Annotated in this window: 429 protein-coding genes, 3 tRNA genes, 2 pseudogenes and 2 riboswitches (1 of these 436 cut by a window edge); of the genes and pseudogenes, 228 read left to right on the top strand and 206 right to left on the bottom strand. The window is 70.1% G+C overall.

Annotated elements, in window-relative coordinates; genetic code table 11:
• On the bottom strand, nt 1-93 hold the 5' portion of the coding sequence (locus tag ACIRSS_RS16060) for a glycosyltransferase family 2 protein (protein ID WP_400897488.1). It extends 552 nt beyond the left edge of the window; the window shows 93 of its 645 coding nt (coding positions 1-93); its start codon is at nt 91-93; the stop codon falls past the left edge of the window.
• A 159-nt stretch (nt 94-252) separates the two neighbouring features.
• Here ACIRSS_RS16060 and ACIRSS_RS16055 point away from each other — a divergent pair, with 159 nt between their 5' ends.
• The 3 genes from ACIRSS_RS16055 to ACIRSS_RS16045 are packed head-to-tail and all read left to right on the top strand — an operon-like array spanning nt 253 to nt 3,423.
• Nucleotides 253-1,665 carry a hypothetical protein gene (locus tag ACIRSS_RS16055; protein ID WP_400895317.1) on the top strand — a complete coding sequence of 471 codons (1,413 nt, stop codon included), beginning with the start codon at nt 253-255 and terminating at the stop codon, nt 1,663-1,665.
• A 10-nt stretch (nt 1,666-1,675) separates the two neighbouring features.
• The gene (locus tag ACIRSS_RS16050) at nt 1,676-2,377 is read left to right on the top strand and encodes a response regulator transcription factor (protein WP_400895315.1); all 702 of its coding nucleotides are present in this window, start codon (nt 1,676-1,678) and stop codon (nt 2,375-2,377) included.
• Nucleotides 2,374-3,423: a sensor histidine kinase gene (locus ACIRSS_RS16045; protein ID WP_400895313.1), complete on the top strand. Its 1,050-nt coding sequence runs from the start codon at nt 2,374-2,376 to the stop codon at nt 3,421-3,423. Before ACIRSS_RS16050 ends, ACIRSS_RS16045 begins: the two co-directional genes overlap by 4 nt.
• Here the strand turns inward: ACIRSS_RS16045 and ACIRSS_RS16040 are convergent.
• Nucleotides 3,420-4,250, bottom strand: a complete 831-nt coding sequence (locus ACIRSS_RS16040) for an MBL fold metallo-hydrolase (RefSeq protein WP_400895311.1) — start codon at nt 4,248-4,250, stop codon at nt 3,420-3,422. The two genes, ACIRSS_RS16045 and ACIRSS_RS16040, sit on opposite strands and share 4 nt — an antisense overlap.
• Nucleotides 4,251-4,289: 39 nt before the next feature.
• Nucleotides 4,290-5,345, bottom strand: coding sequence for an NAD-dependent epimerase/dehydratase family protein (locus ACIRSS_RS16035; protein ID WP_400895309.1), 1,056 nt, complete (start codon nt 5,343-5,345; stop codon nt 4,290-4,292).
• A 122-nt stretch (nt 5,346-5,467) separates the two neighbouring features.
• Here ACIRSS_RS16035 and ACIRSS_RS16030 point away from each other — a divergent pair, with 122 nt between their 5' ends.
• From ACIRSS_RS16030 to ACIRSS_RS16020, 3 genes are all read left to right on the top strand, one after another.
• The gene (locus tag ACIRSS_RS16030; protein ID WP_013230045.1) at nt 5,468-5,968 is read left to right on the top strand and encodes a molybdenum cofactor biosynthesis protein B; all 501 of its coding nucleotides are present in this window, start codon (nt 5,468-5,470) and stop codon (nt 5,966-5,968) included.
• A gap of 136 nt (nt 5,969-6,104) precedes the next feature.
• On the top strand, nt 6,105-6,281 hold the full coding sequence (locus ACIRSS_RS16025) for a hypothetical protein (RefSeq protein ID WP_400895306.1): 177 nt from the start codon (nt 6,105-6,107) through the stop codon (nt 6,279-6,281).
• A gap of 112 nt (nt 6,282-6,393) precedes the next feature.
• Complete coding sequence (locus ACIRSS_RS16020; protein WP_400895304.1) at nt 6,394-6,567, top strand: hypothetical protein; 174 nt, start codon at nt 6,394-6,396, stop codon at nt 6,565-6,567.
• A gap of 6 nt (nt 6,568-6,573) precedes the next feature.
• Here the strand turns inward: ACIRSS_RS16020 and mscL are convergent, their stop codons facing one another.
• The 4 genes from mscL to ACIRSS_RS16000 all read right to left on the bottom strand — a co-directional run bounded on the left by mscL (nt 6,574) and on the right by ACIRSS_RS16000 (nt 8,754).
• Nucleotides 6,574-6,987 carry a large-conductance mechanosensitive channel protein MscL gene (gene mscL, locus ACIRSS_RS16015; protein ID WP_400895301.1) on the bottom strand — a complete coding sequence of 138 codons (414 nt, stop codon included), beginning with the start codon at nt 6,985-6,987 and terminating at the stop codon, nt 6,574-6,576.
• 29 nt (nt 6,988-7,016) lie between these two features.
• The gene (locus tag ACIRSS_RS16010) at nt 7,017-7,646 is read right to left on the bottom strand and encodes an SAF domain-containing protein (RefSeq protein WP_400895299.1); all 630 of its coding nucleotides are present in this window, start codon (nt 7,644-7,646) and stop codon (nt 7,017-7,019) included.
• Nucleotides 7,647-7,777: 131 nt separating this feature from the next.
• Nucleotides 7,778-8,077 carry an FmdB family zinc ribbon protein gene (locus ACIRSS_RS16005; RefSeq protein WP_400895297.1) on the bottom strand — a complete coding sequence of 100 codons (300 nt, stop codon included), beginning with the start codon at nt 8,075-8,077 and terminating at the stop codon, nt 7,778-7,780.
• 86 nt (nt 8,078-8,163) lie between these two features.
• Nucleotides 8,164-8,754 (bottom strand): 5-formyltetrahydrofolate cyclo-ligase, encoded by a 591-nt coding sequence (locus tag ACIRSS_RS16000; RefSeq protein ID WP_400895295.1) that lies wholly within the window; start codon nt 8,752-8,754, stop codon nt 8,164-8,166.
• Nucleotides 8,755-8,778: 24 nt separating this feature from the next.
• Here ACIRSS_RS16000 and ACIRSS_RS15995 point away from each other — a divergent pair, with 24 nt between their 5' ends.
• The 5 genes from ACIRSS_RS15995 (at nt 8,779) to ACIRSS_RS15975 (ending at nt 12,752) form a co-directional block, all read left to right on the top strand.
• Nucleotides 8,779-9,684, top strand: coding sequence for a UTP--glucose-1-phosphate uridylyltransferase (locus ACIRSS_RS15995; protein WP_400895293.1), 906 nt, complete (start codon nt 8,779-8,781; stop codon nt 9,682-9,684).
• Nucleotides 9,681-10,958: a gephyrin-like molybdotransferase Glp gene (gene glp, locus ACIRSS_RS15990; protein WP_400895291.1), complete on the top strand. Its 1,278-nt coding sequence runs from the start codon at nt 9,681-9,683 to the stop codon at nt 10,956-10,958. The genes ACIRSS_RS15995 and glp overlap by 4 nt, the downstream gene beginning before the upstream one ends.
• Nucleotides 10,958-11,626, top strand: a complete 669-nt coding sequence (locus ACIRSS_RS15985; protein WP_400895289.1) for a GNAT family N-acetyltransferase — start codon at nt 10,958-10,960, stop codon at nt 11,624-11,626. The genes glp and ACIRSS_RS15985 overlap by 1 nt, the downstream gene beginning before the upstream one ends.
• Before the next feature lie 163 nt (nt 11,627-11,789).
• A complete protein-coding gene (gene glpR / locus ACIRSS_RS15980) occupies nt 11,790-12,626 on the top strand; it encodes a gephyrin-like molybdotransferase receptor GlpR (RefSeq protein WP_400895287.1) in 837 nt (278 codons plus the stop codon).
• A gap of 53 nt (nt 12,627-12,679) precedes the next feature.
• Nucleotides 12,680-12,752: transfer RNA gene (locus ACIRSS_RS15975), tRNA-Ala, on the top strand.
• A gap of 646 nt (nt 12,753-13,398) precedes the next feature.
• On the opposite strand, the pseudogene ACIRSS_RS15970 reads toward ACIRSS_RS15975, so the two are convergent.
• From ACIRSS_RS15970 to ACIRSS_RS15895, 16 genes and pseudogenes are all read right to left on the bottom strand, one after another.
• A pseudogene (locus ACIRSS_RS15970) lies at nt 13,399-14,508 on the bottom strand (recombinase family protein); the annotation flags it as partial.
• Between the two features lie 12 nt (nt 14,509-14,520).
• Nucleotides 14,521-16,029 carry a tyrosine-type recombinase/integrase gene (locus ACIRSS_RS15965; RefSeq protein WP_400895285.1) on the bottom strand — a complete coding sequence of 503 codons (1,509 nt, stop codon included), beginning with the start codon at nt 16,027-16,029 and terminating at the stop codon, nt 14,521-14,523.
• On the bottom strand, nt 16,026-16,256 hold the full coding sequence (locus ACIRSS_RS15960) for a helix-turn-helix domain-containing protein (protein WP_400895283.1): 231 nt from the start codon (nt 16,254-16,256) through the stop codon (nt 16,026-16,028). The genes ACIRSS_RS15965 and ACIRSS_RS15960 overlap by 4 nt, the downstream gene beginning before the upstream one ends.
• Nucleotides 16,183-16,731 carry a hypothetical protein gene (locus tag ACIRSS_RS15955; RefSeq protein WP_400897611.1) on the bottom strand — a complete coding sequence of 183 codons (549 nt, stop codon included), beginning with the start codon at nt 16,729-16,731 and terminating at the stop codon, nt 16,183-16,185. Before ACIRSS_RS15955 ends, ACIRSS_RS15960 begins: the two co-directional genes overlap by 74 nt.
• Nucleotides 16,728-17,120: a helix-turn-helix domain-containing protein gene (locus ACIRSS_RS15950; RefSeq protein WP_400895280.1), complete on the bottom strand. Its 393-nt coding sequence runs from the start codon at nt 17,118-17,120 to the stop codon at nt 16,728-16,730. The genes ACIRSS_RS15955 and ACIRSS_RS15950 overlap by 4 nt, the downstream gene beginning before the upstream one ends.
• Before the next feature lie 139 nt (nt 17,121-17,259).
• Nucleotides 17,260-17,973: a hypothetical protein gene (locus ACIRSS_RS15945; protein ID WP_400895278.1), complete on the bottom strand. Its 714-nt coding sequence runs from the start codon at nt 17,971-17,973 to the stop codon at nt 17,260-17,262.
• A gap of 45 nt (nt 17,974-18,018) precedes the next feature.
• Entirely contained in the window at nt 18,019-18,627 is a 609-nt protein-coding gene (locus ACIRSS_RS15940) for an antirestriction protein ArdA (protein WP_400895276.1), read from the bottom strand.
• The gene (locus tag ACIRSS_RS15935; protein ID WP_400895274.1) at nt 18,627-19,487 is read right to left on the bottom strand and encodes a replication-relaxation family protein; all 861 of its coding nucleotides are present in this window, start codon (nt 19,485-19,487) and stop codon (nt 18,627-18,629) included. The genes ACIRSS_RS15940 and ACIRSS_RS15935 overlap by 1 nt, the downstream gene beginning before the upstream one ends.
• Before the next feature lie 166 nt (nt 19,488-19,653).
• Nucleotides 19,654-21,846: a type IV secretory system conjugative DNA transfer family protein gene (locus tag ACIRSS_RS15930; protein WP_400895272.1), complete on the bottom strand. Its 2,193-nt coding sequence runs from the start codon at nt 21,844-21,846 to the stop codon at nt 19,654-19,656.
• A complete protein-coding gene (locus ACIRSS_RS15925) occupies nt 21,836-21,979 on the bottom strand; it encodes a hypothetical protein (protein WP_400895270.1) in 144 nt (47 codons plus the stop codon). Before ACIRSS_RS15925 ends, ACIRSS_RS15930 begins: the two co-directional genes overlap by 11 nt.
• A 241-nt stretch (nt 21,980-22,220) precedes the next feature.
• Nucleotides 22,221-22,361 (bottom strand): hypothetical protein, encoded by a 141-nt coding sequence (locus ACIRSS_RS15920; protein ID WP_400895268.1) that lies wholly within the window; start codon nt 22,359-22,361, stop codon nt 22,221-22,223.
• 56 nt (nt 22,362-22,417) lie between these two features.
• On the bottom strand, nt 22,418-23,008 hold the full coding sequence (locus ACIRSS_RS15915) for an MT-A70 family methyltransferase (RefSeq protein WP_400895265.1): 591 nt from the start codon (nt 23,006-23,008) through the stop codon (nt 22,418-22,420).
• A 213-nt stretch (nt 23,009-23,221) separates the two neighbouring features.
• Nucleotides 23,222-23,902 carry a hypothetical protein gene (locus ACIRSS_RS15910; RefSeq protein WP_400895263.1) on the bottom strand — a complete coding sequence of 227 codons (681 nt, stop codon included), beginning with the start codon at nt 23,900-23,902 and terminating at the stop codon, nt 23,222-23,224.
• 44 nt (nt 23,903-23,946) lie between these two features.
• Nucleotides 23,947-25,032, bottom strand: coding sequence for a hypothetical protein (locus ACIRSS_RS15905; RefSeq protein WP_400895260.1), 1,086 nt, complete (start codon nt 25,030-25,032; stop codon nt 23,947-23,949).
• On the bottom strand, nt 25,029-25,847 hold the full coding sequence (locus tag ACIRSS_RS15900) for a hypothetical protein (RefSeq protein ID WP_400895258.1): 819 nt from the start codon (nt 25,845-25,847) through the stop codon (nt 25,029-25,031). Before ACIRSS_RS15900 ends, ACIRSS_RS15905 begins: the two co-directional genes overlap by 4 nt.
• Nucleotides 25,848-26,423: 576 nt before the next feature.
• Entirely contained in the window at nt 26,424-26,864 is a 441-nt protein-coding gene (locus ACIRSS_RS15895; RefSeq protein WP_400895256.1) for a hypothetical protein, read from the bottom strand.
• 181 nt (nt 26,865-27,045) lie between these two features.
• Here ACIRSS_RS15895 and ACIRSS_RS15890 point away from each other — a divergent pair, with 181 nt between their 5' ends.
• Nucleotides 27,046-28,575 (top strand): hypothetical protein, encoded by a 1,530-nt coding sequence (locus ACIRSS_RS15890; protein ID WP_400895253.1) that lies wholly within the window; start codon nt 27,046-27,048, stop codon nt 28,573-28,575.
• A 100-nt stretch (nt 28,576-28,675) separates the two neighbouring features.
• Here the strand turns inward: ACIRSS_RS15890 and ACIRSS_RS15885 are convergent, their stop codons facing one another.
• Nucleotides 28,676-29,026: a hypothetical protein gene (locus ACIRSS_RS15885; protein ID WP_400895250.1), complete on the bottom strand. Its 351-nt coding sequence runs from the start codon at nt 29,024-29,026 to the stop codon at nt 28,676-28,678.
• Nucleotides 29,027-29,395: 369 nt separating this feature from the next.
• Between ACIRSS_RS15885 and ACIRSS_RS15880 the strand changes: the two genes are divergently transcribed.
• The 3 genes from ACIRSS_RS15880 to ACIRSS_RS15870 all read left to right on the top strand — a co-directional run bounded on the left by ACIRSS_RS15880 (nt 29,396) and on the right by ACIRSS_RS15870 (nt 33,205).
• A complete protein-coding gene (locus ACIRSS_RS15880; protein ID WP_400895248.1) occupies nt 29,396-31,639 on the top strand; it encodes an SGNH/GDSL hydrolase family protein in 2,244 nt (747 codons plus the stop codon).
• Nucleotides 31,640-31,759: 120 nt separating this feature from the next.
• Nucleotides 31,760-32,287: a hypothetical protein gene (locus ACIRSS_RS15875; RefSeq protein ID WP_400895246.1), complete on the top strand. Its 528-nt coding sequence runs from the start codon at nt 31,760-31,762 to the stop codon at nt 32,285-32,287.
• A 537-nt stretch (nt 32,288-32,824) separates the two neighbouring features.
• Complete coding sequence (locus ACIRSS_RS15870; protein WP_400895244.1) at nt 32,825-33,205, top strand: hypothetical protein; 381 nt, start codon at nt 32,825-32,827, stop codon at nt 33,203-33,205.
• Between the two features lie 186 nt (nt 33,206-33,391).
• Here the strand turns inward: ACIRSS_RS15870 and ACIRSS_RS15865 are convergent, their stop codons facing one another.
• From ACIRSS_RS15865 to ACIRSS_RS15845, 5 genes are all read right to left on the bottom strand, one after another.
• Nucleotides 33,392-33,844: an NUDIX hydrolase gene (locus ACIRSS_RS15865; RefSeq protein WP_400895242.1), complete on the bottom strand. Its 453-nt coding sequence runs from the start codon at nt 33,842-33,844 to the stop codon at nt 33,392-33,394.
• 297 nt (nt 33,845-34,141) lie between these two features.
• Entirely contained in the window at nt 34,142-35,314 is a 1,173-nt protein-coding gene (locus tag ACIRSS_RS15860; RefSeq protein ID WP_400895240.1) for a methyltransferase domain-containing protein, read from the bottom strand.
• Nucleotides 35,311-36,300, bottom strand: coding sequence for an ATP-grasp ribosomal peptide maturase (gene tgmB, locus ACIRSS_RS15855; protein ID WP_400895238.1), 990 nt, complete (start codon nt 36,298-36,300; stop codon nt 35,311-35,313). The genes ACIRSS_RS15860 and tgmB overlap by 4 nt, the downstream gene beginning before the upstream one ends.
• 31 nt (nt 36,301-36,331) lie before the next feature.
• A complete protein-coding gene (locus ACIRSS_RS15850) occupies nt 36,332-36,604 on the bottom strand; it encodes a hypothetical protein (protein ID WP_400895236.1) in 273 nt (90 codons plus the stop codon).
• 22 nt (nt 36,605-36,626) lie between these two features.
• A complete protein-coding gene (locus ACIRSS_RS15845; RefSeq protein ID WP_400895234.1) occupies nt 36,627-37,040 on the bottom strand; it encodes a hypothetical protein in 414 nt (137 codons plus the stop codon).
• Nucleotides 37,041-37,573: 533 nt separating this feature from the next.
• On the opposite strand from ACIRSS_RS15845, the gene ACIRSS_RS15840 reads away from it, so the two are divergent.
• The gene (locus tag ACIRSS_RS15840) at nt 37,574-38,848 is read left to right on the top strand and encodes a helix-turn-helix transcriptional regulator (protein ID WP_400895232.1); all 1,275 of its coding nucleotides are present in this window, start codon (nt 37,574-37,576) and stop codon (nt 38,846-38,848) included.
• Nucleotides 38,845-39,351, top strand: a complete 507-nt coding sequence (locus ACIRSS_RS15835) for an NUDIX domain-containing protein (protein WP_400895230.1) — start codon at nt 38,845-38,847, stop codon at nt 39,349-39,351. The genes ACIRSS_RS15840 and ACIRSS_RS15835 overlap by 4 nt, the downstream gene beginning before the upstream one ends.
• 15 nt (nt 39,352-39,366) lie before the next feature.
• On the opposite strand, the gene ACIRSS_RS15830 is transcribed toward ACIRSS_RS15835, so the two are convergent.
• On the bottom strand, nt 39,367-39,606 hold the full coding sequence (locus tag ACIRSS_RS15830; RefSeq protein ID WP_400895228.1) for a helix-turn-helix domain-containing protein: 240 nt from the start codon (nt 39,604-39,606) through the stop codon (nt 39,367-39,369).
• Nucleotides 39,607-39,870: 264 nt separating this feature from the next.
• Between ACIRSS_RS15830 and ACIRSS_RS15825 the strand changes: the two genes are divergently transcribed.
• Nucleotides 39,871-40,980, top strand: a complete 1,110-nt coding sequence (locus ACIRSS_RS15825) for a hypothetical protein (RefSeq protein ID WP_400895226.1) — start codon at nt 39,871-39,873, stop codon at nt 40,978-40,980.
• Nucleotides 40,981-41,029: 49 nt separating this feature from the next.
• Here the strand turns inward: ACIRSS_RS15825 and ACIRSS_RS15820 are convergent, their stop codons facing one another.
• A complete protein-coding gene (locus ACIRSS_RS15820) occupies nt 41,030-41,980 on the bottom strand; it encodes a hypothetical protein (RefSeq protein ID WP_400895224.1) in 951 nt (316 codons plus the stop codon).
• 1,070 nt (nt 41,981-43,050) lie between these two features.
• Here ACIRSS_RS15820 and ACIRSS_RS15815 point away from each other — a divergent pair.
• The 3 genes from ACIRSS_RS15815 to ACIRSS_RS15805 are packed head-to-tail and all read left to right on the top strand — an operon-like array spanning nt 43,051 to nt 45,521.
• Nucleotides 43,051-43,731: a hypothetical protein gene (locus ACIRSS_RS15815; RefSeq protein ID WP_400895222.1), complete on the top strand. Its 681-nt coding sequence runs from the start codon at nt 43,051-43,053 to the stop codon at nt 43,729-43,731.
• Nucleotides 43,732-43,748: 17 nt separating this feature from the next.
• On the top strand, nt 43,749-44,612 hold the full coding sequence (locus ACIRSS_RS15810; protein ID WP_400895220.1) for a hypothetical protein: 864 nt from the start codon (nt 43,749-43,751) through the stop codon (nt 44,610-44,612).
• 60 nt (nt 44,613-44,672) lie between these two features.
• On the top strand, nt 44,673-45,521 hold the full coding sequence (locus ACIRSS_RS15805) for an alpha/beta fold hydrolase (protein ID WP_400895217.1): 849 nt from the start codon (nt 44,673-44,675) through the stop codon (nt 45,519-45,521).
• 91 nt (nt 45,522-45,612) lie between these two features.
• On the opposite strand, the gene ACIRSS_RS15800 is transcribed toward ACIRSS_RS15805, so the two are convergent.
• The 4 genes from ACIRSS_RS15800 to ACIRSS_RS15785 all read right to left on the bottom strand — a co-directional run bounded on the left by ACIRSS_RS15800 (nt 45,613) and on the right by ACIRSS_RS15785 (nt 49,744).
• Nucleotides 45,613-46,752 (bottom strand): hypothetical protein, encoded by a 1,140-nt coding sequence (locus tag ACIRSS_RS15800; RefSeq protein WP_400895215.1) that lies wholly within the window; start codon nt 46,750-46,752, stop codon nt 45,613-45,615.
• Between the two features lie 3 nt (nt 46,753-46,755).
• Nucleotides 46,756-48,039 carry a putative T7SS-secreted protein gene (locus tag ACIRSS_RS15795; protein ID WP_400895214.1) on the bottom strand — a complete coding sequence of 428 codons (1,284 nt, stop codon included), beginning with the start codon at nt 48,037-48,039 and terminating at the stop codon, nt 46,756-46,758.
• Nucleotides 48,032-48,370, bottom strand: coding sequence for a hypothetical protein (locus ACIRSS_RS15790; protein ID WP_400895212.1), 339 nt, complete (start codon nt 48,368-48,370; stop codon nt 48,032-48,034). The genes ACIRSS_RS15795 and ACIRSS_RS15790 overlap by 8 nt, the downstream gene beginning before the upstream one ends.
• Nucleotides 48,371-48,991: 621 nt before the next feature.
• Complete coding sequence (locus ACIRSS_RS15785) at nt 48,992-49,744, bottom strand: hypothetical protein (RefSeq protein ID WP_400895210.1); 753 nt, start codon at nt 49,742-49,744, stop codon at nt 48,992-48,994.
• Nucleotides 49,745-49,937: 193 nt separating this feature from the next.
• Here ACIRSS_RS15785 and ACIRSS_RS15780 point away from each other — a divergent pair, with 193 nt between their 5' ends.
• Nucleotides 49,938-51,425: a recombinase family protein gene (locus tag ACIRSS_RS15780; protein WP_400895207.1), complete on the top strand. Its 1,488-nt coding sequence runs from the start codon at nt 49,938-49,940 to the stop codon at nt 51,423-51,425.
• Nucleotides 51,426-51,642: 217 nt separating this feature from the next.
• On the top strand, nt 51,643-52,806 hold the full coding sequence (locus tag ACIRSS_RS15775; RefSeq protein WP_400895204.1) for a hypothetical protein: 1,164 nt from the start codon (nt 51,643-51,645) through the stop codon (nt 52,804-52,806).
• 28 nt (nt 52,807-52,834) lie between these two features.
• Here the strand turns inward: ACIRSS_RS15775 and ACIRSS_RS15770 are convergent, their stop codons facing one another.
• From ACIRSS_RS15770 to ACIRSS_RS15745, 6 genes are all read right to left on the bottom strand, one after another.
• The gene (locus ACIRSS_RS15770; protein WP_400895201.1) at nt 52,835-53,629 is read right to left on the bottom strand and encodes an NYN domain-containing protein; all 795 of its coding nucleotides are present in this window, start codon (nt 53,627-53,629) and stop codon (nt 52,835-52,837) included.
• Entirely contained in the window at nt 53,626-54,339 is a 714-nt protein-coding gene (locus tag ACIRSS_RS15765; RefSeq protein ID WP_400895199.1) for a DUF6308 family protein, read from the bottom strand. Before ACIRSS_RS15765 ends, ACIRSS_RS15770 begins: the two co-directional genes overlap by 4 nt.
• A 19-nt stretch (nt 54,340-54,358) precedes the next feature.
• Nucleotides 54,359-54,634, bottom strand: coding sequence for a hypothetical protein (locus tag ACIRSS_RS15760; protein ID WP_400895197.1), 276 nt, complete (start codon nt 54,632-54,634; stop codon nt 54,359-54,361).
• A 151-nt stretch (nt 54,635-54,785) separates the two neighbouring features.
• Nucleotides 54,786-55,436 (bottom strand): hypothetical protein, encoded by a 651-nt coding sequence (locus ACIRSS_RS15755; protein ID WP_400895194.1) that lies wholly within the window; start codon nt 55,434-55,436, stop codon nt 54,786-54,788.
• The gene (locus tag ACIRSS_RS15750; RefSeq protein WP_400895191.1) at nt 55,433-56,347 is read right to left on the bottom strand and encodes a hypothetical protein; all 915 of its coding nucleotides are present in this window, start codon (nt 56,345-56,347) and stop codon (nt 55,433-55,435) included. Before ACIRSS_RS15750 ends, ACIRSS_RS15755 begins: the two co-directional genes overlap by 4 nt.
• A gap of 121 nt (nt 56,348-56,468) precedes the next feature.
• Complete coding sequence (locus ACIRSS_RS15745; protein WP_400895188.1) at nt 56,469-56,930, bottom strand: hypothetical protein; 462 nt, start codon at nt 56,928-56,930, stop codon at nt 56,469-56,471.
• Between the two features lie 110 nt (nt 56,931-57,040).
• On the opposite strand from ACIRSS_RS15745, the gene ACIRSS_RS15740 reads away from it, so the two are divergent.
• Together ACIRSS_RS15740 and ACIRSS_RS15735 are read left to right on the top strand one after the other, a co-directional pair.
• The gene (locus ACIRSS_RS15740) at nt 57,041-58,051 is read left to right on the top strand and encodes a DUF4268 domain-containing protein (protein ID WP_400895186.1); all 1,011 of its coding nucleotides are present in this window, start codon (nt 57,041-57,043) and stop codon (nt 58,049-58,051) included.
• Nucleotides 58,048-58,758 (top strand): hypothetical protein, encoded by a 711-nt coding sequence (locus tag ACIRSS_RS15735; protein WP_400895183.1) that lies wholly within the window; start codon nt 58,048-58,050, stop codon nt 58,756-58,758. The genes ACIRSS_RS15740 and ACIRSS_RS15735 overlap by 4 nt, the downstream gene beginning before the upstream one ends.
• 35 nt (nt 58,759-58,793) lie before the next feature.
• Here ACIRSS_RS15735 and ACIRSS_RS15730 read toward each other — a convergent pair whose 3' ends face one another.
• The gene (locus ACIRSS_RS15730; RefSeq protein WP_400895181.1) at nt 58,794-60,896 is read right to left on the bottom strand and encodes an AIPR family protein; all 2,103 of its coding nucleotides are present in this window, start codon (nt 60,894-60,896) and stop codon (nt 58,794-58,796) included.
• 611 nt (nt 60,897-61,507) lie between these two features.
• On the opposite strand from ACIRSS_RS15730, the gene ACIRSS_RS15725 reads away from it, so the two are divergent.
• Genes ACIRSS_RS15725 through ACIRSS_RS15710 form a run of 4 tightly spaced genes read left to right on the top strand, consistent with a single transcriptional unit; the run spans nt 61,508 to nt 69,024 of the window.
• Complete coding sequence (locus ACIRSS_RS15725; RefSeq protein ID WP_400895178.1) at nt 61,508-63,943, top strand: N-6 DNA methylase; 2,436 nt, start codon at nt 61,508-61,510, stop codon at nt 63,941-63,943.
• Nucleotides 63,940-65,181, top strand: a complete 1,242-nt coding sequence (locus ACIRSS_RS15720) for a restriction endonuclease subunit S (RefSeq protein ID WP_400895175.1) — start codon at nt 63,940-63,942, stop codon at nt 65,179-65,181. Before ACIRSS_RS15725 ends, ACIRSS_RS15720 begins: the two co-directional genes overlap by 4 nt.
• A complete protein-coding gene (locus ACIRSS_RS15715; RefSeq protein WP_400895173.1) occupies nt 65,178-68,315 on the top strand; it encodes a type I restriction endonuclease subunit R in 3,138 nt (1,045 codons plus the stop codon). Before ACIRSS_RS15720 ends, ACIRSS_RS15715 begins: the two co-directional genes overlap by 4 nt.
• Before the next feature lie 37 nt (nt 68,316-68,352).
• Nucleotides 68,353-69,024: a M48 family metallopeptidase gene (locus ACIRSS_RS15710; protein ID WP_400895171.1), complete on the top strand. Its 672-nt coding sequence runs from the start codon at nt 68,353-68,355 to the stop codon at nt 69,022-69,024.
• 7 nt (nt 69,025-69,031) lie between these two features.
• Here the strand turns inward: ACIRSS_RS15710 and ACIRSS_RS15705 are convergent, their stop codons facing one another.
• Nucleotides 69,032-69,547, bottom strand: coding sequence for a helix-turn-helix domain containing protein (locus tag ACIRSS_RS15705; protein WP_400895168.1), 516 nt, complete (start codon nt 69,545-69,547; stop codon nt 69,032-69,034).
• The gene (locus tag ACIRSS_RS15700) at nt 69,525-70,616 is read right to left on the bottom strand and encodes a hypothetical protein (protein ID WP_400895165.1); all 1,092 of its coding nucleotides are present in this window, start codon (nt 70,614-70,616) and stop codon (nt 69,525-69,527) included. The genes ACIRSS_RS15705 and ACIRSS_RS15700 overlap by 23 nt, the downstream gene beginning before the upstream one ends.
• A gap of 112 nt (nt 70,617-70,728) precedes the next feature.
• Here ACIRSS_RS15700 and ACIRSS_RS15695 point away from each other — a divergent pair, with 112 nt between their 5' ends.
• Entirely contained in the window at nt 70,729-71,664 is a 936-nt protein-coding gene (locus ACIRSS_RS15695) for an ATP-binding cassette domain-containing protein (protein ID WP_400895162.1), read from the top strand.
• The gene (locus ACIRSS_RS15690; protein ID WP_400895159.1) at nt 71,661-72,401 is read left to right on the top strand and encodes an ABC transporter permease; all 741 of its coding nucleotides are present in this window, start codon (nt 71,661-71,663) and stop codon (nt 72,399-72,401) included. The genes ACIRSS_RS15695 and ACIRSS_RS15690 overlap by 4 nt, the downstream gene beginning before the upstream one ends.
• Here the strand turns inward: ACIRSS_RS15690 and ACIRSS_RS15685 are convergent.
• Nucleotides 72,385-75,474, bottom strand: a complete 3,090-nt coding sequence (locus tag ACIRSS_RS15685; protein ID WP_400895156.1) for a BTAD domain-containing putative transcriptional regulator — start codon at nt 75,472-75,474, stop codon at nt 72,385-72,387. The two genes, ACIRSS_RS15690 and ACIRSS_RS15685, sit on opposite strands and share 17 nt — an antisense overlap.
• A 103-nt stretch (nt 75,475-75,577) precedes the next feature.
• On the opposite strand from ACIRSS_RS15685, the gene ACIRSS_RS15680 reads away from it, so the two are divergent.
• A complete protein-coding gene (locus tag ACIRSS_RS15680; protein ID WP_400895153.1) occupies nt 75,578-76,780 on the top strand; it encodes a cytochrome P450 in 1,203 nt (400 codons plus the stop codon).
• On the opposite strand, the gene ACIRSS_RS15675 is transcribed toward ACIRSS_RS15680, so the two are convergent.
• The 3 genes from ACIRSS_RS15675 to ACIRSS_RS15665 form a co-directional block, all read right to left on the bottom strand.
• Entirely contained in the window at nt 76,770-77,408 is a 639-nt protein-coding gene (locus tag ACIRSS_RS15675; RefSeq protein ID WP_400895150.1) for a DUF6308 family protein, read from the bottom strand. The two genes, ACIRSS_RS15680 and ACIRSS_RS15675, sit on opposite strands and share 11 nt — an antisense overlap.
• A gap of 50 nt (nt 77,409-77,458) precedes the next feature.
• Nucleotides 77,459-78,331: an alpha/beta hydrolase gene (locus ACIRSS_RS15670; protein WP_400897486.1), complete on the bottom strand. Its 873-nt coding sequence runs from the start codon at nt 78,329-78,331 to the stop codon at nt 77,459-77,461.
• Between the two features lie 118 nt (nt 78,332-78,449).
• The gene (locus ACIRSS_RS15665) at nt 78,450-79,754 is read right to left on the bottom strand and encodes a cytochrome P450 (protein WP_400895147.1); all 1,305 of its coding nucleotides are present in this window, start codon (nt 79,752-79,754) and stop codon (nt 78,450-78,452) included.
• A gap of 180 nt (nt 79,755-79,934) precedes the next feature.
• Here ACIRSS_RS15665 and ACIRSS_RS15660 point away from each other — a divergent pair, with 180 nt between their 5' ends.
• Complete coding sequence (locus tag ACIRSS_RS15660; RefSeq protein WP_400897484.1) at nt 79,935-80,753, top strand: SAM-dependent methyltransferase; 819 nt, start codon at nt 79,935-79,937, stop codon at nt 80,751-80,753.
• Nucleotides 80,754-80,829: 76 nt separating this feature from the next.
• Nucleotides 80,830-82,884 (top strand): putative bifunctional diguanylate cyclase/phosphodiesterase, encoded by a 2,055-nt coding sequence (locus ACIRSS_RS15655; protein ID WP_400895144.1) that lies wholly within the window; start codon nt 80,830-80,832, stop codon nt 82,882-82,884.
• Here the strand turns inward: ACIRSS_RS15655 and ACIRSS_RS15650 are convergent.
• From ACIRSS_RS15650 to ACIRSS_RS15640, 3 genes are all read right to left on the bottom strand, one after another.
• Nucleotides 82,833-83,726 carry a DMT family transporter gene (locus tag ACIRSS_RS15650; RefSeq protein ID WP_400897482.1) on the bottom strand — a complete coding sequence of 298 codons (894 nt, stop codon included), beginning with the start codon at nt 83,724-83,726 and terminating at the stop codon, nt 82,833-82,835. The two genes, ACIRSS_RS15655 and ACIRSS_RS15650, sit on opposite strands and share 52 nt — an antisense overlap.
• A 71-nt stretch (nt 83,727-83,797) precedes the next feature.
• Nucleotides 83,798-84,535, bottom strand: coding sequence for a Long-chain-fatty-acid--CoA ligase (locus ACIRSS_RS15645; RefSeq protein WP_400895141.1), 738 nt, complete (start codon nt 84,533-84,535; stop codon nt 83,798-83,800).
• A gap of 53 nt (nt 84,536-84,588) precedes the next feature.
• A complete protein-coding gene (locus tag ACIRSS_RS15640; protein WP_400895139.1) occupies nt 84,589-85,308 on the bottom strand; it encodes a DUF2786 domain-containing protein in 720 nt (239 codons plus the stop codon).
• 90 nt (nt 85,309-85,398) lie between these two features.
• Here ACIRSS_RS15640 and ACIRSS_RS15635 point away from each other — a divergent pair, with 90 nt between their 5' ends.
• On the top strand, nt 85,399-86,397 hold the full coding sequence (locus ACIRSS_RS15635; protein WP_400895137.1) for a GNAT family N-acetyltransferase: 999 nt from the start codon (nt 85,399-85,401) through the stop codon (nt 86,395-86,397).
• Here ACIRSS_RS15635 and ACIRSS_RS15630 read toward each other — a convergent pair.
• Together ACIRSS_RS15630 and ACIRSS_RS15625 are read right to left on the bottom strand one after the other, a co-directional pair.
• A complete protein-coding gene (locus tag ACIRSS_RS15630; RefSeq protein ID WP_400895135.1) occupies nt 86,372-86,929 on the bottom strand; it encodes a TetR/AcrR family transcriptional regulator in 558 nt (185 codons plus the stop codon). The two genes, ACIRSS_RS15635 and ACIRSS_RS15630, sit on opposite strands and share 26 nt — an antisense overlap.
• A complete protein-coding gene (locus tag ACIRSS_RS15625) occupies nt 86,908-87,705 on the bottom strand; it encodes an SGNH/GDSL hydrolase family protein (protein WP_400895133.1) in 798 nt (265 codons plus the stop codon). The genes ACIRSS_RS15630 and ACIRSS_RS15625 overlap by 22 nt, the downstream gene beginning before the upstream one ends.
• A gap of 109 nt (nt 87,706-87,814) precedes the next feature.
• On the opposite strand from ACIRSS_RS15625, the gene ACIRSS_RS15620 reads away from it, so the two are divergent.
• Complete coding sequence (locus tag ACIRSS_RS15620) at nt 87,815-88,240, top strand: YybH family protein (RefSeq protein ID WP_400895130.1); 426 nt, start codon at nt 87,815-87,817, stop codon at nt 88,238-88,240.
• Between the two features lie 3 nt (nt 88,241-88,243).
• On the opposite strand, the gene ACIRSS_RS15615 is transcribed toward ACIRSS_RS15620, so the two are convergent.
• Complete coding sequence (locus ACIRSS_RS15615; protein WP_400895127.1) at nt 88,244-89,719, bottom strand: GAF domain-containing protein; 1,476 nt, start codon at nt 89,717-89,719, stop codon at nt 88,244-88,246.
• A 112-nt stretch (nt 89,720-89,831) separates the two neighbouring features.
• On the opposite strand from ACIRSS_RS15615, the gene ACIRSS_RS15610 reads away from it, so the two are divergent.
• Both ACIRSS_RS15610 and ACIRSS_RS15605 read left to right on the top strand, forming a co-directional pair.
• Nucleotides 89,832-91,355 (top strand): aldehyde dehydrogenase family protein, encoded by a 1,524-nt coding sequence (locus ACIRSS_RS15610; RefSeq protein ID WP_400895125.1) that lies wholly within the window; start codon nt 89,832-89,834, stop codon nt 91,353-91,355.
• Complete coding sequence (locus ACIRSS_RS15605; RefSeq protein WP_400895122.1) at nt 91,355-91,726, top strand: DUF779 domain-containing protein; 372 nt, start codon at nt 91,355-91,357, stop codon at nt 91,724-91,726. Before ACIRSS_RS15610 ends, ACIRSS_RS15605 begins: the two co-directional genes overlap by 1 nt.
• On the opposite strand, the gene ACIRSS_RS15600 is transcribed toward ACIRSS_RS15605, so the two are convergent.
• Nucleotides 91,692-93,050: a M20 family metallopeptidase gene (locus ACIRSS_RS15600; RefSeq protein ID WP_400895120.1), complete on the bottom strand. Its 1,359-nt coding sequence runs from the start codon at nt 93,048-93,050 to the stop codon at nt 91,692-91,694. The genes ACIRSS_RS15605 and ACIRSS_RS15600 overlap by 35 nt on opposite strands.
• Nucleotides 93,051-93,105: 55 nt before the next feature.
• Between ACIRSS_RS15600 and ACIRSS_RS15595 the strand changes: the two genes are divergently transcribed.
• Both ACIRSS_RS15595 and ACIRSS_RS15590 read left to right on the top strand, forming a co-directional pair.
• Nucleotides 93,106-93,789: an MOSC domain-containing protein gene (locus ACIRSS_RS15595; RefSeq protein WP_400895117.1), complete on the top strand. Its 684-nt coding sequence runs from the start codon at nt 93,106-93,108 to the stop codon at nt 93,787-93,789.
• Complete coding sequence (locus ACIRSS_RS15590) at nt 93,779-94,375, top strand: TetR/AcrR family transcriptional regulator (protein WP_400895114.1); 597 nt, start codon at nt 93,779-93,781, stop codon at nt 94,373-94,375. Before ACIRSS_RS15595 ends, ACIRSS_RS15590 begins: the two co-directional genes overlap by 11 nt.
• Here the strand turns inward: ACIRSS_RS15590 and ACIRSS_RS15585 are convergent, their stop codons facing one another.
• Together ACIRSS_RS15585 and ACIRSS_RS15580 are read right to left on the bottom strand one after the other, a co-directional pair.
• Nucleotides 94,376-95,941, bottom strand: coding sequence for a beta-N-acetylhexosaminidase (locus tag ACIRSS_RS15585; RefSeq protein WP_400895112.1), 1,566 nt, complete (start codon nt 95,939-95,941; stop codon nt 94,376-94,378).
• Between the two features lie 65 nt (nt 95,942-96,006).
• Nucleotides 96,007-97,878, bottom strand: a complete 1,872-nt coding sequence (locus tag ACIRSS_RS15580) for a propionyl-CoA synthetase (RefSeq protein ID WP_400895109.1) — start codon at nt 97,876-97,878, stop codon at nt 96,007-96,009.
• 185 nt (nt 97,879-98,063) lie between these two features.
• Here ACIRSS_RS15580 and ACIRSS_RS15575 point away from each other — a divergent pair, with 185 nt between their 5' ends.
• On the top strand, nt 98,064-99,827 hold the full coding sequence (locus ACIRSS_RS15575; protein WP_400895107.1) for a serine/threonine-protein kinase: 1,764 nt from the start codon (nt 98,064-98,066) through the stop codon (nt 99,825-99,827).
• On the opposite strand, the gene ACIRSS_RS15570 is transcribed toward ACIRSS_RS15575, so the two are convergent.
• Nucleotides 99,824-100,393, bottom strand: coding sequence for a class I SAM-dependent methyltransferase (locus ACIRSS_RS15570; RefSeq protein WP_400895104.1), 570 nt, complete (start codon nt 100,391-100,393; stop codon nt 99,824-99,826). The two genes, ACIRSS_RS15575 and ACIRSS_RS15570, sit on opposite strands and share 4 nt — an antisense overlap.
• A 76-nt stretch (nt 100,394-100,469) precedes the next feature.
• Between ACIRSS_RS15570 and ACIRSS_RS15565 the strand changes: the two genes are divergently transcribed.
• Nucleotides 100,470-101,183: an AraC family transcriptional regulator gene (locus ACIRSS_RS15565; RefSeq protein ID WP_400897480.1), complete on the top strand. Its 714-nt coding sequence runs from the start codon at nt 100,470-100,472 to the stop codon at nt 101,181-101,183.
• 1 nt (nt 101,184) lies between these two features.
• Here the strand turns inward: ACIRSS_RS15565 and ACIRSS_RS15560 are convergent, their stop codons facing one another.
• On the bottom strand, nt 101,185-102,753 hold the full coding sequence (locus ACIRSS_RS15560; protein WP_400895101.1) for a dolichyl-phosphate-mannose--protein mannosyltransferase: 1,569 nt from the start codon (nt 102,751-102,753) through the stop codon (nt 101,185-101,187).
• Nucleotides 102,754-102,833: 80 nt separating this feature from the next.
• Here ACIRSS_RS15560 and rsmI point away from each other — a divergent pair, with 80 nt between their 5' ends.
• Nucleotides 102,834-103,670 (top strand): 16S rRNA (cytidine(1402)-2'-O)-methyltransferase, encoded by an 837-nt coding sequence (gene rsmI / locus ACIRSS_RS15555; RefSeq protein WP_400897478.1) that lies wholly within the window; start codon nt 102,834-102,836, stop codon nt 103,668-103,670.
• Here rsmI and ACIRSS_RS15550 read toward each other — a convergent pair.
• Entirely contained in the window at nt 103,663-104,202 is a 540-nt protein-coding gene (locus tag ACIRSS_RS15550; RefSeq protein WP_400895098.1) for a QsdR family transcriptional regulator, read from the bottom strand. The two genes, rsmI and ACIRSS_RS15550, sit on opposite strands and share 8 nt — an antisense overlap.
• Nucleotides 104,203-104,251: 49 nt before the next feature.
• On the opposite strand from ACIRSS_RS15550, the gene ACIRSS_RS15545 reads away from it, so the two are divergent.
• Complete coding sequence (locus ACIRSS_RS15545) at nt 104,252-105,205, top strand: zinc-binding alcohol dehydrogenase family protein (protein ID WP_400895096.1); 954 nt, start codon at nt 104,252-104,254, stop codon at nt 105,203-105,205.
• Here the strand turns inward: ACIRSS_RS15545 and ACIRSS_RS15540 are convergent.
• The 5 genes from ACIRSS_RS15540 to ACIRSS_RS15520 all read right to left on the bottom strand — a co-directional run bounded on the left by ACIRSS_RS15540 (nt 105,182) and on the right by ACIRSS_RS15520 (nt 109,493).
• On the bottom strand, nt 105,182-106,411 hold the full coding sequence (locus ACIRSS_RS15540; protein WP_400895093.1) for an aminodeoxychorismate synthase component I: 1,230 nt from the start codon (nt 106,409-106,411) through the stop codon (nt 105,182-105,184). The two genes, ACIRSS_RS15545 and ACIRSS_RS15540, sit on opposite strands and share 24 nt — an antisense overlap.
• A 19-nt stretch (nt 106,412-106,430) precedes the next feature.
• Nucleotides 106,431-107,045, bottom strand: coding sequence for a glycoside hydrolase family 25 protein (locus ACIRSS_RS15535; protein ID WP_400895090.1), 615 nt, complete (start codon nt 107,043-107,045; stop codon nt 106,431-106,433).
• 77 nt (nt 107,046-107,122) lie between these two features.
• Complete coding sequence (locus ACIRSS_RS15530) at nt 107,123-107,887, bottom strand: ABC transporter permease (protein WP_400895087.1); 765 nt, start codon at nt 107,885-107,887, stop codon at nt 107,123-107,125.
• Nucleotides 107,877-108,854 carry an ATP-binding cassette domain-containing protein gene (locus tag ACIRSS_RS15525; RefSeq protein ID WP_400895084.1) on the bottom strand — a complete coding sequence of 326 codons (978 nt, stop codon included), beginning with the start codon at nt 108,852-108,854 and terminating at the stop codon, nt 107,877-107,879. Before ACIRSS_RS15525 ends, ACIRSS_RS15530 begins: the two co-directional genes overlap by 11 nt.
• A gap of 72 nt (nt 108,855-108,926) precedes the next feature.
• Nucleotides 108,927-109,493: a PadR family transcriptional regulator gene (locus tag ACIRSS_RS15520; RefSeq protein ID WP_400895081.1), complete on the bottom strand. Its 567-nt coding sequence runs from the start codon at nt 109,491-109,493 to the stop codon at nt 108,927-108,929.
• A gap of 52 nt (nt 109,494-109,545) precedes the next feature.
• On the opposite strand from ACIRSS_RS15520, the gene metG reads away from it, so the two are divergent.
• The 9 genes from metG to ACIRSS_RS15475 all read left to right on the top strand — a co-directional run bounded on the left by metG (nt 109,546) and on the right by ACIRSS_RS15475 (nt 121,115).
• The gene (metG, locus tag ACIRSS_RS15515) at nt 109,546-111,342 is read left to right on the top strand and encodes a methionine--tRNA ligase (protein ID WP_400895078.1); all 1,797 of its coding nucleotides are present in this window, start codon (nt 109,546-109,548) and stop codon (nt 111,340-111,342) included.
• A gap of 9 nt (nt 111,343-111,351) precedes the next feature.
• The gene (locus ACIRSS_RS15510; protein ID WP_400895076.1) at nt 111,352-112,188 is read left to right on the top strand and encodes a TatD family hydrolase; all 837 of its coding nucleotides are present in this window, start codon (nt 111,352-111,354) and stop codon (nt 112,186-112,188) included.
• Between the two features lie 210 nt (nt 112,189-112,398).
• Nucleotides 112,399-113,826 (top strand): transglycosylase family protein, encoded by a 1,428-nt coding sequence (locus ACIRSS_RS15505; RefSeq protein ID WP_400895074.1) that lies wholly within the window; start codon nt 112,399-112,401, stop codon nt 113,824-113,826.
• Nucleotides 113,827-113,894: 68 nt separating this feature from the next.
• A complete protein-coding gene (locus ACIRSS_RS15500) occupies nt 113,895-114,233 on the top strand; it encodes a hypothetical protein (protein WP_400895071.1) in 339 nt (112 codons plus the stop codon).
• Between the two features lie 9 nt (nt 114,234-114,242).
• On the top strand, nt 114,243-115,079 hold the full coding sequence (gene rsmA, locus ACIRSS_RS15495; protein ID WP_400895068.1) for a 16S rRNA (adenine(1518)-N(6)/adenine(1519)-N(6))-dimethyltransferase RsmA: 837 nt from the start codon (nt 114,243-114,245) through the stop codon (nt 115,077-115,079).
• Between the two features lie 138 nt (nt 115,080-115,217).
• A riboswitch (SAM riboswitch) is annotated at nt 115,218-115,308 on the top strand.
• A gap of 209 nt (nt 115,309-115,517) precedes the next feature.
• Entirely contained in the window at nt 115,518-116,528 is a 1,011-nt protein-coding gene (locus ACIRSS_RS15490) for a methionine ABC transporter ATP-binding protein (protein WP_400895065.1), read from the top strand.
• Between the two features lie 70 nt (nt 116,529-116,598).
• On the top strand, nt 116,599-117,561 hold the full coding sequence (locus ACIRSS_RS15485; protein WP_400895062.1) for a 4-(cytidine 5'-diphospho)-2-C-methyl-D-erythritol kinase: 963 nt from the start codon (nt 116,599-116,601) through the stop codon (nt 117,559-117,561).
• A gap of 46 nt (nt 117,562-117,607) precedes the next feature.
• On the top strand, nt 117,608-119,371 hold the full coding sequence (locus tag ACIRSS_RS15480; RefSeq protein WP_400895060.1) for an ABC-F family ATP-binding cassette domain-containing protein: 1,764 nt from the start codon (nt 117,608-117,610) through the stop codon (nt 119,369-119,371).
• A 55-nt stretch (nt 119,372-119,426) separates the two neighbouring features.
• Complete coding sequence (locus ACIRSS_RS15475; RefSeq protein WP_400895059.1) at nt 119,427-121,115, top strand: fatty acyl-AMP ligase; 1,689 nt, start codon at nt 119,427-119,429, stop codon at nt 121,113-121,115.
• 44 nt (nt 121,116-121,159) lie between these two features.
• On the opposite strand, the gene ACIRSS_RS15470 is transcribed toward ACIRSS_RS15475, so the two are convergent.
• The 4 genes from ACIRSS_RS15470 to ACIRSS_RS15455 all read right to left on the bottom strand — a co-directional run bounded on the left by ACIRSS_RS15470 (nt 121,160) and on the right by ACIRSS_RS15455 (nt 123,233).
• The gene (locus tag ACIRSS_RS15470; protein ID WP_400895057.1) at nt 121,160-121,516 is read right to left on the bottom strand and encodes a DivIVA domain-containing protein; all 357 of its coding nucleotides are present in this window, start codon (nt 121,514-121,516) and stop codon (nt 121,160-121,162) included.
• A gap of 169 nt (nt 121,517-121,685) precedes the next feature.
• Entirely contained in the window at nt 121,686-122,000 is a 315-nt protein-coding gene (locus ACIRSS_RS15465) for a DivIVA domain-containing protein (protein ID WP_400895054.1), read from the bottom strand.
• 21 nt (nt 122,001-122,021) lie between these two features.
• Entirely contained in the window at nt 122,022-122,615 is a 594-nt protein-coding gene (pth, locus tag ACIRSS_RS15460; RefSeq protein ID WP_400895052.1) for an aminoacyl-tRNA hydrolase, read from the bottom strand.
• Between the two features lie 9 nt (nt 122,616-122,624).
• Nucleotides 122,625-123,233, bottom strand: a complete 609-nt coding sequence (locus tag ACIRSS_RS15455) for a 50S ribosomal protein L25/general stress protein Ctc (RefSeq protein WP_400895049.1) — start codon at nt 123,231-123,233, stop codon at nt 122,625-122,627.
• Between the two features lie 344 nt (nt 123,234-123,577).
• Here ACIRSS_RS15455 and ACIRSS_RS15450 point away from each other — a divergent pair, with 344 nt between their 5' ends.
• Nucleotides 123,578-124,696: a hypothetical protein gene (locus ACIRSS_RS15450; RefSeq protein WP_400895046.1), complete on the top strand. Its 1,119-nt coding sequence runs from the start codon at nt 123,578-123,580 to the stop codon at nt 124,694-124,696.
• A gap of 98 nt (nt 124,697-124,794) precedes the next feature.
• Entirely contained in the window at nt 124,795-125,436 is a 642-nt protein-coding gene (locus tag ACIRSS_RS15445; RefSeq protein ID WP_400895044.1) for an NAD(P)-dependent oxidoreductase, read from the top strand.
• On the opposite strand, the gene ACIRSS_RS15440 is transcribed toward ACIRSS_RS15445, so the two are convergent.
• The 5 genes from ACIRSS_RS15440 to ACIRSS_RS15420 all read right to left on the bottom strand — a co-directional run bounded on the left by ACIRSS_RS15440 (nt 125,430) and on the right by ACIRSS_RS15420 (nt 130,778).
• A complete protein-coding gene (locus ACIRSS_RS15440) occupies nt 125,430-126,359 on the bottom strand; it encodes a TIGR03621 family F420-dependent LLM class oxidoreductase (RefSeq protein WP_400895042.1) in 930 nt (309 codons plus the stop codon). The genes ACIRSS_RS15445 and ACIRSS_RS15440 overlap by 7 nt on opposite strands.
• A 60-nt stretch (nt 126,360-126,419) precedes the next feature.
• Entirely contained in the window at nt 126,420-127,400 is a 981-nt protein-coding gene (locus tag ACIRSS_RS15435) for a ribose-phosphate diphosphokinase (RefSeq protein ID WP_364451495.1), read from the bottom strand.
• Nucleotides 127,397-128,869, bottom strand: a complete 1,473-nt coding sequence (gene glmU, locus ACIRSS_RS15430; RefSeq protein WP_400895040.1) for a bifunctional UDP-N-acetylglucosamine diphosphorylase/glucosamine-1-phosphate N-acetyltransferase GlmU — start codon at nt 128,867-128,869, stop codon at nt 127,397-127,399. The genes ACIRSS_RS15435 and glmU overlap by 4 nt, the downstream gene beginning before the upstream one ends.
• 48 nt (nt 128,870-128,917) lie before the next feature.
• Nucleotides 128,918-130,672, bottom strand: coding sequence for a diguanylate cyclase domain-containing protein (locus ACIRSS_RS15425; protein WP_400895038.1), 1,755 nt, complete (start codon nt 130,670-130,672; stop codon nt 128,918-128,920).
• A 34-nt stretch (nt 130,673-130,706) separates the two neighbouring features.
• Nucleotides 130,707-130,778, bottom strand: a tRNA-Gln gene (locus ACIRSS_RS15420).
• A gap of 206 nt (nt 130,779-130,984) precedes the next feature.
• On the opposite strand from ACIRSS_RS15420, the gene ACIRSS_RS15415 reads away from it, so the two are divergent.
• The 3 genes from ACIRSS_RS15415 (at nt 130,985) to ACIRSS_RS15405 (ending at nt 133,133) form a co-directional block, all read left to right on the top strand.
• The gene (locus ACIRSS_RS15415; RefSeq protein ID WP_400895036.1) at nt 130,985-131,950 is read left to right on the top strand and encodes an acyl-CoA desaturase; all 966 of its coding nucleotides are present in this window, start codon (nt 130,985-130,987) and stop codon (nt 131,948-131,950) included.
• Nucleotides 131,951-132,138: 188 nt separating this feature from the next.
• Entirely contained in the window at nt 132,139-132,732 is a 594-nt protein-coding gene (locus tag ACIRSS_RS15410) for a TetR/AcrR family transcriptional regulator (protein ID WP_286003625.1), read from the top strand.
• Nucleotides 132,733-132,761: 29 nt separating this feature from the next.
• Complete coding sequence (locus tag ACIRSS_RS15405; protein WP_400895034.1) at nt 132,762-133,133, top strand: DUF6228 family protein; 372 nt, start codon at nt 132,762-132,764, stop codon at nt 133,131-133,133.
• Here ACIRSS_RS15405 and ACIRSS_RS15400 read toward each other — a convergent pair.
• From ACIRSS_RS15400 to ACIRSS_RS15390, 3 genes are read right to left on the bottom strand one after another with little or no spacing between them, the layout of a single operon-like run.
• Nucleotides 133,126-133,515, bottom strand: a complete 390-nt coding sequence (locus ACIRSS_RS15400) for an NUDIX domain-containing protein (RefSeq protein WP_400895032.1) — start codon at nt 133,513-133,515, stop codon at nt 133,126-133,128. The genes ACIRSS_RS15405 and ACIRSS_RS15400 overlap by 8 nt on opposite strands.
• A complete protein-coding gene (locus ACIRSS_RS15395; RefSeq protein WP_400895030.1) occupies nt 133,512-133,904 on the bottom strand; it encodes an NUDIX domain-containing protein in 393 nt (130 codons plus the stop codon). Before ACIRSS_RS15395 ends, ACIRSS_RS15400 begins: the two co-directional genes overlap by 4 nt.
• Nucleotides 133,901-134,395, bottom strand: coding sequence for an isochorismatase family protein (locus ACIRSS_RS15390; RefSeq protein ID WP_400895027.1), 495 nt, complete (start codon nt 134,393-134,395; stop codon nt 133,901-133,903). The genes ACIRSS_RS15395 and ACIRSS_RS15390 overlap by 4 nt, the downstream gene beginning before the upstream one ends.
• A 30-nt stretch (nt 134,396-134,425) precedes the next feature.
• Between ACIRSS_RS15390 and ACIRSS_RS15385 the strand changes: the two genes are divergently transcribed.
• Entirely contained in the window at nt 134,426-135,151 is a 726-nt protein-coding gene (locus ACIRSS_RS15385; protein ID WP_400895025.1) for an SDR family NAD(P)-dependent oxidoreductase, read from the top strand.
• A 203-nt stretch (nt 135,152-135,354) separates the two neighbouring features.
• Here the strand turns inward: ACIRSS_RS15385 and ACIRSS_RS15380 are convergent, their stop codons facing one another.
• From ACIRSS_RS15380 to ACIRSS_RS15365, 4 genes are read right to left on the bottom strand one after another with little or no spacing between them, the layout of a single operon-like run.
• Nucleotides 135,355-136,536, bottom strand: coding sequence for a PQQ-dependent sugar dehydrogenase (locus ACIRSS_RS15380; protein ID WP_400895022.1), 1,182 nt, complete (start codon nt 136,534-136,536; stop codon nt 135,355-135,357).
• A gap of 16 nt (nt 136,537-136,552) precedes the next feature.
• The gene (locus ACIRSS_RS15375) at nt 136,553-137,422 is read right to left on the bottom strand and encodes an alpha/beta fold hydrolase (RefSeq protein ID WP_400895019.1); all 870 of its coding nucleotides are present in this window, start codon (nt 137,420-137,422) and stop codon (nt 136,553-136,555) included.
• Nucleotides 137,423-137,443: 21 nt separating this feature from the next.
• Nucleotides 137,444-138,100, bottom strand: coding sequence for a response regulator (locus ACIRSS_RS15370; protein ID WP_400895017.1), 657 nt, complete (start codon nt 138,098-138,100; stop codon nt 137,444-137,446).
• On the bottom strand, nt 138,097-139,215 hold the full coding sequence (locus tag ACIRSS_RS15365; RefSeq protein WP_400895014.1) for a sensor histidine kinase: 1,119 nt from the start codon (nt 139,213-139,215) through the stop codon (nt 138,097-138,099). Before ACIRSS_RS15365 ends, ACIRSS_RS15370 begins: the two co-directional genes overlap by 4 nt.
• A gap of 131 nt (nt 139,216-139,346) precedes the next feature.
• Here ACIRSS_RS15365 and ACIRSS_RS15360 point away from each other — a divergent pair, with 131 nt between their 5' ends.
• On the top strand, nt 139,347-139,943 hold the full coding sequence (locus ACIRSS_RS15360; RefSeq protein ID WP_400895011.1) for a class I SAM-dependent methyltransferase: 597 nt from the start codon (nt 139,347-139,349) through the stop codon (nt 139,941-139,943).
• Nucleotides 139,915-140,406 carry a DedA family protein gene (locus ACIRSS_RS15355; protein ID WP_400895009.1) on the top strand — a complete coding sequence of 164 codons (492 nt, stop codon included), beginning with the start codon at nt 139,915-139,917 and terminating at the stop codon, nt 140,404-140,406. The genes ACIRSS_RS15360 and ACIRSS_RS15355 overlap by 29 nt, the downstream gene beginning before the upstream one ends.
• Here ACIRSS_RS15355 and ACIRSS_RS15350 read toward each other — a convergent pair.
• A complete protein-coding gene (locus ACIRSS_RS15350; RefSeq protein ID WP_400895007.1) occupies nt 140,382-141,155 on the bottom strand; it encodes a helix-turn-helix domain-containing protein in 774 nt (257 codons plus the stop codon). The genes ACIRSS_RS15355 and ACIRSS_RS15350 overlap by 25 nt on opposite strands.
• Nucleotides 141,156-141,229: 74 nt before the next feature.
• Between ACIRSS_RS15350 and ACIRSS_RS15345 the strand changes: the two genes are divergently transcribed.
• The 4 genes from ACIRSS_RS15345 (at nt 141,230) to ACIRSS_RS15330 (ending at nt 146,818) form a co-directional block, all read left to right on the top strand.
• Nucleotides 141,230-142,153, top strand: coding sequence for an LLM class flavin-dependent oxidoreductase (locus ACIRSS_RS15345; RefSeq protein ID WP_400895004.1), 924 nt, complete (start codon nt 141,230-141,232; stop codon nt 142,151-142,153).
• Between the two features lie 52 nt (nt 142,154-142,205).
• On the top strand, nt 142,206-145,760 hold the full coding sequence (gene mfd / locus ACIRSS_RS15340; RefSeq protein ID WP_400897476.1) for a transcription-repair coupling factor: 3,555 nt from the start codon (nt 142,206-142,208) through the stop codon (nt 145,758-145,760).
• A gap of 85 nt (nt 145,761-145,845) precedes the next feature.
• A complete protein-coding gene (locus tag ACIRSS_RS15335) occupies nt 145,846-146,688 on the top strand; it encodes a helix-turn-helix domain-containing protein (protein WP_400895001.1) in 843 nt (280 codons plus the stop codon).
• Nucleotides 146,657-146,818, top strand: coding sequence for a DUF397 domain-containing protein (locus ACIRSS_RS15330; protein WP_400894999.1), 162 nt, complete (start codon nt 146,657-146,659; stop codon nt 146,816-146,818). Before ACIRSS_RS15335 ends, ACIRSS_RS15330 begins: the two co-directional genes overlap by 32 nt.
• Here ACIRSS_RS15330 and ACIRSS_RS15325 read toward each other — a convergent pair.
• Nucleotides 146,802-147,209: a hypothetical protein gene (locus ACIRSS_RS15325; RefSeq protein WP_400894997.1), complete on the bottom strand. Its 408-nt coding sequence runs from the start codon at nt 147,207-147,209 to the stop codon at nt 146,802-146,804. The genes ACIRSS_RS15330 and ACIRSS_RS15325 overlap by 17 nt on opposite strands.
• Nucleotides 147,210-147,294: 85 nt before the next feature.
• On the opposite strand from ACIRSS_RS15325, the gene ACIRSS_RS15320 reads away from it, so the two are divergent.
• The 8 genes from ACIRSS_RS15320 (at nt 147,295) to ACIRSS_RS15285 (ending at nt 153,822) form a co-directional block, all read left to right on the top strand.
• A complete protein-coding gene (locus tag ACIRSS_RS15320) occupies nt 147,295-148,320 on the top strand; it encodes a hypothetical protein (protein WP_400894994.1) in 1,026 nt (341 codons plus the stop codon).
• Nucleotides 148,317-149,243, top strand: a complete 927-nt coding sequence (locus ACIRSS_RS15315) for a MazG family protein (protein WP_400894992.1) — start codon at nt 148,317-148,319, stop codon at nt 149,241-149,243. The genes ACIRSS_RS15320 and ACIRSS_RS15315 overlap by 4 nt, the downstream gene beginning before the upstream one ends.
• Nucleotides 149,244-149,303: 60 nt before the next feature.
• Nucleotides 149,304-149,861: an RNA polymerase sigma factor gene (locus ACIRSS_RS15310; RefSeq protein ID WP_400894990.1), complete on the top strand. Its 558-nt coding sequence runs from the start codon at nt 149,304-149,306 to the stop codon at nt 149,859-149,861.
• The gene (locus tag ACIRSS_RS15305) at nt 149,858-150,640 is read left to right on the top strand and encodes a zf-HC2 domain-containing protein (RefSeq protein ID WP_400894987.1); all 783 of its coding nucleotides are present in this window, start codon (nt 149,858-149,860) and stop codon (nt 150,638-150,640) included. The genes ACIRSS_RS15310 and ACIRSS_RS15305 overlap by 4 nt, the downstream gene beginning before the upstream one ends.
• Nucleotides 150,641-150,650: 10 nt before the next feature.
• A complete protein-coding gene (locus tag ACIRSS_RS15300) occupies nt 150,651-151,439 on the top strand; it encodes an ABC transporter ATP-binding protein (protein ID WP_400894985.1) in 789 nt (262 codons plus the stop codon).
• Complete coding sequence (locus tag ACIRSS_RS15295; RefSeq protein ID WP_400894983.1) at nt 151,436-152,785, top strand: hypothetical protein; 1,350 nt, start codon at nt 151,436-151,438, stop codon at nt 152,783-152,785. Before ACIRSS_RS15300 ends, ACIRSS_RS15295 begins: the two co-directional genes overlap by 4 nt.
• Complete coding sequence (locus ACIRSS_RS15290) at nt 152,782-153,336, top strand: hypothetical protein (RefSeq protein ID WP_400894981.1); 555 nt, start codon at nt 152,782-152,784, stop codon at nt 153,334-153,336. The genes ACIRSS_RS15295 and ACIRSS_RS15290 overlap by 4 nt, the downstream gene beginning before the upstream one ends.
• An 81-nt stretch (nt 153,337-153,417) precedes the next feature.
• Entirely contained in the window at nt 153,418-153,822 is a 405-nt protein-coding gene (locus ACIRSS_RS15285) for a hypothetical protein (RefSeq protein WP_400894980.1), read from the top strand.
• 36 nt (nt 153,823-153,858) lie between these two features.
• On the opposite strand, the gene ACIRSS_RS15280 is transcribed toward ACIRSS_RS15285, so the two are convergent.
• Genes ACIRSS_RS15280 through ACIRSS_RS15270 form a run of 3 tightly spaced genes read right to left on the bottom strand, consistent with a single transcriptional unit; the run spans nt 153,859 to nt 155,914 of the window.
• On the bottom strand, nt 153,859-154,269 hold the full coding sequence (locus ACIRSS_RS15280; RefSeq protein WP_400894979.1) for a PPOX class F420-dependent oxidoreductase: 411 nt from the start codon (nt 154,267-154,269) through the stop codon (nt 153,859-153,861).
• Nucleotides 154,270-154,286: 17 nt separating this feature from the next.
• Nucleotides 154,287-155,348 (bottom strand): SGNH/GDSL hydrolase family protein, encoded by a 1,062-nt coding sequence (locus ACIRSS_RS15275; protein WP_400894977.1) that lies wholly within the window; start codon nt 155,346-155,348, stop codon nt 154,287-154,289.
• Complete coding sequence (locus ACIRSS_RS15270; RefSeq protein ID WP_400894975.1) at nt 155,345-155,914, bottom strand: TetR/AcrR family transcriptional regulator; 570 nt, start codon at nt 155,912-155,914, stop codon at nt 155,345-155,347. The genes ACIRSS_RS15275 and ACIRSS_RS15270 overlap by 4 nt, the downstream gene beginning before the upstream one ends.
• Before the next feature lie 77 nt (nt 155,915-155,991).
• Between ACIRSS_RS15270 and ACIRSS_RS15265 the strand changes: the two genes are divergently transcribed.
• Nucleotides 155,992-156,204: a KTSC domain-containing protein gene (locus ACIRSS_RS15265; RefSeq protein WP_400894973.1), complete on the top strand. Its 213-nt coding sequence runs from the start codon at nt 155,992-155,994 to the stop codon at nt 156,202-156,204.
• 6 nt (nt 156,205-156,210) lie between these two features.
• Here ACIRSS_RS15265 and ACIRSS_RS15260 read toward each other — a convergent pair whose 3' ends face one another.
• From ACIRSS_RS15260 to efeU, 4 genes are read right to left on the bottom strand one after another with little or no spacing between them, the layout of a single operon-like run.
• Nucleotides 156,211-156,648 carry a VOC family protein gene (locus ACIRSS_RS15260; protein ID WP_400894971.1) on the bottom strand — a complete coding sequence of 146 codons (438 nt, stop codon included), beginning with the start codon at nt 156,646-156,648 and terminating at the stop codon, nt 156,211-156,213.
• A gap of 32 nt (nt 156,649-156,680) precedes the next feature.
• Entirely contained in the window at nt 156,681-157,937 is a 1,257-nt protein-coding gene (gene efeB / locus ACIRSS_RS15255) for an iron uptake transporter deferrochelatase/peroxidase subunit (RefSeq protein WP_400894969.1), read from the bottom strand.
• Entirely contained in the window at nt 157,934-159,079 is a 1,146-nt protein-coding gene (efeO, locus tag ACIRSS_RS15250; protein WP_400894966.1) for an iron uptake system protein EfeO, read from the bottom strand. Before efeO ends, efeB begins: the two co-directional genes overlap by 4 nt.
• Nucleotides 159,076-159,921 carry an iron uptake transporter permease EfeU gene (gene efeU, locus ACIRSS_RS15245; protein ID WP_400894963.1) on the bottom strand — a complete coding sequence of 282 codons (846 nt, stop codon included), beginning with the start codon at nt 159,919-159,921 and terminating at the stop codon, nt 159,076-159,078. The genes efeO and efeU overlap by 4 nt, the downstream gene beginning before the upstream one ends.
• 367 nt (nt 159,922-160,288) lie before the next feature.
• On the opposite strand from efeU, the gene ACIRSS_RS15240 reads away from it, so the two are divergent.
• A complete protein-coding gene (locus ACIRSS_RS15240) occupies nt 160,289-161,035 on the top strand; it encodes a murein transglycosylase (protein ID WP_400897474.1) in 747 nt (248 codons plus the stop codon).
• Nucleotides 161,036-161,251: 216 nt separating this feature from the next.
• Here ACIRSS_RS15240 and ACIRSS_RS15235 read toward each other — a convergent pair whose 3' ends face one another.
• Nucleotides 161,252-161,656, bottom strand: coding sequence for a tetratricopeptide repeat protein (locus ACIRSS_RS15235; RefSeq protein WP_400894961.1), 405 nt, complete (start codon nt 161,654-161,656; stop codon nt 161,252-161,254).
• 72 nt (nt 161,657-161,728) lie between these two features.
• Here ACIRSS_RS15235 and ACIRSS_RS15230 point away from each other — a divergent pair, with 72 nt between their 5' ends.
• The 16 genes from ACIRSS_RS15230 to ACIRSS_RS15155 all read left to right on the top strand — a co-directional run bounded on the left by ACIRSS_RS15230 (nt 161,729) and on the right by ACIRSS_RS15155 (nt 177,008).
• Nucleotides 161,729-162,190, top strand: coding sequence for a VOC family protein (locus ACIRSS_RS15230; RefSeq protein WP_400894959.1), 462 nt, complete (start codon nt 161,729-161,731; stop codon nt 162,188-162,190).
• 60 nt (nt 162,191-162,250) lie between these two features.
• Nucleotides 162,251-163,537, top strand: a complete 1,287-nt coding sequence (gene eno / locus ACIRSS_RS15225) for a phosphopyruvate hydratase (RefSeq protein WP_400894957.1) — start codon at nt 162,251-162,253, stop codon at nt 163,535-163,537.
• A 196-nt stretch (nt 163,538-163,733) separates the two neighbouring features.
• A complete protein-coding gene (locus tag ACIRSS_RS15220; RefSeq protein ID WP_400897472.1) occupies nt 163,734-164,096 on the top strand; it encodes a septum formation initiator family protein in 363 nt (120 codons plus the stop codon).
• A gap of 15 nt (nt 164,097-164,111) precedes the next feature.
• Entirely contained in the window at nt 164,112-164,621 is a 510-nt protein-coding gene (locus tag ACIRSS_RS15215; RefSeq protein WP_400894954.1) for a DUF501 domain-containing protein, read from the top strand.
• A gap of 145 nt (nt 164,622-164,766) precedes the next feature.
• Nucleotides 164,767-165,945 carry a lytic transglycosylase domain-containing protein gene (locus tag ACIRSS_RS15210; RefSeq protein WP_400894952.1) on the top strand — a complete coding sequence of 393 codons (1,179 nt, stop codon included), beginning with the start codon at nt 164,767-164,769 and terminating at the stop codon, nt 165,943-165,945.
• A 9-nt stretch (nt 165,946-165,954) separates the two neighbouring features.
• Complete coding sequence (locus tag ACIRSS_RS15205; protein WP_400894950.1) at nt 165,955-166,908, top strand: exopolyphosphatase; 954 nt, start codon at nt 165,955-165,957, stop codon at nt 166,906-166,908.
• Nucleotides 166,909-167,339: 431 nt separating this feature from the next.
• Complete coding sequence (locus ACIRSS_RS15200) at nt 167,340-168,965, top strand: ABC transporter substrate-binding protein (RefSeq protein ID WP_400894948.1); 1,626 nt, start codon at nt 167,340-167,342, stop codon at nt 168,963-168,965.
• Nucleotides 168,966-169,069: 104 nt separating this feature from the next.
• Entirely contained in the window at nt 169,070-169,999 is a 930-nt protein-coding gene (locus ACIRSS_RS15195; RefSeq protein WP_400894945.1) for an ABC transporter permease, read from the top strand.
• On the top strand, nt 169,992-170,945 hold the full coding sequence (locus ACIRSS_RS15190) for an ABC transporter permease (RefSeq protein WP_400894943.1): 954 nt from the start codon (nt 169,992-169,994) through the stop codon (nt 170,943-170,945). The genes ACIRSS_RS15195 and ACIRSS_RS15190 overlap by 8 nt, the downstream gene beginning before the upstream one ends.
• A gap of 6 nt (nt 170,946-170,951) precedes the next feature.
• The gene (locus ACIRSS_RS15185; RefSeq protein ID WP_400894941.1) at nt 170,952-171,947 is read left to right on the top strand and encodes an ABC transporter ATP-binding protein; all 996 of its coding nucleotides are present in this window, start codon (nt 170,952-170,954) and stop codon (nt 171,945-171,947) included.
• Nucleotides 171,940-172,938, top strand: a complete 999-nt coding sequence (locus tag ACIRSS_RS15180; protein WP_400894940.1) for an ABC transporter ATP-binding protein — start codon at nt 171,940-171,942, stop codon at nt 172,936-172,938. The genes ACIRSS_RS15185 and ACIRSS_RS15180 overlap by 8 nt, the downstream gene beginning before the upstream one ends.
• A gap of 103 nt (nt 172,939-173,041) precedes the next feature.
• A complete protein-coding gene (locus ACIRSS_RS15175) occupies nt 173,042-174,748 on the top strand; it encodes a S8 family serine peptidase (RefSeq protein ID WP_400897470.1) in 1,707 nt (568 codons plus the stop codon).
• A gap of 108 nt (nt 174,749-174,856) precedes the next feature.
• Entirely contained in the window at nt 174,857-175,651 is a 795-nt protein-coding gene (locus ACIRSS_RS15170) for a hypothetical protein (protein WP_400894938.1), read from the top strand.
• 47 nt (nt 175,652-175,698) lie between these two features.
• Entirely contained in the window at nt 175,699-175,947 is a 249-nt protein-coding gene (locus tag ACIRSS_RS15165) for a hypothetical protein (RefSeq protein WP_400894936.1), read from the top strand.
• Entirely contained in the window at nt 175,944-176,735 is a 792-nt protein-coding gene (locus tag ACIRSS_RS15160; protein WP_400894934.1) for a hypothetical protein, read from the top strand. The genes ACIRSS_RS15165 and ACIRSS_RS15160 overlap by 4 nt, the downstream gene beginning before the upstream one ends.
• A gap of 18 nt (nt 176,736-176,753) precedes the next feature.
• Entirely contained in the window at nt 176,754-177,008 is a 255-nt protein-coding gene (locus ACIRSS_RS15155; protein ID WP_400894932.1) for a hypothetical protein, read from the top strand.
• A 3-nt stretch (nt 177,009-177,011) separates the two neighbouring features.
• Here the strand turns inward: ACIRSS_RS15155 and ACIRSS_RS15150 are convergent, their stop codons facing one another.
• Entirely contained in the window at nt 177,012-178,514 is a 1,503-nt protein-coding gene (locus ACIRSS_RS15150) for a S10 family peptidase (protein WP_400894930.1), read from the bottom strand.
• Nucleotides 178,515-178,545: 31 nt separating this feature from the next.
• Between ACIRSS_RS15150 and ACIRSS_RS15145 the strand changes: the two genes are divergently transcribed.
• From ACIRSS_RS15145 to ACIRSS_RS15125, 5 genes are all read left to right on the top strand, one after another.
• Nucleotides 178,546-179,205: an endonuclease V gene (locus ACIRSS_RS15145; RefSeq protein ID WP_400894928.1), complete on the top strand. Its 660-nt coding sequence runs from the start codon at nt 178,546-178,548 to the stop codon at nt 179,203-179,205.
• On the top strand, nt 179,202-179,885 hold the full coding sequence (locus tag ACIRSS_RS15140) for a uracil-DNA glycosylase (protein WP_400894926.1): 684 nt from the start codon (nt 179,202-179,204) through the stop codon (nt 179,883-179,885). The genes ACIRSS_RS15145 and ACIRSS_RS15140 overlap by 4 nt, the downstream gene beginning before the upstream one ends.
• Before the next feature lie 84 nt (nt 179,886-179,969).
• The gene (locus ACIRSS_RS15135) at nt 179,970-181,304 is read left to right on the top strand and encodes an NAD(P)/FAD-dependent oxidoreductase (RefSeq protein ID WP_400894923.1); all 1,335 of its coding nucleotides are present in this window, start codon (nt 179,970-179,972) and stop codon (nt 181,302-181,304) included.
• Nucleotides 181,305-181,504: 200 nt separating this feature from the next.
• Entirely contained in the window at nt 181,505-182,836 is a 1,332-nt protein-coding gene (locus ACIRSS_RS15130; RefSeq protein WP_400894920.1) for a ricin-type beta-trefoil lectin domain protein, read from the top strand.
• Nucleotides 182,837-182,859: 23 nt separating this feature from the next.
• Nucleotides 182,860-182,936, top strand: a tRNA-Leu gene (locus ACIRSS_RS15125).
• 62 nt (nt 182,937-182,998) lie between these two features.
• Here the strand turns inward: ACIRSS_RS15125 and ACIRSS_RS15120 are convergent.
• Nucleotides 182,999-184,435, bottom strand: coding sequence for a sialidase family protein (locus ACIRSS_RS15120; protein ID WP_400894918.1), 1,437 nt, complete (start codon nt 184,433-184,435; stop codon nt 182,999-183,001).
• Nucleotides 184,436-184,780: 345 nt separating this feature from the next.
• On the opposite strand from ACIRSS_RS15120, the gene ACIRSS_RS15115 reads away from it, so the two are divergent.
• On the top strand, nt 184,781-186,634 hold the full coding sequence (locus ACIRSS_RS15115; RefSeq protein WP_400894916.1) for a sialidase family protein: 1,854 nt from the start codon (nt 184,781-184,783) through the stop codon (nt 186,632-186,634).
• A gap of 64 nt (nt 186,635-186,698) precedes the next feature.
• Here ACIRSS_RS15115 and ACIRSS_RS15110 read toward each other — a convergent pair whose 3' ends face one another.
• From ACIRSS_RS15110 to ACIRSS_RS15055, 12 genes are all read right to left on the bottom strand, one after another.
• On the bottom strand, nt 186,699-188,240 hold the full coding sequence (locus tag ACIRSS_RS15110) for a hypothetical protein (RefSeq protein ID WP_400894914.1): 1,542 nt from the start codon (nt 188,238-188,240) through the stop codon (nt 186,699-186,701).
• Nucleotides 188,237-190,159, bottom strand: a complete 1,923-nt coding sequence (locus ACIRSS_RS15105; RefSeq protein WP_400894911.1) for an AAA family ATPase — start codon at nt 190,157-190,159, stop codon at nt 188,237-188,239. Before ACIRSS_RS15105 ends, ACIRSS_RS15110 begins: the two co-directional genes overlap by 4 nt.
• Complete coding sequence (locus ACIRSS_RS15100) at nt 190,156-191,388, bottom strand: hypothetical protein (protein WP_400894908.1); 1,233 nt, start codon at nt 191,386-191,388, stop codon at nt 190,156-190,158. Before ACIRSS_RS15100 ends, ACIRSS_RS15105 begins: the two co-directional genes overlap by 4 nt.
• Nucleotides 191,389-191,392: 4 nt before the next feature.
• Nucleotides 191,393-192,022: a 4Fe-4S single cluster domain-containing protein gene (locus ACIRSS_RS15095; protein WP_400894906.1), complete on the bottom strand. Its 630-nt coding sequence runs from the start codon at nt 192,020-192,022 to the stop codon at nt 191,393-191,395.
• Nucleotides 192,019-193,290 (bottom strand): protein kinase, encoded by a 1,272-nt coding sequence (locus ACIRSS_RS15090; protein ID WP_400894904.1) that lies wholly within the window; start codon nt 193,288-193,290, stop codon nt 192,019-192,021. The genes ACIRSS_RS15095 and ACIRSS_RS15090 overlap by 4 nt, the downstream gene beginning before the upstream one ends.
• Nucleotides 193,287-194,123, bottom strand: coding sequence for a PP2C family serine/threonine-protein phosphatase (locus ACIRSS_RS15085; RefSeq protein WP_400894902.1), 837 nt, complete (start codon nt 194,121-194,123; stop codon nt 193,287-193,289). The genes ACIRSS_RS15090 and ACIRSS_RS15085 overlap by 4 nt, the downstream gene beginning before the upstream one ends.
• Nucleotide 194,124: 1 nt before the next feature.
• Nucleotides 194,125-194,898, bottom strand: a complete 774-nt coding sequence (locus ACIRSS_RS15080; protein ID WP_400894900.1) for a VWA domain-containing protein — start codon at nt 194,896-194,898, stop codon at nt 194,125-194,127.
• Nucleotides 194,895-195,938, bottom strand: a complete 1,044-nt coding sequence (locus tag ACIRSS_RS15075; protein ID WP_400894898.1) for a hypothetical protein — start codon at nt 195,936-195,938, stop codon at nt 194,895-194,897. The genes ACIRSS_RS15080 and ACIRSS_RS15075 overlap by 4 nt, the downstream gene beginning before the upstream one ends.
• 174 nt (nt 195,939-196,112) lie before the next feature.
• Entirely contained in the window at nt 196,113-197,267 is a 1,155-nt protein-coding gene (locus ACIRSS_RS15070) for a hypothetical protein (protein ID WP_400894895.1), read from the bottom strand.
• Between the two features lie 3 nt (nt 197,268-197,270).
• Nucleotides 197,271-199,799, bottom strand: a complete 2,529-nt coding sequence (locus ACIRSS_RS15065) for a type II secretion system protein GspG (RefSeq protein WP_400894892.1) — start codon at nt 199,797-199,799, stop codon at nt 197,271-197,273.
• Between the two features lie 158 nt (nt 199,800-199,957).
• Entirely contained in the window at nt 199,958-200,959 is a 1,002-nt protein-coding gene (locus ACIRSS_RS15060; protein WP_400894890.1) for an HNH endonuclease, read from the bottom strand.
• 76 nt (nt 200,960-201,035) lie between these two features.
• Nucleotides 201,036-202,244: a cytochrome P450 gene (locus ACIRSS_RS15055; RefSeq protein ID WP_400894888.1), complete on the bottom strand. Its 1,209-nt coding sequence runs from the start codon at nt 202,242-202,244 to the stop codon at nt 201,036-201,038.
• A gap of 62 nt (nt 202,245-202,306) precedes the next feature.
• Between ACIRSS_RS15055 and ACIRSS_RS15050 the strand changes: the two genes are divergently transcribed.
• From ACIRSS_RS15050 to ACIRSS_RS15030, 5 genes are all read left to right on the top strand, one after another.
• A complete protein-coding gene (locus ACIRSS_RS15050; protein WP_400894886.1) occupies nt 202,307-202,918 on the top strand; it encodes a TetR/AcrR family transcriptional regulator in 612 nt (203 codons plus the stop codon).
• A gap of 191 nt (nt 202,919-203,109) precedes the next feature.
• Nucleotides 203,110-204,261, top strand: a complete 1,152-nt coding sequence (locus ACIRSS_RS15045) for a thioester domain-containing protein (RefSeq protein WP_400894883.1) — start codon at nt 203,110-203,112, stop codon at nt 204,259-204,261.
• A 191-nt stretch (nt 204,262-204,452) separates the two neighbouring features.
• On the top strand, nt 204,453-205,271 hold the full coding sequence (locus ACIRSS_RS15040; protein WP_400894881.1) for an AraC family transcriptional regulator: 819 nt from the start codon (nt 204,453-204,455) through the stop codon (nt 205,269-205,271).
• A 49-nt stretch (nt 205,272-205,320) separates the two neighbouring features.
• Nucleotides 205,321-206,151: a carbohydrate-binding protein gene (locus ACIRSS_RS15035; RefSeq protein ID WP_400894879.1), complete on the top strand. Its 831-nt coding sequence runs from the start codon at nt 205,321-205,323 to the stop codon at nt 206,149-206,151.
• Nucleotides 206,152-206,265: 114 nt separating this feature from the next.
• Nucleotides 206,266-207,027: a thioesterase II family protein gene (locus ACIRSS_RS15030; RefSeq protein WP_400894877.1), complete on the top strand. Its 762-nt coding sequence runs from the start codon at nt 206,266-206,268 to the stop codon at nt 207,025-207,027.
• Here ACIRSS_RS15030 and ACIRSS_RS15025 read toward each other — a convergent pair.
• From ACIRSS_RS15025 to ACIRSS_RS15015, 3 genes are all read right to left on the bottom strand, one after another.
• Complete coding sequence (locus tag ACIRSS_RS15025; RefSeq protein ID WP_400897468.1) at nt 207,018-208,034, bottom strand: glycoside hydrolase family 19 protein; 1,017 nt, start codon at nt 208,032-208,034, stop codon at nt 207,018-207,020. The two genes, ACIRSS_RS15030 and ACIRSS_RS15025, sit on opposite strands and share 10 nt — an antisense overlap.
• A gap of 247 nt (nt 208,035-208,281) precedes the next feature.
• Nucleotides 208,282-208,914, bottom strand: a complete 633-nt coding sequence (locus ACIRSS_RS15020; protein ID WP_400894875.1) for a class I SAM-dependent DNA methyltransferase — start codon at nt 208,912-208,914, stop codon at nt 208,282-208,284.
• A gap of 45 nt (nt 208,915-208,959) precedes the next feature.
• The gene (locus ACIRSS_RS15015) at nt 208,960-209,136 is read right to left on the bottom strand and encodes a zf-HC2 domain-containing protein (protein ID WP_400894873.1); all 177 of its coding nucleotides are present in this window, start codon (nt 209,134-209,136) and stop codon (nt 208,960-208,962) included.
• A 320-nt stretch (nt 209,137-209,456) separates the two neighbouring features.
• Here ACIRSS_RS15015 and ACIRSS_RS15010 point away from each other — a divergent pair, with 320 nt between their 5' ends.
• Nucleotides 209,457-209,705 carry a hypothetical protein gene (locus ACIRSS_RS15010; protein WP_400894871.1) on the top strand — a complete coding sequence of 83 codons (249 nt, stop codon included), beginning with the start codon at nt 209,457-209,459 and terminating at the stop codon, nt 209,703-209,705.
• Between the two features lie 16 nt (nt 209,706-209,721).
• Here ACIRSS_RS15010 and ACIRSS_RS15005 read toward each other — a convergent pair whose 3' ends face one another.
• A complete protein-coding gene (locus ACIRSS_RS15005) occupies nt 209,722-210,672 on the bottom strand; it encodes an Lrp/AsnC family transcriptional regulator (RefSeq protein ID WP_400894868.1) in 951 nt (316 codons plus the stop codon).
• Nucleotides 210,673-210,763: 91 nt separating this feature from the next.
• Between ACIRSS_RS15005 and ACIRSS_RS15000 the strand changes: the two genes are divergently transcribed.
• Nucleotides 210,764-212,062: an MFS transporter gene (locus ACIRSS_RS15000; protein WP_400897466.1), complete on the top strand. Its 1,299-nt coding sequence runs from the start codon at nt 210,764-210,766 to the stop codon at nt 212,060-212,062.
• Here ACIRSS_RS15000 and ACIRSS_RS14995 read toward each other — a convergent pair.
• The 3 genes from ACIRSS_RS14995 to ACIRSS_RS14985 are packed head-to-tail and all read right to left on the bottom strand — an operon-like array spanning nt 212,040 to nt 214,538.
• A complete protein-coding gene (locus ACIRSS_RS14995; RefSeq protein WP_400894866.1) occupies nt 212,040-212,447 on the bottom strand; it encodes a hypothetical protein in 408 nt (135 codons plus the stop codon). The genes ACIRSS_RS15000 and ACIRSS_RS14995 overlap by 23 nt on opposite strands.
• The gene (locus ACIRSS_RS14990; protein WP_400894864.1) at nt 212,447-213,316 is read right to left on the bottom strand and encodes an oxidoreductase; all 870 of its coding nucleotides are present in this window, start codon (nt 213,314-213,316) and stop codon (nt 212,447-212,449) included. The genes ACIRSS_RS14995 and ACIRSS_RS14990 overlap by 1 nt, the downstream gene beginning before the upstream one ends.
• 46 nt (nt 213,317-213,362) lie before the next feature.
• Nucleotides 213,363-214,538, bottom strand: a complete 1,176-nt coding sequence (locus ACIRSS_RS14985) for a glycoside hydrolase family 3 N-terminal domain-containing protein (RefSeq protein ID WP_400894862.1) — start codon at nt 214,536-214,538, stop codon at nt 213,363-213,365.
• 148 nt (nt 214,539-214,686) lie between these two features.
• On the opposite strand from ACIRSS_RS14985, the gene ACIRSS_RS14980 reads away from it, so the two are divergent.
• From ACIRSS_RS14980 to ACIRSS_RS14960, 5 genes are read left to right on the top strand one after another with little or no spacing between them, the layout of a single operon-like run.
• On the top strand, nt 214,687-215,265 hold the full coding sequence (locus tag ACIRSS_RS14980; protein WP_400894860.1) for a response regulator transcription factor: 579 nt from the start codon (nt 214,687-214,689) through the stop codon (nt 215,263-215,265).
• Between the two features lie 9 nt (nt 215,266-215,274).
• The gene (locus ACIRSS_RS14975; RefSeq protein WP_400894858.1) at nt 215,275-216,531 is read left to right on the top strand and encodes an ABC transporter substrate-binding protein; all 1,257 of its coding nucleotides are present in this window, start codon (nt 215,275-215,277) and stop codon (nt 216,529-216,531) included.
• Between the two features lie 5 nt (nt 216,532-216,536).
• The gene (locus tag ACIRSS_RS14970; protein ID WP_400894856.1) at nt 216,537-217,433 is read left to right on the top strand and encodes a carbohydrate ABC transporter permease; all 897 of its coding nucleotides are present in this window, start codon (nt 216,537-216,539) and stop codon (nt 217,431-217,433) included.
• A complete protein-coding gene (locus ACIRSS_RS14965; RefSeq protein ID WP_400894853.1) occupies nt 217,430-218,245 on the top strand; it encodes a carbohydrate ABC transporter permease in 816 nt (271 codons plus the stop codon). The genes ACIRSS_RS14970 and ACIRSS_RS14965 overlap by 4 nt, the downstream gene beginning before the upstream one ends.
• Nucleotides 218,242-219,606: a GH1 family beta-glucosidase gene (locus ACIRSS_RS14960; RefSeq protein WP_400894851.1), complete on the top strand. Its 1,365-nt coding sequence runs from the start codon at nt 218,242-218,244 to the stop codon at nt 219,604-219,606. The genes ACIRSS_RS14965 and ACIRSS_RS14960 overlap by 4 nt, the downstream gene beginning before the upstream one ends.
• 16 nt (nt 219,607-219,622) lie before the next feature.
• On the opposite strand, the gene ACIRSS_RS14955 is transcribed toward ACIRSS_RS14960, so the two are convergent.
• Both ACIRSS_RS14955 and ACIRSS_RS14950 read right to left on the bottom strand, forming a co-directional pair.
• A complete protein-coding gene (locus ACIRSS_RS14955) occupies nt 219,623-223,246 on the bottom strand; it encodes a BTAD domain-containing putative transcriptional regulator (protein ID WP_400894849.1) in 3,624 nt (1,207 codons plus the stop codon).
• A 329-nt stretch (nt 223,247-223,575) separates the two neighbouring features.
• Nucleotides 223,576-226,824 (bottom strand): BTAD domain-containing putative transcriptional regulator, encoded by a 3,249-nt coding sequence (locus tag ACIRSS_RS14950; protein ID WP_400894846.1) that lies wholly within the window; start codon nt 226,822-226,824, stop codon nt 223,576-223,578.
• Between the two features lie 180 nt (nt 226,825-227,004).
• Here ACIRSS_RS14950 and ACIRSS_RS14945 point away from each other — a divergent pair, with 180 nt between their 5' ends.
• From ACIRSS_RS14945 to ACIRSS_RS14930, 4 genes are read left to right on the top strand one after another with little or no spacing between them, the layout of a single operon-like run.
• Nucleotides 227,005-227,262, top strand: coding sequence for a WXG100 family type VII secretion target (locus ACIRSS_RS14945; RefSeq protein ID WP_400894845.1), 258 nt, complete (start codon nt 227,005-227,007; stop codon nt 227,260-227,262).
• On the top strand, nt 227,259-227,531 hold the full coding sequence (locus ACIRSS_RS14940; protein ID WP_400894843.1) for a WXG100 family type VII secretion target: 273 nt from the start codon (nt 227,259-227,261) through the stop codon (nt 227,529-227,531). Before ACIRSS_RS14945 ends, ACIRSS_RS14940 begins: the two co-directional genes overlap by 4 nt.
• 35 nt (nt 227,532-227,566) lie before the next feature.
• On the top strand, nt 227,567-228,169 hold the full coding sequence (locus ACIRSS_RS14935) for a LuxR C-terminal-related transcriptional regulator (protein ID WP_372663443.1): 603 nt from the start codon (nt 227,567-227,569) through the stop codon (nt 228,167-228,169).
• Nucleotides 228,170-228,217: 48 nt separating this feature from the next.
• Nucleotides 228,218-229,543 carry an amidase gene (locus ACIRSS_RS14930; RefSeq protein ID WP_400894841.1) on the top strand — a complete coding sequence of 442 codons (1,326 nt, stop codon included), beginning with the start codon at nt 228,218-228,220 and terminating at the stop codon, nt 229,541-229,543.
• Between the two features lie 50 nt (nt 229,544-229,593).
• Here ACIRSS_RS14930 and ACIRSS_RS14925 read toward each other — a convergent pair whose 3' ends face one another.
• The 4 genes from ACIRSS_RS14925 to ACIRSS_RS14910 form a co-directional block, all read right to left on the bottom strand.
• On the bottom strand, nt 229,594-230,757 hold the full coding sequence (locus tag ACIRSS_RS14925) for a cell division protein DivIVA (protein WP_400894839.1): 1,164 nt from the start codon (nt 230,755-230,757) through the stop codon (nt 229,594-229,596).
• Nucleotides 230,758-230,862: 105 nt separating this feature from the next.
• Nucleotides 230,863-232,857: an SDR family oxidoreductase gene (locus ACIRSS_RS14920; protein WP_400894837.1), complete on the bottom strand. Its 1,995-nt coding sequence runs from the start codon at nt 232,855-232,857 to the stop codon at nt 230,863-230,865.
• A 100-nt stretch (nt 232,858-232,957) separates the two neighbouring features.
• Nucleotides 232,958-233,632, bottom strand: a complete 675-nt coding sequence (locus ACIRSS_RS14915; RefSeq protein ID WP_400897464.1) for a class F sortase — start codon at nt 233,630-233,632, stop codon at nt 232,958-232,960.
• 242 nt (nt 233,633-233,874) lie between these two features.
• Nucleotides 233,875-235,320: a hypothetical protein gene (locus ACIRSS_RS14910; protein WP_400894835.1), complete on the bottom strand. Its 1,446-nt coding sequence runs from the start codon at nt 235,318-235,320 to the stop codon at nt 233,875-233,877.
• Nucleotides 235,321-235,640: 320 nt separating this feature from the next.
• Between ACIRSS_RS14910 and ACIRSS_RS14905 the strand changes: the two genes are divergently transcribed.
• The 4 genes from ACIRSS_RS14905 (at nt 235,641) to ACIRSS_RS14890 (ending at nt 240,417) form a co-directional block, all read left to right on the top strand.
• Nucleotides 235,641-236,474, top strand: a complete 834-nt coding sequence (locus ACIRSS_RS14905) for a Bax inhibitor-1/YccA family protein (protein ID WP_400894833.1) — start codon at nt 235,641-235,643, stop codon at nt 236,472-236,474.
• A gap of 157 nt (nt 236,475-236,631) precedes the next feature.
• On the top strand, nt 236,632-237,381 hold the full coding sequence (locus ACIRSS_RS14900) for a hypothetical protein (RefSeq protein WP_400894831.1): 750 nt from the start codon (nt 236,632-236,634) through the stop codon (nt 237,379-237,381).
• A gap of 171 nt (nt 237,382-237,552) precedes the next feature.
• The gene (locus ACIRSS_RS14895) at nt 237,553-238,821 is read left to right on the top strand and encodes a YeeE/YedE family protein (protein ID WP_400894829.1); all 1,269 of its coding nucleotides are present in this window, start codon (nt 237,553-237,555) and stop codon (nt 238,819-238,821) included.
• A 66-nt stretch (nt 238,822-238,887) separates the two neighbouring features.
• Entirely contained in the window at nt 238,888-240,417 is a 1,530-nt protein-coding gene (locus ACIRSS_RS14890) for a DHA2 family efflux MFS transporter permease subunit (RefSeq protein WP_400894827.1), read from the top strand.
• A 44-nt stretch (nt 240,418-240,461) separates the two neighbouring features.
• On the opposite strand, the gene ACIRSS_RS14885 is transcribed toward ACIRSS_RS14890, so the two are convergent.
• The 3 genes from ACIRSS_RS14885 to ACIRSS_RS14875 form a co-directional block, all read right to left on the bottom strand.
• A complete protein-coding gene (locus ACIRSS_RS14885) occupies nt 240,462-240,731 on the bottom strand; it encodes a hypothetical protein (protein WP_400894825.1) in 270 nt (89 codons plus the stop codon).
• Between the two features lie 87 nt (nt 240,732-240,818).
• A complete protein-coding gene (locus ACIRSS_RS14880) occupies nt 240,819-242,228 on the bottom strand; it encodes a hypothetical protein (RefSeq protein ID WP_400894823.1) in 1,410 nt (469 codons plus the stop codon).
• 163 nt (nt 242,229-242,391) lie between these two features.
• Entirely contained in the window at nt 242,392-243,612 is a 1,221-nt protein-coding gene (locus ACIRSS_RS14875) for an acetyl-CoA C-acetyltransferase (protein WP_400894821.1), read from the bottom strand.
• Nucleotides 243,613-243,728: 116 nt separating this feature from the next.
• Here ACIRSS_RS14875 and ACIRSS_RS14870 point away from each other — a divergent pair, with 116 nt between their 5' ends.
• The 6 genes from ACIRSS_RS14870 (at nt 243,729) to ACIRSS_RS14845 (ending at nt 250,504) form a co-directional block, all read left to right on the top strand.
• Nucleotides 243,729-244,664 carry a pentapeptide repeat-containing protein gene (locus ACIRSS_RS14870; RefSeq protein ID WP_400894819.1) on the top strand — a complete coding sequence of 312 codons (936 nt, stop codon included), beginning with the start codon at nt 243,729-243,731 and terminating at the stop codon, nt 244,662-244,664.
• A gap of 340 nt (nt 244,665-245,004) precedes the next feature.
• Entirely contained in the window at nt 245,005-246,375 is a 1,371-nt protein-coding gene (locus ACIRSS_RS14865; protein ID WP_400894817.1) for a cystathionine beta-synthase, read from the top strand.
• Between the two features lie 128 nt (nt 246,376-246,503).
• Entirely contained in the window at nt 246,504-248,033 is a 1,530-nt protein-coding gene (locus ACIRSS_RS14860) for a hypothetical protein (RefSeq protein WP_400894815.1), read from the top strand.
• 347 nt (nt 248,034-248,380) lie between these two features.
• Complete coding sequence (locus tag ACIRSS_RS14855; RefSeq protein ID WP_400894813.1) at nt 248,381-248,833, top strand: hypothetical protein; 453 nt, start codon at nt 248,381-248,383, stop codon at nt 248,831-248,833.
• Between the two features lie 44 nt (nt 248,834-248,877).
• A complete protein-coding gene (locus ACIRSS_RS14850; protein ID WP_400894812.1) occupies nt 248,878-249,312 on the top strand; it encodes a hypothetical protein in 435 nt (144 codons plus the stop codon).
• A gap of 34 nt (nt 249,313-249,346) precedes the next feature.
• Nucleotides 249,347-250,504 carry a cystathionine gamma-synthase gene (locus tag ACIRSS_RS14845; protein WP_400894810.1) on the top strand — a complete coding sequence of 386 codons (1,158 nt, stop codon included), beginning with the start codon at nt 249,347-249,349 and terminating at the stop codon, nt 250,502-250,504.
• Nucleotides 250,505-250,507: 3 nt separating this feature from the next.
• Here ACIRSS_RS14845 and ACIRSS_RS14840 read toward each other — a convergent pair whose 3' ends face one another.
• Both ACIRSS_RS14840 and ACIRSS_RS14835 read right to left on the bottom strand, forming a co-directional pair.
• On the bottom strand, nt 250,508-250,984 hold the full coding sequence (locus ACIRSS_RS14840) for a TIGR03618 family F420-dependent PPOX class oxidoreductase (protein WP_400894808.1): 477 nt from the start codon (nt 250,982-250,984) through the stop codon (nt 250,508-250,510).
• Nucleotides 250,985-251,065: 81 nt separating this feature from the next.
• Nucleotides 251,066-251,329, bottom strand: a complete 264-nt coding sequence (locus tag ACIRSS_RS14835) for a hypothetical protein (RefSeq protein ID WP_364453480.1) — start codon at nt 251,327-251,329, stop codon at nt 251,066-251,068.
• A 93-nt stretch (nt 251,330-251,422) separates the two neighbouring features.
• On the opposite strand from ACIRSS_RS14835, the gene ilvA reads away from it, so the two are divergent.
• Nucleotides 251,423-252,625 (top strand): threonine ammonia-lyase, encoded by a 1,203-nt coding sequence (gene ilvA / locus ACIRSS_RS14830; protein ID WP_400894806.1) that lies wholly within the window; start codon nt 251,423-251,425, stop codon nt 252,623-252,625.
• On the opposite strand, the gene ACIRSS_RS14825 is transcribed toward ilvA, so the two are convergent.
• The 7 genes from ACIRSS_RS14825 to hppD all read right to left on the bottom strand — a co-directional run bounded on the left by ACIRSS_RS14825 (nt 252,610) and on the right by hppD (nt 260,335).
• On the bottom strand, nt 252,610-253,455 hold the full coding sequence (locus ACIRSS_RS14825) for a ferredoxin (protein ID WP_400894804.1): 846 nt from the start codon (nt 253,453-253,455) through the stop codon (nt 252,610-252,612). The two genes, ilvA and ACIRSS_RS14825, sit on opposite strands and share 16 nt — an antisense overlap.
• Nucleotides 253,456-253,473: 18 nt before the next feature.
• A complete protein-coding gene (locus ACIRSS_RS14820) occupies nt 253,474-253,926 on the bottom strand; it encodes a hypothetical protein (RefSeq protein ID WP_400894802.1) in 453 nt (150 codons plus the stop codon).
• Between the two features lie 36 nt (nt 253,927-253,962).
• Complete coding sequence (locus ACIRSS_RS14815) at nt 253,963-254,409, bottom strand: hypothetical protein (RefSeq protein ID WP_400894801.1); 447 nt, start codon at nt 254,407-254,409, stop codon at nt 253,963-253,965.
• Complete coding sequence (locus ACIRSS_RS14810) at nt 254,402-258,157, bottom strand: hypothetical protein (RefSeq protein ID WP_400894799.1); 3,756 nt, start codon at nt 258,155-258,157, stop codon at nt 254,402-254,404. Before ACIRSS_RS14810 ends, ACIRSS_RS14815 begins: the two co-directional genes overlap by 8 nt.
• The gene (locus tag ACIRSS_RS14805; RefSeq protein WP_400894797.1) at nt 258,157-258,465 is read right to left on the bottom strand and encodes a type VII secretion target; all 309 of its coding nucleotides are present in this window, start codon (nt 258,463-258,465) and stop codon (nt 258,157-258,159) included. The genes ACIRSS_RS14810 and ACIRSS_RS14805 overlap by 1 nt, the downstream gene beginning before the upstream one ends.
• A 10-nt stretch (nt 258,466-258,475) precedes the next feature.
• A complete protein-coding gene (locus ACIRSS_RS14800) occupies nt 258,476-259,012 on the bottom strand; it encodes a YbaB/EbfC family nucleoid-associated protein (protein WP_400894795.1) in 537 nt (178 codons plus the stop codon).
• A gap of 123 nt (nt 259,013-259,135) precedes the next feature.
• Nucleotides 259,136-260,335 (bottom strand): 4-hydroxyphenylpyruvate dioxygenase, encoded by a 1,200-nt coding sequence (gene hppD / locus ACIRSS_RS14795; RefSeq protein ID WP_400894792.1) that lies wholly within the window; start codon nt 260,333-260,335, stop codon nt 259,136-259,138.
• Between the two features lie 109 nt (nt 260,336-260,444).
• Between hppD and ACIRSS_RS14790 the strand changes: the two genes are divergently transcribed.
• On the top strand, nt 260,445-260,918 hold the full coding sequence (locus ACIRSS_RS14790; RefSeq protein ID WP_400894790.1) for an Lrp/AsnC family transcriptional regulator: 474 nt from the start codon (nt 260,445-260,447) through the stop codon (nt 260,916-260,918).
• Nucleotides 260,919-260,922: 4 nt separating this feature from the next.
• On the opposite strand, the gene ACIRSS_RS14785 is transcribed toward ACIRSS_RS14790, so the two are convergent.
• The 3 genes from ACIRSS_RS14785 to ACIRSS_RS14775 form a co-directional block, all read right to left on the bottom strand.
• Entirely contained in the window at nt 260,923-261,735 is an 813-nt protein-coding gene (locus tag ACIRSS_RS14785) for an MBL fold metallo-hydrolase (protein ID WP_400894788.1), read from the bottom strand.
• 50 nt (nt 261,736-261,785) lie between these two features.
• Nucleotides 261,786-262,289 carry a transcription elongation factor GreA gene (greA, locus tag ACIRSS_RS14780; protein WP_086857442.1) on the bottom strand — a complete coding sequence of 168 codons (504 nt, stop codon included), beginning with the start codon at nt 262,287-262,289 and terminating at the stop codon, nt 261,786-261,788.
• A gap of 195 nt (nt 262,290-262,484) precedes the next feature.
• Complete coding sequence (locus ACIRSS_RS14775) at nt 262,485-262,928, bottom strand: DUF4307 domain-containing protein (RefSeq protein ID WP_400894786.1); 444 nt, start codon at nt 262,926-262,928, stop codon at nt 262,485-262,487.
• Nucleotides 262,929-263,064: 136 nt separating this feature from the next.
• Here ACIRSS_RS14775 and mca point away from each other — a divergent pair, with 136 nt between their 5' ends.
• Both mca and ACIRSS_RS14765 read left to right on the top strand, forming a co-directional pair.
• A complete protein-coding gene (mca, locus tag ACIRSS_RS14770; protein ID WP_400894783.1) occupies nt 263,065-263,967 on the top strand; it encodes a mycothiol conjugate amidase Mca in 903 nt (300 codons plus the stop codon).
• The gene (locus tag ACIRSS_RS14765) at nt 263,964-264,296 is read left to right on the top strand and encodes a hypothetical protein (RefSeq protein WP_400894780.1); all 333 of its coding nucleotides are present in this window, start codon (nt 263,964-263,966) and stop codon (nt 264,294-264,296) included. Before mca ends, ACIRSS_RS14765 begins: the two co-directional genes overlap by 4 nt.
• A 1-nt stretch (nt 264,297) precedes the next feature.
• Here ACIRSS_RS14765 and ACIRSS_RS14760 read toward each other — a convergent pair whose 3' ends face one another.
• Nucleotides 264,298-266,790 carry a polynucleotide kinase-phosphatase gene (locus ACIRSS_RS14760; RefSeq protein ID WP_400894778.1) on the bottom strand — a complete coding sequence of 831 codons (2,493 nt, stop codon included), beginning with the start codon at nt 266,788-266,790 and terminating at the stop codon, nt 264,298-264,300.
• Entirely contained in the window at nt 266,787-268,154 is a 1,368-nt protein-coding gene (locus ACIRSS_RS14755) for a 3' terminal RNA ribose 2'-O-methyltransferase Hen1 (protein ID WP_400894776.1), read from the bottom strand. The genes ACIRSS_RS14760 and ACIRSS_RS14755 overlap by 4 nt, the downstream gene beginning before the upstream one ends.
• Nucleotides 268,155-268,219: 65 nt before the next feature.
• Between ACIRSS_RS14755 and ACIRSS_RS14750 the strand changes: the two genes are divergently transcribed.
• Together ACIRSS_RS14750 and ACIRSS_RS14745 are read left to right on the top strand one after the other, a co-directional pair.
• A complete protein-coding gene (locus tag ACIRSS_RS14750) occupies nt 268,220-270,187 on the top strand; it encodes a thioredoxin domain-containing protein (protein WP_400894774.1) in 1,968 nt (655 codons plus the stop codon).
• Between the two features lie 88 nt (nt 270,188-270,275).
• Entirely contained in the window at nt 270,276-270,833 is a 558-nt protein-coding gene (locus ACIRSS_RS14745) for a hypothetical protein (RefSeq protein WP_400894772.1), read from the top strand.
• A 64-nt stretch (nt 270,834-270,897) separates the two neighbouring features.
• Here the strand turns inward: ACIRSS_RS14745 and ACIRSS_RS14740 are convergent, their stop codons facing one another.
• Nucleotides 270,898-271,341 (bottom strand): hypothetical protein, encoded by a 444-nt coding sequence (locus tag ACIRSS_RS14740; RefSeq protein WP_400894770.1) that lies wholly within the window; start codon nt 271,339-271,341, stop codon nt 270,898-270,900.
• A 19-nt stretch (nt 271,342-271,360) separates the two neighbouring features.
• Entirely contained in the window at nt 271,361-272,515 is a 1,155-nt protein-coding gene (locus tag ACIRSS_RS14735; RefSeq protein ID WP_400894768.1) for a DUF6745 domain-containing protein, read from the bottom strand.
• Between the two features lie 172 nt (nt 272,516-272,687).
• On the opposite strand from ACIRSS_RS14735, the gene ACIRSS_RS14730 reads away from it, so the two are divergent.
• Nucleotides 272,688-274,052: a glycoside hydrolase family 28 protein gene (locus ACIRSS_RS14730; protein ID WP_400894766.1), complete on the top strand. Its 1,365-nt coding sequence runs from the start codon at nt 272,688-272,690 to the stop codon at nt 274,050-274,052.
• 80 nt (nt 274,053-274,132) lie between these two features.
• Nucleotides 274,133-276,022, top strand: a complete 1,890-nt coding sequence (locus ACIRSS_RS14725) for an acyl-CoA dehydrogenase (protein WP_400894763.1) — start codon at nt 274,133-274,135, stop codon at nt 276,020-276,022.
• Between the two features lie 45 nt (nt 276,023-276,067).
• Here the strand turns inward: ACIRSS_RS14725 and ACIRSS_RS14720 are convergent, their stop codons facing one another.
• Nucleotides 276,068-276,919: a DUF2382 domain-containing protein gene (locus ACIRSS_RS14720; RefSeq protein ID WP_400894760.1), complete on the bottom strand. Its 852-nt coding sequence runs from the start codon at nt 276,917-276,919 to the stop codon at nt 276,068-276,070.
• Between the two features lie 291 nt (nt 276,920-277,210).
• Between ACIRSS_RS14720 and ACIRSS_RS14715 the strand changes: the two genes are divergently transcribed.
• The gene (locus ACIRSS_RS14715) at nt 277,211-277,684 is read left to right on the top strand and encodes a carboxymuconolactone decarboxylase family protein (protein WP_400894758.1); all 474 of its coding nucleotides are present in this window, start codon (nt 277,211-277,213) and stop codon (nt 277,682-277,684) included.
• Between the two features lie 255 nt (nt 277,685-277,939).
• Here the strand turns inward: ACIRSS_RS14715 and ACIRSS_RS14710 are convergent, their stop codons facing one another.
• Entirely contained in the window at nt 277,940-278,581 is a 642-nt protein-coding gene (locus ACIRSS_RS14710) for a hemolysin III family protein (RefSeq protein WP_400897462.1), read from the bottom strand.
• 113 nt (nt 278,582-278,694) lie between these two features.
• On the opposite strand from ACIRSS_RS14710, the gene ACIRSS_RS14705 reads away from it, so the two are divergent.
• On the top strand, nt 278,695-279,471 hold the full coding sequence (locus ACIRSS_RS14705) for an isoprenyl transferase (protein ID WP_400894755.1): 777 nt from the start codon (nt 278,695-278,697) through the stop codon (nt 279,469-279,471).
• 69 nt (nt 279,472-279,540) lie between these two features.
• Here ACIRSS_RS14705 and ACIRSS_RS14700 read toward each other — a convergent pair whose 3' ends face one another.
• Nucleotides 279,541-279,789: a hypothetical protein gene (locus ACIRSS_RS14700; protein WP_086683841.1), complete on the bottom strand. Its 249-nt coding sequence runs from the start codon at nt 279,787-279,789 to the stop codon at nt 279,541-279,543.
• Between the two features lie 725 nt (nt 279,790-280,514).
• On the opposite strand from ACIRSS_RS14700, the gene ACIRSS_RS14695 reads away from it, so the two are divergent.
• The gene (locus ACIRSS_RS14695) at nt 280,515-281,807 is read left to right on the top strand and encodes a PhoH family protein (RefSeq protein ID WP_400894752.1); all 1,293 of its coding nucleotides are present in this window, start codon (nt 280,515-280,517) and stop codon (nt 281,805-281,807) included.
• An 85-nt stretch (nt 281,808-281,892) separates the two neighbouring features.
• Here ACIRSS_RS14695 and ACIRSS_RS14690 read toward each other — a convergent pair whose 3' ends face one another.
• Nucleotides 281,893-283,623, bottom strand: coding sequence for an AIPR family protein (locus ACIRSS_RS14690; protein ID WP_400894749.1), 1,731 nt, complete (start codon nt 283,621-283,623; stop codon nt 281,893-281,895).
• 164 nt (nt 283,624-283,787) lie between these two features.
• Nucleotides 283,788-285,227 carry a GuaB1 family IMP dehydrogenase-related protein gene (locus ACIRSS_RS14685; protein WP_400894747.1) on the bottom strand — a complete coding sequence of 480 codons (1,440 nt, stop codon included), beginning with the start codon at nt 285,225-285,227 and terminating at the stop codon, nt 283,788-283,790.
• A gap of 44 nt (nt 285,228-285,271) precedes the next feature.
• Here ACIRSS_RS14685 and ACIRSS_RS14680 point away from each other — a divergent pair, with 44 nt between their 5' ends.
• Nucleotides 285,272-285,739 carry a DUF309 domain-containing protein gene (locus tag ACIRSS_RS14680; RefSeq protein WP_400894745.1) on the top strand — a complete coding sequence of 156 codons (468 nt, stop codon included), beginning with the start codon at nt 285,272-285,274 and terminating at the stop codon, nt 285,737-285,739.
• Nucleotides 285,733-286,248, top strand: a complete 516-nt coding sequence (locus ACIRSS_RS14675) for a hypothetical protein (RefSeq protein WP_400894743.1) — start codon at nt 285,733-285,735, stop codon at nt 286,246-286,248. The genes ACIRSS_RS14680 and ACIRSS_RS14675 overlap by 7 nt, the downstream gene beginning before the upstream one ends.
• Here the strand turns inward: ACIRSS_RS14675 and ACIRSS_RS14670 are convergent.
• Entirely contained in the window at nt 286,245-286,868 is a 624-nt protein-coding gene (locus ACIRSS_RS14670) for an MBL fold metallo-hydrolase (RefSeq protein WP_400894740.1), read from the bottom strand. The genes ACIRSS_RS14675 and ACIRSS_RS14670 overlap by 4 nt on opposite strands.
• Before the next feature lie 96 nt (nt 286,869-286,964).
• Here ACIRSS_RS14670 and ACIRSS_RS14665 point away from each other — a divergent pair.
• Both ACIRSS_RS14665 and ACIRSS_RS14660 read left to right on the top strand, forming a co-directional pair.
• Nucleotides 286,965-287,690 (top strand): annotated as a pseudogene (locus ACIRSS_RS14665) (NADH:flavin oxidoreductase); the annotation flags it as partial.
• A gap of 139 nt (nt 287,691-287,829) precedes the next feature.
• On the top strand, nt 287,830-288,174 hold the full coding sequence (locus ACIRSS_RS14660) for a hypothetical protein (RefSeq protein ID WP_400897609.1): 345 nt from the start codon (nt 287,830-287,832) through the stop codon (nt 288,172-288,174).
• Here ACIRSS_RS14660 and ACIRSS_RS14655 read toward each other — a convergent pair.
• Nucleotides 288,146-288,766, bottom strand: coding sequence for a Pr6Pr family membrane protein (locus tag ACIRSS_RS14655; RefSeq protein WP_400894738.1), 621 nt, complete (start codon nt 288,764-288,766; stop codon nt 288,146-288,148). The genes ACIRSS_RS14660 and ACIRSS_RS14655 overlap by 29 nt on opposite strands.
• Before the next feature lie 92 nt (nt 288,767-288,858).
• On the opposite strand from ACIRSS_RS14655, the gene ACIRSS_RS14650 reads away from it, so the two are divergent.
• From ACIRSS_RS14650 to ACIRSS_RS14640, 3 genes are all read left to right on the top strand, one after another.
• The gene (locus tag ACIRSS_RS14650) at nt 288,859-289,725 is read left to right on the top strand and encodes an NBR1-Ig-like domain-containing protein (RefSeq protein WP_400894736.1); all 867 of its coding nucleotides are present in this window, start codon (nt 288,859-288,861) and stop codon (nt 289,723-289,725) included.
• A 170-nt stretch (nt 289,726-289,895) separates the two neighbouring features.
• Entirely contained in the window at nt 289,896-290,243 is a 348-nt protein-coding gene (locus ACIRSS_RS14645; protein WP_400894733.1) for a hypothetical protein, read from the top strand.
• Nucleotides 290,243-290,614, top strand: a complete 372-nt coding sequence (locus ACIRSS_RS14640; protein ID WP_400894730.1) for a hypothetical protein — start codon at nt 290,243-290,245, stop codon at nt 290,612-290,614. The genes ACIRSS_RS14645 and ACIRSS_RS14640 overlap by 1 nt, the downstream gene beginning before the upstream one ends.
• A 44-nt stretch (nt 290,615-290,658) precedes the next feature.
• Here ACIRSS_RS14640 and ACIRSS_RS14635 read toward each other — a convergent pair whose 3' ends face one another.
• The 5 genes from ACIRSS_RS14635 to ACIRSS_RS14615 form a co-directional block, all read right to left on the bottom strand.
• Entirely contained in the window at nt 290,659-291,099 is a 441-nt protein-coding gene (locus ACIRSS_RS14635) for a hypothetical protein (protein ID WP_400894728.1), read from the bottom strand.
• Nucleotides 291,100-291,244: 145 nt separating this feature from the next.
• Nucleotides 291,245-292,537 carry a S8 family serine peptidase gene (locus ACIRSS_RS14630; RefSeq protein WP_400894726.1) on the bottom strand — a complete coding sequence of 431 codons (1,293 nt, stop codon included), beginning with the start codon at nt 292,535-292,537 and terminating at the stop codon, nt 291,245-291,247.
• 132 nt (nt 292,538-292,669) lie between these two features.
• Nucleotides 292,670-294,202, bottom strand: coding sequence for an ATP-dependent DNA ligase (locus ACIRSS_RS14625; protein ID WP_400894724.1), 1,533 nt, complete (start codon nt 294,200-294,202; stop codon nt 292,670-292,672).
• Between the two features lie 40 nt (nt 294,203-294,242).
• Nucleotides 294,243-295,922, bottom strand: coding sequence for a PstS family phosphate ABC transporter substrate-binding protein (locus ACIRSS_RS14620; protein ID WP_400894722.1), 1,680 nt, complete (start codon nt 295,920-295,922; stop codon nt 294,243-294,245).
• Between the two features lie 51 nt (nt 295,923-295,973).
• The gene (locus ACIRSS_RS14615) at nt 295,974-296,837 is read right to left on the bottom strand and encodes a helix-turn-helix domain-containing protein (protein ID WP_400894720.1); all 864 of its coding nucleotides are present in this window, start codon (nt 296,835-296,837) and stop codon (nt 295,974-295,976) included.
• Between the two features lie 100 nt (nt 296,838-296,937).
• Between ACIRSS_RS14615 and ACIRSS_RS14610 the strand changes: the two genes are divergently transcribed.
• Nucleotides 296,938-297,963 carry an aldo/keto reductase gene (locus ACIRSS_RS14610; protein ID WP_400894718.1) on the top strand — a complete coding sequence of 342 codons (1,026 nt, stop codon included), beginning with the start codon at nt 296,938-296,940 and terminating at the stop codon, nt 297,961-297,963.
• Between the two features lie 3 nt (nt 297,964-297,966).
• Here the strand turns inward: ACIRSS_RS14610 and ACIRSS_RS14605 are convergent, their stop codons facing one another.
• Entirely contained in the window at nt 297,967-299,364 is a 1,398-nt protein-coding gene (locus tag ACIRSS_RS14605) for a class II fumarate hydratase (RefSeq protein ID WP_400894715.1), read from the bottom strand.
• 94 nt (nt 299,365-299,458) lie between these two features.
• Between ACIRSS_RS14605 and ACIRSS_RS14600 the strand changes: the two genes are divergently transcribed.
• From ACIRSS_RS14600 to ACIRSS_RS14580, 5 genes are all read left to right on the top strand, one after another.
• On the top strand, nt 299,459-300,091 hold the full coding sequence (locus ACIRSS_RS14600) for a GntR family transcriptional regulator (RefSeq protein ID WP_400894713.1): 633 nt from the start codon (nt 299,459-299,461) through the stop codon (nt 300,089-300,091).
• Nucleotides 300,088-300,546 carry an OsmC family protein gene (locus ACIRSS_RS14595; RefSeq protein WP_400894711.1) on the top strand — a complete coding sequence of 153 codons (459 nt, stop codon included), beginning with the start codon at nt 300,088-300,090 and terminating at the stop codon, nt 300,544-300,546. Before ACIRSS_RS14600 ends, ACIRSS_RS14595 begins: the two co-directional genes overlap by 4 nt.
• Before the next feature lie 92 nt (nt 300,547-300,638).
• On the top strand, nt 300,639-301,946 hold the full coding sequence (locus tag ACIRSS_RS14590; protein ID WP_400894709.1) for a lipase family protein: 1,308 nt from the start codon (nt 300,639-300,641) through the stop codon (nt 301,944-301,946).
• Between the two features lie 54 nt (nt 301,947-302,000).
• Complete coding sequence (locus tag ACIRSS_RS14585) at nt 302,001-302,648, top strand: TetR/AcrR family transcriptional regulator (protein ID WP_400894707.1); 648 nt, start codon at nt 302,001-302,003, stop codon at nt 302,646-302,648.
• A gap of 67 nt (nt 302,649-302,715) precedes the next feature.
• The gene (locus ACIRSS_RS14580) at nt 302,716-303,705 is read left to right on the top strand and encodes an NAD(P)/FAD-dependent oxidoreductase (RefSeq protein WP_400894704.1); all 990 of its coding nucleotides are present in this window, start codon (nt 302,716-302,718) and stop codon (nt 303,703-303,705) included.
• A 1-nt stretch (nt 303,706) separates the two neighbouring features.
• On the opposite strand, the gene ACIRSS_RS14575 is transcribed toward ACIRSS_RS14580, so the two are convergent.
• The 6 genes from ACIRSS_RS14575 to ACIRSS_RS14550 all read right to left on the bottom strand — a co-directional run bounded on the left by ACIRSS_RS14575 (nt 303,707) and on the right by ACIRSS_RS14550 (nt 308,161).
• A complete protein-coding gene (locus ACIRSS_RS14575) occupies nt 303,707-304,456 on the bottom strand; it encodes a S1 family peptidase (protein WP_400894701.1) in 750 nt (249 codons plus the stop codon).
• Between the two features lie 8 nt (nt 304,457-304,464).
• Nucleotides 304,465-305,514: a class II fructose-bisphosphatase gene (gene glpX / locus ACIRSS_RS14570; RefSeq protein WP_400894698.1), complete on the bottom strand. Its 1,050-nt coding sequence runs from the start codon at nt 305,512-305,514 to the stop codon at nt 304,465-304,467.
• 85 nt (nt 305,515-305,599) lie between these two features.
• On the bottom strand, nt 305,600-305,821 hold the full coding sequence (locus ACIRSS_RS14565; RefSeq protein ID WP_400868671.1) for an exodeoxyribonuclease VII small subunit: 222 nt from the start codon (nt 305,819-305,821) through the stop codon (nt 305,600-305,602).
• On the bottom strand, nt 305,818-306,216 hold the full coding sequence (locus ACIRSS_RS14560; RefSeq protein ID WP_400894696.1) for a hypothetical protein: 399 nt from the start codon (nt 306,214-306,216) through the stop codon (nt 305,818-305,820). The genes ACIRSS_RS14565 and ACIRSS_RS14560 overlap by 4 nt, the downstream gene beginning before the upstream one ends.
• The gene (gene xseA / locus ACIRSS_RS14555) at nt 306,213-307,448 is read right to left on the bottom strand and encodes an exodeoxyribonuclease VII large subunit (RefSeq protein ID WP_400894694.1); all 1,236 of its coding nucleotides are present in this window, start codon (nt 307,446-307,448) and stop codon (nt 306,213-306,215) included. The genes ACIRSS_RS14560 and xseA overlap by 4 nt, the downstream gene beginning before the upstream one ends.
• Nucleotides 307,445-308,161, bottom strand: a complete 717-nt coding sequence (locus ACIRSS_RS14550) for a lipid droplet-associated protein (protein WP_400894692.1) — start codon at nt 308,159-308,161, stop codon at nt 307,445-307,447. Before ACIRSS_RS14550 ends, xseA begins: the two co-directional genes overlap by 4 nt.
• A gap of 151 nt (nt 308,162-308,312) precedes the next feature.
• Between ACIRSS_RS14550 and ACIRSS_RS14545 the strand changes: the two genes are divergently transcribed.
• Nucleotides 308,313-309,308: a 4-hydroxy-3-methylbut-2-enyl diphosphate reductase gene (locus ACIRSS_RS14545; RefSeq protein WP_400894689.1), complete on the top strand. Its 996-nt coding sequence runs from the start codon at nt 308,313-308,315 to the stop codon at nt 309,306-309,308.
• Nucleotides 309,309-309,370: 62 nt separating this feature from the next.
• Here ACIRSS_RS14545 and ACIRSS_RS14540 read toward each other — a convergent pair whose 3' ends face one another.
• Entirely contained in the window at nt 309,371-310,300 is a 930-nt protein-coding gene (locus ACIRSS_RS14540; protein ID WP_400894687.1) for a DUF6542 domain-containing protein, read from the bottom strand.
• A 286-nt stretch (nt 310,301-310,586) separates the two neighbouring features.
• Complete coding sequence (gene rmuC / locus ACIRSS_RS14535; RefSeq protein ID WP_400894684.1) at nt 310,587-311,501, bottom strand: DNA recombination protein RmuC; 915 nt, start codon at nt 311,499-311,501, stop codon at nt 310,587-310,589.
• A 196-nt stretch (nt 311,502-311,697) separates the two neighbouring features.
• On the opposite strand from rmuC, the gene ACIRSS_RS14530 reads away from it, so the two are divergent.
• The 4 genes from ACIRSS_RS14530 to ACIRSS_RS14515 all read left to right on the top strand — a co-directional run bounded on the left by ACIRSS_RS14530 (nt 311,698) and on the right by ACIRSS_RS14515 (nt 316,938).
• Nucleotides 311,698-312,549: a TIGR03619 family F420-dependent LLM class oxidoreductase gene (locus tag ACIRSS_RS14530; protein ID WP_400894682.1), complete on the top strand. Its 852-nt coding sequence runs from the start codon at nt 311,698-311,700 to the stop codon at nt 312,547-312,549.
• 76 nt (nt 312,550-312,625) lie between these two features.
• On the top strand, nt 312,626-313,777 hold the full coding sequence (locus ACIRSS_RS14525) for an exonuclease SbcCD subunit D (RefSeq protein ID WP_400894679.1): 1,152 nt from the start codon (nt 312,626-312,628) through the stop codon (nt 313,775-313,777).
• The gene (locus tag ACIRSS_RS14520) at nt 313,774-316,725 is read left to right on the top strand and encodes an AAA family ATPase (protein ID WP_400894676.1); all 2,952 of its coding nucleotides are present in this window, start codon (nt 313,774-313,776) and stop codon (nt 316,723-316,725) included. The genes ACIRSS_RS14525 and ACIRSS_RS14520 overlap by 4 nt, the downstream gene beginning before the upstream one ends.
• Nucleotides 316,726-316,746: 21 nt before the next feature.
• Nucleotides 316,747-316,938 carry a DUF1737 domain-containing protein gene (locus ACIRSS_RS14515; RefSeq protein WP_400894673.1) on the top strand — a complete coding sequence of 64 codons (192 nt, stop codon included), beginning with the start codon at nt 316,747-316,749 and terminating at the stop codon, nt 316,936-316,938.
• A 23-nt stretch (nt 316,939-316,961) separates the two neighbouring features.
• Here ACIRSS_RS14515 and ACIRSS_RS14510 read toward each other — a convergent pair whose 3' ends face one another.
• Nucleotides 316,962-318,356, bottom strand: coding sequence for a DNA-3-methyladenine glycosylase 2 family protein (locus tag ACIRSS_RS14510; RefSeq protein WP_400894670.1), 1,395 nt, complete (start codon nt 318,354-318,356; stop codon nt 316,962-316,964).
• A 102-nt stretch (nt 318,357-318,458) separates the two neighbouring features.
• On the opposite strand from ACIRSS_RS14510, the gene ychF reads away from it, so the two are divergent.
• Entirely contained in the window at nt 318,459-319,541 is a 1,083-nt protein-coding gene (gene ychF, locus ACIRSS_RS14505; RefSeq protein WP_400894667.1) for a redox-regulated ATPase YchF, read from the top strand.
• 18 nt (nt 319,542-319,559) lie between these two features.
• Here ychF and ACIRSS_RS14500 read toward each other — a convergent pair whose 3' ends face one another.
• Nucleotides 319,560-319,964 carry a hypothetical protein gene (locus tag ACIRSS_RS14500; protein WP_400894664.1) on the bottom strand — a complete coding sequence of 135 codons (405 nt, stop codon included), beginning with the start codon at nt 319,962-319,964 and terminating at the stop codon, nt 319,560-319,562.
• Nucleotides 319,965-320,158: 194 nt separating this feature from the next.
• Here ACIRSS_RS14500 and ACIRSS_RS14495 point away from each other — a divergent pair, with 194 nt between their 5' ends.
• Both ACIRSS_RS14495 and ACIRSS_RS14490 read left to right on the top strand, forming a co-directional pair.
• Nucleotides 320,159-320,746 carry an ArsR family transcriptional regulator gene (locus ACIRSS_RS14495; protein ID WP_400894662.1) on the top strand — a complete coding sequence of 196 codons (588 nt, stop codon included), beginning with the start codon at nt 320,159-320,161 and terminating at the stop codon, nt 320,744-320,746.
• Nucleotides 320,746-321,213 (top strand): hypothetical protein, encoded by a 468-nt coding sequence (locus ACIRSS_RS14490; protein WP_400894659.1) that lies wholly within the window; start codon nt 320,746-320,748, stop codon nt 321,211-321,213. The genes ACIRSS_RS14495 and ACIRSS_RS14490 overlap by 1 nt, the downstream gene beginning before the upstream one ends.
• Before the next feature lie 213 nt (nt 321,214-321,426).
• On the opposite strand, the gene ACIRSS_RS14485 is transcribed toward ACIRSS_RS14490, so the two are convergent.
• Together ACIRSS_RS14485 and ACIRSS_RS14480 are read right to left on the bottom strand one after the other, a co-directional pair.
• On the bottom strand, nt 321,427-321,555 hold the full coding sequence (locus ACIRSS_RS14485; protein ID WP_364453334.1) for a hypothetical protein: 129 nt from the start codon (nt 321,553-321,555) through the stop codon (nt 321,427-321,429).
• Nucleotides 321,556-321,629: 74 nt separating this feature from the next.
• Nucleotides 321,630-321,914: a 4a-hydroxytetrahydrobiopterin dehydratase gene (locus ACIRSS_RS14480; protein WP_400894657.1), complete on the bottom strand. Its 285-nt coding sequence runs from the start codon at nt 321,912-321,914 to the stop codon at nt 321,630-321,632.
• A 32-nt stretch (nt 321,915-321,946) separates the two neighbouring features.
• A riboswitch (TPP riboswitch) is annotated at nt 321,947-322,054 on the top strand.
• Between the two features lie 22 nt (nt 322,055-322,076).
• On the opposite strand from ACIRSS_RS14480, the gene ACIRSS_RS14475 reads away from it, so the two are divergent.
• From ACIRSS_RS14475 to ACIRSS_RS14460, 4 genes are all read left to right on the top strand, one after another.
• Complete coding sequence (locus ACIRSS_RS14475) at nt 322,077-323,126, top strand: thiamine ABC transporter substrate binding subunit (RefSeq protein WP_400894655.1); 1,050 nt, start codon at nt 322,077-322,079, stop codon at nt 323,124-323,126.
• Complete coding sequence (locus tag ACIRSS_RS14470) at nt 323,105-324,730, top strand: ABC transporter permease (protein WP_400894653.1); 1,626 nt, start codon at nt 323,105-323,107, stop codon at nt 324,728-324,730. The genes ACIRSS_RS14475 and ACIRSS_RS14470 overlap by 22 nt, the downstream gene beginning before the upstream one ends.
• Nucleotides 324,730-325,737: an ABC transporter ATP-binding protein gene (locus ACIRSS_RS14465; protein WP_400894650.1), complete on the top strand. Its 1,008-nt coding sequence runs from the start codon at nt 324,730-324,732 to the stop codon at nt 325,735-325,737. Before ACIRSS_RS14470 ends, ACIRSS_RS14465 begins: the two co-directional genes overlap by 1 nt.
• A 116-nt stretch (nt 325,738-325,853) precedes the next feature.
• Nucleotides 325,854-326,504, top strand: coding sequence for a DUF998 domain-containing protein (locus ACIRSS_RS14460; protein ID WP_400894648.1), 651 nt, complete (start codon nt 325,854-325,856; stop codon nt 326,502-326,504).
• Between the two features lie 26 nt (nt 326,505-326,530).
• On the opposite strand, the gene ACIRSS_RS14455 is transcribed toward ACIRSS_RS14460, so the two are convergent.
• From ACIRSS_RS14455 to ACIRSS_RS14445, 3 genes are read right to left on the bottom strand one after another with little or no spacing between them, the layout of a single operon-like run.
• The gene (locus ACIRSS_RS14455; protein ID WP_400894645.1) at nt 326,531-327,409 is read right to left on the bottom strand and encodes an ABC transporter permease; all 879 of its coding nucleotides are present in this window, start codon (nt 327,407-327,409) and stop codon (nt 326,531-326,533) included.
• Complete coding sequence (locus ACIRSS_RS14450; protein WP_400894643.1) at nt 327,406-328,380, bottom strand: ABC transporter ATP-binding protein; 975 nt, start codon at nt 328,378-328,380, stop codon at nt 327,406-327,408. The genes ACIRSS_RS14455 and ACIRSS_RS14450 overlap by 4 nt, the downstream gene beginning before the upstream one ends.
• Nucleotides 328,377-329,468 carry an outer membrane lipoprotein carrier protein LolA gene (locus ACIRSS_RS14445; RefSeq protein WP_400894641.1) on the bottom strand — a complete coding sequence of 364 codons (1,092 nt, stop codon included), beginning with the start codon at nt 329,466-329,468 and terminating at the stop codon, nt 328,377-328,379. Before ACIRSS_RS14445 ends, ACIRSS_RS14450 begins: the two co-directional genes overlap by 4 nt.
• A 148-nt stretch (nt 329,469-329,616) precedes the next feature.
• Between ACIRSS_RS14445 and ACIRSS_RS14440 the strand changes: the two genes are divergently transcribed.
• The 3 genes from ACIRSS_RS14440 (at nt 329,617) to ACIRSS_RS14430 (ending at nt 332,354) form a co-directional block, all read left to right on the top strand.
• On the top strand, nt 329,617-330,333 hold the full coding sequence (locus tag ACIRSS_RS14440; RefSeq protein WP_400894638.1) for a response regulator transcription factor: 717 nt from the start codon (nt 329,617-329,619) through the stop codon (nt 330,331-330,333).
• Nucleotides 330,330-331,661: a sensor histidine kinase gene (locus tag ACIRSS_RS14435; protein ID WP_400894635.1), complete on the top strand. Its 1,332-nt coding sequence runs from the start codon at nt 330,330-330,332 to the stop codon at nt 331,659-331,661. Before ACIRSS_RS14440 ends, ACIRSS_RS14435 begins: the two co-directional genes overlap by 4 nt.
• Nucleotides 331,662-331,964: 303 nt before the next feature.
• Nucleotides 331,965-332,354, top strand: a complete 390-nt coding sequence (locus ACIRSS_RS14430) for an NUDIX domain-containing protein (RefSeq protein ID WP_400894632.1) — start codon at nt 331,965-331,967, stop codon at nt 332,352-332,354.
• 22 nt (nt 332,355-332,376) lie between these two features.
• Here the strand turns inward: ACIRSS_RS14430 and trpS are convergent, their stop codons facing one another.
• Nucleotides 332,377-333,342 (bottom strand): tryptophan--tRNA ligase, encoded by a 966-nt coding sequence (gene trpS / locus ACIRSS_RS14425; protein ID WP_400894630.1) that lies wholly within the window; start codon nt 333,340-333,342, stop codon nt 332,377-332,379.
• 216 nt (nt 333,343-333,558) lie between these two features.
• Between trpS and ACIRSS_RS14420 the strand changes: the two genes are divergently transcribed.
• Complete coding sequence (locus ACIRSS_RS14420) at nt 333,559-333,858, top strand: YciI family protein (RefSeq protein ID WP_086677642.1); 300 nt, start codon at nt 333,559-333,561, stop codon at nt 333,856-333,858.
• Between the two features lie 3 nt (nt 333,859-333,861).
• Here ACIRSS_RS14420 and ACIRSS_RS14415 read toward each other — a convergent pair whose 3' ends face one another.
• Nucleotides 333,862-334,011 carry a hypothetical protein gene (locus ACIRSS_RS14415; RefSeq protein WP_166641800.1) on the bottom strand — a complete coding sequence of 50 codons (150 nt, stop codon included), beginning with the start codon at nt 334,009-334,011 and terminating at the stop codon, nt 333,862-333,864.
• 194 nt (nt 334,012-334,205) lie between these two features.
• Between ACIRSS_RS14415 and typA the strand changes: the two genes are divergently transcribed.
• From typA to ACIRSS_RS14385, 6 genes are all read left to right on the top strand, one after another.
• The gene (gene typA / locus ACIRSS_RS14410; RefSeq protein WP_400894628.1) at nt 334,206-336,131 is read left to right on the top strand and encodes a translational GTPase TypA; all 1,926 of its coding nucleotides are present in this window, start codon (nt 334,206-334,208) and stop codon (nt 336,129-336,131) included.
• Nucleotides 336,132-336,513: 382 nt separating this feature from the next.
• Nucleotides 336,514-338,250 carry an ABC transporter family substrate-binding protein gene (locus ACIRSS_RS14405; protein WP_400894626.1) on the top strand — a complete coding sequence of 579 codons (1,737 nt, stop codon included), beginning with the start codon at nt 336,514-336,516 and terminating at the stop codon, nt 338,248-338,250.
• 285 nt (nt 338,251-338,535) lie between these two features.
• Nucleotides 338,536-340,347, top strand: coding sequence for an ABC transporter family substrate-binding protein (locus ACIRSS_RS14400; protein WP_400894624.1), 1,812 nt, complete (start codon nt 338,536-338,538; stop codon nt 340,345-340,347).
• 187 nt (nt 340,348-340,534) lie between these two features.
• Nucleotides 340,535-341,551 (top strand): ABC transporter permease, encoded by a 1,017-nt coding sequence (locus tag ACIRSS_RS14395; RefSeq protein WP_400894622.1) that lies wholly within the window; start codon nt 340,535-340,537, stop codon nt 341,549-341,551.
• Nucleotides 341,544-342,473: an ABC transporter permease gene (locus ACIRSS_RS14390; RefSeq protein ID WP_400894620.1), complete on the top strand. Its 930-nt coding sequence runs from the start codon at nt 341,544-341,546 to the stop codon at nt 342,471-342,473. Before ACIRSS_RS14395 ends, ACIRSS_RS14390 begins: the two co-directional genes overlap by 8 nt.
• Nucleotides 342,474-342,599: 126 nt before the next feature.
• Complete coding sequence (locus tag ACIRSS_RS14385; RefSeq protein ID WP_400894618.1) at nt 342,600-342,839, top strand: hypothetical protein; 240 nt, start codon at nt 342,600-342,602, stop codon at nt 342,837-342,839.
• Between the two features lie 54 nt (nt 342,840-342,893).
• On the opposite strand, the gene ACIRSS_RS14380 is transcribed toward ACIRSS_RS14385, so the two are convergent.
• Nucleotides 342,894-344,675: an ABC transporter ATP-binding protein gene (locus ACIRSS_RS14380; protein WP_400894616.1), complete on the bottom strand. Its 1,782-nt coding sequence runs from the start codon at nt 344,673-344,675 to the stop codon at nt 342,894-342,896.
• A 113-nt stretch (nt 344,676-344,788) separates the two neighbouring features.
• Here ACIRSS_RS14380 and mshB point away from each other — a divergent pair, with 113 nt between their 5' ends.
• The 3 genes from mshB to ACIRSS_RS14365 are packed head-to-tail and all read left to right on the top strand — an operon-like array spanning nt 344,789 to nt 346,795.
• The gene (gene mshB, locus ACIRSS_RS14375) at nt 344,789-345,634 is read left to right on the top strand and encodes an N-acetyl-1-D-myo-inositol-2-amino-2-deoxy-alpha-D-glucopyranoside deacetylase (RefSeq protein ID WP_400894614.1); all 846 of its coding nucleotides are present in this window, start codon (nt 344,789-344,791) and stop codon (nt 345,632-345,634) included.
• Nucleotides 345,631-346,023, top strand: coding sequence for a hypothetical protein (locus ACIRSS_RS14370; RefSeq protein WP_400894612.1), 393 nt, complete (start codon nt 345,631-345,633; stop codon nt 346,021-346,023). Before mshB ends, ACIRSS_RS14370 begins: the two co-directional genes overlap by 4 nt.
• Nucleotides 346,016-346,795 carry a hypothetical protein gene (locus tag ACIRSS_RS14365; protein ID WP_400894610.1) on the top strand — a complete coding sequence of 260 codons (780 nt, stop codon included), beginning with the start codon at nt 346,016-346,018 and terminating at the stop codon, nt 346,793-346,795. Before ACIRSS_RS14370 ends, ACIRSS_RS14365 begins: the two co-directional genes overlap by 8 nt.
• A 28-nt stretch (nt 346,796-346,823) precedes the next feature.
• Here ACIRSS_RS14365 and ACIRSS_RS14360 read toward each other — a convergent pair whose 3' ends face one another.
• Entirely contained in the window at nt 346,824-347,585 is a 762-nt protein-coding gene (locus ACIRSS_RS14360; RefSeq protein WP_400897460.1) for a site-2 protease family protein, read from the bottom strand.
• Between the two features lie 263 nt (nt 347,586-347,848).
• Here ACIRSS_RS14360 and ACIRSS_RS14355 point away from each other — a divergent pair, with 263 nt between their 5' ends.
• The 3 genes from ACIRSS_RS14355 (at nt 347,849) to ACIRSS_RS14345 (ending at nt 352,014) form a co-directional block, all read left to right on the top strand.
• Nucleotides 347,849-348,136, top strand: coding sequence for a WhiB family transcriptional regulator (locus tag ACIRSS_RS14355; RefSeq protein WP_167379630.1), 288 nt, complete (start codon nt 347,849-347,851; stop codon nt 348,134-348,136).
• Between the two features lie 132 nt (nt 348,137-348,268).
• A complete protein-coding gene (locus ACIRSS_RS14350) occupies nt 348,269-351,544 on the top strand; it encodes a glycosyltransferase (protein WP_400894608.1) in 3,276 nt (1,091 codons plus the stop codon).
• The gene (locus tag ACIRSS_RS14345; protein ID WP_400894606.1) at nt 351,541-352,014 is read left to right on the top strand and encodes a hypothetical protein; all 474 of its coding nucleotides are present in this window, start codon (nt 351,541-351,543) and stop codon (nt 352,012-352,014) included. The genes ACIRSS_RS14350 and ACIRSS_RS14345 overlap by 4 nt, the downstream gene beginning before the upstream one ends.
• 1 nt (nt 352,015) lies before the next feature.
• On the opposite strand, the gene ACIRSS_RS14340 is transcribed toward ACIRSS_RS14345, so the two are convergent.
• Nucleotides 352,016-352,480, bottom strand: a complete 465-nt coding sequence (locus tag ACIRSS_RS14340; RefSeq protein ID WP_167379605.1) for a metallopeptidase family protein — start codon at nt 352,478-352,480, stop codon at nt 352,016-352,018.
• Nucleotides 352,481-352,559: 79 nt separating this feature from the next.
• Between ACIRSS_RS14340 and ACIRSS_RS14335 the strand changes: the two genes are divergently transcribed.
• From ACIRSS_RS14335 to ACIRSS_RS14310, 6 genes are all read left to right on the top strand, one after another.
• The gene (locus tag ACIRSS_RS14335) at nt 352,560-352,913 is read left to right on the top strand and encodes a DUF3499 domain-containing protein (RefSeq protein ID WP_086677666.1); all 354 of its coding nucleotides are present in this window, start codon (nt 352,560-352,562) and stop codon (nt 352,911-352,913) included.
• A gap of 80 nt (nt 352,914-352,993) precedes the next feature.
• Entirely contained in the window at nt 352,994-354,349 is a 1,356-nt protein-coding gene (locus ACIRSS_RS14330; RefSeq protein ID WP_400894604.1) for a phosphomannomutase/phosphoglucomutase, read from the top strand.
• Nucleotides 354,350-354,423: 74 nt separating this feature from the next.
• The gene (locus tag ACIRSS_RS14325) at nt 354,424-354,645 is read left to right on the top strand and encodes a Trm112 family protein (RefSeq protein WP_400894602.1); all 222 of its coding nucleotides are present in this window, start codon (nt 354,424-354,426) and stop codon (nt 354,643-354,645) included.
• Nucleotides 354,629-355,723 (top strand): hypothetical protein, encoded by a 1,095-nt coding sequence (locus tag ACIRSS_RS14320; RefSeq protein WP_400894600.1) that lies wholly within the window; start codon nt 354,629-354,631, stop codon nt 355,721-355,723. The genes ACIRSS_RS14325 and ACIRSS_RS14320 overlap by 17 nt, the downstream gene beginning before the upstream one ends.
• A 54-nt stretch (nt 355,724-355,777) precedes the next feature.
• Nucleotides 355,778-357,007 carry a mannose-6-phosphate isomerase, class I gene (gene manA, locus ACIRSS_RS14315; RefSeq protein WP_400897458.1) on the top strand — a complete coding sequence of 410 codons (1,230 nt, stop codon included), beginning with the start codon at nt 355,778-355,780 and terminating at the stop codon, nt 357,005-357,007.
• A 99-nt stretch (nt 357,008-357,106) separates the two neighbouring features.
• Nucleotides 357,107-357,658 carry a hypothetical protein gene (locus ACIRSS_RS14310; protein WP_400894598.1) on the top strand — a complete coding sequence of 184 codons (552 nt, stop codon included), beginning with the start codon at nt 357,107-357,109 and terminating at the stop codon, nt 357,656-357,658.
• Nucleotides 357,659-357,826: 168 nt separating this feature from the next.
• Here the strand turns inward: ACIRSS_RS14310 and ACIRSS_RS14305 are convergent, their stop codons facing one another.
• Nucleotides 357,827-360,754, bottom strand: coding sequence for a BTAD domain-containing putative transcriptional regulator (locus ACIRSS_RS14305; protein ID WP_400894596.1), 2,928 nt, complete (start codon nt 360,752-360,754; stop codon nt 357,827-357,829).
• Between the two features lie 150 nt (nt 360,755-360,904).
• On the opposite strand from ACIRSS_RS14305, the gene ACIRSS_RS14300 reads away from it, so the two are divergent.
• The 3 genes from ACIRSS_RS14300 (at nt 360,905) to ACIRSS_RS14290 (ending at nt 364,381) form a co-directional block, all read left to right on the top strand.
• A complete protein-coding gene (locus tag ACIRSS_RS14300) occupies nt 360,905-361,822 on the top strand; it encodes a cation diffusion facilitator family transporter (RefSeq protein WP_400894594.1) in 918 nt (305 codons plus the stop codon).
• Between the two features lie 80 nt (nt 361,823-361,902).
• Nucleotides 361,903-363,429 (top strand): amino acid permease, encoded by a 1,527-nt coding sequence (locus ACIRSS_RS14295; RefSeq protein ID WP_400894592.1) that lies wholly within the window; start codon nt 361,903-361,905, stop codon nt 363,427-363,429.
• A 259-nt stretch (nt 363,430-363,688) separates the two neighbouring features.
• Nucleotides 363,689-364,381 carry an LPXTG cell wall anchor domain-containing protein gene (locus ACIRSS_RS14290; protein ID WP_400894590.1) on the top strand — a complete coding sequence of 231 codons (693 nt, stop codon included), beginning with the start codon at nt 363,689-363,691 and terminating at the stop codon, nt 364,379-364,381.
• A 48-nt stretch (nt 364,382-364,429) separates the two neighbouring features.
• Here ACIRSS_RS14290 and ACIRSS_RS14285 read toward each other — a convergent pair whose 3' ends face one another.
• Nucleotides 364,430-366,688, bottom strand: coding sequence for a hypothetical protein (locus ACIRSS_RS14285; RefSeq protein WP_400897456.1), 2,259 nt, complete (start codon nt 366,686-366,688; stop codon nt 364,430-364,432).
• A gap of 93 nt (nt 366,689-366,781) precedes the next feature.
• Between ACIRSS_RS14285 and ahcY the strand changes: the two genes are divergently transcribed.
• The 5 genes from ahcY (at nt 366,782) to ACIRSS_RS14260 (ending at nt 369,972) form a co-directional block, all read left to right on the top strand.
• Nucleotides 366,782-368,254: an adenosylhomocysteinase gene (gene ahcY, locus ACIRSS_RS14280; RefSeq protein WP_400894588.1), complete on the top strand. Its 1,473-nt coding sequence runs from the start codon at nt 366,782-366,784 to the stop codon at nt 368,252-368,254.
• Between the two features lie 103 nt (nt 368,255-368,357).
• Complete coding sequence (locus ACIRSS_RS14275) at nt 368,358-368,645, top strand: FitA-like ribbon-helix-helix domain-containing protein (protein WP_400894586.1); 288 nt, start codon at nt 368,358-368,360, stop codon at nt 368,643-368,645.
• On the top strand, nt 368,639-369,082 hold the full coding sequence (locus ACIRSS_RS14270) for a type II toxin-antitoxin system VapC family toxin (RefSeq protein WP_400894584.1): 444 nt from the start codon (nt 368,639-368,641) through the stop codon (nt 369,080-369,082). Before ACIRSS_RS14275 ends, ACIRSS_RS14270 begins: the two co-directional genes overlap by 7 nt.
• Nucleotides 369,079-369,417, top strand: coding sequence for a VOC family protein (locus ACIRSS_RS14265; protein ID WP_400894582.1), 339 nt, complete (start codon nt 369,079-369,081; stop codon nt 369,415-369,417). The genes ACIRSS_RS14270 and ACIRSS_RS14265 overlap by 4 nt, the downstream gene beginning before the upstream one ends.
• A gap of 129 nt (nt 369,418-369,546) precedes the next feature.
• The gene (locus tag ACIRSS_RS14260; RefSeq protein WP_400894580.1) at nt 369,547-369,972 is read left to right on the top strand and encodes a YjdF family protein; all 426 of its coding nucleotides are present in this window, start codon (nt 369,547-369,549) and stop codon (nt 369,970-369,972) included.
• Between the two features lies 1 nt (nt 369,973).
• On the opposite strand, the gene ACIRSS_RS14255 is transcribed toward ACIRSS_RS14260, so the two are convergent.
• Nucleotides 369,974-370,972 carry a hypothetical protein gene (locus ACIRSS_RS14255; RefSeq protein WP_003085563.1) on the bottom strand — a complete coding sequence of 333 codons (999 nt, stop codon included), beginning with the start codon at nt 370,970-370,972 and terminating at the stop codon, nt 369,974-369,976.
• Nucleotides 370,973-371,219: 247 nt separating this feature from the next.
• Here ACIRSS_RS14255 and ACIRSS_RS14250 point away from each other — a divergent pair, with 247 nt between their 5' ends.
• From ACIRSS_RS14250 to ACIRSS_RS14240, 3 genes are all read left to right on the top strand, one after another.
• A complete protein-coding gene (locus ACIRSS_RS14250; protein WP_400894578.1) occupies nt 371,220-371,795 on the top strand; it encodes a papain-like cysteine protease family protein in 576 nt (191 codons plus the stop codon).
• Complete coding sequence (locus tag ACIRSS_RS14245) at nt 371,792-372,553, top strand: hypothetical protein (protein WP_400894576.1); 762 nt, start codon at nt 371,792-371,794, stop codon at nt 372,551-372,553. The genes ACIRSS_RS14250 and ACIRSS_RS14245 overlap by 4 nt, the downstream gene beginning before the upstream one ends.
• Nucleotides 372,554-372,617: 64 nt before the next feature.
• The gene (locus tag ACIRSS_RS14240) at nt 372,618-373,271 is read left to right on the top strand and encodes a dTMP kinase (protein ID WP_400894574.1); all 654 of its coding nucleotides are present in this window, start codon (nt 372,618-372,620) and stop codon (nt 373,269-373,271) included.
• Here the strand turns inward: ACIRSS_RS14240 and solA are convergent.
• The 3 genes from solA to ACIRSS_RS14225 form a co-directional block, all read right to left on the bottom strand.
• Nucleotides 373,260-374,390 (bottom strand): N-methyl-L-tryptophan oxidase, encoded by a 1,131-nt coding sequence (solA, locus tag ACIRSS_RS14235; protein ID WP_400894572.1) that lies wholly within the window; start codon nt 374,388-374,390, stop codon nt 373,260-373,262. The genes ACIRSS_RS14240 and solA overlap by 12 nt on opposite strands.
• Nucleotides 374,387-376,438: an FAD-dependent oxidoreductase gene (locus ACIRSS_RS14230; protein WP_400894570.1), complete on the bottom strand. Its 2,052-nt coding sequence runs from the start codon at nt 376,436-376,438 to the stop codon at nt 374,387-374,389. Before ACIRSS_RS14230 ends, solA begins: the two co-directional genes overlap by 4 nt.
• A gap of 87 nt (nt 376,439-376,525) precedes the next feature.
• Nucleotides 376,526-376,975, bottom strand: coding sequence for a hypothetical protein (locus ACIRSS_RS14225; protein WP_400894568.1), 450 nt, complete (start codon nt 376,973-376,975; stop codon nt 376,526-376,528).
• A 64-nt stretch (nt 376,976-377,039) separates the two neighbouring features.
• Between ACIRSS_RS14225 and ACIRSS_RS14220 the strand changes: the two genes are divergently transcribed.
• Nucleotides 377,040-378,020, top strand: coding sequence for a helix-turn-helix transcriptional regulator (locus ACIRSS_RS14220; protein WP_400894566.1), 981 nt, complete (start codon nt 377,040-377,042; stop codon nt 378,018-378,020).
• On the opposite strand, the gene ACIRSS_RS14215 is transcribed toward ACIRSS_RS14220, so the two are convergent.
• Nucleotides 378,017-378,802 (bottom strand): IclR family transcriptional regulator, encoded by a 786-nt coding sequence (locus ACIRSS_RS14215; RefSeq protein WP_400894564.1) that lies wholly within the window; start codon nt 378,800-378,802, stop codon nt 378,017-378,019. The two genes, ACIRSS_RS14220 and ACIRSS_RS14215, sit on opposite strands and share 4 nt — an antisense overlap.
• Before the next feature lie 164 nt (nt 378,803-378,966).
• Here ACIRSS_RS14215 and ACIRSS_RS14210 point away from each other — a divergent pair, with 164 nt between their 5' ends.
• From ACIRSS_RS14210 to ACIRSS_RS14175, 8 genes are all read left to right on the top strand, one after another.
• On the top strand, nt 378,967-379,281 hold the full coding sequence (locus tag ACIRSS_RS14210) for a bifunctional 3-phenylpropionate/cinnamic acid dioxygenase ferredoxin subunit (protein WP_400894562.1): 315 nt from the start codon (nt 378,967-378,969) through the stop codon (nt 379,279-379,281).
• A 156-nt stretch (nt 379,282-379,437) separates the two neighbouring features.
• Entirely contained in the window at nt 379,438-380,115 is a 678-nt protein-coding gene (gene mtrA, locus ACIRSS_RS14205; RefSeq protein ID WP_005150760.1) for an MtrAB system response regulator MtrA, read from the top strand.
• A gap of 7 nt (nt 380,116-380,122) precedes the next feature.
• Nucleotides 380,123-381,847: an MtrAB system histidine kinase MtrB gene (mtrB, locus tag ACIRSS_RS14200; protein WP_400894560.1), complete on the top strand. Its 1,725-nt coding sequence runs from the start codon at nt 380,123-380,125 to the stop codon at nt 381,845-381,847.
• Between the two features lie 59 nt (nt 381,848-381,906).
• Nucleotides 381,907-383,619, top strand: coding sequence for an LpqB family beta-propeller domain-containing protein (locus tag ACIRSS_RS14195; protein WP_400894558.1), 1,713 nt, complete (start codon nt 381,907-381,909; stop codon nt 383,617-383,619).
• Nucleotides 383,620-383,657: 38 nt separating this feature from the next.
• Complete coding sequence (locus ACIRSS_RS14190) at nt 383,658-384,302, top strand: ComF family protein (RefSeq protein ID WP_400894556.1); 645 nt, start codon at nt 383,658-383,660, stop codon at nt 384,300-384,302.
• A gap of 905 nt (nt 384,303-385,207) precedes the next feature.
• Nucleotides 385,208-385,888 carry a ribosome hibernation-promoting factor, HPF/YfiA family gene (gene hpf, locus ACIRSS_RS14185; RefSeq protein WP_400894554.1) on the top strand — a complete coding sequence of 227 codons (681 nt, stop codon included), beginning with the start codon at nt 385,208-385,210 and terminating at the stop codon, nt 385,886-385,888.
• A gap of 206 nt (nt 385,889-386,094) precedes the next feature.
• Nucleotides 386,095-388,977: a preprotein translocase subunit SecA gene (gene secA / locus ACIRSS_RS14180; protein ID WP_400894552.1), complete on the top strand. Its 2,883-nt coding sequence runs from the start codon at nt 386,095-386,097 to the stop codon at nt 388,975-388,977.
• A 67-nt stretch (nt 388,978-389,044) separates the two neighbouring features.
• Nucleotides 389,045-390,223 carry a cytochrome P450 gene (locus tag ACIRSS_RS14175; RefSeq protein ID WP_400894550.1) on the top strand — a complete coding sequence of 393 codons (1,179 nt, stop codon included), beginning with the start codon at nt 389,045-389,047 and terminating at the stop codon, nt 390,221-390,223.
• Between the two features lie 99 nt (nt 390,224-390,322).
• Here ACIRSS_RS14175 and ACIRSS_RS14170 read toward each other — a convergent pair whose 3' ends face one another.
• Entirely contained in the window at nt 390,323-390,769 is a 447-nt protein-coding gene (locus tag ACIRSS_RS14170; RefSeq protein WP_400894548.1) for an Rv3235 family protein, read from the bottom strand.
• Nucleotides 390,770-391,000: 231 nt separating this feature from the next.
• Here ACIRSS_RS14170 and ACIRSS_RS14165 point away from each other — a divergent pair, with 231 nt between their 5' ends.
• Nucleotides 391,001-391,375, top strand: coding sequence for an HAD-IA family hydrolase (locus tag ACIRSS_RS14165; protein WP_400897454.1), 375 nt, complete (start codon nt 391,001-391,003; stop codon nt 391,373-391,375).
• Nucleotides 391,376-391,379: 4 nt separating this feature from the next.
• Here ACIRSS_RS14165 and ACIRSS_RS14160 read toward each other — a convergent pair whose 3' ends face one another.
• Nucleotides 391,380-392,141: a TrmH family RNA methyltransferase gene (locus ACIRSS_RS14160; protein WP_400894546.1), complete on the bottom strand. Its 762-nt coding sequence runs from the start codon at nt 392,139-392,141 to the stop codon at nt 391,380-391,382.
• Between the two features lie 34 nt (nt 392,142-392,175).
• Here ACIRSS_RS14160 and ACIRSS_RS14155 point away from each other — a divergent pair, with 34 nt between their 5' ends.
• Nucleotides 392,176-393,582 carry a wax ester/triacylglycerol synthase family O-acyltransferase gene (locus ACIRSS_RS14155; protein WP_400894544.1) on the top strand — a complete coding sequence of 469 codons (1,407 nt, stop codon included), beginning with the start codon at nt 392,176-392,178 and terminating at the stop codon, nt 393,580-393,582.
• On the top strand, nt 393,579-394,070 hold the full coding sequence (locus ACIRSS_RS14150) for a DUF6912 family protein (protein ID WP_400894542.1): 492 nt from the start codon (nt 393,579-393,581) through the stop codon (nt 394,068-394,070). Before ACIRSS_RS14155 ends, ACIRSS_RS14150 begins: the two co-directional genes overlap by 4 nt.
• A gap of 39 nt (nt 394,071-394,109) precedes the next feature.
• Here the strand turns inward: ACIRSS_RS14150 and ACIRSS_RS14145 are convergent, their stop codons facing one another.
• The 4 genes from ACIRSS_RS14145 to rsgA all read right to left on the bottom strand — a co-directional run bounded on the left by ACIRSS_RS14145 (nt 394,110) and on the right by rsgA (nt 397,855).
• Nucleotides 394,110-394,997, bottom strand: a complete 888-nt coding sequence (locus tag ACIRSS_RS14145; RefSeq protein ID WP_400894540.1) for an NAD-dependent epimerase/dehydratase family protein — start codon at nt 394,995-394,997, stop codon at nt 394,110-394,112.
• Between the two features lie 33 nt (nt 394,998-395,030).
• The gene (locus ACIRSS_RS14140) at nt 395,031-395,780 is read right to left on the bottom strand and encodes a hypothetical protein (RefSeq protein ID WP_400894538.1); all 750 of its coding nucleotides are present in this window, start codon (nt 395,778-395,780) and stop codon (nt 395,031-395,033) included.
• Nucleotides 395,781-395,849: 69 nt separating this feature from the next.
• Nucleotides 395,850-396,731, bottom strand: coding sequence for a hypothetical protein (locus tag ACIRSS_RS14135; protein ID WP_400894536.1), 882 nt, complete (start codon nt 396,729-396,731; stop codon nt 395,850-395,852).
• Nucleotides 396,732-396,832: 101 nt separating this feature from the next.
• Complete coding sequence (gene rsgA / locus ACIRSS_RS14130; protein WP_400894534.1) at nt 396,833-397,855, bottom strand: ribosome small subunit-dependent GTPase A; 1,023 nt, start codon at nt 397,853-397,855, stop codon at nt 396,833-396,835.
• A 116-nt stretch (nt 397,856-397,971) separates the two neighbouring features.
• On the opposite strand from rsgA, the gene ACIRSS_RS14125 reads away from it, so the two are divergent.
• Both ACIRSS_RS14125 and ACIRSS_RS14120 read left to right on the top strand, forming a co-directional pair.
• Complete coding sequence (locus ACIRSS_RS14125; RefSeq protein WP_400894532.1) at nt 397,972-398,730, top strand: SOS response-associated peptidase; 759 nt, start codon at nt 397,972-397,974, stop codon at nt 398,728-398,730.
• Nucleotides 398,727-399,335: an alpha/beta family hydrolase gene (locus tag ACIRSS_RS14120; protein WP_400868817.1), complete on the top strand. Its 609-nt coding sequence runs from the start codon at nt 398,727-398,729 to the stop codon at nt 399,333-399,335. The genes ACIRSS_RS14125 and ACIRSS_RS14120 overlap by 4 nt, the downstream gene beginning before the upstream one ends.
• A 9-nt stretch (nt 399,336-399,344) precedes the next feature.
• Here the strand turns inward: ACIRSS_RS14120 and ybaK are convergent, their stop codons facing one another.
• Nucleotides 399,345-399,821, bottom strand: coding sequence for a Cys-tRNA(Pro) deacylase (ybaK, locus tag ACIRSS_RS14115; protein WP_400894530.1), 477 nt, complete (start codon nt 399,819-399,821; stop codon nt 399,345-399,347).
• A gap of 193 nt (nt 399,822-400,014) precedes the next feature.
• On the opposite strand from ybaK, the gene ACIRSS_RS14110 reads away from it, so the two are divergent.
• On the top strand, nt 400,015-400,638 hold the full coding sequence (locus ACIRSS_RS14110; RefSeq protein WP_400894528.1) for a sigma-70 family RNA polymerase sigma factor: 624 nt from the start codon (nt 400,015-400,017) through the stop codon (nt 400,636-400,638).
• On the top strand, nt 400,635-400,955 hold the full coding sequence (rsrA, locus tag ACIRSS_RS14105; RefSeq protein ID WP_257918242.1) for a mycothiol system anti-sigma-R factor: 321 nt from the start codon (nt 400,635-400,637) through the stop codon (nt 400,953-400,955). The genes ACIRSS_RS14110 and rsrA overlap by 4 nt, the downstream gene beginning before the upstream one ends.
• Nucleotides 400,956-401,020: 65 nt before the next feature.
• Here rsrA and ACIRSS_RS14100 read toward each other — a convergent pair whose 3' ends face one another.
• Complete coding sequence (locus ACIRSS_RS14100; protein ID WP_098515123.1) at nt 401,021-401,095, bottom strand: 50S ribosomal protein bL37; 75 nt, start codon at nt 401,093-401,095, stop codon at nt 401,021-401,023.
• Between the two features lie 99 nt (nt 401,096-401,194).
• On the opposite strand from ACIRSS_RS14100, the gene ACIRSS_RS14095 reads away from it, so the two are divergent.
• Entirely contained in the window at nt 401,195-401,407 is a 213-nt protein-coding gene (locus tag ACIRSS_RS14095) for a biotin/lipoyl-binding carrier protein (protein WP_372663965.1), read from the top strand.
• Between the two features lie 3 nt (nt 401,408-401,410).
• The gene (locus tag ACIRSS_RS14090; protein WP_400894525.1) at nt 401,411-402,931 is read left to right on the top strand and encodes a sensor histidine kinase; all 1,521 of its coding nucleotides are present in this window, start codon (nt 401,411-401,413) and stop codon (nt 402,929-402,931) included.
• Between the two features lie 313 nt (nt 402,932-403,244).
• On the opposite strand, the gene ACIRSS_RS14085 is transcribed toward ACIRSS_RS14090, so the two are convergent.
• Nucleotides 403,245-403,499 carry a WhiB family transcriptional regulator gene (locus ACIRSS_RS14085; protein WP_072481920.1) on the bottom strand — a complete coding sequence of 85 codons (255 nt, stop codon included), beginning with the start codon at nt 403,497-403,499 and terminating at the stop codon, nt 403,245-403,247.
• Nucleotides 403,500-403,773: 274 nt separating this feature from the next.
• Nucleotides 403,774-404,700, bottom strand: a complete 927-nt coding sequence (locus ACIRSS_RS14080) for a diacylglycerol/lipid kinase family protein (protein ID WP_400894523.1) — start codon at nt 404,698-404,700, stop codon at nt 403,774-403,776.
• Between the two features lie 311 nt (nt 404,701-405,011).
• On the opposite strand from ACIRSS_RS14080, the gene ACIRSS_RS14075 reads away from it, so the two are divergent.
• A complete protein-coding gene (locus tag ACIRSS_RS14075) occupies nt 405,012-405,479 on the top strand; it encodes a hypothetical protein (RefSeq protein WP_400894521.1) in 468 nt (155 codons plus the stop codon).
• Here the strand turns inward: ACIRSS_RS14075 and ACIRSS_RS14070 are convergent.
• Together ACIRSS_RS14070 and ACIRSS_RS14065 are read right to left on the bottom strand one after the other, a co-directional pair.
• Complete coding sequence (locus ACIRSS_RS14070; RefSeq protein WP_400894519.1) at nt 405,476-405,958, bottom strand: GNAT family N-acetyltransferase; 483 nt, start codon at nt 405,956-405,958, stop codon at nt 405,476-405,478. The genes ACIRSS_RS14075 and ACIRSS_RS14070 overlap by 4 nt on opposite strands.
• A gap of 1 nt (nt 405,959) precedes the next feature.
• Nucleotides 405,960-406,550, bottom strand: a complete 591-nt coding sequence (locus tag ACIRSS_RS14065; protein ID WP_400894517.1) for an acid phosphatase — start codon at nt 406,548-406,550, stop codon at nt 405,960-405,962.
• Nucleotides 406,551-406,633: 83 nt separating this feature from the next.
• Between ACIRSS_RS14065 and ACIRSS_RS14060 the strand changes: the two genes are divergently transcribed.
• A complete protein-coding gene (locus tag ACIRSS_RS14060; RefSeq protein WP_400894515.1) occupies nt 406,634-407,107 on the top strand; it encodes a hotdog fold domain-containing protein in 474 nt (157 codons plus the stop codon).
• Here ACIRSS_RS14060 and ACIRSS_RS14055 read toward each other — a convergent pair.
• Nucleotides 407,104-407,760: a hypothetical protein gene (locus ACIRSS_RS14055; protein ID WP_400894513.1), complete on the bottom strand. Its 657-nt coding sequence runs from the start codon at nt 407,758-407,760 to the stop codon at nt 407,104-407,106. The two genes, ACIRSS_RS14060 and ACIRSS_RS14055, sit on opposite strands and share 4 nt — an antisense overlap.
• A 136-nt stretch (nt 407,761-407,896) precedes the next feature.
• Between ACIRSS_RS14055 and ACIRSS_RS14050 the strand changes: the two genes are divergently transcribed.
• Nucleotides 407,897-409,507, top strand: coding sequence for a GMC oxidoreductase (locus tag ACIRSS_RS14050; protein ID WP_400894511.1), 1,611 nt, complete (start codon nt 407,897-407,899; stop codon nt 409,505-409,507).
• Here the strand turns inward: ACIRSS_RS14050 and ACIRSS_RS14045 are convergent.
• Genes ACIRSS_RS14045 through ACIRSS_RS14035 form a run of 3 tightly spaced genes read right to left on the bottom strand, consistent with a single transcriptional unit; the run spans nt 409,497 to nt 411,001 of the window.
• Nucleotides 409,497-409,931: a MarR family winged helix-turn-helix transcriptional regulator gene (locus ACIRSS_RS14045; RefSeq protein WP_400894509.1), complete on the bottom strand. Its 435-nt coding sequence runs from the start codon at nt 409,929-409,931 to the stop codon at nt 409,497-409,499. The two genes, ACIRSS_RS14050 and ACIRSS_RS14045, sit on opposite strands and share 11 nt — an antisense overlap.
• Nucleotides 409,928-410,341: an SRPBCC family protein gene (locus tag ACIRSS_RS14040; protein ID WP_400894507.1), complete on the bottom strand. Its 414-nt coding sequence runs from the start codon at nt 410,339-410,341 to the stop codon at nt 409,928-409,930. Before ACIRSS_RS14040 ends, ACIRSS_RS14045 begins: the two co-directional genes overlap by 4 nt.
• A 54-nt stretch (nt 410,342-410,395) precedes the next feature.
• A complete protein-coding gene (locus ACIRSS_RS14035; protein WP_400894505.1) occupies nt 410,396-411,001 on the bottom strand; it encodes a dTDP-4-dehydrorhamnose 3,5-epimerase family protein in 606 nt (201 codons plus the stop codon).
• Nucleotides 411,002-411,363: 362 nt separating this feature from the next.
• Here ACIRSS_RS14035 and ACIRSS_RS14030 point away from each other — a divergent pair, with 362 nt between their 5' ends.
• Entirely contained in the window at nt 411,364-412,545 is a 1,182-nt protein-coding gene (locus ACIRSS_RS14030) for an NADP-dependent malic enzyme (RefSeq protein ID WP_400894503.1), read from the top strand.
• Nucleotides 412,546-412,598: 53 nt separating this feature from the next.
• On the opposite strand, the gene ACIRSS_RS14025 is transcribed toward ACIRSS_RS14030, so the two are convergent.
• Entirely contained in the window at nt 412,599-414,008 is a 1,410-nt protein-coding gene (locus ACIRSS_RS14025; RefSeq protein ID WP_400894501.1) for a bis-aminopropyl spermidine synthase family protein, read from the bottom strand.
• Nucleotides 414,009-414,101: 93 nt separating this feature from the next.
• Between ACIRSS_RS14025 and ACIRSS_RS14020 the strand changes: the two genes are divergently transcribed.
• From ACIRSS_RS14020 to ACIRSS_RS14005, 4 genes are read left to right on the top strand one after another with little or no spacing between them, the layout of a single operon-like run.
• On the top strand, nt 414,102-415,187 hold the full coding sequence (locus ACIRSS_RS14020; protein ID WP_400894499.1) for an ABC transporter ATP-binding protein: 1,086 nt from the start codon (nt 414,102-414,104) through the stop codon (nt 415,185-415,187).
• On the top strand, nt 415,184-415,852 hold the full coding sequence (locus ACIRSS_RS14015) for an ABC transporter permease (RefSeq protein WP_400894497.1): 669 nt from the start codon (nt 415,184-415,186) through the stop codon (nt 415,850-415,852). Before ACIRSS_RS14020 ends, ACIRSS_RS14015 begins: the two co-directional genes overlap by 4 nt.
• Nucleotides 415,849-416,532, top strand: coding sequence for an ABC transporter permease (locus tag ACIRSS_RS14010; RefSeq protein ID WP_400894495.1), 684 nt, complete (start codon nt 415,849-415,851; stop codon nt 416,530-416,532). Before ACIRSS_RS14015 ends, ACIRSS_RS14010 begins: the two co-directional genes overlap by 4 nt.
• Nucleotides 416,529-417,413, top strand: coding sequence for an ABC transporter substrate-binding protein (locus tag ACIRSS_RS14005; protein ID WP_400894493.1), 885 nt, complete (start codon nt 416,529-416,531; stop codon nt 417,411-417,413). The genes ACIRSS_RS14010 and ACIRSS_RS14005 overlap by 4 nt, the downstream gene beginning before the upstream one ends.
• Before the next feature lie 11 nt (nt 417,414-417,424).
• On the opposite strand, the gene ACIRSS_RS14000 is transcribed toward ACIRSS_RS14005, so the two are convergent.
• Nucleotides 417,425-418,534, bottom strand: a complete 1,110-nt coding sequence (locus tag ACIRSS_RS14000) for an FAD-dependent oxidoreductase (protein WP_400894491.1) — start codon at nt 418,532-418,534, stop codon at nt 417,425-417,427.
• Between the two features lie 69 nt (nt 418,535-418,603).
• Here ACIRSS_RS14000 and ACIRSS_RS13995 point away from each other — a divergent pair, with 69 nt between their 5' ends.
• Nucleotides 418,604-419,284, top strand: a complete 681-nt coding sequence (locus tag ACIRSS_RS13995) for a TetR/AcrR family transcriptional regulator (RefSeq protein ID WP_400894489.1) — start codon at nt 418,604-418,606, stop codon at nt 419,282-419,284.
• A gap of 3 nt (nt 419,285-419,287) precedes the next feature.
• Here the strand turns inward: ACIRSS_RS13995 and ACIRSS_RS13990 are convergent, their stop codons facing one another.
• Together ACIRSS_RS13990 and ACIRSS_RS13985 are read right to left on the bottom strand one after the other, a co-directional pair.
• The gene (locus ACIRSS_RS13990; RefSeq protein ID WP_400894487.1) at nt 419,288-420,253 is read right to left on the bottom strand and encodes an LLM class flavin-dependent oxidoreductase; all 966 of its coding nucleotides are present in this window, start codon (nt 420,251-420,253) and stop codon (nt 419,288-419,290) included.
• Between the two features lie 10 nt (nt 420,254-420,263).
• Complete coding sequence (locus ACIRSS_RS13985; RefSeq protein WP_400894485.1) at nt 420,264-420,782, bottom strand: GNAT family N-acetyltransferase; 519 nt, start codon at nt 420,780-420,782, stop codon at nt 420,264-420,266.
• Between the two features lie 89 nt (nt 420,783-420,871).
• Between ACIRSS_RS13985 and ACIRSS_RS13980 the strand changes: the two genes are divergently transcribed.
• The gene (locus ACIRSS_RS13980; protein WP_400894483.1) at nt 420,872-421,921 is read left to right on the top strand and encodes a hypothetical protein; all 1,050 of its coding nucleotides are present in this window, start codon (nt 420,872-420,874) and stop codon (nt 421,919-421,921) included.
• On the top strand, nt 421,918-425,178 hold the full coding sequence (locus ACIRSS_RS13975; RefSeq protein WP_400894481.1) for a CHAT domain-containing protein: 3,261 nt from the start codon (nt 421,918-421,920) through the stop codon (nt 425,176-425,178). The genes ACIRSS_RS13980 and ACIRSS_RS13975 overlap by 4 nt, the downstream gene beginning before the upstream one ends.
• A gap of 56 nt (nt 425,179-425,234) precedes the next feature.
• Here ACIRSS_RS13975 and ACIRSS_RS13970 read toward each other — a convergent pair whose 3' ends face one another.
• Entirely contained in the window at nt 425,235-428,939 is a 3,705-nt protein-coding gene (locus ACIRSS_RS13970) for a multifunctional oxoglutarate decarboxylase/oxoglutarate dehydrogenase thiamine pyrophosphate-binding subunit/dihydrolipoyllysine-residue succinyltransferase subunit (RefSeq protein WP_400894479.1), read from the bottom strand.
• Between the two features lie 258 nt (nt 428,940-429,197).
• Between ACIRSS_RS13970 and ACIRSS_RS13965 the strand changes: the two genes are divergently transcribed.
• The gene (locus tag ACIRSS_RS13965; RefSeq protein WP_364453130.1) at nt 429,198-429,470 is read left to right on the top strand and encodes a hypothetical protein; all 273 of its coding nucleotides are present in this window, start codon (nt 429,198-429,200) and stop codon (nt 429,468-429,470) included.
• On the opposite strand, the gene ACIRSS_RS13960 is transcribed toward ACIRSS_RS13965, so the two are convergent.
• The 4 genes from ACIRSS_RS13960 to ACIRSS_RS13945 form a co-directional block, all read right to left on the bottom strand.
• Nucleotides 429,467-430,072 carry a DUF4291 domain-containing protein gene (locus ACIRSS_RS13960; protein WP_400894477.1) on the bottom strand — a complete coding sequence of 202 codons (606 nt, stop codon included), beginning with the start codon at nt 430,070-430,072 and terminating at the stop codon, nt 429,467-429,469. The genes ACIRSS_RS13965 and ACIRSS_RS13960 overlap by 4 nt on opposite strands.
• A gap of 50 nt (nt 430,073-430,122) precedes the next feature.
• Complete coding sequence (locus tag ACIRSS_RS13955; RefSeq protein ID WP_400894475.1) at nt 430,123-433,869, bottom strand: ABC transporter ATP-binding protein; 3,747 nt, start codon at nt 433,867-433,869, stop codon at nt 430,123-430,125.
• Nucleotides 433,870-433,964: 95 nt separating this feature from the next.
• The gene (locus ACIRSS_RS13950) at nt 433,965-434,849 is read right to left on the bottom strand and encodes an ABC transporter permease (protein WP_400894473.1); all 885 of its coding nucleotides are present in this window, start codon (nt 434,847-434,849) and stop codon (nt 433,965-433,967) included.
• On the bottom strand, nt 434,849-435,865 hold the full coding sequence (locus ACIRSS_RS13945) for an ABC transporter ATP-binding protein (RefSeq protein ID WP_400894471.1): 1,017 nt from the start codon (nt 435,863-435,865) through the stop codon (nt 434,849-434,851). Before ACIRSS_RS13945 ends, ACIRSS_RS13950 begins: the two co-directional genes overlap by 1 nt.
• Before the next feature lie 477 nt (nt 435,866-436,342).
• On the opposite strand from ACIRSS_RS13945, the gene ACIRSS_RS13940 reads away from it, so the two are divergent.
• From ACIRSS_RS13940 to ACIRSS_RS13930, 3 genes are all read left to right on the top strand, one after another.
• Nucleotides 436,343-437,020, top strand: coding sequence for a response regulator transcription factor (locus tag ACIRSS_RS13940; protein WP_400894469.1), 678 nt, complete (start codon nt 436,343-436,345; stop codon nt 437,018-437,020).
• A gap of 85 nt (nt 437,021-437,105) precedes the next feature.
• Complete coding sequence (locus ACIRSS_RS13935) at nt 437,106-438,368, top strand: sensor histidine kinase (protein WP_400894467.1); 1,263 nt, start codon at nt 437,106-437,108, stop codon at nt 438,366-438,368.
• A gap of 45 nt (nt 438,369-438,413) precedes the next feature.
• Nucleotides 438,414-439,523: an acyltransferase family protein gene (locus ACIRSS_RS13930; RefSeq protein ID WP_400894465.1), complete on the top strand. Its 1,110-nt coding sequence runs from the start codon at nt 438,414-438,416 to the stop codon at nt 439,521-439,523.
• A 1-nt stretch (nt 439,524) separates the two neighbouring features.
• On the opposite strand, the gene ald is transcribed toward ACIRSS_RS13930, so the two are convergent.
• Nucleotides 439,525-440,640, bottom strand: a complete 1,116-nt coding sequence (gene ald / locus ACIRSS_RS13925) for an alanine dehydrogenase (protein WP_400894463.1) — start codon at nt 440,638-440,640, stop codon at nt 439,525-439,527.
• Between the two features lie 173 nt (nt 440,641-440,813).
• Between ald and ACIRSS_RS13920 the strand changes: the two genes are divergently transcribed.
• Nucleotides 440,814-441,749: a zinc-binding dehydrogenase gene (locus ACIRSS_RS13920; RefSeq protein ID WP_400894461.1), complete on the top strand. Its 936-nt coding sequence runs from the start codon at nt 440,814-440,816 to the stop codon at nt 441,747-441,749.
• A gap of 62 nt (nt 441,750-441,811) precedes the next feature.
• On the opposite strand, the gene ACIRSS_RS13915 is transcribed toward ACIRSS_RS13920, so the two are convergent.
• Nucleotides 441,812-442,732 carry a zinc metalloprotease gene (locus ACIRSS_RS13915; RefSeq protein WP_400894459.1) on the bottom strand — a complete coding sequence of 307 codons (921 nt, stop codon included), beginning with the start codon at nt 442,730-442,732 and terminating at the stop codon, nt 441,812-441,814.
• Nucleotides 442,733-442,896: 164 nt separating this feature from the next.
• On the bottom strand, nt 442,897-444,450 hold the full coding sequence (locus ACIRSS_RS13910) for a PucR family transcriptional regulator (RefSeq protein WP_400894457.1): 1,554 nt from the start codon (nt 444,448-444,450) through the stop codon (nt 442,897-442,899).
• A gap of 50 nt (nt 444,451-444,500) precedes the next feature.
• On the opposite strand from ACIRSS_RS13910, the gene ACIRSS_RS13905 reads away from it, so the two are divergent.
• Nucleotides 444,501-445,157: a class I SAM-dependent methyltransferase gene (locus tag ACIRSS_RS13905; protein ID WP_400894455.1), complete on the top strand. Its 657-nt coding sequence runs from the start codon at nt 444,501-444,503 to the stop codon at nt 445,155-445,157.
• Between the two features lie 223 nt (nt 445,158-445,380).
• Nucleotides 445,381-445,830: a hypothetical protein gene (locus ACIRSS_RS13900; RefSeq protein ID WP_400894453.1), complete on the top strand. Its 450-nt coding sequence runs from the start codon at nt 445,381-445,383 to the stop codon at nt 445,828-445,830.
• On the opposite strand, the gene rdmE is transcribed toward ACIRSS_RS13900, so the two are convergent.
• A complete protein-coding gene (gene rdmE, locus ACIRSS_RS13895) occupies nt 445,827-447,371 on the bottom strand; it encodes an aklavinone 12-hydroxylase RdmE (RefSeq protein WP_400894451.1) in 1,545 nt (514 codons plus the stop codon). The two genes, ACIRSS_RS13900 and rdmE, sit on opposite strands and share 4 nt — an antisense overlap.
• Between the last annotated feature and the right edge of the window lie 8 nt (nt 447,372-447,379).

Genomic DNA, 447,379 nt, shown 5'->3' with positions numbered 1-447,379 from the left:
GTCGACCACGATCGCGCGGTAGCCCGGTGGCAGCCCGGCCAGCACGCCGGGGAGGGCGCCCGCTTCGTCGAGGCAAGGGAGGACCACGTCCACTCCTGAGTCAGTCACGGCGCCGACCGTAAGTCCGGCGTGGACTGCGGGAAACCCTTGCAGTGCTTACTGAATCATGACGAGTGACGAGTTCTTACCGGGTCGTTACGGCTGCCCCGGCGAGCCCGCGGACCACGCCTCGCGGGCTTAGGGTGGACGGCGATGAGCGAGCCGAACCCGGCAGCCCGGCTCGCCGAGCCGCCTGCCCGCGAAACCGAACCCCCGGCGCCCGATCGGCCCGGCCACCGCGCCACCCGGGCCGATCTCCTCGCCGTCGCGGCGGCCGTGGTGCTCGTGGCCGTGGCCGCCGCGGTCGGCGCGTACTACAACCGGCCGCACTCCGGCGTGATCATCTTCGTGTCGGCGCCCCCGCTGTTCGCGGACTGGCTGCCCCACGTCGGCCCGGGCTCGATCTTCGCCGTCCTCGTCGCCGTCGCGGTCGTGCTGCACGGCCCCGCCCTGGCCGCCCGCCTTCCGTGGCGCCGGGCGCTCGCCGCCGGCTACCTGGCCTCGCTCGCCTGGATCTTCTCCCTGGCCATGGTCGACGGCTGGGCACGCGGGTTCGCCGGGCACCTCACCATCCCGCAGGAGTACCTCCACGAGGTCCCCGGCATCACCGACATCCCGCGGATGCTGCGCGAGTTCTCGTCCCGCATCCTCGACTTCCAGCCGAACTCGTGGACGACGCACGTGTCCGGGCACCCACCGGGCGCGACGCTCGTCTTCGTCTGGCTGGACCGGCTCGGCCTGCACGGCGGCGCCTGGGCCGCGGCGGCCGTCGTGCTCGTCGGCGCCCTGGTCGCGGTGGCCGTGCCCGCGACGGTCTCGCTGCTCGGCCGGCCAGACGCGGCTCGCGCGGTGCTGCCCTTCGCCGTCCTTACGCCCGGCGCGGTGTGGATCGGCGTGTCGGCGGACGGCCTGTTCGCCGGGACGACGGCCACCGGGCTGGCGCTGCTCGCCTTGTCCGCCAAGGGGTTCGGGCACGGCCGCCGGTACGCCGTGCCGGCCGGGCTGGCGGCCGGCGTGTTGCTCGGCTTCGGGATCTTCCTGTCGTACGGCCTGGTGCTGCTCGGCCTGCTCGCGCTGGCCGTGGCCGTCCTCGGCCGGCAGTGGCGCGCCGCCGCCTTGGCCATTGTCGCGGCGCTGGCCGTCGTCGGCGTTTTCGCGTGGGCCGGGTTCTGGTGGCTCGACGGCTACCACCTGGTCGTCGAGCGCTACTACCAAGGCGTCGCGCTGGTCCGGCCCTATTCGTACTGGATGTGGGCGGACCTGGCCGCGGTGGCCGTCGCGCTCGGTCCCGCCGTGATCGCCGCCATCCGGCGTGGCTTTGCCCGCGGGCCGCGCGGCCTGTTCACCGACCCGGTGCTGCTCCTGGGCCTCGCCGCCCTGCTCACCATCGTGTTCGCCGACGTCTCGGGCCTGTCGAAAGCCGAGACCGAACGGATCTGGCTACCGTTCGGGGTGTGGTTGCTGCCGTTGACGGCCCTGCTGCCGCGGCCCGGACGCGGATGGTGGCTCGCGGCCCAGGCGGCGACGGCCCTGGCGGTCAACCACCTGCTGCTGACCGGCTGGTGAGGGAGAAGTGATGAACGATCAAGCCGGGCGCGTGCTCGTGGTCGACGACGACGAGACGGTCCGCGACGTCGTCCGCCGCTACCTCGAGGTCGCCGGGTTCACCGTCGACCAGGCCGGCGACGGTGCCGACGGGCTGGCCAAGTTCGCCGCCCACGAGCCCGACTTGGTCGTCCTCGACGTCATGATGCCGGGCATCAACGGCCTCGAGGTGTGCAAGCGGCTGCGCCAGGTCAGCCAGGTGCCGATCGTCATGCTCACCGCCCTCGGCGAGGAGGAGAATCGGATCGCCGGGCTCCAGCTGGGCGCCGACGACTACGTCACGAAACCGTTCAGCCCCAAGGAACTCGCCCTGCGCGTCGCGTCGGTGCTGCGCCGCGCGCGGATGCCGCGTCCGGTACCGGCCGCCGCCGAGCTGGCGGACGGCGACCTCCGTCTGCAGATGACCGCGCGCACCGCGACGCTCGCCGGCCGCGAGCTGCCGCTGACCTCGCGGGAGTTCGACCTGCTGGCGTTCTTCCTCGCCCACCCCGGCGTCGCCTACTCGCGCGCGGACCTGCTCGAGAAGGTGTGGGGCTGGGACTTCGGCGACCAGTCCACGGTGACCGTCCACGTGCGACGGTTGCGCGAAAAGATCGAGCGCGACCCGGCCAAGCCGACCCGGGTGGCGACGGTGTGGGGTGTCGGCTACCGCTACGACCGGGAGCAGCCGTGATCGAGCCCGGCGAGTCCTTCGCGGAGACGTTGACGCACCTCTGGCACATCCTGCCGCTGGCGTTGCTCTTCTCCCTGCCGATCGCCGCGCTCGGCGGGGCAGTGCTCTACGTCCTGCGCCGCGGCTCGCTGGCCACCACGCTCACGGTGCTGGTGCTGATCCCGGTGCTGTCCACGCTGGTCGGCGTCCTGGGTGTCAGCGGGTTCATGTTCACCCCGGCGCTGACCACGATGCTGCTGGTCTGCCTGCTCGTCGCCGTGTGCACCGTGCCGGCGGCGATCATCCTCGGCCGGGCCATCGCGCGCCGCAGTGTCTGGGAGCGCGAGGCGCGCGACCGCGAGCGCGCGGCCGAGGCGTCGCGGCGCGAGCTGGTCGCCTGGATCAGCCACGACCTGCGCAGCCCGCTGGCCGGCATCCAGGCGATGGCCGAGGCGCTCGCCGACGGCGTGGTGTCCGAACGCCACGAGGTCGCCGACTACGCCCAGCGGATCAGCGGCGAGACCACCCGGCTGTCCGCGATGGTCGGCGACCTGTTCGAACTCTCGCGGATCACGGCCGGCGCCCTCGAGCTCACGATGTCCGCGGTGCCGCTGCGGGACGTCGTCAGCGACGCCGTCGCCGCCCAGTCACCGGTCGCCGAGCGGAAGCGGGTGCGAGTGCTCGCCAACGCGTCGACGTGGCCGGTCGTGACCGGCAGCGACCCGGAACTGGCCCGGATCGTGCGGAACCTGGTCTCCAACGCGATCCGCCACACCCCGCCGGACGGGACGGTCGCGGTGCAGATCGGCGTCGACGGCGACGAGGCCCTCCTGGCCGTCGACGACTCCTGCGGCGGCATCCCGGACGACGAGATCACCCGCGTGTTCGACGTCGCCTTCCGCGGGACGCAGGCCCGGACACCCGAGCGCGGCGGGACGACGAGTGGTGGCGGGCTCGGGCTGGCCATCACCAAGGGGCTCGTGGAGGCGCACCGCGGGAAGATCGGGGTCCACAACCACGGGCCCGGGTGCCGCTTCGAGGTCCGGCTGCCGTTGGCGATGTCCTAGACCGCCAAGGGTTCGCGGTCCGGACCGAGCCTCAGGAACTCCATTCCGGGGAAGTGGGCCGCCGCGACCACCGTGCTCGTGCCCGCGATCTCGGCCAGCCAGCGCTGCCGGGTGCGGGCCGCCTCGTCCGGGTCGAAGTCGCCGAGGAACCGGACCCGGTCGTCGCGCAGCTGCACCGGGGTGTGGATGACGTCGCCGAGCAGGACCAGGCGTTCGTCGTCCGCCTCGACGTCCAGCACGTAGTGGCCGGGAGTGTGGCCCGGCGTGTGCCGCGCGGTGATGCCCGGGGCCAGCGCGACGGCGTCCCCGTGGATCGCCTCGATGCTCCCGGCCGCCCGCACCGCCTCCAGCCCGACGCGGCTCCAGTCGTCGTGGGGCAGCCCGCCGATCAGCGGTTCCCAGTCCGCGATCCCGTGGATGACCCGCGCCTGCTTGAAGGCCGGTGTGCCTTCGGGTGCCAGCCAGCCGACGTGGTCGGCGTGCAGGTGCGTGACGAAGACGGTGTCGACGTCTTCGGGCCGGACGCCGGCGCCGCCCAACGCCGTCAGGAGGTCGCCTCCGGTCCCCATCGGTGCGGGGTCGCCGCCCGCCGGGGCCATGCCGGCCGGGTAGCCCATCTCCCGCGGCCCGAACCCGGCGTCGACCAGGATCGTCCGGCCCTGGCCGCGGACCAGGAACCCGCCGACCGGCACGTGCACCGTGCCGTCGGGGTCGAGGACTCCGGAGTGCTCGGCCGGATCCAGGCCGGGGAAGAACAGGGCCGGGAGCCGGACGAGCCCGTCGGTCAGTGCCTCGATCGTGTAGTCGCCCACTGTGATCCGCTGCATGACCTTGCCAAGTTCGACTGTGATCGAACTATTCCCGGGTCAGACCGGTTCGCGCAGCTCGGCCGTCGCGAAGCCGGCGATGCCCTCCTCGAACCCGATCTCGGCCTTGAAACCCAGCAGTTCGCGGGCGCGGGCCGGGTCGGCCACCACGTGGCGGACGTCGGCCGGGCGGGCGCCTCCGGCCACCTCCGGGGTCGGGCCGTCGCAAGCGCGTGACAGCTCCTCGGCCAGTTCGCCCACCGTGTGCGGGGTGCCCGAGCAGACGTTGACCGGCGTGATCTCGCCTTCCGGACCGGCTGTCCGGAGGGCCAGGACGTTCGCCCTGGCGACGTCGTGGACGTGGACGAAGTCGCGCTGCTGGCGGCCGTCCTCCAGGACCCGGGGTGCTTCGCCGCGCAGCAGGGCCGAGCGGAACAGCGATGCCACCCCGGCGTACGGCGTGTTCTGCGGCATTCGCGGGCCGTAGACGTTGTGGTAGCGCACCGCCCACACGGTCCCGCCCGTCTGGCGGGCCCACGCACCGGCCAGGTGCTCCTGCGCGAGCTTCGTCGCCGCGTACGTGCTGCGCGGGTTCAGCGGCGCGTCCTCGGGCACCAGCTGCCAGCTCAACTCGGCGTCGCACGCCGGGCACCGCGGCTCGAACCGGCCTGCGTCCACATCGGACGCGCGGCGCGGTGACGGTGGGACGACGCCGTGGTCCGGGCACGCGTACCGGCCTTCGCCGTAGACCACCATCGAGGACGCCAGCACGAGCTTCCGCACCCCGGCCGCGTGCATGCCGGCCAGCAGGACCGCCGTGCCGTAGTCGTTGTGCAGGGCGTACGACGGCGCGTCGGACGGGTCGACGCCGTGCCCGACGACCGCCGCCTGGTGGCAGACCGCGTCGACGCCGTCCAGCAGCTCGGCGACGAGCTCGGCGTCGGTGACGTCGCCGCGCAGGAACCGGTGCCGGCCGGTGTACGACGGCGGCGTGCGGGAGCCGTGGGCCGTCGGCAGGAGGTTGTCGAGCACTACGACCTCGTCGCCGCCGTCGGCGAGCAGATCGGCGATGTGGGACCCGATGAACCCGGCTCCGCCGGTGACCAGTACGCGCACACCGGCCACGCTAGGGGCGTTCGCCTCGCCCCGCTCACGGCTGAGGTGGCACGTCACGGAATCGTCAGAACTCACCCGGCACCTCCCGGCGGCCGGAGGGCGAAACCGACTACGGTGGCGGCATGGAACGGAGTGCACAACGGCTGGGCCGGGCCCTCGTGGTCATCGTGGACGATCGCGTGGCGCACGGCGAGCACGAGGACACCACTGGCCCGCTGGTCACGGAGCTGCTCGAAGAAGCGGGCTTCATCGTCGACGGTGTCGTGGTCGTCGAGGCCGAGACCGCGGGTATCCGCAACGCGCTCAACACCGCCGTGATCGGCGGTGCCGACCTGGTGATCACGGTCGGCGGCACCGGTGTGCTGCCGCGTGACCGGACTCCGGACGCCACGGCCGGCGTGCTCGACCGGCCGATCCCGGGCATCAGCGAGGCCATCCGGGCTTCCGGGCTGGCCGCCGGGGCCGTGGACGCGGGGATCTCGCGCGGGCTCGCCGGGGTTTCCGGCAGCACCCTCGTGGTGAACCTCGCCGGCTCGCGGTCCGCGGTGCGCGACGGGATGGCGACGCTGACCTCGCTCGTGCCGCACGTGATCGACGAGCTTTCGGGCCTCGAAGAGGTCTGATCCTTCGCTTACCAGGCCGGGGGTGACGAGGTGTCGCTCCCGGCCTGAAGCATGCCTGGGCCGGGGTGAGATCGAGGACTGGTTCGACGGTGTCCTCTCCGGGCAGATCAGCTGCGACGCGGCCGATCGCTGGGCCATGCGATGGCTCAGCGATGACTTCGCGGGTCTGGTCGATCTCGACGAGGATCAGCTGTGGGCGCTCGGCTTGCTCGGGGGCATCGACCTCCCCGCCGGGCCGGGCCCGGGGTTCCTGCACAGCGAGGACCAGATCCGCGGGTGGCGGGGCGAAGTGCGAGCCCGCCGACGGGGTTGAAATGCGCCGGCCGGGGCCGTCGAGAGGTGGCTGATCGCCGGGCGAGGCGGTGGCGCGCCACCCGGGATTCGCTCTGGAGTTGTCAATCAGCGCGTCGTGGGACACTTGAGTTATGTCCGGCCCCAAGCGCGATCCCCAGACGACCAGCGACCAGCGTCGGCGGGTCGATGAGATCTTCGGGGACGTCCTGCCCGAGACGACCTCCGATGAGCGGGACGTCGAGCGGCGTACCGGGCTCCCGGACGACTGGTACCGGGAGAACCGGCCGCCGCACCACGATCGGTGATCCCACTCAGTCGCGGCCGGTGCCGCGCTGGGACTGGGCGCGCAGCAGGTCGCGGATCTCGATCAGCAGCTCGACGTCCGTGGGCTCCGACGGGCCCGGCTCCTGGCCCCGCTTGCGCCGCTCCTGGACGTGCTTCACCGGCAGCACGATCACGAAGTAGACGACCGCCGCGACCAGCACGAAGTTGATCGCCGCGTTGATCACGCCGCCGAAGTCCAGGAACGTGGCCTGGTTGTTCTGGAAGATCTGGTAGCCGAGGCCCTTCGCGGCGTCTGTGCCGCCGATCGTGCTGATCAGCGGCTTGATGAGGCCGTTGGTGAACGCCGTGACGATCGCCGTGAACGCCGAGCCGATGACCACCGCGACGGCGAGGTCGACGACGTTGCCGCGCATCAGGAAGTCTTTGAAGCCTTTGAACACTGGTTCTCCTCGATCGGGGACGGTGCGAGCTAGCGGAGAGTAACCGTTACCGGTCGCTCCAGTGAAATCGCCGCCACCTTCGTCGCCACCGCCTCCGGGAGCCGCAGCAGCACCAGCGGTCCCTTCGCCGCGGACGCTTCTTGATGCCCGACCGCCACCACCGTCGCCCCGCCGGCCAGCACGGACGCCGGTACTCCCGGTTCCGACGCCGCCACGACGTCGACGCGCCCGCCGGGCTCCAGCAGTTCGGCGACGCCGGCGTCGGCCAGGCGGACCGGGACCGTCGCCGTCGCGGGATCACCCGCTCCGGGGATGGCTGTTGCCAGCCGGACGTCGGTCAAGGGTTCGCCGGCGCGGACAGCGCCTGCCAGCAGACGGCCGTCGACGCCGGCCGGGGTGCTCAACGCGCCCGCCGGCCGTGCGGAATCGGGGAGATCGGCGACGCGGACGTCGGAAGCGCGCAGCGCCGCACCGGAAGGGAGGTCGTGCGCCGCGACGACGGTCGGGGTCGTCGGCGCACCCCGCGCGGAACCGGGGTAGGCGAACAGCAGCGCACCGGCCAGCAGCAGGCAGACGGCGAGCCAGCGGCGCACGAGCCGCGTCCGCCTGCCCCGCAGCCGGGTCAGATCAGGTGGGTGGAACTTCGCCAGCACGTCCACGGTGCCCCCTCGGCTGGATCGGGTGCGGCGGTGTGCCGCACGAGATCGACGTTAGGGAAGCCGGACGGGCCGCCGGAAGGGCCACGTCCGGCGCCTGTGGACAACCGGGGTGTTGTGGATAACTCCGCGGCTCAGGAGGCCGCGGCGGTCGTCTTCGTCGTACTCGAAGAGGAAGATGCCGAGCTCGTGTCGGACTTCGTCTCCGTCTTGGTCTCGGTCTTCGCCGGGGTCGACGCGGTGCTCGACTTGCTCGAGTCGCGCGAATCGGTGCGGTAGAACCCGCTGCCCTTGAAGACCACGCCGACCGAGCTGAAGACCTTGCGCAGCGCGCCGGAGCACTGCGGGCAGACGGTCAGGCTGGGGTCCGAGAACGACTGCACGGCTTCGAACCGGTGGTCGCATTCTTTGCAGGCGTACTGGTACGTAGGCACTGACGGCTCCTTTGCTGGCACTCATCCGACCAGAGTGCTAACCCAATTGTGCTTGAAAGCATTCCCCGAAAGCAATTCCTCGTTGCTCACATCGGCAGCTCGAGCACGCCTCGACCCGGCGTCAAGGCCCCGCTCATGCGCACGTCGTGGGGTTCCCCCGGCAGCCGTTCGACCAGCTCTTCGTCCCGGACGACGGCCAGCAGCGCCGCACCGGGCGCCGCGAACACCAGCGAGCGATCGTAGTGGCCGGCGCCCCGGCCGAGCCGGACGCCCCGGTGGTCGACGGCCAGCGCGGGCACCAAGATCAGCCCGGCCGCTCCGACAGCCTCGGTACCCAGGCGTTTTCCGCCCGGCTCGCGGATCCCGCGGAACCGGCTGGGCACCAGATCGGCCTCGCCCGTGTACTCGGCCCAGTCGAGCGGGTCCGTCCGCGACCGGATGACCGGCAGCAACACGCGCGCACCGCCGGCCGCGAGCGCGTCGACGAGCGCCGTCGTGCCCGGTTCGGTGCCGAACGGCAGGTACGCGCACACCGTGCCGGATGTGACCTTCGACACCGCGCTGACCAGCGCCGACGTCTCCTGGGCGTGCGATTCGGCGGTCTGGTCCGCCCGCGCGAGCGTCAGCCGCCCACGCCACTCCGCCTTGCTCAGGTGCTCATTGCCCAGCGCGTGCATGACCTCACGTTAGGCTTTGCGCCCATGACGGGCGCCGCAACCTCCAAGACGTTCAGAACCGCGATCGTGCCGGCCGCCGGCCTCGGGACGCGCTTCCTCCCGGCGACGAAGGCCGTGCCCAAGGAACTGCTACCGGTGGTCGACACGCCGGGGATCGAGCTGGTCGCGGCCGAAGCCGCCGCCGCGGGCGCCGAACGCCTGGTCATCGTGACCTCGCCGGGCAAGGACGCCGTCGTCCGGTACTTCGAGAAGCAACCCGAGCTGGAGAAGAACCTCGAGGCCAAGGGGAAGAACGAGCTGCTGGCGAAGGTCCGCCGCGGCTCCGACCTGCTCGCCGTCGAGACCGCCATCCAGGAGCAGGCCCTCGGTCTCGGCCACGCCGTCGCGCAGGCCGAGCCGAACCTGCGCCCGGACGACGAGGCCGTCGCCGTGCTGCTCCCGGACGACCTGGTGCTGCCCACCGGCGTGCTCGAGAAGATGAGCGCGGTCCGGGCCGAATTCGGCGGCAGCGTGCTCTGCGCGTTCGACATCCCGAAGGCGGAGATCTCGCCGTACGGCGTCTTCGACGTCACCGACACCGACGACGACGACGTCAAGCGCGTGCACGGCATGGTCGAGAAGCCGAAGCCGGAGGACGCGCCCTCGACGTACGCCGCGGCCGGCCGCTACCTGCTCGACCGGGCGATCTTCGACGCGCTGAAGCGGATCGAGCCGGGCAGCGGCGGCGAGCTGCAGCTGACCGACGCGGTCGCGCTGCTGATCACCGAAGGGCACCCCGTGCACGTCGTCGTCCACCGCGGTGGACGCCACGACCTGGGGAATCCGGGTGGTTTCCTGCGCGCCGCGGTCGACTTCGCGCTTGAAACGCCCGAGTACGGTCCATCTTTACGGGCGTGGCTCACGGAACGGATCGGGACAGATCGCCCATGACGGAATCCCTCGACGCGGCACCGCCCGAAGTGGCCGGCGACGAAGCCGAGCTGCGCTCGGTCGACGCGCAGATCTCGATGACCTTGGAAGCCGCCGTCCGGCCCCAGCCGGTGCGCGTGGCGATTTCCGAGGCCCAGGGGCTGCTCTGCGCCGAGGAGGTCGTCGCCGAGCACGCGTTGCCCGGCTTCGACCAGGCCGCGATCGACGGTTACGCCGTGCGCAGCGTCGACGTGCGCACGGCCGGGCAGGAGCCGGTGCAGCTGCCGGTCGTCGGCGAGATCGCGGCGGGCTCGCGCCAGCCGCGGCGCCTGCAGCCCGGCCAGGCCGTGCGCGTCGACACCGGCGCGCCGCTGCCGACGCTCGCCGACGCCGTCGTCCCACTCGCCTACACCGACGGGCACCAGGCCCGGGTCACCGTGCACCGCTCGGTGCCCTCGGCCGGGTACGTGCGCCGGGCCGGTGAGGACGTCCAGATCGGCGACGTCGCGGTGCGCCGCGGCGACACGATCGGCTCGGCGCAGGTCGGCCTGCTGGCCGCGGTCGGCCGGGCGAAGGTCCTCGTCTACCCCCGGCCCCGGGTGTCGATCGTGTCCGTCGGCGACGAGCTGGTCGACATCGACCGGACGCCGTCGGTCGGGCAGGTCTACGACGTCAACTCCTACGCGCTGGCCGCGGCCGCGCGGGACGCGGGCGCCGAGGTCAGCCGGGTCGGCATCGTGCCGAGCGAGCCGAAGCGGCTGCGGGAGATCGTCGAAGGCCGGCTGCTGATGTCGGAGATCGTCGTGGTCGCGGGCGGCGCCGGGGGCGCGACCGGCGACGAGGTCCACGCCGCGCTGTCCGACCTCGGCCGGATCGACATGACGCGCGTCGCGATGCACCCGGGTTCGGTGCAGGGGTTCGGCCGGCTCGGCCCCGACTCGGTGCCGACGTTCCTGATCCCCGGCAACCCGATGAGCGCGCTGGTCGTGTTCGAGGTGCTGGTCCGGCCGCTGATCCGGGCGGCGCGCGGGACGCGCAACCCGCACCGGCGGATCGTCGGGGCGCGGCTGCTGTCGCCGATCACCTCGACCGAGGGACGGCGCGGGTACCTGCGCGGCCAGCTCCTGCGCGACGAGTCCAACGGCGAGTACCTCGTCCAGCCGCTCGGCCAGTCCGGGGCGCACCTGCTCGCGTCGCTGGCCGAGGCGAACTGCCTGATCAACGTGCCCGAAGAGCTGACCGACGTCCCCGCAGGCGAGCAGGTCCAGGTCACCTTCCTGGCCCAACGGGCCTGATGAACTCCGTGTCGGGCGTGTCCTACCCGGTCGAAAGCCGGCACCCGGGCTGGCCGGCCCGGCTCGGTCCGCTGCGGGTGCCCGCCGGGGTGGTCGCGATCCGGCCGGTGCGGCTGCGCGACGCGGGTGACTGGAGCCGGATCCGGCTCCGCGACCGGGCGCACCTCGAGATGTGGGAGCCGACCGGCGTCGGCCCGTGGCCGGAACGCAACGCCTTCTGGTCGTGGCCGTCGCAGTGGGCTGCGTTGCGTTCGCTCGCACGGCGTGGTCAGTGCCTGCCGTTCACGATCACCCTCGACGGGCGGCTCGCGGGCCAGATCACTGTGGGTAACGTCATTCGGGCGTCGCTGCGGTCCGCGTGGATCGGCTATTGGGTGTCCTCGGAGGTGGTCCGCGGCGGGGTCGCGACGGCCGCCGTCGCGCTGGTCACCGACCACGCCTTCGGGCTGGGCGGACTGCACCGGCTGGAGGCCACCGTACGGCCGGAAAACGCTGCCAGCCTGCGGGTTCTCACCAAGGCGGGGTACCGGCAGGAGGGCCTGTTCGAGCGGTACCTCGACGTCGCGGGCGGCTGGCGGGACCACTACTGCTTCGCCATCACGCGCGAGGAGACCGGGGCCGGCCTGGTGTCACGGCTGGTCGCGTCGGGACGCGCCGATTACGCCTGACGGTGATTACCCACCCGGAGCACTGAGCGCGTTACCACATGCTGTGAGTTTCACCTAATCCGGTGAGGCATTTCCGTGATCGAACCCGGCGAGCCTCCGCCCGATCTGTTACTCCTGTGACTAGCGTGATTTCAGGTGGAAGGATCGGGGGAGGTGACGGGAGATGCCCAGCTCCGTGATCATCGTCGCGCTCGCCGCGGCATGGCTCGTCGTTCTCGTGCCCATGGTCGCGCGAAAGCGGCAGCAAGTGGCCCGCACGGCCGACTCCGCGCTCGCGGCCAGGGTCGTGCGCAGTGGACGCAACGAAGACCGGGAGGAATTCGCCATGTCCGACGAGCCAGTGAAGTCCCGGCCTTCGGTCGAGGACGACCTCGCGGAGCTCGAAGCCGAACTCGAGCTCGAAGACGAGGTCGACGAACCGGAGCCCGAGCCAGAGCCGCTCCCGCAGCCGTCCCGCGCCGAGCGGGCGGAGCGGGCCGAACGCGCCGCTTACCGGCCTGGTCGCGGCGGCTTCGACCCCGAAGCGGCGGAGATCGCGGCGCGCGCGAAGTACAGCTTCCGGCAGCGCGTGGTCGTCATCCTGCTGGTGATCGCGGTGGCCACGGCGGGCATCGCGGGCTTCCTCGTGCCGCTGGTCTGGTGGGGCCACGCGCTCGCCGACGTCGTGCTGGTCGGGTACCTCGTGTACCTGCGCCGGCAGGTGCGGATCGAGGAGGAGATCCGGCAGCGCCGGCTGGCCCGGTTCAACAGCACGCGGGCGCCTCGGCGTCCGGCTCCGCGCCCGTCCGATTCCTTCTCCGAGGTCGAGGAGCCGGTCGAGGACGTCGAGGACGTGGACGTCGTCGAGCCGGTCCGCCGCGAGGTGGTCGAGCGTCGTCCGTCGCCGACTTCGCGGGTCCGTCGCAGCGCGGTGGTCGTCGATCTGGACGACGAGGACCCGGCGTTCGAGGAGCTCGACGAGCCGGGGACCGGGCCTTACCGGCGGGCCGTCGGGGAGTGACCCCCCGTGCCGGGTGCTCGTAGGGCACTGATACGCTCTACGAGCACAACCAAGGGGCTGTAGCGCAGTTGGTAGCGCGTCTCGTTCGCATCGAGAAGGTCAGGGGTTCGATTCCCCTCAGCTCCACACTGGAGGGCTTACTAGAACATTGGACCAAGTCCATGCCCGCTAGTAGGACTTCAACATCGTTCATGGCATAAGGAGTGTCTCCGGATCCGGAGACACTCCTTATGCCATCTGTGGGCAGCGTCGCGGCAGCACCAGGATCAGGCTTGTTACTGCTCGCGCTCAGGTGCCGCTCCTCAACTGAGCGCAGCGTGGCAAACGGCTCGCGCAAGTCGAAGTCGGTGACGTCTTCGTCCTCGATGTAGATGTGTTCGAACAGCGCTTGGTTAAGTAGCCGCCGCTGTTCGTCGTCGCAGCGCCGGTACAGCTCCTGTGGATCCTCAAGCAGGATGAGGCACAGGTCGACAAGCCGGGCAGCTTCCGAGAGGTCCTCGGTGGTCTCGTCCAGGCGTTCAGTGAGGCGCTGACGTTGCCGACCGATGTCGCGGAGCTTCTCCTTGATCCGCTCCTGAGGCATCGTCTCGTCGCCGCCGGCGGCCAGGTCGATCAACTTCTCTTCCTGGGTGCCCAGGTCACGGAGCTGTGCGGTGAGCTGTTGTTGTAGCAAACGCGTTGCCGCACGCTCGTCCTGGAGGGTGGCCGCGACGTGGGCGCGGACGTCGGCGATGAAGCCAGGATTGAATCGGACAGTCGCGTAGTGCGCCTCAACAGCCTCCTCGACGTGTAGGACGTTGACGTGCGGGGCGCTGCAGCGGCCGCTCTGCTTGTTCCGGCAGAAGAAGTACGTGTACTCGTAGCCGCGCGAATTGACCGTGTGCTGGATGATCATGCGCGACGTGGTGCCGTTCTTCCAGCAGCGACCACAGAACAGCGATCCCTTGAGGTAGTGGTGATGCACGCGTCGACGCTCCTTCGCGGCTGTTCGTGTGCTAGCGATGGCTTGAACATGGTCGAACAGGACGGGGTCGATGAGTGGCTCGTGGCGGCCGCGGATCTCTTCGCCCTGGTGCATCACGTAGCCGATGTAGTACCGGTCGCGCAGCATCAGCGACAGCTTGTTGATCGAGACCCGCTTGGCCGGCCGCCGAGGTGTCGGCCGGGTACGTAGGCCCCGCTCGTACAACTCCTCGTCCAGGTCTGCCAGCGTGTAGTCGCCGGTCGAGTACAGCTCGAATGCAAGTTGGACGAGTGGCGCGCGCTCCGGGTCGATCGCGATCGTGCGGATCTCGCCACCCTCAGGCTTCGGCTCGCGGACGTTCAGGTAGCCGAGCCGGGCGATGCCGACGGTGCCGCCGTTGCGGACCTTCTGGCCCATCTTGTAGCTGATGTCTGCGCCGCTGGCCTCAGACTGGTACTGATCGACGGCGTGGAGGATGGTTTCCACCATGGCGCTCTCAGGGCTTTCGCCCATGTCGAGGATGGTGGAGACGACCCGAGTGCCGACCTTCTTCAGGTCTCGCTTCGTGATGCCCGCGTCGACGCTGTTTCGGAAGACCCGGTTGAAGTGGTGGACGATGACGTAGTCGATGTCCTTCTGGGACTTCACCCAAGCGACCATCTCCTGGAACGTTGGCCGCTTGTCGATGCTGGTGGCCGTGCGGCCTGGCTCGACGAACTCTCGGACGATGTCCGCGTCGAGTTGTTCAGCTTTGTGCTTGCCAGCCTCGCGTTGGGCCGGGATCGAGATGCCTTCCGGGTTGTAGTCGGTGTGAACCTGTCCGGGCGTCGATACTCGGAGGTAGAGCACGGCGCGCTTACGGCGACGTTCGCCAGTCGCGTACCGCGCGACGTTGCGGTTCAAGGCTTGCTCGGTCATGGGACCTCCCCTCTAGTTGGTGTGTTCGCGTGGGTCAGCCGAAGGATTTCCTCGTAAGACAGAAGCTGGAAGTAGGGCGAAAGGGAAGCATCGTTGAGCCAAAGCTGTGGTTTCGGCCTCGCGAATGAGCTGCAATAGATCGATCCAGACTCGGACTTGGGTGGCTACTGTGAACAAGCGTGAGTCGTCGTTGCAGCAGATTTTGACAGCAACCCACCCGACGACATGTGCGTAAGAGCGTGCGCGCAGGTGCTTGGTAACAGGGGTCGAAATTGCCTGTATTTCTGACAACATCTTCCTCTTAAGCAGGGTGTCCTGAGTTCGAGTCTCAGATGGCCCTCCAGGGGTGAGTGCACGTAATATCGTGCTTTCACCTGTGGAAAACTCATCGTTGACAGCAGTTTTGACAGCAGCGCCCCCTGTTAGAAGCTGCTCGATACGTTCAAGTGCCTTCGTCTGGCCGCTCAAGTCGCCATGCTGGTACAGCTGCTGCGTCGTCGTGACATGAGAGTGGCCGAGGATGAGCTGCGCATCGCGAGCCGGTACGCCCATGTTCTTGAGAAGCGTCGCGGCCGTATGGCGTGTGTGGTGCACTGTGATGCGGGGCAGGCCGGCCCTCTCGCGGATCTCGTGGAAGGTTCGGACGAAGTTCTTCGGATCGACCGGGGTACCGGTGCTGCTGAGGAAGACTAGGTCTTCACCTTGCTCGACCTGTCGCTCTCGATACAGGCGCTCAAAGCCGTCGCGAAGCAACGCAAGCAACGGCAGGTCACGCTGTCCGGCTTCGGTCTTCACCGGGCCTAGCTCGAGCACCGAACCAACCCGCTGCAACTGCTGAGTGACGTGCACGATCCCGCGCTCGATGTCGAGATCGCACCAGCGCAGCCCGAGCACCTCGCCGCGGCGCATGCCGTACGCCAGCAACATGACGTAGGCGAGATACCACCGGTGCCCTTCAGCTGCTTGGAGGAATCGCATGGCCTCGTCGAGGTTCCAGGGCTGGATCGGCTTGCGCTTCCAGGCCTCCAGTTCGACTAGTTTGGCGACGTTGCGGGGAATCAGTTCCTCGCGCTGGGCGCGGCTGAGCGCGGCTCGCAGGACACTGCGCATCAGCTGAACAAGACGGATCGAGCGGCCTTGAGCCAGGTGATCGTTGAGCAGCGTCTGCACCGTCTGTACGGAGAGCTTGCTGAGGCGCACCTTCCCGAGAGCGGGTTTCAGGTAGAGCCGTACAGTTGATGAGTAGAGCTCGACGGTGCGCGGCCGGTTCTTCGTCGCTACGACGTCCGTGAGCCAGTAATCAAGGTAGGCGCCCACCGACCACTCGGTATCGGGTGTAGGGATGCCGCGTCGGGCTGTGGCAAGCTTGTCTTCGAGACGATCATGTGCCTCACGGCGTGTTGCAGCGTAGACGTGAATACGCTTGCGCTTGCCTCCCACGGTGTCGACGAACGCTGAGCCTGCCCACCGGCCGTCGCTGCGGTGGTAGATCGATCCTTCACCGTTTGCCTTGCGGCTCACAGTGAATCTCCCTCTTCGCGTAGCTCTTCGATGAGTAAGGTGAGGTCGGGCTCGGCGACGAGTCGTCGGCGACCGATGCGTATGGTCTTCAGCTTTCGTAGGTTTATCAGGGCGTATACTTGCCAGCGACTTACGCTAAGTCGCTCGCATACTTCAGTTATGGTGAGTAGTCTCGGCGGCTCGTTGGGTTCTGTCGTGGCTGATGGGCGAGCATTCGAAGTGTTCATGAGATCCCCTCCTTTCTTTGGTGGGCGCCATGGCATCCTGTTCTCCCAGGAGTACCTTAGTGGCGAAATGATTTGCGAGTAACTCATATTCTTGCTCTGGTCTAGGGCCTTTGCTCTGGTATTCAGATGCGTCGATGATGTGTTTTAATTTGTGCAGTGTTAGGAAAAGTGCGGCATGGTCTGGCGAGTCGGTATGCAGCCGAGTGATCCAGTCTCCGCGAGTCGTTGGGTCGGCGGCGTCTGAGTTCTCAAAAGAAAGCGAAGCGTCGCAGAAGCTTGCGTCAAATTTCTTCATCATCCGGAAGATGCGGTTGTCTATGCTGGTCTCAGCTGACAAGTATCGAAGGAATCCTGCTTGATCTTCTGCAACTACTAGTTCCTCCTGGAGTGATCCCTTCCAATCGACCGCGAAGGCGCGCAGGCCTGCGATGATGTGTGCGTCTATGACGATTTGTTCTTGGTCTGTTATTCTCATTGTTCGTTCTCCTTTATCTCTATGCTCGACGGATGATTTGATTGGTCGTCATACGAGCTGGCTTGTTCGGTGCAGTACTGGGCCATCGCGGCTCGGGTCTCATCGGGTAGGTGTCCGAATTTTGTGTTGAGGTAGGGCGCGAGGTCTGGCAGCTCGCCTGCCGTGACGTACTCGGCCATGGCGAACAGGTCGGCGAGCGGAACCTTGAGCGCCCTGGCCAGCTGCTTCAGCGTGTCCGGGCTGGGCGCGTGGATCTCGCCGTGTTCAAGACGCGTGACGGTGCCGCTGTCGATTCCCGCTGCTACAGCAAGGCCGCGAACGCTCTGCTTTCGCTGCGTCCGTAGGTCTCTAAGGTATTCGCCGAAACGGCGTGCGGCATCGTCAGTCATCTTCGTGAAGGTCTCCGTTATTTGTTTCCCTATTTTACCTCCGTTTACGCGCGAAAGCACCCATTGTTGACTATTCTGCAACAGTATTCCGATTATTGAATTTATTCGAAGCCTCGACGCTGTCTGTGTGGCGCCACCGCTAGCGCATGAAGACATGGAACTTCCCATCGAACTCGATGACGTCCCAGGTGGCGCGGACGGTGCGCTCAAGACGCTCCTGGTCGAACTTGACGAAGTCTTCGAAGCCCCAGCGATCCTCAGCTTCCTTGACGGCAGCCTTGAAATCCTTGATCTCGGTGAACTCCTCGACGATGTCGTTCAAGCTGGCGAAGCTGCCGATGTGGAAGTCGTTGAAGCGTTCGACCAGGTCGTCGCTGCCCGACTCGACGTCGTGTAGCTGCAGGTAGGCCCAGAAGGGCGCGCCATGCTCGCGGAGCCCCCGCTCGACAAGCGACGTGCCGTCACTCGGATGGCCCGGACGTCCGCCGGGCTGCTTGATCAGGTAGAGCCCGAGCAGGTCGGCGAGCTCTTTCGTCTGGACGTCGCCGAACTGCGCGTGGATCGAGAGTTCACGGGCGAGCCCGGCGTGATCGACGCTGCCGGTGACGGCGTAGTGGTGAAGGGTGCCAGGCACTGGGATGCGGTTGGCGAGCTCGCGGGCGATGACCCGGGCGCCCCAGTCGGGGATCTTCTCGCCGACCCCGCCGGCCTCCGTGACGGCGTCGAAGATGACGTCAGCCAAGGCGTCCGGCTGTTGGACGCTCCCCGTGAGGTCGATTTCGCCGGACTCCAGCTTCTCCCGGGCGGGGATACGCCGGTTCCGGTCGTGTGGATTCTGTGGTTGTTGTTCCAAGTAGTACCTCCTTTCGATGTGCGTGTGGTTGCGTACGGCGCCGCCTCAGCGAGCGAAGACATGGACGGTGCCGTCGGGGTCAGTCAGGACCTGCCAGCTGGCCGCAGCATCCTGAGCGACCGCCTCGTAATCGAAGACGACGTACGGGCGTATCAACGTGTCGGTGATCCGCCGATCGAGCTCCTGGTGCCAGCCGAGGCTCTCCACGAGGGCCCACGCCCACGCTTCACGGGATTGGTAACTGCCGGTGTAGGAGTCCCGGAACTCGGCGAGGCGAGTGCGGTCGTTGCCGACGAACCGCGCCCAGGCTGCGAACGCCCGGCCGTGCTCGACGAGGCCGCGGGCAAGGTCCGAGATGACCGTGCTGTCGGTGATCGTCGACAGGTCGACACCGTCGAAGTCTTCAGCGGAGCGGACCGTCCAGAGTTTGGCGCCCGGTACCGGCGAGCTTGCGAGCATCGCTTCGATGTCCGCGTCGATCTCGCTTGGCGTCTGGTCGGCGTCGATCCACAGGCCGTGCTCGATGCCGCGCTCCGTGCTGGCTAGGTCGGCCACGTAGATCCTGGGGCGGCGCGGCTGCTGCCGCTCTGCGGTGAAGTCGCGCGGATGCTCGCTGTCGTCGTCGGATTCAGGTTGGTGTGGTTGTCTTTCCATCAGGTGGTCCCTCCTTTCAAGATGAGTTGGTTCTGGTGGTGGGGCTGAGCGGCCACCGGCGGATCGGGCACCCCGCTGGTGATGAGCTGTCGGAACTCCGTCGTCGTCACGACTTGGAAGAGCCCTGGCTGAATGGCCTTGTCGGCCGCCAATGCGGCCTGAAGCGCACGCTCACGAGCGGCGTCCGGGACGACCCAGACGACTGCGGGGAAGAGGCCGTGTCGCGCCTGGTGCGCCCCTGTCGCCGCGTAGCGCTGGTAGATCTTCGCCTTGCGAACGACGACGGTGGGATGTTCGGTGGCGAGGTCCGCCTCGACGTACCAGTGGTCCTCGTAGTCGCCGCTCACCGTGATGGCGAAGAGGTCGGGCTTGAGCCACTCGAGCGTGCCGTGTGGGCCGGCGAAGGAGCGCCAGCAGGACGGTTCTGTCTCGATGCTGGCTACCTCAATCACGCCGGTCTGACCGAGCTCGTGCAGCGTGACGGCGAGTTCGGCCGTGGCGATGGTGTGGGCCGCGAAGGTGGCGCCCGGCTCGACGAACCGGCGACGGTACTTCTTGCCTTCCATGGTGCGGATCAGGCGCTCGCCGGTTGCACCGAGCTGCCAGGTAATGCCGGACGACCCGGCCCGGACGCCGCCGATGCGTCGCCCAAGGCGAGCGACCAGGTTCTTCTCTTCGAGGCGGGTCAGGACCCGCATGACGGCGCCGGACGCGGCGCCGAGGCTGGCGTGTCCGCGAGCGAAATGCAGTCGCCGGATCTGAGCGGTCGAGAGCAGGCGGTGCGTACTGATCGACTGCAAGATCGAGATGTCTCGGTCGGACAGATGGAGCAGCAAGGCGGTGACGTCGGTCGGGCTCATGCGCCGTCTCCTCGGTCCGCCCGGTGACCCCCAATTTGGGGGTCAGTCCCATCCCAGGAAGGGATAGGTAGGGGGTGTGACCTGCCGGGATGCGGAGTGGTGGTCGACACGGAGGTATGGGCGAACATACGGGTGGAGATACTGCTTCTGTCGTCAGTTCGTCGTTTCATGCTGATCTCCGCTTCCGCCCGATCCGTTCGATTGGTTGAGGTGCTGGTTTGGGCTCAGGAGCGACTTCGGGTTCGACGTCTGGCTCGGAGGTGCTCGGCGGAGCGACGTCTTCGATCGGTGCGTAGTTGGCCTGTGAGGCGGCGCGGACGACGGCCGGGTCGATTGTCGGCGGCGTCGGTGGCAGCGTCTTGACGAGCGCCCAGCCCGAGGGGTGACCGTTCGCCACGAGGTTGGCGTAGGCGTGGAACTGCGGCAGCGACATGAAGTCCTCGGGCGTCAGGTCGCGGGTGAGTTTGGCGGTGTCCCGGGCGTCCTCGTACTCCGTGGCGAACTGGATCTTGGATCTTGCGTTCATGTCGACTGCCCGCGCGAGGGCCGGTGGGAACTGGGAGCGGAACTGGGCGGCCAGGAACCAGCCGACGCCGAGGGAACGAGACACGGCGAGCGCGTCGGCCATCGAGACGGGGAGGTTCAAGAAGCGCGGCGCCTCGTCGATGTAGATCGTCGCTGGGTGCGTGCCCGCCCCGGGGTCCCCGGCGCGCTCCTGCGTGGCCTGCCAGATGTCTGCCACGATCAGGCTGCCGAGCAGGCTGGCGGTGCCGGGCCCGATGAGGCCTTCGTTGAGCGGCACCAGGACGATCTTGTTCTCGCGGAACAGATCGCGAAGCCGGAAGCGGCCGTTCTTCTGGTCCAGCATCCGGATCAGCGCTGGCCGGAGCAGGAACTGGCGCAGCTTGTTGAGGGGCGGCGCGATCGCCGCGGCCTGCGCTTGAGGCGTCTGCGCGTCGTACCACGCCCAGAAGCCGGCCAGAGCGACGTCACCTTGGATGCGGCCGACCTGCCGTCGGCGGAACACGGGGTCGGTCAGCAGCCGGGTCAGGTCAACCAACGTGGCCGGTTCCTTAGGCGTACTGGCTCTGGCTAGCGTGCGGAGGCAGGCGGAGAAGATGTCCTGCGTCCGCGGTCCCCAGCCGTCGCTGAAGACAGCTGCGAAGACCGACAGGATGCCGTCGACGACGACGTCCGGGTCGCGCTCGCCGACGTCGAGCGGGTTGAAGCCGACCGGTGTGGCGTCGCCGGCGTTGAGCTCGACGACGTCGCCGACTCGGCGTTCGGGGATGTGGGCCATGAGGTTGTCGATCAGCTGGCGCTTCGGGTCGAGTACCGCGACGGCTTGGCCCGCCTCGATGTCCGCAAGGATCAGGTGCTCGATGGCCGTGGTCTTGCCGGAGCCGCTCGGACCGTAGGCGATGCCGTGATACGTCTGGTCCTTCGGCGAGATGCCGATCTGGCGGTCGTCGCCCGGCGCCGCGCTCGCCGCGAAGACCCGCGGGCCGGTATGCACAGCCTGGGCAGCGCGAAGCGGCTTCGGGTGAAGGGGTGGGAGTCCAGGCAGCTCGCCCTCGCCGATCGGCCAGGCGAGAAGACCGACGAGTTCGGGTGCCGCCAGGTGCAACGGCCAGCGCCAGGGCAGTCGTGCGTCGTTGAGCGCCTTCGCCTTCTCCGGCACCAGGGTGATCTGCACTCCCGGGGTGCGCGCGGTGGAGATCGCGCTGAACAGGCCCGTGATGAACCGCCGCCGCCGATCGCTGTCGTTGCTGGCGGCGCCGAGCCGGATGGTGGCACTAAAGCCGCTTCGCGACAGCCTGTCCTTGAGGCGCTGACGCGTCTCCGAGCTGGCAGACCGAGCCCCCGCGGTCAGGGCGTCGAGCAAGGTGCCGTCGGGATCGGGCGCGTCGCTGTGAACCGACCTTGGGGCATGCCGTGGGCCTAGGATGACCTGGAGCACCAGCGCTTCGCCTGCATGAAGACGCGCGGCAAGTGCCGAGAGCAGCGCCAGCGTCGTCTGCTCGGCTCCGTCCATGCGAAGCGGCAGGCTGGTTGACTGCAGCCGAAGCTGCCGGGCGACGTCGACGTCCGGACGAGGGTCCGGATCTGACGACCCGGCGCCGGTGAGGATCGTGCCAGGCAGCAGGTCGCCGAGGAGGCGCCTGATCGGGTGCACGTCAGTGACTCGACAGCCGAGCAGATGCTGGGTGCCGGTCTCACTGGCGCGTGCTTCGAAGATGACTCGCGGTTCGTCTCGGTCGGACGCGAGACGTTCGAGGAACCGGAGAACCGCGGAAGACTCGAGCGGACGTGGCAGGTGGAGTTGGGAAAAGACGAGGTGACCAGCGTCAGGCGCCATGGCGACCGCCCTTCTTCGCGGGTGGGGGCGAGTCGCCGGTGCCAGGCTGCTGGGATTCGGCGGCTTGGGCCTGTGCTTCGCGCTCGGCCTCGGCGAACGCGAGCCCGATGATGGCTTTGGAGAGCTTGCGCATATCCGGTGTATCCCGGCGAACACTACGGACCCTTAAACGGCGTTCACGACGCTCCTTTCGGTTCTTACTTGTCTTCTTGGGGGCTGGGGTCATAGATCACCTCACTTTCTCCGTATCGTGCTTGTGCTGCATGGATTCAACACTCGGCAACGGCTTAACTTATTACCTACTTTGGACAAAACGTCAATAATGTTTGTTTATTTAACAACGCGTGTGTCTGACATGTGTCGGTCAACGGGGGTTACCAGCGGGAACGTCGCCACCGGATGAAAGCGACCACGCACCAGACGAGGAAGGCGACGGTGAGGCCGGCGATCAGCCACGGCACGACGGGCCGGAGGAAGGCGACCGCCAGGTTGAGCGCGATGGATGCGCCAAGCATGACGAGACTTGCGTGGAGCAGCCAGGCAAGCGGGTTCCTCGAGCCACCTTTGTCGTTCACCGGGCACCTCCGGCAGGCTGGCGATCGCTCGGCACGGGATACCCGGGAATGGTGATGTCGGCATCAACTTCGTTGCCCCACACCGACCAGTCGGCGTTCGAGGGCGGTCGGCGGCGGGCGAAGAGCTCCAGGTAGGGACCGGGGGAGACTCGCTCGATGAGGGCGTACTGCTCTTCCGGCTTGTGGGAGTGGTCCTGGACCGGCGCGTTGAGCCAGGTCGGCTGGGAGCGGAACCGGACCGGTGCCTTGCCGCGGGTGGCCAACAGCAGATGCTCCGTCGAGTTACGGAGGTACCGGCCAAGTCCGAGATGGAACTTCACCCAGGTCAGCGGCGAACGTACGGTGAAGCCCCAGCTTTCGGCGACGTCGTAGCCGTCGCGCAATGTGGCATTGGTGACCCACAGCCAGAGATGCGCGCTGTCCTCGGCGAGGTCGCCGATGGGCATCGCCTTGATGCTGTCCAGCGTCATGAGTTGGTAGTGGCGTCCGGCGCCGTAGCTTCCTTTTTGGAGCACATCCCACGGCGGATCAACCAGGATGGTTCGAAAACGCTTCGTGGTCATCGCTGCGGGCTTGTTGTCTGTCATCACGCATAACTCTCCTTTCTGTTCCTGGTCCGGGAGTTGGTGAGCGGCCTGCCAGGTCTGTGCCTAGTTATGGACGATGAGTGGGCGAGAGGGAAACCGTCGGTTCGGTCGAAGGTTCGGGCGAATGTTCGACCGAACCGACGGTGCCCTTCTGGGATGAAGTGTGCAGGATAGGCCGCATCGCTGTTCCTGATCGGATTGTTGTGGAATTAACTACGAGTCTTCTATCGAGGTGGTCGCGCTGCTCCCTGGCCGGTGGGCAACCAGGCTGTTAAAGAGCGCCTTCGCTACGGCACCGGGGTGGCTGTCGTAGCTGATCTCGGTGACCGTGATGTCGCCGGCGAGGACGCCGTCGGGCACCTGACTCCCCAGAACGACGGCGTGAACGTCGCCGGGGAAGGTCACGAGGTCGGACAAGACCTGCGATGGGTCAGCGTCCAGAAGCAGGAAGTCCGACAAGACGACCAGAGTGGTTGCGTGCTGGGGGTAGCCCTCGGCAAGCTGGGTCGCTTGCTGGAGGCTCGGCTCGAGGGAACTTGAGCCGACCGCATCACTGGGAAAGCGGAGCCCACGGCCCAGCGCGGCCATGCCTCGTCGCGTAAGCGGTATTGGCGCGACGTCGCCCCTGGACGGTGAGTCGAAGTGCAGGATGGCTCCCAGTTCCCGCTTCGAGCCGCGGTTCGAGATGCCCCGGAAGGCGTGCTCGGCTTCGGCGTAGCGCTTAGACAACGGATCGTTGCCGCCGCGTCCCGTGACCGAGCCGGAGTCGTCGAAGACCGCAATGAGCAGCGTCGGGATCGGGGACGGCTCCCCGGGGTCGCCGAGTTGGTACGTCCGTTGATCCGTATCGAGCGCCGGGTCTGGCTCACCCGCGCAGCCGGTCATTCCCAGCACGTGGCCACCGCGAAGAGTGCCTGGAAGCAGCCGTGACGGCCGAATCACGCGGCACCTCCCCGCCGCGGCCGTCGTCCGATCACCCCGCCCTGTTCGCCGGCCGGGAAGCCGTGTCCGAGGACGGCCGGGTTTCGGACGTGGACGTGCCAGGCCAGCGACTCCATGTGTTCGGCGGCCGCCTGTCCGCGGAGGGCGTGCTCGTCGAGCAGCGAACGCGCATTGGTGAGCGCCGTCGCCCGCCGGGTGAGCGGTGCCGATTCGGCGAGCCGGAGGTGGTGGACTTCGGCGCGATGCACTCGCTTGGCCAGCATGTCCAGGAGGTCGGCGACGTCATCTGCTGCCGAGTACCCGAGAAGGCCCGAGGCCAGCGCCGTCGCCGCCGCGAGCATCCCGTACGTCATCCCGGCCGCGCTTCCCTCGATGGAGGCCCGGAGCGAGCCGATGCCGATCGCGATGAGTCCGACGACGAGCAGCGAGACCAACCCGACCAGCTTGACGATGGCCATGCCGCCGCCGGGACCGACGAATAGCTGCTGGTAGCGCTGCTCGTCGTCGGTCAGCTGCTCGAGATCGCGCTGGCGCGCCTTGGCGAGTCGGATGGTCTTGAGCTCGGCTCCGACCAGGCCCGAACAGATGCCCGCCATCCCCGACGCGAGCGCCAGGAAGAGGGCGATGTACACGACGTCGCCGCTGGTCACGGCCGCTGCCCACACGCCGCAGGTGTCACCGAGCCACAGGACCGGCAGCCCGACCCAGTACCGCAGCTTGGCGCCGGAGGAGCGCTTGACGTGCTGGCTGAGGGTGCGAGCCGCGTGCTGACGATCTGCATGGGCTTCCCGGACGTGGCCCTCGCTTTCGTGGAGGAGAAACTCGGTCGCGCCCGCCGCGGCCATCTGACCTGCAGCTTCCGCCTGGTGCGGCCGAGCGGCGGATTCGCCCTCGGCTGACCAGAGGGACTCTTGTTCACCGGCGAGCGCCTGGTACTGGTGCTGCACGTACGTCGTGCCGACGTTGCCCGGGCGCGGGCAGGCGGCCGCGCCGTCGAGACGCGGCAGCGTGACCGCGTCGGCTTCTCGCCGCCACGCTGCCGTCTGATCTGCGGGGTCACCCGCTGCACGGAGGAGGCTCATCGGCCGCTCACCGCGTAGTCGGTCACCGAGGCGCAGGACGCGGCCGCCGTCTTCTTGCAGAGCGCGTCGTAGAACGCGACCAGCCCGTCGACGACGTCCGAGCTCGGCGGATCGCTCGCGACGCGGCCGAGGCCGGCGACCACGATCGAGGAGCCGGGCAACTGCGGCACTGCGACGCGTCCGGCCAGGTCGGCGGCCTGCTGCTTCGTGATGGCGCCCTGGTCCAGCGTGACGCCGACGTTCTGGAAGCCGTCGGTCAGCAGGTAGAGGTACAGGCGGTGCGGTGCGCCGACTTGGGCGAGCCACTCACTGGCCAGCCGGTACTCCGCGCTGATGTCCGTGCCGCCGCTGGGCAGCGACTTGGCGGCCGAGCCGTAGCTCGCGCGAATCGTCTTCATGACGTCCGTGACCAGGGGCGGGAGCTTCTTCAGTCGGGCGTTGTCGGTCGCGCCGTCGAGCCGGAGCGACTTGTCGATGAGGATGTTCGTCGCGGCGCTCGTCGACGAGAAGACGCTCACACGTAAGCGGCCGCCGCAGATCGCCGTGGTGCGCACGACCGACTCGATGGCCTTGAACCGCTCCTCCACGATGGCGTCCGAGTTGCTCGAGCCGCTGCCATCCAGCTGCACGTCGGTGGCCGGCGGGGCCGCGGCGTCGCAGGTCGCGAGGATCTGCTGGTCGGCGGCCAGTTGACCGGCCGAATTTGATGCCGAACCGCAGGCGGACACGGCGGCGACCACGACACCCAGCGCGACGGCCGCGATGGTCAGCTTCACGGCCGAACGGGTCAGGTTCTTCTTGGCAAAATAGGACACGGGTGGCTCCCTTCTCTTGGGTTTCCTTGCGTGACTTTTCTGTCGGCGTTGCCGAGGCGGGTGGGGCCGCGCCGTAGGCGGCCCCACCCGAAATTCAGTTGTTATTCCGCGCGGGCTTAGCGCGACGCTTGTGTTCTATACGTGCGCTGCGCTTTTCCTTCTCTTCGTTCCGCACAGGCAGCGGAAGGAAGTCGGGGTGGGGCTGACGTAGCTCACGGGCGAGCGAGCGCAGTTCAGCTTCTTGGTGTGCAATCTGTGCGCGTTTGCGTGTGTTAACGAGAGGGGTGTAGTGGTTCCGGGCCATGAGTGACTCCTCGACTAGTTGAGTGCTGTGAATCCGCGGGTGCTGATTGCTTCTTCCGCGGGCGCCGATCGGCGGCGTGCAACCACTTGAACACGAGTCGAATGGAGGGCAAAAATCTTCCCCTGATCTTCCCCAGGGGATCCCGGGGAACGTGTAAACCTGCAGGTCAGAGCATCGGGGAGGTATCGGGGAGCCAGTCGGGAGGTAGGCTCGTAAAGGCAGGAAAAGCCCGCTCCTTGGGGAAGCGGGCGTGGGTCGGCCTGGCGGGTTGTTCAGTGGCTTTCGCTGGTGGGGCGCGCGTCGTAGGGACTGAGCGGACGGTTGCCGTGCAGCTCCTGCCACGTCGCCTTGGCGAAGAAGTACGGGTCGAGGATCTCGTGCGAGTAGCCCCCGACGCCGTCGAAGATCGTCGCCACCCGGCGTTCGATGGTGGCTTCCTCGACATTCTCGGGGTCATCACTGACGTAGTACGAGTAGTCGAGGAGATCGGGCGTTTGATGCCACTCTTCGATGATGGCGATGATCGCCAGCGTGAACCGTTGAAAGTCTCCTTGGCACACGCGGACGCCATAGCCGCTTTTCACCCACGAACGGATGTAATCCGCCAAGCACCGATGGTGTTCGGGAAGCAGTTCTTCGGGTGATGTTCCGGTAGTGAACTCGCGAAAAGACTCGATGGCGGTTTCATCGAGGAAACCCATAGGAATGCGCATGCTGGCCTCCAGGTGATTGAAGGCCGACCCATTTCACATATTAACATATTTATTGAATATTTGCAATAGCAAATATCGTTGGCATGAGGGTGTCACGTCGCTGCCGCCGCAGGGGCATGCCGCAAGCTGGGACAAAGTAACCTGGGAGCCTTCGACCCTGGGCGGATGGAGCGACGCTACCGTGCGTGACGAAGTTGTGACGGCAGAGCGGACGCCGGAAGAAGACCTTGCCTACCTTGCTCGCGTGGGGGCTTCCCGTATTGCTCTTGAGTCATGTCAGGGCTTGGCCTCGATGGTGCAAGGGGAACTAGAGCTCGGACCTCTAGCAGTTGGTCGTCGGGTCAACCTTCTTGAGGCGATCCTGAACGCGGTGCTTCGCGACAGCCGGGAAGCAGCCCTTGCTGGGCTCGGCACGACAACGCATCACAAGGCGCGCCAGGTCGACGCGTTCCGAGTTGCCGCCGCCGGCGAGCTGCTGCAGATGACGGACGAAGAGGCGTTCTCGAAAATCTTGGCCGTCAGGCTTGAGCAGCACGAAACAACCTGGTCCAAGATGATGGAGAAAGTAGGCAAGTCGGGGCCCGCGACCGAGCGGCAGCTCCGCGCAGCTCAGTGGATGGGCTGGAAAAACACGGGAGGTATGAGCAGGAAGCGGGTCGAGCTGCTTGCGGCTCTGCTCGTTGCGCTCAGGGTGCACTTAGCCGACGAAGAAGTCGCCAGTGCCCTCCGAGCCCAGTTTGCCGACGATGTCGAACCTGCCGCAAAGAAATCAGATGACGACGTCCCGTCGCCCGCCGCAGCGGACGAAAACGCAACCACGTCCTCTTTTGCGACCGACGTGCCAGATGTGAGCGTCCCGACGTTGCCGCCGCAGACACGCAGCAGTGGGTTCCAGGTCCTTGGCCGAACCGGGCGGCCCTGGTATGCGCTGGCTGGCGCGGTCGTGCTTATCGCTGCTGTCGTAACGGCTTTTTCCTTGGCGAATGACGGCGGTACCCCGTCTGGCGCGAAAGACGCGTCCTCGATCGCGCCGGTCCCAGCTACCGTGACCGAGAAGCCCACGTTACCGACCGGGTCGATCAAGTTTGATAATCGTGGCGGGTGGGGCCCAGATCGCGAGCTATTCACCAGCACTAGCCCGGCCGCATACGCCGTGTTCAATAGCATCACTGATAACCCCACGTATGGGGACGAACGTAATGTCATCACCTGTCAAGACAAGAGTCGTTCCGATCCGCTAGGCAATCAGCTCATCGCGGAAGATGGTCACGTGTACCACTGTCAGGTTGGAGTATTCAACGATGTTGCGGACTCCCTTGATGATGGAGCGCAAAGAACCGCCCCGGCGCGGATGTTCAATGCTCGTCTAGTTGTTGACCTTCCGGTGGGGCCGATATTCAACCCTGGCGTAGCGGCCACTTTATCCGCAAACAATGCTCAATCGGTTTGGTCGAGCTGCAATTTCATTTCACCACAACCAATGAAACTGACATATCAACGCGGGACGACGAGGATCATAACTCTCGGCTTGCCCGCGGGCGGCCTTCAGGTCCCAGAGGACTTCCAGGGTGAAGCTATGCGTGCTGGACTGCTGGTCAAGCCGGGGATTCTGCTCGGCTACGACAAGCAAGACGGCATAATTCGTCACAGTGGTCAATACTCCGTGTTCGTAACCTTTGAAATCAAGATTGAGTTAGAGGCAGGAACGTAGTAGGGCGCGCAAGGAAGGTAGACAGCGGGAACCATCGGAGCTCGAAATGGTATTCGAGGTTCCGAATGGCTCCCGCTGGCCTGGTGCCTCGTGTGAAGCCTCAGGACTGCTCACTGCCGGGCTTGCCTCGACGTGCGCCTGAAGGTGTACCAGGCGTCGGCTTCGGCTCAGCTGGCTTCTCGCTCGCGCTGCCGAAGATGGCGGCAATCGCCGCGCGTTCGGTCTGAGCCTTGCGTTCGATCTCGGTCCTGACCGCTTCGGCCTTCTTGAGGATGACCGGGTCGGCCTTGGTCTTCTCGATCCAGTGCTCCAGGGCCAGGCGAATCTCCTCGGTCGTGCTGCGGCCGGTCAGCTGGGCGACGATGTCCAGCTGCGCGCGAAGATCCTCCGTGATGCGGACGGCCAGTGTCCTGAGTTGGCCTGAGCCCGCGGCGGTAGTCGGCTCGCTCATGGCGAGTTCCTCCTCGGTGAGTTGCGGCCGGCGAACCTGGTTGGTTCGCCTGGTAGGCCGCAGGACGCCGACGAGGGAGGCTTGTGCTCGCTAGGGGGTCAGCACTCCTATTGATCACTCAGGTTGCCAACAAGTGCAACCGTAGGTTCGCCCACGATGTAAATACCACTACAAATCGCTAGTTGACGTATCGTTGTATTTTGCACCATATGCACGAGCGGCTAATTATGTCATAAATAACATGGCTCTTCAGTAAAAGACGCAACGAGGGTGGCTCCCCGCAATCCGGTCGAGCCGCCCTTTTGTCTTCGTACGTTCACATTTCAGAAATCAGGAAAGTGGTGCAAAGCCATCATGCGTAAAACGCGTATGCCGGTCATGCTCGCACTCGCGGGTCTGATCGCATCAGCGGTAACGTTCGTCTCTTCGGGGACAGCGTCGGCCGCCGAGTCCATCCCGGAACTTCAGTGGCCAGCGATCAAGAGCAGCCGGTACGTCTGGGATACCGTCACCAGCCCGTCTGGGGTGACGAATGGTTGCGACTACTCGAACAACGTGTACAGCAACCTGAAGTCCCTCAACAGCTCCGGCCAGGTCGTCCGCGAACTGGATCCGAACCAGCTGGTCGACGGTGTCCCGAACTGCATCTACCACCCGGCTGTTGCCGGAAACGGTGATCTCTACGGGAGACCGTACGGCAAGAACGCCAGCGGAAGCTACGTGTATGCCAGCCTGCTGGCGTACACCGGCAACACCTTGAAGTGGAAGTACGACGTCGGTTGTACTTCGCAAGGTGGCGCACCGGTTGTCGGCGCAGACGGCAATGTCTACGCGATTAGCAACACGAACGGCACCCGGTTGATCGGCCTGACTCCCGAGGTGGAGCCAGGTACGACTCAGCCGAAGAAGGTGCTGGACGTCGCGCTTACCGGGTCCGGCCTCTGCTCCGCCGAGCTCTACGCAGTGAAGGACGGCATCGCCTACATCAACAACGGGCAGGCCTACCTCTACGCGTACGGCGGCAAGAAGCTGGGCACCTCGCCGAGTGGGGCGTACCTCACTCGTGCGAAGCAGATCAGCGCCGACGGCCGCCTGTTCTATCCCATCTTCACCGGATCGGGCAGCACGGCCAGCATCAAGCTCGTCGCATACAACCTGTTCCGCGACGCGGCCGACTGGACGGCGCCGGAGTCACTGTTCGGCTATAACCCGCAGTACAACAGCGCCTACCCCACGCCAGACGGCGGAGTCGTCGTTCAGATCACTCGACTGAAGGTCGTTGGTGGGGCGCCGACCACGGAGCGGGTGCGCGCAATCGTGAGATTGAACGCCCTGGGCCAGAAGTCCTGGGAACAAGAATTTTCCAACCAGGACGCGAGTGGAAACCCGTGGAACAACACGTACGTCTCCGTGGACGTCAGTGGAAAGATCGCGGTGTTGCGCGAAGGGAGCTTGCAGACAAACGACCCATCCAACAACACCATGCCTGCTATCTCCATCGGAGTCTTCGATGGCGCTGGGACTGTCGTGTATGACCAGATCATGCGCGGCAACCTCGACAAGCAGGCCGGCGGTGTCAACGGCTACAACGTGGGAGGACAAGGAACGAACGGCCCAACGACCGGGCCAAACACCCTCTACTTCCTCGCCGTATGCAAAGGAGCGTGCGGCGAATACCTGGAGACCAAACTCTACGCGGTAAAGATTCCAGGTCTCGGCCTGGACTATCCGCGCGGAGCCGTCATCACGAGGACGCCGCGTCCGGCGACGGCCTATGTTGCCCTTGGCGACTCGTTCTCCTCGGGAGAAGGTGTGCCGCCCTTCGAGGCGGCTACCGATCTCCCCGGCGTGAACACGTGCCACCGCAGTACCACCGCCTACGCGCGGCTGATTGCCGGGACCAGTTCCAAGATCCCGTCGCTCGGGAGCGATGGCTTCCGGGCGTGCTCGGGTGCCGTGACCAGCAACATTACGGACACAGTGCAGTGGAACGAAGGCACGCAGCTCGACCTGTGGCCGGACAGTACGACGCAGGTCGTCACCCTGACGATCGGCGGCAACGACATCGGGTTCGCGGACTTCGCCAAGGCGTGCGTCCTCAGCACCTGTCAATCTGGAAGCTCCGCCTACAACAGCGCAATTGGAAAGATCAACAACGACCTGCCGAGTGCGCTGGCGACGACCTACCAGAAGATCCTCGCGGAGTTTCCGAACGCCAACATCTACGTGATGGACTACCCCCAGGTAATCGCGAACAAGCAGCCGAGCGACGCGTTCGACTCACGATGTGCCTACATGTACAACTCGGGCACCAACGGCACGGGCTCTCCCTACTACCCGTGGGAAGATGCCTGGGCAGCTCGCGACATCGTGACCAAGCTGGACGCCAAGATCTCAACGGCGATCGGCAGCATTAATAACGCTCGACTGCACTACGTACCCGTGAACGCCGCTGGCTCGCCCTTCGTCGGGCATGGCATCTGCGACACTGGTACCTCGTATTTCCAGAACCTGGACCAAGTCCTGCACAACGAAGCCTACGTGTTCCACCCGAACTCGGCGGGTCAGCAGGCATACGCCAACGTGATGAGCGCCAAGATCAACGCCGGATAATCCCTGCCGACTGAAGAGTCAACCCTCGTCTCTGGTTCGCTCCAAAAGGGCGGCCGGGACGGGGGCATCTTCATTTTGACGTTGTAAGCAAAACCTCAAATTGTTATTATGGTAGTCAGTATGACAAACAATCTAAAAAACTCATCTAAAAATGGCTCGGCATCCAGCAGGGTGGCTTCGCCGGAGCGCAAAGTACACTACAAGCGTAGTGACGTACTTGCTGTACCTGTGGCTTTCATGTTCGTAATTGGTCTCTGTATATTCGTGCAGGACTTTAGCTCACTGACTCGCGGGCTAAGTAGCCCATTCGATATCTTGTTCTTCCCGGCCGTTCCCGCCCTGCTGGTTGCGTTGTTCGGCGGCGTTTATCTCTACAGGTCGATAAGAAGAGATCTTATTGGAAAGTTGCCAGTGGTCGTTGCATCCATCTTCTCCATTGCCCTGGTCGTGATAGGGTTCGCATTCTTGACCGCCATCCTTGGCGCAGGAACAACTTGCCCCATCTCTTCTAACCCTCAGCAAGACTGTGGGCAACTAAACGGATTCATGCTCTATGTTTATGTAAATAACCCGATCGTCTATGGTCTCGCTATGATCCTTGCGGTGATCGGTAGCGCGTCGTTCCTCGGCCGAGGAGGCAAAAGGTAGCAGATTCTCATCGAGCTGTCGGCATGACGAGTCCGCTGGCGGCTTCGTCGCAGGTGCTGGCTCGTGCACTCGCACGCATCACCCTCCGCTGCACCTGCACGGTCGTCTGCACCCCCTGATTACCGCTGAGGCGCACGCATCTCGATCTTCCTAGCGTGTTCACTCGAAAGAGTTGCGAGTGTCATGTATCCGTCCAAGCATTCCCAAATATGCGTAGTAGCGTCACTCGAATGAGTGACGCTCAATCATGCTAAACGGTGCCTGACCAGCGCTTAGTCACGCACAATCACTTTGCTGACCGCTCGTCGTGCCGTAAATACCGGTCGTCGACTGGGGTGCCGGAATGGCGTTGTTACTGCGCCGTAGGTACGTGGTTTTCCGCCAAGATGACCTCAGCACCGCCTGGGGTAACCCAGGCATGCAGACGCGGCCCCCAGCTGGAACTGGGAGCCGCGTCGATGTTCGCACCGCCCGTCCAACACGCAAATATTGAGAGAGGCAACGAACATGTCGACGTTACCGCCGCTAGGTGGCGACATGCCAGAGCGACGATCCCCCGATCGGATCACACTTGACAACGATCCGAGCTACGTCGGCCTTGAGGAACTCTTCGAGTCGGCCGCCGAGCCGGCCATCGTGACCAGCTCGCCTGGCACGGTGCTCGAGCCGCCTTGCCGGAGGTTGCAGCGTGACCACGTCTCGCCGCATCCGGTGTGGGAGCTGCTGCGGCAGATCTTGTTCGGCGACCCAGCGCACATCTGGCGTTCGACGCTGCTTCTGGTTGTGCTCGGCGCCGTGATCTGCGGCATCTTGCTCGCAGGATCGGTTGTGCTGACAGCGGCTGGCGCCGCACTGGTGGGCTTGGTGGGACTGCTGCGGCTGAGCCGCTGGCAGGCCAACCGGGTGCGTCTCGGCTGATAGCCGCGGCGTAAGAAGGAGGTGGGCCAGGTCCGGGGCTGAAAAAGGCAGCCCCGGACCTGGCCCGGCTTGAGGTTCCCCTGTACCTGCTATCCAACCGCTGGTGTACCCATCTGGGCACCGCCGTCAGCGTCGCGGCAGTGCCCAGATGGGTACGTCTGTTACTTCGCTGCGTGAAACCGCCAGCTAGTCGCCCTGGCGGGTTTCGGCGTAGGCCTTGAGGACCGTCTTGACGGCATCCGTCACCGGCAGCTCGCCATCGAGCTTGGCCCACTGGTAGACGTCGTGCTCCTGGAGTACGACCGGCTTCGCCGCGGCGACGTCGACGGCGAAGTTGAACTGCCTGCTCGCCTTGTCGCTGCCGGAGGTGTAGTCGAAGCTGCCGAGGTAGTACCCAATGATCGAGACGTCGAGCCCGGTTTCTTCCTTGACTTCGCGGACGAGTGCCGCGTCGAGCGCTTCGCCCGGTTCGACCTTGCCACTGGGCAGTTCCCAGAGCCCGCCCACGAAGTCATCGGCGGGTCGGCGGAGCAGCAGGACCTCGTCCTGAGACTGCACGACGGCGCCGACGACGAATTGCTGGACGCCCGCGGCCGTGGCTTCGGAGGTGAGCTGCGCGAGGAATGTCGAGTCGACCAATGTCTTACCCCCAGAGTTCGTGTGGCGGCCAACTACCTTACGGAAGCTGGCGGCGTACTGACGGGCGAGTGAGATGTCCTGCTCCCGGTGGCAAACCGGCAGCTTGGGCGGGCAGGTCGCGTGGGGCGGTCGACTCAGACCAGGCCTTCGGTGTGGTCCGGGTTGCGACGTCGCTCACCGACAGATTGCCCGCCTCGTCGCAATCAGCCGGTACGGGGATGGCGTCCACGTGTAGCGACAGCGTCACGGTGGCGAGGAAGACGCAGACGGGTACGGGGACTTCATCGTCGGCTCGCGCTACAAGGGCAGAGACCACTGCTTGTCGGTGGCCGGGAGGGACACGGCCTGGCGACCGTCCGGCGAAACCGTGATCGTAAAATCTACGGGCTGAGGCTGATCGAGCCGGGTCCAAAGCTCGTATGCGGCCTCCAGCTCGTCCCATAAGCGTCGATCTCCGCCCTGTGCTACCTCGCGCTCGGCGTCGCCGGCCTTTACCTCGACGCGTGCCCATGACTCGCTACGCGGGTCCGTGAGGCAGAAGTACATTGGGCCGCCCTTGATCCTGATCCGGCCAGCTCGTGCTCCAGGCATCGACAACTGCACGAGGAAGGCGAACTCCCACGTTCGGAGGACGGTAGGCCCGAGGTAGGTACGTCGCGTTGCGCCCGGAGCGCTAACGGCGCGAGACGCCAGCTCGGGCAGATCGTCGAGGTGCTCCTCCTCGCTGCGAAGCGGCATGAAGTTCGCCCGCTCCGGCAGGAAGCGACCACTGGCGGACCCGTCCTTGTTCACGGTGAGGCGGGCGAGATTGCCGGCGAAGTCGCCACGCAAGTCGGTCAAGATGGTGCCACCTGGCCGCACCTGCTGCAGCCAGACCGGCGGCACCCTCCGCAGGGATGCTGTGGCGATGATCCGGTCGTACGGCGCGCGTGCCGGGAAGCCGAGGTAGCCGTCCGCGACCGTGAGCGTCGGATCCAGGCCGAGGGGATTCAGACGTTCCCGCGCCTCGGCGACGCATCGCGGATCGATATCCACGGAGGTGACAGCCTCCGAGCCGAGACGGTGGGAAAGCAGGCCCGCCGTCCATCCGGTCCCCGTACCGATTTCCAGCACGGCGTTTCCCTCGGTCGCCTGGCTCGATTCCAGCATGGTCGCCACCACCGACGGCGCAGAACACGACGTCGTCGCCATCTCGCGCTCGTCGAAGATCGTCAGGAGCGCCTCGTCGTGGTAAACCGCGCGCAGCCACTCCTCCCGGTGGGCGCTGTCGGCCACGTCCAGGGTGTGACCGCCCAGGTTGTCCGGAAGGGTGAAGCGCGGCGCGAATAGGTGGCGAGGAACGTCCTCGAACGCGGTTCTCCATGCGCGGGCGTTCAGCTTTCCGGAAGCCGCCAGGTGCTCGATGAGGGCGTGGTTGAGGTCGGCGGCCAGCTGGCTGAGCTTGCTGTCTTGCTCGATCACGTCGGTCACTGATCTTCTCCTGTGAGTAGGGCGGCGATGGCCTCCGCGATGGGCAGGGCCGTCGCGTCCTCTATCCAGCCCCATTGCCCGTTGGGGTTCAAGTCGACGAAGTAGTGGGTGTCGTCGGCGGTGACGACGAAGTCGGCCGCGGCGAAGCTTAGACCGAGTTGCTCGGTCATCATCAGGAGCGCCGACTCCACGCCTTCCGGAAGGCTCACGGGTTCGTAGCGCAGTGCGGTGTAGTCCGCGCGCCAGTCGAGCAAGTCGCCGGCGGCCTCGTCGGTTACGAGGATGCTCGCCGCGAACACGTGTTTGCCGACAACGGTTGCCCGCACGTCCCGGACCTTCGGCACGCGTTCCTGGAACTGGTGCGCCGTGAGCGCAACCCGATCATCGGACATGTCGGCGACCGTGATCGGTGTCGTGTAGACGAGCGAGACGCGCTCTCCATCAGGTACAGAGGCGCCAGAGAGCGTCTTGTAGACGACGGAGCCGCCCAGGCGGTCGCTGAGGTCGGCGGCGTCGCCGGGGACGTTCGTGATAGCGGTGCGCGGTACGGCCAACCCGCACGCCGCGGCGGTGATGAGCTGGAGGGGCTTGTACTCCGCGTCCGCTGCTCGTGATGGATGGTTCACCCACGAGCATCCCGGCAGGCTCATCAGGAGCCCGCCGACTGCGCGGCGGGCTTCTCGCGCGGCGAAACGTTGTTCGGCGTCGTTCATGGACGGCGGGAAGGTGAACGCGGTCGGCCTGCGGACATACACACTGCGGATGTCGCGCAGGCCGACCGAGCCGTCCGGGCTGCGGATCTCGCCGTCCCAGGAGCCATCGAACCAGGCGCTCACGCTCAGCGACAGCGGGAAATCGCCGGTGTCTGCTCGGAATACCTGTGCGTTCCGGCGCTCCAGCTCCCGGACGACGAGATCTGCTGACTTATCGGTAGGCTCCGTCAGCACCAGCACGGTTCCGGTGGTGCGACCCGATTCGAGGATCATGGCGTTAACGAGTCCCTATTTGTTGGTGCCGTCAGCCGATGTCGTTGGCCGTGTCGTAGCGGGTGTCCCCTTCGTCCTGGCCGTCCGTAGACTGCTCAGTGACGCTCTCCGTGGCCATCGTCATGCCGCCTTCCCCAGAATGGGTTAGCACGACGACGTTGCGCGGAATGGGTGCGGTCCGCAGCGTCAGTCCGAACGGGGTGACCTCCGTGTCCGAGACGGGCTCCGCCGTCGGAACGAATCCCCGGCGGACGCCGAGTCCGAAACGCTCGTCAGCGTCAGTGAGTGACATACTGGTCGTCATGGTCTGCTACTCCATTTCCTTATCACCGCGCGGTTTTCGGCGTGGGGTCTTGGACGAGGCCGGTCGGCCGGATCATGACCGGCTGACCCATTTCGAGGGGAACTCCGGATCCCGGAGCGGGGGCAAGAACCTGGAAGGGCGCGTCCGCCTGACCCGGTGCGCCAATCGTGAGCACGGCGCGAAGGGTCCAGAGCGGCTCCGCTCCGTACTGCCAGGAGACCACCGACGGGCGGAAGACATCAGTACCGGGGAAGCTCGGTGTCCGGTACGCGGTGGCACGACGTTCGTCACGGATGATGAGTACGTCGGTGCATGCCGGCCATCGGAACGTCGCGGCGTACAGGTCCGGCGCGGCTGGGCGGCCGAAGAGGTAGAGCGTCCACTTGCGGTGGCGCAGCTCGGCGAAGAGGTCGTCGAGGGACAGCCCGGTCACCACAGCGCCGCCTAGAAGCCTTCGCGTAGCCGGTAGGCCTGCCGAAGGATGTCACAGGGCCAGACGGCGGTGCAGCAAGCGCAGGCGCCGCTCGCGGGATCCGGCTCGTGTAGCACGAACGTCAGGGTGATCAGGCTGTAGAGCTGCACGGGCTCGGGGATCCGCTCACCGGCCGTGGCCGACAGCCGGTTAAGCCGTCGTTGCCAGGCGCAGGACACTCGTGGGCCCGTGTGCAGGTCGATCGTTCGTACGGCCATGGTGACCGCTCCGTCCGTTCTGTCATCGATCGTGGCGCGGCATCCGACGCCAGGGGCCTTGTACCGCAGGTAGCGAGGCTTCCCCAAGGGAAGGAGACCTGCGGTCCCGGAGGCGAGGGATGGCTGCCCCAGCGCCGGATGCCGCTCCTGACCTTGGTCGACGCTGCGAAGGGATTCCAGGGCAAAGATCGGGAAAGTTGGCGAAAAAGACCGGCAACCAACGGGGCTGACCTGCGGTAATGTGGCCAGGCGGCACGGACCGCATACGGAGGGGTACGTATGGTCGCCAAGCGCGACGAACTGGCACGAGCACGGCGGGCAGCTGGCTACACACAGGAACGGCTCGCTGAGGCTCTTACCGTCGACGTCAAGACGGTTGGCAACTGGGAATCCGGGAAGACGGAGCCATTGCCGTACAAGCGACCCAAGTTGGCCGCTGTACTGAACGTCAGCGCAGACCGCCTCGAGGAACTGCTGCGCGAAGGCCAGACGTACGCAGAGGCCGATCCTCGCAGCGAGCAACCCGGCGAAGTCGCGGTCGCTCGCGTCGAAGAGCGGCGACGTCCGCCGCAGGCCGACGTACAATTCCTTCGCCCCGCCCAACCGCCTCGGCCAGATCGGCAAGCTGACCTCGCCGCCATCCAGGCCATGGCCACCGCATTCCAGGTGGCGGACCGGAAGGTCGGCGGCGGCCAGATCTATTCCACCGTGGTCCACTACCTGCAGACCGAGATCAGTCCGCGGCTCTTCGATCCGGCGAGCGACATCCTGGGCGAGCGCTTGTTCGAGGCGGCCGCCTCGCTGACCGAAATCGCTGGTTGGATGGCTCACGACAGTGGCCGCGACCAGCACGCGCAGCGCCACTTCAGCCAGTCGTACCGGCTCGCCAAAGCCGCGGATCACCCCGCGCTTCTGGCCAACATCTGCGCCAGCATGAGCCACCTCGCCGGCCAGCTCCACCAGGCAACGGACGCCGTCCGGATCGCCCAGGTCGGCTTGACGCATGCCGAGCGCGGTCCTGCCCGGCAGCGGCTGTCAGCTCGGCTGCACGCCATGAGCGCCCGCGGGTTCGCCATGCAAGGCGAGGCTGAAGCCAGCCGCCGAGCCCTCATGGACGCGGAACACGTCCTAGAGCGGCTGGACGAAGACGCACCGGCAGAATGGATCAGTCAGTTCGACGAAGCCTCTCTCGCCAGCGAGGCAGCCCTCTGCTACGACGCCCTCGGCGACCGACGTCAGGCCGAACGACAGGCACGCCGCGTACTTGAGCTACGCGTCGGCGACCGCGTGCGAAGCCGGGCGTTCGGGCAGCTGACGCTCGCTGAAGTACTCGCCGGTGGCGGTGAGATCGACGAGGCGGCCGCGCTAGGCCGCGAGATCTGTGCGGTGGCCGGGTCGCTGACCTCCAAGCGCGTGCGAAGTCGACTCGCCGACCTCGAAGCGTCGCTGAAGCCCCACCGCTCAGTTCCCGCCGTACGGCTGTTCCTGGCAGACTGCTCTCATGTCTTGCAACCTGCGGCTGCGCCGGAATCCGACACGTTGTGGCCGGTGTGACTGAGGACGACGAGGCCCGCTTCGCGTACCTCGCCGAAGGCAACGCCAAGCAGGCGCGCAAGCGTGTCGCTGCCGACGTCCTGATCACCGACCGGTCCGGCCGCGTCCTGTTGGTGGATCCCACCTACAAGGAAGGCTGGGACATCCCCGGCGGGATGGTCGAGGCGAACGAGAAGCCCCGAGCTGCTGCCGAGCGGGAGCTGCGCGAAGAGCTCGGGTTGACGCTGACGGTCGGCCGGCTGCTGCTGGTCGAGTGGGTACCGCAGCACGGACCGTGGGACGACCAGCTGGTGTTCCTCTTCGACGGCGGCGAGCTCGACGACGCGGCGGTGGCGAACCTGCGTCTGACCGACGAGGAACTCGCTGGCCTGCAATTCGTGACACTGACCGAGGCGAAGCCTCTCCTCAAGCCGCGGCTGTGGTCGCAGCTCGACAAGTCCCTCGCTGCGCGGAGGTCGGGCGGCTTCGCCTACGCGGAACTTGATCCAGATACCGGACGCTGAGGTCAGGCAGAAGGGTCAGCCCTCGGGCCAGAGGCGCTGGAGGATCGCGACGACGGTGGTCCCGAGTGCCGCCCCGACCTGGTGCAGCTCGACGACATCGAGCCGCCGTTCGCCAGCCTCGTACTTGCTCACGAAGGACTGCGGCTCATCGAGCCGCTCGGCGACCTGCACCTGCGTCAATCCGGCTTCGTGGCGCAGTTCGCGGAGGAGCGCGCAGAGCCGCTGGTACTCCGCAGAGTAGATCGACTTGTCCACGACGGGTAGCGGACCGTAACCCTTGCCAATATCCCAAAATAGGATATTGTCGCCGTCGGTCGAGGGAATCGGCCTTTTACCAGCACTTTTGAGGGGAGGTGACGACATGCAGAAGACCACGTTCGGTGGCGGTGGTGGCGGTGGCACCGGCGGCTGACCCGACCGCGCAGACCGAGAAGCGCGAGGTCCTGGACGCTGTACTCGTCCAGGACCTCGCGTTTTGCTATTCAACCGGAAAACAAAGCTTGGTACAATAAGTGGCAGATGAACCACCTGCTTGACCAGCTCTACAAGACCAAGCTCCGGCTCGCCGGCTTGGTAACTGCGCTCCTCGGCGTCTCCTTGATCGCCGTGTCGCACCTGGTCGATGCGGTGCCGGTATTGAGCTGGCTCGTGGGTTGGCCGACTGGCGAGATCGGCAGTGCGCTGCTCAGCGCCGGTGTCATCGCGGTCATCTTCGAGTACTACGCGCGTAAGGAGACCGCGGCCCGCACGAACGAACAGCTCCGCCATGCCATCCGGCAGGAAGCGCCGGCTATCCGCGACGTGGTCTTGGACAGCTTCGCGTTCGAGCCCGAGACGATTCGGAGCATCGCGTCGGACGAGACGCTCGACAAGATCGCGGCCAACGCGATCGGGCTCCGGCTCGGCGACGCCGAGCTTGCCCGTGATGCCTACGCTGACCTGCGCGAACAGGTCATCCGCTCGCCAGAGCGATGGCGCAACGTCGATGTGTCAGTGTCCCTCAGTCCCTGGGATGGCGGACCGACCGAGGGCAAGGACTCGATGTTCGTCGCCACGATCCGCTGGGAGTACGAGGTCACGCCAACCGCACCGACCCTACGGTTCGTCAGCACCAGCGACCAGGTGGAGTACCGGGAGCTGCTTCGCGATCCGACGGTCGCCGGCCAGTGGATGTTCGAGAAGGTCGGGACTCTCGACGCGAGTTCGCAGGACACGTTCGAGCTCGTCCAGTTCGCTGTTGATGGCAAGGAACGGCCTGTTCGGCGCACTGTCCGTCGTGGCGCGCAGGTGTATACGGTCGCTCTCGGCAAGGCTGCAACGACGGGCAACGAAGTGACGATCTCGTACACCTACCGGATTCTCGTGCAGCGCCACGGTCACCTGCTGTACCTCGACATGCCTCGGCCGACCAAGGGGCTGAGTATCCAGCTCAACTACGGGCAGGCGGGCATCCGGCACGTCAACGTGCTGGACTACTTCGCCAGCCCGGGCGCCTCGCGCGTCGAGCGGTCGCCCGCGACGGCGCCAGCTAGGACGATCGATGTGGGATTTGACGGCTGGGTCTTCCCGCGGGCGGGCGCGGCGTTCGTGTGGGTGCTGGAAAATGAACTCCGGGCGCGTGGCTCATAATCACAATGAAAAGTAGTCGATACGCTCCAGTATGTTGAGCGCTAGTATGTCACCACTCCCAATAAAAGCCGACCACCGACCGTTCGATCGCTTCGACATATCGGTGCACGGCGAAATGTTCATCAAGTACGTGTTCATCGCGATCAATCAGCTTGTTGCCGGGCCCGGCGTAGTGAGCCCACTCGCCCCAGAAGACACTCCTAGGCAACTTATCGGGATGGAATTCGACTCGTATATCGAGGTGCTCAACTCGTTCATGACTGCCACGTCGCATCTCCGGCGGAGGTGCGACGTCGTACTTAAGGAGCGTCCAGAACTCGATGTAGTGCTCCTCCCCGGCCTTCAGTGTATGGGGAAACTTGAGATCGACTGCCCAGATATCTGGTCCCAGCTGATGAAGGGCCCCGCCTTCTCCGCCGCGAACCGCTCTAACGCGAGCATGGGGAGTATCAATGCGGTACTGATATGACGATATTCCGTCAACACGCGCTCGGATCATGATTTCCGTGCGGTGTCGTGAAGGAAGTCCGTCCGCCCCCAGCCAGTGGTGTTCTTGCAGTTTAAGTGTTTCGTAGTCATGTGCCCGGTATTCAGGCATCTGATCAGGTGATGGCAGCACCCCTACGATGACGCTTGGTCGCCGATCTCCCCGATACAGTGCGCGAATGTGCGTCACAGCCTTATCGGAGAACATGAAGGCGCCAAGGAAACACCGCAGTAGGCGAGGACTCATGCCAAGACCGCGCAGGGCCTTGCTGACAGGATCCTTGAGCTTCCGCGGCAGAGTCTTATTTCCGTCCGGCTCGATGGCCTGGTCCCACATGTAAAGCGCGAGTACCTGACACACGGCAGCCTGAGTGATCTCACCGGGGCGGATCTCGTCGGCCAGCGCTTCCCACCGGTCCCGAGCCGGCCCTGGCGCCGACAGGAGCTCCCTCAGATACAGGCCAGCGGCTCGCTCTGCGCGTTGCTGATGAGCTGTTTTGCCTGTTCGGGGCATGTGCAGGCGGTCTCCTCGTTTCGAGCGACATCCGCGCGACAGAGCGTCCGTACCGTCAACCTACGAAGGTACTGGATCGAGGTAGGCAGGGTGTGTCAGGGAGCGAGAGAGTTCAGTACAAGGCTCGCGCTCGGAGCCGAGATGCTGGACAAGATTCCGGCTAAATGGACTTATCGGGCATGGTGGAGAGCTTGCCCGAAGAGCCGTGGCTGTCGTGTGCGAGCGGCGGTCGCCTGCAAGCGTAGGTACGCATCCTCGTCTGTCAGCATCGGTGGAAGGCTGGGCCGGATGCCGATCAGTGTGTCGGTCGAGCATTGTTGGAGTCGGGTGACGGCCCGGCAACGGTTCGGCTGCGGGCATAGCCCTGGCGTAACAGGGTTGCGGCTATGCACGACCTTGGGGCTAACTACTGTCCGCGCGATTGAGGCATCTGAACCATGAGTTCAAATCAGAATACTTCTCAAGGCTCAGCTGCCTTCAATACGGCGCAGAGTGCTGGCACCGGGGCTCACCTAAACGGATCGGGGCCGTCTGGCAATGGGCGAGTCTCAGTTGTCGACATCCAGCCATTTCCTGGTGAGCCTACCTTCCTGCGCTACTGCTACCGATCTCGCAAGCGAGATGCATTGCTTGTTTTAGCTCCTGTGGTTGTGACTATTGTTGTACTCATAGTTCTCGGCTTCATGCAGCCTCCGCAACAGGTAGTCATGGGTCGACTGTGTGCCGATATTCGAAAGCTGACCGGGTTTGATCAACCGCTCAACGGCGACTGCAGTGTTGGACCAAGTGCTTGGTTTCCAATTACCCGAGACATTTACTCGGCAATTGGAATTGTAATACTTGCAGCCACGCCCTTTGTGATACGGAAGCAGTGGGGTACGTATACGCGCCTCATTAGTAGCATGGTCGGCAGGGGAGCGATCCAACTTCTGGATGACGGCTCTCTCATTCGGTCTCAAATGTCGCGAGCCAATCGAAGGATAAGGTCGGCTGGTCGGTTGGCGCCGATCATAGTCATAGTTATTGCCCTAGCTGTTGTCGAGCTAATAGGCAAGCAATCGCGATCGGGTATGTTCTACACGCTCTACCCTGGTCAGGGAGACATTGCCACCTGGGCCAAAGAAGCTTATTCGAACTGGTGGGCATCTCCGGAGAAAGGCGTGCTTGGGTACGGCTTGTACTTCATTGTTGCAACGTGGGGTGTATATATAATAACCCAGCAAAATATCGTGGGATACTGCATTATCGAGGGATTATGGCGCAGCAGGTCGGCTATCAGGTTTGGGGCCGATCCTGTTAATACTGATGGCTATTTTGGTTGGGCAGTCGTCCGGGAGTCTCTTGTTGCTACGTATACTGAGTTGGCTATGCATGGCGTCGCCCTCGCGTGTGTAGCGATAACGATGCCGCCGGGTAGCCTGGTTGGCCCGATGGCTGTGGCATCCTTCCAGTGGATGGTAAGCTTGCCGGTTCATCTTGGGTTCCCATTCCTGTTCGTGGGCCGCACGATTCGTCGCTTCAAGGCTGACGAGCTAGAGAGACTCGACAATACCGTGCAGGCGATTGATCCGACTCTGCCCGAACATGAGAAAATTGCTATTCAGGACACGATCTCAAGGCGAATGGAAGTCATCAGAAGTGTTCCAACGCTGCCTTTCAAATCGTTTCGCGACACGTCGATCTTCGTAATAAGCCTTATCGCCGACTCTGCTGCCGTAATAGCACTACTCTTAGTTCTGTTCCATATTTGATAGAGTGGAGGATTTTCGTGAATCTTGTGCCAGGCTACGTTGAAACGCTGCACGACAACCTGCAGATCTTCCTTGAACATTGGGGGCCAATAGACTGGCGTGGACGGATCGAACAAGTCAGGCAACAGGACCGGCCTGAGATGGCCGTACTTCTCGCCGGCTTGTCTGGAATCGAGGATGATTCTTTCTATATGCAAAACAAACTCAAGCACAGCGGTTCCGCTCGACTGGACCCCGTTAGGCAGTTCAACTCGGTCTGGTTGGTGGAAGAAGCTGACCATGGTCGGGCTCTCGCAGCACTCGCTCGTAAATACACCGGCGACGCATCCCTGCCGTCGTCGTTTGACCACAGCACCTTTCATCGTGACCGGCGGTCGATCGTCGCAGTGCCTGCGCTTCGTGCAACCAGTCTGTATCGAAGAGGTGCTCTTGCTGCGTATTTTGCCCTTGGTACGACAGTGGAGTACATCGCTGTCACCACGTATAAGGCTCTTGCGCGCACTCTGGACGACGAGATTGCCAGGGATATTCTCATGCAGATGTCGAGCCAAGAAGGTCGCCACATGCGTTTCTATCGCAAAGGTGCGATCGCAGTTATGTCCGGCAGCGTAGTATGCCAACGATTTGTGCGCGAAGTGCTGGAAAAATACTGGCGGCCACCCGGTGTGGACCTGTTCGGCTATGATCGGTGGGTTCGCATATTTCGTCCGCTGCTGCAGGATAATGCTGTGCAAGAGGGATATTTGCGGCTCGACGAAATCTGTGGCGGCCTTCCGGGGCTGTCGGGAATTGAGATCATGAAGCCGTTCATGGCTCGCTGTGCGCGATCCCTTGAGGCAGGTGTCGATCCGAGGCTCATACCGAGCTCTGGTGTCGAATAGTCGTTCCTGATATAGTGCTAGTAGTGAACTTAAAGTCTGCGAGTTCGGGAGAGAGGTTGCGTGAAGAGTTATTCGAGAAATGGTCTGACATTTAGGGTTCTCGACAGCGGACGCTCAAGTGCTGAACCTGTGGTAGCGCTACATGGATTCCCTCAAAACTCTGGCGCTTGGCTCTCAGTTGCCGCAGACCTGGTGTCGTCCGGGTTCAGGGTAATCGCACCGGATCAGCGTGGTTATTCACCTGGCGCGCGTCCTCGGCGCCGGCGAGACTACGTGATTTCGGAGCTGGTGAAAGATGTTGAGGCCCTTCTCCTGGCTGGGCAGTTTGATCGCGTCCACCTCGTTGGGCACGACTGGGGAGGACTGGTGGCATGGTCGCTAGCAAGTCGCTTCCCGGAGAAAATTGCAACATTGACTGTCGTGGCGACTCCACATCCGAGGGCGTTCGTTGAGACGTTCTTATTTGGAAAGCAACTGCTCTCCTCGTGGTACATGATTTTCTTCCAAATTCCCTGGCTGCCAGAGGCTGTGCTCCGTTCTCGAAACGGAGAGGTATTGCGAGCATTTCTTGTGAAGAGCGGGCTGGATGAGTCGATAGCGCGACGTTATTCGGAGGCGTTTGGTAAGGATACGGGATTATTAACGAGTGCGATCAATTGGTATCGAGCCCTGCCGCTGGACCTTAGTCTGGGCTTCAAGACGGGTCGCGTCACTGTTCCGACGTTGTACGTAGTGGGTGAATGTGACAGTTTTGTGAGCAGGCGCGCAGCTTTACGAACCGATAAATGGGTGTCGGGATCTTACTTGCGCAAGGACTTGGATTCTGCCACTCATTGGATTCCCGAGCAAAATAGTAGTCAGCTCGCCGATGCTGTCAAAGCTTTTATTTCCAGTCATGCGCGCACTTAGTATCAATATGCCTTTCCGGGATTAGGTGATGACTGCGGTTTTCGGCCGCTAGCCGACTGAGCTTCTTAGACTGCACGAGCCGCCGCCCGGATCAGCCTCCTGGCAGCGGCTCCGGGTAGCCAACCAGGACGCGAGGTTTCTTGATGTCGCCTGGCCACAGCACCACATGATAGAGATCCTGGCCGTGTACACCGTCGTTCGAGATCGTGTCGAACCCCTTGGCGTACACACGCGCCGCGTAGTCGCCTGCTGGAACGGCCGTTCGCGGAATCGCGTCGCTGTAGTCCAGCATCGACACGATGACCTTCCCCGACTCCACGCGCAGGCCGGCCTCGGTGACGTGATCCCAGCCGTCGAAGTTGTCGTCGGGCGCCTCCGACCGGACGTCGAGGATGACGGAGACTGTCATCCTCCGTGCGGTGCCGACCCCGATCACACCCTCGCGTGCCGCGATCATGTCCGCGATCAGGGCCTTGGTCCACGCCCGGTCCGGATCGAACCGCGCGGTTTCGTCCTGCACCATAAAGCTGTTGTAGTCGGCGAAGACGTCGAGTTCGGCGTAGGCAAGCTGCTTGCTGCCGGGCTTCGCGGCCGGGGTGCGTTCAGCCATGACGTGTACCTGAGCTCCGTCCGGTAGGTCGTGGATCGTCTGGGCAAGCGGGCCGCGGATGCGCATGCAGGTGATGGCGTCCTTGGCGACGAGGTTATCGAAGTCGTATGTCCCGCCCATGGTGAACATCTGCAGCGGGATCAGGCGCTGGTCGTGCCCGAGTGCCCCGCGCTCGTCCTGCCAGGCGGTGGCGAACTGGTGGGCGCCGCGGACCGCCGGATCGTCGAGCAACCACGCTGCCCAGTCGTCGAGGCCGGCGCCGATGGGCGTGCGGTCGGCGGTCTCCGGATCAAAGACGACGACCTCGCGGTTGTCCGTGACCGCGAACTGGCAGCCGAAGAGGTCCTGGCCGAAGCAGAACAGGCCGTCGGCCAGCCCGGCGTAGGTGTCTTTCCACGTCGACGGCTCGTTCCAGCGGGCGAGCTCAGGGCCAAGGCCGGCTGTTCCGGCGTGGAAGACCTGCACCCCGGCGTTGAAGACGGTGAAGCCGTTCAACCGCGTGAGCAGCTCGGCGAGTTCGGCCAGCGGCCCGGTGTCGTGGCCCAGGTCCAGCTCGATGCGCGGTCCGAGCGGCGCGCGGGCCACGGCGAGCAGCTGGTCGAGCGGTCGTAGGTCGATCATCTGTCAGTCCACCAGGATGGTGACACGTTCGCCGTTGTCCAGGTCGCGGATCTGGTTCTTCACCGAGGAGCCAGCGCCGCGGTTGTCGAACGGGTCGATGTACTTCACGGACGAGCCTTCGCCGCCTTCCAGGAACACAGCCGGTGGGTACTCGTCGCGATCGTAGCCAGGCCGGGTCTGCGGGACCTGCTTCATCGACTCCGTGCGCCGGTCCTCGGCGCCCTCCCGGTCGATCGTGACGTCGGACGGCTGGGTCCGCGGGAACGACTCGTCACCGCGCCAGGACATGCCCATCTGGGCTTCGCGGGCGTGGTCGGCGGCTTCGGGATAGTCGCCCTGGTCGATGATCACGTAGTGCGGGCCCTTGGGCTCCGGCTCGTCGCCGCTGAGAAACGCCTTGGCGTCGTTGCCGCGCTCCTGCAGCCAGTGGTCGGCCGTGTCTCCGGCGCGGTCGACGGCGTCCGCAGCATCATGCATGGATGAGGTGACGGTGGTGCCGGCGTTCTTCAGGTCGTCCGAGCCGGTCAACTCGCCGACGTCGCGGAGCACCCCGCCGACGCCGTCCCCGAGGTCGTGGACGATGTCCCCGGCGACGTGGACGACGTCGCTCGCGAAGTCGCCGGCCGCGTTCATGACGTTGCTCGTGACATCGCCGAGCGCGACTCCGAGGTTGTGGCCGACGAACTCGGCGGCCGACGTCAGCCCGTCACCGATGTCGTCGAGGAACGTCGGCTCTTCCGGGGCGCCGGCCTGGGCCTTGTCGGCCTGGCCGACCGCCTGGTCGCCCGCCGAATCCAGCTGGCTGCGGGCCTCGTGCAGGAGCGAGCGCGCCCGAGCACGCTTCGACTCACCGGGATCCTGGAAGGGCGCCGCGGTCGGCGGCGGTTCACCGCGGGAGGCCGCCTCCTGCTCGGCTGCCGCGACATCGCGGTCATAGGCGGTGCGGCCCTGGCGGGTAGCGTCCTCTCCCTGTTTCCACAGGTCGATGGCTTGTTGTGCCTGTCCCTGTGCCCAGTCGAGCGTCGAGGCGTAGCCATTGATCGCCGCGGCGGCCGCATGGAAGGCGTCGCCAGCGGTCAGCCAGCGGGCTGGTTCGGCGTGGGTGCGCTCGTGGTACGCGTCCGCTGCTGGTCCCGACCAGCCGCCGGTGTCCAGTTTCTTGAAGCCCTCGCCGATGCGGATCATGGTGTCGCCGTACACGGTGAGGTGGACTGTCGACGCTCGGATCTCCTTCGCCTCGCCGGGTACGAGAGCTTTCGGGTCGTCCGTCTCGCCGAGCTCAGCCATCGCTCATCGCCGTCGCGCCTGGGTCTGTGCCGGTGTCGTCGAAGATGCCCTTGAGCTTGTGCTCGTGCGCCTGGTCGGCCTTGATGTAGGCGCCGGCGGCGTCGACCAGGCGGCGGGACAGCTGCTCGCCGTCCTTGGTCAGGTTCTCGATGCCGAGTGCCCAGCGGGTCGTGAAGGACTCGTACGAGTCGGCCAGCTTGGTGTGCCCGATGAACTTCCGGTCGCAGTCGATGTTTTCGATCTGCAGCTCGTCGAGATCGCCGAGTAGATCGGACAGCCCGAGCCCGGCGTTCTTCAGCGCCTCGACGTCGACAGCAAAGCCGTCTGGCATCGCACCTCCCCGTGGATGACCAAGATCGGCGTCCACTCTACGAGCACAGCTGAGCGCGGTGAGCAACTAGGCGGCGCACCACCCATTCGGCGCAGCGATCGTCTAGCCAAGATGTGATCTCAGTCACCATAGGTGCCTTGCGTGTCTGCTGTCGCCTTCGCTGTTCGACCTGATCCCGCTGGTCAGATTTTTATGACCTTTAACTCCAAATTTCTTTCTTTAAATGGTTTGACTCGGCCGGTTCCAGAAGTGAGGTGCACCCCCTTTTTGTCGAGGCGCTAGTCGATTATGGTGGTTGCACCGACGCAAGAAGGTTCTGCAGGTCGGAGGTACTATTTGGGAAAGGAAATACTATGAAGTTCAATGAAAAGGTTGTGTTCAATCGGGTCCAGTCTAGCGACAAGGAGAAAGAAAAGAAATGGGCTTGGCGGTCATGCAAGGCCGTGTACTGTGTGATTCAAGTTATCAAGCTAGTCATCTGGTTCATGGATCACCTGTCCTAACCCGGGATCGGCGGAGGTCCATGATGGGCCTCCGCCGATGCAGGCCACGTCCCAGCTGTCGACCCCTCAGTGAACTTCAGCGGTGAGTTGTCGGGGAGTCAGCTGGCTTCGGTGCCGGTCAGGGGCACTGATCAGGAGGAACAAGCTGAGAGTCCGGCATCAATGGCTCGGGATCCGGCGATGCCGCGGGCCACGCCTGCGGTGCCGGGCCGAACGCGCGTCGGGCGGCGCGGATGGACAGGGCAGCCACGGTGGCGTTGGCGCCGCCGCCGATCGCCGCGCCGATGCCGAACGGGACCACCCGGCCGAGCACGATGATCCCCTGCTTGGTGCCGTACTTGGTGACGAAGTTCTTGCCCAAGACCTTGTTGATCTTGAGCAGTGTTGCTGCTGGCACTTTGTCGACGAGATGACGGGCCCAATGCTGACCGGTGCGCTCGGCGACCTTGCCAATGCTTGTGGAGCCGGACTCGCCGAGCAGGATTCCCATGACGAGCGTGCGGCGGCGTTCGATCTCGTCCAGCTGGACCCCGTGGATCTCGGCGAGCGAGAGCACGAACAGGGTGCTCAGTTCGAGCGAGGAGAAGAACTCGCCCGCCGACAGCGCCAGCGCGATCCCCGTACCGACGGCGGGCGCGGCCGCGGTGGCCCCGACTGCAGCCCCCGTTGACGCCAAGGCGCTGATGTACATCCGCTCCAGGGTGCGGACGACCTCTGCCGGTGTTGCCTCTGGGTTGCGGTGGCGCGCCCGGGCGATGTTCTTTTGGACCAGCGGTGCCTGCGCGCCGATGGCCTTGTCCAGCAGGCTGAGGATCGGCTGGCCTCGTCCGGTCGACGCCGGGACCGGTCCTTCGAGGGCGTCAGAGACCACGCCGCGCTCCTTGATTCGTCACGTTTCACCCAGTTTCGCACCTGGGCGGCCACGCCCGTTGGCGGAGGTGCCCTCCGCGGGACGGCCACTCGTCGGAGTGAACATCGCGGCAGCGTCATTCCCACGGGTCGACACTGAGCATCTGGGGTCTGCGGCGAGCGTGAGTCGGACTGCCGCACGGTTGGAGGTGGCCATGACCAGCAGCGTTCAGCATGATCCCTGGGCTGCCTTGGACGCGTTGTGGGGTAAGGGAGCAGCGAAGCCGGTTGATGCGACTGTGGATGCCACTGCGTTCTACGGCCGATGCTCCACCGAGGACAATCAGGATCCGCAGACCTCGCGAGGCTGGCAACTCGGCAACGCCCGCCGGTTCATCGAGCCGCGGGGCGGAGAGATTGTCGCTGAGTACTTCGATGTCGGAGAGTCCCGCTCGGTGCCATGGCATCGGCGGCCGGCCGCCACGCAGCTCCTACTCGACCTGAAGGACCGCGGCCGCGGGTGGGCCGCCGTCGTGGTCGGCGAGGGAACCCGATGTTGGTTCGGCAATCAGTTCTCCTTGACCGCGCCGAGACTTGCGGCGTACGGCGTTGACCTGTGGGTGCCCGAGCTGGGTGGGCGTTACGAGGCGCGGAACCCGTCGCATGCGATGCTGATGAGCCTGCTTGGAGGGATGAGCGAGTCTGAGCGCCGGCACGTCCAGCTACGGGTACGTGCGGCGATGGACGTGCAGGTCCGCAACGAAGGTCGACACCAGGGCGGCCGCGCCCCCTACGGCTATGTCGTGGTCGACGGCGGTCCGCACCCGCATCCGCGCAAAGCCGCCGAAGGGCTTCGGCTACGGGTCCTGGAGCTCGACCCGGAGGCGGCGGTGGTCGTGGCGCGAATCTTCGCTGAGTACCTGGAGAGCTGCACCGACCGTGAGATCGCCTCGGCCTTGAACCGCGACGGAATCCCGTGCCCGTCTGCGCGGTGTCCGGCACAGAACCGACACCGACGGGGCGACGGTTGGCAGGCCAGCACGGTTCGCGCGATCCTGGAGAACCCGCGCTACACGGGCTACGCCGTGTTCGGTCGCTGGACGAAGCACGATGTCCTGCTTGACCCCGATGACGTGGCCGCCGGCCACGCCGTTCGGTTCCGGCGAGCCGATCCAGGCGATGTTGTGCGCTCGGAGCGGCCCGCACACCCGGGCATCGTCTCGGTAGCGGCGTTCACCCAAGTTCAACTGCTGCGCCGCGCCAAGGCTCGTGGCGGCAGCATGATCGAACGCGCCGCGCGCCGTACGGTGCACCAGTACCGCTTCCGGGGACTGATCCGCTGCGCGCTCTGTGGCCGCAAAATGGGGGGTTCCGTCAACGGTGGTCGCATTTACTACCGCTGCCTCGCTCGGACGCTGCCGACCAGAGCGAGGCCGGCCGACCATCCAGCCACGGTCTATCTCCGTGAGGATGCCGTCCTGCAGCGGATTGATCCGTGGGTCGCAACGAACCAGTTGGCTGGGCTACCAGGCGTAGGCCAACGCAAGGACAGCGCGGCGACGCCCGATGCGTACCGCGCTCTCGGCCTTGCTCTTCGGTTCGACCCCAACTCGGCGACGCTGACGGCGATCGTTACCTCGCAGCTCGCTGGTCGAGATGTGCACCCCATCGAAACTCGGCATACGTGGACGGAAGTAACCTGAGGTCCTCTATCGGTTGCAGTTGAGCAACGCAGTTCAAATGATGTGTCCGCCTGCGTATCGTTGTCATATGGGAGCGCGGTTGCGGTCGTTGCTTATTCGCTGGGGACCGGTACGGGAAGTTGTCCAGTACTACGTCTGGCGGCAGTCGGATGCGTCCGCCCAGTCTCTTGACAGGGAGCGCATGAGGCGCCAAGCGCTCGCTCAGACACTGGCCGACGTGCAGACGGCTTACGAGACGCTTGCCCGAACTCTCGCCGACGAGCGGAAGCTGCGCGCAGATCTAGCTCAGAACCTGGCTGACGAGCGAGCAAACTATCAGGACCTTTTAGGCCGGTGCAGTGAATATCAACAACTGTCTGACGGCGCAGCTCAAAGGAATGAGCTGATGGGCGAAACGGTCAGGCGACTAAACGCTCGCGTGGCTGAGCTCGAAGAAGCGCATCACACTCGTTGGTCCACGGACGATCAGCACGATGACGATGAAGAGGGGGCAACTTCAGACCTCTTCGCATGTATCGACTGTTCGTCAATGTGGTTGCTGACCAAGAGGTCGAACCGTGAACATGTGGTTACCCTCGCGAAGCCTGGAAACGAAGGTAAGTGTGGCACTTGCAGCTCGACGCAAGCCTCGAATCTTCTGTCGGTAAAGGAGTGTGCGCAACAATCCAAGGAGGCCGTATACATCGTTCGTCCTCTTGAAGTTGGCAGTCCGCGAACGCAATCTGAAACGTGTGTGAAATTTGTTGCGAACTCACTGTCCTCTGGGCCGGTTGCTGCCACTGCAAAGGTAAGTGCCGAGAAGGTCGTCGACGCTGTCTCGTACGTCGTGGTAGGCGGCGATACTCCCCAGGAGCGGACCCTGCTGGGCTCGACGGCTGCCGTTATTGATAAGATCCCGACTTTTGTTGCTAAAGGGTTCGCCTGGTTGGCGACAGATCTCTTTGGTCTGCCGCCGTTCTTGGGGGAGGTTGTCGGCCGGCTGTGTGCAACTGTCGTGCTGGGGCCACATTTGCACCAGGTGGCCCAGTGCCTGCGCGTTGCTGATGTGACGCTCAATGGTGACAAATCGGGGGACTCCCTAGAAGGCCTCTTGAAGGACGTCCTGGCGGCTGACATCAAAAAGGACTTGAATGACCCCCCGTCGGTTGAAGACGGCTCGCTAAGCGGCAATGTGGCTTCCGGCTTAGCAGTAGACCCTGTTTTGAATCTGGATGCGGAGCTGCCAGTTGCTGATTTAGGGGAGATTGATCCGCCGCCGCCTAGGGCGACGGCGTGTGACAGTGCTGCCGAAGTACCTACGGTCTGGTGGACGAATATGGGCGACGGCGCGTCTCCAAAACACGAGTTTAGAGGTCCGGGCCACGGGTTTTCGTTCGGTTGACGCTAACACGGCAGATTGGAGAGAAAATTTAAGTCTGGACACGTGGCGCGGGAACCGACTCGATCAGCCGAACGCGCAAGTCACCAGGTCCGTCGCTGGCCTGCACTGCCACGGTGTTGGGTAGCAGGCCGAGGAACTCCTTGAAGCTCCGGCAGCCGTAGTTCCGCTCGTCGAAGGCCGGGTCAAGAGTCAGCATCCGGGCTTTGAGCCAGGCAGCGACCGGCGTCGGCGTGTTGCTCTGCTTAATCGCCCGGATCATCAGCTCTTCGGCATGCTTGATGTCGAACGTCTTCTCTACCGTGGGCTTCGCGCTCGGCTCGACGGCGGCGACGAGGGTGCCCCAGTACTTGTACTCGGAGCAGACTGAGACCAACCGCGGGCTGGCCGAGGCCTCGGTGCCGACACCGACGACGTGCTTGCCGAACTCCCGCAGCCGCTGCACGAGCGGGGAGTAGTCGCCGTCGCCGGCCACCAGCAGGTACGTCCCGATGTCCGGGTGCGTGATCAGCGTTTCCATGGCATCGACGGCCATCCGGATGTCGGCGGCGTTCTTCTGCTGGATCCCGAACCGCTGGATCTGGATCAGGTCGACGCCGTTCATGGCGAGGTCGTTCTGGTACTTGCCGAACTGCGGCTTCGCCCAGTCGGCGTAGGCGCGGCGGATCGAGGCGTTGCCGTAGTCGCGGCAGACGAGCTCGAGCGCGGCGTACGGCACCGGATTGGCCTGGTCAGGCAGGCTGTTGGCGGCGCCGATTGCCAAGTTCTCGAAGTCGATGAAGACGGCGACCTGCTCGGCGTTGCCGGGCCCGGTGGCGGCGGTCATGTCTGCGCTCCGTTCGTCGTGGGCGGTTCGGAGTTTCGCCCGGTCGCCTGCATCCAGAGAATGACGTCGAGGCAGCGCAGCAGGCTGATGTCGTCAATGCCGCCGGCATCGGCGCGCAGTTCCGCCACAGCCTCGGCTCGCCGCGAGTCGTCCTGAAACCACGTCCAGAAGCAGGCCCAGACGCTCTCCGGGGTGCCGAGCACAAATTTGACCTGGCTGTCGTAGACCGGCAGCAGGTGAGGTCGCTTCCGGGCAAGCAACTTGTTTGCCGTGACCCACCGGTCCTTGCCGCCGCAGCGCTTAAGGAGCCACCACAACCTGCTCGCCGGCGAACCGGCCGCGTACGTCGTCCACGGCGCCTCGTGCATCGCCAGGTCGGTCGGGATCTGCTCGAGTAGCTCGGTGATCTCCGCTGCGTAGGTGATCGTCGTGTCGATGGCGACGTTCGCCAGGTCCGTGATGCTCAGGAAGTTGAGTGCCAGGACGTCGGCTTCGGTGACGGTGTCGGCGATGCCCGGCCGATCGCCGCCGCCGGTGAACCGTTCGAACCAGCGGCCCGTGTAGCGAGGCTGGGCGGCGTCCTCGTTGAAGTACCGCGTGAGCGCGTCGACCGCGGCTGTCCGGCCGCTGCCAAGCACATGGAGGTCCAGCAGCTCGTGCTGGGGCACGTAGTCACTGGCAAGAGGTAGTCCGCTGGCATCGACCCGCACGACACCCCTCCCCTCAGCGTCAGTGCCTGGACCTGAGGTCGCTGGAGAAGTTGACCGTGTTACGCGTTTCTCTGGCCAGAGCCATCACCGGCGAGGCGAGTTCGGGGAGATCCGTGACGGCTGGCGGGCGCCGAGCTCGCCACGCCGCGAAGCCGGAGCCAACCGCCGCGAGTGCGAAGACGACTCCCAGCGCCCACGCCCAGGCGGCGTTCATCGAGATGGCCAAGTAGACCTGCATCCCGGCGATGACGGCGTACGTGGCGGCGAGTGCCCGCCATGTGGCCTGACGTTGCATCAGGCACCTCCCAGTTGTGACGACACAGGTAAGTCGCTACGAACGACGAGGCGGTTACGTGGGCCCGCGTGGGACGTCCAGCGACGCCAGTTGCCAAAATGATTGTCGATCTTCATTCGGTTGGACAGCGGCTCGGCGGCGGGCTCTGGTGCTAAAACCAAGAAACGAACGGCTTCGCAGATCTGAAGTCGTCGCTGGCAAGAGCTGATTCAGCGTCGTGGTAGCTGTGCTTGCTCCACTCTGCGAGATCAATTTCTCCAGTTGTTTTTCGGCCTGTGAAGTAACGACCTTTCAAGCGTTCTCCGTCCTTGCCGGATAGATAGAGATCGCAGACGCCTCGGTGTGGCTCGCTATGTTCCTGCACCTGCTGTCGGGGTGTATTACGGTATACCCAGCTTAGTCGCCAACGGTCATCGTCCTCCTTGATTAGCTGCGCTTGCTCGGAGATTGATTCTGACTCGCTGGTGAAGAGTGTGGCGACAAGGGTTGAGTTAGTTTGCTTCAAGCGTATTACGGTCGGGATCGGCGGAACCTTGCTTTTCTCGCCAGGGCGTATGTAGTCCGACATCAATACGCCGCGCCACGTGCCGGCGACAAGGGGCTTCTTGGTGACCGCTCGAACCGGGCGCCACTTCCAGACGAACCGATCGTACAGCAAGAACAAGATTGTAACGATCGTGCCGGCGATTGAAAGAGTCTTGAGTGCTGTTGTCTGTACTGGCTGCTTGGCGAAGACTGCCAGTGCGAACCAGATTGCAGCAGCGATACCGATGGCAAGCTTTGTTTGCGTCTTGTTGATCACTTTCGCACCAGGCCGTAGCGGTCCAAGGTTGCTTCTACGAGCATTCGAGCGTCCTTGACGCTCCAGGGTTGGCCGTCGCCAAACAAGGCTTTGATGCCATTGGGTTCGCGCAACTTCGAGGTATCGGCATCTGTCTTCACGCGGCCAAGTATGTACGACGCAGCGTGAACGAGGTCGAGAGTGAGGGGGTTGAAGCTGATGTGTCCAAATCGATCGTTGGGGACGATGTACATGAGGCATTCCATGAAATAGCTGGGCAGAGGGTCGATCTCCTTCGCTTCTGATAGGTCGTTCTCGGTGCGCTTCAGGATTCGAACAAGTTTCTTGTATCGACCTCCTGTGGCTGCGTTCTTTTTCTTGCCATTGGCGAGTTGTTGCTCGGGGTAGTTGATCACGGCGGTTCCGTCTAGGCGAAAGACTTTTGTTCCTTCGTGGTAAGCGACCATGCCGAACAAGTTGTATTCATACTTGTGAAAAGCAAACGATGGGACTATGTCCGCCTTAACTCGTCCTGTATTCTCGGCGAGTTCGATTGCCGTCTTTCCTGAGTTGTCGCAAGCTTTGCCAAAGCGCGCTTCGAGCGATGCGCCAAGACTCCTTCGAAACTCGGTTCCCTTGAGGTAGTTGCCCTTTGCGCTTCGTTCCGAGTGTCGATGCTCTGGGCGTAGGGCGCTGTCGTCGAAATAGTGAAACCCCTTGTGTATCACTGCGATATCAACATCGCTATCAAGTCGCACATTGGTGTTGTTTGCGTACGAACCTTTTGGTAGGTACCTGACGCTAACGTTTTGCTCGTTGGCCCATTGCTTGACTGCGTTTCGCACCATGCGTTCGGCGCGGTCTTGCTTCTCCTTCTCATTGTTGCTCGAGGGCTTCGCGTACCTGGCCAGCTTTTCTTCCAGCGATGTCACTAGGCCCTCCTCCTCGCCGCCGCCTCCTCATGGCAGCCCACCCGGGGCAAGACTTACATGACTAGAAGATCGACTCCAGAGAGTGACGGCGAGCGGAGTGATCTCTGCGCTAAGCGGCCCCTCACCTGCGGTTCCACAGGCTATCGTGTTCACGTAGCGCAGCGAGGACTCCAGCTTCCAGGGCGGCTGCAGAGGCTGCGCTGTCTGTGGTTGACCAGCAGATGTGCAGGTCAGCCCGTTCGAACGACAGCCGCCCCCACTGCGTCGCCCGTTTCGACTGGTCGCCCTCGGCCTCGGCAAGGCGTGCGCGGAGCCATCCCGGATCCGCGAGAGCGCGGTCGAAGGCGGCTTCGCCGAGTCCACTGGCGATCGCCTTACCGCTGGCGTATCGGGCCAGCCGTCCGCGGATGCCGGTACCGCTCCGCTCGCCGGCCATTCCCACATAGACGAGGTCGCCGGCCACACCTTCGCGAGCGAGGTAGACGCCGGGTAGACGAGGCGCCGTCTCGCGAGCAGCGGTGAACGGTACCCACGGCGACCAGTCAGCGAACCCCTTGACGACCTCGAGAGCGGACTTCGACATGGAGACAGTGTGGCGCGAGGTAGACGTCAGTACTCAACGTGGCCGACGAGCACCTTGGAAACTCCTTGCCGAACGTAGCGCCGACGGCCTGGGCATGTTAGCTGTGAGCGATGGGTATGGACGCGTACGGTCTCGGCCGCCTAGAACGGCTCGCGAACCCGCGGGAGATCTGGAAGCACGAAGCGGTCGACTTCACCCCCTGGCTCGCCGAGAACATCGACGTGCTCAGCGACGCGATCGGCTTGCCCTTGACGGTCGTTGCCCACGAGGTCCTGGTCGGCGACTTCCGGCTGGACATCCACGCAACTGACCCGGACGGTAAGACGGTCATCATCGAGAACCAACTCGAGCCGAGCAACCACATGCATCTCGGCCAGCTGCTCGTCTACGCCAGCGGGCTTGAGGCGTCGACGGCTGTCTGGATCACCACGAGGCTGCGGGACGAACACCGCAGCGCGCTGACCTGGATCAACGAGCGTACGGACAGTGACGTCCGCGTCTTCGGGATCGAGTTGAGCGTTGTCCAGATCGGTGGCTCGGCGAAGGCGCCTGTGCTCGACGTCGTCGTGGAGCCGAACAACTGGAGCAAGGCCGCCAAGCAGGCATCGAAGGCCTCGCCAGTCCCCGAGATCAACCAGGCGCGGGCTGCTTTCTTCGAGGAAGCTTTCGATGTTCTGGCCAGCATCTACCCGGTCATCAAGACACCGCGACCGCAGGTAAGTAACTGGAGTTCGTTCGCGTCGGGTCCGTTCGGCTACTACGCATTCTCCTTCAGCAAGGCTGGCTATCGCGTCGACCTCTACCTCGATTCCGGCGAGCAGGCGTCCACGAAGGAGATCTTCGACCAGCTTGAGGCTGAGGCCGACTCGATACACGAGCGGCTCGGGTTCAAGCTGACCTGGGATCGCATCAGTGAGAAGCGCGGCAGTCGGATTTCGACCTACCTTGAGGGGTTCGTCCTGGAGGACAGCGATGCGCAAGCCCGAACGAACGCTGCTCGCTGGAGCGCCGAGCGGGCGCGCAGCTTGCATAGTGAGTTCGATGGCCGGCTTCGAGCGATGGTGAAAACCGTCAAGCCGGTCGTTGGGGCCGGTGTCGCAACCGCGGCGGAGTCGACATGACCGAGACGAACGGAAGGACGATCGCGGAACGCGTCCTCGAGACCCTTCGGACCAGCGGACGGCCGTGGGATGACGATGAGCTCGCTCAGCGTCTTGATGTCGCCCAGCGGCAGACGATCAACCAGATCTGTCGACGGCTCGCCGCCGATGGACTGCTTCAGCGATATATCGGCGACGCCGGCAAACTTGTCAACGTCCTGAAGGGACCGCAGGTAGACGCTCCCGCCGGCGGCTTACCGGCCTCGCACGGACCTGCTAACAGCCCGATTGAGGTGGCGCCGGGCTCGAGCGCTGAGCAGCGAGCCGCCGAAGGCGTGATGATTGCCTGTGTGGCCGACACGCTCGGGCTCGAGCTACGCCCACAGCGGATAGTGACGGCGACCGGCGCACGGGTTGAGGTCGACGGGGCTGATGACGCCCGCACCGTTCTGGTCGAGGCATGGGCACACCAGGGACCGCCAAAGGTTGCGCAGAAACACAAGGTTCTGGCCGATGCCTTCAAGCTCGCCTGGATCGCGTCGACGCTGCCGGTGCGGCCGCGGCTGATCTTGTGCTTCTCTGACGAGGCTGCCGCCAAGCCGTTCCAAGCCGGTCGATCGTGGGCGGCTGCCGCGCTGCGCGACCAGCGTATCGAGGTATTCCTCGCCAAGCTGCCGGAACAGGTGCGCGCCGAAATCCTCGCGGCTCAGCGCCGCCAATACCGATAGGACCTACTCGCCGAAGGGGCTGACCAGAATGAGATCTAGGCCTCGTTAGCTACCGAATCCTCCTCCAAGACTAGATCTTGCTCGGCCCGAATAGCGTCGGCGAGATCGATTAGCGATCCCTCATCGGGTAGGTACCAGTAGAGCGTGCCCTGCACAGGCTGGTCCATGCCGTACGCTATGGTGCGCATCTTGCGCACCAAGCCAGTTGCCGAGTACCACTTCTTGTCTGCCTGCCACTGCAACTGCGCGCGATCATCATTGCGCCAAATGGCCTGGCTTCGCGCCGCATCTTCATCAAGCCAGGTTGCCATCTCGCGGCGATCAGTCCGCGTAATCGGTCGGAACTCCAGGACTGTGCCATCCGGAATGCGTTGCGCTGCCAATAGAGTCTTGACCGTCTCGACCTGACGAACGCGTGGTGCACGCTTGCGGCCTCCGGTTGCGAGTGAAGAGTCAGGTGACATGCCATCAACCGCGCTGCGTACCACTCGGCGTATACGTTCCGTATTGCGAACTGCGGCGATGATGTGACTCTTTGGGCCGAACTCCCGGTTTATAGACTGAAGTGACCATTCCATGGCGTCTTCAACGAGCTTGGGGACTTGACCGAGCTGCTGGTTCCACTTACTGACAGGGTCTTCGATTTCGCTGTTATCGAGTCGCTGGTAGACGACGTGTGTTATCAGCAAGTCGCCATACACTGCCATCGCCGCGGATCGCGACACCGACGAGTCACGTAGCAGGGCGAGCTCGTTGCGGACAGCGCGCAGTAGCTGGATGCTTCTCCAAACTCTGTGAACGTTAGGTGCGGCGCCAAACAGCTCGTGGTAAGCCTCGTCCTGCCAGAGTGCAGACTGATCGCGCTTGGCTAGTGCCGCATACTCTGGCTTGTCGTGGGTAGCGGCCAACGCCTCCGCTGCTTCGGTTATAGAGCAGCCGTGCTCCGGGTCGGGGACTTGTTCTCCGCGTCGAATTACATAACTCAAGCCCAGAGCTAGGGCAAATTCATCTCGAAGCGTTGTCTGGACGTCATCTAGGGACTTGAAGTCGCGATCTTCAATCGGGTTCTGCGTATTGGTGTTGGTAGTAACCTGGTCCCCGAATCCGGGTGGACAACTCTCTAGTGAGATCAACCTCACTAGAACGCGTCCGTGCTGCGCTTGGTCAGGGTTTTCGCTGAAAGCCCTGTGGATCGCGCTTACGGTTTGTGCGCCATTTACGACACTTGCGCCAGAGAGGGCGAAATCACCCACGGTGCCGGGCAGGCTCCTGCCGATGGGTCTGATGGATTCACATAGAACTGTAATGCCGTTGCTGAAGTACCAGAAGTGCTCCGGTTGCTCAAGCAAGGTATTCCTGATTTTTACGTTAACGTCGGTTAGGTCGAGTACGTCGCGGATATTTCGAGCGAACAGCCCGCGTCGGTGCTCGCTAAACAAGTCGGCGACGTCAGGTGCCGTCATCGTGCCATAGAAGGCCCGGGCAGGGTTGGTCTCTTGGCCGAATCCTTGGAGTTGCACGCGGGTATCGATCTTCGGAGCGGCAGCGTCGCCAAGAAGTGCTCTGTGAAAATCGCGAAGATCCAGGATTTTGTAGTTTACCATCTCCTCGACTTGGTTGAAATTTGATATCTTTGTCCTAAGTAGTTGCTCTATGTCAGGGTTCAAAGGTTCGACGCGCATTAAAGCTAAGACGAGGGTGATCTTTGGGCTGGCGTTGTCGAGTGCTTCTTCGAGCCGAGAAACGTGTCGCCTAAATCGGTTGTTGAATTCATCAAATTTCAGGTCGACGATATAGTCGAGGCCGTCGATCATCCGGTTGACCTCGTCCATGCCAAACTTGCCCTTGAGGTCGTCGCTCCACTTCGCTTGGATGAGCCAAATGTGCGACTGCGGAGAGGGCGGGTCGACGGCGACCGCATCGATTCCCCAGTCTCCTCGGCCGTCGACGACCGACTGCGCCGCGATGACGTCAGTACATGGGCTCATCAGCTGACGGGCCAGGGCCGCAAGGCCCCTGCTGAGAAATGCCTGGTGACGTGCGTCTGGCGATGGGTTGGTCTGGTCCGAGAGATCGATGAGGTCTAAGAACCGGCTCTCGATCGCCTTCCTCACATACCTAGCGTGCGCCTTGCTCATGCACCGCTCCCCTCGTCGCCATCGCCGCCAGCCAACTCTATCTGGGCAGTCTCGTCGTTGCAGTCGCCGGCACGGTGGTCTCGAGTCAGCAGCAGCCACGAGCTCGGCTGTTTCTGTCAACAGTGAGCTGGTCAGGTGGGGCGCCGCTTACAGGTCGGCACCGCAACAGCTAGACAGCCGCCAGCACTGCCAGGTGGCCTGCTCCGTGTTGGACGTGGGGCGTGGAGTTGTGGTCACGCCGTGCCGGTTCGCTGGCATCCCGTACGCCCTCGACTCGATCAAGGAGCTCTAAAGGACGCTGCCTGGACGGTTCGGCGGCTGGGGTAGTGCCATCCAAGCTACGCGTGCGCTGCTCGTGAGTTGCCGCGAAACCCCAGCTCATGGGCCCTTTCTCCTCGGTTGGCCCCCGACGCGCCGAAGGAGCCCGCCTCAGACTGTCGGTGGGGCCGACTATCGTGAACCGACACCGACAGGGAGTCACACTAGGTGACAAGCTGGTGCTACTCAGTGAGCGAAGGACGGACGGCTAAGATGGCTAGGTCACTTGACCTCAAGCAGACCGCAGGACTCAGTCGGTTGGCGTCGGCCGGCTCGAAGGCGGTGGCGTAGCTGTGGCCCTCAAGAAGTCTGACCTCTACAGCTCCCTTTGGCGCAGCTGCGATGAGCTGCGCGGTGGTATGGATGCCAGCCAGTACAAGGACTACATCCTCACATTGCTGTTCGTGAAGTACGTGTCGGACAAGGCCAAGGCCGACCCCGACAACCTGATCGTCGTTCCTAAGGGTGGCTCGTTCGACGACATGCTGGCAGCCAAGGGCGACAAGGAGATCGGCGAACGACTCAACACGATCATCGGCGCACTTGCCGACGCCAATGGCCTGCGCAACGTGATCGACTTGGCCGACTTCGACGACGAGGAGAAGCTCGGTAAAGGGAAGGAGATGCAGGACCGGCTCTCTAAGCTGGTCGCGATCTTCAACGATCTGGACTTTCGCGGCTCCCGCGCCGAGGGCGATGACCTGCTCGGCGACGCCTACGAGTACCTGATGCGGCACTTCGCCACCGACTCGGGTAAGAGCAAGGGACAGTTCTATACGCCGGCCGAGGTTTCACGGGTGGTGGCGAAGATTCTGCAGATCCCACGCAATACTCCGCACGCGCGGACGGTATATGACCCGACCTGTGGCTCGGGTTCGCTGTTGATCAAGGTAGCGGACGAAAGCAAGTACGGGTTGTCCATCTACGGCCAGGAGAAGGACAACGCGACCTGGGCTCTGGCGAAGATGAACATGATCCTTCATGGTTACGACGATCATGAACTTGCCAAAGGCGACACGATCACCAGTCCGTACTTCACTACAGGCTCGCAACTTCGAGTCTTCGATTACGCCGTTGCCAATCCTCCGTTCTCGGTAAAGTCGTGGAGCAACGGCTTGGAGAACGAGTTCGGCCGATTCGAGTACGGCCGGCCGCCGGAAAAGAACGGCGACTACGCCTTCCTGTTGCACATCCTCAAATCGCTCAAGAGCAAGGGCAAAGCCGCTGTCATCCTGCCGCACGGCGTGCTGTTCCGCGGCAATGCCGAGGCGACGATCCGACAGCGCCTGCTCAGGCAGGGTTTCATCAAGGGTATCATCGGCCTGCCCCCGAACCTTTTCTACGGCACCGGCATCCCGGCCTGCATCATTGTGTTGGACAAGGAGAACGCTGTCGGGCGAACCGGCGTCTTCATGGTCGACGCGTCGAAGGGCTTCATAAAAGATGGCCCGAAGAACCGCCTACGCAGCCAGGACATCCACAAGATCGTCGATGTCTTCACTCGCCAGGCCGAAATCGAACGGTACTCGCGCATGGTGCCGCTCAGCGAGATCGCCGACCCGAAGAACGACTACAACCTCAACATCCCGCGCTACATCGACTCGTCGGAGCCCGAGGACATCCAAGACCTGCACGCTCACCTACACGGCGGCATCCCGGACCGAGATCTCGATGCCCTCAGTGGTTACTGGGAGGCGTTCCCGCAACTCAGGAGCCAGCTCTTCAAGCCGAACCGTCCCGGCTACAGCGACCTGACCATCGATGTGCGCGACGTCCAGCAGGCCATCCTCGACTCGCCCGAGTTCCAGAAGTTCGCCGACGAGGCGCGCGATCTGACCACGACGTGGTTCAACGACCACCGCGACGCCCTGGCGAGCATTGAAGCCAACACACAGCCGAACGACCTCATCGCCACGATCAGCGACGACCTCCTGGCACGGTTCAAGCCCGTGCCGTTGCTGGACGAGTATGACGTCTACGAGCAACTTATGACCTACTGGCATGACGTCATGCACGACGACGTTTTCCTGATCATGAACGAGGGCTGGGGCGACGCCTCCAAGCCTCGCAAGGCCATCGACGACAAGGACCGCAAGCTGTCCGAGACGCCGGATCTTGCGGTCGGATCTGGACGCAGCGCTACCAGGTACAAGATGGACCTAATCCCGCCGGACCTAATAGTCGCTCGTTATTTTGCCGACGAGCAGGACGAACTCGACGAACTTGTGGCCACGGCTGAGGAAGCTAGCCGCGCCGTTGAGGAGTATGTCGAGCAGCACGCCGTCGAGGACGGCTTGCTGGCTGAAGCCATGTATGACGGCAAGCTCAACAAGGTTCTGGCGACAGGTCGGCTTCAGGCTGCCAGGTACGAAGGTCTGGATCGCGACGAGGTTGAGGCGCTTCAGCGGTTGATCAGGCTCTATAACACTGAGGCCGTGGCGAAGAGGGCCGTCAAGGATGCCCAAGTGGCTCTCAACACCGCCGCGCTGAATAAATACGGGAGTCTCACCGAGGATGAGACCAAGGTTCTCGTGCTAGACGACAAGTGGTACGGCACTGTCGCTAAGCGCATTTCGGGCGAAGTTAACTCGCTCACGCTGGCACTGGTCGCGCGAATTCAAGAGCTCGGTGATCGCTACGTCAACACTGTTGGCGCGCTTGAAACTGACATGGCGAAGACAGGTCGGAAAGTTAGGAGGCACTTGGCTGCGATGGGGGTCAAACCATGAACTCTTCAGCGTTGCCAACTGGTTGGAAGGAATTTCAGCTAGGCGATCTGTTTAAGCTCAGCAACGGCATTAATGCTGGCAAGTCTTCCTACGGATCCGGGACTCCGTTCATTAATGTTCTCGAAGTTATCGAGAATGAGTCGCTGCGGGAGTCTGATATCTCGGGTCTAGTCACTCTTCCGCCAAAAGCGAAGGCTCGCTACGAGGTTCGGCGGGGTGATGTCCTGTTTAATCGTACATCGGAGACGCAAGACGAGGTCGGGCTGGCTTCCGTATATTTGGGGGATGCGCCAGTCGTCTTTGGTGGCTTTGTCTTCCGAGGCCGTCCTGTTACGAGCAATCTGTGCGTCGAATATGCAAAGTATGCGCTTCGCGCCCCCGCTGTGCGCCGCCAGATCACATCTAGTGGTCAAGGTGGTATTCGTGCAAACGTTGGTCAGCGCGACTTGAAGTCAGTGACCGTTATGCTGCCGGATATTCCTGAGCAGCGAGCTATATCAGGTGTGCTAGATGACATCTCTACTCATATTAGAATTCTTGAACGTTTGATCGCTAAGAAGCAGGCGATCAAGCAAGCCATGCTGCAGCAGCTTCTGATGGGCCACGCTTTTTTCGAGGGCTCACTGGGGCCTGGAGACGAGATCCAGCTAGGCGCAATTACAACCTGGCTATCGGGGGGAACTCCTGATCGGAATAATGCTACCTACTGGGGTGGAACGATCCCCTGGATAAGCGCTGCAACTCTCAAGCACTCTCGAGTTTACACCTCGGATCAGCATCTCACTGAGGCTGGGCTGCGCGCAGGAAGCAAGATTGCTCCTGCCGGTGCGACCCTCATCTTAGTACGCGGCATGGCTCTGCATCGCGAGACCCGGATTGGGATGGCAACGCGTCCAGTTAGCTTTAACCAAGATGTGAAGGCGTTAATCCCTAAGCCTGGGATCTTGCCGGAGTACTTAATGTATGCGCTGCAGGCTCGGAGTGCTCAAGTGCTCGATCTGGTGTCGTCCGCTGGGAGCGGAACTGGTGTGCTCGACACACAACTGCTCCAGCGACTGTCGATCTGGGTTCCAGACGAGAGTGTCCAAAGCGGTATCGTCACAGCGGTCGACGCAATCGATCGAGATGTCGAGAATGTCTTGCAGGCAATCGCGAAGGCACGGGCGATCAAACAGGGCATGTCACAAGAACTGCTCAGCGGACGTACTCGTCTCTCTGTTCAGGAGCCTGCTTTATGAGTGACGTTGGACAGGCGGAGCGTAGGACACAGGAGCGTGTAATCAAGCTCTTTCAAGAGCGGCTCCGCTACGACTATCTGGGAAACTGGGAGCATCGTAAGGGCAACTCGAATATCGAGATCGATCTCCTGACACAGAACCTTAAGACCCGCGGCTACGACGACAACCTGATCACGAAGGCGATTGATCTGCTCAAGAAGGCCGCTGCGGTTGGCGGCGGCCGCGGTCTTTATGAGGCCAACCGCGAGGTCTATGAACTGTTGCGCTACGGCGTGAAAGTGAAGCCCGGGGCGGGCGAGCACCACCAGACGGTCTGGCTCATCGACTGGCGCGACCCGCAAGCGAATCACTTTGCAGCGGTTGAAGAAGTGACGGTTTTCGGGCAGCACGCGAAGCGGCCCGACATCGTGCTCTACGTCAACGGTCTGGCGCTTGTCACGCTCGAGCTTAAGCGGTCGCGGGTGGCCGCGAGCGAGGGCATCCGCCAGACAATCGGGAATCAGAGGCCCGAGTTCATCCGCTCGTTCTTTTCCACAGTTCAGCTGGTTATGGCCGGAAATGATGTCGAAGGCCTACATTACGGCGTAATCGACACGCCGGAGAAGTACTGGTTGAACTGGCGGCTGACCTCCGACATCGACCCAGTCACGCGTGCGGAAATCGAGCGTGACTCCGCTGGCGTCGAGGAGCCTCTCGACCTAGGACTCGCGCAGGTGTGCGCGAAGCATCGGCTGCTCGAGATCGTTCATGACTTCATCGTCTTCGACGCGGGTGTCAAGAAGACCTGCCGGCCAAACCAGTACTTCGGGGTCAAGGCTGCGCAGGTGCGGATTGCCCGGCGTGAGGGCGGCATTCTCTGGCACACCCAGGGCGCCGGCAAGTCTCTCACGATGGTCTGGCTGGCTAAGTGGATACGGGAGTCTCAGGTTGGCACCGACCCGCGGGTCTTGCTGATCACCGACCGGATTGATCTGGACGAGCAGATCGAAAAAGTCTTTAAGGGCGTCGGCGAGCAGATCTATCGCAGCAGTAACGGTATCGATCTGATCGATACCCTGAACAAGTCTGCCGAGTGGCTCATCTGCTCTTTGGTGCATAAGTTCCGCGGATCTACTGAGGACTCGGCTCGTGATGAGGCCGGAGCGGACTTCATCAAGGAGCTCAACGCCAAGATCCCCAAGGACTTCAAGGCCAAGGGAAACCTGTTCGTCTTCGTCGATGAGGCACATCGCACGCAGTCTGGCCTGATGCACAAGGCGATGAAGGAGCTACTGCCCAACGCGATGTTCATCGGCTTCACCGGAACACCGCTGCTCAAAGACGATAAATCTGCCACCATCGGCCAGTTCGGTACGTTCATTCACACCTACAAGTTCGATGAGGCAGTCCGAGACGGCGTCGTGGTCGACTTGCGCTACGAGGCCCGCAACATAGACCAGAATCTGACCTCGCCTGAGCAGGTGGACAGGTGGTTCGAGGCCAAGACGAGGGATATGACGGACCTGTCCAAGGCCGAGCTAAAGAAGCGTTGGGGAACGATGCGAAAGGTCGTTTCCTCTGAGCCTCGCGCCAAGCAGATCGTCCAGGACATTTTGCTGGATATGGAGACCAGGCCTCGCCTGATGGATGGGCGAGGCAACGCGCTGCTCGTGGGTGGTAGTATTTACCAGGCTTGCAAGTTCTACGAGCTGTTCTGCAATGCTGGCTTTCAGGGCAAATGTGCAATTATCACTAGCTACGAACCAAGTCCTGGAGACATCTCCAAAGAAGACTCTGGCGAAGGCAACACAGAGAAGATTCGCCAGTATCATATCTACCGCAAGATGCTCGCTGATCACTTTGGTGAATCTGAAGACGACGCCATGAAGAAGGTTGATCAGTTCGAGAAAGAGGTTAAGGAAAAGTTCATCAATGAACCTGGCCAGATGCGACTACTCATTGTGGTCGACAAGCTGCTGACTGGCTTCGACGCGCCAAGCGCGACTTACCTCTACATCGACAAGAGGATGCAGGATCACGGCCTGTTTCAGGCAATCTGCCGTGTCAATCGACTCGATGGTGAGGATAAGGACTATGGCTACATCGTCGATTACCAGGACCTCTTCAACTCGCTGGAATCAGCGATCAAGAACTACACTTCTGGTCCTCTCGAGGGTTTCGATAAGAAAGATGTCGAGGGTCTCTTAGCTGATCGTTTCGAGAAGGCGAAGGAAGATCTCGACGACGCGCTAGAGCGTATCCGTGCGATCTGTGAGCCGGTCGCCCCACCGAGGGGAACGCGGCAGTATCAATTGTACTTCGTTGCTGCCGAACCGGGTAACGCGGAGCAGATCAAGGCCAATGAGCTCAAGCGAGTACAGTTGTACAAGGCCGTGTCGGCCGTAGCTCGCGCCTATGGCAACCTGGCCAACGAGATGACCGTCGCAGGGTACACCTCTGAGGAGGAGCTGGCGATCAAGGCTGAAATCTCCCATTACGCCGCCGTGCGAGACGAAGTTAAGATCGGCGCGAAGGAAAATGTCGACTTCAAGCAGTACGAGGCCGGCATGCGCTTCTTGCTTGACACTTATATTCAGGCGGGAGCCTCCGAGGTCGTATCGAACTTTGAGGACACCGGCCTCATTGAACTCATCGTGCAGATGGGTGCCGGCGCGATTGACAAGCTCCCCGATGGGATCAAGCGGGATCCCGAAGCCGTCGCCGAAACGATCACTAACAACATGCGTAGGGTCATCGTCGACGAGCGTGCGATGAACCCGAAGTACTACGACAAGATGTCAGAGTTGCTGGACGCAATAATCGAGGAACGGCGCGCGGGCGCCCTTGAGTACGAGGCGTACCTCGCGAGGCTTCTCGAAGCTGCGAAAAAGCTCGGTGCGAAGGAGTCGGATACTAAGTATCCCGACTGGGCCAACGATGGCGCGAGGCGCGCCCTGGTTGACTTCTTTGCCTCCGACGCGGAGCTGCCGATCGCTATCGACGCTATCGTGAGGAACACGAGGCCCGACTCGTGGGTGGGCAACCCGCTTAAGGAGCGCAGGGTCCGCAACGCGCTCAAGCGCGTGCTTCCCGACAACTTTGATCGGCTTGAGGAACTATTCGAACTAGTGAAAGCGCGCCATGAGTACCACTAGTGCGTACCTCACTATTCGTGGGATTGATGTCGACGTCGTGTACAAGGACATCAAAAACCTGCACATCGGCGTCTATCCACCGATGGGGCGTGTCCGGGTTGCGGCACCGGAGCGTTTTGATGACGATCAAGTACGCCTCGCGGTCATACAGAGGCTGCCGTGGATCAAACGCCAACGTGAGCAGTTCGAAAACGCTCGGCGCCAGTCCGAGCGCGAGATGGTCAGTGGTGAGTCGCATTACGTGTGGGGTGTCCGGTACCGTCTGCGGGTTATCGAACGGCCAGGGCGGGCACACTTTGAAGTCGGAGGTGGCCGCTTGCTGCTCTATGTCCCGGCAAGTACTCCTTCTGATCAACGTCGCCTCCTCCTTGACGACTGGTACCGCGAGCAGGCAAGGCGTGTAATTCCGGACCTCGTGGCCAAGTGGGAGCCGGTACTCGATGTTTCCGTCCCCCGGTGGAGCATCAGGCGGATGAAGACTAAGTGGGGTTCTTGCAACCGCGAGACTGGCCACCTCTGGTTCAACCTTGAACTCGCAAAGAAGCATCCAGAGTGCCTCGAGTACATCGTGGTGCACGAGATGAACCATCTGATCGAACGCAGCCATGGTCAGCGCTTCTCGAGGCTTATGGACAAGGCGATGCCAGACTGGCGTGCACGCAGGGATCGGCTAAACGAGGCGCCGCTTGCCGATGAGGCGTGGGAGTGAGCGCACGCTACCGCTCCCGTCCCTGCGCGTCTCGCATCGTCACGCCACGCTCAAGCAGCCGGATACGGACGGTGTTCGCCGTCGTGTCGAGCTTGGCTGCGACCCGGGCCAGTGACCACCCTGCTGCGTAGAGCCGTGCCGCTTCGTCGACTTGCTCCGTGGTCAGCCGTCCTCGGATCTGCACGCCGGCGCGGTGCAAGATGCCGCTCACGGTCTTCCGATTGATCTTGAATCGCTCGGCGAGGTCGTACACGGTGCCGCCAGCCTGGTAGGCAGCGGTGAGCTCGTCGACCTGCAGGTCGCTCAGCTGCCTAGCGCGTTGCGGCTTACGCCGTTTGGGTGAAGGTGTAGCGGGCGTAGCCGTGATCGGAAGACGCCAGACAAGAGCTTCAAGCGTCCTGACCTGCACGTTCGTGTTGTAGTGGGTTCCCCGGAGGTCCACGTTTTGAAGGCTCGCACTCAGCAGAGTGCGGGCCTTTTTCGTGTCCGTGGCAGCGTTTTCAAGGCCGGATCCAGAGGTCACGGCTGCTCGCCAGGAGCACCCGGCCGTCCGGCAAGCTCGCCGCCGCGCTGACCGTATCCCTTGGACAGCCCAGTTCGCCTCGCTGCCAACCGCCGGCGCCGAGTGCCCAAACCACCGAGCAGGGTCGGCTCGACGCGCTCGAATCCCGCTCGATGCGCTCCCCGATCAGTACCGGCTTGCCCGCTTTGTCGACGGTCCCGCCGATTACCCTGCCGTCGCCCAGCGCTGCCGGGTCGGTGAGCCTCCAGTTGCCCGGTGCGCCCGTCATCACCACCGCGCCCGCCGCGTTTCCGCCGGCCAGCAGCCAGTTGCCGCCTACCCTCAGCACCGTGCCGATCTGGAGGTCGCTCTGGACCTTCGACACCGTCCAAGTCTCGCCTGCGTCACCGGAGGCCCAGACCAGTGGGCTCGCGCCGAGGGAGCCGGCCACGAGGACCTGAGCACCCTCCGCCGCGATCGCGTTGGGCGACCAGTAGCCCGGGCCGTCGCTCGGCAACTCGATCTCGCGCGCGGTGCGGCCCTCGTCGCCGGACACCCACGCGACCGGTTTTGCCCCGCCGGGACCCGGACGGGTACCTACGCCGACCAGGTTCCGGCCCGCGCGGGCCAAAGCCACCACCTTCCGGTCGAGCTCTGGCCGGAACAGCCGGACGACCTCGCCGGAGCGGTCCCGCCGGTAGAACCACTGGTCGAGCCCGATCACCGCCCCGTCCGCTCCCGGCACGGCGGCGGTGGCCGCGAAGGCGGTCGCGGCCTGCTCCAGCCCGCGGCCCGGTAAGGGGCCGAGCACCAGCCGGGTGCAGCCGTCCCCGCCCAGCCAGGTCGCCGGGACGCTACCGCTGTTGCCCGTCCGGTAGCTGCCGAAGCCGAGCACGCAGCCGTCGACCGGCACCAGCGTCATCAGGCCCTCGTAGGCCGAGACCGAGCCGTCCGATGCCGGGTACTCGATCGCGCCCGGTCGCACGGTGAAACCGAGCGCGCCCGTCGGTTCACCGGGCGGCAGGCTCCCGGGATCGCAAGCCACGACCGCGGCCAGCGACAGCGCGAGAATCGCCCCGAGCTTCTTCATGAGCGGGAATCTTGCCAGCGCAAGGTCACTTTTGAGCCGTGCGAGACCGTGACAGGAGCCGTGTCAGTTCGGGGTCAGGTCGGTGTCAGGGCCGCCCTTCAAAGTTCCTCCCATGACCACTTCGGCGATCAGCGCCTCCGGGCTTCGGAAGGCCTACCAAGACAAAGTCGTTCTCGACGGGATCGATCTCGATGTTCCCGCCGGCAGCGTTTTCTCCCTTCTCGGGCCCAACGGGGCCGGCAAGACCACCACCGTCAACATCCTCACCACCCTGACCCAGGCCGACGGCGGGAGCGTGCGGGTCGCCGGGTATGACATCGACTCCGATGCCAAGGCCGTGCGGAAGGCCATCGGGGTCACCGGGCAGTTCGCCGCCGTCGATGAGCTGCTCACCGGGCAGGAAAACCTGCAGCTCATGGTCGATCTGAGCCCCGTCAAGAACGGGAAGCGGGTGGTCGAGGACCTCCTCGAGCGCTTCGAACTCACCGAGTCCGCGCGGAAGCCCGCGTCCACCTACTCCGGGGGGATGCGGCGGAAGCTGGACCTCGCCATGACGCTCGTCGGGGACCCGCGGATCATCTTCCTCGACGAGCCCACCACCGGCCTCGACCCGCGCAGCCGGCGCACCATGTGGTCCATCGTCAAGGACCTGGTCGCCGACGGCGTCACCATCTTCCTCACCACCCAGTACCTCGACGAAGCCGACCAGCTCGCCGACAAGATCGCCGTGCTCGACCGGGGGCGGCTCGTCGCCCAGGGCACGCCCGACGAGCTCAAGCGGCAGATCCCCGGTACGCACGTCCGGCTCCGGTTCACGTCCGTATCCGAACTCGACGCGGCCTCCCGGGTCATCAGCGGCTCCACCCGCGACGACGACGCGCTGACCCTGCGAGTGCCCGGCGACGGCGGCACGAAGTCGCTGCGCAACCTGCTCGACCGGCTCGACGAGTACGCCATCGGCGCCGAAGAGTTCTCCGTCCACACCCCTGATCTCGACGACGTTTTCCTCGCCCTGACGGGCCACACCACGGAGGTCCCGGCCAAATGAGCGCCCAGACTGTCATGCTGCGCCGCAACTTCAAGCACATCGCCCGGAACCCGACCTCGGTGTTCAACGCGGTCCTGATGCCGATCGTGATCATGCTGATGTTCGTCTACATGCTCGGAGACGCGTTCGACGTCGGCGTGAACTACGTCGACTACGCGACGCCCGGCCTCATGCTGCTGGCCGTCTGCTACGGCCTCGGCGCGACCGCGACGTCGGTGAACTCCGACATGACCAAGGGCATCATCAACCGCTTCAAGGTCATGGACGTCTCGCGGGGCGCGGTGCTGACCGGGCACGTCGTCGCGAGCGTCCTGACGAACCTGGTCGCCATCGCCGCCCTCGTCGGAGTCGCCTTCGCGCTGGGCTTCCGTCCTAACGCGAGCTTCCTCGACTGGCTCGGCGTGCTCGGCATGGTCGTGCTGCTGGCTTTCGCGGCCGGCTGGCTGACCGTCGCGTTGGGACTGTTCGCCAAGTCGCCGGAGACGGCGGGGCTGGCTTCCGTGCCGCTGGTCATGCTGCCGTTCTTCAGCAGCGCGATCGCCCCGGCGGACAAGATGGGGCCGGGCCTGCGGCAGTTCGCGGAGTACCAGCCCTTCACGCCGATCATCGAAACCGTGCGCGGCCTGCTCAACGGCACGCCGTCCACCGGTTACGCGATCACCGCCGTCGCCTGGTGCCTCGGCATCGCCCTCGCCGGCTACTTCTGGGCGCGGTCGACGTTCAAGAAGCGAGCGTGACCTCGGCGAGCTCCCGCCAGTCCGCCCGCGCCCCCTCCGCAGCCGCCTCGGTGAACCCCTCGTCACCGAGGCGGCTCCGCGCGGCCTGCTCGATCCGGGCCACGTCCGGCCGGGACCGGTCCGGCAGGCCGCGCACGCCGGCGCTCGCCGCCAGCAGCCGCGCGGCCTGCTCGTACTCCTCGCGCCGCAGCGCCAGATCCGCGATGCCGACGAGGACCTGCGCGGTCAGCGGCGGGTGGCCCACCTCGGCCGCCGCCGCCAACGCCGCGGCCCGGTGCTCGACGGCTTCGGCGGGATCATCGGTCAGATAGGCGAGCAGGTCCTGGACCACCGCGCGGACCTGGGCCCGTTCGGCCGCCGCGCCCAGCATCGCCGTCGCGACGTCGAGCTGGCGGCGGGCCTGCGCGAAGTCGCCGCTCCAGCGGGCGAGCTCCGCCTTCGACAGGGCCAGCTCGGTCAGCGCGTCTCGCCAGGCGACCCGTTCCGCGTACCGCTGCGCGTCCGCGATGGCGGTCGCGCTCGACTCTTCGTCCCCGGCCAGCCAGTACAGCTGGGCCTGCCGCGCGCGCATCCGCACGGCGTCCTCGACGGCGCCGACCTCGGTGACGATCGCGATCGCGGCTTCGTAGTGCTCGCACGCCCCGGCGAAGTCGCCGCGCATGGCGATCAGGTCGGCCAGCTCGGTCTGGGCGAACGACGTGCCCCACCGCTCGCCGATCGCGCGGAACTCGGTGAGGGCCGTCTCGAAGTACGCGTCCGCGTCCTGCCCTTCCCGGCCGAGCTGGATCCGCATCTTGCCGAGCTGCAACCGGGCCAGGGCGCGGACCCAGGGGTCTTCGTCGGTGACCAGCGGTTCCCACGCGGACGTGAACGCGTCCGGCTCCCGCAGGATGCGCTCCAGCGCGGCGACGAGCGACACCGCCGGGTGGCGGTGGGGCAGCCGCGAGCCGATCTCGTGCACCTGGTGGATCCACTCGACGGCCTGGTTCTGGTCGCTCTCCCGGCCGGCGGTCAGGAACCCGGTGACGAACGCGTAGACCGTCGCGCGGGTTTCGTCGGCCACTTCGCCCGGCACCGCGGTGGCCGCCATCAGCAGTTCGTTGCCCTCGGACTTGTGCCCGGCGAGCCACCAGTACCAGCCCGCGGCCGCCGCGAGCCGCATCGCCCCGGCCGCGTCGCCCGCCGCCAGCGCACCGCGCATCGCCGCGGCGATGTTGTCGTGCTCGGCGTCGAGGGTGGCGAGCCACTCCAGCTGTTCGGCCCGGCGCAGGTGCGGCTCCGCGGTTTCGGCGAGCTCGGTGAAGTACGCGAGGTGCGCCTGACGCGCCGAATCCGTTTCCCCCGCTTCGGCGAGCCGCTGCCCGGCGTACTCCTTGATCGTGCCGAGCATCCGGTAGCGCGGCGCCTGGTCGCCCGCGGTGACCACCAGCGACTTCTCGGCCAGCGTGGTCAGGATCTCCTCGACGGCGTCGTTCCCGCAGACCCGCTCGGCCGCCTCCAGGCTCGCTCCGCCGGCGAACACCGAGAGCCGGCTCAGGACCGCGCGTTCATCGTCGGCGAGCAGTTCCCAGCTCCAGTCGATGACCGCGCGCAGCGTCCGGTGCCGCGGCAGCGCCGTGCGGCTGCCGCCGGTCAGCAGGCGGAACCGGTCGTCGAGCCGGTTGGCGAGCTGGTCGAGCGACATCGTGCGCAGCCTGGCCGCGGCGAGCTCGATGGCCAGGGGCATCCCGTCCAGCGCGCGGCAGACGCGGGCGAGCGTCGGGGCGTCGGCCACGAAGTCCTTGCGCACCGCGCCGGCCCGGTCCCGCAGCAGCTGGACGGCGGGGGCTTCCTCGATCTTCGCGGGGTCGGCGTCCTCGGCCGGCACCACGAGCGGGGCGACCGGCCACAGCGCCTCACCGGTGATGCCGAGGGGTTCGCGGCTCGTCGCGAGGATGCGCAGCCGGCGGCACTCACCGAGCACCCGGTGGGCGAAGGCCGCCGCGGACTCGATGACGTGCTCGCAGTTGTCCAGGACCAGCACCAGGTCGCGGTCCTGCAGCGCGGCGATGACGCGGTCGGTGGGTTCGGCCTCCGGCGCGTCGCCGAGCAGGGCGTCGCGCAGCTTGAGCGCGGCGAGCGTCGCCTGGGCCACGTCGCCCTCGGTCGGCGCGAGCTCCACCAGCCAGACGCCGTCCGGGACGTCGCCGAGCAGCGTGCGGGCCGTCTCGGTGGCCAGCCGGGTCTTGCCCGAGCCGCCCGGTCCGACCAGCGTGGTGAGCCGGTGTTCGGTGACGAGCCCGCGGACGGCGGTCACGTCGTCGTCCTTGCCGACGTAACTGGTCAGCTCGGCACGCAGGTTCGTCTTGCGCGGCTCTTCGCGCCGGGTCAGCTCGCCGCGCAGCAGCGCGACGTGCAGGGCGGCCAGCTCCGGCGACGGGTCGACGCCCAGTTCGTCGGCCAGCGTCTCGCGCGTGCGCTCGTAGACGCGCAGGGCCTCGGTGTCCCGGCCGGTCGCGACCAGGCCGCGCATCAGCGCGCCGACGAGCCGCTCCCGGGCCGGGTGCGCGGCCACCAGGTCGGTCAGCTCGGTGACGACGCCCTGGCCGAAGTCGGTTTCCGCGTCGAACCGGTCTTCGAGGGCGGCCAGCCGGAGGCCTTCGAGCCGCGTGACCGCGGCGTCGAACGCGGCGCTCTCGGTCAGGCCGACGTCCTGCATGGCCGCGCCCCGCCACAACGCCAGTGCCTCACGCAGCTGCCGGACGTCATCGCCGGCCTGGGCGACGAGGCGTTCGAACCGCACGGCGTCGACGGCGTCGGGGTCCACCACCAGCCGGTAGCCGGCCGGACGACCCTCGACCGCGCCTTCGGGAAGCACCTTCCGCAGCCGGGAAACCAAGCGCTGCAACGCGTTCGCGGCGTCGGCCGGCGGCTGCTCGCCCCAGATCCAGTCGACGAGCGTCGCCTTCGGGACGACCCGCCCCGGCTCCAGCGCGAGGGCGATCAGCAGTCCGCGCAGGCGGGCGCCCGGTACGTCGGCCACGACGCCGTCGTCCGCGCGGACTTCGAAGGACCCCAGTATCCCGATGTGCACCCGGCCGATCATGCCACGGGCGTGGCGGTGGCCGGTCCGTGTCAGCGCCGTGTCAGGCCGGGCGGCGAGGGTGGTCGGCACAACCACCACGAAAGGACCTCCGATGAGCGACATCCCGCAGGGACTGCCGATGGAGCGCGACGCGGGCCCCTTCGACCCGCCCCGCGAGATCACCCGGCTGCGTTCCGTGCGACCGGTCAGCCCGATGGTTTTCCCGGACGGCCACGAGGGCTGGCTCGTCACGGGCTACGAAGCGGTGCGCCAGATGATGGCCGACACGCGGTTCAGCTCGCGGCTGGACCTCGACGTCGTCCATGTGCCGTACGAGACGCCCGGCATGCCCGTCGCGACCGAGCCGTCCCCGCAGCTGCCGGGCATGTTCATCGCGATGGACCCGCCGGACCACGGCCGGCTGCGCAAACGCCTGACCGGCGCGTTCACCGTCAAGCGGATGAAGCAGCTCGAAGAGCGCATCGCCGACGTCGTGGAGCAGCAGCTGGACCACCTGGAGGCGCTGACGCCGCCGGTCGACCTGGTCGCCGAGTTCGCGCTGCCCGTGCCGTCGCTGGTGATCTGCGAACTGCTCGGCGTCCCGTACGAGGACCGCGGGAGTTTTCAGGCGAACTCGGCGCAGTTCATGGTCCGCGACCAGACGCTCGAGCAGAAGATGGGCGCGTACATCGCGCTGAACACGTACCTGTCCGAATTGGTCACGCGCAAGCGTTCTTCGCCGACCGAAGACATCCTCTCGGACCTGGCCCGGCACGAGGACCTGACGATCGAGGAGCTGACCGGGGCGGCGTTCCTGCTGCTGATCGCCGGCCACGAGACGACGGCGAACATGCTGTCCCTGGGGACGTTCGCGCTGCTGGAGCACCCGGCCGAGCTGGCTTCGCTCCGCTCCGAGCCGGAGTTGCTGCCGGGGGCCGTGGAGGAGCTGCTGCGGTACCTGTCCGTGGCCGACATCTTCTTCCGCTACGCGACGGAGGACCTTTCGCTCGGGGGCGAAACGATCCCTGCGGGGTCGACGGTCGTCGTGTCGTTGCTGGCCGCCAACCGGGACCCGGAGCGGTTCGAGAACCCGGACGTCTTGGACTTCCGGCGCAACGCGCGGGGGTTGCTGTCCTTCGGGCACGGCGTTCACCAGTGCCTGGGGCAGCAGCTGGCGAGGATCGAGATGCGGGCGGGGTTCGAGGGGTTGCTGCGGCGGTTCCCGACGCTGCGGCTCGCCGTCGCGGCGGATGAGGTGAAGCTGCGGACCGACATGAACATCTACGGGGTGCACGAGCTGCCCGTCACCTGGTGACCCCGCGGCGGGCGCGCATCCACAACACGACGTCGAGGCACCTCAGCAGGCTGATGTCGTCGATGCCGCCCGCCTCCTTCCGCAGCTCCTCCAGCGCCGGCGCTCTCGTGCGGTCCTGGTCGAACCAGGTCCACAGGCAGTGCCACGGGCTGGCCGGGGCCTTCAGGACCGTCCGGACCTGGCTGTCGTACACCGGGGTCAGGTGGGGGCGCTTGCGGGCCAGGAGCTTGGACGCCGTCACCGGGCGGTGGTTGCCGCCGCACTGGCGGAACAGCTCCCACAGCCGGAAGGCCGGTGCGCCCGGTTCGTACGCCGACCACGAGGCCTCGTGCATCGGGACGTCCGGGGGGATCTGCTCCAGCAGCTCGCGGATCTTGAGCGCGTGCGTCATCGTCGCGTCGATGGCCACGTTCGCCAGGCTGGTGATGCTCAGGAAGTTGAGCGCCAGGACGTCGGCTTCGGTCACCGTGTTGGCGACCGACGGTTCGTCGCCGCCGCCGGCGTAGCGCTCGAACCAGCGGCCCGTGCAGTCGTCGAAGTAGTACCGGAGAGCCGTCAACGACTCGTCGCGGTGCTTGCCGCGGACGCATTCGTCCAACAGCTCGTGCTGGTCGGCGTAGTCCGGCATGACGGGCTCCCCTCATCGCCGAATGAGGGTCGTGCCCGTCCGATCTACCGTTACGGCAGGGTTTTAAGCCAATTTCCCACGACGCCGAAGTACCGCGGCGCGTTCGGGGCGTAGTTGATCGCGTGGCCGTAGCCGTTCAGGATGTACGCCTGCAGCCGCGAAGTGCCGAAGAACGGCGCCTCGGACGCCTGCAAGGCCGCGGGGGACGAGCAGTCGCTGCCCAAGAGCCCGCAGAAGTTCGGGTCGTCGCCGACCACCAGCAGGACCGGAGCGGTGATCTGCTGCGATGCCGGGGTGACCACCGTCGTCAACGTCAGGCTGTCCACCGCCTCCGTCGCGGCGAAAACGTCCTTTGTGGACTCGTCGTAGGCGATCGCCGCGTCGTCGTACGGGCCCGGGGTGTGGAAGGCCGTGTAGCGGGTGCCCGGGTCGGTCGTCAGGTAGCCCGCGTCGCGGCCGGGCGTGGCCGGGTCCAGCGGCGCCGGGCGCATGCCGGCCAGCGTCGGGATCACCGAGACCAGGTTCATCCGGTGCGTCATCCCGGTGACGAGCACGCCGTCGACGTCGCGGTAGCGGCCCGCCTCGATCATCGCCATCGCCGACCCGATCGAGTGACCGCCGATGACCACCTTCGCGAACCGGGGCCGCACCGCCTGGACCACCTGGTGCGCCGCCGTCGCCTGGACGGACGCGCTCAGCAGCGTGCTCAACGGCTTCGAGCTCTGCCCGGTGCCGAGGCGGTCGAGCGCCAGCGTCGCGATTCCGGACCCGTTCACCGCCAACCGGAACGAATGGGTTTCCGGGGTGTAGCCGATGTCCCAATAGGACGCGTTGTACGTGCCGCCGGGGATGAGGACCGCCACCGTCGTCGCCCCGGGCGGGGCGCACAGGCGGCCGTGCATCGTCTGCGGCAGGAGAGCCACCGTGACCGGGACGTACAGGTCCTCGCACGTCGTCGCGAAAGCCGGGGCGGGCACGAAAAGCGTGGCCGCGAACAGCACGAAGACAGCACAAATTCTGCGTAGCACGGGGAAAGTCCTCCTACTGGTGACGGGGGACAGCCGTCATCGGCAGGCTGTCCGGGTAGGCGGCGGAGGTGAACTTCACGCGCACCGCCCGGTCCGGGAGCGGGACCAGCCGCCAGCGCGCGGCCACCGTGGCCACCGTGATGACGATTTCGTTCTGGGCGAAGCGGTTTCCGATGCACTGCCGCCCGCCGGCGCCGAACGGGATGAACGCGCCCTTGGGCAACTGCGCCGCTCGGTCCGGCTCCCAGCGGCCGGGATCGAACCGGTCCGGGTCGGGGAACGACGCGGGGTCGTGGTGCAGGGCGTGCGGGCTGACGATCACCTCGGCGCCCGCCGGGATCCGCGTGCCGCCGAGGTCGACCTCTTCGAGCGTCCGGCGCATCAGCATCCACAGCGGGTAGCAGCGCAGGACCTCGTCGACCACCTGCCGGACGTAGGTCAGCCGCGGCAGGTCGTCGACGGTGACCGGGCGCCCGCCCAGCACCTCGTCGACCTCGGCGTGCACCCGGGCTTCCACGTCCGCGTGCCGGCCGAGCTCGTGGAACGTCCAGGACAGCGCGAGCGCGGTCGTCTCGATGCCGGCGGTGAGCAGCGTGAGCACCTCGTCGCGGGCCTGCTCGTCGGTCATCCCGGCCAGCAGGAGCATCGACAGCAAGTCGCCGTGGTCCACGTTTTCGGTGCGCCAGTCGCGGATCACGTCCACGACGATTCCGCGCATCCGCTCGATCGCTTCGTCGAACCGGCGGTTGCCGGGCACCGGGAGGTTCTCGACGAACTTCGGCGACAACGCGCGAATCATCCCCTGCTGGATGATGAGGTAAATGGACCTCCGGGCTTCGTCGACCGCCTGTTTCCCGATTTCCGTGTGGAACAAGGCCTCGCCGACGATCGTCACGGCGAGTCCCTGCAGGTCTTCGTCGAGCTGCCGCACTTCGCCGGGCCGCCACGAATCGCTCAATTCGGTCGCCGCGCGCCGCATCGTCTCCGCGTACGCGGCCAGGCGGTCGCGGTGGAACGCCGGCTGCATCAGCCGCCGCTGCCGGCGGTGGAAGTCCCCGTTCGAAAGCACCAAGCCGTTTCCGACGAACGGCTTGAACTTGTCGAACATGACGCCCTTGCGGAACTTCGGTCCCGCCGTGACCAGCACTTCGTGGGCGAGCCGCGGGCTGGTGACGAAGTAGGCGGGCATCGGGCCGAGGTGGAGTTTGACGATTTCTCCGTGTTCGTGCAGGGAATCGGTGAATGCGAAGCGTTGCCGCAGCAGTGCCGGAGTGTGCCCGAGAAAAGGCCACCGGCCCGGGGCATCCGGGACGGTCATGCGGACTCCTCGTTACGCCATTGTGTGGATTTCCCAAGGAGACGGCCTACGGTAGGCGCGTCCGGGCGAACGGGACAGTGCCCGATCGGGTGGTGTGCCCTCACGCGGATGGCGCAGTCACCCGCCGTTCGGGAATCGCTAAGCTCTTTCCCGTCCGACGCGGCTGAGAAGGTGTTTTTCGTGACACGATCACCGGAATGGGTACCACCGGGTGTCGATATCTCCGTGCCCAGCATGGCGCGCACTTACGACTTCATGCTCGGTGGCGGCCACAACTTCGCCGTCGATCGCGGGGTGGGCGAGCAGATCGAACGCGCGATGCCCGGGCTGCGCGACGCGGCGCGCGTGAACCGCGCGTTTCTGGGGCGCGCGGTGCGGTTCATGACGGCCAACGGGATCCGCCAGTTCCTCGACATCGGTTCGGGGATCCCGACGGTGGCGAACGTCCACGAAGTCGCGCAGGCGCAGGACCCGGACTGCCGCGTGGTGTACGTCGACCGCGATCCGGTGGCGGTCGCGCACAGCGAACTCATGCTCGCGGGAAACGACCGCGCGGCGATCGTGCAGGCCGACATGCGGGATCCGGAGAAGATCTTCGAATCACCGCAGGTGCGCGAGCTCATCGATCTCGAAAAACCGGTCGGGCTGCTGATGCTGTTGATGTTGCACTGGATCCCGGACGAATCCGGGCCGCTCGACCTCGTGGGCCGGTACGGTTCGGCGCTCGTGCCGGGCAGTTTCCTCGCGATCACCCACGTCACCGGCGACCACCAGGGCGAAAACCTCGGGGAAGCGACGGAAGTGATCAAAGAAAGCCGCAGCCCCGATCAGGTGACGCTGCGGACGCACAGCCAGGTGGCCGAACTGTTCACCGGTTTCGAAATCGTCGAACCGGGACTGGTCGGCTGCGGGGAATGGCGGCCGTCCGGGCCGGCGGACATCTCCGCGGCGGCCGAGATGAACATGCTGGTCTACGCCGGAATCGGCCGAAAGAGCTGAGCGGGCGCCCCAGATGCCGATGATCGAAGAACGACCGGAAACGCCGGCGGGGCCGGATCCGGAACGTGCGCGGACCGTGCTCGCCCGGAAATGGGCGTACCTGCTCAGCGGCGTGACCGTCGTGTCGCTGAGCCGCGAGCTCCTCGACGAAGAACTACGCGGAATGCTCGACACGCTGGTCGAATCCCTGCGCGGCTCGTCCGCGGACACCGCGCCCGCCGAGCGGATCGGCGCGCGGCTGGTCGGGCTCGGCTACGTCGGCGAGCCGGGGCTGCGGTGCACGCTCGACGTCCTCGGGAAGGGCCTGCCGGCGCTGCCGGAACTGCGGCCGGCGGAGCGCTTCACCGAGCGGATCGTGGTGGCGCTGGGCGCGCTTTCCTGCGGGTTCCTGCTCGCTCACGAGCGAAGCGTGCTGGACCAGCAGGAGATCATGCACCTGTCGCTGCTCAAGGCGGTGCGAGACGCGCAGTGGAACCTGAAGCAGAGCGAAGCCCGCTTCGAAGAAGTCGTGACGTCGTCGGCGAGCGGCATCGCGCTGGTCGCCCTCGACGGCCGGATCGTGCGCGCGAACGCCGCGCTGGCCGAGATGCTCGGGCACCCGGCGGGCGAGCTGACCGGGTCGCGGCTGGCCGACCACGTGCACCCGGAGACCGTCGAGGTCCTCCGCGAGGCGATGACGTCGCTCGTCAGCGGTGGCAAGGAACGGATCCGGCAGTCCCAGCGGCTGCTGCGCAAGGACGGCGACGTCGCCCGCATCTCGCTCACCGCGTCACTGCTGCGCGACGCCGAAGACCAGCCCGGCCACTTCGTCGTCGTGGTCGAGGACGGCACCGAGCTGATGCTGCTGCAGGGCGAACTGAGCCGGCAGGCCCTGCACGACGTGCTGACCGGGCTGCCGAACCGCCAGTACTTCGGCACCCACCTCGAAGCGGCGCTGCGGCGGGCGGACCCGGAGTACGGGGTCACGCTGTTCCACGTCGACCTCGACGCGTTCGGCATGGTCTGCAACAGCCTCGGCCGCCGCGTCGGCGAGCAGCTGCTGGTGCACTTCGCCCAGCGGCTGAAGTCCGTGATGGCCCGGGAAAAGGCGATGATCGCAAGGTTCTACGCCGACGAGTTCGGCATCCTGGTCGAGAACTCCGCGACGACGCCGGACATCGCCGCCATCGTCCGCGCGATCAACGACGAGCTGGCCGAGCCGTTCTTCGTCGAAGGGCACGGCCTCGCGTTGTCGGCCAGCGCGGGCGTGGTCCACCGGCCCGCCGAGAGCATCGACCCGGCGGAACTGCTGCGCGCGGCCGACCAGACGCTGCGGCGCGCCAAGGTGCGGCGGCGCGGCCAGTGGAAGATGTTCGACCGCGACGCCGACGCGGAAGACCGCCGGACGCAGGCGCTGGCGGTGGGCATGGCCGGCGCCTGGGAGAACGGCGAGATCGCGGTGCGCTACCGGCCCCTCGCGCGGCTGGCCGACGGCGAGGTCGCCGGGTACGAGGCCCGTCTGCACTGGGATCGGCCGGGCGCCGCGGCCCTGCGGCACGAACGCTGCGCGGAGCTCGCCGAGTCGACCGGGCTCGTGCTGCCGCTCGGCGACTGGCTGCTGCGCGCGGCGGGCCGGCAAGGCGAATGGTGGCGCCAGCGCGCGGGTTCGCGGCTGCCGGTGGTCGCCGGGCTGACCGGCCACCAGGTCTCGGACGACGCGCTCGGCACGCGCGTGACGCGATTGCTGTCGGACACCGGCCTGCCGCCGGAGCAGCTGATGCTCGGTGTTCCGGTCGGCGCGTTGAAGGTGTCTGGCGTCCTCGACAACGTCACCGCGCTGGCCGCCCTCGGCGTGTGCGTCATGCTCGACGAGTTCGGGCTCGGCCCGGACGACCTGCGCGCGGTCGAGGAGCTGCCGGTCGGCATCGTCCGCGTCGACCGCAGGCTCGCGGAGTGGCAGGCGTGGTCGGATTCGACGTTCCTGAGCGCGCTCGTCCCGCTGGTCCGCCAGGTCGGCGCCACGCTGGTCGTGGACGGGATCCACACGGAAGACCAGGCGGACTGGTGGCGAACGGCCGGCGCGGAGCTGGGGACGGGTGACTACTTCGGGGTCGCGAGGGCGCCCGGCGAGCTGGCCGGCAGCTTCGCCTGAGCCGGCCGCCGGCGGGTCAAGCCGACGGCGACCAGCACGACCACCATGCCGCCGAGCACGCGCGGGGACAGCGGTTCGCCGAGGAAGAGCGCGCCGAGGGCGATCGAGACCACCGGGAGCAGGTAGCCGACCGTCGCCGCCGCCGTCGGGCCTTCGTCCGTGAGGACCCGGTAGTTGAGGTAGAAAGTGATCCCCGTCCCGAACACGCCGAGAACCGTCACCGCCAGCACCGCGGTCAGGTTCAGGTGCGGGGCCGTCGTGGCCACCGGCAGCGCCAGGGCCGTCAACGCGGTCGCCGTCATCAGCTGGGCGGCCGAGACCGCGAGCGGCGCTCCGCCGGGTGGCAGTTTCCGGGCCATGTAAGCGAACGCGATCGCGTAGCTGAGGCCGGCGCCGAGCAGCGCCAGCGCGCCCGGGCTCAGCAGCCCCGAGTGCTCCCAGGGCGCGAAGATCACCAGCACGCCGGCGAACCCGAGGGCCAGCCCGGCCAGTCGCGCCGGGCCGAGGCGGCGGTCCGTGCCGAGCAGGACGCCGATCAGCAGCGACCACAACGGCGTCGTCGCGTTCATGACGCCCGCGACGCCCGAGTCCACCGTGCGTTCCCCGATGCCGAAGAGCGCGAAGGGCAGCGCGTTGCAGAAGAACGCGGCGACGATGAGCCGTCCCCACGTCCGGCGGTCGCGCGGGAGCCGTTGCCCGGCCGCGAAGGCCATGACCAGCAGCGTCAACGCGCCGAGCGCGCAACGGATCAGCGTGAGGTGGATGGGGCTCAACCCGGTCAGGGCGAGCTTGATCCAGAGGAAACCCGAACCCCACAACAGAGCCAGCACGGCTGTTCGCATCACGTGATCCACGGTGCCCCAGCGGTCCTATCAGGACAAGTGAAGAGTTCTGGACCCACCGTTAAGCATTGCTACATCGGGTGGTCCATCCAGACGTTCGGCTCGACGTACGTCGCCGTGTCGTAGGCGGTCGACGCGTAGACCGGGGCGATGCCGCCGGGGATGAAGTTCTCGCCGTCTTCGAGCTTCACTCCCGTCCAGGCGCGCCAGTCGGCGAGGGAGCCGGCGAGCGTCACCGCGAACGGGCACACCTTCACCACCCGCGCGCCGAGACGCTCGTGGGTGCGCAGCCAGCGGTCGGCGAGCAGGCCGTCTTCGCGGCGGCGGGCCGCGTACTCCGGCATCGGGACGGCCGGCTCGGCCTCCTTGCCGATCGGGCGGACCGACACGATCAGCTTGCGCAGCCCCGTTTCCGCGGCGCGCGCCTTCAGCGCTTTCAGCATCGGCGCGGCCAGCCCGCGGCCACGCAGGTGTGGCGCGATGACGACTTCCAGCGCGCACAACGCGGTGGGCTCGCGGCCGTCCATCACGTCCTGGGCGGCCCACTCGATCGCCTGGTCCCAGCCGTGGTCGGGCAGTTCGGTGCGGTCTTCCGCCGGGAACGCCAGCGGGACCGACAACGCGCGCGCCATCGGGACGCCTTCGTCGTCGAGGGCGATCAGGAAGTAGCGCGCCCAGTGGCGCAGGAACCGCTCGCCGGTGATCATCCGGCCGCTGGCGCCCTGGTAGATGAACTGGCCGCCGACGTCGCCGAGGGCCAAAGCCGCGTCGAGCAGATCAGGGCGGGAGGCAAGATCGACAACGCGCATGCGCCCAGTGAAGCGAAAAGATCACCCGGCGGACACCGGCATCCGGGCGACGCTCAGCGCAGGGCTTTGAGCCGCCGCGTGAGCGCGGACGGGTCGAGGTTGGCACGCGTGCCGGCGTCGTGGCCGTCGAGGTAGCCGCTGCCCGACAGCCGCCGGGGCGCGGCCGAGCGCAGGTCGCCGTACTCGGCGTCGAACGCGTGCTGCACCATCTGCGCGCGGTCGCGGACGACCAGCTCGGCCGACTTCGCGCCGGGCGCCGCGGTGCGGACGGCTTCCTGCTCGGCCTGCGACAGCCGCTCGTGGACGGCGCGGGCGAAGCCGTGCAGCCAGGTGCGCCGGTAGGCGGCGAGCGACTCGCCGGGGAAGAAGCCGTCCGGCCGGACGCGCGTCAGCTGCGTGCTCGCCTGCAGCAGCAGGCTGGTGAAGAGCAGCTCGACCCGGCCGAGGTCGGAGCGGTAGCCGAAAACGGTGACGCTGTCGACCTTCTGGCCGTAGCGGTGCAGCAGCGTCCGGCAGCGCAGCGGGTAGGCGACCGAGGTCAGCAGGCTCGCCTTGTCGCGGCTGTAGGGGTCGTTCATCGGGATCTTCAGCGTGCCGATGTCATCGGAGCTGGCCCCGGACGCGGCGAGCATCGCCTGGTCGATCCCGTACCGCGCGACCAGCTCGGCGGCCTTCTTGTTGTAGGCCTCGGCTTCAGCCTCGGTGACCGCCGGGTCCTCGGCCTTGGCCAGCAGCTTGCGGATGCGCTCGAGCTGCGGGTCTGACTCGGTCATGGAGGGCAGGGTATTCGATCAGGTGTTCGGACGCGCGCACCGGGGGTCGGCGTGTCCTGGAACACTGGACGGACGACCGGAGGGGGAGCGGTGGATCTGGAGATCGCGCGATTCGACCCGGCGGCGGCCGACATGGCCGCCTGCCACGACCTGCTGGTGGCGAGCCACCACGTCGATCTGCCCGGCGAGCCCCCACTGCCGTTGGCGGAACTGGTGGGGCGGTGGGCGCGGCCCTTGCCCGGTATGGGGACGGCCGAACGCTGGGTCGGGTTTCGCGGCGACGACCTCGTCGCGCTGGCCCAAGTGAACTTCCTCGACGCCGAGAACAGCGCGATCGGGGTGACGCACATCGTCGTGCACCCGGCCGCCCGGCGCGCGGGGATCGGCGGCGCGATGCTGCGGGCCGTGCTGCCCGCCCTCCGAGAGCGGGGCCGACGGGTCATCGAGGGCTGGGAGGTCGTCGCCGGCACCGCGGGCGAGCGGTGGGCCGCGGCCATGGGTTTCCGGCGGGTGCGCACGGTCGTGCGGCAGGCGCTGGTGACCGCCAAGGCCGACCCGTCGCGCTGGGACGTCCCGGTTCCGGCGGGCTACCGGCTGCTGTGGTGGGCCGGCGGCGCGCCGGACGCCGTGCTCGATTCCTACGCCGCCGCGCGAGGCGCGATCCACGACGCCCCGCTGGGGGAGTCGGACTACCGCTGGCCGCGGTGGTCGCCCGCGCGGGTGCGGGCCGCCGAAGCCGAGGCTCGGGCGCAGGGCCTCGAGCAGCGGATCGTGGCCGCGGTCCACGAGCGCACCGGGGACGTCGCCGCCTTCACCGAAGTCTGCGTGCACCCGCGCCGCCCGGACTGGGGGTACCAGCGGGACACCGCCGTGGTGGCCGCGCACCGGGGTCGCGGCCTCGGCCGCAGCGTCAAGGCGCACATGGTGCGGTGGCTGCTCGCCGAGCGGCCCGCACTTGCGCGGATCGGCACCACCACCGGTGCCGAAAACGCGCACATGATCCGCGTCAACCGGGAAGTCGGCTTCACGACGCTGCCGTCCATGATCGCCGTGCAGCGGGCGGTCAGCCCAGGTACGCGTCCAGCGTGACGGCCAGCGCCGACTCCGGGGACGGCGCGAAGCTCGCTCCCGCCAGCCCGCCCCACAGCCACAGCTGCGCCAGGCCGTGCAGCGCCGCCCACAGCGACGCCGCGACGAGCCGCAAATCGGCGCCGGACCGCGCGAGCGGCGTCGGGACCGCCGCCACCAGTACCGCGAACGTGTCGAACACCGCGCTCGCCGCCGCCGACAGCGCCGGGTCGTCCGCGTCGACCAGGTCGCGGCGGAACATCAGCTCGAACATCGCCGGGTTGGCCAGCGCGAAGTCGAGGTAGCTGTGGCACGCGGCGGTCAGCCGCTCGCGCGGCGAGTTGCCCGGCAGCGTGTCCCGGCGGGCGAGCAACTCCGCGTACCCGCGCGTCGCCACGGCGGACAGCAGCTCGGCGCGGCCGGAGAAGTGCCGCAGCGGCGCGCCGTGCGAGACGCCGGCCGCCTTCGCGATCCCGCGCAGCGTCACCGCCTCGACGCCGCCGTCCACCAGCAGCTCGGACGCGGTGTCGATCAGGCGTTGCCGGGTGCCCACGCCTCGTCCAGGGTCATCGGGAGCAGGTCCGGGCGCTTCGGGAAGAAGCCGTCGCCGGGCTGGCGGCCGATCATCCGGTTGCGCGTGCGCGTCACCGCGACCGGCAGGACCTCGCGCAGCAGCCAGTGCACGTCGGCGCGCCAGCTGCCGGGGGCCGCCGCGCCGGGCAGGGGTTCGAGCCACGCGGGGTCGTGGCTGACGCCGAGCAGGCCCAGGACGTACGCGGCGAGCCGGCGGTGGCCGTGCGCGGACAGGTGCAGCCGGTCGGTGCCGAAGTACCGCGAGTCCGTGACGGCCTGGTCGGGCCACAAGTCGATCAGCAGGGCGCCGTAGCTGACGGCGGCTTCGCGGATGGCCTCGTTGAGCGCGACGATCCGCGGCCGCATCCGGCGCCCGAGCGGCATCCGGTGCGAGACGTCGCTGAGGGTGAACGTGACGACCACGGGCGAGATCTCCGTGCACGCGCGGACGGCGGCGTCGACCCGCCGGGCGACGGTCCGCGCGTCCCACCCGCGGCTCATGACGTCGTTGCCGCCGCCGAAGAGGGCGACGAGGTCGGGTGCCAGCCGCGTCGCCGCGGGGACCTGCTCGGGGACGATCTGGTCGAGCCGCCGCCCGCGCACGGCCAGGTTGGCGTAGCGGAAGCCGGGCTCGTCCTGGGCGAGCCGGGCGGCGACGAAGTCGGCCCAGCCCCGGTAGGCGCGCTGGTCCGGGTACGGGTCGTCGAGTCCTTCGGCGCAGCTGTCGCCGAGGACGACGAAACGGTGGTAGCTCATTCCGATCTCCGTAACCCGTGGTTCACCTTGTGGACACTGTCTATCAAACTTCTGTAGACGGTGTCTACTTCGGTCGTCACAATCAGGGGTCCGGGTTCGTCGGAAGGGCATGACACGCGAATCGGAAGTCGCCCGGCACATCGGCAAGATCATCGACGGACTGCGGGCCAAGGACCTCGACGCGCTGCGGGAGCTCTACGCCCCGGACGTCGTGTCCTTCGACGTCGAGCCGCCGCTGCAGCACGTCGGGGTCGACGCGAAGCTGAAGAACTGGGCGAAGGTGTTCGCCATCTTCGAGACGGTGGACTACGAGCTGCGCGACCTGGACGTCACGGTGAGCGCGGGCCTGGCCGTCGGGCACGGCTTCGGCCGGGTCAGCGGGACGCGGCCCGGCGGGACGCCGGTCGCGGGCATGTGGGTGCGGGCCACCTTCGTCCTCCGCGAGACCGGCGACGGCTGGGTGATCGTCCACGACCAGGCGTCCGTGCCGTTCGACATGGCGACCGGCACGGGCGTGACCGACCTCGAGCCGTGACGCTCAGGCGAGCCGGGCGCGGTGGGCCGAGACGGCGGCCCGCCGCGGGTCGGCCGCCGGCAGCGTCCGCAGCAGGGCGTCCAGCACCGCGAAGTCGTCGACGCCGCAGGCGGTCTCCCAGAACGACCACAGCACGCCCGGGTCGCCGCTGTTCAGCGCCACCTGGCGGACCTGAGCCGTGAGCGTCTCGCGCTCCTCGCGGATCGCGGGGGCCTCCGACTCCGGCAGCAGCGGCCCGCGGAAGAGGTCCAGGACATCGGACGGCGACCCGGTGCGCAGGCGCGCCTTGGCTGTGGCGAAGTCCGCGTCGACGTCGGCCGCGAGGCGGTACGGGCGCGTCTGCACCACCGAGGCGCCCAGCTGGGAGCGCAGGCGGTGGATCTCCGCGCGGACCGTCACCGGGTTGCCGGTCTCGCCGTAGAGCTGCAGGGCCAGGCGTTCCGCCGAAAGGCCGTTCGGGTGCAACGCGAGCAGCGTCAGGATCTCCGCGTGCCGCAACGTCAACGGGATCTCACGACCGTCCACAGTGGTCACGTGCGGGCCGTCCGACAGGTACTCCAGCCGCAGCCGCGACCGTTGGCTGCCACCACTGCCGGAAGCGAGCCGGAGCAGGTAGCCCTCGTCGAGCGGCTCCACCGTCGCGAGGCGGCCGTCGGGCAGGGCGACCGTCCCGCCGCCGCGTCGGATGTCCACTGTGGACGGCAGCAGGCACGCCTGGGCGGCCAGCACCCGGCCGCCCGCGGAGAGCAGCGCGCCGGGGCGGCCGCGCAGGGCCTCCAGGTGCGGCATGTTGACGCGGCGCAGGCGTTCGTCGCGGATCGCGAGCTGGGCGCGCAGCTGGCCTTCGGCGAGCTGGGCCGTGGCCGTGACCAGCGAGATCATCGCCGGGTGCACCGTGCGCAGCGGTCCGCTGACGTCGATCGAGCCCAGCAGGACGCCGGTCTCGGGGTCGCGCACGGGCGCCGCCGCGCACGTCCACGTGTGGTAGCGCCGGACCAGGTGCTCGGCCGAGTGGATCTGCACCGGCTCGCCGGTGGCCAGCGCCGTGCCCATGGCGTTGGTGCCGATCGCCGCCTCGCTCCACCGCGTGCCTTCGGTGAGCCCGACGCGGTCGCCGCGCAGCAGCTGGGCCGCCGCGCCCTCGCGCCACAGGATCAGGCCTTCGGCGTCGGTCACGATCATCACGTGCTCGGCGTCGTCGGCGATGCTCACCAGCATCTGCCGCAGCACCGGCAGCACCGGGGCCAGCGGATGGGCTTCGCGCAGCGACGAAAGGGCGTCCGAGGAGTAGACGAACGGGGCTTCGCCCTCGTCCGGGTCGACGCGGGCGGCGAGCGAGCGGTTCCACGAGTCGTGGACCACGGAGCGTGGCGGCCGCGGCCCGGGAACGCCCTGGAGCACCGCGTCGCGGACGTGCTCCAGCAGCCGCGCGTAGGACTCGGGGTCCCGCAGCATCTCCGGTTCGGGCGCCTCTGCCACGTCCTCCAGGGTAGAGAGCCAGCTCACAGCGCTGCAACGCGCGTGCAACGTTGCCGCGCCTACCTTCGCCGCCATCAGCCCAACCGTCACTCCGAGCAACGAGGCAGGGAAGATGGTCCAGTACGCCGCACCGAACACCGAAGGCAGCGTCGTCAGCTACGAGACGCGCTACGACCACTACATCGGCGGCGAGTACGTACCGCCCGCGAGCGGCCAGTACTTCGAGAACCCGACGCCCGTCACCGGGAAGACCTTCTGCGAGATCGCCCGCGGCAACGCCGAGGACGTCGAGAAGGCGCTCGACGCGGCGCACGGCGCGGCGCCGGCGTGGGGCCGGACCTCGGCCGAGGAACGCGCGAACACCCTGCTGAAGATCGCCGACCGGATGGAGCAGAACCTCGAAGCGATCGCGGTCGCCGAGGCGTGGGAGAACGGCAAGCCGGTCCGCGAGACCCTGGCCGCCGACATCCCGCTGGCCATCGACCACTTCCGCTACTTCGCCGGCGCCCTGCGCGCCCAGGAGGGCGGCATCTCGCAGATCGACGAGAACACCGTCGCCTACCACTTCCACGAGCCGCTCGGCGTGGTCGCGCAGATCATCCCGTGGAACTTCCCGATCCTGATGGCGGTCTGGAAGCTCGCCCCGGCGCTGGCCGCGGGCAACGCGATCGTGCTCAAGCCGGCCGAGCAGACGCCGGCGTCGATCCACCTGCTGTTCTCGATCATCGGCGACCTGATCCCGCCGGGCGTGGTCAACATCGTCAACGGCTTCGGCGTCGAGGCCGGCAAGCCGCTCGCCTCCAGCAACCGCGTCCGGAAGGTCGCCTTCACCGGTGAGACGACGACCGGTCGGCTGATCCTGCAGTACGCCAGCGAAAACATCATCCCGGTGACCGTCGAGCTCGGCGGCAAGAGCCCGAACATCTTCTTCGACGACGTCGCCGCGCGGAACGACGACTTCTACAACAAGGCGCAGGAGGGCTTCGCGCTCTTCGCGCTCAACCAGGGCGAGGTCTGCACCTGCCCGTCGCGGGCGCTGATCCAGTCCGGCATCTACGACAAGTTCCTCGGCGACGGCGTCGAGCGCGTCCGCAAGATCAAGCAGGGCCACCCGCTCGACACCGAGACGATGATCGGCGCGCAGGCGTCCAACGACCAGCTCGAGAAGATCCTGTCCTACATCGACATCGGCAAGCAGGAAGGCGCCGAGATCCTCACCGGCGGCGTCCGGTCCGACCTCGGTGGCGAGCTGTCGGGCGGCTACTACGTCGAGCCGACGGTGTTCGCCGGCGACAACAAGATGCGGATCTTCCAGGAGGAGATCTTCGGCCCGGTCGTGTCGGTGGCGAAGTTCGACGACTACGCCGACGCCATGAAGATCGCCAACGACACGCTGTACGGCCTTGGCGCCGGCGTCTGGTCCCGCGACGGCAACACCGCCTACCGCGCCGGACGCGACATCCAGGCGGGCCGCGTCTGGGTGAACAACTACCACGCCTACCCGGCGCACGCGGCCTTCGGCGGCTACAAGGCGTCCGGCATCGGCCGCGAGAACCACAAGATGATGCTGGACCACTACCAGCAGACGAAGAACATGCTCGTCTCCTACTCCGACCAGGCGCTCGGGTTCTTCTGATGACGCAGCGCGCGGACTTGACACCGGCCGCCGCGGACCTGCTGCGGCGGTTGGTGTCGCTCCACGGGCCGGTGATGTTCCACCAGTCCGGCGGGTGCTGCGACGGGAGCGCCCCGATGTGCTACCCGGCCGGGGAGTTCAAGATCGGCGGCTCGGACGTCCGCTTGGGCGACCTCGAGGTCGAGGGCATCGACGACGTACCGGTGTGGATGTCCGGGCCGCAGTTCGAGTACTGGAAGCACACGCACCTGACGATCGACGTCGTGCCGGGTCGCGGGAGCGGATTTTCCTTGGAGGCGCCCGAAGGCGTGCGCTTCCTGATCCGCTCGCGGCTGCTCACCGACGAAGAGTCGGCGGCGCTGAACCGATAGCGCCGAACAACGCCGTGGCGAGCACCAGTCCTTCCCGGGCGACCGGGACGAGCAGGTGCTCGTCCGGCGCGTGCTGCCGGCAGCCGGGGTAGGAGTGCGGCAGCCACAGCGTCGCCAGCCCGAGGACGTCGGTGAAGACGTGGTTGGGCAGGCCGCCGCCGAAGCTGGGCAGGAGGGCGACGGGCTTCTCGACAACGGCGTCGAGGGCCTGTCGCGCCCAGGCCACCCACGGGTCGTCGACCGGCGTGCGGCTGGCGCGAAAACTGGCCTCGGTGGTCACCTCGATCATCGGGAACCCCTGCGCGGCAAGGTGTTCCCGGACCGTCGCGGTGACGTCGCCGACGTCGGTGCCCGCGACGTACCGCAGCTGCAGCACCGCGCGGGCGCGGCCGGGGATGGCGTTGACCGGGCGGTCGGCGTTCCCGGCGTCGAGCGCCAGCACCTCCAGGGTGTTCCAGCCGTAGAGCCGCTCGGCGGGGCTCATTCGCGGGTCGCCCCAGCCCTCGTCCGCCGCGTCGACGACGACGTCGGCCAGCGCTTCGCGGACGGACTCCGGCAGCTCCGGCGGCAGCAGCGCGGGCACCTGGATGCGGCCGTGGCCGTCGACGAGGCTCGCGATCGCCGCGGTCAGCGTCGTGGCCGGGTTGCGCAGGATGCCGCCCCAGTTCCCGGAGTGGGAGCCGCCCGGGCGCAGGTCGACGTCCAGGTCGATCCGGATTCCGCCGCGCGCGCCGAGGAACAACGTCGGCGTCGCGGCGTCGAGACGCGGGCCGTCGGAGGCGATGAGGACGTCCGCCTTCAGCAGGTCCTGCTCCTGCTCGGCGAACTCGGTGAGCCCTGGTGAGCCGATCTCCTCGCCGGTCTCGAAGAGGAACTTCAGGTTGAAGCCGAGGGTGCCGCGGGCTTCGAGGAGCAGCCGCAACGCCGTCAGGTTGATCAGGTGCTGGCCCTTGTTGTCGGCGGTGCCGCGGCCGTACCAGTGGTCGCCGTCCGCGGTGAGCGTCCACGGGTCGAGTCCTTCGCGCCACGGCCCGGCTTCCCCGACGACGTCGGCGTGGCCGTAGCAGAGCAACGTCGGGAGGTCTGTTCCTTCGGTGCGGACACCGACCAGGAACGGGCCGCCCGCCGGATCCGGGTTGGCGTGCTGGGTGACTTCGCAGTCGAGGCCGGTCAGCGCCGGAGTCAGGACTTCGTCGAGGTAGGCCTGGATCGCCGCGCGGCCCTCGGGGGCGTCGCTCACGGTGGGGTAGGCGACCAGCCGGGCGAGTTCGGCGAAGAACGCGCCGGAGTCGACGTGGGCGCGGGCCTGGTCGAGCAGTTCCATGACCGCCAGCCTAAAGACAGAAAACAATACGAACGGTCGTGCTATCTTCGGGAGCATGAACGTCGACAGCGTCTACGTGGGGGAACCGAGCGTCCTGGGGTACCGGCGGGAGCAGCCGGTGCTGAGCGGGATCACGAAGGCGCTGGTCACGGCGCCGGAGCTCAGGTTGACCGAGCTGAACCTCGACGGCGACCGGCAGGCCGACCTCACCGTGCACGGCGGCCCCGACAAGGCGGTCTACGTCTACCCGGCCGAGCACTACGCCGCCTGGCGTGAGGACGGCTTCGAGGTCGAGACGGCCGACTTCGGCGAGAACATCTCGCTGTCCGGCCTCACCGAGGACGACGTGCGGATCGGGGACGTCTGGGCCTGGGGCGACGCGCTCGTGCAGGTCTCGCAGCCGCGGTCGCCGTGCTACAAGCTCGCCATGAAGACCGGCCGCAAGGACATCACCCCGGCGATGATCGGCTCCGGGCGCAGCGGCTGGTACCTGCGCGTGCTGCGGCCGGGCACCGTGCCGACGTCCGGCGCGGTCGAGCTGGTCGAGCGCGCGGACGCGCCGACGGTCGCCGAGGTCTACGTCATCTCGTTCGCGAACTACGGGCAGCTGCCGCCCGAGCGCGTCGAGCCGGCGCTGGACTTCGCCGACCGCGTCCTCGCGACGCCGGCGCTGGCGGAGCAGTGGAGCGTCGGCATCCAGTCCACAGTGGACCGTTGGCGGGCGCGGCGTGCCGGTTGACGGCCGGGTCGCCCGCGGTGACGCGACCCGCCGCCTGGTGCTGCGCCGGGCGGCGGACGTCGCGTCGGTGGACGGCCTGGAGGGGCTGTCCCTCGGCAGGCTGGCCACCGAGCTGGAGCTGAGCAAGAGCGGCGTGTTCGCGTTGTTCGGTTCGAAGGAGGAGCTGCAGCTCGCGACGATCGAGGCGGCTTTCCGCATCTTCGAGGCGCACGTCGTGACGCCCGCCCGCGCGGTGGCGCCGGGGCTGCCGCGGCTGCGCGCGATCTGCGAGAACTGGCTGGACTACTCGGAAAACCGCGTGTTCCCGGGTGGGTGCTTCTTCTTCAACGTCGGCGCGGAGTTCGACGCGCGCCCCGGCCGGGTCCACGACGCGGTGGCGTCGGCGAGCGGCTCGTTCGCCGCGTTCATCCGCGAAACAGCTCGCGAAGCGGTCGCCCTCGGCCACTTGGACGCGGACGCGGAAGTCCTGGCGTTCGAGCTGCACGCCCTCGGCCGGGCGGCCAACGCCGACGCGGTGCTGAACGGTGGAACGCAGGCGTACGAGCTGGCCAGGCGAGCGATCCGCGCCCGCCTGGCCGGCGCGTAGCTACTTCCAGTCGACCTGCGGGCTCCGGTAGAAGTTGATGCCCTGGGCCGCCCAGCGCGGGGACTGCTTCGCCAGCCGCGCGCGGTAGGCGTCCCAGTTGTGCGTCGACTTCGGGGACCAGCCGATCTCCGCGATCCCCGGGAGCCGCGGGAACGCCATGTACTCGATGTCGGCGCTCGTGCGGATCGTCTCGGTCCACAGCGGCGCCTCGACACCTGCCACCTGCTTCTCGCCGACACCGGTCACCAGCGACGCCGGATCCCAGTTGTAGCCGTCCTTGACCTCGATCAGCGCCGCCCAGTCCTGGCCCAGCGGCGTCTGCTCGGTGTACTTCATGTCCAGGTACGCGTAGTTCGCCGGCGACATCAGGATCTTGCTGCCGCGCGCCGCGGCGGCCGCGACGCTCGGGTTGTCGCCGCCGAAGTCCCAGTACTGCGGGACCGCCGACGCGGGCGGGTCCGACTTCGCGATCTCGTGCCAGCCGGTGACCTTCTTGCCGTACTTGGCGACGATCGGCTGCACCTTCTTCTCGAACGCGATGTAGTCGGCGGGCGGCGTCGAGTGCGCCTCGTCGCCGCCGATGTGCAGGTACGGCCCGGGGGTGATGGCCGCCAGCTCGCGGACGACGTCCTCGACGAACTTGTACGTGGTCGGCGAGGAGATGCACAGCGAGCTGTAGCCGACCTCGGTGTCCGTGCGCACCGGGACGGCCTTGCCGTCGCAGTTCAGCTCCGCGTAAGTCGACTGCGCCGCGTTCGTGTGGCCCGGCATGTCGATCTCGGGGATCACCGTGATGTGCCGCGAAGCCGCGTACGCGACGATGTCCTGGTACTGCGCCTGGGTGTAGTAGCCGCCCGGGTCGCCGTCGACGGCGGTCTTGCCGCCGACCGTCGCGAGCTTCGGCCAGCTCTTGATCTCGATGCGCCAGCCCTGGTCGTCCGCGAGGTGCAGGTGCAGGGTGTTGATCTTGTACTGGGCGATCTGGTCGACGTACCGCTTGACCTGGTCGGGCTTGAAGAAGTGCCGGGCGACGTCGAGCATCGCGCCGCGCTCGCCGAAGCGCGGGTAGTCGAGGATCGTCCCGCCGGCGACGGTCCACGTCCGGTGCTGGACGCGCTTCGCGTCGATCGCCGACGGCAGCAGCTGCCGCAGCGACTGGACGCCCTCGAAGAGCCCGTCCGCGGTGTTGGCCTTGAGCGAGACGCCGTCGCGGGCGACCTTCAGCTCGTAACCCTCGGTGCCGATCCGGGAGTCGTGGCCCAGCTGCAGCGAAATCGCGGGCAGGCCGGCGGCGTGCGGCACGACCGGCAGTGGGTAGCCGGTCGCCGGGCGCAGCAGGCCGCGCAGGTAGTCCGCGACCTGGCCGGCGTCGCGGCCGGCGCTGATCACGGTCGACGGCGTCAGCTTGAAGCCGCCCTTCGGGTCGGCTTTGGCCGAGACGGGCGCCGGGACGACGTCGGTCACGCTGCGTTCCGGGGCGGCCGGCGCGGCCACCGCGGCAGCGGGGACGCCGACCGCCGTGAGACTCACGATCGCCGCGGTCAAGACGGCTCTGGACAAGCGCATCAGGGCACCTCCGGTCGGGGACTCCTCCCAAAGGTACAGACCAGAGGGGCCATTTGGAACAGTCCTTAACGAAGGGCCTGCCGGATCGCCTCGAGCACGCTCGGGTCTTCGATCGTGGACGGCACGGCCTCGTCGCGGCCGTCGGCGATCGCGCGCATGGTCTTGCGCAGGATCTTCCCGGACCGCGTCTTCGGCAGTGCGTCCACAATGGACACGTCGCGGAACGCGGCGACCGGCCCGATGTCCCGGCGCACGAGCGCCACCAGCTCGTCGCGCAGCCGGTCTTCGGCGATGTCCGCGCCCGCCTTGAGCACGACGAACCCGCGGGGCAGCTGCCCCTTGAGCTGGTCGGCGACGCCGATGACGGCGCACTCGGCGACGGCCGGGTGCGACGCCAGCACGGCCTCCATCGAACCCGTCGAAAGCCGGTGGCCGGCGACGTTGATGACGTCGTCGGTGCGCCCCATGACGAACAGGTAGCCGTCTTCGTCGAGGTAGCCGGAGTCGCCGGTCAGGTAGTAGCCGTCGTAGCGGGAGAGGTAGGCCTCGCGGTAGCGCTCGTCGTCGCCCCACAGCGTCGGCAGCGAGCCGGGCGGCAGGGGCAGCTTGACCGTGATGGCGCCTTCACGCCCGGCCGGCAGCTCGTCGCCCGCCTGGTCGAGGATCCGGACGTCCCAGCCGGGGACGGGCTTGGTCGCCGAGCCCGGCTTGACCTCCATCGGCTCCAGGCCGCGCGGGTTGGCCGCGATCGGCCAGCCGGTCTCGGTCTGCCACCAGTGGTCGATCACCGGCGTGCCGAGCTTCTCGTGCGCCCAGTGGTAGGTCTCCGGGTCGAGCCGCTCGCCGGCCATGAAGAGCGTCCCGAACGCCTTGAGGTCGTACTTCGGCAGCTCGACGGCGTCCGGGTCGACCTTCTTGATGGCCCGCAGCGCGGTCGGCGCGGTGAACAGCGCCTGGACGCCGTGCTCGGCGATGACCCGCCAGAACGCGCCCGCGTCCGGCGTGCCGACCGGCTTGCCCTCGTACATGACCGAAGTCGCGCCGACCAGCAGCGGCGCGTAGACGATGTAGGAGTGCCCGACGACCCAGCCGACGTCGGACGCCGTCCACCAGACGTCGCCGGCGTGGACGTCGTAGACGGCGTCCATCGAGTAGGCGAGCGCGACGGCGTGGCCGCCGGTGTCGCGCACGACGCCCTTCGGCTTCCCGGTGGTCCCGGACGTGTAGAGGATGTAGAGCGGGTCGGTGGCCGCGACCGGCACCGGGTCGGCCGGGGTGGCGGCGGCCGCCAGCTCGCGCCAGTCGAGGTCCCGCTTGCCCAGCTGGGCCGGCGCCTGCTCGCGCTGCAGCACGACGACGTGGTCCGGCTGGTGCTCCGTCATGCCGAGGGCGGCGTCGATGATCGGCTTGTACTCGACGACCCGCGTCGGCTCGATGCCGCAGGACGCCGCGAGGATCACCTTGGGTTTGGCGTCCTCGATCCGCGCCGCCAGCTCCTTGGGCGCGAAGCCGCCGAAGACCACCGAGTGCACCGCGCCGATCCGCGCGCAGGCCAGCATCGCGATCGCCGCCTCGGGCACCATCGGCAGGTAGACGATCACGCGGTCACCCTTGGTGACCCCCAGCGAGCTGAGCGCACCGGCGAACCGCGCGACCGTGTCCCGGAGCTCCTCGTAGGTGTATGTCCGTTGCTTCCCGGTCACGGGAGAGTCCCAGATCAGTGCGGCCTGACCGCCGCGGCCGGCCTCGACGTGCCGGTCGAGGGCGTTGTAGGAGGTGTTCAGCTCGGCGTCCGGGAACCACCGGTAGAAGGGCGGGTTCGAGTCGTCCAACGCCCGTTCCGGAGCCTTCGTCCAGCTGATTTTCTCCGCCGCGGCCAGCCAAAACGCTTCCGGGTCCGTCAGGCTGCGCCGGTAGGCCTCGGAGTACGCGCCCATTGCCGCTCCTTCACGTCGAACATCCGCGCCGGCCCCCATCATGACGCGGGAGCGGCGGGCTCGCCGGATTCCGGGCAGCCTGAAGACCCGGCAACCTCACGGCGGCCGGCTGCGTCCTAAGCTGGACCGCGGGGAAACGCCGCGTGGCGGTACGACGTGAATACGGACAGTGAGGGGATCCGGCGGTGAACGGACTCGCGAGCGCGTTGCTCTCGCTAGCCCATTCCTTGTTCGGCCCGGGCTTCTGCCCCGGCGACTGGGTCTGGGCCACGAGTGCGGCCGGCGCGCTCGTCGCGCTGATCCCGCCCATCGGCGCGCTGGCCGTGTCGATCATCCGGAAGGGCACCGGCAACCGCTACGACGCCACGACGCTGGGGGTCTTCGCCGCGATCGGCCTGGTCACCGCGCTGGTGCTGCCGTGGCTGCTGTCCAACGGCGTCTCGGGCGTCTACCGCGCCGCGTTCACCAAGGGGAAGACCGGCCTGTCCGCGACCGAGCTTTCGACGCTGCGGGGCCCCGGTGGTTGCTGGGTCAATTCCCAGGTGGACTACCTGGGCGGCCGGCAGACCGTCTTCGACGTCTTTTCCGCCCGCAGCACCGGCCCCGACGACCTGCCGTTCTTCGTGTACCTGGTCGCGTTCGCGGTGCTGGGTGCCGGTTCGCTGCTGTTCGTGATGCTGCAGGGCCGCACGGCCTTCCGCCGCGGCCCGAAGTGGCCGTCGCGGTTCTTCTGGATCCCGTTCGCCGCGATGCTGGTGTTCAGCGTCGGCATGGAGGCGAACACCGCGCTGCACTTCTTCCTGGGTTTCCTGCCGTTCAGCGTGCTGGGCCTGATCCCGGTCGCGATGGTCGGGCCGCCGCCGTGGTCGGTGATCAACCGGTCCGACGCGCCGCCGCGGCGCGAGCAGGAGCCGCAGGGCCCGCCGCCGTCGCAGGTCCAGCCGCGCCCGACCCCACCGCCGCCCCCTCCGCCACCGGTCAACCGGCCGTACCCGAAGACGGCGCTGGCGTCCGCGCCCGAGCCCCCGCCGATGGCCGGCGCGCTGGCCGCGGCCCCGGGTCCGATCCCGCCGCCGCCCGGCTCCCGCAACGCCGGCGGCAGCCGCTACCGCCGCGTCAAGCAGCTCGGCGCGGGTGGGTTCGGCACGGTCTGGCAGGCCGTCGACACCCAGCTCAACCGCACGGTCGCGCTGAAGATCGCGCACGCGCCGGACCGCGACACCGCCGAGCGCATGCAGCGCGAGGCCCGCGCGCTGGCCGTCGTCAGCCACCCCAACTGCGTCAAGGTCTACGACCTGGCCGAGGAGCCGGACGGCCTCGCGCTGGTCATGGAGTACCTCGAAGGCCGGCCGCTGGCCGAGCTGGTCGACGGCCAGGGCCCGCTCGACGACGTCGCGGCCGGCCGCCTGTGGGCGACGATGGCGGGCGCGCTCGCCGCGGCGCACGAGAAGGGCGTCCTGCACCGCGACATCAAGCCGTCGAACGTCATCCTCGACCCGAGCGGCCTGGCCCACCTGATCGACTTCGGCATCGCCCGCAGCCAGGGCGACTCGAAGATGACGGCGACGGGCATGATGATCGGCACGCCCGACTTCGTGGCCCCGGAGCAGGCAATGGGCGCGGCCGCGTCGCCGGCGTCCGACGCGTGGCAGCTGGCGGCGACGATCAGCTACGCCCTCTCCGGCCAGCCCCCGCGGGGCACCCGCGAGACCCCGATGGCGGCCCTGATGGCGGCGGCGCGGGCCGAACCGGTGACGCGGCTGCCCCAGCGAAGCGCACACGCGCGGCTGCTGGCGGCTTCGCTGGACCCGGAGCCACGACGGCGTCCGACGCTGAACGCCGTGCGGCGCGAGGTCGAGGGCTGGCTGTCGCGGGCCGGCAAGTCGCCCGACGGCCCGGTGACGCGGGTGGTGCCGCGCCAGCCGGGGAACCAGCTGCCCCGCCGCTAACCGGGCTTCACGGCCTCGAAGATCAGCAGCTCCTTCGGGTGGTGCTGGACCTCCACCTGCTCGAAGCCCGCCTTTTCGAGGCGCGCCGGGAACGTCGCCGCGTCGACGACGTTCATCGTGTCCCCGAGGTGCAGCAGGCGGAACCTGAGGTTGAGCTGGCCGTCGCTGCCGCAGTACGCGCCGCCCGGGCGCAGGACCCGCGCGGCCTCGGCGAAGATCGCGTCCTGCAGCTCCTTCGTCGGGACGTGGTGCAGCATCGTGAAGCAGACGACGGCGGAGAACCTGTTCGCTTCGAACGGCATCTCGGCGCCGCTGCCCTCGACGACCTCGGCGCGGTCCCCGTACTTCGCCCGCAGCAGCTCGCTCGACGCGGGGTCGATCTCCAGGACCGTCAGCTTCGGGACCGCCTTGAGCAGCACGTTCGTGGTGGCGCCGAAGCCGGGGCCGATCTCGAGGACGTCGTCGCCGAGGTCGCGCTCCTTCAGCCACGGCGTCAGGCGTTCCTCGACGGTGGCCGCCCACTTCTCCGAGCTGCAGATCTTGCGGTGGATCAGGTTCATCGGCATGCGTCCGACGCTATTTCGGCACGCGAGTGGCCGGTAGCCGATAGCCTGCCAAGTGATGTCGCGAAACAGCCAAGCCATGCTGCTCGGCGAGGTCGACCTGCCCGCCGGCACCTGGTTCCCCTGGCACGAGCACCCGGTCCACCAGCTGGTCTGGTCGGCCCGCGGCGTCGTCGCGGTCAGGGCGGGCGACGCGGGCTGGGTTCTCCCGCCGACCCGCGCGCTGTGGATGCCGGCGGGCGTCCAGCACCGCACGGGCGCGCTCGGCCGGGCGGCGCTGCGCGGCATCTACGCCGACCCCGCGCTGTCCCCGGTGTCGTGGCCCGCGCCGCGGATGGTGGTGGTCCGCCCGCTGCTGCGCGAACTCCTGGAGTACCTGACCGGCGACGGCGTGGCCCCGGACGCACGGTTGCGCGCCGAGGCGGTGGCGTTCGACCTGCTGGAACCCCTCGACGTCGTCCCGATCGTGGTGCCGTCGCCGGCCGACCCGCGGGCCCGCGACGTCGAGCGTGCGGTGGTCGCGAACCCGGCGGACCCGCGCAGCCTCGCAGAGTTCGGCCGCGACGTCGGCGCGGCGGAGCGCACGCTGGCGCGCATCTTCGTCCGCGAGTGCCGGATGCCGTTCGGAACGTGGCGCACCCAGGTGCGGCTGCGTGCGGCGCTGCCCCTGCTGGCCCAGGGCGCACCGATGGAGACGGTGGCGCACCGGGTGGGCTACAGCTCGGCGAGCGCGTTCGTCGCGGCCTTCCGGCGCGCGGTGGGCGTCACGCCGGGGTCGTACTTCGCCGGCTGAGCTACCGCCAGGACGGCAGCCAGCGTTCGGCCTCCCACTGGCCGGTCGTGATCGCGACGCCGTTCAGGATCGGCCACAGCCAGGCGAAGTTCGCCACCACCAGCCCGACGTACAGGCTGACCACGAGCAGACCGGTCCCGCGTCTCTCGAACCCGCGCCGCGCGCTGCCCAAGATCTGGCCGAGGCACAACGTCAACCCCAGTACCAGGAACGCGGCCAGCGGTGTCGCGTAGAAGAAGTACATCTGGCGGTCGATGTTGGTGAACCAGAAGACGTACCCGCCGAGGTAGCCCACCAGCACTGCCGCGTAGCGCCAGTCCGCGCGGAACACCGAGCGCCACACCGACCAGCCCAGCATCGGGATCGCCAGCCACCACATCGCCGGCGTGCCGATCAGCATCGTCGCGCTGACGCAGCGGGCCTCGCCGCAGCCGGTGACGTCGCCGTCGTAGCTGTAGAGCATCGGGCGCAGCCCCATCGGCCACGTCCACGGCTTCGACTCCCACGGGTGCGGGTTGTCCTTCGGCGTGACCAGCGTTTCGTGGAAGTGCAGGACGTTGCCGGTGTAGTCGGCCAGCGAGCGCAGCGACGCCGGGACCCACGACCAGAAACCCGGCGCGATGTCCTTGATCTCCGTGTAGTGCCGGTCGGTCGCCGTCTCGCTCGCGAACCACGCCCAGTACGCGCCGAGGTACATCAGGAACGGGATGAGCAGGATCGCCCAGAGCGCCGGCAGCACGTCGCGGCGGATCGTGCCGAGCCACGGGCGTTCGACGCCGGCCGCGCGCCGCGCCGCGACGTCGAAGAACACGCACAGCAGCCCGAACGCGACGATGTAGTACAGCGCCGACCACTTCACGCCGAAGGTCAGCCCGATCATCAGCCCGGTCGCGAACCGCCACCAGCGGAAACCGAGCTTGGGGCCCCAGACGGACTCGTTGACCCAGCCTTCGCGGACCGCCGTCGCGAGGCGCTCGCGCACCTGGTCGCGGTCGACGAGCAGGCAGGCGAACGCGGCGAGCACGAACAGCGCGATGAAGATGTCCAGCATGCCCATGCGCGACTGCAGGTGCAGCACGCCGTCGCTGATCACCAGGATGCCCGCGATGCCGCCGAGCAGCGTCGAGCGCGTCAGGCGGCGGGCGACGCGGATGGTCAGGAAGATGATGAGGGTGCCCGCCAGCGCGGGCATGATCCGCCAGCCCCAGCCGTTGTAGCCGAACAGCCATTCGCCGATCGCGATCAGCTGCTTGGCCAGCGGCGGGTGGACGACCAGCTCGTAGCCGTAGTTGTCCTCGTAACCGCCGTTGCGCAGCACCTGCCACGCCTGCGGCACGTAGTGCTTCTCGTCGAAGACCGGGCTGCCCTTGTCCGTAGGCACGCCGAGGTTCTGCAGCCGGACGATGCCGCCGATCACGGTCAGCACGAGGGTGACGACCCAGCCGCGCAACCGGTCGGTCGGCATGCCGCGGCCGAGCAGGGTCACTTCGCGGTCGGTCGGCGGCCGGAGCGCCTCGACCGGGTCCGGCCGGACGCTCTCGTCGTCGGCACGGGTCAGCACGGCGGTCACGGGGGCGATCCTACGGGCGCGGCGGGGCGTGCGTCGTCGGGATCCGCTGATCAGCCTAGGCTGGCCGGGTGAGTCCCTCGCTGCTTCCCGGCCGGCTCGTCCTGGCCGCGACCCCGCTCGGCGACGTCCGCGACGCCTCGCCCCGCCTGGCGGAAGCACTGGCGGAAGCCGACGTCATCGCGGCGGAGGACACCCGGCGCCTGCGGTCGCTGACGTCCGCCCTGGAGGTGACCCCACGCGGCCGCGTGGTGAGCTTCTACGAGGACGTCGAGACGGCGCGCCTGCCCAAGTTGCTCGAATCGTTACGCGCGGGCGAGACGGTGGTGCTGGTGACGGACGCCGGTATGCCCAGTGTGTCCGATCCGGGCTTCCGCCTGGTGTCGGCTTGTGTGGCTGCTTCTCTTCCGGTGACGTGCCTGCCCGGCCCGTCCGCGGTGACCACGGCGCTCGCTTTGTCCGGTTTGCCGTGCGACCGGTTTTGTTTCGAGGGTTTCGCGCCGCGCAAGCCCGGGGAGCGGACCCGGTGGTTGTCGTCGTTGGTGTCCGAGCCCCGGACGGTGGTGTTCTTCGAGTCCCCGCACCGGTTGGCGTCGTTGCTGGCGGACGCGGCTTCGGTGCTGGGTGCGTCCCGCCAGGCCGCGGTGTGCCGGGAGCTGACGAAGACGTATGAAGAGGTGAAGCGGGGTTCGCTGTCCTCGCTCGCCGAGTGGGCCGCGGAGGGCGTGCGCGGAGAGATCACGGTGGTGCTGGCGGGGGCGGAGCCGCGGTCGGTTTCGGTAGCGGATTTGGTGGGCGAAGTGACTTCCCGCGTGGAGGCCGGCGAGCGCTTGAAGTCCGCGGCGGCGGAGGTCGCCGAGGCCGCGGGAGTGTCCAAAAAGGAGCTTTACGACGCCGTGCTGGCCTCGCGGATCAAGTGAGCAGCGCCGTCACTGCCGCGTGTGCCTTCTCCGCGTCCGGCGCATCCCCGGTGATCACGTCCGTGTACACGAACGACTCACCTATCCGCACCAGCAGATAAGCCAAGTCCGGCACCGGCAACGGCGGGTTCAACCTCCCCGCCGAGACCTCACCCTCCAAAAGCGACTGCAACTCCGCTGTCGTCCGTTGTTGGCAAACGCTTGCGCGCGTGGTCAACAGCCTCAACGCCCGCTCTGGCTCCCGACGAAGGAAGTCCCGGAACGGCGGCGACTCATTCGCGAACCGGACATACCCGCTCACGAAGTCCGCCACCCCCGCCGCCCCTCGGCCGACGCACGAAGGCCACAGCCGGGCAATCGAGGCGGACGACAGGGACCACAGGATCTCGCCGAGCAACAGGTCCCGGGACCCGACCCGGCGGTGCAGCGTCGCGCGGCTGATGGACAGCGCCTCCGCCAGCTCGCCCATGTCCACCCTCCGGCCGGCCAGGAACCAGTCGCGGGCGAGGTCGAACGCAGCTGCGTGAGACATATGTCAGAATGTCTCACATCGAGCGGCGGACGGCGAGAGGGAAACGAACATGCGCGCAGTGCAGGTGACCGAGTTCGGCGGACCCGAGGTGCTCACGCCGGTCGAGCTGCCCGATCCCGTGGCCGGCCCCGGGGAGGTGCTCATCGACGTCGAGCGCATCGGCGTCAACTACGCCGACACCCACCAGGCCGAGAACTCCTACCTCGCGCCGTCGAAGCTGCCGCTCGTTCCCGGTGGTGAGGTGGTCGGCAAGACCGGCGGAAAGCGGGTCGTCGCCCTGCTGAACGGTGGCGGCGGGTACGCCGAAAAGGCCGTCGCGCCCGAGGCGACCACCTTCCCCGTTCCCGACGGCATCGATGACCTCACCGCGCTGTCCATGCTGGTCCAGGGCACCACCGCCTGGGTCCTGCTCAAGAGGAACGCCCACCTCGAAAAGGGCGAATCGGTCGTCGTGCACGCCGCTGCCGGCGGCGTCGGCACCATCGCCGTCCAGCTCGCCAAGGCCTGGGGCGCCGGCCGGGTCATCGCCACCGCCAGCAGCGACGAGAAGCGCGCCCTCGCGCTCGAACTCGGCGCCGACGTCGCCGTCGACTCGCGCGCCGAGGACATGACCGAGGTGCTGCTCGACGCCAACGGCCGCCGCGTCGACGTCGTGCTCGACATGGTCGGCGGGAAGACCACCGACCAGAGCATCGCCGCGCTCGCGCCGTTCGGCCGCCTCGCCTTCTACGGCATGGCCGGCCGCGAGGCCCCGAAGCCGCTCGACCTGCGCAACGTCCTCGGCCACAGCACCACCGTCAGCGGCATGTGGCTGCCGCACGTCTTCCGCCTGCCGGGCAACGTCTTCGGGACCGCCCTCAACGAGCTGTTCGAGCTGGTCATCGAAAAGAAGCTCAGGGCCATCCCGGGCGGCGAGTTCCCGCTGTCGGACGCCCGCGGCGCGCACGAGGCCCTGCGCTCCCGCAAGACCGTCGGCAAGCTACTGCTCGACCCCGGCAAGTAGGCGTTCCAGGGGTGCCGCCTTGTGAAGGCACTCCTGCCACTCCGCCTCCGGGTCCGAATCGGCGGTGATGCCGCCGCCCACGCCCAGCTCGATCCGGCCGGCGGCGATTTCGAACGTCCGGATCGCGACGTTCAGCTCCAGCCCCGCCGCCGGGGACAGCAGGCCGATCGCGCCCGTGTAGACCCCGCGTCCGCACGGCTCCAAGGAAGCGATCAGGTCCAGCGCGCGGATCTTCGGCGCGCCCGTCACCGAACCTGGCGGGAACGTCGCCTCCAAAAGGGAAGCGTCCGAAACCGATGGGCGCAGCACTCCCGTCACCGTCGAGTCCAGGTGCCACACCCCCGGCGCCGGCCGGACCCGCAGCAACGACGGCACCGTCACCGACCCCACCTCGCACACCCGGCCGAGGTCGTTGCGCACCAAGTCCGTGATCATCACGTTCTCCGCCACGTCCTTGACCGACTGGCGCAACAGCAAAGCGTTCCCGTCGTCGGCGGGCCCGCGGCGGGGGAGCGTTCCCTTGATCGGTGTCGACTGCACCGCGCGGCCGTGCCGCGCCAGGAACAGCTCCGGCGAGAACGACACCACCGATCCCTCCGGACCCGAAACGAACGCCGCCCGGCGTGGATCCAAAGTGGACACCCCGGCTGCGAACAAAGCGGCGGGTGAGCCGGAAAACGAGCCCGTGAACCGGCTGCAGATGTTCGCCTGGAACAGCTCCCCGGCCTCGATCGCGTGCACGCACGCCTTGACCGCGTCCCGGTGCTCCGACGGCAGCGGACGCCGCAACGGCCCGGCCGTCCAGCGCGAAGAAGCCGGCGGAGCGGACAGCAGCGATTCCATTGTGGACGTCGACGGCCCGCCGCCGTCCACGGACTCGAGGTAGCAGGTGCCCGAAGCGGACCACCGCAGTACGTGGTCCGCCCAGCCCCACGCGGCCGGTGGAAGCAAGCCGGAGGCGTCGTACGCCAGGTACCCGAACCACCCGCCGCCGATCACGCCCGGCGGGGCGTCGACCTCCGGGCAATCGGGGAACCCGGCGGGCGAAACCGCGAGCGAAGGCGCGAGGACCGCCCGGGAGGAGAACCAGTCACCCGACAGCATCGCGGGCGGCGGCAGCCCGCGGGAAGCGTTGTGGTGAGCAAGTACCGAGAAAGCGTGCGCGGGCGTGACATCCGTTCGGAGTGCCCTGCTCGTCACGCGCATGGCGCCATACCACCACAGGTCAGAGCAGCAGGTCGCCCAATGTGAACGGGTACACGACGGCGTTCTGCTCCACCGGACCGTCGACGCCCCGCACGTCCGGGCCGTACGCGTGCTGGTGCACGCCGAGCCGCGAGTGGAACCAGCCCGGCCGGCCGGGGATGCCGTTGTGCCGGACCAGCCACAGCACGACCTCGCTGTCGGCCCAGCGGTCCGGGTGCAGCCGGTGCGCCCAGCAGTCGTGGTCGGCGTAGACGAGCACCCGCTCGATCCGCGCCGCGTGCCGGACGTGCTTGATCCACGACTTGATGAACCGGTCGTCCACGCTCGGCGCCGCCACCTCCAGGGCCGGCGCCAGCGACCCGGGCGCGAACGCGCCGAGCCGGCTGGCCGTCCGGACGAAGTGGTCGGCCTGGTCGTGCGCCGCGCCGGGTCGGGCGTAGTGCCGGCCGCCGACGTGCAGGCCCGCCTCCTGCGCGCCGGCCAGGTTGCGCTCGGCCGCGGAGTTGGTCCAGTTGACGTTCTCGCTGATCGTCACCGACACGAACCGGGTCTCCGCCCCGCGGACGGCGTGCCAGTCGGTCACCCGCTCCCGGTGGGACAGCGAGATCCCGCGTTCGCTCTCCGGTTCCGTCACATTCCGCCCCCGGCCCGTCGGTGGAGAGCACACCATACGTCGCCGGAGGCCGACCCGCAGTGACCCACACTGGTTGATCAGGCGTTTTCCTTCTGGAAGGTCCGCGTGCCCCACCACACGGACACCACGGCCATCACCAGCACCACGACGCTGCCGGTGAACAACGCGTCCATCGTGAAGTCGCCCTTGAAGGTGTTCCGCTCGACGTCCACGACGTGGCGGAAGGGGTTGATCTGGGAAACCGTGTACAGCCACTTCGGCGCGACGCCGGCCGTGATCGGCAGCAGGATCCCGGATAGCAGCAGCAGCGGGATGAGCACGGCGTTGAGCAGCGCGGGGAACGTCTCCTCGCTCTTCAACGTCAGCGCCAGCGCGTAGGAGCACGACGCCAGCGACACCGCCAGCAGGAACACGATCACCAGGCTCAGCAGCACCCCGCCGACCGGCGCGTCGAGGTCGAACGCCAGGTACGCCAGCGCGATGATCAGCAGCGCCTGGACGACGGCCTGCAGCGCGTTGGCCAGCACCTTGCCCAGCAGCAGCGCGCCGCGGCTGACCGGCGTCACCCGGAACCGCTCGACGACGCCGGAGCGGTAGTCGGCCAGCAGCCCGAACCCGACGAACGAGCTGCCGAACAGCGCCAGCTGGGCGATCAGCGCCGGGGTGAGCAGCATCCAGCCGTCCACTTCGGACAGGCCCTGGGCCTGCATCGCCTTGACCATCAGCGGCCCGAACAGGAACAGGTACAGCAGCGGCTGCATGATCCCGATCATGACCCAGGTCGGGTTGCGCAGCGCCGCCTTCATGTCGCGGCGGAAGATCAGCCAGGTGTCACGCAGCACGGGTGCCCTCCTCCGCTTCGCGCAGCGAGCGCCCGGTCAGGGTCAGGAAAACGTCGTCGAGCGTGGGCCGGTGCACCTGGACCGACAGCATCGGGATGGACTTCGCGTCGAGCGCGCGCAGGAGCTCCGGCAGGGCGACGTCGCCGCGCGGCACCCGGAACCGGACGGTCCCGCCGTCCGCGGACAGCTCGTGCGCGCCCGGGAGCCGTCCGGCGATTTCAGCGGCGTCGGCGCCCTGCTCCGGGTCGACGCCGACTTCGACGCGGTCGCCGTTGACCCGGGCCTTGAGCGCGTCCGGCGTGCCCTCGGCGACGATCCGGCCGTCGTCGATGACGATCAGCCGATCCGACAGCGCGTCGGCCTCGTCGAGGTAGTGGGTCGTGAGGAAGACCGTGACGCCCTGCTCGGCGCGCAGCCGGCGGATGTGGTCCCACAGGTTGGCGCGGCTCTGCGGGTCGAGCCCGGTCGACGGCTCGTCGAGGAAGACGAGCCCCGGCGAGTGGATCAGCCCGAGCGCGATGTCGAGCCGCCGCCGCTGGCCGCCCGACAACGTCCGGGTCAGCCGCTGGTCCAGCCCGGTCAGGTCGAGCTGCTCGGCGAGTTCGGCGCCGCGCGCGATCGCGTCGGCCTTGCTCATCCGGTAGAGCCGGCCCTGCAGTTCGAGCTCGTCGGCGACCTTGGTCTCCGGCGAGCTGCCGCCGCCTTGCGCGACGTAGCCGATCCGCTCGCGCACCCCCAGCGGGTCCTTCAGCAGGTCGCGGCCGCCGACGGTCGCGGTGCCCGCGCTCGGCTTCAGCAGCGTGGTCAGCATGCGCAGCGTGGTCGTCTTCCCGGCGCCGTTCGGCCCGAGGAACCCGACGAGCTCACCCGCTTCGACGTCGAGGTCGACGCCCTTCACCGCGTGTACTTCGCCCCCAGAGCGGCCCTTGCGGCGGAACCGCCGCTCGAGACCGCGTGCCGTGATCATGGGATCTCCTAATCAAATTTGACTAATCGAGTGCCCACTGTGCCCCGGGGAGAGCGTGCTAGTCAAACTTGATTACTCGCCGGCCATCACGTACTCGCCCGCTTCGAGCCGGGCGACCAGGCCTTCGAGCCAGGTCAGGCTCGCGTCGGTGATCCCGCCCCACAGCCGGTACAGCTCGCTGACGTGCTCGGGCGTCCCCAGCTCCATGCTCGCCTTGATCTCTTCGAGCATCAGCTGCGCTTGCCGCCGCTCGGCCTCCAGGTGCACCAGCCGGTGCCGGAGCAGGTTGATCACCCGGGCCCGCGGCAACGTCGTCATCAGCGAGATCCCGGCCGACAGGTCCGGGTGGTTCAGCGAAGGATCGGACAGCGCCTTCGACAGCAGCACCTGGTACTCCTGCTCGCCGACGTCGGTGAGCCGGTAGGCCGTGCGGTCGGGGCCGCCGTCGCCGGGCTCGACGTCGACCTGCTCCAGCAGTTCCTCGGCGGTCATCTTCTTCAGCGCGTGGTAGATCGACCCCGGCTGGACGTTGGCCCACTTGTCCGCCGACCAGCTGAGCAGCTCGCGCCGCACCTGGTAGCCGTGCGCGCGGCCGTACATGCGCACCACCCCGAGCACGAGCAACCGTGTCGCCGACAACCGGGCCTCCCTCTCGACAAAGCGCGTGACGCCCTCCGTAGGCTAATAAGGTATGAGCACCCCTGTGTTGACCGCGGTGGCCTGGCCCTACGCCAACGGCCCCCGCCACATCGGCCACGTGTCCGGATTCGGCGTCCCGTCCGACGTCTTCTCCCGCTACCAGCGAATGGCCGGCAACCGGGTGCTCATGGTGTCCGGCACCGACGAACACGGCACCCCGATCACCGTCCAGGCGGACAAGGAGAACTCGACCCCGCAGGCGACGGCGGACAAGTACACCCGCCAGATCGGCAACGACCTCCAGGGCCTCGGCCTGTCCTACGACCTGTTCACCCGGACCACGACCGGCAACCACGCCGAGGTGACGCAGCAGATCTTCCTGGCGCTGCACCGCAACGGCTACGTCGTGCCGAAGACCACGCGCGGCGCGATCAGCCCGTCCACCGGCCGCACGCTGCCCGACCGCTACGTCGAGGGCACCTGCCCGATCTGCGGGTACGACGGCGCGCGCGGCGACCAGTGCGACAACTGCGGCAACCAGCTCGACGCCGCGGAGCTGATCAACCCCAAGTCGCGGATCAACGGCGAGACGCCGAAGTTCGTCGAGACCGAGCACTACTTCCTCGACCTGCCGGCGTTCACCAAGACCCTCGGCGACTGGCTGGGCACCAAGACCGACTGGCGCCCGAACGTCCTCAACTTCACCAAGAACCTGATCGACGACATGCGGCCGCGGCCGATCACCCGCGACCTCGACTGGGGCGTCAAGATCCCCCTCGACGGCTGGCGCGACCAGCCGCTGAAGCGGTTCTACGTCTGGTTCGACGCGGTGATCGGGTACTTCTCGGCCAGCGTCGAGTGGGCGCGGCGGTCCGGCAACCCGGACGCGTGGCAGGAGTGGTGGAACAACGCCGACGCGCGTTCGTACTACTTCATGGGCAAGGACAACATCACCTTCCACGCCCAGATCTGGCCGGCGCTGCTGTTCGGCCACAACGGCGAGGGCGACAAGGGCGGCGAGCCCGGCAAGTACGGCAAGCTGCACCTGCCCGACGAGATCGTCTCCAGCGAGTTCCTCACCATGAGCGGCTCGAAGTTCTCGACCTCGCGCGGGCGCGTGATCTACGTCGAGGACTTCCTGCGCGACTTCGGCCCGGACACGCTGCGGTACTTCATCTCGGTCGCCGGCCCGGAGACCCAGGACACGGACTTCACCTGGGACGAGTTCGTCCGCCGGACCAACTTCGAGCTGGCCAACGAGTGGGGCAACCTGGTCAACCGGTCCATCTCGATGGCGCACAAGAACGTCGGCGCCATCCCGCGCCCGGAGGCCCCGACGGCGGCCGACGAAGAGCTGAAGGCGTTGTCGCGCAAGGCGTTCGACACCGCGGGCGCGCACCTGGCCCGGTCCCGGTTCAAGCTGGCGGCGAGCGAGGCGATGAAGGTCGTCACCGCGGCGAACAAGTACATCTCCGACCAGGAGCCGTGGAAGCTCAAGGACGACCCGACGCGGCGCGACACCGTGCTGCACACCGCGCTGCAGGTGGTGAGCGACGCCAACACGCTGCTGACGCCGTTCCTGCCGCACTCGGCGCAGAAGGTGCACGAGGCCCTCGGCGGCACCGGCGTCTGGGCCGCCCAGCCGGAGCTCAAGGAGGTCGACGACCTCGACATCGCCGGCCGGGTCAACCCGATCCTGACCGGCGACTACGCGGGCGAGCAGGCGAAGTGGGAGTCGAAGCCGATCGAGGTCGGCAAGCCCCTGCGGAAGCCGTCGCCGCTGTTCACCAAGCTCGACCCGGCGCTCGGCGAGACCGGTCCGGAGTGGGCGCCGATCATCAAGGAGTAAGAAGTACGCATGGGTGAAGAGAAGCGCGAGCTGCCGCCGGTCCCGGACCGGCTCCCGGTGTCGGTGGTGGACGCGCACACCCATCTCGACGCGTGCGGCGCGGTCACCGCGGCCGATGTCAAGGCCGTGGTCGACCGCGCCGAGCGCGCCGGCGTCGCCCGCGTCGTCACGGTGGCGGACGACCTCGCCTCGGCCCGCTGGGCCGCCGAGGCGGCCACCTGGGACCGCCGGGTCTGGGCCGCCGTCGCGATCCACCCGACGCGGACCAAGGAGTTCGGCGACGCCGAGAAGTCCGAAGTGGAGCGCCTGGCCGCCCAGGACCGCGTGGTCGCCGTCGGCGAGACCGGCCTCGACTACTACTGGGACTACTCGCCGCACGACGCCCAGCAGGAGGCGTTCCGCTGGCACATCGACCTCGCCAAGCGGCTGGACAAGCCGCTGATGATCCACGACCGCGAGGCCCACGACGACGTGTTGCGCATCCTGGCCGAAGAGAATGCGCCGAACGCCGTAATCTTCCATTGTTTTTCCGGGGACGCGGAAATGGCCCGCAAGTGCCTCGACGCCGGGTACGTCCTTTCCTTCGCGGGCACGGTGACGTTCAAGAACGCGAAGGGGCTCCACGAGGCGGCCCGGCTCTGCCCCCCGGACCAGTACCTCGTCGAAACCGACGCGCCGTTTCTGACCCCCCACCCGTTCCGTGGACGGCCGAACGAGCCGTTCGGCGCCGCTTACACCGTCCGTCACCTCGCGGCGCTCAGGGGCGAAGCTGTCCACGAAGTCGCCGAATCGGTCCGGACCACCGCCGAGCGGGTCTACCGACTCCCCAGTGTCACAACGGGTTGAACGCATTGCGACATCAGGGTTCCTTGATCGTCCACCTGATGGAGTGACGGGGATCACGACACTCCGGGGGGTGTTTGCGCAACCCGCCTCGACCCGTTACTGTCCCGTGATCGTGCCGGTCGGTACCTGTGCTCAGCAGCGTCCGATCGTCACGCCCAGTCGTAGAGACGGCGCCCCCGACCGTCGTCTCGTGAAAGGGAACGATCCCCGGTGACAGGTAGCAGACAGGCTGGAGCGCGCTCCGCCGTCCTCGAACGCAGTTATTTCGAGGACACCGCGTATGGCCAGCTCGACTTCTCCGACGACCCGAACATCACGCAGCAGGACATCCTCGCCGCGCTCGGCCCCGACGCCGACGCGATGATGGCCGAGATCGACGTCGACGTCGACGAGTTGATCCGCCTCATCAACGCCGAGACGACGTACCTGCCCCCGATCGTCATCCCGGACGAGATCGAGGCGGACCGGACCGCGTCCCCGCAGGCCAAGCGGGCCATGCTGGACGAGGGCCTGCGCGAGACCACCAAGGTCTGGAAGCGCCGCTTCCTCAAGGGCGCCGTCCTCAGCGTCATGATCAGCATCGCCGGCGGCGGCGCGGCCGCGCTGGCGATGAACAAGAGCGTCACCGTCGACGTCGACGGCCAGCAGACCACCGTGCACTCGTTCGGCGACACCGTCGGCGAGGTGCTGGAGGACGCGGGCCTGTCCGTGGGCGCGCACGACTCGCTCTCCCCGTCCCCGCAGGCGGAGGTCGGCGACGGCGGCGTCATCAAGCTCGAGCGCGGCCGCCAGCTGAAGATGATCGTCGACGGCTCGGAGCACACCTCCTGGGTCCGCGCGACGCACCTCGGCGACGCGCTGGGCCAGCTCGGCATGACCGGTCTGGACAAGCCCGGCACGTGGATGTCGATGTCGAAGGACGGCGAGCTGCCCCTCCAGGGCGCCACCGTCGAGATCAAGACCCTGAAGAACATCACCCTGTACGACGGCGCCAACGCGCCGAAGCAGGTGAAGACGACCGCGGTCACGACGAAGGAGTTCCTGGGCGAGTACAAGCTCACCCTGGGCCCGGAGGACCAGGCCGAGGGTGGTCTGGACGTCAAGCTGACCGACGGCGCCGAGGTGCACATCAGCCGCACCGGCGTCTCGACGGTCGTCCAGAAGGAGTCCATCGACCCGCCCGAGCAGAAGGTCGACGACCCGGACCTCGCCAAGGGCAAGACCTCGGTCGAGGACCCGGGCACGCCGGGCGAGAAGATGGTGACCTACAAGGTCACGCAGAAGAACGGCAAAGAGGTCTCCCGCGAGAGCGTCTCCGAGCAGGTCATCACCCAGCCGAAGCCGAAGATCATCCACGTCGGCACCAAGCAGGCCCCGACGCCGGACATCGGCGACGGCTCCGTGTGGGACCGCATCGCGCAGTGCGAGTCGGGTGGCAACTGGGCCATCAACACGGGCAACGGCTACTACGGCGGCCTCCAGTTCGACAAGCGCACGTGGGACGCCTACGGCGGCGACGCGTACGCGAGCCTGCCGAGCCAGGCGTCGCGTGAGCAGCAGATCGCGATCGCCGAGAAGGTCCGCGACGCCCGCGGCGGCAGCTACAGCGCCTGGCCGGTCTGCGGCAAGAAGGCCTGACCTTTTCGCAAAACGGCCCTCGTCCCTCGTGGACGGGGGCCGTTTCGCGTTTCGGGCACACTGGGGCCGTGGAGGACTACCAGCGCCGCAAGCTCGAGTACTTCCGCGAGGCGCTGACCCGGCTGACGCGTCCCGCCGAGGAGCAGCGGGCGTGGCTGCGCGAGAACGGCCTCGGCCTCGCCGACGAGTTGGCGACCGAGTTCGACGACTTCTACGAGGACCTCGCTTCGTGGCACGGTGACGCCGCGCCGGTCCTCGCCGAGCTGGACCGCCTGCTCGCCCGCATGAGCGGCGAAGCCAACGCGCACCTCTGGGAAGTCGAAGCCCTCGTGGCCGAACCCGACTGGCAGCGCGTGCGCGAGCTGGCCACCGCCGCCCTCGCGGTGCTGCCCGACCACGATCGGTAAGCTCACCCGGTGGTTGAACTGCTGGGACCGGCCGAAATCCGCGGGCTGGCGGCCGAACTCGACGTGCGGCCGACCAAGAAGCTCGGGCAGAACTTCGTGCACGATCCCAACACCGTCCGGCGGATCGTCGAGCTCGCGGGCGTCGGCCAGGGCGACGTCGTCCTCGAGGTCGGGCCCGGGCTCGGTTCGCTGACCCTCGGGCTGCTCGCCACCGGCGCGCGGGTCGTCGCCGTCGAGATCGATCCCAAGCTCGCCGAGCGGCTGCCCAAGACCGTCGCCGAACGCGGCCCCGAAGCCGCGGACCGGCTGACCGTCGTCGGCGCCGATGCGCTGCGCGTCACGCGCGAGCAGCTGGGCGAGCCGACCGCGCTCGTCGCCAACCTGCCCTACAACGTCGCCGTTCCGGTCGTGCTGCACCTGCTCGCCGAGGTGCCCTCGCTCACCAAGGGCCTGGTCATGGTGCAGACCGAGGTCGCCGACCGGATGGCCGCCGGCCCCGGCAGCCGGATCTACGGCGTCCCCAGCGTCAAGCTCGCCTGGTACGGCCCCGCGCGCAAGGTCGCCGCCGTGCCGCGCTCGGTGTTCTGGCCGGTGCCGAACGTCGACTCGGCGCTCGTCGCCTTCGAGCGCGGTGACGCTCCGGCGTCGGACGACCGCGATCGGCTCTTCGGCCTCGTCGACGCCGCCTTCTCACAACGCAGGAAGACCCTCCGCGCCGCGCTCGCCGGCTGGGCGGGCTCCGCCGAGCGGGCCGGCGAGCTGCTCGCGGCCGCCGGGATCGACCCGAAGACCCGCGGGGAGCAGCTGGACGTGCAGGACTTCGCCCGGCTCGCCGCCGCGCGTTAGCAGGTCCACAGTGGAAGTCAACGTGGCGCGGTGAAAATACGCCTCTTGCCGTGCCATCTCGCGATTCGGACACCTCCAGTCGTGTGATCTGGGCCAACAGGCTTGCTTTCGCTCCTCGGGATCGGCTTTACTCGGAAGCGTCCATCCCGAGCGACTGAGAGACCTGGCTCGCCGAAGTCGCAGCAACCACCCTCCACAGGGCAGGTGCTACCGCCAGGACCGATGGAGGCCGTTTCCGATGAAGAGGGTAGCTCGCCCCCTGCTCCTGACCAGGCGTCGCGTTGTCGACGAAGGCCGCCGCTCCGTGACCGCATGTCGACGCTCCCACTGAGCTTGTCGTAGCCGGTCCACCTCTTCTTCACGCACCGTCCACACAGGACGGACTTTGCTTGCGGCCGGGTGCCGCGCACTGCGCGCACCCCGTTTTCTGGAGCCTTCGTGATCACCGTCGAAAACCTGTCCAAAACCTTTGCCACCAACGGAAACTCGGTCGTCGCCCTGCGGGACGTGAGCGTCGACGTCCAGGCCGGCTCGCTGTTCGGCGTGGTCGGCCCGGCCGGGTCCGGCAAGTCCGTCCTGGCCCGTTGCATCGCGCTGCAGGAGCGCCCCGACCGCGGCGTCGTCCGGCTCGACGGCCTCAACACCGGCACCCTCGACGGCCGCCGCCTGCGCGAGATCCGCCGTCAGCTGGGTGTTGTCTCGACCAAGCCGGAGCTGATCGCCGAGCGCACCATCGCCGGCAACATCGCTTCCCCGCTCGAGCAGCTCGGCGTCGACGGCCCGCAGCGCCGCAGCCGGGTCGGCTCGCTGCTCGACCTGGTCGGCCTGACGCAGCGCGCGACGCAGCGTCCGGGCGAGCTGTCGGAGGGTCAGCTCCGCCGCGTCGCGGTCGCCAAGGCCCTCGCGGCCGCGCCGGCCGTGCTCCTGGCCGACGACCCGACCGCCGGCATCGACCCGGAGGAGGCCGGCTCGGTGCTCACCGTGCTCGACCGCGCCCGCTCCGAGCTGGGCACCACCGTCGTCATCACGACGCCGGACGCCGGCGTGGTCCGCCGGGTCTGCGACGACGTCGCGGTGCTCGAAGACGGCACGGTCATCGAGCGCGGCACGGTGCTCGACCTGATCTCGAACCCGGCCAGCCGCACCGCGCAGGCGCTGCTGCCCGCCATCGAGACCACCCGCGCGCAGTCGGCGCGCTACGACCGCTCGGTCGACGTCGTGCTGGTCGGCTTCGCGTCGGTCGGCGCGCTGCTGCCCGAGGCGGCGGGCCGCTTCGACGTCGAGTTCGCCACCATCGGCGGCGGCCTGACCCGGATCGGCGACACCCCAGTCGGCCGCTTCCGCCTGGGCGTCCGCGGCGAGCGCGCCGACGCGGCCCTCGCGTGGGTCGCCGAGCGCGGCGGCCACGTGACGCACACCGCTCGCGGCCCGCAGGGCGTGGCTGCCTGATCCAAACGTCGAAGACGCCCCGATGCGCACGTCGCATCGGGGCGTTTTCGCGGGCACGTAGGCTGGTCGGGTGCTCGCCGTAGTTCCGCCCCCAGTCACCGTCCGGGTCCCGGCCAAGGTCAACCTGCACCTGGCGGTCGACGACCTGCGCGAAGACGGTTACCACGAGCTGGTGACCGTGTTCCAGGCCCTGTCGCTGACCGACGAAGTGACCGTCGCCGTCACCGAAGAGCCGGGGCTGGAGATCTACGGCGAGGGCGAGGGCACGGTCCCGACCGGCCCCGAAAACCTGGCGTGGCGCGCGGTCGAAGCGCTGTCCGCGCACGTCGGCCGCAGCGGCGACCCGAAGGTCCGGGTGGTGCTGCGCAAGGGCATCCCGGTCGCGGGCGGCATGGCGGGCGGCAGCGCGGACGCGGCGGCGACGCTCGTCGGGCTGGCGAGCCTGTGGAACCTCGACGTCACGCGCGACGAGCTCGCGGAGATCGCCGCGGGCCTGGGCAGCGACGTCCCGTTCGCGCTCTACGGCGGCACCGCGCTGGGCACCGGGCGCGGCGAGCGGCTCGTCCCGGTGCTGTCGCGGCACACCTTCCACTGGGTGCTCGCCTTCGACGAGCGCGGCCTCTCGACGCCGAAGGTGTTCGGCGAGCTCGACCGGCTGCGCGCGGACGGCAACCCGCCGCGGATCGGCTCGCACACCCCGGTCGTCGAGGCGCTGGCCTCGGGCGACCCGCGCCAGCTGGCGCTGCTGCTGGGCAACGACTTGCAGGCCGCGGCGGTCTCGCTGCGGCCGGGCCTGCGCCGCACGCTGCGCGCCGGCGTCAACGCGGGTGCGCTCGCCGGCACGGTCTCCGGTTCCGGCCCGACGTGCGCGTTCCTCTGCGAAGACGCGCAGTCGGCGGTCGAGGTCGCCGCCGAGCTGTCGGGAGCGGGGGTGTGCCGCACGGTCCGGGTGGCGCACGGCCCGGTGCCCGGCGCCCGCGTCGTCGGCGGCGACGACGCGAACCGGCCGACGCCGCCGCGGGTGCACGCCTGATCGTCCACTGTGGATTTCTACTTCTCGGAAAGGAACGGCTGAGCGGATGGCCAACCTGGTCAACCTGGAGGCGGTGAGCAAGTCCTACGGGGTTCGCCCGCTCCTGGACGGCGTGTCGCTGGGTGTCGCGGCCGGGCAGCGCATCGGCGTCGTCGGCCTCAACGGTGGCGGCAAGACCACCCTGCTGGAAGTCCTTTCCGGACTCGCCGAGCCGGATTCCGGGCGGGTGAGCCATGTCGGCGGCCTGCGGATGGCCGTCGTCACCCAGCGCACCGAGCTGCCGGCGGACAGCACGGTCGGCGACGTCGTCCTGGAACGCTACGGCGCCGAGCACGAGTGGGCGGCCGACGCCCGCGTCCGGTCCATTGTGGACGGACTCGGGATCACCGCGATCGGGCTGGGTACGCCGACCGCGAACCTCTCCGGCGGCGAGCGGCGCCGGGTGTCCCTGGCCGCCGCGCTGACCGGCGAGCTCGACCTGGTCGTGCTGGACGAGCCGACCAACCACCTGGACGTCGAAGGTGTCCGCTGGCTCGCCGACCACCTGCTCGCGCGCCGGATCGCCGTCGTGGTCGTCACGCACGACCGGTGGTTCCTCGACACGGTCGCGACGCTGACGTGGGAGGTCGCGAACGGCCGCGTCGAGCAGTACGAAGGCGGTTACGCGGACTGGATCTTCGCGCGCGCCGAGCGGGCGCGACTGGCCGCGACGGCCGAGGAGAAGCGGCAGAACCTGGCCCGCAAGGAGCTGGCGTGGCTGCGCCGCGGCCCGCAGGCGCGCTCGTCTAAGCCGCGCTACCGCATCGAGGCGGCCGAAGCGCTGATCGCCGACGTGCCGCCGCCGCGTGACTCCGTCGAGCTGCAGGCGTTCGCGAAGCGCCGGCTCGGCAAGACCGTGCTGGAGCTGGAGGACACGACGTACCAGGTGGGCGAGCGGACGCTGCTCGACCACGTCACCTGGCGGATCGGCCCGGGCGACCGGATCGGCCTGGTCGGGGTGAACGGCTCGGGCAAGACGTCGCTGCTGAAGCTGCTCGGCGGCGACGTCGAGGGCTCGACCGGCCGCCGGATCGAAGGCAAGACGGTGGCGCTCGCGCACCTGCGCCAGGAGCTCGACGACCTGCCGGGCGACCTGCGCGTGCTGCAGGCGATCGAGCAGGTGGCCGGGCGCGTGGTGTTCGGCAAGCAGGAGATGACGGCGTCGCAGCTGGGCGAGAAGCTCGGCTTCCCGCAGGCCCGCCAGTGGACCCCGGTCGGCGACCTGTCCGGCGGCGAGCGCCGCCGGCTGCAGCTGTGCCGGCTGCTGATGGCCGAGCCGAACGTCCTGCTGCTCGACGAGCCGACGAACGACCTGGACATCGACACGCTCCAGCAGCTGGAGGACCTCCTCGACGGCTGGCCGGGCACGATGGTCGTGGTCTCGCACGACCGCTACCTGGTGGAAAGGGTGTGCGACACGATCGTCGCCCTGTTCGGCGACGGCCGGATCACCCACTTGCCGGGCGGGATCGAGGAGTACCTGAACCGCCGCGCGGCCGCCCAGCCGGCCGCGGGCCCGGCGCCGTCCGCGGAGAAGGCCGAGGCGAAGAAGTCGGCGGCGGATCTGCGCGCGGCGCAGAAGGAGCTGAGCCGGCTGGAGCGCAAGCTGGACCAGCTGCACGCGAAGGAGGAGAAGCTCCACGCGTCGCTGCTGGAGGCGGCGACGGATCCGGCGAAGCTGATGGAGCTGAACGCGGAGCTGAAGGGCGTCCAGGGCGAGATCGAGGACGTCGAAGGCCGCTGGCTGGAGACGTCCGAGCTGCTGGAGTGACACATGTCGACCTGCTGACACGCGATGGTCAACGCCTGCCAGTAATGTCTGCCCCATGAGCAGGTTCGTGGACACGCTCGTCGCCACCGCGGCGGGGCGGGGTCAGCAGCGTGGCATGGTCACCGGGGAACCCAAGGAACCCGTCCGGCGGACGTGGGCCGAGGTGCACGAAGAAGCCCGGCGGATCGCCGGGGGGCTCGTCGCCGGTGGGTTCGAGCGGGGCACCGCGGTCGGCGTGCTCGCCGCCGCGCCCGTGTTGATCGCTCCCACCGTGCAGGCCGTCTGGCTGGCCGGGGGCAGCGTCACCATGCTGCACCAGCCCACCCCGCGCACCGATCTCGCCGAATGGGCCGAGGACACCGTGCGCGTCCTCGGGATGATCGGGTCGGACCTCGTGCTGCTCGGCGAGCCGTTCGACCAGCTCGCTCCCGTGCTCGAAGAAAAGGGCATCGGGTTCAAGCTCATCACGGACCTCACGAAGGCCGAGCCGCTGGCGGACGTCGTCGTCACCGATGAGAGCGAGACCGCGCTCCTGCAGCTGACCAGCGGGTCGACCGCCGACCCCAAGGCCGTGCGGATCACCTACGGGAACCTGTACTCCAACGTCAAAGCCATGGTCGACCGCGCGGAGTTCGACTTCGACGTCGACGTCATGGTCTCCTGGCTGCCGACCTTCCACGACATGGGCATGGTCGGCTTCCTGACCGTCCCGATGACCTTCGGCGTCGAGCTCGTCAAGATCACGCCCGTCGAGTTCCTCTCCGGGCCGTTGATCTGGCCGGAGCTGATCACCAAGTACGGCGGCACGACGACGGCCGCGCCGAACTTCGCCTACGCCATCGTCGGGCGCCGGATGGCCCGCGTCGACGACGACAGCGCCTACGACCTCTCGAAGCTGCGCATCGCCCTGAACGGCGCCGAGCCCATCGACGAGACCGCCGTCCAGACCTTTGTGGACGCCGGCGCGCGGTTCAAGATGCCCGCGGAATGCGTTTTCCCGGCCTACGGCATGGCGGAGGCGACGCTCGCCGTGTCGTTCGCGCCGCTGTTCACCGGGCTCACGCTCGACGTCGTCGAAGCCGACGCGCTGGAGGCCGACAACCGCGCGGTGCCCGTGCCCGAAGGGGACGCCCGGCGCGGCACCGACAGCGTCCGCTCGTTCGCGCTCCTCGGCCGTCCGCTGGACGGCCTGGAAGCGGAGATCGTCAACGAGGCGGGCGAGCGGGTCGGTGACCGCCAGGTCGGCGAGATCCGGCTGCGCGGCGAGGCCGTGACGCCCGGGTACCTGACCATGGAGGGCCCGGTCGCCACGCAGGACGACGAGGGCTGGCTGAACACCGGCGACCTCGGCTACCTGGTCGACGGCCAGATCGTCATCTGCGGCCGCCGCAAGGACGTCATCATCATGGGCGGCCGCAACCTGTACCCGACGGACATCGAGCGCGCGGCGACGTCGGTCGAGGGCGTCCGGGCGGGCAACGCCGTGGCCGTGCGGCTGGACGCCGGCAGCCGCCGCGAGCGGTTCGCGGTGGTCGTCGAGTCGAAGCTGGCGGGGGACGCCGAGGCCGAGAAGAACCTGATGAAGCAGGTCTCGGCGCGGGTGCGCGACGCCGTCGACATGCGGCCGTACGCGGTGGTCGTGCTGCCGGCGGGGAGCCTGCCCAAGACGCCGTCGGGCAAGGTCAAGCGCGCGGCGACGGCCCAGCAGTTCGCCGACAAGATCAAGAAGAACGCCGACGCCTGACGCACTCCCGGCGGCGGGCCGTGACGACCCGCCGCCGGGAGTGGTCAGCGTTGCTGGAGGCGCTCCGCCCGGAGGGTCGGCGGGGTGGCGCGCTCGGCCGTGGCTTCGTCGGACGTGCGGGCGCCGGGGAGGTCCGGGGCGTGGCCCGTGCGCGCCGCGAGCTGGTCTTCCACGGTGTCGAGGAACTCGTCGACCTCGCGTTCGTCGTAGCCGCGCTTGCCGATCAGCGGCTTCGCGAACACCACGTGGTGCACTTCGGCGGCGGTCAGGTCGTCCTCCTCGGCGAACGTCTTGGCGATGCGCCGGACGAACTCGTCGACCTCGTGCTTGGCGTAGCCACGACGGCCGATCGGGGCGTTACCGAAGGTGACCTCGGCGAGGTCTTCGGCGGTGAACGACATGCAACTCTCCGATTCCGGGGTTGGGCGGTGCGAACTGCCGTACACCGTCCTAACCCGCGGACGGGCTCCCCCGGAAGGGTCGGACCCCGAAGCTCACCCCGACGGGCGGTCGCCGTCCGCCTGTGAGTGAGCCGGGGTTACGCAGCGCTGTGTGGCCGGACTCACACCGTCACGAGCGGCCGAACCACTTCCGCGGACCCTGCGGGCGCGCCTCCTCGACCGCCGGACGCGGGTTGCGCAGCGCCACCAGCGCCGCCTCGGCCTCGTCGAGGAACAGGTCGACTTGGGCCTGGTCGTACGCGCGCATGCCGACCGGCATGATCGTGAACTCGACGTAGTGGATGTCGTCGGCCGTCAGGATGTTGCGGCCGGACAGCGCCTCGGCGATCAGGTCGAGGAACGCGTCGACCTCGTCCTCGTTGTAGCCGCGCCGGCCGAAGCGGGGTTTGCCGAACGCGATCGCCCGGACTTCGTCAGGGGTCATGGGATTACCTTGCCACCGATGTCAGCCCGCATGGAAGGCGTTCTGCGCGGCCGCGAGACCGGTGCCGACCAGCGCCTCGGTCGCGTCCGCGCAGCGGTCCACCTCGAACGGGAGCTCCTTGCGCTCGACCGTCGAGAAGTCCTTCAGGACGAAGTCGGCCGGGTCCTGGCGGCCGGGCGGGCGGCCGATGCCGAACCGGACCCGGTAGTAGTCGCGGGTGCCGAGCGACTTCGTGATCGAGCGGAGGCCGTTGTGGCCGTTGTCGCCGCCGCCGAACTTCAGCTTCAGGGCGCCGAAGTCGACGTCCAGCTCGTCGTGCACCACGACGATCCCGGTCGGCGGCACCTTGTAGAACCGCGCCGCGCCGACCACCGGGCCGCCGGAGAGGTTCATGTACGACCGCGGCTTCACCAGCACCACGCGGCGGCCGCCCAGGCGCCCTTCGAGCACCTCGCCGCCGCTCTTGTGCGTCTTGAACTTGCCCCCGATGCGGGTGGCGAGCTCGTCCAGCACCATGAAACCGACGTTGTGCCGGTTTCCGGCGTACTGGGGTCCGGGATTGCCGAGGCCGGCGAGCAGGATCAGCTCGCCGGCCCCAGGCAGGTCTTCGGTCATGCGGAAATGTTATTCGGCGGCTTCGGCCGACTCGTCGCCCGCTTCGGTAGCGGCGTCTTCGTCGTCGGCCTCTTCACGCTGCGGCTCGTTGACGGCGACGACCAGCGCCTCCGGGTCGGTGACCAGGGTGGCGCCCTGGGGCAGCTCGACCTGGCCGGCCAGGACCTGGCTGCCGATCTCGAGGCCCTCGATGGAGACCTCGAACTGCTCCGGGATGTGCAGCGCCTCGACCTCGACCTGCAGGGTGTCGACGTCCTGGTTGACCAGGCCGCCGGGGCCGGGGGTGCCGGAGACGACGACCGGGACGTCGACGACGATCTTCTCGCCGCGCTTCACGACCAGCAGGTCGACGTGCTCGATGTAGTTCTTCAGCGGGTGCACGACGATCGTCTTCGTCAGCGCGAGCTCGTCGGAGCCCTCGATGGCGAGGGTGATGACGGCGTTGGAGCCGTTCTCGCGGACGACGCGGGCGAACTCGATCGCCGGCAGCGCGAAGTGCCGCGGGTCCGAGCCGTGGCCGTACAGCACGGCGGGGATCTTGCCGGCGCGACGCGTGCGACGCGCGGCGCCCTTGCCGAACTCGGTGCGCGGCTCGACGGACAGACGTACCTCGGACACGGTGTGGCACTCCTTCAAATCACGAACATGGTGCGGGAGACAGCATGCTGCGGCGGGGATGCTTGCGTTGTTCTGTTCAGGCGGTTGCGGCGGCGAGTTTCAGGCGTGCACGACAGCCGGGGCTACTCGAGCCGCCGCGTCGATCACGCCGGGCACCCATGACGGGCCCCGCCTCGCCGAGACAACCTCAAGAGTGTAAACCAACCTCATCACGGTGGGTTGCGGCGGGGGCCCGGCCCAGGCTAGAACCCTCCTGAACCCCGGTGCGTGACGACACAAATCCGGTGGCGGGACTTCACCGGCCGAGGTGTCCTCGGGTACAGCGGGAGAGCAGGGGGCGGAAGATGCGGGCTCGACGGGCCACGACGGCGGCGGCGGTGCTGCTGCTGGGCGGACTGCTGGCCGGCTGCCAGGTGGCGGTCCCCGGCACCGCCGGCGTCTCCGCCGCCGGGCAGCAGACGGCCGACCGGCGCGCCGAGCAGCGCACCGCGGTCGAAGCCGCCCTCACCGCCCTGGGGCAGGCGCCCGCGCTCGCCCTGAAGTCGGCGGTCAACGGCGCGGACCAGCAGTTCCGGGTCACCCGCGGCGGCACCGCCCTCGGCGGGCTGCCGCTGGAGGGCCGCGTCGTCCAGGTGACCGCCGCCGCGGGCCAGTTCTACCTGCAGGCCGACGCCGACTACTGGAAGGCGCACGCCATCGACGAGGGCACGCAGTTCGGCACGAGCTGGGTGCGTTCGCTCGGCTCCGAGCTGCCCCTCGACCCCGCCGCGCGGTTCGCCCCGCGGGCGCTGGCCGACGGCCTGCGCAAGGCGTTGGCCGGCCTCGACCGGCTGAGCGACCCGGTCAAGGCGAAGCTCCCGGACGGCACCGAGGTCTACCAGCTCGGCGCCGCGCCCAGCGTCCTGCGCGTCACGACGGCCAAGCCGAACCGGGTCGTCAGCTTCGCCCCGGCGCTGCTCGACCCGCAGGCCGGGCCGAAGTTCGGCGCCGAGTTCCGCGTCGACCCGCTCGCCGGCGACGCGCTCAAGGCGTTCCACACCGACCTCGACAACACCGTCGGCGGGCTGGGCCAGCCGTTCGAAGGCCTGGTCCAGGCCAGTGCCGTCGTCACGAACGACAACCTCGACTGCAAGGACTTCGTCGGCTCGTGCACAACGACCGTCGACGTCTCCAACAGCGTGGTCGGCTCGCCGTCCGGGGGCGGCAAGAGCGTCGTGCACATCAACCTCTCGGTCGAGGTGAGCGCCGACTCGCTCGGTGCGCAGACCTGCACGGCGGCGGCCGACGCCGAGCCGTACGCCACGGTCAAGATGTCCTGCACGGTCAAGTTCAAGCTGCCGAACCGCACGGCGAGCTACCAGGTCCTGTCCAAGCCGAACGCGACCGCGGAGGTCCGCGCGGCCCTCGACGTCAACGCCGTGAAGCAGCAGGTCGCGGCGGAGTTCGCCGGCCTGGGCGGCTGAGCTGGACACCTACCCGGGGGTGCGTTGCTCCCGTTGAAGTAGGCGATCTTCCGTTCCTACCATCGGCTGCGTACAGCCGAACCGAACGGAGAAAAGACATGGCCAAGCTGGTGGTTTTCGGGGGGACCGGGTACGCCGGGGGCAAGATCGGCGCCGAGGCGGTGCGCCGCGGGCACGAGGTGGTCGGCGTCGCGCGCAACCCGGGTTCGGCGCCCGAAGGCGTCGACGAGCGGCAGGGTTCGCTGCACGACGAGGAGTTCGTGGCGGGGCTCGCGAAGGACGCCGACGTCTTCGTGGTCGCCACCCCGGCGCGTGCGATCGACGGCAAGAAGCTGATCGACGCCGTGCCGTCGCTGGCCCGGATCGCGCGCGAGAACGGCGTCCGGCTGTCGTTCGTGGGTGGCGCGGCGAGCCTGCTGGTCGCCGAGGGCGGCCCGCGGCTGTTCGACACCCCGGAGTTCCCGGACGAGTACAAGGACGAGGCCGGCAGCCACGCCGAGGTGCTCGGCCTGCTGCGCGAGCAGCCCGAGGACCTCGACTGGTTCTACGTCAGCCCCGCCGCCGAGTTCGGCGCCTGGACCCCCGGCGAGCGCAAGGGCGAGTTCCGCCTCGGCGGCGACGTCCTGGTGACCGACGAGAACGGCAAGTCGCACATCGGCGGCGACGACTTCGCGATCGCGTACGTCGACGAGATCGAGCAGCCGAAGCACCGCCGCGCGCGCTTCACCGTCGCTTACTGACGGCTTTCGGGGGTCCGGGTGGCGGAGCCCCCGGCCCGAGGCGAAGCCTCGGTTGAACACTGAAGCTCTTTCAGCACGGGCGCGAACGTCTCGAGGTTCGGCTCGAAGACCGTGATGTACGAGAAGCCGTAGCGCTCGCGCCGCTGTTCGAGCTGCCCGGCGATCTCCTCGACCGTGCCCAGCAGGAGCTGGGGCGCGTCGAGGAGCTCCCGGGCGTCGGCGACGGCGCTGCGCTCGGTCAGCTCGTGCCACGCCGCGGCGGCTCGGTCTCGGTCGTCGGTGACCTCGACGTGCTGGACCAGCATGTTGTACTCGACCTCGCGGCCGGTCTTGGACCGGAAGAACCGCACCCGTTCGTCCATCGCCTCGGCGTTGTCGAGCTTGAAGGTGCCCGGCGGCTTCCCGGGCTGCTGCCGGAGCCCGGCGAACCCGACGACGTCCGCGTGCTCGGCGGCCAGCTCCAGGACGCCGTCGCTGTTGCCCGCGATGAGCAGCCGCGGGTGGTCGATGCCCTCGTCCTCGAAGTGTTTCCGCAGGTGGCCGAGGCTCTCTTCGAGGTAGGCGATGCGTTCGGACGCCTTGTGCCACGGCAGCCCGGCGGCGTCGAACTCGGCTTTCATGTGCCCGGCGCCGAGGCCGAGGTCGAGGCGGCCGTCGAGCAGCGCGGCCGTCGAGGACGCTTCGCGTGCGAAGAGCGCGAGGTTGTAGAAGGGCACATTGGACACGAGGGTGCCCAGCCGCGGCCGTTCGGTGACGGCGGCCGCCATGGCCAGCACCGGGAACGGCGCGAACCGGCCGGTGCCGAGGTGGTCGGGCACGGTGATGACGTCGTAGCCGAGCTCTTCGGCCCGCCGGCACTTGGCGATCCAGGCGTCCCGGCTGCCGATCTCGCGGAAGCTGACGCCGAACTTGAAGTTCCCCATGCCGGCGACGCTAGCGCCGGGAACCGCCGCCGGGCGCGGAGTTCGCGCCCGGCGGACGGATCAGGCGTTGCCGTCGAAGAGGGACGTCACCGAGCCGTCTTCGAAGACCTGCTGGATGGCTTCGGCCAGCATCGGCGCGATCGACAGGACCGTCAGCCCCTCGAAGCGCTTCTCCTCCGGGATCGGCAGCGAGTTCGTCACGATGACCTCGCGCGCCTTGCACTGCGAAAGCCGCTCGGTCGCAGGGTCGGACAGGATGCCGTGGGTCGTCGCGATGACGACGTCGGCCGCGCCCTCGTCGATCAGGGCCTCGGTGGCCTTCACGATCGTGCCGCCGGTGTCGATCATGTCGTCGATCAGCACGCAGAGCTTGCCCTCGACCTTGCCGACCACGCGGTTGGCGACGGCCTGGTTCGGCTTGTCCGGGTCGCGCGTCTTGTGGATGAACGCGATCGGCCGGTCGCCCAGCGTCTGCGCCCACTTCTCGGCCAGCCGCACGCGGCCCGAGTCCGGCGAGACGACGGTGATGTCGGCGTCGCCGTAGGTCTTCTTGATGTGGTCGGCCAGCACGGTCTGCGCCATCAGGTGGTCGACCGGGCCGTCGAAGAAGCCCTGGATCTGCGCGGTGTGCAGGTCGACGGTCATGATCCGGTCGGCGCCCGCGGTCTTGAACAGGTCCGCGATCAGCCGCGCCGAGATCGGCTCGCGGCCCTTGTGCTTCTTGTCCTGGCGCGCGTACGGGTAGAACGGCATCACCACGGTGATCCGCTTCGCGCTCGCCCGCTTGAGCGCGTCCACCATGATCAGCTGCTCCATCACGTACTCGTTGATGGGCGTGGTGTGCGCCTGGATGACGAAGGCGTCGGTGCCGCGCACGGACTCCTCGAAGCGGACGAACAGCTCGCCGTTGGCGAACGTGTGCGCCGTCTGCGGGGTGATCGTCACGTTGAGGTGCTTGGCGACCTCTTCGGCGAGCTCCTGGTGCGCCCGTCCGGAGAAGAGCATCAAGTTCTTCTTCGGCGTACCTGACTTCGGACTCATGCTGGCGACTCCCCGTCGGTTCCTGCTGCTGACTCGGCGTCGAGCGCGGCCTGGGCCGCTTCCGCCGCGGGCGTACCCGGCCTGCGCCGGATCGCCCAGCCTTCGATGTTGCGCTGCGGCGGTGCCGACACCGCGAGTGTGCCCGGCGGGACGTCCTCGCGGATCACGGCACCCGCTCCACTGTAAGCGCCGTCACCGACCTGCACCGGAGCGACGAACGTGTTGTCCGCCCCCATCCGGACATACGACCCGATAACGGTCCGGTGCTTGTTCACCCCGTCGTAGTTCACGAACACGCTGGAGCAGCCGATGTTGCTGTGCTCGCCGATCGTGGCGTCACCGACGTAGGTCAGGTGCGGCACCTTCGTGCCGGCGCCGATGTCGGCGGACTTCGTCTCGACGAACGCGCCGAGCTTGCCCTTCTCACCCAGCTTCGTGCCGGGCCGCAGGTAGGTGAACGGGCCGACGTTGACGCCGTCGCCCAGCTCCGAGTCGGAGCCGTGGACGCGCACCACGGAGGCGCGGGCGCCGATGGTCATGTTCGTCAGGGTGCTGTCCGGCCCGACCGTCGTGCCTTCGCCGACCGACGTCGTGCCCTTGAGCTGCACGCCGGGCTCGATGACGACGTCGCGCGACAGCGTCACGCCCGCGTCGATCCAGGTCGTGGCCGGGTCGACGACCGTGACGCCCTCGCGCTGCCAGCGCTGCACGATCCGGCGGTTGAGCTCGGCGCCGAGCACCGACAGCTGGACGCGGTCGTTGACGCCCTCGGTCAGCCACGGGTCGTCGACGACGAGCGCGCCGACGTGCAGGCCGTCGCCGTTCGCGATGCCCAGGACGTCGGTGAGGTAGAGCTCGCCCTGCGCGTTGTCGGTCGAGAGGCGCGAAAGGCCGTCGCGCAGGACAGCGGCGTCGAAGGCGTAGACGCCCGAGTTGATCTCGGTGATCTCCGCCTGCTCCGGGGTGGCGTCCTTGTGCTCGACGATCCCGGTGACCTTGCCGGTGCCGTCGCGCACGATGCGGCCGTAGCCGCTCGGGTCGGCGACGACGGCGGTGAGCACGGTGACCGCGTTCTTCGCCTCGGTGTGCTCGTCGAGCAGCGCGCGCAGGGTCGCCGTGTCGAGCAGCGGGACGTCGCCGTAGCTGACGATCACCGTACCGGTGAGGTCGGCGGGCAGGGTCGCCAGCGCGCAGGACACGGCGTGGCCGGTGCCCTTCTGCTCTTCCTGCACGGCGGTGCCGACCGCGCGCCCGAGGGCGTCCCCGACCCGCGCGAGGTGCTCTCCGACCGCTTCGCGGCCGTGGCCGGTGACGACCACGAGGTGCTCGGGACCCAGGCCGGCGGCGGCCCGGACGGCGTGCTCCACGAGGGGCCGCCCGGCGATCGGGTGCAGCACCTTCGGGGTCGCGGATCGCATGCGGGTGCCCTCACCCGCGGCGAGGATCAACGTGCTCAGCGGGCCGGTCAACGGCGCTCCCAACGGTTACCAAAAAATGGCTTCTGTCGGGCACCGATCCTAACTGTGGTCTTCGGCGTCCCACGCGGGGTCGGTCGGTGGGGCCTCGCCGGCCCACGCGGCGGCCGGGTCGGCGGCCATCGAGTTGGCCGACGCCACCTGGTTGCCGCCGCCGCGTTTCGCCTGGTACATGGCCGCGTCCGCGCGTGCCAGCACCTGCTCGCCGCGCTCCTGCGGCCGCAGCGAGACGAGCCCGATGGACAGCGTGACGCCGTGCGAGAGGTGGTGCGGCAGGTTCGCGACGGACTTGACCGCGCGGCCGAGCGCCATCTTCGCCGCGGACGCCGGCGTGCCCGGCAGCAGGACGATGAACTCGTCGCCGCCGTAGCGCGCCACGAGGTCGTCACCGCGCAGCGCGTCGCGCAGCGTGCTCGCGACGACGCGCAGGACGTTGTCGCCCTCGGCGTGGGACTGCTTGTCGTTGACGCCCTTGAAGCCGTCGAGGTCGACCAGCGCGACCGCGAGGGGCTGCGCGTCCGCCGACGACGCCAGCTGGCGCAGCTTCTCGTCCAGCGCGCGCCGGTTCGGCAGGCCGGTGAGCGGGTCCTGCAGCGCCTGCTGGGTGATCGCGCCGTGCTCGGCGGAAAGCCGTTCGTGCTCGCGGCGGGCGTTCAGCGTGGCGATCTGCGACTCGCGCAGGCTCCACATCTCGTTCTCGAGGCGCCTCGCGTAGTCGATGAGCGACTCGCTGGCGCCGGACGCGTAGTCCGGGCTGGTGTCGAGCCGGGCCAGCTCACGCGCGATGTTGAGCCGCATCGACGGCTGCGAGGTGTCGTCGGTCAGCGACTCGCGGGCGTGCCGCAGCACGTCGAGGGCGTCTTCGCGGCGGCCCGCCTTGTCCAGGCAGCGGGCCAGCGCGATGGCGACGATCTCGCGTTCACCCGGGTAGCCGGTGCCTTCGTGCAGCTCCCGGAGCCGGTCGATCTGGTCGGGGCTCGGGCTGTGCAGCGCCTGCGCCGCGGCGAGGACGCCGACCTGGTCGGCGGCCGGGACGTTCGCGCGGCGCGGGAACAGCGACTCGGTGAAGGGACCCTCGGCGGCCAGCGCCATGGAGGCGGCGGTGCGGAACTTCTCGGCGCTCTCGTCGTACTCGTCGATGCGCTCGAGCCGCAGGCCCCAGCCCAGCAGCATCTTGACGCGGTTCATCAGCTGCAGCGTGATCTCGTGCGGGCTCGCGCTCTCGCGGATCGCGCTGGCGGCGCGGCCGATGACCTCCTCGGCGGCTTCGTACACGCCGAGCTGGTTCAGCACGATCCAGCAGTCGTTCAGCGCCGACCACAGCATCCGGTTCCACTGGCGGATGCCGACCTGCCGGTTCGGGATCGCGGAGTCGTCGAGGATGGCCAGCGCGCGGGCGATCTCGGTGAGCGCGGGGTCCTCCTGCGAGGCGATGACCAGCCGGCGGCCGCGCAGCGCGTGCGCGTCGGCCCGCAGCAGGGCGAGGCCGTGCCGTCGGGTGTGCGCGAGCATCTCGTCGAGCCGCGGTTCGGCCTCGGCCGCCAAGCCCCTGGTGATCAGCCGGGCGATCGCGGACGCGCGCAGCAGCTGCGCGACCATCGTCGGCTCGCCGCGGCGCTGGGTCTCGTCGAGCAGCTCGTCCATCAGTTCGACGATCTGCAGCTGCTGGGTGTACTCCTGCCGCTGGACCGCGGCGATGAGCTCCCGCGCGCGCCCGACGAGCCAGGCGTCGGACATCTCGGCCAGCGCGGGACGCCTGGCCGCACCGGGGTCGGTCGCCTCGTCGGTCAGCGCCAACCTCCCGGTCTCGTGGGTTCGGGTCCTTCTGCTGCTCCGCCGCCAGGATTCGAACCTGAACTGTCAGAACCAAAATCTGAAGTGCTGCCGATTACACTACGGCGGATCGAACCTGGTCAGGATAGCGACGATCGGGTGTCGTCCGCGCGGGGGATGCGTTACGCGGCTGTCCGCCGGGTATCCCCCTACGAAGGATCGGTGTGAGGTTCAGGCTCTCCCCAGCCGCCGAAACCTCCTGTACCGTAACTTACGGCATCGTAGGTTAGGGCACCCTACGTCTTAGGGTAGCCCGCGTAGGGAGAAGTGAAGCGTATGACGGCCACGCTCGACCGTTCTCAGCCCACCGGGGAGCCTTCGGCCCCCAAGGGGCCCAAACCCGTCACCGAAGGCACGCGCGGCATCGGCGTGCAACTGTCGGTCTACTTCGGCGTGATCGCGCCGCTGGTGGCACTGCTGGTCGCGGTGCCCTTCGCCTGGGGCTGGGGACTGAGCTGGGTCGACGTCGCCATCTTCGTCGTCTTCTACGCGATCAGCGGGCTCGGCATCACCGTGTCGTACCACCGCTACTTCACGCACGGCTCGTTCAAGGCCAAGCCGTGGCTGCGCGTGCTCATGGCCATCGCGGGCAGCATCGCCCTGCAGGGCCCGGTGATCACCTGGGTCGCCGACCACCGCCGCCACCACGCGTTCTCCGACCGCGACGGCGACCCGCACTCGCCGTGGGCGTTCGGCACCTCGCCGTGGGCCATCGCGAAGGGCTTCTGGCACGCCCACATGGGCTGGCTGTTCGAGCGCGACCAGACCAACGCCGAGCGCTTCGCGCCGGACCTGGTCAAGGACCCGGCGATCAAGAAGGTCGACGACCTGTTCTGGCTCTGGTCGCTGGTCAGCCTGCTGCTGCCGGCGCTGCTGGGCGGGCTGATCTCGTGGTCGCTGTGGGGCGCGGTCACCGCGTTCTTCTGGGCCGGGCTGGTGCGCATCTGCGTGCTGCACCACGTGACGTGGTCGGTCAACTCGATCTGCCACATGATCGGCGAGCGCCCCTTCGCGGCGCGCGACAAGTCGGCGAACTTCTGGCCCCTGGCGATCTTTTCGTTCGGTGAGTCGTGGCACAACCTGCACCACGCGGACCCGACGTCCGCGCGTCACGGCGTGAAGCGCGGCCAGATCGACATCTCCGCGCGGCTGATCTGGATCTTCGAAAAGTTCGGCTGGGTGCACGACGTGCGTTGGCCGACTCCGCAGCGGTTGGCCCGTATCGCGACGGAAAAGGGCTAGTCTGAGGCTTATTCTGGTTAGGCCGCCGCCGCCCACGCGCACAGCCTGTGGTCAGGGCAAACGTCGTGCGGCGGCCGACGGCTGAATAAGTCTCACTGTAGGCTGCCCCGATGGCGGGGAGACGACGTTCTAAGCGGGAACAGCAGGTCACCGGGGCGCGTCCGGTCGCCCCGGTGACGCGCGTCCGGATGACCGGCAGCGAGCGGCGTCAGCAGTTGTTGAACGTGGCGCGGGCGTTGTTCGCCGAGAAGGGTTTCGACGGCACGTCGATCGAGGAGATCGCGCACCGCGCCAACGTGTCGAAACCCGTGGTGTACGAACACTTCGGCGGCAAAGAGGGCATCTACGCAGTGGTCGTCGACCGCGAAACGCAGCTGTTGCTGGACCGCATGGTCTCGACCCTGCACGGCGGCCACCCCCGCGTGATGCTCGAACAGGCGGCGACGGCGTTGCTGTCGTACGTCGAGGATTCCCACGACGGGTTCCGGATCCTGGTGCGGGATTCGCCGGTGGCGAGTTCGACGGGGACGTTCTCGACGGTGCTGAACGACATCGCGAGCCAGGTGGAGCACATCCTGGCTCAGCAGTTCGCGGCGCGCGGGTATGACGAGAAGCTGGCGGCGTTGTACGCGCAGGCGTTGGTGGGGATGGTCGCGTTGACCGGGCAGTGGTGGCTGGACGCGCGGAAGCCGAAGCGGGACGAAGTCGCGGCTCACCTGGTGAATCTGGCTTGGAACGGGTTGTCGCACTTGGAGCACAAGCCGAAGCTCCGGCTGGGGTGAGCGTTTCCTGCGGGGGACCGGGCGTACTGGTGACCCTCGCGGACCTCGGCCGTTTGGACGGCGACGTCGTGTATTTCGCGGCCCGGGCGGAAGGCGGCGGCATGAGCACCGCGGTCAGCGTCGAGACCCTCCACGGCGACGGCCTCGAAACTTTCGCCGCCGGCCTCGAAAGCGACTTCCGCGGCTGGCCGGGCGAGCGGGTGTGGAAGTCGTTCCGCGGCGACCTCGAACTCCACGCGACGCACGGTGGCCGGTCCGTGGAGCTGGCGTGGACGTTGCACGGCCTCGAACCGGCCGGCGGCGGGGCGCGTCCGTGGTCCTGCACCGTCCGGACCTTCGTCACGCCGGGCGAAGAGCTGCGCCGGTTCAGTGCGGACGTCGCTGGGTTCCTCGCTACTTGAGCCGGCCGGTCTCGTGGAGGTGGTCGAAGATGATCTTGTCCACCGCCGACACCCGATCCCGGTCCGCGTACGTCAGCCAAACGACTTCTTCGATCTCGCTGCTGGCGGCCAACGTTCCGGCGTACTCCGCCGTGTAGCAGGTCATCCGGACGAGCGTGCACGCGTGGCCGTGCGCCTCCGCCTCGAACACCCCCGCCGGCGCGATCGACTCCTCCTTGATCGTCACGTCGAGTTCCTCGCGGATCTCGCGCACCAGCGTCTCGGCGTCCGTCTCGCCCGGCTCGCGTTTGCCGCCCGGGAGGTAGTACACCTCCTTGCCGCGCGAGCGCGTGCTCAGGATTCGGCCGTCGGCCAGGTGCAGCCACGCGATCTTGTCGATCACCGCAGCGCGCCGGCCTCGTGGAGGTGGTCGAAGATCAGCTGCGCCACCAGCGATACCCGCGGCCGGTCCTCGTAACCGAGCCACGCGATCTCCTCGATCTCGCTGCTCGCGCGCAACGTCCCGCGGTACTCCGCCGTGTAAGCAGTCGTGCGGACCAGCGTTCCCGACGCGCGACCGTGCGCCTGGCCCTCGAACTCGCCCGCCGGCGCGATCGTCGACGGCGTGATCTCCACGTCCAGCTCTTCGCGGATCTCGCGCACCAGCGTCTCGGCGTCCGTCTCGCCCGGCTCGCGTTTGCCGCCCGGCAGGTAGAACTTGTCCTTGCCCCGGGAGCGCGCCGCCAGGACCCGGCCGTCCGAGACTTCGATCCACGCCACCTTGTCGATCACGCCAGGACCTCGTCCGTCGTCAGCACCGCACCCAAGCGCGGGAAGATCTTCGTGATCGCGTTCTCGTGCGAGATGTCGGACAGCGCCGTCATCGCGTCGGACACCGCCACCGTGTCGTAGCCGTGGTCGGACGCCGCGCGCAGCGTCGACTCCACGCCGAACTCCGTCGCGATCCCGCCGAAGTACACCGTCCGGACGCCCTTGCCGCGGAGGAATTCGTCGAGGTCGGTGTTCGCGAAGCCGCCGATCGCGTACTTCGTGACGATCTTGTCGTCCTGCGCGTCGAACACCAGCTCGTTGCCCGGCGGGTTGTCCGGCCGCGACACCTTGACGATCACCACCGGCGCCCCGGCCTCGCGGAACGCCGTCCGCAGTCGCAGCGCGTTCGCGACGACGTCCTCGCCGGAGTGGGGCGTGGTCGGCAGCGCGACGATCCGCGCCTGCAGGTCGACGAGCACGAGCGCGGACGTGGCCGGGTCGATCTTGGTCATGGCCCGATCCTAGGCACTAAGGTCGAAGCCATGGGGAACAGCAGGGAAGTAGTGGTCACGGGCGGCGGCACCGGCATCGGGTACGCCGTCGCGGCGGCTTTCGCCGAAGCCGGCGATCGGGTCACCATCACCGGGCGCCGCGAGCAGGTCCTCTCCGAAGCCGCCGCGCTTCTGGGTGCGCGGCCCGTCGTTTTCGACGCCGCCGATCCCGCCGGCGTCGAGTCCGCACTCGGGGAGTTGCCGGAGCGCGTCGACGTCCTCGTCAACAACGCCGGCGGCAACACCGACTTCCTCGACGCAGATGGCGACGGGCTCGCCGGTTTCGCGGCCGCGTTCGAACGCAACCTCCGGTCCAATGTGGTCAGTGCGGCCCTCGTGACGCACGCGCTGCGCGAGCGTCTCGCCGACAACGCGCGGATCGTGACGATCGGGTCCATCGCCGCGCGCACCGGCGCCGGCTCGTACGGGGCCGCCAAAGCCGCGGTCGAGGGGTGGAACGTCAGCGTGGCGCAGGAGTTCGGCCCGCGCGGGATCACCGCCAACGTCGTGGCGCCCGGGCTGATCGGTGAGACGGAGTTCTTCCACGGCAAGCTTTCCGACCGCCGGCGCGAGTGGCTGATCGGGAACACGATGAACAAGCGACCGGGCACGGTGGAAGATGTCGCCGCTGTCGTGACGTTCTTGGCGAGCCCCGCCGCCGGGCACGTCACCGGACAGGTGGTGCACGTCAACGGCGGGGCTCACCTGGGGAAATAGGACACACTTGGAGGCCGGTCCCCGATCGTCAGGTCGGCGATGACGATCGGGGACCAGCGCGGTGCTGCCGCGGGAACGCTATCTTCGGACCGCGTCCAACACTCGTCGGGGGCGGGCGAAAACTCTTGGTGCACACCATGTTCCGCGATCCGCCACCCCGGCGGAAGTGCCCACGGCACTCGACGGCCGTGGGTTTCTCATGATCAGGCGGGCGTGACCTTCAGCAGCTTGTCGTCCGTTCCGTCCGAAGTCGTCACGTACAGGGCGCCGTCCGGACCGCTGCGGACCGCGCGCAGGCGTCCGAACTTGTCGTTGAACTCCGGCGGGAGCGTGACGTCCAGGACCTTGCCCGCCGGGTCCAAGTGGTACAGCAGCAGCTTCTGTCCCTTCAACGCCACCACGACCAGCGCGCCGTCGTTCGGGCCCCACTGCGCGCCCGTCAGGAACGCGTCGCCACTGATCGCCTCGGTGATCTTGCCGGACGTCCACAGTGGACTCACCGCGTCCGGGAAGCGCTTGAGGTCCGTCATCGGCACGCTCTCGTCGTAGCTCGAGTCCGTGCCGCCCTTCGACGGGTCCCAGCCGTAGTTCGCGCCCGGCTTGAGCAGGTTGACCTCGTCGTCGAACGTCGGCCCGTGCTCGGCCGTGATCACCTGGCCGCTGCCCGGCCGGATCGCGACGCCCTGCACGTTGCGGTGGCCGTAGGTGTAGATCAGCCGCTCGTGCGGGTCGGCCGAGGTGATGAACGGGTTGTCCGGCAACGGGTTCCCGGTCTTCGCGTCCAGCCGCAGCACCTTGCCGCCCAGCGAGTGCCGGTCCTGCGCGATCGTCGACCGCGCGGTGTCGCCGGTGCCGACCAGCAGCGCGCCGTCCGGCGCGAACGTCGGGCGGCAGCCGGAGTGCCGCCCGCTCGGGTTCACCGGCAGCCCGGTCAGCAGGTTCTTCACCTTCGAAGCGGAGCCGCCGTCTTCGGCCAGCTTCCACGTGACCAGCCGGATGTCGACGGCCTTGCCGCCCTCCTGGTGGTCCTGGCAGGTGATGAACTCGCGGCTGGTGCTGAAGTCCGGGCTGATCACCATGCCGAGCAGCCCGCCTTCGCCCTGCACGAGGACGTCGGAGAAGTCGGCCTTGACGTCGGTCGCCGTCCCGCGGCGGACCAGCGCGAGCTTGCCGGGCCGCTGCGGCACGAGGATGCCGCCGTCGGGCAGGAAGCCGATGTCCCAGCCGTGCTGCAGCCCGGCGGTCACCGTCTCGACCTTGAACTTCCCGGTCGACGCCGGGGGCGTGGACGCCGGCGGGACGCTCTGGACGGGCGCGCTCGACGCCCCCGAGCAGCCCGCGACCAGCAGGGACACCGCACCGATGAGACCCAGCACACGCCGCATACGGTTCATCCTGCCATCAAGCGGTGAAATCGCCGTTCGCCGCCGCGTCCGTCAGGAACTCCAGGTCGCGCGAGCCCGGGATGTAGTGCCCGGTGCCCGGCATGAAGTCCACGACGGCGCCGGCCGCTTCGAGCCGCCGTTTCGTCGTCGCCGAGTCGACCATGGCGTCGTCCGCGCCCGCGACGGCGTACACCGGCATGGTCAGCCGGCTCAGCGCGGCGTCGCCGAAGACCGGGAACGGGCCGGTGCGGTACCGGTAGTGCGCCGACACCAGCAGCTGGTGCTCGACGATCGGCGACGTCTCCGGCTCGCCGATCGTGCCCGCGACGGACTTCCGCCGTCCCTTCTCGCCGAGCAGCGACAGCAGCACCGCCTTGACGACGAATCCCTTCTTCATCGGGCCGAGCCCGATCGGGCACCGCAGCGCCAGCGCCGCGACGCGCTCGGGGCGCCGGGTCGCGTAGTCGAGCGCCACCCAGCCACCGAACGACGAGGTCAGGAACGCCGCGCGCGGGACGCCGAAGTGGTCGAGCACCGCGTCCAGCCAGCGCGCGTACCGGTCGCTGCCGAGCGGCGGCCGCGTCTCGGCGCTCAGCCCCGGCTCGCCGATGATGTCGACGGCGTGCACCCGGAACCGCCCGGTCAGCGCCGGGATCCGCGGTGCCCACTCCGCCGCGTTGCTGCCGGAGCCGTGCAGCAGCACCAGCGGCGGGGCGCCGGCCGGGCCCGCGACCACGACGAACGTCTCGCCTTCGGGCGTCGGGACGCGCACCTCCTCGCGGGCGCCGGGCCACGCCCGCAGGGCCTCGAGGTAGCGCTCACGCAGGAGGCGCGCGCCGGCTTCGGACTTGTATATCGTCAGGCAAAGTACTCTATCGTTCCCCATCAAGAGGATAATAGGGAAGGTTCACGAGCCTGGTCGCACCAGCCCGGACTCGTAGGCGAAGACGACCGCGTGCACCCGGTCGCGCAGCCGCAGCTTCCCGAGGATGCGCCCGACGTGCGTCTTCACGGTCGTCTCGCCGATGTACAGCTTCGCCGCGATCTCGCCGTTGGACAGCCCGCGCGCGATGAGCCCCAGCACGTCCTTTTCGCGTTCGGTCAGCACGTCGAGCCGTGCGACGTCGACCGGGTCGCGGTCGTCGGCGAGGTAGCGGTCGAGCAGCCGCCGGGTGACCGACGGCGAGACCATCGCGTCGCCGCGCAGCACCCCGCGGATCGCCACGAGCATCTCCTCCGATGGCGCGTCCTTCACCAGGAACCCGCTGGCCCCGGCGCGCAACGCCGCGTACGCGTACTCGTCGAGGTCGAACGTCGTGATGATCAGGACGCGCACGTCCGGCAGCTCCGCGCAGATCCGCCCGGTCGCCGCGACGCCGTCGAGCACCGGCATCCGGACGTCCATCAGCACCAGGTCCGGCCGCAGCTCGCGCGCCTTCGCGACGGCCTCCTCGCCGTTCGCCGCCTCGGCCGCGACGACCAGGTCGTCCTGGCTCTCGACGATCATCCGCAGCCCGACGCGCACCAGCTCCTGGTCGTCGCAGAGCAGTACCCGCGTGGTCACGACCCGACCACCAGGCTCGCGCGGACCCGGTACCCGCCGTCCGGCAGCGGCCCGGCCGCCAGCTCGCCGTGGTACATCTCGACGCGCTGGCGCATCCCGGCCAGCCCGCGCCCGGACGACGGCAACACCGGCGCCGGCGGGGATTGCCCACCGGTGTTCGTCACCTCGATCCGGATCCGCTCGGGCTCGAAGGCGACTTCGACGCGGCCGGTCGCGTCGGCCGGGGCGTGCTTGATCATGTTGGTCAGGGCCTCCTGGACGATCCGGTACGCCTGCAGTGCGGCGCTCGCGGGCAGGCCGCCGGCGTCGCCGGTGACCTCGAGCGCGACCGCGCGCCCGCACTGCTCGACGAGCCCGCGCAGCTCGGCGGTGGTCGGCTGGGGACTGCGCGCCGCCTGGCCGGCGTGCAGGACTTCGAGCAGGCGCCGCAGCTCGGCGAGCGCGTCCCGGCCGGTGCGGCCGATCGTGTCGAGCGTGCGGTCGACGGCTTCGGGGTCGCGGTGCCGCGCGAGCTTCGCGCCCTCGGCGTTCAGCACGATCACGCTCATGCTGTGCGCGAGGACGTCGTGCAGCTCGCGCGCGATCCGGGTGCGCTCCTCGGCGATCGCCGCCCGGGCCTGCGCTTCGGCGCGCCGGTTCTCCTCCGCGGTCAGCTGGGCCTTGGCGTGGAAGAACTCGCCGAGCGCCCACGCGGCGAAGTGGATGGGGACGATGACGATGACGTTCAGGACCGGGTTCTGCGTGGCGGGGCTCCGGCCGATCCCCCACAGCACGTCGAGCGCGAGGATCCCGGCCGCGGTCAGCGCGGCGAACCGGCGGTCGCCGCGCTGGACGAGGTTGAACAGCACCACGGCCATGCTCAGCTCGGCTCGGCCGCGGTCGTAGGCCCAGACCCCGTTCACGTAGGCGACGAGCGTGGCGGCCAGGATGAGCACCGCGACCGTGCGCGGGTACCGGCGGCGGACCAGCAGGGGGAGCAGGAACAGCATCGGGATCGCGCGCAGCACCCACGGGTCCTGGCCGGTCCAGCCGGGCGCCAGGAAGATGAACACGGCGTACAGCGGCAGGTCCACCGTCCACCGGTGCCTGCGTACCCACCTCACGAGCCGTTCCACGCGCCGAACGTAACGCGGCGACGCGGCCCACGGCGTCATCCCGGCGGCTCGACCTGGTCCTCCCGCAGGAGGACGGAACCGGTCGGTCCGACGGATTCGCGGCCACCCCGGTCGTTCCTAGCGTCGGGATCATGACGATCACCAGGGAGTTCTTCCGCCACCCGATGCTGACCGGCGCGATCGCGCCCAGCTCGCCGCGGCTGGCCGAGACGATGACGGCGGGGCTCGGCCTCGAACGCGCGGTTCGCGTAGTCGAGCTGGGGCCGGGCACGGGCGTGTTCACCGAAGCGGTTCTCGCGCTGCTTCGCCCCGAAGCACGCTTCACCGCGTACGAGATCAACCCGCGTTTCGCGTCCTCGCTTCGCGAGCGGTTTCCGCAGGTCGACGTCGTCACCGGCTCGGCGGAACACCTCGCTCTCGACCACGTCGACGTCGTCGTCTCCGGACTGCCGTGGACGGCCATGACCGCGGACCGGCAGCGTCGCGTCCTCGACGCGGTCACGGCGGCGCTGGCCCCCAACGGCCGCTTCACGACCTTCGCGTACGCCCACGCGGCCTGGACGCCACCCGCGCGTCGCTTCGCCGCTTCACTGCGAAGCCGTTTCGCCGTCGTGGAGCGCACTTCGGTCGTCTGGGGCAACCTGCCGCCCGCGTTCGTCTACCGCGCGGCGCTGCCGGTGGCGGTGGGGAGGACCGGCCATGGACAGCCTGCTGCGGCCACTGCTTGACGCGCCCCCGCCGCTCGTCTACCTGGTGTGCTTCCTGATCATCGCGGCCGAGACCGCGTTGCTGCCCGGGATCGTGCTTCCGACGTTGTCGACGTTGCTGCTGATGGGTTTCCTCGCCGAGCGCGGCACGCTCCATTTAGGACTCGCGTGGCCGGTCGCCGTGCTCGCGGCCGTCCTCGGCGACCAGCTCGCGTACCTCGAAGGACGGCGGCTCCGGCGGTCGCGGCTCGCCCGCCGCGTCGGCCAGGAGCGCTGGGACCGCGCGGAAGCGGCGATCGCGCGTTACGGCGTCCCGGCGGTGATCGCCGGGCGCTGCCTGGCCGGGCTGCGGACGCTGGTGCCGCGCGTCGCGGGCTCGGCGGCGATGCCGTACCGCCGGTTCGCGGCGGGCAGCGTGTGCGCGGCGGTGCTGTGGGCGAGCGCGGAACTGCTGGCCGGTCACGTCACGGCGCTGGTCGTCTGAAGGCGTTCGGCGGTTTCGGCGTCCGCGGGCAGGAACGTCTCCAGCTTCAGCTCCGACACCGTGACGTCGGCGGCGGTCGCGAACGTCGTGATGGCCGTGATCAGCCGCAGTTCACCGACTGAAGTGGACAGTCGCACCGGGACGGCGAAGCCGAGGTGGGTGTCCGTCGGCGGCCGTTGCGGCGGCAGGTACGACTCGAGTTCGGCGAGCTGCGCGGCCAGCCGGTCGTCCGGGGTGCGGGCCAGGTCGTTGCGGAGGCGCTCGAGGATGTGCCGGGCCCAGTCGTCGAGGTTCCGCACGCGCGGTGCCATGCCTTCGGGGTGCAGCGCGAGCCGCAGCGTGTCGACCGGTTCCTTGAGGAGTTCCGGTGCGGCACCCTCGGTGAGCAGGGAAAACGCGTCGTTCTTCGCGACGAGCAGGCCATAGCGGTCGACGACGATCGCCGGGTACGGGCGGTGGCCGTCGAGCAGCCGCCGCAGCCCGTCGAGCACCGGCCGGATCGCCGGGTCGTCGAGCCGCGTCTCGGGGTACGTCGGCGCGTAGCCGGCCGCGTGGAGCAGGCCGTTGCGTTCGCGCAGCGGCAGTTCGAGCGACTCGGCGACGCGCAGCACCATGCCGCGGCCGGGCAGCGAGCGGCCGCTTTCCATGAAGCTGACGTGCCGCTGCGTCGTGCCCGCGCGCAGCGCCAGGTCGAGCTGGCTGAGCCGCCGCCGGGTGCGCCAGTCCTTGAGCGCCGTTCCGAAGTCCACCCGTTCATCTTGCTCGGGCCCGCCATTCCCCGCGGGGAATTGAGGGCATACCCGCTTTGCCCGAGGCTTCCGGCATGACGAAATACGGCCTGGTCGTACCGACCTACCAGCCCATCCTCGACGCCGGGCGGACGGCGCCCGAACTGGTCGACACCGCCGTCGCCGCCGAAGAGCTCGGCCTCGACTCGGTGTGGGTGGGCGACACCCTGGCGCGCGCGCCTCTCGACGCTTTCACTGTTCTAGGTGCTTTTGCCGCCCGGACCTCGCGGGTGACGCTGGGGACGGCCGCGCTGCTCCCGGCGTTGCGCGACCCGGTGCTCTCGGCGAACCAGCTGCTGTCCCTGGATCTTCTGAGCGGCGGCCGGGTGACGGTGGCCGTCGGCGCGGGGTTCGCCGGGCGGAGCGAGCCGGAGTTCGCGTTCGTGGGAGTGCCGTGGGCCCGCCGCCGGGCCCGGCTGGACGACATCGTGGGGCTGTGGCGGGCGGCGTGGAGCGGCTCGGATTCCTTCCACGGGTCGGTGCTGCACTACGACTCGCTGCCGTCCTTCCCGGCGCCCACGCGTGTCGGCGAGCCGCCGGTGTGGCTGGCGGCGTACACACCGGGGGCGCTTTCGCGCATCGGACGGCTGTACGACGGGTGGCTGCCGTACCCGCCGGACCCCGCGGACTACGTGTCCGGACTGGCGCAGATCCGCGCGCTCGCGTCACGCCCGGTCACGCCGGCGCTGTTCGCGACGGTCCTGGTGGAGGACGACGTCTCACGGGGGCAGCAGCTGCTGGAGGAGTACTGCCTGACGAACTACGGCCGCCCGGCGGCGTTCGTCCAGGGGATCCAGATGCAGGTGACGGGCTCGGCCGCGGAGGTGGCGGCCCAACTGCGGCGGTACGAGGGGGCGGAGCACGTGCTGCTGCGGATCGCGAGCACGGACCCGAAGGTGTTCGACGAGCAGCTGCCGCGGCTGGCGGAGGTGGCGAACCTGCTGCGTCACCAGGCGTGATCGGGAACTTGTCGGGGGTGGCACGTAGGCTGGGACCGTGACCGACGCTCCACTGTCCGGACTCCTCACCGCCACCCTTCCCGACCCGGCCCTGCGTGGCGTGGTCGAGCGCGCCGGGGCGCCGCTGCTCGAGCTGCAAGGCCCGATCGCCGCCCGGCAGCTCGTTGCCGCCGCCCTCGCCGCCGATGAGGGCGCCGCCAAGCCCGTCCTCGCCGTCACCGCCACCGGCCGCGAGGCCGACGAGCTGACCGCGTCGCTCAGCGCCCTCCTCGGCAAGCAGAGAGTCGCCGACTTCCCCAGCTGGGAGACCCTCCCGCACGAACGGCTCTCCCCGCGCGCCGACACCGTCGGGCGCCGCCTCGAGGTGCTGCACCGGCTCAAGACCGAAGACGACACCCTGCGCGTCGTCGTCGCCACCGTCCGCAGCCTCATCCAGCCCATGGCGCCCGGCCTCGGCTCGCTCGCCCCCGTCGACCTCGTCGTCGGCGAAGAACAGAGCTTCGAGGGCCTCCTCGAACGGCTCGTCGAACTGGCCTACACCCGCGTCGACATGGTCGAGAAGCGCGGCGAGTTCGCCGTCCGCGGCGGCATCCTCGACCTGTTCGGGCCGACCGCGCAGCACCCCGTCCGCGTCGAGTTCTGGGGCGACGAGGTCAGCGAGATCCGCGCCTTCGCCGTCTCCGACCAGCGGTCGCTGCCCGGCGAGATCCCGCGCGTCACCGCGCCGCCGTGCCGGGAGCTGCTGCTCACGCCGCCGGTCAAGGAGAAGGCCGCGGAGCTGGCGAAGACGTACGAAGCCGACGCCCACCTGGCCGAGATGCTCACCAAGCTCGCCGACGGCATCCCCGTCGAGGGCATGGAGGCGCTCATCCCGGTGCTCTGCGAAGGCGAGCTGGAGCTGCTCACCGACGCGATGCCGGTCGGCACCCACGTCCTGCTCACCGACCCCGAGAAGATCCGCGCCCGCGCCGCCGACCTCGTCCGCACCGGCCAGGAGTTCCTCGAAGCCTCCTGGACGACGGCCGCGGCGGGCGGCCAGGCTCCGATCGACCTCGGCGCGTCCGCCTACCGCGGCCTCGACGAGATCGCGTCCCACGCCCAGGACACCAAGCGCGCCTGGTGGACGCTCACCCAGCTGACCAGCGAAGACCCCGACGTCTACCGCGTCTCGATCGAGGCCGCGCCGGCTTACCGCGGCGAGCTCGAGCGCGCCATGACGGACCTGCGCGCCCACACCGCGTCGGGCGGCACAGCGGTGCTAGTCGTGGCCGGCCAGGGCACCGCGGCGCGCGCGGTCGAGCAGCTGTCGGGCGCCGACGTCCCGGCGACGCAAGCCGGCGACGGCCTCACCAGCGCGCCGGCCCCGGGCATGGTCACGGTCACCTGCGGCGGCCTCACCGACGGCTTCGTCTCGCCCGAGCGCGCCCTGGTCGTGCTCAGCGAAGCGGACCTCACCGGCCGCGGCGCGGGTGCCGGAACGTCCACAAAGGACCTCAACACCAAGATGCCGTCCCGGCGGCGCAACGCCGTCGACCCGCTGGCGTTGAAGGCCGGCGACTACGTCGTCCACGACCAGCACGGCATCGGCCGGTTCGTCGAGATGGTCCAGCGCACGGTCGCGGGCGCCACCCGCGAGTACCTGCTGCTCGAGTACGCGTCGTCGAAGCGCGGTCACCCGGGCGACCGGCTGTTCGTCCCCACCGACCAGCTCGACGAGGTCTCCCGCTACGTCGGCGGCGAGCTGCCCACGCTCAACAAGCTCGGCGGCTCCGACTGGAAGAACACCAAGGCCAAGGCCAAGAGGGCCGTCAAGGAGATCGCCGCCGAGCTGGTCCAGCTGTACGCGGCGCGCCAGGCCGCGCCCGGGCACGCGTTCGGCCCGGACACGCCGTGGCAGAGCGAGCTGGAAGACGCCTTCCCGTTCACCGAGACGAACGACCAGCTCGCGGCCATCGACGAGGTCAAGGCCGACATGGAACGCGGCGTGCCGATGGACCGGGTCATCTGCGGCGACGTCGGCTACGGCAAGACGGAGATCGCGGTCCGCGCGGCGTTCAAGGCGGTGCAGGACGGCAAGCAGGTCGCGGTGCTGGTGCCGACGACGCTGCTCGCCCAGCAGCACCTGAACACCTTCCACGAGCGGATGCGCTCGTTCCCGGTGACGATCAAGGGCCTGTCCCGCTTCACGAACAAGACCGAGTCCGACCTCATCCTGGAGCAGCTGGCCGCGGGCGAGGTCGACATCGTCATCGGCACGCACCGCCTGCTGCAGACGGGCATCCGCTACAAGGACCTCGGCCTCGTGATCGTCGACGAGGAGCAGCGCTTCGGCGTCGAGCACAAGGAGCACATCAAGGCGCTGCGCACGCACGTCGACGTGCTCACCATGTCCGCGACGCCGATCCCGCGCACGCTCGAGATGTCGCTCGCCGGCATCCGCGAGATGTCGACGATCCTGACCCCGCCGGAAGACCGCCACCCGATCCTGACGTACGTCGGCGCGTACGACGACAAGCAGGTCGGCGCGGCCATCCGCCGCGAGCTGCTGCGGGACGGCCAGGTCTTCTACGTCCACAACCGCGTCTCCTCGATCGAGAAGGCCGCGCGGCGGATCCGGGAGCTGGTGCCGGAGGCGCGGGTCGTCACCGCGCACGGGCAGATGAACGAGGACAAGCTCGAAAAGATCATCCAGGGCTTCTGGGAGAACGAGTACGACGTCCTGGTGTGCACCACGATCGTCGAGACCGGCCTCGACATCTCGAACGCCAACACGCTGCTCGTCGAACGCGGTGACCTGCTGGGTCTGGCCCAGCTGCACCAGCTGCGCGGCCGCGTCGGACGTGGGCGTGAGCGCGGGTACGCGTACTTCCTATACCCGCCGGAGGCGCCGCTGACGGAGACCGCGCACGACCGGCTGGCGACGATCGCCCAGAACACCGAGCTGGGCGCGGGCATGGCGGTCGCGATGAAGGACCTGGAAATCCGCGGCGCGGGCAACATCCTCGGGGCGGAGCAGTCGGGGCACATCGCGGGTGTCGGGTTCGACCTGTACGTGCGGTTGGTCGGCGAGGCCGTCGACGCGTTCCGGCGGCACGCGGGCGCCGAGCCGACGGAGGACGAGGAGCTGGCCGAAGTCCGCGTCGACCTCCCGATCGACGCCCACATCCCACACGACTACGTCCCGGGGGAAAGGTTGCGGTTGGAGGCGTACCGCAAGATCGCGGCGGCGCCGGACACCGAGGGGCTGGACGCGGTCCGCGAAGAGCTGATCGACCGTTATGGGCAGCCCCCGGCGCCGGTGAACCGGCTGCTTGCGGTGGCGCGGTTCCGGCACACGTGCCGCGAGGCGGGCGTGACGGAGGTGGCGGTCCAGGGCAACACGATCCGGTTCGCGCCGTTGCCGTTGGCCGATTCGCAGATGGTCCGGTTGAAGAGGCTGTACCCGAAGGCGGTGTTCAAGGCCGTGACGAACACGGTGTCGGTCCCCAAGCCGACCGAGGGCCCGGCGGGCGGCCGGATCGGTGCGCCGACGCTGAGGGACGAAGAGCTGCTGGACTGGTGCACGAAGTTGCTGACGCAGCTGACGAAGAAGCCCGCGACGGTGTAAAGAGCAGCGGACACCCGGCGCCACTTCGGGGGAACTCCCGTTGTGGCGCCGGGGTTCTCGCTTTCGGTGGCCTTACGTTCGCCCGATGAACATCCGTAGCAGGCAGCTCGGTGAACGGCTGCTCCAGCGCATGGCGGAGAAGAACTGGGGCGTCCGGGAGATGTCCCGGAGGCTCGAGGTCAGTGCGCAGTGGGTTTCCGCGGTCACCCGGGGGCACACGCGGCCGGACCCGGTGCGGTTGTCGCGGTTCCTCACGGAACTGGGGGTTCGGGGAGCGGAATTCCGCGAGCTGATGGCCTTGGGGGATGAGATGCGCAAGCCCGGCCTCCTCGAGCGCTCCGGAGACATTCGAACTCTCGTGAGTCACGAAGAACACGCCATCGCCATCTCGGTGTTCCAGGCGAACGTGGTGCCGGGCCTGCTGCAAACCGGCGACTACGCTCGCAGCCTGGCGGTCGAAATGGGCAACCAGCCCGATCCCGACAAGCTCGATGAGCAGGTATTCGCACGGTTGTCCCGCCAAGCGATCCTGACCAGGCCGCGCGTGCGATTCAGGTTCTTCCTGCACGAATTCGTGCTCCGCCTCCCGGTCGGTTCCCCGCAGGTGATGAGCGGCCAGCTGCGGCAGCTGGCGCGATTGTCCGCCCAGGGAAACATGGTCATCCGGATCGTCCCGGCGAACTTGGGTGGTCACCCCGCCTCGGCAGGGCACTTCCAGCTGATGGAGTCGGACGCGTACCAGCCGGTCGTCTGCATCGAAAGTGAGGAGACCTCGCTGTTCCTGGAAGAACGGCGCGAGATCGAGGCTTACCGAAGAGTGCTGCGCGGGCTGGATAGCTGCGCTCTCGATGAGGCAAAATCGCGAGAACTGATCGCCGACCTCATCGGAGAAGCAGATGCCCGAAGCATGGCGCAAGAGCACTCATAGCAGCCAAGGCGACTGTGTCGAGGTCCTCCCCGGCCGCGAGATCCTCGTCCGGGACACCAAAGACCGCGAAGGCGGCATCCTCACCGCCTCCGCTCCGACCTGGCGGGAACTGCTCAGCCGACTTCGCTGAACATCGGCGGCATGCTCTCCGCCAACCCCATCCGCACCGACTCGACCGGTACCGGGACCGCCCCGGCGCCCGCCATCGGCAACGGCCGGGGCCGGCGCGGCATCCGCGACCCGGCACCCCCACCTCGCCCCGGGTACACCAACAACCCCCGGGTCGGGTCCGGCACCGCGTCCAGCGCCGCCGTCACCGCCGGCAGCGTCCGGAACGCGTCTCGGCGCTCCTCCGATGCGAACTCGATCTCCAGCACCACACCCCAGCGGTGTTCGTGCCAAACCCACTGCTCAGCGCCGTTCGTGAGCGCCGCCTCCGTGAGCGCGTCGCCGTGGGAAAGGCGCCACAACGTTGCCGTGGACTCGCCGTCGAACACCTCGATCGTCAGCCACTGGTCCATAAGTCGACATTACCGCCGCGCGTACCCCATGGGTGTTGCGTTTCGGGTGCGATGGTGTGAGAGGGTATGCGCTGTGATGCGGATCATGGGGCGCCCTCGCGCGCTGGTCGCGGTCGTTGCCGGTGCTCTTCTCCTGGCGGGGTGCGGCTCGGGCCCCAGCCAGGTCGGCAGCGCCGTCATCGTCGGCGACAGCTCGGTCTCCCTCGACCGCGTCCAGTCGATGATCGACCAGGCCGTCCGCGAACAGCCCTACGGCCAGAAGCTCGCCCGCGAGCACAAGCTCGACCAGCTGGGCCGCGAGATCGTCCGCCAGACCGTCCTGCACGAGCTCACCCAACGAGCCGCGCGGAAGGAAGGCCTCGTCGTCGACCAGGCGAAGGTCGCCGCCCTGACCGCTCAGGAGAAGCCCGCGCCGGTCACCGACACCGGGCAGGGCGACTCGGTCGCCGTCACGCAGATCGTCTCGAAGCTGCGCGACCCGAACGAGGTCGCGAACGACGTCGTCCTCGAAATGCAGCTCGCGCAGAAGTACCTGCCGAAGCTGTCCGTCGGCGCGGACTACGTCGGCATCAGCGCCACCAGCGAAACCGACCCGCAGGCCCGCGCCCGCGCGTTCGACCTCGCGAAGCAGTTCGCGGCCGACCCCGCCAAGATCCAGGCGACCGTCCAGCAGGCCGGTCAGGAAGCCCAGCAGGCGCAGCAGACCGGCGCGCCCGGCGCGGGCGGCTTCTCCGACGCGGGCATGACCGAGGTCTTCGGCGCCGCGCAGTACCTCTCGCTGGCGCAGACGCCGCTCTTCGGTTCGCCCGCGAACAGCGTCGTCGCGTTCCAGGCGCGGATGCCCGCCAAGCCCGACTGGTACGTCTTCGTCGTGCACAACCGCGGCACCGACAAGGCCGTCCCGGCCGACCAGGAAGCCCAGAAGCCGACCGACCAGCAGCTGACCTCGATCGGCACCCGGCTGCTGCAGCCGTACCTGGCCGACGCCGGGCTGCGCGTCAACCCCCGGTACGGCGTGTGGGATGTTGTCGGCATGAACCTCGCGCCGAACCAGGACGCCACGAAGGGCACCGTGCTGCCCTTGCGCGGTGCCGCACCCGCCCAGCAGTGAGCACGGGTGTCGTCGTAGTCGTCCGCGGGGCGACACTGCCCGCCGCCGCCCTGAAGATCCTGCGTGACTCCACCGCCGTGTACGCGGCGACGGACGTCGACGCGAGTGTGTTCGGCGTCCCGGCCGTCACCGAGGCGCCCTCGATGAAGGACATCGTGCTGCTCGCCGGGTCCCGCGACGAGCCCGCGGCGTCGCTGCTCATCGCGACCGGCGCGGAGGTCATCGAGACGCCGGCGCCGCCGCTGGTCGAGGCCGCCGAGGTGATGGACCGGCTCCGCTCGCCCGGCGGCTGCCCGTGGGACGCCGCCCAGACGCACGATTCCCTCCGGCAGTACCTCGTCGAGGAGACCTACGAGCTGCTCGACGCCATCGAGTCGGGCGACCGCGAAGCCCTGCGCGAGGAGCTCGGTGACGTCCTGCTCCAGGTGCTCTTCCACGCGCGCGTCGCGGCCGAGGACCCGGCCGACCCGTTCGGCATCGACGAGGTCGCCGCCGAGCTCGTCGCGAAGCTGGTCGGCCGGCACCCGCACGTCTTCGCCGACGCCGATTCCGTGCACACCGTCGAGCACCAGAACGCCAAGTGGGAAGAGCTGAAGCAGCAGGAGAAGCAGCGCAAGTCCATTGTGGACGGCGTCGCGCTCGGCCAGCCGGCGGTGGCGCTGGCCGGCAAGCTCGGGCAGCGCTCCGGCCGCGCGGGCATCCCGCTCGACCTCTTCCCGACGGGCACCGGCGCCGCCGCCCAGCTGTTCCGCATCGCCGCGACGGCGCGACGCGCGGGCGTCGACCCGGAGGGCGAGCTGCGGGCGCTGGCGAAGGAGTTCGCGGCCGACGTCCGGGGCGCCGAGCAGGCCGCGCGCGACGCCGGACTGGAGCCGACGACCCTGGAAGCCGACGGCTGGCGCAAGTTCTGGCCGTCGCACTGACTGTGACGCAGCCCACATTCGGGTGAGAACCGCCGGCGACCGTCCGGCGTCTTGCCTGGTGTGAGGAACCCGCCACCGCAGGACGCCGATGAGGAGCACCTCGTCCGGCGCACGGCCAAGGGCGACCGCGCGGCGTTCGAGGAGCTGTACCGCCGCACGTCGCCGTGGCTCGCCGTGCGCCTGCGCCGCCGGTGCGCGGACGAGCAGGTCGTCGCCGAGGTCATGCAGGAGACGTACCTGGCCGTGTGGCGGGCGGCGGGCTCGTTCGCGGGTGCCGCGACCGGCGGCACCGCGGTCGGCTGGGTGTGGACGATCGCCGCGCGCCGGCTGGTCGACGCGTTCCGGCGCCGGGCGCACCACGCCACCCCGCCGGCGGAGGTGGTGCTCGACGTGGCGCCGGTGCCGGCGGCGGAGGACGTGGCGCTGGCGGCGTCGGTCGGCGACGAGGTCGGCGACGCGCTGCGCGAGCTCGCGCCCGAACTGCGGCAGGTCCTGCAGGCGATGGTGCTCGACGGGCTGACCGTCCGGGAGACCGCCATCCTGCTCGGGCTGCCGGAAGGAACCGTCAAGACCCGCGCTCGCCGGGCGCGGTTCGCGATGCGGGAGGCACTGTCATGACCCACGCGTCGGATGAGCTCCTCGCCGGGTACGCGGCGGGGGCCGACCTCCCGGGTGACCGGCTGTGGGGCCTCGAAGCGCACCTCGAGACGTGCCCGGCGTGCCGGGCACGGCTGGCCGCGGTGGCCCCCGTCCAGCCGGTGGTGGACGCCGTCTGGGACCGGATCGCCGTCGAGCTGCTGCCGCAGCCGCGGCGGTCGCGGCGGCGGTGGCTCGACACGTGGGTCACGCCGGCGATGGTGCCGTGGCTGGCGATGATCGGGCTGGTCACGCTGATCGCGGTCGGGCTGGACCAGGTCTGGCACGTCGCGCTCGACGTCACCGGCGTGCAGCTCTTCGCGCCGGTGCTGCCGGTGCTCGGGGTGGCGGCGTCGTGGGCGCGGGGGCTCGACCCGGCGTACGAGGTCGTCGCGGCCACGCCGCGGGCCGGGCTCTACCTGGTCGCGCGGCGGACGGTGGCGGTGCTCGCCGTCGTCCTGCCGGTGCTCGGCGTCGCCGGGTGGCTGACCGGCACCGCGCCGGGGCTCTGGCTGCTGCCGAGCCTGGCTTTCACCACGGGGACGCTCGCGCTCGGCGGGCTGATCGGGATCAGCCGGGCGGCGTACGCGCTGCTCGCGGTGTGGGTCGCGGTCATCGTGCTGCCGAGCTTCGCGGCCCAGGGGCAAGCGTTTGCGCTCAGCACCGGCGCGCTGCCGGTGTGGGCGGGGATCTTCGCGCTGACCACGGTGGTCGTCGTCCTGCGCAGGACGACGTTCACCCGGCTCGGCGCGCACCACTAGGGAGGAAGAGATGCGGGCAGTCGGAGCCGCCGAAGTCGCCCCCGCGACCTACGCCTGGGAAATCCGGGCGGAGGCGCTGAAGGTGCGGGTCGGCCGGCGGAAAATGGCGGTGGACGGGCTGGACCTGTCCCTCGGCAAGGGGGTGCACGGCCTGCTCGGGCCGAACGGCGCGGGCAAGACGACGCTGATCCGCGCGCTGGCGACGGTCTTGCGGCCGGCGTCGGGCACGCTGACGTTGCTCGGCGGGACCGGACAGCGTGCCCTGCGCCGCCGGATCGGGTACCTGCCGCAGGACTTCGGGTACTACAAGCGGTTCACGGTCCGCGAGTTCGTCGAGTACCTGGCGTGGCTGAAGGAGATGTCCAAAGAGGACATTCCCGGGGCGGTGCAGCGCGCGATCGAGCGCGTGGGCCTGGCCGACCGCGCGAACGACCGGATGAAGACCCTGTCCGGCGGCATGGTGCGGCGGGTCGGGATCGCGCAGGCGATCGTCAACGACCCGGACATCCTGCTGCTCGACGAGCCGACGGCCGGCCTGGACCCGGCCCAGCGGGTCCGGTTCCGCGAGCTCGTCCAGGAGCTGGGGCGGGACTCGTGCGTGCTGGTTTCGACGCACCTGGTGGAGGACGTCGCGACGGCGTGCACGGACGTGGTGCTGTTCGCCGAGGGCAAGCTGGTGTTCCAGGGGAGCCCGGCCGAACTGGCGGCCGCGGGTTCGGCGGAGGACGTGGGCGACAGCCCCATCGAGCGCGGGTACTCGGCGCTGCTGAAGCACGAGCCGGGCAAGGGGGCCTGGTGATCTTCCGCATCGAGCTCCGCCGGTCCATCGCGCCCTGGGCCGGGCTCGCCGTCCTCGCCGTCGCGCTCGCCTTCCTGTTCCTGCTCAGCGGGCCGTGGTGGAAGGTGCCCGCGCCGTGGACGGCGCACGCGACCACCGCCGCTCTCTGGGTGCGCTTCCTCCTGCAGTTCCTCTGGCCGATCGTCGTCGGGGCCGGGGCGATCCAGGGCATGCGCGACGCCCGGTCCGGCATGGTCGAACTGCTCGGCACGACCTCGCGGCCGGGCTGGCAGCGCGCGGCGCGGCTGGCCGGGGCCGTCGGCGGGCTGAGCGCGCTGGGCTTCCTGCTCGTCTTCGCCGTCGGCGCGGCCGAAGTCCTCGCGCACGGCGGGTTCTTCTCCGTCGGCTTCGTGCCCGTGCTGCTCGTCGGGACCCTCGGCGTGGTCGCCGGGAGCTGGCTGGGCCTGGCCGTCGGCCGGCTGCTGCCGCACCCGCTGACCGCGCCCGGGCTCGCCGTCGTCTCGCTCGTCGTCACCATCCTCTGCTGGATGGCGCTCGAACCGGGCCTGCAGCCGCTCCTGCCCGTCCGGGCCGGGGTGCTGGCGCCGGCGCTCGCCGAGCCGCGGGGGATGATGGTGACGACCGCGGGGTCGCTCGACCTCGGCCAGTCGGTGTGGTTCCTCGGACTCGCCGCGACCGGATTCCTCTTGCTGGCCGCGAATTCCGTGCGGACGCGGCTGCTGAGCCTGGTGCCGATGGCGGCCGGTGTCGCGATCGCGTTGCCGCTCTTGCCGGCCACTCAAGCGGACGTGCTCACCATCGACACCACCGCGGCGGAAAAGGTCTGCGACGGCCCGATCTGCGTGAGCAAGCTCCACGCCGACCGCTTGGCCGCGTTGGCCGCACCGGGGCGGGAAGCGTTGGCGCTGCTGGCGAAGCTGCCCGGCGCGCCGACGCGCGTCGAGGAGCGGACCGGGCCCACCCCGTTCGACCGGGCGCCGCCGCGGGCTGCGGACGTCGTCTACCTGGACTTCCAGCTCAACAACGGTCTCCTCACGGCGGACGCGGCCACCTTGCGCCTCGCGATCGTGTCGGGCGCCGGGGTGCCGACGTGCACCCGGCCGAGCGCCGCCGACCTGCCGGACCAGGGCGCGCGGATGATCACGGCGGCGTACTTCACCGGCGAGCTGAAGCGGCTGCCGGAGTACGGCGGCGGCTGGCTCCGGGACAAGTTTTCGACCGTCGAGCGCCTGTGGACGACGTTCCGCGCGCTGCCCCCGGACGTCCAGCTGGCCCGCGTCGCCGCGACGCGGCAGGCGCTGCTGACCTGCCAGGGCGACCCGCTCACGAAGCTGGTTTCGCCGTGAGGTGGGCGGTCCTGTACGCGCGCTCGCGCCAGCTGCCGGCGGCGGCGATCGCCCTGGTGGTGAGCACGGTCCTGATCCGGCTCCTGTCCGGCGCCGGCTGGGCGGTGTTCCAGGCGAGCCTGGCCCTGACGGCGGCCGTCGCGGTGGCGGCGATCGGCTTGAGCGGCCAGGACCCGGACCTCGACCGCGCGGCGGCGCTCCCGTGGCCCCGCCGCCGGTTCGCGCACCTGGCCCTGATCGGCGTGACGGCGGCGGGCGCGGTCTTGGCGGTGGGGTCGTCGAATGTCGACTTGCCGGTCATCCTCCGCGACGCGGCGGGGTTGCTGGGCTTGACGGGCCTGGCGGCGACGACCGCGGGCGGCCAGTTCGGCTGGACGCTGCCGGTGGCGTGGTCGGCGGTGGCGTTGTTCGTGCGCGACGACGGAACGACGGCGAGTGAGGTGGCGGCCTGGACGCTGCAGCCGGCGGGAACCCCGGCGGCGACCTGGACCGCGGTGATCGCGGCGGTGACGGGAGCGGTGGCCTACACGGTCTGGGGAGGGCGCCGGTAGCCCGGCTCAACCGAAGGCGGACCTCACGCGTGGAGGGTGCGGCCGGTCGCCGTGACCGGCCGCTTCCGAGGGAGGACCTTCATGCGCATCTTCCGAGCACTCCTGACCACCGCCGCGGTTGCCGGCACCCTCTTGGGCACGACGGTCACTGCCGATGCGGCGGTCACGACGCCGTGGCGGATGACTTACGGCGCGACTTTGGCCGCGGGGTCGATCTCGTGGGGTGACGGGCGATCGGCGACCGTGTCCGGCAGCCTCCACGCCGTCAGCGGCACCCGCGAGGTCTGTTCGTGGGGGGTGAACGGCCCCGACACCAGCCTGGTGAAGTGCACTTCCGCGGCAGCGGGAACCAACGCCACCATCTCCCACGGGCACACCATCGACAAGGTCGGTGGGGTCCAGCTGATTTACATCAACCTGTCCGCCGGCACCACCGACCTGCACCAGCTGGCGTGCACCAGGTCGGGCTGCACGCAGCAGTACTGACTCCGGTGGGGCGCCGGACCCGGCGCCCCACTCGCGTCACACGTTGCGGATGTTCGCTTCCAGCTCCAGCGGCTCCCGGTCCCAGTCCTCGACCCCGAAGGCCAGGATCCGCTCCGGGTGGATCCGGATCACGGCGTCGTCGAAGTGGTTGTCCGGGAGGCTCACCCCGGTCAGTGCCTCCGCGCGGCCGCGGATCTCCAGGCAGCGCACGCGCCACGGGTTCGTCGACGGCAGGTCGTCGACGACGAACGCGACCCGGCCGTTCTCCCGGACGTTGCGGAACTTCTTGCTGCCGCTGAGGTTGTGGCCGGTGACGTCGATGGCCTTCTCGTCCGGGTTGTACCGGAAGCCGACCGGGTTGACCTGCAGGGTTCCGTTCGGCTGCTGGGTCGCCAGCCGGCCCAGCGGCTGGGCGTCGAGGTACTCGAGCTCTGCTTCGGTGAACATGCCAGCAGCCTTCAACTTCAAGAGAGGTTGAAGTCAAGCCGGGGCGCGAACCGCGCGGCGATCCGTTCGTGGGCGGGGCCGTCCGGGTGCAGCTCGTCCGGCAGCGGGAACTCCGCGTAGTCGGCGGGCCCGTACAACGACAGCCCGTCCACGTAGTGCAACGCCGGGTCCTCGCGCTGCGCCACGATCTCCGCCAGCGCGTCGCGGATCACCTCGAGCGTCAGCTTCCCCTCACCCGGTTCGCCGGTCGCGCGGAAGCGCACCACGCCCGCCGCCAGCGCCGCGTGGTCGAAGTCGCCGGGACCCGGGGTCCGCTCGTGGATCGGGCAGTACAACGGCGAGACGACCAGCAGCGGCGTCGACGGATGGCCCTCGCGGATCGTGTCGAGGAACCCGTGCACCGCGGGGCCGAACGCGCGCAGCCGCATGAGGTCCGCGTTGACGACGTTGATGCCGAGCTTCACGCTGACCAGGTCCGCCGGGGTGTCGCGCAGCGCGCGGGCGGTGAACGGGTCCAGCAGGGCGTTCCCGCTGAAGCCCAGGTTGACCAGCTCGACCCCGGCCGAAAGCGCGGCCAGCACGGTCCACGTCGTCGACGGGCTCGCCGCGTTCGAACCCTGGCTGATCGAACTGCCGTGGTGCAGCCACACGCGGCCGGCGCGGGGCGCGGGCGAAACCGGGGCGTCCGTGCGCAACGCGACCAGCGTCGTCAGTTCGTTGTGCGGCAACCAGATCTCGACGTCCTTGTCGTGCCCGGGCAGGTCCGCGAACCGCACGCCGGCGGGCGCGGTCGCCTGGGCGGCGAGCTTGCCGTCGACCAGCAGGTCGTAGACGCCGTCCGGACGCGGCGGCGCGCCCGGGTACTCGACCTTCGTCGGCAGCGTGTCGAGCTCGATCAGGCGAGCCGTCGTGCGGAACCGCAGGCGGACGCCCGCGGGCTGCGCTTCGGCCATCGCGAGCCGCGGGTCGGTGTTCTGCGCCCGCGCGCGGGCCGGCAGCCGGTGCGGGACCAGGCCGCGCGGGGTCTCTTCGAGTTCGAGGGCGCCGCGGACGAGGTCGTTGAGCGGGGTGGTGATCACGAGCGTGGCCAATCGTGGAGAAGGGAATCGAGGACGTCGAGGAGGCGGGTCCAGCTTTCGGGCGCCGCGGGCGGGCTGTGGTCGAAGCCGCCGTCGGCTTCGAGGGCGACGAACCCGCGGACGAAGCTGCCGAGCAGCCGGACGGCGTGCGTCTGGTCCGGCCCGGTGAGGTCGTAGCCGCGCAGGATCGCGCGCATCAGCTCCGCGTGCCGCACGCCGGCGCTCGCCGCCGCGGTCTCCGCGTCGAGCCGCAGCTGCGCCGCGGCGAACCGGCCCGGGTGCTCCCGGGCGTAGTCGCGGTGGACGTCGGCGAACGCGACCAGCGCGTCCCGCCCGGACCGCCCGGCCAGCGCGGCGGCGGCCCGGTCGGCGAGCTCTTCGAGCGCCAGCAGCGCGACCCGCGTCCGCAGGTCGTGCGCGTTCTTGACGTGCGAATACAGGCTCGCGACCTTGACGTCGAACCGGCGCGCCAGCTCAGACGGCGTGACCCGGTCGAACCCAAGCTCGTCGGCCAGTTCGGCGCCCGCTTGCACCAGTCGCTCCGTCGTCAACCCGACGCGAACCATCAGCCACCTCCTAAAGCCACCTCCTAAAGCCACCATAGATTTACCTAAAGGCTTTAGGCAAGGGGATAATGGGTGACATGCGCCGCCACGCCGTGAGCTCCTCGACGATCGCGTCGATCGGCTACGACCGGGAGGAGCACCTCCTGGAGATCGAGTTCGTGAACGAGAGCGTCTACCGGTACCGGCTGGTGCCGGAGTCCGTGCACCGCGAGTTGATGGCATCGACGAGCCACGGCCGGTTCTTCAACACGCGCATCCGTGACCGGTATCCGACGGAACAGGTGGAGTAGCGCCGATCAGTGCTTCTTGAGCTCCTCGGCGAGCATCACGATGATGCCGCTGGGACCGCGGACGTACGTGAGCTTGTAGACGTCCTCGTACGTCGCCACGCCGCGAAGCGGATGGCAGCCGTGCCTTGCGGCTGTCTCGAGGGCTTCGTCGAGGTTGTCGACGGAGAAGGCGACGCGGTGCATGCCGATCTCGTTGGGACGAGTGGGCTCCGACTCGATCGCTTCGGGGTGGATGTACTCGAAGAGCTCGAGGTGCCCCTGGCCGTCCGGCGTCCGGAGCATGGCGATGTGGGCGTGGTTGCCATCGAGGCCGACGGCGGTGTCGGTCCACTCACCACTGACCGTGTCCCGGCCGACGACCGTGAGCCCCAGGTCGGTGAAAAAGGCGATCGCCGCTTCGAGATCGCGAACGGTGATGCCGACGTTCTCAAGTTTGATGGCCATGCCAGGCATGCTATCGACGACGCCGCGCAGTTCTAGGCGAACAGCCCTTCGCCCCAGTAACCGGTCTTCGAGACGCCCGGCGGCACCGCGAAGTGCGCCGAACCGGTGTGCTGGACGTACTCCATCATCGCGTCCTTCGAGGACAGCGCCTGCTGCATCGGCACGTACTGCTTGCGCGTGTCCCGGTTGAACGCCAGGAAGAACAGGCCCGCCTCGAGGTGCCCGACACCGTCGGAACCGTCGACGAAGTTGTAACCCCTGCGCAGGATCCGGACGCCGTTCAGCGCCTGGTGTGAAGCCAGCCGGACGTGCGCGTCCTCCGGGATCACCTTCTCGCCGCCCTCGCCGCCGACATCGAGGTCCAGCTCGTCGAACTCCGCGGTCTGGCCCAGCGGGGCGCCGGTGCCCTTCGTGCGGCCGATGATCTTCTGCTGGCCGTCGAGTGTTTCGCGGTCCCACGTCTCGATGTGCATCCGGATCCGGCGCGCCACCAGGTACGAGCCGCCCGCCATCCAAGCTTGGCCGTCGCCCGGCGCGGCCCACACCTGGTCGCGCAGGAAGTCCGTGTCCTCGGACTTGATGTTGTTCGTGCCGTCCTTGAAGCCGAACAGGTTCCGCGGCGTGGCTTGCGCCCGCGACGTCGACGAGCTGCGGCCGAAGCCGAGCTGCGACCAGCGGACCTCGGTGACGCCGAACCCGAGCCGCACCAGGTTGCGGACCGCGTGCACCGCCACCTGCGGGTCGTCCGCGCAGGCCTGGATGCACAGGTCGCCGCCGCTGCGGGCCGGGTCGAGCTTGTCCTTCGGGAACAGCGGCAGGTCGATCAGCTGCGGCGGCCGCTTGCCCGCCAGGCCGAACCGGCCGTCGAACAGCGACGGCCCGAAGCCGATGGTCAGCGTCAGGTTCGACGCCGGCAGGTCGAGCGCCTCGCCGGTGTCGCCGGGCGGCGCGTACTCGCCGCCGCCGATGGCGCCGTTTGCCACGACCTCCTGGCCCGTCGTCATCCGGCGGGCCGCGTCGGTCCACGTCTTCAGCAGCTGCCGCAGCTTTTCGCGGTCCTTCGTGGTGACGTCGAGGGCCGCGAAGTGCAGGTTCGCCTGGGTCGGCGTGTCGATGCCGGCCTGGTGCTCCCCCTCGAAGCCGACGATGTTCACCGCCGCCTCGGCGCTGCCCGTCGCCTTGTCGATCCCGATCCCGGCGGCGGCCCCCGCCCCGGCGAGCGCGACCCCGGCGCCCGCCAGGCCGAAGAGCTTCCGCCGCGAAACCCGCGTGCCCTCTGTCGACGTCACTTCGAGACGACCTCCGCAACCTTGCTCAGCGGCTCGCTCAGCGCGTCGACGGCCGAAGCGAACTCCTTGACCTGGTCCTGGGAAAGGTCCGTGTAGAGCTTGAAGCCGTCACCCGCGCGCTGCTTGTCCAGCAGGCCCTGGACGTTCGCGAACTCCTTGTCCAAAGTGGACACCAGAGCCGGGTCCTTCGCCTGCAGGATCGGCCGCAGCGAGGTGATCGCGCCCTTGGAACCGTCCAGGTTGGCCTGGAAGTCCCAGAGGTCGGTGTGCGAGAAGGTCTCCTCCTCGCCGGTGATCTTGCCGGTCGCGACCTCGTCGAGCAGGCCCTTCGCGCCGTTCGCGAGGTCGAGCGCGGTCAGCTGCAGCGTCTTGGTCTTCGCGACGAGGTCCTTGACGTCGGTCAGCAGCTTGTCCGCGATCTGCGGGCTGTCGGCCTGCAGGCCGGTCTTGAACAGGTCCTTCTCCAGCCGGTGGAACCCGGTGAACTGCTGGCCCGGCTCGAGGTCGGCCTCGCGGACGTCGATGGCCGGGTCCAGCTCGCCGAACTTCTCGGCCACCGGCTCGATGCGCTCGTAGTAGACGCGGGTGCGCGCGTACGCGGCCTTCGCCTCGTCGACCTTGCCCGCCTTGACGAGGTCGACGAACTTGCCGGTCTCCTCTTCGAGGGCGGTGGTGTTGTTCGCGATGTAGTCGTTGTAGCTCTTGGTGGCCTGGGCCTTCTGCGCGTTCGCGTCGCCCTGCTTGGGCGCGCCGCCGGTGACGGTGAAGTCGCCGCGGATGCCGTTGCCGGCCATGCCCGGCTTGCACGCGGTCTGGTACTTGCCGGCGTCGGCGACCTCGACGATCAGCCGCCGGTTCAGCCCGGGCGCGATGTTCTCGACCTCGCCCATGATCCGGTCGCCCTCGGCGTAGAGGTAGAACTCGGTGACCTTGCTGCCCTTGTTGGTGATCTCGAAGGTCAGGTTGCCCGCGTTGGCCGTGTTCGCGGAGACCTCGCACGCGGTGTCGGACGCCGAGACCTTGATCGGGCCACCGGCGCCCGCGGCGCCCGCGGGATCGCTCTTGCTGTCGCACGCGGCCAGCGTCACCAGGACGGCGGCGCCGGCCAGTACGGCCAGCGAGGGGGTCTTGCGCACGGTCACTCCTTAGAGGCGGCCGCGGCGACGGGCGCCGGCGCGGTCTTCTTGCTGGGCTTGAGGAACAGGGGCAGCACGACGGCGACGTAGGCGACCCAGGCGATGGCCTGCAGCACGGTCGTCTGCTGCGAGTAGTTGAAGATGCCCTTCAGCAGCGCGCCGTACCAGGACGTCTCGGGCAGCGTCGCCGAAGCGTCGAAGGCGAGGGTGTGGATGCCGGGCAGGAAGGCGGCCTCCTGCAGGTCGTGCAGGCCGTAGCCGAGCACGCCCGCGGCGACGAACACCAGCAGCACGCCGGTGATCGTGAAGAACTTGGAGAGGTTGAACCGGACGGCGCCCTTGTAGAGCAGCCAGGCCAGCACGACCGCGATCGCGATGCCGGCGGTGAAGCCGATCAGCGGCTGCACGGTCTCCGACTGCGCGGCTTGGACGGTCGAGTAGAAGAACACCGCCGTCTCCAGCCCTTCGCGCCCGACCGCGAGGAACGAGAGCAGCAGCACGGCCGCCGGGCCGACGTCCAGCGCGTCGTCCATCTTCCCGCGCAGCTCGGCGGCGATGCTCTTCGACGCCTTGCGCATCCAGAAGATCATCGCGGTGACGAACACGACGGCGACGATCGACAGGCTGCCGCCGAGCAGCTCCTGGTGCTCGAAGGTCAGCTGGGCCGTCGTGAAGGTGAGGACCGCGCCGACGGCGACCGACAGCAGCACCGCCGCGCCGACACCCGGCCACACCCAGCGCAGCGCGTGGCGCCGGTCGGTCTTGACCAGGAACGCCACCAAGATGCTGACGACCAGCGCGGCTTCCAGCCCTTCGCGCAGCCCGATCAGCGCGCTCGAGAACAACACCGGTCCGCCTCCCTGAGGTTCTGCTTCCATGATGTTTTTAGGTAAGGCTCACCTGTAAGTCCAGCGGGCCGGCGGCCGCTCGAAACGATACAACCGGACAAATGGTGCAGAGATCGGAAGTTAGGTTAGGGTAACCGCAGGTCAGGGGCCTGCGCGTCGACTCGATAACAAAATTTGTGATGTCGCTGGCAGTGGGCTTGTTTTAACCATCCGCTTGCCTGATCAGCCGTCCGAGGGACCCCCTTGAGTGCCTCCGTAACCTGATCGGGTGGCCGATACCGCTCAGCCGACCGTCACGCCCCCGTCGTCGCCTCCGGGCGGCCCGCCCCGGCGGTACGTCGGCCGGATCGCCCTCTCGCTGGGGCTGGTGCTCACCGGCGTGGTCCTCGTCGTCACCATCGGGATCCGGAACCCGGACGCGCCCGCCGCGCCGCCGCCGGTCCAGCCGGCGCTGGCCATCCCGGAGCAGCGCCCGCAGCCCGGCGCCGAGTCGCCGCGCGCCGGGCTCGCCGCGCCGGTCGACCGGCCCGCGGTGTCCGACCAGGCCGAGCTGGACGCGTGGGCGACCCGCGTCGCGGACAAGACGCACCTGCCGGCGCGCGTGCTCGCCGCGTACGGCCGGGCGGAGATGTGGATGCAGCGGCAGCGGCCGACATGCCACCTGTCGTGGGCGACCCTCTCCGGCATCGGCCGGGTCGAGACCGAGCGCGGGGACTTCGACCTCTCGGCGATCGCCGCGAACGGCCGCGTCGTCAAGCCGGTGGTCGGGCCGCCGCTGGACGGTTCGCCGGGCGTCCCGGCGGTGCACGACACCGACGGCGGCAAGCTCGACGGCGACAAGACGTGGGACCACGCGATCGGCCCGCTGCAGTTCCTGCCGTCGACGTGGAAGAAGTACCAGGAGCGGGCCAACGGCGACGGCGGCGCCCCGGACCCGCAGAACGTCGACGACGCGGCCTTCACGGCGGCGCGCTATCTGTGTTCGGGGGGCGACGACCTCGGCACGCCGGCGGGGTGGTGGCGGGCGATCCTGTTCTACAACCAGGCCGTCGCGTACGGCCAGGACGTGTTCAGCGCGGCGGACGCCTACGCGGAAGCGAGTGTCGCGCCTTAGAGCTCGCGGTCGGCGAAGAACGGCGTGACGGCCATCAGGACCAGCAGCAGCAACCCGGCGTAGGCACCCAAGGTGGCGAAGATCGACATTTCCGGTTCCTCCCTCGTTCGGTCTGGAACCAGCTTCGCCGCTCACGGGGGTCGCGCGGATCGGCCGAGGGGCCCGCGTTGATCGGCCGAAAGTCCGAGACCGCCCGGGCCGTTCGGCCCTGGTGACTCAGGAGTCGCGCAACGCGATGTGCGCCTTGACCTCGCTGATCGCCTCGAGGTACTCGGGCACCGGGTTCATCGCGGACGCCATCCGCATCTGGGCCAGGGCTTCGACGAACCGGCCGAGGCGCTGCAGGGTCCGGCCGAGGATGAACCGGGCGTAGTGGTCGGTCGGGTCCAGCTCGAGCACCCGCGTGAACGCCTGCTCGGCGCGGCGCAGCTGCGCGGAATGGAAGTACGCGCGCCCGGCCAGCAGGTGCACCGACGGCTTGTCCGCCTCGGTGTCCAGCAGGGGCTGCAGCGCCTTCAGCGCGTCCAGCGGACGGCGGCGGCCGACCAGCTCTTCGGCCTGCCGGAAGGCATGGAACCGCGACTCCTCGGGAGGCTGCGAAGCAGCTGCGGCGTCCGTCATGGTCACTCCCACGTTACCTCGGAAGAGGGGGTTGCACACGCCGCCGAACGGGACGTGATGGACTGTGCCGCCATGAGCAGCCCGTACCGGGGCCTGGCGCCCTACCTCTACTACGCCGACGCCACCGCGGCGCTCGCCTGGCTGACCAGGGTCTTCGGGTTCACCGAAGAGGTCCGGTTCTGCGACGGCGCCGGCGAGGTGTTCCAGGCGACGCTGCGCGCGGGCGAGGCGCGGATCCAGATCGCCGGCGTCGGCCCGGACTACTGGCAGGCCAAGGGGGTTGATGGGCCGGTCGGCCAGCTGAACATCCTCTACGTCGACAATGTCGACGAAGTATACGAACGGGTCGAAACGGCCCTCGGCGACGAGGGCGAGCTCGACCCGCCGCAGGACCAGCCCTACGGCGCCCGCGTGTTCACCGTGGCGGATCTCGGGGGCAACAGCTGGACGTTCTGGCAGCAGACGTCCGAGACCGTCGAGCTGCCGCCGGGCTGGCAGGCCGTCCGCGCGGGCGGTGAGTCCTCCAACGGGTGAACAGCCACGACGGCTAGGCTGGGCACGAAACCGCAGGCACGACGCACCGAGGAGCATGGCGTGGCTCTCATCGAGCAGGTAGGCGCGCGCGAGATTCTGGACTCGCGTGGCAACCCGACGGTCGAGGTGGAGGTGGCCCTCGACGACGGCACGCTGGCGCGGGCCGCGGTCCCGTCGGGTGCGTCGACCGGTGAGCACGAAGCGGTCGAGCTGCGGGACGGCGACACCGGCCGCTACAACGGCAAGGGCGTCGAGCGCGCGGTCGCCGCGGTGCTCGACGAGATCGGCCCGGAGATGGTCGGCATCGAGGCCGTCGACCAGCGGATCGTCGACCAGAAGCTGGTCGACCTCGACGGCACGCCGGCGAAGTCCCGCCTCGGCGCGAACGCCATCCTCGGCGTCTCGCTGGCCGTCGCGAAGGCCGCCGCGGAGTCGGCCGAGCTGGAGCTGTTCCGCTACCTGGGCGGGCCGAACGCGCACGTGCTGCCGGTCCCGATGCTGAACATCCTCAACGGCGGTTCGCACGCGGACAGCAACGTCGACGTCCAGGAGTTCATGATCGCGCCGATCGGCGCGGAGACCTTCCGCGAGGCCTTGCGCTGGGGCGCCGAGGTCTACCACTCGCTGAAGTCGGTGCTGAAGGGCCGCGGCCTCTCGACCGGTCTCGGCGACGAAGGCGGCTTCGCGCCGAACCTGGCGAACAACCGCGAGGCGCTCGACCTGATCCTGCAGGCGATCGAGAAGGCCGGGTACGCCCCGGGCCGCGACGTCGCGCTCGCGCTGGACGTCGCCGCGACGGAGTTCTTCGCCGACGGCGCGTACACCTTCGAGGGCAGCAAGAAGAGCGCGGAGCAGATGTCGGCGTACTACGCCGAACTGCTGCGCGACTACCCGCTCGTGTCCATCGAGGACCCGCTGAGCGAGGACGACTGGGACGGCTGGGTCACCCTGACCGCCGAGGTCGGCGAGAAGGTCCAGATCGTCGGCGACGACCTGTTCGTCACCAACCCGGACCGCCTCGAGGAGGGCATCACCCGCCGCGCCGCGAACGCGCTGCTGGTGAAGGTCAACCAGATCGGCACGCTGTCGGAGACGCTCGACGCGATCTCGCTGGCGACGTCGTTCGGCTACAAGTCGATGATGAGCCACCGCTCGGGCGAGACCGAGGACACGTTCATCGCGGACCTGGCGGTCGCCACCGGCGTCGGCCAGATCAAGACCGGTGCCCCGGCCCGCGGCGAGCGGATCGCCAAGTACAACCAGCTGCTGCGCATCGAGGAGACCCTCGGTGACGCCGCCCGGTACGCCGGCGAGCTGGCCTTCCCGCGGTTCAGCGCCGAGGGCTGAGCCCGCGATGGCCGACCGGGGGAGGACGACGCGCAACCGCCGCGGCGGCAGCGGGGCGACGCGGGCCAGCCGGCCCGCGCCGGCCCGCCGCCCCGAGGCGGCGCGGCGCCGCACCGGCGACGCGGAGACGACCCGGGCCCGGCTGCGCCGGAGCCTGGCGGCGAAGCGCGCGTCCGGTGCGGCGAAGGTGCTCGGCATGTCCACCACCCGCCGCGCGGCGGTGGTGGCGATCGTGGTGTGCGCGCTGGCGTTCACCATCGCCGTGCCCCTGCGTACCTACCTCGCCCAGCGCACCGAGATCCGCGAGCAGCAGGCGCAGCAGGCCCAGCTGCAGCAGACGGTCGCCCAGCTCCAGGGCCGCAAGGCGGAGCTGAGCGACCCGGCGCAGATCGAGGCGGAGGCCCGGCGGCGGCTGCGGTACGTCAAGCCGGGCGAGACGCCGTACATCGTCCAGCTGCCCGAGGACAAGGCCGCGGACGCGGCGCCCCAGCAGGGACAGCAGCAGGTCCCGGACGGCTCCTGGTACGAGAACCTCTGGAACCAGGTCTCCGGCGGCTGAACTAACCTGGTGCGCGTGAACAGCACGCAGCAGCACCGGTTCGAGCCCGTCACCGACGCCGACCGCGAGACCATCGCGGAGCAGCTCGGACGGCCGCCGCGGGCGCTGCGGGCCGTCGCCGCGCGGTGCCCGAGCGGGCACCCGTCCGTGGTGCAGACCAGCCCGCGGCTGGAGAACGGCACGCCGTTCCCGACGCTCTACTACCTGACCTGCCCGAAGCTGAACTCGATGATCGGCACCATCGAGGCTTCGGGGCTGATGAAGGAGATGACCGAGCGGCTCTCCACCGATCCCGAGCTGGCCGCCCAGTACCAGCGCTGCCACGAGACCTACCTCGCCGAGCGCGACGCGATCGAGCCGCTCGGCCACCAGGTCACCGCCGGCGGCATGCCCGGCCGCGTCAAGTGCCTGCACGTGCACGTCGCCCACTCGCTCGCGGTCGGTCCCGGCGTGAACCCGTTCGGTGACGAGACGCTGGAGCTCCTTAAGGCGAACGGGTGGCCCTCGGGGGACTGTGCCGCGTAACGCTCGCGCGTCGTGAACAGATAACTGGTCTGGGTGAGCGAAAACCCCGGACCGGTGAGATCCAGACTCCCGAAGGGGTGAAACCGGGCCCCGGGTACGGCAGGCTGTCACCCGAGGGTGCGACCGGCCAGGAGGGTATCGAGCTATGCGCGTGCGGCGACTGCCTGACGCAGTCGGGAGCCACACCCGAAGATTCGGCCTCCGCCACCGCACCGCGTTCCCCCTGATCACCGGCGTCTTCGCGGTGGTCCCGGCGTTGCTCGCCGGCGGCGGCACGCTCGGCTGGCTCGGCGGCAGCGGTGACCACACCCGCGACGCCGCCCTCGGCCAGGGCTACGACCCCGGCCACGCCGCCATCCAGCAGATCGCCGTCGACGGCACCCTCCCCGGCGCGCCCACCCCGCTGCCGCTCCCGGCTTACGAACTCCCCGACGGCCCCCTCGGCATCCCGGCCACCGCGCTCGCCGCGTACAAGAACGCCGCCGACGTCCTCGGCCGCGAGCTGGCCGCGTGCCACATCGACTGGGCCCTGATCGCCAGCATCGGCCGGATCGAGTCCAACCACGCGCGCGGCGGGTACGTCGACGCGAACGGGACCACCCGCGAACCGATCCTCGGCCCCGAGCTCAACGGCCAGGGCGGGTTCGCCGCGATCCCGGACACCGACCACGGCGAGCTCGACACGGACCCGGTGTGGGACCGCGCGGTCGGCCCGACGCAGTTCATCCCGGCGACGTGGCGCGCGTACGCCTCCGACGGCAACGGCGACGGCAAGTCCGACCCGAACAACATCTTCGACGCGGCGCTGGCGACCGGCCGCTACCTCTGCTCCGGCGGCTTCGACCTCTCGAACCCGGACCAGCTGCGCGGCGCGATCTACCGGTACAACAACTCCGACACGTACGTGAACACCGTGATCCTGTGGGCCGAGGCGTACCGCAACGGGATCATGCAGGTGCCGGACAGCACGGTGCCGGTCGGCGCGCCGAACGCGGCGGCGCTCCCCGCGCCACCGGCGATCCCGCCCCCGCCGACCCCGACGACGACGCCGCCGGTGCCCACCACGACGACGCCGACCGGCGCGGGCACGACGACGAAGACCACGCCCTCGGACTCGTGCGCGAAGCCGACGACGACCACCGCCACGACCACAGTGATCAGCACGACGACCACGCCGCCGCCGTCGCCGACTCCGACCAGTACCGGTAAGACCACGCCGAATACGTCGACCACCCCGCCGCCGCCGACGTGCGGGCAGACGGTCACCGCGACCGCGGTCACCACCACGACCACGACCGTCGGGACGACGACACCCGGCAGCTAGGGTGATCGCATGCCTCGTGTTGCCGCGATCGACTGTGGGACCAACTCCATCCGCCTCCTCGTGGCCGAACTGACGCCGCGTCACGACGGCACGGTCGACCTGCGCGACCTGCACCGCGAGATGCGGATCGTCCGGCTCGGCCAAGGCGTCGACGCGACCGGGCAGCTGGCGCCCGAAGCGATCGAACGCACGCGGGCCGCGCTCGCCGACTACACGATCGCCGCGCGGCGCAAGGGCGTCGAGAAGGTGCGGATGGTCGCCACGTCCGCCACGCGCGACGCGAAGAACCGCGACGACTTCTTCCGCATGACCCGCGAGACCCTCGGCGTCGAAGCCGAGGTGATCACTGGCGACGAGGAGGCGCGGCTGTCGTTCACCGGCGCGGTGGGCGAGCAGGACCCGGACGACGGCCCGTTCGTGGTGGCCGACGTCGGCGGCGGCTCGACCGAGCTGGTCCTCGGCACGTGGGACGGCCGCCAGGCGGAGGTGCTCGCCGCGAAGTCCGTCGACATCGGCTGCGTCCGCATCACCGAGCGCGCGCTGAAGAGCGACCCGCCGTCCGCGGACGAGATCGCCACCGCCCGCGACCTGGCGGGCAAGGTGCTGACCGAGGCGTTCGACGTGGTCGACGTCGCCCGCGCGAAGACGTGGGTGGGCGTGGCGGGCACGGTGACGACGCTGTCGGCGATCGCGCTGGGGCTGCCGGAGTACGACAGCGAGCGCGTCCACCTGTCCACGTTGAGCCCGGCGGACATCGACCGGCTGGCCTCCCGCCTGCTGTCGGAGAACCACGCGCAGCGAGCGGCCAACCCGGTGATCCACCCGGGCCGGGTCGACGTGATCGGCGGCGGCGCGGTGGTGGTCCAGACCCTGGCCGAGCAGCTGGCGGCCCGCGGCGGCCCGACCGAGCTGGTGGTCAGCGAGCACGACATCCTCGACGGCATCGCCCTGTCCCTGGCCTGACCGGCCGGGTCCGCGTGGGTGCGGGGACGCCACTGCGGCCTGTCCGCGGCACCGGCCGGGCCCGGCGTCGGCGGTCGTGCCCGCACGATCGCGAGGGCCGGCTCACCCTGCGCCGGCCCCTCGACGGCATCACCCCGTCGCCGGTCTGACGGGCGCCGGGGTCCAAACCCGACCGGCCGCCCGCTCCCGTCCTTACCGACCGTTCGGCCACCCCAAAAGACTTGTGCCGCAAGCAAACCGTGGGTGAGCGCGTGATGACCACCTGTCCGCGCTACGCCGTCCGGAGTATCCGGATTCCTACGTTGGTTGTGCTCCAACCAGGTGGTCCTGACGACCGTCACACATTTGCAACACCGCAGTCCTGTGATCAGCTTCACCGGCCCCGATAGCGTGCGTCTCACCTTTCGGACACACCGGATATGGAGGGGATCATGCGTCGTTCGCGCAGGCTCTGGGGACCCACGGTGGTGATGACTTCGCTGGCGCTCGTGCTCGCCGCGTGCGGCGGCGGATCGGGCAGTTCCGCGGGAGCCGGCGAGACAAACCCGGACGGCGCGGTCAGCGTCTACGGCACCGAACCGCAGAACGCGCTGGTCCCGACCAACATCAACGACCTCGGCGGGACCAAGGCCATCCAGGTCATGTTCGCCACCCTGGTCGGCTTCAAGGGTGCGGACGCCAAGCCGTTCAACCTGATGGCCGACTCGATCACGACGACCGACTCCAAGGTCTACGACATCAAGATCAAGCAGGGCTGGAAGTTCCACGACGGCACCGAGGTGAAGGCGCACAACTTCATCGACGCCTGGAACTACGGCGCCTACGCGCCGAACGGCCAGCTCAACACCGACTTCTTCTCGAACATCCAGGGGTACAAGGACGTCCACCCCGAGGCCGAGAACGCCAAGCCGGCCACCGACAAGATGTCCGGCCTGGTGCAGAAGAGCGACTACGAGTTCCAGGTCACGCTCGACGCGCCGTTCTCCGTCTTCGACATCAAGGTCGGCTACCAGGCGTTCGCGCCGCTGCCCGACGCGTTCTTCAAGGACCCCAAGGGCTTCGAGCAGCACCCCATCGGCAACGGCCCGATGAAGTTCGTCTCGCGGACGCCGAACCAGGACATCAAGCTGACTCGGTTCGACGACTACAAGGGTGACGACAAGGTCCACTTCAAGGACCTCGACATCAAGATCTACGCCAGCCAGGAGACCGCCTACCAGGACCTGCTGAGCGGGCGCCTGGACTTCATGGAGGCGCTGCCGCCGTCGGCGGTCGCGGGCGGCAAGTACAAGTCGGACCTCGGCGACCGGCTCGTCACCGGCCACCTGCTCGGGATCAGCACCATCGCCGTCCCGTACTACGTGCCCGGCTACAACAACCTCGAGCTGCGCAAGGCCATCTCGATGTCGATCGACCGGGCGCAGATCACCAAGACCGTCATGAACGACACCTACGTGCCGGCGGACGGCTACATCTCGCAGGGCATCCCGGGCGCGCGGCCCGGGGTGTGCCAGTTCTGCAAGTACGACCCGGCGGCGGCCAAGGAGGCCTTCCAGAAGTCCGGGTTCACGGGCAAGCTGACCATCGCGTCCAACGCGGACGGCGGCCGCAAGGAACCGCTGACCGCGGCGTGCAACAGCATCAAGAACACCCTCGGCGTCGAGTGCGACTTCGTGCCGGCCACCGACTTCGGCCAGTGGCGCAGCATCGTCACCGGCAAGAAGCTGACCGGCATGGGCCGTTCGGACTGGTCCGCGGACTACCCGTCCATCGAGGACTTCCTCAACCCGATCTACAAGACCGGCGGGTCCTCGAACGACTCCAGCTACTCGAACCCGCAGGTCGACGCGATCCTGGCGCAGGCGGACGCCACCGCCGACAAGGACGCCGCGGTCAAGCTGTACCAGCAGGCCGAGGACCTGATCGCGAAGGACCTGCCGTCGATCCCGGTGTGGGACGAGAAGGGCGTCGCGGCGAAGTCGAAGAACCTCAAGTCCGCGGCCCTGGACTTCCGGCGCATGCCGGACTACCCGTCCATCGAGGTCCTGAAGAAGTAGTGACGCGCTGATCTGCCGGTACCCACCACCACGCCGTCGTGAGTGAGAAACAGGCTTAGAACACTGTTTCTCACTCACGACGGCCGGCGCGCACTAGGAACGTCATGACCCGCTATGTCCTGCGACGGCTGCTCCAGCTGATCCCGGTGTTCTTCGGCACCACCTTCCTCATCTACGTGCTGGTCTGGGCGGTGCCCGGCGACCCGTTCTCCGGCAAGTGCGGCCAGGCCGCCTGCCCGCCGGCCTACATCGCGCAGATGACCGAGAAGTTCCACCTGAACGACAACATCTTCGTGCAGTACTTCAAGTACCTCGGGAGCCTGTTCACCGGCGACTGGGGCGAGACCTTCAACGGCACTTCCGTCGGCGACCTGATCGCCACGTCGTACCCGATCACGTTGCGCCTGGCCGTGATCGCCGTGGTCATCGAGGCCGTCATCGGGCTGAGCGCCGGCGTGCTGACCGGCTTGCGCGGCAAGGGTTTCCTCGACAACCTCGTCCTGGTCTCGACGACGTTCCTGATCTCCCTGCCGGTGTTCGTCACGGCGATCGTGCTGCAGCTCGCCCTGGGCAGCAACGGCCTCGGCCTGATCGAGGCCAGCGTGTCGGACGACCCGGGCATCGGCGAGCTCATCGTGCCCGGCATCGCGCTCGGCAGCCTGTCGATGGCCTACGTCGCCCGGCTGGCGAGAACGAGCATCGCCGAAAACCGCCGCGCCGACTACGTGCGGACGGCGATCGCGAAGGGCCAGCCCCAGAGCCGGGTCGTGCTCGTGCACCTGCTGCGCAACTCGGTGATCCCGGTCCTCACGTTCCTCGGCACCGACCTCGGCGCGCTGATGGGCGGCGCGATCGTCACCGAAGGCGTGTTCAACATCAACGGCCTGGGCGGGCTCATCTTCCGCGGCATCCAGAACCGGGAGAGCGCGACCGTCGTCGGCGTGGTCGTCCTGCTGGTGCTGGTGTACCTGCTGATGAGCCTGATCGTCGACCTGCTCTACGCCGTTCTCGACCCGAGGATCCGCTATGACTGACCCGAACCTGGTGGGCGGCGGCGGGGCCGACGCGGCCGAGCTGTCGCGCGTCGACGACTCCGCCACCGGCCCGCAGAAACCCCGCAGCCTGTGGAGCGACGCGTGGCGCCAGCTGCGGCGCAAGCCGGCGTTCGTCGCCTCGGCCGTGATCATCGTGCTGATCGTGCTGATCGCGATCGCGCCCGGCCTGTTCAGCTCGCGCGACGCCGGCTTCAGCGACCTCGCGCACGCCAACGAAGGGCCGTCCGCCGACGCCTGGTTCGGCTACGACAACCAGGGCCAGGACGTCTACGCCCGCACCATCTACGGCACCCGCGCGTCGGTGCTGGTCGGGGTGTTCGCGACGCTGCTGACCGTCCTCATCGGCTCGTTGGTCGGCATCCTCGCCGGCTACTACGGCCGGCTCGTCGACAGCCTGCTGTCGCGCTTCGGCGACATCTTCGCCGGCCTGCCGTTCGTGCTCGGCGCGATCGTCATCCTGACGACGTTCAACGCGCCCGGCTCGAACCCGGGCGCGGTCACCATCATCGTCCAGGTGGTCTGCTCGATCGCGGTGCTGAGCTGGCCGGTCGCCATGCGCATCATGCGGTCGGCGACGCTGGTGGCCAAGCAGCTCGACTACGTCAAGGCCGCGCGCGGCCTCGGCGCGAGCACCCCGCGGATCATCTTCCGCCACCTGCTGCCGAACACGCTCGCGCCGGTGCTCGTGTACGCGACCATCGCGCTCGGCGCGTTCATCGGCGCCGAAGCGACGCTGGCCTACCTCGGCATCGGCGTGCGCCCGCCGGTGATCTCGTGGGGCGTGATGATCAGCGACTCGCGGGACTACTTCCGCAACGACCCGCACATGCTGCTGTTCCCCGGCGCCTTCGTCACCCTGACCGTGCTGGCCTTCGTGATGCTGGGCGACGGCATCCGCGACGCGCTCGATCCGAAGTCGAGGTAGATCCTCTTGTCCGACAACGAACTCCTGCTCGAAGTAGAGGACCTGCACGTCGAGTTCCGGACGTCCGACGGCGTGGCCAACGTGCTCAACGGCGTCGGCTACTCGGTGCACGCCGGCGAGACGCTCGCGGTGCTCGGTGAATCCGGTTCCGGGAAGAGCGTCACCGCGCAGACGGTGATGGGCATCCTCGACACGCCCCCGGGCGTGATCACCGCCGGCGCCGTCCGCTGGCGCGGCGAGGACCTGCTGACCGCGTCCGACGAACGCCGCCGTGAAGTGCGCGGCAGCGAGATCGCGATGATCTTCCAGGACGCGCTCTCCGCGCTGAACCCCGTGTTCACCGTGGGCTTCCAGATCGAGGAACAGCTGCGCGTGCGGCTCGGTATGTCCAAAAAGGACGCCCGGAAGCGGGCGATCGAGCTGCTCGACATCGTCCGCATCCCCGCCGCCGAACGGCGGGTCAAGGACTACCCGCACCAGTTCTCCGGCGGCATGCGCCAGCGCGCGATGATCGCGATGTCGCTGGCCCTCGACCCGGACCTGCTCATCGCCGACGAGCCGACCACCGCCCTCGACGTCACCGTCCAGGCCCAGATCATGGACCTGCTGGCCGAGATCCAGGCCGAACGCAAGATGGGCCTGGTGCTGATCACGCACGACCTGGCCGTGGTCGCCGAGGTCGCCGACCGGATCGCGGTGATGTACGCGGGCCGGATCGTCGAGCAGGCCGACGTCGTCGAGCTGTTCCGCGCGCCGGCCCACCCGTACACCGCCGCGCTGATGGACTCGCTGCCCCGGCTCGACCTCAAAGGACAGACACTGGAGACCATCAAGGGCCTGCCGCCGAGCCTCCTGGACATCCCGCCGGGCTGCCCGTTCCACCCGCGCTGCAAACGGGCCGAAGCGCGGTGCAGCGAGGAAGTGCCGCCGCCGCTCGGCATCGGCTTCGGCCGGACCAGCGCGTGCCACTTCGCCGAAGAGGTGGTGAACTCCCGTGGCTGAACCCATCCTGTCGGTCACCGACCTCAAGAAGTACTTCCCGGTCCGCACCGGCATCCTGTTCAAGCGCACGATCGGCCAGGTCAAGGCCGTCGACGGCGTCTCGTTCGACCTGCTGCCGGGCGAGACGCTCGGCGTCGTCGGCGAGTCCGGCTGCGGCAAGTCCACGCTGGCCCAGGTGCTGATGCGCCTCGAGGAACCCACCGGCGGCACGGCGAAGTTCGAGGGCCGCGACATCTTTTCCATGAAGGGCGCCGAACTCCGGAAGCTGCGGCGCGAGATCCAGATCGTGCTGCAGGACCCGTACACGTCGCTGAACCCGCGGATGACCGTCGGCGACATCGTCGGCGAGCCCTTCGAGATCCACTCCGACGTGGCGCCCAAGGGGTCGCGGGCGAAGAAGGTGCAGGAGCTCCTGGAGGTCGTCGGGCTCAACCCCGAGCACCTCAACCGCTACCCGCACCAGTTCTCCGGCGGGCAGCGCCAGCGCATCGGCATCGCGCGGGCGCTGGCGCTGCGGCCCAAGGTGATCATCTGCGACGAGCCGGTGTCCGCATTGGACGTCTCGATCCAGGCGCAGGTGATGAACCTGCTCGGCGACCTGCAGGGCGAGTTCGGGCTGTCGTACGTCTTCATCGCGCACGACCTGTCCGTGGTGCGGCACCTGTCCAACCGGGTCGCGGTGATGTACCTCGGCCGGATCGTCGAGATCGGGACGGACGAGGAGATCTACGAACGACCGTCCCACCCGTACACCCAGGCGCTGCTGTCGGCGGTGCCGGTGGCCGACCCGGCCGTGCGCGGGCAGCGGCAGGTGATCCGGCTGACCGGGGACGTGCCGAGTCCCCTGGATCCCCCGTCCGGGTGCCGGTTCCGCACGCGCTGCTGGAAGGCGCAGGACCAGTGCGCCACCGAGGTGCCGGAGCTGGTCCCCAGGACGGACGGCCACTTGTCAGCATGTCACTTCGCCGAGCAGAAGTCGGTTGTTCCGTAACGTACGTTTGGCCGTTGTTTGCGCAATGTCCGATCTATACGGTGCAGGAACCGCTTTCCCGAGGAGGAGAATCGTGAAGAGACCCAGGCTTCTCGCCGCGGCCATGGCCGTCCCGCTGTTCGGGGCGATCTCGGCCGTCGCGGTCCCGGTCGCGTCGGCGCAGCCCGCGCTGTCCGGCCCGGCGACCGAGTTCACCGTGCTCGCCAAGGACACGCAGAGCATCGGCACCGCCCAGCAGGCGATCAAGGCCGCCGGCGGCACCGTGCTGGAGACCAACACCGCCGTCGGCCTCATCAAGGCCAGCGCCCCGGCGACCGGATTCGCCGAGCGAGTCAACGCGAACCGGGCCGTGTTCGGCGCCGCGAAGGAACGCGTGATCGGCAAGGCGCCCAAGGACGGCGCCCCGAAGACCAAGCCGGACGCCGTCGAGAAGGAAGGCCAGGGCACCGCCGCCGCGGCACCGAAGGCCGCCGCGAAGAAGCCCCAGCCGATCAAGACCGACCCGCTCGACGGCCAGCTGTGGGGGCAGCAGGCCGTGCGCGCCGACCTCGCGCACACGGTGCAGCGTGGCGACAAGCGCGTCAAGGTCGGCATCATCGACACCGGCGTCGACGGCACGCACCCCGACATCGCCCCGAACTTCGACCGGGCCGACTCGCGCAACTTCACCAAGGACATCCCGACCGACGTCAACGGCACCGTCGTCGACGGGCCCTGCGAGTTCCGCGGCTGCGTGGACCCGGTCGACCACGACGACAACGGCCACGGCACGCACGTGGCGGGCACCATCGGCGCCGCGTTGAACGACTTCGGCGTTTCCGGCGTCGCACCGAACGTGACGCTGGTGAACGTCCGCGCCGGCCAGGACTCCGGGTTCTTCTTCCTGCAGCCGACCGTCGACGCGCTGACCTACGCCGGCGACGCGGGCATCGACGTGGTCAACATGTCCTTCTACACCGACCCGTGGCTGTACAACTGCACGGCGAACCCGGCGGACTCTCCCGCCGAGCAGGCCGAGCAGCGCACGATCATCGAGGCCACGACCCGCGCGCTGGACTACGCGTACCGCAAGGGCGTCACCTCGGTCGTCGCGCTGGGGAACCAGCACACCGACCTGGGTGCGCCGCAGCCGGACACCACCAGCCCGGACTACCCGAGCAACAGCACGCACCCGCGTACCGTCGACAACGCGACCTGCCTGAACCTGCCGGTCGAGGGCCCGCACACGATCGGCGTCAGCTCGTTCGGGCCGTCGCAGGCGAAAGCGGACTACTCGAACTACGGCACCGAGCAGATCTCGGTTTCCGCGCCGGGCGGCTACTTCCGCGACGGTTTCGGCACTCCGTGGTTCCGCACGCTGCAGAACGAGATCCTCTCGACGTACCCGAAGAACGTCGGGGTGGCAGCCGGAAACATCGACGCCGACGGCAACATCACCGCGGCGGGCACGACGGCGGGCATCCAGAAGGCAACGGCGCCCGACGGTCGCGTCGGCTACTACCAGTGGCTGCAGGGCACGTCGATGGCGACCCCGCACGCGACCGGTGTCGCGGCACTGATCGTTTCGCAGTACGGCAAGCCGTCGCACGGCGGCTTCGGCCTCTCGCCGGACGCCGTCCAGCGCGTGCTCGAGGGCACCGCGTCGAAGATCGCCTGCCCGGTCCCGCGCACGGTGGACTACCTGAAGGAAGGCCGCGACGCGACGTTCACGGCGACGTGCGTGGGTGACGCGTCGTTCAACGGCTTCTACGGCCACGGCGCGGTCGACGCGTACTCCGCGGTGACCCACGGGACGCAGTACCTGAAGTAGGTTTTCCCGTGAACGGCCCACCTCCGCCCGGAGGTGGGCCGTTTCGCGTTGCACGGCAACCTTTTCGCGGCCTCGGGCGTTTCCAGCGGGACAAGGGGGAGGTTTCGGGTGGACGTGCGTGAACCGGCGTTGCCGGTCGATCCGTGGTTGCCGGGCGAGCCGACGGTCGGCGAGGTGGCCGCGGCCCGGGCGTGGCTGGCCGGGCGGGGCGTGCGGGTGTGGCTGCCGACCCGGCTGCTCTCGTTGAGGCTCGGTTCCCGGGAGTGGGCCACCCGGATGGTGTCGCCGTGGTTCGTGGTCGGCTACCTCCTGGTGATCTTCTCGGGCACCTTCCTGCGGGAGGTGCCCGGCCGGCTGGGGCTGCTCTTCGTCGTGCTGGCCGTCCTGCTGCTGGTCCGCTCACGGGAGTTCCGCCGCCGCGAAGACGTCGCCGAGCGCTGGGCGGGCACCGGCACCCCGCCGGGGCTGCGGGACGCCGCGCGGCAGGTCGGCGAGTGGTACCTGGCCACCACCGCGATCACCTTCGCCGGGGGAGCGGCCCTGTGCGCGGCGATGATCGTGCTCGACCCGACCTTCGACGCCTTCGCCCGGACCGCCGCGCTGGCGGTGGGGGCCGGAGTCACCGTCGCGGTCGTCGGCCGGATCCTGCGCGCCCCGGTCATCGCGGAGGACGCCGCCTCGCGGGCGATCGACGCCCTGCTCCGGGCCCAGGACGCCTATCGGTACGCACCGTCGGCGGTGTTCGCCTTCGCGGCGCTGCCCGCGACCATGGCCGCCGGGCGGCTGTCCGGCTGGCTCGAGTTGACGGCGGTCGCGTTCGCCGTGGTGATGCTGGGCGCCCAGCTGACCGGGTGGCTCGTGACGCGCCGCCGCAAGCTGCCGCCGGGCTTCTACGGCCGGTAAACCTCCGCGGCGCTTTGCGCGTGTACGCCGGGAGAAGGGGAGGCCCGATGATCGTGCTGACGACGGAGGAGCGAGCGGCGGTCCAACTGGGGGCCCGGCGCCTGGACCGCCCGCCGTGGCGGGAGGTGCTCGGCGGCTGGTACCCGGCGTCGCCGGCGGTCACGTTCGGCGGTGGTGCGGTCCTCGCCATCGCCCTCTTCTGGCTCGCCCCGCTCGCGGTCGCGACGCACGTCGTGACGTGGTTCGCCCAGCGGCGGAGGCTGCCCGCGGAGGGGCACCACGGAGTGCCGGCGTGAACCGGGCGGAGCACCAGATGGCGGTGCGCTGGCTGGCGAACCGGGGACAGCGCGTCCTGGCACCGACGCCGTTCATCGGCGCCCTGCTGGCCACGCGCAACGCCGCGGTCGGCACCTTGTGGCGGTTCCTGCTCTTCATGGTGCCCGGTTTGGCCGCCGCGTTCGGCTACCAGCTCGCGTTCGGCCGGGCGCTCGGGAGCCGAACGCTCTACTTCGTCTACTTCGCCATGCAGCTCGCGATGTGGTCGGGCATCCGGTCCAGACAGCGGCGGCTCGCGAAGACGACCCACCCGTGGCCCGGCGCGACCCGCGAACCCTGGCCCCGCGTGCTCGGCGGCTGGTTCACCGCCGCGGTCGTCCTGGCTTACGGCGGCGGCGTGGTGCTCGCCCTCTCGATGGCCTTCACCACGCCGGGCCGGACCTACGGCCTGAGCTTGCTGGGCCTGCTCGGGCTGAGCGCGCTCTGCCAGGCCGTCGTCCTGACCGGATTCCTGCGGGCCCCGGCGCTCGCGGAGGAACCCACCTCGCTGGCGGTGCACCGCGCGCTGCTGGCGGAGAACATCCACGTGGCCGCACCCGCCATGGTCGCGGTCCCGCCGATCGTCGACACCGTGTTCGCCGAAGAACCGCCGGGGTACGGGCCGCTCCTGCTCGCGTACGCGGCGGTGGTCATCGTCGCCGAGCTGGTCGCGTACGTCCGGGGCCGCCGTCCGCTGCCGCCGGGGCACTACGGAGACCCGGTGCCGCGGGGGACCGAGGTCGACTGGTCGCCCCCGGAAGCCCGCTGAGCCGGGCAGACTGGGGACGTGATCGACGACAGGCCACTCGAAGCCGCCCGGACGCGCCTGGCCGCCGGCGTCCCGCTCGACACCGTGCTCGCCGAGCTGCGTGCGGGCGGGTTCACGCAGGTGGACAGCATCCGCGCAGTCCGCGCGCTGACCGGCGCTTCACTGGCCGAGGCCAAGGAGATCGTGCACGTCAGCCCCGCGTGGGCGGACGTACGCGAGCGCAACGACGACCTCCACCGGTCCCTGGAGCAGGGTCTCTCCGGGGACCGGTGAAGCTCAGCGGTTCGACGCCTTCTTGACGAACTTCGCGAGGTCCTTCGACTGCTGCACCCGCGTCGGCTCGTGGACGTACATCATGTGCCCGGCGGGGTAGTACGCCGTGTCGATGTTGTCGCGCAGCTCCTCCGGGATCTGCAGGTGGGCCAGCACGTGCTCGGCCGCGTAGTACGCCGTCGCGCCGTCGTAGTGGCCGAACGCCACGTGGACCTGCAGGTGCGGGTTCGCGCGCATCGCCGCGCCCAGCGAGTCCACCACCGACACCGAGCGGCCCTCGAAGTCCGAGTACGACCACGCCCGGAACGTGTCCTCGTGGATGATCTCGTACGGCAGGTCGTTCTCGTAGCCGAGCTCGGCCCGCACGTAGTGGTTGAACGCCGCCGCGTACGCGCCGACCACGCGGGAGATCGACGGGTCGTCGCTCATGTGCTCGCGGCCGCCGTCGGGCTCCCACGTCGTGAAGCGGCCGTCCATCCGCCCGACCGTCAGGCCGCGGTCGCGCAGCAGCTCGGTGAAGAACCGGACGTGCTCGATCCGCAGGTTCACCCGGTCCACATAGGACTCGGTGAGCCCGGTCAGCGACGCGAGCGTGGCGACCGCCTCCGCCCGGTCCTGAGTGGACAGCCGCGCGCCGCGCGAAAGCGCCCACGGCAGCTCCTTCGCCGCGAAGTCCTCGGCGTCGGCGAGGACGTCGTCGAGCGGGCGCTCGCCGTGCAGGCCGTGGTAGTGCGCGATGGCCGCGTACGTCGGCACGTACAGCGAGTACGGCAGGTCGTTGCCCTCGGTGAACCGCAGCGTGCCGAGGTCGAGCACCGACGAGATCAGCAGCAGGCCGTTGAGGTAGAGCCCGTACCGCTCCTGCAGGTGCGCGGCCAGCCCGGCGGCGCGCAGCGTGCCGTAGGACTCGCCGGCCAGGAACTTCGGCGACAGCCAGCGCTGGTGGCGCGACACCCAGAGCCGGATCACCTCGCCGACCGACTCGATGTCGCCCTTGAAGCTGTGGAAGTCCTTCGTCTCGCCGCCCTCGGCCGCCCGCGAGTAGCCGGTGGACACCGGGTCGATGAACACGAGGTCGCTGTGCGCGAGCAGCGTCTCGGGGTTGTCGGCCAGCCCGTACGGCGGCGGCTCGGGGGCGTCGACGTCGCCGGAGAGCACCCGGCGCGGCCCGAGCAGGCCCAGGTGGAGCCAGAGGCTCGACGACCCGGGGCCGCCGTTGAAGGCGAACGTGACCGGCCGCGAGCCCGGCTCGGCGTCGTCGAGGGTGTAGGAGGTGATGAACACCTCGGCCTTCGCCTTGAAGCCCTCGGACTTGCCGTCCTTGACGATCTCCTTGCGGAGCACGATCCGGCCCGCCTTCGCCGTGTACGCGAGCTTCTTGCGCTTCACGGTGAGCGTGTGCTGAGTCGTGACGATGTCGTCGGTCGGCTCGGCCGGGATTTCCGTCGTCTCCGAGGAAGATCCGGTCTTCTTCTCGGGGGCCTCTTCGGGGGTCGTGTCCGCCATGGCCCCAACCTAGTTGTGGCAGGGTGACTTGGTGCACACCGGGGACTGGCCGGCGACGGTCGAGGAGGCGCTCGCCGTCCAGGAACGGCTGCGCGGCCTGGTGGACCTCACCGACGACCTCCCGGAGCTGCCGCCGACGGTGACCGGCCTCGACGTCGCCTACGACGGCACCGGCGAGATCGCCGCGGCCGTCGTCACCCTGGAGACCGCCGGGCTGACGGTCGTGGAGGAGCGGACGCACCGCGCGCGGGCCGTCTTCCCGTACGAACCGGGCCTGTTCGCCTTCCGCGAGCTGCCGCCGCTGCTGGCCGCGCTCGAGCGGCTGGACCACGAGCCGGACGTCCTGGTCTGCGACGGCCACGGCCTCGCCCACCCGCGGCGCTTCGGCCTGGCCTGCCACCTCGGCGTGCTGACCGGGTGGCCCGCGTTCGGCGTCGGCAAGACCCGGTTCGTCGGCTCGCACGGCGTCCCGCCGGAGCCGCGGGGTTCGTCGGTGCCGCTGGTCGACGCGGGGGACGAGGTGGGCGCGGTGCTGCGGACCCAGGACGGCGTCAAACCGGTGTACGTCTCGGCCGGCCACCGCGTCGGCCTGGCCCACGCCTGCCGGCTCACCCTGGCCCTGACCCCGCGCTACCGCCTCCCCGAGACGACGCGGCGGGCCGACCGGCTGTCCCGGGCGGCGCTGCGATGAGGTCCCTCGCCCAGCTCGACGCCGCTGTCTCGGCGTGCCGTGCCTGTCCGCGGCTGGTGACCTGGCGCGAAGGCGTGGCGGGCACCAAAGCGGCGTTCCGCGGCGAGGAGTACTGGGCACGGCCGGTGCCCGGCTTCGGGCCGCCGGACGCCTCCCTCGCGGTGGTCGGCCTGGCGCCCTCCGCGCACGGCGCGAACCGCACCGGCCGGATGTTCACCGGCGACCCGTCGGGGGACTTCCTCTTCCGGGTGCTGCACGAGGTCGGCCTCGCGTCCCAGCCGACGTCGACGGCCATCGGCGACGGCCTCGAGCTGTACGGCACGCGGCTCGTCTCGCCGGTGCGCTGCGCCCCGCCGGAGAACAAGCCGACGCCGGCCGAGCGCGACACGTGCCGCCCGTGGCTCGCGGAGGAGCTGACGCTGTTACGTCCGACACTGCGCTCGATCGTGGTGCTCGGGGCGTTCGGCTGGCAGGCGTTACTGCCCGTGCTCGCCGCGGCCGGCTGGCCGGTGCCGCAGCCGCGTCCGGCGTTCGCGCACGGCGCGGTCGTGGAGCTGGGCGACCTGCGGCTTTTCGGCTGTTACCACGTCTCGCCACGCAATGTCCAGACCGGCCGCGTGACCCACGCCATGGTGGCGGACGTGTTCCGCGCCGCGACCTCGGTGACAGGGCACGACTGAATCGTTACGGAAACCGCAGCGACGCTGGTCACAGCCGGATGGGGCCCCCGAGCGAGGTCGCGGCGAAGGTGTCACCATGAGGACATGGCTGCTGCGAAGTCGAAGTCGGAACCGACTCGGATCCTCGTCCTCGGTGGTGGGTACGTCGGGCTCTACACGGCGTACGGCCTCCAGAAGATGCTCCGGGCCAACGAGGCCTCCGTGACCGTCGTTGACCCGCAGCCCCACATGACCTACGCGCCGTTCCTCCCGGAGGCCGCGGCCGGCGCGATCGAGCCGCGGCACGTGGTCGTGCCGCTGCGGCGGGTGCTCAAGCGCTGCCACGTGCTGACCGCGCGCGTCACCAAGATCGAGAACGAGAAGAAGTCCGTCACGGTCGAGGCCGCCGACGGCCACATCGAGCAGCTGGGCTACGACGTCCTGGTCGTCGCGCTCGGCGCCGTCGCCCGCATCCTCCCGATCCCGGGCCTGGTCGAGCAGGGCATCGCCTTCAAGACCATCGGCGAGGCCATCTACCTGCGCAACCACATCATGACCAAGCTCGACGAGGCCGCCAGCACGCTGGACCCCGAGCTGCGCAAGCGCCTGCTGACGTTCACCGTCGTCGGCGGCGGGTTCGCCGGCATCGAGGCGCTGGCCGAGCTCGAGGACATGACCCGGTTCGCGGTGGAGAACTACTACCCGAACATCAAGACCTCCGACATCCGCTGGGTGCTCGTCGAGGCGGCCGGCCGGATCCTGCCCGAGGTCCGCGAGACCCTGGGCGTGTACACGGTCGAGCAGCTGGAGAAGCGCGGCATCGAGGTCTACCTGTCGACCGCGGCGAAGTCGTTCGAGAACGGCCACGTCGTGCTTTCGGACGGCACGGAGTTCGACACCGACACGCTGATCTGGACCGCCGGCGTGAAGGCCAACCCGGTGCTGGCCAACTCGGACCTGCCGCTCGACAAGCGCGGCCGCGTCGAGGCGACGGCGGCCATGCAGGTCGTCGGCCACCCGGACGTGTGGACCGCGGGCGACAACGCGGCGATCCCGGACCTCTCGCGCACCGAAGAGGACCCGACGGCCACGTGCCCGCCGAACGCCCAGCACGCGGTCCGCCAGGCAACGCTGCTGGCGAAGAACATCATCAAGGTGATCCGCGGCGGCAAGCCGAAGGACTACTACCACAAGAACCTCGGCGCGGTGGCCAGCCTCGGCCTGCACAAGGGCGTCGCGGACGCGCTGAACCTGAAGATCAAGGGCTTCCCGGCGTGGCTCTTCCACCGCGCGTACCACCTCAAGGCGATGCCGACGTGGAACCGCAAGATCCGCATCCTGTTCGACTGGATCCTGGGCGGGCTGTTCCGGCGTGAGGTCGTTTCGCTGGGCCAGATCAACAACCCGAAGGACGAGTTCGCGCGCGTCTCCAAGTCCTGACGCTCTTTCCTCGAATGCCCCCGGCCCTCGTGGCCGGGGGCATTCGTCGTTTTCGGGGCTATTGCAGGGAAATGACCGGCTGTGTGCCGGTGAGTGACATGGTCTGGACAACTGGGCCGGTGAGCGGGTAAACCCTTTCTTCACAACGCGGAATAAGTCCGCTCCGGCTCCCTCCCCACGGTCCCCTCCTTGGAGCTCGCATGCGCGTTTCCCGTGCCCTCACCGCGGCTTTGCCCGCGGTCGTGAGTGCCGCCGTCCTCGCCACGACCCCCTCGACCGCCGCCGCGGCCGGGGGCGCGTTCCCCGCCCACTACGCGGCGCCGTACCTGCAGATCAGCGACGCCGACGCCGGCCAGCTGGCCGCCGACATGAACGCGACCGGCACGAAGTTCTACACACTGGCGTTCCTCACCCCGCAGTCCGGCTGCACGCCGGTGTGGGAGGCGAACGGCACCGGCGTCGGCTCGTTCAAGTCGCAGATCAGCGCCCTGCAGGCCGCGGGCGGCAACGCGATCCCGTCGTTCGGCGGCGCCGAAGGCGGCGAGCTGGCCCAGACGTGCACCAACACGGCCAGCCTGACCGCGGCGTACGCGAACGTGGTGAACACGTACGGCACGCCCCGCCTGGACTTCGACATCGAGGGCGGCGTCCTGAACGACACGGCGTCCAACCAGCGCCGCAACTCCGCACTGGCGGCGCTGCAGCAGCAGAACCCGGCGGTCCAGGTGGACTACACACTGGCGGTCGACCCGACGGGCATCCCGTCGAACGAGCTCGACCTCCTGCGCGACGCCAAGAGCAAGGGCGTCAAGGTCAGCGTGGTCAACTTGATGGTGATGGACTTCTACGACGGCCAGCCCGTCCTGGGCGACGCCCTGTCGGCGGCCCGGGCATCGGCGTCCCAGCTGGCGAGCCTGTACGGCATTTCGACATCGGCGGCGTACGCGATGATGGGCCTGACGCCGATCGCGGGCCGCAACGACGACGGTGCCCAGTTCAGCCAGTCGGACGCCCAGCAGCTGGAGAGCTTCGCGGCTTCCAACGGCGTCGCGGAGCTGTCGTTCTGGGAGTTGCAGGACTACGACCGGGCAACGGGGTATGCGTACTCGCGCATCTTCAACGCGATCACGGGCGGCACGACCACCCCGCCGCCCGCATCCGGCGGAACGATCACGGGCTACGGCGGAAAGTGTGTCGACGTGGCGGGAGCGTCCTCGGCGAACGGCACGACGGTGGACCTGTACACGTGCAACGGGACGAACGCCCAGCAGTGGACGTCTTCCGGTTCTTCGCTTCGAGCGCTCGGCAAGTGCCTGGACGTGAACGCGGCGGGAACGGCGAACGGGACGAAGGTCCAGCTGTACGACTGCAACGGAACGGGCGCCCAGCAGTGGACGCACAGCGGAAACCAGCTGGTGAACCCGGCATCGGGCAAGTGCCTGGACGCGACCGGTCCGAGCTCGGCTGACGGAACACCGTTGCAGATCTGGACCTGCACGGGAGCGGCGAACCAGTCCTGGACGCTGAACTGAGGCGATCGCCTAGAGTGTGCGGTGCCCCCGTAGCCCAACCGGCAGAGGCAGTCGACTTAAAATCGATTCAGTGCGGGTTCGAGTCCCGTCGGGGGCACCAAACGCGCTGACCCTGCCGCCGCGTCGTTCACCCGGACGCGGGGCAGGGCCGGCTCGCTTCGATCAGAACGCGGTCAGCACGGACTGTTCAGCCGCCGCCGGCGACGCGGGGATCTCCGCCGTACGGCGGGTGCCGCCGGTCAAGGGTAGGCCGCCCGTTGGGGCGAACATGCCCAGGTTGAACGTCGAGCCGCTCGGGGCCGAGGCGATCGGGATGATCGGGAAGGCGTTGCCGCCCGCTCGGACCGATGTTGAGATGTAGTCGCCGAACATGCGGCCCTGGGACGTGTTCGGGATCCACGACAGGTTCATCGGCCCGGCCACCTGGGTCGCGGTGCTCCAGCTGGTGCCGCCGTTGGTCGAGGAGATGAACCCGACGTCGAGCCGGCAGGTCGCGGCGGTGCAGTTGGCGGTGGGGTAGAAGTAGTACGTCAGGCCGATGCGGGCGCTCGTCCCCGACGTCGAGGGGTCGACGCCGATGCCGGGGACGAAGTGGTCCACCGTGCTTGTCGTCGCGTCGATCGGGATGCGCGTCGGGGCCGACCACGTCGTGCCGTTGGCGGATTTGCTCAGCACGATGTCGTTGCTCGGGCAGCCGGAGCGGAACCGGCAGTCCGACCACGCGACGTAGACCGTGCCCGCGCCGTCGATTTCGGCGCTGGGCAGGGCTTCTTCGCGCAGGCCGCCGGCCGCGTCGTGGTGGCTGATCGAGGCGACCTGGGTGGTCGACGTCCAGCTCGCGCCGCCGTTGGTGGAGCGGAAGCTGCGGATCTGGTCGTTGAGCGACAGGTAGGGGACCACGACGGTGCCGTTGGGTTGCACGACCGGCTGGCCGCCGAGCCCGGTGTGCGTGCCCGACGGGGCGCGGGCCGGCCCCCACGTGAGGCCGCCGTCGGTGGACGTCTTCATGCGGAGCGAGTCACCGGAGCTGGTGATGTCGTATTCGGTGTAGCAGCTGCCGAAGAACGGGCTGGTCGCGGTGTTGTCGCAGACGATCCAGTTCTTGTCCAGCGAACCCGTCGCCGTCGTGACGGGGTTGCCGAAGGTCTTGCCGCCGTCGGTGGAGCGGCTGGTGAGGACCGGCTCGCCGGTGGGGCAGTTGACGCCGAGGGAAGAGATCAGCCAGACGTTGTGCTTGGCGTCGAACGCGACGGAGGCGTCGCTGATCTGGCCGCAGGGACCGCCGGTGTTGGCGGTGGTGCCGGGCAGGAAGCCCTGGGTCCAGGTGCCGCCGCCGTCCGTGGAGGTGGCGAACCCGATGTCGGACGACCCGCCGCCGGACACGCGGCCGACCTGGAAGGCCGAGACGATCGTCGAGCCGAACGCGAACGTGTCCGGCTCCACCTCGGTTCTGTGCTGGGCCTGCGCGTCGGTGAACGGATCGGCGCTGACCTGGGTCACGGCGACGTTCGCGGACGCGGACGTCGCGGAAACCAGCAGGCCGCCGACCACGACGGCGGGCAGCAGGGTGGCGGTGAGCATTCTTCGGGAAAGCGGCATGGCGCGTTCACCTTCTCCGGTGAGGTGCGGCAGTGAGGCGGGCAGCGGGGTCGCCGCTGCGGGCCATGACGACTGTCGATCCAGCCACTCGGATCGGGTGCCGTAAAGAGGTCTCCACCGATCCAGACCCGTTCGGGGGCGGCCGAACGGCGGAACAGTTGGCCGTGCGCTTACTTGCTCCCCTGTGGACAGTGGACACGCGGGTAACGATGGGGCGTTTCGGGACGACCATCCCCACGGCGGCCAAGGCACGGTCGATTCCGTGTGGCTGACCGCAAACCGGATATACCGGTCAAAAGAGGGAGCACGCCCGTGTCGCGTCCCCGCACCATTTCCGCGATCAGTGTGACGATTCTGAGTACGGCCGCGCTCGGCGTGTTCGCCGTGGCCCCGGCCACCGCCCAGCCGTTCGGCTACCGCCAGCTCAACCCGGTGCAGCAGCGCCACGTCTCCGGGCTGCTGTCGACGGTCCTCAACGGCGAAGACCCGGCGAACGCCGCCAGAGCACTGGCCCCGAACCGGGCCACGCCCTCGGCCGCCGCGCCGTGCGCGAACCGCTTCGGCGCCGACGTCAAGGTCAACCAGAACTGCCTGAACCTCACCGACCCCGATCTGCAGGGCCGGGCCCAGTCGCAGAACGAGACCTGGGCCGCCGCCGATCCGAACAACCCCGGCCACGTCATCGCCACCTACAACGACTACCGCCGCGGCGACGGCACCTGCGGCGTCAGCTACTCCCTCGACGGCGCCCGCACCTGGACCGACGCGACGACGCCGAACGGATTCAGCCGCGGCACCGACTTCGGCGGCGCCGCCCGGGAGTACTGGCAGTCCGGCGGCGACACGTCGGTGGCGTGGGACTCGCGCGGCAACGCCTACCTGTCGTGCCAGGTGTTCAACCGCGGCAGCGCCGTGTCGCCGAACCCGGACCAGTCCAGCGCGTTCCTGGTCTTCCGCTCGACCGGCACCAACGGCGCGTCCTGGAACTTCCCCGGCCGTCCCGTCGCCACCCACGACGACACCGCCGGCGCCGGGAACTTCCTGCTGGACAAGCAACTGCTCACCGTCGACAGCAACCCGCGCAGCCCGTTCCGCGACCGCGTCTACCTGTCCTGGACGACCTTCGCCGACGACGGCACCGGCTACATCTACGAGGCCTACTCCGCCGACTACGGCGAAACGTTCTCCGCGCCGGTGCTGGTCAGCGCCGACACTCCGTTGTGCGCCAACGCTCTCGGCTTCCCGACGCCGCGGGGCCGGTGCAACCAGAACCAGGACTCGCAGCCGTTCGTCGGTCCGGACGGCGCGCTGTACGTGGTGTTCAACAACTTCAACAACGCCACCGCGAACCCGGCCGACAACCACAACCAGGTCCTGCTGGCCCGCTCGACCGACGGCGGGCAAAGCTTCTCGACCCCGGTGCTGGTGGGGAACTACCACGAGCTGCCGGACTGCGCGACCTACCAGAACGGCCAGGACCCCGGCCGCGCCTGCGTCCCGGAGAAGGGACCGTCGGCGAACTCGGTGTTCCGCGCGAGCAACTACCCGATCGGCGGCGTCGACCCGCGCGACCCGCGCCGGGTCCTGGTCACCTACGGCTCGTACATCAGCCGGAACTCCAACGAGGCCAACGGTTGCACGCCGACCGGGTTCAACCCCGCCACCGGCATCAACACCTACACCGGCGTGAAGAACGGCGGCTGCAACAACGACATCGTCCTGTCGGCCTCGACGAACGCCGGCGCCTCGTTCGCCGGCGGCACCACCGATGTCCGCCAGCTGCCGGTGGTCACCACCGCGCCCGGCCAGGCCCGGACCGACCAGTTCTGGCAGGGCGCCGCGTTCACCCCGGACGGCACCTTCGCCGCCAGCTACTACGACCGCCAGTACGGCGCCGACGAGACCACCGGCTTCTCGGACATCACGGTCTCCGCCGGGTTCACCCAGACCCGGGCGACGTCGGGCAGCATGCCACCGCCGACGCAGTTCACCGGCACGTTCTACGGTGACTACGCCGGAATCGCCGTCACGGCCCGCACCGCGTACCCGGTCTGGTCGGACACCCGCCCGCCGGACCTGTTCCTCTGCCCCGGCACCGGCACGCCCGGCACCCCGCCGCGCACCTGCCAGGCCGGCGCACCGAACGCGTCGATCGCCAACGACCAGGACATCTACACCGCCGGCGTCGGCGTTCGCTGACGTTGCTCTCGGTGGGCCGCCCGCGCTTTCGCGAGTGGCCCACCGCAGTGCCACCGATCCCGCGTCAGCCGCCCAGGCTGGTCTTGATCGCCGTCTCCGCCGCGGTCATCGCCAGTTTGCCCGCCATCGTCATCGCCCACTGGCCCGCCTTCTTGAGGTGGGCCGTCACGCCCTTCTCGTCGCCGATGCGGGCCTGCTGCTCCGCCGTTTCCAGCTGGGCGACCGACTCCCGCTGGGCGTCCGTCGTCGCCCACGACTCGAGTGCTTCGCGCAGCTCTGCCAAGTGGTCGGCCAGGTCGCGCAGCTCCGTGACCGTCACGTTCGTCGTGTCGCCCGAGGTCGTCGTCGTCCGGTCCCCGACGTGGACGCGCGCGTGGCCGGCCGCGACCGGGCCGTCCACGTTGCCCCCGATGCTGATGTTGCTCGTCTCATCGTGCTTCACGGCGTTTCCTCCGTAGGCGTTCTGCGTGACGTTCAGGGCCCCGACGTTCCGGTAGTACTCCTTCAGCCGGTCGATCTCCTCGTACAGCCGTCTCGTGCTCTTCCACCGGCGAGTGGTCGCCTGCAGCAGCATTTCGCCGTGCGAAGTCTGGTATTGCGGGGTCAGCATCCCGAGCAGCGCGTAGCGCCGGGCGAGGTCGCTGCTGTCGGCCCAGTGCGTCCTGGCCGCGCGGATCTGCACCTGGCACTCTTCCCAGTCCTGCCGTTCCAGTGCGTGCTCGGCGTGCGCCCAGGCTCGCCAGCCCTTGAAGTGCGCCAATTCCATCGCTCGCGACCCCTGGACCTGCGACGCCAGCGCCGTCGCGGCCGCGCGCTTGACCCAGGCTTCGTACAAGCCGATCGCGTCGTCGACGTAGACCAGCGCCTCGCCGATGTTGTCGGCCTGCATCTGGCCGAAGAACGACACGAACCGGAGCATGATTTCGGTGTAGGCGAACTGGTCGTCGAGCTCGCGCAGCAGCTTCCCGATGGTGTTCTGGGCCCTCTGGTCGGCGTCCGCCGCGCTTTCGAGGTCGTCCTTCAGCACCCCGTACTTCGAGCGGGCTCCCTCGAACGACTCCTTCGCCATCTCGTACTTGCCGCGCTGCATGGCGGCGACGCCGTCGAAGAACTCGATCTTGGTGATCGTCAGCGCCCCGGCGACGCGGCCGGTCTCGCTTTGCGGCAAAGAACTGTCGAACAGTTCGCCGTAGCAGTCCGACGCCTGTTCGAGGTGGACCCGGCCGTCGACGAGGTTGCCGCCGAGGAGCTGCTCTTCGGCCTTGTTCTGGCAGAGCTGGCCCTGGATCAGCAGGATCAGCCCGGTCGCCGCGTCGGCCGCCTCGACGAGCCGCTCCTTGAACGGCTCGCTCGTGCCGGGCCGGTCGAGCTGCTTCTGCGCGACCTCCCGCATCACCTGGTTCAGCTTGATGACCTCGTCGAGGAGGTCGCGGGACTCGGCGAACTCGTGCTGCGCGGCGCGCTCACCCGCCATCGCGGTGAGCCGGGACTCCAGCTCCACCTCGGTGTCGTAGTAGCGCTCGAACTCCTCCGGGGACAGCTCGGCGGCCAGCTCGTAGCGTTCGAGCTCGCTTCCCAGCGCTGACACGGGCACCGGCTCGGTCACGGCTCGCCTCCGGGCAGTTCCTCGACCACGAACGGCGGGCTGTTCGCGCCGCGGTGCACCCAGATGCGCGTCCCGGGCGCGGGCGAGTTCTCGATGACCCACTTGTTGAGCGGCCGCCGGACCCACTCCTCGAGCAACGGGCTGCGGATCTGCCGGGCGCCGAGCGCCGAGCCCGTGTCGGCCAGCTCGGTCGTCACGGCCCGCTCGATCGCCCGCTGGTCGAACACGAGCTCGTAGCCGCGAGCGGTGGCGGACGCCTTCAGCTGGGTGAGGAACTTCCCGACGATCCTGGCGACGACCTCCCGGCGGAGGATGTCGAACACGACGATGCCGCTGCCGAGCCGGCCGAGCAGCTCCGGCCGGCCGAGCTCCTGCGTGAGGTAGGTGGCCACCGCGGACCGGAAGTGCTCGCGCACCTCGGAGTAGGGCGGCGGCAGGTCTGGCGTGTAGCCGGACATCAGCCTCGGCAGCTCGCTCGCCCCGAGGTTGGACGTGAAGATGACGACCGACTGGGAGAAGTGCGCGGTGCGGCCGAGGCCGTCGGTCAGCCTGCCGTCGTCGATGATCTGCAGGAACTTGTCGAAGATCTTCGGGCTGGCCTTCTCGATCTCGTCGAACAGGACCACGCTGAACGGCCGCTGCAGCATCCAGTTGGTGAGCAGGCCGCCGTTCTCGTGCCCGACGAAGCCCGGGGGCGCCCCGGTCAGCCGCTCACTGGCGTGCTCCTGGCTGAACTCGCTCATGTCGAACCGCCGCAACGCGTTCTCGTCGTCGAAGACGAGCTCCGCGATCGCCTTCGCCAGCTCGGTCTTGCCGACGCCGGTCGGACCGACGAAGAAGAACACCCCCTTGGGCCGGGTGACCGCCGCTTCGGCGTCGGCCACGAAGTCCAGGCCGATCCGCGCGTTGACGAGCATGTCCGACGCCGTGCGCACGGCCGTGTCCTGGCCGATCACCCGCCGGGCGAGGATCTCTTCCGCGTGTTGCACCTTGGCCCGGTCCATCTGCTCCCACGGGTCGTCCTGCAGGCCGAACCGGTGCCGCATCACCAGCCGGCGCGGGGTGGTGACCGGGATCGCCGCCAGGCGCGAAGTCGCGGCCAGCGCCCGGATGTCCAGGATGGTCATGCCCTCGCACAGGTTCGCCAGTGTCGCCGCCGCCTGCGCGGCCTGTTCCGGCTCGAGCTCGGGCGCGTCGTGGAACTGGGGAATCGCGGTCCGCAGGAACGCGGCTCGTTCGGCCGCGCTCGGCGGCGCCACCTCGATCACCGCGACGTGCGGGTTGTGCCGGTGCACCCAGTTCGGCAGCGCGCCGAGCTGCTGCGTGACGAGCACGACGATGTTGCGGACCGCGTCGCCGGCGGAACCGGGCGCCGGGACCGCCTCGGTGATCATCTTGCGCAGGCACGCCAGGTTGGCCTGGTGGCGTTCCTCGTTGGCCCCGTCTTCGCCGAAGATCAGGTCGGCCTGGTCGATCACCACCGCGGCCGCGCGTTCGTTCTGGACCAGGAGGTCACGGGTGGCCGCGAGCAGGTCCGCCGGGGTGCGGACGTGGGGCCGGGCCGCGGTGGCCGCGCGGGCCTGCAGGTCCCGTTCGGCGTCGCTGACCCGCCTGCCGCGGTCGGTCAGCCCGGCGGCGGGCAGGCTGGCCGGCGGTTCGGTGGCCGTTCCGGTGTCCACCCGGGACTGGACGAACTTGCGGCTGTCGTCGTCGGCGAAGGTCAGCCCGTCGACGAGGTCGTAGCGGGTGACCACCCGGAACCCGGCGACGGCGAGGAACGACGGCAGGGCCTTCGGCAGGCTCTGGAAGGTGTCCTCCCACAGCACGAGGTCGTCGATGTTGCCGTGCAGCACGAGGTGCCGGCCGCGGTGGATCTCGTGATAGGCGCGGGCGAACCAGGTCGCGGCGGGAGCGGTCACGGCTTCCCCCCGAGCTGACGCTCCTGCGTGGTGGCGGCGGTCCGGTGGCCGGGTGCCGGGCGGGGCCCGTCTTCGTCCCAGGTGACCGAGCCGGGCGTGAAACCCTTGCGGCGCAAGGACGAGTTGAGCTCTTCGGCCAATGACTTGAGTGACGTGCAGGCCCGCGGTTCGAGCGGACCGCCGCTCTCGCGGAGGTAGTTGATCCGGTGCTCCTCGGCTTCGTCGTCCTGGACGACGACCATGAGCGCCTCACCGCTGTGCCTGCGCGCCTCCATGCCGATGCTGCCGTCCGAGCCGTGCACGAACGACCCCTGGTCGACGGCGAACCCGAGGGCCGGCAGGGCTTCGATGATCGAACCGAGCATTTCGCGGCGCGCGGACAGCCGCTCGATCGCCGTGTCCAGTTCCTCTTCCAGATCGTCGAGCCGGTCCGCGAGCCGGACGGCGAGTTCCATCGCTTCGACCGGCCGGCCGGCGGCGAGCTTCGTCCCGATGGCGTCGAGCACCTGGCCCGCCACCGGCAGCTCGCCGAGCGGTATGCGCGCGGCTTGCGCGTCGGCGGACAGCCCCGCCACCCGGGCCCTCAGCTCGTCGAGGGTGGACTTCGCCGTCCGGACGTGCTCGGCGTGTTCGGCCGCGCGCGTGGTCACTTCCTGGTGGTGGGCGCGAACCTGGGTCAGCAACGTCTCGATGTTCTGCTCGAACAGTGCGATGTTCCCGTTGTCCAGTGCGTTCGCGAGCAGCACGACCGCCTCGTCGACGGTGCGCGCGGCGACGGGGGCGAAGCGCGTCCGCTGCTCGGCGTCGAGCTCGGAGAGCAGGCCGCGCACCGCCGAGAGCTGCCCGGCCGCGTGCCGCGAGCTGCGGCGCAGGACGTCGGCGGCCGCCGTGACCCGCAGTCGTTCGGCCTCGTCGAGGACCCGCACGGCGGCCGCGATCTCGTCGTCGTCCGCCGCGGCGCCGACTGCGCGGCGCGCCCGTTCGAGGGCGGCTCTCGTCCCGGCCAGGTCGGCGGAGACGGTCGACGACTGCTTGGCGAGCGCGTCACACCGGGCGGTCGCGGCTTCCACCTGGCGGGTGACCGCGGTGCGCGAACGCTCCAACGCGGCCTTCGCGCGCCGCTCCTGCTCCTCCTTGCGCTTGCGTTCGCGCGCCTGCCGTTCCGCTTCGAGGCGCTCGCGGATGAGCTCGCTCGCGCGGACGGTGCTGTACTTCGGCGATCTGCTCACTTGGTCACCGGTCCTCGGCGGGGGCGGTGAGGCCCAACGCGCGTTCGAAGTTCTTCCGGAACCCCGGCGTCGGCGGGACACCCAGCCAGTGCACGCCGCCGTCGGGCAGGACCTCGATCTGCAGGCCGCTGCCCGTGTCCGGGGTGGCCAGCTCGGCGGTGTGCCGGCCGGTCAGGTCGTGGACGCGCTGGTTGGCCGACGCGCGCCAGCGCAGGTCGCCGTGCCGCGCGGCGATGTACGGGCCGTCGATCAGGATGTCCACTTCGGACAACAGGGCCCGGGTGCCCGCGTCGCCGGTGCGCCGCAGGTGTTCGAGGGTGTACCCGGTGTAGCAGAGCACGGAGAGGTCCCGCCGGGCTCGTACGGTGGTGACGAGCCGGGCGAGCGCGCCCGCCTGCGCGAACGGCTCGCCGCCCGAGAGCGTCAAGCCGTCGGCTCCGGAGGCGGCGATCTCTTCGGCGAGCTCGGCCACGGCGACCCGGTGCCCGCCGGCGAACGGAATCCACTGTGGACTGACGCAGCCGGTGCAGGACAACGGGCAGCCCTGCACCCACACGACGTACCGCGTGCCCGGCCCCAGCACCCGGCAGGCCGGGTGGGTCTCGGCGACGGTGACGAACTCCGCGGCGGTCACAGCAGCGCCCCCACGATCGCGGAGATGATCACGAGGACGACCACGACCGCGACGATGCCGGCGACCGTGGCGGCCCACGCGGGCAGCTCGGCCTCCTTCTTGGCCGGCGGCACGGGTTCGGCGCTCGGGGACGGGTACATCGGCTGCGGCTGGCCTTGCGGCGTGGGTGCCACCGGTGGCCGGGGCCACGCGGCGGCCCGCTCGGCCCCGGCCCGCGCCGGGACGGGGAACGGGATCACGACGTCCGGCACCCCGAACGCGGGGAAGTGGTCGCCGTGGCCGGCTTCGCGCCGGGCGCACCAGAGGCACGAACCGAGCGAGTGGTGGTAAGTGTGGTTTTCGTTGTGGCGGCAGCCCATCAGCTGGAAGCCGACCTGGTCGAGGGCCGCGGCCCAGTCGCTCGCCGTCGGCCGGGCGGCCGGGTCGCGGTGACCTTCGCCGAAGCACGCCCGGGCGAGCTCGAGCACCCGGGGCGGCAGCACGTTCAGCGGCATGCCGTCCGCGAGCGCCGTGAACCGCTCGGGGAACAGGATCCGGTTGTTCTGCAGCCGGATGTTGTCCGCCGCGGTGCCGTCCGGTGCCGCCGCGTCGGCCGGGATGCCCTCGAAGGGGTGCTCGCCCTCCATCAGCAGCTGGCAGACCAGGATGGCCAGCCCGAAGTCGTCCTGGCTCGGCCGCAGTTCCGTCGCCTGGCCACTGCTCAGCTCGGGGGCCGCGTACTCGGGCGTCAGCTTGGTGCAGCGGTGCACTTCGCCGGTCTTCGCGTCGGTGAACTGGACGGTGTCGCAGTCGACCAGGGTGACGTGCCCGGTCCGGGAGAGCACCAGGTTGGTGGGGCTCAGGTCGCCCATCACGACGCCGGCGTCGTGCAGCATGGCCAGCAGTCGCGCGACCCGCGCCGCCACCGTGACGACCACCCGCCAGGTCGGCTTGTCGACCGCCGCCAGCCGCTTGCGCGGGTCGAACAGGTGGGTCAGGGGCGAGCCCTCCACCAGCGGCATCAGGAACCCGCGGGTCTGGCCGTCCCGGTCCTCGAGGACCTCCCGCGGCCAGGCGAGGTGCATGTGCTCGGCGTGGTCGCCGCGCCACCGCGACGGCGCGGCGGCCATCATCGCCACGAGCCGTTCGTTCGTGTACCGCGCCGGGTCGAGGTAGATCTTCGCGCAGAGGTCCGGGGTTTCCGCGAGCCGGAAGATCTTGCCCTCGGCACCTCCGCCGAGCGGTGCGTCCAGGGTGATCGCCCGGCCCCCGGGCAGGTAGACGGTCATGGCCGGCGCACCGCCAGCACGATCGTTTTGTCGTCGCCGGACGTCGCGGCGAACTCGGCGGACGCCAGCTTCGCGGCCAGCTCCCGGCCGTCGACGCGGTCGTCGGAGAAGGTGTCGAAGTAGGCCCGGAAGGCCGGTGGGGCGAGGTAGTGCAGCTTGCCGTCCCCTTCCATGCGGGCGCTCAGCAGACCTTCCGCGACGCCGTCCGAACACAGCGCCAGCGCGCTGATCCGGTCGTCCAGCAGCACGCCCGTGGTGAGGTGCTCGTCGCGGTGGTCGGAGGTCAGGAACGTCGTCGCGCCGGCGTGTTCGCGTTCCGGGGCGCTCACCACCAGCCGCGGGTCGCCGAGCCGGCGGTCGACCACCAGGAAGCAGTCGCCAACGCTCAGGTAGCCGAAGTACGGCGGTGCCGCGACCACGGCCAGCAGGGTGGTCGCGAACTCGCGGCGCGACTCGCGGACCGGCAGCCCGCCGGCGGCCTGGGTCTCCGCCGCCGCCCGGTCGACAGACCGGTCGAAGCGCTGGACGCAGAGCATCCGGAACTCCCGCATCGCCCGGCGCCAGGCGTCGATCCCGTCCGGGTGCTGGCCGGCCCCGAAGGCCGAATCGGCGGCTTTGCCCGCGGCGAGGACGGCGAACTCCGCACCCTCGCCGGACCGGTCGCGGGAGCCGGCGCCGTCGGCGACCGCGTACAGGCAGGCGCGAGTGCCGATGGGACGGACCAGCCAGCGGTCCTGGTTGGGCAGGCCCGAGCGCACGTGCCCGGGCCCGACGACCGAGGCGACGGTGATCCGCCAGGTGTCGCCGGCCGGGTTTCCGGGGTTCGCCTGCATCTCAGCCGTTGCCCTGGAGGAACTGCGTCATCCGGGCGTCCAGGTCGAGGTGCTCTTCGACCCGCGCGTACACCTTGTCCGCCGGCTCGTTCCGTGCCGACGCGGCCGACGCGGATTCGATGCTGGCGGAAACGAGCCTGAGGACCTGGGCGAAGTTCAGCCCGGCGAGGAACTTCCACGACGAGGGCGCGAGCCCGCTGAGCACCTCCCGTTCGGCGCCGTCGACGCCGAAGGCGAAGAACAGCAGGTGCTTGCCGTCCTCCTGCTGGCGGATCACCGGCGCGAAGTCGCGCCAGCGGTCGCTGCGGTACCCGCGCTCGTCGGTCGGCACGCCATCGGTGATCAAGTAGACCAACGGCCGGTTGGCCAGCGAGATGCCGTCCGCGCGCAGCTGCTGGCGGCGCGTGGCGAGCAGGCCGAACGCGTACTGCAGCGCCTCCACCATCGGCGTCACCCCGCCCGCCTCCAGCTCGGCCGGCTTGAACTGAGACACCGGCACGAAGGGCTGCGGGGCCTGGCCGGCGACCGCGCCGCTCGGGTCGACCGCGACGACGTGGTCCTTGCCGAACGTCACGAGCGCGATCTCTCCGCGGCTGCTCAGGTGGTCGTCCTTCATGAGCTCGTCGCGCCACGAGCGGAGCGCGCGGTTCAGCTCGCCGATGCGGTCGCCCTCGCCCATCGAGGACGACGTGTCGACCACGAGCGTGATCAGGATCCGGCTCTTGGCCGGCTGGACGGGCAGCGCGTCCCGGATGGACGCGGGTGGCTGGGTCACCGGTGGTACCCCTGTTCTGGAGCGGAACGGGAAGGTGCGGGGGAAATCGTCAAGGGAGCGGCGGGATCGCCCGTGTACTCGACGCGGACGGGCTCGTCGGGCAGCACACCGCCCGCCGGGCTCGCGACCCACACGACGACGTCGCCGAGGGCCACGTAGCCGCCCGGCGCGTCGAGGTGGGTGCGCGCCACGGCCCGGCCGCCCGCTTCGCGGACGACCCGCGCGAGCTCGGGCAACACCGGGGAGCCGGTGGGGGCGAGCACGACGTGCGCCGGGGTCGGCGGCGACCACTCGGCGGGCGCGGCGCCGTCCGGTGGCCGGTCTCCCGGTGGCTGGCGCGGAATCACCGGTGGCGGCGGCGGGCCCGATGGGGCGTCGGACGGCCTGGCGCCGTCGAGCGGCCGTGGGGCGGGGTACCAGCCGGGCGGTTGGTGCTCGATCACGGAACCACCCAGCTGCGCGAAGGATCCGGGAGGGGGCACTTCGGTGGCCGCCTGGGAACTCGGGCGTTTCCGAGGAGACACCGCGTTGTGCAGGGCCAGTACGGTCGCCAGCAGCGCCCCGCCCGTCAGCAACGCCGCGTACCACGCGAAATCGCCTTGTTCCCGGCCGGCCTCGTAAACCGGGCCGTCGGCTCGGAGGACGGTCACGGAAAGCCGGCCGGCCTGCTCCGCCACGCTTTCCGGGGTCGGTGGACCGCCGAGGACGACAGTCGAATGGGCCAGGTGCGGAAACGGGCAGTAGCCGGTGGTCACGACCGTCCCGTCGGGACGCGCGCCGCCGCCCCTCCTGCTGGTTTTTCCGCACGGTTGCCGGGCGCCTTCGGCGACCACGAAGATCACGTTTCCCGAGAATTCGGGATGAAGGGCGATTTGCCGTTCGACGGCGTTCTGATCATAAGGCGGTCGAAGATCGATGATGAGCGTCGTCACTTGTTCCGCGGTCCGGAAAGCGTCTCCCGCCAACCAGGACACCAGAAGGACGAACACCGCCGCGAATGCTCGCCACCAACGGCGCCACAGCGTGGCCACGGTGATCAACTGCCTTTCTGGTCTCGGTTCCGGAAGCGGTGCCGGCGTTCGTCGTCGGAGGAGTCGCATGAGGAGGAGTGCGCTGTTGCGCCATTTCGTACAATCAACGCCAACCGTGTCCGAACTGTGACTTCAAACGCCTTGAACACAGTTCTTGTCCGGACTTCGCGAAACGGCCGAGGTTCAGTGGACCAGTGCGGCCCGGGCGAAGCCGCTCAGCGCCGTCGCCGCTTCTTGCGCGCTCGCCGCTGCCTCGGTCGCCGTGGTCAGCCCCGTCACGAACCGGCTGATCGCGACGCCCGCCTCCGCCGCTCCTTCCGCCGCCAGCGCCGCACCGGCGGCCGCGCCCGGGACCACGACCGCCGCCAGGAGGGCGACCGCCAGCAGGCCCACCACCCCCGCCGCCCCGTACGCGAACACGCGCATGGTGTCGCGGTCGAACGTCGGCTGGTGCTTGGTCCACACCGGCACCAGTTCCGGCAGGAGCTGCGGCCCGGTGCGCTGGTCGTGGTGGCGCCGCACGGCTTCGGTGATGTCCGCGAGGACGGCGGGCGGCAGGACGCGGGAGCCGACGTCGGCTGCCTTCACCTCGTGGATGTGGTAGATGACCAGGCCGTCCTCGCCTCGGCCGGCCTCGTCGGCGAACGTCGGCTCGTAGCAGATCCACTGGTGGGTGCGGCCGCCTTTCCCGTCGGTACCCGGCGGCAGCGGGCAGACCCGCAGGGCCGGCCGCCACGGCGACTCGAGCACCTGGATGTCCCGGACCGGGGGCGAGTGGTGCTCGGCCAGTGCCTCCGCCCGGAGTTCACCCAGCGCGAAGGGGACGACCTGGGTGCGCAGCTGCCGGATCTTGTCGTCCAGTTCCTTGCGGGTGCTCGCGCGGGTCGGCACGGTGCCGACTTCGACGAGTTCGATGCGCGCCGGGTCGACGTTGTCGGTGATCCCGCACATGTCGGGCTTGCGGAAACCCCCGGCGAACTTGATGAGGTCGGCGAGCAGTTCCGTGGTGAGGGTGCCGTCGCGGTACGCCTTGCGGAACTGCGCCATCTTGCCCGTGCTGATCGGGTTCGTGAAATCGCTGCGCAGGTACTTGAAGATCGCCGCGATCGCCGGCGAATGCTGTTCGGCTTCGTAGGAGGTGAAGAGGAAATCGAGCTGCCACGTCACGGCGGTGCCGATGGTCCCGTACCGCGCGCGGAACGCGGGACCGAACTGCTCCCGGACGAACAGTTCCGCGGCGGTGTACTCGAACGGGGTCGGCCCGGTCCGCCGCACGTCGAAGGTGCCCTCGCACGGCAGGCGGCCGAGGCTCCTGCCGATGCTGTCCGAATCGGCCACCGGTCAGTCCGCCGGGTCGCCGAGGGCGATGTCGAGGCCGCTGGACGGCGTGTACTCGAACCAGCTGGCGACCAGGTTTCCCTCGGCCTCGGTGCTGATCTCGGCGTTGTCGCCCTCGCCGCCCGGTTGTCCGTCGGCGCCGAGCGAGCGCAGCAGGAACGGCGCCGTCCGCCCCGGCGATTCGTAGAGGTAGGGCTTGTTCCACGGGTCCTTGAGCGGGAGCGGGCCCGGCAGCACGGCGAGGCCCTGCGCCGTCGTCGGGTAGTACTCGGGCTCCGCGGGCGCGCCCGTCCAGTCCGGGAACTTCCGCCGCTTGGCCGCCTCGGCGAACGCCTCCAGGGCGCGGATGACGACCTGGAGGTCTTCCCACGCCTTCTGCTGGCGTTCGGAGACCAGCGGCCGGGTGCGGGCCCGCACGTCCGGGTTCGCCGGCGGGATCCCCGCGTAGTTCGTCCGGGAGAAGAACTGCATCTCCTGCGCCAGCGTCACGTACGGCGGCCGCGGCGCGGTGCCGGGCTGGGGGAGCGAACCCGTTTCCATCAGCGTCGCGAAATCGACCTCGAACCCGGGCCGGATCGGCAGGGCGACCCTCGCCGCGCCCGCGCGCAGGAAGTCGCGGCGGGTCGGGTCCGGGTGCCAGAGGAACTGCTTGAGGTCGCCGAGGGCCTGCGAGCCCCAGAAGTACGGGTAGAGGAAGTACAGAACGTTCTCCCATTCGACGGCCTGGTGCAGGAACTTCACGAACTCGCCGAACTCGCGGACCTTTCCCCAGTCGTCCGCGGACATCGGGGAGAGCGACGAGGAGTCCAGCACCGCGTCGAGCACCCGCTCGATGTCGTTCGGCGTCACGTCGAACGCGGGGCCGAAGAGCCACTGCAGCGTGCGCTTCATGACCTCCTCGCGCTCCGCTCGCCGCAGCGTGAGCGTGTCGTCGCGGTCGATGGCGGCCTGCAGCCGTTCCCGGGTGTCGCGCAGTGCTTGCTGCGTCGCGTAGTACTGCTGTTCGGCGGCGTCGCGGAGCTTGGCCCAGGTCGCCGCCTGCCAGTTCGCGAACGCGTCGTCGGTCAGGTCGAGGTGGTAGGCCAGGCGGAAACCGGCCCAGCTGATGTTGCGGTGGACGTACTGGATCGAGATGTGTCCCGCTTTGCCGTCCAAGTGCGCCAGCTTCGACGAGTAGTGGCCCTTGATCTCCGGTCCCTCCGGGACCCCGGACACGACCCCGGATTCGTCGCCGACCACGTCGAACTGGGCGAGTTCCGCGGGCTGCCAGCCGTAGTAGTTGACCTCGAACAGCTCGGGCCGGAAGACGTAGCCCTCCTTGAGGTCGAACTGCCAGGACTGGAAGCGGCGCTTGATCGCCTCGCCCTCGTCGATGAACGCGGGGAACTCGTAGGTGAGGTCGGGCTGGAGCAGCCGGGCGGGCGGTGGTGGATCGACCGTGACGCCGTACTTGGCGGCGTAGCGCGCCCAGTTCTCCCGGGTGAGCCCGGTGACCGGCACGTCGTCGAAGCCGAACACGCCGGAGAGCCGCTGCTCCACCGCGGCCAGGTCGAGCACCGGCTTGCGGAGGTTGGCGCCGGGGTCCGGGACGACGAGGTCGTAGGTCATCCGCAGGCCGTAGCGGATCAGGTCGACGCGCCACTTCCGCATCATGCGGTAGTAGTCGATCCGGACGGGCTGGTTGCTCGGGTTCTCCAGCTGCCGCGCGGCGATGTCTTCGGTGCCGCCGCGGGTTTCCACGCGCAGGGACACCTTGTGCTCCTTGCGGGCGCGCGCGGACGACTTCCGGGTCTTCTCCAGCGCGTCCTTGGTGCTCGTCGTCCGGGTGTCCCGTTCGGACTGGGCGGACGAGAGGTTCAGGCTCGTGGTCAGGGAAACCGGGCCGTAGCTCCCGGTCGCCGTGACCCCGAAGTTCGTTGCGCTGTCCCGCTGGTTTTCGGACTCGCTGCTCATCGCGACGTCGTGCTTTTCGGCGACGCCTTCCTCGCTGTAGGACTCGAAGGAATCGGTGACGATGTTCTCGAACTCGGTGCTGTGCGTCGACCATTCCTTGTGGCTCACGGTGACCTTTTCGTGCGGGGCCATCGGAATGGTCGCCACCAGTTCACCCCGCTCGAGCCCGGCCGGCGCCATCTCGATCCGCTCGAGGTGCAGCCACGCCACCGGTTCGACCTGCCGCCGCTCGTCGAACCGGTCGATCAGGACGGCGAGTCCCGGATCGGCGCGCAGGTCCTGCACGGCCCGAGCGACCGCGACCAGGTCGTCGGCCGGTGTCCGGCCCGCCAGCGCGGCCGCCGCGGGGGCCGACGCCGGCTCCCCGGCCGCGGCGCCGGCGAGGCGGACCGCGCCGTCCGGCAACCCGGCGGCGGTCAAGCTCGACGCCTCACCAGAGGAAAGCTCGAGGTCGCGGGCGAACGCCAGTTTGTCGAAAGCGGTCGGTTCGGCGCGTTCCGCGGCGGAACCGGACGGCGTCATGATCCGGCTGTAGGTCGCCTTGAGCACGGTGCGCGAAGAATTGGTGATCTCGTCCACTCCGAACCTGCTTCCGCGAATGCCGGTCTTTGTTCAGACCTTCGCACCGGCTTTTCGCGGAAACAGGTGGTGAGCGGACGTACGGTGGTGTCTTCTTCCCCGCCCGTTGGGGCAGCGGGACGTCCCGGGCGTCTCCCTGACCCACCTGCGCCATTCGTTCATGTCGACTCGTCAGCTCGCAGGCTGACCAGGTCGTGAAGTTCGGCCGGGGTGAGCCACCGGCTTCCGCGGTGGATCATGCGGTGGCAGTTGGCACAAAGAACCGCGAGGTCGGCGAGCCGGGTTTCGGTCTGCCCGGTGACGTGAAGCGGGACGACGTGGTGGATCTCCGCGTACCGCGCTCCGCGTTCGCCGTACGTGCGTTCGAAGTCGAACCCGCAGACCTCGCATTCGAGACGGCCGTGTGCTGCGATCACGTTGTCGATCTTCTTCGTCCGCAGCTTCGGATTTCGCTCGCGTCGCAGGTGGAGAAGCGTGAGGACGCGTCCCTCGGCGGCCGCTTCCTCTTCGTCGATGTCGGCGGCCTTCGGCAACGAGGTGAGCGCTCCTGACGCGATGCCCGCGCGGATCGCCTCGGCCTGTTCGTGCATTTCGTCCGGGCGGTCGAGAAAGGCGCGCAGGACCAGCTTGTCCAGCTTGCCGCCCCGGGTCGGCTTACCGGTGTAGGCGGGATGCTGGGTTGCGATGTCCGAGGTCTTGCGCTGCACGCTGTTGGGGTTGCGGAACGTCGGCCCCCGGGACTCCGGTGGGTGCAACGGAAGTGCCTGCAGCAACTGGGAAAGCGCAACCGCGCGCGGATCCTGAGCTCGCACGAGCTGCCAGTCGTTCCGCATGACGACATCGCAGGCGAGCACCAGCTCGGCCTCTAGCCAGGCGGGGCTGCGCGAGCCGCGAACTTCGAACCCGCGGTCCTGAAGTACTTTGACCACGGTCTCCAGCCCGCCCGAAAACTCGGCGGCGGCGAGTGGCTGCTTGCCGTCCAGGTACCCGTGCGCGACGCCGACGATCGCCTTGGAGTCGTATTCCCGGCCTTCGTGGACCAGCAGGTAGGTGCGCGCCGGCCCGAACCCGTGCTTGTCCAGGAATTCGTCGGGTCCGAGCCGGTCGTGCTCTTCGAGGGCCGCAAGGATGGCTTCGCGGGTGACCTCATGGATGCTCACGTCGAAAAGCTAGTTGCCCGCAGGTGGCTCCGGGACGGCCGAACGGACCCCTTCCAGCTGGGCCGAATGGCCTACATCAGGCGTGCACGGTCACCGGGAACTTCGACGGCCCCCTGAGGTTGATGCGGCCGTTCCACTCCAGTTCGCCCGCGAAGCCCAGCTTCGGGAACCGCTGTACCAAACGGCTCACCGCGACCTGGCCCTCCAGTCGCGCCAACGCCGCGCCCAGGCAGTGGTGGGGGCCTGCTCCGAACGACACCTGGTGGCGCGCCTCCGGGCGGTCCAAACGCAACTCCGCCGCGTCCGGGCCGAAGAACCTCTCGTCGCGGTTGGCCGAGCCCAAGCACGCCAGCACGAACGTTCCCGCCGGGATCTCGCGGCCCGCCACCGCGTACGGCGCGGTCGTGACGCGGCGGGTCTGCTGGACCGGGGAGTCGTACCGCAAGAACTCCTCGACCGCGTTCGCCGCCAGGTCGGGCTGAGCTCCCAGCACCGCCAGCTGGGCCGGGTTGCGCAGCAGCGCGTTGACGCCGTTCGCGATCAGGTTGACCGTTGTCTCGTGGCCCGCCACGTACAGCAGCACCACCTGGGCCACCAGTTCGTCGCCGTCCAGGACGTGGCCGTCGTGTTCGGCCGCTATCAGCGCCGTCAGCAGGTCGTCTGCCGGGTTGGCCCGCTTCCAGGCGATCACCTCGCGGGTGATGCCCGTCAGCTCCGCGTCCGCCGCCGCGATCGCGCGGGCCGTTTCCTCGTCGGCGACGATCTCCAAGGAGCGGACCAGGGTTCCGCTCAGCTCGCGGATGCGGGAGTGGTCCGTCGGGGGCATGCCCAGCATCTCGGAGATCACCGCGAACGGGAGCGGGAACGCCAGCTCCTCGACCAGGTCGCAGGTCCCCTTCTCCGCCATGCGGTCCAGCGCCGCGTCGACGAGCCCGACGATCTTCGGCTCCAGCGCGGCGATCGCGCGGCGGGTGAACACCTTCGTCACCAGGGAACGCAGGCGCGTGTGATCGGGCGGGTCGCGGTCGAGCATCGAGCGGTTGAGCGCGCCCGCGTCCTCGCCGGCGGCGGAGAAGTCGAACGGCGTTTCCGCCAGGTTCTCGATCTCCGCCGACAACCCCGCCCGCAGCAGCGTCGAGACGTCTTCGTAGCGCGACACGAACCAGAACCCCAGCGGGTGGTCCTGCACCGGGTCTTCGTCGCGCAGCAGCTTGTACTGCTCGTACGGGTTCTCGAAGAACCCGGGCGCGAACGGGTTGAAGAGGAGCTCGTCGGTGTTCGTCATGGCCTACCCCCGTACCTACACCGTGTCGGTGACATACGCAGTGTATGTCCTATGCTTTGCGCATGTCGACTGTCAAGAGCCGGCGGGAGCAGTACTCCGAGGCCACCCGGGCCGCCCTGCTGGCCGCGGCCACCCGCCGGTTCGCCGAGGACGGCTTCGCCGGCACGGCCCTGGAAGACATCGCCGCCGACATCCAGGCCACGCGCGGCGCCATCTACCACCACTTCGCCAGCAAGAAAGCGTTGTTCGAGGCGGTTTTCGAACAGCTCGAGTCGGGTGCGCTGGAAGCGTCGGCGACCGCGGCGGCGCGCGCGGCGGACCCGTGGTCGGCGGCGTTTTCGGCCCTCGACGCGTTCCTCGACCGCTGCTGCGACCCCGTCTACGGCAAGCTCGTCTGGCAGGAGGCGCCGCTCGCGCTCGGCTGGGTGCGCTGGCAGGCAGCCGAGGAGCAGTACGCCTACGGGCTCGTCGAGCAGCTGGTCAAGGCCCTCGTCGACGGCGGCGCCATCGACGAGCAGCCGCTGGAGACCACGACCCGGCTGGTGTTCGGCATGGTCGGCACCGCCGGGATGGCATTGGCCGAGGCGTCCGATGTGGACAAACCACGGCTGAAGGCGGAGTACGCGGCGGTCATCGGGCGAATGGCCACGGGGTTACGACCCACTGTTGCCTGAATGACCATTTGTGACAGCCGTTTTGGGCAATTCTTCGCCCCATTCGAGATAGCGGGGACACCCTGCGTAGCACTTGTGAGGTCCGTGTAGGCTCCGGTCTCGCTTGACCGGGTGATCGCTCACCCGAATCGGTGGCCGTCGGCGGGGGTACGCGGCCGCTCCGTCGTGGTTCGGGCTCGGATAGGAGATTTATGCAGGTCAGGTCCACCCTCGTCCGTGGCGGGATCGCGGCTCTCGCCGCGGCCGCCGCCGTCATGATCAGCTCGCCGGCCGCCCTCGCCGACGACGGCGCCGCCCGCGGCCGCGTCATCGCCGACGGCGGTACGGTCGGCTACCGGCTCAACCTCGGTGACGGCGGCGACTACATCGCCGAACTGTTCGACATGAAGCTGTCCAACGGCAGCACCTTGAAGCTGTACTGCGTGCAGATCAAGGTCAGGCTGCGCACCGACGTCGACATGCTCGAGCGGCCGTGGAGCAAGTACCCCACCGAGCCGGCCACGTCGTTCAACCAGAACAGCGCCAAGATCAACTGGGTGCTGCACAACGGCTACCCGGGCACCGGCCTCGACGCGCTGGGCAAGGCGCTGGCGAAGGCGGGTGTCGAGGTCCACGACGGCATCTCCGAGCGTGAGGCCATCGCCGCGACGCAGGCCGCTGTGTGGCACTTCAGCGACGGTGTGAACCTCGACCCGAACAAGCCGCTGGCCGAGAAGAATCCGGCCGAGGCCAACGCCGACGTCGCCGCGCTGTACGCGTACCTGATCGGTGACCAGAACAGGGGCATCGGCGAGCAGCCGAAGCCGACCCTGAACATCGCCTCGGACAAGACCGAAGGCGCGGCCGGCGGCAAGATCGGCCCGTTCAGCGTCGCCACCAGCGGGGACATCACCTCGCTGACCAGCCAGCTGCCCGAGGGCGTCAAGATCACCGACGCCGACGGCAAGGAGCTGAAGAACTCCGACGTCAAGGACGGCAGCAAGCTGTTCGTCGACGTCCCGGCGGGCACCAAGCCGGGCAAGGGCGGCTTCACGCTCAAGGCCACCGGCGAGCTCGACACCGGCCGCCTGTTCGTCGCGGAGAACTACGACCAGACGCCGGCGCAGTCGCTGATCGTCGCCGACTCGGAGAAGACCGAGGTGACCGCGAACGCGGCCGCCAGCTGGACCGAGGCCGGCGCCCCGACCACGGCGCCGAGCACCACCCCGGCCGGCTCGCCCGGCGGGGGCGGCGAACTGGCCAACACCGGCGTCGACGCCGCGGTTCCGTTCACCGTCGGCGGCCTGCTGCTCGGTGGCGGCGCGCTGATGCTGCTGGTGAACCGCCGGCGCAGCCGCGCGTAAGCGCCAGTCAGTACCCGGAAGGGGCCGGTCCACTGTGGACCGGCCCCTTCTTCGTCCCCGACCATCGGATTGCGACCATCGGGGCAAAAGCCGCGAACTGTCCGTGAATTGGTCTAGACTTTTTGGCCATGCGGGGAACGACCGTTCCACCGGGGACACCGTGCCCGCCGGCGCGGCCGGGTGAGCTGCCGATGCACCGGTTGGAGGTGCCGGCGCCACCCGCGCCGCCGTTCGCGGCCGGGACGTTCGACGACGTCGGGCCGCTCTCCCGCGCGGACTTCCCGCACCGGCACACTTTCCACGAGCTGGTCCACGTCACCGGCGGCACCGGCACGCACGTCGTCGACACCGACCGGTGGCCGCTGCGGCCGCCGCACCTGGGAGCCATCACGCCGGGGCAGGTGCACCACTGGGCCGGCGTGCGGGGCCTCACCGGGCACGTCGTCCTGTTCACCGACGACTTCCTGCTCGACCACCCGGCCGACCGTGAACGGCTGCGGCGGCTCAGCGCCGGGCCGTGGCCGGTGCTGGACGAGCGCACCGACGCCGTGGTCACGCGGCTGATCGCGGATCTCGTCGAGGAACGCCGGCACGGCGACGAGTCCGTGCTGCGGGCGCTCCTGCACGTCCTGCTCGTGCGCGCCGGACGGCTGCTGGGCACACCGCCACCCGCGCCGGCCGGGGCGGTCGCGGCGGAGTTCACCCGGCTCACCGCCCGGCCCGACCTCGGGCTGTGGTCGGTGGCCGCGCACGCCGGTCGCCTCGGCGTGACGCCCGGCCACCTCACCGAGGCCGTCAAGGCGGCGACCGGACGCACCGCCGCGCAGCTGCTGCGCGAAGCGCGGACCCGGGAGGCCCAGCGATTCCTGCTGCGGACGGACCTCACTGTGCGGCAGGTCGCCGTCCGCGTCGGGTTCACCGACCCCGCCTACTTCTGCCGGTTCTTCCGCCGGGAGACCGGGCTGAGCCCCGGCGACTACCGGCGTGCCGGGGAGAAGCACCACGACTGACCGGTCCAGTCCATCGCCGCGGACCCGGTGCGCTGCCTACGTTCGAGGCATGGACGAAGACAGCAAGCTCAGCCGCAAAACGGTGCTGCGCGCCGCACTGGCGGCGGGCGTCGCCGCGCCGGTCGCGCTGATCGGCGGCCCCGCGCTCGCCCGCACCACCGTCGCGGGCGGGCAGGCTCCGGAACTGACCCCGGCCTGCCACGACGGCGACGAGCCGACGATCGAGCAGACCGAAGGTCCGTACTTCAAGCCGAACTCGCCGGAGCGGACCGACCTCGTCACGCCCGGTACCCCGGGCACGCGCCTTACAGTGTCAGGCTACGTCTTCGGACGCGCCTGCCTGCCGATCAGCCGCGTGCTGCTGGACTTCTGGCAGGCCGACGTCAACGGCGCGTACGACAACACCGGCTACACCTTCCGCGGCCACCAGTACACCGACGCCCAGGGCGCGTTCCGGCTCTCGACGATCGTGCCCGGCCTCTACCCGGGCCGCACCCGGCACATCCACGTCAAGGTCCAGGCGCCCGGCCGGCCGATCCTGACCACCCAGCTCTACTTCCCGAACGAGCCGCGCAACAACACCGACACGATCTTCGACGCGCGGCTGCTGATGACCGTGCGGGACAACGGCTCCGCGAAGGAAGGCGCCTTCGACTTCGTGCTGGACGTCCCGCAGACACCGACGTCGACATCGAATCCGCCGACGTCGAACCCGCCGACCTCCACCCCGCCCGGGGGCACCACCTGGGCGGCGGGCACCAGCTACGCGGCCGGTGCCCGGGTCACCTACGGCGGCCGGGGCTACGTGTGCCTGCAGGGGCACACCGCCCAGCCGGGCTGGGAACCCCCGGCCGTCCCCGCGCTGTGGCGGGCGGAGTGACCCGCTGAGGAGGGAGGGAACGGGCGGGGCCCGGAGTCCGCACCACCGGGACCCGCCCGGCTTTCCGCACGATTGGCGTCGACCCGGCCCCGGCCGGCCTGCGACATTCGCGGCATGACGGATTCCCGGCCGTGGCTCCGGCGCTTCCACCCGGCGGCACCCGGCGCGCCACGGCTCGTGCTGTTCCCGCACGCCGGCGGGTCGGCGAGCTGCTTCCACGCGGCTTCGGCGGCGCTGGCCCCGGCGGTCGACGTGCTGGCCGTGCAGTACCCGGGCCGGCAGGACCGCCACGCCGAGCCCCTGGTGGACGACTTGCTCGTGCTCGCGGACCGGCTGACCGGCGTGCTCGCCGCCGAGGTCGCCGGGCCGGTGGTGTTCTTCGGGCACAGCATGGGCGCGAGCCTGGCGTTCGAGGTCGCGCGGCGGCTCGGACCCCGGGTGCGCGGGCTGGTCGTGTCCGCGCGCCGGGCCCCGTCGGCGCCCCGCGCGTCGCGGATCCACGAGGGGGGAGACGACGAGCTGCTCGCCGACGTGCGGCGGCTGGGTGGCACCGACACCCGGGTGCTCGAACACCCCCAGCTCGTCCGCATGGTGCTGCCGGTGCTGCGCAACGACTACCGGGCCGCGGAGACCTACCGCTACCGGGCCGGGCCCGACGTGAGCTGCCCGGTCGTCGCGCTCGTCGGGGACCGCGATCCGAAGGTGTCGGAGGCGGAGGCCCGGCGGTGGGCGGCGCACACGTCCGGGGAGTTCGAGCTGAAGTCGTTCCCGGGCGGGCACTTCTACGTCAACGACCACCGCGCGGCGGTGGCCGCCCTGCTCGGCGAACGGCTCACCCGCTGGGCGGGTGAGCCGTTCGCGTCAGGTCAGCAGTAGAGGTTCGCGCCGGGGTCGACGCCGAGGATCGACGTGATCTGGCGGTACTTGTCGACGCGGCTCTGCACCTGGGCGGGGTTGCCGCCGTTGCACTCGATCGAGCCGTTGATGCTGCGGATGGTCTCGCCGAAGCCGCTGCCGTTCACCATGGCGTTGTGCGGGGTCATGGTGCCGGGACCACTCTGGGTGTTCCAGTACCAGAGCCCGGTCTTCCACGCGACGGCCGCGTTCTGCTCGACCTGCCAGGGGTTGCCGAGCAGGTCGATGCCGAGCGCGTCACCCGCGGCCTTGTAGTTGAAGTTCCAGCTCAGCTGGATCGGGCCGCGGCCGTAGTACGCCGACTGACCGGCCGGGCAGCCGTAGGACTGGCTCCAGTCGCAGTAGTGCGGGTAGTTGGCCGTGTTCTGCTCGACGATGTAGACGAGCCCGCCGGTTTCGTGGTTGACGTTCGCGAGGAACGCGGCAGCTTCCTGCTTCTTGACCGTGTCGCTGCCCGTGTTCGCGAAGCCGGGGTAGGCCGAGAGGGCCGCGGTCAGGCCGCTGTAGGTGTAGAAGGAGTTGCGGCCCGGGAAGATCTGGTTGAACTGCGCTTCGCTGATGACGAACGCGCCGGGGTTGCCCGGGTCGGTGCCGCCGCCGCAGCTGTAGGGCTCCCAGTACCAGGTGCTGATGATCGGGTCGTAGCCCGGATTGGCGTTCTTCGCGCGGTAGTAGCCGCCGTTGGTGTAGCGGACGATCGCGCCGACGTCGTACCACTGGCCGGCCACCCAGTTCGGGTAGCTGCAGGTGGTGCCGCCTCCGCCGTCGCAGCTGTAGGGCTCCCAGTACCAGGTGCTGATGATCGGGTCGTAGCCCGGGTTCGCGTTCTTGGCGCGGTAGTAGCTGCCGTTGGTGTACTTGACGACCGCGCCCACGTCGTACCACTGGCCGGCGACCCAGTCGGGCCCGCTGCACGCGGCGGCCGCGGCCTGCGGGGTCTGACCGGTGGCGGCGGGCACGCCGAGCACGAGCCCGGCGACGGCGGCGAATGCTGACAGGACCGCGACAAGACGTCTTCTCAAAACTGGCTCACTCCTTCGGCCACGACGAAGCCCGGACGCGGGGGCGCCCGGTTTCGGAGGGGGTGTGCTCATCCGGCCGGGACGAGGGTGACACCGGTCACTAGAACAGATTGGTCTAGTCCAGTCAAGGATTCTGGCGGGTCGGGCAACGGGTGTGCGCGAACGACTCCGGCGTTGAACCGCCCGGCCGGGGTCACTCGGCCGGTTTCCGGGCCAGCACCCGACCCTGTGGCACCCGCGCCGCCGGGTCGCGCAGCACCTGCGTCAGGATCTCGAACCCTGCGCCGGACAGCAGTCCGCACACCCGCTCCACGGGCAGCCAGTAGATGTCCAGGGAAAAACCGTCTTTCCCGTACCCGTCGGTCCGGTGGTGCCGCCGGTCGCCGACGTGGAACGCGAGCTGCAGGTGGCCGCCCGGGCGCAGGACCCGGAACAGCTCCGCGGCCACCTCGGGCAGCCGGGCCGGCGGGGTGTGGATGATCGAGTACCAGGCCGCCGCGCCCGCGAGGCCGCCGTCCGGCAGGTCCAGCTCCAGCAGCGAACCCTCGGAAAACCGCAGCTCCGGGTGGTCGCGGCGGGCGATGGCCAGCATCTCCGGCGACAGGTCGATCCCCGTGACGTCGAGGCCCGCCGAAGCCAGGTACGCCGCCACCCGGCCGGTTCCGCAGCCGAGGTCGGCCACCGGGCCCGCGTCGCGGACGAGGTCGGCGAACGCCGTGAGCAGCGCGCGGTCCTGGACGTCCTCGGCGATCGGGGGCGCGAACTCGTCGTAGTTCTCGGCGACGATCGCGTAGGTGTGGCGGGTGGTGGTCAGGAAGTCGGTCATGGCGCGGACGGTACCGGCGGGCACCGACAGTTTCCGCGGGTTGTCCTAAGTGGACTGTGTGCGGCCGAGGTGGTCGAGCATCGAGCGCACGGCTTCGAACTCCCGGACCTCCTGGCGGCAGTCCTGGCACGCGGCAAGGTGCCGCTCCACCCGCGCCGCTTCGGCGGCGTCGAGCAACCCGAGGCTGTACGCCCCGAGGTCGGTCCGGTCGTACCGGGCCATGGGTCGCGTCTCCGTTTCCGCGTCCCGCAAGGGAACGCCCGCACTACCGGACGTCTCCAGAGTCCTGGCCCGTACGCGGCACCGGCGATCTTCCGCCGTTTTCCACCCGATCGGCCGACAACTTGCGGCGGCGAACAGCCCATGTGAGTGAAAGCGGGTGGTCACGGTACTCACCGGTCCGGACACGGAAAGCTTTTGTGCCACGAATTTCCGCGAATCGGCGTCATGGCCCGGTAGCGGGCTCGTCGGTTCTGCGTCGGACCGGAATTTTCCGGCCTCGACCTGGGTGAAGGCGATCCGAACCGAGGAGAGCGAGAGCGATGACCGTACTGAGCCACCGGGCGGACGACGTCGTGGACGAGGTCGGGGTGTGGCTGGCAGGGGAGTTCGGGGGCCGGCTTCCCGCCGGGGAGATCGACCGCGTCGTCAAGGTGACGCGGCTCGACCTCGAAGGCAGCATCGCGGCGGAGGAACTCGGGGAGATGCTCCACCGGCTGGGGCGGGCCCGGCTGCAGCGGATCCTGGAGCTGGCCCCGGCCGCCCAGGTCCGCATCCCGCGGGCGCGCTGACCGGCGAAAGCGCGGGTCAGCGGGACGCGGCGGCCTTGAGGGTGCGCAGGACCGGCGCCGTCTCCAGCGTGTGGACGGCGTCGAGCGCTCCCAGCCGGCGGGTCAGGTAGTGGTGCAGCCCGGCCGCGTCCGGGCAGAGCGCGTGCGCGACGAGGTTGGCCGGCCCGGTCGTCGCCGCGACGAGCGCCAGCTCCGGGTGCGTGGCCAGCTGCCGGGCGACGGCGTCGAGGTGCGCGGGCGCGACCGACATCCAGAGCAGCGCGTGGGTCGTCGCGCCGAGCGCGGCGGGGTCGACCTCCAAGTCGAAGAACACCGTGCCGCCCGCCTGCAGGTCGGCCAGCCGGCGTGCGACGGTCGCCGCGGACCACCCGGTGGCCGTCGCCAGCTCGGCGAGGCTGGCCCGTCCGTCGCGCTGCAGTGCCGCCAGCAGCGCGTCGTCGTCGCCGGTCAGCGGCTTGCCCTCGCCCGAGACGACCGGGGTCAACGCGGCGACCTGCGCGGCGTCGAGGGCGTTCGCCCGCCCGAGCCACGCGGTCGGGCCGCCGAAGTAGCGGTGCAGCAGCTGGTGCGCCGACACCGCCGTGATGCTCGCGGAGCGCGGGACGTCCCGCAGCAGCAGCGAATGGTCGCTCGTCGCCGGCGTGTGCACGTTCACGCAGATCTCCGTGCCGCCGGACACGAGCTTGACCCACGCCGTGTCGGCCCGCCGCGCGAGTGCGAGCGCGACATCGCGCGCGGTGTTCGGCGTCGCGGTCAGCCGGACCATCCACTCGGCCTGTCCGGCGCGTTGCGGGTCCGGCAGTCCGACGACGCGAAGTGACGCCTCGGCGCGTAGCCGGCGATAGCGGCGCGCCACTGTCTGCGTCGAGACACCGAGGACGTCCCCGATCTTGGTGAACGGCGCCCGGCCGTCGAGGTGCAACGCGTGGATCAGCGCGCGGTCGACATCGTCCAGAGCCGTGGTCATGTCCCTCATCAAAGCGCACGCCGTGGAAGAAATCAGCAAGAAGATCGCCGGCGGTGGAAGTTCGGACCGGCGGCAGGCGAAGGTCCACTGCATGCCGACCACCACTCGCTACCGCCACCGCTGGGCCGCGCTCGCCGTGCTGCTCACGGCCGAAGCCATGAACCTGCTGGACACGACGATCGTCCAGGTCGCCGGCCCGGTGATCCACGCCGGCCTGCCGGGACCGGCCGCCGACATCCCGTGGTTCAGCGCGGCGTACACGCTGCCGTTCGCGGCGTTCCTGATCACCGGCGGCCGGCTCGGCGACGTCTTCGGCCGGGCGAAGACGTTCAAGATCGGCGTCACGGCCTTCGTGCTCGCGTCGCTGGCCTGCGCGATCGCGCCGGACGCGGGCCTGCTGATCGGCGCCCGCGCGGTGCAGGGCGCGGCGGCCGCGCTGGTCATCCCGCAGACGATCGGCCTCATCCGCGGGCTGTTCGACGGCGACGAACTCGCCAAGGCGCTGGGCAGCATCGGCCCGGTGATGGGCCTGTCCGCGGTCACCGGGCCGCTGCTCGGCGGCCTGCTGACGCAAGCGCTTTCGTGGCGGGCGGTGTTCCTGGTGAACGTCCCGCTCGGCCTCGCGGTCCTGCTCGCCGCGCGGTTCCTGCGCGAGGACCGAGCCGGCACGCGCCCCAAGCTCGACCTCGTCGGCACCGGGCTCGTCGTGGCCGGCGCAGGGCTGCTCGTCTACCCGCTGATCAGCCCGGGCGCGACGGCGTGGCCGCTGCTCGCGGCGGGGGCCGCGCTGCTCGTCGTGTTCGGCTTCCAGCAGCGCCGCGCGGCCGCGCCGCTGGTCGAGCCGAGCCTGTTCACCCACCGCGCGTTCCCGGCCGCGCTCGCCGGATCGCTGCTGTACTTCGCCGTGATGACCGGGCTGATGCTGCTCGTCCCGCTGCGGCTGCAGCTCGGCTACGGCGTCGACGTCCGCACCGCGTCGCTGACGCTGCTGCCGCTTTCGGCGGGGCTCGCGGTGTCGTCGTGGGTCGCCGGGTCCTGGCTGGTGCCGAAGTTCGGCTCGCGCGTGATGTTCGCCGGGCTGGCGCTGCTGCTGGGCGGGATCGTGGCCGGCGCGTCCGGGCCCGCGCTGGCATTCTGCGGTCTCGGCATGGGGACGTTCACCGTCCCGTTCTTCACCGCGGCGCTGGACCGCGTCCGGCCGCACGAGACGGGCTCGGCCGCGGGCCTGCTCAACGCCGTGCAGCAGCTGGGCGGAACCCTCGGCGTCGCCCTCCTCGGCGGGCTCTACCTGAACAGCGGCACGGCGGCCACGGCGTTCGGCGTCGCCGCCGTGCTCACCGTGGCCGCTGCCATCGCGGTGATCCCGCTCAGTAGTCGTCGCGGCCGGTGAACTGCTGCTCCAGCAGCTCCGCCGCGCCCGCCACCAGCTCCAGGGGATCGATGAACTCGTTGATGTCGAGGTTGATCAGCGGCAGCGAATGGCGCAGCACGAGGTGGTCGCCCATCACGGCCAGCCCGCCGACGACGGTCGAGTTGCCGACCTCGGTCAGCACGTCGAGGAGGTCGACCTCGTCGTGGCGGGCGAACGGCGTCGCGATCTGGACCCAGTCCTCGCGCTGGTCGAGGATTTCGCGGGCGATCACCATGATCTGGGCGCGCTGCTCGGTGTCGGGGTCGTCGCCGAAGATCAGCCGGATGCGGATCTCGTCGGGCTCGTCGCGCACCACCCGGTACGCCTGCCTGATGTACGCGACCAGATCGCCCCAGTCGGCCATCAGGCGGCCCCGATCCGGTCGAGGTCGGCCAGGACGTCCGCCGGCAGCTCGAGCGAAGCCGCGGCGAGGTTCTCGCGCAGGTGCTCCAGCGACGACGTGCCGGGGATGAGCAGCATCGACGAAGACCGCTGCAGCAACCACGCCAGCGCGACCTGCATCGGCGTCGCGCCGACGCGGGTGGCGCAGTCGTCGAGGATCCCGGACTGCAGCGGGCTGAACCCGCCGAGCGGGAAGTACGGCACGAAGGCGATGCCCTCGGCGGCGCACTTGTCGACGAGGTCGTCGTTCTCGCGGTGCGCGAGGTTGTACTGGTTCTGCACGCAGACGACGGGCGCGATCGCCTTCGCCTCGTCGAGCTGCTCCGCGGTGACGTGGCTGACGCCGAGGTGCTTGATCAGGCCTTGCTGCCGCAGCTCGGCGAGCACGCCGAACGGCTCGGCCACCGACATCGGCACCGGGTAGTCGCCGGCCGTGTTGCTCAGCCGCAGGTTCACGACATCGATGGCGTCGACGCCGAGGTTGCGGAGGTTGTCGTGCACGGCCTGGGTCAGCTCGGCGGCCGACAACGCGGGCGGCCACGCCTTGTCCGGCGTCCGCCGCGCGCCGACCTTCGTCACGATCGTCAGCGCCTCCGGGTACGGGTGCAGCGCCTCCTTGATCACCGCGTTCACGGTGTGCGGCCCGTAGTAGTCGCTGGTGTCGATGTGGGTGACGCCGCTTTCGACGGCTTCGCGCAGCACGGCGACCGCGGTGTCGTGGTCACGCGGCGGTCCCCAGACACCGGGACCCGCCAGCTGCATGGCCCCGTACCCCATCCGGGTCACGGGGACTTCCCCGCCGAGGCTGAAAGTGCCGCCCAGGTTTGCCATTCCGCTCCTCAGGTAGGTGGCGTTCCGCCGAGGAGTCTAGGGAGGATCAGCCGCAGGCGCCCTTGCCGCGGAGTACCCGTGTCACCGACTCCTGCACGCGCTGCTTGGGCAGCTCACCGCTCTGGGCGGCCTCGACCAGCCGGTCCAGCACCTCGTTCACCCGGCCGCCGGACGACCACAGCGCCTCGTCCGCCCCGGCCTGCAGCGCCTTCAGCACGGCGTCCGGGAGCGGGTACTGCGCGGTGATCGCCTTCATCGCGCCGAGGTCGTCGGTCACGACGAGGCCGGTGAAGCCGAACTCGGTGCGCAGCAGCTGGTAGGCCGCCGGCGAGATCGACGCCGGGACGCCGCCGGTCAGGTCCGGCACGTCGAGGTGGCCGACCATGACGGAGACGGGCCCGTAGTCCGCGATGCCGCGGTAGGGCACCAGGTCCACCGCCCGCAGCTGTGCGAGCGGCGGGGTCACGACCGTGCCCTTGTGCGAGTCGCCCGAACCGTGGCCGTGCCCGGGGAAGTGCTTGAGCACCGGCTGGACGCCGCCGTCGCGCAGGCCCGCCGCGAACGCGGCCGCGTACGTCTTCACGCGGTTGGGGTCGGGGCTGAAGGAGCGGTCGCCGATGACTTCGTCGTCCGGGGCGTCCGTGACGTCGGTGTCCGGCGCGAAGTCGACCGTCACGCCGCGGGCGCGCAGCTGCCGGCCGCGGTCGGCAGCCAGTGCGCGGACCTCGGCCGGGGACTTCGTCGCGGCCATCTGCCGGGCCGACGGGATGTCGCCGTCGAGGTCGTCGATGCGCTGGACGCGGCCGCCCTCTTCGTCGACCGACACCGCCACCGGCAGCTGGGCCGCGGCCTGCACGGCGTCCAGGGAACGATCTTTCAACAACGCTGTTGCGTTACCGCCGATGAAGATCCCGCCGACCTGGTTGTCCCGCACCAGAGACACCGCGGCGCCCGGGTTGTCGCCGGACACCCCGACGACGACCAGCTGCGCTACCTGACGGCGTAAGTCCAGGCTGTTCACCAGCGACGCGCAGTCGCCCGGCCGGGCCAGTTTCGACGTCGGAGCCGCGGTGGAGGTCCGTGAAGGCGGTGAAGAAGAGGGCGGAGGCGGAATCGGCGACCGCGGGATCGCCAGCCCGGCGACGGTCTCCGATCCGCACCCCGTGACCAGGGAACTCAAGCACAACGCCACCCCCACGGCGGCCAAACGTCGGCGGTTCATCGGTCCCTTCAGTCGTCGGCGTGCCCACGACCGTAGTCGACGCCCTGGCTTCACGATGTGAAGAAGGGCGGGAGGAAGGTTAGAGAAATCGTGAAGGCGACCTCAGCAGACTGGCGCCGCAAGGACACGGGCAGTGGGGAGGGGTTCGATGGACCAGGTGCGGGTGGCGGCGTGGGCGTCGGATCCGATCGCGCTCACGGGGCTGATCAACCACTTGAAGTCCCGGCCGGAGCTGCTGGTCGTGCCGCGTGCGCGGCGCGCCGAGGCGGCCGTGCTGGTGTTCGCCGTCGGGCAGGTCGACCGCGAGGTGATCAACGCGCTGCGGGGCGCGGCCGCCGAATCGCCCGCCGCGATCGTGCTGGTCGCCGGGCACGTCGACCCGGGACACCTCGGCCTGCTCGCCGAGTGCCACGTCTCGGTCGTGCTGCCGCGGACCGCGCTGGACCGGCTCCACGAGAGCGTGCTGGCCGCCGCACGGGGGCGCACGACGTCGCTGCGGGACCAGATCGAGGCACTGGCCCACGAGGGCACCGCGGCGGCGCTGACGCCGCGCGAGGTGGATGTGCTTCGCCTGATGGCCGAAGGCTGGGACACTGCGGAGATCGCGGGCAAGCTCTGCTACTCCGAGCGGACCGTGAAGAACGTCATCTACGCCATGACCAACCGGCTCAACCTGCGCAACCGGCCGCACGCGGTCGCCTACGCCGTGCGGGCCGGTGTGATCTGAGGAAGGCCGTTGCGCACGATCGTCCGCCGGACCGCCGTCGCGGTCGCCGCGTTGATCCCGCTCGCCGCCTGCAGCACGGGTGACGCCGGCGGCCCGACGAAGCTCACCATCGCCACCTTCGGCGAATTCGGCTACGCGCCCCTGATCGCGGAGTACCAGAAGCTGCACCCGGACATCACGGTGCAGAACCGCGTCACCGACTTCGACACCCACCACAAGGGCCTCGCGACGCAGCTCGCCACCGGCCGTGGCGCGGCCGACGTCGTCGCGATCGAAGAGCAGTACATCCCGCAGTACCGCAAGGCGAAGGACAAGTTCGTCGACCTCGCCTCCTTCGGCGCGCGGGACCTCGAAAAGCAGTGGGCGCCCTGGAAGTGGGCGCAGGGCACCGACGGCGCGTTCGTCCTCGGCCTCGGCACCGACATGGGCAGCCTCGCCCTCTGCTACCGGCGGGACCTCTTCCAGGCCGCGGGCTTGCCGACCGACCGCGACGAGGTCGCGAAGCTGATGCCGGACTGGGACGCCTACGCGGCCACTGCCCAGCGGTTCACCGAGAAGACGCCGAACGTGAAGTTCGCCGACTCGGCCGGGACCGTCTACACGGCGATGCTCAACCAGTCGCCCGAAAACTACTTCTCGGCGAAGGACGACTCCTTCATCGGCGACCGCAACCCCAGTGTGCGCAACGCCTTCTACCTCTCCGGCGGTATCGCCGCGAAGGGGGAGACGGCGGCCGCGACGACGTTCACGCAGGCCTGGAACGTCGCGATCAAGCAGGGTTCCTTCGCGACCGTCGCCTGCCCGGCGTGGATGCTCAGCCAGATCAAGGAAGCCGGCGGCGACGCGGGCAAGGGCAAGTGGGACGTCACGACCGTGCCCGGCAAAAGCGGCAACCAGGGCGGCTCGTTCCTCACCGTGCCGAAGCAGAGCGCGCACCCGAAGGAGGCGTACGAGCTCGCGAAGTGGCTGACCGCGCCGGAGCAGCAGAAGAAGCTCTTCCTCTCCGAGGGGATCCTGCCCAGCGAGCCGTCGGTGTACACGGACCCGCAGGTCGTCGCGCACACCGACCCGTACTTCGGGGACGCGCCGATCGGGCGCATCTTCGCCGCGTCGGCCGACCAGCTGCGGCCCAACTACCGCGGCCTGCGTGACGCCGACGTCCGGCCCGAGTTCGGCCGCGCGCTCGGGCGGATCGAAGACAAGACCGACAGCGTCGACGCGGCCTGGGCGGAAGCCGTGCACCAGGCACAAGCCGCCCTGAAGTAGCGCGCGTGCTCGCTCGTCTCGACCGCAAAGTAACGCCGCTGCTGCTCGTCGCGCCCTTCTTCGTCCTGTTCCTCGTCTTCGGCGCGTTCCCGCTGCTCTACACGGCGTGGGTGTCGCTGCACGACTGGAACCTCCTGGAAGGCGACCAGGGCTACCTCGGCCTGGCGAACTACGGCGAGCTGCTCGCGGACCCGAACTTCTACAACGCGCTCGCCAACACCGTCGGCATCTTCCTGCTCGCCGCCGTCCCGGAGTTCCTGCTGGCCCTGGGCATCGCGGCGCTGCTGGACCGCCCGCTGCGCGGCGCGACCTGGTGGCGCACCGGGGTCCTGCTGCCGAACGTCGTGTCCGTCGTGGCGATCGGGCTCGTGTTCGGTCAGCTGTTCAGCCGCGACTACGGCGTCGTCAACGAAGTGCTCGGCTGGTTCGGCATCGCCCCGGTCAACTGGCAGGCGACGCGGTGGACGTCGCACCTCGCGGTGGCGTCGATGGTGCTCTGGCGCTGGACCGGCTACAACGCGCTGATCTACCTGGCCGCGATGCAGGCCGTGCCCGGCGACCTCTACGAAGCCGCGGCGCTGGACGGCGCGTCGCGCTGGCGGACGTTCTGGTCGATCACCGTGCCGGGCATCCGGCCCGCGCTGGCCTTCACCGCGATCGCCGGGACGGTCAGCGGCCTGCAGCTGTTCGCCGAGCCGCAGCTGTTCGACGCCGGCGGGTCGGGCGGGACCGGCGGCAACGACCGCCAGTTCCAGACGCTGGCGATGTACCTGTACGAGAAGGGCTTCACGCACTTCGACGCCGGTTACGCGGCCGCGCTGACGTGGGTCATGTTCGTCGTCTGCGCGGGGTTCGCGCTGGTCAACTACCGGCTGGTGCGCCGGTTCGTGAGGTCGGCGTGAGGCGGCCCGGCGGCTGGGTCTACGCCGTGCTGATCGGGGTGCTCGGCGCGTCGGTCTTCCCGCTGTACTGGTCGTTCGTGGTGTCCACAAGGGACAACGCGGCGATCGGCGAGACGTCACCCCTGCTGGTGCCGGGCGGGCACCTCTTCGAGAACGTCCGCCGCGTGTTCGACACCGTCGACTTCTGGCTGGCGCTGGGCAACTCGCTGATCGTCGCGGGCACGGTGATGGTGTCCAACGTCGTGCTCGCGAGCCTGGCCGGGTTCGCCTTCGCGCGGCTGCGGTTCCCCGGCCGCAACACGCTGTTCCTGCTGGTCGTCGGCTCGGCGATGGTGCCGGCGCAGCTCGGTGTCATCCCGCTGTACCTGGTCGTCGGCGAGCTCGGCTGGTACGGGCGGCTCGAGGCGGTGATCGTGCCGGGGCTGCTCAGCGCGTTCAGCGTGTTCTGGATGCGGCAGGCGTGCGAGAACGCGATCGACGCCGAGCTGGTCGACGCGGCGACCGTCGACGGCTGCTCGATCCTGCGCACGTACTGGCACGTGGCCGTCCCGTCGCTGCGCCCGGCGGCCGCGGTGCTCGGGATGCTCACGTTCCTGGCCACGTGGAACGACTACTTCTGGCCGCTGGTCGTCCTCGACCCGAACGAGACACCGACCGTGCAGGTCGCGCTTTCCCAGCTCGCCAGTGGGTACTACACCGACTACGCGCTCATGCTGACCGGCGCGACCGTGGGCGTCCTGCCCGTGATCGCGCTGTTCCTGCTGCTGGGCCGCCACATCGTGCGGGGGATTCTGAAAGGGGCGCCGGTATGACCTTCCCGACGGGCTTCCTGTGGGGCGCGGCGACCGCGTCCTACCAGGTCGAAGGGGCGGTGACCGCGGACGGCCGCGGACCGTCCGTCTGGGACACGTTCGCGGCTCGTCCGGGAGCCGTCGTGGGCGACGCTTCCGGCGAGGTCGCCTGCGACCACTACCACCGGTTTCCCGAGGACATCGGGCTGCTGGCGGACCTCGGCCTGAACGCGTACCGCTTTTCGGTGGCGTGGCCGCGGGTGCAGCCGGACGGGCGGACGACGGCACCGGCCGGGCTCGCCTTCTACGACCGGCTGGTGGACGAGCTGCTCGGCCGGGGCATCGTGCCGGTTCTCACGTTGTACCACTGGGACCTGCCGCAGGCGCTGGAAGACGCCGGCGGCTGGCCCGCGCGCGATACGGCGTATCGGTTCGCGGAGTACGCGTGTGTCGTCCACGACGCGCTGGGCGACCGGGTCAAGCAGTGGACGACGATCAACGAGCCGTTCTGCGCGGCGTTCCTCGGGTACGGCAGCGGCGTGCACGCACCGGGCGTCCAGGACTACGACACGGCGCTGGTGGCGGCGCACCACCTCCTGCTGGGGCACGGGCTGGCGACGCGGGCGTTGACCGCGCAGGCCCGGCCGGGCCACGAGTTCTCGCTGGCCCTGAACTTCGCGCCCGCCCTGCCCGACGGCTCGTCGCCGGAGCACCTCGAAGCGGCCCGGAAGTTCGACGGCATCCACAACCGGTTCTTCCTGGACCCGGTGCTGGGCCGGGGGTATCCGCCGGACGTGGTGGCCGACGTCGAGCACCACGGCGGCCGGTTCGCGGCCTCGGTGCGCGACGGCGACACGGACACGATCGCGGCGGCGATCGACTGGCTGGGCGTGAACTACTACGCGCCGGCGCGGGTCACGCCGTTGGCGGATCCTTTGTCGCCGGGCAACTGCCCGCTGCCGGGATTGCGCGGGCTGGACGTGCTGCCGGCGCAAGGGCCGTTGACGGCGTTCGGCTGGGAGCAGGCACCGGCGGTCTTGACCGACCTGCTGGGCTGGCTGTCGTCGCGGTCCGGGTTGCCGCTGGTGGTGGCGGAGAACGGAGCGTCCTTTGTGGACCAGGTGGTCGGCGGCCGGGTGTACGACGCGGCCCGGGTGAACTACTTCCTGGAGCACATCGGAGCGGTCCACGCCGCCATCCGGGCCGGCGCGGACGTGCGCGGGTACTTCGCGTGGTCGCTGCTGGACAACTTCGAGTGGGCGATGGGGTATTCGCAGCGGTTCGGCCTGGTGCACGTGGACTTCGAGACGCAGGTCCGGACGGTGAAGGACTCGGGCCGCTTCCTGGGCCGGGTCGCCAAGGCGAACGCGCTCCCGGAGTGACCGCGGCGATCCCGGGCTAAGGCCGCTGCTGCCGGAAGGCGTCGGCGACCCCCGAGCGGGACGGCGTCTCCAGCTTCCCCAGCAACCGGGCCACGTGCGCCTGCACCGTCCGGCGCGGGAGGGACAGCTCCGCCGCGATGTCCGGGTTGGACTTCCCGTCCGCGACCAGGCTCGCGATCCGGACCTCGATCGGCGTCAGCGACTCCCACCCGTGACCCGGCCGGATCGGCGAGAACAACGCTCCTCGGCGCACGCCCAGCCGGCGCAACCGCGTCTCCGCGCGGCGCAAGTCCCAGCGGGCGCCCAACGCCGTGTACAGCTCCGCCGCCTCTTCGAACGCCGCGTGCGCCGCGTCCAGGCGGCCCGCGCGGGCCAGGAGCACCGCCGCGTCCTCCAGCACCGTCGCCAGCTCCGGGCGGCGGCCGACCGCGCGGAAGTGCTCCGCCGTCGCCAGGACCGCCGCCGGGTCGTCCTCGATCAGCCCCCGGCACCACGACGCCGCCGCGTGGGCGCGCGCCGGGCGTCGCTCCTTCGCCGCCTCCTCCTCGCACACCGCCAGTGCGCGGCGCGCGCGGTCGACTTCGTCCTGCTCCATCGCCAGCCGCACGTACGCCGGGAGCCACTGGTGGCGCAGCATCATCTGCGCGTACGTCGGGTTCAGGATCGGCTCGAGGATCGCCATCGCGCGGACCCGGTCGCCGCGCTGCTCGGCCGCCAGCGCGTCCGCCACCAGCAGGAAGTCGAAGCTCTCGCGCTCGGCGCCGGTCGCCGGGGCGTACTCCTCCGCCGCGTCGAGGTGGGCCGCCGCCTGGGCGCGGTCGTCGCGCCGGCCCGCGATCAGGGCCGCGACGCCGTGCAGCAGCAGCGCCGCCGGGCCGGGCTCGCGCAAGCCGTAGAACGTGATCGCCGGGCCGTCCTCGGTGACCGTGTCCAGCTCGACCAGGGCCTCGTCCCAGCGGCCCTCCCAGTACCGGTGCACCGCGACCGAAACCTGCAGCCCCACCGGCATCGCGTGCCGCGCCGCGACGTCGCCCGCCGCGCGCAGGGCCGCGTCCGCCTCGGCGAGCCGGTCGAGGTTCTGCAGCGTGAAGACGCGGTTGTCGAGCAGGTCGAGGTGCAGGTCGGCGAGCTCGTGCTCGTCGCCGACGGCCTCGATCGCCGCGTCGATGTGCGCCAGCGCGGAATCGTGCTCGCGGCGCACGGAGTCGACCAGCCACAACGACTGCAATGCGTGCGCGGTCAGGTACCGGTCGCCGTCGGCGAACGACTTCGTCTCGTACGCCGCCTTTTCCGCCGTGTCCAAATCGGACAGATCGCCGCGCCGGAAGTTCGCCAGCAGCTGCCGGTGCTTGACCCGCCACAGCTCCGGCACGGCCGGGTCGTCGACCGACGCGGCGAGCGTCGCGACCGCGCCTTCGGTGTCACCACGGCGGTGCCGCAGCGCCGCCAGGACGTGCCGCATCTCTTCGACGGCGTCCGGCTCGGTGGCGACGTCGAGTGCTTGCTGCGCCAGCGTTTCCGGGTTGCGCTCCAGCCGGAACAGCACCTTGACCAGCGCCACGAGCAGGACTTCGCGACGGTCCCCGGCGCCCGCGGCCAGCGCGCGTTCCAGCAGCTCGACGGCGATCAGCGGCGCCCGGTTGGACACGGCCGCGTGGTGCGCGGCCAGCCAGTCCAGCACCCATTCGTCCACTGTGGCCGGTGCGGCGACCAGCTGCTCGGCGACGCGCTTCACCGGCGCGCCGATCCCGGCAAGCGCTTCGGCGGCCTGCCGGTGCAGCGCCGCCCGCGTCCCGGCCAGCAGCCGGTCGTAAAGTGCCTGGCGCAACAGGGGATGCCGGAACGCGAGCTGCGTCCCGGTGTCGATGAGGACGTTCGCGGCGACGGCCTCTTCGAGCGGTTCCAGCAGGTCCGACGGCCGCGTGCCGAGCACCGCGGCGATGTCCCCGACGGCGAACTCCATGCCCAGCAACGCGCCCCAGCGCAGGACTTCCTGCGTGCGGGCGGGCAGGAAGTCGAGCCGCCGGTCGACCGCGGCGACCAGCGAGCTCGGCGTCTCGAACTCGGCCGGGTCGTCGACGTCGGCCTCGCCGCCGGACACCTCGACCGCGCCGGCGCGCAGCAGGACGTCGACCATTTCCCGGACGTACAACGGGTTCCCGGCACCACGAGCGGCCAGCTCGCGCAGCCCGGGCCCGGGTGCCGCGCCGATCTGGTCCTCGATCAGGCGGCCGACGTCGTCGCCGCTCAACGGCGCCAGGTCGAGCACGACGCCGTCGCGGGCCTGGACGCCGCGCCGCAGCTGGGCGAGCTCGGCGCGGTCCGGCGCCGGCCGGGTCGCGGCCACCAGCAGCAGCGGCAGCTGCCGGGTCGCCGCGCACAGGCGGTGCCAGACCAGCACGGACGCCTCGTCGGCCCACTGCAGGTCATCGACGACCAGCACCTGTGGCGAGTCCGCGCACAGCTCGTCGACCAGCGCCAGCAGCCGGTCGACGGCGCCGAGCACCGGGTCGGCGGGCCCCCAGCTGCGCCGCACCGGGTCGCCCGAGAGCTCTTTCGCGAGACGCGCGCGCCGCGGGTCGGCCGAATGCGCGTCGATCTCGAGGCACTCCAGCATCACCTGCAACGGGAAGCGGGTGCTCAGCTCGTCGGCGGCCGCCCACAGGCGCTGGAAGCCGGGGCCGTCCGGCAGGGTGCTGGTCAGCAGCTCGGACTTGCCGATCCCGGCCTCGCCCTCGATCCACACGGCCCGGCCGCGCCCGGCCCGGACGTCGGCGACGAGCTCGGCGAGCCGGGCCGTTTCGGCTTCGCGGCCGAAGAGCCGGTGCCCGGTGACCTCGACCGGCGCCGCGGGCGCGTCGAGGGCCGGGTCCTGGGCGAGGATCCGCTGGTGGAGCCGCTGCAGCGCGGGCCCGGGTTCGACGCCCAGCTCACCGACGAGGGTGGCGCGGGCGTCGCGGAAGACGTCGAGGGCGTCGGCGTGCCGGCCGCTGCGGTAGAGGGCGAGCATGAGCGACTCGCGCAGCGACTCCCGCAGCGGGTGTTCGCCGGCCAGCACGGCCAGTTCGGGCGCGAGGTCGAGGTGGCCGCCGAGGGCGAGGAGAGCCTGGGCGCGCCGTTCGAGGGTGTCGAGCCGCAGCTCGGCGAGGTACTCGCGGTGCCGTTCGGCGAACCCGCCGGGCACGCCGGAGAGCGCTTCCCCTTGCCAGAGCGCGAGGGCGGCGTCGAGCTCGGTGACGGCGGCTCGCGGATCGCCTCGGTCCAGGTGCTGCTGGGCCTGTTCGCGGTGGCGTTCGAAGACGGCGGCGTCGAGCGCGTCTGCACCGAGCAGCAGCGAGTACCCGGCGGGGTCCGAGACGAGGACGCTGGCCGCCGACCAGCGCGACCGGTCGGGTTCGAGGGCGCGCCGCAGCCCCGAGACGTAGGTGTGGACGCTGCCCTCGACGCTCGCGGGCGCGGAGTCGCCCCAGACGCCGGCGATCAGCTCGGCCCGGGGGACGGGCCGGCCGGCGTTGACCGCGAGCACGGCGAAGATCGCGCGCTGACGAGCGGGGCCGAGGCCGATCTCGGCCGCCCCGCGCCAGGCCCGCAGGGGTCCCAGCAAGCCCACTCGCAGACCGGTGTCCGCTTCCCCTCGCATGTCCCTGCCGTTCCCTCGGGGGACGAACCCGCCGGGGGCGGGCCCCCAGGACCCCGGCGGACGTTTTCGTGCCGAGCTTACCGACGTGGCAAGCCCCGATCGGGTTGCCTGGTGACGGGATCCGGCCGCGGTGGGTATCGATCACCTGACCGGTACGCCGATGGCGCGGCCGGGCGCCCGGAGCCTGTGGAGGGGCGACCTTCGGGCGCTGCCGGTGGCGGGGTTGGCTGAGCGGGCCGCGGGATCGCTCGCCGGCGGCCGCGCGGCGCCTGGCTGCCGGGGCGGGGCTGTGGAGGAGCGGCCTTCGGCCGATGCCGGAGCTGGGAGGCTTACTCGCCGGCGACCGCGCGGGACCGCACCGCGCCCGCCCGCCGGATCCCGAACGGCTGCATCCGGCTCTCCGCGCGCCGCACGTCCCACACCGCGCCCATCCCCGTGTACGCCGTCAACGCCGTCCGGAACGCCGCTCGCGCGTCGTCGAGGCGGCCCGACTCCGCCAGCAGGATCGCCGCGTCCTCGGTCGCTTTCGCCTGCTTCAGCAGCCGGCCCGCCGCGCGGTAGTGCGAAACCGCCGTCAGCACCGGTTCCGGGTCGCCGGTGATCAGCCCGCGGCAGTGCGCGGCCGCCGCCGCGTGGGCCGGCGGGACCTCGCCCTCCCCGGACAGCAAGCGCACCGCCTCCTGCGCGCGGTCCGGCACGCCCAGCCGCAGCGCCAGCCGGACCACGTCCGGCAGCCACTGGTGGCGCGCGGCCGGCGGGTAGTTCTCCTCCAGCAGCGGCAGCAACGCCGCCAGCGCCGCCTCGGGCCGGCCGTCCTGCTCGGCCAGCAGCGCGCGGGCCGCGAGCAGGAAGTCGCCGCCGTCGGGCTCGAGCCCCGGCGGCCACTGCCGCCGGCCCGCCGCGTCGATGTGCGTCCGGGCCACCGCCGGCTCGCCGCGGTGCCCGGCGATCAGCGCGCCGACGCCGTGCACCAGCAGCGCCGAACCGGGGCTGCGCAGGACGTACGACGCCGTCTCCGCGCCGTCGCGGATCACCGCGTCCAGCTCTTCGAGGGCCTCGGGCCAGCGGCCCAGCCAGTAGTAGTGGACCGCGCCGGCCAGGTGCATCTCGCCCGGCACCGCGCGGGTCGCGGCGATCCGCCGGGCCGCCTGCAGGGGTTCCGCGGCTTCGTCGAGGCTGTCGAGCGTCGGCACGGACAGCGCCGCGTCGTCCAGCGGGTGCAGCCCGGCCGGCGCCAGGACCGTCTCGTCGCCGAGCCGCTCCAGCGTGGCCAGCAGCGACTCGTGCCGCCCGCGCCACATCTCCGGGACGTCGACGTCGTCGAGGGTCCGCTTCAGCTCGGCCGTCGCCTCGGCGAAGTCACCGCGGCGGTAGTAGACGTAGGCGAGGATCCAGCGCATCTCGGCCGCGCGCCGGCTGTCGGACGTCCGCGCGACGACCGAGCGCGCTTCGGCTTCCGGCTCCCGGCCGAGCCAGAACAGCAGCCGCGCGAGCGTCGCGGTCAGCGTCTCGCGCGCGTCCGGCGGCAGCGCGCCCTGCGTGACGGCGTGGCGCAGCAGGTCGACGGCGACGCGCGGGGTCTCGGTGGCGACCGACCCGATGTTGTCCAGCAGCCACGTCGTCACCCACGGGTCGACCTGGGCGGGCGCCGCGGCGAGCTGCTCGGCGACGCGGGCGGCGGGAGCGCGCGCGGCCGCGAACGCCTCGGCCAGCTGCCGGTGCAGCGCCACCCGCATCGCCGCGGGCGTCTTTTCGTAGAGCACGCGGCGCAGCAACGGGTGCCGGAACGCCAGCCGGTCGCCCGACTCGACGAGCACCCCGGACGTGATCGCCTCGTCGACCGCGCCGACCAGCGCCGTCGGCGGCCGCTCGGTGGCGACGGCGATGTCCGACAGCGAGAACTCGCGGCCGAGCAGCGCGGCCCAGCGCAGCGTGTCCCGGGCGCCGCTGGAGAGGAAGCTCAGGTACAGCGTGATGCGCGACCCCAGCGGCGCCGGGATGGTCTGGCACGAGTTGCCGTCCAGGTGCGCGTGGACGCCGTCGAGCACGATCATCGACTGCGCCAGCAGCGTCTCGACGATTTCCTTGGTGTAGCGCGGGTTCCCGGACCCGTAGGACACGAGCGTCCGCAGCCCCGGCCCGGGGGGCGCGCCGACCAGCTCGGTGGCCAGTTCGGTGGTCTCGGCTTCGGCCAGGGGCGCCAGCGCGACAACGGTCGTGACATCGTTGTCGAGCTCGGCTCGCAGCTCGTCGAGCGCGGCCGGCTTCGGTACCGGCCGGCACGCGCCCACCAGCAGCAACGGCAGCTCCCGCGTCTCCCGGCTCAGGTACCGCCAGACGCGCAGGGTGGTGTCGTCGGCCCAGTGCAGGTCGTCGACGACGAGCACCAGCGGCGCCTCCGCGCACAACTCGCGGACCAGCCCGAGCAGGCTGTCGACGGGGTCCTCGCCCGACCGCTCGCCGAGCCGGGCGGCCAGGTTCGCGCGGCGCTCGTCGGTGGCCCGCGGGTGCACGCCCAGGGCGTCCAGCAGCGGCCGCAGCGCGAACCGCTGGTCCAGCGCGTCCGCCGCGGCGAACGCGGGCTTGAGGTCGTGGGCCATGGCGACCAGCTCGGCCAGCAGCGCCGTCCGGCCGCTACCGGGTTCGCCTTCCAGCCACAGCGAATGGCCGGTGCCCGCGGCGACGTCGGCGACGGCTTCGCGCAGCCGGGCCAGCTCCGCCGTCCGGCCGACGAAGACGTCGGCGCGCTCGGGCATCGCCGTGACCGGCGAGCGCGGCACCCGCACCGGCGGCGGCGGTTTCGGCGCCGGCTGGTCCCGCAGCTCGTCGTGCAGCCGCCGCAGCGCCGGACCCGGCTCGGTGCCGGAGGACTCGACGAGCCGGTCGCGGACGTCGGTGTAGACGGCGATCGCCTCGGTCCGCCGGTCGGACCGGGCCAGCGCGCGCATGAGCAGGCCGCGCAGCGTTTCGCGGAACGGGTGCTCGCGGGTCAGCGCGGTCAGCTCGGCGATGAGCTCGGCGTGCCCGCCCGACTCCAGGACGATCTCGGCGCGCCGCTCGATCGTCGCCAGCCGCACCTCGGCCAGCCGCGCGCGCTGGGCGGCGGCGAACGGCCCGGGCAGCCCCGAGAGCGGGACGCCGTGCCAGAGGTCGAGGGCCTCGTCGAGGACTTCGCGCGCGCCGCGCGAGTCACCGGCCGACTGCTTGCGCTGGGCCAGTTCCCGCAGGGCTTCGAAGCGGTGGACGTCGATCGCGCCGGCGTCCAGGCGCAGTGAGTAGCCGGACCCGATCGACGCGAGCAGCTGCGGGCCTTCGCCCTTGGCGCGGCCGGGTTCGAGGGCGCGCCGCAGCCCGGAGACGTAGGTGTAGATGGAACCCTGGGCGCTCTGCGGCGGCGCCTCGCCCCAGACGGCGTCGATCAGCTCCTCGCGCGAGACCGTGCGGTTCGGGTTCATCGCCAGTACCGCGAGAACCGTCCGACGGTGCGCGGAGCCGAGGTCGAGCTCCGTTTCGCCCTGCCACGCCTTGACCGGGCCGAGCATTTGGAGTCTCGGTGCGGCGCCGTCCGCAGCCGACATCGGTCTCCCTTCGTGCGCTGACGAACCGTCACGCGCCGGATGCCTGACGTGAGCATACGCGGCCGTCGTGAACCGGCAGGCAAGGATGGCGGACATTCGGGCAACGGCGCACGGGCGGGGTTCCGCCGGGCCGCGGCGTGCGCGACGCTCGGGGGCGCCGAGACCTCGAGGAGCCCGAAAATGGCCACAGCCGAGCCGACCGAGGACATGAAGCGGGCGGCCGCCCGCTTCGCCTACGCCGTCGACGCAGCCGGCTCCCACCTCCGTGACGTCGCCAGCGAAATGGCGTTGGTGCAGGCGTCCTGGCGCGGCGAGGCGTCGGTGCGGTTCGGCCAGGCGATGAGCGACTGGGAGCAGGAGTTCGACGTGATCCTCTCGCGGCTGGCGCGGCTGCTCGAGACGACCGGCGGCCGGGTGCCGCTGCCCCGGCGGCCATGAGCCGGCCCGAGCTGGACGTCCGGTTCGCCGACCTGGTGCTCGACCGGATGGGCGCGATCACCGGTGAGCTGGGCGACCTGCTCGCCGAGCTGGAGTCCACTGTGGAGCCGGAGCTGGCCGGCTGGACCGGCGAGGCGCGCGAGGAGTACCTCCGTGCGAAGCGCGAGTGGGGGCGGGCGGCCGAGCGGATGCCGGGGTGCCTGGAGCGGGCGCGGGAGGCGTTCGGCGAGCTGGCGGGCTCCGTCTTCGCGGGCGTGAAGACGGAATAGGGACGGCGTGAAGACGGGCCGTCCACACTGCGACCATGAAGCCCGTCGAAGTGACCGTCCTCGCCTCGGACCCGATCACGCACGCCGGCGCGGTGAGCCTCCTGGAAAGCCATCCGGACGTCCGGATCACCGACCTGGTGCCCGACGTGCTGCTGGTGATGGAGGAGCACGTCACCGAGGCCGTGCTGGGCGAGATCCGGGCCGCGAAGGCGTCGCACGTCGTGCTGGTCGTCGAGCACTTCCGCGAGAGCGACCTGATGTCGGTGCTGGAGAGCGGCGTCGTGGCGATCCTGCCGCGCCGCGAGACGGGCGGCGCCGAGCTGGTGACGGCGGTGCTCGCGGCGGGCGACGGCACCGCGAACCTGCCGCCGCGGCTGCAGGGGGCGCTGCTTTCGCAGGTCCAGCGGATGCGCAAGGACGTGCTGGAGCCGAACGGGCTCACGCTGTCCGGGCTCGCGGCCCGCGAGTGCGACGTGCTGCGGCTGGTCGCCGAGGGCTTCGGGACCGAAGAGATCGCGGCGAAGCTGTGCTACTCCGAGCGGACCGTGAAGAACGTCCTCTACGGCTTGATGACGCGGTGCGGCCTCAACAACCGCGCCCACGCCGTCGCCTACGCGCTGCGGGCGGGCGCGATCTGAGACGCTTTCTTCGCCACTGTCACCTTTTCGTGGGCTAGGGTCGCGATCATGGTGTCGACCGCCGCCGAGATCGCGGCTTCCGTGCGGGCCGGGCAGCTCGACCCGGTCCAGGTGACCAAGGAGGCCCTCGACCGGATCGCGGCCGCGGACGGCGTGGTCGGCGCCTTCCGCCGGGTGCGCTCGGCCGAGGCGCTCGAGGAGGCCGCGGAGGTGGCCGCGCGGCCCGATCTGGCGTCGTTGCCGCTGGCCGGGGTGCCCGTCGCGGTCAAGGACGTCACGGAGATCGCCGGCGAATACGCGTCGCACGGTTCGCTGGCGGGGCCGTCTTCGCCCTTCGACGCGGACGGCGTGGTCGCGGCCCGGCTGCGGGCGGCGGGCGCGGTGCTCGTCGGGCTGACGCGGGTGCCGGAGCTGTGCGTCTGGCCGATGAGCGACACCCCGGATGGCATCGCCCGCAACCCCTGGGACCCGACGTACGCCTCGGGCGGTTCGTCGGGCGGCAGCGCGGCGGCGGTGGCGGCGGGCCTGGTCCCGCTGGCCCACGGCACGGACGGCATGGGCTCGGTCCGCCTCCCGGCGGCGATGTGCGGGCTGGTCGGCCTGAAGCCGGGCGCGGGCGAGCTGTCGGAGGGCGGCTGGTTCGGCATGTCGGTCCACGGCCCGCTGGCGACGACGGTCGCGGACGCGGCGCTGCTGTACTCGGTGCTCGCCGGCGATCCTTCGCTGGCGTCGGTGCCTTCGCCGGCCGCGGTGCGCATCGGGATGTCGACGACGGTGCCGCTGCTGCGCACCCCGGTGCCCCGCGAGCTGGTGGCGGCGGTGTCGACGGCGGCGGGTCTGCTGGCCTCGGCGGGGCACGCGGTGTCACCGGCCGCGCCCCGCTACCCGGCGACGATGGTCCTGGGCATGACGGCCCGCTGGCTGGCGGGCCCGGCCGTCCAGGCGGCGGACTTCGACTTCGCGCGGTTCCAGCGCCGGACGCGGATGCACGTCCGGGTCGGCCGGCTGCTGTCCCGGGCGGGCCTGATCCGCTCGAGCACGCGTGACCGGTGGGTCGCGCGGGCCGCGGAGTTCTTCGCTTCGCACGACGTCCTGATGACGCCGACGCTGTCGCATTGGCCGGTGAAGGCGGGGCGCTGGCACGAGCGCCGGTGGTTGACGAACGTGCTGCCGTCGACGCGCTTGGCGGGGTTCACGGGCCAGTGGAACTTCGCGGGCTACCCGGCGATCACGGTCCCGGTGGGCCGGTCGGCGCGGTCGGGGCTGCCGACGTCGGTCCAGCTGGTGGGGCGGCCGGGCGAGGAGTCGTTGCTGCTGGGCCTGGCGGCTCAGCTGGAGGCCGCGAACCCGTGGCCTCGCACCGCCCGCTCCTGACACGGCGAAGGCCGCCTCGAACGCTCGAGGCGGCCTTCAGCGTCAAAAGCTCAGGAACCCGGCTTGCTCGCCGTCGGGGACAGGGGCTTGGCGCCGTTCCCGTTCCCGTTGCCGTTGCCGTTCGCTGGCTTGGTCGCCGGGCCGTTCGAGTTGCCCGGCTTCGCGGCCTGGGCGACCGGCTTCGGCGTCGGCTTCGCGGCCACCGGCTTCGCCGGGATCGACGGCTGGACCACCGGCACCACCGGGGCCGACGGCGTCGTCGCCGAATCGTCCGCCGAGTCGCCGCCCACCAGCTTCGACGCCTGCGGGATCACCGCCTCCTCTGGCAGCGCCGCCAGCTGCGTCTCGCTGCGGTTGAGGATGTCCTCGGCCGCCGCGAGGCTCTTGCGGGCCTGCTCGCGGATCTCCGCCAGGCGCTCGACCTTGCGGTTGGCCGCCGTCGTGCGCTGGGCCGCCTGGGTCGTCGCCTCGTCGAGACGGCGGCGGGCCTCCGCCGTGGCCTCGTCGAGCCGCCGCTTGGCCTCCGCCGTCGCCTCCGCGAGCCGGCGCTCGGCCTGGTTCTTGCTCGCCGTGCGCTGGTCCGCGACGTGCTTCTCCAGCGCCGCCTTCTGGGCCGCCTGGGACGCCTCGAACTCGCGCTCGAGCTTCCGCCGCTTCCGCTCCGCCTCGTTGTCCAGCAGCTCGCGCCGCTGGGCCGCCTCGACGGTCAGCCGCTGCACCTCCGCGCGCGTCTCGGCGAGCGCGTTCTCGTGCTCCGAGTGCAGCAGGTCGGCCTGCTTGTCCAGCTCCGCGACCAGCCTCGTGTACCGCTCACGCAGCTTCGTCGACGCCTCGGTCGAGCCCGCCCACGTCTTCTCCGCGGCGGCCTCGGCGCGCTTGATGATCTCGTCCGCGCGGGCCTGCGCGAGCGTGACCGTGCGCTGCATCCGCTCGTCGAGGTCCTCGAGCCGCTCCGGCGGCTTCTTCAGCTCCTCGATGCGCGCCTCCAGCGACGCCACCTTCGACCGGGCCGACTCGGCGTCGCGCGCGGCGGCGGCGGCCTGCGCGGCGGCGGCGTCGCGTTCGCTGAGCACGCGGCGCAGCTGGGCCTCGACGTGGTCGAGGTACTGGCGGACTTCGTTGCGGTCGAAGCCGTGCCAAGCCTGTGTGTACTCGCGGCGGAGGGGGAGGAGGCCGTTGAGGGCGGTTGCGGCGGGGTCGCGCTCAGGAACCATGCGCCCGACCGTACCCGGGGACCGTCCGCTTCCGCCGTCCGGCTTAACGAATCACCAACACGTGTCGCCGTGTCGCCGGAACGGCCTCACCCCGGAAACCCTCAGTCACCAGTGGAACCCGCGCGAAAGCCGGGCCAGCGCCATCGCCGCGCGCGAGAGGTGTTTCTCGCCACGCCCGATCTTGAGCTCGCCCGAACCGCCCGCCGCGGTCGAATCCGGGAAGATCCGGAAACCCTGGTACGCGACGGCGTCGGTGAGGCCCGGCGTGAGCGTGTAGGCGAGCCCGATCGCCTGCCCGGCCGGGGTGCCGATGTGCTTCGGCCGCTCGACGAGCGCCTTCAGCACCATGTCCGCGGCCTGCTCCGGCGACTTCGTCGGGAACGCGTCGTAGATCTTCGTCGGGCGGATCATCGGCGTGCGCACGAGCGGCATGTGAATGGTGGTGAACGTGATCCCGTCGCCGTGCGTCTCGGTCGCCGCGATCCGCGAGAAGTAGTCCAGCGCCGCCTTCGACGCCGCGTAAGCCGAGAAGCGCGGCGCGATGCCCTGGACACCGATCGACGACACGTTCACGATGTGCCCGAACTTCCGCTCCGACATGTGCGGCAGCACCGCGAGGATCAGCCGGACCGCGCCGAAGTAGTTGATCGCCATCGCGCGCTCGTAGTCGTGCATCCGGTCGTAGGACAGCTTGATCGACCGGCGGATCGACCGGCCGGCGTTGTTGACCAGCATGTCGATCCGGCCGTGCTCGGCCAGCATCGCGTCGACGGCCTTGTGCACCGAGTCCTCGTCGGTCAGGTCGGCCGGGTACACCGACGCCGTGCCGCCGGCCGCGACGATCTCGTCGCGGACCTCTTCGAGCTCGTGCTGGCGGCGCGCGACGAGCAGCGGGACCCCGCCCGCGGCCGCGACCTTCAGCGCCGTCGCCCGGCCGATGCCCGAGGACGCACCGGTGATGATCACGCGGCGGCCGTCCAGCTCGCCGCGCGGGCCGTGCTTGCGCGCGCGGAAGGGGTCGAGGTGCTCACGCCAGTAGCGCCACAGCGTCGGCGCGTAGTCCTCCAGCCGGGGGACCTCCACGTTGCCGGCCAGCGCCTTGCGCGTCTCGGTCGAGGAGAACACCGACGGGAACGCCATCGTCTCCAGCAGCACCGGCGGGATGCCGAACCGCTCGAGCACGGCGTCGCGGGCGATGGTGACGCCGGGGATGTGCTCGGTCAGCTTGACCAGCCCGACGATCCGCTTCGAGAGGCCCGCGCCGAGCTGCGCGGTGATCGTCGGCGCGCCGGCGGCCTTCGCGAAGGCGTTGTACACCGACACGACCGGCTGCGGCTCGGGGTTGACCAGGTGGAACGCGTGGCCGTCGAGCCCGGGCTTGACGACCAGCTCCAGCAGCGCCTTGGCGACGTAGTCGACCGGCACGATGTTGGTGTCGCCGAGGTCCGGCCCGACGAGCGGCAGCACGTCCGGCAGCCCGGCGAGGCGGTTGATCGCGGGGAAGAGGTAGTACGGGCCGTCGATCTTGTCCATTTCGCCGGTCTCGGAGTGCCCGACGACGACGGCGGGCCGGTACACCCGCCACGGCACCCGGTCCTGCTCGCGGACGATCTTCTCGGCCTCGAACTTCGTCCGGTGGTACGGCGTGACGAGCCGCTGCCCGGCGTCGAACATCTCCTCGGTGAAAACACCTTCGTGGTCGCCCGCGACGGCCACCGAGGACACGTGGTGCAGGCAGCCGGCGCGCAGGTCGGCGGCGAGGTCGACGACGGCGCGCGTGCCGTCCACATTGGCCTTGATGCTTTCCTCGTCGTCGGCGGTGAGGTCGTAGAGCGCGGCCAGGTGGACGACGTGGTCGACGCTGCCGCGCAGTTCCTCGCGGTCCGCTTCGGACACGCCGAGCAGCGGCTCGCCGAGGTCGCCGGTCACGAGCGTGACGCGGTCGGAGTGCGGCCACTGGTCGACGAGCGCGGCCAGCTTGGCCTTGCTCGACGCGCGGACCAGCAGCGCGACGCGGTCGTCGTCGGGACGGGAGAGCAGCAGCCGGGTGAACTGGCGCCCGATCAGTCCGGTCGCCCCGGTCACCAAGAACGTCGCCATCGTCTTCACACCTCTCACCGCTTGCCCTGACCCTGGGCATTCTGCTGCATGGCGACGTCACTGACCACCGTGCCGAAACGTGATGTTACCCACGAGTAACTTATTCGGGGTCCGCGACGACGACGCGGTTCTCCTCGTAGCCGTCCGCGCCGCCGACCCAGCGGCCGCCGCAGGTCACCAGCACCACGCGGTGCGGGCCGGACTGGCCGAACAGCTCGTCGGCGCGGGCGGGCAGGTCGTCCTTGTGCACCGTGACCAGCTGGGAGACGCGGAAGCGCCAGGTCTTGCCCGCACTGTCCACAATGGTCACCTCGCCGCCGATCCGCGCGGACCACAGCTCGGCGAACGGCCCGGTGGCGCCCCGCCAGTTGACGTGCCCGGCGAAGACGCTCGCCCCACCGGCGGCGCCCAGTTCGGCGCCCCACCAGGTCGCCTGGCCGAGGTCGGCGGGGATGGGGAGCTCGCCGCCGGGGCCGAGGTCCTTGCGGACCAGGGAGGCGGTGCCGCCGGCGGGCAGCCGGACGGTGCCGGGCTGCTGCGGGGGAGGCGGCGGCGGGGCGGAGGTCTGCGCGGCCGGAGCCGCGGGAGCGGCGCTGGCGGTCGCCGGCGCGGGCGGCGGCGGTGCGGGCGTTGCCGGACGGGCTGCCGGCCCGGCGGCCCCGGCGGCGGGAAGTGCGGTCCCGGCGACGACAGCCATGGGCGGCGAGGTGACCACGGTGCCGCCGAACTGGATCGCGAGGACGGTGGCCGCGCCCAGCGCGAAGCCGACGAGCAGCCGCCCGCGCTTCGGTTTGGGCGCGACCGGCTCGCGATGGTCACCGGGCGGCTCCTCCTCGACGGCCGCCCAGCCGGTGCCGCGGTGCCATTCCTCGACGAACCAGTCTTCGCGCTGCCGACCATCGCCGGTGTCGCGCGGAGGCTCGGCGCCGGGGCGGTACAGCGTCCCGTCGTCGTCCGCCGACCAGCCGCTCGGGTTCAGTCCCGGCCAGTCCTTCCGGTGATCACGTGCCATCCCGCTTACCTGCGCGTGGCCCGCCGCGCGGCGCGGGCGACCAGCCCGGCGCCCACCAGCACCAGCAGGCCGAGCCCGGCCAGCCCCGGCGCGGAGTAGCTCGTCTCGACCGCGCCCCGCGCCTGGACCGACGGCGGGCCACCCGCCGGGATCGCGCGCGGGACCTCGTTCGGCTTGTTCACCACCGTCAACGCCAGCGTCTCGCCCGGTTTCACCGTGCCGCACGCCGACGGCGGGTTCTTCGGGTCGTACGCGTTCGTGTAACCCGGCGGCGGGCCGGCCTCCACGACGCAGATCTCCTGCGGCGCGCGCAAACCGTCGACCGTCACGCCACCCGTCGCCCCGTCCGTCGTGACGACCACCGGCTTGCCGTCGGCGCCGGTGAGCGGCTTGCCGTCCTGGCCCAGCGCGGCCGTCGCCTTGTCCTTGCCCGTGAGCCGCAGGACCGCGCCGCCGACGCCCTTGCCCGTGTTCGCGTCCGTCTTCGTCACCTGGACCTTGCCCGGCTTCGAGACGCTGACCACGCCCTGCGCCGTCAGCTCCTTCTCGCCGCCGGTCGAGACGACGCGCTGCTTACCGGTGTCGACCGGCACCCGCACGTACGGCCGGTCGGCCGGCGCGGACAGCGACGCCACCAGCTTCGGCTGCTCGCCGGTCGGGGTCAGCTTCACCTTCACGGTCCCGTCCGCACCCGTGTCGAGCGTGACGTCCTTCGCGGCGCCCTGCGGGCTCGCGTTCCCCGCTGCCGGTTCGCCGCCCAGGGTCGCGGCCGACGCCACCAGCTTCACCGCCACGCCGGGCACGCCCTTGCCCTTGGCGTTCTTCACCGTGACCGTCCACTCGGCGGCCTCGCCGGGGTACTGCGGGTCCTTCGGCGTGGTCACCGACGCCGTCCACGGGCCGCGGTTGGCCACCGCTTCGGCCGTCAGCGCTTCGACGGCGGCTTGGGCGCTCGCCGGCAGCTTCCCCAGGTGGTACGGCGCGTCGTAGCCGAGCTTCGCGGCGGGCAGCGACGGGTCGAGGTCGGCGGGGGTGCGCGGCGCCGACGTCCAGGAGTGGAGCAGGTGCGCCAGCGCGGCGGCCTCGTCGGGCTTCTTCGTGTCGCCGTAGCGCAGCAGCAGGTACGAGATGTTCGCCGCCTGCTCGGCCGGGAGCTTCGTGCCCCACTTCGTCAGCAGCTCGTCGCCGGGTTTGTAGACCTCGTCGGTGTCCGGTGCCTTGAGCTGGAAGCTGACGCAGAACACCTGCTGGCCGCCGACGATGTAGGACCCCAGCCAGTTCCGGGAACCGGTGCCGTTCTGGCCGGGCTGGACGGCGTAGCCGATGCCCTCCTGCTTCGCGGCGTAGGCCGCCGGAGCCGCGACGGTCACGGAGAGCGCGCCCAGCAGGGCCGCGGCGACCAGGCCGGTGAGTGCGCGGACGCCCGCGCGGGGACGTGTCGACCACCTCATGGTGTGCAGGCTCCTTCGTCGGACGCGGCTGCCGGGCAGCCGCGTCTCCGCAGGTCACGTGATTGATCAAGTCCCCGACGCGCGCACGGTGAGCATCCGGGCACGCCAGGTGAGGGTCACTCGGAAGGGGCTGGGGTGTCTACCGCTCTTCGGGTGGCTGTCGCCGAACGGTCGTGATCTCCGTCGCATACGGTGTCCACCGAGGCCAGAGGCCGTCCGTCGAGTAAAGTCGTCTTTACTCGACGGGAACCGCCCGCTCCCGGCGGTCGTTGAACCCGATGCAGCGTCGATCCACGAAGCAGCAGATCCAGGAGGATCAGGTGCGTTCCAGTAGCAACCCGGCGTTCCGCAACCTGCCGCACGGCGGAACGCAGACTTACGGCCAGTACGGCCCCCCGGTGGGCTTCAACCAGCCCCAGGGCGGCGTGCCCGGGTACGGCCCGGGACAGACCCGCTCCGGTGAGGGCGACCGCCCGATGACGGTGGACGACGTCGTCGTCAAGACCGGCATGAGCCTCGGCGTCGCGCTGCTCGTCGGCATCGTCACGGCGATCTGGGCCCAGACCGAGCTGGCCGACACCGGCCGGCTCTCCGGCGCCCTGATCGGCGCCATGCTCGGCGGCCTCGTCGTCGGGCTCGTCATCTCCCTCGTGATCATCTTCCGGCAGAAGCCGAGCGGCCCGCTGACGCTGGTCTACTCGGCGGCCGAAGGGCTCTTCCTCGGTGCGCTCAGCGGCGTGTTCGAGGTCGTCTACCCGGGCATCGCGCTGCAGGCGATCATCGGCACCGCCGGTGTCTTCATCGGCATGCTGGTCGTCTACAAGACCGGCGCGGTCAAGGTGACGCCGAAGCTGACCAAGTGGATCGTCGGGGCCGTCGTCGGCGTCGCGATCCTGATGCTGTTCAACCTGATCAGCTCGCTGTTCTTCGGGTTCAACCCGCTGCGCGACGGCGGCCCGCTCGCCATCGTGTTCAGCATCGTCTGCATCGGCATCGCGGCGTTCAGCTTCCTGCTCGACTTCGACCAGGCCGACCGGATGATCCGCGAGGGCCTGCCGTCGAAGTGGGCCTGGTACACCGCGTTCGGCCTGATGACGACGCTGGTGTGGCTGTACCTGGAGATCCTGCGGCTGCTGTCGTACCTCCGCGAGTAACCCTGGCTCACTGTCCCGCGATGAAGGCGCTCCGTAACCAACCGGGGCGCCTTCTTTGTGGGTAATTAGTGCATCCGGGGACCCCACTGCGGACCGCGCTCACCCTGCGTGTTGGATGTGCCGGTCGGTTCTTCATTTCACATGTGTGAGGTGCACAGTGAGCGTTCCCCCTCCGGCCCCCGGGGGCCAGCAGCCGGTGGGTCAGCCCGGTCCCTACGGGCCGCCGCCGGGCGGTCAGCCGGGCCAGTACGGCCAGCCGGGCCAGTACGGCGCCGCGCCGGGCACCCCGCCGCAGGGCGGCCAGTACGGCCCGCCGCCGGGGCAGTACCCGCCCGGGCAGCCCGGCTTCCCTGGCGGCCAGTTCCCGCCCGCGCCGCCGGTGCCGAAGAAGTCGAAGACCGGCTCGATCATCAAGTTCTCCATCATCGGCGTGGTCGTGATCGTCGCCGTCGTCATCGGGATCGTGTCGTTCAACAACTCGCCGGCCAGCTCCAACGTCGGTGACTGCCTGACGATCACCGAGTTCACGAGCGGTGGCGACGACCCCGTCAAGGCCGACTGCAACGACGTCAAGGCGAACGTGAAGATCGGCGCGAAGCTCGACAGCGCGAGCAACGCGTGCCCGGGTGGCGGGGAGTCCCCGTACGACACCTACTCGGTCACCGGCCGCAGCTCCTACAAGCTGTGCCTGATGGTCAACGCCAAGCAGGGCGACTGCCTGGCGAACCTCACCTCGAAAACGCAGGGCTACCAGAAGGTGCCGTGCACCGACCCGGGCGCCGAAGCCGAGGTCGTGAAGGTCGTGGAAGGCCAGGCCGACAAGAACGCGTGCGGCACCGAAGAGGGGATCATCCCGGTCGCCTACCCGGAGCCCGCGCGCACGATGTGCTTCAAGTCCAAGCGGTAGGCACTCAGCGCTTCCGAAGGCCCTCTCGCCCCGTCGGCGAGGGGGCCTTCTTCGCGTTCAGGGGTACCCGGATTGCTCCGTTCGTCCCACAGTGTGCGACGGGCTGCGACGAAACGATCACCGGACCTAACGTTGCTCGTCCTGCTCCGCCCACCCAAGCCTGGAGTACTGGTGGCGACGACCGAATCCCCTGCCGGCGAAAAGAAGTTCCTCGAATTCCCCACCTCCTGCGCCGCGCCCGTCCCGCGGCCGGAGGAGCCCGTCCGCGTGGTCCCGCTGGCCGTCGCGGGTGTCCTCGCGGCCGGCCTGACCTGGTACGTCTGGGCGAGCCAGGGCGCCAAGTTCGGCGTCCTGCTGCTGCTCGGCCTGGGCCTCGGGCTCGCGCTGTTCCACTCGCGGTTCGGCTTCACGTCGGCGTGGCGGCAGCTGATCGCCGTCGGCAACGGCCAGGGCCTGCGCGCCCACACGCTCCTGCTCGGCACCGCCGCGACGCTGATCGCGCTGATCGCGGGCACCGGCACCGGCCTGTTCGGCAGCAAGCCGGCGCCGACGGCCAGCCCGCTCGGGCTGGCCCTGTTCGTCGGCGCGACGCTGTTCGCGATCGGCATGCAGCTCGGCGGCGCGTGCGCGTCCGGCACGCTGTTCGCGGTCGGCTCGGGCCAGTCGGCGATCGTGCTGACGCTCGGCGGGTTCATCACCGGGTCCGTGCTCTACACGTGGGCGTACCCGCTGCTGAACGGCTGGCCCGCGTTCCCCGGCGTGCTGCTGGCCGACCACGTCGGCTGGTTCGGCTCGTGGGCGATCACGATCGCCGTGCTGGCGGGGATCGTGCTGGTCACCCGCGCGGTGCAGCGCCGCCGCACGCCGCCGCCGGTGGACGTCGTGCCGACCGCGCACGGCTTCGCGCGCGTCTTCCGCGGCTCGTGGCCGGTGCTCGTCGGCGCCGTCGTGCTGGGCGTGCTGGCCGGCGCGGTGTTCCTGGTGTCCGGCGGGATCTGGGGCGTCACGAGCGCGTTCTCCTTGTGGGGCGCCAAGATCCTGCAGGTGTTCGGGCTGCACCCGGAGTCGTGGGAGTTCTGGCGGCAGAAGTCGAACGCGGCGTCGCTGGCCGGCCCGATCTGGAAGGACAAGAACAGCCTGACCGACATCGGGATCATGATCGGCGCGGCGGTGGCCGCCGCGGCCGCGGGCGCGTGGAAGATCCACAGCTCCATCCCGTGGCGCACGGCGGTGGCCGCGATCCTCGGCGGCGTCCTGATGGGCGTCGGCGCGCGGATGGCCGGCGGCTGCAACATCGGCGCGTACCTCGGCGGGATCTCGACCGGCAGCCTGCACGGCTGGCTGTGGGGCGTGTTCGCGCTCGGCGGCACGTGGGTGGGGCTGAAGCTGCGGCCGCTGTTCGGGCTGGCCAACCCGGTGCCGACCGACAGCATCTGCTGAGGCGTTTTTGTCGGGGGTCCCCGGTATGGTCGCGGACGAATCGACGAAACTGGGGGAATTCTCCTTATGGCTACGCAAAGAACCGGCTCGGCGCCGAACGGTGACGCGCTCGACGCCGGGGTGCTCAAGGTGGCGTCCGTGGTCGTCCTCGGCGCCATCATGGCGATCCTGGACACCACGGTCGTCAACGTCGCGCTGCAGAAGCTGACGATCGAGTTCTCGACGTCGTTCGACGTCATCCAGTGGGTCGCCACCGGCTACCTGCTGGCGCTCGCGACCGTCATCCCGGTCACCGGCTGGGCGTCCGACCGCTTCGGCACCAAGCGGCTCTACATGCTGGCGATCGTGCTGTTCCTGGCGGGCTCGATGCTCGCGGGCGCGGCGTGGAACATCGAAACGCTGATCCTCTTCCGCGTCCTGCAGGGCTTCGGCGGCGGCATGCTGATGCCGTGCGGCATGACGATCCTGACCCGCACCGCGGGGCCGCAGCGGCTCGGCCGGGTGATGGCGGTGCTGGGCGTGCCGATGCTGCTCGGCCCGATCGGCGGCCCGATCCTCGGCGGCTGGCTGGTCGACGTGGTGAGCTGGCGCTGGATCTTCTTCATCAACGTCCCGATCGGCGTCGTCACGCTGCTGCTGGCGTGGCGGCTGCTGCCGAAGGACGAGCCCGAGGCGGCTTCGCGCTTCGACTTCCTGGGCATGCTGATGGTGTCGCCGGGGCTGGCGGCGCTGATCTTCGGCGTCTCGAAGATCCCGTCGGCGGGCGGGGTCGGCGCGGTCGAGGTGTGGCTGCCGGCGCTGGCCGGCCTGGCGCTGCTGGTGGCGTTCGTGCTGCGCGCGCTGCGCGTGCCGAACCCGCTGGTCGACCTGCGGCTGTTCAAGAACCGGTCGTTCACGGTGGCGATGGTGACGATGTCGCTGTTCTTCGTCGCGTTCCTCGGCGGGATGATGCTGCTGCCGACGTACTTCCTGCTGGTGCGCGGGGAAACGACGCTGCACGCGGGCCTGCTGCTGGCGCCGCAGGGCATCGGCGCGATGATCACGATGCCGATCACCGGCCGGCTCGCGGACAAGATGGGGGCGCGCAAGATCGTGCTGCCGGGCATGGTGCTGATCATCGGTGCGATGGCGGTGCTGACCCAGGTCACGGCGACGACGCCGTACTGGACGCTGCTGTCGGCGCTGTTCGTGATGGGCCTGGGCATGGGCTGCACGATGATGCCGATCACGACGTCGGCGCTGCAGACGCTGCAGCCGAAGGACATGGCCCGGGCCTCGACGGCGACGAACATCGTCCAGCAGACGGCGGGAGCGATCGGCTCGGCGGTGATGGCGACGATCCTGGCGGCGTTGCTGGCGGGCAAGTTCGGCGTCCCGACGGCCCAGGGCCAGCTGGCGGCCACGGCGGCAATCCTGAACCCGCAGTCGCACACGGCGGCAACGGGTCTGGCGGCGGAAGCGTTCTCGACAACGTTCGTGTGGTCGCTGGTGCTGGTGGTGCTGTGCGTGATCCCGGCGCTGTTCCTGCCGAAGACAAAGCCGGCGGTGGTCCCCTCGGAAGGCGAGGAGGTCACGCCCCCGGCGATGGTCCACTGAACGAGCTCACCCCGGGACGCTCGGGCGTCCCGGGGTGAGGCGGGCTAGCGATTCTGCCGCTTCGTCGGTTTCGGCGCGTCGTCGCCGGAGTCCCCGCCTCCGCGGGAGCGCCGCAGGACGAGGTCCGTGACGACGATCAGGATGATCATCATCGCGACGAGGACCGCGATCGCGTAGATGACCGGCGCGGGGACCCCGGTGACGACGCACGCGAGGATCACGATCAGGGCCAGCACGATCACCCCGGTCGGGCCGTGGTCGACCACGGCGGCGAAGAGCGCCTGCCATCTCTGGCCAGGGGGTTTATCCTTCACGGTGTTCAATCCTTTCGAGGTTGGACACTGGTGCGCCGCCGTTCTGCTTTGGCCGGCTGGCGGCGGCGCACTGAGGGGCTCGGGTGGTTACCTCCTCGGCTCGTGGGGTGCTCGGATGTCGCGGCTCAGGGCGTCGAGTACGTCCAGGACTTCCGGGATCTCGTCGCCGCCGCGGTTCAGCTCGAGGAGGGTCATGACCTGGAGCTGACGGGCCAGGTTTTTGAGCGGGTGCGGCGTGGGCAGGTACCTGTCGGCCTCGAGGAGGGCGCGCTGGACCTCGTCTCGGCCCGTTTCGACTTCACCCCGCTCGAGGTAGATGCACGCGAGCTGCAGGCGGAGACAGACCACCAGGGCTGCGGCTTGGGGCGTATCCGAGGACTGTTCCAGGCGCGAGAGCGTTTCGCGGAAGGCCCACTCGGTTTCACGCCAGCCCACTTTCGAGGCAGTGATCGCGACCAGCGTCTGGAGTGACTCGACGAAGCGGATGAAGGCTTCCGAGTGCGGAAAGTGGTAGTTCGGCCCGACGTTGAACAGGAGAATGTCCTGCGCCTGACTCAGGTCCTCGTGGTCCGACGTGATCCGGAACCGCTCCAAGAGAGCCGAAGCCAGCGAAACGAGCGTGTCGCCGCGCTCACGCTCGTTGTCAGTCTCGTGGAGGATTGCGCGAAGCAGAGTGATGGCCTCATTGAGGCTGTTGCTGTCGCCTCGCTGGGCGAAGCGAGTCAGGAGCGCCGAGGCCAGGTTTCCCTTTGTCGGGCGTGACATCGGTGCGTGCGGGGGAAGGCGATCCAAGACGGTTCGGTAGCTGGTGATCAGGAAGTCGACTTCCTCCTCGCTCACCGAGCTGTCCACGCGGCTCTCGGCGGTCAGCTGTTCCAGGAAGCGGGTGTAGGGCGAGCCTTTGGTGACGCGGACTTCAGGCTCGTCCGAAGGGCGGGTGCGCCGGTACGACTCCGTCAGTTCCCGCAACGACTTCTCGCCGATCTCCGGCGTGAGCCCGACGATCAGCTGCGCCGCGCGGACCTTGGTGTCCGGAGTCGCCCTGGGATCGTGCGCCAGCTGTTCGAGGCTGTTCAGCAACGAGTGCCGGGCGGCGGGGTTGAGGTGGGCCGCGCTGTTGGTGACCGGGCGCTTCGCCTTCTCGGCGATGTCGAAGAGCGCGTCGACCTTGTCGGCGAGTTCTCGTTCGTGTTCGGCCGGACCGACGTCTTCCGAGCTGTCGGCGGAGAACCGGCCGTGCGCGGTCGAGCGGGTGATGCCCAGCGTGCGGCCGATCGCCTCCCACGAGGTCCCTTGGGCCCGCTCGACGGTCACGGTCAGCTGAAGGATCTCCTCGGCGAGGGTGACGAGCTGCTGGGCCTCGGCCACCGACGGGACCGTCGACGACGGCGGAGGCTGGTCTCGGCGCAGCCGCTTGAACGCGTTGGCCGCGAGTTCGGCGAGGCCGGACGTCGCTCCCGAGGAGACCAACGCGTGGAGGAACAGGTCAGCACCCATACGCGTATGGTCCACCCGAACATCGCGTACGTCAACTCGGACGGCAATGTTCGGTGCGTCCGAACGACGGGCGGTCTGCGGAGCCGTCTCAAGCTTAACCCGCCGGAACGCGAAAAGGCCGCCACCGAGTGCGTCCGGTGGCGGCCTTCAACGCGTCACGAAGTCAGGAAAGGCGCTCGATGATCATCGCCATGCCCTGGCCGCCGCCCACGCACATCGTCTCCAGGCCGAACTGCTTGTCGTGGTGCTGCAGGGAGTTGATCAGCGTCGACGTGATGCGCGCGCCCGTCATGCCGAACGGGTGGCCCACCGCGATCGCGCCGCCGTTGACGTTCAGGCGGTCCAGCTCGATGCCCAGGTCGCGGTACGACGGGATCACCTGCGCGGCGAACGCCTCGTTGATCTCCACCAGGTCGATGTCGCCGATCGACAGGCCCGCCCGCGACAGCGCCTGCTTCGACGCCTCCACCGGCCCGTAGCCCATGATCTCCGGCGACAGCCCCGTCACGCCCGTCGACACGATCCGCGCCAGCGGCGTCAGGCCCAGCTCGCGCGCCTTCGTGTCGGACATGACGACCAGCGCCGCCGCGCCGTCGTTGAGCGCGCAGCAGTTGCCCGCCGTTACGCGGCCGTCCGGGCGGAACACCGGCTTCAGGCCCGAAACGCCCTCGATCGTGACGCCCGCGCGCGGGCCGTCGTCCTTCGAGACGACCGTGCCGTCCGGGAGTGTCACCGGGGTGATGTCCTTGGCCCAGAAGCCGTCCGCGATGGCCTTCTCGGCCAGGTTCTGCGAGCGGACGCCGAACTCGTCCATCTCCTCGCGCGTGACGCCCTTCAGCCGCGCCAGGTTCTCGGCGGTCTGGCCCATCGCGATGTAGACGTCGGGAACGTCCCCGGACGTGCGCGGGTCCGTCCAGCTGTCGGTGCCCGACTCGGCCGTCGCAGCGGTGCGCTTCTCCGCGTCGGCGAACAGCGGGTTGTGCGTGTCCGGCCACGAGTCCGAGCTGCCCTTGGCGAACCGCGAGACGGTCTCGACGCCGGCCGAGATGAAGACGTCGCCCTCGCCGGCCTTGATCGCGTGGAACGCCATCCGGGTGGTCTGCAAGCTGGACGAGCAGTAGCGCGTGATGGTGCAGCCGGGCAGGTGGTCGTAGCCGAGCTCGACGGCGACCGCGCGGCCCATGTTGAACCCGGACTCGCCACCCGGCAGACCGCAGCCCAGCATCAGGTCGTCGATGTCGGCGGGGTCGAGCTCCGGCACCTTGGCCAACGCGGCCTGGACCATCTGCACGGTCAGGTCGTCGGGCCGCATGCCGACCAGCGAGCCCTTCCCGGCACGGCCGATCGGCGAACGAGCGGTGGAGACGATGACGGCTTCAGGCATGACGTGACACATCCTCGTATCGCGAGCTAAGCGGTTGCTCACCAGTGTGCCGTGAACCACGCCCCGGGCAAAGCCGAACGCGACCAACGCAACAACGGGCTGGCAGGATCACCCGGGTGGGGACCGAGACGCGGGTGCTGCGGACGAGGACGATCCTGCTGTGGGGGGCCGGGCTGCTGGTGGTCGCCGCGCTCGCGGCCACTCTGCTGCTCACCCTGCTGGGCGGCGGCCGCCCGGAGGACTCCGCCCGTCTCGACGCCCTCAAGACCGCCGCCAACATCGTCGTCGGCACCGGGGGCGCCGCCGCGCTGCTGCTCGCCGCCCGGCGGCAGCGCTCAGCCGAGCTCGACCTCGCGCAGAAGGACCACGACGCCACCGAACGGCGGATCACCGAGATCTACGGCAAGGCCGCCGACCAGCTCGGCAGCGACAAGGCGCCGGTCCGCCTCGCCGGGCTGTACTCCCTCGAACGGCTCGCCGGCGGGCACCCCGAGCACCGGCAGACCATCGTCAACGTGCTCTGCGCCTACCTGCGGATGCCGTTCGACAAGCCCGGCGAAAACCTCGAGGAGCTGCAGGTCCGCAAGACCGCGCAGCGCATCCTCATGCTGCACCTGCGCCCCGGCAAGCCCGAGCAGCCGAGCGGCGACTTCTGGCCGGACATCGACCTCGACTTCTCCGGGGCGCGGCTGGTCGGGCTGAACCTCACCCACTGCGCGATCCGGTCGATCACCTGCTACGGCGCGACGTTCTCCGAGCTGACGTCCTTCCGCGGCAGCAGATTCCGCACCAAAGCCGACTTCAACAAGGCGATGTTCGAAAACCGCGTCGATTTCCGCGGCGCCGAATTCGGAGAGGGGTGCGAGACGTTCAACGGCGCCGTTTTCGCAGGTCCGGCCGATTTCGGGACGAAGTCGGCCGCCCGGCTCGCCGGTGCCGAAGCCGAACCGGGGTTTCCGCGCACCTGGCCGGACGGCTGGGAAGAACGCGGCGGCCCGGGGAGGTCACAATTGACTCGAAAGGACGAACCGGGGCAACCGGCGCGCCGATAGAATCGTCGCACCAATAGCAGGGTCGCCGTTTCCGACACGGGAGGTGAACTGGCGATGATGACCGGACGGGCCGCCTACTGGGCGTCCCTGACCCTTCGGACGGGGTGCCGCGCGATCGGCGCCGGGTGGAACCTCCGGGACGGGATGACGGCTCAGCGTGCAGCGGCCCTCGGGCCGGTACCGGCGTAGACGAGCGGCTTGGTGGCCGCCTGCGGTCCTCGCCGGGCGGCTCGACCTCGCTGGCGCGACCCGGCATCGCCGACGCGCACCCGGAGACCGCCCGGCCCCCGCCGGCGCACGAGTGGACAACGCCACCGGTGCGCCGTTTAGGCTGGCGGTCGTGGAGTACGCAGAGCACATCGCAGACCTCGTGGGCAACACCCCGCTGGTCAAGCTGAACTCGTTGACCAAGGGGCTCAAGCCGCTCGTGCTGGCCAAGGTCGAGTACCTGAACCCGGGTGGCTCGGTCAAGGACCGCATCGCGCTGCGCATGATCGAAGCCGCGGAGCGCTCCGGCGAGCTGCGCCCGGGCGGCACGATCGTGGAGCCGACGTCCGGCAACACCGGCGTCGGCCTGGCCATGGTCGCGCAGCGCAAGGGCTACCAGTGCGTGTTCGTCTGCCCGGACAAGGTCAGCGAAGACAAGCGCAACGTGCTCAAGGCGTACGGCGCCCGCGTCGTGGTGTGCCCGACGGCGGTCGCGCCCGAGCACCCGGACTCCTACTACAACGTCTCCGACCGCCTGGTCCGCGAGATCGACGGCGCCTGGAAGCCCAACCAGTACGCCAACCCGCAGAACCCGGAGAGCCACTACCTCTCGACCGGCCCCGAGCTGTGGACGCAGACCGAAGGCAAGATCACGCACTTCGTCGCGGGCGTCGGCACCGGCGGCACGATCTCCGGCACCGGCAAGTACCTCAAGGAGGTCAGCGACGGCCGCGTGCAGGTGATCGGCGCCGACCCGGAGGGCTCGGTCTACTCCGGCGGCAGCGGGCGGCCGTACCTGGTCGAAGGCGTCGGCGAGGACTTCTGGCCGGACACCTACGACCGGAACATCGCCGACCGGATCATCCCGGTCTCCGACGCCGACTCGTTCCAGATCACCCGGCGCCTCGCGCTCGAGGAGGGCCTGCTGGTCGGCGGCTCCTGCGGGATGGCCGTCGCCGCCGCGCTGAAGCTCGCCGAGGGGCTCACCGAGGACGACGTCGTGGTCGTGCTGCTGCCCGACGGCGGCCGCGGCTACATGACGAAGGTCTTCAACGACACCTGGATGTCCTCCTACGGCTTCCTGCCGCCCGACTCCTCCGGCGCGACGGTCGCCGACGTGCTCACCAAGAAGAGCGGGCACCTGCCGGCCCTGGTGCACTCGCACCCGAACGAAACGGTCGCCGAGGCCATCGCGATCCTGGCGGAATTCGACGTCAGCCAGATGCCCGTGGTCAGCGCGGAGCCGCCGGTGATGGCCGCCGAGGTCGTGGGCGCGGTCAACGAGCGCGACCTGCTCGACGCGCTGTTCACCGGCAAGGCGCAGCTGGCCGACCGGCTCGAGCGGCACATGTCCCCGCCACTGCCGACGATCGGCGGCGGTGAGCAGGTCGGGGCCGCGATGACGGCGCTCGAGGGCGCCGACGGGGCGCTCGTGCTGATCGACGGCAAGCCCGCCGGCGTCGTCACCCGCCACGACCTCCTGGGCTTCCTGGCCGGGCGCTGAACAGCAGCTTGAAGGGGTCTTAATCGGTGGACCCGGCAGGGGCGTTACGAGCGCCCCGCCGGGTGATCCGATAGCGTGAGCGCGAGTACAAAACTTTCGCGTCCTCGTCAAGGGGGTTCAAGACCCACATGAGTGCACCGCAGCCACCGAACCAGCCGTGGGGTGGCGGCCAGCCACCTCAGGGCCCGCCGAGTGGCCCCCAGCCGCAGCAGGACGACCCGTTCGGCAGCCCGGAACCGACCCAGGTCGTGCAGCCCGCCCAGCCCCAGGGCGGTTCCCCGTTCGGGGAGACGCCCGAACCGACGCAGGTCGTCCAGCCGGGCCACCCGGGTGACGGCGGGGCGGGCGCGACCCAGGCGATGCCGCCGGTCGACGCGAACGCGACGCAGTGGGTGAACCCGGCCGGCGGCGGCGACGCCCCGGTTGCGGACTCCACGCAGCTGGTCCCGCCGGGCTCCCAGCCGCCGGCGATCCCGTACACCCCGCCGCCGAGCGCGGCCGACAACCCGGCCGCGGCGTTCGGCCAGCAGCCGGGCGGCTACGGCCAGCCCGGTCAGCCGGGGCAGCACGGCCAGCCGGGCGGGTTCGGGCAGCAGCAGCCGGGCTTCGGCCAGCCGGGTCAGCCCGGCCAGCCGCCGCAGGGCTTCGGCGGTCCCGGCTTCGGTGGCCCCCAGCAGCCCGGTTTCGGCGGTCAGCCGCCGCAGTTCGGCGGCCCGTCGGCCGGGAACAACGGCCTCTTCGGCTACATCTTCGGTGGCGTCGTCGCCCTGCTGGCGCTGGTCGCGCTCATCATCTCGTTCAGCTACATGAGCGACGCGAGCGACTACTCGAAGATCTTCGACCTCGCCCCGGACCAGGCGGCGATCGACAAGCTCCTCTCCGACGCCGGCATCGTCGGCCCGGGCACGGTCTGGTTCTACGTGATCATGATCCTGGTGGGGTCGCTGATCTCCCTCGCCGGCGGCGTCGGGCTGGCGCTCGCGGGCAAGCTGGGCGGGATCAAGAAGTTCGTCCCGATCGCGATCGTCGCCGGTGGCGCGCTGCTCACGCTCTTCGCGCTCCTGCTCAAGATCGGGATGACGCCGAACGCCAAGACGCTCGCGCAGGCTTCCGCGTCCGAGAAGGACACGTTCGGCCTCGGGCTCCCGCCGCTGATCATCGGCATCCTCATCCTCATCGTGGGCGTCATCGGGCTCATCCCGGCGACGCAGCAGTTCGTCGGCCTCGGGGGCGGCGGCGCCGCGCCGGGCGGTCCGCAGGGCTTCGGTGGGCCGCAGGGCTTCGGCGGCCCGCAGCAGCAACAGCAGGGCGGGTTCGGCCAGCCGGGTCAGCCGGGTGGGTTCGGGCAGCAGCAGGGCGGCTACGGCCAGCCCGGCCAGCCGCCGCAGGGTTACGGCCAGCCCCCGGGCTACGGCCAGCCGGGCGGCCCCAACCCGTCCAGCGGCGGGTTCCCGCAGCCGTCGAGCGGGGGCTTCCCGCAGCCGGGCCAGCCGCCGCAGCAGGGCGGGTACGGCCAGCCGGGCCAGCCTCCGCACGGCTACCCGCAGCAGCCGGGTCAGCCGCCGCAGGGCTGGGGGCAGCCGCCGGGCCAGCAGGGTCCGCCGAGCGGCGGGTTCGGCCAGCCGGGTCAGCCCGGCCAGCCGCCGCAGCAGTGGTGAACTAGTACACCTCCTCGTGCCCCGGAGCCCATTCGGCTCCGGGGCACGCTGCATTTACCGCCCGATTCGCAATTGTCCGAAGAGGACCAATAGCCGATACATCAACTGTCGGTGATCACGTGACAGCATTTCTGCCACTACCGCAGGAAAATGATCTTGGGTTCCGCCGTCCGGCCGAATTCCGTTCTCTTTCGGAGTCATTTCCCCCTTTCCCGGCTAGGGTTGGCGCCGTCGTATGGCGTTGAAGTGATGGGGGAGTCGTGGCCGGTCCGCAGGGATACCCGGTGGCACGTTCGCATTCGTATTCATCGGCTCGGCCATCCGGAGTAACGGCGGTTCTCGCCGGCTTGCTCGGAATCGCGGCCGCCGTCGCGGCGGGATACGTGCCGGTCAAGATCTACCTCGACATGCCCGCCGAATTCAGCCTCGGTGCCCTGCCGGGCTGGGTGCTGATCGACCTGGCCGGCTACCTCGGTGCCGGGCTCGTGCTCCTGCTGGGCGCGCTGGTGACGTTCTTCCGCGCGACGGCGGGCGCGGTCCTGCTCGGCCTCGGCGCCTTGCTGGCCATCGGCGCGCTGCTGACCGAGCCGCTCTCGGTGGGCGTCCCGCTGGCCCGCTTCGCCGACGCGATGTTCACGCACGGCGGCTTCGCGATGGTCGACCGGGTGGGGCTGGCCGCGCTGGCCGTGCTGGTGCTCGTCCTGGCGTTCGTGCCGCCGACGTTGCGCTACCTGCGCTACCGCACGCCGACGCTCGGGATGTGGACGGGCCAGGAGGCCTACTCGACGCGCAGCTGGTGACCCGCGCCGGTCACCCCCGGTGATCGGTCGTATCCTCGGCGGCCGTGACCGGAACCGAAGGCCGGACCGCGCTCGCCGCCTCCGTGCTCGCTCTGCTCGGCGGGGCGGTCTACCTGCTCGGGCTCGTCCTGGACGTCGTCTCGCTGCTGCGGTTCCCCGGAGACGCCGGGCGCGTCGTCATCCACGCCGCCGTCGACCTGGTGCTCGCATCCGCGCTCCTGCCCGGCGGGATCCTGCTGCTGCGGCGGCAGGACGCCGGCCGCATCGGCTGCGTCGCCGGGAGCTCGGCCGCGCTGCTCGCGACGCTGACGTCGGCGGCCCTCGCGGCGGCCGGGGTGACCTTCGGTGGCCCCGGTGACCTGGCGATGGGCGGGCTGACCGCGCTGGCCGTGGTGGTGCCGCCCGCGCTGGCCACGCTCGCGCTCGCGGTGTCGGCACCCGCCGCCCGGTGGTGCACCCCTGAGATCCATCCCACCTGACGGGAATGTCCGGCCCCCGCCGTACGCTCTACCCATGGTGGACGACTACTCCGTACTGGGATTCGAGACCCGCGCGATCCACGCCGGTCAGAAGCCCGACCCCCGCACCGGCGCCGTGATCGTGCCGATCTACCAGACCTCGACCTATGCGCAGGACGGCGTGGGCGGGACCCGCGAGGGCGACTACGAGTACTCGCGCACCGCGAACCCGACCCGCTCGGCGCTGGAGGAGGCGCTGGCCTCGCTGGAAGGCGGCCGGCACGCGCTCGCCTTCGCGTCCGGCATGGCGGCCTCCGACGTGGTGCTGCGCAGTACCCTCCGCCCCGGTGACCACCTCGTGCTCGGCAACGACGCGTACGGCGGCACGTTCCGCCTGATCGACAAGGTGCTCAGCCTGTGGGGCGTCGAGCACACCGTCGCCGACCTCGCGAACCTCGACGAGGTGCGCGCCGCGATCCGGCCCGAGACCAAGCTGATCTGGTGCGAGTCGCCGACCAACCCGATGCTCGGCATCGCCGACATCGCCGCGCTGGCCGGGGTCGCGCACGACGCCGGCGCGCGCCTGGTGGTCGACAACACCTTCGCGACGCCGTACCTGCAGAACCCGCTGTCGCTGGGCGCGGACATCGTCCTGCACTCGACGACGAAGTACCTCGGCGGCCACTCCGACGTGGTCGGCGGCGCGATCATCACGAACGAGGACGAGCTGCGCGAGCAGTTCTTCTACCTGCGCAACGCCGCGGGCGCGGTGCCGGGGCCGTTCGACGCGTGGCTGACCCTGCGCGGCATCAAGACGCTCGCCCTGCGCATGGAGCGGCACAGCGACAACGCCGAGCTGATCGTCCAGGCGCTGGTGAAGCACCCGAAGGTCGCGAAGGTCTACTACCCGGGCCTGCCGGAGCACCCGGGCCACGAGACGGCGGCGAAGCAGATGCGCCGCTTCGGCGGGATGGTGTCGTTCAGCCACGCGGACGGCGAGGCGGCGGCCCTGGAGGTGGCGTCCCGCACGAAGCTGTTCATCCTGGCGGAGTCGCTGGGCGGCATCGAGTCGCTGATCGAGCACCCGGGCAAGATGACCCACGCGAGCACGGCGGGCTCGACGCTCCAGGTCCCGGCGGACCTGCTGCGCCTGTCGGTCGGCATCGAGGACGGCCGCGACCTGGTGGCCGACCTGCTGGCCGCGCTGGGCTGAGCCTCAAGCACCGAGGTCGAGACCGCCGCCGTAGAGCCGCTCCACCCGGAGCGTGATCACGATGCGGCGGTCTTCGACCATGTTCCGCAGGAACACGGTTTCGTCGTCGGGATCGGTGAAGGGCGCCTGCATGGCGATCAGCGCCCGCCCGGTCGCGTCCCCCGGCACCGCGCTCACCGGCGACACCTCGGCCACGCCTTCCGCGACGGCGAAGGCCACGTGGTCATCGCTGCTGACGTAAAGCGAAGCGTGCGGGTCACGAGCCAGCTGACGGGCCTTCGCGCGGCCCAGAGCGGACGCGATCCGCACGACCCGCTCCCCGGGATCCCAGGCGTAGGCGACGGTCGACAGGTGCGGGAAGCCGGCCCGGTTGACCGTGGCCAGCGCGCCGAAGCTGTGGCTGCCGAGCAGCTCGCTCAGCGCGTCTTCGGTGGGCTTGGCGGGGCCGGGACCGCGGCCCGGCTCGTAAACGGTGGTCACCCGGTGATCATCGAGGACGGGGGGACCCCGCGGAAGAAGGCACTTTCCTGTTCCCGGGGCACACCGGGGTAACCCACCAGGTCAGGGGTTGTAGTTCCCGTGCACGACGCCGCCGGACTTCGGGGTGCCCGCGGCCGGGAGGTTCGCGCCGTCCACGCAGCCGCCCACCAGCTCCACGTGGCTGTCGTGGCGGATGTACTGGGCCGGGGACGCGCACGAGGCGCTGTCCACCGTGATGTACGCGGCTCCCGTGAGGGCTGCGGCCGACGCCAGGCCGATCACGAGCGGGACCAGCCCGGCTGACCGGGTGGCGCGAGCCCGTCGAGCGTCGTTCCCCCGTGCCATGGTTGCTCCCTGTTTACCGTGTGTTGACACGCCCAGGGTACCCGGCTCCCGCCCCGTCAACCTGTGGAGTTCCTGAGTGGCATAGTCCGGGCCATGGAACTCGTCACCATCGAGCGGATCCAGGCCGCCCGGGAACTCCTAAAAGGAGTGACCAGGGTGACGCCGATGGAGCACGCGCGCGACCTGCGCAAGCTCCACGGCGGTCCGGTGCACCTGAAGTGCGAAAACCTGCAGCGCACGGGGTCGTTCAAGATCCGCGGCGCCTACACCCGCATCCACGGCCTCAGCGCCGCCGAGCGCGAACGCGGCGTCGTCGCGGCGAGCGCCGGTAACCACGCGCAAGGCGTCGCGCTCGCGTCGTCGCTGCTCGGCGCCAAGTCCACCGTGTTCATGCCGCTGCGGGCGCCGCTGCCGAAGCTCGCCGCGACCCGCGGCTACGGCGCCGACGTCCACCTCCACGGCGCGCTGCTGGAGGAGACCCTCGCCGCGGCGATCGAGTTCGGCGAGCGGACCGGCGCGGTGTTCATCCACCCCTTCGACCACGTCGACGTCATCGCCGGCCAGGGCACCGTCGGCCTCGAGATCCTCGAGCAGGTGCCGGGCGTGAAGACGATCCTGGTCGCCACCGGCGGCGGCGGGCTGGTCGGCGGGGTGGCCTCGGCGGTGAAGGCGGTGCGCCCGGACGTCCGCGTCGTCGGCGTCCAGGCCGAGGAGGCCGCGGCCTACCCGCCGTCGCTGGCCAAGGGCATGCCCGTCCGGCTGGGGTCGACCTCGACGATGGCCGACGGCATCGCGGTCGGCGAACCGGGCCAGGTCAGCTTCGCGCACGTCGCGTCCCTGGTGGACGACGTCGTGACGGTGTCTGAGGAGTCCCTGTCCCGCGCGGTCCTGCTCTGCCTGGAACGCCGGAAGCTGGTGGTCGAGCCGGCCGGCGCGGCGACGGTCGCGGCCCTGCTGCAGCACCCCGGCATCTTCGAACCCCCGGTGGTGGCGGTGCTTTCGGGCGGCAACGTCGACCCGGTGCTGCTCCTGCAGATCATCCAGCACGGCATGACGGCGGGCGGCCGCTACCTGCGCCTCCACCTGCGCGTCCCGGACCGGCCGGGGTCGCTCGTGGGCGTGCTGTCCTGCGTGAGCGGGCTGGGCGCGAACGTCCTGGACGTCGAGCACTCGCGGATTTCCGGCAGCCTCGACCTCGGCGAAGCCGACATCGTGCTGGCGCTCGAAACCCGCGGCCCCGAGCACTGCAAGGATCTCGAGATCGCGTTGACGGACGCTGGTTACACAGTCGTCTGAGGCGCTTCCCCGGTGATCGCCGCCAAGGCGAGGTCCTTGGCGGGCTCGGGGACCTCCGACGGCGCCGTGAAGCGGCGGGCCCGGATGTGGGCGACCAGGTCCGGGTCCGGCGGCACGCCGTGCTCACGCAGGTAGTACGCCACCGCGCCGGGCCAGGCCCAGGCGCCGTCGGTGCGGAAGTTCATCGGCACCGCGTCCGCGCGGTCCGGCGCGAACGCGTCCGGGCCGTTGCTGCGCGAAGCCAGGATGACCGGCGCCGCGTCCAGGTACGCGAGCACCCGCTCGGCCTCGGCCGGCACGAGCGGACGGCGCCGGACCAGCGGCTTGCCCGACGCGTCGACGCCGTCGTAGATCCGCGGCGTGCGCACTTCGCCGTCGGCGACCGGCGGGGTCAGCCCGGCGCGCTCGCGCAGCCAGGCCGGGATGTGCTCGTCGGCGCGGGGGAAGAACCGCAGCTCGTCCTGGAACCCGATCGGCGGCGGCTGCTGCCGGAACGGCGGTTCGAGGTCCGGGCGCACGAAGTCGACGTCGGGCGGCTGCGCCGGTTCGAACACGAGGATCGCGCCCAGCCACGTGCCGAAGCCGGGCTGGTACATGCCCGAGCGCAGCACCCCAAGCAGCCGCACCGCTTCCGGGTGCGGCTGTCCCGGCCGGGGCACGCCGTCCGGCCCGGTCACCAGCAGGTCGGCTTCGACGTGCCGCCCGGCGGCGCGGTACTCCACGCGCAGCTGCCGCCACGCCGGCGGCACCTGCGACGTCAGCACCGCCCCGATCCGGCGGACGATCTCCTGCTGCTGGTCCGGGCTCAGCGGCCCCGGTGGCTGGCTCATGGCGTGGAACTCCTGGGGTCAGTTCCCGGCCGCGCGGGCCGCCTGGAGCCCGGCGCGGTACCACTCCGGCATGTACGCCTCGTCGCGCGGGAAGCGCTCCTGCTCGGTCAGGAACTCCTGCGGCGCGGGCGGCGGCTGGAAGTCCGGCTGGTTCTTGTAGTTGTACTGGATGGTGAAGCGCGCCGGCGGTTCGAGGATGTAGCGCGCGGAGAACCAGGTGCCTTCGTTCTCCGCGTACATCCCGCCGCGCAGCCGCTGGAAGGCGCGCCAGACCTCGGCGGGCGGGTCCCAGACGCGTTCCTTGCCGTCCGGCCCGGTCACGGCGACGGCGACGTCGAGGTTCCGGCCGAGCGCGCGGAAGTCGATCACCAGCTCACGCCAGCCGGGCGGCAGCGCGCCGATCAGCGCGTTCGTGATTCCGTCCAGCTCTTCCTTCTGCTGGATCGGGTCGAGCAGCGGCCAAACGGGCATGCGCGGGTTCCTCCTGGTGGTTCGGGGCGGGGGCCATCATGGCACGGCGGGCGGGGTCCGCTGCCGTTCGAGCTGCGCGCCCTCGTCGAGCAGTTCCCGCAGCCACGGCGGGATGTGGCCCTCGTCGCGGGGGAACGTTTCGAGGTCGCGGGCGAACGCCGTGGGGTGCAGCGGCGGCCACCAGCGGGGGTCGTCGTCGAAGTTGTAGGCGAACTCGGGCGCGGCGCCGGCCCGCAGCTCGACGGTCGCCGAGAACCACGTGCCCCGCCCGGGTTCGTACATCCGCTCACGCAGCTGCTCGAAGCCGGCCTTCACCGCGGCGGGCACGGCCATCGACCCGTTACGGCCGTCGGCCAGTTTCGCCTGCAGCGCGTAGTCGTCGGCGAGCACGGTCGAGGAAACGGTGAGCGTGATCCGCGCCCAGCCCGCGGGCGCGCCGCCGGCGAGCGCGGCGGCGATCCCGCCGGTGAGGTCGTCAGGCATCGGCGGGCTCGCTTCCGTACGGGGTCTTCGGGCCGTAGTTGATCTTCGACGGGTCGTTCTTGAACACGCGTTCCTGGGTCTCCCGGGTGAGCTCGACCGGCTTGCCGTCCGGGCCGAGGACGAGGTGGCCCTCCGCGTCGAGCTCGTAGGTGACCTTCTGCCAGCGCATCGTGACTTCCGCGGGGATGCCTCCCGGCAGCTCGCCGGAGGTCCGGACCTGGTAGTTCTCGATCTCCTGACCGGGGTGGGCGGCGTACTCGCCGAGCGCGACCTCCTGCCGGCGCCACGAAGCGTCGTGGATCCAGCCGTCGCGGTTGTTGCCGCTGTTGGAGGCCGCCATCTGCGAGTGCATGTTGACGTACTCGCCCGGCCCGCCCATCTCGTTGGCCGCGAAGTGCCCGCCCGCCCACTTGACCTGGTCGTAGTCGGCGTCGCCCTTGAAGGCCTTGCGGCCTTCGCCGCCCGACCGGTTCTGGGACGCGGTGTCGCGGAAGTCCTCGTTCTGGCCGCGGAAGGCGGGCTCCCCGGTCATCGCGACCGGCCGGCCGTGGTCGCCGATCTGGAAGTCCCAGTGCTTGCCCGAATCGTGGAAGTTGGCGACCCGGTACTGCGCGCCCGGGAGCAGCGGGTAGCGCAGGTCGGGGTTGTGGAACGGCGGCTCCTTGCCGGGCGTCGCCTCGACGTGCGTCACCCGGCCGTCGGCGTCGGTGAAGAAGTGGCTGGTGGCGCCGTTCTTGTAGGACACGTTGTACTGCGCGTCCGGTGCCAGCGGACGTTCACCGCGCAGCACCTGCGGGACCCCGTCTTCGGTGAGCTTGGAGTTGCGGGTGCGCGGGTCGAGGTCGTCGATCTCGCGCGGCGACTCGATCGGCGGGTGCCCGTCCGGGCGCTCGCGGTGCCCGGCGTAGTGGCTGTCCTCGTGCCGGTCGAAGGTGACGAACCGTTCGCCGAACTCCGGCGAGTCCCGGGCGATCGGCCGCGGCTTCGGGACTTCGTCGTAGGGCAGCGGGTCGTCGGGGGTGTCGCCGTCGCCGCGGTGCTGCGCGCTGTCGGCGTCGACGTCGTGCTGGTCGCCGTGGTGGCTGTCCGGTGCGAAGCCGTCGTCGCCCGCCCGGTGCGTGGTGCCGTCCGGGTGGTGGGTGTTCCATTCGCCGTCGGGTGGGATGCGGGGGCGCATCTTGCCGTCGGGGCCGATTTCGTAGTCGCTGGAGAAGACGCGGCCGTGGGAGTCGGTCCAGGCGGGTTTGGTGGGAGCGGTGACTTCGGTGTCGAGTTCGCGGGAGAGGCGGTGGGCGAAGTCGTTGGAGCCGGCATCGCACCCGATGAGCCGAATGGGGCGGCCGTCGTAGTCGCCGTTGCGGCGCAGGATGTCGGCGAACTCTTCGGGGGTGTAGAGGCGGTCGCCGATCCGGGCGTGCCCGTCGGGGGTGACGTGGACGTCGACGGTGTAGCGGCCATCGGGGTCGGGGTGGACGCGGTGGGGCAGGTCGCCCATGGCGGGGTCGCCGGCGTGGTAGGAGCTGCCGGAGGGGGTCCTCTCGGCGTGGCGGGCGTTGACCTCGTCGGGGGTAAGGGGTTCGTTGTGGTGCGGGGTGGCGCCATCGGGGTCGGTGCCGTGCTCGTGGGGCGTGTTTTCGTGCGGGGTGTGGCCGGGGCCGTTCTCGTGCGGCCGGGTGCCCAGGGTGTGGCCGCCGGGGCGGGTGTCGGGGGTGCCGGGTCCGAAGCCGCGGGCCGCCGGGGCGTCCGGCGTGCGCGGACGACCGCCGCTGGGCAGGTCACCGCCGGTGCGAGGCCGTCCGGGGGCATCGACGTGCGCGCCGGGGGTGCCCGGGGTGCCGGTCCAGCCGGCGCCGCCGGTGCGCGGCGAGCCACCGCCGAGGCCGCCACCACCGGGCCCGCCGCCGGGTGGCATGCCACCGCCCATCATCGGCGCGCCGCCTTGCGACGGGACGGAGGCGCCATCGCCACCGCGTGGCGACGGGACGGTGCCGGTTTCGCCCGTGCGAGGGGCGGTGGGGGCGGTGCCGCTGGCGGAGGTGGTGCCGTCGGTGCGCGGGGGTGCGGCGCTGCTGGGGGTTTCGGTCCCGGCGTGCGAGCCGGGTGCGTTGCCATCGCTCCGGGACGGCGAGCTGCCACCGGTGTGCGAGGGAGAGTCGCCGCCGTGAGTAGGGGTGCTGTCGCCGCCCCGGGTGGGCGAAGGGCTGTTGTCGCTCGCTCGCGACGGGGCGTTGTCCCCGCCGCGGGCGGGCGTGCTGTCGCCGCTGCGCGTGGGCGAAGGGTCGCCGGTGTGCGAAGGCGTGCTGTCGCTGCCCCGAGTGGGCGACGGACTGCTGTCCCCGCCGTGCGAGGGGCTGTTGTCGGCCGCGCGCGAGGGAGAACCGTCGCCGGTGTGCGAGGGCGTGCTGTCACTGCCTCGCGTTGGCGAGGGGTTGTTGTCGCTCGCTCGCGAAGGAGAAGCGTCGCCGGTGTGCGAGGGGGTGCTGTCGCTGCCCCGGGTCGGCGAGGGACTGCTGTCGCCCGTCCGCGAAGGAGAACTGTCGCCGGTGTGCGAACCATTCCCGGCGCCGGAAGGCGAACTGTCGCCCGACCGCACCGTCGACGGCGAACCATCCCCATCACCCGTGTGCGAGGGCGACCCGTCGCCATCGCCCGTGTGCGACGGGGAACTTTCCCCGTCCGGCGAACTCGACCCGTCCCGGCCCGAACTCCGCCGCGACCCCGGATCGGTGTTCATCGGATCCGAACTCGGCGAATCCCCATCCGCATGGCTCGGATCGCCCGAGTTTTCCCCGCTGTGCGAGGAATCCCCATCGCCGGAGTGGGAACCGTCGCCGGACGAGCTTTCCCCGTCCCCGCCGTGGGCGCGGGTGTGGACCCCGCCGCCCTCCTTGGGGATCTTGTGGACGAACCCGCCCTCCTTGACGTGCAAGCCGTCCAGTCCGCTGACCTTGCCCAGCACCTTGCCGAACACCTTCGCGATCTTCTCGAAGACGTCGACCAGCTTCGACAGCAGCGGGGAGACCTTGCGGATCGTGTCGGTCAGCTTCTTGAGCAGGTCACCGATCTTCTTGCCCCACTTGGCGATCGCCGCCGAGGCCTGGGCCACCACCACCGGCGTGCCGAACCCGAGGGAGAAGACCTCCTCCATGACCCACGCGATCAGCTTCCCGACCAAGTCCGCGATCAGCTGCCGCACCGTCTCGCGGACGAACGACACGACCTGGCCCATGATCATCGTGACGGTGCTGATCGCGCCGGCCACCGTCGCCGCGCCCGAAAGTGCCTCGGAGTGCTCCGCCGCGAACTTGCGGTAGGCGTCCGCACCCGCGCCGGTCCAGCCGGTGGTGCCGTTCTTGACCGCGTTGTCGAAGTCGGTCTTGCGTTCTCCCAACGCTTTCGAGACGTTGCCCCACGTGTCGGCGTAGGACTGGATCACCGGCGGGTTGCCCGCCACCGAATCCAGCATGTCCTTCAGCGGCTGGACGTGTTCCATCAGGAACGACGCCACCGACGACATCAGGTACCCGAACGGGTCGACCGCCGCCCCGGCGATTTCCCCGGCCAGGGACAGCATCCCCAGGCCGCCGGAGACCCAGTCGCCGTCCTTGATGCCGTTGAACGCGTCCATCGAGGACTCGGCGATGCCGATGCCGCCGGCCCAGCCGTAGTCGCCGTTGCCCGCGGTGAACGCGCCGGGACCGTCCGGGTCCTTCTTCGCGTCGACGACGAGCGGGTTCCCCTCCGGCATCACGCGCCGCCCGCGGACTTGTTCAGGTCGCCGGCGACGCCGGACTCGTACTTGTGGTACGCCGCCGCGGCCTCGCGGACCTTGCCCGACACCGCCGTCATCGCCTGCACGGCGTCCTTCAGCGCGTCGATCCCGTACTGCTCCACCGGGTCGAGCATCATCCGGAACGGCTGGCAGAGGATGCCGTACGCGTCGGTCGGCATGCTGACCTGGTTCGCCGCGTCGACGGCCTGCTGCAGCCCGTCCCCGATGGCGTCGAGCTGGTGGGCGTGCACCGTCAGGTCGGTGCTGAGTTCCACATCCGTCATCGGTTCCCCCTCAGGAAAGGATCGGTCCGCCGAAGTCGTCGTCATCGTCGTTGTCGGCCGGACGCCGGCGCCGCGGCGGCTGCGGCGGTGGCGGGGTGCGCGGCGGCTGCTCGTCGTTGTCCTCCGGCAGGAACCGGCGGACGCGGTCGGGCTCCGGGAAGGCGGGCTCGGGCTCCGGCGGCGGCTGCGGGAACGTGCTCTGCGCCTCGCGGACGATCTCCGCCGCGGCCTGGTCGCCGGTGCCGGTGGTCTCGCTCATGGCCTGCTGCAGCAGTTCGGGGATCCGGGCCTGCGCGCGCTGCACGAGCTGCATCACCTGCGCCGACACCTCGGCCATCCGCTTGCCGGCCGCGCCCTCGGCGATCACGAGGTTCTTCAGCAGCCCGCGCGAATCGACGGTCACCGTGACGGTGCCGTCCTTCGACCGCTCGGTGACCGACTGGCCCTGCACGCGATCGGCCAGCGCCTGGTACCGCGCGGCGTTCTCCTCGAGCCGCTTGGTCCAGTTGTCGATCATCGCGTCGCTGGCGTCGATGCTGTCCGGCATCACGGCCCCTTCTCTCTGCTTCCCCACACTGACGGATCCGGCGGGCCATCGGTTCCCCCGAACACGCCAAAGGCCACCATAGGGGACCCGGAGGTCTCCCACGGTGGCCTTCGCCGAGATGTGTCAGAGGTTGCCTCGGCGCTCCTGCTCACGCTCGATCGCCTCGAACAGCGCCTTGAAGTTGCCCTTGCCGAAGCCGAGCGAGCCGTGCCGCTCGATCAGCTCGTAGAAGACGGTCGGGCGGTCGCCGATCGGCTTCGTGAAGATCTGCAGCAGGTAGCCGTCCTCGTCGCGGTCGACCAGGATGCTGTGCTCCTTCAGCGTCTCGATCGACACGCGCACGTTGCCGATCCGGGCGCGCAGCTCCGGGTCGTCGTAGTAGGAGTCCGGGGTGTCGAGGAACTCGACGCCGGCGGCGCGCATCGCGGTGACCGTGGCGATGATGTCGTTGGTGGCCAGCGCGATGTGCTGGCAGCCGGCGCCGCCGTAGAACTCGAGGTACTCGTCGATCTGCGACTTCTTCTTCGCCACCGCGGGCTCGTTCAGCGGGAACTTGACCCGGTGGTTGCCGTTCGAGACGACCTTGCTCATCAGCGCCGAGTACTCGGTCGCGATGTCGTCGCCGACGAACTCCGCCATGTTCACGAAGCCCATGACGCGGTGGTACCAGTCGACCCAGTAGTCCATCTTGCCGAGCTCGACGTTGCCGACGCAGTGGTCGACGGCCTGGAACAGCCGCTTCGGCGCGCCCTCGGGCCGCTTGATCGTGCTCTCGCGCGGCTCGTAGCCGGGCAGGTAGATGCCGGTGTAGCGCGACCGGTCGACCAGCGAGTGGCGGGTCTCGCCGTACGTCGCGATCGCGGCGACGCGGACGGTGCCGTGCTCGTCGGAGACGTCGTGCGGCTCCTCGAGGATGGTCGCGCCCTGCGCGCGGGCGTGCTCGACGCACTTGTCGACGTCGGTGGTCTCCAGCGCCAGGTCGATGACGCCGTCACCGTGCTTGCGGTGGTGGTCCAGCAGCGGCGAGTCCGGCTTCACGCCGCCGGTGATGACGAACCGGGCCGAGCCGGACTTGAGGACGTAGGACTTGCGCTCGAAGTCGCCCGTCTCGGGGCCCGAGTACGCGACGAGCTGCATCCCGAACGCGATCTGGTAGTACCAGGCGGTCTGGGTGGCGTTGCCGGCGATGAACACCACCGCGTCCATGGCCTTGACCGGGAACGGGTCGGTCGAGGCGTCGTGGTCGACGAGCCCGACCAGCTGACGCAGCTGGTCGTAGCTGACGTCGTCGAGTGCACCCTGGGGTTCGGCAGTCTGGGTCATACCTCGAAGGATCATCCCTTCGAGGCAAGATGCGCAATGGTCTCTGTTTTTGCTGGGCAACCTGACCGGTGACTGCCGGACATCGGCCGTCATCATGGACAATCTGTGCATGCCGGAGAACCTGGATGCGCTGGATGCGCGACTGCTGCTGTTGCTCACCGACTCGCCGCGGCTGGGCGTGCTGGAGTGCGCGCGCCGGCTCGGCGTCGCCCGCGGGACGGTCCAGGCGCGCCTCGACCGCCTGACCGAGCGCGGCATCCTCGGCGGCTTCCCGCCGGAGCTCGACCTGGCGGCGATGGGCTACGGCCTGACGGCGTTCGCGGTGCTGGAGATCGCCCAGGGCCGCCGCGCGGAGGTGGCGGAAGCGCTTTCGGCGATCGACGAGGTGTGCGAGGTGCACGCGACGACCGGCCAGGGCGACCTGTTCGTCCGGATGGTGGCGCGCGGCAACGACGACCTGCAGCGGGTGATCGACGAGGTGGTCGGGGTGCCGGACGTGCTGCGGACGTCGACGTCGATCGCGTTGTCGACCCCGGTGCGCCCGCGGGTCCGCCCCCTGCTGGAGCGGACCGCGCGGGGCTGAGGACTCAGCCTTCGTCGATGACGTGGGCCAGGTAGCGCTTGGCCGACCGCTGCACGACCTCGAAGCCGTCGGTGCGCACGATCGCGTCCCACCAGGCGCCGTAGATCGCCTCGAAGCGGTACCCGGCCAGCAGTTCCGCCGCGCGCCGGACGACGTGCGGCCGCTCCGGGACCAGGTTCGGGTAGCTGTACATGAAGCCCACGTGCGTCCGGTCGGGGATGACCTGCACGATGTCGCCGGACAGCAGCGCGCCCTGGCCGTTCTCACCGTCCGGCCAGTGCAGGACCGTGCCGCCGGTGAAGTGCACGCCGAGGTTGATCAGGCGCAGGTCGTCGGCGACGTCGAGCGTGGTGCCGGACCACAGCTTCACCGCCGGGTCCGGCCGGCCGATCCACTGCTGGTCGCCCTCGTGCAGGTAGATCGGGACGTCGAACGCGTGCGCCCACTCGACCATCGTCGTGTAGTAGTGCGGGTGGCTGATCGCGATGCCGGTGATGCCCCCCAGGTCCCGGACCTGCGCCACCAGCGCGTCGTCGAGGTAGGCCGCGCAGTCCCAGAGGAAGTTCCCCGAGCGCGCCTGGACCAGCAGCGCGCGTTCGCCGATCGCGAACCCCGGGTTCGAGCCGACGCCGATGATGCCGGGGCCCTGCTCTTCGATCCGCGGTGTGTAGGTGCCGCTCTCGCGCAGCGACGCGAGGTTCGTCCACCGCTGCCCGGCCTGCGGGACGTACTGGCGTTCGTCCTCGCAGATCGGGCAGTCGTCGCGGGCGACGGCGTACTGCATGCCGCACGCCTGGCAGATCGGTTCCGTGCTCACAGCTGTGTCCTCCCAGAATGTGGATCCTGGGAGGACACTAGCGGCGGCGGCTACTTGGCGTCGGTGTACGGAACCGCTTTGACGAGGGTCACCTTCTGGAGCTTGCCGTTGGGCAGCTCGTACTCGCGGGACTCGCCCTCCTTGGCGCCGAGCAGGGCCTTGCCCAGCGGCGACTCCGGGGAGTACACGTCGAGCTCGCCTTCGGCGCCCTCTTCGCGGGTCGCGAGGAGGAACTTCTCGTCCTCGTCGTCACCCTCGTACCGGACGGTGAGCACCTTGCCCGGGCCGGCGGTGCCGTCGTTCGCGGGCGCCTCGCCGACCTTGGCCGAGCGCAGCAGCTCCTGCAGGTGCCGGATGCGCGCCTCGGCCTGGCCCTGTTCTTCACGGGCGGCGTGGTAGCCGCCGTTCTCCTTGAGGTCGCCCTCTTCGCGGCTGTCGTTGATGCGCGCGGCGATGACCGGACGATTCTCGATCATTTCGTCGAGCTCGTGCTTGAGCCGGTCGTAGGCATCCTGGGTCAGCCAGGTCACCTTGGTGTCGCTCACGGTCACCATCTCCTCGTCGGGCCTGCCAGGCTTGCGTGTTCAAGCCGGCCCACGCGGGCCTAGGTGCCCGCGTGGCTGAGATAAAGGAAAAACACGGCCCGTCCCGGGCCGTGCTGAAGGGTCAGAGTATCACGGCGCGACTGTGCGACGCCCGTTAAATCCGCACGCCATGGGCGTTGGGCGCGCGGTTCACCCCGTTGGCCGCTATGGGGTTGACAGGTAGTCTGGTATGTCGTACGAGCAGCCGTACACGTCGGCCGTCACCGGTGGCCCGATGCTCTTGATCGTCGTGGTCATCCTGCTGTACTTCGCGCCGGCCGGGATCAGGAGCTCCTTGCGACCGCTCTCCGCGCCGGTCTTGTCGCGGACGCGCACGATGCAGACGCCCGCCCGATCGTTGTCGTCCCGCGTCACGTTGATGGTGATTTCCATCGCGTTGCCCGGTTTGCCGCTGAAGGCGACGCGCTCGGCGTCGATCGGCGCGGACCCCAGGTTGACGTACGCGACCCACGCGATCACGCCGCTGACCAGCAGGGCGATCGCCAGGAAGAGCCAGCGGCGCCAGCGCCGGGGGACCTTCGCGCGGCTGGTGCCGTACCGGCCCTCGGGCAGCGCGGGGGCTGCCGTTTCCGCCGGTCCGCCTGCCAACGCGGGGCCTCCTGCTCGTTCTTGTCGTACCCCTGGGGACAATGGTGGGGCGGGTACGGCTTCGAGTATCCGCCCGCTGGGTGGGCGGCCCGCAGGTGGGTCGCGGAATACGGGTAGAGAAGGAGTCGTTCGCAGCATGGTGGACCAGCTGACGAAGCCGCGCTTGCGCATGATGGCCGTGCACGCACATCCGGACGACGAGTCGAGCAAGGGCGCCGCCACGATGGCGCGCTACGCCGCCGAAGGTCACGAGGTGCTCGTCGTGACGTGCACCGGGGGTGAAGCCGGCAGCATCCTCAACCCGGCCATGGACCGGCCCGAGGTGCTCGCGAACATGCCCGAGATCCGCCGGGAGGAGATGGCCCGCGCGGCCAAGATCCTCGGCGTGAGCCAGCGCTGGCTGGGCTTCGTCGACTCCGGCCTGCCGGAGGGCGACCCGCTGCCGCCGGTGCCCGAGGGCTCGTTCGCGGTCGTGCCGCTCGAGGAGTCGACCGAGGCGCTGGTGCGCGTCATCCGCGAGTTCCGCCCGCACGTCATCACGACGTACGACGAGAACGGCGGCTACCCGCACCCCGACCACATCCGCACGCACGAGGTGACGATGGCGGCGTGGGACGCGGCGCCGGACCCGAGCCGCTTCCCCGACGCCGGCGAGCCGTGGCAGCCGCTGAAGCTGTACTACATGCACGGCTTCTCGAAGGCCCGGATGCTGGCCTTCGACGCGGCGCTGAAGGAGGCCGGGCTCGAGTCGCCGTACACCGAGTGGCTGGCCAAGTGGGACCCCGACCGCGCCGATGTGATGGAGCGGGTGACGACCCGCGTCGAGTGCGGTGAATACTTCGAGGTGCGGGACGAGGCGCTCAAGGCGCACGCCACGCAGATCGACCCGAACAGCCGCTGGTTCTTCGTCCCGTTGGAGATCCAGCGCGAGACTTGGCCGACCGAGGAGTACGAGCTGGTCAAGTCGCAGGTCGACAGCACGTTGCCGGAGGACGACCTGTTCGCCGGCATCGGCATCGAGGAGAAGGTGAACACATGAGTCTGACGCTGCCGGCCGGCGTGGCGCTTCCGGTGACCGCGTCGGCCCTGGTCCTGACGCAGCAGCCGGGCAACGGCGACAACGGCGGGCAGGGGGAGGACTTCGGCAAGTCGTCCCCGGTCGGCTTCCTGGTGCTGATCCTGTTCCTCATCGCGGTGGCGTTCCTGGTCCGCTCGATGACGAAGCACCTGAAGCGCGTCCCGGCCAGCTTCGACGAGCCGGCCGCCGAGGCCGCGCCGGAGCAGCCGGAGGCCGTCGAGCAGGCCGAAGAGGCGAAGGCGGCCGAGAAGCCCGCGAAGGACTCCTCGGCCACCAAGGCCGAGAGCTAGCTCACAGCCGCGGGTCCACCGGGTCCGACTCCAGGGCGAGCACCGCGAACACGCACTCGTGGACGCGCCAGAGCGGCTCGCCCCGCGCGACGCGCTCCAGGGCCTCGAGCCCCAGCGCGTACTCGCGCAGCGCCAGCATCCGCTTCCGGTTCAGCCCGCGCTTGCGCAGCCGCTCCAGGTTCTCCGGCAGCGTGTAGTCCGGGCCGTAGATGATCCGCAGGTACTCGCGCCCGCGCACCTTCACCCCGGGCTGGACCAGCCCGCGCGTGCCGCGGGTCAGGTTCGCCGACGGCTTGACGACCATGCCCTCGCCGCCCGCCTCCGTCAGCTCCTCCCACCACGCGACCCCGCGCGCGACCGACGCCTCGTCCAGCACGTCCACCGTCAACGTCCGGGTCCGCTGGAACCGCGGGCCCGCGAGCCGGTCGAGCACCGAGAGGTGCCACGAGTGCGGCCGGTCGTGGTACGCCGTCCCCTCCGACGCCAGGAGCTGGAACGGCGCCAGCCGGACCCCGTCCAGCCCCGACGTCGGCCAGCAGTACCGCCGGTACGCCGCCCGATAGGCGTCCACTGTGGACGAACGCGTTGCCGTGCGCCGCAACAGGTCCGAGACGTCGATGCCGCGCGCGGACGCCGTCGCCAGGGCCGAGACCGCCGCCGGCAGCACTGCCTGGGCGGCCGCGCCGACCGACGCGTACTGGTCCGCGATCAGCCCGCCCGCCTTGGCGCTCCACGGCAGCAGCTCGGCGTCGAGCAGCAGCCAGTCCGACCCCAGCTCGTCGAACAGCCCGGCCGCCGCCGTCCGCACGTCGGCCAGCAGCAACGCGTTCTGCTCCGCCGTGAAGAAAGGCCGCCCGGTGCGCGTGTACACCGCGCCGCCGCCCTCGATGCCGAAGCGCTTCGAAGCGGCGTCGTCGTCCCGGCACACCAGCACCACGGCCCGCGAGCCCATGTGCTTCTCCTGGCACACCACCGACTGCACGCCGGCCGCGCGGTACTCGGCGAACGCCTCCTCCGGGTGCTCCAGGTAGTCGGCAAGTGAAGACGTCGAGCACGGCGCCATCGTCGGCGGCAGGTAGGCGAGCCACCGCGGGTCGACCGCGAACCGGCTCATCACCTCCAGCGCCGCCGCCGACTGCTCCGCCGAGACGCCGACGCGGCCGTGGTGCGCGGTCTGCACGATCCGCTTCCCGGTGACGTCGCCCAGCTCCAGCACCGCCGGCTCCCGCCCGCCCAGCGGCCGCGAAGTGTCCAGCGGGCGGACCGGCTCGTACCAGACCCGGTGGGCCTTCACCGAGACGACCTCGCGCTCCGGGTAGCGCAGCGCGGTCAGCTTCCCGCCGAACACGCACCCGGTGTCGAGGCACATCGTGTTGTTGACCCACTCCGGCTCGAGCGTCGGCGTGTGCCCGTAGAGGACCATCGCGGACCCGCGGTAGTCGCGCGCCCACGGCAGCCGCACCGGCAGGCCGTACTCGTCGGTCTCGCCGGTCGTGTCGCCGTAGAGCGCCATGCTCCGCACCCGTCCGGACGCGCGCCCGTGGTAGCGCTCGGGCAGCCCCGCGTGCGCGACGACGAGGTCGCCGCCGTCGAGGACGTAGTGCGCGATCAGCCCGTCGCAGAACTCGTGCGCCTGCCGGCGGAACTCCTCGCTCTCCGCGCCGAGCTGCTCCAGCGACTCCGCGAGCCCGTGCGCGGCGTTGACCTTCCGCCCGTGCAGCGCGCGCACCAGCTTCTGCTCGTGGTTCCCGCAGACGACCAGCGCGCTCCCCGCAGCGGCCATCCCCATGACGCGCCGCAGCACACCAGGCGTGTCCGGCCCGCGGTCGACGAGGTCGCCGACGAACACCGCCGTCCGCCCGTCCGGGTGGACGCCGTCGACGTACCCCAGCTCGGCCAGCAGCTCCTCGAGCTCGGCCGCGCAGCCGTGGACGTCGCCGATCACGTCGAACGGCCCGGTCAGCGACCGCTTGTCGTTGCGCAGCGGCTCGACGACGATCTCCGCTTCGGCCACCTCGGCCTCGCCGCGCAGCACGTGCACGCGCCGGAAACCCTCGCGCTCCAGCGACTTCAGCGACCGCTGCAGCTCACCGCGCTGCCGCCGGACCACGTGGTCGCCGAAGTCGCGGTCCGGCCGCCCGGCGTTGCGCGCGACGCACACGGACAGCGGCAGGTCGAGCACGATCGCCGTCGGGAGCACGTCGTGCTCCTTCGCGAGCTTCACCAGGCTCGCCCGCGAAGCGCGCTGGACGTTCGTCGCGTCGATCACGGTCATCCGGCCGGCCGCGAGCCGCTTTCCCGCGACGTAGTGCAGCGCGTCGAAGGCTTCGGCCGACGCGGACTGGTCGTTTTCGTCGTCGGCGACGAGCCCGCGGAAGAAGTCGCTGGAGAGCACCTGCGTCGGCGCGAAGTGCGTGCGCGCGAAGGTCGACTTGCCGGAGCCGGAAGCGCCGACGAGCACGACGAGCGCCATGTCGGGGACGGTCAGCTTCACGCGGCCACCTCCTCACTGGTCGAAAAGACCGCCATCTGGGTCGGCGGTCCCGATTCCTGGTCCACCGGTCCGATCGGCACGTACCGGACCTCGTAGCCGCGCCGGGTCGCGACGCCGTCCGCCCAGGCGCGGAACTCGGCTCGCGTCCATTCGAACCGGTGGTCGGCGTGCCGGAAATGCCCCATCGGCAGGAACTCGAACAGCCGGTTGTACTCCGCGTTGGGCGTCGTGACGAGCACCGTGCGCGGCGCCGCGACCCCGAACACCGCGTGCTCCAGCGCCGGCAGCCGCTCCTGGTCGACGTGTTCGACGACCTCCATCAGCACGGCGGCGTCGTAGCCGGCCAGCGCCGGGTCGGCGTAGGTGAGCGCCGACTGCCGGAGCGTGACGCGCGCACTGTCCTTGATCCGCTTCTCGGCGATGTCCAGGGCGTTCGCGGAGACGTCGACGCCGACGATCTCGGTGAACGCCCGCTCCTTCTCGAGGACGCGCAGCAGCGCGCCGCTCCCGCAGCCGAGGTCGAGCACGCGCCGCGCGCCCGCGGCCCGCAACGCGGCGAGCACGCTGCCGTGGCGCTGCGACGCGAGGCTCTCCGGCTTGTCCGGCAGCTCGGTGACCAGCGCTTCGGCCTCCGCCGGGACGTCGTCCGCCTCGGCCAGCCGCGAGAGCGCGTAGTGCACGACCTGGCGGCGCCGGTCGAGGTAGCGGTTCGTGATGAGCGTGCGCTCGGGGTGCGTGGCGAGCCAGCCGTCGCCGGCGCGCAGCAGCTTGTCGGCCTCGTCCTGGCCGACCCAGTAGTGCTTGCCGCCGTCGAGCGCGGGCAGCAGGACGTAGAGGTGGCGCAGCGCGTCGGCGACCCGGTGGGTGCCGGCGAGCGTCAGGTCGACATAGCGGCTTTCGCCCCACTCCGGGAACTCGGGGTCGAGCGGGACCGGCGTGGCCGAGACGCGCCAGCCGAGCGGTTCGAACAGCTTGCGCACGACTTCGGCGCCCCCGCGCGCGGAGAGCGACGGCACGCGGATCTCCAAGTCGAAGAGCTCGTCGACGAGTTCCGGACGCGCGGCGCACCGGCCCGCGAGCGCGGTGGTGAACGCGGCCCGCAGCGCGACGGCGAGGTACGACCCACCCGCGTACGGCCGGTCGTTGACGTACTGGGTCAGCGAAGTCCCACCGCCCCGCACGAGCCCGACCGGATCGATTTCGACGAACAAGGCGACGGTGCACCGCTCCGGCGCGGCTTCCGGGTAGAAGACGTGCGCGACCCCGGCCGAGAGCGCGACGGACTGCGCCTTCTCCGGGTGCTTGTGCAGGAGAAAGCCCAGGTCGGTGGCGGGTGTCCGGGTCGTGGTGATCGTCAGCAGCACCGGCCCAGTGTGGCCGACGGCCCGGTGACCGCGCGCCCGGTTTTCCCGGGTGCCACCCTGGACGCATGAACCGCCTCGCGAGCGCGACCAGTCCGTACCTGCTCCAGCACGCGGACAACCCCGTCGACTGGTGGCAGTGGGGACCCGACGCGCTCGCCGAGGCGCGGCGGCGGAACGTGCCCATCCTGCTTTCCGTGGGGTACGCCGCGTGCCACTGGTGCCACGTCATGGCGCACGAGTCGTTCGAGGACGCCGAAACGGCCGCCGTGATGAACGCGAACTTCGTCAACATCAAGGTCGACCGCGAGGAACGGCCGGACATCGACGCCGTCTACATGGCCGCCACGCAGGCGATGACCGGTCAGGGCGGCTGGCCGATGACCTGCTTCCTGACCCCGGACGGCGAGCCGTTCCACTGCGGCACCTACTACCCGCCGACGCCGCGGCCGGGCATGCCGTCGTTCCGGCAGCTCCTGGCCGCCGTCGCGCAGGCGTGGGCCGAGCGGCCGGACGAGCTGCTCGAGGGCGCGAAGCAGATCGTCGCGCACCTCGCCGAGCAGACCGGCCCGCTGCAAGAGTCCGTTGTGGACGAAGCCGTGCTCGCCGGCGCCGTCGCGAAGCTGCAGCAGGAGGCGGACCCGGTCAACGGCGGGTTCGGCCGCGCGCCGAAGTTCCCGCCGTCGATGGTGCTGGAGTTCCTGCTGCGCCACCACGAGCGCACCGGATCCGCCGTCGCACTGTCCCTTGTGGACCAGACGGCCGAGGCGATGGCCCGCGGCGGGCTGTACGACCAGCTGGCGGGCGGCTTCGCGCGGTACTCGGTGGACGCGGAGTGGATCGTGCCGCACTTCGAGAAGATGTTGTACGACAACGCGTTGCTCCTGCGGTTCTACGCCCACCTCTGGCGGCGAACCGGCTCGGCGACGGCGTTGCGCGTCGCTTCCGGGACCGCGGAGTTCCTCGCTGCGGACCTGCGGACGCCCGAAGGCGGCTTCGCGTCCTCGCTGGACGCCGACACCGACGGCGTCGAAGGCCTGACGTACGTCTGGACGCCGTCGCAGCTGCGTGACGTGGTGGGCGACGACTCCGCCGCCGAGCTGTTCGGCGTCACCGAGGAGGGGACGTTCGAGGAGGGCGCCTCGACGTTGCGCCTGTTCGGCGACCTGCCGGAACCGCTGCGCGTCAAGCTCCTGGAGGCACGCGCGAAGCGGCCGCAGCCGGGGCGCGACGACAAGGTGATCGCGTCCTGGAACGGCCTGGCGATCTCGGCGCTGGCCGAGGCGGGCGTCGCGCTCGATCGTCCACAGTGGATCGAATGGGCGGTCGACGCGGCCGAGCTGCTGTTGCGCGTCCACGTCGTCGACGGCCGGTTGCGCCGCAGTTCACGCGACGGCGTCGTCGGGGAGTCGGCCGGGGTGCTGGAGGACTACGCCTGCGTCGCCGACGGGTTCCTGGCCCTGCACCAGGCGACCGGCGACGCGAAGTGGCTCACCGAGGCGACCCGGCTGCTGGACCTGGCGCTGGCGCACTTCGCGTCGCCGGACGTCCCCGGCGCGTACTTCGACACCGCCGACGACGCCGAGACGCTGGTCCAGCGTCCGGCCGACCCGGGCGACAACGCGAGCCCGGCCGGGGCGTCCGCGCTGGCCGGCGCGCTGCTGACGGCGTCGGCGCTGGCCGGCCACGCCGATTCGAGCCGGTACCGCGAGGCGGCCGAGCAGGCGCTGCGGCGGGTCGGCGTGCTGGCCGCGCGGGTGCCGCGGTTCGCCGGGCACTGGTTGTCGGTGGCCGAGGCTTTGCAGGCCGGCCCGGTGCAGGTGGCGGTGGTGGGCGCGGACCCGGCGTTGCGGCTGGCCGCGGCGCGGGGCGTGCACGGCGGCGGCATCGTGCTGGCCGGCGAGCCGGACGCGCCGGGCGTCCCGCTGCTGGCGGACCGGCCGCTGGTGGACGGCTCGCCCGCGGCTTACGTCTGCCGGGGGTACGTGTGCGACCGGCCGGTCACGTCGGTGGAGGCGTTGACCGCTCAGCTCTGATTCGCCCTGGGAGAACTCGCTGGGTCCCGTGTTGTATTCGGCGTAGCGTCAGTAGCGTTGTAATCATGTAATCGCGGAGGTGGCGGACATGGGACGAGGCTGGAAGGGCAGCCGGGGCTGGCAGCAGGCCGAAGTACCCCCGGCGGACGACGCGGCGGCCTGGTTCGGCGGGCGCCTGCCTGACGGCTGGTTCACCGGTGCCCCGGAGGTGACGGTCGACCGCGAGGAGATCATCGTGGTGGGCGAGCTCCCGGCGCTGACGGAGGAGTACGCGGACGACGCGGCCCGCGCGGCGGCCGAAGAGGGCCGCATCAGCCGCTACCGCGAGGAGACGCGCGACGAGCGCATCGAGATCGCGAGGCAGGCGGAGCACCGCTACCAGCGCAAGGTGGCGTGGGGCGCGCGGCTGGGCGGCACGAAGGCGCTGTTCACGACGCATTCGGCGCCGGTGATGACCCGTCTGCGCCAGCCGGAGCGGCTGGTCCTGGACACGCTGGTGGACGCGGGCGTGGCGCGGTCCCGCTCGGACGCGCTGGCCTGGGCGGTCCGCTTGGTCGGCGAGCACGCGGACAGCTGGCTGGGCGAGCTGCGGGAAGCGATGAGCAAGGTCGACGACCTGCGCTCCAAGGGCCCCGACCTGGCGTGAGCGTGCCGGGACTCGCGGGGTGCCGCCCCCTCGGTGGCACCCCGCGAACCCGGCAGCCGGCTTGCTAGTCGGCGACCAGCACCGTCCCGCCCTCGTGCACGGACATCCCGAGCCGCCGGGAAGCCCCGGCCTCCCGCTGCCGCCGGACGAGCCAGTACCCCGGCGCGATGCCCGTCGCCCCGTGTTCCGGGTGCACGAGGTACACCGGCCCGGCGTTGTGCAGCAGCGCTACCGCGAGCCGTTCGGGGTCGGCGACCTGGACCGTCAGCTCGCAGGAGCCGACCAGCGTGTGCGGGTTGGTCCCGTCACCGCCCCGGACGAGTTCGGCCCCTTCCGCCGGCAGGGAGTGCCAGCCGTCGCGGGTGCGCACGGCACCGGTCATCGCCTCCGGGACGACGATCAGGTCGCCCTGGGCCTGGAGGCCGTCGATCACCGGGACGTCGACCTGCCGGTCCAAGTGCGCCAGGACGTCGAGGCCGGTCCGGTCGAGCAGTTCCGCCAAATGCATGGGAATCACCTCTGTGAGTTCAAGTCCGACGCACCAGCCGCGCGTACTGGGCTCCGGTGAGCCCGTACGTCCAGCCGGCGGCGTCGAGGGGATGGTCGATTTCGGCGGGCACGCGCAACCCGTAGTGGCGGCGCGTGCCGTCGCGTTCGACGGAGCCGTTGACCACCAGCAGCAAGCGGGCCGGAGCGTGCCACGGCTGGGTCGGCCCGTCGTAGAGCCGCAGTTCGCAGCCGGGGTTGCCGGGATCGGCGGCGCGGCCGAGCAGCTCGAGCCCGGCGTCGGCGATGAACGCCGGCCAGCCGACCCGCTCGATCGCGCACCGGCGCACCTCGACGTTGAGCTCCGCCACGATCAGCTCGGCCGACGGCGCCTCGATCACCCAGGACGGCACCCGCGTCCCGTGCCACGCGTGCACGGTCCAGCCGTCGGGGAACGCCATCGCGGGGCCGTTCGCGTGGTGCAGACGGACTTCGCCGTAGTCGTCGTCGACGCGCTCGGTGTGCACGACGAGCGGGCGTTCGGCGACGACGCAAACGCCCTCCCGCGGCCACCACCAGCCGCACGACCGCGCGAGCGTGGCCCACAGATCCAGTTCGAACGCGTCTTCCGGGGCGAACTCGACGCCGTCGACCCGGCGGTGCAGGTCGTACCGAGCGATCCAATGGGCTTCCTGCTGGCCGTGCCAGCGCAGCCCGGCCCGCTTCGACAGCTCACCCCGCACGGCACCGGCGACGGAGTCCAGGATCGACCGCTGCAGCGCGGCGCCCAACCCGTTGTTCAGCAACGCCCGCAACGGGACGCGCACCGGGTCCGGTGGTGGCCGGTCCGGCGACCGGTACCGGTCGCGCCAGCCGCCGGTCCGCTGGTCGAGCCGCTGCCAAAGGGAGCGGACCCGCGTCGCCAGCCGCGCTTCGACCGGCTGGTCGCCGCCCAGGGAAAGCGCTTGCCCAGGTGACACCAGCTCGACCGCGGCAGCCGGGGAACCCACCCACGTGAACGTCGGCGGCGACGCGCCGGCCAGCTCGTAGAGCCGGCTGATGGCCGCCTCCGCGGCGGGACGGTCGGCCGCTTCGGTGCTCAGCGCACAGCGCAGCCAGTCATCGCGGATTTCGAGAGCTCGTGACCACAGTTCGGGTCCGGGGAAGCGACGGCCGGGCCGTCGCGAGGCGCTCAACGCGCGAGGGCGCGCACGCCCTTTCGAATCGACATGCACCGATCATGACAGCTTTTTCGCCGGCCGCGCAAGCCTGGACCCGGAGCCGCGTTCGCGCTTAGAGTTCGTCGTGCCCACGGTCCGTGCCGTGGTTCCGCCGTCGCACTGGTCTTTCCCTCGAAGGAAGGCGTCCATGGACGGCAGGTTCACCCGGCGGCAGCTGATCAAGGGCACGCTGGCCGTTTCCCTCGTACCGGCGATCCCGCTCGCGCGCCGCTACCGCGTCGACGTTCCCCCGCTCCCGTGGCCCGCCGCGAACGACATCGTCGCGGCCACCACCATCCCCACGTTCCCGGACCGGAGCTTCCCGATCACCGGTTACGGCGCGAAGAACGACGGCAAGACCGACAACACCGCGGCGATCGGGAAGGCGATCGACGCGTGCACCGCGGCCGGCGGCGGCCACGTGGTCGTACCCAGCGGCACCTTCCTCACCGGTGCGATCCAGCTGAAGAGCAACGTCGACCTGCACCTGGAAAAGGGCGCGGTGCTCAAGTTCAGCGGCGACGCCTCGAAGTTCCCGAACGTGCTGACGCGCTACGAAGGCATCGAATGCGTCAACCGCTCGCCGATGATCTACGCCTACGGGCAGAAGAACATCGGCCTGACCGGCAGCGGCACGCTCGACGCCGCCGCCACGTCGTCGTGGAACAAGGGCAGCGACCGCGCGTACCTGGAAACGCTGGTGGCCAAGGGAACCCCGCCGGAGAAGCGGGTCGTGCCGGGGTCCGGGCACACGATGCGCTCGGCGTTCGTCGAGCCGTACGCGTGCGAAAACGTGCTGATCCAAGGCGTCACGCTGAAGAACTCCATGTTCTGGCAGCTGCACCCGACGCTGTGCCGCAACGTCACCGTCGACGGCGTCAGCACCGACCCCAGCACCGCGCACTCCAACACCGACGGCTGCGACCCCGAGTCGTGCGACCACGTCGTCATCGCGAACTGCACCCTCGGCGCGCACGACGACAACATCGCGATCAAGTCCGGCCGCGACGCCGACGGGCGGCGGGTGAACGTCCCGTGCCAGAACCTCGTCGTCGTGAACTGCGTGATGAACGGCAACTGGGGCGCGATCACCTGCGGCAGCGAGCAGACCGGCGGGATCCGCAACGTCTACGCGTACAAGCTCACCGTGAAGGGTGACACGAAGTTCGCGCTGTACGTGAAGTCGAACACGCTGCGTGGCGGGTTCTCGGAGAACATCAACCTCGACAGCGTCTCGGGCACCTTCGCGCGGAACTTCGTGTACGTGACGTCCACCTACAACAGTCAGACCGGGAGCTACGTCCCGTCGTTCGGGCCGTTCACGATCAGCAACTGCTCGAGCACGAAGATCGCGGGCAAGACGTTCGACGTCAGCGGGCTTTCGAACGCCCACGTGCACGGGTTCACCGTGGCGAACTCCACGTTTGAGGGCGTGTCCGACACGTCGAACACGCTGAAGTACGTGGACAACGCCAAGTTCACCAATGTGACCGTCAACGGCAAGCCCATCTGAACCTGCGCGATCGGCGCGGCTGCGGCAGGCTTACTACCAACGAGTAGGAAGCCTGCCGTCAGTCCTTTCCGGAGGTAGCCGTGGACGTTCCCGAAGTGCCCTCGAAGGTGGACCCGGACGCGCTGACCACCGTCCTCGACGGCCGCTGGGCCGAGCTGCGCCGCGGGGTCCGCGCGCAGATGGCCGGCGCGGAGTTCCGCGACCCGGTGGACCTCGACGTCGAAGCCCACCGCGCCCAGGTGCTCGACCAGCTGCGCGCGCTCGCCGAAACCGACCGCCCCGGTCTGGGTTTCGACCCGGCGTACGGCGGCGGTGGCGACGTCGGCGGCTCGGTGACGTCGTTCGAGCTGCTCGGCTACGGCGACCTGTCGCTGATGGTGAAGGCCGGCGTCCAATGGGGACTGTTCGGCGGCGCCGTCCAGCTGCTCGGCACCGAGCGCCACCACGCGCGGTACCTGCGCGAGATCATGGACCTCCGGCTGCTCGGCTGCTTCGCGATGACCGAGCACGGCCACGGTTCCGACGTCCAGCACCTGCGCACCACGGCGACCTTCGCCGACGGCGGGTTCGTCGTGCACACGCCGGACGCCATGGCGCAGAAGGAGTACATCGGCAACGCGGCCCGCGACGGCCGGATGGCGGTCGTGTTCGCGCAGCTGGTCACCGGCGGCGAGTCCCGGGGCGTGCACGCGTTCATGGTGCCGATCCGGGACGAGTCCGGCGCGCCGATGCCGGGAGTGTCCATCGAGGACTGCGGCCCGAAGGCGGGCCTGAACGGTGTCGACAATGGACGGTTGAGCTTCGACAACGTGCGGATTCCGCGCGAGGCGCTGCTGAACCGCTTCGGCGACGTCGCCGAGGACGGCTCGTATTCGAGCCCGATCGAGAGCGACAGCCGCCGGTTCTTCACGATGCTGGGCACGCTGATCCGCGGCCGGGTGAGCGTCGGCGGCAGCGCGGGCAGCGCGACCAAGCGCGCGCTGGCCCTGGCGGTCCGCTACGGCGAGCAGCGCCGCCAGTTCATGACGCCGGACGGCGACGAGGTCGTCATCCTCGACTACCTCGGGCACCAGCGGAAGCTGCTGCCGGCGCTGGCGAAGACGTACGCGCTGCACTTCGCGCAGGGTGAGCTGGTGGCGAAGCTGCACGACATCGACTCGTCGGCGCCCGAGGAGGAGCAGCGCGAACTGGAGTCGCGCGCGGCCGGGCTGAAGGCGCTGAACACGTGGCACGCGACGGCGACGATCCAGGCGGCGCGCGAGGCGTGCGGCGGCGCGGGCTACCTGGCGGAGAACATCCTGCCGGGCCTGAAGGCCGACACCGACGTCTTCACGACGTTCGAAGGCGACAACACGGTGCTGCTGCAGCTGGTCGCGAAGGGCCTGCTGACCAGCTACAAGCAGGACTTCGAGGACCTTTCGCCGCTGGCCACGGCCCGGTTCTTCACCGACCAGGTGGTCCACGCGATCCTGGAGCGGACCTCGGTGCGCAAGGCGCTCGAGTCGCTCACGGAGGGATCCGACGAGCACGTCTTCTTCAGCCGGGAGTGGCAGTTGAGGCTGTTCGAAGACCGCGAGGAGCACGTGGTCGAGGGTGTGGCGAAGCGCCTGCGCAAGGCGGCGTCGGACCCGTTCGGGGTGTTCAACGCGGCGCAGGACCACGTGCTGCGCGCGGGCCGCGTCCACGTGGAGCGCCTGGTGCTGGAGGCGTTCGCGGCGGCGGTCGAGGGCTGCGAGGACCCGGACGCCCGAACGCTGCTGGAGCGCGTCTGCGACCTGTACGCCCTGTCGGCGATCGAGGAGGACCTGGCCTGGTTCCTGGGCCACGGCCGCCTGACGGCGGCTCGCGGGAAGGCCGTGACCGCGGCGGTGAACAGCCTGTGCGCGCAGCTGCGTCCCCACGCGCGGGCCTTGGTGGACGCGTTCGCCATCCCGGAGCAGTTCCTCGCGGCGCCGATGCTGCGGGCATGACGAAGGGGTGGCCGGTGTCGGGAACCGGCCACCCCCGAGCGTTCGTCAGGACCGGCGGTGCTTCTTGCCCTCGTCGTCGGTCACCTCGAACTGCTCCTTGCGGACCTTGCCGGAGACGGTCTGCTCGTCCGTCACCGTCTCCTTGCGCAGGCGTGCCCGTTCGACCGGCACGGTCTCCTTGCGCACGACGGGTTTCTCGGCGTGCAGCACGACGTCCTGCTCGGCCTCGCCGATGTCGCCCCCGGCCCGGCCGTCCTTGATCGGCTCGCGCTCGATGCGCACTTCTTCGTGCCGCACCGGGACGGTGACCTGCTGCTCTTCGGTGACGACGTACTTGCGCAGCCGCACGTGCCCGGTCTCGATCTGTTCGGTGCCGACGTTCAGCCGTTCCTCGGACCGCGTCATGGCGTCCTGGTCGGACTTCCCGCGGGTGCCGGCGTCCATGCCGGCCCGGCCGCGGCCGCCCATGGCGGGGTCCCGGCCCTGCGTCCGGTCCCCGGTCCGATCACCCGTCCGATCACCCGTCCGATCGCCCATCCGGCCGTCCGCCCGGCCGTCCATCCGGCCGTCCGGCGACGTCCGCGGCACGGGCAGGCCGTAGTGCTGGTACAGCTGGGCGCTCTCCTCGGGGGAGAGGTGGCCATCGGCGTCGATGCGCGGCGCGTCGGAGACGGCGTCCTTGTCGACCCGGACGTGCACGCCTTCCTTGTCGGTGTGCGCGCCGGAGAGCGGGACGAAGCTCTCCTTGGTGCCGAACAGGCCGGTCTTGACGGTGATCCACTCCGGCTGGTGCGTGGAGTCGGCGAGGTAGACGTTGCCGACCTTCCCGAGCTTGTTCCCGGCCGGGTCGACCACGGCACTGTCGATGAGCTCCTGGGGCTGCATGGTCTTGGCCATCGCGGTGCTGCTCCTTTCGTGTCGGTGTCTGCTGAGCACCACCGTGGAACGCGCTGACCAGCACGGCAACCGTCGTGGTGTTCCCGTGGGTGACCCCGGAAAGTGGTGGTTTGAGACGCCGTCCGCTGGCCATGTACGGCGGGTTTCCGCAGTTCGGGCGGCGTGTGTAAGCGGTGATCAAGACCGTGGGTGATGCCGCGAAGGTGTGCATGTGACCGGCGCCACTTCGAGGGCTGTCACAACGCTGTCGCGAAGGTCGTCAAGAGGGTGACACCGACGAAGGGAACGGTCATGGAACCGCGGTTCAACATGTTCGAGAACGAGGTCACGAGCAAGTTCTTCAAGCGCCTGATCGCGGCGTCCCGTCCGATCGAGGAGTCGTCCCTCCCGAAGGCGACGCAGGAGCTCGTGAAGATCCGGGCGAGCCAGATCAACGGCTGCGGAATGTGCCTGGACATGCACACGAAGGACGCGGCGGCGGCGGGCGAGACGGCGGTTCGCTTGGCGCTGGTGGCAGCGTGGCGCGAAGCGGTGGTGTTCACGGAGGCCGAGCGTGCGGCGCTGGCGCTGGCGGAGGAGGGAACCCGCCTGGCGGACGCGCACACGGGGGTAACGGACGAGACGTGGGCCCAGGTCCGCAAGCACTACGACGACGAGCAGCTCGGCGCGCTGGTGTGCCTGGTGGCGGAGATCAACACGTGGAACAGGCTGAACGTGATAGCCCGCAACCCGGCGGGCGAGTACCAGCCAGGCATGTTCGGCTGAGCAAAAAGCGAGCTGGGGACGTCCAGGGGGAGGTCCCCAGCCACGAAGGATGAAGCCAAAAGCCGGAGGGCAACAGACCAAACCGGCAGCCGGCAGCGCAAAAGGGGCACCCAGAATCCAGACCCCGCCCTGCACCCCGATCCGAAGCCAGAACACGGCCGGCAGCGCCGGGTCAAGACACGCTTTCCCGTCTTGACGCGGTGCTGCCGGCCGTAGTCACAATGAAGAGATCGGGATGAAGGGCATGCCAAGCCGCTAGGCGTACATGGCCAACCAAATGGCGATGTAATGCGAAACGGCAGCCAAAACGGTACACGCGTGGAAGAACTCGTGATACCCAAAGGTCTCCGGCCAATGATTAGGCCACTTAACGGCGTAAAAAACCGCCCCCAGGGTATAAAACAACCCCCCAACACAAAGCAACACCAAAGCGGCAACCCCGGCATGAGCCAAAAGCTCAGGGAAGACGAAAACGGCAACCCACCCCAAAGCGATGTAGATCGGCACCCCGACCCACCGCGGAGCGTGCGGCCACAACATCTTCAGGGCAACACCGAGAACAGCCCCACCCCAAACGATCGACAGGATGATGTACCCCGTCGGCTTGGACATCGCCAGCAAAGTGAACGGCGTGTAAGTCCCCGCGATGAACAAAAAGATCATCGAGTGGTCCGCACGTTTCATCCACTTGTACGCGCGCGGGCTCCAAAAGCGACGGTGGTAAAGGGCGCTCACACCGAACAGGCCGAGGATCGTCAACCCGTACACCGACGTGGACAACGTCGCAAGGGGGGACACAGTGGACGCCGCCAGGCTGACCAGTGCCGCCGTCGCCACGAGGGCGCCGAAGAACGTCCAAAAGTGGATGTGGCCTCGCAACCGCGGGCGGAGGTCCACTACGGGCTCGGGTGGTTCCGTCGTCACGCTCACCCTCCCAGGTTACGGGACCGTAGGTTCCTCGTCAGCGGTCGAGTCACGCGCCTCACACCGAGTGCGTAGGCTTCCTCGACGTGAGTGTTCGCTCGTTCTTGTCCGACGTCGTGTACAGCGCCTACGGCCGGCGCCTCATCCAGCAGGCCGCCGGCCGGCATCCCCGGCACATCGCCATCATGCTCGACGGCAACCGCCGCTGGGCCCGTGAAGCGGGCTTCACGGACGTTTCGGACGGCCACCGCGCCGGAGCGAAGAAGATCGCGGACTTCCTGAGCTGGTGCCAGGAGGCGGACGTCGAGGTCGTCACCATGTGGCTGCTCTCGACGGACAACCTCAACCGCGACCCGGACGAGCTCACGCCGCTGCTGAAGATCATCACCGACGTCACCGACGAGCTGGCTGCGCCCGGCAAGAGCTGGCAGCTGCGGATCGTCGGCGCGCTCGACCTGCTACCCAGCGACGTCGCCAAGCGACTCAGCGAAGCCGCCGCGCGCACCGAGGGGCGGACCGGGATGGAGGTCAACGTCGCGGTCGGTTACGGCGGGCGCCAGGAAATCGCGGACGCCGTGCGCAAGCTGCTGCTCCAGCACGCCGACGAGGGCCGGACCATTCACGAGCTCGCGAAGATCCTCGACGTCGACCACATCTCCGAGCACCTCTACACGTCGGGGCAGCCGGATCCGGACCTCATCATCCGAACTTCGGGTGAACAACGGCTTTCCGGATTCCTGCTCTGGCAGTCCGCGCATTCGGAATTCTGGTTCACCGAAGCGTATTGGCCGGCATTCCGCCGCGTCGACTTCCTGCGCGCGATGCGCGACTACGCCTGGCGGCACCGCCGCTTCGGTTCCTGAGGTTCCTGAGGTTTCCTGAAGACGCCGAAGGGCCCCGGAGCGGACTCCGGGGCCCTTCGCAAGCCACACTCAGTGGTGGTGGTGCTCCAGCGAGTGGAGGATCAGCGCCGGGGTGGTGGCGATGCCCGTGTAGGCACCCGCGACCAGGGAGGCCGCACCGTAGCCCAGGGCGCCGCCGCCCTCGATGAACGTGGCGTACGCGTCGCCGAACGTCGGGTCCGGGGTGCCCGTCGTGTCGCCCGTCGCGGCGAACGCGGTGCTGCCGATCATCATGAGGCCCGCAGCGGTGGCCGCGACGAAACCAGCCTTCTTCAGCACTTCGCACACTCCTAGGTAGAACTGTTGGGATCCGGGGCACCGGGGGTCCGGTGGTGTGTCCCGCAGTGAGAAAATTACCCGCCTATCAGGCGTCTCGTGCGGCTTGTACGCCCATTGTGTGAGCCTGCAGCAGGCGCTTTCACTCGGACCGGTTCTCTCTTGGCGACGGGAAATGCGGCGCGCAACAAAACGTGGTAAAAGCGCGTCAATCGATCTTGTGAATACGACGGGTCAGCAATTTTCCCAAGATCATTCCGACGTGTGTGCATCGATCGAGAGGTTGATGACGCAGGGTGACCGTCACTGGACGTCGATGTCGGACGACCGACAGTGAGGTGACGATCTGGCGAATCACCGTGTTGGCTCCCTGCGCGATCCCGCATTCGTGGGTACCTTCCGAGGAGAGGGCACGCGTTCCGTGCGGGTCCTCGCGGGAGGCCCTGGTCGTGACGGTGATCGAGGGGGCGGCGCAGCCGCCCACGAGACGCACGAGGGGGCCGGCACCCGGCCCTCGTGGCCGCGCCGACTGACCCACCAGGTCAGGAGGAGTGGTCCAGCCAGGGAGGTGCCCGGCCCAGCGAGTGCGGGCGTGAGGTGCACACGCCCTCGAGGGAGATGCCGTCGTGACTGCGCAGCGTTTGCCCCGTAAGGCCTCTGGCCACTCTTCGACCGGTGCCGTTCCTGGCCCGGAGAAAGCCTCGACCTCGCCCGAATCCCAGCAGCACATGTACGTGCTCGACACGTCGGTCCTCTTGTCGGACCCGTGGGCGGTCACCCGCTTCGCCGAGCATGCTGTCGTGCTTCCGCTGGTCGTCATCAGTGAACTGGAGGCCAAGCGCCACCACCCGGAGCTGGGCTGGTTCGCCCGGGAATCCCTGCGCATGCTCGACGACCTGCGCCGGCAGTACGGCAGGCTCGACGCGCCGCTCCCCATCGGGGACCACGGCGGCACGCTGCAGGTGGAGCTGAACCACTCGGACCCCTCGGTGCTCCCGTCGGGGTTCCGGACCGACTCCAACGACCACCGCATCCTCGCCTGCGCGCTCAACCTGGCGGCGGAGAACGCGGCGGTCACGCTGGTGACCAAGGACATCCCGCTGCGGGTCAAGGCCGGGGCCGTCGGTCTCGAGGCGGACGAGTACCGCGCGCAGGAAGTGACGCCGTCCGGCTGGACGGGCATGGCGGACGTGGACGTCGAGCAGGACGTGCTCGACACGCTGTTCGGCGGCAGCACCGTCGACCCGGTCGAGTACGGCATGGACGAGCTCGCCGAGCTGCCCTGCCACACCGGGCTGCGGCTGCTCGCGGGCAGCTCCAGCGCACTCGGGCGGGTCACGGCGGACAAGCGCATCCGGCTGGTGCGCGGCGACCGCGAGGCGTTCGGCCTGCACGGCCGCAGCGCCGAGCAGCGCGTCGCGCTCGACCTGCTGCTCGACTCCGACGTCGGCATCGTGTCGCTGGGCGGCCGGGCCGGCACCGGCAAGTCGGCGCTCGCCCTCTGCGCCGGCCTCGAGGCGGTGATGGAACGCCGTCAGCACCGCAAGGTCGTGGTGTTCCGGCCGGTCTACGCGGTCGGCGGCCAGGACCTCGGCTACCTGCCCGGGTCCGAGAGCGAGAAGATGCAGCCGTGGGCGCAGGCGGTGTTCGACACCCTCGGCGCGCTGGTCAGCCAGGACGTCCTCGACGAGGTCTTCGACCGCGGCATGCTCGAGGTGCTCCCGCTGACGCACATCCGCGGCCGCTCGCTGCACGACACGTTCGTCATCGTCGACGAGGCGCAGTCACTGGAACGGAACGTCCTGCTGACGGTGCTCTCGCGGCTCGGCACGGCGTCCCGGGTGGTGCTCACGCACGACGTCGCCCAGCGCGACAACCTGCGCGTCGGCCGGCACGACGGCGTCTCGGCGGTGATCGAGAAGCTGAAGGGCCACCCGCTGTTCGCGCACGTCACGCTGACGCGCTCGGAGCGTTCGCCGATCGCCGCCCTGGTGACCGAGATGCTGGAGGACCACGGCTGACGCACTGACGGGCGGTGCGGTCACGAGAGTCTGAACGCTCCCGGGGCCGCACCGCGTGCAGTGCTTGGGGTGACCAGTGAGTCGGCTACCGCCCCCACCGCTCTTCCGCGAAAATCCGTGCAACCAGGTCTTTGCTCTTCGCAGTCCGGTCCAGGGCCCAGCCCTTTTGTCGAGCCATGCTGGCGGCGCGTGCGTTCACATCTGTGAAGGCCGCCTCGGCCGCCTGCTCGCCGATCTCGGCATTCGCCTCGGCCAGCCGCCTGAGTTCCAGAGGCGAGTTCACCTTCTTCCCCAGCTTTCGAGCGACCGCCAGCATGGAGACGTGGAATCGCAGGTTGGTTCGCTGGCTGGAGCTGACTTGGATCGCTCCTGACATCAGGTAGTTGTCCACATACTTCTGCAGGCGAGCTATCCAGAGGTAAACGGGGAGCGGGATCTCCTCGGAGAATATCCTGCTGTATTCGTCATTTTTCTTCAGAAGTGAGGACGGGCGTGCGCGGGAGTCGTTCGGCTGGCTCAGGCCGATGGCCATAACGGCTTGACCAAGCAGCGGGATCGAGATGATGCGGTCGGCGCTCTTGCCGATGTTCCGGTAGTAATTCTTCCGCCGGTCGTAGTACCAGCCCGCGGAAAAGAAGTGCGCTTCGATCTTCCGTTGGACCTCGTCGGTGGCGCGAAGAGAGGCGTCGGGCACACTCGTTTGCCGGTTCGTCGCGCGGATGACTTTGTCGCTAGTCGCGTCGTCGGTTGTCACTAGGATGCGGACCAGGACGGACTTCTTCTGGGCTTCCCGGGCTTCCGTCGGCATGCTCCGCAATACTTCGTAGACGGTGTACGAAGTTTGAAGTCCATTGACGACCTGTACGTCGTCCAGTACGAACTCCTTCCCGTTGATGGTCGCGCTCGAGCAGATGATCGTCGCGCCGTTGTTCATCCACCAGAACTCGGGACTCTCCGGGTTTTCGAGAGAGTCGCGAATCTCCTTATTGACCTCGACGTCACCTTGGTAGTCCCGGACGTTCGAGTCGAAGATATGCTTCCGTAGTTCGCCCTTCTCGTCGACCAGGAAGTTCCAGTAGTCGTTCAGGTGCACCAAGGCGACGTGACTCGAACCGGGACTCGCATTCTCTTGGAAGCGCAGCTTGAGGCTGTAGGAGGGCGAGGTGTTGTACAGGTTCCAAAGTTCTTCGGCTCCCGCGAGGTCGACCTCGATCTCGGCGCCGTACACCTTCTCCGCGATCGCGAGTCGCAGCTCTTCCATCTTGAGCAGGACGTTCTTGTTGGCGTTCTCGCGGTCACCCTTGGTGGCGTAGGTGAAGCGGACCCGAACTCGCGGCTTCCTGGTGGCGAGCTTTTTCCATGCCTGTGTGAACATGCGGATTCTGGTCACGACCTCGGGGGCGTACTGCTCGAGCAGATCCGCTGCCGGGGTGTCGATCTCCAGTAGTTTGCGCAGTGATGCCTGGGCTTTGTCGAAGGGAGTTTCTTCGAAGGACTCCTTGTTCTTCGCCTGGATGAGCCAGAGGGTCAACAGGGAGTTGCGGCTGAAGTCGTTCGAAGACTTCGACTCGAGAAAGATGTCATCGTCCTCGGCGAGTAAGGCATCGCCCAGGAAGACGTAGATGCCGTCCAGACCACCGTCGCGCGCCCCGCCGACTCGCCCGGACTCGATCTCGTCTGGCGATAGATCGTAGTCCTTGAGGATCTGTTCGGCGGTCAGCAGCTCGAACGCTATGTCTCTTGGAAGCGGCGGAGTGCTGCGCTCTTGGTACTCCGCGAGTGCTTGGTCCAGAAGAATCACGTGGTTCTTGCTCACGCTGGGCGGCTCTCTCTCGAGTTGTCTGCACTAGGACTGTCAAGTCCTGTCGATCACCGTCGAGCGTTGTTACTCAGTGGGCCGGTCTTCCCCTGAATGGCGTAGTTCGAGGGCCACGGCTGACGGACTCCCGGGAGCGGCGCACCCGCGCCGCTCCCGGTTCGTCACCAGCCCGAGGGGAGCGGGCGGCCCTCGGCGAACCCGGCGGCCGACTGGACGCCCAGCAGCGCGCGCTCGTGGAACTCCTCCAGGGTGCGCGCGCCCGCGTACGTGCAGGACGAGCGGACGCCGGAGCCGATCGAGTCCAGCAGGTCCTCGACGCCCGGGCGCTGCGGGTCGAGCGCCATCCGCGACGACGAGATGCCCTCCTCGAACAGCGCCTTCCGGGCGCGGTCGAAGACGTTGTCCGTCCGCGTCCGCGCGCCCACCGCGCGCTTCGACGCCATCCCGAACGACTCCTTGTACGGCCGGCCCTGCTCGTCGAACCGCAGGTCACCGGGCGATTCGTAGGTGCCGGCGAACCACGAGCCGACCATCGCCGCGGACGCGCCCGCGGCCAGCGCCAGCGCGACGTCACGCGGGTGGCGCACGCCGCCGTCGGCCCAGACGTGCTTGCCCAGCTCGCGCGCGGCGGCCGCGCAGTCGGCGACCGCGGAGAACTGCGGGCGGCCCACGCCGGTCATCATCCGGGTCGTGCACATCGCGCCCGGCCCGACGCCGACCTTGACGACGTCGGCGCCGGCCTGGATCAGGTCGCGCGTGCCTTCCGCGGTGACGACGTTCCCGGCGACCACCGGGACCTTCGGCGACACCGACCGGACGGCCTTCAGCGCGGCGATCATCTTCTCCTGGTGGCCGTGCGCGGTGTCGACGACCAGCACGTCCACGCCGGAGCCGAGCACGGCTTCGGCCTTCGCCGCGACATCGCCGTTGACGCCGACCGCGGCGGCGACGCGCAGCTTGCCGTCGCCGTCGACGGCCGGGGTGTAGATGTCCGCGCGCAGCGCGCCGACGGCGGTCAGCACGCCCGCGAGGCGGCCCTCGGCGTCGAGGCCGAGCGCCAGGTTCGCGCCGTGGCTGTGCAGCAGTTCGAAGACCTCGCGCGACGGCGTGGTCAGCGGGACCGCGACGGTCGCGGGCTGCGCGACGTCGGCGAGCCGCGCGAAGCGGTCGACACCGGCGCAGGCCGCTTCGTCGACGATGCCGACCGGGCGGCCTTCGCCGTCGACGACCACGACGGCGCCGTGGGCGCGCTTGTGGACCAGGTTGAGGGCGTCGGCGACGGCGTCACCGCCGGTCAGGACCAGCGGCGTGTCCCACACGGTGTGCCGGCTCTTGACCCAGCCGACGATCTCCGCGACGGCTTCGGTGTCGACGTCCTGGGGGAGCACCACCAGGCCCCCGCGGCGGGCGACGGTCTCGGCCATCCGCCGGCCGGCGACCGCGGTCATGTTGGCGACGACGATGGGGATGGTGGCGCCGGTGCCGTCCGCGGTGGCGAGGTCGACGTCGAAGCGGGACTCCACGTCCGAACGGTTCGGCAGCAGGAACACGTCGTCGTAGGTCAGGTCGTGGGCGGGCCGGTGGCCGTCGAGGAAACGCACGAGTCACCAGACTACCTGCTGGGCCCGTGGCAGGATCTCAGGGTATGAGCCGCCGCGACCGGGACACCGAGGGACGGGCACGCAACGCACGGCCGCGCGACGGCCTCGGCCGGCCGCTCCCGTACGGCGCCGACGGCGTCGAGCGCCAGCCCGAAGGCATCACGAGAACGCCGTCGCAAACGCTTGCGGAGGCGCAGCGGCTGCTCGACGACGGCAAGCCGTTCCACGCCCACGAGGTCTTCGAGGACGCGTGGAAGACGACCGACGGCCCCGACCGCGAACTGTGGCGCGGCCTGGCCCAGCTCGCGGTGGGACTGACGCACGCGGCCCGCGGCAACAACGTCGGCGCGGTGTCCCTGCTGGAGCGCGGGGCGGCGAACATCGAGCCGTTCCGCAGCGAGCCGCCGCACGGGATCGACGTCGCCGGCCTGCAGCAGTGGGCGCTCACGCTGGCCGAAGAGGCGAAGCAGCGCGTACGGGTGTCGCCGAGCGCGCCGCGGCTGACGTGCTGACGGCCGTCGGCGCCGCGGGCATTGCGGCAGTGGCGTCGCTGGTCGGCGTGACCTTGGGTGCGCTGCTCGAGCCGCTGAAGCTCAACGCCGCCCGGCGGGCGAAGCTGCGGCAGGACCGCGCCGACCGCTGCGCCGGGCTGATCGAGGCCGCGACGCGGGCGCGCAAGCACATCGTCGACATCAACGTGATCCACCGCCGCCGGAAACTGGGCGAGGAGCTCGAAACCGACGCTCAGCGCGAGATCGAGTTCGAAGACGCGTACTACACGGCTCGCACCGAAATGCGCTCGTTCTACGGGCTGCTCGTGATGAGCGGCCCGGACGAGCTGGTCGAGCAGGCGGACGAGCTCCGCCGGAAGGAGATGGAACTCCACCGGACCCGGTGGGAGCTCGACACCGACGGGAAGTTCGACCGGAGGTTCCTGCCCCCGCCCGTCCGGGAGGCCAGCTCCGCGTTCGACCGGGCGATCGAGGAGTTCGCCCTCGTCGCCCGGACGCACACTTCCTAGGCCGCGTCCCAGCCGCTCGAGGCCGTCTTCTCCGCGCCGAGCGTTGTGCCTTCGCCGTGGCCCGTGTGGACCTTCGTCGCCTCCGGGAGCGTGAACAGCTTCTCGCGGATGGACTTCACGATGGTCGGGTAGTCCGAATAGGACCGTCCGGTGGCGCCCGGGCCGCCGTGGAACAGCGTGTCGCCGGTGAACACCACCCCCAGCTCTTCGGCGTACAGGCACACCGCGCCCGGCGCGTGCCCCGGCGTGTGGATGACCCGCAGCGCCGTGCCCGCGATCGTGATCGTCTGGCCGTCCTCCAGCTCGCCGTCCGGCGCGCGGTCCGGGTGCGTCCGGTCCCAGAGGACGCGGTCGTCGGGGTGCAGCAGGATCGGCGCGCCGGTGGCCGCGGCGAGCTCGGGGGCGGCGTTGACGTGGTCGTTGTGCGCGTGGGTGCAGACGATCGCGGCCAGTTTCCGGTCGCCGATGACGTTTTCGATCGCCTTCGCGTCGTGCGCCGCGTCGATCACGATCACCGCCGTGTCGTCGCCCACGATCCACACGTTGTTGTCGACGTCCCAGCTACCCCCGTCGAGCTGGAAGGTTCCGGACGTCACCAGGTTCTGCACGATCGCCGTCATGCGGCGACCCTAACGGTCATTCGGCGGGTAGATGACATACCGGCGGTATGCTACTCTCGCGTCACCTTACTTCGAGTAAGTTCGAGAGGGGACGCGATGACGCTCCTGGCCGAGCCGCTGAAGCTGCGCTGCGGCGCCGTGCTGCCGAACCGCCTGGCCAAGTCGGCCTTGAGCGAGCAGCTCGGCGACCGGCGCAACGCCCCGACGCGGGACTTGCACGAGCTGTACCGCACCTGGGCCCGCGGCGGCGCGGGGACGCTGATCACGGGCAACGTCATGGTCGACCCGGCCGCGCTCGGCGAGCCGCGCAACGTGACGGCGACCGCGGACCCGGCCGGCTTCCGCGCGTGGGCGCGCGCGGTCGAGGGCACCGACACGCGGCTGTGGGTGCAGCTCAACCACCCCGGGCGCCAGAGCCCGCGGTACCTCTCGCGCGAGCCGGTGGCGCCGTCCGCTGTCCCTTTCGGCAGCCGAGGCATCCGCACCGCCTTCGCCGTTCCGCGCGCGTTGACCGGCGACGAGATCGAAGCGATCATCGAGCGCTTCGCCGTCGCGGCCCGGACGTTCGTCGACGCGGGCTTCCACGGCGTCCAGATCCACGGCGCCCACGGCTACCTCGTGTCGCAGTTCCTGTCGCCGCTGACGAACCTGCGCACGGACGCCTGGGGCGGCGACGCGGTGCGCCGGCGCCGGTTCCTGCTGGAGGTCGCGCGGCGGGTCCGGTCGGCCGTGGGCGACGACGTCCCGGTGGCGGTGAAGCTGAACAGCGCGGACTTCCAGCGCGGCGGCTTCACCGAGGAGGAGTCTCTGGAGGTCGTGCGCGAACTCGGCGAAACCGGCGTCGACCTGCTGGAAGTCTCCGGCGGCACGTACGAAAAGGCCGCGATGATGGGCTCCGGACGGGCGAGCACGCAGGCGCGCGAAGCGTACTTTCCTGGACTACGCGGCGAAGGCGCGTTCGGTGTCCGACGTCGCGTTGATGGTCACCGGCGGCTTCGCGACGCGGGACGGGATGGAAGAGGCGCTGCGCTCGGGCGCGCTGGACGTCGTCGGGCTCGGGCGGCCGTTGATCGTCGACCCCGCTCTGCCGGCGAGGTTGCTAGACGGCGACGACGTCCGCGCGGAACGGCTTTGCCCGAAGACCGGCGTCCGGCTGGCCGACAGCCTGCTGGAGATCCAGTGGCACACCCGCCAGATGCACCGGATCGCCGCGGGCAAGCCGGTCGACCGGCGCGGCGCGCTGCCGACGCTGGTCCAGGCCGGGCTGAGCGACGGGCTCAACGCGTTCCGCCGGGTGCGGGCGTGAGCCGGCGGTCGTAGAGGAACGCGCCCGCGGCGAGCGCGGTGAAGAACAGCCCGATGAAGACGCAGTTGAGCGCGACCTGGCCGTAGCCGAGCGCGCCGGCGTCGACGAACGGGTACGGGTAGAAGCCGGTGAGCGCGCCGCGCGGCAGGGTGAAGGCGAGCCAGGCCAGCGGGTAGAGCAGCGACCACCCGACCGTGGACCAGGTCAGCACGCCGCGCGGGGCGGCGAGGAGCCAGCCGAGCACGAACAGGATCGGCGTGACCTTGTGCAGCATGGTGTCGGAGAACAGCGACAGGCCGTGCAGCTCGTACAGGCCGGCGAGGGCGACCTGGTAGACGATGCCCGTGACGATGATGCCGACGAGCGCGTCGAGCCAGAGCACGGTGAACAGCCTGCCGCGGGCCAGGCCGAGCGCGACCAGCGCGGACGTGATCGCGACCAGCAGGTTCGAGTCGATGGTGAAGAAGCAGAGCAGGTTCGCGACGCGGCCGCCCGCGTCGGTCGCGGTGGCGACGACCTGGCTGACGAGCCCGGTCAGCGCGACCACGGCGGTGACCCCGAACCAGGCGCGGGTGAGCATCTCGCTGCGCATTTCGGGAGCTTAGCTCCACTGTGGACGAACCGGCGGGGATCACCCGTTCGAGGCGCGCCGGTCACCCGGTCCGCGTCCTATTGTCGGCGGAGATGGACGTCGAACGCAGGCCGGGGCGCCGCGGGCGGGTCGCGCTCGGCCCGGCGGGGGAAACCGGGCCGGTCGCCGAGTTCGCCCGCCGGCTGTGGGAGCTGAAGCGCGCGGCGGGCGACCCGTCGTACGACCGGATGCGCGACGAACTGGGGGCGCTGGCATCCAAGTCGGCGCTCTCGGCGGCGGCCCGGGGAAGGCAGCTGCCCAGCTGGGAGACGACGTGGGAGTTCGTGCGGGTACTGGCGGTGGGGGTGCTCGGCCAGGACGAGCCGGCAGTGTTGCTGGAGTGGCGCGGGGCGTGGGAGAAGGCGCGGGAACCGGAAGCCGAGGCGCCGGGGGCCTTGGCCGGGTCGCCGGGCGAGGTCGCCGCCCGAGGTAGTTCCCCTGCGGGTGAGCCCGGATTCCCAGCCCGCCGCCGGTGGGCGGCTTATGGCCTGGCCGCGGCCGTCGCTCTTGTCCTCGTCATTGCGCTCGCGTTCGTGTTCGGCGGCACCCCCGATGAGCCTGCCGCTGCCGGGGATGTTTCCGAGTTCGTCGCCGATGTCACCGTTCCCGATGGCAGCGCCGTCGCCGCCGGGAGCCGGTTCACCAAGACCTGGGAACTCCGCAACGCCGGATCCGTCGGATGGATCGGGCGCTACCTCGTCCGCTCGGGCTCGTTCGGTGGCCCCGACCAGTGCCGCACCCCCGACCGCGTGCCCGTGCCCTACACCGCGCCCGGCGAGCACGTGCGGATCTCCGTCGACGTGCAGGCTCCCTCCGCCGCCGGGCACTGCCAGGTCTACTGGAAGATGGCCGACTCCGAAGGCCACCTGCTGCTGCCCGACGCCCGCGCCGTCTTCTTCTCGGTGCGGATCACCCCGTGAATTTGGCTTTCCGAAGCCGCTGGCCATTCCGCTGACCTGCGAAGACGATCTTCCTTTGACTTTCGCTCCGGTGTGGCCGGTGCAGGGCTTCCGCCGCCACCGCGGGCGTCCATAACGTCGTCGGTGTCCGGATCTCCCGGGCGAATCCATCGTGCAGGGGAAGGAAATCCATGCGTCCGTATCTGAGGGTCGCGGCCGTCACGGGTGCCGCGCTCGCCGCGGGCCTGCTGCCGGCCGGTCCGGCTTCGGCGACGGTTCCGGCGGCGGGGACCGCCGCGAGTGATCCGATCATCACGTGCGAATCCGGGTACCACGGCTGGATGCGCCGGGCGGGCAAGGACGCCATCTGCCTGTGGCCGGGCGAGCGCACCTGGGACATCCGCGTCTTCGAGTGCGCCGGCGACCTGACGCTCTACTTCGAGAACGGCAAGCACGCCTACTGCGGCGGCTCGATGAAGTTCGGCATCGACATCGCCGAAACGTCCGATGTGGTCAAGACGAAGGTGGGGAACCGCTGATGCGCAAGGTGATCGTTCCGGTGGTGGCCCTGGCCGCGACGCTGGTGGCCGTGCCGTCCGCGTCCGCCGCGACGAAGGTGTGCGCCGGCGGCCCGCTGATGGGCGGCGCGACGAAGGTCGTCGAGGTCAGCGCCGGGCAGAAGATCGACATCACCGTGCACAACCACGACTATCGCGGCTTGCTCGTCCAGATCGTCGAGGACGTCTTCGACAAGGGCCTGTGGAGCGGCGCGATCGCGCCGGGCAAGGAGCACACGGTTTCGCACGGCGTGCTCGGCGACCCGCCCGTCTACCACAAGATCCGGTTCGAGGTGACGTCCAACCTCTCCAACAACTACACGTACGCGATCAAGTCCGACCGCTGCTACTGACGCCGGCGGCGCCCCGGTGCCGATCGGCACCGGGGCGCGGGAAGTCAAGCCGAGATGAGGGCGTCCCGGAGGGTGGTGAACGCCTCGTACTCGTCCTTCTGGTCGACCGGCAGCTGGTAGCTGGCGGCGAGCAGCTTCGGCACGGACGGGATGATGCTGAGCCGGAAGGTCTGGCCGTCGGTCGTCTTGATGACGAACCGGCCCTGCAGGTCGCGCTTCTTGACCGACGCCCGGTTGGCGTCGGTGATCGTCAGCGGGGTCCCCGCGGTGATCGCGCCGTTCTTTTCGTCGAGCGGGACGATGACGAGGTCGGTCTGCCCCGGCCGGAAACCCACCGCGAAATTGCTGACGGTGGTGGTGCGGAAAACGATGAAGTTCTTTTGCTTGATTTCCGCGGCGTACACCTTCGTGTAGCTCGTCCCGTCGGCGACGGCCGCGTCGAAAGCGGCGTGGATGGCCGCTTTCAGCTGTTCCTTGCTTGCCACTTGTACTCCTCCATGACCGCTCGGGAGGTGAGCGGGGCTTCCGAGGAGCAGCATCGTAGCGGCGGCGGGGTTCCCGTTCTGTGGGTAAAAATCTCTACACGATCACGCGTCGAACAAACCGAACTACACCGTTTTCGGTTAATTGTCAGCGCAGTGCTTTCACCAGCGCGGGAACGAAGACCGACGCGTCGACCGTGCCCCAGCCGCTGGCGATGTCGAAGCCCTTCGCCGCGGTGAAGCCGACGACGCCGTCCTGGCTGTTGTCGCCTTCGGTGACGTCGACGATGCCCGCCTTCGTGCCCGCCGGGCCCAGCTTCGTGTACAGCGCCGGGTTGATCTGGCCGAGCTTGCCGTGCTTGGCCTGCACCGCGAGCGCGAGCACGCCGGCGAACAGCGGCGCGGACTGCGAAGTGCCGTGCACGCCTTCCATGCTGATGTCCGGGAACGAGCGCATCTTGCTGCCGGTGATCTTCTTGACGCCGTCCTGCCAGCTCGGCCGCGCGTACGTCTTCGACAGCCCGGCGCCCTCGGCGAACCCGTCGTCGGCGACGTTCACCAGGTCGTCCGCCTTGGTGCGGGCGCCGTTCGCGTCGAGGTGCAGCTGCGTGCCGCCGAGCGTCGTGACCCGCGGGTCGGACGCCGGCCAGCTCGCGACCCGGTACGGGTAGTTGCCCGGGCCGTAGAGGTAGCCGCCGGTCGGGCCGTCGTCACCCGAGGACGCGACCATCGTGATGCCGGCCTTGCTCGCGCGGTCGAGCGCCGGGTCGAGCGTCTTGATCGAGTCGAACGACGGGAAGTTCTCTTCCGTGGTCCCGAAGCTCATCGAGATGACGTCGACCAGCTTGTGCTCGGTCATGTAGTCGACCGCGTGCATCATTTCGGGCAGCCCGGTGAAACCCTGCGTCTCCGCGACCGGCGTCGCCGCGACGATGATCTTCGCGTTCGGCGCCATGGCGTGCATCATCGTGACGTCGAGGTCGGTCTCGCCGCCCCAGCCCTGGCAGGTGGCGGTGTCGACGCCGGGGTCGGTGCACGCGGGCACCGCGCCGGACGGTTCGATGACCTCGACGTTCGCCGGCGGCAAGCCGTGGTTCTTCGAGTAGGTGTCGAGCACCTGCTTGACCTTGTCGTCGCCGAAGGACACCAGCGTCGCGACGGTGCTGCCCGCGCCGGTGATGCCGGCGTTCCACAGCTTCGTCGCGTTGTAGGCGGTGCTTTCCTTCGGCAGCGTCGCCATCGCCGCCTCCAGCTTGGAGACGCGCTTCTGCACGGTGTCGGCGCCGACGAACGACTGCGCGGCCGCCGAGAAGTGGTGCTTCGACGGCTGGTGCCCGGCACCCGGCGTGCTCGGCACGGGCGAGGCACCGGCGGGTGCGGCGAACGCGGTCACGAGCAGGGTGGTGCTCGCGAACAAGCCGGCCACAGCGCGCAGTCTCATGCTTTTCTCCCCAGCAGTCGTGGAAACTCCACCCTGGCGAGATCGGCGGGCGCGCACCAAGAGACTTTCGTCTTTCCTTTTAGGAGGAAAGCACCGCCGACGCGCGAGATGTCGTGATCAAGACTTTCGTCGTCAGCTCCCTTCCGAACGGTCGCCGTGCAGCAGGCCGCGGACCGTGTCGATCGTGTCCGCGTCCGCCGGGTCCTTGTCCGGGCGGTAGCGGACCACCCGCGCGAACCGCAGCGCCAGGCCACCGGGGTAGCGCGTCGAAACCTGGGCGCTGTCCAGCTCGATCTCGACCACCACCTCCGGCCGGACGTACACCGTCCAGTCGTCGCGGTGGGTTTCGATCTCCTGGAACGTCCTCGTCTGCCACGCCAGCAGCTCGTCGGTCATGCCCTTGAAGGTCTTGCCCACCATGATCGGCGGGCCGCCGTCCGGGTCGCGGGCGCCCAGGTGCAGGTTCGACAGCGTGCCCGTGCGCCGCCCGTGCCCCCACTCCGCCGCGAGCACGACGAGGTCGATCGTGTGCACCGGCTTGACCTTCAGCCACGCCCGCCCGCGCCGCCCGGCCGCGTACGGCGACGCCAGGTCCTTGACCATCACCCCTTCGTGGCCGGCCTCCATCGCCGCGTCCAGGACCGCTGATGCCCGCGAAGTGCCGATCTCGCCGGGGATCACGTGCGCCCCGGCGACCTTGCGTAGCGCCGCGTTGCGTTCGGACAGCGGCGCGTCCAGCAGGTCGACGCCGTCGAGGTGCAGGCAGTCGAAGAAGTACGGCCGCAGCAGCAACGCCTTGACCTGCTCCTCGCGCGTGCTGCCGAACCGGCTCATCGTGTCCTGGAACGGCCGCGGCCGCCCCGCGTCGGTCAGCGCGAGGGTTTCGCCGTCCAGCACCACCGACTCGCACGGCAGCGCCCGCACGAGCTCGACCAGCTCCTGGACGCTCCCGGTGATCTCGCGCAGCGTCCGCGTCCAGACGTGCACCTCGTCACCCTGCCGGTGCACCTGGATCCGCGCACCGTCCATCTTGTACTCGACGATCGCCTCGGCGTGCTCGGCGACGGCCTCGTCCAGCGACTCCGCCGGCGACGCCAGCATCGGCTTGATCGGCGTGCCCAGCGTCAGCCGGAACTCCGCCAGCGCGGCCGGCCCGCCGGTCATCGCCGCGACCCCGGTGACGCCCAGCTTCCCGGACAGCATGAACGCCCGCCGCACGTCCTCGGCCGGCACCTCGGCCGCCGCCGCGACGGCGTCGACCATCACGCCTTCCAGCGCGCCCTGCCGCAGCTCGCCGGTGACCAGCCGGAACAGGAACTGCTGCTCGTCCTTCGTGAGCCGCTCGAACAACGCCCGCAGGACCTCCTGCCGCCGCGTCGCGGAGCCCGTGCCCGCCGCGACGCCGGCCGCCGCGGTCAGCGCCGCGTCGACCTCGGCCACCGTGACGACGGGCTCCGGCACCGCACCCGCGCCCAGCCCGGCCAGGGTGCGCCAGCCCGCCCCCAGCCGGTCCTGCGCCGTCTGCCCGGTCAGGTACGCGATCACCACCGGCAGCTCACCGACCTCGGCGGCGCGCAGCACTTCGGCCAGGAGGGCGATCTTCGCCTTCCTGGACCTCGTCGCCGCCAGCTCGGCGGACGCCCGGACCAACTCGCTCAGCAACACCCGGACATCATGACCCGAACCACCGACAATTTCCGGACGGCTAGATGTCTCCCCTGGTGCAGAGGGGGTCGAGCAGCCCGTCCTTGGCCACGCAGGGGGTGTACCCGGCGTCCTGCAGCTCGGCCCGCGCGGTCGGGCTCGCCAGGTAGTCGAGGAACCGCTTCAGCACGCTCCCGTTCGCCGGGACGCCCTTCGTGTACAGGTACTCGACGGTCCAGAACCGGTACCCGGCGTCGACGGTCGTGACGTCGGGGTAGTGGCCGTCGAGCTGCACGATCGTCACCTGCTGGTCGCGGGCGGCCGCTGTTTTGGCCGCCGGGACGTCGGCGTACCCGATCGCGCCCGGCACCGCGCCGACCTCGGTCAGCACTTCGGCTGTCGTGCCGCGCTCGCAGCGGGTGGTCGCCGCGGCCGGGTCGCGCTCGGGCTTGCGGCACGAATCCGACGTCAGCTTGTCCTCCGCGCCGCCGAGGACCTTCTGCTCGAACGTCTTGCGCGTGCCCGACTCCTGCCCGCGCCCGACGATCCCGATCGGCACCGACGGCCCCGGCCGCAGCTGGTCCCAGTTGCGCACGCGGCCGCTGAAGATGTCCTTGACCTGCTGGGTCGTCAGCTTGTCGATGCCGGCCGCGCGGTTGACGACCAGGCTGTACACGACCACCGCGACGGCCTTCGCCTCCAGATCGGGGCCCGCTTCGCCGGACTTGCCGTCGGAGAGCACCGCCAGCTCGTCCTTGCCCGCCGCGTCGACCGGGGCGAGCGCGCGGACGCCGGTGACGCTGCCGGTCGCGCGGGTCGTGATGGCCGCGCCATCGCACTGGCCGTGGTACTCCGTCGCGATGCTGTCCATGATCGGTATGAACGCGCTCGACCCCTCGACCGAGAGCTTCCCGGTGGCGCACTGCGCGGAGTCGGCCGGCCGCGACCACGAGACGAGCAGCGTCGCCAGCAGGGCGCCGGTCAGCAGCACCCCGACGGCCGTCGTGATGACCGGCCAGCCGAACCGGCGCTGCTTGCGGTCGTCCTTGATCCGGCCGGCGGCGAGCCGCGCGTGGTGGTCGATCTCCTTGCTGATCTCGCCGTCGTTCCCGTCGGATTCGCGTAGCACGACGACCAGCTTGAACTTCTCCTTGCGCTTCAACGAAAGCCGCGCGAACCGCACGCCGTGCCATTCCGGCGCCTCCGGCGGTGCTTCGGCCGCGGCGAGCCCCGCGAACCGCTTCGGCAGAAGCGCGCGCACGCGCGACAGCTTCACGCCTTCGACCGGCCGTTGCGGGGTCTCGCGCGTGAAGAACTCGAGGCCGTCGCGGACGTGCTGGCGCAGGCCGTCGTCGGTCGCGTCGGACACGCGCGCGTCCCAGACGATCCGGCTGCCGAAGGTGAACGACAGCGGGATCTCGAAGTCGCCCGGCGCGATGTCGAACCCGCCGGTGTTGTGGATCCGGATGACGACGATGCTCATCCGGTCGAGCAGCCGCGCGACCTGTTCGAGCTGCGGGTCGGCCTGCGCCGAGCCGTTCTCGCCGTCGTGCAGGTCGATCGGGGACAGCCCGATCTTGGAGTTGTAGAGGACGCGGAACGTCATCCGCCGCCGCCGGATGAAGTAGCGGTCGACGAACGGCGCGGCGATCGCGACCAGCGCGGCGATCCCGAGGACGAGGCTGCCGGAGTCCGAGCTCAGGATTTCGGCGAGGGACTGCATCGTCGCGCCGATGCCCACCGTGCTGCTCCTCTACCCCCGACTCCCCAGGTGCAGCAGCCTAAGCAGCCGTTACGCCGGGTGGGTGCGCGATGGCCGACTGTTCACCGGCCGTTCATCGGCGGCGATCCAGCTGGCCAGCAGGCCGAGCGCGCGTTCGGTCTCCGACCCCGGTTCGGCGTGGTAGACGACCATGCCCTGGTCGGTGTCCTGGGGCAGCCGCAGCGTCTGGTAGCGCAGCCGCAGCTCGCCGACGACGGGGTTGTTCAGCACCTTCCACCCCTGGGCCTTCTCCTGGACGGCGTGCTCGGCCCACAGCTTCCGGAACTGCTCGCTGGCCAGCGAAAGCTCGCCGATCAGCTGCGCGTACCGCGGGTCGCCGGGGTGCCGTCCGCTTTCCGCACGCAGGTTCGCGACGAGCTCGCGGCACACGGCGTCGTACTCCGGGTGCAGCTCCTTCGCGCGTGCGTCGGTGAAGATGAGCTTCGGCATGTTTCGCTCTTCGAGGTCGGCGAAGGCGAACGCGACCGCGCCGCCGAGGGCGTTCCAGGCGAGCACGTCCATGTACCGCCCGAAGACGAACGCGGGCGCCTGGATCGCGTCGAGCAGCTGCTGCAGCTCGGGCCGGATCCGCTGCGGCGCGCGCTCGTCGCGGCGCTTCGGCGCGGCGAGGTTGCGCAGGTAGGACTCCTCGCCGACGTTGAGGCGCAGCGCGCGGGCCAGCGCGTCGAGGACCGCGTCCGAGACGTTCTTCGCGCGGCCCTGCTCCAGCCGCGTGTAGTAGTCGACGCTGATCCCGGACAGCTGCGCCAGCTCCTCGCGGCGCAGGCCCTTGACCCGCCGCTGCGTGATCCCGGGCGGCAGGCCCAGGTCGGCGGGGTCCAAGGCGGCGCGGCGCGCCTTCAGGAAGGCGCCCAGCTCGGCTGCGTCACTCATGCCTCCAGTATCCCCGGCTCGCGGTTTCCCGCCTGGTACTGCCAGACCCAGGTTGAGTGTGACCTGGTCCGCCCTCCTCGCCGCTTGCAGAGTCGGTGGCATGGAACGACGAATTCTGGGCGGCACGGGGATTTCGGTCAGCGAGTACGCGTTCGGCGCGATGATGCTCGGGCAGTGGGGCAACCCGGACCACGAAGAGGGGGTCCGGATGCTGCACACCGCGCTCGACGCGGGCGTCAACTTCTGGGACACCGCGGACATGTACAGCCACGGCGAGAACGAGCAGATCGTCGGCAAGGCGCTCAAGGGCCGGCGCGACGACGTCGTGCTGGCCACCAAGGGCTTCTTCCAGATGGGGTCCGACCCCAACCAGGGCGGGCTTTCCCGGCGCTGGCTGACTCGCGCGCTGGACGACAGCCTGCGCCGCCTCGACACCGACTACATCGACCTCTACCAGGTCCACCGGCCGGACCCGGCGACCGACATCGAGGAAACCCTTTCGGTGCTCACGGACTTCGTGCGCGCCGGCAAGGTCCGCGCGATCGGGTCGTCGGACTTCCCGGCCGAGCAGATCGTGGAAGCCCAGTGGGTGGCCGAAAAGCGCGGCCTGGCGCGGTTCCGCGCCGAGCAGCCGCCGTACTCGATCTTCAACCGGGCGATCGAGGCCGCGGTGCTGCCGACCGCGCGGAAGTACGGCATGGGCGTGCTGACCTGGAGCCCGCTGGCCAGCGGCTGGCTGTCCGGCAAGTACACGAAACCGTCCGATGTGGACCTGTCGGAAGGCCGCCGGACGTTGCAGGCGCACAAGTTCGACCCGGCGCTGCCGGAGAACGCCGTCAAGTTCGAGGCGATCGCGCAGCTGAAGAAGATCGCCGACGACCTGGGCCGGCCGCTCACCCATCTGGCGACGGCGTTCGTCCGGGCGCACCCGGGCGTGACGTCGGCGATCATCGGCCCGCGGACCCCGGCGCAGTTGGACGACCTGCTCGCCGGCGCGGACCTGGTGCTGGACGACGACGTGCTGGACCGGATCGACGAGATCGTCCCGCCGGGCACCGACCTCAACTCGGCCGAGAAGGACTACACCCCGCCGGCGCTGGCGGACAAGCGCCTGCGCCGGCGGTAGCGGTCACTTGCCGCCGCGGGCCATGCGGAGGACGTCGAGCGCTTCGTCGAGCTGCTCTTCGGTGAGCTTGCCGTCCTTCACGTAGCCGCGCTCGATGACGACCTCGCGGATCGTCTTCAGCTCCTTGAGCGCCTGCTTCGCGACCGCGGCGGCCTCTTCGTATCCAATGTATTTGTTCAGCGGCGTCACGATCGACGGCGAGCCCTCGGCGTAGGTGCGCGTGCGCTCGGTGTTCACCGTGATGCCCGCGAACACCTTGTCCGCCAGCAGGCGCGACACCGCGGCGAGCAGGCGCGCCGACTCGAGGACGTTCCGCGCGATCACCGGCAGGTTGACGTTGAGCTGGAAGTTGCCGGCCGCGCCGGCGAAGGCGACGGCCGCGTCGTTGCCGATCACCTGCGCGACGACCTGCAGCGTCGCCTCCGGGATCACCGGGTTCACCTTGCCCGGCATGATCGACGAGCCCGGCTGCAGGTCCGGCAGCGCCAGCTCGGCCAGCCCGGTGCGCGGACCGGAACCCAGCCAGCGCAGGTCGTTGGCGATCTTGTTGAGGGACACGGCGATCGTGCGCAGGTGCCCGGACGTCTCGACGACGCTGTCCTGCGTCGCCTGCGCCTCGAAGTGGTCGCGAGCCTCGGTCAGCGGCAGGCCGGTGACGGTGGCGAGCTCGGTCGCGACGGCCTCGCCGAAGCCGTCCGGCGCGTTGAGGCCGGACCCGACGGCGGTGCCGCCGATCGGCAGCTCGCCCAGCCGTGGCAGGCCCGACTTCAGCCGTTCGACGCCGAACCGGATCTGCGACGCCCACGCGCCGGCCTCCTGGCCGAGCGTGATCGGGACGGCGTCCATCAGGTGCGTGCGGCCGGACTTCACGACGTCGGCCCACTCCGCGGCGCGCACCTCGATGGCGCCGGCCAGGTACTCGAGGGCGGGGATGACGTCCTTGGTGACGGCTTCGGTGGCGGCGACGTGGATGGTCGTCGGGAAGGTGTCGTTCGACGACTGCGACGCGTTGACGTGGTCGTTCGGGTGCACGTCCCGGCCGAGGGCGCGGGTGGCGAGCGTCGCGATGACCTCGTTGGCGTTCATGTTCGACGACGTCCCGGAGCCGGTCTGGAAGACGTCGATGGGGAAGTGCGCGTCGTGGGCGCCCTCGGCGACCTCGTCGGCGGCGTCCGCGATGGCGTTCGCGACGTCGGCGTCGAGCACGCCCAGCTTGAGGTTGACCCGCGCGGCGGCGGCCTTGAGCAGGCCGAGCGCGCGGATCTGGGCGCGCTCCAGGCCCCGGCCGGAGATGGGGAAGTTCTCGACGGCCCGCTGGGTCTGCGCGCGGTAGAGCGCGGCGGCCGGCACGCGGACCTCGCCCATCGTGTCGTGTTCGATCCGGTATTCCTCGTCAGCCATACCCCCGATTCTGGACCTCTTCCGCAGTCACCGCGTGGTGGCGTTGCGCACTTCGGCGCCTTTGTATACATTGGATACGAAGAAGGGAGGCTTCGTGAACTCGGTGTACGAAGACGTGCGCGGCCTGATCGTGCTCGGGACCTACCCGGCGGGACAGCCGGTGAACGAGCAGGAGCTGTGCGACCGGCTCGGCGTCAGCCGCACGCCGGTGCGCGAGGCACTGCGCCGGCTGGAGAGCGACGGCCTGGTCGAGCCCGCGCGCCGCGGCGTGACGGTGATCGAGCTGGACTTGAAAGCCTTGCGGGACGACTACCTCGTCCGCGCCGCGCTGGAGGGGCTGACCGCCGAACTGACGGCGAGCCGGCAGCGGGACGGCGAACTGGCCCCGGCCGAACTCGCGCGGCTCGAGAAGCTCGCGGCCGAAGCGGACCGGGCCACCCGCAAGCGCGACTTCGCCGCGGGTGTCCGGCACAACCGGGCCTTCCACGCATACATCGCGACCCTCGCCGAGAACCCGCCCGCGGTCGAAGTCCTGGACCGGATCTGGGACCGGATCATCGTCTCGACCCGGGCGTCGCTGGCCGCGCCGATCCGGTCCGGCCAGGTCGACGACGAGCACCGGCACCTGGTCGCCGCCATCGCCGGCGGGCGGCCCGACGACGCCGCCTTCATGGCTCGCCAGCACGTCATGTCGACGATCTACGCCCTGGAAGGATCCCGGAAATGAGCCGGGAGCACCACTACGACGTCACGGTGCGCTGGACCGGCGAAACCGGCACCACGAGCTACCGCGGCTACGCCCGCGACCACGACGTCGAGGCGGCGGGCAAGCCGACGCTGGCGGCGAGCGCCGACCCCGCGTTCCTGGGCGCGGCCGACCGCTGGAACCCGGAAGAGCTGCTGGTCGCGACGCTGTCCCAGTGCCACATGCTGACGTACCTGGCGTTGTGCGCCCGGACCGGCGTGGTGGTGACCGGCTACGCCGACAGCGCGAGCGGCGTCATGCGGGAGGACGGCGCTCACGGTGGCCAGTTCACCGAAGTCGTCCTTCGCCCGGAGGTGTCGGTGGCGGAGGAGGACATGCGCGAGAAGGCGGCCGCGCTGCACCACGACGCCCACGAGCAGTGCTTCATCGCGAACTCGGTGAACTTCCCGGTGCGGCACGAGCCCGTCGTGCGGTAGCCCGCCGATCGTGTACGCGGCTGTACACCACACCTACTCGCTGGTAGGTTACGGCGATCCGCGTGATCCACTTCATGATTCAAAGGGGAGTCATGATCCGTAGCCACGTCCGTTCAGCCGCGCTCGCCGCCGCCCTCGCGCTGACCTTCGCCGCCGCGCCGGCGAGCCCGGCCGCCGCGTCAGCCGATTCCTTCTACTCCTACGACGGCAGCGCACCGCTGTCGTCCTACGCACCCGGGACGGTCCTCAAGACCCGGACGCTGAACTACCACGTCGTCGGACTCGCGATGCCGGTGAAGGCCGTCCAGCTGCTCTACCGCACCACCGACGCGCAGGGCCGCCCGGCCGCCAACGTCACCTCGGTCGTCCGCAGCATCACCGGCGACAGCACGAAAGCCGTGTCGTACCAGTCGGCCTACGACTCGCTCGACCCCGCGGACGCACCGTCGCGGGCGATCGCCGGGGACGTCACCCTCGGCGGCCTCCTGCCCAACGGCGAGTCGCTGCTGCTCCTGCCGTCGCTCCTGCTGGGCTACAACGTCGTCGTGCCCGACACCGAGGGGCAGACCGCGGACTTCGCCGCGGGGCCGGAGTACGGCACGACCACCCTCGACTCGATCCGCGCCGCGACGAGCTCGGCCGCCACCGGCATGACCGCGCACACGAAGTTCGGGCTCCTCGGCTACTCGGGCGGCGCGATCGCGACCGGCTGGGCGGCCGCACTCGCGCCGAGCTACGCCCCGGACGTCAACGCCAACCTCATCGGCTTCACCGAAGGCGGCGTGCTCGTCGACCCCGCGCACAACCTGAAGTACGTCGGCGGCAGCCCGGTCTGGTCCGGCGTCATCCCGATGGCGCTGATCGGCGTCGCGCGCGGCTTCGGCATCGATCTGCGGCCGTACGCGAGCGAGTACGGGCTGAAGGTGCTCGACGAGCTGGACCACGCGTCGATCATCGACGCGCTCGGCCGGTACCCGGGGTTGACGTGGCAGAAGATCGCGAAGCCGGAGTACGCGAACCCGAACTCGGTGCCGCCGTTCGTCGACGCCGTCAACAAGGTCAACATCGGATCCGCACCGACCCCGTCCGTCCCCGGGTTCATCGCCCAGGGCAACGCCGGGTTCCTCGAAGGCACCACGAACAACCTCCCGGGCATCGGCACCGGCGACGGCGTGATGGTGGCCGGCGACGTCCGGGCGCTGGCCCGGCAGTACTGCGCCACCGGCAACCGGTCGATCGAGTACCAGCAGTACGACCTGCTCAGCCACGTCGGCGGCGCGGCGGCGTGGGCGCCGGCGGCGATCGGCTGGCTGGCCGACCGGTTCGCGGGCAAGCCGGCGCCGTCCAGCTGCGGGCGCATCCCGGCGGGCAACTCCCTGGCCCCGGAGCAGCCGGCCTGACCCACGACCGGCGGACCGGTTCTGCCGACCGGTCCGCCGGGTACGGTCCCGCGGATGAAGACGCAGGACCGCCGGCTCCCCAAGGGGCCGCACAGCCTCAGCCGGGAAGAAGTGGCCGCGGCGCAACGCGTCCGGCTGGTCGAAGCGGTGCTGGCCAACGTCGGCGAACGCGGTTACGCCGCCACGACGGTCGGCCACGTCACGGCGTCCGCGGGCGTCTCCCGCACTTCCTTCTACGAGCAGTTCACCGACAAGCAGACCGCGTTCCTGGCCGCCTACCGGTCGGTGACCGGGCACTTCCTCGACCAAGGCGTCGCGGTGGCGGCCGAGGCACCGGCCCCGCTGGACGCGGTCGCCGCGTGCGGTGACTTCGTCGTCGGCTACGTGCGCCGCCGTCCGGTGGTGGCCCGCGCGGTCCTCCTGGAGATCTACGCCCTCGGCGACGCGGGCCTCGAAGCGCGCGAAGAGGTGCTGCGCGCGAGCGAAGCGGTGTTCGACCGGACTGCGGCGTGGTTGCATACAACGGATCCAATGGTGCCATTGCCGCCACCGTTCACGGCGCGCACCGTCGTCGCCGCGACGATCGAACTGCTCACCCATGCCATCTGGCTCGACACCGCCGAGGCCTACGACCGGGCCCGCGAAGCCATCCGGCACACGTGGCTGCTCGGCCTGCTCGGACACCGGAACATCCCCGCTTGAGCCGCCGGGCCGGACTAGGATCGGCTGTGTTCTCGATCACCGCCATCCACCACTGGCTGGAGCGAGCATGACTGAAGTTCCTGGGGACTCCTACGACCTCGTGATCATCGGCGCGGGCCCGACCGGCCTGTTCGCCGCGTACTACGCCGGGTTCCGCGGCCTCTCGATGGCGGTGGTCGACTCGTTGCCCGAGCCCGGCGGCCAGGTCACCGCGATGTACCCCGAGAAGATGATCTACGACGTCGGCGGGTTCGCCGAGGTCCGCGGCCGCGACCTCGTCGAAGGCCTGGTGAAGCAGGCCGCGCCGTGGAAGCCGAAGTACCTGCTGGGGCGCAAGGCCGAGAAGCTGGAGACCGTCGGCGACCAGGTCGAGCTGACCCTTGACGGCGGCGAAACCCTGCGCGCGGGCGCCGTGCTGATCACCGCGGGCATCGGCGAGTTCACCCCGCGCCCGCTGCCCGCCGGCGACGGCTGGCTCGGCCGCGGCATGGTCCACTTCGTGCCGTCGCTGGCCGCGCACGCCGGGCAGCACGTCGTGGTCGTCGGCGGTGGCGACTCGGCGTTCGACTGGATCCTCGCGCTGCACCCCGTCGCGGCGAGCGTGACGCTCGTGCACCGCCGCGCCAAGTTCCGCGCCGCCGAGTCGATCGTCCGGCAGGCGCGCGAGCTCGGGACCCGGATCATCACCGACGCCGAGGTCACGCGGTTCGTCGAAAACGCCGACGGCGAACTCGAAGCCGTCCACATCGCGGTCAAGGGCGCCGAAGAAGAACGGCTCCCGGCCAACGCCGTCGTCGCGGCGCTCGGGTTCACCGCCGACCTCGGGCCGATCGAGAGCTGGGGCCTGGAGATCGACCACCGCGCGATCGCTGTCGACTCGACGATGGCGACCGCGCGCGAACGCGTCTACGCCGCCGGCGACGTCGCCGCGTACCCGGGCAAGGTCAAGCTGATCGCGACCGGCTTCGGCGAGGCCGCGACGGCCGTCAACAACATCGCCGTCGCCCTCGACCCGGACGCCCACCTGTTCCCGGGCCACTCGAGCAACGCCGAGTAGGTCAAGCCTTCGTCTTCTCCGCGATCCAAGGCGCGTACGCGACAACAGACGTGTAGATCGACGGCGCCGACGCGCACACCGGGTCGTTGTTGCCCGGCCGGCTCGTGACGCCGGCGAGCAGCCAGTGGTCGCCGTCGCGGACGATCTCGGGGCCGCCGGAGTCGCCGAAGCACGCTCCGGACTTGCCGCCGGGGTTGTCCGTGCACAGCTCGGCCGTGCCGTCGAACACCGACGTGCACTTCGCGCCCTCGACGATGTGCGTGTCGAGCTGCTGCAGCGTCGTCGGGATCTGGCCGCAGTTGACCTTCGGGCAGGTCTGGCCCCAGCCGAGAATGCGGGTCGCCGTGCCAGGCGACGCGGCCGTCGCGAGCGCGATCGGAGCCGCCTTGGCCGGCGCCGCCAGCCGCAGCAGCGCGATGTCGCCCGCCGGGCTCTGGGTGTTGAAGGCCGGGTTCACGACGATGTCCGCGACCTGGCCGACCTCGCCACCCTGACCGACGTCGTTCGTTCCCGCCCGCACGGAGATCGCGGACGGGGTCTTGTCGAACGCGCAGTGCGCCGCGGTGACCACCCAGTCCGGGGCGATCAGCGCGCCGGCGCAGAAGAACCTGCCCGTCGAGGTGTGCAACGACACCGCGAACGGGTACGGCTGATCCGCGTCGCCGCCCCCGACGATGGCGGGGCCGGCCGACGCGGTACCGGGGACCAGGGCGAACACCAGGACCAGCAGGACCAGCAGTCGCCTGGGCACGGATCTCCTTACGGCAGCGGGGGAACGACGTCGTCGGCGGGCGCGTCCAGGTGGCCGTCGAAGTTGACCGAGGAGTACGCCCGCAGCTTGTTGAGCCGGTGGTAGCCGTCGATCATTCTGACGGTCCCGGACTTGGACCGCATCACGATGGACTGCGTCGTCGCGCCGCCCTCGCGGTAGTGGACACCGCGCAGCAGGTCACCGTCGGTGACGCCGGTCGCGCAGAAGAAGACGTTGTCGCCGCGCACGAGGTCGTCGTTGAGCAGGACGCGGTCGAGGTCGTGCCCGGCGGCGAGGGCCTTCTCGCGCTCGGCGTCGTCCTTCGGCCACAGCCGGCCCTGCAGCTCGCCGCCGAGGCACTTCATCGCGCAGGCCGCGATGATGCCCTCGGGCGTGCCGCCGATGCCGATCAGCATGTCGACGCCGGTGGTCGGGCGGGCCGCGGCGATCGCGCCCGCGACGTCGCCGTCGGAGATGAACCGGATCCGCGCGCCGGCGTCGCGGACCTCCTTGATGATCCGCTCGTGGCGCGGGCGGTCGAGGATGCAGACGGTGACGTCGCCGACGCTGCTGTTCTTCGCCTTGGCGACCCGGCGGATGTTCTCCGCGATCGGCGCGCCGAGCTCCACCTTGCCCGCCGCCTCCGGCCCGACGGCCAGCTTCTCCATGTAGAACACCGCGGACGGGTCGAACATCGCGCCGCGCTCGGCGACCGCGAGGACCGCGAGGGCGTTCGGCATGCCCTTGGCCATCAGCGTCGTGCCGTCGACCGGGTCGACCGCGACGTCGCAGTCCGGGCCGTCGCCGTTGCCGACCTCTTCGCCGTTGAACAGCATGGGCGCTTCGTCCTTCTCGCCCTCGCCGATCACCACGACCCCGCGCATCGACACCGTCGAGACGAGCTGGCGCATGGCGTCGACGGCCGCGCCGTCCCCGCCGATCTTGTCGCCGCGGCCGACCCAGCGGCCGGCCGCCATCGCGGCGGCCTCGGTCACGCGGACCAGCTCCATCGCGAGGTTGCGGTCGGGCGCTTCACGACGACTCTCTGCGGTGGACATCTGGGCCTCCCGGATCGTGGAACTGGCGGGTAGCCAGTCTGTCAGATACCCGCTGTCTTTCCAGATACCGACGGCATGGCCTACCTCACTGTTCGGAGTCGTCCTCCACGGACGCCAGGGCAGCCTCGATCCGCTCGCGGGCGCCTTCGAGATGGCGCTCACAGACCTTCGCGAGCTTCTCGCCCTTCTCCCACAACGCGAGCGACTGCTCGAGGGACAAACCGCCGGCCTCGAGCTCCCGGACGACCTCGACGAGGCGGTCGCGGGCCTGCTCGTAGCCGAGCTCCTCGCTGGGTGCTTCACTCACGCTCGGTGTTCTCCGACCTTCCGGGCTTCCACGCTGTTCGCGCACACTACCGCGCTGGCCATCGCGTGGTCGTACCCGACGAAGGCGAGGGCGAACTCCTGCCCGTCACCGTCCGCGATCGCCTCTTCGAGGTTCTCCTGCGCGCCGGCCACCCGCTTCCGGTGCCCGGCTCCGTCGGCGAACCACCAGCGTGAGCCGACCTGCATCGACGTCGCCTCGGACAGCCGCCGCAGCTGCGGGCCCAGGTCGCGGCGCGCCGCGCTGCCGCAGCCGGCGAGCAGCGCCGTCCAGCACTCGGCGGCCGCCCGGTCGGTGCGCACCGCCTGGTCCAGCAGCGGCCGCGCCCCCAGGCGCCGGGCCGCGTCCACGGTGAGCGGGAGGAACGTCGCTCTCACCCCTGCTCTCCTTCCGCCACCGCGCCGATCGCGCCGTCGCCCACGCGCACGCGCAGCTGGGCACCGGCCTCGACTTCGGAGACGGAGCGGAGTACCTGGAGGTTGCCTTCGGAGTCGAGGAACTGCACGACCGCGTACCCGCGGGCCAGCGTCGCGGCCGGCCCGAGCGCGGTCAGCCGGGCTCGCGCGCTCACCAGTTCGGCCTGGTCCTTGGCGAGCAGCGTCAGCATCGCGCGGCGCGCGCGTTCGCGGTGGACGTCGACGTCGTCCTGGCGCCGCTGGACCGGGCCGAGCGGGTCGGCCAGCGACGGGCGGCTGCGGAGCTGCGTCAGCAGCCGTGTCTGGGTGTCGACCCAGCCGTGCAGCGCGCGGCGCCCGCGGTCGCGCATCTGCCGGACGCGCTCGGTCTCCTCGCGGACGTCCGGGACGATCCGCTTGCTCGCGTCGGTCGGGGTGGAACAGCGCAGGTCGGCGACGTGGTCGAGCAGCGGCGTGTCCGGCTCGTGTCCGATTGCGCTGACCACCGGCGTGCCCGCGGCCGACACCGCGCGGCAGAGCGCCTCGTCGGAGAACGGCAGCAGGTCCTCGACGCTGCCGCCGCCGCGCGCGATCACGATGACGTCGATCTCGGGGTCGGCGTCGAGAATGCGCAGCGCGCGCATGACCTGCGGCACGGCCTGCGAGCCTTGGACCGCGGTGTTGATGACCTTGAACCGGACGTGCGGCCACCGGGTCTGGGCGTTGACCAGCACGTCCCGCTCGGCCGCCGACGCACGGCCGGTGATCAGCCCGACGCCCTTCGGCAGGAACGGGATCGGCCGCTTGCGCTGCGGCGAGAAGAGGCCTTCGGCGGCCAGCAGCTTCTTCAGGCGTTCGATCCGGGCGAGCAGCTCACCGATGCCGACGGCGCGGATCTGGTCCGCGCGCAGGCTGAGCGTGCCGCGGCCGAAGAAGAACGACGGCTTCGCGTGCACCACGACGCTGGCGCCCTCGCGCAACGGCGGTTCCATCTCGCGGATCAGCCAGTTCGGGCAGGTCACCGACATCGAGACGTCCGCCGACGGGTCGCGCAGCGTCAGGAACGCGGTCTGCGTGTTCGGCCGCGAGTTGACCTGCGTGACCTGGCCTTCGACCCAGACGCTGCCGAGCCGGTGGATCCAGTCGCCGATCTTGCGCGCGACCGTGCGGACCGGCCAGGGTTTTTCGGCGGTGCTGGCTTCGGTTTCGGTCACTGGCCGTTCTCTTGGCCGTCTTCCCCGGCCTGCTCGGCCTTGCGGGCGTTGGCGATCCGGCGCGAGAGCATCCCGGTGAACGACGAGCGGTCGGCGTTCGCGCGCTCGTACTCGAGGATGGTCTCGAGCTGGGGGATCGACAGCTGGCGCAGCCGGGCCCGCAGCTGCGGGAGGGTGAGCTGGTCGTAGCCGGTCAGGCCGGCGGGACCCTCGTAGCCGGCGGCACTGGTCCGCGGCGTCTCGCTCTTGGTCTTCTTGTCGATCGCGGGCGTGCCGGGCTTGGGCTTGTTGTCTTCCGGGGCGTCGTTCTCGCCGTCGGCGTGCTCCTCGGCGAGCGCGCGCTCCTCTTCGGCCCAGGGATCGCCCAGTTCCGCTTCGAGTTCGGCCACTGACGGAACGTGACCGTTGATCTCCGAGCGCGGCTCGGGCACTTCGGCGACCGTCGAGCGGTTCGGCCGGACGTCCGGCTGGATGTCTTCGTCGAAGGTCGCCCAGCTGGGCGCGTCCTCGACCGGACGCAGGCTCGACAGGGCGTTGTCGCCCTTGATCGCCAGCTCGGTGACGTGCTGCTGGACGCGCATGGAGGCCTGCAGCACCTGGCTGACCACGGTCACCGGGAGCCCGGCGAGCTGCCGGGGAAGCTCACGAACCCGCTCGGCGGTGGAGACGGCGAGGCCCGCGGCGACCCGGAGGGGGAGCGGGAATGGCTTCATGCGTCCAGCCTGCCGCATGTAGGCCGAACTGCCCAACCGAAAGGGTGGACTCGGGCGCGTTGCGTGACCCCCGGCACAGCTCGGTAGAGGGACGAAGCTCACCCGAAAGGGACTTCGAGTTCGCCTCCGGGCTGCCCGTACCCTGGGTGCCATGAGTTCAGCGAGTCCCGGAATCGAGCCCGCGGGTACCCCGACGATCACCGGAACCGCTTCCGGCAAGCGGGTGCTGCTCGCCAAACCCCGTGGTTACTGCGCCGGCGTCGACCGCGCGGTGATCGCCGTCGAGAAGGCCCTCGAGGTCTACGGCGCCCCCGTGTACGTCCGCAAGGAGATCGTCCACAACAAGCACGTGGTCGAGACGCTGCGCGACCGCGGCGCGATCTTCGTCGACGAGACGTCCGAGGTGCCCGAGGGCGCACTGGTGGTGTTCTCCGCCCACGGCGTCTCGCCGATGGTGCACCAGGAGGCCGCGGACCGGAACCTGCGCACGATCGACGCGACCTGCCCCCTGGTGACGAAGGTGCACAAGGAGGTCAACCGGTTCGCCAAGGACGACTACGACATCCTGCTGATCGGCCACGAGGGTCACGAAGAGGTCGAAGGCACGGCCGGCGAGGCGCCGGACAAGGTCCAGCTGGTCGACAAGGCCGAGGACGTCGACAAGGTCGAGGTCCGCGACCCGTCGAAGGTGATCTGGCTGTCCCAGACGACCCTGTCGGTCGACGAGACGATGGAGCGCGTCGACCAGCTCCGCGAGCGCTTCCCGGGTCTGGCGGACCCGCCGAGCGACGACATCTGCTACGCGACGACGAACCGCCAGGTCGCCGTCAAGGCGATGGCCGCGGAGTGCGACCTGGTGCTGGTGGTCGGGTCGACGAACTCGTCCAACTCGAAGCGCCTCGTCGAGGTGGCCCTGAAGGCGGGCGCCCGGGCGTCGTACCTGGTCGACTTCGCGCACGAGGTGGACGAGGCGTGGCTGTCCGACGTGACGACGGTCGGGGTGACCTCGGGTGCGTCCGTGCCGGATGAGCTGGTCATGGAGCTGCTGGACTGGCTGGCCGAGCGTGGCTACGGCGACGTCAACGAGGTGACGACGGCCAACGAGAAGATCACCTTCGCGCCGCCGAAGGAGCTGCGAAAGGTCTGAGACCACTCAAGCGAAAAGGCCGGTCACCATCCGCGGATGGTGACCGGCCTTTTCGCTGGTCGTCAGCGCTCTTCATCGTCCCAGGGACGGTTCCGGCGCGGCGGCTGACTCCGGCCACCCGACGGGCGGCGGGGCGGCGGTGTGTCACGGCCGTCTTCCGCCGGTGGGCGCGGACGCCGCCGGGGAGCGTCGCCGCGACGACGCGGGTCGCTGTCCGCCGGGGGCGGGGTCCGGCGGCCGGCCGGCGGTGGCTTGCGCGCGCCACGGTCGCGTTCGGCGGAGGCGCCTCCGCGCGGCGTCCGGCGTTCGCCGTCCGCCGCGGCACGGCGTTCGCCGTCCGCGGGCGGGCGGGGCCGCCGCGGCGGTTCGCCGTCACGCCCACGCCGCGGGGGCACCGGCGTCTGGCCGGTGCGGCTCGACCCGGGCGGCCGCGGACGACCGCCGGCCGAGGTGGCCGCGGCCCGCGTCGACGGCTTCTCGTCTTCGTCCGCCTGCCGCCGGTCGGCCGCCTTGCCCTTGGCCTTCTTCGGGGCGTCGGGGTCGCGTTCGCGGAAGATCCGGACGAACCCGATCAGCAGCGTGATGCCGGTCGTGATCGCCATGGTCGGGAAGCCGTTGATCAGCGGCGTGCCGATGTTCAGGGCCTTGGACAGCATGTCGTCGCCCTGGGACCCCGAGGTCAGCAGGATCACGCCGGGCACGACCACGGCCAGCACGAGCGGCGGCATCACCATCGGCCCGAACAGCCCCCGCCGCCGCACCGCGCAGACCGCGATGACGGCCCCGGCGATGTAGCAGACGGTGAAGATCACCGGGATGCTGCCCTGGCTCGGCTTGCCGATCAGGGCGCCCACGATGGCCAGGCCGAAGCCGACGAGCACGGCGGCCCACCACGGCAGTCCACGCCTCGAACCGACGACGGGACGCTCGTCCCACGGCACGGAGACGTCGTCGGCATCTGGATCGCTTTGGCGATCGCGAATCGCGGTCACGAGACAACACCGTATCTCGTGGTTGTGAAGATCTTGCCAGCACCGCCGCCGACGTGGGCGTATCGCCACCCGGCGGCGTGACCCGAATGGCCCCGCCGGGCGCTGTCGTGATGTGGTCCAGTCCTTCGCGCGCGCTGCCGGTTTGTCTCCTTTCGCCGCCTAGGCGTTCGGGTCGTCGCAGGTGAGCGGCTTATGGCTCGATCCGCGTCACGACCCCGCCAGTTGGCCCGAGTACCCGCCCAGCCGAGCTTCAGTCACCTCAGGTCGACAGCGGAAATCCGTCCACTCAGCTGGCCGCCAGCTCGTCCCCCTTCCGCACCTGGGGAACGGCGGCCGGGCTCCCCGCCGCGTCCGTCAGCGGTGCCACCGTCGCCCGGAAGACCTCCAGCGCCTCCAGCTCCCGCCGTCGCGCCGACAGGAACCGCTGCAGGTGCGTGCTCGACAGGTTCAGCGCGTCCACCGCGCCGCCCGCCGCCCGGTGCGCGGCCGCCGCCCCGGCGCGCACCTGCTCGACGTCGGCCTCCAGCGTCCGGTCGCTCGCCGCGAACAACGCCGCCGAGGCCAGCACCCCGAACCCGGTCGGTCCGCACAGGAACACCCGCCGGTCGATGAGCCAGCGCAGCAGCTCCGGGTCGGTGTCCAGCGCCGCGACCACGGCCGCGTCGGACGGGACGAACATGATCGTCCCGTAGATCGCGTCGGCCCAGCGCTGGTAGCCCTTGCCCGCCAGCTCGGCCGCCCGCGACCGGATCTGCCGGACGTGCGCGCGCAACGCGTCGACCCGCTCCGCCGGGTCGTCGGTCTCCACCGCCTCCGCCCAGATCGCCATGCTCGCCTTCGCGTCCACCGGCACCGTGCGGTCGCCGCCCACGCGCAGCACCATGTCCGGCTTCGCCGAGCCGCCGCCGCCCACGTCGGTCTGCAGCGTGAAGTGCAGGTTCTCCCGCAGCCCCAGCGCCCGCGCGGTCTCCACCAGCACCTGCTCGCCCAGCTCGCCGCGCCCGCTGATCGAGGCGAACGCGACCTCGTACCGCCGCAGCGCCAGCTGCTGCTGGTCCGACTTCGCCCGCTCGGCCGCCACCTGCCGGGCCGCCGCGTCCGCCCGGCGCATCCCGTCGTTGTACAGCCGCCACAGCACCGCGACGGCGAACAGCAGCAGGACCGCGAGCACGATCGCCGCGGTGGTCAGCACCGTTGCCACTTCCCTCTCCTCCCTCCGGGCCGCCTGGTTCGGACCGCGCAGACATCATGGCGGACAGCACCGACAAAAACCGCAGCCGAACCGTCGCTCTGGGTAGCTGACCTGGGAACAAATGAAATTCCGGCAGGGCGTGTCCGGTTCGGATGGACCGCTCCGACCCCTTCGGCAGTACTCGGAGAAGAGAACGGAGCACGCCATGACGTTCCCCCTCGTCGGCGTCGGCTTACCGATCATCGAACCGCTCGCGGGCCCCGATGCGATCCGGCGCATCGCGCTCGCCGCCGACCGCTTCGGCTTCCACAGCGTCGGCACCTACGACCGCCTCCTCGTGCCCGCGACGCCCGGCTGGCGCAACGACGCCGGCCTGCCCGAGCACGCGGCCTTCGACGCCGTGGAGACGCTGACCTGGGTCGCGGCGGTCACCGAGCACGTCCGCCTCGTCCCGGGCGTGGTCAACGCGCTGTTCCAGCCGCCCGTGCTGCTCGCGCGGCGGCTGGCCACCCTCGACCGGCTCTCCGGCGGCCGCGTCGCCGCCGGTCTCGGCCAGGGCTGGCTGCCGGAGGAGTTCGCGGTCAGCGGCGTGCCCCCGTCGCGCCGGGGTCGCGGCTTCGAGGAGTACCTCGAAGTCCTGCGCGCCTGCTGGGCGCCCGACCCCGTCGAGCACGACGGCCCGCGCTACCCGGTCGCGCGGGCGCTCATCGGGCCCAAGCCCGAGCGGCCGCTGCCGATCCTGCTCGGCGCCGTCGCGCCTCAAGCCGTCGAACGCGCCGCGCGGCTCGCCGACGGCTTGATCGTCGCCTTCCTCTCCTGGGAGAGCGCGGAAGAGCAGCTGCGGATCTACCGCGACGCGGGCGGCGACGGCCGGATCGTGCTCCGCGCGGGCCCGCCGGGCACCGCGTTCCTCGAGTCGACGATCGTCAAAGACCTCGGCCGCGCGGCGGATCTCGGCGTCACGGAGGTGATCTGGGACCTCAACGTCGTCGGCCTGGGCGTGGACGAGCAGCTGGCGGCCTTCGAGGACCTCGCCTTCGAACTGGGCACCTGCTAGTGTTCGTACACACGTTCGAGTGAGTCCGCGGCGAGTCGCCGCGGTTTCGTCGGGGCCGGGTCGTACCTTGGCCCTCGTGAGATTCCTGCACACCTCCGACTGGCACGTCGGCCGCACGTTCCACGGCGCCGACCTGCTCGCGGAACAGGAAGCGGTGCTCGGGCACCTCGCCGACCTCGTGGCCGGTGAGGCGATCGACGCCGTCCTGGTGGCAGGCGACATCTACGACCGCGCGGTGCCGTCGGCCGAGGCCGTCCGGGTGGCCACCGCGGCGGTTGCGCGGATCCGCGCCGCCGGCGCGCAGTTGATCGTCACGCCCGGGAACCACGACTCCGCGCCGCGGCTCGGCGCGTTCGCCGAGTTCGCCGCGGCAGGGGGCCTTCACCTGCGGACCACCGTCGGCGGGCTGGCCGACCCGGTGCTCCTGGAAGACGCCCACGGCCCGGTCGCCGTCTACGGAATCCCTTACCTGGAGCCGGAACCGGCGCGCCACGCGCTGGGCGTGCCGGACGCGCGCGGCCACACCGGCGTGCTCACCGAGGCCATGCGAAGGATTCGCGCGGATCTCGAAACCCGGCCTGGCGTCCGATCAGTCGTGCTGGCGCACGCGTTCGTGACCGGCGGTGAGCCGACCGACTCCGAGCGCACGATCGCGGTCGGGGGCGTCGAGCAGGTGCCCGGCTCGGTCTTCGACGGCGCCGACTACGTGGCGCTCGGCCACCTCCACGGCCCGCAGACGCTCGCCGAACACCTGCGGTACTCCGGCAGCCCGCTGGCGTACTCGTTTTCCGAAGCGCGGCAACGCAAATCGGTCTGGCTGGTCGACTTCGACGCGGGTGGGCTCGCCGACGTCCGCCGGCACGAGCTGCCGGTGCCGAGGGCGCTCGCCACGTTGCGCGGCGAGCTCGAAGACCTGCTCGTGGCACCGGAACACGACCAGTTCCTCGAGCACTTCCTGTCGGTCACGGTGACCGACCGGGTCCGCCCGGTCGATGCGATGCGGCGCCTGCGCGAGCGGTTCCCGTTCGCGGTGCACCTGGAGTGGGAACCCGCAGGCGGCCACAGCGGCGCCCCGCTGCGGTACTCCGACGCCGTCCGCGGCCGGTCGGACATCGAGGTCTCGCGCAGCTTCCTCGACGACTGCCGCGGTGCCCCGCCCACCGAAAGCGAAGAGCAGCTCCTGTTCCGGGCCCTGGAAGCGGCCGACCGGGGGGCGCTCGCGAAATGAGGCTGCACAGGCTGGAGGTCGAAGCCTTCGGGCCGTACTGCGCGCGCGAAGTGGTCGACTTCGACGTGCTCGGCGCCGACGGTCTCTTCCTCCTGCACGGCGAAACCGGCGCGGGCAAGACCACGTTGCTCGACGCGATCGCGTTCGCCCTGTTCGGTGTCGTCCCCGGAGCCCGCAACGAGGCCAAGCGGCTGCGCTGCGACCTGGCCGAGCCCGACCAGGTCACCGAGGTCGCGCTGGAGCTGACCGTGCAGGGCCACCGGCTGAAGATCGTGCGCAACCCGGAGTACCAGCGGCCGAAGCGACGCGGCGAGGGCACGACCACGCAGCAGGCGAAGGTATCGCTGAGCTGGGTCGGCGCCGCGCCCGCCGGGCTGGCGCCGGAGGGCCTGATCCGGATCGAGGAGGTCGCGCGCACCGTCGAGCGGCTGCTCGGGATGACGGCGGCCCAGTTCTTCCAGGTGGTGCTGCTGCCGCAGGGCGAGTTCGCGCGGTTCCTGCGGTCCGACACCGCCGAGCGCGAGAAGCTGCTGGAGCGGCTGTTCGGCACCGAACGCTTCGCCGACGTCGAACGCTGGTTCGCGGACCTGCGGGCCGAGCGTGGCCGGGAACTCGAGCAGCGGCAAGGGAAAGTGCGCGAGCTGCTGGCCCGGTACGCGCAGGAAGCACAGCAGGACCCGCCCGAAACCGAGGTCGCGGAGTGGGTCGACGTCGTGCTGGCGGCGTCCGCCGAACGCGTCGGACAGGTCACCGCCGAAGAGGAACGGACGCGGTCGGCCGCGCGGCGCGCCGATGTCTACCTGCAAGAAGAACGGGCCGGCGCGGAGAAGATCCGCCGGGTCCGCACGGCGCACCTGCGGCTCGTCGAGATCACCGAGCAGGCGCCGCAACGCGCCGAGTGGGCGCAGGAGGTCGCGGCCGCGCGGCGGGCGGCCGGGGTCGCCGTGGAGGCCGACCTGCTGGACCGGCGGGCCGCGGAACTGACCGAAGCCGAGCAGGCCGAGAAGGAGCGTGGCGCTCGGCTGCGGGAGTTCGGCACCCGGGCGACCGGCGACCTCAAGGTGCGGGCGGCCGCCGCGCGGGAGGAGGCCGGCGCGGTCGCGGAGCTCGTCGCCGAGGCCGAGCAGCAGCAGCTCGACATCATGCGGCGGGACGACCGGAAGCTGGCCGCCGTCACGGCGCAGCAGCAGGTCGAAGCGCTGACCACCGAGCTGGCCGCCATTCCGGGGCAGCTGGCCAAGCTGCGCGCGGACGCCCTCGCGGCGGCCGAGGCCGAAGCGAAGCTCGACGGTGCGCGCGCCAGGGTGGACGAGCTGCGGGCGTTCGCGCGTGACGCGGCCGAACTCCCCGAAGCACAAGCGAAAGTCGCGCGGGGCGAAGCGAAACTGCGCGAGGTCGTCGACACGCACCAGGCGGCCCGGCAGCGGCGGCTCGACCTGCGCGAGCGGCGGCTCGACGGGATGGCGGCCGAACTGGCCGCCGCGTTGCCGGACGGCGCGCCCTGCCCGGTCTGCGGGTCGGCCGAGCACCCGGCGCCGGCGAACCGGAGCGCCGAACTGGTCGACCCGGCCGAAGAACGTGCCGCCGAGGAAGCCGAGCAGGCGGCCGACGCGGTGCGGCAGCGGGTCGTCGTCGCGCTGGAAGAGGCGAAGGCGCGGCTGGCCGGCCTGCTCGAACGGCTGGCCGGGCGCACGGCCGAGTCGATCACCGCGGAGCTGGCCGAAGCCCGGTCCACGGTCGCCGCCCTGACCGAGCGGGCGGCCGGGAAGGCGAAGCTCGGCGAGCAGGTCGTACTCCTGGAACGCGATCTCGAGCTGCGGACCGAACGTCGCCGGCAGGCCGAACAGGCGGCGACCGAGGCCACGACCGACGTCCGGGCCCTCGAAGAACGGCTGGCCGAGCGCGAACGCCGGCTCGTCGCCGGGCGCGGCGAGTTCGCGGACGTCACGGCCCGGCGGGAGCACCTGGTCGGGCTGGCCGAGGCCCTCGAAGGGGTCGCCGAGGCCCGGACGGCCGTCGCGGGCGCCCGGGAGCGCGTCGCCCAGCAGCGCGCGCTGGTCGAGGCGGCGGTCAAGGCGAAGGGGTTCACGTCGCTGAAGAAGGCGCGGGCCGCGATGCTGCCGGACGAGCAGATCGAGAAGCTGGAGCAGGGCATCGCCGAAGCCGAGGCCGCCGCGGCGGGGGCGCGGGCGCTGCTGTCCGAGCCCGACCTGTTCGGGATCTCGCCGGACGACGTCGCGGACGTCGATCGCGCGGCCGATGCGGCCCAGCTGGCGCGGGCGCGCGCCGACTCCGCGTACGCGGCGCTGCGGGTGGCGACCGCCCAGCACGAAGAGCTGGCGCGGCTGGCCGTCCTGTTGCGCGAAGCGCTCGCCGGCCTCGCACCGGCCGAAGCGGCGTACGCGGAGCTACGCGCGCTCGCGGACGTCGTCAACGGGCGCGGGCAGAACAGCCGGAAGATGTCGCTGCGTTCGTATGTGCTGGCGGCGCGGCTGGAAGAGGTGGCGGTCGCCGCGACCCACCGGTTGCGCACGATGAGCCAGGGGCGGTACTCGTTCGTGCACTCGGACGCGGCGGGGGCACGCGGCACCCGCGGCGGTCTGGGCATCGACGTGCTGGACGACTACTCGGGCACGATCCGCCCGGCGAAGACGCTGTCCGGCGGTGAGTCGTTCCTGGCGTCGCTGGCCCTGGCGCTGGGGCTGGCCGACGTCGTGGCGGGCGAGACAGGCGGCGCGTTGCTGGACACCCTGTTCGTCGACGAGGGGTTCGGCACGCTGGACGCCGAGACCCTCGACGTGGTGATGAACATCCTCGACGAGCTCCGCGCGGGCGGGCGGGTGGTCGGCCTGGTGTCCCACGTGGAGGAGCTGCGCCAGCGCATCCCGACGCGGCTGCGGGTCCGCAAGTCCCGCACGGGCTCGACGGTGGAGGTGCGCGCCGGCTGAGGACTCGGACAAGATGAAGCCATGACGGACCAGCCCCCGAACGGCCTGCCCCGCTACCGCCTGCTCACCGGCCCGGACGACGCGAAGTTCTGCCACCGGGTCAGCGAGGCACTGGAGCTGGGCTACCGGCTCCACGGCTCCCCGGCGGCGACGTTCGACGGCAACCAGGTGATCGTGGCCCAGGCGCTGCTCTGGCAAGGCGCGCAAGGCTGACACCGGCCGGGGCGATCGCGAGCTCAGCCGAGCCCCGCCGTCGCCGCGTGGCGCAAGTACATGCCCGCGTACGAGCACCACGGCGTCCACGCCCGGGCCCGCTCGGCCAGCGAGCCCGGCGCGATGCCCAGCGCCGCGGCCCCGTGCCGGACCACCGCGTCCTCCGACAGCAGGACATCCGGGGCGCCGAGCACACGCATCAGCACGTAGTCCGCCGTCGACGCGTCGATGCCCGGGCACTCCACCAGCTCCGCGCGCAGCTCGGCCGCGTCCCGGCCGACGTGCACGTCGAGCCGTCCTTCGGCCAGCGCCACCGCCACCGGGTGGCCCGTCTCGGCGACCTGCGCCGCGGTCGGGAACAGCCGCGTCACGCCCCACTCGCCCGGAACCTCGTCGCCGGGCGGCAGCGGAACGTCGGGCAACGCCCGGAGCAGCAGCTCCTCGCCGTCGACCGTGCCCGGGACCCGGATTCCCGGCACGTCCAGCACCACCGGAGCCAGCGCCGGGTCGGCAACCAGGACCCGGGTGACCGCCGCCGGGTCGGCGTCGAGGTCGAGCAGCCGGCGCACGCGGCTGACCGCGCTGCCGAGGTCGCGCAGGTCCGTCAGCAGCAGCTCACAGCGCACGTGGTCCGGCTCGGGCGTCAGCCGGACGGCGCCGGTGCCGTGCGCGAGCCGCAGCGTCCGCGCGTAAGACGTCGAAGTCACCTCTTCGACGCCCGGCAGCGCGTGAGCGGCGAAGAAGCGAAGCAACCCGGCAGCGTCGAAGGACGGCCTGAACGGCAACCGGAGGCTGAGCCGGGTTCCGCTCACGTCGTGCCGACGCCGTGACGCGGCGAAGGCGCGAAGCTGCGACGGCGTCGTCGCGAACACCTCGCGGATCGTCTCGTTGAACTGCCGCACGCTGGAGAAGCCCGCCGCGAACGCGACGTCCGTCAGCGGCAACCCCGACACCTCGATCAGCAGCCGGGCCGAGTGCGCGCGGTGCGCCCGGGCCAGCGCGAGCGGGCCCGCGCCCAGCTCGGCGGTCAGCACCCGGCCGAGCTGGCGTTCCGAGTAGCCGAGCCGCCGCGCCAGACCCGGGACGCCTTCGCGCTCCACCGTTCCGTCGGAGATCAGGCGCATCGCCCGCGCGGCGAGGTCGGCGCGCACGTTCCAGTCCGGCGAGCCGGGCACCGCGTCGGGCAGGCAACGGCGGCAGGCGCGGAAGCCGTTGGCCTGCGCGGCCGCCGACGTCGGGAAGAAGCGGACGTTGCGCTCCTTCGGCGTCGACGCCGGGCAGGACGGCCGGCAGTAGATCCCGGTGGTGCGGACCGCCATGATGAACTGGCCGTCGAAGCGCGAGTCGCGGGCGGTGACCACGCGGTAGCAGCGCTCGGTGTCGCGCCAGAGCGCCGGTGCCTCCGTTGAGGTGACCATGGATCCGAGCATGCCAGCAGGTCAGGGCCGTCGCTGGCGGAAATCCGACGCCGCGTTGGGCGCGTGGGCCCCGGCCGGGCGGCCCACGTAGACTGCGGGATCGTGAGTCTCACCCTCGGTATCGTCGGCCTGCCCAACGTCGGCAAGTCCACCCTGTTCAACGCGCTGACCCGCAACGACGTGCTCGCCGCGAACTACCCGTTCGCGACGATCGAGCCGAACGTCGGCGTCGTGCCGCTGCCGGACCCGCGGCTGGACAAGCTGGCCGAGCTGTACAAGTCGGAGAAGACCGTCCCCGCTGTGGTGTCCTTTGTGGACATCGCGGGCATCGTGAAGGGCGCGTCCGAGGGTGCCGGGCTGGGCAACAAGTTCCTCGCGAACATCCGTGAGGCCAACGCGATCTGCCAGGTCATCCGCGTGTTCGACGACCCCGACGTGGTGCACGTCGACGGCCGGATCGACCCGTCGAGCGACATCGAGACGATCAACACCGAGCTGATCCTCGCCGACCTGCAGACCCTGGACAAGGCGCTGCCGCGGCTGGAGAAGGAAGCGCGGACGAAGAAGGAGAACAAGCCCGCGCTCGACAACGCGCAGAAGGCGAAGGAAATCCTCGACGCCGGGCGCACGCTCTTCCAGGCGCAGAAGGAAGTCGACTTCGACGCGCTGCGCGAGCTGAGCCTGCTGACGACGAAGCCGTTCCTGTACGTCTTCAACGCGGACGAGTCCGTGCTCACCGACGACGCCCGCCGCGAGGAGTTGACGAAGCTGGTCGCGCCGGCGGACGCGGTGTTCCTCGACGCGAAGGTCGAGGCGGAGCTGCTGGAGCTGGACGACGAGGAGTCGGTGCGCGAGCTGCTGGAGTCGGTAGGCCAGCCGGAGCCGGGCCTCTACTCCCTGGCCCGCGCGGGCTTCCACACGCTGGGGCTGCAGACGTACCTGACGGCGGGCCCGAAGGAGTCCCGAGCCTGGACGATCCCCCAGGGCGCGACGGCCCCCCAGGCGGCGGGCGTGATCCACACGGACTTCGAGCGCGGCTTCATCAAGGCGGAGATCGTCTCGTACGACGACCTGATGGAGGCGGGCTCGATGGCCGCGGCCCGCGCGGCGGGGAAGGTCCGCATGGAGGGCAAGGACTACATCATGGCCGACGGCGACGTGGTGGAGTTCCGCTTCAACGTCTGAGCGGAGTCCGTCTCGGACTCACCAGGTGCTGACGAGCGACCTGGTCGCGGCGTCGGCATCCTGGCCCGAAAGCCGCGCGGCCATGGCGGCCTTCAGCACGGCTGCCACTTGCCCGAAGATCATTTCGGACGAATTGACCAGGTCGAAGCCCGCACGGTCGATCGTGAGCGTGCCCGCTGGGAGACCAGGCCTTTCGTCGAGCGCACTGGCCACGGCTCGGGCGAACTCGCCGGGCAGCCCGACTGTGAACGGTTCCTTCCACAACTCGCTCGGGCAGGTCGGCTCGTCGTCGGCGTCGAACAGTCCGAAGGTCGCCACGGCAACGGTGAACTGCGTCTGACCGCCCCGGCCGGGCACGAACTGTCCGCCGACAAGAGCGCGTGGAGCGAGACCACCGAACCGTCGCAGGACTTCGACGTGCATCCGGACGGGGTCGCCACGGCGCCGGTGCTCGCGCGGGACGACCTCAGCCACTCTGCGGCCCGGTACGCCGCAGGTTGATCGCCCTCGCCGATCGCGACAAGGCCGTGCCGTTCCACGTCAACGATCGTCATCGCGGTCCCAACCCCCTAACTACTGGTTGTTACTTTCATTGGACGCAGGATATGCTGCGTCCAATGAAACCGTCGCCGAGCTTGCTCCCCCTGCTGCGATCGCGCATGCAGGGTGAGCTGCTCGCGCTGGTCCTGCTGCACCCCGAGCGCGAGTACAGCATCACCGAGCTCGCCGAGGCCTGCGGCGTCACGCCCACGGCCGTGCTGCGCGAGGTCGAGCGGCTCGTCGGCGGCGGCATCCTCGAAGACCGGCGGGTGGGCCGGAGCCGGCTCGTCAAGGCCCGCACGGACACCCCGCTCTACCGTCCGCTGAGTGACGTCATCGCGGTCACGTTCGGGCCGATGTCACTGCTCACCGAGGCCCTGTCCGGCCTGGCGGGCGTCGATGAGGCCTACATCTACGGGTCCTGGGCCGCGCGCTACAGCGGCGAACCGGGGCCGCCCCCCGGCGATGTCGACGTCCTCGTCGTCGGTTCGCCCGATCCGGACGCGCTCTTCGACCTGGCCGAGAGCGTGTCGCGACGGCTGGGCCGCGAGGTCAACGTCCATCGGATCTCGCCCGAAGCATGGGCGGCGGACACGGCGGATCCGTTCCTCACCAGCGTTCGTGAACGTCCGCTGGCCCGGCTGAACCTCGACCAGGAGGCTTGATGCCCCAGTGGAACCAAGGGCGCGAACGGATCGACGCCTTCATCGCGCGCGGCGCCATCGAGCACGTTCCGGCGTCGCGGGAGGCTGCCGAAGCCGAGCTGGTCAGAGCCCGCACCCACCTCGCTTCGGCGCGGCAGCTGCAGGAAACGGACCCGGAAGGCGCGTACACGCTGGCTTACGACAGCGCACGCCGCGCGTTGGCGGCCGTCTTGCAGAACGAGGGTCTGCGCGTGACGAGCCGGGGTGGCCACGTGACCGTCTACGAGGCGGTCCTCGCCCAGCTGGATCCGCCGCTGGGGCCGGTTCTGCGGCCCTTCAACCGGATGCGGGCCCGTCGCAACGAAATCGCCTACCGGTCTTCGGAGGCTCCGTCGATGACCGCCGAGGACGTGGCGGCCGACGTGCCGAAGGTGCTGGCGATCATCGAAGTGGCCGAAAAGGCCATCCCGAACATGCCGCGCTACTGAGCGGCGCGGAAGCCGGCCCCACCCGAAAGCCGGGCCGGCGACCGGATCAGCCGAGCAGGCCCATCAGGGCGATCACGATCAGCACCACCGCGGGGGCGAGAGCGTTGATCCAGGCGCGCTGGGCGGGGGTGAGGGCGGCGGTGCTGTTCATGCTGTTTCCTAGGGCCGAAACCGATGCTTCCGCCCTGCTCAGCGCGCTGATCATGTCCTTTGTTAGCGGCTGTGATCGAACTCACCGGCATCCGGGTGACGGCGGCCCCGGGCGGTGAACCAAAGCACCCCGCCGGCCGCTGCCACCATCGTCGCGAATGCCGCCGTACCGACCACGATCGCCTGAGTCATTCCGTCCCTCCATAGCAAAGCTGTTTACCGAGAGACGTCGAAACTACGAAAAAGTGCACCCAGAGTAATCGAGATCACATCGAGTCGAGCACCGAGTCGATCTGCGCCGCCAGTGAGAAGTCCTTCTCCGTCAGGCCGCCCGCCGAATGCGTGCTCAGCCGGAACGTCAGCGTGCGCCAGCGGATGTCGATGTCCGGGTGGTGGTCGGCCGCTTCGGCCAGCACCGCGACGCGGTCCACCACCTCGATCGCCTGCGGGAAGCTCGCCAGCTCCGCCTCGCGCGAAATCACCGCGCCGGACCGCGTCCAGCCGGCGCCCAGCCGTTCGTCGGCCTCGGCGTCGCTCAAGATTTCCGTCATGTCTCCATGGTCGTACGTCCTGGACTACGCTGCACGGTTGCCACGGGAGTCCGGTCAGCCGGGCTGAGAGGCGGGGTTACCCGCGACCGTTCGCACCTGACCGGATCATGCCGGCGAAGGGAGGGCTTTCCCCTCCTCGTCCGGAGAAGTGCAGGAGGGTAGATGAAACGCAGGGCTGGTCGCGCCGCGACGGCCGTCGCCGCCGTCAGCGTCGTCGCCGCGGGGTGCTCGCTGTCGGACGGTGACGGTGGCACGCAGCAGACGCCCACCGTCACCCTCGTGACGCACGACTCCTTCCTCGCGCCGCAGGAGGTGCTCGACGCCTTCCAGAAGCAGTCGGGCATCAAGGTCTCCGTGCTCAAGCAGGGCGACGCCGGTTCGCTGACCAACAAGCTCGTGCTGACCAAGGCCAACCCGATCGGCGACGTCGCGTACGGCGTCGACTCGACCTTCGCCTCGCGCGCGTTGCAGGAGGGCGTCTTCGAGCCCTACACCAGCCCGGAAGCCGACCGCGGACCGCAGCGCTACGCCGTCGACCCCGAGCACCGGCTGTCCGCGGTCGACGTCGGCGACGTCTGCGTCAACGTCGACACGAACTACTTCACGAGCAAGGGGATCCCGGCGCCGGAGTCCTACGACGACCTCGCCGACCCGAAGTACAAGGACCTGCTGGTCGCCGAGGACCCCGCGACCGCGTCGCCCGGCCTGGCGTTCCTCCTCGGCACCATCGCGAAGTACGGCGAGGCCGGCTGGAAGGACTACTGGACGAAGCTGAAGGCCAACGGCGTCAAGGTCGTCAGCGGCTGGGAAGAGGCCTACACCAAGGACTTCTCCGGTTCGTCCGGCAAGGGACCGCGCCCGATCGTCGTCTCGTACGCGTCTTCGCCCGCCGCGGAGGTGGGCGACGACGGCAAGCCGCGCACCAAGGCGCTGCTCGACACCTGCTACCGGCAGGTCGAATACGCCGGCGTGCTGGCGAACGGCAAGCAGACGGAGAGCGCGCGCAAGGTCGTCGACTTCCTGCTGTCGCAGCAGTTCCAGGCGACCGTCGCGGCGAACATGTACGTCTACCCGGCGCGCCAGGGAGTCGACCTGCCCGCGGGCTGGGCGCAGGTCGCGCCGCTGCCGCAGAAGCCGCAGACGCTGCCGGCGGACCAGGTGCAGGCCGGACGCGAGAAGTGGATCGGCGAATGGCGCACGCTCGTGCAGTGACGGCCCCGCCGCGGACTGCCCGCGGCCTGGGCTTGGCGCTGCTCGGATTGGCGCCGATCGGGTTCCTGGTGGTGTTCTTCGCCTGGCCGGTGCTGGCGATCGTCGGCCGCGGGTTCGCCGCGGGCGGCCTCGACGTCGTGCTCGGCGACGCGCGGACGTGGCAGCTGGCCGCGTTCACCGTCGCGAGCGCGGCCGCGTCGACGGTCGTCGCGGTGGTGGCCGGGTTGCCGGTGGCGTTCCTGCTCGCGCGGGTGCGGCTGCCCGGCGCCGGCCTCGCGCGGACGCTCGTCCTCGTGCCGTTCGTGCTGCCGACCGTCGTCGTCGGCCTGGCGTTCCGGGCTCTCTGGCCGGACGGCGGCGTGCTGCCGATCGTCCTGGCCAACGCGTTCTTCAACGTCGTCGTCGTCGCGCGGACCGTCGCGGGGCTGTGGGCGCGGCTCGACTCGCGGACGACCGATGCCGCCCGCGCGCTGGGCGCGTCGCCGTGGCGGGCGTTCCGCTCGGTGACGCTGCCCGCACTGGCACCGGCGATCGCGTCCGCCGCGGCCGTCGTGTTCCTGTTCTGCGCCACCAGCTTCGGCGTCGTCCTGATCCTCGGCGGCGCGCGCTACCGGACGCTGGAAACCGAGATCTACCTGCGAACGGTCGACCTGCTGGACCTTTCGGGCGCGGCCGCTCTGTCACTGATCCAGTTCGCCGCCGTCGTCGCCGCGCTCGTTCTCGGCGGCCTGGCGCGACGGCGCAAGGACGGCGCCCGGATCGGTTCCGGCGGGACGCGCCGGCCGCGGGGCGGCGAATGGTGGGTCGTCGGCGCGGCTGGCGTCGTCCTGGCGTTGCTCGTGACGCCGATCGTCGCACTGCTCGCCGAGTCGGTCTCCACTCCGGACGGGTGGAGCTTCGCCGGTTATCGAGCGTTAACGAGCACCGGTGAGAAGGGCGCGCTGCAGGTGTCCGGCTGGGACGCCGCGGTGAACTCGGTGAAGGTGGCGATCGACGCGACGCTGCTCGCGATGGTCGTCGGCGTGCTCGCGTCCGTCGTGCTGGTGGCGCTGCGCCGGTCGCCGGCGAAGGCCGCGCGCGGGCTCGGCGAGACGATGGACGCCGTGCTGATGCTGCCGCTCGGCGTGTCCGCGGTGACCGTCGGGTTCGGCTACCTCGTGACGCTCGACGCGCTGCCCGGCGACCTCCGGACGTCGCCTTACCTTGTACCGCTCGCGCAGGCGCTGGTGATCATCCCGCTGGTCGTGCGCATGGTGCTGCCGGTGCTGCGCTCGGTCGATGTCCGATTGCGGCAGGCCGCGTCGACGCTCGGCGCGAGCCCGCTGCGGGTCTGGCGGGAGATCGACCTGCCGCTGACGCTGCGGCCGCTGGTCGCGGCGGCCGGCTTCGGGTTCGTCGTCGCGCTCGGGGAGTTCGGCGCGACGAGCTTCCTCGCCCGGCCGACGGCGCCGACGCTGCCGGTCGCGATCGCGTCGCTGATGGCGCGCCCGGGGGAGCTGAACAACCAGATGGCGTACGCCGCGTGCGCGCTGTTGATGCTCGTGACGGTGCTGGCGGTCGCGCTGATCGACCGGCTCGGGCGCGGCCGGGTGGGAGAGTTCTGATGGCGTTGTCGGTGCGGGACCTGACCGTCCACTACGGATCGTTCGCGGCGGTCCGCGACGTCCGGCTGGACATCGCCGACGGCGAGGTGCTGGCGCTGCTCGGCCCGTCGGGCTCGGGGAAGTCGACGCTGCTGCGCGCGATCACCGGCCTGGAACCGTCCGCGCGCGGCGCGGTGAGCTGGGACGGCGACGACCTCGGCGCGGTGCCGGTCCACCGGCGCGGCTTCGGCCTGGTGTTCCAGGACGGCCAGCTGTTCGGCCACCGCGACGTGGCGGCGAACATCGCGTTCGGTCTGCGGATGCACGGTATACCGCGTATACAATGGGCACCGCGCGTCGCCGAGCTACTGGAGCTGGTGGGGCTTTCCGGGTTCGAACGTCGGCGCGTCACGGAGCTGTCCGGCGGGCAGGCCCAGCGGGTCGCGCTGGCCCGGGCGCTGGCGCCGAAGCCGCGGTTGCTCCTGCTGGACGAGCCGCTGTCCGGTTTGGACGCGGGGTTGCGCGAGCAGCTGGCCATCGACTTGGCGGACCTGCTGCGCCGCAGCAAGATCACGGCGTTGCTGGTGACGCACGACCAGGAGGAGGCGTTCACGCTGGCCGACCGGGTGGCGGTGCTGGACGCGGGCGAAGTGCGCCAGGAGGGCGCGGTCCGGCGGGTGTGGCGCAACCCGGCGGACGACGACGTGGCCCGCTTCCTGGGGGTGACGACGTTCGTGGAGGGCGTCGTGGCCGGCGGGGTGGCGCACACGACGTTGGGCGACGTGGCGTTGCCGGAGGCGGAGGACGGCCCGGTGCGACTGGGGTTGCGGCCGCACGCGCTGCGAGTGGCGGCTGAGGGAGTGCCGGGCGAGGTCGTGGCGGCGGTGCACCGCCGGGAGCACGTCCGGCTGGTCGTGAAGCTCGAAGCGTCCACTGTGGACGCGATCGCCCCGGCGGCGTCGGACCTGCGGGCCGGGGACGCGGTGAAGCTGGAGTTCGACCCGGACGGCGTCGCGCTCGTCGGCTAGCCGAGGCCACGGCGCGAAACGCAGCTGCGTAACGTTTCGGTGTCCATCGTATTTCGCGGCGTCGGGCCGCGCGACTTACGTCGTGCACAAAGCGACAACGGCCCGAGGAGCTGGTCATGGCCAATGGTGACGCAAGCATGGTGCACTCCTACCGATTCCTGCGGAAGGCGATCGGAATCATCGGAATCGCCCTGCCGTGGGTGCTGATGCTCGGGAAGTGGGCCATCTGGGGCGGTGGCCTGCTCGCCTCGATCAGCGGCTACTACTACAGCGACCTGCGGGGCGTCTTCGTCGGAAGCTTGTGCGCGGTCGGGGTTTTCCTGCTGGCCTACCGCGGGTACACCGGGACCGGCGACTGGGTCAGCACCTTCGCGGGGATCGCGGCGATCGTCGTCGCGCTCTTCCCGACCACGCCTCCGGGGAAGTACAACGGGACGGACAAACTGCTGGCCGGAGTGCACGCCACGGCCGCTGCTTGTTTCTTTCTGGCGCTCGCGGTTTTCTGCCTGTGGCTCTTCCCGCGCCGACCGGAAACGCCGCCTGGTAATCCGCAACAACCGGAGGGCGCCTGGCGCGGAAAGTTGTACATCGCGTGCGGCTCGGTGATCGTCCTGGCGCTTGTGCTCATCGTGATCGCCGGGTTGTTCGGCGACAACCGGCTCGGGGCGGTGAACCCAGTGCTGTGGTTGGAAACGATCGCGATCTTTGTGTTTGGTGTCGCCTGGTTCGTCCGCGGTACGACCGAACGGCCGGGCACCGGAGCTTGATGCCCGGACGAGGTGCCCGGCGAACCTCAGCCGTCGCGTGTGGACAGTCGGGCGTAAGCCAGCGACAGCCCGATCACGATGTAGCAAGCCGCCCGCAACGCGCCTTCGCCCAGCAGCTGCCCGCCCATCGGGTCCTGCAGGACCTCCGCCGGGGCGAGCGACCAGTTCTGCGTCAGCAGGAACGGGTGCAGCCACTTCAGCGACGACAGGAACCCGAGGATCGTGAACACGATGTCGGCCGCCAGGACCGAGGCCACCACCAGCATCGGGTGCTCGGTCCAGCTGGAGATCGCCAGCGCCACCGCGCCGACCGCCCACAGCTGCAGCACCACCCAGCCCGCCACCAGCAGGATCCGCGCCAGCGCGCCGCCCAGGGACAGCGTGGTGCCCGACAGCGTGAACAGCGAATCCGTGCCGTTGATGATCAGCCCGGTCACCACGCCCGTCACGCACATCGCCAGCACCGAGACCACCGACACCGTCGCGACGCCGAACGCCTTGACCGCCAGCAGGCGACCCCGCCCGACCGGCGCGATCAGCCAGCCGCGCAGCGTGCCGTGGGACGACTCGCCCGCGATCGCGTCCGCGCCCGCCATCGCCGAGGCCAGCGGGAGCAACAGGGCCAGCGACATCACGATCGCCGCGATCGGCAGGACGAACGCGTTGTTCACCGCGGACGCCAGCAGCGCTCCGCCGCCGTCGTTCGGGCCGCCGCCGGCCTGCGCGTTGTCGCTCACCAGCGTCAGGCCGATGCCGATCACGATCGGGATCAGCGCCAGCAGCCCCAGCACGGCCAGCGTGCGCGGCCGCCGGAAGATCCAGCGCAGCTCCGCGGCCAGCAACCGCGGCAACGGCACCGTGTCGTGGCCCGTGCGGGCCGCCGGTGCCTCCAGGACCGCCGTCATTCCGCCCCCTCCGTCAGCCGCGCGAACAGGTCTTCCAGCCCGGTGCGGGCCCGCGTCGCCTCGTGGACCGCGACCCCCGCGCCCACCAGGACCTCCAGCACGCGCGGTGCTTCGGTCGCCGTCAGGTCGGCGCGGACGCCGTCCGGGGTGAGCCGGGCGCCGATCCGGTGCTCGCGCAACACCTCGACGGCCTTCTCCGCGTCCGGCGTGCGGACCAGCAGTGCCGCGTTGCCGGACTCCAGCAGCTCGGCCAGCTCGCCCTGCGCGACGACGTTGCCGGCCTGCAGCACGGCCACGTGCGTGCACGTCGCCTCCACCTCGGCCAGCAGGTGCGACGACACCAGCACCGTGACGCCGGCGGCGTGCAGCTCGGCGACGATCCTGCGGATCTCCCTGGTACCCGCAGGATCGAGGCCGTTGGTCGGCTCGTCGAGCACGACCATCTTCCGCGGCACGAGCAACGCCGAAGCGAGGCCGAGCCGCTGCTTCATGCCGAGCGAGTAGCCCTTGTAGCGCCGCCGCGCCGCGCCGGTCAGCCCGACGCGCTCCAGTGCGGAATCCACCGCGGCCGGGATCCCGGCCGACGTCAGCCGCGGTTCCGCCGCGGCGAAGCGCAGCAGGTTGTCGCGCCCGGACAGGAACGGGTGGAAGCCCGGCCCCTCGACCAGCGCGCCGACGTCCGGCAGCGCGTGCGCCGCGGCATCGGGCATCGGACGGCCGAGCAGCTCGACCTCGCCCTCGGTCGGCCGGACCAGACCGAGCAGCATCCGGATGGTGGTCGTCTTGCCCGAGCCGTTCGGCCCGAGCATCCCGACGACCGCGCCCTCCGGGATGTCGAGGTCGACGTGGTCCACCGCGACGGTGCTGCCGTAGACCTTGCGCAACCCCCGTGTGCGCGCGGCCAGCGGGACCGCCGGGGCGGACGCCTCCGAAGAGACGTCCGCCCCGGACTCGATGGCCGTGCTGGTCACTTCTGACCCAGCGCTTCGTAGAGGACCTGCTCCGGCACCGCGCCGGCGGCGAAGCGGCCGTCGTCGGTCAGCACCGCGCTGCCCACCTTCGTGGTGACGAGGTAGCCGCTGCCCCACGCGCCGTTGACCTTCTTGGCGAACCGCTCGAGCAGCGCCTTCGGGTCGGCGTTGCGGCCCTCACGGCCGGACTGCTGCTTCGGCGCCGCGTTCAGCGCGTCCGCCGGGACCTTGCCCGTGACGACGGTGTCCCAGCCGTCGCCGACGACCTTGACGTCCTGCTTGGCCTGCTCGGCGAGGTCCTTGTCCTTCTGGTCGACGGTCGGCGTCTTCTCCTGCACCTTCGCGCCCTTCGGCGGGGTGAAGGTGAAGAGGTCGGCCGGCTGCTGCGTGAACTGGATCTCGCTGAACGCGACCTCGAGCGCCGGCGTCGACGTGCCGTTGCTCAGCACCGACACCCGCAGCGGCATCCGCGTCTGCGAGTCGACCGCGACGCGGATCTCGCGCAGCAGGGTCCGCTCGCTCGGCTTCGGCGTCAGGACCAGCTCGTAGGCCGGGCGGTCGGCGACGGTCGCGGTGCCGTCGACCGACACCGTGCTGCTCTCGCGGACCTTCGCCAGCAGTTCGGTCGACGCCGCGACCGGGTCGGCCAGCTTCTCGCTGCCCGCGCCCTTCTGCTTGGCCACGTCGGCCGGGATGGTCACCTTCGTCGCGGTGTTCGTCTTGGAGCTGTAGTCCCAGACGGTCGTGCCGTCGTGGACGACGGTCTCCTGGCTCGCGCCCTGCGTGGCTGCCAGGCGGCTCTTGCCGGCGCCGTCGCTGAAGATGTGCGCCGAGTCGATGTTCAGCGCCGACGCCCCCGGGATCGCGTTCCCCACCGACGGCAGCCCCAGGTCGTTGCTGATCTTGACCGTGCCGTCGAACGCGCCCGGCTTGGCCTTCATGACCGACTGCACCAGGTCTTCGGCGCTCACCTGCGGCAGCGCCGGCTTGGCGTCGGCGCTGGCCGGCATCGCGATGAACGCGAGCCCGCCCGCACCGAGCGCGGTGCCGACGACCGCGGCGGTGATGCCCTTCGTCTTCGGTTTCATGCGTCTCTCCCTGTGGTGTTCCCGGGCTCGAGTGTGCCCGGCTTCCCGGCACCGACGCTTCCCTCTCGAGACTGAGATACCCCTGAAGGTTGTCCCTCTCCGGCTGAGATCGTGCTGAGAGCCGGCGCACGACCTGCGCGAACCGGTCATGATGAACCTCGTGAAACCTCGGGTGCTGGTGGTCGACGACGAACCGGGCGTGCGGAAAGCACTGCAACGCGGGCTGCGCGCGGAAGACATGGACGTGGTCACCGCGGCGGACGGCCCTACCGGGCTGCAGCTGGCGAGCACGGGCTCGTTCGACGTCATCCTGCTCGACATCATGCTGCCGGGCCTGTCCGGCTACCGCGTGCTGGAACGCCTGCGCAAGGACGGCGTCATGACGCCGGTGCTGCTCGTCTCGGCCAAGGACGGCGAGATCGACCAGGCCGACGGCCTCGACCTCGGCGCCGACGGCTACCTCGTCAAGCCGTTCTCCTTCGTGGTGCTGGTCGCGCAGGTCCGCGCGACCCTGCGCCGCGCCGGACCGGAAGCGGGCCGCGGCACGCTGCGCCTCGGTGCGCTGGCGGTCGACCGCGGGCTGCGGCAGGTGCACTGGCACGGCGAGGAGGTCGGGCTGAGCCCGCGCGAGTTCGCGCTGCTGGAGGTCCTCGTCGGCCGCGCGGGCACGGTCGTCACGAAGGACGAGCTGCTGCGCGCGGTCTGGGGCGAGGAGCAGGCGGTCACGCGCAACCTCGTCGAGGTATACGTCGGATACGTACGACGTAAGTTGGACGCCGTCGGCGCCGGCGCGCTGCTGCGGACGGTGCGCGGGCACGGCTACCTGGCCTCGGACGCGCAGCTCGACGAGGTCATCACCCCGTGAGCTCCTGGTGGCGGGGCCGGTCCCTGCAAGTCCGGATCACCCTGCTGGCCGCGACGATCACCCTGGCTTGCCTGCTCGGGCTGGCCGCGCTGGCCGCGTCCAACCTCTCCCCGCTGCTCATCGGCTCGGTCGACCGAGAGCTGTCGGCCGCGCTCGGCCCGGCCGGCGCCGACGTGAGCGCCGGCCGCCCGCTGTCCGGCGCGGCACCGGTGACGCTGCGCGTGCTCGACATCGCGGGCGCACCGGTGGACGGCGGCACGCCGACCGGCCTTACGTTGTACGACATCTCGACGCTGAAAGCGGGACAGCCGGTCCAGCGCGACGGCGCGCGGTACCTCGGGACGGTCGTCAGCACGCCGGACGGGTCGCAGCGGCTGGTCGTCGCCGGGGCCGGGCTGGTCGGGTTCTCCGCGGCGGTGCACTACGGCGGGGTGTGGCTGGTGGTCGTCGCGTCGGTCGGGGCGCTGGTCGCCGGCTTCGCGACGTGGCTGGTGGTCCGCCTGTCGCTGCGCCCGGTGGCGCGCATGCGGGGTTCGGTGCGCGCGTTGCCACCGGGGGCGCGGCTGGCGCTGCCGGACTCGCACGACGAGCTGCGCGCGCTGGCGGAGGAGTTCAACGCGCTGATGGAGCGGCAGGAGCAGGCGAGCGACCGGCTCCGGCGCTTCACCGGCGACGCGGCGCACGAGCTGCGGTCGCCGGTCGCGTCGATCCGGGTGCAGGCCGAGGTCGCGGTGACCAACCCGGATCCGGAGCTGTCCCAGGAGACTCTGTCGGACATCTTGACGGAAGCCGAGCGGCTGTCGTCGCTGCTGGACGGGCTGTTGTCGTTGGCCCGCTCGGACGCGGGGGAGGTGCCGCCCGCGGAGCCGGTCGAGCTGGTCAGCGAGGTCCGCGCGGCGGTCGCGCGGCTGCCGGTGGGGGCGCCGGAGGCGCGGGTGAGCAACGCGGTCCCGCAGGCGTGGGCGTCGGCCGCGCACGCCGAGGTGGAGCTGGTGCTGGACAACCTGCTGCGCAACGCGTGCCGCTACGCGCGCGGGGAGATAGTGGTGTCGGTGCTGGCGTCGCGCTCGTCGGTGCGGGTGGTGGTCGACGACGACGGCCCGGGCATCGCGCCGGAGCACCGCGAGAAGGTGTTCGACCGGTTCTACCGCATCGCCGACGACCGGGCCCGGTCGTCCGGCGGGACGGGACTCGGGCTGGCAATGGTGGCGGAGACGGTCCGGCGCCGAGGCGGCCGGGTACAGGTGAGCGAGTCCCCGGACGGCGGGGCGCGGTTCGTGGTCGCCTGGCGCACGGCCGCGGGGGAGGACGCAGGCTCGCGCGGCTGAAGCACAGACGTGCACGACTGCAGCGCAGACATGCACGGCTGCTGCGCGGACCTGCACGGTTGAAGCGCGGACCTGCATGACCGCAGTGCGGACGTGCGCGGCTGTAGTGCGGGACCTGCGCTACTGCAGTGCGGACATGCGCGGTTGAAGCGCGGACACGCAGGACTGCAACGCGGACGTGCACGACCGCAGCGCGGACATGTACGACCGCAGCGCGGCGCATTCTTACGTCGTAAGGTGGCTTACCTTGTAAGGTGACGTCGTCCGGCCGATCAGAGGGGCTTCCGGGTAGATTCCGGGGCTGTGAACGGTGTGATCGTGGGTGCCGCCCTGGTGCGGGACGGCAAGCTGCTCGCCCAGCAGCGGGCCTGGCCGCCGAAGCACACCGGGCAGTGGGAACTGCCTGGTGGCCGGGTCGAGGAGGGCGAGTCCGAGGCCTTCGCGCTGGCTCGTGAGTGCAGTGAGGAGCTCGACGTCGTCATCGAGGTCGGTGCGCGCGTCGGGGAAGACGTCCCACTTCCCGGCGGGAAGGTCCTCCGCATCTACGCCGCGAAGCTCGTTTCGCCCGGGGAAGAGCCGCGCGCGGTCGAACACCTCGCCGTCCGGTGGCTCGGGCTCGATGACCTCGACGACGTCGACTGGCTGCCCGCCGACCGCGTCCTGCTCCCGGCCTTCCGGGAGCTGCTCTCCTGAGCCGGGAGCAGGACGCGGACCTTCAATTCGCCCCGATCATCCGCAGTGCCGCGTCGAGCCGGTGCGATCCGCGCTCCCGGGCGCGCTCCGCGCCCGCCTTGCGGACCCGGTCCAGCTCCGCGACGTCGTCGAGCAGGGTTAACGCGCGTTCACGCAGCGGGCGCAGCTCCTCGATCACCGCGTCGGCGACCGCGTCCTTCACCGCTCCGTACGAGGAGAACTCCGAAGCCAGGTCCGCCGGCGAACCTCCCCGGCACGCGGCCAGGATCTCCAGCAGGTTCGCCATCCCCGGCCGGGTGTCCGGTTCGTGCGCCGGGACCGTCTCGCCGTCGGTGACCGCGCGGCGGATCTTGCGGCGGATCTGGTCGGGCTCGTCGAGCGCGAACACCACGCCCGCCGCGTCGCGTGCCGACTTCGACATCTTGCGCGTCGGGTCCGCCAGGTCCTTCACCCGCGCGCCCGCCGGCGGGAGCACCGCCCGCGGGATGGTGAACACGTCGCCGTACGTGCCGTTGAAGCGCTTGGCCAGCGTGCGCGTCAGCTCGACGTGCTGGCGCTGGTCCTCGCCGACCGGTACCTCGTCCGCGCCCTGCAGAAGGATGTCCGCGGCCATCAGCGCCGGGTAGGTCAGCAGCGACAGCCGCACGCCCGCCTGCCCCTTGGACTTCTCCTTGAACTGGATCATCCGCGCGGCCTCGCCGTAGTTGCAGGTGCACTCCAGGACCCACGTCAGCGCGCCCAGTTCGCGGGCCAGGTCGGACTGGACGAACACCCGCTCGGGATCGATGCCGGCGGCGATCAGCACCGCCAGCTGTTCGTGGGCCAGGGATCGGAGTTTCGCCGGGTTGTGCGGCGTCGTCATGCCGTGCAGGTCGGCGACGAAGTACAGGTCGTCCGCGCCGCCCTCGCGAGCCCAGCGGCGCACGGCCCCGAGGTAGTTGCCGAGGTGGACGTGACCGGAGGGCGTGATGCCGGACAGCTTGCTCATGAAACAGCCTTTCCGAGGTGGGGACCACCCCGGAGAAGGCATGAAAAAGGCCGCCCGTCCGGGGCGGCCGCTGGTGATCAGCGCAGGACTAGACGGCCGCCGAGGGCGGCCACCAGCTGAACGTCTGCGCTTGCATACACCGAGCTTAGCCGATGACCGTCACCACTCGGTATCGTCCGGACGCGGGATCGGCCGCGCGGGTCTACCGTCTTAACCATGTATGTCGTCCTGCTGAACTACACGGCCCCGATCGAGGAAATCGACTACGCGCTCCCGGACCACGCCGAGTGGCTGAACAAGCAGTACGAGCACGGCCACTTCCTGGCGTCCGGGCGGCGGAACCCGCGCACCGGCGGCGTGATCATCACGCGCCCGATGTCCCGCGGGAAGCTCGATGCCATCCTGGCGTCCGACCCGTTCTGCGTGAAGCACCTCGCGCAGTACGAGGTCATCGAGTTCTCGCCGACGAAGACCGCGCCGGAGCTGCGGCTGCTCAACGAGGCCGTGCCCCACTAGGGCTCAAGCGGCCAGGTCCAGCTTCGCCTTCTTCAGGGCCAACACCGGGCACTTCTTGCAGCGCGGCTTCGACCGGCAGCACTTCTTCTTGACCTTGCCGGCCTTCATCAGCTTGCGCACGACCTTCCGCGGGTCGTCGTGCTTCTTGCCCACGCGCACGCACCTTCCGGATCGGCGACCTTCACCGGGTTTCCACGTTAGGTCAGCCTAACCGTCCGGGGGGCGTGGGGCCGCTCACAATGGGGTGGCAGGTATCCTGGGTGAGGTCCGCGTGTGACCAGAGCCGGTCACGGGATGCCTGAACGGCTTGCGCGGCCACCCACCCCTTGAAGTTCAGGAGTCTTCGCGTGCCCGCAGCCAGCGCTACCGTCGAAACCGGCCGGCCGACCGGTAAGACCCGGCCCGACCTGCGCAACGTCGCGATCGTCGCCCACGTCGACCACGGCAAGACCACGCTCGTCGACGCGATGCTGCGGCAGTCCGGCGCCTTCGCCGAACGGGCCGAGCTCGTCGACCGCGTGATGGACTCCGGTGAGCTCGAGCGGGAAAAGGGCATCACGATCCTGGCGAAGAACACCTCGATCCACCGCCAGACGCCCGAGGGCTCGGTGACGATCAACGTCATCGACACCCCCGGCCACGCCGACTTCGGCGGCGAGGTCGAGCGCGGCCTGGCCATGGTCGACGGCGTCGTCCTGCTGGTCGACGCGTCCGAGGGCCCGCTGCCGCAGACCCGGTTCGTACTGCGTAAGACGCTCGAAGCCGGCCTGCCGGTGATCCTGCTGGTCAACAAGACCGACCGGCCGGACGCCCGGATCGCCGAGGTCGTCGAGGAGACCCACGACCTGCTGCTCGAGCTGGCCAGCGACATCGAGGACGCCGACCACGACGCGATCCTCGACCTCCCGGTCGTCTACGCCTCCGCGCGCGCCGGCAAGGCGAGCCTGGAGCAGCCCGCCGACGGCGAGATCCCCGAGAGCGAGAACCTCGACCCGCTGTTCGACACGCTGCTCCGGCACGTGCCGCCGCCGGCCGCCGACCTCGACGCGCCGCTGCAGGCGCTCGTCACCAACCTCGACGCGTCCAACTTCCTCGGCCGCATCGCGCTGATCCGCATCCACGCCGGCAAGCTGCGCAAGGGCCAGACCGTGGCCTGGATGCGCGAAGACGGCACCGTCCAGAACGTCCGCATCTCCGAGCTGCTCGTCACCGAGGCGCTGACCCGCGTCCCGGCGACCGAGGCCAGCGCGGGCGAGCTCGTCGCCATCGCCGGCATCCCGGACATCACGATCGGCGACACCCTCGCCGACTCGGACAACCCGGTGGCGCTGCCCCGGATCACCGTCGACGAGCCCGCCATCTCGATGACCATCGGCGTCAACACCTCGCCGCTGGCCGGGCGCAACGGCGGCGACAAGGTCACCGCGCGGCTGGTCAAGGCCCGCCTCGACCAGGAGCTGATCGGTAACGTCAGCATCCGTGTCCTGCCGACGGAGCGCCCGGACACCTGGGAGGTCCAGGGCCGTGGCGAGCTGGCGCTGGCCATCCTCGTCGAGCAGATGCGCCGCGAGGGCTTCGAGCTGACCGTCGGCAAGCCGCAGGTCGTCCTGCGCACGATCGACGGCAAGCTGCACGAGCCGTTCGAGCGCCTCTACATCGACTCGCCCGAGGAGCACCTCGGCGCGATCACGCAGCTCCTGGCGGCGCGCAAGGGCCGCATGGAGGACATGAGCGGCAACGGCACCGGCCGGATCAAGCTGGAGTACGTGCTCCCGTCGCGCGGCCTGATCAGCTTCCGCACCGACTTCCTCACCGAGACCCGCGGCACCGGCATCGCGAACCACGTGTTCGAGGGCTACTTCCCGTGGGCCGGCGAGATCCGCACCCGGCACAGCGGCTCCTTGGTCGCCGACCGCACCGGCCCGGTCACCGCGTACGCGATGATCCAGCTGGCCGACCGCGGCACGTTCTTCGTCGAGCCGGGCGCCGAGGTGTACGAGGGCATGGTCGTGGGCGAGAACCCGCGCTTCGAGGACCTCGACATCAACATCACCAAGGAGAAGAAGCTGACCAACATGCGTCAGTCCTCCGCCGACGTGATGGAGACGCTGGCCCGCCCGCGCAAGATGGGGCTGGAAGAGGCGCTGGAGTTCTGCTCGGTCGACGAGTGCGTCGAGGTCGCGCCGGAGGTCGTCCGCGTCCGGAAGGTGACTTTGGACGTCAATACCCGCGCGAAGGAGCGTTCGCGCGCGAAGAGCCGCGACAACGGCTGATCGGCGAATAACGCGAAAAAACCTCCCGGTGTATCCCGCCGGGAGGTTTTTTCGTTGCCCATCCGTCACGGTGGGTGGAGAATAGGCCGACGCGACGTCACGAATTCCGCCGTTCTTCTCCTTATATCTTTATAGGGGTCGCGGAGGGCTCGAAGCCTGGTGTTCACCACCGCGTGAATCCCGGCCCGTGTCCGGCGCGTGTTCGTTCCGCCGTTCCGGAACGGTCCGGGAACCCGGACGGTGGTTTGCGCGTCCTTTCCCATAGCGGCACCCAGGGGGGCCGGACCCGGCCGATCCGGGTGTGGGAATCTCGGTTCCGGCGGCGGACGCGGCCGTGGGAGCATGGCTGACCCGATCGGCGGAATCTGGGGAGGAACGGGGCGTGCGGGTGAATCGCAAGGCGGTGCCGGTGGTGGCGCTCGCGGCCGTGCTGGTCACCGCCTGCTCGAACACCCCGCCGCCACCGGTGGTGTCCTCGTCGGTGCCGCCGGCCTCGACCACGGGGAAGACGCCGTCGCAGATCGTCGTCGGGGTCGACGACGTGCTCGGCGGGTACAACCCGCACAACCTGGCCGACTCCTCGCAGGTCACCTCGGCGCTGTCGCAGCTGCTGCTGCCCTCGGTGTTCCGCCAGAAGGACGACGGCAGCACCCAGCTCGACAAGAACCTGATGAAGTCCGCCGAGGTGATCTCGCAGCAGCCGTTCGTGGTCGCCTACGAGATCCGGCCGGACGCGTCCTGGTCCGACGGCGCGCCCATCGCCGCCGAGGACTTCGACTACCTGCGCACGCAGATGCGCGACCAGCCCGGCGTGATCGAGCCAGCCGGCTACCGGCAGATCACCGACCTGCAGTCCCGCGAAGGCGGCAAGCGCGTCGAGGTCACCTTCGCCAAGCCGTACCCCGGCTGGCAGACGCTCTTCTCGGACCTGCTGCCCGCGCACCTGCTCAAGGACGCGCCCGACGGCTGGCGCGGGGCCCTGGCCTCGAACTTCCCGGCCATCGCCGGCCCGTTCTCGATCAAGAGCCTCGACACCGCCCGCGGCGAGGTCATCCTCGAGCGCAACGAGCGCTACTGGGAGAAGCCCGCCGCGATCGACCGGATCGTGCTGCGCCGCTCGGACCAGAGCACGCTGCTCGCCGCGCTGCGCAGCGGCAACGACCAGTTCGCGCTGGCCAGGACCACCGGCGACGAGCTCAAGCTGCTCGGCGAGCTCGGCCCGGCCGTGCAGCTGCACACCGTGGCCCGGCCGCTGGTGGCCGACGTGCTGCTGCGCCCGGTCAGCGCCACCCTGCAGGACGCCCAGGTGCGGGCCGGGATCGCGGCGCTGATCGACCGGACCAAGCTGATCACCGAAGGCGTCAACGGCGGCCCGTCGTCGCAGCTCCACGCCGACGCGCAGGTGACGGCGCCGTCGGTGAAGGGCTACGCGGCGACCATCCCGCCCGGCCCGCCGACCGCGCCCGACGTCGCGAAGGCCGAGGAGTCGCTGAAGGCGGCCGGCTACGCCAAGACCGCGGGCACCTGGCGCAAGAACGGCAAGGCGCTTTCGCTGGTCATCGCCTCGCCGGGCACCCAGGAGCCGTACGCGACGATCGCCAAGGAGCTCACCAGCCAGCTCGTCGCGCAGGGCGTCGAGGTCAACGCGATCACGCCGCAGCCGCGGGACCTGTTCAGCGGGTTGCTCGCGATGCCCGTCGTCAACGGGGTCCAGCAGGCGACCGGCGACTCGGCGGGCAGCGTCGGTGTCGACATCGCGGTCGTGCCGCAGGCGGTGGGCGGCGACACGGCGTCGGTGCTCGCCTCGACCTTCGGCTGCCGCCCCGAGCAGACCGCCGCCGGCGCCGACCGCGCGAAGCCCGTCGTTCCGGGCAATTCGGCGGGCTTCTGCGACCCGGCGCTGCAGCCCTCGATCGACGCGGCGCTCTCCGGGGCGACGCCGATCGCCGAAGCCCTGACCACCCTGGAGCCTGAACTTTGGCGCCAGAACGTGGTCATTCCGCTGTTCCAATCGGCTGACACCCTGGCGATCGGTTCGGGCATCTCGGGCGTGACCCCCGGTCCACCGATGGTGGGCCCGTTCGGGTCCGCCGTGAACTGGACTCGCGGCCCGAAGTAATCGCTCGGCTACGCATTCAGTACTACCGGGTGATCTTGACGCACGCCTTCGAGTGGGACTGGATGAATCCGTGAGGTAACCGTCGTATTTCTGGATGTCGGCTGGAAGTCACCCTTTGGTCACGATCGACCCTGAACTGGTGACTGTCGGTGCTTTTCCTTTCTAGCGTGCTCCCGCAGTGCGCCAGTTGAGTGTCGCTTGGCGTGTCGTAGGCTCCGGCACCAAACCGGAGCGGTGTGGGTCCTTGTCACAATTCAAGGGCTCAGTGCTAGGAGGGCACACTTCATGAGGAGAACCAAAGCAGTCTCCGCCTTGTCGCTCGTCGCAGGCGCCTCGCTGCTGCTGAGCGCCTGCAGCGGTGGCGACTCGGGCTCGGGCAGCACCGACCAGAACGGGTCGTCGACCGACGTCAAGGCGATGGCGGTCGGCAAGGCCGAGCAGGGTGACACGTTCAAGCTCGCGGACGTCAAGGGCTGGGACGGCACGGTCACGGTCGGGATCGACGACGGGTACTCCGGGTACAACAACAACACCCCGGACACCAACAGCTCGTACAACACCTACATCTTGACCGCCGTGCTCGAAGACGCGTTCGTCCTCGACGGCAACAACAAGATCCTGCTCAACAAGGACATCCTCGACTCGGTCGACGTGACCTCCAAGGACCCGCAGGTCGTCACGTACAAGATCAAGCCGAACCTGAAGTGGTCGGACGACGCCCCCTTCAACTGCAAGGACTTCTACCTGGCCTGGCTGGCGCAGAGCGGCCAGGCGAAGGGCGCCGAGGGCAAGAACCCGTTCGACGCGGCCTCGACCACCGGCTACGACAAGATCAAGACGGCGACCTGCAAGGACGACCTGACCCTCGAGACGGACTTCAGCGAGCCGTACCTCGACTACAAGGGCCTGTTCAGCGGCGTCCAGATCCTGCCGGCGCACATCCTCGAGCAGAAGACCGGCATCGCGGACATCACCAAGCTCGCGCCGACCGGTGACCCGGCCCAGCTCTCCAAGGCCGGCGACTTCTGGACGAACAAGTGGAAGGGCTTCGACAAGTCGATCATGCCGGCCTCCGGCCCGTACATGATCGACTCGTTCGACGCGAACCAGAAGTCCGTCACGCTGGTCAAGAACCCGAAGTGGGCGGGCGGCAAGGGCGGCCCGGCCAAGCTCGTGGTCCGCGCCATGGAAGACACCAAGGCCATGGCGACCGCGCTGCAGAACGGCGAGATCGACGTCGCGGCGTCGACCCAGCCGGACGCCACCGCGGCCAACACGATGAAGGGCCTCGCGGCGCAGGGCGTGACCTACGGTTCGGCCTCGCAGCTGACCTACGAGCACCTCGACCTGCAGTTCAACCGCATGTTCAAGGACGACGCGCTCCGCAAGGCGTTCTTCGAGGTCGTCGACCGCAAGGCGATCACCGACAAGCTGCTCAAGGAAGTCCAGGCCGACGCGGCCCCGCTGAACTCGATCGTGTTCTTCCAGGGTGAAGAGGGCTACACCGACCTGTACGGCAGCAAGGCCGGCCTGGGCGCCGAGGCGGCGGCGAAGACGCTGACCGACGCGGGCTGGGCGAAGGGTGCCGACGGCATCTTCGCCAAGGGTGGCCAGCGGGCTTCGTTCAAGATCACGCACAACCAGAACGCCCGCCGCAGCCAGACCGTCGAGATCATCATCTCGCAGGCCAAGGCGGCCGGTATCGAGGTCAAGGACGAGACCGACGCCAACTTCCTCAAGGGTGGCCGCGTCTCGACCGGTGACTACGACATCGCCCTGTTCGGCTGGTCCTCCCCGCCGTTCAAGTCGCAGTCGCGCTCGATCTACGTCTGCCCGAACGCCGGTGGTGACCAGAACTACCAGAACCTCTGCGACCCGAAGATCGACGAGGCGTTCAAGACCGCTGTGGGCGCGACCGACGAGCAGGTGAAGCTGCAGAGCTACCAGGCCGCCGACAAGGCCATCGCGGACAAGTACGCGACGCTCCCGCTGTTCCAGACGCCGAGCATGTGGGCGTTCAAGGGCATCGACCGCGCGTACATGCAGTCCTACAACGGTGTCCTGTGGAACGTCGGCGAGTGGGAGCAGAAGAAGTAGGGCTCGCCCCGCCTCTTCGTTCCCCTCGTTCCAGATGACCTGGAAGGTCCCGGGGCCCGGCCACGAGCCGGGCCCCGGTACCCACCGGAAGTAGCTGTTGACCGTAGGGTTACCCCCACTACGGTAGACAACCGGGCAGCGGTCCCAGCGCACTTCTGACGACCAGGCCCGGATGAGGAGCAGTTCGTTGAACCTGGTGATCTACATCCTTCGCCGTCTGGCGATATCGATTCCCGTCCTGCTGGTCGGGACCTTTTTGTCGTTCGTGATGGTCGCCGCCACCGGTGACCCGCTCGGCGAGCTGCGGCACAACCCGAACATCAGCAAGGCAGCCCTGGACTCCCTCTCCCACAAGCTGGGCCTGGACCAGGGCGTCGTGCCGCGGTACTTCAGCTGGCTCGGCGACTTCCTGTCGGGTGACTGGGGCACGTCCATCGCGCAGGGCAACGCGCTGCAGCCGGTCGCGCCGAAGGTGATGGCCGCGTTCGGCGTCACGTTCAAGCTGGTCGTCGGAGCCGAGATCCTCGCGCTGATCATCGGGATCATCGTCGGCGTCCTCGCCGCGGTGAAGCAGTACTCGATCATCGACTACCTGGCCACCACGCTGGCCTTCCTGCTGTTCTCCATGCCGATCTTCTGCATCGCGATCGTCCTGAAGAACTACGCGATCGAGATCAACGGCTGGGTCCGCGACCTCGGTCTGCAGGACGTCCTCGGCAATCCATGGCTACGCACGACCAGCCCGGAACAGCTGAAGACGGACGGGGTCGGGGACTTCATCACGAGCACCATCGGCGCCTACCTGCTGCCGACGCTGTCGATCATGGCGATCAGCTTCGCCGCGTACAGCCGGTTCCAGCGGGCCTCGATGCTCGAGGTGATGAACTCCGACTACGTGCGCACCGCGCGGGCCAAGGGCCTCGCGAACGGCCGGGTCATCTTCCGGCACGCGTTCCGCAACGCCCTGATCCCGGTGACGACGCTGTTCTCGGTGAACTTCGGCTCGGTACTCGCCGGCGCGATCATCACCGAAACGGTGTTCAACTGGCACGGTATGGGCACACTGCTGGTGGAAGCCGTCTCGAAGAACGACACTCAGGTGATGATGGGCTGGCTCGTGGTCATCGCCACCAGCGTGATCGTCGCCAACCTGATCGCCGACCTGGTGTACGGCATCCTGGACCCGAGGATTCGCGTTGGCTGACTTGAACTCCCTTCTCGCGACCGAGAACGCGACCAAGGACGGAACCCTCCCGCCGGAGGCGCTGCCCGAACCCCGGAGCCAGGGCAAGCTGGTGCTCCGGAAGTTCCTGCACCACAAGCTGGCCATGGCGTCGACCGCGGTGCTGGTGCTGATCGTGCTGCTCAGCATCATCCTGCCGCTCTTCTGGAAGCACAGCTACGAGGACAGCTCGTTCCCTTCGTTCGCGAAGCCGAACGGCGACTTCCCGCTGGGCACCACGCAGGTCGGCAAGGACATGGTGTCGCAGATCCTGCGCGGCACCCAGTTCTCGCTGCTCATCGCGCTCACGGTGTCGATCCTGTCGACCGTGGTCGGCGTCGTGCTCGGGGCGCTCGCGGGCTACCTGCGCCGGTTCACCGACTCGGCGGTCTCGCGGGTGACGGACCTGTTCCTGATCATCCCGCAGATCGCCGCGGCGGCCATCCTGGCGAAGGTGTTCGGGAGCGGCTCCTGGTACATCGTCGCGCTGGTGCTGGCGGCGTTCGGCTGGATGCAGATCGCCCGGATCACCCGCGCCGAAGCGATGTCGCTGTCCCAGCGCGAGTTCGTCGACGCGGCTCGCGCCTCGGGTGCCGGCACGTTCCGGATCATCTTCAAGCACCTGGTGCCGAACATGGTCGGCAGCATCACGGTCAACGCGACCCTCGCGGTCGCGCAGGCCGTGCTGGCGGAAGCCGCGCTGTCGTTCATCGGCCTGGGTGTCCAGCTGCCGGACACCTCGCTCGGCCGCGTCATCCTGGAGAACTACGCCCAGCTGCAGACGCGGCCGGCGCTGTTCTTCGGGCCGTTCATCGTGCTCGTGCTGATCTCGCTGACGATCAACTTCATCGGTGACGGTCTGCGCGACGCCTTCGACCCGCGGCAGCGGAGGATGAAGGCCTGACCGCCTGAACGCGTGACGCGGGGGTGACCGGTTTCCGGTCACCCCCGCTTCCGTTTACGCGCGATGATCGGCGGACCCGGGGTCCACCGCGATGGAGGACTGGAAGGCCGTCGAGACCCTGAGCGAGTGGCTGCGCACCGAAGCGCCGCTCCGTCGGGACTCCGGGCCGGCACGCTCAACCACGCCGATCCCGGCGCGCTACTGAACCGGGTGCGGACGCTCCCGCACGCCGTTCAGCTCTTCCTGATGGACCAGGAGCAGCTGTTCTTCCGCGTCTGGATGTTCCGCGACGGCGAGTTGCGCCAGTACGCCCCGGAGCAGCCGGACGAGGCGGACCCGGCCTTCGGGCCACCCCACCACCCGTGAAACGCCGAAGGCCGCCACCCGGGCCCGGGTGGCGGCCTTCGACGTGGGCCGTTCTCAGTCGGCGACGGGGGCCAGCTTGCCGGCCTCCCAGGCCGCGCGGCGCTCGGCCTGCAGCACCGGGTCCGCCACCGGCGCCGCCGACAGCAGGCGGCGCGTGTAGTCCTGCTGCGGCGAGTGCAGCACCTGGTCGCGCGTGCCGACCTCGACGAGCTTGCCGTGCTGCATCACCGCGACGCGGTCGGCCAGCAGGTCGACCACCGCGAGGTCGTGGCTGATGAACAGGCACGCGAACTGCAGCGACTGCTGCAGGTCGAGGAACAGGTCCAGCACGCGGGCCTGCACCGACACGTCCAGCGCCGACGTCGGCTCGTCCGCGATCAGCAGCGCCGGGTCGAGCGACAGCGCGCGGGCGATCGCCACGCGCTGGCGCTGGCCGCCGGAGAGCTCGTGCGGGTAGCGGTTCATGTAGTGGCCGCCCAGCTCGACCTTGTCGAGCAGCGAGCGCACGCGCGCCGACAGCTCCTTGCCGGACAGCACCTTGTGCAGCACCATCGGCTCGGCGATCGACTCGCCGATCGTCATCTTCGGGTCCAGCGTCGACGCCGGGTCCTGGAACACGATCGAGAAGTACCGGCGAAGCGGGCGAAGCTCCTTCGCCGACATCTTCGTGATGTCCTTGCCCGCGATCGCGATCGTGCCCTGGGTCGCCCGGAGCAGGCCGACGGCGCAGCGGCCGACGGTCGTCTTGCCCGAGCCCGACTCGCCCACCAGACCGACGATCTCGCCCTTGGCGATGGTCAGCGACACGTCGTCGACCGCGCGGTTCTTGCCCTGACCGCGGCGGCCCGGGTACTCGAGCACCAGGTTCTTGATCTCGAGGGCCGGCGCGGCCTCCTCGATCACGGCCTCGAGCTCCTTGTCGGCCAGCCGGATCTCCTCGGCGATCTTGGCCGCCTCGGTGCTGTCACTGGCGATCCCGGCGTCGTCGAGCAGGCGGCGGCCCTCGGGACGCTGCCCGAGCACCGGCACCGCGGCGAGCAGGCGCCGGGTGTAGTCCTCCTTTGGCGACGCGAACAGCTCGCGCACCGGCGCCTCTTCGACGATCTCGCCCTGGTACATCACGATGACGCGGTCGGCCATGTCGGCGACGACGCCCATGTCGTGCGTGATCAGCACGATCGCGGTGTCGAGGGTGTCGCGCAGCTTGCGCAGCAGGCCGAGGATCTCCGCCTGGACGGTGACGTCGAGCGCGGTGGTCGGCTCGTCGGCGATGATGACCTTCGGGTCGCAGGCGATCGCCATCGCGATGACGACGCGCTGGCGCAGACCGCCCGAGAGCTGGTGCGGGTACTGCTTGAACCGCAGCGGCGGGTTCGGGATGCCGACCATGTCCAGCAGCTCGACCGCGCGCTTGTCCGCGGCGGCCTTGGAGATGTCCAGGTGCGAGCGCAGGGCCTCACGCAGCTGCCAGCCGACCGTGTAGACCGGGTTCAGCGCGGTCATCGGCTCCTGGAAGATCATCGCGACCTGGTTGCCGCGGATCTTCTGCATGTCCTTCTCTTTGAGATCCGCCAGGTTGCGCTCGCCGAGGCGCAGCTCGCCGGCGATCTTGCTGGTCTTGGGCAGCAGGCCCAGCACCGACATCGACGTGACGGACTTGCCGGATCCCGATTCCCCGACCACGGCGACGATCTCGCCGGGCTTGACGTCGAAGCCGATGCCCTTGACGGCGTCGACGATGCCGTCTTCGGTCCGGAACGACACGCTGAGGTCGGAGATCGACAGAACGGATCCGGACACGCCGGCGACGTCCGCCGAAGTTGCTTCAGTGCTCACCAAGATGCCCTTCGTGGGGGTACAGACGATCGCGACGCGGCGGTCGCGACTCGCGCGAGGATAACCGAGGGTGTCCCCGACTAAGGTCGGAGCACGGGAATTACGCTCAACCCGTGATCTCCCCGGTACCGCGCAGGCTGCTGCTCGTTCACGCCCATCCCGACGACGAGAGCATCACCACCGGCGCCACGATCGCACGATACGCCGCCGAAGGCGCCGAGGTGACCGTGGTGACCTGCACGCTCGGTGAGGAAGGCGAGGTCATGGCCGGCCTCGGCGAGCTGGCCGGGCTCGGTGCGTGGGCCGCCGACCAGCTGGGCGGCTACCGCGTCGCCGAGCTGCAGCGCGCGTGCGCCGCGCTGGGGGTGTCACGACATCGTTATCTGGGCGGGATCGGCCGGTGGCGCGATTCGGGCATGGCGGGCACGCCGTCGGCGTCGCACCCGCGGGCCTTCACCGGCGGCAGCGCCGAGGAGCAGGCCGCGCAGCTGGCGGAGATCCTCGATGAGGTCCGGCCGCAGGTCGTCGTCACCTACGACGCCTTCGGCGGCTACGGCCACCCCGACCACATCCGCGCCCACGAGATCACGATGGCCGCGGCGCCGCGCGCGGAGTCGGTGACGAGGGTGTTCCACACGGTGACGTCGCGCGACGCGGTCCGCGCCGGCTTGGCCGCGCTGCGTGCCGGCAGGGAGACGGTGTTCGCCGTGCCGGCGGACGACGAGCTGCCCGCGACACCGGACGAGGAGATCACGACGACGCTCGACGTCGCCGCGTACGTCCCGGCGAAGCTGGCGGCGCTGCGCGCGCACGCGACGCAGCTGGCCGTGGTCGACGGCGACGTCCCGTACTTCGCGCTGACGAACGAGGTGGCCCAGCCGATCCCGGCGCACGACTCCTTCGTCCTGGCGCTCGGCCCGGCCGAGGGCGCGGCGGACGACCTGTTCGGCGGGCTGTGACCGTGCCGGAGCCCTTGACCTGGGACCAGCGGCTGCTCCTGGTGCTGCTCGTCCTCGACACGGTCATGCTGGCCGTGCTGGAGCTGTTCTTCCTGCCGCTGCGGATCGGCGTGGTGCCGCTGCCGGTGACGGTCGTCGTGGGCGCCGTCACGACGCCGTGGCTGGTGTCGACGACGGCGAAGCTGGTGCGGCCCGGGCTTTCGTGGGTACCCCTCGCGGTGTGGGTGGTCGTCGTGTTCGGGCTCGGACTGCTGGGCCCGGGCGGCGACCTGGTGCTGATCCAGGACTGGCGGGCGCTGGTGCTGCTCGGCGCGAGCGCGCTGCCGGGCGCGCTGGTGCTCGGCGGCGGGCTGGGCCAGGCGGCGGGAAGGAAACCGGGACGTGGCTGAGGCGATCTCCGACAAGCAGGTCGTGGCGGTGCTGCGGCCGTTCGTGCGGGCGTGCGGGCCGATGCTGGACGCGCTGCGCGAGTCCGACCCGTTCGGCCTGCAGGCGCGCGCGGGGGACGACTTGGCGGAGGTCGAGTCGGGTCTGAAGGCGAAGCTGATCCACGGCGTGACGTCGGTGAAGGTGCCGGGCACGGCGGCGTGGGCGCGGATGACGGGCTACGACCGGTCGAGCTGGTGGATGAACCGGGTGGGCCGGTTCACGGCGTTGCTGACGTCGATCCCGGGCCTGGGCGGCGCGCTGGCCGACCGGCTCCCGGTCCAGGACACGCTGGGGGCGGCGTCGCAGGGGCTGCTGCTGTGCGCGATCGCGGGCGAGTACGGCGTGACGGACGTCGGCACGAGGGTCCGGCTGATCGCGTGGGTGCTGTTCGAGCGCGACATCGACGCGGACCTCGCGGCGGGCAAGCACCCGGACCACGACGAAGCGGCGGAGGCGGACGAAGCGGCTCGCCTGACCGAGGATCTGACGGCGTCGGAGAAGAAGCACGGCAAGGCGACGATCAAGGCCGCGGGCCGGACGCTGTGGCGGCTCGGCCGGGGGTTGCTCGGGATCACCGAGGAGCTGGAGAAGCGGCCGCGCGGGAACTTCTTGCACCGTGCGATCGGCATGTTGCCGATCGTCGGCGCCGCCGGGGACTACCTCGGCGAGCGGTCGGGGTTGCGGGAGGTCTGGAAGCGGGCGCACGTCTGGTTGACCGAGCACCGCGCGTGATCTTCCCGCCCGGTGCCCGGCGCGAACCTCAGTTCCAGAACTGGAACACGCTGAACCCGATCTGCGCACCGTCCACATAGCCGCCGAAGGAGCCGAAGATCGCGTACGCCCCCTGCCACAGCGCCGTGTTCGCCGGCTTGAAGAACCACAGGATCGCGAACAGGATGATCGGGGCCCACGGGCGGACCCTCGCCCCGAGCTCGCGCGCCTGGGCGGGGAGGTACGGCTCGATCGCGCCCCAGCCGTCGAGGCCCGGGATCGGGAGGATGTTCAAGATGAACGTCACGATCTGCAGCAGCGCCAGGTAGGACATCGCGATCACCAGGCCGCCCGCCATCGGGACCAGCGACACCACCAAGGCCAGCGCCGCGCCCACCGCGAGGTTGCTCAGCGGCCCGGCCAGCGACACCCACGACGACGTCGCGCGGTTGCGCAGCGCGCCCCGGTTGATCCACACCGCGCCGCCCGGGAGCGGGATGCCGCCGATGATCAGGAAGATCAGCGGCAGGACGATCGACAGGACCGGGTCGGTGTACTTCCGCACGTCCAGCGTGAGGTAACCCTTGTGGGCGACGCTGTAGTCACCGCCGCGGTAGGCGACCATCGCGTGCCCGAACTCGTGCAGCGACAGCGACGCCACCCAGCCGGCGGCGACGAAGATCACGACGCCGGCGATGAGCAGCGGATCGCGGTCGCGGACGAAAACCGTGTTGATGTCCCCGAACGCGGCCATCGCACCGCCGGCGACGGTGAGCGCGAGGATGCCGAGGAAGACCGGGCTGGGGCGCACTGCTGACTTCTGCACGCTTCCAGTCTTCCGTATGCCCGGTGTGAAGTTACCGGCGTGTCCCCTTGCGCGATCGGGCCCGAACGTCCCCCGAACTCGCTACTCCGCTTGACCTGACCGCACTACACGGGTGTAATCACAGTGATGTCATTCGCCGCCTAGAGGGGACGGCGAGTGTCGTTTCACCACCGCCAGCCTGGGGAGTGCTAGGGAGCGAGGAGGCGGACGTGCGGTTGGAAGCCGATGGGAAGGAATGGGGGCACGTCATGAGTTGGGGCGAGATCCCGGAGCAGGCTCTGGGAGATCTCACCGAGCTCATCGATGCCACCGAAGAAGAGCAGGATTGGCAGGAACGCGCTCTGTGCGCGCAGACGGACCCGGAGGCGTTCTTCCCAGAGAAGGGCGGCTCCACCCGTGAAGCCAAGCGGATCTGCCTGGGCTGCGAGGTCAAGGACGAGTGCCTTGAGTACGCGCTGGCCCACGACGAGCGCTTCGGCATCTGGGGCGGTCTGTCCGAGCGTGAGCGCCGCAAGCTGAAGAAACGCGCGATCTAGAGGGGGAGTCACCGGTGATGCGTGGCGTCACCGGTGATTCCACGAGGTGAACACGGCGTGGGTTCACCACCGGGTGACGAACCGGGGCCGTAGGGTGGCCGCACCGATCCGCCGCCTGATCCGGAGTGTTCGTTGCCCCGCACCGCCGCGCCGCCCGTCCTGCGCACCGCGCCCGTTCTGGCCATTGTGGTCTGTCACAACGGCGAAAACTGGCTACCGCTGGCGCTTTCTTCGTTGCGTCGCAGCACCGTCCGGCCGCGGCACGTGCTCGCCGTCGACACCGGGTCCACCGACGCCACCCCGCGGCTGCTCGCCGAAGCGGCCGCCGATCCCGGGCCGGATTCCGCGCCCGTGCTCTCCGGGGTCATCACACTTTCGAGCGATACCGGCTTCGCCGCCGCGGTCGCCGAAGCCGTCGCGCACGCCACCGAGCGGTGGGGCGACCCCGGATCCTGGCTGTGGCTGCTCCACGACGACTGCGCCCCCGAGCCCGACTGCCTCGACGAACTCCTGCGCGTCGCCACCAAAACCCCGTCGGCGACCGTGCTCGGCTCGCTCGGCCTCGACTGGACCGACCCGCGGCTGATCGTCGAAGCCGGCCTGTCCACCGACGCCTCCGGCCACCGCCAGCAGATCGCCGCGCTCGGCGACGAACCCGCCGAGGTTCTCGCCGTGCCCAGCGCCGGCTCGCTCGTGCGCCGCGACGCCTGGGACGACCTCGGCGGCTTCGACCCCGAATTCCCGTTGCTGCGCGAAGATCTCGACTTCGGCTGGCGCGCGAACGCCGCCGGCGGGCTCGTCCTCTCCGTGCCGACCGCGCGGGTGCGGCACGCGCGCGCCGTCACCACCGGGCAGCGCGCGGCCGACGCCGTCGCCACCCCGCTCGCCGCCGCGAACCGCGCCCACGGGCTGCGCGTGTTCCTCGTGAACTGCTCGCCGTTTTCCTTCTGGCTGGGCATGATCCGGCTCCCGCTGCTCTCCCTGCTGCGCGCGCTCGCCTTCGTCCTGCTGCGCCGCACCGGGGAAGCCCGCGCCGAGTTCGCCGCGGCGACGTACCTCCTCAGTGGACGCGGCGGATTGCGCGCCGCCCGGGCCCGGCGACGGCGGAATCCGCGGCCGGGCACGGTTCGCGGGCTCTTCACCGGACGCGTGACGCGGTTGCGCAACGCCGTGCGCGCCGGCGTCGTCGGCTTGGTGCGCCGGGGCGTCGAGGAAGACGTCGCGCTCGGCCGCGTGCCCGAGACCGTCGAAACCGAGTCCGCGTGGGTGACGCCGGAGGCACTCGACGCGCGCGAGACCCGGCCGGTCGGGCCGGACGCGCTCCCGGCGGGCGCGCTGCGCGGGCTCAGCTCGCGCGGGAACGGGCTGCGCAAGCCGGGCACGCTCGTCGCCGTCGCGCTGCCGGAAACCCCGGCGCCCGAAGCGGTCGACACCGAAGACGCGCAGGCCGTCGTCGAAGAGACCGAACCGGAGATCGTCTTCGTCGAGGTGAACCGGCGCCGGGTGCTCGCGGCGACGATCTTCGCGCCGCCGGTCGTGCTGCTCGTCGTGATGACCGCGCTGGGCCTGGTCGTCAACCGGGCCCGGCTCGGCCTCGACCTCTTCGGCGGCAAGCTGCTGCCGGTCGGCGGGCTGGGCGAGCTCTGGTCGTCGTACCTGACGCCGTGGCACGCGGTCGCGGGCGGCACCGGCGCGCCCGCGTCGGCGACGCTGCCGGTGCTCGGCACACTCGGCGCGGTGTTCGCGCCTATCGGCGGTCCGGCCGCGCTCGTCGCGATCCTGCTCCTCGGCGACATCCCGCTGGCGGCGCTGAGCGCGTATGCGGCGACTCGACGGCTGCGCGTGCGCCGCTGGGTCCGCGCGGTCATCGCGGCGACGTACGCGCTGCTGCCCGCCGCGACCGCCGGCGTCGCGCAGGGCCGGCTCGACGTCGTCGTCGTGCACATCGCGCTGCCGCTGGTGGCCGCGGGCATCGCCGGGCTGCTCGTGCGCGCGGACACGCGCTGGCTGCACGTCTCCGCGCTGTCGGCGATCGGGGTGGCGGTGCTCGGCGCGTTCTCCCCGCTCGCGCACGGACTCGCGCTCGCCGGACTGCTGATCGGGTTCGTCGTGCTGCCGGCGCCGACCGGGCTCGCGCGGCGCATCGCGTCGGTCGGCATCGTCGTGCTGCTGCCGCTGGCGCTGCTGCTGCCGTGGCCGACGGTGCTGCTGCGCCACCCGGAACTGCTGGTGCAGGGGCTCGGCGGCGCGGCGGCGACGGTGTCCGGCACCGACCTGGCCGGCCTCGACCCCGGCGGCCCGGGCGCGTGGCCGATCGGCGTCGCGGTGATCGCGGCGGCCCTGATCGCGATCGTCGTGCGCCCGACGAAGCTCGCCGCGGGCGGCCTCGCGCTGGCCGCGCTGGGCGCCGGCGGCCTGGTCCTGGTGCGGCTGGTGACGGCGACGCCGATGCAGGGTGGATCACCCGCGCACGGCTACGCGGGCGTGCCGTTGCTGATCGTCGGCGCCGGGCTGCTGTGGGTCGTACTCGGGTCGTGGCAGCGCGGCGGCTCGGCCGGGGTGCCGGCGTCGTGGCTGCCGAAGGTGTTCGCGGTCGCCGGGGTCGTGGTGTTCCTCGCGCTCGCGGCGGGCGCGGTGGTGGTCGGCGGCCAGGGGCCGCTTCGCGCCGGCGAACGGCCCGCGCTCGCGCCGGAGGTGTCCGCCGAGCTCGCGGCGTCCGGGCGGTCGGTGCTCGACCTGGAGACCGACGCGACCCGCCAGACCGGCGGCCGCCTGCCCCACTACGGCGACGACGACCTCGCGCCGACGCCCGGCACCCCGGCCCGGCTGGCGGCGTGGCGCCGCGACCTCGGCCAGGGCGACGCGGCGGCGGTCCAGCGGGCGTTCGCCGCCGCGGCGGCCGCGGGGGTGCAGTTCGTGGTCCTCCCGGCGGGCGTCGACCCGCAGGCGTACCCGCCGCTGGCGAAGGACCTGGTCTCGGTGGCCGCGCCGACGTCCGACGGCCGGGGCGTGCTGCGCCTGCTCCCACCGGCCGGACAGGTGATCCTCATCTCGCCGGAGCAGGCCAAGGCGGCGGTGACGGGCGGCGGCGCGCCCGGGAACGCGCCGGGCGTGGCGCCGGTCCAGGCGGGGCTGCCGGACGTGCGCGTCCGCGTGTCCGACGGCCCGACCGGACGGCTGCTGGTCCTGGCGGCGGAGCAGGAAGCGGGCTGGAAGGCTTCGGTGGGCGGCAAGAGCGTGCCGATCGTGCCGGCGTGGGGCCACCAGGTGGCGGTGTCGGTGCCCCCGGCGTCGTCGGAGGTGACGATCGAGTTCCCGGGCACGGAACGGAACTTGCTGCTGCTCGCTCAGCTGGCGGCGGTGCTGTTCACGCTGTTGACGGCGGTCCCGGCCCGGCGCCGCCCGTGACGATCGCGGCCCAGTGGGTCCGCGCGTCCTGGACGAAGCGTTCGCGTGGCGGACCCGCCGCGGCCGTGCGGAACGCGCTCCCGGCCGGCTTCGCGCTGCCCGAGCTGCCCGAACGCGGCGCGCACGTGGTGCGGATGCGTGAGGAGGCCGGCTTCGCGCCGGTCGAGACCGTGGAGGGCGTGGGCGCGCTGAACGTGAGCCTCCGCCAGGCGGGCGGGCTCTTGCGGGTGCTGCCCCGCGTCGGGGCCCTGCACGGGCTCCCGCCCCGGAAGCGGCGCCCGCCGGCGGTGAAGCTCGCGCCCGGGGAGTGGGTGCGCTGGCGGCTCAACTACCGCTTCAGCAGCTCGGCCGGGATGCAGGACTGGTCGTACTGGCTCGACACGTTCAACGTCGGGTACGGCGACCTGCCGGCTGACGTGTTCTTGGGCGAGCCCACCTGCCTCGTCGACGAGCAGGGCCCGGTCCGGTAGGTCACTCGCCTTCGATGACGTCCGGTTCCACGCCGAGGTAGCCGGCCACCTGCTCGACCAGCACGTCGTGCACCAGGTCCGCCAGCTCCGACGGGTCCTTCGCCCTCGCCTCCAGCGGCCGCCGGTACAGGACGATCCGGGCCCGCGTCGGCATTCCCGTGCGGTCCACGCCCGCCGGGACCAGGCGCGACAGCGGCACCGCGCCGTCGTGCAGCACGCCGTCGGATGGTGCCCGGCCGTTCTCGCGGACCTCGGGCACGTCGTCGACCGCCACGTCCAGCTTCGTCAGCTCGTGGCGCCAGCGGGCTTCGATCGGTTCCAGCGCGTCGAGCACCAGCGCGTCGAACCGCTCCGCGCGGCTCGCGGCGGCGGGCAGGGTCGCCGGGTACAGCGTCCCGCGCAGGCCCCGGCCGTGCCGGTCCCGTCGCGAACGCCGCCGCTGTCGGTAGTCACGAGCCGTCGCCACCCCGGAAGTCTATGCGGTCGGCGCGTCCCAGCGCGTGTCGCTCCTACTAGCTTGCGGCGACGCGCTATCGTTTCCGATCGTGCGGAACGTACGGAAGTGTTCGCGTACCGGCTGCCTCGAGCCGGCTGTGGCCACGCTGACGTATGCCTACAGCGACTCCACCGCCGTCGTCGGCCCCCTGGCCACCGCTTCCGAGCCGCACTCGTACGACCTCTGCGAAGCCCACGCGCTCCGGCTGACCGTCCCCAAGGGCTGGGAAGTCGTCCGGCACGAAGGCGCCTTCGCCGCGCCGGACCCGTCGGCCGACGAGCTGACGGCGCTGGCCGAGGCCGTGCGCGAGGCCGGCCGCCCCGGCAAACCGGCCCCCGCGCCCGAGCCGGAGGGCCCGTCCGGGCGCCGCGGCCACCTGCGGGTCCTCCCCGGTCGCGCCTGAGCGCGTAACCCACCTCCGGCGCCGGTAGGCTTTCCGCGCGGCGCAGCGGGCGCCGGGACGACTATTCGCGGGGAGACGGCGTGCCAGACCTTTCGGGCATCGTGAAGGCCTACGACATTCGCGGCGTGGTCGGCGAGCAGCTCGACGCGGACCTCGTCCGCGACTTCGGCGCCGCGTTCGCCCTGCTCATCAAGCCGGAAGCGCCGGCGGTGGTGATCGGGCACGACATGCGGGACTCGTCGCCGGGCTTGGCGGCGGCCTTCGCCGAGGGCGTCACCTCGCAGGGCCTCGACGTCGTGAGCATCGGGCTGGCCAGCACCGACCAGCTGTACTTCGCCTCGGGTTCGCTGAACCTGCCGGGCGCGATGTTCACCGCGAGCCACAACCCGGCCAAGTACAACGGCATCAAGATGTGCCGCGCGGGCGCGTCGCCGGTCGGCCAGGACACCGGGCTCGCCGAGATCCGCGACACCGTCGAGCAGGGCGTGCCCGGCTTCGAGGGCCAGCGCGGCACGGTGAGCGAGCGGGACGTCCTCGCCGACTACGCCGCCTACCTGCGCAACCTCGTCGACCTGTCGGGCAGCCGGCCGCTGAAGATCGTCGTCGACGCCGGCAACGGAATGGGCGGGCACACCGTCCCGACCGTCTTCGACGGCCTGCCGATCGAGGTCGTCCCGATGTACTTCGAGCTCGACGGCAGCTTCCCGAACCACGAGGCCAACCCGCTGGACCCGGCGAACATCGTCGACCTGCAGGCGAAGGTGCGCGAGGTCGGCGCGGACGCCGGCGTCGCGTTCGACGGCGACGCCGACCGCTGCTTCATCGTCGACGAGCGCGGCGAGCCGGTTTCGCCGAGCGCGATCACCGCGCTGGTCGCCGTCCGCGAGCTGGCCAAGGACCCGGGCGGCACGATCATCCACAACCTGATCACGTCCAAGGGCGTGCCGGAGATCGTCGCCGAGCACGGCGGCAAGCCGGTCCGCACCCGCGTCGGCCACTCGTTCATCAAGGCCGAGATGGCCCGCACCGGCGCCATCTTCGGCGGCGAGCACTCCGCGCACTACTACTTCCGCGACTTCTGGCGCGCCGACACCGGCATGCTGGCGGCGCTGCACGTCCTCGCCGCGCTCGGCGAGCAGACCGGCCCGCTGTCCGACCTGACGAGCGCGTACTCGCGCTACGCGGCTTCGGGGGAGATCAACTCCACGGTCGACGACCAGGTCGCGAAGATGATGGCCGTCAAGGACGCGTTCGGCACCCGCTCCGGCGTCGAGATCGACGAGCTGGACGGCCTGACCGTGCAGCTGCCGGGCGGCGCCTGGTTCAACCTGCGCCCGTCGAACACCGAACCGCTGCTCCGGCTGAACGTCGAAGCCGCGAACGCCGAGGCCGTGCAGGGGCTGGTGGACGAGGTACTCGCGATCATCCGCAACTGACCGTCCACGGTGAAGGGCCAACCGTGTCCTGAAGGTGCCCTTCACCACACCCCTCTGCGTGGTATGGAGGAACCATGGCCATCACGCTCGACGCCCAGCTCCTCGAGATCCTGGCGTGCCCGTCGCCGGATCACGCCCCGTTGCGCCCCGGGGCACCGGGCGACCCCGAGGCCGACGCCCTGACGTGCACCGAATGCGGCCGGGTGTACCCGGTCCGTGACGGGATCCCGGTGCTGCTCCTCGACGAAGCCACCGTGCCCGGGGACAACGGGAACTCCGATGCCGACAGTGCTTGACGACACGCTGCTCGACGACCCCGCGCGGTTGGCCGAGGCCGACAGCGCGGGGCTGCTCCGGGCCGCCGCGATGGCGGGCGCCCAGGTGCGCGCGACCGCCGAGCTGGCCGCGGAGCTCGACCTGTCCGAGCGGCTCGACGTGGGCCGGCCGCGCGCCGTCGTGCTGATCGACCGGCCGGGCGTGAGCCGCACGCTCACGCGGCTGCTGGCCGCCCTGCTGGCGCCGTCGTGCCCGGTGCCGGTCGTCGTCGCCGAGGTGGTGCCGAGCTGGATCGGCGCGCTCGACGTCGTCTTCGCGCACACCGACGACCCCGGCGACCGCGAGCTCGCCGCGTCGCTGGAACGCGCCGCGCGCTACGGCGCTTCGGTGGTGCTCTCGGCGCCGGCGGAAGGTCCGGTGGCGGCCGCTGTCGCGGGCAAGGGTGTACTGCTCGCGCCGCGGATCCCGGTGCCGCCGGAGCTGGCGTTCCCGCGCGGCCTGGCCGCCGGGCTGCTCACCGCGAACGCGCTGGGCCTGCTGGTCTCCGACGTCCAGGTGCTGGCCGACCAGCTCGACCTGGAAGCCGAGAAGGACTACCTGGCCCGCGACTCGTTCGCGAACCCGGCCAAGGCGCTCGCGCTGCGGGTCGCCGACCGCGTGCCGCTGCTGTGGGGGCTGGACCCGGTCGCGGTCGCCGTCGGCGAGCACGCTGCGCACGCGTTCGCGGCCCATGCGGCTACTGTGTGCGACGTCGAGGACTTTCGACAGGCTCTTGCGCGTCCCGCGTTGCGGCGGGCCGCGCAATCGAGTGGCGCGGAGCGTGACATCTTCGCTGATCCGGACGATCCATCAGGTGACATCCCGACCCGGGTGCTGCTCCTCTCGGTGCGAACCGGTCCGGCCACGGACGCGGCGCGCTACCAAGCCGAGGATCTGCTGCCCGGGGCGGACGTCATCGCCCCGGCCGAGGAGATCGAGGCCGACGAAATCGTGCGGGCCGCGGTGCTGGCGCTGCGGTTCGAACTGGCGGCGGTCTACCTCGGGCTGGCGGCGGGCAGCATCGGCGGCGCGGGCCGCTTCGCCCCCGCGACGGCGTGAGACCCGCCGAGCACCGGCCCCGGCCGGCGCCGAAGGAGTGGAGTTGAGGTGACAGTGGAGCTGCTGCGCAACGCGGTGCGGCCCTACGCCTGGGGATCGCGGACGGCGATCCCCGAGCTGCTGGGCCGTCCGGTACCCGCGCCGCACCCCGAGGCCGAGCTGTGGATGGGTGCCCACCCGGGTGACCCGTCGCACGTCATCGGCCCCGACGGGACCGAGCGGAGCCTGCTCGAGCTGGTGGACGCCGACCCGGTGACGCAGCTCGGCGAGCGGTGCGCGAAGCGGTGGGGCGGGCGGCTGCCGTTCCTGCTGAAGATCCTCGCGGCCGAGGAGCCGCTGTCGATGCAGGCGCACCCGTCGGCGGCGCAGGCCGCGGAGGGGCACGCCCGCGAGGAGCGGCTCGGCATCCCGCGCGACGCGGCGAACCGCAACTACCCGGACCCGACGGCGAAGCCGGAGCTCGTCTGCGCGCTGACGGAGTTCCACGCGCTGGCCGGGTTCCGCGAGCCGGAGCGCACGGTGAAGCTGCTGAAGGCGATCGAGACGCCGGGGCTGGCCAAGTACACCGGGCTGCTCGAGGCGCAGCCGGACCCGTCCGGGCTGCGGGCGCTGTTCACGACGTGGATCACGCTGCCGCAGGCGTCCCTCGACTCGCTGCTGCCGGAGGTGCTCGACGCGTGCGTCCGGCACGTCCAGGAGCACGGCGAGTTCGCCGTCGAGTGCCGGACGATCCTGGAGCTCGGCGAGGCGCACCCGCGCGACGCGGGCGTGCTGGCGGCGCTGCTGCTGAACCGGCTGACGCTGCGCGCGGGCGAGGCGATCTACCTGCCGGCCGGCAACCTGCACCTCTACCTGCACGGCACGGCCGTGGAGATCCTGGCGAACTCGGACAACATCCTGCGGTGCGGGCTGACGCCGAAGCACGTGGACGTGCCGGAGCTGCTGCGCGTGGTCGACTTCGCGTGCGGCGAGATGCCGATCCAGTGCGGCGACGGCGGCGACCGGCTTTCGGTGTACCGGACGGACGCGCCGGAGTTCGAGCTGTCGCGCGTCGAGTGGGCGCCGGGCCAGGACGACGAGATCTCGGTCGACAGCGTGGGCCCGCAGATCCTGCTGTGCACGGCGGGCGACCTGCTGGTGACGGCCGACGACGGTGAGAAGGTCGAGCTGCGGCGGGGTCAGTCGGTGTGGCTGCCGGCGGCGGACCCGCCGGTGCACGTCCGCCCGCTGGGCGGCGAGCGCGCGCAGCTGTTCCGGGCGACCGCGGGAACCTGCGAGGACTGACGCACTTCTGTGTGCGTTCCGTGTGGTGCTCTTCTCCACTATCGCTCGTAGGGGTGGTTGTTACGCCCCTGCGCGGCGATTTTCGAGGAGAACGAGCTGATGACTTCCTATCCCGAGGCCGCGACCGGGTTTCCTCAGCCTGCCCCGGTCGCGGCCCCGTCCCGGCCCGGAGCGCTGCTGGCGCTGGCGGGGGTGGCCGTGTTGTCGGCGCTGGCGGCGATCGTCGACGGAGTCTTGTACTTCGTCGGCGGCCGTGACCTGGCATTGGACGTCTCGGCGCGGACGATCGCGTCGATCACGGGAACGTCGGCGGACTCGGTGAAGGCCGACGGCGGGGCCCTCCTGCAGGCGGCCGCGGACGAGGTGCGGAGCACCCTCCAGGTCCGCGGCGGGCTGGCTGTCTTCTTCGGCGTGGTGCTGCTGGTGTGGGGGCTGCTGGCACTGCGGGGAGCGGCGTGGGTGCGAGTGCTGCTGACGCTGGCGGCGCTGGCCAACGCGGGGGTGGCGCTGCGCCTGGCGACGGACATCGAGGGCGGCACGGCGGCGATCCGCGCCGTGGCGTGGCTGGTCGTGGTGACGGGGCTGGCGGCCGCGGTGCTGTCGTGGCTGCCGGCGGTCAACCGGTACGCGAAGGCCCGCAAGGGTCACTAGCCCCCTGGGGGTGACGCCGGTCGCGGGGCCCGGCGTCCGTGGGCTTGGGGTGGTGCCGCGAGGGGGCGGCACCACCCCGTTTCGGCTGCGGGCCGCGCTGCGCTGGAGGGCCGTTTCGGTGACGACGAGGGGCGTTCACCGGAGGGCCGCTTCGGAGCGGCGCGGTGGTCAGGTGGGTTTGGTCAGGGCGAGCAGCGCCCGCCTCACCGCCGCCGCGCTCGCGTCTCGCGGGTCTGCCAGCTTCTCCGCCTCTTCGGCCGCCTCCGCCGCCGATGCCGGGTCGCCCGCCGCTTCGCAGGCCCGGGACAGCACCAGCCACGTCAACCCCGTCGCCGAGCGGCTGCCCATCGCGACGAACTCCGCCAGACACGCCCGCAACACCGGGATCGCCTCTGCCGCACGCCCTTCGCCGACCCAACCGGCCGCTATCGCCCGCGTGCACGACAGCTCCCGGGGCCGCTCGTCGAGTTCTCGAGCCAGCGCCCGGGCCTCCTCGAACGCCGCCGTCGCGCGGGCACGAGCACCCGTCGCCGCCGCGATCGCTCCCAGCGTCCGCAACGACTTCGCCAACGCCGAACGCGCCGGCGTCCCGCGCAGCAGGTCCACCGACTCCGCGATCGCCGACGCCGCCTCCGCGCCCGATCCCGTCAGCAACGACGACCACGCGAACCCGTGCAACGCCGTGCCGATCTGGCGTGCGTCGCCCGTCACGCGGGCGGCCGCCAACGCCAGCCCGTCGACCTCGTGCGCGTCCGCCACCCGGCCCAGCCGCAGCAACGCCGCCGATTCCGCCGCCCGGACCAGGTACGCCTCCGGCTGACCGTCCACAGTGAACAGTTCGCGCGCTTCGGCCGCCGTCCGCAACGCTTCTTCCGCGCGTCCCAGCCCGATCAGGCAGTGCGCCAGGTTCGCGACGACCCACGCCTGCGTCCGCCGGTCCCCGCTCGCCTCGAGTTCCTTCGTGCACGAGTGGTACGCCGACGCCGCCTCGAAGTACTGGCCACGCGCGTGCCGCAACAGGGCCAGGTTCGCCTCCGCGATCACCGCCGTCGCGCGGTCTTCCGCGGCCGCCAGCACCGTTTCGTACGCCGCCCGCAGGTCCGCGTAGTGCCCGTGCAAGTACAGGTAGACGCTCAGCTTGTCCAGCAGCAGCAACGCTTCCCGCGCTCCCAGCGAGCCGATCAGCCGCACCAGGTTCGCGCGCTCGGCCGCGAACCACTCCTCCGGACGCGCCAGCAGCCGCGACACCAGAGCGTCCGGCAACGGCTGCGCGAACGGCTCGTGCGCCACCGGCGGCATCGGCACCGTGCGCGGCAACCGGGCCGCGGCCGCGTCGGCCAGCGCGAGGGTCGCCGCCAGCACCGTCGATGCGCCGCCCTCGTCAGCCGGCCCCTCCGCCGCGTACAGCCGGACGAGGTCGTGCATCCGGTACCGGCCTTCGCCCGTCGCGTCCGGTCCGCGCGCCTCGAGCAGGCTCGCTTCGACGAGCTCTTCGACCGCTTCGTCGGCGTCCGGCGTGCCGACGAGCGTCGTGACCGCCCACGCCGGCAGGTCGACCAGCCGGCAGCGCCCCAGCAGCCGGAACGCGCGCCGCGCCGGGGGCCGCAGCCCTTCGTGGCTCAGCGCGATGCTGCTGCGGACGGCCAGGTCGCTCACGGTCAGCTCGTCGAGGCGGCGGACCTCGTCCTCCAGCCGGTCGGCCAGCTCGCCCAGCCGCAGGTGCGGGCGGATGGCCAGCCTGCTGCCCGCGATCCGCAGCGCCAGCGGCAGCCGCGCGCACGCCGCGATGATCCGCTCCGCGTCCGCGCGCTCGCGGGTCACGCGCGCCCCGGCCAGGCGGTTCAGCAGCTCGGCGGCCTCGGTGTCGGACAGCGGGCCGAGCGCCAGCCGGTGCGCGCCGGCCAACCCGCTGAGCCGCTGCCGGCTCGTCACGAGCACCGCGCAGCCCGGCGTGCCCGGCAGCAGCGCGCGGACGTGCTCGGGGTCGACGGCGTCGTCGAGCACCACCAGCACCCGCCGGTCGGAGAGGCGGCCGCGGAACACCGCCGCCCGGGCGCGCACGTCGTCCGGCACCGCCGGGCCCGGGACGCCGAGCGCGCGCAGCAGGTCGGCCAGCACCTCGCCGACGTCACGACCCAGCGGCACATACAGCTGGCCGTCGGAGAACCGGGACCGCAGCCGGTGCGCGGCCCGGACGGCGAGGGTGCTCTTGCCCGCGCCCGGTTCGCCGCTGAGCACGGCCACCGGGACGCCGGTGTCGCTGCCCAGCACGCCGGTCAGCTCGGCCAGTTCCGCCTCGCGGCCGGTGAAGTCCGCGATGTCCGGCGGCAGCTGGCACACCGGCCAGACCGGCGGCGGCATCCGCGGCACCGGGTCCTCGCCGCGCAGGACGGCGGCGTGCACGCGACGGGCCTCGGCGCCCGGTTCGACGCCCAGCTCGTCGATCAACGTCGTCCGCAGCCGCCGGTAGATCTCCAGCGAGTCGCCCTGCCGCCCGGCGCGGTGCAGCGCGATCATCAGCTGCGCGGCCAGCCGTTCGCGCAGCGGGTGCTCGGTGATCATGGCCTGCAGCTCGCCGGTCAGCTCGCCGTGTCGCCCCGCGCTGAGCTCGGCGTCGACGCAGTCCTCGAACACCGCGAGCCGCTCGGACTCCAGCCGCGCGACGTCGGCGTCGAGCCGCGGGACGTGCAGCCCGGCCAGCACCGGTCCCCGCCACTGCGCGAGCGCCCGCCGGTAGTGCCGCGACGCGGCGACGGCGTCCCCGGCCCGCTGCCCGTCCGCGACCGCCGCCCGGAAGACGAGGAGGTCGAGCTCCTCCGGCTCGACGCGCAGCCGGTAGCCCGGCGGCCCGTGGTCGACGCGCAGGCCGTCGATCCGCTCGCGCAGCCGCGAGAGGTAGGTGTGCAGGTTCGAGGCGTACGACTTCGGTGGCCGCTCCGGCCACAGCGCTTCGACCAGCACGTCGACGTGGACGTGCTGGTTGGCGTTGAGCAGCAGCACGGCCAGCAGGGTGCGCTGCCGGTCGCCGCGCAGCGTGACCCAGTGCCCCGGCGGCCCCTCGACGGCGAGCGGCCCGAGCACGCCGAAGTGAGCCATGTCCACCTTCCCCAGTGCCGGAGCGGCCACCGTAGCGAAGGGGTCCGACAGAAACCGGCGGTTCGCCCGTTACCCCGGGCGGGCACCCTCGCGGCCGCGGCGCCCCATTAGGCTCCACCCGGACATACAGGACCAACCAGGGGAGCGGTCGTGTCAGCTGGAGGCGGAACCAAGGCGATCATCGCCGCGCTCGGGGCGAACGCCGGGATCGCGGCCGCGAAGTTCGTCGGCTTCCTCGTCACCGGGTCGTCGTCGATGCTCGCGGAGTCCGTGCACTCCCTGGCCGATACCACGAACCAGGGCCTGCTGCTGCTCGGCCAGAAGACGTCGAAGCGCGCCGCCGACCAGGAGCACCCCTTCGGCTACGGCCGGGACCGGTACTTCTACTCCTTCATCGTCGCCCTGATGCTCTTCACCCTCGGCTCCGCGTTCGCGATCTACGAAGGCATCCACAAGATCGGCCACCCGGAGCCCCTCGACTCGCCGATCGTCGCCGTGGTCATCCTCTTGGTCGCGGTCGCCCTGGAGGGCTACAGCTTCTACACTGCCATCGGCGAGTCGAAGAAGATCAAGGGCGACGCGAGCTGGTGGGGCTTCATCCGGCAGGCCAAGGAGCCCGAGCTCCCGGTGGTCCTGCTGGAGGACGCCGGCGCGCTGCTCGGCCTCGTCTTCGCGCTGCTCGGCGTCGGGCTTTCGGTCGTCACGGGCGACCCCGTCTGGGACGGCATCGGCACCCTCGCTATCGGCCTGCTGCTCGGTGTCATCGCGATCATCCTGATCATCGAGATGAAGAGCCTGCTCATCGGCGAAGGCGCCACCGAGCCGGTGCTCGCGACGATCGTCGACGAGCTCGCCGCGGGCAAGGTCGAGCGCGTCATCCACATCCGCACGCAGTACCTCGGCCCGGACGAGCTGCTCGTCGCCGCGAAGCTGGCGATGGTGCCCGGCCTCGACACCGCCCAGCTGGCCATGGCCATCGACGACGCCGAGGCGCGCGTGCGCGCGAAGGTGCCGGTCGCGAAGCTGATCTACCTCGAGCCGGACCTCGACCGCAGCCTCGCGAAGTAGCTTCTCAACGAGCCGTCACGCGGCTGACCCGATAGGGTGACCCACTGCGATACATGCAGGCCAGCCGCAGGAGGTCAACGGTGCCCGGAACGGGTTTGTGGCGCACTAAATCGATCGAACAGTCCATTAAGGACACCGACGAGCCGGACACCAAGCTCCGGCGGAACCTGAGCGCGTGGGACCTCACGGTCTTCGGTGTCGCGGTCGTCATCGGCGCCGGCATCTTCACGCTCACCGCGCGCACGGCCGGTGACTACGCCGGCCCGTCGGTCTCACTGGCGTTCGTCTTCGCCGCGATCGCCTGCGCGCTCGCGGCGTTGTGCTACGCGGAGTTCGCCTCGACCGTGCCGGTCGCGGGCAGCGCGTACACGTTCTCCTACGCCACCTTCGGCGAGTTCATGGCGTGGATCATCGGCTGGGACCTGATCCTGGAGCTCGCCGTTGGCGCGGCCGCGGTGTCCAAAGGCTGGTCGGTCTACCTCGAGACGGTGCTCGGCTACCTCTTCGGCAAGGGCACCAAGACGACGTTCGACATCGGCAGCGTGACCGTCGACTGGGGCGCGCTGCTCGTCGTGGCGATCCTGACGACCCTGCTGGCCGTCGGCACGAAGCTGTCTTCGCGGGTCTCGATGGTGATCACCGGCATCAAGGTCGCCGTCGTGCTGTTCGTGATCATCCTCGGCCTCTTCTACATCAAGGGCGCCAACTACTCGCCGTACATCCCGCCGGGCTCGACCGGCGGCTCGGGCGAGACCGGCGTCGACCAGTCGCTGTTCTCGCTGATCGCGGGCGGCGCGAGCAGCTCGTTCGGCGTCTTCGGCCTGCTGGCCGGTGCCTCGCTGGTGTTCTTCGCGTTCATCGGCTTCGACATCGTCGCGACCACCGCCGAGGAGACGAAGAACCCGCAGAAGGCCGTCCCGCGCGGGATCATGGGCTCGCTGGCGATCGTCACCGTGCTGTACGTCGCGGTCTCGCTGGTGGTCGTCGGCATGACGTCGTACAAGGACCTCGCGACCAAGGCGGGCGACGGCAGCCACAAGACCCTCGCCACGGCGTTCTCCGCGAACGGCGTCGACTGGGCGGCCAACATCATCTCCTTCGGCGCGCTGGCCGGTCTGACCACCGTCGTCATGGTGCTGATGCTCGGCCAGGTCCGGATCATCTACGCGATGTCGCGCGACGGCCTGATGCCGCGCGGCTTGGCCAAGACGGGCGAGCACGGCACGCCCAAGCGCGCGACGCTGATCGTCGGCGGCCTGGTCGCGCTCGCGGCCGGCTTCTTCCCCGCGGACAAGCTCGAAGAGATGGTGAACGTCGGCACGCTGTTCGCGTTCGTGCTGGTCTCGGCGGGCGTGCTGATCCTGCGCCGGACGCGGCCCGACCTGCCCCGCGCGTTCAAGGTGCCGCTGGTGCCGCTGATCCCGATCCTGGCGATCCTCGCGTGCCTGTGGCTGATGCTGAACCTGACGGTGCTGACGTGGCTGCGGTTCGTCGCCTGGATGATCGTGGGCGTGCTGATCTACTTCGCCTACAGCCGGCGGCACTCGCTGCTCGGCAAGCGGCAGGCCGACGGTGTCGACGAGCCCGTCAAGGCCCCGGAGGCGTAGCAACTCACTCGTTCGTGAAGCCCCGTCGACCCGCGTTCGCGCAGGTCGGCGGGGCTTTTTCGCGGGACTTCACATCGGACGATCTTGCTGTTCGTGCTTAAAAGGGGACCCGGTGTAGCGAGGTGAGTGACGTGCGATACCTTTCGATCCTTCGTGGACCACTGACGGGTGAATTACAGCAGCGTGATTCACACGCTCGGTGGCTTCGCGACCCCAGATTTCGCAAGTGTTCTCTCCCCGCCGGTATCAGGAGTTCTGAATGCGCAGACGTACCTTCCGTGGCGCTGTCGCCGTCATGGCGCTGACCACCGCCGCCCTCATCGGCACCGCCGGCTCCGCGCTGGCGTGCGTCCCCGGTGACGACCGTGCCGAAGGCACCGTCGGCAACGCCACCAAGTGCTCCGACATCGGCCTGGGCAAGGCCATCGACGTGAGCGACCAGCTCAAGGTCACCGGTGGCACGCAGAAGGACCAGTACCTGACGGTCGACAGCGTGCCCGAGGGCGTGACGGTCGCCGCGATCGTGGTCAAGGGCGGCAACGAGTACAACACCTACCGCCCGGGCAAGAAGGGCCTCTCCGCCACGCCGCCGTGGGAGAAGCTGCACGCGCCGATGGTCGGCCGGAACTTCCAGAACGTCCCGACCATCAGCCACTGGTTCGCCTGCGGTACCAAGACGGAGACCCCGCCGGAGTCCACCGTCACGACGAAGCCGACCAAGCCGACCGAGACCACGAAGCCGAGCGCTCCGGCCTCCTCGGAGACCACGGTCGCGCCGACCAGCACCACGGGTGCGGCCGTCGTGCCGGCGGGCAACGAGTCCGGCACCGGCGGTGGCCTGGCCAACACCGGTTTCGACAACATGTGGCTCGTCTGGATCGCGGCCCTGCTGATCCTCGGCGGCGGCGGCCTGCTCGCGCTGCTGAAGTTCCGCCGCAAGGCTTCCGAGTGAAGCTGAGCTAGCTCGCGGTCGAAGGCCCCTCGCTCCGGCGAGGGGCCTTCACTGTTTCAGGGGGAAGTCCCCGAAGAGCAGACCCTGCTCACCGCCGGACGGCTTGCCGAGCCCGGCCGCCATCGCGACGGCGTGGTCCCACTCTGCGTCGACGACGTAGTCCTGGTGCTTCAGGACGCCCGGTGCCCAGCGGTGCCGTCCGGTCGGACCGCGCAGCGGGTCCGGCAGCCAGTGGTCGCCGCCGAGGATGAGGACGCCGTTCTCGTCGGCCTTCGCCTTCAGCGGTCCGATGCCGCCTTCGGGCTGGTAGCCGACGCCGTAGAGCTGCCGGTCGGAGACCTCGTGCCGCCACGTCGTCACGCCGCCGCCGAAGATGTCGGTGCCGCGGCAGAGGGCGCGCCACCGGCCGTCCAGGTCGGCGAAGAGCGTCTCGAGCGCTTCCTGGGGGAGCAACGCCGGGAAGGCGCGCTGGTAGCCCCACTGCAGTGGGGAGCCCGCGGTGAGCACGCCGACGCGTTCGAGGTCGGCTTCCGGCAGTTCGGCCGCGAGCCGCGCGGCGGCCATGACCGTCAGCAGGCTGCCGAGGTTGTAGCCGGAAAGCACCACCCGCGTCCCCGGTTCGGCGAGGTGTTCGCGCGTCCGCGCGGCCAGCTCCGGGACGACCTTCAGCGCGTAGCAGGGCGGCACGGTCGGGTGCGCGGCCCGCGGCCAGAAGCAGACGAGGTCGGCCAGCGCGCCGAGGTGCCGGCTGCGCTGCGGTGTCCGCGCGGCCGTGTAGACGACGCGCAGCAGGCCCGCGGCCAGCGCGCCGAGCGCGACCACGCCGATCGCGGACAGCGGGCCGAACCAGCCCGGAACCAGCCCGAACCCGAACCGCAGCACCAGCAGCGCGGCGCCGCCCGCGGACATCGCGCTCGCGACCGCCAGCGCCAGGTGGTGCAGGTGCCGCCGTTCCCACGCCGAGCGCGCCCACGCCGCCGCGGCCTGGGCCTCCTGGCGCTCGTCGTGCTCCATCAGCTCGACGATGGCCGGGATGCCCCGCCGCAGCCGGCGCAGCGGGACGGCGACAGCGAAGCCCAGCACGCCGAGCACCGCGGCCAGCGCCAGCCCGGCGCCCCACAGCACGGTGACCAGCAGGTACGTGTCCGGGACCTTCAGGAGCTCCGCCCCGGAAAGCCGCCGGACGGCTTCGGCGAGCCCCGCGCCGAACCCGCCGCCGAGCAGCCCGGCCAGCGCGAGCACCGGCGCGGCCGCCCAGCCGCCCAGCCAGGGCCGCAGCCGGCGTGGCTTGTGCTGCCAGCCGGGCCGGGCCAGCAGCGCGGCCGGGAGCAGGAACAGCGCGAACAGGACCGTGACGGCGACCAGGGCCGCGCCGAGCCCTTCGACGACGCCGTTCGTCCCCGGCAGCGGGCCGGTGCCGGGCCGCAATCGGACAGCGGCCAGGACGACGAGCACCACGGCCAGCCCGATCACGCCGGGCCGGGCGAACCGCCCGGTGTCGACGCCGATCGCCGCCGCGACGATCGTCGCGACGACCAGCGCCAGCGCCACGATCCAGACCACCAGGTCGAAGCCGTTGCCCGGTACCCGGAACGGCCCGCCGAGCAGCAGCAGGGCGACCGAGACCAGCGCCGCGACCGTGTGCAGGCAGCGCAGCGCCGGCGTCTCCGGGTCGGCGCGCATCCGCAGCGGCCCCTCGGTCAGGTCGCCGTCGGCGTGCACCGCCCAGGTCGCGCTCGAGATCCGGTGCAGGACGAAGATCACGACCAGCAGGGGCAGCAGGCCGACCGCGATCCGCGCGGGCACCGAACGGACGGTGTCGGGGACCGCGGGCAGGCAGCCCGACCCGGGCGCGAGGCACTGGCCGGCGAACAGGTCGAGCGCGATCGTCGCGAGCTGGCCCATCAGCAGCATGGTCAGCAGCAGGGCACCGACGCGCAGCAGGCCGCGGCACACCGCGCCGAGCACGCGGGGGAGGCGGCGGCCCGGCGGGGCCGGCGGCAGCATCCAGAACGCGACGTTGGCGAGGGAGAACGGGAACAGCAGCGCCCAGGTCGCCTTCGCGGCGCCCCCGGACGTCATGCCGCTCCAGAGGTAGCCTTCGAGCGTCCGCGGGATCGACCGGCCCAGCGCCGGCAGCACGGGCCCGGGCGCCGGCCTTCGCAGCCGGTCCGCCGGGCGGATCACGCGGCCCAGCCCGTCGCCGGCGACGTCGACGGTGGAAACCGCGTCGAGCAAGGTCTCGCCGCTGGTGCCGACCAGCCCGGCGACGCGGATTTCGACGACGCGGGTGTCCGGGCCGGGCATGGGCACGGTGAAGGCCTCCTACGCGATCCTAGGGAAGGTCGAGCGGACAACGGTAGTGTTCGGACGTCATCGAGTCTTGGAGGAATCGCCACTATGACCCCCGAAAGCGTTGCCAAGCGGCACCAGACCCGCAACGGCATCGAGTTCGCCGTCGCCGACCTCGAGGCCGCCGAGTTCGGCCGCAAGGAGATCCGCCTCGCCGAGCACGAGATGCCCGGACTGATGGCGCTGCGGCGCGAATACGCGGAGGTCTACCCGCTGCGCGGCGCGCGGGTCTCCGGCTCGCTGCACATGACCGTGCAGACGGCGGTCCTGATCGAGACGCTGGTCGCGCTGGGTGCCGAGGTGCGCTGGGCGTCCTGCAACATCTTCTCGACGCAGGACCACGCGGCGGCCGCGGTCGTCATCGGCCCCCACGGCACGGCCGAGGAGCCCAAGGGCGTCCCGGTCTTCGCGTGGAAGGGCGAGTCGCTCGAGGAGTACTGGTGGTGCACCGAGCGGATGCTCACCTGGGACGGCGAGGGCCCGAACATGATCCTCGACGACGGCGGCGACGCCACCATGCTCGTGCACAAGGGCACCGAGTTCGAGAAGTCGGGCGTCGTGCCGACCCCGGACGAGAACACCTCGGACGAGTTCCGCGTGTTCCTCGAGCTGCTGCGCGACTCGGTCGCGGCCGACACGGGCAAGTGGACGAAGATCGGCGAGGGCATCCGCGGCGTCACCGAGGAGACGACGACCGGCGTCCTGCGGCTCTACCAGCTCGCCGCGGCCGGTGAGCTGCTGTTCCCGGCGATCAACGTCAACGACGCGGTGACGAAGTCGAAGTTCGACAACCGCTACGGCATCCGCCACTCCCTGATCGACGGCATCAACCGCGGCACCGACGTCCTGATCGGCGGCAAGGTCGCGGTGGTCTGCGGCTACGGCGACGTCGGCAAGGGCGCGGCGGAGTCCCTGCGCGGCCAGGGCGCGCGCGTGATCGTCACCGAGATCGACCCGATCTGCGCCCTGCAGGCGGCGATGGACGGCTACCAGGTCCGCACGCTGGAGAACGCGCTCCCGGAGGCCGACATCGTCATCACGACGACCGGCAACAAGGACGTCGTGCTGGTCGAGCACATGGCGAAGATGAAGCACCAGGCGATCCTGGGCAACATCGGCCACTTCGACAACGAGCTCGACATGGCGGGGCTCGGCCGCTACCCGGGCATCCGCCGCATCAACATCAAGCCCCAGGTCGACGAGTGGATCTTCCCGAACGGCAACACGATCATCGTGCTGTCGGAGGGCCGGCTCCTGAACCTGGGCAACGCGACCGGGCACCCGTCGTTCGTGATGTCGAACAGCTTCTCCAACCAGGTGATCGCGCAGATCGAGCTGTTCACCAAGCACGAGGAGTACGACAAGGAGGTCTTCCGGCTGCCCAAGAAGCTGGACGAGAAGGTCGCGAAGATCCACCTCCAGGCGCTCGGCGGTGAGCTGACGAAGCTCACCAAGGAGCAGGCCGAGTACATCGACGTGGACGTCGAAGGACCGTTCAAGCCGGAGCACTACCGGTACTGAGGTTTTAGCTGGTCAGGGCCGCCCCGAAAGTGTTCGGGGCGGCCCTTTTGTTCTGCGTTCTGAACAGTGATAGCACGATCGGGCGACGTGTTATCATGGGGGTGTGAAGCAGTTGATCACGAGGATCGACGACGAGCTGCACGCCCGGCTCAAGGCGAGGGCCGAAGCCGAAGGGCGCAGCATGAACGACCTGGTCACGGAAGCGTTGAGGGGCGTTGTGGCGAAGACCGAAACCGCACTTGAGCGGAGAGACCGCCTGGTGGCGGAAGGCAAGCTGATCACTTTCGAGCCGGAGGGCGAAGCACCTGGTCACGATGTGCTGGAAGAACGCTCGCGTGGCTGGGGCACGGCTGTCAGCGAAGCGCTCGACTGGACCCGGGGGGAATGGTGACTGTCCTCTACGCCGACACGAGCGCCGTGGTCGGGGCCTACCTCACCGACGAGGCCGACCACACCGAGCTTCGAAAGCTCCTGATCGACGGCGGGCACCTCGTGCTCACCAGCGAGCTGACCCGGCTGGAGTGCGCCAGTGCGTTCACCGCGGCCAAGCGAACCGGGCGGATTCCGGATGCCCGCGAGTTCCTGACTCAGTTCGACCGGGACTCGCGGACGATTTTGGGAGTGATCCCGCTGGCCCCGCAGCGGATCTTCGCGGCGGCCCGGCGGCTGGTCACCGAGAACTACCCGGTGCGCACCTTGGACGCGATCCACATCGCCGTCGCGATGCACGACACCGCCGAACTCACCGGCGGCGAACCGGTCACCTTCGTCACCCGCGACGAGCGCCAAGCCGATGCCGCCAAGGCCAACGGATTCGAGGTGCTGTGACCGATCTCTTCGCCGGCATCGCCGTCCGGGACTACGCCGGTGCTCTCGCCTGGTACGAACGCCTCTTCGGCTCCCCGCCCACCTACGTCGTGAGCGATACCGAAGCCCTCTGGGAAGTCTCCCCGCACGGCTCGGTCGTCGTCGAACTGCGGCCGGACCGGGCCGGCCATGCCTTCCACACCCTCTTCGTCGATGACCTCGACGAGCGGATCGGTGCCATCTCCGCGCGCGGCATCGAACCCGCCGATCGCGAGACCTACGGCAACGGTGTGCGCAAGATCATCTATCGCGACCCCGAAGGAAACGAGCTCGGCATCGGCGGGGGACCCGCGTAACCTCGAGCACGTTCTTGGCTTCACGAACCTCACGGCCCGGTGGGTAGTCCGGGCGGTCCGCAAGGGCTCGTTGTCCCGTCCAGGGAAACCGGTGGCGCCAGGCTGATCCGTCATGCCTGGAGGTTCCCGATGCACGGGGTGTTCACGCTGTACCACGACGGCCGGTTCTGGGTCGGCGTCTACGAAATCCACGAAGACGGCCTCGTCCGAGCCGCGCGGTACGTCTTCGGCGCCGAGCCGAACAACCCCGAACTCGCCGCCTTCGCCGCCGGGCGCGACTTCGTCCGGCTCGCCGACGAAGCACGCGAAGCTCCGCCGGTGCCGGTGAGCCAGCGGCCGACCGCTCGTCTCAACGCCAAGCGACTCGCGAAGCTCGCGAAGAAAGCCCAGGATGACGCGGGCATCGGCACGGCTGCCCAGCGCGCGCTGAAGGAAGCCGTCGTCGAGCAGGCCGGGGTCAACAAGGCCGCCCGCAAGCGCCGCGCCGCGGCTGAAGCGGCCCGGCGCCGGATTCTGGCCAAGGCCAAGTCACGCGCCAAGCACCGCGGGCGCTAGCTCAGTTCCACTCCACGGCGACGCCGGCCAACCCTGGGCCGGCGTCGCTGAAGAACGCGCTGCTCACGCCGCCCATGTCGCACGCCAGCTCCTCCGCCACCACCGGCAGGGCGTCGTCGCGCGCCCGCACCTGGCGGGTGCACCGCGCGGGCAGCGCGTTGCGGTCGAACCGGAGCTGGACCAGGTAACTCGCGCACCGGTCGCGCAGCATCCGGTAGTACCCCGGCGACGCCGACCCGGAGTCGTCGCGGACCTCGAAGCAGAACACGTGGATGTCGCCCTCGGCGAGCTTGCGGTCGAACAACAGCTCCGTCGCCATCGTGTCCGCGTCCGGGTTGCGGCGCATCCGCCCCACCCGGCAGCCCTCGTCCGTGATCAGCTCGACGTCGTCGATGCGGCAGCCCGGGTCGCCGTTGTACACCGTGAGGTAGCGGTCCGGTCCGTGCCGACGCGCGCGCGTGACCAGCCGCGTGCGCAGGCTGACCTGGCGGTGCTCCGCGTCGAACGTGATCGTGTCGTGCACCGACAGCAGCTCGAGGTCCGCGTTGTAGTGGTTCGACGACGGGTACGCGCCGAGCTCGGCCAGCAGGTCCTCGACGATCGACCCCATGTCACCGGAACGCAGGTCGTGGAACGACGCCGCCGGCTGGTGGCCGCGGCGGACCAGTCGCGGCCCGATCAGCACCACGAGGGCGTCCGCGGGCAGCTGGAGGACCGATTCCAGGGCCCGGACCGCCGGCAGCGCCTTCGGCACCTCGGGCTGGCGCAGCCCGCGTTGCCAGTAACTCAGCGTGGACTGTCCGATTTGGACCCCGCGCAGCGCGAGGTGCGCGCGCAGCCGCGCGAGCGACAGTCCGCGGTAGGCGATCGCCAGCCTCAGGGCGTGGTGGAACTCGCCGGTGCGGAGCGCCTCGGTCAGCTCTTTCGGCAGCTCGGCGACCGATGCCCGGGTCGTGCGGGCGCCATCGATGATCAGTGGGAGGTTCCCGTCTTGTGCCACCGCTCGTCCCTTCACCCGACCAGTGTGTGCGCTGGGCGTGAACACCGCGGAACGTTCACGTTAGCAGCGTAGGGTGGCAGTGCCGACCCCCGTTCAGGGTGGTTGGCCTCGTTATGGTGACTGTTCCGCGTTCCGGCTGTGCCCCGGAACGGTCCGTTCCGCCGGATGGCGTTCTTGCTCCTTGTGACCGCGTTGTTCACCGTTGTGACCACCGCTGGTTCGCCCACGTTCGAGCAGGAGGCCGTCCGTGCTGGTGAAGTCGAGTCGGGTCCACGCCGTGCTGGCCGTGAGCCTGATGTTGTGCCTGGTCGCGCCGGTCACAGCCGGAGCCGCGCCCGGAGTGCCGTCGACCTACCGGACCCAGATCACCATCCAGGCCCAGCAGCGGACCCAGTGGTGCTGGGCCGCCGCCGGCGCCGCCATCGCGGCCGCCCACGGCGTCGCTGTCGACCAGGCGGAGTTCTGCCGGCTCGCCCACGGCGGGACGAGCCAGGACTGCGCGAACCTGCCCGGCACCCTCGCCGGCCCGCAGCGCGCCTTCGCCGGGCTCGGGTTCGCTTCGCCCGGCCGCTACCTCGACCGCCGCATCTCCTACGCCGACGTCCGGACGCAGACCGCCGCGAACCAGCCGGTCGAGACCCGCGTCGGCTACCGCTCGGGCGGTGGCCACGCGCACGTCCTCTACGGCTACGACACCCGCGGGAACTGGGTGTTCTGGGGTGATCCGGGGCCGGCCAAGCGCTACAACTGGTCGACCTACGGCTACTACACCCACAACTCGTCGTTCACCTGGACGCACACGCTCACCGGGATCGCCCGATGAGCAGGCGAGTGCTGGCGCTCGCCGTGCTGACCGGCGCGGCGCTGCTGATGACGGCTCCGGTGTCAGGCGCGGCCCAGGCCGCCGGCATCAGCAGCGCCGACGCCGTGGCCGCGCACACCGCGGCCGCCGCGCCCGGTCTCCAGGACACGTTGGTGCGGTTCTTCGCGCAGGCCCCGGACGCGCACGGCCCGGTCTCGGTCGAGATCACGCCCGACGCGTACCCGGTCTACGAGCTCTCGCCGGACTTCGTCGCGGGCAAGCCGGGCGCGGCGCCGGGTGACTTCGCCTACTTCGCCGTTCCCGTCCGCGCGTCGGACGGCCGGACCGCGACGCTCTGGACGGTCCGCGGCGACGACGGTGCCTGGCAGGTCGGCAACATCGCGTCTGGCGACATCGAAGGCGGCTACGCCCGCACGCTGCCCGCGGGCGCGCAACTCCTGCACGAGCCGCAGGTCGACGCGTGGTACGCCGTAAGGGACGGCCGGCTCACGTCGCTGTCGGAGCGAACGACCGTTAACGTCGCCGACTACCAGCGCACTGTCTCGCAGCGCTACGCGGACAAGCTCCCCGGCTCGGTCTACGCCCGCGAAGGCGAAGCCGGCGGCTACGACGCCACGTCGCAGGTGATGCCCCGCGGCGACGGCGGCCCGGCGCCGTCCGCGAACGACACCGGCTGGGTGCCGCTGCTGATCCTCGTCGGCGTCCTGGCGGTCAGCGGCGCCGGCTATGTGCTGCACCTGCGGCGGATCTCCGCCTGAAGACGAACCGGCGGGCTCGGCGTCGATCCCCTTCCACCGAGCCCGCCGGTCCACCACCGTTACTGTGACGTCCGTGGGTCGACTGGTGGTCATCGAAGGGCTCGACGGCGCGGGCAAGCGCACGCTCGCCGACGGGCTGACGGCGCAGCTGCGCGCGAAGGGTGCGAGCGTCGCGTCGCTGGCGTTCCCGCGCTACGGCAAGAGCGTGCACGCGGACCTCGTCAAGGAGGCGCTGCACCGCGGACACGGCGATCTCGCCGACTCGGTGTACGGCATGGCCGTGCTCTACGCGCTCGACCGCAGCGGCGCGGCCGACGACATCCGCGCGCTGCGGGACGCGCACGACGTCGTCCTGCTCGACCGCTATGTCGCGTCCAACGCCGCGTACGCGGCCGCGCGGCTGCGGCAGGACGCGGCCGGCGAAGTCGTGAAGTGGGTGTGGGAGCTCGAGGTCGACCGCTTCGGGCTGCCGCGCCCGGACGCGCACCTGCTGCTGCGGGTCGCGCCCGCGGTGGCGGCCGAGCGCGCCGAGCGCCGCGCGGAAGCGGAGACCGACCGCGAGCGCGACGCCTTCGAAACCGACGACGGCCTGCAGCGGCGCTGCGCGGCGGTGTACGACGAGCTGGCGGCGTCGGGCTGGCTGGCGCCGTGGCACGTCCTGGACGGCGTCGCGGGTGTCGACCTCGAAGCCCTCGCGACGACGCTGCTAGGGCAGTAGCCGGGCCGGGTCGAAGCAGGCGATCGGGTACGCCGTCTCGCCGTCGACCACCAGGTCCGCGACGATCTCGCCGATCACCGGGGCGAACTTGAAGCCGTGGCCGGAGAAGCCGCACGCGAGCACCACGCGCTCCTCGTCCGGGTGCGGCGCCACGACGAAGCTCTCGTCGGCCGTGTCGGTGTACATGCAGGTCGCCGCGCGCAGGAACGCGCCCGGCAACGTCGGCAGGTGGCGTTTCACGACGGACGCCATCTCGTGGACCTCGTCGGCGGACACCGTCCGGTCGATGCCGTCCGCGGTGCACGTCCGGCCGCCGGTGTGGAGCGCGACCTTCACGCCGTCCGCCGGCGCGTTGTGCGCCGGGAAGCCGTAGAACGTGTAGCCGTCGCTCTCCCAGAGGTAGACGGGATGCCGCCGGAACGGTTCGGCTCCGCCCGAAGGCGCGAACCAGAACTGCACCTTACGACGTACGGTGAACTCGACGCCGAACCCGCGCAGCAGCTCGCCCGCCCACGCGCCGGGACACAGGACGAGCCTGTCCGCGGTGTAGAAGCTGTGCGACGTCCCGACGCGCACGCCGGCGGCCGTCGCGCTCCACGTGAACACCTTCTCCTCGTGGTGCAGTTCGGCGCCGCACCGCGCGGCGAGCTGCAGGTGCGCGGCGACGCTGCCTTCGGGCGACACCAGCCCGGCGCCCGGCTCGTACAACGCGACCTCGTCGGCGGACGGGGTCATCGTGGGGAACCGGCGCCGGATCTCCCCGGCGTCCAGCAACTCGTGCGGGATGTCGAACGCGCGCGCCGACGCGAGGCTGCCGGTGATCGTCCGCGAACCCGCCGCGCCGACCATGAGGCCGCCGCAGCGCGTGAACAGCCGCCGTCCGCTGTCGCGCTCGAGACCGGCCCACAGTTCGTGCGCGCGCAGCAGGAGCGGCACGTACTCGGGACCCTCGAGGTACGCCTGCCGCGTGATCCGCGAACCGCCGTGGCTCGACCCGCGGTTGTGCACCGGCGCGAACTGGTCGATGCCCAGCACGCGCTGACCGCGGCGCGCGAGCTGGTAAGCCGCCGCGCTGCCCATCCCGCCGAGGCCGAGCACGATCACGTCGTAGTGCGTCATCGCGCCCTCCCGGGCACGCGCGTGCCGAGGTGCTCGACTTCCAGCGGCGTCCCGGGACGGCTGTGCTCCACCGGAAGCCAGGCGAACGCGAAGGCCCGGCCTGTGGTGTGGCCGTAGCCGGCGCTCGTGACGTACCCGGCCGGGCGACCCTCGACGTAGACCGGTTCCTTACCTTGTAAGGCCGAATCGGTCGTCAGGCGTGTCAGCCGCCGGCTCACGGTCGCCGCGGACCGTCCCGCCAGCGCGTCGCGGCCGACGAAGTAGCCCTTGTCCATCCGGACGGCGGCCCCGAGCCCGGCCTCGTAGGGGTCGTGCTCGGCGGTGAAGTCGACACCGGCGACCGGGGTGCCGGCCTCCAGCCGCAGACTGGTTAACGCTTGATAACCCGCGACGGCGATGTCTCGTTCGCGCAGGGTGTCCCACAGGTGCCGGCCCAGATCCGCCGTCGTGTGCAGCTCCCAGCCGGGTTCACCCACAGTGGACAGTCTCAACGCGGCGACCGGGACGTCCCCGACGTACGTCTCCTCGGCCGAGAAGTCCGTTGTGGACAGTTCGGGCAGGACGGTCCCGGAAGCCGGTCCCCACACGCCGACGCAGCACGTGCCGGGCGTGGTCTCGTGGAGCTGCACGGTGCCGTCGCCGGGCAGGTGCCGTCGCAGCCAGGCGAAATCGAGACGCCCGCCCGCACCGACGTGGAACCGTTCGGGACCCAGCCGGGCCACGGTCAGCTGTCCCCGCACGCCACCGTCTTCGCCGAGCAGCAAAGTGGACGTCACCGTGCCCGGCTCCGCCGGATCGCCGGTCGTCATGGCCCGCAGGAACGGCAGCGCGCCGGGACCGGTGACGGCCAGCCGTGGCACGGACGTCAGGTCGAACATCGCGACGCGCTCGCGAGCCGCGCGCGCCTCCGCGCCGATGTCGGACCGGTAGCGCTCAGGCCGCGCCCAGCCGTCCGCCGCGCCGAAGTGCGCGCCCAGCGCGAGCTGCCGCTCGTGGAAGGGGCTCGCCCGGATCGGCTCCGCGGTGACCCGGGCCGACGGCGCGAACCGGGCGAGGTCGCAACCGTGCAGCGCGAGCGCCGGCTGCCCGTCGACGAGCCAGCGCGCCAGCTCGCGCGCGACCCCCGCGGAGTGTTCGGGCCGGACCTCCTCGGCCACCCAGAAGCCGTCGAGGTCCGGGTGCTCGCCGAGCAGCGGCCGTCCGTCCGGGGTGCCGGGGAGCACCACCGTCGTGGTGGTTTCGAAGCCGGCGCCGCGGAGGGCGGGGAGCAGCTCGGCCGCCGCCGTCACGCCGACGCCGAGCCGGTCGACGTGCTCGCGGACGTACATCCCGGAGTCGAGGTGGCGCAGCACGGGCTTGCCCGCCTGCACGTGTTCGTCGTTGTCCCCGGCCAGTTCCGGCAGCGGTGACGTGACCGAGTACTCGTGCGTCCGCGGCACCCGCGGCAGGCTCAAGTCGGCGAGGCCGCCCGCGCACGACACGACGACGTCGGCGCGGTACCGCCCGGCCGCGGTGACGACGCCGGTCACCCGCCCGCCCGAGCGGTCGACCGCCACGACGTCCTCGGTGGCGAACCGGGCGCCCCGGGCTTTCGCCCGCCGGGCCTGCGCTTCCGCCGCGCGCCGTGCGTGCAGCAGACCGTCGCCGGGGACGTGCAGCCCGCCCAGCACCCGGGTTCCGTCGAGGAGCGGGTGCAGGTCGGCGCACTCGTGGGGCGTGCGCAGGTACGCGCGCACGCCCCACGAGGTCGCCCAGCCGTGGTGCCGCTTCAGCTCCGCGAGGGTTTCCGGGGTGGTCGCGAGCTCCAGGCTGCCCACCGGGTTGAAGCACCACTGGCCGTCGAGGCCGGCGTACTTCTCGACGGTGTACTTCGCGAACTCCGTCAGCGTGCGGTCGGCGTCGGTCCGGAACACCAGCCCCGGGTGGTCGTCCGCCTCGCCGCCGCCCAGCACGGTGACGTCGGTCCAGCCGCGCTCGGTCAGCTCGTCGGCCAGCGCGCAGCCGAGCAGGCCGGCGCCGACGACGACCACCCGGGGCCGTCCTGCCATGCGTTCCCTCCGGGCGACGAAGTTGCGTCTTCGGCAACAACGTGCGTGATGCGAGACGCGGTGTCAAGCGCCCGAAGAGGTGCCCGCTCAGGCGCGGGCGAACTCCATGACCCAGTTGGCTTCCCAGGTCTTGCCGCCGTCGGCGGAGAACTCCTGCTCCCAGCGCGGTGTCGCCGTCTCGACGCCCGTCCACGCGTAGTGCACCTTGATCGGCGCGCCTTCGTGGGTGTCGTCGCCGTAGAAGTCGCCGCGGCCGCCGGCGAAGGCGCCGACGACCGGCGGCTGGAGCACCCCGGTCCGGCTGTTGGCCCAGTACAGCGACCACTCCTCGCGCTCGACGTCGAAGAGGCGGAGCGTGCAGCCGCGGCTGCCGAGGGTCGGGAAGACGATCTCGTCCACGTTGCCGCCGCCCTCGAAGAGCGACCAGCAGGTCGAGGTGCCGGGGAAGACGTCCCAGTCGTCGCTGCCGGCGAGCGGCTTGGCGAGCCGCCGGTTGGTCACGGTCCAGGAGCCGATGAAGAAGTCGAAGTCGTTCATGCCGACGATCCTGGGACGCGGCCACTGACACCTTTTGTCAGTGGTCGCTGGCAGACTTCCCGGGGTGCGCGCGAGCCGGCTGGTGTCCCTGCTTCTGCTGCTGCAGAACCGCGGGCGGATGAGCGCGGCGAAGCTGGCGGCCGAACTGGGCGTGACCGCGCGGACCGTGTACCGGGACGTCGAAGCGCTCGCGGCGGCGGGCGTGCCGATCTACGCCGAAACCGGCCCGGACGGCGGGTACCAGCTGATGGACGGCTACCGGACCCGGCTGACCGGGCTGACGGCGGGGGAGGCCGGCTCGCTGTTCCTCACCGGCCTGCCCCAGCCGGCCGCGGAGCTGGGCCTCGGCGCCCAGGTGGCCGCGGCCGAGCTGAAGCTGATGGCGGCGCTGCCGACGCCGTACCGGGACGCGTCGGTGCGCATCCGGCAGCGCTTCCACCTCGACGCGCCGGGCTGGTACCGCGAAGCCGACCCGGTGCCGCAGCTGCTCGCGGCCGCCGAAGCGCTGTGGCAGGACCAGGTCGTCGAGATCTCCTACCGCCGCTGGTCGCCGACGCCGGGTGTCGTGACGCGGCGGCTGCACCCGCTCGGCCTCGTGCTCAAGGCCGGCGTCTGGTACCTCGTCGCCGGGCCGCGCGTGCGCACCTACCGCGTCGGGAACATCGAAGAACTGCGGACGCTCGACGAGCACTTCACCCGGCCCGACGGCTTCGACCTGGCCGGATTCTGGCGCGCGAACGTCGAAAGCTACGAAGAGGGCGAAGCCGGCGAGACCGCCGTCGTGCGGCTGTCGCCGGCGGGAATCGAGGCCCTGCCGGACATCCTGGGCCCGCGGGCCACTCGGCTGGTGAAGCGCACGCTCGAATCGCCGGACGACGAAGGGTGGCGCCGCGCCCGCGTCCCCCTGGAAAGCGTGCCCCACGCGGCCGCGGGGTTGCTGCGGCTCGGCGCGGACGCGCAGGTGCTGGCACCGCCGGAACTGGTGGCGCACATGGGAAACACGATCCAGGCGATGGCGCGGCTGTACCCCCGGGCGTGCGGCTAGTCCCGGAAGTAGCCCAGCTGCGCGGAAAGGTCGTCCGCCGCCTCGGTCATCGGCCGCACGATCTGCTTCACCCGCTGCTTCGACAGCCGGTACGACGGACCGGACGCGCTCATCGCCGCGACGACGTCGCCGCCGGGGCCGTGGATCGGCACGGCGACCGCGTGCATGCCGAGCTCGAGTTCTTCGTAGCAGGCCGCGAAACCGTCTTCGAGCACGCGGTCCAGCTCGGTCATCAGCTCGTCCGGCTCGACCGTCGTGCGCGGGGTGTACTGCTCGAGCTTGCGCTTCAGCACGCGCTTGCGCTCGGTTTCGGCCATGTACGCCAACAGGATCTTGCCGCTGGAGGTCGCGTGCAGCGGCGTGCGCTGGCCGGTCCAGTTCTGCGTCGTGATCGCCGCCGAGCCGCGGGCCTGGCTGATGTTGATCGCGACGCCGTCGTCGGCGATGGCGATGTTCACCGTCTCGCCCAGCTCTTCGGCGAGCGACTGGCAGCTGGCGCGGCCCAGCTTGGCCAGGTCCATGCGGCCGGTCGCGGCGCCGGCCAGCCGCACGACGCCGAACCCGATCGCGTACTTCCCGCGTTCGCCGAGCTGCTCGACCAGGCCTCTCGACTCCAGGACGCTGAGCAGCCGCGACGCCGTCGACTTGTGGACGCCCAGCTCGCCCGCGATCTCGGTGATGCCGGTTTCGCCGTTGCGGGCGAGCAGCTCCAGCACGCTGATCGCCCGGTCGACCGACTGCACCTGGCTTTGAGTTGCGTTGCCCGAGTCCTGGTTCCGCATAGCGCAACAGTATCCGTTTCGCGCCGTTCCTATCGGCTGAGTGGGCGAATCGCTTGACGTGGCCGCCGTCGGAGCCGGATTGTTGCGCAGGAAGCGCAGCGTCGCGCCTTGCGCAACATTCACGAACCGTCCCGGCACCCCGCCAGTCATTTCCGGAGGCCTCGATGATCCGAGCGTGCGCCGTCGCCGACCTGCCCGTGGGAGAGGCCGTCCGCCTCGACGGCCCGGTCCCGATCGCGGTGTTCCACACCGAGGACGGCTTCTTCGCCGTCGACGACACCTGCACCCACCAGGACGCCTCGCTCGCCGACGGCTGGCTCGAAGGCTGCTTCGTCGAGTGCCCGCTGCACGCCGCGCGGTTCGACCTGCGCACCGGCGCGCCCGACTGCCTGCCGGCCAAGGAGCCGGTGCGCACCTACGCCGTGGTCGTCGACGCCGGCGACGTCCACGTCGACGTGCCCGTCCCGGCGGTTCCCTGACTCGTCCGCGCAGGTCCGTGAAGGCCGCGTGCCGGCCTTCACGGACCGTCCAGGGGCACCCGGATGGAGCAGGCACCCGTGCCGATCTTGATCTTTCTGGTGGTCAAACACGCGGGTCGTGCGTGCGGGCGTCGGAACTAGTGCGAATATGTGGACATGAAGGCACGTGTTCTCGTGGTCGACGACGACCCCGCCCTCGCGGAGATGCTCACCATCGTGCTCCGCGGGGAGGGGTTCGACACGGCCGTGGTCGCCGACGGTTCCCGCGCGCTTCCCGCGCTGCGCGAGCTGAAGCCCGACCTCGTCCTGCTCGACCTGATGCTGCCCGGGATGAACGGGATCGACGTCTGCAAGGCGATCCGCGCCGAGTCCGGGGTGCCGATCGTCATGCTCACCGCCAAGAGCGACACCGTCGACATCGTGCTCGGCTTGGAGTCCGGCGCGGACGACTACGTCGTGAAGCCGTTCAAGCCGAAGGAGCTGGTCGCCCGGGTCCGTGCCCGGATGCGCCGCACCGAGGCCGAGCCCGCGGAGTCGCTCACGATCGGCGACCTGGCCATCGACGTGCCCGGCCACGAGGTCACGCGCGAGGGCAAGGCCATCCCGCTGACCCCGCTGGAGTTCGACCTGCTGGTGGCGCTGGCCCGCAAGCCGCGTCAGGTGTTCACCCGCGAGGTGCTGCTCGAGCAGGTGTGGGGCTACCGGCACGCGGCCGACACCCGGCTGGTGAACGTGCACGTCCAGCGGCTGCGCTCCAAGGTGGAAAAGGACCCGGAGCACCCCGAGGTGGTGTTGACCGTTCGCGGTGTCGGGTACAAGGCCGGCCCGCCGTGATGAGTCCATGACGCTCGCGACCGGCAGACGGCTCCCCGCGTTCGCGCGTACGACGGCACGCCTGATGCGGCGTGTCGTCGTTTTCGCACGCCGTCGCGCGGTCGCGTTCAACGAGCTGTGGAAGCACTCGCTGCAGTTCCGCGTCACCGTGTCGACGCTCGCGCTGTCCTCGGCCGTCGTGTTCGTGCTGGGCATGGTCCTGCAGAACCAGATCACCGAGCGGCTGCTCGACACCAAGCGCGAAGCCGCGATCGCGCAGACCCGCGCGGCCGCGGACACCGCCGCCGGTGAGCTGGTCGGTCTCGGCGGCGAGACGCCGGAAGCGCTGCGCAACCGGCTCCAGAACGCGCTGAAGAAGATCGCGATCACGCCGACCAGCCAGGACGCGGCGGGCTCGGCGGCCGGCACGTTCGTCCCGGTGCTCGCCAGCGGCGGCCGCGACCAGTCCGGTGAGGACCCCGCGTCCGCCGGGCCGTTCGACAGCGTGCCCCCGCGGCTGCGCCAGTTCGTCGAAGCCAACGAGATGAGCTGGCTCGAGCACACGGTCACCGACCCCGACGGCGGCCGCACGACGTACCTGATCGTCGGCACGCCGCTCAACACCGTCGCCAGCCCGCTGCAGCTCTACCTGCTGTTCCCGTTGACGACCGAGCAGAACACGGTCGCGACCGTGCAGAACACGCTGCTGGTCGGCGGGCTCGTGCTGCTGCTCCTGCTGGCCGGCATCACGAACCTGGTGACCCGGCAGGTGGTCCGCCCGGTCCGGCAGGCCGCCGCGGCGGCCGAGCAGTTCGCCGGCGGCGACCTCGACCAGCGGCTCGCCGTGCTCGGCGAAGACGACCTGGCGAAGCTCGCGGTGTCCTACAACGGGATGGCCGAGAGCATCCAGGGCCAGATCCGCCAGCTCGAGGAGTTCGGCGGGCTGCAGCGCCGGTTCACCTCCGACGTCTCGCACGAGCTGCGCACGCCGCTGACCACCGTCCGGATGGCCGCCGACGTGCTGCACGCGTCGCGCGAGCAGTTCCCCGCCGGGCTCGCGCGCTCGACCGAGCTGCTGGTCGACGAGCTCGACCGGTTCGAGTCGCTGCTCGGCGACCTGCTGGAGATCAGTAGGCTCGACGCCGGCGTCGAGGAGCTGTCGGCGGAGTTCATCGACGTCCGCCCGATCGCCACCCGCGCGGTCGAGCAGGTGCGGGTGATCGCCGGCAACGCGGGCAGCTCGGTGGAGCTCGTGCTGCCCGACGAGGAGGTCATCGCCGAGGTCGACGCCCGGCGCGTCGAGCGGATCCTGCGCAACCTCCTCGGCAACGCCGTCGACCACAGCGAGGGCAAGCCGGTGGTGCTCACCGTCGCCGCCAGCGAGACCGCGGTCGCGGTGACCGTCCGGGACCACGGCGTCGGCCTGCGGCTCGGCGAGGCCGACCTGGTGTTCAACCGGTTCTGGCGCGCCGACCCGTCGCGCAACCGGCGCACCGGCGGCACCGGGCTCGGCCTGGCGATCAGCCAGGAGGACGCGCGCCTGCACGGCGGCGGGCTCGACGCGTGGGGCGAGCTGGGGCAGGGCGCCTGCTTCCGGCTCGTGCTGCCGCGCCGCCAGGACGTGCCGGCCGGCGACCCGCCGCTCGTGCTGCCGCCGCCCGACCGCGTCGCCGGCGAGGTGCCGCTCGGGCTGATCGAGATCACGCCGGCGCCGGAGGCGATCTTCGCCGAACGTGAGGGAATCGGTCAGTGACACGAGACGCTTTTCGGGGGTCCGGGTGGCGGAGCCCCCGGCCCGGGGCGAAGCCCCGGTTGAAGCGGGTTCTGCTCGCTTTGTTGTGCCTGGTCCTGGTGGCGGGGTGTGCCAACGTCCCGCTGGAATCCCAGCCGGTCGTCGTCTCCGGGGAACGGCAGGGTCAGGGCTCGGGTGACGTCGTCCCCGAGCCGGACAAGGACATCGACCCGCTGACGCTCGTCCGCGGCTTCATCGGCGCCACGCTCAAGCCCGGGCAGAACAACGCGGCCGCCCGCGCCTACCTGGACGACCAGAGCCGGGCCGCCTGGCGCCCGAACCGCAGCCTGACGATCATCCAGAACACCTTCGGCACGGTCTACGACCCGACGCCGCAGCCCGACCCGAACACGCTGGTCGTCAACGTGCGCGGGTTCGGCGTCGGCACGCTCGACCAGAGCAGCGCGTTCGTCCCGGAGTACAACCCGGGGGCGGCGCTCCGGATCAAGGTGCGCAAGCAGGCGAACGGCCAGTGGCGGATCACCGACCCGCCGCCCGACCTGTACGCGACCGAGTCCGACTTCAGCGAGAACTACACCGCGGTGCCGGTGAACTTCTACTCGGAGCAGACGGCCACCTTCGTCCCCGACCGGCGCTACGTCATCGCGAAGCCGCAGTCCGGGCTGCCGAGCCGGGTGGTGAACCTGCTGGTCAGCGGGCCGTCGACGAGCCTGGCCGGGTCGGTGAAGAACCTGCTCGCCGAGCCGATCGAGGTCGACACGAACGTCAAGAGCCTCGACGACGGGACGCTGGTGGTGCCGCTGACCGGCCTGTCCGGGGCCGCCGACGACATCCGGAACCTGATCGCCGCGCAGATCGTCCTCACGCTGCAGTACGTGACGTCGGCGCGAATCCGGATCCTCGCCGACGGCGCCCCGCTGGTCGCCAACCACCCGGACTGGCGCGCGAACGAGTTGCCCGCGTACGACGCGACGCTGTCGCCGCGCCGGGAGCTGCCCGGCCTGATGACGGTCGGCGGCCGGGTCCGGTCGCTCGACACCGGCGAGCCGATCGGCGGCCCGGCGGGCAACGGCGGCTACGACGTCGTGAGCGCTGCCCAGTCGATCGACGGCAAGAGCCTGGCGGTGGTCGAGCGCGACAACGGCAAGGTCCGCCTGCGGATCGGCGACCTCGGGCACGACCTGGCCATGGTCGGCCTGGGCGGGACGACGCTGAGCCGCCCGACGTGGCGTCCCGGCACCGGCGAGGTGTGGACGGTGGTCGACCAGGCGTCGATCGGCCGGATGGTGGTCAACCAGAACAACCAGTGGACGGCGCTGTCGGTCAACGCGACGGACCTGATCCAGCAGGGCGGCATCACCGAGCTGCGGTTTTCCCGCGACGGCGCCCGCGTGGCGGCGGTGGTGAACGGCCAGCTGTGGGTGGCGTCGGTGACCGGCAGCGGTGATTCGGTGGCCCTGCGCGAGCCGCGGCTGCTGCAGCCGAACGACCTCAAGGACGTCGTCGACGTGGACTGGCTGGCCCAGGACACCCTGGTGGCGGCGACGAAGTCGATGTCCCAGCCGGTGGTCCGCGTGACGGTGGACGGCCAGCGGATGGACGCGTTCAACAGCTCCAACCTGACGCCCCAGGTCCACGGCGTGACGGCGGCGCCGAGCCGCCCGATCGTGGTGGCGGACCAGAGCGGCCTGTGGACGGCGTCGGTGCTGGGCGAGGTGTGGCGGCCGCAGAACCACTCGATGAAGGACGCGGATCCCTTCTACCCGGGCTAGTTCCGGAAACTGTCGGTGGTGCCGGGGACACTGTCCGTGTGGTGCTGCTCGATTTGCTGATCCCCGCCCGGTGCGCCGGCTGCGGGGCCCGTGGGGCGCCGTGTTGCGCCCGGTGCGCGGCGGTGTGGGGTGCGGTGTCCGAGGTCGTACGGGTGCCGGTGGCGGGGCTGGCGCGGGTGTTCGCGCTGTCCCGGTACCGCGGCGTCGGGCGCCGGTTGCTGATCGCGTTCAAGGAACGCGGGCGGCGGGACCTGGCCGGTCCGCTGGGGCTGGCGCTGGCCCGGGCGTTGGTGGTGTTGCCCCTTCCGGGTTCCGCGGTGTGCTTGGTGCCGGCGCCGAGCCGCCGGTCGGCCGCGCGGGTGCGCGGGGGTCCGCACGTGGAGCTGCTGGCGGCCGCGGCCGCGCGGGTGCTGGCGGGCTGGGGGTTCGAGGTCGCGGTGGCCCCGGCGCTGGAGCTGGCGGGCGGCGCGCGGGACGCGGTAGGCCTGGATCGCGCGGCGCGGGTGGCGAACTTGGCGGGGCGGCTGCGGTTCCGGGAAGCGGGGCGGCCGCCACCGGGGATGCCGGTGGTGGTGCTGGACGACGTGATCACGACGGGAGCCACCGCCGCGGCTTGCGTGCGGGCTTTGGCGGGGGAGGGAGTGGAGGTGGCGGCGATTTTGACGCTGCTCTCGGCCGGGTGAATTTTTCAACGGAGTCGCGGAGCGGCGGCCCCTTCGCGGTGCCGGCCGGGCCGCGGTGCTCGCTGGAGGCACTTGCGGCCGTCGCGGTCTGCGAGGCTCGCCTGCCGTAGGCGGCCCCGGCGAGGCCGCGCTGCCGCGGTCCGGCGGGCCCGGCCTGCGGTGCCCTGGTCGGCGGCGGGTTGCCCACGCTTACCTCAGTCGGTCCGCCGCGATCCCGCGGCCTGCGCCGCGGTTCAGCGCCGGCCAGCCGGCCTTGCCTATCGCGAACCCGGCGCCCCGCTCCCACCTGCGTCTCCGCAAACCCGGAGCCGAACATGATCACCGCATACCCCGCCGATCGCCCCCTCACCCGCACCCGGGTGAACCCGCCCGTCACCTACACGAGTGACTTCCGTCGGGAACGCACCCCGCTCCCCGCCCGTTGTCCCGGCATGAGGGTGTCGATCAAGACCACCTGGCCGCCGCACCACTCCACCGGAGTGGCGGCTGCCGGAAACCTGGCCGTCACCCTCGGCGTCCACCAGCCGGCAGCGCTGCGCCGTCCGTGTGAAAGCACGAAAATCGCGGCGCGTCCGACCAGCGGGTGTTTTCTGGTGTTCACCCTCCGCTCACTGCGCGGGGTGACGGAGTCTCATTCCTCGACATCCCCCGGCTCGGGGGCTGTTGCAACCGGCGTGAGGAAGCTAACGTGCTCCGCAATCAGCAATCCCCGCAGGCAGGGAGGTGACGAGCCCATGTCCCTGGCGCCGGAGGTGCGCTGAGTCCGCGCTCGGGCTCCCGGCACGAGACGTCGTGATCCGCTCCCGAGTTCCTTCTCAGCCCGCGATCCGGGCTTCCGTCCCCGCTACACCGGCGCCGTGTGTGAACTCAACAGCTCGCAGTCATCGAAGCGAGGGAGGTCGTGTATGGATATCGTCGTCAAGGGCCGCAACGTGGAGGTGCCCGACCACTATCGGGCGCTTGTCAGCGAAAAGCTGGCCCGGCTCGAGCGCTATGACAGGAAAGTCATCCGGTACGACGTGGAGCTGTTCCACGAACCCAACCGACGCCAGGCCAAGAGCTGCCAGCGCGTCGAAATCACCGGAAAGGGGCGGGGCCCGGCCGTACGCGCTGAAGCGTGTGCCGCCGACTTCTACGCAGCGCTCGATTCCGCAGTCACCAAGCTGGAAAACCGGCTGCGGAGGACACACGACCGGCGGCGCGTGCACTACGGCCGCAGCCGCCCGGAATCGGTCGCCGAAGCGACCTCGGCACTGCCGGGTGGCGCATCCCCGGCCGCAGCCAGTCCTGTCGCGGGAACCGCGGTGCTCGAAGCACCGGAACCGCAGGCGAACGGCTTCGCGAGTGCCGGCGAGATCCACCTGCCCCAGCAGCAGAGCTGGGCCGACGACGACCTGGGTCACCAGCCCGGTCGTGTCGTTCGCGAAAAGCAGCACACCGCGGAACCGATGACGGTGGACCAGGCTCTCTACGAGATGGAGCTGGTCGGCCACGACTTCTACCTCTTCAACGACTCCGAAGCGGGCCGGCCCAGCGTGGTCTACCGGCGGAAAGGCTTCGACTACGGCGTGATCCGGCTCGGCTGAGCCGGTCTTAAGGAGGCCCGCCGGATGGCCCGCACGCGGCTCGCGTGCGGGCCATCCGCATGTCAGGACGTACGGCGTGTGCACACGACCCCCACCGTTCCCTACGATGGGGGTGGGAAGGTGGCGCCGACCACGGCAGCCGCCGCGGGAAAACCTGCCCGGGACCGGCCCGGGCGCGCTCATGATCAGCTAGTGAGGTCAACCGGATGGTGCTGAACCGCCTGCTCCGCGCGGGTGAGGGCAAGATGGTGAAGCGGCTGCGCAACATCGCCGATCACATCAACACCCTCGAAGACGACGTCAAGGACCTGACCGACGCCGAGCTGCGGGCCAAGACCGACGAGTTCCGCAAGCGGAACGGCGATGGCGAGTCCCTGGACGAACTGCTGCCGGAGGCCTTCGCGGTCGTCCGGGAGGCGGCCAAGCGGGTGCTCGGGCAGCGCCACTTCGACGTCCAGCTGATGGGCGGCGCGGCGCTGCACCTCGGCCAGGTCGCCGAGATGAAGACCGGTGAGGGCAAGACGCTGACCTGCGTCCTCCCGGCCTACCTCAACGCCATCCCCGGCAAGGGCGTCCACGTCGTCACGACGAACGACTACCTCGCCAAGCGCGACTCGGAGTGGATGGGCCGCATCCACCGCTTCCTCGGCCTCGAGGTCGGCGTGATCCTGTCGGAGCAGCAGCCGGACGTGCGGCGCTCCCAGTACAACGCCGACATCACCTACGGCACGAACAACGAGTTCGGCTTCGACTACCTGCGCGACAACATGGCGTGGAGCCTCGACGACTGCGTGCAGCGCGGGCACTACTACGCCGTGGTCGACGAGGTGGACTCGATCCTCATCGACGAGGCCCGGACGCCGCTGATCATCTCGGGCCCGGCGGACCAGTCGTCGCGCTGGTACGTCGAGTTCGCGCGGCTCGCGCCGCTGATGCAGGGCATCGACACCACCACGATGGGGTCGCGCGAGCGCACCGAGAAGACGAACCTGATCAACTCGAAGTACCACTACGAGGTCGACCAGCGGAAGCGCACCGTCGCCGTCACCGAGAAGGGCGTCCGGTTCGTCGAGGACCAGCTCGGCATCGAGAACCTGTACGAAGCCGCGAACACGCCGCTGGTCGGGTACCTGAACAACGCGCTGAAGGTCCAGGAGCTCTTCCACCGCGACAAGGACTACATCGTCCGCAACGGCGAAGTCATGATCGTCGACGAGTTCACCGGCCGCATCCTGGTCGGCCGCCGCTACAACGAGGGCATGCACCAGGCGATCGAGGCCAAGGAAAAGGTCGAGATCAAGGCCGAGAACCAGACCCTCGCGACGATCACGCTGCAGAACTACTTCCGCCTCTACGAGAAGCTGTCCGGGATGACCGGTACGGCCGAGACCGAGGCCGCGGAGTTCCACCAGACCTACAAGCTGGGTGTGGTGCCGATCCCGACGAACCGGCCGATGGTCCGCGTCGACCAGGCGGACCTGATCTACAAGACCGAGCAGGCCAAGTTCGAGGCCGTCGCCGAGGACATCGCCGAGCGGCACGAGAAGGGCCAGCCGGTCCTCGTCGGCACCACGAGCGTCGAGAAGTCCGAGCACCTGTCGAAGCTGCTGGTCAAGCTGAGCGTCCCGCACGAGGTGCTGAACGCGAAGCACCACGACCGCGAGGCCCTGATCGTCGCGCGCGCGGGCCAGAAGGGCGCCGTCACGGTCGCCACGAACATGGCCGGCCGCGGTACCGACATCGTGCTCGGCGGCAACCCCGACCTGATCGCCGACCAGGTGCTGCGCGAGCGCGGCCTGGACCCGGTCGAGCACTCCGAGGAGTACGAGGCCGCGTGGCCCGAGGTCCTGGAGCAGGTCAAGGCGGAGTCCAAGGCCGAGGCCGAGGAGGTCCGCGAGGCCGGTGGCCTGTACGTCCTGGGCACCGAGCGGCACGAGTCGCGCCGCATCGACAACCAGCTGCGCGGCCGGTCCGGCCGTCAGGGCGACCCGGGCGAGTCGCGCTTCTACCTCTCGCTCGGTGACGAGCTCATGCGCCGCTTCAACGCGACCATGGTCGAGCGCGTCATGACGACCATGCGGCTGCCCGACGACGTGCCGATCGAGCACAAGATGGTCTCCAAGGCCATCAAGAGCGCGCAGACCCAGGTCGAGCAGATCAACATGGAGCAGCGCAAGGACGTCCTCAAGTACGACGAGGTCATGAACGAGCAGCGCAAGGTGATCTACGCCGAGCGCCACCGCGTGCTCGCCGGCGAGAACCTGCGCGACCAGATCGAGGGCATGCTCGAGGACGTCGTCAACGCCTATGTGGACGGTGCGACCTCCAGCGGCTACGCCGAGGACTGGGACCACGAGAAGCTCTGGACCGCGCTCAAGCAGCTCTACCCCGTCAGCATCGACTGGGACGACCTGATGGAGGACGGCGACCTCGACGCGAACGGCCTGCGCGAGGCCCTGCTGCAGGACGCCCGCAACGCCTACGACAAGCGCGAAGCGGAGATCAACGCGCTCGTCGGCCCGGACGGCATGCGGACCCTGGAGCACCAGGTGATGCTGACCGTCCTCGACCGCAAGTGGCGCGAGCACCTCTACGAGATGGACTACCTCAAGCAGGGCATCGGCATGCGGGCGCTCGCGCAGCGCGACCCGCTGATCGAGTACCAGCGCGAGGGCTTCGACATGTTCCGCGCGATGCTCGACTCGCTGAAGGAGGAGGCCGTCGGCTTCCTGTTCAACCTGCAGGTCGAGCGGGCCGAGGCGCCTCCGGCGGAGGCCGCGGCCGCGGTGCCGACGGGTGTCGGGGCGGGCAACGGCCAGGCGACCGAAGGCCGCCACGCGCGGCCGGCGCCGCCGCAGCCGCCGACGACCGACACCGAGTCCGTCCCGGCCGCGCTGCGCGGCAAGGGCCTCGGCGGCGGTGGCCAGCAGGGCATGACGCTGTCCGGCCCGGGCGAGGACGGCGAAGTCGAGTCCCACGCCGAGGGCGGGGCGCAGGCCGCGGGCGGTGGCGGCGGGGGTACCCGCCGGGACCGTCGCGCCGCCCAGCGCGACGCCCAGAAGAAGGGCAAGAAGGGCCCGCGTCGCTGACGTGGTTTCCGGGGCCGGGGTGCGCGCGCCCCCCGGCCCCGTTTTTCGTGGGGGGAGAGAGAAGCAGGTGGATCCGCAGGAGTTCTTCGCGCTGTTCGCGGCCGAGCGGCGGCCGGACCCGTACCCGGCGTACCGGCGCTGGCGCGAGCGGTGGCCGGTCGCGGCCCTGGACGAGCGGATGTTCGCCGTCAGCGGCTTCGCCGAGGCCACGCAGGTGCTGCGCGACCCGGCGTTCGGCCACCCCGAACCGGAGTACCTGGATCCGGCGGACCGGCTTCCGGACCAGCCGGTCGACGAATCGGGACGCGTGGTCCGGGCGTTCCTGTCCCTGAACCCGCCCGACCACACGCGGCTGCGGCGGCTGGTGGCGAAGGCGTTCACGCCGCGGATGGTCGAGCGGCTGACGCCGCGGATCGAGGACCTCACCGCGTCGCTCATCGACGGCGTCGGCGGTGAGTTAGATCTGATGACGGCGCTGGCGAAGCCGCTGCCGGTGGAGGTGATCGCGGAGCTGCTCGGCGTCCCGCTGGACGACCGCGAGCGCTTCGCGGCCTGGTCGCACGCGATGGCGCGGGCGCTGGACCCGCCGTTCCTGCAGCACCCGGACACGATCGAGCCGGCCGTGCGGGCGCGGCAGTCGTTCGTCGCGTACTTCCGCGAGTTGGCGGACCAGCGGCGGCGCGAGCCCGGCGACGACCTGCTGTCGGCGCTGGTCGCGGTGTCGGACGCGGGTGACGTCCTCAGCGAGGGCGAGCTGCTGGTGACGTTGACGTTGCTGCTGATCGCCGGCCACGAGACGACGACGAACCTGATCGGCAACGGAGTCCTGGCGCTGCTGCGCGCCGGCGACGTCGACGTGGCTGACCCGGAGCGGGTGGTCGAGGAGGTGCTGCGCTACGACTCCCCGGTCCAGCTGACGGCGCGGACCGCGTTGCGGGACACGGAATTGGGGTCGTTCGCGGTGCCGGCGGGCAGCCAGGTGATCGTCCTCATCGGAGCGGCCAACCGTGACCCGGCGACGGGGCCGGACTTCTTCGACCCGTCCCGGGTCCCGGGTCGGCATTTGGCGTTCGGCCAAGGAATCCACTTCTGCCTGGGCGCGCCGCTGGCCCGGCTGGAGGGCCGCATCGTGTTCCGCGAACTGGCACGCCGGTTGCCGGGGTTGCGATTGGCGGGCGAGCCGACGTGGAACGCGACAACGACTTTGCGCGGCTTGGCCACGCTGCCGGTCGCGAGTGGCGATTAGAGAGCCGAATTGCCGCACGACCTCGGAGTGGGCGCGCCGGTCCGGGCCCGGCGCGCCATGGCGGGCACGTAGGCGGCGCGCGGGCTGAGCGGGCGCGTCTCACGCCGCCGCCTGCCGGTGCGTCCGCTGGGCCGGCCCGCTCGGCTTCAGCAGCGCGAACCGCACGCACTGCCACCCCGCCGGGGTGCGCGTGAAGCGGGCCGCCAGCGCGAACGACCGGCCGTCCGCCTCCACGCGGGTGCACGCCTCGATCACGTCCGGCGCCGGGGTGCACGTGTGGACCCGGCACAACCGGTGCCGGGGCCGCGTCCACCGTGGCCCGCTGAAGCCCGCGTACACCTCCGGTGCCACCAGCCCGCGGATCTGCGGCACCGGGCGACGCCCGTCGTAGGCCTCCAGCAGCATGGTCAGCAGCCGGCCCACCTCACTCGCTTCGAGCTGCCGAGGCGCCGGCCACCGGGCGTCGCCCCCGCGGTTTCCCTGCAGGGGCACTGCCGGCGGCCGCTCGGCCCGGCGCGGTACTTCGGCGTGGATCAGCGTTCTCACGCGGTGTTCCTCGGTCATTTCCTCCCCTCCCCGGCGCGGCATTTCGCCGTCGCCAGGGCTTAGAGGCCGGAACCGGCCGGAAAGGCGATGGGAATCGCCCGATTCGGCAAAGAACCGCCGAAGCGATGGATTCGCGCGAGCACGTGCGGTAAGCGCGGGGTCGCGTTGTTGCGCTATGCGAGACAACGCGTCGCCGCCCCGGCTATGGTGTGCCGGGTGCTGAAGGGGTTATTGGTCGATTTCGCCGGAGTTCTCACGGATCCCGACGCCGGCCGCTTCTACGACTACCTGGCGGCGGCGCGGGAACGAGGCGTCCGCACCGCGCTGCTGTCGAACGCCCCCGGGGCGTCGGCCGAGGTCAAGAACACGATGTTCGACTATTTCGACGCCCTCGTGTTTTCCGGTGAGGTCGGGGTGGCCAAACCGGATCCCGCCGTCTACCTCATCGCCGCCGATCGGCTCGGCCTGCCCGCCGTGCGCTGCGCGTTCGTCGACGACTCCGCCGCGAACATCCGCGGCGCCGTCCAGGCGGGCATGGTCGGCGTGCACCACCGGACGGTCGAGGAAACGCTCACCGAGCTCGACGTGCTTTTTCCCGATCGATGAGGCGTCAGCGGGCGCGGCGAACCAGTTCGAACGACAGGACCGCCGCCGCGGCTGAGACATTCAGCGACTCGACGTCACCCGGCATCGGAATCGACACCCATTCCGTGACGAGCTCGCCGACTTCGCCGCCGACCCCGGCCGTCTCGCCGCCGAGCACGAACGCGGCGCGCTGCGGCAGGTCGACGTCGAACACGGTGGTGCGCGCCGACGCGCTCAGCGCGTAAACGCCGTAGCCGGCTTCGGTGAGCATTTCGGCGGCTTCGCGCGCGGAGCCGCACCGCAGCACCGGCGCGCGGAACGCGACGCCGGCCGAAGCCTTGACCACCAGCGGGTCCAGCGCCGCGACGCCGCGGCGCGGCACGATCACGCCGTCGAGCCCGGCGGCGGTCGCCGTCCGCAGGATCATGCCGACGTTCGCGGGGGTGGTGATGCCGTCGAGCAGCAGCACCCGCGACGGCGGCCGACGGTCCGACAGCGCGGCTTCGAGCGCGCGCATCCGCGGCGCGACGACGTCGGCGAGCACGCCCTGGTCCTGCTTGCCGTTGCCGGCGAGCACCTTGACCCGGTGCGCGCTGGCGCGCTGCACCGGCACGCCGGCGTCCTTCGCCGCGCGCTGGATCTCCGCGGCGCCGGGGCCGCGGGCGGTGTCGGCGAGGATCACCTTGTCCACGCGCAGGCCGCCGTCGGCCAGCGCTTCGAGCACCGGCTTCCGGCCGTACACCGTAAGAAAGCGGTCTTTCGGCGAGATCGTCGACTCATCACCCACACCGGGCAGTCTCGCACTGTGCAACGATCGGCTCATGCCCGACCGCCTTTCCGCGCTGGACGCCTCGTTCCTCTACGTCGAGGACCACGCGACGCCGATGCACGTCGGTGGGGTGGCGATCTTCGAGCGGCCGCGGTCCGGGTTCAGCTACGCGCAGCTGCTCGACCTCGTCGGCGCGCGGCTGGCGTACCTGCCGCGCTACCGCCAGCGCGTCCTGGAGGTGCCGGGGCACCTCGCGCGGCCGGTCTGGGTGGACGACGTCGACTTCGACCTGAACTACCACGTGCGACGCTCGGCGCTGCCCCAGCCGGGCAGCGACGATCAGCTGTTCGACCTGGTCGCGCGCCTGATGTCGCGCCGGCTGGCCCCGGAACGGCCGCTCTGGGAGGCGTACTTCATCGAGGGCCTGGCCGGCGACCGCATCGCGCTGGTGACCAAGACGCACCAGTCCGTTGTGGACGGTGTCGGCACGATCGACCTCGGCCAGCTCATCCTCGACCCGACGCCGGCCGAGCCGGAGCCGTTCGAGGACATCTGGACGCCGCGGCGCGAGCCGAGCCGCGCGCAGCTCGTGCTGGACGCGGTCAGCGAAGGCGTGCAGCGGCCGGGCGAGGTCGTGGAGAACGTCCGGTCGGCGGCGAACGACGCGTTCGCGGCGGCGGGCAAGTTCGCCGAGACCGTCGGCGGGGTGACCTCGACGCTGCGCACGCTGGTGAAGCCGGCGCCGACCGGGCCGCTGAACGTCCGGGTGTCCGGCGGCCGCGTGTTCTCGGTGGTCCGCACGCGGCTGGAGGACTTCCGCAAGATCCGCGCGGCGCACGGCGGCACGGTCAACGACGTCGTCCTCGCGGCGATCACGGGCGCGCTGCGCGAGTGGCTGCTGTCGCGCGAGGAGCAGCTGACGCCGACGACGACGATCCGCGCGCTGGTGCCGCTGGCGGTCCGCGACGCGGAGACGGCCGAGTACTCGACCCCGGCGCTGGTCGGCAACCAGGTGGCCGCGTACCTCGTCGACCTGCCGGTCGGCGAGCCGAACGCGGTGCTGCGGCTGCAGCACATCGGGCACGCGATGGCCGAGCACCTCGACTCGGGGCGTCCGGTGGCGGCGCGCGGGCTGCTCAAGGTGGGCGGGTTCGCCCCGGCTACGCTCCACTCGCTCGGCGCGCGGGCGGCGGGGTCGCTGTCCGGGCGCATCTTCAACGTCATGGTGACGAATTCACCGGGCCCGCAGGTGCCGATGTACGCGGGAGAGGCCAGACTGGTCGAGATGTTCCCGGTCATGCCGCTGATGCGCACCCAGGCGCTGGCGATCGGGGTGACGTCCTACCACGGTGGCGTCTACTTCGGACTGAACGGCGACCGCAAGGCCGCGTTCGACGTGGACCTCGTGGCCGGGATGATCGAAGAGTCACTGGAAGAGCTGAAGGGTGCGCACTGGTGAGGGTTTATCTGCCTGCGACCATCGCGATGCTTCGCGACCTCGAATCCTCGGGGGAGTTCCGCGCCCGCAGCGGAACGGCGTTCGCGTTGACGCCGGCGTTGCGCGAGGCGTACGTGAGCGGCTCGGACGAGGAGCTGGAGTACGCGGCGCTCTTGGACGCGGCCCGGGCCTCGTTGCGCTTGATCGCGGCGGAGGAGAAGGGCGAGCCGCGCCGGGTGGTGATCTCGGCGGACGTCGAGGGGGTGACCCCGCGCCCGGACCTGGACGCACCGGTGGTCCGGATCGGCGGCCCGATCCCGATGTCGGCGGTGGCGGCGATCCACGTGGACGCGGCCGAGGCGGCCGACGCGGTCTCGGCAGCCGCGGCGGTGATCGACGCGGCTGACCTGGGGGACCCGGACGCGGAGTTCACCTTGGGGGACGCCGAGGACCACGAGCTGGCTTGGTATGCGCCGCAGGAGTTGCCGTTCCTGCTGGAGTTGCTCTGAGTTGTCCACAGGTGGGTTGACCTGTGGACAACTCAGGGATCAGTCCTCTGTGAACCAGTCCGGACCCGGCACCGGCCGTTCGCACTTCCACCCGGTCGCCTCCATGAGCTTCCCCGAGTCCACGCGCTGCGACCGCCCCATCGGTTCCGCCAGCGGGATCCGCGAAACCAGCCACTTCGGCAACGCCCGGGCTCGGCGCACCCCGGCCGCCGCGGCCAGGGCGGCTCCCAGCTCGCCCTTCAGCACCGCCGGCGCCCCCACGTTGTAGACCCCCGATGGCGCCTCCAAAGCCGCCACCGCCGCCGCGGCCGCGTCGGAGGGGTGGATCGGCGTCGTCCAGTCCGAACGCGACCCCAGGATCAACGGCCCTCCGCGGCGAGCCGCGGACAGCAGGGCCGCGGTCATCGCGTCCGTCCCCAGCAGCGTTCCGATCCGCAGCCGCACCACTGTGCGGTCCGCCAGCGCTGCCACGTTCGCGTGCGCCGTCACCGACGAAGCCGTCACCCCGGTCGGACGCAGCGGCGCTTCCTCCGTCAACAGCGTCGAACCCCCGTCCGCGTACACGAACGAGATCCCCTCCTGGACCACGGTCCGCACCTCTTCGACCTGCCGGACCGCCGCCGCCAGCGCCGCGCTGCCCGATACCCGGACCTCGTCGTTCAACGCCCACGCGGACTTGCTGGTCGTCTTCCGCGGAATGCGCGTCGCCAGATTCAGCACCGCGTCATGCCCGCGCAACGCCGTGACCAGCGAAGACGTCGAAAACAGATCGCCCGCGACCGGTTGTGCACCGGTCGCGCGCACAGCCGCCTCCCGCGAAGCGGACCGCGTCAGCCCGCTCACCGAATACCCCGCCTCCAACAGCCGGGCCACCGCCGGCCGGCCCAGTACGCCCGTCGCCCCGATAACCATCACTCGCTTGCTCATACGGCCTGGACGAGACCACGAGCCGAAACGTGACTACCCCACTTCACCCGGGGGCGGCGGCTGGATGTCGACGGGCACACCCCAGTCCGAGTAACGCGTGGTGATCCGCGCTTCCGAGCCCTGCAGGATCGGCGAGAGGTCCAGCACGATCCGCAGCGGCCGGTGCGCGTCGTCAAGCCACAGCTCCACCGGGAACTTGCCGAGCCGCCCGGCCGAATCCGCCGGCAAGCCCGCCGGCAGGTCCGGGCCCAGCCGCGCCAAGTCCAGGTCGACGCGGTAGTGCTCCGCCGTCACCCCGTCCAGCTGCCCGCGCTCGGCGGAGACGATCGAGCCCGCCGTGCGGATCTCGCCCAGCGTGTGCGCCGGATCGTTCTGGGCCGCCAGCTGCGCCAGGCTGCCGCCGAGCACCTGGGAAAACGGGTCGGTGCCGTCCGCCGCGACCACCACCCACGGCTTGCCCGCGCCGACCTCGTCGCGCGATCCCTCCGGCACCTTCGCGTACAGCTTGCCGCCCACCTGCCGCAGCTCCATCGGCTCGCCGATGAAGTCGGTCGTCAGCACCTGCGCCGTCCTGCCCGCGCCGAACCGCGCCTGGCCCTGGCTCTTGGACCGGACCTGGCCGACCGCGACGTCCGTGCCGAACTTCGCCGAGCCGGCGCTCGTGGTGGCCGCCGTGACGGCGTCGGCCAAGGTCCGCGCGTCGGCGAACGCCGGAGGCGGTGACGGGGTCGAGCACCCGCCGGCGAACAGGGCGAGGACCAGCACGACGGCGGCTTTGCGCATGGCGCAACAAAAACACAGCGGCTCCCCCGAACCCGTTCGGGGGAGCCGCTGCTACTCAGAGTTTCCCGGTCAGCGACCGGCCTTCTTCATCAGCTCGCCGAAGTCGACGACCTGGTCGGCCGGCGGGGCCGTCACGTCGACCGTGGTGCCCCAGTCGCTGTACTTCATCGTGAACTTCGCGTCCCCGCCCGGCGCGCCCAGCGCCTGCATCATCGGACCCTGGTCCATGGTGACCTGCACCGGCAGGTTGTCCTTGTTCAGCCACAGCTCGGCCGGGAGCTTGAGGTCCTTGCCCTTGAGCTTCTCGTTGAGCTGCGCGCGCGCCGCGGCCGGGACCTGGCCGGTGAACTGGTCGATGGCCTTGGTGACGTCGAGTTCCACCTTGTAGTGGTTGACCTGCTCGCCGTTCAGCTCGGTCTGGTCGGACGAGACGATCCGGCCTGCCTTCGAGACCTGCTCCAGGATCTTGCTCGGGTCGCTCTGCTCCGCCGACTGCGACATCGCGGCGCCCATCGCCTGCGAGACCGGGTCGGTGCCGTCGGCCGAGATCTTGGCCCACGACTTGTCGGTGCCCATCTGCTTCTGCTGAGCGGCGGGCAGCTTGATGTACATGACCTTGTCGACCATGCGCATCTCGGTGGTCTCACCGGCGGCGGTGGTGGACATCGAGAACTTGGTGTTCGCACCGTCGAAGGCCATCGCGCCGGTGGCGCTCAGGGTCTGGCCGGCGGCCGAGCCCTCCATGGTGAACTTCGCCGACTTGGACTTTTCGGTGCCCTGCTTCGACGCCGACGCCAGCTGGATCGCGTCGGTGAACGGCGAAGCGAGAATGCCGCGGCCCTCGGCCTGGGTCTGGCCGGCGGGCTGGGCGGTGCCGGAGTTGCCACTGCACGCCGTCAGCGTCAGCGCCAGCACGGCGGCGCTCGCGGCGACCAAGGTGGTCTTGCGCATCGAATTCCCCTCAGAGTCGGATGATCCGCACGGTATATCGCCCAAACGGGCGATTGGTTACGTCTCTGACGGTGACGATCCGTCGTCGGTTCCCGGTTGTCTCAGGGCTCTGTGACGCGGGTCACTTCGTGGCCGCCGCGGGAGGCCAGCAGGCGCCGCAGCGACGCGAGTCGTTCGGCGCTCGCGCGGCCTTCGGTGACGACGTCGTCGAGCGCGCAGTCCGGGTCTTCGGGCGGCCCGAGGTGCCCGCAGCCCGACGGGCACTCCTCGGCGGCCGCGGCGAACTCCTCGAAGGCATCGACGATGTCGTCCGCGGTGACGTGGGCCAGCCCGAACGACCGGACGCCGGGCGTGTCGATCACCCAGCCGCCGTCCGGCAGCGGCAGCGCGACCGCCGCGACGGACGTGTGCCGCCCCTTGCCGACTCCGCTCACCACGCCGACGGCCAGGTCGGCGGCCGGGACCAGTCGGTTGACCAATGTCGACTTGCCGACACCGGAGTGGCCGACCAGCGCCGTCAGGTGGTCCTTCAGCAGCTCGTCGAGGCCTTCCGGCTGCTCGTCGTAGCGGCTGACGATCACCGGGATGTCGAGGCCCGCGTAGCCCGCCAAGAGCTCGTCCGGGCTGGCCAGGTCGGCCTTCGTCAGGCACAGCACCGGCTCGACGCCGCCGGCGTAGCAGGCGACCAGGCAGCGGTCGATGAAGCCGGTGCGCGGCGGCGGGTCGGCGAGCGCGGTGACGATCAGCAGGCGCTCGGCGTTGGCGACGACCAGCCGCTCGTACGGGTCGGTGTCGTCGGCCGTGCGCAGCAGCGAGCTGGTGCGCTCGTCGACGCGGACGATCCGGGCGAGGGTGTCCGGCTTGCCCGAGACGTCGCCGACGATCCCGACCCGGTCGCCGACGACCACCGGGGTCCGGCCCATCTCGCGGGCCCGCATCGCGGTGATCACCCGGTCGGGATCGGCGTCGATGGCGCAGGTCCAGCGGCCGCGGTCCTTGCCGATGACCATGGCGGTGACGGCGTCGGCGTGCTCGGGACGGCGCTTGCTGCGGGGGCGGGTGCCCTTGCCCGGACGCACGCGGACGTCGGACTCGTCCAGCTTGCTCCAGTCGTTGCGCGCCAAACCCTCGTCCTCTCGTGCGCCGGTGCCACCCGAATGATCCCACGTCGCTCGCCAGCGCCCTGGCCTGCGTGTAACGATGGCGTCCCGGAGGTATCCGGCAGGCGAGGAGGTTGGTCATGTGCGGCCGCTATGCCGCCACGAAGGACCCGGCGAAGCTGATCGAGGAGTTCGAGGCGATCGACCTCACCGAAGGCCACGCGCGCGCGGACCACAACGTCGCGCCGACGAAGAACGTGGTCACCGTCGTGCAGCGGCACCCGCGTGACGAAGACGGCCAGGTCCTCGAGGACGAGCCCGCCGAGCGTTCGCTGCGGATGATGAAGTGGGGCCTGGTGCCGTTCTGGGCGAAGGACCCGTCGGTCGGCTCTCGGATGATCAACACGCGCGCCGAGACCGCGGCCGAGAAGCCCGCCTTCCGCCGCGCGCTGGTGTCCCGCCGCTGCCTGGTGCCCGCCGACGGCTGGTTCGAGTGGCGCCGCACCGGCAAGGAGAAGGAGCCGTTCTACATGACGGAGCCGGACGGCTCCTCGATCGCGTTCGGCGGGATCTGGGAGACCTGGCACCCGAAGGACGACAAGGACGCGCCGCCGCTGGTCACGTTCTCGATCATCACGACCGACGCGGCCGGCCAGCTCACCGACGTCCACCACCGGATGCCGCTGATCGTGCCCCGGTCCAACTGGGACGGCTGGCTCGACCCGGACCGCGAGGACGTCACGGACCTGCTGGTCCCGACGCCGGACGACATCGTCGCGTCGCTGGAGCTGCGCCCGATCTCGAGCAAGGTCAACAACGTCCGCAACAACGGGCCGGAGCTGCTGGAACGCGTCGACCCGGCGAACGAAGACGCACTCTTCGACGTGCCGAAGTCATGACGGCCGTCTCGGTCGATACAGCGTATGGCCCCGCGCGGGTGTATCTGCACTGCGCGGAGGAGGGCGACGCGGTGCTGATGCTCGGCCACGGCGCGGGCGGCGGCCTCGGGGCGAAGGACCTGGTGGCGGTGACGCGCGCGGCCCAGGCGGCGGGCGTGCACGTGGCGCTGGTCGAGCAGCCGTACCGGGTGGCCGGCCGCCGCGCGCCGGCCCCGGCGAACCAGCTGGACACAGCGTGGTTGACGGTCGCGGACGAGCTGTCGGAACGCTTCGACTCGCTGCCACTGGTGTTCGGCGGGCGGTCGTCGGGAGCGCGGGTGGCCTGCCGGACGGCCGCGGCCGGCCAGGCGGTGGCGGTGTTGTGCCTGGCGTTCCCGGAGCACCCGCCGGGCAAGCCGGAGAAGACGCGGCAGCCGGAGCTGGACGCGGTCGAGGTGCCGGTGCTGGTGGTGCAGGGGGAGCGGGACCCGTTCGGTCGGCCGGCGGCCGGGCCGCACCACGAGATCGTGGTGGTGGACGGCGACCACAGCCTGTCGAAGGACCTGGAGACCGTGTCGCGGGCGGCCACGGAGTGGCTGTCCCGGGTGCTGCGCCCGCTGGCCTGAAACCGCGGGTCAAGCCCCGATCGGCGCCACCACGGCGTTGGTCAGCCGGATCAGCTCGGCCGGGTCCAGCTCCACTTCCAGACCACGACGGCCGGCCGAGCAATACACCGTATCGAACGAAGACGCCGTATCGTCGATCACCACCGGCAGCCTGCTCCGGTGACCCAGCGGCGAGATCCCGCCCAGCACGTACCCCGTCGCCCGCTGGGCCGCCGCCGGGTCCGCCATCTTCGCCTTCTTGCCGCCCGCCGCGGCCGCCAGCGCCTTCAGGTCCAGCTGGCCCGTGACCGGGACCACGCCCACCACGAGCCGGCCGTCCACCTCCGCGACCAGCGTCTTGAACACGCGGGCGCGGTCCAGGCCCAGCGCCTCCACCGCCTCCAGCCCGTACGACTCCGCGCGCGGGTCGTGGTCGTACGCGTGCAGCGTGTGCGCCACCTTCTGCTTCCCCAGCAACGCCGTCGCCGGGGTGCCCTTGCCTGCCATGCGGCGGAGTCTAGGGAATGCCCGCGTGACCCGATCGGTTGTACGGGGCGTGACCACAACGCTCGCTACCACACGCTCTCGCAGCCGCCGCCGCCCTGAGGCACCGGCGAACCGCGGTGTGCCCGGCCCCCGCGTAAACTCGGGTCCGCCGTATGCGCGTACGCGCATCGACGCCGAGCGGGAAGGGAACGGTTTGCCGAGCACGGAGAACTCAGCGCCGGAAGAAGCGACCGAGGCCGAGCGCGCCGAGCGCTTCGAACGGGACGCCATGCCGTTGCTCGACCAGCTGTACTCGGCCGCGATGCGGATGACCCGCAACCCCGCCGATGCCGAGGACCTGGTCCAGGAAACCTACCTGAAGGCGTACGCGGCCTTCGCTTCCTTCAAGGCGGGCACGAACCTCAAGGCGTGGATGTACCGCATCCTCACCAACACCTACATCAACGGTTACCGCAAGCGGCAGCGGCAGCCGGTGCAGCAGCCCACCGAGGAGATCACCGACTGGCAGATCGCCAAGGCGGAGAGCCACACCTCCGCGGGGCTGCGGTCGGCCGAGGTCGAGGCGATGGACAACCTGCCCGACACCGACGTGAAGGCCGCCCTGCAGAAGCTGCCCGAGGAGTTCCGGCTGGCCGTCTACCTGGCCGACGTCGAGGGCTTCGCGTACAAGGAGATCGCCGAGATCATGGACACGCCCATCGGCACCGTGATGTCCCGCCTGCACCGCGGCCGCGCGCAGCTGCGCGACCTGCTCGCCGACGTCGCCCGCGAACGCGGCTTCATCCGGGGTGCCAAGGAAGAGGTGGCTGGGCGATGAACGACATGTGCGAGGGCGCGTCCGACAAGGTCCGCTGCGAAGAGGCGCTCGCCGACATCTACCTGCTCCTCGACCGCGAGTGCAGCCCGGAGCGCGACGCCGCGCTGCGCGCCCACATCGACGACTGCCCGCCGTGCCTCGAGGAGTACGGCATCGACGAGCACATCAAGCAGCTGCTGGCCCGCAAGTGCGGCGGTGACCACGCCCCGGCCGAGCTGAAGAGCCGGCTGCGGGCGTCGATCCGCCAGACCGTCGCCACGCGCGGCGGCGTCACCGTCGAGCGCACCGAGATCACCCTCGAGCAGCGTTCCGAATAGCGCCCGAGCACGACGAAGGCCCCCGCACCGGTGTGTGGGGGCCTTCGTCATGCCGACGCCGGGAATCAGGCGTTGGGCTTCTTGCCGTGGTTCGCGCCGTTCTTCTTCCGGTCGCGACGCTTGCGGGCGCGCTTCGACATGCTCACTCCTCGTCGTCAAAGCTGGTCAACCTCTCAAGTGTGTCATGACGTCCCGTTCTGGTTGGATGGGGTGGTCGGGCGAGCGCGAGGAGGGTGTCGATGGCGGAGATCAGGGCCGAAATGGTCGGCACCGTGCTCGAGGTCGTCGCCGAGCCGGGCGCCGCGCTGAACGCCGGGGACACCGTGCTGATCCTGGAGTCGATGAAGATGGAACTGCCCGCCGTGAGCGAGCGGGCCGGCACGCTGACCAGCCTCGCCGTGGCGAAGGGCGACCGGGTCCAGCAGGGTGACGTCCTCGGGACGGTCGAGTAACCCGTGTCCACGCTCGCCGAACTGCTCGCCGACAACACCGGCCTCCCCGGGGAGGCGGCGGACCACCTGCAGACCGTCGTCGCCGAGTGGCAGCTGCTGGCCGACCTGTCCTTCGCCGACTTCCTGCTCTGGGTCCCGGTGACCGAGGAGCTGCAGCCCGACGGCGGCGACTTCGTCTGCGTCGCGCACGCGCGCCCGACGACGGCGCCGACCGCGCACCCCGAGGACGTCGTCGGCACGCGGTTCACGGTGGAGGAGCACCCGCAGCTGGCGAAGGCCATGCGCGAGGTGCGGATCTGCCGCGAGGAAGACCCGCACTGGTACCGCGACCTGCCGATGCGGCGCGAGGCGATCCCGGTGCGCTTCCACGACCAGGTCATCGCCGTGATGAGCCGCGAGACGAACCTCGCCGCGCCGCGCGTGCCGTCGCCGCTGGAAATCGCGTACCTGGGCAGCGCCGGCGACCTGTGCCAGATGATCGTCGACGGCACGTTCCCGCCGAGCGGCACCAACGCCACCGACACGCACACGTCCCCGCGGGTGGGTGACGGGCTGATCCGGCTCGACTCGAGCGGCACGGTCGTGTTCGCCAGCCCGAACGGCCTGTCCGCCTACCACCGGATGGGGCACGAGTCCGACCTGGTCGGCACCCGGCTGGCACCGCTGACGCGGTCGCTGATCCGCGACCCGTTCGACGCGACCGAAGTGTCCCACCGGATCATCGAGGCCCTCGACGGGAAGCCGTCGAGCCGCACGGAGGCCGACTCGCGGCGGGGCGCGGTGGTGCTGTTCCGCGCGCTGCCGCTGCGGCCGGCCGGGCAGGCGGCGGGCGCGCTCGTGCTGGTCCGCGACGTCACCGAGGTGAAGCGCCGCGACCGCGCGCTGCTGTCGAAGGACGCGACGATCCGCGAGATCCACCACCGGGTGAAGAACAACTTGCAGACGGTGGCGGCGCTGCTGCGCCTGCAGTCCCGTCGGACGTCGTCGGAGGAGGCCCGGCTCGCGCTGGCGGAGTCGGTGCGCCGGGTGACGTCGATCGCGCTCGTGCACGAGGCGCTGTCCATCTCGGTGGACGAGCGCGTCGACCTCGACAAGCTGCTCGACAACGTGCTGCCGATGGTCGGCGAGGTCGCCACGGCGGAGTCGCAGGTCGGGCTGAAGCGCAAGGGCTCGTTCGGGGTGGTGGTCGCGGAGATCGCGACGCCGCTGGTGATGGTGCTGGCCGAGCTGGTGCAGAACGCCATCGAGCACGCGTTCCCGGCGGGCCGGTCGGGCAAGGTCGAGCTGATCGTCGAGCGCTCGGCGCGCTGGCTGGACGTCGTGATCCGCGACAACGGCCGCGGTCTGCCGGCCGGGTTCTCGCTGGAGCGATCGGACGGGCTGGGCCTGCAGATCGTGCGGACGCTGGTGGAGTCCGAGCTGCGGGGCTCGCTTTCGCTGCGGAAGGTGCGGGCGGAGGCGTCGTCGACCCGGGTGTCGGGCACGGAAGCCGCGCTGCGCATCCCTCTTTCGCGGCGCCTCTAGACCGTCGCGTTTGGACTCGAGCACCGCCGGGCATATCCGGGACGGCGGACGTGATCGGGTGCGGGTCGCGGGAGGGGAACACGCTGAAGGCCCGGCACCTGGTGAGCAAGTGCCGGGCCGTTCAACGTTTTGCGGGAGGACTTGAAGTCCCCGTGAGGTTTCAGCACACCCGTCGTCAGGTGGTTTCGCCTCGGTTGTTAAGCTCGAACCGGGTAGGTATCGCCCCAGACGGCATGAGCACACGAGTGCTCCGCCGGGAGAATTCCTCCGCGGTTCGGGTATTTCTGTGGAGAGCTGTGCTGATCTGAAAGGTTCAGGCGTTGGTACGCGTGCCGATGTGCGTACGGCGGCGCTTGAGCGCGCGTCGCTCGTCCTCGCTCATGCCGCCCCACACGCCGGCGTCCTGGCCGCTGGCCAGAGCCCAGGCCAAGCAGTCGGAAGCGACGGTGCAGCGGTGGCACACGGCCTTCGCCTGAGCAACCTGCGACAGAGCCGGCCCGCTGGTTCCCACCGGGAAGAACAGCTCGGGGTCCTCGTCTCGGCAGGCCGCGTCGTGGCGCCAGTCCATGTTCGTGAGCTCCTTCACATGGCGCGGGAGGGCCGCGCCACAGTCGTCAATGGCGGTCGTGTTTTCGGGTGCTTGTGAATGCTTTCACGAAGCACCGCTTTCGACAAGGGTTTCCGGAAGATCGGTGAGTCAGCTCACCCGGCCGAGCGACACGTCTGACCTGCGGTTTCTCTCCGAAACAGCCACTCGAAGGGAAGGCTGATGCGGTGAGTGGAGCTTCTGCGTCGACGAACGGCAGCTTGCACTTTGCCGCAGGCGATCAGCGGTCCCGTCGTCACACGATTACCGTGAGTGCGTTCGGGACGCTGAAGAATTCCACTCTGGTCCGCTGGCCGACGAGGTCGCCGTCCACCTGGAAGTTTACCGGTTCAGCTGCGTCGATGCGGATCATCGGCACGTCGTCGTGACGCACGAGACGTTTCCCTTTTTGGTTGCTCTTCGTAGCCAAAGCACGGCGTACATGCTTGAACACCGTGGGCAACCCGAGACCGTTCAGCGCGAACAGGCCCAATCCCGCCTCGAACGAGCAACCCGGGTTGAGGTGGACCGGACGCTCGCCCAGGTAGCTCCACGGATCGGTGTTCGACACGAAAGCGGTCAACGCCTCGGCGGGTTCCTCGCCCGGGACGCGGATGGTGAGGGTCGGCCGGCCGAGCGGCGGGCGGAAGTAGGAGCGGACGGCGGCCCGCATGTAGAGGCCGGCGGTCGTCTGCTTGCCGCGGCGCTTCGCCACGCGGCCGACGACGTCGGCGTCCCAGCCGAGGCCGGAGTTGAAGGTGAACCAGTGCCCGTCGGCCAAGCCGAGCCCGACCCGGCGCGATTGGTCGTTCTCCAGGGCGTGCAGCAGCTGGTGGGTCGCCTCGACCGGGTCCGAAGAGATGCCGAGGGCGCGCGCGAAGACGTTGGCCGAGCCGCCGGGCACGACGCCCAACGCCGGGACGCGCCCTATCTGCGTGGGGTCACCGTCCGAGTCGGCCAGCAGGCCGTTGACGACCTCGTTGACCGTGCCGTCGCCGCCGTGTGCCACGACCAGGTCGATGCCGTCCCGCGCGGCCGAGCGCGCGACGGCCATCGCGTGGCCGCGGTAGTCCGTTTCGACCACGTCGAGCTTCACCTGGCTGGCGAGGGCGTGCGCCAGGACGTCCCGGCCACCGGCGGTGGTCGAGGTGGCCTGGGGGTTCACGACGAGGATTGCGCGCACCACCGCAGGGTAGGTGACTTCCGGCGGCCCGAGAACCTTCCGGACCCGCATGGTGACGGGCGCAACCCTGACGAACAGCACCTTCGAGACCCTGTGCCGGGCGGCCCTCCTTCACGTGCGAGTGTCCGCTCGTCGTGACAAGTGCACCCGGGCCGACCGCCCGCTCATCGACGACTCTTGAATTCTCAGCGCCCGGGCGGTCCCGCGAAAACGGCCGACCGGGTGGCATACGATCGAATCAGCTCACGCACGGTGACTCGCCCTGGTCGAGTCCACTGTGCTCCCGCAAAGGACCCCCGGAAGGTCTCGCCGTGAAGCTCTCGCCCGCTCCCCGTGAGGTCCGCTGGGCCGGCGCGGTCACCGCGGTGCCGTCGCTCGCCCTGCTGGTGTTCGGGGTGGTCGTGCTGGTGAACGGACTGGGCTCGCCCGCGCAGCCGGGCAACAACGTCTACGTCGAGTCGGGCACGTTCATCGTGGTGGCGCTGGCGTTCCTGGCCGCGTCGGCCGGGCTGGTCCTCGGGCAGACGTGGGCGCGCTCGCCCGGCGTGGTGATCGCGCTGATCGTGATCGGCCTCGGCTGGTACCTGCTCGGGCCGTCGGGCGAGCCGGCGTGGGGCGTGCCGGTCGCGCTGTTCGGCATCGCGGCGCTGGTCCTGCTGTTCCGGCGGCCGTCCCGGGCCTGGGCGCTGGACCTGCGCGAAGGCGAGACGGAGACGGAAGCCGCCGAACGAGGTGGTCTCGCGGGCCGTCGCGCCGAGCGTGAAGGCCCCGAAGACTAGGCCTGGGCGGCCAGCGCCTTCAGGGGCTCGTCGGTCAGCCGGTTGACCGTCCACTCGTCCATCGGGACCGCGCCGAGCGCCTTGTAGAACTCCGTCGCCGGGTTCCAGTCCAGCACCGACCACTCGAGCCGCGCGTAACCCTTCTCGACGCACTCCGCCGCCAACGCCGCCAGCAGGGCCTTGCCCAGGCCGGACCCGCGGTGCGACGGCAGGACGAACAGGTCCTCCAGGTAGATCCCGTGCACCCCGCGCCAGGTCGAGTAGTTGAGGAACCACACCGCGAAGCCGGCGATCTCGCCGTCCACTTCGGCCACGTGCCCGAACAGCTTCGGTGCCTCGCCGAACAGCGCCTCGTGCAGCTGCGGGACCGTCAGGTGGCACTCGTCCGGGGCGCGCTCGTAGTCGGCCAGCGCGTACGCCAGGCCGACGGCCGCCTCGACGTCGTCGGGGCGGATCCGGCGGATGCGGTCGTCGGGCACGTCAGTCCTCCAGGGCGGGCGGCAGGTTGAGGTGTTCGATCTGGGGTTCGCCGCGCTCGTCGCCGAGCACCGCGATGCCGGCCGCGTCGAGTCCGAAGTGGACGCCGGCGGTGGCGGGCAGGCCGATCCAGCGGGCCACCAGCACACGGCTGAAGTGCCCGTGCCCGACCAGGATCACGTCGCCGGCTTCGATGTCACGCCGGGCGCGCGCCAGCACGCGGTCCGCGCGGTCGGACACCTGCGAAGCGCTTTCGCCGCCGGGGATCGGGTGGGTCCAGACCGTCCAGCCCGGCACGGTCTTGCGGATCTCCGGCGTGGTGACGCCTTCGTACTCGCCGTAGTCCCATTCGGACAGGTCTTCGGTGACTTCGTCGACGCGCAGGCCGGCCAGCGCGGCCGTCCGCAGCGCCCGGGTCCGCGGGCTCGACAGCACCAGCGACGGCCCGCCGACGAGGCTCCGGAGCGTGCCGCCGGCGGCCAGCGCCTGCCCCTCGCCGGCCGGCGTCAGCGGGATGTCGGTGCGGCCGGTGTGCCGCCCGTTCACCGACCACTCGGTCTGGCCGTGCCGGAGGAGGAAGAGACGGTTCGCCACACGGGCGAATATATCCGGCGGTTTGCCACCCGGCCGGGCGTCTGCTTAGCTACTGAGCAGTAGCTTAGTTCGAGGAGACCTCCATGTCCGACACGCCGACGTTCGCGCTGTGGCACAAGCTGGCCGCGAAACCGGGCGGGAAACAGCTGTTCAGCGCCGCGATGTGCCTGCGCGTGCCGTACTTCCGCACGGTGCTGCCGTCGGTACGCGAGCTGCGGCCCGGTCACTGCGAAGTCACCGCGCCGAAGTGGTGGGGTGTCTACAACCACATCCGCACCTTCCACGCGATCGCCGCGTGCAACCTCGCCGAGATCGCGATGGGCATGCTCGCCGAGGCGACGGTTCCCGGCACGCACCGCTGGCTGCCGAAGGGCATGACCGTCCAGTACGTCGCCAAGGCCGAGACGGGCCTGCGTGCCGTGGCCTCGTTGCCCGAGCTGCCGGAGTTCGGCGACGAGGGCTTCGAGCTGCCCGTCCCGGTGACCATTTCGGACACGAGCGGCAAGCCCGTGGTCACCGGGACGATCACGATCTGGGTGACGCCGAAGAAGCGTTAGAGCGGCTTGTACTGCACGTAGGTCGTCTGGTGGAACGTGTTCTCGCCGGACGGCGACGGCAGGCCCAGCCGCCGGTCGACGAGCTTGCCCAGCGGGCCGCACCCGGTGGTCGCGGGGATGGCGAGATCCGGGTCCACGACGCCGAAGTGCATGGTCGGCGGCGTTTTCGTGATGACCGTCGGCGGCACCGCCGGGTCGTCGTGGACGACCGTGTGCATGACGCCGAGCCGGCAGTCCTTGCGCAGCAACGGGTGCCGCAGCACGGCGTAGACGTCCAGTTCGCCGCGCCGGTCGTCGTTGCTCAGGAAGTCCGAGTACCCGCCGTAGCGCAGCTGGAGCGTCGTGCCCGCCAGGCCGGGGACGCGCACCGGCTCGTGCCGCAGCGTGCCGAACACCTGCGCGTACTGGCCGTTCACCCGGCCTTCGCTGAACGTCAGCCGTATCTCCCCGAGCGGGACCTCTCGGTCGTGGATGGTCAGTTTTCCTTGCGAGACAAAGGCTTCGCAACGCCACGTGCCCGGGTCGGCGTTCGCGGGCGGTGCCGGGCAGTCGGTGAAGTCGAAGACCGGCAGCTCGTCCGCGGACGCCGTCCCGGGCACGACCCCCAGCGCGGCCACGGCGACCGCGGCCGCCCCCAGTGCGAGAAGTTTCATGCCGGTGAGCTTGCTCGCGCCGCCGGGCGCGGACATCCGGGATCGCCCCCAGGGGAAGTCCGGAATTTCCCTCGACCGGGTGAAACGCGTTCTGAATAGTTAACACTGTTTACCGATGTCGGGCATGCTCGGGACCATGTCTGCCTTCTCCCGCCGCCGGTTCCTCGGCCTCGCCGCCCTGAACTCCGCCGCCGCCCTCGGGCTGACCACGGTTTCGACGCGGCCCGCGGCCGCGTCGCCGCTCCCGGAGTACTCGCCGGCGGTGGTCATCGGCACCGGCTACGGCGCCGCCGTCACGGCGTTGCGGCTCGGTGAAGCCGGGATCCCGACGCTGATGCTCGAGATGGGCAAGCTGTGGACCACGCCCGGCGCCGACGGCAAGGTGTTCTGCTCGATGCTCGCGCCGGACGAGCGGGCGATGTGGTTCAAGGACCGCACCGAGGCGCCGCTGGCGTCGTTCCTCTGGCTCGACCTGGCCAACCGCGACATCGGGCGGTACGCCGGCGTGCTCGACCGGGTGAGCTACGGCGACATGGCGGTGTACCTCGGCCGCGGCGTCGGCGGCGGGTCGCTGGTCAACGGCGCGATGGCCGTGACGCCGAAGCGGTCGTACTTCGAGGAGATCCTGCCGCGCGTCGACGCCGGCGAGATGTACGGCAAGTACTTCCCGCGGGCGAACGCGGCGCTCGGCGTGAACGTCGTCGACCCGGACTGGTTCGAGACGTGCCGGTCGTACCAGTACGCGCGCGTCTCGCGGAAGGCCGCGCGCAAGGCGGGCTTCGACACGACCTTTGTATCCACCGTATACAACGTCGACTACCTGCGGCGCGAAGAGGCAGGCGAAGTCCCGCGCTCGGCGGACGCGTCCGAGGTCATCTACGGGAACAACCACGGGAAGCGCTCGCTCGACAAGTCCTACCTCGCCGCCGCGCTCGGCACGGGCAACGTGACCATCGAGACGCTGCGCGAGGTCCGCGAGATCCTCCGGCAGCCGGACGGCACGTACACGCTGGTCGTCCGCGAGATCGACGAGCACGGCACCGTCCTGGGCACGCGGCACGTGAACACGAAGTACCTGTTCCTCGGCGCCGGCAGCGTCGGCTCGACCGAACTGCTGCTGCGCGCCCGCGAGACCGGACGGCTGCCCGAGCTGAACGACGCAATCGGACAGGGCTGGGGCACGAACGGGAACGTCATGTGCGGCCGCGCGAACCACGTGTGGGACACCACCGGCAGCCTGCAATCGGGCATGCCCGCGCTCGGCATCGACAACTGGGCCGACCCCGTGCACCCCGCGTTCGCCGAGATCGCGCCGGTGCCCGCCGGTCTGGAGACGTGGGTCAGCCTGTACCTGGCGATCACGAAGAACCCCGAACGCGGGCACTTCACCTACGACGCCGCCAGCGACTCGGCGAAGCTGCACTGGACGGCGTCGCAGGGGCAGCCGTCGATCGACGCCGCGAAGGCGCTGTTCGACAAGATCAACCGGGCGAACAAGACGATCTACCGCTACGACCTGTTCGGCGACACGCGCACGTTCGAGGACCGCTTCACCTACCACCCGCTGGGCGGCCTGGTGCTCGGTGAGGCGACCGACGACTACGGCCGGGTCAAGGGCTACCGGAACCTGTACGTCACGGACGGCTCGCTCATCCCGGGCAGCACCGGCGTCAACCCGTTCGTGACGATCACGGCCCTGGCCGAGCGCAACATCGAGCGCGTGCTCGCCGAGGACCTCAGGGGCTGAGCTTCGCGAGCGAGTCGGTGAAGTCGTCGCCGACGCCTTCGAAGAAGGACGCGTCGGCCGCTTCGACGTCCTTCAGGGCCTTCGCGACCAGGTCCAGGCCGGCCGGGGTGACTTCGAGGCGCTTCGCGCGCGCGTCCGCCGGGTCGTCGGCGCGGGCCAGCAGTCCCCGGTCGGCCAGCTTCCGGACGACCTGGCTGGTCATCATCGTGTCCGTGCCGGCCTGCTCGGCCAGCTGCCGCTGGGTCGGTGGCTCGCCCGAGCGGGTGAGCCACCAGGTGGTCGTGAGCAGGACGAACTGGACGTGCGTGAGGTCGTGCGGGGCCAGCGCGGCCCGCATCGCCCGCTGCCAGGCCAGCGTCACGCGCCACAGCAGGAAGCCGGGGCTGCGCTCGGGACCCGGCAGGCGGGACTCGGGGGCGGTCATACCCGCAAGCTTGCCTCGGCCAGACGTGCCAGCGCGCGCATCGCGTCGGGAGTGTCTTCGGTCACCTGCGGACCGAAGCCCTCAGGCCCGTCGATGGTGACGCGGTAGGTGATCCGCGTGCCGCCGTCGACGTCGGTCAGGACGTGCTCGAACCGCAGGAACGCGTCCGGCAGCCGGGTCTCGTCGGTGAAGCTCCGGCCCTCGGTGACCTCGGTCAGGGTGAACGGGATCGGCGGCATGCCGTCCATCGTCATGGTCCCGCTCGTCCCGACGGTGAAGGTCCCGTCCAGGACCACCGAGCGGACGCCCGCGTCCCACTCGGGCCAGCGGCCGGTGTCGGCCCAGAGCGGCCAGATCGCGGCGGCGGGGGCGGTCGAGGTCTCGCTGTGCTCGTACTCGTAAAGTGCCATGCGCGCATACTATATGCGCGCAGCCTATCGACGCCAGAGGTCTGATCGATGAAATCAGTGCGCGGAGCGCAGCTTGTCGTAGTACGCGACGCAGTCCTGGTACGACGGCAGCAGGCCCTGCTCCAGGGCCTCGGCCAGCGTCGGAGCGGTGCGGTCCTTCTCGGACAGGATCGGCTCGATGTCCGCGGGCCAGGGCAGGCCGAGTGCCGGGTCGAGCGGGGTGATGCCGTGCTCGCCCGTCGGGTTGTAGCCCTCGGAGCACAGGTAGGCCATCACGGTGTCGTCCTCGAGGGCGATGAAGCCGTGTCCGAGGCCTTCGGCGAGGTACGCGGCGTTGTACCGGGCCGAGTCGAGCTGGACGGCGTCCCAGGTGCCGAACGTCGGCGAGCCGACGCGGATGTCGACGACGACGTCGAGCAGCGAGCCGCGCGCGCAGTAGATGTACTTCGCCTGTCCGGGAGGCGTGTCGGCGAAGTGGATGCCGCGGATCGCGCCCCGCCGGGACACGCTGTGGTTCGCCTGCGCGAGCCGCAGGGGGTGCCCGGTCGCCTCGCGCAGGACCTCCTCCTGGAAGGGGGCCACGAACAGGCCCCGCTCGTCGGGGAACGCCCGGGGGGAGAACTCGAAGGCGTCCGGGACGCTCAGCCGGCGGAATTCCATGGCGTCACCTTATCGGGCGGCTAAAAAACCGAACGGACGTCTTGGCAATTGCCGGAATAGGGGTCCGATGTGACATCAGCCGCACCGAGGGGTCCCCTTCCGGACCGGACCTGTCACAATGAGTGGACCGCCGCGTCCGCGGCCATCGCCAGACCCACGGCACCGATGGCCGACGTGACGCCTCGCCGACAGGCCGGCGCTACCGCGCTGGGCTGCCGTGCCGGAGGAAGAAACCACGGGTTTTCCCCGCTCGCCGTGGTCCCCCGCTCGCATGCCCAGGAGAAATTCCAGTGACCCAAGTCCGATCCGCGAGTTCCGTCATTCCCACTGGGGGAATGACGGAAACGACGACAGGAATCCCCATGAGCGACCCCACCGGTGCCGGAGCGCCGGTCACCGACGAAGAGATCTTCACCGGGCACGAGGGCGGCAAGCTCTCGGTGGCGGCGACCCGCCCGATTGCCAGCCCGCGTGACCTTTCGATCGCGTACACCCCGGGGGTGGCGAAGGTGAGCCGCGCGATCGCCGAGGACGCCGTCAAGGCGAAGCGGTACACGTGGGCGGACCGGCTCGTCGTCGTGGTGAGCGACGGGACGGCGGTGCTCGGCCTCGGTGACATCGGCGCGAGCGCGTCGCTGCCGGTCATGGAGGGCAAGTCGGTCCTGTTCAAGACCTTCGGCGGGCTCGACTCGATCCCGCTGGTGCTGGACACCACCGACGTCGACGAGATCGTCGAGACGCTGGTGCGGCTGCGGCCGTCCTACGGGGCCGTCAACCTGGAGGACGTCTCCGCGCCGCGGTGCTTCGAGCTGGAGGACAAGCTCAAGGAGGCGCTCGACTGCCCGGTCATGCACGACGACCAGCACGGCACGGCGATCGTCACGCTGGCCGCCCTGCGCGGCGCGAACCTGGTCCTCGACCGGGCGATCGCCGACCAGCGCGTCGTCGTCTCCGGCGCCGGCGCGGCGGGGGTCGCGTGCGCCCGGATCCTGCAGGAGGCCGGCATCGGCGACGTCACCGTCCTCGACTCGCGCGGCATCATCCACTCCGGGCGCGACGGCCTGAACCCGGTCAAGGAGCGCCTGGCCGCGACGACGAACAAGGCCGGCCTGAAGGGCGGCCTGGCGGAGGCGCTCGAAGGCGCCGACGTGTTCCTCGGCCTGTCCGGCGCGACGATCGACGAGTCCCTGCTCGGCCGGATGGCGGGCGGCGGCATCGTCTTCGCGCTGTCCAACCCGGACCCGGAAGTTCACCCGGACGTGGCCGCGCGGTATGCGTCGATCGTGGCCACCGGGCGCAGCGACTTCCCGAACCAGATCAACAACGTGCTGGCGTTCCCCGGCGTGTTCCGCGGCGCGCTGGACTCCGGCGCGCGGGCGATCACCGAGGGCATGAAGCTGGCGGCCGCCGAGGCGATCGTGTCGGTGGCGATGGACGACCTGGGCGCGGACCGGATCGTCCCCTCGCCGCTCGACCCGCGGGTGGCCCCGGAGGTCGCGGCCGCGGTGGCGAAGGCCGCGGAAGCCGACGGCGTCACGGCGTAGCAGGTTCTGAAAGCGTCAAGGCCACCTTACGTCGTAAGGTGGCCTTGACGCTTTCACCCCAGGATGTCGGCCAGGCGGTGGCGGGGGACGTCGACCAGGCGCAGGTCCGTCAGGTCTTCCGGGACGTCCAGGGAGACGTTCGCCAGACGGGCGTGGGCGCGGGTCAGGACCTCGTCCTGGTGCTCGACCGCGTCCGCGACCACCACCGCGTGCCGGTTGTCCGGCGTGCTCCGCAGGTACCGCAGCGCGTACTTGCCCCGGACGAGGGACGCCAGCGCCTCCTGCGACGCCTGGTCCGCCAGGTCCGGGTGCGCGTTCGGGACGAGCAGCGCGAGCCGGCGCGCGTTCGTACCCAGTAAGGTGCGCAGCAGCCACGGGCCCGGGTCGGCCGAGAGGTCCATCGCGACCGCGTCGCCCTCCGGGCCGGAGATCGACCAGTCCACCGGCCGCGACTCCAGCGCGAGCCCGCCGGCCCCCGCGATCTCCTTCAGCTTCTCCAGCAGCGCCGGCTTCGTCCCGGCCGCCTCCACCGACTGCGGTCCGTGCGTGTAGATCGCCTTGCCCGCGCGGACCTTCTTGGCCTTCGCCGTCGGCTGGCAGACGTACAGGTCGGCCGCGCTGCCGATCGCCTGCGCGCCGAAGTAGCGGTTGAAGTCCGGCAGGATCGCCTCGAACGTCAGCCCGAGTGTGGCCAGCGACCGCTGCACCTGCGCGCCCAGCGCCGGGTGCCGGGGGCTGTAGCCGTAGGCGAACAGCAGCCGTCCCTCGCTCGGGTTCCGCAGCGCCTGCACCCCGCGCGCCGCGAACAGGCCCATGCCTTCCGGCGTGTACGGCGGGTCGCTGAACACCAGGTCGAAGCCGCCGGTGACGGCCGGCGGCAGGCCGACGCGCAGGTCCGCGTGCGCGGTCGCGATCTCACGGCCGCCGCGGTCGTCGAGGTAGGCGAGCACGCGCTCGTCGAGGTCGACGACCGTCAGGGACGCCGCCGGGCAGACCGCGCGCAGGGCCAGCGACGTCAGGTCGTGGTCCCCGAGGAACAGCAGCCGCGCCGACGCGAGGTCGTAGCGCGCGTCCAGCCACAGCGCGCGGCGCAGCACGGTCTCCGGCGTCGCCTGCACGTGGTCCAGCGCGGCCAGCGGCGGCGGCACCTCGGCCACCCACTCGGCGACTTTCGGCAGCAGGTCGTGGTTCGCGACGGCTTCGTCGAGCGGGTCGGCGTAGCGGGGCGCGCTGTACTGGAGGTACGCGGCGGCGACGCCGGGGGAGATCCGCAGCCGGTCGCCGCTGCGGTCGAGGTCGTCGCCGAGCGCGGCGAGGACGTCCTCGACGCTGCGGCGCGGCGCGGTGGACAGCCGCACCAGCTCGCCGAGGTCGTGGTCACCGGTGCGCAGGAGGTCGATGACGCGGTACAGCGGGCGGACGCCGACACCGTGCGCGGCGAGGACGTCGTCGAGTGCCTTCACGGGCTACGAGCCTAGTAGCCACCCCTCGGAACACCGTGCCAACCGCCGCGGACTCGGCTACGGTCGATTCCACCGGACATGGGGAGTGGGCAAGTGACCATCGAATTCCGCGACGTGACCAAGCAGTATCCGGATGGGACGGTCGCCGTCGACAAGCTGAACCTGACGGTCGAGGACGGCACGATCACCGTGTTCGTCGGCCCGTCCGGCTGCGGGAAGACGACGTCGCTGCGCATGATCAACCGGATGGTCGAGCCGACCGGCGGGCAGGTGCTGCTGGACGGCAAGGACGTCGCCGAGGGCGACCCGGCGCTGCTGCGCCGCGGCATCGGCTACGTCATCCAGCACGCCGGTCTTTTTCCACATAGGACGGTGCTGGACAACATCGCCACCGTGCCCCTGTTGTCGGGCTGGGACAAGGCGAAGGCGCGCAAGCGGGCGGCCGAGCTGCTGGAGACCATCGGCCTGCCGGTTGAGCTCGGCAAGCGGTACCCGGCCCAGCTCTCGGGCGGCCAGCAGCAGCGCGTCGGCGTCGCCCGCGCGCTCGCCGCGGACTCGCCGGTGCTGCTGATGGACGAGCCGTTCTCCGCGGTCGACCCGATCGTGCGCGAAGACCTGCAGAACGAGCTGCTGCGGCTGCAGTCGCAGCTGGGCAAGACCATCGTGTTCGTCACCCACGACATCGACGAGGCCGTCCGGCTCGGCGACAAGGTCGCGGTGATGCGCGTCGGCGGCAAGCTCGCCCAGTACGGCACGCCCGCCGATGTGCTGCGCCACCCGGTGGACGACTTCGTCGCGTCGTTCGTCGGCCGCGACCGCGGCTACCGCGGCCTGTCCTTCCTCTCCGCCGACGGCGTCGAGGTCAAGGAGATCGAGCTGGTCGAGCTCGGCACGCCGGTCCCGGCGAGCGACGGCTGGCGGCTCGGCGTCAACGCGGACAAGCAGCCCCGCGGCTGGCTGCCGCCGAACTCCACTGTGGACGGTCCGCTGGCCGAAGACGACCTCGTCGCCGGCGGCTCGCTGTGGATCCACGGCACCCCGATCCGCGGCGCCCTCGACGCCGCCCTCTCGTCGCCGGCCAGCCTCGGTGTGGTCGTCGACGAAGACCACCGCGTCCTCGGCGGCGTGGTCGCGAGGCAAGTGCTGGACGTGATCGAGGCGACGCCCCAGGCGTCATGAGCTTCTTCGACGAGCTCGGGCAGTACCTGAGCAGCGGGAACACGCGCGCCGAAATCCTCGGTGACCTGGGCGACCACGTCTACCTGGCGCTGCTCCCGCTGGTCCTGGGCATCGTCCTGGCGATCGCCGCCGGCTGGCTCGGCCACCGCTGGCGGGCCGCCCGGCAGGTGCTGATGGTGCTGGCCAACCTGCTCTACACGATCCCGTCGCTGGCGCTGTTCGTCGTCATCCCCGGCCTGATCGGGTCGAAGATCCTCGACAGCGTCAACGTCGTCGTCGCGCTGACGATCTACACCACGGCGCTGCTGGTCCGCCCGGTGCTCGACGCGCTGGACGCCGTGCCGCCGCCGGTGACCGCCGCCGCGACCGCCGTCGGGTACAAGCCGGTGCGCCGGTTCTTCGCCGTCGAGCTGCCGCTGTCCGTGCCGGTCCTGGCGGCCGGCGTGCGGGTGGCGTCGGTCAGCAACATCAGCCTGGTCAGCGTCGGCGCGCTGATCGGCACCGGCGGCCTCGGCGTGCTGTTCACCGACGGGTTCCAGCGCGAGTACTTCTCGCCGATCGTCGTCGGCATCGTGCTGACGCTGGTGCTCGCGCTGGTCGTGGACCTGGTGCTGGTGTTGCTGCGCAACCTCTTGACGCCGTGGGAACGGGTGAGTGCCGCGTGATCACCGATCTCTTCCACTGGTTCGGCGACCCGGCGCACTGGTCCGGCCCGGACGGCATCCCGCAGCGGCTGCTGGAACACCTGGGCTACACAGCTTTGTCGCTGGTGATCGCGTTGGTCATCGCTGTCCCGCTGGGACTGTTCGTCGGCCACACCGGACGCGGCGGAGTCGTGCTGGTGGGCGCGGGCAACGTGATCCGCGCGCTGCCGACGCTGGGGCTCGTGACGTTCCTGTTCCTGCTCTTCACCGAAAGCGTCACCTCGACGATCATCGGGCTCGTCGTGCTGGCGGTGCCACCGATCCTGGCCGGCACGTACGCCGGGCTGCAGGCGACCGACCACGGCGTCGTCGACGCCGCCCAGGGCATCGGGATGACCGGCTGGCAGCGGCTGTGGCAGGTCGAGGTGCCGATCTCGCTGCCGCTCGTGCTCGGCGGCATCCGCAACGCCGTGCTCCAGCTCGTCGCGACCGCCGCGGTGGCCGCGTACGTCGGACTCGGTGGCCTGGGCCGGTTCCTGCTCGACGGACTGGCCATTTTGGACTATTCCGAGGTCATCGCGGGCGCGTTGCTGACGACGGCGCTCGCGATCGTCCTGGATCTGCTCTTTTCCTTGCTGAACCGCGCTTTGGTGCCGCGGGGCGTCCGGCTCGCGGCGGCCGTGAAGAAGGTGGCGGCGTGAAACGGCTGGTCGTGTTGGCGGCGTTGGTCTTGGTGGCCGGTTGCGGCAACCCGCTGGCGGGCGGCGGCGAGGGTGGCGCGTCCGGCGACATCATCATCGGCGCGTCCGACGTCGGGGAAAGCCTGCTGCTGGCCCAGATCTACGCCGGGGCGCTCCGGGACGCCGGTGCCTCGAACGTGACGGTCCGGCCGCCGGTCGGCAGCCGCGAGGTCGTCGTCAAGGCGCTGCAGGACAAGTCGCTGTCGGTGGTGCCGGACTACAGCGGGAACCTGTTGCGGTACTTCGACAAGGAGACCACCGCGACGACGTCCCAGGACGTCTACGCGCAGCTGCGGCAGAAGATCCCCGCGGGGTTCGAGGTCCTGGACCAGGCGCCGGCCGAGGACAAGGACCTGCTCGTCGTCGGACCGCAGCTGGCTTCTTCGGGCGTCAAGACGTTCTCGGATCTGGGGCGCCGCTGCCGCGACCTCGTGTTCGGCGGGCCCGGCCAGTGGAGCAGCCGCTGGAAGGACAAGATCAAGACGCTCTACGGCTGCGAGTTCAAGGAGATCCGCACCACGGACACGGGCGGCCCGGTGACGGTGGCCGCCCTGAACTCGGGCGATGTCCAGGTGGCGGACCTGTTCAGCACGTCGTCGACGATCGCGGCGAACGGGTTCGTGCCGCTGGTCGACGACAAGAACATGTTCCCGGCGCAGAACATCGTGCCGCTGGTGGCGCGCGGGACGTTGTCGCCGTCCGAGGTGACCGCGCTGAACCGGGTCTCGGCGGCGTTGACGACCGAGCAGCTGACCGAGCTGAACGTCGAGTTCACCGAGAAGAAGCGCAATCCGCTGGACATCGCCGAGGACTTCCTGGCGCGCAACAACCTGAAGTCCTAGCCGGGCGCGAGTCAGCTCGGCTGGAAGAACTCGAGCAGTTTCCGCGCCGCGCCCGGTGACCTCAGCATCTCCTGCATGTCCGCGGACATCCTCGCCGCCTCGCTGGTGCGGTCGAACATCTCGCCCTCGTACTCCTTGACGGCCGCGGCGTAGTCGTCCGGGTGTGCCGCCACCGCGAGGCCGAGCACCGCACCGTCGATCAGCGCCTGGTTCGCGCCTTCCCCGACCGCCGGCATCAGGTGCGCGGCGTCGCCGAGCAGCGTCACGTCCGGCTTCGACGGCCACGTCAGGCCGATCGGGAGCGTGGTCATCGACCGCCGGGAGACCGCGTCGTCGCTCGCCGCGATCAAGGCGGTGAACCGGGCGTCCCAGCCCGGGAGCAGCTCGATCAGCCGCGCCCGGGCGGCGGCCGGGTCGTCGAACGGGATTCCGCTCGTCGCGAACCAGTCCTCGCCGGTGTTGTAGAAGCTGACGCCGATGCGGACGCGGCCGTCGCCGTTGCGCTGCGCCGCCAGCGAGATGCCGTCGCCCATCACCCAGTAGGTGCCGCGGCCGACCATCGCCGCGAGGTCCGGGTGCGTGCGGTCGATGTCCGGGATGCCGACCTCGACGACGTTCTGGCCGGTGTGCGCCGGACGGGCGTCGGTCACCAGCGCGCGGACCCGCGACTGCGCGCCGTCCGCGCCGACCAGCAGGTCGTACTCCGCACTGCTGCCGTCGGCGAAACGCACGACGCCGTTGTCCGCGGACTCGAACGCGCGCCCCCACCGGACCGTGCCGGCGGGCAGCGAATTCAGCAGCAGGTCGCGCAGGTCGGCGCGATCCACCTCGGGACGCAGGAGCGGGGCGTCGTCCGGTGTGTCCTCCTGGATCAGGAGGGTGCCGTCCGGCTCCAGGAGCCGCATGTCCTGGCCTTCGCCACGCGCGATCGCGAAGAACTCGTCCAGCAGTCCGGCTTCGCGCAGCGCGCGCTGTCCGGAGTGGATGTCCAGCATGCCGCCCTGTCCGCGCGCGTCGCGCGAGGTCTCGCGTTCGTAGACGACGGATTCGATGCCGTGGACGTGCAGCACCCGGGCCAGAGCCAGACCGCCCGGACCGGCTCCGATGATGGCGATGGTCATGAGGTCCCCCTTCGATACGCTGTATCTCTCGATACACTGTATCGCACCATGCGCTGTATGGTCTGCGGCGTGACGGTGTGGGAACGGCCGGAGCCGCCGGACAGGCCGACGCCGGCTCCGCTGAGCCGGGAGCTGATCGTCCGCGCGGCGATCCGGCTGGCGGACGCGGACGGCCTGGCGGCGGTGTCGCTGCGCAAGGTCGCCGGCGTGCTGGATGTCGGGCCGATGCGGCTGTACGGCTACATCGACACGAAGGAAGAGCTGCTCGATCTGATGGTCGACGACGTCTACGCGACCATCCGGCCGGTCGGCGACGGCTGGCGGGAGGTGCTGCTGTCGCTGGCCGAACTGACCCGGCGCGCCGCGCAGCGGCACGAGTGGTTCGCCGACCTGCTCGGCGGCCGGCCGCAGCTCGGGCCGCACGCCCTGGCCCGGGGAGAGGCCGTGCTGGCCGGGCTGAAGGGCATCGACGTGGACGCCGTGATGCCGGTGGTCAAGGCCGTCAACGCGTACGTGGTCGGCGCGGTGCGGCGCGAGATCACCGAGCGGCGCGCCGAACGGTCCACCGGGCTGAACGAGGCCGAATGGCAGCGCACCTACGGGCCGTACCTGGAGCGCACCTTCGCCACGGGCCGGTACCCGGCGCTGGAGAAGGTCATCCGCGAGGCCGTCCACTGGGACGTCAACGAGACCTTCCGGATCGGCCTCGGCTACCTCCTCGACGGCATCGAGGCGAGCCTCTCGCGCTGACGGTCAGGCGCGCAGCGCCGCCGCGACCTTGCCCGCGTCCTCGATGCCCCGCTCCGGCGGTTCCTCCGGCAGCGGGAGCAGCACCACCGAACCGCTGCCGGCCGCGTGCAGCGCGCGGACCGACGCCACGCACTGGTCGAGGTCGCCGCAGATCGCGAGGCGGTCGAGCCACTCCGGGCGCAGGCCCGCCGCCAGTTCGTCCACTGTGGACGCCGAGTCCACCAGCTCCAGCAGCTCGGCGGCGAACGGCAAGTCCGCCACCTGCACCCGCGCCCCGGGCGTCAGGGACTCCGCCACGGTGAGCCGCGCGCGTTCGCGGTCGCCCAGCGCCAGCCAGTTGTACGTCACCAAGGCGTGCTCGGCGGGCCGGCCGGCGGCGATGCCCGCCAGCGCCGTCCGCACGAACTCGGGCGGGGACGGCTCGGCGAGGATCGTGCCGTCCGCCGAGGAACCCGCCACCGACAACGACTTCGGCCGCCGGACGCCCGCCAGCACCGGCGGCACCGAAGCCGGCGGGAACACCAGCTCGACCTCGTCCAGGTGCACGTGCCGGCCGTGCAGCGAAACTCGCTCGCCCGCCAGCAGGCGCCGGACCGCCACCAGCGTCTCGTCCAGCGCCGCCAGTGGTGACGCCGGGTACGCGCCGATCTGGCGCATCCACGACGCCACCCCGTGGCCCAGCCCGCCGATCAGCCGGCCGGGGTGCAGCTCCGCGAGCGCGGCCAGCTCCATCGCCGCGATCGCCGGGTTGCGGGCCACCGCAGGCAGCACGCCGATGCCCACCTTGATCGTCGACGTCACGGCCAGCGCCGTCGCGACCGTGGCGATCCCGGCCGCCCAGAAGCAGTCTTCGACCAGCCAGACTTCGTCGAGACCCGCGTCTTCCGCCTGGCGGGCCAGGTCGACCAGCTTCGACGGGTGCTGCTCGCGGTTGATGCGGACGCCGACGGACGAGCTCGGTGCGTACATGCGAGGCTCCTCAGATCCGGGAGAACGCCGGCGCGTACTCGAACGCGCCCGCTTGCGTGGGTTTGTAGCCGGTGAGCGTGCGGGCCTGGAAGTGCTTGCCCCAGGCGGGATCCGGCGATGCGACCGAGAGCGTCGACGCCGTGACGAAGCCGAACCGCGAGTAGTAGCCCGGGCTGCCGAGCAGGACGACCAGGCCGTAGCCGAGCGCGTCCGCGGCGCCGAGCACCGTGTGCACCAGCGCCGAGCCGACGCCGCTCGCTTGGTGCGCGGGCAGCACGCCGAGCGGGCCCAGCCCGACCGCGGACGTCGTGTCCTCACCGACGCAGGCCCGGCTGCAGCACACGTGCCCGACGACCTCGCCGTCGCGCACGGCCACCAGCGACAGCGCGTCGATCAGGTCGCCGTCCGCGCGCAGCTCGTCCACCAGCGGCGCCTCGACCGGGGTGACACCGGGTTCGCGCCGGAAGGCTTCGCTGTGGATCGCGTGCACGGTGGCCCGGTCGGCGGGAGTCTCGCGGCGGATCAGCATGGTCGTCACCCTGCCGCGAACTCGCTGCGGGCGAAAGCCGATTTCGCCGCCGCCCCCTAAACTCGGGCAGAACCGGACGAGGGGAAACGATGGGGATTCGGGAACTGGTCGACCGCGTCGTCAAGCGGGAGGCCGAAGGCATCGTCGCCGTGCAGGTGCCGTCGGTGGACGCCGGACCGGCGCCGGAGTTCGCGCCCGGCCAGGTGTACCTCGAAGTCCGCCTCCAGCAGATGTGGCTGACCCGCGCACGCGAGCTGTGGCGCGAGTACCTGCCCTTCGGCACGATCGTCACCGAGTTCGTCCACAAGGGGAGCACCGTCGCGGTGCCCACCGTGCTCAGCAGCGCCGAGCTCGCGCGCCGGTTCCAGGTCACCGGTGCCGACGACGCCGTCGAGATCGCCAACGTCCGGGTCGCCGGGCCGGTCCCGTACGAAGGCGACGAAGTCAGCCTGCTGGTCGCGCTGTTCCGGGCCAAGACCACCGACTGGATCGCGCGCTCGCTGAAGGTCGTCGAAGACGTCGCCGCGGCGGTGGGCTTCGGAGGGCTGGCCGGGGCCGTGCCGCTGGCGGCGTCGCTGATCCGCGGCATCGAGTCGTTCCTCGAATCGCCCGACGTCGAACTGCGCGTCGGCGCCTACCGGTCGTGGCAGAAGGGCTTCGCGCCGCTGAACTACTGCGTGATGCGCCGGCCGCGCACCACGACGTCGGCGGCGGAGCTGGCGTCCCTGCGCGTCGCCGACGGGCGGCTGCACCGGCTGCTCGACGACGGCGTCACCCTCGTGCCCTACACCGAGCACGACTTCATCCTCGTCAGCGTCGAGGCCAAGACCGAGCGCGACGACTACCGCAAGCTCGCCTTCTACCCGCTGTGGGAGCGGACGAAGGAGCAGGTGATCGCGGGCGAGCTCGGCGCCGCGCAACGCAGCTGGCGCAAGACCGCGGGCGCGATCTTCACCGACGATCTGACGCGGCCGCAGCAGGAAGTGCTCTTCGCCGAGTACCAGCGGCTGTACGGCGAGCTGGTCGAACGCTTCTCGGACCTGGAAATGGCCGAGTACCGCGGCACGACGGCCGATGCCGAGCCGGCGCCCGTCGTCGACGACGACCCGGCCGCCATCCTCCGGGCGGCCGGGGCGTGACCGGGCCGACGGAAGCCGATCTGCAGCTGCTGGGTCTGGTCCAGCACGTCCACCGGCTCCTCGGCGAGGGCCGCCACCAGGACGCCTACGGGGCGCTGATGAGCGGGCTCGAGCTCGCGGAGGCCGAGTCCGCCGACCGGCTGGCCGTGTTCGCCTTCTACCGGCTGCTGGGCCAGGCCGCGCGTCAGGCCCGGCAGTTCGACGACGCCCGGCGGGCGTACGCGCTCGCGTTCGGGATCGCCCGGGAACTCGACGACCTCAACGCGGCCAGCGCCGCGCTGGAAGGGCTCGGCCTGGTGGAACTGGCCGACGACCGGCTGCCCGAGGCGGACGAGTACCTGGCCGAAGCCGTCAAGGCGGCCCAGGCTTCCGGCGACGCCGACGGCTACCGGGCCGCCCTGCAGAACCACGCGACGGTGCTGTCCCGGCGCGGGGACCCGCGGGCGGCCGAGCGGTACGAGGAAGCGCTGGCCGTCCCGGGGCAGGGTCCGGCGCTCCGGGCCATCACCACGGACAACCTCGCCGAAGAACTGCTCCGGCAGGGCCGCGTCGAAGACGCGATCGCGAAGACCCGCGAAGCCGCGGCGATGTTCCGCGAGGCCGGCGCGGGCTACGACGAGTTCGTGGCCCTGCACAACCTCGCCGTGCGGGCCCGCCGCGTCGACGCCGAAGCCGCGAGGCAGGCCTTCGTCGACGCCCACGACCTCATCCACCGCTTGCACGCCGACGTCGACGTCGAGCGCTACACGACCGGGCACGAGCAGATGGTGCGCCGGATCGAGCAGCGGACGGAGGAGAAGTTCGCGGGAGAGAACCCCGCCGACGTGGCGCTCGAGATCGGGCTCCTCGCGACGACCGCGTCCGACGCCACCGACGAAGGGGAACGGCTGCTGGGCCGGCACCGGTACGCCGACGCCGAGCGGCTCCTCCGGCGGGCCGAGGCGGCGTGGGACCACCTGGGTGCCGTCCACTGCCTGCCGCGGGTGTGGAACGGTCTCGGCTACCTGTACATGGAGACGGGCGACCACGAAACGGCGTGGCAGTACCTGGAGCGCGCGAAGCAGTACGCGAACCAGCTCGGCGACGCCCAGCGCGAGCTGACCGCCCTGGTCAACCAGTGCAGCCTGAGCCGGCGGAGCGAGAACGTCGCGCCGCAGCGAGCGCTCGAGCTGCTGGCGCGGGCGCGCGGGCTGCAGACGTTCGTCCGCGACCGGATGGCCGTCGAGCGGCTGCCCGGCGTCGAGTTGACGGAGGCGCAGCGCGAAGAGCTCGCGAGCATCGTCGACGGCGGTGTCCTCGACGGCGTGGCCGCCGGGATCGCGGCCGAGCACGGCGCCGTCGAGCTGGAGGAGCGGTACCTGCGGCGGTTCGCCGCAGCCGGGCGGCGGTCGGCCGAAGACATGCCGGGACGGTTCGCGAGCCGGCGCGCCCGGCTGATGCACTTCCTGTTCCGGCAGGGGAAGAGCGACGAGGCCGCGGAGATCGCCACGGAGCTCGAAGCGGCTTTGACGGCGACTCCGGACGTCGCGCTGGCGTTCGTCGTCAACACCGTGCTCGGCGGGCTCGCCTTCGCGGACGGGCAGTGGACCGAGGAGACGCTGCGGCGGCTGGAACGCGCCTGCGCGGCCCATTCGGAGCTGCGGCGCGATGCCGTCGAGGTCGGGGAGGCCGCCCGGTTCGGGGTGTACGTCGAGCCGCCGTACGCGCAGGCCGTCGAGGTCGCGATCGGCCTCGGGCGCGCCGAGCGGGCCTTCGAGCTGGTGCAGGCCGCGAAGTCCCGCTCGCTGGTGGAGGCCGTCCGCGACCGGCCGCCGGTCGTGGACGATCCGCTCGCGGCCGAGGAGGAGCAGCTCTGGCAGCAGCTCGTGCGGCTGCGTACGCGCTCAGTCGGCGAGGAGCTCTCGCCGCGTGAGCGCGTCAGCCGGCTCTTCGACGTCGGCAAAGAGATCGAAGACGTCCGCAGCCGGCTCGAGGACGTCTGGGATCGACTCCCGCCCGATGTCCGATTGCACCGGCTGGCGACGCCGTCCACCAGCGCGGATGTCCGCGCGCTGCTTTCGCTGCGCGGAGCACGGACACTGCTCGAGTTCTTCATCGGTGACCGAGGCGTCTACGTCTTCACGGTGACCGCGGGAGAAATCTTGGTCCGGCTGGTCGTCCCGGCCGACGACCCGGACCTCGCCGAGTTCCGCCGGCTGCTGAACGACGACGACCCGCGCGGCCTCGACCGCCTGCTCGCCCAGCCGGTGTACCAGCGGCTGGCGCGGCTCGTCGGGGACGTGCGCACAGACGTGTACATCGCGCCATACGGTGTATTGCACCTGGCGTCGCTGCACCTCGTGCCGCGCGCGGACGGCGGTGTCGAGCCGCGCCGCGGGACGTTCGTGGTGCCCAGCGCGTCCCTGCTGCGCGCGGCGCACAGCGAGTCGTGGACGCGCCGGCGGTCGCTGGTCATCGGCGGTGACCCGCTCGGCGACCTGCCGTTCGCGCGGGCGGAGGCGGCGGGCGTCGCGGCCCGGCTCGGCGCGGAGGCGAGGCACGGCGCCGCCCTGACGTTCGACTGGCTCGCCGGGGCTCTCGACGGCACCGCGCGCCTGGTGCACCTGGCCTGCCACGCCGTGTTCGACGACGTCCGGCCCGAACGGTCGGGCCTGCTGCTCGCGCACCCGGACGGCGGGCCGGACCGGGTGACGCTGGCGCGGCTGGCGTCGCTGGACTGGTCGGGCGCGCTCGTCGTGCTCGGGTCCTGCCAGAGCGGCAAGCACCGCGTCCGGACCGGCGACGAGCTGACGGGCATCGCGAGCACCCTGCTCGCCGCGGGCGCGACGGCGCTGGTCAGCACGTTCCGCCCGGTCCCGGACCTCGCGACGGCGTTGCTGATGCTCTGGTTCCACGACCGGCTCGCCGCGGACGGCGACTGGTCGTCGGAAGCGGTCAGCACGGCGTTGACCGACGCCCAGCGCCGCGTGGCCGGCGCCAGCGCGCGAGACGTCGTGACGTGGGTGGCCGACCGCGTGGCTGTCGGCGAGCTGGACCTGGCGCTGGCCTACACGCTGCTTTCGGTGGCGCACCGGGCGGCGGGGAACGTCGAGGAGTTCGCCGCCTGCCGGCACCGGCGTCAGCAGCTCGGGACTACGTCCGCGGAGGAAGCGGCGGCGGACATCGCCGGCCAGCGGGCGCTGGGACCGGGTTACGCGGAGCGGCCGTTCCGCGCGGCGGTCAACTGGGCGCCGTTCTCGATCACCTCGGGCGGCTGACGACGAAGGCCTCCTCGCCGGCGAACCGGGAGGAGGCCTTCGTCGTTCTCAAGCGATCAGTCGAACGCCTTCGAGATCAGCGCCTTCTGCTCGACCTCGTGCACCTTCGACGAGCCGGCCGACGGCGCCGCCATCGGGCGGCGCGACACGACTTCCAGCTTCGCGAACAGCTCCGGGAACTTCCGCGGCAGGTTGAGCCCGAAGAACGGCCACGCGCCCTGGTTCTCCGGCTCCTCCTGGACCCACGCGACCTGCGAAGCGTTGGTGTAGCGCTCGAGCGCCGCCACCAGCTTCTTCTTCGGCAGCGGGTAGTACTGCTCGATCCGCACGATCGCGACGTCGTCCGCCTCGCGCTTCGTCCGCTCGGCCACCAGCTCCCAGTACAGCTTCCCGGAGGTCAGCAGCACCTTGCGGATCTTCGCCGGGTCCGGCGTCGTGTCGTCGATGACCGACATGAAGCGGCTTTCGCCGGTGAAGTCGCTCGTCGCCGACGTCGCGGCCTTGTTGCGCAGCATCGACTTCGGCGTGAAGACGATCAGCGGACGCTGGATCCCGTCGAGGGCGTGGCGGCGCAGCAGGTGGAAGTAGTTCGCCGGGGTGGACGGCACCGCCACCGTCATCGAGCCCTCCGCGCACAGCGAGAGGAACCGCTCGATGCGGCCGGAGGTGTGGTCCGGGCCCTGGCCCTCGTGGCCGTGCGGCAGCAGCAGCACGACGTCCGAGCGCTGGCCCCACTTGGCCTCGCCGGAGGAGATGTACTCGTCGATGACGGTCTGCGCGCCGTTGACGAAGTCGCCGAACTGCGCTTCCCACATGACCAGCGACTCGGGGTTGGCCACCGAGTAGCCGTACTCGAAGCCGACGGCCGCGTACTCCGACAGCGCCGAGTCGTAGATCATCACGCGGCCCTGGCCGTCGGCCAGGTTCTGCAGCGGCGCGTACTCCTGGCCGGTCTTGCGGTCGATGAACACCGAGTGCCGCTGGGTGAACGTGCCGCGCCGGGAGTCCTGGCCGGACAGCCGGACCAGCCGGCCCTCCATCGCCAGCGACCCGAACGCGAGCAGCTCGCCGAAGGCCCAGTCGATGTCGCCTTCGCGCGACATCTTGTGGCGGCGCTCCATGACCGGCTTGACGCGCGGGTGCGGCGTGAAGCCCTCCGGGACGTTCACGAACGCGTCGCCGATGTGCTCCAGCGTCTCGGTGGTGATCGCCGTCGGCACCTTGGCCGGCATCGGCTGCTCTTCCTCGACCGAGGGGCTGGCCTTCGCCGGGTGCTTCTCCAGCTCGCGGACCTCGTTGAAGACGTGCTCCAGCTGGCTCGAGAAGTCGCGCAGCGCGGCCTCGGCCTCCTCGACGGAGATGTCGCCGCGGCCGATCAGCGACTCGGTGTAGGTCTTCCGCACCGAGCGCTTGGTGTCGATGATGTCGTACATCGCCGGCTGGGTCATCGACGGGTCGTCGCCCTCGTTGTGCCCGCGGCGGCGGTAGCAGATGAGGTCGATGACGACGTCCTTGTGGAACGCCTGCCGGTACTCGACGGCCAGCTTGGCCACCCAGTGCGCGGCCTCCGGGTCGTCGCCGTTCACGTGGAAGATCGGCGAGCCGATCATCTTCGCGACGTCGGTGGCGTACTGCGAGGAGCGCGAGTGCTCCGGCGCGGTCGTGAAGCCGACCTGGTTGTTGACGATGACGTGCACGGTGCCGCCGGTGCGGTACCCGCGCAGCAGCGCCAGGTTCAGCGTCTCGGCGACGACGCCCTGGCCCGCGAAGGCCGCGTCGCCGTGCATCAGAACCGGCAGGACGGTGTAGCCCTCGCCGCCCTTGTCCAGGAGGTCCTGCTTCGCGCGGACGATGCCCTCGAGCACCGGGTCCACGGTCTCCAGGTGCGACGGGTTCGCCGTCAGCGACACCTTCGTCTCGCCGTCGCCGAACATGCGGAAGTACTTGCCCTCGGCGCCGAGGTGGTACTTCACGTCACCGGAACCGTGCGCCTGGCCGGGGTCGAGGTTGCCCTCGAACTCCTGGAAGATCTGCGAGATCGGCTTGCCGACGATGTTGGCCAGCACGTTCAGCCGGCCGCGGTGCGGCATGCCGATGACGACCTCGTCGAGCTCGTGCTCGGCGGCCTTGTCCAGCAGCGTGTCGAGCAGCGGGATCGCCGTCTCGCCGCCTTCGAGCGAGAAGCGCTTCTGGCCGACGTACTTGGTCTGCAGGAACGTCTCGAACGCCTCGGCGGCGTTCAGCTTCGAGAGCACGTACTTCTGGACCGCGGGATCCGGCTTCTCGTGCGGGATCTCGACGCGCTCCTGGATCCAGCGGCGCTCCTCGGGGTCGAGGATGTGCGTGTACTCGATGCCGACCGTGCGGCAGTAGGAGTTGCGCAGCACGCCCAGGATGTCGCGCAGCTTCATCCGCTCCTGACCGGCGAAGCCGCCGACCGGGAACTCGCGGTCGAGGTCCCAGAGCGTCAGGCCGTGGGACAGGACGTCCAGGTCGGCGTGGCTGCGCTGGCGGTAGTTCAGCGGGTCGGTGTCGGCCATCAGGTGGCCGCGCATCCGGAAGGCGTCGATCAGCTCGATCACGCGGGCGGTCTTGTCGACCGGGCCCTCGGGGATGTCGGCGACCCAGCGGATCGGCTCGTACGGCAGGCGCAGGCTCGTGAAGACGTCGTCGTAGAAGCCGTCTTCGCCGAGCAGCAGCTGGTGGATGCGCTTGAGGAACTCGCCGGACTCCGCGCCCTGGATGATGCGGTGGTCGTAGGTCGAGGTCAGCGTCATGATCTTGCTGATGCCGAGGTCGACCAGCGTCTTCTCGCTGGTGCCCTCGAACGCCGCCGGGTACTGCATGGCGCCGACGCCGATGATGGCGCCCTGGCCGGCCTGCAGGCGCGGCACCGAGTGGTTGGTGCCGATGCCGCCGGGGTTGGTCAGCGAGATCGTGGTGCCGGAGAAGTCGTCGGCCGTCAGCTTGTTGTTGCGGGCCTTCTTGACGATCTCTTCGTAGGCCTGCCAGAACTGCAGGAACGTCATGTCCTCGACGGACTTCACCGAAGCCACGACGAGGTTGCGCGAGCCGTCCTTGCCCTTCATGTCGATCGCGAGCCCGAAGTTGACGTGCTCCGGCGTGATCGCGAACGGCTTGCCGTCGATCTGCTGGTAGTGCCGGTTCATGTTCGGGTAGTTCTTCAGCGCCCGGACCATGGCGTAGCCGATGAGGTGCGTGAAGGAGATCTTGCCACCGCGCGTGCGCTTGAGGTGGTTGTTGATGACGATGCGGTTGTCCGCCATCAGCTTCGCCGGGACCGCGCGCACGCTGGTCGCGGTCGGGACGCTCAGCGAGGCGTCCATGTTCTTCGCGATGGCCGCCGCGGCGCCGCGCAGCTGCTTCGACTCCGGCTCTTCCTTCTTGGCCTCGGCCTTCGGCTCCGCCTTGGCGGCGGGCTTCGGGGCCGCCTTCGGCTCCGGCTTCGCGGCCGGCTTGGGGGCCGTCTTCGCGGGGGCGGCCTGCTTGGCCGCCGACTCGGCGTTCCGCACGGCCGTGGCCGACGGCTGCGCCGCCTGGCCGTTGGTGGCCGGCTTGGTCTCGGCCTGCTGCCGGGCCGTGTCCGCCTTGGCCTGCGCGTTCTGCGTCGGCTTGAAGTCCGCGAAGAAGTCGTGCCAGGCGGCATCGACTGAAGAAGGGTCGGCGAGGAACTGGTCGTACATCTCTTCGACCAGCCACTCGTTGGGGCCGAACTGTGACGCAGGGCTGCTGCTGGACACGGCTGGGGCTCGCCTCTATCCGTCTCGATCTCGATCTTGAATCCGCTGATGCGCCTACCAGGCTAACCCCCTCGGTGACCGCGATGTGATGGAACCGGCCTGTGTGAGGCGTGGCGCACTAGGGGATCGGTCACTGACTCGATCAAGATGTGCTAAGGGAACCTTAAGCGCTGGACCCGGTACAGCGTTCGCGGTCTCTTTCGTCCGGCTTCTCCCGGTGGCCGTCGGGCGTTCACCGCGGCGGGTTCCACTGGAGGGATGTGGCTGGTCGAATGTCCTTCGTTCTGGGACCAGGGCTTGGTGCGGCCGCTGGTGACGGAGTCCGGCACGGTCGTGCTGACGTGTGATTCGTGCTCGGCCGTGTGGCCCACGCTGGCCGACTTCGAAGAGATGGAGTGGGTCGAGCCGGACGAGCCCGACTGGCTGGTCGGGGCCGGGGTGCACGTCCGCCCGGGGACGGTCCGGTGGGCCTCCCGCCCCGACGTCGAGGCGGCGGGGATGGGTTCGCTGAAGTGGCGGGCGCTGCCTTAGCCGGTGGCGTCCACGGCCTGGGCGAGGTCTTCGCTCAGCGGGTACGGCGGCTCGTGGGGCACGAGCTTGACGGCCTTGTGGAGCTGGTCGGTGGCCAGTAGCCCGGAGATGTCGCGCATCACCGGTGTGACGTCGGTGATGGCGGTGATCCACTCCTCGACGTAGTGGTCGACCGCCTCGCCGCTCAGGCCGATCTGGATGGCCCGGAAGTTCTGCGCGGTGTGGTGGAGGTCTCGCTCCGGGTCCCACTGAATGCGCACCGGACTGGTCTTGAGCTCCTGCTTCCAGGCGTCCTTGGCCTGGTCACGGCGCGGGTGGCTCAGAGCGGAGTGCGCGAGGGCCCACTCGAAGCCTTCGCGGGTGATGTCGATCGCGAGGATGCGTTCCTGGCCCGGCTTCTTGCCGTAGCCGCAGCGGTAGGCCATCCACCGGAACGACGGCTTGATCCACGTCATCCGGTCGCGCTTGAACGGCTCGACGAACGTCTGCTTCTCGAGCGCGGCGTCGGCGATCGACGGCGAGTAGGCCTGGTAGACCCGGACCGTCGTCGCGGTCTGGGCGGCCCGGATCTGCCGGTCGGGGACCCGGTTCTCTTCGAACATGCCCGCCATGGTCCCAGTGCGGCGTGACGTCGGCCACGGACTTTCGGCGTTCAGCCCAGTGCCCACAGGCGGGCGTACAGGCCCTCGGCCGCCAGCAGCTCCTCGTGCGTTCCCGTCTCCGCGATGCGGCCGTGGTCCAGGACCACGATGCGGTCCGCGCGGGCCGCCGTGGCCAGGCGGTGGGCCACCACGAACGTCGTGCGGCGGCGGGCCACCGTCTCCGTCGCCCGCAGGACCGCCGCTTCCGTCGAGGGGTCCAGGGCCGCCGTCGCCTCGTCCAGCAGCAGGACGTCCGGGTCCACCAGCTCCGCGCGGGCCAGCGCCACCAGCTGGCGCTGCCCCGCCGACAGCGAGCGGCCGCGCTCGCCCACCGGCTGCAGGAAGCCCGCCGGCAGGGCCGCGACGCCGTCGAACGCGCCCACCGCGCGGACCGCCGCCTCGACCTCCGCGTCCGACGCCGCCGGGCGGCCGTAGCGGACGTTGTCCGCCACCGTGCCCGAGAACAGGTGCGCCTCCTGCGGCACCACGCCCATCCGGCGCCGCAGCCCGGCGAGCTCGTACTCGCGGACGTCCGTGCCGTCGATCCGGACCTCGCCGCCGGTGACGTCGTAGTAGCGCGCCACCAGCTTCACCGCCGTCGACTTGCCCGCGCCCGTCGCGCCGACCAGCGCGATCGTCTCGCCGGCCGCGACGTCCAGCGAGAACTCCGCCAGCGCCTTCGCTTCCGCGCCCGCGTAGGAGAACTCGACCTCCTTGAACGAGACCTCCCCGCGCAGCCGCGGCGGCACCGCGACGGCGTTCTCCGCCGCCGGCACCGACGTCGGGGTCCGCAGCAGGTCGCCGATCCGGTTCAGGCCGACGCGGGCCTGCTGGTAGCCGTCGAACACCGACGACAGCTGCTGGATCGGCGAGAAGAACTGCTGCAGGTACAGCAGGAACGCGAGCAGCACCCCGGCCGACAGCGTCCCCGCCGAGACGCGGTTCGCGCCCGCCACCAGCACCGTCGTGGTCGCCAGGTCGGACAGCAGCGCCACCAGCGGGAAGTACGTCGCGACGTACCGCTGCGCCCGCAGCCGCGAGCGCCGGTAGTCGTCGCTGCGCGAAGCGAACGCCTCCGCGGAGCGGTCTTCGCGCGTGTACGCCTGCGCGACCCGCAGGCCGCTGACGTTCTCCTGCATGTCCGCGTTGACGACGCTGACCCGTTCGCGGGCCTCGTTGTACGCCTTCGACGCCGCGCGCCGGAAGATCACCGTGGCCACCGCCAGCACCGGCACCATGGCCAGCGCGAACATTGCCAGCCCGGCGTCGGTGACCAGTAGCGCCGCCGTGATGCCGGCCAGCGTCAGCGCGCTGACCACCGCGGTGGCCAGGCCGGTCTGCAGGAACGTCGACAGCGCGTCGACGTCCGTCGTCATCCGGGTCATGATCTTCCCGGACAGCTCCCGCTCGTAGTAGTCGAGCCCGAGCCGTTGCAGGTGCGCGTAGCTGCGGACGCGCAGCGCGTACAGCACCGTCTCGCCGACCCGCGAGGTCAGCCGCGTCTGCGCGAACACGACCAGCCAGTCGGCCGCGATCACCAGCGCGCCGATCCCGGCGGCCAGCCACACCATCCACTCGATGCCCGGCTTCACGCCGTGGTCGACGCCGAACTGGTACAGCGCCGGCAGCGCGATCGACGCCAGCGCGTCCGCCGCCACCAGCCCGATGACCAGCGCGAGCGGCCAGCGGACCGGCCGCAGCAGCCGGGCCAGCCGGAAGCCGGGGTCGGGTGCCGTGACGTCCACATCGGACATTCTCGGCTCGTCCACCGCGGCGGGAAGCTTGCGCACGCCTTCGATCAGCTCCGGCGTCGGCGGCACGTCGAGGCCGCCGCCCCCGCCGACGAACCCGCTACTGGTGGGGTCGCCGCTGCGTTGCCGCGCCGCGTCCGCCAGGTCGTCGACCTCGTCGCGGCTTTCGTCGCGCGGCCACAGCGCCGGGGTGATCCCGTCCTGGCCGCAGTCGAGGCCTTCGCAGCGGTGCTTCTCTTCGACGTCGTCGCCCGGGCCCGCGACGAGTTCGCGGAAGAGCGGGCAACGCGCCATCAGCTCGGCTTCGGTGCCGACGTCGACGACGCGGCCCTCGTCCAGCACCGCGATCCGGTCGGCCAGCGCGAGCGTCGAGCGCCGGTGCGCGATCAGCAGCGTCGTGCGGCTCGCGGTGACCGAGCGCAGGGTGTCGTGGATCGCCGCCTCGGTGACGGTGTCGATGGCCGACGTCGCGTCGTCGAGGATCAGGATCCGCGGGTCGGTGATCAGCGCGCGAGCGAGCCCGAGCCGTTGCCGCTGGCCGCCTGACAACGTAAGGCCGCGTTCGCCGACCAGCGTGTCGTAGCCGTCGGGCAAGGCGCGGATGAACTCGTCGGCTTCGGCCGCGCGAGCCGCCGCGACGATCTCTTCTTCGCTCGCGTCCGGGCGGCCGTACGCGATGTTCTCCCGGATCGACGACGAGAACAGGAAAGCCTCTTCGAACACGACCCCGATCGCCTGCCGCAGCTGCCGCAGCGGCACGTCCCGGACGTCGAGGCCGCCGACGCGCACCGAGCCCGCGTGCACGTCGTAGAACCGGGGCAGCAGCAAGGAGATCGTCGACTTCCCGGACCCCGCGGTGCCGACCAGCGCGAGGGTTTCGCCCGGGTTCGCGGTGACCGACAGGCCGGCCAGCACCGGTTCGGTGCGCGTGTAGCCGAAGCGGACGTCGTCGAGTTCGACGCCGAGCGGCCCGGACGGCAGCGGCCGCGCGTCGGGGGAGTCGACGACCTCCGGTTGCGCGTCGATCAGCTCGTAGACGCGCTCGGCGCCCGCGCGGGTCAGCTGGGCCTGCACGACCAGGCCGGACAGCATCCGCGCCGGGCCGATCAGCGTCGCGAGGTAGGTCGCGAAGGCGAGGAAGGTGCCGAGGGTGATCGAGCCGTTCAGCGCGAGGACGCCGCCGATGCCGAGCACGGCCACCTGGCCGGCGGCGGGCAGGGCCGCGGTCGTCGCCGTCGGCACCGCCGACAGCTTCGCCGCGCGAAGCCGCTCGCCGAACAGCTTGCGCGCGGTCCCTTCGAGCTTCGAGACCTCCCGCGCCTCCTGGCCGAAGCCCTTGACCACCCGCACGCCGGTGACGGTCTCCTCGACCTGCTGCGCGACGTCGGCCGCGCGCTGCTGCGCCGACCACGTCGCCGGGAACAGGCGCTTGCGGCTGCGGGCGATGATGACGCCGACCGCGGGCGTGACGACCAGCGCGATCAACGTCAGCACCGGCGACATCCACAGCATCGCCGCGAACGACAGCAGCGCGAAGATCACCGAGCCGAACGAAAGCGGGACCTGCATCAGGATCCCGGTGACCAGCTGCAGGTCCGAGATCGCGCGCGAGACGACCTGGCCGGTGCGCAACGCGTCCTGCTTGCCACCGTCCAGCCGCGAAACCGCGTTGAAGACGCGCTGGCGCAGATCGTGCTGGACGTCGAGGGCGAGCTTCCCGCCGAAGTACCGGCGCAGGAAGGCGGTGGCGAACGCGACCAGCTGCAGCGACACCAGGAAGACGGCGATCCCGGGCAGCGCACCGGTTCGCCCCGCCACGGCGTCGTCGACCGCCGTGCGCACCAGCAGCGGGCTCGCGGCCTGCACGCCGACGCTGAAGACGGCGGCGAGCAGCGACAGCACGACGATGGCGCGGTGCTCCCAGGCCGCGGCGGACAGCCGGCGGACCCAGCCGACGGTCTCAGCGGGTGGGAGCTCTTGACGGGAGCGGGGCGGAGCGATGGTCACGTTGCAACACTAAGCGCCACCACCGACAAAATATTTCCCCGAAAGCCGTGAAGGCCGTCTCGAAGACTTCGAGACGGCCCTCACGGACGGGTGAACTACGTGATGTCGCGCTTCTGGTTGCCCGCCCAGCCCAGGCCGAAGAAGACCATCGTCCAGGCGAAGAAGATCAACGCCGAGGCCCACCACGAGAGCACGCCGGGCGCCGCGGCCGTGTACTGCAGCAGCAGCTGCGCCCCCGAGTTGACGTCGTCGGGCAAGTTGAGCGAGTTGAACCCGAACGCGTCCGCCGCGATCCCGCCGACGATGCCGTTCGCGGTGCCGTTCGGCAGGATCCCGCCCAGCAGGGTCGTCTGGCCCCACAACAGGATCACCAGGACGTTCTCCACGATCAGGAACCACACCAGGAACAGCACCACCGCCAGCGGCACGTTGCGCAGCACCGCGCCGAACCCGATGCCGAACAACGTCACCAGCACCGAGGCCAGCACCGTCCCGCCGAGCGCGGCCAGCCACTGGCCCGCCGACGGCCAGCGGCCCGAGTCGACCGACGACATCACGGCGACCGCCGAGACGCCGAAGCTGACCAGGCCGTAGATCGCGCCCCACGCGACGTAGGTGAGCATCTTCGCGGCCAGGGCCGTGAACCGGTTGGGCGCGGTCAGGAAGGTCGTCGTGATCGTCTTGCTGCGGTACTCACCGGCCAGCGCGAAGATGCCGAACAGCCCGGGGACGAGCTGCGCGATGTTCACGCCGTGCGCCAGCGCGAGCAGCCCCACCGGCACCTGGTTCGGGTCCAGGCCGATCAGCCGGGTGACCTGCCGGGCGTCGCTGTCGCTGCTGAGGAAGTCGGCGAAGTCGTTGGTGATCTTGCCCCACGCGAACGTCAGCCAGAACGCCACGAGCGCCAGCGGGATCAGCAGCACCCACCACGTCTTGAGCGAGAGCGTCTTGCGGAACTCCGCCTTGATCAGGTTGCCCATCACCGCTGCGGTCCTCCCCAGTACTGCTGCTGTTGCGGGCCCGACGGCGGGTAGCCGGGCGGCGGCGGACCCTGGTACTGCGGCTGCGGCGGCTGACCCGGGCCGCCGGTGTACTGGCCCTGCGTCAGCTGGAAGAACATCCGCTCGAGGTCGGCGTGGTCCTCCTGCATCCCGTAGACGGCGATCCCGGCCTTCGCGGCGAGGTCGCCGATCTGCTGGACGCTCGACCCGGCGACCGCGACCCGGCCGTCCGGCGTCGGCGAGACGGCGGTGATGCCGTTCTCCTGCAACGCTTTCACGAGCGCGCCCGGATCCGCCGGCTGCACCAGCACCCGCGACTGCTGGCTCTTGCGCAGCTGGTCCAGCGAGCCGTAGTAGCGCGTGACGCCCTGGCTGATGATGACGACCTGGTCGATCAGCTGCTCGACCTCGTTGAGCAGGTGGCTCGAGACCAGCACCGTCCGGCGCTGCTCCCGCGCGTACGAGCGCAGGAAGTTCCGCAGCCAGAGGATGCCTTCGGGGTCGAGGCCGTTCGTCGGCTCGTCCAGCACCAGCACCTGCGGGTCACCCAGCAACGCCGTCGCCAGCGCGAGCCGCTGCCGCATGCCGAGCGAGAACCCGCCCGCCTTGCGGTCCGCGGCACTGCCCAGCCCGACCAGACCGAGCACCTGGTCCGCCCGTTGGTCCGGCACCCCGATCGCCGCCGCGTACACGCGGAGGTGGTTGCGCGCCGTCCGGCTCGGGTGGAACCCCTCGTTCTCCAGCACCGAACCCACCACCCGCGCCGGGTTCCCCAGTTGCGAGTGCGGACGCCCGTTGATCGTCGCCTGTCCCGCCGTCGGCGTCACCAGCCCGAGCAGCATCCGCAACGTCGTCGTCTTCCCGGCACCGTTCGGCCCCAGGAAACCCGTCACCGAACCCGGCTCGACCGTGAAACTGAGGTTCTGCACCGCGTTCACCGCGCCGAACTGCTTGCTCAGGTTCTGCACCACAATCCGGCCACTGCCGTCGTGCATACCGTCCCCTAACGTTCCCCGCTGATGCGGCGTCATCCTGCCCTACCGGCGCGACCCGCGCGCACGGAACGGCCGAACCCGCGCGGAGCGACCTTCGTCACGTTCGGCAACCGGCCGCGGCGGTCGCACGTGCCGCGGGAAGGGCGCTGACCTGAGGTTTCGCTCAGGGTGTCAGCGACGCGTCAGATCAACTTGGTAAAGAATTCGTGTGACTTGCCGACCCGGTGCAGCGCAGACCGCCGGACACCTCTAAGCTAGGTATCGGCGGCCCGCTCCCAGTGACCCCCAGGCTGGTTGAGCGGGTCGCCCCTTCGTCTCTGCTTCGGGCTTCGCCCTTCGCTCGACTCATCCCGTTTTTCCCCGGGGGCCGAGCCCCCGGACCCCCACGGTGCCTCTCTCCTGGCTTCTCGGGGTGGTTTCGTGGGGCAGTGGCTGCGTTGATGCCGTTGTTCGGCGGTTTTGTGGCATCTTTGCTCGGTGCGGATCTTGCTCGTTGAAGATGAACGGCGGCTGGCTGAGGCTCTGCGGGCCGGGCTCAGTGCTGAGGGCTATGCCGTTGATGTTGCCCATAACGGGCGGGATGCTCTCTGGCTTGCTGGGGAACATCCCTACTCCGCCATCGTTCTCGACATCATGCTGCCGGGTCTGAACGGCTATCGGGTTTGTCGGCGGCTGCGGGATCAGGGGGACTCCACCCCCATTCTCATGCTCACCGCCAAAGATGGTGAGGATGATGAGATCGAGGCCCTTGATACCGGGGCCGATGACTTCCTGCCCAAGCCCTTCTCCTACGGTGTCCTGCTTTCGCGGCTTCGCGCGCTCATTCGGCGTGGTGGGGCCACTCGGGCGGGGGTCCTCAAGCTGGGTGACCTCGAACTCGATCCGGCTGGGCGGACCTGTCGGCGCGGCAGTGCCGACATCGCTCTCACCGGTAAGGAGTTCGCTCTTCTTGCCTACCTCATGCAACGGCCCGGGCAGGTTGTCACCAAAGCCGAACTGCTCGACAACCTCTGGGACTTCGCCGCCTCCGCTACCGCCAACCTCGTCGAGGTCCACGTCAGTGCCTTACGTCGTAAGATCGACGTCCCCTTTGGCGCGGAGACCATTCGGACCGTCCGCGGTGCTGGCTACCACGTGGTGCCGGCGGGTGCCTAGCTTCTTTCGCGCCACTCGCTTCCGCGTCGCGGTCACCGCCTTCGCCGCTTCCGCCGTCGCGCTTGGCGCTGTCTCTGTCTGGTTCGTGCTTCAGGCGCAGGGGCGTCTCGAGAACGCCGCCACTCAGCTCGCCGATGCTCATGCCGATGCGATCGTCCAGCTCCTCAACACCGGGGCCCGGCCCGCCGATCTGGCGCTGCTCGTCCGCGACTCCATCTACGAGGTCACCGACCGCACCGGCAAAAGCGTTGCGTCCTGTCCGGTGCTGCGGGACGCGACGCTGGCCGGCTACGACACCGAAGTCACCCTGCGGCCGTACCAATACGACCGGTCCGCGCAGGCTTCCGTCGGCTGCGCGCCCGAGCTGCGCGGGCTCGACGACGACCTCACCCTGCACGTCGTCCACGCCGACAGTGGCGACAGTGCATACGATGTATACGCTGGCGCCAGTGTCGACACCGAGGGACAGACAGCGGTCGACTCCGTCCGCACCGTGCTCATGGCGGGCGTGCCCGCGGTCGCGCTGCTCATCGGCGTCATCGCGTGGCTCGCCGTCCGGCGGTCGCTGCGCCCGGTCGAAGCCATCCGCGGCGAGGTCGCCGAGATCGGCGCGCACGACCTGAGCCGCCGCGTCCCGGACCCGCGCACCGGCGACGAGATCGCCCGCCTCGCCGGGACGATGAACACCATGCTCGCGCGGCTCGACGAGGCCGTCACGCGGCAGAGCCGGTTCACCGCCGACGCGTCGCACGAGCTGCGCACCCCGCTCGCCTCCCTGCGGACGCAGCTCGAAGTGCTGCTGGCCCACCCCGACCGCCTCGACTGGCGCCGCTCCTGCGAAAACGCGCTGCTCGACGTCACCCGGCTGCAGGACCTCGTCGCCGACCTCGTGCTGCTCGGCAAGCTCGACCACGCCGGCCCGGACCGCCTCGAACCCGTGGCACTGTCCGAAGTGGTAGAGGCGGCGGTGGCGGGCCGGGACGTCCACGTCGACGTGCGCGGGACGCCCGTCGTCCGCGGCCACCGGTCGCGGCTGGAACGGCTCGTCCGCAACCTCGTCGACAACGCCCGGCGGCACGCGGTGTCCCGGGTGGCCGTCGAGGTGTCCGTTGTGGACGGCTGGGCCGTGCTTTCGGTCACCGACGACGGGCCCGGCGTCCCCGAAGCGGAGCGCGAGCGCGTCTTCGACCGGTTCGTCCGCCTCGACGACGCCCGCGCCCGCGACGACGGCGGATCGGGCCTGGGCATGGCGATCGTCGCGGACATCGCCCGCGCCCACGGCGGCACGGCCGCGGTCGAAGCCGGGAGCCGGTTCGTCGTCCGGCTGCCGGAGCTGAAGACGTCTTAAGCCGGCTTCAGGCTCGGTTCAGCGTCGGCGGCCGACGCTGCGCGCATGATCATCTCCTGGCGGCCGCTCGACCACGCCGCGTACCGGTCGTCGTCCTGGTTCCCCGGCCTGACCGGCCTGCGCGCGCTCGCCGCGCTGGCCGTCGTCTTCTTCCACTACGGCGGCCCGAGCACCGACGGGCTGCAGGGCTGGATCGCCGTCCAGCTGTTCTTCGTGCTGTCCGGCTTCCTCATCACTACGCTGGCGCTGCGCGAAGAAGACCGCACCGGCCGGAACTCGCTGCGCGCCTTCTACGTCCGGCGCGTCTTCCGGATCATGCCGGTGTACTTCCTGCTGCTCAGCCTTACAACGTTGGCGGTCACGCTCGCCGGGACGTACCGGAGCAGCCGGCTCGCCGACGCGATGCCGTACTACCTGACGTTCTTCAACGAGGTCGTCGACTTCAACACGCCGTACCCGACGTCGTGGTCGCTCGGTGTGGAAGAGAAGTTCTACCTCGTCTGGCCCGCGGTGCTCGTGCTGACGTCGTTCGCGAAGTCCGGCAAGACCGCGTTGCGGGTGCTGATCGGCGCGGGCGCGATCGGGTTCGTGCTCGGCGTGCTGCCGCTGGCGCCCGCGCACCAGTGGGCGAGCCTGACCGTGCACTACGGCTCGCTGGTCGTCGGCTGCCTGCTCGCGCTCGCCCTGCACCACCCGCGCGGGTTCGCGGTGCTGAGGCCGCTGACCAGCCCGGCCGCGGCGGTGCTGGTCGCGCTCGGGTTCGTCGTCCTGCAGCTGTCCGTCAAGCCGCTCGGGCAGTCGTTCGGCGGGAACTGGCAGTTCGTCGTGCCGGTCTACGCGGTCGGTGCGGCGCTGCTGCTCGTCGCCGTGCTCGGACAGGGGCCGGTGCGGCGGCTGCTCTCGAGCCGTCCGCTCGCGTTCATCGGTGATCGGTCCTACGCGCTCTACCTCGCGCAGACGGGCGCGGCGGGCGTGACCGGCCTGCTGTTCCCGACCGGTCTGGTGAAGGCGGCGGCGACGTCCGCCGTGGCCCTGCTGTTCGCCTGCGCGCTGCGCAAGTGGGTCGAGCTGCCCGCGATCGCGTTCGGGCGCAGGCTCGGGAAAGGGGAGCGGGCCCCTGCCGGAGAACGACAGGGGCCCGCTCGGGTCGGATAGCTCAGGCGAGCACCGTCTCCAGCGCCGTGTGGGGGAGGTCGTGCGCGACCGCGACCGGGCCGTTCGTCAGGGCGCCCGCGTGGGTGTTGAGGCCCTTCGCCAGCGCCGCGTCGGCCTGCAGTGCGGCCTTCCAGCCGTGCTCGGCGAGCTGTACAGCGTAAGGCAGCGTGACGTTGGTGAGGCCGTAGGTCGACGTGCGGGGCACCGCGCCCGGCATGTTCGCGACGCAGTAGAAGACCGACTCGTGCACGGTGTAAGTCGGCTCGTCGTGCGTGGTCGGGCGCGAGTCGGCGAAGCAGCCGCCCTGGTCGATCGCGATGTCGACGAGCACGCTGCCGGCCTTCATCCGGGACACGAGCTCGTTCGAGACCAGCTTCGGCGCCTTCGCGCCCGGGACCAGCACCGCCCCGATGACCAGGTCCGCCTGCAGCACGGACTCCTCGACCGACAGCCGGGTCGACGTCACCGTGCGGATGCGGCCGCCGAAGTCGTTGTCGATCTGGCGGAGGCGGTCGACGTTGGTGTCCAGGATCTCGACGTCCGAGCCGAGACCCAGCGCGACGCGGGCGGCGTTCAGGCCCGCGACGCCACCGCCGATGACGACGACGCGCGCCGGGTGCACGCCGGGGATGCCGCCGGGCAGGACACCGCGCCCGCCGCTGGGCTTCATCAGCGAGAACGCGCCGACCTGCGGGGCCAGCCGGCCCGCGACCTCGGACATCGGGGCGAGCAGCGGCAGCGCGCCGGTCGCGGTCTGCACCGTCTCGTACGCGATCGCGGTGGTGCCGGCGGCCAGCAGCGCGTCGGTCAGCGGGCGGTCGGCGGCGATGTGCAGGTAGGTGAAGAGGACCTGGTCGGCGCGCAGCCGGGGGTACTCCTCGGCGATCGGCTCCTTGACCTTGAGGACGAGCTCGCCCTCGGCCCACGTCTCGTCGGCGGTGGCGAGGATCTTCGCGCCGGCGGCGACGTACTCCTCGTCGGTGATGGACGAACCGACGCCGGCGCCCGTCTCGACGAAGACGTCGTGCCCGCGGCCGACCAGCTCGTGCACCCCGGCCGGGGTCAGCGCGACCCGGTACTCGTGCTTCTTGATTTCACGGGGAACGGCGATACGCACGGTCGGCCTCCTGGGTCGGTCTGCGTCCGGATGCAAAGGCGGTGTTGGCACTCACGGTGAACCACCCGGACGGCGGTGTCATCGTGCTGGGCGGACATTTCTGAGCCGGTTTCGTGGTGCCGTGCGGACAAGTCCGTTGACTTCGACCGCGCTGGAGGTTGCAGCGTGGCCGCATGAGAGCTGTGTGGTTGCGGGAGTTCGGCGGGCCGGAAGTGCTGGTCCCGGGAGACGCGCCCGACCCGGTCCCCGGGTCCGGTCAGGTGCTGGTCGAAGTGGCGTACGCGAACACGACGTTCGTCGAGACGCAGTTCCGGGCGGGCGCTCCCGGGCCGTTCCGCGCGGAGCCGCCGCTGATCCCGGGCAACGGCGTCGGCGGCGTGATCAGCGCGGTCGGCGACGGGGTGGATCCGGGCCTCGCCGGGCAGCGGGTGGTGACGTCGACCGGCGGCTCCGGCGGGTACGCCCAGCGCGTGGCGGTGGACGCGGCGGCGGTGTTCCCGGTGCCGGCCGCGCTCGACCTCGACGCGGCGGTGGCGCTGCTCGCGGACGGCCGCACCGCGACCGGCTTGGTGCATGCGACCAGGGTGCGCCCGGGCGATCGAGTCCTGGTCGAGGCGGCGGCGGGCGGCGTCGGGGGACTGCTGGTGCAACTGGCGAAGGCGGCGGGCGCGGTCGTCGTCGGCGCGGCGGGCGGGCCGGCGAAGGTGGCGCACGTCCAGGGCGCGGACGTCGTCGTCGACTACCTCGCGCCGGACTGGCCCGCGCGCGCCGGCGAGGTCGACGTCGTGTTCGACGGCGTGGGCGGGGAGATCGGCACCGCGGCGTTCGGGCTGCTGCGCCCGGGCGGCCGGATGGCGGTCTACGGCCTGGCGGGCGGCTCGTGGGCGGAAGTGTCCGAAGAGGACGCTGCCGCGCGCCGAGTCTCGCTGGTCCGGTCGATCGGGAGCCCGGCCGACATGCGGGCGTTCACGGAGTCGGCGCTGTCCGAAGCGGCGGCGGGCCGCCTGGTCCCGGTGATCGGCCGGCGCTTCCCGCTGGAGAAGGCCGCGGACGCCCACGCGGCGATCGAGTCGCGCGCGACCATCGGCAAGACCCTGCTGGTCGCCTGAACGCCCTGAAGGGCACCACCATCGACTCAAAAGCCATGAGGGTGCCCTTCAGGGAACGAAGGTCAGGCGCGGTAGGCCGACCACGAGCTGTTCATCCGCGTGGTCTGGCCCGCGGTGAACTCGTACATGCAGCTGTCGTAGCTGTAGTCCATGAAGTTGTGCACCGGGTCCTTGCCCGTCGACGTGCACGTGTCCTTGTTCGCCGGGCAGCCGGACGTCGCCGTCGACTCGGCCGGCGTGTCCGAGACGTAGTCGCCCGAACCGGAGCAGCCGCCCTGGAACGTGTGGTAGAGCCCCATCCAGTGGCCGATTTCGTGCGTGGCGGTGTCACCCTCGTTGTAGTTCGTCGCCGAGCGGCCCGGGAGGGACTCGTCGAGGATCACCACGCCGTCCATCTTCGGTTGGGAGCTGTAGTTCCAGGGGAACGTGGCCCAGCCCAGCAGGCTGTCACCGAGGTTGGCGGTGTAGATGTTCAGCGCGTTCTTGCCGCCCTTGCGCAGCGCGTTCTTCATGTTGCGCTCGGCGGACGTGCCGTCGGTGATGCCGTTGTACCAGGTGGAGTTGTTCGTGTAGTCCGTGCTGACCAGCGAGAAGCTGTAGCCGCTGGCGGCGTACGCGCTGTTGAGGACCGAGATCTGCTTGCTGATCGTCGCCGCCGGCAGGTTGCCGGTCGAGCCGCTGGTGATCACGTGGAAGTACACCGGGATCGACACGGCCGCCGCGGCCTTGGCCGTCAGGGCCGTGCGCTTGCCGGCGAGCTTGCTCTGCATGTCGGCCTCGACGCGGGCGGCTTCGGCCGGGGACAGGCTGTCGGCGTGGCCGTCCTTGCTGCGGTCGGCCGACTGGGTCGGGGTGAAGCAGTCGCCCGACGGCGCCGCGACGGCGCTGCCGGTCGTGGTGCCCGGGACGACCAGGGCGACCAGGGAGAGCGCGGACACCGCGCCCAGCTTGACGGCCCTGCGGAACCGCTCCGAACTGCTCATGGAGACTCCTCTGCGACGACCCGGCTACCGCGGGTGCTGCGAAGAAGGTGCGTCAGGCGATCACCGGAATCCACCACCTTTCGGCTGGAAAAGACAATCGGAACGTTCGGCGCGATCCATGCGGAGTAACGCATACGAGGCGTGTTGGGCCGATCGGCCCAACGTCAGCTCCAGCGCAGCGCCACCAGCTGGGTGATCAGGGCCAGCCGGACGTCCGGGTCGTCGAGGTCCAACGGGACCAGTTCGAGGAGCTTGCGCATCCGGTACCGCAGGGTGTTGGGGTGGATCCGCAGCTCCTGCGCCGCCGCGCGCGGGTCGCCGGGGTGGCGCAGCCACTCGTAGAGCGTCTCGACGTAACCGGCCTTGCCCGCCTCGTCGTGGGCGCGCAGCGCACCCAGCGGGCCGAGCTCCGCGACCTTCGCCCCGGCCGCCGCCGTCGCGCCGCGGTGCAGCGTCAACGCCGTCCAAGCCTCGTCGAACGTGATCACGCGCTCGTCGAGCAGCTCCGCGCGCAGCAGGCCGAGTGCTTCGTCGGCTTGGAGGCGCGACGCCGACAGGTCACCGATCTCCCCGGGCGCACCGGCGGCGGCTCGCGGGGCGCCGCCGCGCCGCGACGACGTCGTCGACAACGCCCCGCGCAGCTCCTCCCAGCCGCCGGGGCCCGGCCGGTCCGGGACGACGGCGTAGAGCAGGCCGCCCAGCTCGGTCGCCACCGGGCGGCGGCCGATGCCCTGGGAGATCCGTTCGAGCAGGGCGAGCCGCAGACCTTCGGCGTCACGACCGTCGCCGCCGGTGACCTCGATGGCGACCACGCGGTGCGGCTCGTCGGACAAGTCCAGCTCCGCCATCGCCTTGCGCGGGTTCGCCCGGCCTTCGAGCACGCCACGCAGCAGTTCTGCAGACGCGCGGCGCTGCGCGTCCGTGTGCGCGCGGCGGCGCAGCAGGTGCAGGGCAACGACCGGGGCAGCGTCGGCGAAGGCGGCCGCGCGCTCGTCGGACACCGGCCCGGCGACCACCGCCCACATCGAGCCGAGCAGCTCACCGCCCATCCGGATCGGCACGATCAGCCGCGGCAGCGTGCCGTCGCGCTGGGCCGGAACGAAGATCGTCTGCCGGCCGCGGGACAGTTCGCGGAACACCCCGCGCGACCGGAACCGCGCGAGGACGTCGTCGGGGATGCGCCGGCCCATGATCGTCGCGACGCGAGCGGGGTCGGTGAGGTCCTGGCGCGCGGAGTAGGCGAGCACGCGGGAGTTGGTGTCCTCGATGGTCACCGGCGCGTCCACAACGGACGCGACGGCGTCGGCCAGCCGGAAGAGGTCGCCGGAGCCGGGGTCGAGGTCTTCGGACTCGTCGGCGAGCGCGTCGAGGACGGTCCGCAGCAGCCATACGAGCTGCGCCCACGACGTCGCGGCGTGCACCTGGACGAGGGCGACACCGTTGGCCTTCGCGGCGCGCTTGACGGCGGGTTTCGCGGCCACCGGCGGCTTGAGCAGCACCGCGGCGGCGCCCTGTTCGGCGCTGCGCTTCACCAGCTGGGCGGCGTCTTCGGGGCCGGTGATGGCCACCCCGAGCACGAGGTCGCCGGCGGCGAGAGCGAGCGCCCCGCCGGGCTCGGCGATCACGACGTCGGCGACGGCGGGCGAGTCGTCGGGCACCTGGAGCGCGTGGAGCAGCGTCGGCCCCACCCGGTCGACCACGCTGCGCACCGAGACCACGACGTCATTCTGGCCGAGAAACCGCTGGACGGCTCGGTAGGGTCGAAACGGTGAGCGACGCGCGGCGGATCGTCGAAACCGGCTACGACAGCTCGGCTGAGCGGTACCTCGAGTGGAGCGCCCGGATCGCCGACGACCCCCGGTTGCGCTTCCTGGGTGAGCTGACCGCCCGGCTCGACGACGGCGCCCGCGTCCTCGACCTCGGCTGCGGTGCGGGCGTGCCCTGCACGGCGGTGCTGGCCGAGCGGCACGACGTCCTCGGCGTCGACCTGTCCGCGGCGCAGCTCGACCTCGCGCGGCGCAACGTCCCGGCCGCGCGGTTCGAGCAGGCGGACATGGCCGGAGTGTCCTTTCCGGACGGGAGCTTCGACGCCGTCACGGCGTTCTACTCGGTGCTGCACGTCCCGCGCGACGAGCAAGGCGCGCTCTTCACGCGGATCGCGCGCTGGCTACGGCCCGGCGGTTGGTTCCTGGCCGCGCTGGGGTGCAGCGAAGCGGACGGCGTCGAGGAGAACTGGCTCGGCACGCCGATGTTCTTCAGCAGCCACGCTCCCGACGTCAACCGGCGCCTGCTGGCGGCGGCCGGGTTCACGCTCGTCGTCGACGAAACCGTGACCATGCACGAACCCGAGGGCGCGGCGACGTTCCACTGGGTGCTGGGCGGGCCTGCCCGGGCGCCGGGCAGCCGACCATTCGACGGGGACTGATCCGTGCTATTCCGGGAATGGCGGGACCGAGCTTCCCCAGCGCGTTCCCCCGATTATCGCAATCGCCGAAAATTCCCGCCGCGAACTTCGGCAGGGCGGAAAGAACCGACCGGGGGGCGGCGGATGTCCTTGCGGGGCAACAAACCTGCCCCGCTGAACCGGCTCGTCGATCTTGTGGCATTCTCTCGCGCTTGGCCGGAGCGATCGATTTCGGGAGCGCGAGGTGATCGGCTTGCACGGGCGTGCCGAAGCGGACTGGGAAAGGCTGGTCGTGGCCGGCAAGGCGATCCTGATCGCGCGGGCGGTGGTGGACCGGACGCTCTCCTACGGCGAATTCGCCGCGGCGCTGGTCCGCTGCACCGGCCACGCCGGGTTCGACTTCACCACCGCGGACGGCCGCGCCGGCATGGCGTACCTGGTCGACCGGATTTCGGACGCCGCGTTCGAGGAGGCGGGCGGCCGGCTGCTCGGCGCGTTCGTGCGCGACCTCGGCGCGGACGACGCCGGGCCCGGGTTCTACCGGCTCGCGGGCCGGAAGGGCCTGGCCGTGCCCCGGACCCGCGGCGGGCGCCGGCTGTTCTGGGCCGACCACGTCCGTGAGCTGCACGAACACTTCGTGCGCGCACTGCCGCGGCCGGCCCGTCGCGACGAGCTACCGTCGAGAAGCGACTAGCGCGACAGCACGGCCGTCAGCACCCGCCACAGCTCGCCGGCGGGGTCGTCGACCGGCTCCTTCGCCCGCCACGCGACGATGCCGTCCGGACGCACGAGTGACGCGCCGCCCGTCGAAAGGCCGTAGCGGGCAGCGATGTCGTCGAGTGTGTGGCATTCGAGGCGGACGCCGGTCTCGGCCGCGATGTCCGCCGCGGCGGGGGACCACCGCGACCCGTCGCCCGCGCAGAGCAGCACCCACGACCGGCCCAGCAGGTCCACAGTGGACGCGAGGCCGGGCGCCCGGAAGCCGGGCCGCCCGGTCGGCGCGTGGACGTCCTCGACGCGCGCACCGTCGTCCGGCTCTTCCGACAAAACCGCCGTCGAGCGGTACCGGAACCCGAGCATGGCGTTCAGCATGTCCTCCGGCTCGCCGACCCCCGAGAGGTCGAGGCCGGGGTGCATGCGCTGCTTCATGTTGTGCAGCGAGGTGTCGATGATCATCCGCGCGATCGGCTTGCGTTCGGCTTCGTAGGTGTCGAGCAGCGCCGGACCCGCTTCGCCGCGCAGCACCGCGGCGAGCTTCCACGCGATGTCCGCGCCGTCGCCGACCGCCGTGTTGCCGCCCTGGCCGCCGGTCGGCGGCGTCACCTTCGCGGCGTCGCCGGCCAGGAACACCCGCCCCTCGCGGAACCGGTCGGCCAGCCGCGCGGCGACCTCCCACGAGCCCGTCCAGACGATCTCCGGCTCCAGGTCCGGCAGGTCGGTCGCCGCGCGGATCATCGAGACCAGCCGGTCGTGGGTGAAGTCGGCCGGGCTTTCGCCGCGGTCGGGGAAGTAGTCCGGCGCGAAGACGTACCGGTTCGGGATGTCGGTGTTGACCAGCCCGGCCGTGAAGTCCGGGTGCTGCAGGTAGAACAGGTCGGTCACGCCGGCCTGGACGCGGTCGCCGAGGTCGGCGTCGAACACGACGCCGAGGCAGTGGCTCAGCGCGTCCAGGCCGGTGGTCCCGATGCCGAGGCGGGCCCGGATGCCGCTGCGGCCGCCGTCGGCGGCGACGACGTAGTCCGCGCGCACGACCGTCTCCTCGCCCGAGTCGCGGTGCCGCAGCGTCGCGGTGACGCCGTCGTCGTCCTGGGTCAGGTCGGCGAGCTCGGTGCGGAACCGCACCCGCGCGCCCGCCTTCTCTGCGTGCGCCAGCAGGATCGGCTCGACGACGTCCTGCCCGGCCATGCCGGCCGGCATCGTCGTCGACGCGGAGACGTCGATCTCGCTGCCGTCCTCCATGAGCCGGTGCAACACGCGGCCCGCCAGGCTCGTCGCGACAGTGATCCGCAGTCCTTGCGACGCCCGCGGGCTCACTTCCAGGACCTCGCGGTCGATTCCTGCCCAGTGGAACAGCTCCATCGTGCGCCAGTTCTGCCCGGCGGCCCGCGAGTGGACCGACGTTCCGGCGTGCCGCTCGACGGTCAGCACGTCCACTCCCTCCCGCGCCAGGAACAACGACGCGGCCAGTCCACCCAGCCCGGCCCCCACGACCAGCACCTGAACCCGCTCCGGCATGACTTTCT

Source organism: Amycolatopsis sp. NPDC101161, from assembly GCF_044768185.1.
Classification (GTDB): Bacteria; Actinomycetota; Actinomycetes; order Mycobacteriales; family Pseudonocardiaceae; genus Amycolatopsis.
Note: the sequence above shows the minus strand (reverse complement) of the source record. Positions and strands in the feature narration are given on the sequence as shown.

Excerpts from the sequence above, each read along its gene's own strand:
- ACIRSS_RS15745 (WP_400895188.1), bottom strand. The coding sequence starts at position 56,930 with ATGTCGAAGTCCGCTCTCGAGGTCGTCAAGGGGTTCGCTGACTGGTCG.
- ACIRSS_RS14475 (WP_400894655.1), top strand. The coding sequence starts at position 322,077 with ATGAAACGCAGGGCTGGTCGCGCCGCGACGGCCGTCGCCGCCGTCAGC.
- ACIRSS_RS15915 (WP_400895265.1), bottom strand. The coding sequence starts at position 23,008 with ATGACAGACAACAAGCCCGCAGCGATGACCACGAAGCGTTTTCGAACC.
- ACIRSS_RS14145 (WP_400894540.1), bottom strand. The coding sequence starts at position 394,997 with ATGAGCAAGCGAGTGATGGTTATCGGGGCGACGGGCGTACTGGGCCGG.
- ACIRSS_RS15320 (WP_400894994.1), top strand. The coding sequence starts at position 147,295 with ATGGGGCGCCCTCGCGCGCTGGTCGCGGTCGTTGCCGGTGCTCTTCTC.
- ACIRSS_RS14835 (WP_364453480.1), bottom strand. The coding sequence starts at position 251,329 with ATGGCACGGGGGAACGACGCTCGACGGGCTCGCGCCACCCGGTCAGCC.
- ACIRSS_RS15360 (WP_400895011.1), top strand. The coding sequence starts at position 139,347 with ATGACGATCACCAGGGAGTTCTTCCGCCACCCGATGCTGACCGGCGCG.
- ACIRSS_RS14045 (WP_400894509.1), bottom strand. The coding sequence starts at position 409,931 with ATGACCGCCCCCGAGTCCCGCCTGCCGGGTCCCGAGCGCAGCCCCGGC.
- ACIRSS_RS15875 (WP_400895246.1), top strand. The coding sequence starts at position 31,760 with ATGACAAACAATCTAAAAAACTCATCTAAAAATGGCTCGGCATCCAGC.
- ACIRSS_RS15580 (WP_400895109.1), bottom strand. The coding sequence starts at position 97,878 with ATGGGCGCGTACTCCGAGGCCTACCGGCGCAGCCTGACGGACCCGGAA.
- ACIRSS_RS14860 (WP_400894815.1), top strand. The coding sequence starts at position 246,504 with ATGAGTGCACCGCAGCCACCGAACCAGCCGTGGGGTGGCGGCCAGCCA.
- ACIRSS_RS15605 (WP_400895122.1), top strand. The coding sequence starts at position 91,355 with ATGACGCAGCGCGCGGACTTGACACCGGCCGCCGCGGACCTGCTGCGG.
- ACIRSS_RS13945 (WP_400894471.1), bottom strand. The coding sequence starts at position 435,865 with ATGCACGACGGCAGTGGCCGGATTGTGGTGCAGAACCTGAGCAAGCAG.
- ACIRSS_RS15230 (WP_400894959.1), top strand. The coding sequence starts at position 161,729 with ATGAGCAGCCCGTACCGGGGCCTGGCGCCCTACCTCTACTACGCCGAC.
- ACIRSS_RS14495 (WP_400894662.1), top strand. The coding sequence starts at position 320,159 with ATGAAACCGTCGCCGAGCTTGCTCCCCCTGCTGCGATCGCGCATGCAG.
- ACIRSS_RS15510 (WP_400895076.1), top strand. The coding sequence starts at position 111,352 with ATGGGTGAAGAGAAGCGCGAGCTGCCGCCGGTCCCGGACCGGCTCCCG.
- ACIRSS_RS14585 (WP_400894707.1), top strand. The coding sequence starts at position 302,001 with ATGAAGACGCAGGACCGCCGGCTCCCCAAGGGGCCGCACAGCCTCAGC.
- ACIRSS_RS14910 (WP_400894835.1), bottom strand. The coding sequence starts at position 235,320 with ATGAGGTGGTCGACACGTCCCCGCGCGGGCGTCCGCGCACTCACCGGC.
- secA (WP_400894552.1), top strand. The coding sequence starts at position 386,095 with ATGGTGCTGAACCGCCTGCTCCGCGCGGGTGAGGGCAAGATGGTGAAG.
- ACIRSS_RS14640 (WP_400894730.1), top strand. The coding sequence starts at position 290,243 with ATGCGCAAGGTGATCGTTCCGGTGGTGGCCCTGGCCGCGACGCTGGTG.
- ACIRSS_RS14980 (WP_400894860.1), top strand. The coding sequence starts at position 214,687 with ATGGACCAGGTGCGGGTGGCGGCGTGGGCGTCGGATCCGATCGCGCTC.
- ACIRSS_RS15955 (WP_400897611.1), bottom strand. The coding sequence starts at position 16,731 with ATGAGAATAACAGACCAAGAACAAATCGTCATAGACGCACACATCATC.
- ACIRSS_RS16040 (WP_400895311.1), bottom strand. The coding sequence starts at position 4,250 with ATGCAGCGGATCACAGTGGGCGACTACACGATCGAGGCACTGACCGAC.
- ACIRSS_RS13930 (WP_400894465.1), top strand. The coding sequence starts at position 438,414 with ATGATCATCTCCTGGCGGCCGCTCGACCACGCCGCGTACCGGTCGTCG.
- ybaK (WP_400894530.1), bottom strand. The coding sequence starts at position 399,821 with ATGGCAGGCAAGGGCACCCCGGCGACGGCGTTGCTGGGGAAGCAGAAG.
- ACIRSS_RS15680 (WP_400895153.1), top strand. The coding sequence starts at position 75,578 with ATGAGCGACATCCCGCAGGGACTGCCGATGGAGCGCGACGCGGGCCCC.
- ACIRSS_RS14945 (WP_400894845.1), top strand. The coding sequence starts at position 227,005 with ATGGCCACAGCCGAGCCGACCGAGGACATGAAGCGGGCGGCCGCCCGC.
- rsrA (WP_257918242.1), top strand. The coding sequence starts at position 400,635 with ATGAACGACATGTGCGAGGGCGCGTCCGACAAGGTCCGCTGCGAAGAG.
- ACIRSS_RS14050 (WP_400894511.1), top strand. The coding sequence starts at position 407,897 with ATGTCTGCCTTCTCCCGCCGCCGGTTCCTCGGCCTCGCCGCCCTGAAC.
- ahcY (WP_400894588.1), top strand. The coding sequence starts at position 366,782 with ATGACCCCCGAAAGCGTTGCCAAGCGGCACCAGACCCGCAACGGCATC.
- ACIRSS_RS14995 (WP_400894866.1), bottom strand. The coding sequence starts at position 212,447 with ATGGCCGACTGGGGCGATCTGGTCGCGTACATCAGGCAGGCGTACCGG.
- ACIRSS_RS15005 (WP_400894868.1), bottom strand. The coding sequence starts at position 210,672 with ATGACCACGGCTCTGGACGATGTCGACCGCGCGCTGATCCACGCGTTG.
- ACIRSS_RS14440 (WP_400894638.1), top strand. The coding sequence starts at position 329,617 with ATGATGAACCTCGTGAAACCTCGGGTGCTGGTGGTCGACGACGAACCG.
- ACIRSS_RS14000 (WP_400894491.1), bottom strand. The coding sequence starts at position 418,534 with ATGACCATCGCCATCATCGGAGCCGGTCCGGGCGGTCTGGCTCTGGCC.
- ACIRSS_RS15950 (WP_400895280.1), bottom strand. The coding sequence starts at position 17,120 with ATGACTGACGATGCCGCACGCCGTTTCGGCGAATACCTTAGAGACCTA.
- ACIRSS_RS14015 (WP_400894497.1), top strand. The coding sequence starts at position 415,184 with ATGAGCTTCTTCGACGAGCTCGGGCAGTACCTGAGCAGCGGGAACACG.
- ACIRSS_RS15280 (WP_400894979.1), bottom strand. The coding sequence starts at position 154,269 with ATGTTCACCGAAGCAGAGCTCGAGTACCTCGACGCCCAGCCGCTGGGC.
- ACIRSS_RS15435 (WP_364451495.1), bottom strand. The coding sequence starts at position 127,400 with ATGAGTCCGAAGTCAGGTACGCCGAAGAAGAACTTGATGCTCTTCTCC.
- ACIRSS_RS15930 (WP_400895272.1), bottom strand. The coding sequence starts at position 21,846 with ATGGCGCCTGACGCTGGTCACCTCGTCTTTTCCCAACTCCACCTGCCA.
- ACIRSS_RS14815 (WP_400894801.1), bottom strand. The coding sequence starts at position 254,409 with ATGCCTGACGACCTCACCGGCGGGATCGCCGCCGCGCTCGCCGGCGGC.
- ACIRSS_RS14880 (WP_400894823.1), bottom strand. The coding sequence starts at position 242,228 with ATGGGTGCTGACCTGTTCCTCCACGCGTTGGTCTCCTCGGGAGCGACG.
- ACIRSS_RS14750 (WP_400894774.1), top strand. The coding sequence starts at position 268,220 with ATGAACCGCCTCGCGAGCGCGACCAGTCCGTACCTGCTCCAGCACGCG.
- ACIRSS_RS15770 (WP_400895201.1), bottom strand. The coding sequence starts at position 53,629 with ATGACCGCCGCCACCGGGCCCGGCAACGCCGAGCAGGTCGCCGTCTTC.
- ACIRSS_RS15300 (WP_400894985.1), top strand. The coding sequence starts at position 150,651 with ATGCGGGCAGTCGGAGCCGCCGAAGTCGCCCCCGCGACCTACGCCTGG.
- solA (WP_400894572.1), bottom strand. The coding sequence starts at position 374,390 with ATGACGCACTACGACGTGATCGTGCTCGGCCTCGGCGGGATGGGCAGC.
- ACIRSS_RS14210 (WP_400894562.1), top strand. The coding sequence starts at position 378,967 with ATGATCCGAGCGTGCGCCGTCGCCGACCTGCCCGTGGGAGAGGCCGTC.
- ACIRSS_RS14225 (WP_400894568.1), bottom strand. The coding sequence starts at position 376,975 with ATGAACGACTTCGACTTCTTCATCGGCTCCTGGACCGTGACCAACCGG.
- hpf (WP_400894554.1), top strand. The coding sequence starts at position 385,208 with ATGGATATCGTCGTCAAGGGCCGCAACGTGGAGGTGCCCGACCACTAT.
- ACIRSS_RS15800 (WP_400895215.1), bottom strand. The coding sequence starts at position 46,752 with ATGATCGACCTACGACCGCTCGACCAGCTGCTCGCCGTGGCCCGCGCG.
- ACIRSS_RS14940 (WP_400894843.1), top strand. The coding sequence starts at position 227,259 with ATGAGCCGGCCCGAGCTGGACGTCCGGTTCGCCGACCTGGTGCTCGAC.
- ACIRSS_RS15740 (WP_400895186.1), top strand. The coding sequence starts at position 57,041 with ATGGGTATGGACGCGTACGGTCTCGGCCGCCTAGAACGGCTCGCGAAC.
- ACIRSS_RS14730 (WP_400894766.1), top strand. The coding sequence starts at position 272,688 with ATGGACGGCAGGTTCACCCGGCGGCAGCTGATCAAGGGCACGCTGGCC.
- ACIRSS_RS14290 (WP_400894590.1), top strand. The coding sequence starts at position 363,689 with ATGCGCAGACGTACCTTCCGTGGCGCTGTCGCCGTCATGGCGCTGACC.
- ACIRSS_RS15690 (WP_400895159.1), top strand. The coding sequence starts at position 71,661 with ATGAGCGCCCAGACTGTCATGCTGCGCCGCAACTTCAAGCACATCGCC.
- ACIRSS_RS15200 (WP_400894948.1), top strand. The coding sequence starts at position 167,340 with ATGCGTCGTTCGCGCAGGCTCTGGGGACCCACGGTGGTGATGACTTCG.
- ACIRSS_RS14765 (WP_400894780.1), top strand. The coding sequence starts at position 263,964 with ATGAGTCTGACGCTGCCGGCCGGCGTGGCGCTTCCGGTGACCGCGTCG.
- ACIRSS_RS15640 (WP_400895139.1), bottom strand. The coding sequence starts at position 85,308 with ATGACCGAGTCAGACCCGCAGCTCGAGCGCATCCGCAAGCTGCTGGCC.
- ACIRSS_RS15465 (WP_400895054.1), bottom strand. The coding sequence starts at position 122,000 with ATGACCCCTGACGAAGTCCGGGCGATCGCGTTCGGCAAACCCCGCTTC.
- ACIRSS_RS14655 (WP_400894738.1), bottom strand. The coding sequence starts at position 288,766 with ATGCGCAGCGAGATGCTCACCCGCGCCTGGTTCGGGGTCACCGCCGTG.
- ACIRSS_RS15820 (WP_400895224.1), bottom strand. The coding sequence starts at position 41,980 with ATGCCCCGAACAGGCAAAACAGCTCATCAGCAACGCGCAGAGCGAGCC.
- ACIRSS_RS15385 (WP_400895025.1), top strand. The coding sequence starts at position 134,426 with ATGGGGAACAGCAGGGAAGTAGTGGTCACGGGCGGCGGCACCGGCATC.
- trpS (WP_400894630.1), bottom strand. The coding sequence starts at position 333,342 with ATGAGCAAGCTGTCCGGCATCACGCCCTCCGGTCACGTCCACCTCGGC.
- ACIRSS_RS14135 (WP_400894536.1), bottom strand. The coding sequence starts at position 396,731 with ATGCGCAAGACCACCTTGGTCGCCGCGAGCGCCGCCGTGCTGGCGCTG.
- ACIRSS_RS15565 (WP_400897480.1), top strand. The coding sequence starts at position 100,470 with ATGCTGCTCGGCGAGGTCGACCTGCCCGCCGGCACCTGGTTCCCCTGG.
- ACIRSS_RS15410 (WP_286003625.1), top strand. The coding sequence starts at position 132,139 with ATGACCGGCAGCGAGCGGCGTCAGCAGTTGTTGAACGTGGCGCGGGCG.
- ACIRSS_RS14745 (WP_400894772.1), top strand. The coding sequence starts at position 270,276 with ATGGGACGAGGCTGGAAGGGCAGCCGGGGCTGGCAGCAGGCCGAAGTA.
- ACIRSS_RS15040 (WP_400894881.1), top strand. The coding sequence starts at position 204,453 with ATGCACCGGTTGGAGGTGCCGGCGCCACCCGCGCCGCCGTTCGCGGCC.
- ACIRSS_RS14480 (WP_400894657.1), bottom strand. The coding sequence starts at position 321,914 with ATGACGGAAATCTTGAGCGACGCCGAGGCCGACGAACGGCTGGGCGCC.
- ACIRSS_RS15700 (WP_400895165.1), bottom strand. The coding sequence starts at position 70,616 with ATGAAGAAGCTCGGGGCGATTCTCGCGCTGTCGCTGGCCGCGGTCGTG.
- ACIRSS_RS13950 (WP_400894473.1), bottom strand. The coding sequence starts at position 434,849 with ATGGGCAACCTGATCAAGGCGGAGTTCCGCAAGACGCTCTCGCTCAAG.
- ACIRSS_RS15175 (WP_400897470.1), top strand. The coding sequence starts at position 173,042 with ATGGCCGTCCCGCTGTTCGGGGCGATCTCGGCCGTCGCGGTCCCGGTC.
- ACIRSS_RS14820 (WP_400894802.1), bottom strand. The coding sequence starts at position 253,926 with ATGCCCGTTTGGCCGCTGCTCGACCCGATCCAGCAGAAGGAAGAGCTG.
- ACIRSS_RS13985 (WP_400894485.1), bottom strand. The coding sequence starts at position 420,782 with ATGCTGATCCGCCGCGAGACTCCCGCCGACCGGGCCACCGTGCACGCG.
- ACIRSS_RS15030 (WP_400894877.1), top strand. The coding sequence starts at position 206,266 with ATGACGGATTCCCGGCCGTGGCTCCGGCGCTTCCACCCGGCGGCACCC.
- ACIRSS_RS14215 (WP_400894564.1), bottom strand. The coding sequence starts at position 378,802 with ATGCGGAACCAGGACTCGGGCAACGCAACTCAAAGCCAGGTGCAGTCG.
- ACIRSS_RS14485 (WP_364453334.1), bottom strand. The coding sequence starts at position 321,555 with ATGACTCAGGCGATCGTGGTCGGTACGGCGGCATTCGCGACGATGGTG.
- ACIRSS_RS14500 (WP_400894664.1), bottom strand. The coding sequence starts at position 319,964 with ATGCACGTCGAAGTCCTGCGACGGTTCGGTGGTCTCGCTCCACGCGCT.
- ACIRSS_RS15090 (WP_400894904.1), bottom strand. The coding sequence starts at position 193,290 with ATGACCGTCTACCTGCCCGGGGGCCGGGCGATCACCCTGGACGCACCG.
- ACIRSS_RS14140 (WP_400894538.1), bottom strand. The coding sequence starts at position 395,780 with ATGCGCAAAGCCGCCGTCGTGCTGGTCCTCGCCCTGTTCGCCGGCGGG.
- ACIRSS_RS14680 (WP_400894745.1), top strand. The coding sequence starts at position 285,272 with ATGAGCCGCCGCGACCGGGACACCGAGGGACGGGCACGCAACGCACGG.
- glpR (WP_400895287.1), top strand. The coding sequence starts at position 11,790 with ATGCCCAGCTCCGTGATCATCGTCGCGCTCGCCGCGGCATGGCTCGTC.
- ACIRSS_RS14455 (WP_400894645.1), bottom strand. The coding sequence starts at position 327,409 with ATGACGGCGGTCCTGGAGGCACCGGCGGCCCGCACGGGCCACGACACG.
- ACIRSS_RS15015 (WP_400894873.1), bottom strand. The coding sequence starts at position 209,136 with ATGGCCCGGTACGACCGGACCGACCTCGGGGCGTACAGCCTCGGGTTG.
- ACIRSS_RS15055 (WP_400894888.1), bottom strand. The coding sequence starts at position 202,244 with ATGACGAACACCGACGAGCTCCTCTTCAACCCGTTCGCGCCCGGGTTC.
- ACIRSS_RS15415 (WP_400895036.1), top strand. The coding sequence starts at position 130,985 with ATGACGGCCACGCTCGACCGTTCTCAGCCCACCGGGGAGCCTTCGGCC.
- ACIRSS_RS14950 (WP_400894846.1), bottom strand. The coding sequence starts at position 226,824 with ATGTCGGCTGCGGACGGCGCCGCACCGAGACTCCAAATGCTCGGCCCG.
- ACIRSS_RS14310 (WP_400894598.1), top strand. The coding sequence starts at position 357,107 with ATGACTTCCTATCCCGAGGCCGCGACCGGGTTTCCTCAGCCTGCCCCG.
- ACIRSS_RS14985 (WP_400894862.1), bottom strand. The coding sequence starts at position 214,538 with ATGAACCGCCGACGTTTGGCCGCCGTGGGGGTGGCGTTGTGCTTGAGT.
- ACIRSS_RS15120 (WP_400894918.1), bottom strand. The coding sequence starts at position 184,435 with ATGCCGCTTTCCCGAAGAATGCTCACCGCCACCCTGCTGCCCGCCGTC.
- ACIRSS_RS15760 (WP_400895197.1), bottom strand. The coding sequence starts at position 54,634 with ATGCAACGTCAGGCCACATGGCGGGCACTCGCCGCCACGTACGCCGTC.
- ACIRSS_RS15935 (WP_400895274.1), bottom strand. The coding sequence starts at position 19,487 with ATGAGCCCGACCGACGTCACCGCCTTGCTGCTCCATCTGTCCGACCGA.
- ACIRSS_RS14695 (WP_400894752.1), top strand. The coding sequence starts at position 280,515 with ATGTACGTGCTCGACACGTCGGTCCTCTTGTCGGACCCGTGGGCGGTC.
- ACIRSS_RS15235 (WP_400894961.1), bottom strand. The coding sequence starts at position 161,656 with ATGACGGACGCCGCAGCTGCTTCGCAGCCTCCCGAGGAGTCGCGGTTC.
- ACIRSS_RS15265 (WP_400894973.1), top strand. The coding sequence starts at position 155,992 with ATGCGCCGCCACGCCGTGAGCTCCTCGACGATCGCGTCGATCGGCTAC.
- ACIRSS_RS14810 (WP_400894799.1), bottom strand. The coding sequence starts at position 258,157 with ATGCCGGAGGGGAACCCGCTCGTCGTCGACGCGAAGAAGGACCCGGAC.
- ACIRSS_RS14580 (WP_400894704.1), top strand. The coding sequence starts at position 302,716 with ATGACTGAAGTTCCTGGGGACTCCTACGACCTCGTGATCATCGGCGCG.
- ACIRSS_RS14125 (WP_400894532.1), top strand. The coding sequence starts at position 397,972 with ATGTGCGGCCGCTATGCCGCCACGAAGGACCCGGCGAAGCTGATCGAG.
- ACIRSS_RS14465 (WP_400894650.1), top strand. The coding sequence starts at position 324,730 with ATGGCGTTGTCGGTGCGGGACCTGACCGTCCACTACGGATCGTTCGCG.
- ACIRSS_RS14530 (WP_400894682.1), top strand. The coding sequence starts at position 311,698 with ATGACGTTCCCCCTCGTCGGCGTCGGCTTACCGATCATCGAACCGCTC.
- metG (WP_400895078.1), top strand. The coding sequence starts at position 109,546 with ATGAGCACCCCTGTGTTGACCGCGGTGGCCTGGCCCTACGCCAACGGC.
- glp (WP_400895291.1), top strand. The coding sequence starts at position 9,681 with ATGACGGAATCCCTCGACGCGGCACCGCCCGAAGTGGCCGGCGACGAA.
- ACIRSS_RS14035 (WP_400894505.1), bottom strand. The coding sequence starts at position 411,001 with ATGGAATTCCGCCGGCTGAGCGTCCCGGACGCCTTCGAGTTCTCCCCC.
- ACIRSS_RS14610 (WP_400894718.1), top strand. The coding sequence starts at position 296,938 with ATGGAACGACGAATTCTGGGCGGCACGGGGATTTCGGTCAGCGAGTAC.
- ACIRSS_RS14595 (WP_400894711.1), top strand. The coding sequence starts at position 300,088 with ATGAGCCGGGAGCACCACTACGACGTCACGGTGCGCTGGACCGGCGAA.
- ACIRSS_RS15795 (WP_400895214.1), bottom strand. The coding sequence starts at position 48,039 with ATGGCTGAGCTCGGCGAGACGGACGACCCGAAAGCTCTCGTACCCGGC.
- ACIRSS_RS14805 (WP_400894797.1), bottom strand. The coding sequence starts at position 258,465 with ATGACGGATGTGGAACTCAGCACCGACCTGACGGTGCACGCCCACCAG.
- ACIRSS_RS15325 (WP_400894997.1), bottom strand. The coding sequence starts at position 147,209 with ATGGACCAGTGGCTGACGATCGAGGTGTTCGACGGCGAGTCCACGGCA.
- ACIRSS_RS14960 (WP_400894851.1), top strand. The coding sequence starts at position 218,242 with ATGACCTTCCCGACGGGCTTCCTGTGGGGCGCGGCGACCGCGTCCTAC.
- ACIRSS_RS16025 (WP_400895306.1), top strand. The coding sequence starts at position 6,105 with ATGCGATGGCTCAGCGATGACTTCGCGGGTCTGGTCGATCTCGACGAG.
- ACIRSS_RS14790 (WP_400894790.1), top strand. The coding sequence starts at position 260,445 with ATGCCGGAGAACCTGGATGCGCTGGATGCGCGACTGCTGCTGTTGCTC.
- ACIRSS_RS14355 (WP_167379630.1), top strand. The coding sequence starts at position 347,849 with ATGAGTTGGGGCGAGATCCCGGAGCAGGCTCTGGGAGATCTCACCGAG.
- ACIRSS_RS14055 (WP_400894513.1), bottom strand. The coding sequence starts at position 407,760 with ATGAAACTTCTCGCACTGGGGGCGGCCGCGGTCGCCGTGGCCGCGCTG.
- ACIRSS_RS14740 (WP_400894770.1), bottom strand. The coding sequence starts at position 271,341 with ATGCATTTGGCGGAACTGCTCGACCGGACCGGCCTCGACGTCCTGGCG.
- ACIRSS_RS15135 (WP_400894923.1), top strand. The coding sequence starts at position 179,970 with ATGGCTGCTGCGAAGTCGAAGTCGGAACCGACTCGGATCCTCGTCCTC.
- ACIRSS_RS14060 (WP_400894515.1), top strand. The coding sequence starts at position 406,634 with ATGTCCGACACGCCGACGTTCGCGCTGTGGCACAAGCTGGCCGCGAAA.
- ACIRSS_RS15695 (WP_400895162.1), top strand. The coding sequence starts at position 70,729 with ATGACCACTTCGGCGATCAGCGCCTCCGGGCTTCGGAAGGCCTACCAA.
- ACIRSS_RS14030 (WP_400894503.1), top strand. The coding sequence starts at position 411,364 with ATGAGCGACCCCACCGGTGCCGGAGCGCCGGTCACCGACGAAGAGATC.
- mca (WP_400894783.1), top strand. The coding sequence starts at position 263,065 with ATGGTGGACCAGCTGACGAAGCCGCGCTTGCGCATGATGGCCGTGCAC.
- ACIRSS_RS15650 (WP_400897482.1), bottom strand. The coding sequence starts at position 83,726 with ATGCGAACAGCCGTGCTGGCTCTGTTGTGGGGTTCGGGTTTCCTCTGG.
- ACIRSS_RS14285 (WP_400897456.1), bottom strand. The coding sequence starts at position 366,688 with ATGCCCGGCCCGGACACCCGCGTCGTCGAAATCCGCGTCGCCGGGCTG.
- ACIRSS_RS15715 (WP_400895173.1), top strand. The coding sequence starts at position 65,178 with ATGAGTGACGTTGGACAGGCGGAGCGTAGGACACAGGAGCGTGTAATC.
- ACIRSS_RS14515 (WP_400894673.1), top strand. The coding sequence starts at position 316,747 with ATGACGGACCAGCCCCCGAACGGCCTGCCCCGCTACCGCCTGCTCACC.
- ACIRSS_RS15335 (WP_400895001.1), top strand. The coding sequence starts at position 145,846 with ATGAACATCCGTAGCAGGCAGCTCGGTGAACGGCTGCTCCAGCGCATG.
- ACIRSS_RS14040 (WP_400894507.1), bottom strand. The coding sequence starts at position 410,341 with ATGGCACTTTACGAGTACGAGCACAGCGAGACCTCGACCGCCCCCGCC.
- ACIRSS_RS13990 (WP_400894487.1), bottom strand. The coding sequence starts at position 420,253 with ATGTACGCACCGAGCTCGTCCGTCGGCGTCCGCATCAACCGCGAGCAG.
- ACIRSS_RS15085 (WP_400894902.1), bottom strand. The coding sequence starts at position 194,123 with ATGCAGGCGAACCCCGGAAACCCGGCCGGCGACACCTGGCGGATCACC.
- ACIRSS_RS15610 (WP_400895125.1), top strand. The coding sequence starts at position 89,832 with ATGGTCCAGTACGCCGCACCGAACACCGAAGGCAGCGTCGTCAGCTAC.
- ACIRSS_RS15925 (WP_400895270.1), bottom strand. The coding sequence starts at position 21,979 with ATGCGCAAGCTCTCCAAAGCCATCATCGGGCTCGCGTTCGCCGAGGCC.
- ACIRSS_RS15010 (WP_400894871.1), top strand. The coding sequence starts at position 209,457 with ATGACCGTACTGAGCCACCGGGCGGACGACGTCGTGGACGAGGTCGGG.
- ACIRSS_RS15730 (WP_400895181.1), bottom strand. The coding sequence starts at position 60,896 with ATGAGCAAGGCGCACGCTAGGTATGTGAGGAAGGCGATCGAGAGCCGG.
- ACIRSS_RS15645 (WP_400895141.1), bottom strand. The coding sequence starts at position 84,535 with ATGCGCGTTGTCGATCTTGCCTCCCGCCCTGATCTGCTCGACGCGGCT.
- ACIRSS_RS14930 (WP_400894841.1), top strand. The coding sequence starts at position 228,218 with ATGGTGTCGACCGCCGCCGAGATCGCGGCTTCCGTGCGGGCCGGGCAG.
- ACIRSS_RS15285 (WP_400894980.1), top strand. The coding sequence starts at position 153,418 with ATGCGCATCTTCCGAGCACTCCTGACCACCGCCGCGGTTGCCGGCACC.
- ACIRSS_RS15000 (WP_400897466.1), top strand. The coding sequence starts at position 210,764 with ATGCCGACCACCACTCGCTACCGCCACCGCTGGGCCGCGCTCGCCGTG.
- ACIRSS_RS15035 (WP_400894879.1), top strand. The coding sequence starts at position 205,321 with ATGGACGAAGACAGCAAGCTCAGCCGCAAAACGGTGCTGCGCGCCGCA.
- ACIRSS_RS14260 (WP_400894580.1), top strand. The coding sequence starts at position 369,547 with ATGCACGGGGTGTTCACGCTGTACCACGACGGCCGGTTCTGGGTCGGC.
- ACIRSS_RS14520 (WP_400894676.1), top strand. The coding sequence starts at position 313,774 with ATGAGGCTGCACAGGCTGGAGGTCGAAGCCTTCGGGCCGTACTGCGCG.
- ACIRSS_RS14490 (WP_400894659.1), top strand. The coding sequence starts at position 320,746 with ATGCCCCAGTGGAACCAAGGGCGCGAACGGATCGACGCCTTCATCGCG.
- ACIRSS_RS15345 (WP_400895004.1), top strand. The coding sequence starts at position 141,230 with ATGACGAAATACGGCCTGGTCGTACCGACCTACCAGCCCATCCTCGAC.
- ACIRSS_RS15165 (WP_400894936.1), top strand. The coding sequence starts at position 175,699 with ATGATCGTGCTGACGACGGAGGAGCGAGCGGCGGTCCAACTGGGGGCC.
- ACIRSS_RS15985 (WP_400895289.1), top strand. The coding sequence starts at position 10,958 with ATGAACTCCGTGTCGGGCGTGTCCTACCCGGTCGAAAGCCGGCACCCG.
- ACIRSS_RS14270 (WP_400894584.1), top strand. The coding sequence starts at position 368,639 with ATGGTGACTGTCCTCTACGCCGACACGAGCGCCGTGGTCGGGGCCTAC.
- ACIRSS_RS14720 (WP_400894760.1), bottom strand. The coding sequence starts at position 276,919 with ATGGCCAAGACCATGCAGCCCCAGGAGCTCATCGACAGTGCCGTGGTC.
- ACIRSS_RS14650 (WP_400894736.1), top strand. The coding sequence starts at position 288,859 with ATGGACGTCGAACGCAGGCCGGGGCGCCGCGGGCGGGTCGCGCTCGGC.
- ACIRSS_RS14230 (WP_400894570.1), bottom strand. The coding sequence starts at position 376,438 with ATGGCAGGACGGCCCCGGGTGGTCGTCGTCGGCGCCGGCCTGCTCGGC.
- ACIRSS_RS15480 (WP_400895060.1), top strand. The coding sequence starts at position 117,608 with ATGGCCAACCTGGTCAACCTGGAGGCGGTGAGCAAGTCCTACGGGGTT.
- ACIRSS_RS15895 (WP_400895256.1), bottom strand. The coding sequence starts at position 26,864 with ATGCGCATTCCTATGGGTTTCCTCGATGAAACCGCCATCGAGTCTTTT.
- ACIRSS_RS15720 (WP_400895175.1), top strand. The coding sequence starts at position 63,940 with ATGAACTCTTCAGCGTTGCCAACTGGTTGGAAGGAATTTCAGCTAGGC.
- ACIRSS_RS15940 (WP_400895276.1), bottom strand. The coding sequence starts at position 18,627 with ATGGAAAGACAACCACACCAACCTGAATCCGACGACGACAGCGAGCAT.
- ACIRSS_RS15475 (WP_400895059.1), top strand. The coding sequence starts at position 119,427 with ATGAGCAGGTTCGTGGACACGCTCGTCGCCACCGCGGCGGGGCGGGGT.
- ACIRSS_RS14590 (WP_400894709.1), top strand. The coding sequence starts at position 300,639 with ATGATCCGTAGCCACGTCCGTTCAGCCGCGCTCGCCGCCGCCCTCGCG.
- ACIRSS_RS15390 (WP_400895027.1), bottom strand. The coding sequence starts at position 134,395 with ATGACCAAGATCGACCCGGCCACGTCCGCGCTCGTGCTCGTCGACCTG.
- ACIRSS_RS14990 (WP_400894864.1), bottom strand. The coding sequence starts at position 213,316 with ATGGCAAACCTGGGCGGCACTTTCAGCCTCGGCGGGGAAGTCCCCGTG.
- ACIRSS_RS16000 (WP_400895295.1), bottom strand. The coding sequence starts at position 8,754 with ATGCACGCGCTGGGCAATGAGCACCTGAGCAAGGCGGAGTGGCGTGGG.
- ACIRSS_RS15270 (WP_400894975.1), bottom strand. The coding sequence starts at position 155,914 with ATGGTTCGCGTCGGGTTGACGACGGAGCGACTGGTGCAAGCGGGCGCC.
- ACIRSS_RS14715 (WP_400894758.1), top strand. The coding sequence starts at position 277,211 with ATGGAACCGCGGTTCAACATGTTCGAGAACGAGGTCACGAGCAAGTTC.
- ACIRSS_RS14605 (WP_400894715.1), bottom strand. The coding sequence starts at position 299,364 with ATGGCTGACGAGGAATACCGGATCGAACACGACACGATGGGCGAGGTC.
- mtrA (WP_005150760.1), top strand. The coding sequence starts at position 379,438 with ATGAAGGCACGTGTTCTCGTGGTCGACGACGACCCCGCCCTCGCGGAG.
- ACIRSS_RS14325 (WP_400894602.1), top strand. The coding sequence starts at position 354,424 with ATGGCCATCACGCTCGACGCCCAGCTCCTCGAGATCCTGGCGTGCCCG.
- ACIRSS_RS15150 (WP_400894930.1), bottom strand. The coding sequence starts at position 178,514 with ATGGCGGACACGACCCCCGAAGAGGCCCCCGAGAAGAAGACCGGATCT.
- ACIRSS_RS16055 (WP_400895317.1), top strand. The coding sequence starts at position 253 with ATGAGCGAGCCGAACCCGGCAGCCCGGCTCGCCGAGCCGCCTGCCCGC.
- ACIRSS_RS15595 (WP_400895117.1), top strand. The coding sequence starts at position 93,106 with ATGAACGTCGACAGCGTCTACGTGGGGGAACCGAGCGTCCTGGGGTAC.
- ACIRSS_RS14935 (WP_372663443.1), top strand. The coding sequence starts at position 227,567 with ATGAAGCCCGTCGAAGTGACCGTCCTCGCCTCGGACCCGATCACGCAC.
- ACIRSS_RS15625 (WP_400895133.1), bottom strand. The coding sequence starts at position 87,705 with ATGAGCTACCACCGTTTCGTCGTCCTCGGCGACAGCTGCGCCGAAGGA.
- ACIRSS_RS14245 (WP_400894576.1), top strand. The coding sequence starts at position 371,792 with ATGAGCAGGCGAGTGCTGGCGCTCGCCGTGCTGACCGGCGCGGCGCTG.
- ACIRSS_RS15825 (WP_400895226.1), top strand. The coding sequence starts at position 39,871 with ATGAACCACCTGCTTGACCAGCTCTACAAGACCAAGCTCCGGCTCGCC.
- mtrB (WP_400894560.1), top strand. The coding sequence starts at position 380,123 with ATGACGCTCGCGACCGGCAGACGGCTCCCCGCGTTCGCGCGTACGACG.
- ACIRSS_RS14095 (WP_372663965.1), top strand. The coding sequence starts at position 401,195 with ATGGCGGAGATCAGGGCCGAAATGGTCGGCACCGTGCTCGAGGTCGTC.
- glpX (WP_400894698.1), bottom strand. The coding sequence starts at position 305,514 with ATGTCCACCGCAGAGAGTCGTCGTGAAGCGCCCGACCGCAACCTCGCG.
- ACIRSS_RS13960 (WP_400894477.1), bottom strand. The coding sequence starts at position 430,072 with ATGTTCGAAGAGAACCGGGTCCCCGACCGGCAGATCCGGGCCGCCCAG.
- ACIRSS_RS15920 (WP_400895268.1), bottom strand. The coding sequence starts at position 22,361 with ATGCTTGGCGCATCCATCGCGCTCAACCTGGCGGTCGCCTTCCTCCGG.
- ACIRSS_RS14510 (WP_400894670.1), bottom strand. The coding sequence starts at position 318,356 with ATGGTCACCTCAACGGAGGCACCGGCGCTCTGGCGCGACACCGAGCGC.
- ACIRSS_RS15050 (WP_400894886.1), top strand. The coding sequence starts at position 202,307 with ATGTCGACTGTCAAGAGCCGGCGGGAGCAGTACTCCGAGGCCACCCGG.
- ACIRSS_RS15210 (WP_400894952.1), top strand. The coding sequence starts at position 164,767 with ATGCGCGTGCGGCGACTGCCTGACGCAGTCGGGAGCCACACCCGAAGA.
- ACIRSS_RS15305 (WP_400894987.1), top strand. The coding sequence starts at position 149,858 with ATGACCCACGCGTCGGATGAGCTCCTCGCCGGGTACGCGGCGGGGGCC.
- ACIRSS_RS15870 (WP_400895244.1), top strand. The coding sequence starts at position 32,825 with ATGCCAGAGCGACGATCCCCCGATCGGATCACACTTGACAACGATCCG.
- ACIRSS_RS15540 (WP_400895093.1), bottom strand. The coding sequence starts at position 106,411 with ATGCGCGTGACGAGCAGGGCACTCCGAACGGATGTCACGCCCGCGCAC.
- ACIRSS_RS13965 (WP_364453130.1), top strand. The coding sequence starts at position 429,198 with ATGTGGCTGGTCGAATGTCCTTCGTTCTGGGACCAGGGCTTGGTGCGG.
- ACIRSS_RS14925 (WP_400894839.1), bottom strand. The coding sequence starts at position 230,757 with ATGGTTCCTGAGCGCGACCCCGCCGCAACCGCCCTCAACGGCCTCCTC.
- ACIRSS_RS15130 (WP_400894920.1), top strand. The coding sequence starts at position 181,505 with ATGCGCGTTTCCCGTGCCCTCACCGCGGCTTTGCCCGCGGTCGTGAGT.
- ACIRSS_RS13980 (WP_400894483.1), top strand. The coding sequence starts at position 420,872 with ATGGGGATTCGGGAACTGGTCGACCGCGTCGTCAAGCGGGAGGCCGAA.
- ACIRSS_RS15380 (WP_400895022.1), bottom strand. The coding sequence starts at position 136,536 with ATGCGGCGTGTGCTGGGTCTCATCGGTGCGGTGTCCCTGCTGGTCGCG.
- ACIRSS_RS14875 (WP_400894821.1), bottom strand. The coding sequence starts at position 243,612 with ATGCCTGAAGCCGTCATCGTCTCCACCGCTCGTTCGCCGATCGGCCGT.
- ACIRSS_RS15445 (WP_400895044.1), top strand. The coding sequence starts at position 124,795 with ATGGCCAAGCTGGTGGTTTTCGGGGGGACCGGGTACGCCGGGGGCAAG.
- ACIRSS_RS16030 (WP_013230045.1), top strand. The coding sequence starts at position 5,468 with ATGGAACGGAGTGCACAACGGCTGGGCCGGGCCCTCGTGGTCATCGTG.
- ACIRSS_RS14120 (WP_400868817.1), top strand. The coding sequence starts at position 398,727 with ATGACGGCCGTCTCGGTCGATACAGCGTATGGCCCCGCGCGGGTGTAT.
- ACIRSS_RS15665 (WP_400895147.1), bottom strand. The coding sequence starts at position 79,754 with ATGACCGTCCCGGATGCCCCGGGCCGGTGGCCTTTTCTCGGGCACACT.
- ilvA (WP_400894806.1), top strand. The coding sequence starts at position 251,423 with ATGGAACTCGTCACCATCGAGCGGATCCAGGCCGCCCGGGAACTCCTA.
- ACIRSS_RS15220 (WP_400897472.1), top strand. The coding sequence starts at position 163,734 with ATGTCCACCACCCGCCGCGCGGCGGTGGTGGCGATCGTGGTGTGCGCG.
- ACIRSS_RS15585 (WP_400895112.1), bottom strand. The coding sequence starts at position 95,941 with ATGCGCTTGTCCAGAGCCGTCTTGACCGCGGCGATCGTGAGTCTCACG.
- ACIRSS_RS14400 (WP_400894624.1), top strand. The coding sequence starts at position 338,536 with ATGAGGAGAACCAAAGCAGTCTCCGCCTTGTCGCTCGTCGCAGGCGCC.
- ACIRSS_RS15450 (WP_400895046.1), top strand. The coding sequence starts at position 123,578 with ATGCGGGCTCGACGGGCCACGACGGCGGCGGCGGTGCTGCTGCTGGGC.
- ACIRSS_RS15840 (WP_400895232.1), top strand. The coding sequence starts at position 37,574 with ATGGTCGCCAAGCGCGACGAACTGGCACGAGCACGGCGGGCAGCTGGC.
- ACIRSS_RS15815 (WP_400895222.1), top strand. The coding sequence starts at position 43,051 with ATGTTCTACACGCTCTACCCTGGTCAGGGAGACATTGCCACCTGGGCC.
- ACIRSS_RS14630 (WP_400894726.1), bottom strand. The coding sequence starts at position 292,537 with ATGAGACTGCGCGCTGTGGCCGGCTTGTTCGCGAGCACCACCCTGCTC.
- ACIRSS_RS15525 (WP_400895084.1), bottom strand. The coding sequence starts at position 108,854 with ATGATCACGGCACGCGGTCTCGAGCGGCGGTTCCGCCGCAAGGGCCGC.
- hppD (WP_400894792.1), bottom strand. The coding sequence starts at position 260,335 with ATGACCCAGACTGCCGAACCCCAGGGTGCACTCGACGACGTCAGCTAC.
- ACIRSS_RS15020 (WP_400894875.1), bottom strand. The coding sequence starts at position 208,914 with ATGACCGACTTCCTGACCACCACCCGCCACACCTACGCGATCGTCGCC.
- tgmB (WP_400895238.1), bottom strand. The coding sequence starts at position 36,300 with ATGATCCTCGAATCGGGTCGCACCACCGGAACCGTGCTGGTGCTGACG.
- ACIRSS_RS14470 (WP_400894653.1), top strand. The coding sequence starts at position 323,105 with ATGGCGCACGCTCGTGCAGTGACGGCCCCGCCGCGGACTGCCCGCGGC.
- ACIRSS_RS15780 (WP_400895207.1), top strand. The coding sequence starts at position 49,938 with ATGACCAGCAGCGTTCAGCATGATCCCTGGGCTGCCTTGGACGCGTTG.
- ACIRSS_RS16050 (WP_400895315.1), top strand. The coding sequence starts at position 1,676 with ATGAACGATCAAGCCGGGCGCGTGCTCGTGGTCGACGACGACGAGACG.
- ACIRSS_RS14890 (WP_400894827.1), top strand. The coding sequence starts at position 238,888 with ATGGCTACGCAAAGAACCGGCTCGGCGCCGAACGGTGACGCGCTCGAC.
- ACIRSS_RS14460 (WP_400894648.1), top strand. The coding sequence starts at position 325,854 with ATGGCCAATGGTGACGCAAGCATGGTGCACTCCTACCGATTCCTGCGG.
- ACIRSS_RS16020 (WP_400895304.1), top strand. The coding sequence starts at position 6,394 with ATGTCCGGCCCCAAGCGCGATCCCCAGACGACCAGCGACCAGCGTCGG.
- ACIRSS_RS15550 (WP_400895098.1), bottom strand. The coding sequence starts at position 104,202 with ATGTCTCACGCAGCTGCGTTCGACCTCGCCCGCGACTGGTTCCTGGCC.
- ACIRSS_RS15190 (WP_400894943.1), top strand. The coding sequence starts at position 169,992 with ATGACTGACCCGAACCTGGTGGGCGGCGGCGGGGCCGACGCGGCCGAG.
- ACIRSS_RS15880 (WP_400895248.1), top strand. The coding sequence starts at position 29,396 with ATGCCGGTCATGCTCGCACTCGCGGGTCTGATCGCATCAGCGGTAACG.
- ACIRSS_RS14845 (WP_400894810.1), top strand. The coding sequence starts at position 249,347 with ATGGTGGACGACTACTCCGTACTGGGATTCGAGACCCGCGCGATCCAC.
- ACIRSS_RS15195 (WP_400894945.1), top strand. The coding sequence starts at position 169,070 with ATGACCCGCTATGTCCTGCGACGGCTGCTCCAGCTGATCCCGGTGTTC.
- ACIRSS_RS14615 (WP_400894720.1), bottom strand. The coding sequence starts at position 296,837 with ATGAGTGACGCAGCCGAGCTGGGCGCCTTCCTGAAGGCGCGCCGCGCC.
- ACIRSS_RS14550 (WP_400894692.1), bottom strand. The coding sequence starts at position 308,161 with ATGAAGCCATTCCCGCTCCCCCTCCGGGTCGCCGCGGGCCTCGCCGTC.
- ACIRSS_RS14920 (WP_400894837.1), bottom strand. The coding sequence starts at position 232,857 with ATGGCGACGTTCTTGGTGACCGGGGCGACCGGACTGATCGGGCGCCAG.
- ACIRSS_RS15330 (WP_400894999.1), top strand. The coding sequence starts at position 146,657 with ATGCCCGAAGCATGGCGCAAGAGCACTCATAGCAGCCAAGGCGACTGT.
- ACIRSS_RS15545 (WP_400895096.1), top strand. The coding sequence starts at position 104,252 with ATGCGCGCAGTGCAGGTGACCGAGTTCGGCGGACCCGAGGTGCTCACG.
- ACIRSS_RS15735 (WP_400895183.1), top strand. The coding sequence starts at position 58,048 with ATGACCGAGACGAACGGAAGGACGATCGCGGAACGCGTCCTCGAGACC.
- ACIRSS_RS15620 (WP_400895130.1), top strand. The coding sequence starts at position 87,815 with ATGACACGCGAATCGGAAGTCGCCCGGCACATCGGCAAGATCATCGAC.
- ACIRSS_RS14545 (WP_400894689.1), top strand. The coding sequence starts at position 308,313 with ATGAGTTCAGCGAGTCCCGGAATCGAGCCCGCGGGTACCCCGACGATC.
- ACIRSS_RS14825 (WP_400894804.1), bottom strand. The coding sequence starts at position 253,455 with ATGAGCCAGCCACCGGGGCCGCTGAGCCCGGACCAGCAGCAGGAGATC.
- greA (WP_086857442.1), bottom strand. The coding sequence starts at position 262,289 with ATGGTGACCGTGAGCGACACCAAGGTGACCTGGCTGACCCAGGATGCC.
- ACIRSS_RS14085 (WP_072481920.1), bottom strand. The coding sequence starts at position 403,499 with ATGGACTGGCGCCACGACGCGGCCTGCCGAGACGAGGACCCCGAGCTG.
- ACIRSS_RS15355 (WP_400895009.1), top strand. The coding sequence starts at position 139,915 with ATGGACAGCCTGCTGCGGCCACTGCTTGACGCGCCCCCGCCGCTCGTC.
- rdmE (WP_400894451.1), bottom strand. The coding sequence starts at position 447,371 with ATGCCGGAGCGGGTTCAGGTGCTGGTCGTGGGGGCCGGGCTGGGTGGA.
- ACIRSS_RS15995 (WP_400895293.1), top strand. The coding sequence starts at position 8,779 with ATGACGGGCGCCGCAACCTCCAAGACGTTCAGAACCGCGATCGTGCCG.
- ACIRSS_RS14420 (WP_086677642.1), top strand. The coding sequence starts at position 333,559 with ATGTATGTCGTCCTGCTGAACTACACGGCCCCGATCGAGGAAATCGAC.
- ACIRSS_RS15570 (WP_400895104.1), bottom strand. The coding sequence starts at position 100,393 with ATGCCGATGAACCTGATCCACCGCAAGATCTGCAGCTCGGAGAAGTGG.
- ACIRSS_RS14155 (WP_400894544.1), top strand. The coding sequence starts at position 392,176 with ATGCCCGACCGCCTTTCCGCGCTGGACGCCTCGTTCCTCTACGTCGAG.
- ACIRSS_RS15440 (WP_400895042.1), bottom strand. The coding sequence starts at position 126,359 with ATGGGGAACTTCAAGTTCGGCGTCAGCTTCCGCGAGATCGGCAGCCGG.
- ACIRSS_RS14320 (WP_400894600.1), top strand. The coding sequence starts at position 354,629 with ATGCCGACAGTGCTTGACGACACGCTGCTCGACGACCCCGCGCGGTTG.
- ACIRSS_RS15375 (WP_400895019.1), bottom strand. The coding sequence starts at position 137,422 with ATGGGGAACGATAGAGTACTTTGCCTGACGATATACAAGTCCGAAGCC.
- ACIRSS_RS15140 (WP_400894926.1), top strand. The coding sequence starts at position 179,202 with ATGAGGTCCCTCGCCCAGCTCGACGCCGCTGTCTCGGCGTGCCGTGCC.
- ACIRSS_RS15045 (WP_400894883.1), top strand. The coding sequence starts at position 203,110 with ATGCAGGTCAGGTCCACCCTCGTCCGTGGCGGGATCGCGGCTCTCGCC.
- ACIRSS_RS14955 (WP_400894849.1), bottom strand. The coding sequence starts at position 223,246 with ATGCGAGGGGAAGCGGACACCGGTCTGCGAGTGGGCTTGCTGGGACCC.
- ACIRSS_RS15850 (WP_400895236.1), bottom strand. The coding sequence starts at position 36,604 with ATGACGACCAGTATGTCACTCACTGACGCTGACGAGCGTTTCGGACTC.
- pth (WP_400895052.1), bottom strand. The coding sequence starts at position 122,615 with ATGACCGAAGACCTGCCTGGGGCCGGCGAGCTGATCCTGCTCGCCGGC.
- ACIRSS_RS14800 (WP_400894795.1), bottom strand. The coding sequence starts at position 259,012 with ATGCCGGACAGCATCGACGCCAGCGACGCGATGATCGACAACTGGACC.
- ACIRSS_RS15790 (WP_400895212.1), bottom strand. The coding sequence starts at position 48,370 with ATGCCAGACGGCTTTGCTGTCGACGTCGAGGCGCTGAAGAACGCCGGG.
- ACIRSS_RS15470 (WP_400895057.1), bottom strand. The coding sequence starts at position 121,516 with ATGTCGTTCACCGCCGAAGACCTCGCCGAGGTCACCTTCGGTAACGCC.
- ACIRSS_RS14670 (WP_400894740.1), bottom strand. The coding sequence starts at position 286,868 with ATGACGGCGATCGTGCAGAACCTGGTGACGTCCGGAACCTTCCAGCTC.
- ACIRSS_RS15960 (WP_400895283.1), bottom strand. The coding sequence starts at position 16,256 with ATGAACACTTCGAATGCTCGCCCATCAGCCACGACAGAACCCAACGAG.
- ACIRSS_RS15600 (WP_400895120.1), bottom strand. The coding sequence starts at position 93,050 with ATGGAACTGCTCGACCAGGCCCGCGCCCACGTCGACTCCGGCGCGTTC.
- ACIRSS_RS14645 (WP_400894733.1), top strand. The coding sequence starts at position 289,896 with ATGCGTCCGTATCTGAGGGTCGCGGCCGTCACGGGTGCCGCGCTCGCC.
- ACIRSS_RS15205 (WP_400894950.1), top strand. The coding sequence starts at position 165,955 with ATGCCTCGTGTTGCCGCGATCGACTGTGGGACCAACTCCATCCGCCTC.
- ACIRSS_RS15260 (WP_400894971.1), bottom strand. The coding sequence starts at position 156,648 with ATGGCCATCAAACTTGAGAACGTCGGCATCACCGTTCGCGATCTCGAA.
- ACIRSS_RS13920 (WP_400894461.1), top strand. The coding sequence starts at position 440,814 with ATGAGAGCTGTGTGGTTGCGGGAGTTCGGCGGGCCGGAAGTGCTGGTC.
- ACIRSS_RS14445 (WP_400894641.1), bottom strand. The coding sequence starts at position 329,468 with ATGAAACCGAAGACGAAGGGCATCACCGCCGCGGTCGTCGGCACCGCG.
- ACIRSS_RS15885 (WP_400895250.1), bottom strand. The coding sequence starts at position 29,026 with ATGAGCGAGCCGACTACCGCCGCGGGCTCAGGCCAACTCAGGACACTG.
- ACIRSS_RS15905 (WP_400895260.1), bottom strand. The coding sequence starts at position 25,032 with ATGAGCCTCCTCCGTGCAGCGGGTGACCCCGCAGATCAGACGGCAGCG.
- ACIRSS_RS15675 (WP_400895150.1), bottom strand. The coding sequence starts at position 77,408 with ATGCCGGACTACGCCGACCAGCACGAGCTGTTGGACGAATGCGTCCGC.
- ACIRSS_RS13915 (WP_400894459.1), bottom strand. The coding sequence starts at position 442,732 with ATGAGCAGTTCGGAGCGGTTCCGCAGGGCCGTCAAGCTGGGCGCGGTG.
- ACIRSS_RS14305 (WP_400894596.1), bottom strand. The coding sequence starts at position 360,754 with ATGGCTCACTTCGGCGTGCTCGGGCCGCTCGCCGTCGAGGGGCCGCCG.